356 protein-coding genes, 2 tRNA genes, 2 rRNA genes and 1 pseudogene (1 of these 361 cut by a window edge) are annotated in these 461,373 nt (G+C 56.3%); 134 read left to right on the top strand and 227 right to left on the bottom strand.

All coding sequences use genetic code 11. The features are described 5' to 3' along the window. Positions 1–354: 354 nt before the first annotated feature. A complete protein-coding gene (locus CAUR_RS09650; RefSeq protein ID WP_012257717.1) occupies positions 355–540 on the bottom strand; it encodes a DUF2256 domain-containing protein in 186 nt (61 codons plus the stop codon). A gap of 152 nt (positions 541–692) precedes the next feature. Between CAUR_RS09650 and CAUR_RS09645 the strand changes: the two genes are divergently transcribed. The 11 genes from CAUR_RS09645 to CAUR_RS09595 all read left to right on the top strand — a co-directional run bounded on the left by CAUR_RS09645 (position 693) and on the right by CAUR_RS09595 (position 13,386). Next, a complete protein-coding gene (locus CAUR_RS09645; protein ID WP_012257716.1) occupies positions 693–1,349 on the top strand; it encodes a ComF family protein in 657 nt (218 codons plus the stop codon). Positions 1,350–1,406: 57 nt separating this feature from the next. Beyond that, the gene (locus CAUR_RS09640; RefSeq protein ID WP_012257715.1) at positions 1,407–3,101 is read left to right on the top strand and encodes a methylmalonyl-CoA mutase family protein; all 1,695 of its coding nucleotides are present in this window, start codon (positions 1,407–1,409) and stop codon (positions 3,099–3,101) included. A 353-nt stretch (positions 3,102–3,454) separates the two neighbouring features. After that, complete coding sequence (locus CAUR_RS09635) at positions 3,455–4,027, top strand: DUF1294 domain-containing protein (RefSeq protein WP_012257714.1); 573 nt, start codon at positions 3,455–3,457, stop codon at positions 4,025–4,027. Positions 4,028–4,163: 136 nt separating this feature from the next. Beyond that, positions 4,164–4,424 carry an FmdB family zinc ribbon protein gene (locus tag CAUR_RS09630; RefSeq protein ID WP_012257713.1) on the top strand — a complete coding sequence of 87 codons (261 nt, stop codon included), beginning with the start codon at positions 4,164–4,166 and terminating at the stop codon, positions 4,422–4,424. 266 nt (positions 4,425–4,690) lie between these two features. Then, complete coding sequence (gene epsC / locus CAUR_RS09625; protein WP_012257712.1) at positions 4,691–5,461, top strand: serine O-acetyltransferase EpsC; 771 nt, start codon at positions 4,691–4,693, stop codon at positions 5,459–5,461. 37 nt (positions 5,462–5,498) lie between these two features. Further along, positions 5,499–6,917 carry a cysteine--tRNA ligase gene (gene cysS, locus CAUR_RS09620; protein WP_012257711.1) on the top strand — a complete coding sequence of 473 codons (1,419 nt, stop codon included), beginning with the start codon at positions 5,499–5,501 and terminating at the stop codon, positions 6,915–6,917. A gap of 9 nt (positions 6,918–6,926) precedes the next feature. Beyond that, entirely contained in the window at positions 6,927–7,913 is a 987-nt protein-coding gene (locus CAUR_RS09615; protein ID WP_012257710.1) for a 50S ribosomal protein L11 methyltransferase, read from the top strand. 27 nt (positions 7,914–7,940) lie between these two features. Further along, positions 7,941–8,975: a type I phosphomannose isomerase catalytic subunit gene (locus CAUR_RS09610; protein ID WP_012257709.1), complete on the top strand. Its 1,035-nt coding sequence runs from the start codon at positions 7,941–7,943 to the stop codon at positions 8,973–8,975. Between the two features lie 5 nt (positions 8,976–8,980). Further along, complete coding sequence (locus CAUR_RS09605; protein WP_012257708.1) at positions 8,981–9,739, top strand: 16S rRNA (uracil(1498)-N(3))-methyltransferase; 759 nt, start codon at positions 8,981–8,983, stop codon at positions 9,737–9,739. 13 nt (positions 9,740–9,752) lie between these two features. Continuing rightward, positions 9,753–11,087: a S41 family peptidase gene (locus tag CAUR_RS09600; RefSeq protein WP_242605116.1), complete on the top strand. Its 1,335-nt coding sequence runs from the start codon at positions 9,753–9,755 to the stop codon at positions 11,085–11,087. Between the two features lie 403 nt (positions 11,088–11,490). Beyond that, positions 11,491–13,386: a protein kinase domain-containing protein gene (locus CAUR_RS09595; RefSeq protein ID WP_012257706.1), complete on the top strand. Its 1,896-nt coding sequence runs from the start codon at positions 11,491–11,493 to the stop codon at positions 13,384–13,386. A 260-nt stretch (positions 13,387–13,646) separates the two neighbouring features. Here the strand turns inward: CAUR_RS09595 and CAUR_RS09590 are convergent, their stop codons facing one another. Beyond that, on the bottom strand, positions 13,647–15,581 hold the full coding sequence (locus tag CAUR_RS09590; RefSeq protein ID WP_012257705.1) for an ATP-dependent helicase: 1,935 nt from the start codon (positions 15,579–15,581) through the stop codon (positions 13,647–13,649). Between the two features lie 1,795 nt (positions 15,582–17,376). Between CAUR_RS09590 and CAUR_RS09585 the strand changes: the two genes are divergently transcribed. From CAUR_RS09585 to CAUR_RS09575, 3 genes are all read left to right on the top strand, one after another. Then, entirely contained in the window at positions 17,377–18,057 is a 681-nt protein-coding gene (locus tag CAUR_RS09585; protein ID WP_012257704.1) for a response regulator transcription factor, read from the top strand. Positions 18,058–18,080: 23 nt separating this feature from the next. Beyond that, positions 18,081–20,237: an ATP-binding protein gene (locus tag CAUR_RS09580; protein ID WP_012257703.1), complete on the top strand. Its 2,157-nt coding sequence runs from the start codon at positions 18,081–18,083 to the stop codon at positions 20,235–20,237. 202 nt (positions 20,238–20,439) lie between these two features. Then, entirely contained in the window at positions 20,440–21,528 is a 1,089-nt protein-coding gene (locus CAUR_RS09575) for a B12-binding domain-containing radical SAM protein (RefSeq protein ID WP_012257702.1), read from the top strand. Between the two features lie 16 nt (positions 21,529–21,544). On the opposite strand, the gene hisF is transcribed toward CAUR_RS09575, so the two are convergent. The 3 genes from hisF to CAUR_RS09560 form a co-directional block, all read right to left on the bottom strand. Then, a complete protein-coding gene (hisF, locus tag CAUR_RS09570; protein WP_012257701.1) occupies positions 21,545–22,324 on the bottom strand; it encodes an imidazole glycerol phosphate synthase subunit HisF in 780 nt (259 codons plus the stop codon). A 105-nt stretch (positions 22,325–22,429) separates the two neighbouring features. Next, complete coding sequence (locus CAUR_RS09565) at positions 22,430–23,215, bottom strand: YesL family protein (protein ID WP_012257700.1); 786 nt, start codon at positions 23,213–23,215, stop codon at positions 22,430–22,432. A gap of 198 nt (positions 23,216–23,413) precedes the next feature. Continuing rightward, positions 23,414–23,914, bottom strand: coding sequence for a hypothetical protein (locus CAUR_RS09560; protein WP_012257699.1), 501 nt, complete (start codon positions 23,912–23,914; stop codon positions 23,414–23,416). 195 nt (positions 23,915–24,109) lie between these two features. On the opposite strand from CAUR_RS09560, the gene tkt reads away from it, so the two are divergent. Next, positions 24,110–26,122, top strand: coding sequence for a transketolase (gene tkt, locus CAUR_RS09555; protein ID WP_012257698.1), 2,013 nt, complete (start codon positions 24,110–24,112; stop codon positions 26,120–26,122). 101 nt (positions 26,123–26,223) lie between these two features. Here tkt and CAUR_RS09550 read toward each other — a convergent pair whose 3' ends face one another. After that, a complete protein-coding gene (locus CAUR_RS09550) occupies positions 26,224–28,059 on the bottom strand; it encodes an ABC1 kinase family protein (RefSeq protein ID WP_012257697.1) in 1,836 nt (611 codons plus the stop codon). Between the two features lie 151 nt (positions 28,060–28,210). Between CAUR_RS09550 and CAUR_RS09545 the strand changes: the two genes are divergently transcribed. After that, positions 28,211–28,534 (top strand): hypothetical protein, encoded by a 324-nt coding sequence (locus CAUR_RS09545; protein WP_242605115.1) that lies wholly within the window; start codon positions 28,211–28,213, stop codon positions 28,532–28,534. Between the two features lie 1,435 nt (positions 28,535–29,969). On the opposite strand, the gene CAUR_RS09540 is transcribed toward CAUR_RS09545, so the two are convergent. The 5 genes from CAUR_RS09540 to CAUR_RS09520 all read right to left on the bottom strand — a co-directional run bounded on the left by CAUR_RS09540 (position 29,970) and on the right by CAUR_RS09520 (position 33,105). Further along, positions 29,970–30,734 carry a hypothetical protein gene (locus CAUR_RS09540; protein WP_012257695.1) on the bottom strand — a complete coding sequence of 255 codons (765 nt, stop codon included), beginning with the start codon at positions 30,732–30,734 and terminating at the stop codon, positions 29,970–29,972. Between the two features lie 22 nt (positions 30,735–30,756). After that, positions 30,757–31,455 (bottom strand): Rcas_1661 family thioredoxin-like (seleno)lipoprotein, encoded by a 699-nt coding sequence (locus CAUR_RS09535; RefSeq protein ID WP_015909127.1) that lies wholly within the window; start codon positions 31,453–31,455, stop codon positions 30,757–30,759. A 135-nt stretch (positions 31,456–31,590) separates the two neighbouring features. Next, positions 31,591–31,842 (bottom strand): mycoredoxin, encoded by a 252-nt coding sequence (locus CAUR_RS09530; RefSeq protein ID WP_012257693.1) that lies wholly within the window; start codon positions 31,840–31,842, stop codon positions 31,591–31,593. Positions 31,843–31,978: 136 nt separating this feature from the next. Then, the gene (locus CAUR_RS09525) at positions 31,979–32,527 is read right to left on the bottom strand and encodes a YceI family protein (RefSeq protein ID WP_012257692.1); all 549 of its coding nucleotides are present in this window, start codon (positions 32,525–32,527) and stop codon (positions 31,979–31,981) included. A gap of 146 nt (positions 32,528–32,673) precedes the next feature. Next, positions 32,674–33,105, bottom strand: coding sequence for an OsmC family protein (locus CAUR_RS09520; RefSeq protein ID WP_012257691.1), 432 nt, complete (start codon positions 33,103–33,105; stop codon positions 32,674–32,676). A 132-nt stretch (positions 33,106–33,237) separates the two neighbouring features. Between CAUR_RS09520 and CAUR_RS09515 the strand changes: the two genes are divergently transcribed. Continuing rightward, positions 33,238–34,413 (top strand): lycopene cyclase family protein, encoded by a 1,176-nt coding sequence (locus CAUR_RS09515; protein WP_012257690.1) that lies wholly within the window; start codon positions 33,238–33,240, stop codon positions 34,411–34,413. Positions 34,414–34,470: 57 nt separating this feature from the next. Here CAUR_RS09515 and CAUR_RS09510 read toward each other — a convergent pair whose 3' ends face one another. From CAUR_RS09510 to CAUR_RS09470, 9 genes are all read right to left on the bottom strand, one after another. Next, complete coding sequence (locus CAUR_RS09510; RefSeq protein ID WP_012257689.1) at positions 34,471–35,388, bottom strand: Uma2 family endonuclease; 918 nt, start codon at positions 35,386–35,388, stop codon at positions 34,471–34,473. Positions 35,389–35,728: 340 nt separating this feature from the next. After that, positions 35,729–36,376, bottom strand: a complete 648-nt coding sequence (locus CAUR_RS09505; RefSeq protein WP_012257688.1) for a CBS and ACT domain-containing protein — start codon at positions 36,374–36,376, stop codon at positions 35,729–35,731. Between the two features lie 358 nt (positions 36,377–36,734). Beyond that, a complete protein-coding gene (locus tag CAUR_RS09500) occupies positions 36,735–39,869 on the bottom strand; it encodes a type I restriction endonuclease subunit R (RefSeq protein WP_012257687.1) in 3,135 nt (1,044 codons plus the stop codon). A gap of 85 nt (positions 39,870–39,954) precedes the next feature. After that, entirely contained in the window at positions 39,955–40,857 is a 903-nt protein-coding gene (locus CAUR_RS09495) for a DUF3800 domain-containing protein (RefSeq protein WP_015909126.1), read from the bottom strand. Between the two features lie 177 nt (positions 40,858–41,034). Next, positions 41,035–42,105 (bottom strand): DUF3644 domain-containing protein, encoded by a 1,071-nt coding sequence (locus tag CAUR_RS09490; RefSeq protein WP_012257685.1) that lies wholly within the window; start codon positions 42,103–42,105, stop codon positions 41,035–41,037. Then, positions 42,102–43,418, bottom strand: a complete 1,317-nt coding sequence (locus CAUR_RS09485; protein ID WP_012257684.1) for a restriction endonuclease subunit S — start codon at positions 43,416–43,418, stop codon at positions 42,102–42,104. Before CAUR_RS09485 ends, CAUR_RS09490 begins: the two co-directional genes overlap by 4 nt. Before the next feature lie 276 nt (positions 43,419–43,694). After that, positions 43,695–44,192, bottom strand: a complete 498-nt coding sequence (locus CAUR_RS09480; protein WP_012257683.1) for a DUF4411 family protein — start codon at positions 44,190–44,192, stop codon at positions 43,695–43,697. Next, positions 44,192–45,334, bottom strand: coding sequence for an ImmA/IrrE family metallo-endopeptidase (locus CAUR_RS09475; RefSeq protein ID WP_012257682.1), 1,143 nt, complete (start codon positions 45,332–45,334; stop codon positions 44,192–44,194). Before CAUR_RS09475 ends, CAUR_RS09480 begins: the two co-directional genes overlap by 1 nt. After that, positions 45,331–46,917: a class I SAM-dependent DNA methyltransferase gene (locus tag CAUR_RS09470; protein ID WP_012257681.1), complete on the bottom strand. Its 1,587-nt coding sequence runs from the start codon at positions 46,915–46,917 to the stop codon at positions 45,331–45,333. Before CAUR_RS09470 ends, CAUR_RS09475 begins: the two co-directional genes overlap by 4 nt. Positions 46,918–47,320: 403 nt before the next feature. Between CAUR_RS09470 and CAUR_RS09465 the strand changes: the two genes are divergently transcribed. Both CAUR_RS09465 and CAUR_RS09460 read left to right on the top strand, forming a co-directional pair. Then, a complete protein-coding gene (locus tag CAUR_RS09465; protein ID WP_012257680.1) occupies positions 47,321–49,480 on the top strand; it encodes a heterodisulfide reductase-related iron-sulfur binding cluster in 2,160 nt (719 codons plus the stop codon). Positions 49,481–49,872: 392 nt separating this feature from the next. After that, the gene (locus CAUR_RS09460) at positions 49,873–50,886 is read left to right on the top strand and encodes a glycosyltransferase family 2 protein (protein ID WP_242605114.1); all 1,014 of its coding nucleotides are present in this window, start codon (positions 49,873–49,875) and stop codon (positions 50,884–50,886) included. Positions 50,887–50,899: 13 nt separating this feature from the next. Here the strand turns inward: CAUR_RS09460 and CAUR_RS09455 are convergent, their stop codons facing one another. Continuing rightward, the gene (locus tag CAUR_RS09455) at positions 50,900–51,391 is read right to left on the bottom strand and encodes a MarR family winged helix-turn-helix transcriptional regulator (protein ID WP_012257678.1); all 492 of its coding nucleotides are present in this window, start codon (positions 51,389–51,391) and stop codon (positions 50,900–50,902) included. Positions 51,392–51,557: 166 nt separating this feature from the next. Here CAUR_RS09455 and CAUR_RS09450 point away from each other — a divergent pair, with 166 nt between their 5' ends. The 7 genes from CAUR_RS09450 (at position 51,558) to CAUR_RS09420 (ending at position 61,524) form a co-directional block, all read left to right on the top strand. Next, the gene (locus tag CAUR_RS09450) at positions 51,558–52,400 is read left to right on the top strand and encodes a DUF5656 family protein (RefSeq protein ID WP_012257677.1); all 843 of its coding nucleotides are present in this window, start codon (positions 51,558–51,560) and stop codon (positions 52,398–52,400) included. A 916-nt stretch (positions 52,401–53,316) separates the two neighbouring features. Beyond that, on the top strand, positions 53,317–54,393 hold the full coding sequence (locus CAUR_RS09445; RefSeq protein ID WP_012257676.1) for a sensor histidine kinase: 1,077 nt from the start codon (positions 53,317–53,319) through the stop codon (positions 54,391–54,393). 69 nt (positions 54,394–54,462) lie between these two features. After that, the gene (locus CAUR_RS09440) at positions 54,463–56,184 is read left to right on the top strand and encodes a peptidoglycan D,D-transpeptidase FtsI family protein (protein ID WP_012257675.1); all 1,722 of its coding nucleotides are present in this window, start codon (positions 54,463–54,465) and stop codon (positions 56,182–56,184) included. Positions 56,185–56,217: 33 nt separating this feature from the next. Beyond that, positions 56,218–57,480: a S41 family peptidase gene (locus CAUR_RS09435; protein WP_242605113.1), complete on the top strand. Its 1,263-nt coding sequence runs from the start codon at positions 56,218–56,220 to the stop codon at positions 57,478–57,480. 299 nt (positions 57,481–57,779) lie between these two features. Next, a complete protein-coding gene (locus tag CAUR_RS09430; RefSeq protein ID WP_012257673.1) occupies positions 57,780–59,012 on the top strand; it encodes a cysteine desulfurase-like protein in 1,233 nt (410 codons plus the stop codon). A gap of 479 nt (positions 59,013–59,491) precedes the next feature. Then, the gene (locus CAUR_RS09425; RefSeq protein ID WP_012257672.1) at positions 59,492–60,544 is read left to right on the top strand and encodes a glycosyltransferase family 4 protein; all 1,053 of its coding nucleotides are present in this window, start codon (positions 59,492–59,494) and stop codon (positions 60,542–60,544) included. Between the two features lie 5 nt (positions 60,545–60,549). Then, positions 60,550–61,524 carry an ABC transporter ATP-binding protein gene (locus CAUR_RS09420; RefSeq protein WP_012257671.1) on the top strand — a complete coding sequence of 325 codons (975 nt, stop codon included), beginning with the start codon at positions 60,550–60,552 and terminating at the stop codon, positions 61,522–61,524. A gap of 13 nt (positions 61,525–61,537) precedes the next feature. On the opposite strand, the gene CAUR_RS09415 is transcribed toward CAUR_RS09420, so the two are convergent. From CAUR_RS09415 to CAUR_RS09400, 4 genes are all read right to left on the bottom strand, one after another. Continuing rightward, positions 61,538–62,710 (bottom strand): sugar phosphate nucleotidyltransferase, encoded by a 1,173-nt coding sequence (locus tag CAUR_RS09415; RefSeq protein ID WP_012257670.1) that lies wholly within the window; start codon positions 62,708–62,710, stop codon positions 61,538–61,540. A gap of 107 nt (positions 62,711–62,817) precedes the next feature. Continuing rightward, positions 62,818–63,405: an ANTAR domain-containing response regulator gene (locus tag CAUR_RS09410; protein ID WP_012257669.1), complete on the bottom strand. Its 588-nt coding sequence runs from the start codon at positions 63,403–63,405 to the stop codon at positions 62,818–62,820. Between the two features lie 153 nt (positions 63,406–63,558). Next, positions 63,559–64,647 (bottom strand): dipeptide epimerase, encoded by a 1,089-nt coding sequence (locus CAUR_RS09405; RefSeq protein ID WP_012257668.1) that lies wholly within the window; start codon positions 64,645–64,647, stop codon positions 63,559–63,561. An 18-nt stretch (positions 64,648–64,665) separates the two neighbouring features. Next, entirely contained in the window at positions 64,666–65,610 is a 945-nt protein-coding gene (locus CAUR_RS09400; RefSeq protein ID WP_242605112.1) for an EamA family transporter, read from the bottom strand. A gap of 683 nt (positions 65,611–66,293) precedes the next feature. Between CAUR_RS09400 and alr the strand changes: the two genes are divergently transcribed. The 4 genes from alr to CAUR_RS09380 all read left to right on the top strand — a co-directional run bounded on the left by alr (position 66,294) and on the right by CAUR_RS09380 (position 72,865). After that, positions 66,294–68,744 (top strand): alanine racemase, encoded by a 2,451-nt coding sequence (alr, locus tag CAUR_RS09395; RefSeq protein WP_012257666.1) that lies wholly within the window; start codon positions 66,294–66,296, stop codon positions 68,742–68,744. A 73-nt stretch (positions 68,745–68,817) separates the two neighbouring features. Further along, positions 68,818–70,383 (top strand): L-glutamate gamma-semialdehyde dehydrogenase, encoded by a 1,566-nt coding sequence (gene pruA, locus CAUR_RS09390; protein WP_012257665.1) that lies wholly within the window; start codon positions 68,818–68,820, stop codon positions 70,381–70,383. A gap of 9 nt (positions 70,384–70,392) precedes the next feature. Next, positions 70,393–71,250, top strand: coding sequence for a DUF72 domain-containing protein (locus CAUR_RS09385; RefSeq protein ID WP_012257664.1), 858 nt, complete (start codon positions 70,393–70,395; stop codon positions 71,248–71,250). A 37-nt stretch (positions 71,251–71,287) separates the two neighbouring features. Then, positions 71,288–72,865 carry a proline--tRNA ligase gene (locus tag CAUR_RS09380; RefSeq protein WP_012257663.1) on the top strand — a complete coding sequence of 526 codons (1,578 nt, stop codon included), beginning with the start codon at positions 71,288–71,290 and terminating at the stop codon, positions 72,863–72,865. 20 nt (positions 72,866–72,885) lie between these two features. Here the strand turns inward: CAUR_RS09380 and CAUR_RS09375 are convergent, their stop codons facing one another. Further along, positions 72,886–73,686, bottom strand: a complete 801-nt coding sequence (locus tag CAUR_RS09375; protein ID WP_162015868.1) for a DUF3352 domain-containing protein — start codon at positions 73,684–73,686, stop codon at positions 72,886–72,888. Between the two features lie 537 nt (positions 73,687–74,223). Between CAUR_RS09375 and CAUR_RS09370 the strand changes: the two genes are divergently transcribed. The 3 genes from CAUR_RS09370 to CAUR_RS09360 all read left to right on the top strand — a co-directional run bounded on the left by CAUR_RS09370 (position 74,224) and on the right by CAUR_RS09360 (position 78,838). Then, positions 74,224–75,222, top strand: a complete 999-nt coding sequence (locus CAUR_RS09370) for a molybdopterin-binding protein (RefSeq protein ID WP_012257661.1) — start codon at positions 74,224–74,226, stop codon at positions 75,220–75,222. An 88-nt stretch (positions 75,223–75,310) separates the two neighbouring features. Beyond that, entirely contained in the window at positions 75,311–76,663 is a 1,353-nt protein-coding gene (locus CAUR_RS09365) for a tetratricopeptide repeat protein (protein WP_012257660.1), read from the top strand. Positions 76,664–77,554: 891 nt separating this feature from the next. Next, positions 77,555–78,838, top strand: a complete 1,284-nt coding sequence (locus tag CAUR_RS09360; protein ID WP_012257659.1) for a glycosyltransferase family 4 protein — start codon at positions 77,555–77,557, stop codon at positions 78,836–78,838. Here CAUR_RS09360 and CAUR_RS09355 read toward each other — a convergent pair. After that, positions 78,781–79,356 carry a DUF3267 domain-containing protein gene (locus tag CAUR_RS09355; RefSeq protein WP_012257658.1) on the bottom strand — a complete coding sequence of 192 codons (576 nt, stop codon included), beginning with the start codon at positions 79,354–79,356 and terminating at the stop codon, positions 78,781–78,783. The two genes, CAUR_RS09360 and CAUR_RS09355, sit on opposite strands and share 58 nt — an antisense overlap. A gap of 842 nt (positions 79,357–80,198) precedes the next feature. Here CAUR_RS09355 and CAUR_RS09350 point away from each other — a divergent pair. Then, positions 80,199–81,236, top strand: a complete 1,038-nt coding sequence (locus CAUR_RS09350; RefSeq protein ID WP_012257657.1) for a gluconeogenesis factor YvcK family protein — start codon at positions 80,199–80,201, stop codon at positions 81,234–81,236. Between the two features lie 276 nt (positions 81,237–81,512). Here CAUR_RS09350 and CAUR_RS09345 read toward each other — a convergent pair whose 3' ends face one another. Both CAUR_RS09345 and CAUR_RS09340 read right to left on the bottom strand, forming a co-directional pair. Next, positions 81,513–81,830 carry a P-II family nitrogen regulator gene (locus CAUR_RS09345; protein ID WP_012257656.1) on the bottom strand — a complete coding sequence of 106 codons (318 nt, stop codon included), beginning with the start codon at positions 81,828–81,830 and terminating at the stop codon, positions 81,513–81,515. A 17-nt stretch (positions 81,831–81,847) separates the two neighbouring features. Beyond that, entirely contained in the window at positions 81,848–82,822 is a 975-nt protein-coding gene (locus CAUR_RS09340; protein WP_012257655.1) for a sodium-dependent bicarbonate transport family permease, read from the bottom strand. Positions 82,823–82,951: 129 nt separating this feature from the next. Here CAUR_RS09340 and CAUR_RS09335 point away from each other — a divergent pair, with 129 nt between their 5' ends. Then, the gene (locus tag CAUR_RS09335) at positions 82,952–84,370 is read left to right on the top strand and encodes an MFS transporter (RefSeq protein WP_012257654.1); all 1,419 of its coding nucleotides are present in this window, start codon (positions 82,952–82,954) and stop codon (positions 84,368–84,370) included. A 110-nt stretch (positions 84,371–84,480) separates the two neighbouring features. On the opposite strand, the gene CAUR_RS09330 is transcribed toward CAUR_RS09335, so the two are convergent. The 4 genes from CAUR_RS09330 to CAUR_RS09315 form a co-directional block, all read right to left on the bottom strand. Then, positions 84,481–85,509 (bottom strand): STAS domain-containing protein, encoded by a 1,029-nt coding sequence (locus CAUR_RS09330; protein WP_012257653.1) that lies wholly within the window; start codon positions 85,507–85,509, stop codon positions 84,481–84,483. Positions 85,510–86,389: 880 nt separating this feature from the next. Next, complete coding sequence (locus tag CAUR_RS09325; protein WP_012257652.1) at positions 86,390–87,199, bottom strand: FkbM family methyltransferase; 810 nt, start codon at positions 87,197–87,199, stop codon at positions 86,390–86,392. A gap of 82 nt (positions 87,200–87,281) precedes the next feature. After that, positions 87,282–87,614, bottom strand: a complete 333-nt coding sequence (locus CAUR_RS09320) for a DMT family transporter (protein ID WP_012257651.1) — start codon at positions 87,612–87,614, stop codon at positions 87,282–87,284. A gap of 347 nt (positions 87,615–87,961) precedes the next feature. Next, the gene (locus CAUR_RS09315; RefSeq protein ID WP_012257650.1) at positions 87,962–88,843 is read right to left on the bottom strand and encodes a LysR family transcriptional regulator; all 882 of its coding nucleotides are present in this window, start codon (positions 88,841–88,843) and stop codon (positions 87,962–87,964) included. Positions 88,844–89,247: 404 nt separating this feature from the next. Here CAUR_RS09315 and CAUR_RS09310 point away from each other — a divergent pair, with 404 nt between their 5' ends. Then, complete coding sequence (locus CAUR_RS09310) at positions 89,248–90,831, top strand: proton-conducting transporter transmembrane domain-containing protein (RefSeq protein ID WP_012257649.1); 1,584 nt, start codon at positions 89,248–89,250, stop codon at positions 90,829–90,831. Between the two features lie 42 nt (positions 90,832–90,873). Further along, complete coding sequence (locus tag CAUR_RS09305) at positions 90,874–93,390, top strand: YbcC family protein (RefSeq protein ID WP_012257648.1); 2,517 nt, start codon at positions 90,874–90,876, stop codon at positions 93,388–93,390. A gap of 798 nt (positions 93,391–94,188) precedes the next feature. Here the strand turns inward: CAUR_RS09305 and CAUR_RS09300 are convergent. Beyond that, positions 94,189–95,448 (bottom strand): sensor histidine kinase, encoded by a 1,260-nt coding sequence (locus tag CAUR_RS09300; protein WP_012257647.1) that lies wholly within the window; start codon positions 95,446–95,448, stop codon positions 94,189–94,191. Between the two features lie 36 nt (positions 95,449–95,484). Further along, positions 95,485–98,628: a clostripain-related cysteine peptidase gene (locus CAUR_RS09295; RefSeq protein WP_012257646.1), complete on the bottom strand. Its 3,144-nt coding sequence runs from the start codon at positions 98,626–98,628 to the stop codon at positions 95,485–95,487. Positions 98,629–98,906: 278 nt separating this feature from the next. Between CAUR_RS09295 and CAUR_RS09290 the strand changes: the two genes are divergently transcribed. Together CAUR_RS09290 and CAUR_RS09285 are read left to right on the top strand one after the other, a co-directional pair. Then, entirely contained in the window at positions 98,907–100,724 is a 1,818-nt protein-coding gene (locus CAUR_RS09290; protein ID WP_012257645.1) for an ABC transporter ATP-binding protein, read from the top strand. A 1-nt stretch (position 100,725) separates the two neighbouring features. Continuing rightward, positions 100,726–102,543, top strand: coding sequence for an ABC transporter ATP-binding protein (locus CAUR_RS09285; RefSeq protein ID WP_012257644.1), 1,818 nt, complete (start codon positions 100,726–100,728; stop codon positions 102,541–102,543). Positions 102,544–103,631: 1,088 nt separating this feature from the next. Here the strand turns inward: CAUR_RS09285 and carB are convergent. The 7 genes from carB to CAUR_RS09250 form a co-directional block, all read right to left on the bottom strand. Beyond that, entirely contained in the window at positions 103,632–106,925 is a 3,294-nt protein-coding gene (gene carB, locus CAUR_RS09280) for a carbamoyl-phosphate synthase large subunit (protein ID WP_012257643.1), read from the bottom strand. A gap of 504 nt (positions 106,926–107,429) precedes the next feature. Further along, positions 107,430–107,520: transfer RNA gene (locus tag CAUR_RS09275), tRNA-Ser, on the bottom strand. Between the two features lie 261 nt (positions 107,521–107,781). After that, positions 107,782–108,156: a response regulator gene (locus tag CAUR_RS09270; protein WP_012257642.1), complete on the bottom strand. Its 375-nt coding sequence runs from the start codon at positions 108,154–108,156 to the stop codon at positions 107,782–107,784. Positions 108,157–108,190: 34 nt separating this feature from the next. Then, positions 108,191–110,857, bottom strand: coding sequence for a response regulator (locus tag CAUR_RS09265; protein ID WP_242605111.1), 2,667 nt, complete (start codon positions 110,855–110,857; stop codon positions 108,191–108,193). A 90-nt stretch (positions 110,858–110,947) separates the two neighbouring features. Next, the gene (locus CAUR_RS09260; RefSeq protein WP_242605110.1) at positions 110,948–111,889 is read right to left on the bottom strand and encodes a polyamine ABC transporter substrate-binding protein; all 942 of its coding nucleotides are present in this window, start codon (positions 111,887–111,889) and stop codon (positions 110,948–110,950) included. A gap of 115 nt (positions 111,890–112,004) precedes the next feature. Next, complete coding sequence (locus CAUR_RS09255) at positions 112,005–113,057, bottom strand: ABC transporter substrate-binding protein (protein WP_015909122.1); 1,053 nt, start codon at positions 113,055–113,057, stop codon at positions 112,005–112,007. Between the two features lie 706 nt (positions 113,058–113,763). After that, positions 113,764–115,260, bottom strand: a complete 1,497-nt coding sequence (locus tag CAUR_RS09250; RefSeq protein ID WP_012257638.1) for an aldehyde dehydrogenase family protein — start codon at positions 115,258–115,260, stop codon at positions 113,764–113,766. Between the two features lie 185 nt (positions 115,261–115,445). On the opposite strand from CAUR_RS09250, the gene CAUR_RS09245 reads away from it, so the two are divergent. The 6 genes from CAUR_RS09245 to CAUR_RS09220 are packed head-to-tail and all read left to right on the top strand — an operon-like array spanning position 115,446 to position 120,737. Further along, on the top strand, positions 115,446–116,210 hold the full coding sequence (locus CAUR_RS09245; RefSeq protein WP_015909121.1) for a PP2C family protein-serine/threonine phosphatase: 765 nt from the start codon (positions 115,446–115,448) through the stop codon (positions 116,208–116,210). A 17-nt stretch (positions 116,211–116,227) separates the two neighbouring features. Further along, the gene (locus tag CAUR_RS09240; protein WP_012257636.1) at positions 116,228–117,625 is read left to right on the top strand and encodes an LCP family protein; all 1,398 of its coding nucleotides are present in this window, start codon (positions 116,228–116,230) and stop codon (positions 117,623–117,625) included. Positions 117,626–117,669: 44 nt separating this feature from the next. Then, positions 117,670–118,239: a LysM peptidoglycan-binding domain-containing protein gene (locus CAUR_RS09235; RefSeq protein ID WP_012257635.1), complete on the top strand. Its 570-nt coding sequence runs from the start codon at positions 117,670–117,672 to the stop codon at positions 118,237–118,239. Next, on the top strand, positions 118,236–118,904 hold the full coding sequence (locus tag CAUR_RS09230) for an alpha/beta hydrolase (RefSeq protein ID WP_012257634.1): 669 nt from the start codon (positions 118,236–118,238) through the stop codon (positions 118,902–118,904). The genes CAUR_RS09235 and CAUR_RS09230 overlap by 4 nt, the downstream gene beginning before the upstream one ends. An 11-nt stretch (positions 118,905–118,915) precedes the next feature. Then, positions 118,916–119,611 carry an LIM domain-containing protein gene (locus tag CAUR_RS09225; protein WP_012257633.1) on the top strand — a complete coding sequence of 232 codons (696 nt, stop codon included), beginning with the start codon at positions 118,916–118,918 and terminating at the stop codon, positions 119,609–119,611. Between the two features lie 34 nt (positions 119,612–119,645). Then, positions 119,646–120,737: a tRNA-queuosine alpha-mannosyltransferase domain-containing protein gene (locus tag CAUR_RS09220; RefSeq protein ID WP_012257632.1), complete on the top strand. Its 1,092-nt coding sequence runs from the start codon at positions 119,646–119,648 to the stop codon at positions 120,735–120,737. A 581-nt stretch (positions 120,738–121,318) separates the two neighbouring features. Here the strand turns inward: CAUR_RS09220 and CAUR_RS09215 are convergent. From CAUR_RS09215 to CAUR_RS21515, 6 genes are all read right to left on the bottom strand, one after another. Next, positions 121,319–122,380 (bottom strand): hypothetical protein, encoded by a 1,062-nt coding sequence (locus tag CAUR_RS09215; RefSeq protein WP_012257631.1) that lies wholly within the window; start codon positions 122,378–122,380, stop codon positions 121,319–121,321. A gap of 6 nt (positions 122,381–122,386) precedes the next feature. Then, positions 122,387–123,361, bottom strand: coding sequence for a sugar phosphate nucleotidyltransferase (locus CAUR_RS09210; RefSeq protein ID WP_012257630.1), 975 nt, complete (start codon positions 123,359–123,361; stop codon positions 122,387–122,389). Positions 123,362–123,364: 3 nt separating this feature from the next. Then, the gene (locus tag CAUR_RS09205) at positions 123,365–123,598 is read right to left on the bottom strand and encodes an FmdB family zinc ribbon protein (RefSeq protein WP_015909119.1); all 234 of its coding nucleotides are present in this window, start codon (positions 123,596–123,598) and stop codon (positions 123,365–123,367) included. Positions 123,599–123,758: 160 nt separating this feature from the next. Further along, positions 123,759–123,971, bottom strand: a complete 213-nt coding sequence (locus CAUR_RS09200) for a hypothetical protein (protein WP_012257628.1) — start codon at positions 123,969–123,971, stop codon at positions 123,759–123,761. A 54-nt stretch (positions 123,972–124,025) separates the two neighbouring features. Continuing rightward, positions 124,026–127,025: a DUF11 domain-containing protein gene (locus CAUR_RS09195; RefSeq protein WP_012257627.1), complete on the bottom strand. Its 3,000-nt coding sequence runs from the start codon at positions 127,023–127,025 to the stop codon at positions 124,026–124,028. Then, positions 127,016–127,768 (bottom strand): hypothetical protein, encoded by a 753-nt coding sequence (locus tag CAUR_RS21515; protein ID WP_012257626.1) that lies wholly within the window; start codon positions 127,766–127,768, stop codon positions 127,016–127,018. Before CAUR_RS21515 ends, CAUR_RS09195 begins: the two co-directional genes overlap by 10 nt. A gap of 497 nt (positions 127,769–128,265) precedes the next feature. Here CAUR_RS21515 and CAUR_RS09190 point away from each other — a divergent pair, with 497 nt between their 5' ends. From CAUR_RS09190 to CAUR_RS09180, 3 genes are all read left to right on the top strand, one after another. Beyond that, the gene (locus CAUR_RS09190; protein WP_157866428.1) at positions 128,266–128,409 is read left to right on the top strand and encodes a hypothetical protein; all 144 of its coding nucleotides are present in this window, start codon (positions 128,266–128,268) and stop codon (positions 128,407–128,409) included. A 305-nt stretch (positions 128,410–128,714) separates the two neighbouring features. Next, positions 128,715–129,647, top strand: coding sequence for an AEC family transporter (locus CAUR_RS09185; RefSeq protein ID WP_012257625.1), 933 nt, complete (start codon positions 128,715–128,717; stop codon positions 129,645–129,647). Between the two features lie 9 nt (positions 129,648–129,656). Further along, a complete protein-coding gene (locus tag CAUR_RS09180) occupies positions 129,657–131,258 on the top strand; it encodes an amidohydrolase (protein ID WP_012257624.1) in 1,602 nt (533 codons plus the stop codon). Between the two features lie 20 nt (positions 131,259–131,278). Here the strand turns inward: CAUR_RS09180 and CAUR_RS09175 are convergent, their stop codons facing one another. From CAUR_RS09175 to CAUR_RS09165, 3 genes are all read right to left on the bottom strand, one after another. Beyond that, on the bottom strand, positions 131,279–133,003 hold the full coding sequence (locus tag CAUR_RS09175; protein WP_242605109.1) for a potassium channel family protein: 1,725 nt from the start codon (positions 133,001–133,003) through the stop codon (positions 131,279–131,281). Further along, entirely contained in the window at positions 132,993–134,012 is a 1,020-nt protein-coding gene (gene trpD, locus CAUR_RS09170) for an anthranilate phosphoribosyltransferase (RefSeq protein WP_012257622.1), read from the bottom strand. Before trpD ends, CAUR_RS09175 begins: the two co-directional genes overlap by 11 nt. A gap of 602 nt (positions 134,013–134,614) precedes the next feature. Next, positions 134,615–137,083 (bottom strand): vitamin B12-dependent ribonucleotide reductase, encoded by a 2,469-nt coding sequence (locus tag CAUR_RS09165; protein ID WP_012257621.1) that lies wholly within the window; start codon positions 137,081–137,083, stop codon positions 134,615–134,617. 1,141 nt (positions 137,084–138,224) lie between these two features. Between CAUR_RS09165 and CAUR_RS09160 the strand changes: the two genes are divergently transcribed. Together CAUR_RS09160 and CAUR_RS09155 are read left to right on the top strand one after the other, a co-directional pair. Continuing rightward, the gene (locus CAUR_RS09160) at positions 138,225–139,058 is read left to right on the top strand and encodes an alpha/beta fold hydrolase (protein WP_012257620.1); all 834 of its coding nucleotides are present in this window, start codon (positions 138,225–138,227) and stop codon (positions 139,056–139,058) included. Further along, positions 139,055–140,197: an aminotransferase class V-fold PLP-dependent enzyme gene (locus tag CAUR_RS09155; RefSeq protein ID WP_012257619.1), complete on the top strand. Its 1,143-nt coding sequence runs from the start codon at positions 139,055–139,057 to the stop codon at positions 140,195–140,197. Before CAUR_RS09160 ends, CAUR_RS09155 begins: the two co-directional genes overlap by 4 nt. Positions 140,198–140,232: 35 nt before the next feature. Here the strand turns inward: CAUR_RS09155 and CAUR_RS09150 are convergent, their stop codons facing one another. The 11 genes from CAUR_RS09150 to CAUR_RS09100 all read right to left on the bottom strand — a co-directional run bounded on the left by CAUR_RS09150 (position 140,233) and on the right by CAUR_RS09100 (position 157,118). After that, positions 140,233–141,327, bottom strand: a complete 1,095-nt coding sequence (locus CAUR_RS09150; protein WP_012257618.1) for a glycosyltransferase — start codon at positions 141,325–141,327, stop codon at positions 140,233–140,235. Further along, positions 141,324–141,707, bottom strand: a complete 384-nt coding sequence (locus CAUR_RS09145; protein ID WP_012257617.1) for a hypothetical protein — start codon at positions 141,705–141,707, stop codon at positions 141,324–141,326. Before CAUR_RS09145 ends, CAUR_RS09150 begins: the two co-directional genes overlap by 4 nt. 41 nt (positions 141,708–141,748) lie before the next feature. Further along, complete coding sequence (locus tag CAUR_RS09140; protein ID WP_015909115.1) at positions 141,749–142,777, bottom strand: GDP-mannose 4,6-dehydratase; 1,029 nt, start codon at positions 142,775–142,777, stop codon at positions 141,749–141,751. A 132-nt stretch (positions 142,778–142,909) separates the two neighbouring features. Continuing rightward, the gene (locus CAUR_RS09135; RefSeq protein ID WP_012257615.1) at positions 142,910–144,967 is read right to left on the bottom strand and encodes an FG-GAP-like repeat-containing protein; all 2,058 of its coding nucleotides are present in this window, start codon (positions 144,965–144,967) and stop codon (positions 142,910–142,912) included. A 722-nt stretch (positions 144,968–145,689) separates the two neighbouring features. Continuing rightward, positions 145,690–146,775 carry a glycosyltransferase gene (locus CAUR_RS09130; protein WP_012257614.1) on the bottom strand — a complete coding sequence of 362 codons (1,086 nt, stop codon included), beginning with the start codon at positions 146,773–146,775 and terminating at the stop codon, positions 145,690–145,692. 4 nt (positions 146,776–146,779) lie between these two features. After that, a complete protein-coding gene (locus tag CAUR_RS09125) occupies positions 146,780–147,310 on the bottom strand; it encodes a hypothetical protein (RefSeq protein WP_012257613.1) in 531 nt (176 codons plus the stop codon). An 11-nt stretch (positions 147,311–147,321) separates the two neighbouring features. Then, positions 147,322–150,354 carry a glycosyltransferase gene (locus CAUR_RS09120; protein ID WP_012257612.1) on the bottom strand — a complete coding sequence of 1,011 codons (3,033 nt, stop codon included), beginning with the start codon at positions 150,352–150,354 and terminating at the stop codon, positions 147,322–147,324. Next, positions 150,351–152,135 carry a glycosyltransferase family 4 protein gene (locus CAUR_RS09115; protein WP_012257611.1) on the bottom strand — a complete coding sequence of 595 codons (1,785 nt, stop codon included), beginning with the start codon at positions 152,133–152,135 and terminating at the stop codon, positions 150,351–150,353. The genes CAUR_RS09120 and CAUR_RS09115 overlap by 4 nt, the downstream gene beginning before the upstream one ends. Continuing rightward, positions 152,132–153,364, bottom strand: coding sequence for an ABC transporter ATP-binding protein (locus CAUR_RS09110; protein WP_012257610.1), 1,233 nt, complete (start codon positions 153,362–153,364; stop codon positions 152,132–152,134). Before CAUR_RS09110 ends, CAUR_RS09115 begins: the two co-directional genes overlap by 4 nt. Further along, entirely contained in the window at positions 153,361–155,262 is a 1,902-nt protein-coding gene (locus CAUR_RS09105; protein ID WP_012257609.1) for an ABC transporter permease, read from the bottom strand. Before CAUR_RS09105 ends, CAUR_RS09110 begins: the two co-directional genes overlap by 4 nt. After that, positions 155,235–157,118 (bottom strand): polysaccharide deacetylase family protein, encoded by a 1,884-nt coding sequence (locus tag CAUR_RS09100; protein ID WP_012257608.1) that lies wholly within the window; start codon positions 157,116–157,118, stop codon positions 155,235–155,237. Before CAUR_RS09100 ends, CAUR_RS09105 begins: the two co-directional genes overlap by 28 nt. Positions 157,119–157,299: 181 nt before the next feature. Between CAUR_RS09100 and CAUR_RS09095 the strand changes: the two genes are divergently transcribed. Beyond that, positions 157,300–158,151 carry an alpha/beta fold hydrolase gene (locus tag CAUR_RS09095; protein WP_012257607.1) on the top strand — a complete coding sequence of 284 codons (852 nt, stop codon included), beginning with the start codon at positions 157,300–157,302 and terminating at the stop codon, positions 158,149–158,151. 373 nt (positions 158,152–158,524) lie between these two features. Here CAUR_RS09095 and CAUR_RS09090 read toward each other — a convergent pair whose 3' ends face one another. The 3 genes from CAUR_RS09090 to CAUR_RS09080 form a co-directional block, all read right to left on the bottom strand. Beyond that, positions 158,525–159,685: an MFS transporter gene (locus CAUR_RS09090; protein WP_012257605.1), complete on the bottom strand. Its 1,161-nt coding sequence runs from the start codon at positions 159,683–159,685 to the stop codon at positions 158,525–158,527. A 92-nt stretch (positions 159,686–159,777) separates the two neighbouring features. After that, on the bottom strand, positions 159,778–160,104 hold the full coding sequence (locus tag CAUR_RS09085; RefSeq protein WP_012257604.1) for an MGMT family protein: 327 nt from the start codon (positions 160,102–160,104) through the stop codon (positions 159,778–159,780). Between the two features lie 180 nt (positions 160,105–160,284). Then, positions 160,285–161,043: an SDR family oxidoreductase gene (locus CAUR_RS09080; protein WP_012257603.1), complete on the bottom strand. Its 759-nt coding sequence runs from the start codon at positions 161,041–161,043 to the stop codon at positions 160,285–160,287. Between the two features lie 82 nt (positions 161,044–161,125). On the opposite strand from CAUR_RS09080, the gene CAUR_RS09075 reads away from it, so the two are divergent. Continuing rightward, on the top strand, positions 161,126–161,779 hold the full coding sequence (locus CAUR_RS09075; RefSeq protein ID WP_012257602.1) for a DUF6483 family protein: 654 nt from the start codon (positions 161,126–161,128) through the stop codon (positions 161,777–161,779). A 238-nt stretch (positions 161,780–162,017) separates the two neighbouring features. On the opposite strand, the gene CAUR_RS09070 is transcribed toward CAUR_RS09075, so the two are convergent. The 3 genes from CAUR_RS09070 to CAUR_RS09060 all read right to left on the bottom strand — a co-directional run bounded on the left by CAUR_RS09070 (position 162,018) and on the right by CAUR_RS09060 (position 165,916). Beyond that, positions 162,018–162,590: an anthranilate synthase component II gene (locus CAUR_RS09070; protein ID WP_012257601.1), complete on the bottom strand. Its 573-nt coding sequence runs from the start codon at positions 162,588–162,590 to the stop codon at positions 162,018–162,020. Between the two features lie 5 nt (positions 162,591–162,595). Continuing rightward, positions 162,596–164,296 (bottom strand): GAF domain-containing protein, encoded by a 1,701-nt coding sequence (locus CAUR_RS09065; protein WP_012257600.1) that lies wholly within the window; start codon positions 164,294–164,296, stop codon positions 162,596–162,598. A gap of 63 nt (positions 164,297–164,359) precedes the next feature. Next, a complete protein-coding gene (locus tag CAUR_RS09060; protein ID WP_273068657.1) occupies positions 164,360–165,916 on the bottom strand; it encodes a DUF512 domain-containing protein in 1,557 nt (518 codons plus the stop codon). Between the two features lie 807 nt (positions 165,917–166,723). Here CAUR_RS09060 and CAUR_RS21200 point away from each other — a divergent pair. Beyond that, positions 166,724–166,867, top strand: coding sequence for a hypothetical protein (locus tag CAUR_RS21200; RefSeq protein WP_157866426.1), 144 nt, complete (start codon positions 166,724–166,726; stop codon positions 166,865–166,867). A gap of 143 nt (positions 166,868–167,010) precedes the next feature. On the opposite strand, the gene CAUR_RS09050 is transcribed toward CAUR_RS21200, so the two are convergent. Then, positions 167,011–169,176, bottom strand: a complete 2,166-nt coding sequence (locus CAUR_RS09050; RefSeq protein ID WP_012257598.1) for a xanthine dehydrogenase family protein molybdopterin-binding subunit — start codon at positions 169,174–169,176, stop codon at positions 167,011–167,013. Beyond that, positions 169,173–169,640, bottom strand: coding sequence for a (2Fe-2S)-binding protein (locus tag CAUR_RS09045; protein WP_012257597.1), 468 nt, complete (start codon positions 169,638–169,640; stop codon positions 169,173–169,175). The genes CAUR_RS09050 and CAUR_RS09045 overlap by 4 nt, the downstream gene beginning before the upstream one ends. Positions 169,641–169,860: 220 nt before the next feature. Here CAUR_RS09045 and CAUR_RS09040 point away from each other — a divergent pair, with 220 nt between their 5' ends. The 5 genes from CAUR_RS09040 (at position 169,861) to CAUR_RS09020 (ending at position 174,130) form a co-directional block, all read left to right on the top strand. Further along, positions 169,861–170,661, top strand: a complete 801-nt coding sequence (locus CAUR_RS09040; protein ID WP_012257596.1) for an esterase/lipase family protein — start codon at positions 169,861–169,863, stop codon at positions 170,659–170,661. 74 nt (positions 170,662–170,735) lie between these two features. Continuing rightward, a complete protein-coding gene (ftsY, locus tag CAUR_RS09035) occupies positions 170,736–171,713 on the top strand; it encodes a signal recognition particle-docking protein FtsY (protein WP_012257595.1) in 978 nt (325 codons plus the stop codon). Positions 171,714–171,836: 123 nt separating this feature from the next. Next, positions 171,837–172,040 (top strand): hypothetical protein, encoded by a 204-nt coding sequence (locus tag CAUR_RS09030; protein ID WP_012257594.1) that lies wholly within the window; start codon positions 171,837–171,839, stop codon positions 172,038–172,040. Beyond that, positions 172,033–172,491: a hypothetical protein gene (locus CAUR_RS09025; protein WP_012257593.1), complete on the top strand. Its 459-nt coding sequence runs from the start codon at positions 172,033–172,035 to the stop codon at positions 172,489–172,491. The genes CAUR_RS09030 and CAUR_RS09025 overlap by 8 nt, the downstream gene beginning before the upstream one ends. A gap of 127 nt (positions 172,492–172,618) precedes the next feature. Next, the gene (locus tag CAUR_RS09020; protein WP_012257592.1) at positions 172,619–174,130 is read left to right on the top strand and encodes a TRM11 family methyltransferase; all 1,512 of its coding nucleotides are present in this window, start codon (positions 172,619–172,621) and stop codon (positions 174,128–174,130) included. Positions 174,131–175,016: 886 nt separating this feature from the next. On the opposite strand, the gene rbsK is transcribed toward CAUR_RS09020, so the two are convergent. Both rbsK and CAUR_RS09010 read right to left on the bottom strand, forming a co-directional pair. After that, on the bottom strand, positions 175,017–175,928 hold the full coding sequence (gene rbsK, locus CAUR_RS09015; protein ID WP_012257591.1) for a ribokinase: 912 nt from the start codon (positions 175,926–175,928) through the stop codon (positions 175,017–175,019). A 325-nt stretch (positions 175,929–176,253) separates the two neighbouring features. Next, complete coding sequence (locus CAUR_RS09010) at positions 176,254–179,625, bottom strand: cyclic nucleotide-binding domain-containing protein (protein WP_012257590.1); 3,372 nt, start codon at positions 179,623–179,625, stop codon at positions 176,254–176,256. Positions 179,626–179,902: 277 nt separating this feature from the next. Between CAUR_RS09010 and CAUR_RS09005 the strand changes: the two genes are divergently transcribed. The 4 genes from CAUR_RS09005 (at position 179,903) to CAUR_RS08990 (ending at position 184,176) form a co-directional block, all read left to right on the top strand. Next, complete coding sequence (locus CAUR_RS09005; protein WP_012257589.1) at positions 179,903–181,252, top strand: acetyl ornithine aminotransferase family protein; 1,350 nt, start codon at positions 179,903–179,905, stop codon at positions 181,250–181,252. A 273-nt stretch (positions 181,253–181,525) separates the two neighbouring features. Further along, positions 181,526–182,950, top strand: coding sequence for a serine/threonine protein kinase (locus CAUR_RS09000; protein WP_012257588.1), 1,425 nt, complete (start codon positions 181,526–181,528; stop codon positions 182,948–182,950). Between the two features lie 50 nt (positions 182,951–183,000). Next, on the top strand, positions 183,001–183,618 hold the full coding sequence (locus tag CAUR_RS08995) for a GNAT family N-acetyltransferase (RefSeq protein WP_015909109.1): 618 nt from the start codon (positions 183,001–183,003) through the stop codon (positions 183,616–183,618). A 9-nt stretch (positions 183,619–183,627) separates the two neighbouring features. Then, positions 183,628–184,176, top strand: coding sequence for a nucleotidyltransferase family protein (locus tag CAUR_RS08990; protein WP_012257586.1), 549 nt, complete (start codon positions 183,628–183,630; stop codon positions 184,174–184,176). A gap of 167 nt (positions 184,177–184,343) precedes the next feature. Here the strand turns inward: CAUR_RS08990 and CAUR_RS08985 are convergent, their stop codons facing one another. The 3 genes from CAUR_RS08985 to gatA form a co-directional block, all read right to left on the bottom strand. Continuing rightward, on the bottom strand, positions 184,344–184,814 hold the full coding sequence (locus CAUR_RS08985) for a Fur family transcriptional regulator (RefSeq protein ID WP_015909108.1): 471 nt from the start codon (positions 184,812–184,814) through the stop codon (positions 184,344–184,346). 121 nt (positions 184,815–184,935) lie between these two features. Beyond that, on the bottom strand, positions 184,936–185,181 hold the full coding sequence (gene rpsR, locus CAUR_RS08980) for a 30S ribosomal protein S18 (RefSeq protein WP_012257584.1): 246 nt from the start codon (positions 185,179–185,181) through the stop codon (positions 184,936–184,938). Positions 185,182–185,283: 102 nt separating this feature from the next. After that, complete coding sequence (gene gatA, locus CAUR_RS08975; protein ID WP_012257583.1) at positions 185,284–186,747, bottom strand: Asp-tRNA(Asn)/Glu-tRNA(Gln) amidotransferase subunit GatA; 1,464 nt, start codon at positions 186,745–186,747, stop codon at positions 185,284–185,286. A gap of 1,186 nt (positions 186,748–187,933) precedes the next feature. On the opposite strand from gatA, the gene CAUR_RS08970 reads away from it, so the two are divergent. Further along, complete coding sequence (locus CAUR_RS08970; RefSeq protein ID WP_012257582.1) at positions 187,934–190,657, top strand: clostripain-related cysteine peptidase; 2,724 nt, start codon at positions 187,934–187,936, stop codon at positions 190,655–190,657. 184 nt (positions 190,658–190,841) lie between these two features. Here CAUR_RS08970 and CAUR_RS08965 read toward each other — a convergent pair whose 3' ends face one another. Genes CAUR_RS08965 through CAUR_RS08955 form a run of 3 tightly spaced genes read right to left on the bottom strand, consistent with a single transcriptional unit; the run spans position 190,842 to position 195,120 of the window. Further along, positions 190,842–192,719 (bottom strand): ABC transporter ATP-binding protein, encoded by a 1,878-nt coding sequence (locus CAUR_RS08965; RefSeq protein WP_012257581.1) that lies wholly within the window; start codon positions 192,717–192,719, stop codon positions 190,842–190,844. Then, a complete protein-coding gene (locus CAUR_RS08960) occupies positions 192,716–194,644 on the bottom strand; it encodes an ABC transporter ATP-binding protein (protein ID WP_012257580.1) in 1,929 nt (642 codons plus the stop codon). Before CAUR_RS08960 ends, CAUR_RS08965 begins: the two co-directional genes overlap by 4 nt. A 44-nt stretch (positions 194,645–194,688) precedes the next feature. After that, positions 194,689–195,120 carry a MarR family winged helix-turn-helix transcriptional regulator gene (locus CAUR_RS08955; RefSeq protein WP_242605108.1) on the bottom strand — a complete coding sequence of 144 codons (432 nt, stop codon included), beginning with the start codon at positions 195,118–195,120 and terminating at the stop codon, positions 194,689–194,691. Positions 195,121–196,697: 1,577 nt separating this feature from the next. On the opposite strand from CAUR_RS08955, the gene CAUR_RS08950 reads away from it, so the two are divergent. After that, positions 196,698–197,825: a glycosyltransferase family 4 protein gene (locus CAUR_RS08950; protein ID WP_012257578.1), complete on the top strand. Its 1,128-nt coding sequence runs from the start codon at positions 196,698–196,700 to the stop codon at positions 197,823–197,825. A 155-nt stretch (positions 197,826–197,980) separates the two neighbouring features. Here the strand turns inward: CAUR_RS08950 and CAUR_RS08945 are convergent, their stop codons facing one another. Together CAUR_RS08945 and CAUR_RS08940 are read right to left on the bottom strand one after the other, a co-directional pair. Further along, positions 197,981–198,544: an SH3 domain-containing protein gene (locus tag CAUR_RS08945; RefSeq protein ID WP_012257577.1), complete on the bottom strand. Its 564-nt coding sequence runs from the start codon at positions 198,542–198,544 to the stop codon at positions 197,981–197,983. A 12-nt stretch (positions 198,545–198,556) separates the two neighbouring features. Beyond that, positions 198,557–199,441 (bottom strand): GNAT family N-acetyltransferase, encoded by an 885-nt coding sequence (locus CAUR_RS08940; RefSeq protein WP_012257576.1) that lies wholly within the window; start codon positions 199,439–199,441, stop codon positions 198,557–198,559. A gap of 54 nt (positions 199,442–199,495) precedes the next feature. On the opposite strand from CAUR_RS08940, the gene CAUR_RS08935 reads away from it, so the two are divergent. Further along, complete coding sequence (locus CAUR_RS08935) at positions 199,496–200,062, top strand: dual specificity protein phosphatase family protein (RefSeq protein ID WP_012257575.1); 567 nt, start codon at positions 199,496–199,498, stop codon at positions 200,060–200,062. On the opposite strand, the gene CAUR_RS08930 is transcribed toward CAUR_RS08935, so the two are convergent. The 7 genes from CAUR_RS08930 to CAUR_RS08905 all read right to left on the bottom strand — a co-directional run bounded on the left by CAUR_RS08930 (position 200,001) and on the right by CAUR_RS08905 (position 205,777). Next, entirely contained in the window at positions 200,001–200,915 is a 915-nt protein-coding gene (locus CAUR_RS08930) for a phosphatidylglycerol lysyltransferase domain-containing protein (RefSeq protein WP_012257574.1), read from the bottom strand. The genes CAUR_RS08935 and CAUR_RS08930 overlap by 62 nt on opposite strands. 76 nt (positions 200,916–200,991) lie before the next feature. After that, a complete protein-coding gene (gene udk / locus CAUR_RS08925; RefSeq protein WP_012257573.1) occupies positions 200,992–201,621 on the bottom strand; it encodes a uridine kinase in 630 nt (209 codons plus the stop codon). A gap of 169 nt (positions 201,622–201,790) precedes the next feature. Next, entirely contained in the window at positions 201,791–201,931 is a 141-nt protein-coding gene (locus CAUR_RS20860; protein ID WP_012257572.1) for a hypothetical protein, read from the bottom strand. A 4-nt stretch (positions 201,932–201,935) separates the two neighbouring features. Next, positions 201,936–202,643, bottom strand: coding sequence for a zinc metallopeptidase (locus CAUR_RS08920; RefSeq protein ID WP_012257571.1), 708 nt, complete (start codon positions 202,641–202,643; stop codon positions 201,936–201,938). A 431-nt stretch (positions 202,644–203,074) separates the two neighbouring features. Then, on the bottom strand, positions 203,075–203,302 hold the full coding sequence (locus CAUR_RS08915) for a hypothetical protein (protein ID WP_012257570.1): 228 nt from the start codon (positions 203,300–203,302) through the stop codon (positions 203,075–203,077). A gap of 12 nt (positions 203,303–203,314) precedes the next feature. After that, positions 203,315–204,601: a Glu/Leu/Phe/Val family dehydrogenase gene (locus tag CAUR_RS08910; protein WP_012257569.1), complete on the bottom strand. Its 1,287-nt coding sequence runs from the start codon at positions 204,599–204,601 to the stop codon at positions 203,315–203,317. Positions 204,602–204,712: 111 nt separating this feature from the next. Next, the gene (locus CAUR_RS08905; protein ID WP_012257568.1) at positions 204,713–205,777 is read right to left on the bottom strand and encodes a M42 family metallopeptidase; all 1,065 of its coding nucleotides are present in this window, start codon (positions 205,775–205,777) and stop codon (positions 204,713–204,715) included. A gap of 170 nt (positions 205,778–205,947) precedes the next feature. On the opposite strand from CAUR_RS08905, the gene CAUR_RS08900 reads away from it, so the two are divergent. From CAUR_RS08900 to CAUR_RS21195, 11 genes are all read left to right on the top strand, one after another. Further along, positions 205,948–206,343, top strand: coding sequence for a metallopeptidase family protein (locus CAUR_RS08900; RefSeq protein WP_015909105.1), 396 nt, complete (start codon positions 205,948–205,950; stop codon positions 206,341–206,343). A 32-nt stretch (positions 206,344–206,375) separates the two neighbouring features. Then, complete coding sequence (locus CAUR_RS08895) at positions 206,376–207,623, top strand: glycosyl hydrolase family 18 protein (RefSeq protein ID WP_012257566.1); 1,248 nt, start codon at positions 206,376–206,378, stop codon at positions 207,621–207,623. Positions 207,624–207,787: 164 nt separating this feature from the next. Beyond that, complete coding sequence (locus CAUR_RS08890) at positions 207,788–208,858, top strand: tetratricopeptide repeat protein (RefSeq protein WP_012257565.1); 1,071 nt, start codon at positions 207,788–207,790, stop codon at positions 208,856–208,858. A gap of 793 nt (positions 208,859–209,651) precedes the next feature. Beyond that, positions 209,652–210,680, top strand: a complete 1,029-nt coding sequence (locus CAUR_RS08885) for a thiamine pyrophosphate-dependent dehydrogenase E1 component subunit alpha (RefSeq protein ID WP_012257564.1) — start codon at positions 209,652–209,654, stop codon at positions 210,678–210,680. An 18-nt stretch (positions 210,681–210,698) separates the two neighbouring features. After that, positions 210,699–211,682 (top strand): alpha-ketoacid dehydrogenase subunit beta, encoded by a 984-nt coding sequence (locus CAUR_RS08880; protein WP_012257563.1) that lies wholly within the window; start codon positions 210,699–210,701, stop codon positions 211,680–211,682. A gap of 73 nt (positions 211,683–211,755) precedes the next feature. Continuing rightward, the gene (locus tag CAUR_RS08875) at positions 211,756–213,090 is read left to right on the top strand and encodes a dihydrolipoamide acetyltransferase family protein (RefSeq protein WP_012257562.1); all 1,335 of its coding nucleotides are present in this window, start codon (positions 211,756–211,758) and stop codon (positions 213,088–213,090) included. A gap of 1,037 nt (positions 213,091–214,127) precedes the next feature. Beyond that, positions 214,128–214,706, top strand: a complete 579-nt coding sequence (locus tag CAUR_RS08870; RefSeq protein WP_012257561.1) for a peroxidase-related enzyme — start codon at positions 214,128–214,130, stop codon at positions 214,704–214,706. Positions 214,707–214,765: 59 nt separating this feature from the next. Further along, a complete protein-coding gene (locus CAUR_RS08865) occupies positions 214,766–216,304 on the top strand; it encodes a putative hemolysin (protein ID WP_012257560.1) in 1,539 nt (512 codons plus the stop codon). A 170-nt stretch (positions 216,305–216,474) separates the two neighbouring features. Beyond that, positions 216,475–219,372, top strand: a complete 2,898-nt coding sequence (uvrA, locus tag CAUR_RS08860; protein ID WP_012257559.1) for an excinuclease ABC subunit UvrA — start codon at positions 216,475–216,477, stop codon at positions 219,370–219,372. A gap of 53 nt (positions 219,373–219,425) precedes the next feature. Then, the gene (locus CAUR_RS08855) at positions 219,426–221,405 is read left to right on the top strand and encodes an Eco57I restriction-modification methylase domain-containing protein (RefSeq protein WP_052303783.1); all 1,980 of its coding nucleotides are present in this window, start codon (positions 219,426–219,428) and stop codon (positions 221,403–221,405) included. 48 nt (positions 221,406–221,453) lie between these two features. Next, positions 221,454–221,933, top strand: a complete 480-nt coding sequence (locus tag CAUR_RS21195; protein WP_207301202.1) for a BsuBI/PstI family type II restriction endonuclease — start codon at positions 221,454–221,456, stop codon at positions 221,931–221,933. 124 nt (positions 221,934–222,057) lie between these two features. On the opposite strand, the gene CAUR_RS08850 is transcribed toward CAUR_RS21195, so the two are convergent. From CAUR_RS08850 to CAUR_RS08740, 23 genes are all read right to left on the bottom strand, one after another. Further along, positions 222,058–222,999, bottom strand: a complete 942-nt coding sequence (locus CAUR_RS08850) for a pentapeptide repeat-containing protein (RefSeq protein WP_012257558.1) — start codon at positions 222,997–222,999, stop codon at positions 222,058–222,060. A gap of 18 nt (positions 223,000–223,017) precedes the next feature. Beyond that, positions 223,018–223,695, bottom strand: a complete 678-nt coding sequence (locus CAUR_RS08845; protein WP_012257557.1) for a 4-vinyl reductase — start codon at positions 223,693–223,695, stop codon at positions 223,018–223,020. A gap of 289 nt (positions 223,696–223,984) precedes the next feature. Then, on the bottom strand, positions 223,985–225,136 hold the full coding sequence (locus CAUR_RS08840) for a polyamine ABC transporter substrate-binding protein (protein WP_012257556.1): 1,152 nt from the start codon (positions 225,134–225,136) through the stop codon (positions 223,985–223,987). A gap of 32 nt (positions 225,137–225,168) precedes the next feature. Next, entirely contained in the window at positions 225,169–226,035 is an 867-nt protein-coding gene (locus CAUR_RS08835) for an ABC transporter permease (protein WP_012257555.1), read from the bottom strand. After that, entirely contained in the window at positions 226,032–226,901 is an 870-nt protein-coding gene (locus tag CAUR_RS08830) for an ABC transporter permease (RefSeq protein ID WP_012257554.1), read from the bottom strand. The genes CAUR_RS08835 and CAUR_RS08830 overlap by 4 nt, the downstream gene beginning before the upstream one ends. 9 nt (positions 226,902–226,910) lie before the next feature. Continuing rightward, positions 226,911–228,008: an ABC transporter ATP-binding protein gene (locus tag CAUR_RS08825; protein WP_015909103.1), complete on the bottom strand. Its 1,098-nt coding sequence runs from the start codon at positions 228,006–228,008 to the stop codon at positions 226,911–226,913. 579 nt (positions 228,009–228,587) lie between these two features. Beyond that, positions 228,588–229,919, bottom strand: coding sequence for a glycoside hydrolase family 5 protein (locus tag CAUR_RS08820; protein WP_012257552.1), 1,332 nt, complete (start codon positions 229,917–229,919; stop codon positions 228,588–228,590). 88 nt (positions 229,920–230,007) lie between these two features. Beyond that, entirely contained in the window at positions 230,008–231,810 is a 1,803-nt protein-coding gene (locus tag CAUR_RS08815) for a glycoside hydrolase family protein (RefSeq protein WP_012257551.1), read from the bottom strand. 855 nt (positions 231,811–232,665) lie between these two features. After that, entirely contained in the window at positions 232,666–233,721 is a 1,056-nt protein-coding gene (locus CAUR_RS08810; RefSeq protein WP_012257550.1) for a restriction endonuclease, read from the bottom strand. A 705-nt stretch (positions 233,722–234,426) separates the two neighbouring features. After that, positions 234,427–235,908, bottom strand: coding sequence for an HD domain-containing phosphohydrolase (locus tag CAUR_RS08805; protein WP_012257549.1), 1,482 nt, complete (start codon positions 235,906–235,908; stop codon positions 234,427–234,429). Between the two features lie 189 nt (positions 235,909–236,097). Then, positions 236,098–236,478: a response regulator gene (locus tag CAUR_RS08800; RefSeq protein WP_012257548.1), complete on the bottom strand. Its 381-nt coding sequence runs from the start codon at positions 236,476–236,478 to the stop codon at positions 236,098–236,100. Between the two features lie 39 nt (positions 236,479–236,517). Beyond that, a complete protein-coding gene (locus CAUR_RS08795) occupies positions 236,518–237,468 on the bottom strand; it encodes an L-lactate dehydrogenase (protein ID WP_012257547.1) in 951 nt (316 codons plus the stop codon). Between the two features lie 551 nt (positions 237,469–238,019). Next, positions 238,020–238,346 carry an STAS domain-containing protein gene (locus CAUR_RS08790; protein ID WP_012257546.1) on the bottom strand — a complete coding sequence of 109 codons (327 nt, stop codon included), beginning with the start codon at positions 238,344–238,346 and terminating at the stop codon, positions 238,020–238,022. Continuing rightward, a complete protein-coding gene (locus tag CAUR_RS08785) occupies positions 238,343–238,771 on the bottom strand; it encodes an ATP-binding protein (protein ID WP_012257545.1) in 429 nt (142 codons plus the stop codon). Before CAUR_RS08785 ends, CAUR_RS08790 begins: the two co-directional genes overlap by 4 nt. 81 nt (positions 238,772–238,852) lie before the next feature. Next, a complete protein-coding gene (locus CAUR_RS08780; RefSeq protein WP_012257544.1) occupies positions 238,853–240,415 on the bottom strand; it encodes a tetratricopeptide repeat protein in 1,563 nt (520 codons plus the stop codon). Positions 240,416–241,188: 773 nt separating this feature from the next. Then, positions 241,189–242,310: a PP2C family protein-serine/threonine phosphatase gene (locus CAUR_RS08775; RefSeq protein WP_012257543.1), complete on the bottom strand. Its 1,122-nt coding sequence runs from the start codon at positions 242,308–242,310 to the stop codon at positions 241,189–241,191. After that, positions 242,311–243,729 carry a CheR family methyltransferase gene (locus CAUR_RS08770; RefSeq protein ID WP_012257542.1) on the bottom strand — a complete coding sequence of 473 codons (1,419 nt, stop codon included), beginning with the start codon at positions 243,727–243,729 and terminating at the stop codon, positions 242,311–242,313. It abuts the gene before it with no gap. Then, positions 243,726–244,811, bottom strand: coding sequence for a chemotaxis-specific protein-glutamate methyltransferase CheB (cheB, locus tag CAUR_RS08765; RefSeq protein ID WP_012257541.1), 1,086 nt, complete (start codon positions 244,809–244,811; stop codon positions 243,726–243,728). The genes CAUR_RS08770 and cheB overlap by 4 nt, the downstream gene beginning before the upstream one ends. Positions 244,812–244,854: 43 nt before the next feature. Further along, positions 244,855–245,214: a response regulator gene (locus CAUR_RS08760; RefSeq protein WP_012257540.1), complete on the bottom strand. Its 360-nt coding sequence runs from the start codon at positions 245,212–245,214 to the stop codon at positions 244,855–244,857. Positions 245,215–245,216: 2 nt separating this feature from the next. Next, a complete protein-coding gene (locus CAUR_RS08755) occupies positions 245,217–247,436 on the bottom strand; it encodes a hybrid sensor histidine kinase/response regulator (protein WP_012257539.1) in 2,220 nt (739 codons plus the stop codon). Positions 247,437–247,688: 252 nt separating this feature from the next. Beyond that, on the bottom strand, positions 247,689–249,155 hold the full coding sequence (locus tag CAUR_RS08750; protein ID WP_012257538.1) for a methyl-accepting chemotaxis protein: 1,467 nt from the start codon (positions 249,153–249,155) through the stop codon (positions 247,689–247,691). Beyond that, a complete protein-coding gene (locus CAUR_RS08745) occupies positions 249,152–249,565 on the bottom strand; it encodes a hypothetical protein (RefSeq protein ID WP_012257537.1) in 414 nt (137 codons plus the stop codon). The genes CAUR_RS08750 and CAUR_RS08745 overlap by 4 nt, the downstream gene beginning before the upstream one ends. Then, positions 249,562–250,023, bottom strand: coding sequence for a chemotaxis protein CheW (locus CAUR_RS08740; RefSeq protein WP_012257536.1), 462 nt, complete (start codon positions 250,021–250,023; stop codon positions 249,562–249,564). Before CAUR_RS08740 ends, CAUR_RS08745 begins: the two co-directional genes overlap by 4 nt. Positions 250,024–250,260: 237 nt before the next feature. Here CAUR_RS08740 and rplS point away from each other — a divergent pair, with 237 nt between their 5' ends. Beyond that, entirely contained in the window at positions 250,261–250,611 is a 351-nt protein-coding gene (gene rplS / locus CAUR_RS08735; protein ID WP_012257535.1) for a 50S ribosomal protein L19, read from the top strand. Between the two features lie 513 nt (positions 250,612–251,124). Beyond that, entirely contained in the window at positions 251,125–252,255 is a 1,131-nt protein-coding gene (locus tag CAUR_RS08730) for an iron-containing alcohol dehydrogenase (RefSeq protein ID WP_012257534.1), read from the top strand. Between the two features lie 42 nt (positions 252,256–252,297). Here the strand turns inward: CAUR_RS08730 and msrA are convergent, their stop codons facing one another. Both msrA and pth read right to left on the bottom strand, forming a co-directional pair. Then, entirely contained in the window at positions 252,298–252,843 is a 546-nt protein-coding gene (gene msrA, locus CAUR_RS08725; RefSeq protein ID WP_012257533.1) for a peptide-methionine (S)-S-oxide reductase MsrA, read from the bottom strand. An 86-nt stretch (positions 252,844–252,929) separates the two neighbouring features. Continuing rightward, a complete protein-coding gene (gene pth / locus CAUR_RS08720; protein WP_012257532.1) occupies positions 252,930–253,496 on the bottom strand; it encodes an aminoacyl-tRNA hydrolase in 567 nt (188 codons plus the stop codon). Positions 253,497–253,819: 323 nt separating this feature from the next. Between pth and CAUR_RS08715 the strand changes: the two genes are divergently transcribed. Next, the gene (locus tag CAUR_RS08715) at positions 253,820–255,025 is read left to right on the top strand and encodes an aminotransferase class V-fold PLP-dependent enzyme (protein ID WP_012257531.1); all 1,206 of its coding nucleotides are present in this window, start codon (positions 253,820–253,822) and stop codon (positions 255,023–255,025) included. Further along, positions 255,022–256,635, top strand: coding sequence for an ABC transporter ATP-binding protein (locus CAUR_RS08710; protein WP_012257530.1), 1,614 nt, complete (start codon positions 255,022–255,024; stop codon positions 256,633–256,635). The genes CAUR_RS08715 and CAUR_RS08710 overlap by 4 nt, the downstream gene beginning before the upstream one ends. 23 nt (positions 256,636–256,658) lie before the next feature. Here CAUR_RS08710 and CAUR_RS08705 read toward each other — a convergent pair whose 3' ends face one another. From CAUR_RS08705 to CAUR_RS08690, 4 genes are all read right to left on the bottom strand, one after another. Then, entirely contained in the window at positions 256,659–258,098 is a 1,440-nt protein-coding gene (locus CAUR_RS08705; RefSeq protein WP_012257529.1) for an STAS domain-containing protein, read from the bottom strand. A gap of 594 nt (positions 258,099–258,692) precedes the next feature. Further along, complete coding sequence (locus tag CAUR_RS08700) at positions 258,693–259,436, bottom strand: SCO1664 family protein (RefSeq protein WP_012257528.1); 744 nt, start codon at positions 259,434–259,436, stop codon at positions 258,693–258,695. Between the two features lie 75 nt (positions 259,437–259,511). Beyond that, positions 259,512–260,039: a DUF3090 domain-containing protein gene (locus CAUR_RS08695; RefSeq protein WP_012257527.1), complete on the bottom strand. Its 528-nt coding sequence runs from the start codon at positions 260,037–260,039 to the stop codon at positions 259,512–259,514. A gap of 2 nt (positions 260,040–260,041) precedes the next feature. Beyond that, positions 260,042–260,734, bottom strand: a complete 693-nt coding sequence (locus tag CAUR_RS08690; RefSeq protein ID WP_242605107.1) for a histidine phosphatase family protein — start codon at positions 260,732–260,734, stop codon at positions 260,042–260,044. A gap of 797 nt (positions 260,735–261,531) precedes the next feature. Between CAUR_RS08690 and CAUR_RS08685 the strand changes: the two genes are divergently transcribed. Continuing rightward, positions 261,532–263,409, top strand: a complete 1,878-nt coding sequence (locus CAUR_RS08685; protein WP_012257525.1) for an MSCRAMM family protein — start codon at positions 261,532–261,534, stop codon at positions 263,407–263,409. 699 nt (positions 263,410–264,108) lie between these two features. Here CAUR_RS08685 and CAUR_RS08680 read toward each other — a convergent pair. After that, entirely contained in the window at positions 264,109–264,984 is an 876-nt protein-coding gene (locus CAUR_RS08680) for a sensor domain-containing diguanylate cyclase (protein ID WP_242605106.1), read from the bottom strand. Then, positions 264,885–267,806 (bottom strand): histidine kinase N-terminal 7TM domain-containing protein, encoded by a 2,922-nt coding sequence (locus CAUR_RS21510; protein WP_012257523.1) that lies wholly within the window; start codon positions 267,804–267,806, stop codon positions 264,885–264,887. Before CAUR_RS21510 ends, CAUR_RS08680 begins: the two co-directional genes overlap by 100 nt. 676 nt (positions 267,807–268,482) lie before the next feature. On the opposite strand from CAUR_RS21510, the gene CAUR_RS08670 reads away from it, so the two are divergent. Then, the gene (locus CAUR_RS08670; protein ID WP_015909099.1) at positions 268,483–268,953 is read left to right on the top strand and encodes a DUF3592 domain-containing protein; all 471 of its coding nucleotides are present in this window, start codon (positions 268,483–268,485) and stop codon (positions 268,951–268,953) included. A gap of 1,642 nt (positions 268,954–270,595) precedes the next feature. On the opposite strand, the gene CAUR_RS08665 is transcribed toward CAUR_RS08670, so the two are convergent. From CAUR_RS08665 to CAUR_RS08645, 5 genes are all read right to left on the bottom strand, one after another. After that, positions 270,596–271,099 carry a pyridoxamine 5'-phosphate oxidase family protein gene (locus CAUR_RS08665; RefSeq protein WP_012257521.1) on the bottom strand — a complete coding sequence of 168 codons (504 nt, stop codon included), beginning with the start codon at positions 271,097–271,099 and terminating at the stop codon, positions 270,596–270,598. Between the two features lie 335 nt (positions 271,100–271,434). Then, complete coding sequence (locus CAUR_RS08660; RefSeq protein ID WP_044233547.1) at positions 271,435–271,620, bottom strand: hypothetical protein; 186 nt, start codon at positions 271,618–271,620, stop codon at positions 271,435–271,437. 856 nt (positions 271,621–272,476) lie between these two features. After that, positions 272,477–272,551 (bottom strand) — tRNA-Met (locus tag CAUR_RS08655). A 40-nt stretch (positions 272,552–272,591) separates the two neighbouring features. Next, positions 272,592–272,706: ribosomal RNA gene (rrf, locus tag CAUR_RS08650) — 5S ribosomal RNA — on the bottom strand. A gap of 94 nt (positions 272,707–272,800) precedes the next feature. Next, positions 272,801–275,740: ribosomal RNA gene (locus CAUR_RS08645) — 23S ribosomal RNA — on the bottom strand. A 603-nt stretch (positions 275,741–276,343) separates the two neighbouring features. Here CAUR_RS08645 and accD point away from each other — a divergent pair. The 5 genes from accD to CAUR_RS08620 all read left to right on the top strand — a co-directional run bounded on the left by accD (position 276,344) and on the right by CAUR_RS08620 (position 282,180). Next, complete coding sequence (accD, locus tag CAUR_RS08640) at positions 276,344–277,261, top strand: acetyl-CoA carboxylase, carboxyltransferase subunit beta (RefSeq protein ID WP_012257520.1); 918 nt, start codon at positions 276,344–276,346, stop codon at positions 277,259–277,261. Positions 277,262–277,279: 18 nt separating this feature from the next. Next, entirely contained in the window at positions 277,280–278,128 is an 849-nt protein-coding gene (locus tag CAUR_RS08635) for an acetyl-CoA carboxylase carboxyltransferase subunit alpha (protein WP_012257519.1), read from the top strand. Between the two features lie 80 nt (positions 278,129–278,208). Further along, positions 278,209–279,396, top strand: a complete 1,188-nt coding sequence (locus tag CAUR_RS08630) for a MalY/PatB family protein (protein WP_012257518.1) — start codon at positions 278,209–278,211, stop codon at positions 279,394–279,396. Between the two features lie 117 nt (positions 279,397–279,513). Next, on the top strand, positions 279,514–280,764 hold the full coding sequence (locus tag CAUR_RS08625; RefSeq protein WP_012257517.1) for a glycoside hydrolase 5 family protein: 1,251 nt from the start codon (positions 279,514–279,516) through the stop codon (positions 280,762–280,764). 195 nt (positions 280,765–280,959) lie between these two features. Then, a complete protein-coding gene (locus CAUR_RS08620) occupies positions 280,960–282,180 on the top strand; it encodes a hypothetical protein (protein ID WP_012257516.1) in 1,221 nt (406 codons plus the stop codon). Positions 282,181–282,497: 317 nt separating this feature from the next. Here CAUR_RS08620 and CAUR_RS08615 read toward each other — a convergent pair whose 3' ends face one another. From CAUR_RS08615 to CAUR_RS08600, 4 genes are read right to left on the bottom strand one after another with little or no spacing between them, the layout of a single operon-like run. Beyond that, positions 282,498–283,598 carry a glycosyltransferase family 4 protein gene (locus CAUR_RS08615; protein WP_012257515.1) on the bottom strand — a complete coding sequence of 367 codons (1,101 nt, stop codon included), beginning with the start codon at positions 283,596–283,598 and terminating at the stop codon, positions 282,498–282,500. A gap of 40 nt (positions 283,599–283,638) precedes the next feature. Then, positions 283,639–284,190, bottom strand: coding sequence for a serine O-acetyltransferase (locus tag CAUR_RS08610; RefSeq protein WP_012257514.1), 552 nt, complete (start codon positions 284,188–284,190; stop codon positions 283,639–283,641). 11 nt (positions 284,191–284,201) lie between these two features. Beyond that, on the bottom strand, positions 284,202–285,206 hold the full coding sequence (gene epsD / locus CAUR_RS08605; RefSeq protein WP_012257513.1) for an exopolysaccharide biosynthesis glycosyltransferase EpsD: 1,005 nt from the start codon (positions 285,204–285,206) through the stop codon (positions 284,202–284,204). Between the two features lie 4 nt (positions 285,207–285,210). Continuing rightward, positions 285,211–285,753, bottom strand: coding sequence for an acyltransferase (locus CAUR_RS08600; protein ID WP_012257512.1), 543 nt, complete (start codon positions 285,751–285,753; stop codon positions 285,211–285,213). Positions 285,754–285,917: 164 nt separating this feature from the next. On the opposite strand from CAUR_RS08600, the gene CAUR_RS08595 reads away from it, so the two are divergent. Beyond that, complete coding sequence (locus tag CAUR_RS08595; RefSeq protein WP_012257511.1) at positions 285,918–287,303, top strand: glycoside hydrolase; 1,386 nt, start codon at positions 285,918–285,920, stop codon at positions 287,301–287,303. A gap of 66 nt (positions 287,304–287,369) precedes the next feature. On the opposite strand, the gene CAUR_RS08590 is transcribed toward CAUR_RS08595, so the two are convergent. The 15 genes from CAUR_RS08590 to CAUR_RS08520 form a co-directional block, all read right to left on the bottom strand. Beyond that, positions 287,370–288,272, bottom strand: coding sequence for a glycosyltransferase family 2 protein (locus CAUR_RS08590; RefSeq protein WP_012257510.1), 903 nt, complete (start codon positions 288,270–288,272; stop codon positions 287,370–287,372). A gap of 83 nt (positions 288,273–288,355) precedes the next feature. Beyond that, on the bottom strand, positions 288,356–289,288 hold the full coding sequence (locus tag CAUR_RS08585; protein WP_012257509.1) for a glycosyltransferase family 2 protein: 933 nt from the start codon (positions 289,286–289,288) through the stop codon (positions 288,356–288,358). A gap of 14 nt (positions 289,289–289,302) precedes the next feature. Further along, entirely contained in the window at positions 289,303–290,247 is a 945-nt protein-coding gene (locus CAUR_RS08580; RefSeq protein WP_012257508.1) for a glycosyltransferase family 2 protein, read from the bottom strand. Positions 290,248–290,332: 85 nt separating this feature from the next. Further along, positions 290,333–291,049, bottom strand: a complete 717-nt coding sequence (locus CAUR_RS08575) for a polysaccharide deacetylase family protein (protein WP_012257507.1) — start codon at positions 291,047–291,049, stop codon at positions 290,333–290,335. A 12-nt stretch (positions 291,050–291,061) separates the two neighbouring features. Next, positions 291,062–292,069 carry a glycosyltransferase family 2 protein gene (locus CAUR_RS08570; RefSeq protein WP_012257506.1) on the bottom strand — a complete coding sequence of 336 codons (1,008 nt, stop codon included), beginning with the start codon at positions 292,067–292,069 and terminating at the stop codon, positions 291,062–291,064. Positions 292,070–292,142: 73 nt separating this feature from the next. Continuing rightward, a complete protein-coding gene (locus tag CAUR_RS08565) occupies positions 292,143–293,243 on the bottom strand; it encodes a DegT/DnrJ/EryC1/StrS family aminotransferase (protein ID WP_012257505.1) in 1,101 nt (366 codons plus the stop codon). After that, positions 293,240–294,253: an SDR family NAD(P)-dependent oxidoreductase gene (locus CAUR_RS08560; protein ID WP_012257504.1), complete on the bottom strand. Its 1,014-nt coding sequence runs from the start codon at positions 294,251–294,253 to the stop codon at positions 293,240–293,242. Before CAUR_RS08560 ends, CAUR_RS08565 begins: the two co-directional genes overlap by 4 nt. A 60-nt stretch (positions 294,254–294,313) precedes the next feature. Then, entirely contained in the window at positions 294,314–295,429 is a 1,116-nt protein-coding gene (locus CAUR_RS08555) for a DegT/DnrJ/EryC1/StrS family aminotransferase (protein ID WP_012257503.1), read from the bottom strand. 74 nt (positions 295,430–295,503) lie between these two features. Then, positions 295,504–296,514 (bottom strand): Gfo/Idh/MocA family protein, encoded by a 1,011-nt coding sequence (locus CAUR_RS08550; RefSeq protein ID WP_012257502.1) that lies wholly within the window; start codon positions 296,512–296,514, stop codon positions 295,504–295,506. 594 nt (positions 296,515–297,108) lie between these two features. Then, positions 297,109–298,335: a metallophosphoesterase family protein gene (locus CAUR_RS08545; protein ID WP_015909096.1), complete on the bottom strand. Its 1,227-nt coding sequence runs from the start codon at positions 298,333–298,335 to the stop codon at positions 297,109–297,111. A 202-nt stretch (positions 298,336–298,537) separates the two neighbouring features. Beyond that, on the bottom strand, positions 298,538–299,536 hold the full coding sequence (locus tag CAUR_RS08540) for an ABC transporter ATP-binding protein (protein WP_012257500.1): 999 nt from the start codon (positions 299,534–299,536) through the stop codon (positions 298,538–298,540). A gap of 54 nt (positions 299,537–299,590) precedes the next feature. Next, positions 299,591–300,604 (bottom strand): ABC transporter ATP-binding protein, encoded by a 1,014-nt coding sequence (locus CAUR_RS08535; protein WP_012257499.1) that lies wholly within the window; start codon positions 300,602–300,604, stop codon positions 299,591–299,593. A gap of 44 nt (positions 300,605–300,648) precedes the next feature. After that, entirely contained in the window at positions 300,649–301,641 is a 993-nt protein-coding gene (locus tag CAUR_RS08530; protein ID WP_012257498.1) for an ABC transporter permease, read from the bottom strand. Between the two features lie 74 nt (positions 301,642–301,715). Then, entirely contained in the window at positions 301,716–302,906 is a 1,191-nt protein-coding gene (locus tag CAUR_RS08525; RefSeq protein ID WP_012257497.1) for an ABC transporter permease, read from the bottom strand. A 131-nt stretch (positions 302,907–303,037) separates the two neighbouring features. Next, positions 303,038–304,978 (bottom strand): ABC transporter substrate-binding protein, encoded by a 1,941-nt coding sequence (locus tag CAUR_RS08520; RefSeq protein ID WP_012257496.1) that lies wholly within the window; start codon positions 304,976–304,978, stop codon positions 303,038–303,040. A 412-nt stretch (positions 304,979–305,390) separates the two neighbouring features. On the opposite strand from CAUR_RS08520, the gene CAUR_RS08515 reads away from it, so the two are divergent. After that, positions 305,391–306,128, top strand: coding sequence for a Maf family protein (locus tag CAUR_RS08515; protein ID WP_012257495.1), 738 nt, complete (start codon positions 305,391–305,393; stop codon positions 306,126–306,128). After that, positions 306,110–306,850 (top strand): response regulator, encoded by a 741-nt coding sequence (locus CAUR_RS08510; RefSeq protein ID WP_012257494.1) that lies wholly within the window; start codon positions 306,110–306,112, stop codon positions 306,848–306,850. Before CAUR_RS08515 ends, CAUR_RS08510 begins: the two co-directional genes overlap by 19 nt. Positions 306,851–307,322: 472 nt before the next feature. Here CAUR_RS08510 and CAUR_RS08505 read toward each other — a convergent pair whose 3' ends face one another. From CAUR_RS08505 to CAUR_RS08470, 8 genes are all read right to left on the bottom strand, one after another. After that, positions 307,323–310,178: a helicase C-terminal domain-containing protein gene (locus tag CAUR_RS08505; RefSeq protein WP_012257493.1), complete on the bottom strand. Its 2,856-nt coding sequence runs from the start codon at positions 310,176–310,178 to the stop codon at positions 307,323–307,325. A gap of 1,289 nt (positions 310,179–311,467) precedes the next feature. Continuing rightward, positions 311,468–312,418 (bottom strand): alpha/beta fold hydrolase, encoded by a 951-nt coding sequence (locus tag CAUR_RS08500; protein ID WP_012257492.1) that lies wholly within the window; start codon positions 312,416–312,418, stop codon positions 311,468–311,470. Further along, positions 312,415–313,062: a hypothetical protein gene (locus CAUR_RS08495; protein ID WP_012257491.1), complete on the bottom strand. Its 648-nt coding sequence runs from the start codon at positions 313,060–313,062 to the stop codon at positions 312,415–312,417. The genes CAUR_RS08500 and CAUR_RS08495 overlap by 4 nt, the downstream gene beginning before the upstream one ends. Positions 313,063–313,119: 57 nt before the next feature. Continuing rightward, on the bottom strand, positions 313,120–313,971 hold the full coding sequence (gene prmC / locus CAUR_RS08490; RefSeq protein ID WP_012257490.1) for a peptide chain release factor N(5)-glutamine methyltransferase: 852 nt from the start codon (positions 313,969–313,971) through the stop codon (positions 313,120–313,122). Between the two features lie 624 nt (positions 313,972–314,595). Further along, positions 314,596–314,850, bottom strand: coding sequence for a hypothetical protein (locus CAUR_RS08485; protein WP_015909093.1), 255 nt, complete (start codon positions 314,848–314,850; stop codon positions 314,596–314,598). A 30-nt stretch (positions 314,851–314,880) separates the two neighbouring features. Next, positions 314,881–315,624 carry a type 1 glutamine amidotransferase gene (locus CAUR_RS08480; protein WP_012257489.1) on the bottom strand — a complete coding sequence of 248 codons (744 nt, stop codon included), beginning with the start codon at positions 315,622–315,624 and terminating at the stop codon, positions 314,881–314,883. Between the two features lie 4 nt (positions 315,625–315,628). After that, on the bottom strand, positions 315,629–316,897 hold the full coding sequence (locus tag CAUR_RS08475; protein WP_012257488.1) for a glutamate-5-semialdehyde dehydrogenase: 1,269 nt from the start codon (positions 316,895–316,897) through the stop codon (positions 315,629–315,631). Then, positions 316,890–317,225, bottom strand: a complete 336-nt coding sequence (locus tag CAUR_RS08470) for a hypothetical protein (protein ID WP_012257487.1) — start codon at positions 317,223–317,225, stop codon at positions 316,890–316,892. Before CAUR_RS08470 ends, CAUR_RS08475 begins: the two co-directional genes overlap by 8 nt. A gap of 1,084 nt (positions 317,226–318,309) precedes the next feature. On the opposite strand from CAUR_RS08470, the gene CAUR_RS08465 reads away from it, so the two are divergent. Further along, positions 318,310–319,728 (top strand): malic enzyme-like NAD(P)-binding protein, encoded by a 1,419-nt coding sequence (locus CAUR_RS08465; RefSeq protein ID WP_012257486.1) that lies wholly within the window; start codon positions 318,310–318,312, stop codon positions 319,726–319,728. A 105-nt stretch (positions 319,729–319,833) separates the two neighbouring features. Here the strand turns inward: CAUR_RS08465 and CAUR_RS08460 are convergent, their stop codons facing one another. From CAUR_RS08460 to CAUR_RS08425, 8 genes are all read right to left on the bottom strand, one after another. Then, complete coding sequence (locus tag CAUR_RS08460; protein ID WP_012257485.1) at positions 319,834–320,655, bottom strand: gluzincin family metallopeptidase; 822 nt, start codon at positions 320,653–320,655, stop codon at positions 319,834–319,836. 28 nt (positions 320,656–320,683) lie between these two features. After that, on the bottom strand, positions 320,684–322,741 hold the full coding sequence (locus CAUR_RS08455) for a M6 family metallopeptidase (protein ID WP_012257484.1): 2,058 nt from the start codon (positions 322,739–322,741) through the stop codon (positions 320,684–320,686). Positions 322,742–323,210: 469 nt separating this feature from the next. Continuing rightward, complete coding sequence (gene htpX, locus CAUR_RS08450; protein WP_012257483.1) at positions 323,211–324,098, bottom strand: zinc metalloprotease HtpX; 888 nt, start codon at positions 324,096–324,098, stop codon at positions 323,211–323,213. A gap of 413 nt (positions 324,099–324,511) precedes the next feature. After that, on the bottom strand, positions 324,512–325,462 hold the full coding sequence (locus CAUR_RS08445; RefSeq protein ID WP_012257482.1) for a ring-cleaving dioxygenase: 951 nt from the start codon (positions 325,460–325,462) through the stop codon (positions 324,512–324,514). A gap of 31 nt (positions 325,463–325,493) precedes the next feature. Beyond that, on the bottom strand, positions 325,494–326,153 hold the full coding sequence (locus tag CAUR_RS08440) for a response regulator transcription factor (protein ID WP_012257481.1): 660 nt from the start codon (positions 326,151–326,153) through the stop codon (positions 325,494–325,496). A gap of 567 nt (positions 326,154–326,720) precedes the next feature. Then, on the bottom strand, positions 326,721–329,033 hold the full coding sequence (locus tag CAUR_RS08435) for an RNA-binding domain-containing protein (RefSeq protein ID WP_012257480.1): 2,313 nt from the start codon (positions 329,031–329,033) through the stop codon (positions 326,721–326,723). 1,480 nt (positions 329,034–330,513) lie between these two features. Beyond that, positions 330,514–331,554 carry an NAD-dependent epimerase/dehydratase family protein gene (locus tag CAUR_RS08430; RefSeq protein ID WP_012257479.1) on the bottom strand — a complete coding sequence of 347 codons (1,041 nt, stop codon included), beginning with the start codon at positions 331,552–331,554 and terminating at the stop codon, positions 330,514–330,516. Between the two features lie 15 nt (positions 331,555–331,569). Next, positions 331,570–332,799, bottom strand: coding sequence for a DUF190 domain-containing protein (locus tag CAUR_RS08425; protein WP_012257478.1), 1,230 nt, complete (start codon positions 332,797–332,799; stop codon positions 331,570–331,572). Positions 332,800–333,000: 201 nt separating this feature from the next. Here CAUR_RS08425 and CAUR_RS08420 point away from each other — a divergent pair, with 201 nt between their 5' ends. After that, on the top strand, positions 333,001–333,300 hold the full coding sequence (locus CAUR_RS08420; protein ID WP_012257477.1) for an FHA domain-containing protein: 300 nt from the start codon (positions 333,001–333,003) through the stop codon (positions 333,298–333,300). Positions 333,301–333,359: 59 nt separating this feature from the next. On the opposite strand, the gene CAUR_RS08415 is transcribed toward CAUR_RS08420, so the two are convergent. The 3 genes from CAUR_RS08415 to CAUR_RS08405 form a co-directional block, all read right to left on the bottom strand. Further along, positions 333,360–334,598 carry a flagellar hook assembly protein FlgD gene (locus CAUR_RS08415; protein WP_012257476.1) on the bottom strand — a complete coding sequence of 413 codons (1,239 nt, stop codon included), beginning with the start codon at positions 334,596–334,598 and terminating at the stop codon, positions 333,360–333,362. 108 nt (positions 334,599–334,706) lie between these two features. Then, positions 334,707–336,143 carry an MFS transporter gene (locus tag CAUR_RS08410; RefSeq protein WP_012257475.1) on the bottom strand — a complete coding sequence of 479 codons (1,437 nt, stop codon included), beginning with the start codon at positions 336,141–336,143 and terminating at the stop codon, positions 334,707–334,709. 315 nt (positions 336,144–336,458) lie between these two features. Further along, positions 336,459–338,783, bottom strand: a complete 2,325-nt coding sequence (locus tag CAUR_RS08405) for a S8 family serine peptidase (RefSeq protein ID WP_012257474.1) — start codon at positions 338,781–338,783, stop codon at positions 336,459–336,461. A gap of 71 nt (positions 338,784–338,854) precedes the next feature. Between CAUR_RS08405 and purF the strand changes: the two genes are divergently transcribed. Continuing rightward, the gene (purF, locus tag CAUR_RS08400; protein ID WP_012257473.1) at positions 338,855–340,327 is read left to right on the top strand and encodes an amidophosphoribosyltransferase; all 1,473 of its coding nucleotides are present in this window, start codon (positions 338,855–338,857) and stop codon (positions 340,325–340,327) included. A 461-nt stretch (positions 340,328–340,788) separates the two neighbouring features. Here the strand turns inward: purF and CAUR_RS08395 are convergent, their stop codons facing one another. Together CAUR_RS08395 and CAUR_RS08390 are read right to left on the bottom strand one after the other, a co-directional pair. Next, entirely contained in the window at positions 340,789–342,348 is a 1,560-nt protein-coding gene (locus CAUR_RS08395) for an amidase (protein WP_012257472.1), read from the bottom strand. 89 nt (positions 342,349–342,437) lie between these two features. Next, entirely contained in the window at positions 342,438–345,347 is a 2,910-nt protein-coding gene (locus CAUR_RS08390) for an insulinase family protein (protein ID WP_012257471.1), read from the bottom strand. Positions 345,348–345,432: 85 nt separating this feature from the next. Between CAUR_RS08390 and CAUR_RS08385 the strand changes: the two genes are divergently transcribed. After that, a complete protein-coding gene (locus CAUR_RS08385; protein WP_012257470.1) occupies positions 345,433–346,404 on the top strand; it encodes a glycosyltransferase in 972 nt (323 codons plus the stop codon). Positions 346,405–346,629: 225 nt separating this feature from the next. Here the strand turns inward: CAUR_RS08385 and CAUR_RS08380 are convergent, their stop codons facing one another. The 3 genes from CAUR_RS08380 to CAUR_RS08370 all read right to left on the bottom strand — a co-directional run bounded on the left by CAUR_RS08380 (position 346,630) and on the right by CAUR_RS08370 (position 348,180). After that, positions 346,630–347,004 carry a hypothetical protein gene (locus CAUR_RS08380; protein ID WP_012257469.1) on the bottom strand — a complete coding sequence of 125 codons (375 nt, stop codon included), beginning with the start codon at positions 347,002–347,004 and terminating at the stop codon, positions 346,630–346,632. Continuing rightward, complete coding sequence (locus CAUR_RS08375; RefSeq protein WP_012257468.1) at positions 347,001–347,510, bottom strand: DUF4405 domain-containing protein; 510 nt, start codon at positions 347,508–347,510, stop codon at positions 347,001–347,003. Before CAUR_RS08375 ends, CAUR_RS08380 begins: the two co-directional genes overlap by 4 nt. A gap of 475 nt (positions 347,511–347,985) precedes the next feature. Next, positions 347,986–348,180, bottom strand: a complete 195-nt coding sequence (locus tag CAUR_RS08370; RefSeq protein WP_012257467.1) for a YgaP family membrane protein — start codon at positions 348,178–348,180, stop codon at positions 347,986–347,988. A gap of 253 nt (positions 348,181–348,433) precedes the next feature. Between CAUR_RS08370 and CAUR_RS08365 the strand changes: the two genes are divergently transcribed. Continuing rightward, positions 348,434–349,576: a glycosyltransferase family 4 protein gene (locus tag CAUR_RS08365; protein ID WP_012257466.1), complete on the top strand. Its 1,143-nt coding sequence runs from the start codon at positions 348,434–348,436 to the stop codon at positions 349,574–349,576. An 8-nt stretch (positions 349,577–349,584) separates the two neighbouring features. Here CAUR_RS08365 and CAUR_RS08360 read toward each other — a convergent pair whose 3' ends face one another. The 3 genes and pseudogenes from CAUR_RS08360 to CAUR_RS08350 all read right to left on the bottom strand — a co-directional run. Further along, positions 349,585–350,262 (bottom strand): STAS domain-containing protein, encoded by a 678-nt coding sequence (locus CAUR_RS08360; RefSeq protein WP_015909090.1) that lies wholly within the window; start codon positions 350,260–350,262, stop codon positions 349,585–349,587. A 667-nt stretch (positions 350,263–350,929) separates the two neighbouring features. Beyond that, positions 350,930–351,814, bottom strand: coding sequence for an alpha/beta fold hydrolase (locus tag CAUR_RS08355; RefSeq protein WP_012257465.1), 885 nt, complete (start codon positions 351,812–351,814; stop codon positions 350,930–350,932). Positions 351,815–351,816: 2 nt separating this feature from the next. Beyond that, a pseudogene (locus CAUR_RS08350) lies at positions 351,817–353,085 on the bottom strand (MFS transporter); the annotation flags it as partial. A 652-nt stretch (positions 353,086–353,737) separates the two neighbouring features. Here CAUR_RS08350 and CAUR_RS08345 point away from each other — a divergent pair. Beyond that, positions 353,738–354,223, top strand: a complete 486-nt coding sequence (locus CAUR_RS08345; protein WP_012257463.1) for a nitroreductase/quinone reductase family protein — start codon at positions 353,738–353,740, stop codon at positions 354,221–354,223. Here CAUR_RS08345 and CAUR_RS08340 read toward each other — a convergent pair. After that, on the bottom strand, positions 354,207–356,474 hold the full coding sequence (locus CAUR_RS08340; RefSeq protein WP_012257462.1) for a stage II sporulation protein M: 2,268 nt from the start codon (positions 356,472–356,474) through the stop codon (positions 354,207–354,209). The genes CAUR_RS08345 and CAUR_RS08340 overlap by 17 nt on opposite strands. 5 nt (positions 356,475–356,479) lie before the next feature. Then, positions 356,480–357,427, bottom strand: coding sequence for an ABC transporter ATP-binding protein (locus CAUR_RS08335; protein WP_012257461.1), 948 nt, complete (start codon positions 357,425–357,427; stop codon positions 356,480–356,482). A gap of 554 nt (positions 357,428–357,981) precedes the next feature. Between CAUR_RS08335 and CAUR_RS08330 the strand changes: the two genes are divergently transcribed. Together CAUR_RS08330 and CAUR_RS08325 are read left to right on the top strand one after the other, a co-directional pair. After that, entirely contained in the window at positions 357,982–358,269 is a 288-nt protein-coding gene (locus CAUR_RS08330; RefSeq protein WP_012257460.1) for a hypothetical protein, read from the top strand. A 154-nt stretch (positions 358,270–358,423) separates the two neighbouring features. After that, complete coding sequence (locus tag CAUR_RS08325; RefSeq protein WP_012257459.1) at positions 358,424–358,687, top strand: hypothetical protein; 264 nt, start codon at positions 358,424–358,426, stop codon at positions 358,685–358,687. Between the two features lie 310 nt (positions 358,688–358,997). Here CAUR_RS08325 and CAUR_RS08320 read toward each other — a convergent pair whose 3' ends face one another. Together CAUR_RS08320 and CAUR_RS08315 are read right to left on the bottom strand one after the other, a co-directional pair. Next, a complete protein-coding gene (locus CAUR_RS08320; protein WP_012257458.1) occupies positions 358,998–360,608 on the bottom strand; it encodes a C40 family peptidase in 1,611 nt (536 codons plus the stop codon). A gap of 762 nt (positions 360,609–361,370) precedes the next feature. Further along, positions 361,371–364,382, bottom strand: a complete 3,012-nt coding sequence (locus CAUR_RS08315; RefSeq protein WP_242605105.1) for a GAF domain-containing protein — start codon at positions 364,380–364,382, stop codon at positions 361,371–361,373. 161 nt (positions 364,383–364,543) lie between these two features. Here CAUR_RS08315 and CAUR_RS08310 point away from each other — a divergent pair, with 161 nt between their 5' ends. Further along, positions 364,544–364,924, top strand: a complete 381-nt coding sequence (locus tag CAUR_RS08310) for a single-stranded DNA-binding protein (protein WP_012257456.1) — start codon at positions 364,544–364,546, stop codon at positions 364,922–364,924. 441 nt (positions 364,925–365,365) lie between these two features. Here the strand turns inward: CAUR_RS08310 and CAUR_RS08305 are convergent, their stop codons facing one another. Further along, positions 365,366–366,649, bottom strand: a complete 1,284-nt coding sequence (locus CAUR_RS08305; protein ID WP_012257455.1) for a tetracycline resistance MFS efflux pump — start codon at positions 366,647–366,649, stop codon at positions 365,366–365,368. A gap of 306 nt (positions 366,650–366,955) precedes the next feature. Here CAUR_RS08305 and CAUR_RS08300 point away from each other — a divergent pair, with 306 nt between their 5' ends. From CAUR_RS08300 to hepT, 8 genes are all read left to right on the top strand, one after another. Next, positions 366,956–367,666, top strand: coding sequence for a DnaD domain-containing protein (locus tag CAUR_RS08300; protein ID WP_012257454.1), 711 nt, complete (start codon positions 366,956–366,958; stop codon positions 367,664–367,666). Continuing rightward, the gene (locus CAUR_RS08295; protein WP_242605104.1) at positions 367,599–368,402 is read left to right on the top strand and encodes an ATP-binding protein; all 804 of its coding nucleotides are present in this window, start codon (positions 367,599–367,601) and stop codon (positions 368,400–368,402) included. The genes CAUR_RS08300 and CAUR_RS08295 overlap by 68 nt, the downstream gene beginning before the upstream one ends. A gap of 88 nt (positions 368,403–368,490) precedes the next feature. After that, on the top strand, positions 368,491–369,420 hold the full coding sequence (gene argF, locus CAUR_RS08290) for an ornithine carbamoyltransferase (protein WP_012257452.1): 930 nt from the start codon (positions 368,491–368,493) through the stop codon (positions 369,418–369,420). A gap of 25 nt (positions 369,421–369,445) precedes the next feature. Continuing rightward, complete coding sequence (locus tag CAUR_RS08285) at positions 369,446–372,718, top strand: tetratricopeptide repeat protein (protein ID WP_015909089.1); 3,273 nt, start codon at positions 369,446–369,448, stop codon at positions 372,716–372,718. A gap of 2 nt (positions 372,719–372,720) precedes the next feature. Next, positions 372,721–373,551, top strand: a complete 831-nt coding sequence (gene cdaA / locus CAUR_RS08280) for a diadenylate cyclase CdaA (protein WP_012257450.1) — start codon at positions 372,721–372,723, stop codon at positions 373,549–373,551. Then, on the top strand, positions 373,548–374,876 hold the full coding sequence (locus CAUR_RS08275) for a CdaR family protein (protein ID WP_012257449.1): 1,329 nt from the start codon (positions 373,548–373,550) through the stop codon (positions 374,874–374,876). The genes cdaA and CAUR_RS08275 overlap by 4 nt, the downstream gene beginning before the upstream one ends. Before the next feature lie 377 nt (positions 374,877–375,253). Beyond that, on the top strand, positions 375,254–375,673 hold the full coding sequence (gene mntA / locus CAUR_RS08270; RefSeq protein WP_012257448.1) for a type VII toxin-antitoxin system MntA family adenylyltransferase antitoxin: 420 nt from the start codon (positions 375,254–375,256) through the stop codon (positions 375,671–375,673). After that, entirely contained in the window at positions 375,670–376,071 is a 402-nt protein-coding gene (gene hepT / locus CAUR_RS08265; RefSeq protein WP_012257447.1) for a type VII toxin-antitoxin system HepT family RNase toxin, read from the top strand. The genes mntA and hepT overlap by 4 nt, the downstream gene beginning before the upstream one ends. A 91-nt stretch (positions 376,072–376,162) precedes the next feature. On the opposite strand, the gene CAUR_RS08260 is transcribed toward hepT, so the two are convergent. Then, the gene (locus CAUR_RS08260; protein ID WP_012257446.1) at positions 376,163–377,281 is read right to left on the bottom strand and encodes a hypothetical protein; all 1,119 of its coding nucleotides are present in this window, start codon (positions 377,279–377,281) and stop codon (positions 376,163–376,165) included. Positions 377,282–378,027: 746 nt separating this feature from the next. On the opposite strand from CAUR_RS08260, the gene CAUR_RS08255 reads away from it, so the two are divergent. Together CAUR_RS08255 and CAUR_RS08250 are read left to right on the top strand one after the other, a co-directional pair. Further along, a complete protein-coding gene (locus CAUR_RS08255; RefSeq protein WP_012257445.1) occupies positions 378,028–379,113 on the top strand; it encodes a myo-inositol-1-phosphate synthase in 1,086 nt (361 codons plus the stop codon). A gap of 174 nt (positions 379,114–379,287) precedes the next feature. Beyond that, positions 379,288–380,325 (top strand): glycosyltransferase family 2 protein, encoded by a 1,038-nt coding sequence (locus CAUR_RS08250; protein ID WP_012257444.1) that lies wholly within the window; start codon positions 379,288–379,290, stop codon positions 380,323–380,325. Between the two features lie 2 nt (positions 380,326–380,327). Here the strand turns inward: CAUR_RS08250 and nirK are convergent, their stop codons facing one another. After that, positions 380,328–381,374: a copper-containing nitrite reductase gene (gene nirK, locus CAUR_RS08245; protein ID WP_012257443.1), complete on the bottom strand. Its 1,047-nt coding sequence runs from the start codon at positions 381,372–381,374 to the stop codon at positions 380,328–380,330. Between the two features lie 531 nt (positions 381,375–381,905). Here nirK and CAUR_RS08240 point away from each other — a divergent pair. Next, positions 381,906–382,655 carry an HpcH/HpaI aldolase family protein gene (locus CAUR_RS08240; protein ID WP_012257442.1) on the top strand — a complete coding sequence of 250 codons (750 nt, stop codon included), beginning with the start codon at positions 381,906–381,908 and terminating at the stop codon, positions 382,653–382,655. Positions 382,656–382,662: 7 nt separating this feature from the next. On the opposite strand, the gene CAUR_RS08235 is transcribed toward CAUR_RS08240, so the two are convergent. Beyond that, positions 382,663–383,337, bottom strand: a complete 675-nt coding sequence (locus CAUR_RS08235; protein ID WP_012257441.1) for a Crp/Fnr family transcriptional regulator — start codon at positions 383,335–383,337, stop codon at positions 382,663–382,665. A gap of 90 nt (positions 383,338–383,427) precedes the next feature. On the opposite strand from CAUR_RS08235, the gene CAUR_RS08230 reads away from it, so the two are divergent. Further along, positions 383,428–383,670, top strand: a complete 243-nt coding sequence (locus CAUR_RS08230; RefSeq protein ID WP_012257440.1) for an ATP-binding protein — start codon at positions 383,428–383,430, stop codon at positions 383,668–383,670. Between the two features lie 41 nt (positions 383,671–383,711). On the opposite strand, the gene CAUR_RS08225 is transcribed toward CAUR_RS08230, so the two are convergent. The 5 genes from CAUR_RS08225 to CAUR_RS08205 form a co-directional block, all read right to left on the bottom strand. Continuing rightward, a complete protein-coding gene (locus CAUR_RS08225; protein ID WP_012257439.1) occupies positions 383,712–384,335 on the bottom strand; it encodes a GNAT family N-acetyltransferase in 624 nt (207 codons plus the stop codon). Between the two features lie 755 nt (positions 384,336–385,090). Further along, the gene (locus CAUR_RS08220; protein WP_012257438.1) at positions 385,091–385,876 is read right to left on the bottom strand and encodes an enoyl-CoA hydratase-related protein; all 786 of its coding nucleotides are present in this window, start codon (positions 385,874–385,876) and stop codon (positions 385,091–385,093) included. Positions 385,877–385,907: 31 nt separating this feature from the next. After that, on the bottom strand, positions 385,908–386,879 hold the full coding sequence (locus CAUR_RS08215) for an AAA family ATPase (protein WP_012257437.1): 972 nt from the start codon (positions 386,877–386,879) through the stop codon (positions 385,908–385,910). Between the two features lie 361 nt (positions 386,880–387,240). Further along, positions 387,241–388,041 carry a CAP domain-containing protein gene (locus CAUR_RS08210; RefSeq protein WP_012257436.1) on the bottom strand — a complete coding sequence of 267 codons (801 nt, stop codon included), beginning with the start codon at positions 388,039–388,041 and terminating at the stop codon, positions 387,241–387,243. A 386-nt stretch (positions 388,042–388,427) separates the two neighbouring features. Continuing rightward, positions 388,428–389,393, bottom strand: coding sequence for an intradiol ring-cleavage dioxygenase (locus CAUR_RS08205; protein ID WP_012257435.1), 966 nt, complete (start codon positions 389,391–389,393; stop codon positions 388,428–388,430). A gap of 995 nt (positions 389,394–390,388) precedes the next feature. Here CAUR_RS08205 and CAUR_RS08200 point away from each other — a divergent pair. Next, entirely contained in the window at positions 390,389–391,315 is a 927-nt protein-coding gene (locus CAUR_RS08200) for an MBL fold metallo-hydrolase (protein ID WP_012257434.1), read from the top strand. 48 nt (positions 391,316–391,363) lie between these two features. Here the strand turns inward: CAUR_RS08200 and CAUR_RS08195 are convergent, their stop codons facing one another. From CAUR_RS08195 to CAUR_RS08170, 6 genes are all read right to left on the bottom strand, one after another. Then, positions 391,364–392,557 carry a M20 metallopeptidase family protein gene (locus CAUR_RS08195; protein WP_242605103.1) on the bottom strand — a complete coding sequence of 398 codons (1,194 nt, stop codon included), beginning with the start codon at positions 392,555–392,557 and terminating at the stop codon, positions 391,364–391,366. A gap of 8 nt (positions 392,558–392,565) precedes the next feature. Beyond that, positions 392,566–394,092 carry a PAS domain S-box protein gene (locus tag CAUR_RS08190; RefSeq protein WP_012257432.1) on the bottom strand — a complete coding sequence of 509 codons (1,527 nt, stop codon included), beginning with the start codon at positions 394,090–394,092 and terminating at the stop codon, positions 392,566–392,568. A gap of 261 nt (positions 394,093–394,353) precedes the next feature. After that, on the bottom strand, positions 394,354–394,986 hold the full coding sequence (locus tag CAUR_RS08185; RefSeq protein ID WP_012257431.1) for a glucosaminidase domain-containing protein: 633 nt from the start codon (positions 394,984–394,986) through the stop codon (positions 394,354–394,356). 15 nt (positions 394,987–395,001) lie between these two features. Then, on the bottom strand, positions 395,002–397,179 hold the full coding sequence (locus CAUR_RS08180; RefSeq protein WP_015909087.1) for an HD family phosphohydrolase: 2,178 nt from the start codon (positions 397,177–397,179) through the stop codon (positions 395,002–395,004). 22 nt (positions 397,180–397,201) lie between these two features. Further along, on the bottom strand, positions 397,202–397,753 hold the full coding sequence (locus CAUR_RS08175; protein WP_012257429.1) for a GatB/YqeY domain-containing protein: 552 nt from the start codon (positions 397,751–397,753) through the stop codon (positions 397,202–397,204). 24 nt (positions 397,754–397,777) lie between these two features. After that, the gene (locus CAUR_RS08170) at positions 397,778–398,407 is read right to left on the bottom strand and encodes a guanylate kinase (protein WP_012257428.1); all 630 of its coding nucleotides are present in this window, start codon (positions 398,405–398,407) and stop codon (positions 397,778–397,780) included. A gap of 60 nt (positions 398,408–398,467) precedes the next feature. On the opposite strand from CAUR_RS08170, the gene CAUR_RS08165 reads away from it, so the two are divergent. The 3 genes from CAUR_RS08165 (at position 398,468) to CAUR_RS08155 (ending at position 401,615) form a co-directional block, all read left to right on the top strand. Beyond that, entirely contained in the window at positions 398,468–400,231 is a 1,764-nt protein-coding gene (locus CAUR_RS08165) for an Rqc2 family fibronectin-binding protein (RefSeq protein ID WP_012257427.1), read from the top strand. Positions 400,232–400,312: 81 nt separating this feature from the next. Further along, positions 400,313–400,549 (top strand): ferredoxin, encoded by a 237-nt coding sequence (locus CAUR_RS08160; protein ID WP_012257426.1) that lies wholly within the window; start codon positions 400,313–400,315, stop codon positions 400,547–400,549. Between the two features lie 859 nt (positions 400,550–401,408). Beyond that, entirely contained in the window at positions 401,409–401,615 is a 207-nt protein-coding gene (locus CAUR_RS08155) for a hypothetical protein (RefSeq protein ID WP_015909086.1), read from the top strand. Here CAUR_RS08155 and apaG read toward each other — a convergent pair. Continuing rightward, on the bottom strand, positions 401,610–402,023 hold the full coding sequence (gene apaG, locus CAUR_RS08150; RefSeq protein ID WP_012257425.1) for a Co2+/Mg2+ efflux protein ApaG: 414 nt from the start codon (positions 402,021–402,023) through the stop codon (positions 401,610–401,612). The two genes, CAUR_RS08155 and apaG, sit on opposite strands and share 6 nt — an antisense overlap. 96 nt (positions 402,024–402,119) lie before the next feature. Then, positions 402,120–404,492 carry an alpha/beta hydrolase family protein gene (locus CAUR_RS08145; RefSeq protein ID WP_012257424.1) on the bottom strand — a complete coding sequence of 791 codons (2,373 nt, stop codon included), beginning with the start codon at positions 404,490–404,492 and terminating at the stop codon, positions 402,120–402,122. Positions 404,493–404,685: 193 nt separating this feature from the next. Here CAUR_RS08145 and CAUR_RS08140 point away from each other — a divergent pair, with 193 nt between their 5' ends. Next, positions 404,686–406,065: an LCP family glycopolymer transferase gene (locus CAUR_RS08140; protein ID WP_012257423.1), complete on the top strand. Its 1,380-nt coding sequence runs from the start codon at positions 404,686–404,688 to the stop codon at positions 406,063–406,065. Between the two features lie 184 nt (positions 406,066–406,249). On the opposite strand, the gene CAUR_RS08135 is transcribed toward CAUR_RS08140, so the two are convergent. Together CAUR_RS08135 and CAUR_RS08130 are read right to left on the bottom strand one after the other, a co-directional pair. Further along, complete coding sequence (locus CAUR_RS08135; protein WP_012257422.1) at positions 406,250–407,503, bottom strand: MFS transporter; 1,254 nt, start codon at positions 407,501–407,503, stop codon at positions 406,250–406,252. Continuing rightward, a complete protein-coding gene (locus CAUR_RS08130) occupies positions 407,500–408,888 on the bottom strand; it encodes a GH1 family beta-glucosidase (protein WP_012257421.1) in 1,389 nt (462 codons plus the stop codon). The genes CAUR_RS08135 and CAUR_RS08130 overlap by 4 nt, the downstream gene beginning before the upstream one ends. 737 nt (positions 408,889–409,625) lie before the next feature. Between CAUR_RS08130 and CAUR_RS08125 the strand changes: the two genes are divergently transcribed. The 5 genes from CAUR_RS08125 to CAUR_RS08105 all read left to right on the top strand — a co-directional run bounded on the left by CAUR_RS08125 (position 409,626) and on the right by CAUR_RS08105 (position 416,982). Then, entirely contained in the window at positions 409,626–409,904 is a 279-nt protein-coding gene (locus CAUR_RS08125) for a WXG100 family type VII secretion target (protein WP_012257420.1), read from the top strand. A gap of 129 nt (positions 409,905–410,033) precedes the next feature. Next, positions 410,034–410,828: a hypothetical protein gene (locus CAUR_RS08120; RefSeq protein WP_012257419.1), complete on the top strand. Its 795-nt coding sequence runs from the start codon at positions 410,034–410,036 to the stop codon at positions 410,826–410,828. Positions 410,829–410,831: 3 nt separating this feature from the next. Beyond that, complete coding sequence (locus tag CAUR_RS08115) at positions 410,832–412,844, top strand: hypothetical protein (RefSeq protein WP_012257418.1); 2,013 nt, start codon at positions 410,832–410,834, stop codon at positions 412,842–412,844. A gap of 60 nt (positions 412,845–412,904) precedes the next feature. Continuing rightward, positions 412,905–413,231 carry a hypothetical protein gene (locus CAUR_RS08110; RefSeq protein WP_012257417.1) on the top strand — a complete coding sequence of 109 codons (327 nt, stop codon included), beginning with the start codon at positions 412,905–412,907 and terminating at the stop codon, positions 413,229–413,231. Next, positions 413,218–416,982 carry an FtsK/SpoIIIE domain-containing protein gene (locus tag CAUR_RS08105; RefSeq protein ID WP_012257416.1) on the top strand — a complete coding sequence of 1,255 codons (3,765 nt, stop codon included), beginning with the start codon at positions 413,218–413,220 and terminating at the stop codon, positions 416,980–416,982. Before CAUR_RS08110 ends, CAUR_RS08105 begins: the two co-directional genes overlap by 14 nt. A gap of 1,392 nt (positions 416,983–418,374) precedes the next feature. Here CAUR_RS08105 and CAUR_RS08100 read toward each other — a convergent pair. After that, complete coding sequence (locus CAUR_RS08100; RefSeq protein WP_012257415.1) at positions 418,375–419,211, bottom strand: DMT family transporter; 837 nt, start codon at positions 419,209–419,211, stop codon at positions 418,375–418,377. A 62-nt stretch (positions 419,212–419,273) separates the two neighbouring features. On the opposite strand from CAUR_RS08100, the gene CAUR_RS08095 reads away from it, so the two are divergent. The 3 genes from CAUR_RS08095 (at position 419,274) to CAUR_RS08085 (ending at position 421,285) form a co-directional block, all read left to right on the top strand. Next, positions 419,274–419,477 carry a hypothetical protein gene (locus CAUR_RS08095; RefSeq protein ID WP_157866422.1) on the top strand — a complete coding sequence of 68 codons (204 nt, stop codon included), beginning with the start codon at positions 419,274–419,276 and terminating at the stop codon, positions 419,475–419,477. A 166-nt stretch (positions 419,478–419,643) separates the two neighbouring features. Next, positions 419,644–420,012 carry a hypothetical protein gene (locus CAUR_RS08090; RefSeq protein WP_242605102.1) on the top strand — a complete coding sequence of 123 codons (369 nt, stop codon included), beginning with the start codon at positions 419,644–419,646 and terminating at the stop codon, positions 420,010–420,012. A gap of 91 nt (positions 420,013–420,103) precedes the next feature. Beyond that, positions 420,104–421,285, top strand: a complete 1,182-nt coding sequence (locus CAUR_RS08085; RefSeq protein ID WP_012257413.1) for a thiolase family protein — start codon at positions 420,104–420,106, stop codon at positions 421,283–421,285. Positions 421,286–422,087: 802 nt separating this feature from the next. Here CAUR_RS08085 and CAUR_RS08080 read toward each other — a convergent pair. The 15 genes from CAUR_RS08080 to CAUR_RS08025 form a co-directional block, all read right to left on the bottom strand. Next, positions 422,088–422,231, bottom strand: coding sequence for a hypothetical protein (locus CAUR_RS08080; RefSeq protein WP_157866418.1), 144 nt, complete (start codon positions 422,229–422,231; stop codon positions 422,088–422,090). Positions 422,232–422,326: 95 nt separating this feature from the next. Next, the gene (locus CAUR_RS08075) at positions 422,327–422,470 is read right to left on the bottom strand and encodes a hypothetical protein (protein ID WP_157866418.1); all 144 of its coding nucleotides are present in this window, start codon (positions 422,468–422,470) and stop codon (positions 422,327–422,329) included. 95 nt (positions 422,471–422,565) lie between these two features. Continuing rightward, positions 422,566–422,709: a hypothetical protein gene (locus CAUR_RS20825; RefSeq protein WP_157866416.1), complete on the bottom strand. Its 144-nt coding sequence runs from the start codon at positions 422,707–422,709 to the stop codon at positions 422,566–422,568. Between the two features lie 95 nt (positions 422,710–422,804). After that, positions 422,805–422,948 (bottom strand): hypothetical protein, encoded by a 144-nt coding sequence (locus tag CAUR_RS08070; RefSeq protein WP_162015865.1) that lies wholly within the window; start codon positions 422,946–422,948, stop codon positions 422,805–422,807. Between the two features lie 95 nt (positions 422,949–423,043). Next, complete coding sequence (locus CAUR_RS08065; protein ID WP_157866414.1) at positions 423,044–423,187, bottom strand: hypothetical protein; 144 nt, start codon at positions 423,185–423,187, stop codon at positions 423,044–423,046. 95 nt (positions 423,188–423,282) lie between these two features. Then, the gene (locus tag CAUR_RS08060) at positions 423,283–423,426 is read right to left on the bottom strand and encodes a hypothetical protein (RefSeq protein WP_157866420.1); all 144 of its coding nucleotides are present in this window, start codon (positions 423,424–423,426) and stop codon (positions 423,283–423,285) included. A 95-nt stretch (positions 423,427–423,521) separates the two neighbouring features. Beyond that, the gene (locus CAUR_RS08055) at positions 423,522–423,665 is read right to left on the bottom strand and encodes a hypothetical protein (protein WP_157866418.1); all 144 of its coding nucleotides are present in this window, start codon (positions 423,663–423,665) and stop codon (positions 423,522–423,524) included. A gap of 95 nt (positions 423,666–423,760) precedes the next feature. Further along, positions 423,761–423,904, bottom strand: coding sequence for a hypothetical protein (locus CAUR_RS20820; protein ID WP_157866412.1), 144 nt, complete (start codon positions 423,902–423,904; stop codon positions 423,761–423,763). Positions 423,905–423,999: 95 nt separating this feature from the next. After that, a complete protein-coding gene (locus CAUR_RS20815) occupies positions 424,000–424,143 on the bottom strand; it encodes a hypothetical protein (RefSeq protein ID WP_157866416.1) in 144 nt (47 codons plus the stop codon). A 95-nt stretch (positions 424,144–424,238) separates the two neighbouring features. Then, on the bottom strand, positions 424,239–424,382 hold the full coding sequence (locus tag CAUR_RS08050) for a hypothetical protein (RefSeq protein ID WP_162015863.1): 144 nt from the start codon (positions 424,380–424,382) through the stop codon (positions 424,239–424,241). A gap of 95 nt (positions 424,383–424,477) precedes the next feature. Continuing rightward, complete coding sequence (locus CAUR_RS08045) at positions 424,478–424,621, bottom strand: hypothetical protein (RefSeq protein ID WP_157866414.1); 144 nt, start codon at positions 424,619–424,621, stop codon at positions 424,478–424,480. A 95-nt stretch (positions 424,622–424,716) separates the two neighbouring features. After that, positions 424,717–424,860 (bottom strand): hypothetical protein, encoded by a 144-nt coding sequence (locus CAUR_RS08040; protein ID WP_157866412.1) that lies wholly within the window; start codon positions 424,858–424,860, stop codon positions 424,717–424,719. A 95-nt stretch (positions 424,861–424,955) separates the two neighbouring features. Beyond that, positions 424,956–425,099, bottom strand: coding sequence for a hypothetical protein (locus CAUR_RS08035; protein WP_157866410.1), 144 nt, complete (start codon positions 425,097–425,099; stop codon positions 424,956–424,958). A 537-nt stretch (positions 425,100–425,636) separates the two neighbouring features. Further along, positions 425,637–426,788, bottom strand: a complete 1,152-nt coding sequence (locus CAUR_RS08030) for a glycosyltransferase family 4 protein (RefSeq protein WP_012257412.1) — start codon at positions 426,786–426,788, stop codon at positions 425,637–425,639. Beyond that, positions 426,788–428,176: an FAD-dependent oxidoreductase gene (locus CAUR_RS08025; RefSeq protein WP_012257411.1), complete on the bottom strand. Its 1,389-nt coding sequence runs from the start codon at positions 428,174–428,176 to the stop codon at positions 426,788–426,790. Before CAUR_RS08025 ends, CAUR_RS08030 begins: the two co-directional genes overlap by 1 nt. A gap of 1,121 nt (positions 428,177–429,297) precedes the next feature. Here CAUR_RS08025 and CAUR_RS08020 point away from each other — a divergent pair. Next, positions 429,298–429,780 (top strand): hypothetical protein, encoded by a 483-nt coding sequence (locus CAUR_RS08020; RefSeq protein WP_012257410.1) that lies wholly within the window; start codon positions 429,298–429,300, stop codon positions 429,778–429,780. A 126-nt stretch (positions 429,781–429,906) separates the two neighbouring features. On the opposite strand, the gene malZ is transcribed toward CAUR_RS08020, so the two are convergent. The 4 genes from malZ to CAUR_RS08000 form a co-directional block, all read right to left on the bottom strand. Further along, entirely contained in the window at positions 429,907–431,769 is a 1,863-nt protein-coding gene (gene malZ / locus CAUR_RS08015; RefSeq protein ID WP_012257409.1) for a maltodextrin glucosidase, read from the bottom strand. Next, on the bottom strand, positions 431,766–433,277 hold the full coding sequence (gene gltX, locus CAUR_RS08010) for a glutamate--tRNA ligase (protein ID WP_012257408.1): 1,512 nt from the start codon (positions 433,275–433,277) through the stop codon (positions 431,766–431,768). The genes malZ and gltX overlap by 4 nt, the downstream gene beginning before the upstream one ends. A gap of 121 nt (positions 433,278–433,398) precedes the next feature. After that, positions 433,399–434,505, bottom strand: a complete 1,107-nt coding sequence (proB, locus tag CAUR_RS08005) for a glutamate 5-kinase (RefSeq protein WP_015909083.1) — start codon at positions 434,503–434,505, stop codon at positions 433,399–433,401. 134 nt (positions 434,506–434,639) lie between these two features. Then, the gene (locus CAUR_RS08000) at positions 434,640–436,433 is read right to left on the bottom strand and encodes an aldehyde ferredoxin oxidoreductase family protein (protein WP_012257406.1); all 1,794 of its coding nucleotides are present in this window, start codon (positions 436,431–436,433) and stop codon (positions 434,640–434,642) included. Positions 436,434–436,549: 116 nt separating this feature from the next. On the opposite strand from CAUR_RS08000, the gene CAUR_RS07995 reads away from it, so the two are divergent. Next, positions 436,550–437,983, top strand: a complete 1,434-nt coding sequence (locus CAUR_RS07995; RefSeq protein WP_012257405.1) for a cyclic nucleotide-binding domain-containing protein — start codon at positions 436,550–436,552, stop codon at positions 437,981–437,983. 15 nt (positions 437,984–437,998) lie between these two features. On the opposite strand, the gene CAUR_RS07990 is transcribed toward CAUR_RS07995, so the two are convergent. From CAUR_RS07990 to CAUR_RS07950, 10 genes are all read right to left on the bottom strand, one after another. After that, positions 437,999–439,114, bottom strand: a complete 1,116-nt coding sequence (locus CAUR_RS07990; RefSeq protein WP_012257404.1) for a glycosyltransferase family 4 protein — start codon at positions 439,112–439,114, stop codon at positions 437,999–438,001. A 105-nt stretch (positions 439,115–439,219) separates the two neighbouring features. Beyond that, on the bottom strand, positions 439,220–439,849 hold the full coding sequence (upp, locus tag CAUR_RS07985) for a uracil phosphoribosyltransferase (RefSeq protein WP_012257403.1): 630 nt from the start codon (positions 439,847–439,849) through the stop codon (positions 439,220–439,222). Positions 439,850–439,917: 68 nt separating this feature from the next. Next, positions 439,918–440,655 (bottom strand): response regulator transcription factor, encoded by a 738-nt coding sequence (locus CAUR_RS07980; RefSeq protein WP_012257402.1) that lies wholly within the window; start codon positions 440,653–440,655, stop codon positions 439,918–439,920. A 69-nt stretch (positions 440,656–440,724) separates the two neighbouring features. After that, a complete protein-coding gene (locus CAUR_RS22040; protein ID WP_479722946.1) occupies positions 440,725–441,444 on the bottom strand; it encodes an AAA family ATPase in 720 nt (239 codons plus the stop codon). Beyond that, entirely contained in the window at positions 441,422–442,018 is a 597-nt protein-coding gene (locus tag CAUR_RS22035; protein WP_479722945.1) for a ClpX C4-type zinc finger protein, read from the bottom strand. Before CAUR_RS22035 ends, CAUR_RS22040 begins: the two co-directional genes overlap by 23 nt. A gap of 54 nt (positions 442,019–442,072) precedes the next feature. Beyond that, complete coding sequence (locus tag CAUR_RS07970) at positions 442,073–442,738, bottom strand: ATP-dependent Clp protease proteolytic subunit (RefSeq protein ID WP_012257401.1); 666 nt, start codon at positions 442,736–442,738, stop codon at positions 442,073–442,075. A gap of 10 nt (positions 442,739–442,748) precedes the next feature. Then, positions 442,749–444,248: a trigger factor gene (locus CAUR_RS07965; protein WP_162015861.1), complete on the bottom strand. Its 1,500-nt coding sequence runs from the start codon at positions 444,246–444,248 to the stop codon at positions 442,749–442,751. A 155-nt stretch (positions 444,249–444,403) separates the two neighbouring features. Then, positions 444,404–444,844, bottom strand: coding sequence for an NUDIX hydrolase (locus tag CAUR_RS07960; RefSeq protein WP_012257399.1), 441 nt, complete (start codon positions 444,842–444,844; stop codon positions 444,404–444,406). Between the two features lie 7 nt (positions 444,845–444,851). Beyond that, a complete protein-coding gene (locus CAUR_RS07955) occupies positions 444,852–445,775 on the bottom strand; it encodes a cytochrome c biogenesis CcdA family protein (protein WP_012257398.1) in 924 nt (307 codons plus the stop codon). After that, positions 445,772–446,074: a hypothetical protein gene (locus CAUR_RS07950; RefSeq protein WP_012257397.1), complete on the bottom strand. Its 303-nt coding sequence runs from the start codon at positions 446,072–446,074 to the stop codon at positions 445,772–445,774. The genes CAUR_RS07955 and CAUR_RS07950 overlap by 4 nt, the downstream gene beginning before the upstream one ends. 807 nt (positions 446,075–446,881) lie before the next feature. Between CAUR_RS07950 and CAUR_RS07945 the strand changes: the two genes are divergently transcribed. Further along, complete coding sequence (locus CAUR_RS07945; protein WP_012257396.1) at positions 446,882–448,018, top strand: glycosyltransferase family 4 protein; 1,137 nt, start codon at positions 446,882–446,884, stop codon at positions 448,016–448,018. 305 nt (positions 448,019–448,323) lie between these two features. Here CAUR_RS07945 and CAUR_RS07940 read toward each other — a convergent pair whose 3' ends face one another. Together CAUR_RS07940 and CAUR_RS07935 are read right to left on the bottom strand one after the other, a co-directional pair. Further along, a complete protein-coding gene (locus tag CAUR_RS07940; protein WP_012257395.1) occupies positions 448,324–448,911 on the bottom strand; it encodes a hypothetical protein in 588 nt (195 codons plus the stop codon). Beyond that, on the bottom strand, positions 448,901–449,494 hold the full coding sequence (locus tag CAUR_RS07935; RefSeq protein WP_012257394.1) for a PH domain-containing protein: 594 nt from the start codon (positions 449,492–449,494) through the stop codon (positions 448,901–448,903). Before CAUR_RS07935 ends, CAUR_RS07940 begins: the two co-directional genes overlap by 11 nt. 478 nt (positions 449,495–449,972) lie before the next feature. Between CAUR_RS07935 and CAUR_RS07930 the strand changes: the two genes are divergently transcribed. Then, positions 449,973–450,830 (top strand): alpha/beta fold hydrolase, encoded by an 858-nt coding sequence (locus tag CAUR_RS07930; RefSeq protein ID WP_012257393.1) that lies wholly within the window; start codon positions 449,973–449,975, stop codon positions 450,828–450,830. A gap of 230 nt (positions 450,831–451,060) precedes the next feature. Beyond that, positions 451,061–451,303, top strand: coding sequence for a hypothetical protein (locus tag CAUR_RS07925; RefSeq protein ID WP_157866408.1), 243 nt, complete (start codon positions 451,061–451,063; stop codon positions 451,301–451,303). 59 nt (positions 451,304–451,362) lie between these two features. Here CAUR_RS07925 and CAUR_RS07920 read toward each other — a convergent pair whose 3' ends face one another. From CAUR_RS07920 to CAUR_RS07910, 3 genes are read right to left on the bottom strand one after another with little or no spacing between them, the layout of a single operon-like run. After that, positions 451,363–452,538: a gluconeogenesis factor YvcK family protein gene (locus tag CAUR_RS07920; RefSeq protein WP_012257392.1), complete on the bottom strand. Its 1,176-nt coding sequence runs from the start codon at positions 452,536–452,538 to the stop codon at positions 451,363–451,365. A gap of 22 nt (positions 452,539–452,560) precedes the next feature. Then, positions 452,561–453,676, bottom strand: coding sequence for a phosphohexomutase domain-containing protein (locus CAUR_RS07915; protein WP_012257391.1), 1,116 nt, complete (start codon positions 453,674–453,676; stop codon positions 452,561–452,563). Beyond that, positions 453,673–455,052 (bottom strand): phosphomannomutase/phosphoglucomutase, encoded by a 1,380-nt coding sequence (locus tag CAUR_RS07910; RefSeq protein ID WP_012257390.1) that lies wholly within the window; start codon positions 455,050–455,052, stop codon positions 453,673–453,675. The genes CAUR_RS07915 and CAUR_RS07910 overlap by 4 nt, the downstream gene beginning before the upstream one ends. A 195-nt stretch (positions 455,053–455,247) precedes the next feature. Between CAUR_RS07910 and CAUR_RS07905 the strand changes: the two genes are divergently transcribed. The 5 genes from CAUR_RS07905 to CAUR_RS07885 form a co-directional block, all read left to right on the top strand. Beyond that, positions 455,248–456,606, top strand: coding sequence for a cytochrome P450 (locus CAUR_RS07905; protein ID WP_012257389.1), 1,359 nt, complete (start codon positions 455,248–455,250; stop codon positions 456,604–456,606). 254 nt (positions 456,607–456,860) lie between these two features. Further along, positions 456,861–458,363: a tetratricopeptide repeat protein gene (locus CAUR_RS07900; RefSeq protein WP_012257388.1), complete on the top strand. Its 1,503-nt coding sequence runs from the start codon at positions 456,861–456,863 to the stop codon at positions 458,361–458,363. Further along, positions 458,360–459,172 (top strand): class I SAM-dependent methyltransferase, encoded by an 813-nt coding sequence (locus CAUR_RS07895; protein ID WP_012257387.1) that lies wholly within the window; start codon positions 458,360–458,362, stop codon positions 459,170–459,172. The genes CAUR_RS07900 and CAUR_RS07895 overlap by 4 nt, the downstream gene beginning before the upstream one ends. Next, positions 459,169–460,608 (top strand): lipopolysaccharide biosynthesis protein, encoded by a 1,440-nt coding sequence (locus CAUR_RS07890; RefSeq protein WP_012257386.1) that lies wholly within the window; start codon positions 459,169–459,171, stop codon positions 460,606–460,608. The genes CAUR_RS07895 and CAUR_RS07890 overlap by 4 nt, the downstream gene beginning before the upstream one ends. Before the next feature lie 23 nt (positions 460,609–460,631). Next, on the top strand, positions 460,632–461,373 hold the 5' portion of the coding sequence (locus CAUR_RS07885) for a class I SAM-dependent methyltransferase (RefSeq protein ID WP_012257385.1). 95 nt of this gene lie beyond the right edge of the window; only the first 742 of its 837 coding nucleotides appear in the window; it begins with the start codon at positions 460,632–460,634; the stop codon falls past the right edge of the window.

Raw genomic sequence — 461,373 nt, 5'->3', positions numbered from 1 at the left:
GCACGACCGGAGCTGCGCTTTGCCAGCAGGACAGGAGCAGGATAAACGGTCTTTGGTGATTGGCAAGCGTTCATGTACCTGTGCGACAGTCTGGGCGCACGACAGCACCGCTTTTATGAATAGATCGCTCTCCCACGTGACCGACAGGGTGAAACCGAGCCACGCTTTAGCGCATCTCTGACGAGACTTACAGAGATGCAGCATGCTCACTTCCATCCAATCACGCCAGGGCGGAACATCGTATCCCACTTTCGCTCCGGGTAGCAAATGATTGCTGCCAGGGAGTGCCGACGTCCACCGAACTCCAGATTGCGGATCGCCTCACCAACGGGTGGCGTAGATGCCGCAACGCTGTCATGCCTGTGAACGGCGACTCTCGCGCCGGCAGCGCTCTGAACAGTAACGTACCTCGTCCCAGCAGCGTGCCCACTTTTTGCGCCATTCAAACGGTCGTCCGCAAACGGCGCAGATTTTGGTTGGTAGTTGCCCTTTACGCTTTGGCGTATGGATCGTAGCGTTGGTCAATTTTGTTCTAGCCATAACGGCGTACCTTTTTGCCTCGCAGAACGGTTATATATACAGGAGCATAGTACCGTAAGTCTGATGAGTGAGCACGATAGCCGATCTCGAATTTTTGTGCCGGCAACCGGGCCGGTTCGGGTTGATGTCTCACTTGACTACAGGAGCAGGCTATGTATCACGCTACGCCAGCTATGTTCAACCGTGTACTGAACTGGCTCTTTCCCGACCGTTGTGCCGGTTGCCGGCAGTTGACCGGCGATCTTTTCTGTGCCGCCTGCCGTAAGCGACTACGGCCTTTCCCGCCCTTTCCGCCGCCTGCTGGCCTCGACAGGGCCTGGGTGGCGTTTCGGTATGAAGGTGCGCTGGTCTCAGCTATTCACCAGCTCAAGTATGGTCGACGACGCCGGGTAGCCCATGCCCTGGGCGATCTGCTGGCTGCGGCTGCCGGGCCATTGGTGGCTGATGCGCTGATTGCGGTGCCATTGCACCGTGACCGATTGCGTGAACGTGGTTTCAATCAGGCTGCCGAGCTTGCAGGCCGGCTTCGGCAAGCCGGTGGGCCGCCATTGATTGAGGGGCTGGTGCGGATACGCTCTACCCAACGCCAGGCCAGGCTGGCGGCCAATGCCCGCGCTGCAAACGTTGCCGGAGCTTTCGCCTGGAACCGACCAACTCCCCCACCACCACATCTGATTCTGGTTGATGATGTCTTTACCACCGGGGCGACCCTGGCAGCCTGCGCGGCTGCTCTGCGTGCAGCCGGGGCACAATCGGTTGGGGCGATTGCGCTGGCGCGTTCGCTGATTGACGACTCCGTTGTACAATAGAAGTATACGCGCACAGAGTGCGCTTCGGCAATCTACCATTCTCAGTCAGGAGGGACGATGATGTCTGACATCGAGCAGCTCGCTGCCGCCCACGAACAATGGGAACAGCAGTGCCTCTGGCCAGCCCTGCGCCGCACGCCTGAACGTTCTGGCCCCTTTATGACGACCAGTAGTGCACCAATTGAGCGTCTCTACACCCCGCTTGATCTCACTCGTGATGGCGAAACCCTGACCGACCACTTCCTGCGCAACATCGCCTACCCCGGTCAGTATCCGTTCACGCGCGGCATTCATCCGACCGGCTATCGCGGCAAATTGTGGACGATGCGCATGTTTGCCGGCTTCGGTAGCGCCGAGGAGACAAATGCCCGTTTCAAGTATCTGCTCGAGCAAGGGCAGACCGGATTGTCAATTGCGTTTGATATGCCCACGTTGTACGGGCGTGACACGGATCATCCGCTGGTTGAGGGTGAATTTGGCAAGTGTGGGGTGGCTGTCTCGTCACTGGCCGATATGGAGATTTTGCTGGCCGATCTGCCGCTGGATCAGGTCAGCACCTCAATGACCATCAATTCGCCGGCGGCGATGATTTGGGCCATGTATCTGGTGGTGGCCGAAAAGCGCGGCATTCCGTGGAGCCAGTTGCGGGGTACGATTCAGAACGATATTCTGAAGGAGTACATTGCCCAGAACGAATACATTTTCCCACCTGAACCGAGTATGCGGCTGGTGGTCGATACCATCGAATTTGCCGCTCGCCACGTACCACAATGGAACCCGATTAGCGTGAGTGGGTATCACATCCGCGAGGCTGGTAGCACTGCTGTGCAAGAGCTGGCGTTTACGCTGGCCGATGGCTTTGCCTATGTCGAAGCGGCGCTGGAGCGGGGTCTCGATATTGATGAATTTGCCCCCCGGATCAGCTTCTTCTTCAATGCCCACAATGACTTCTTCGAGGAGATTGCCAAGTATCGCGCTGCCCGGCGCATTTGGGCGCGGGCGATGCGTGAACGCTACGGTGCGAAGAATGAGCGCTCGTGGTGGCTGCGCTTCCACACCCAAACCGCCGGCTGCTCGCTCACTGCCCAGCAACCTGAGATCAACATCGTCCGCACGGCGATCCAGGCGCTGGCAGCCGTGCTCGGTGGCACACAGAGCCTGCATACCAACTCGATGGACGAGGCGCTGGCGTTGCCGTCGGAAAAGGCGGTAACGATTGCTCTGCGCACGCAGCAGATTATTGCCTACGAGAGTGGTGTTGCCAACACGGTTGATCCACTCGGCGGTAGCTATTTCGTCGAAGCGTTAACCGACCGCATGGAGCGTGAAGCTCAGCAGATCTTTGACGCGATCAATGCCCAGGGTGGGGTGATTGCAGCGATCCGCAACGGCTACTATCACCGCGAGATTGCCGATGCTGCCTATCGCTATCAGCAAGAGATCGACCGTGGGGAGCGCATTATTGTGGGAGTGAATGCGTTCCAGGATGATGAGCCGCTGACGATTCCGATCTTGCAGATGGATCCGGAGGGCGAGAAGCGTCATCTGGAGCGACTGAATAGGGTGCGGCGTGAGCGCGATCAGGCGCTGGTCGCTCGCCGGCTGGCAGAGTTGCGCGCCGCCGCTCAGGGGAACGAGAACATGATGCCGGCAATCCTCGACTGTGTACGGGCGTATTGTACACTCGGCGAGATGTGTGATGTGCTGCGTGAAGTGTTCGGGGTCTATCAGCAAGACTCGGTGATCGTGTAGCAACGGCTTCATGGTCAGAGAGGGATTGTTTTCAGGGGCGCAGGGCATGCGCCCCTGTGATTTTTTCTGCACAGGGGCTGTCTGTTGATAATATCCTATCTAGTTTAACAAAAGTCATCGCTCGTGATCGTGGCGTCGCATCAGCGTCGCCCTGAGCGCGGGTGTGGAGAACGGTGTTTCTGCTCCACACGTGGCATCACACACCGGCGTAAATACAGTTTCCCTGACAGGTTAGCCGGGGGGCAATCTGGAAAGGATACATAACGGTACGCATACTCACTATACTGGATAAAAACTGGTTCCTTGCTTTCCCACAACCGGGAAGCATCGGCGACAACGCAGAGGTTTTCGTCATGGCAAAGCGCCACAAAGGTAAAATCGTTGTCTGGAAAGACGATAAAGGGTATGGATTTATTGAGTCTGCCAATGGTCGCGATAGAGTCTTCTTTCATATCCGTCATCTCGCTGATCGGCAACGGCGTCCAGAACTCAATACTTCCGTTACCTATGCCCTTGGCAACGACGACAAGGGCAGAGTGCAGGCTATCGATGTCCGCTTCGGTAATGAGCCGGTTTCATTCGTTGTGGTTACCTTGCTGGTAAGTGGTAGTTTCTTCGCTGCCCTGGCTCTCATCACCTTCATCGGTGGTATCTCGCCACTGCTACTGATTCTGTATGCACTTTTCAGCAGTATCACCTTCATCGCCTATGAGTTCGACAAAATCAACGCCCGCCAGGGCCGACGCCGCATCTCCGAACGCAGTCTGCACCTGCTTGAACTGCTCGGTGGCTGGCCCGGCGCACTGGTTGCGCAGTGGTATCTTTCGCACAAGAATCGAAAGGCGTCGTATCAACGGGTATTCTGGCTGGTAGTATTTGTCAATCTGGGTGTTTTGTTCTGGTATTGCTATCAGGTGCTCACATGACACACACTGAACGGTGATACCAGGACACGCAATAAGACAACGCTAACACTCCTCTTATTGCGTGTCCTGGTATTCTGGAGTAAAATACCTTGTGTGATACATCAAACAATAACCAAAGGGAGGTAGGAACAGCGCTATGCCGACCTACGTGTACGCCTGCGATGCGTGTGGCAAACAGTTTGAACAATTCCAGAGCTTCAAAGACGAACCACTGACCGTCTGTCTCTGTGGTCAGGCCGGCCGGGTACGCCGGGTCATTCAACCGGCAGGGATTGTCTTTAAGGGTTCGGGATGGTATATTACCGACAGCCGTGGTTCCAGCAGTGGCTCGGTGACGAGTAGCGACGCCGGCAAGGACAACAAGAGTGATACCAAGAGTGACACCGGTGACGATTAGACATTCGTTCACATCATATTGCACGCCGCTGTGCCGCACCCGTTCGCATCAGTACATTGCTGTTCAGGGTGCGGCTTTCCGTATCCCTTCTCCATTTTCTCCTCTTGCTGCCTGCTACTGTCGTTAGGGGTGCTGCCTGATCCGGTAGCGCCCCTTCTGCATCTGCGCTGACGCGCACCTACCTGCGCACAGTTTCCTCTTGTGTCTGTTTGTGTCCTGTTTGTTCACGAGGTTATTACGAGGTTATTATTACCGGGGTAATGTCGATGCGTATGTCACATGCACTGTGTGTATTGCGCGATGATATTCGCGCCATTTTTCGCAATGATCCCGCTGCCCGTAATCTGGCCGAGGTATTGCTGTATCCTGGACTGCATGCCATTATTCTGCACCGCCTGGCCCATGCCCTCTACCGGCGCAATATCCCTTTCATTCCGCGCCTGATTTCGCAGATAAGCCGTTTTCTCACCGGGATTGAAATTCATCCCGGTGCCCGCATTGGTCGCGGATTTTTCATCGATCACGGCATGGGAGTAGTGATTGGCGAAACAACCGAGATCGGCGATTGGGTGATGCTCTATCAAGGGGTGACGTTGGGGGGAACCGGGAAGCAAACCGGTAAGCGCCACCCAACGGTTGAGGACGAGGTGGTTATTGGCGTCGGGGCGATTGTGCTGGGCGCTATCACGATTGGCAAAGGTGCCCGTATCGGTGGCGGTGCCGTTGTGGTCAAAGATGTGCCACCGCACTCGACCGCCGTGGGAGTGCCGGCACGGATCGTGGCTCGCCGCGATCCGGTAACCGGTCTGTCGCGCCGGGTTGAGCAATTGCCCGACCCCGAAGGCGAGATGCTGCGCGGTTTGCACGATAAGGTGCTGGAACTCGAACTGCGGATCGCCGATCTGGAGGCAGCTACCCATGTTCATCACGAAGAGCATCGCCTCAAATACGACGCATTGCCCGATCAGCTCTGGCAAACGCTCTTGAATGACTCATCGTCGGTTGAAGAAGAGTATAATCAAGGTGCCGGTATCTGAAACCGGGAGACAACTGTTTGCAACATAGTGAGTTCGTATGACGATTCAACTCTACAATACCCTGAGCCGCCGCCTCGAACCGCTGGAGACGATTGAACCCGGCGTGGTACGGATGTATGTCTGTGGCGTGACTCCCTACGACGAAGCCCATATCGGGCACGCAATGTCGGCCATCGTCTTCGATGTCATCCGGCGCTATCTTGAATTTCGCGGCTACGAAGTGCGGCATATCGTCAATTTTACCGATATTGATGACAAGGTGATCGCCCGTGCCAATGCGCTCGGTCAAGACCCCCTGACGTTGTCGGGGCAGTATGCCGCCGAGTTCCTCGCCCAGTTGCAGGCTATGAATGTCTTGCCGGCAACCGCCTATCCACGAGTATCAACCACGATGCCGGCGATTATCGCCTTTGTGCAGGGCTTGATCGAGCGCGGCTATGCCTATGTCGTTGATGGCGATGTCTATTTCCGTGTTCGCCGCGACGAAGACTACGGCAAGCTCTCTGGACGTTCGCTCGATGAGATGTTGAGCGGAACCCGCTTCGAGGTCGATCCACGTAAGGAGTCGCCGGCTGATTTCGCGCTCTGGAAAGCCGCTCGCCCCGGCGAACCGTCCTGGGAGAGTCCGTGGGGGCCGGGCCGGCCTGGCTGGCATATCGAGTGCTCGGCGATGGCGATGGAACACCTCGGCCCACAGATCGACATTCACGGTGGCGGCACCGACCTGATCTTCCCGCATCACGAAAACGAGATTGCCCAAAGCGAGAGTTTGACCGGGCAGTGCTTTGCCCGCTATTGGGTACACAATGGCATGCTGCAACTGGTCAATCCGCAGACGCGCCAGGTCGAAAAGATGTCGAAGTCGTTGGGCAATGTAGTGACGATTGCCGATTTTCTGAGCCGCTACGACGCCGATGTCTTCCGTTTGATCGTGTTGAGCAGCTCGTACCGCAGCCCGCTGACCTACAACGACGAGGTTGCCGCCGATAATCAACGCAAACTCGAGCGCTTGCTCTCGGCCCTGGCACCGGCCACCGGGACGGTACACGAAGGGCCGGCAGTGACTGCCCTGCGCGAGGCGGCAGCACTTGCCCGTGAACGCTTCATCACGGCAATGGACAATGATTTCAACAGCCCGGCAGCCCTCGCTGCCCTGTTCGACCTGGTACGGGCCATCAATGCAGCACGCGACGCCGGTCTCGATAACGATGCGCTGGCAATTGGGCAGCAGACCCTGCGAGAGCTGGCCGGTGTGCTCGGTCTGCGCTTGCAACCACGGCAACGCACAACCGGTGCCGAAGCCACTCCGTTCATCGAGTTGTTGATCGAGGTGCGGAGCGAGTTGCGTAAGGCAAAACAGTACGCCCTGGCCGATATGGTGCGCAACCGGTTGAGCGATCTGGGTGTCACGCTTGAGGATGGCCCGCAGGGCACGCGATGGAAGTGGGAGAGGTGACGTACATTCATGCAAACAACATCCTGGCTCGAAATTGCAGTTGAAGTTGACCCGGAAGCCGTGGAAACGGTGTCCGAAATCCTGGCCCGTTACGGCTACAATGGTGGTGTCGTGGTCGAGCAGAGCTGGATCGCTGGCGATGAAGGGCCAGAATTCCAGTACGATCCCAACCGACCGGTCTGGTTGCGTACCTATCTGCCACTCGACGCGCAGGCCGAAGAGACCCGTCAGCAGATCGAACATGCCCTCTGGCACGTCCACCAGATTCGCCCGCTCGGCCCGATCCAGACTCGCACACTGGCCGAAGAAGACTGGGCGAACGCCTGGAAGCAGTTTTACCCGGTGCTGCGCGTTGGCGAGCGCACGGTGATTGTGCCGTCGTGGCTGGAATATCAGCCGCAGCCGAACGATGTTGTCCTGCTGCTCGATCCGGGGATGGCGTTTGGTACCGGCCTCCACCCAACCACCCGTCTCTGCCTGCACCTGCTCGAACGGCTGGTGCAACCCGGACAACAGGTGCTCGATCTCGGCACCGGCTCTGGGATTCTGGCGATTGCTGCGGCAAAACTCGGTGCGGGTCAGGTACTGGCACTCGATAACGATCCGATAGCGGTACGGGTCGCGCACGAAAATGTTGAGCGCAATCAGGTGCAAGACCTGGTGACGGTAGCCGAAGGCAGCCTGGGCGCCGGGCAGGCGATGGGGCACTGGCTGTCTGGCGATTTTGGGCCGGAAACACCCGATCCCACCCTGCACGACAACACGCCCCAGGCCACCTTCGATCTGATCGCGGCCAATCTGATCGCGAAAGTCCTGGTGCTGCTGGCGCCTGATCTGGCGACAGCTCTCAAACCCGGTGGTCTACTGATTAGTAGTGGTATCATTGATGTCAAAGAGGCAGAGGTCGTAGCGGCCTTCGCCGCAGTCGGTCTGCAACAGATCGAACGCCATGTTGAGGGTGAGTGGGTGGCTCTGGTTCACCGTCGCCCACAATAGACCTGATTTCGATAAAGACGCAAACCTATGCAGACACTCTATCCAATTCTCTGTGAACCGCGCCTGGTTGAACCGCTCTGGGGTGGTCAACGACTGGCACCGTGGCTCGATCTGCCGCACCCCCATCCAGAACGGCTGGGTGAAATCTGGCTGGTCTTCGATAGCAATCGGGTCAGCAACGGCCCCCTGGCCGGCACAACGATTGCCGATCTGGCCCGTGCCTACGGCACCGCCCTGGTCGGTTCCCGACCGTTCGCCCGCTACGGTGCCGATCTACCGTTGCTGGCGAAATTCATTGATGCCGCCGACCGCCTCTCGGTACAGGTGCATCCCGACGATGAGTATGCCCATACGTTTGAGGCGCATACCGGCTTCCACGGCAAAACCGAAGCCTGGTACATTCTGGCTGCCGAACCGGGGGCAACGGTGACATTGGGCACGTCCACGGTGCTGGAACGTGAGACACTGGCGCGGGCAATCGCTGATGGTACCGTCGAAACCCTCCTGGCGCAGCGGCCGGTTCAGTCCGGCGACCTGATCTTCGTACCGGCGGGGACGATTCACGCCATCAACGCCGGGATTATGCTGTTTGAAATTCAGCAGAAATCGGATCTTACCTATCGCCTGTACGATTACAACCGCCGCGATGCCCGTACCGGTCAGCTCCGCCCGCTGCACATCGAGCAGGCGCTGGCGGTGAGTCGGCTGGAACCGGCGCACACTGCCCGGTTGCGTCCACTGCCGCTCGATGCACAACGCGAATTGCTGGTAGCCTGCTCATCATTTGCACTCGAACGCTGGCGCGTGCAGGGAGAAGTAGCGGCGAAGACCGACCCCGCTTCGCTTGAGATCCTCACCGTCATTGGCGGGACGGCACAGCTTACCTGGCAACAGCTTACCCTCGACCTGCCACGCGGAACGGCGGTCCTCTTGCCGGCAACCCTGGGAGCGTACCGACTTCTCGCCGATGATGCAACCCTGTTGCGTTCATATATTCCCGATATACCGGCGTTAATCAGCACACTTGGCGTATCACCGGGTACCGGTCCAATCTTCCCCTAAAGCCGATGGTTGATGACACACTCGCAATTCCCAACACACGCCGCTTCTTCGTCAATCCTGGCTGGCTACGCACCGATCAGGTAGAGATTGATGATGCGGCCATCATTCATCAATGGGAGCGTGTCTTACGCCTCCGCGCCGGTGATCGGGTGATGCTGCTCGACGGACAGGGATTGGCGGCAATCGTTGAGATCACTCACATTGATCGGCGACGCGCTCGCGGTCAGGTAGTGGCTCGCTGCCAGGCTTCCGGCGAGCCGGCTGTGACCTTTGATCTCTATCTGGCCCTCATCCGTCCTGAGCGCTTCGAGTGGGCAATCCAGAAAGCTGTTGAGCTAGGGGTATACCGGATTGTACCGGTGACCTTCGCCCGTTCGCTCATCACCGGTCGGATTGACGAACATCGTCTGGCGCGCTGGCAACGCATTGCTACCGAAGCAGCCGAGCAGGCCGGACGCGGACGATTGCCGGTTGTCGCTGAACCGCAGTCGTTCGCGGCGGCACTGACCAGAGCGCATACCGCCGACCTGGCTATTCTGCTCGATGAACAGGCAACGGTGCATCTACGCACAGTGCTGCCGCCACAACCATCGTTACGCCAGATTGCCATTTATTCGGGACCCGAAGGTGGCATTGATCCCGCCGAACGAACGGCGGCGCATCAGCACGGCATTCAATCGGTGTCACTGGGACCACGCATTTTACGGGCCGAAACGGCACCGCTGGTAGCACTGGCCATGCTTCAATATGCACTTCAATACTAGAAAAGATACTGCTATGGAACGGGTGTGGGCAATTATCGGCAAAATCGTGCAATGGCTGGCTGTCGTGACCGTGGCGTTTCTCGGCGGGTGGATTACCGGCCGTATCGTCGGCGTCTCGCCGATTGATGTCTTTATTACCGGCGTTTCCAATGCTGACGCCCGCCTGCTGACCCCCGGTGACCGCCGGCAATACGCTGCCGTGTTCTGGGATGTATGGGACCTGGTGGAAGGCAATTTCTACCGTCCTGAGAGTATTGATCGGCAGCGCATGATCTACGGTGCCATCCGTGGCATGCTGGCCACCCTCGACGATCCCTACACCTTCTTCCAGGAGCCAGAGGAGGCACAGCAGAATCGCGAGTCAATGGAAGGCCGTTACGAAGGGATCGGTGCCTACCTGCGGGTCGAGGATGGGATGATTGTGATTGACCGCCCCATCCCCAACTCGCCGGCAGCACAGGCCGGCCTGCAACCGGGTGACATTATCCTGGCCGTCGATGATCAGGAACTGGCTGAACTGATCGCTGGCCTGAACGAGAACGACGCCAGTGCCCGTGCCGTCAGCCTGATCCGTGGCCCGGCCGGATCCGTCGTTCGCCTGACCCTGCGTCGCCCGGCAGAGGATCGCGTCTTTACCGTTGCCATTACTCGTGCCGCCATCCCGTTGATCACCGTTAACAGCACCATGCTGCCGAATGGCATTGCCTACATCCAGATCACCGAATTCAAAGCCACCACCACCGAGTTGCTTGATGCCGCAATTGCCGAACTGCGGCCGCAACAGCCACGCGCCATTGTGCTTGATCTGAGAAACAATTCCGGCGGCTTTTTAACCACTGCGCAAGAAGTCCTGGGTCGTTTTTACGACGGCATCGCCCTTTACGAAGAGGAACGAAGCGGGGTCAAAAAGGAGCTGCGTACTATCACTGCCGTACCCGACCGCCGGCTCTACGACATACCAATGGTTGTCCTGGTGAATGGTGGATCGGCCAGTGCGGCCGAGGTCGTGGCCGGCGCCTTACGCGATCAACGGCCCAACACCGTACTGCTCGGTGAGCGCACCTTCGGCAAGGGATCGGTGCAAAACATCTACACGTTACGCGACGGGAGTAGTGTACGCATCACCATTGCCCGCTGGTTAACCCCTGCTGGCGAAGCCATTAACGGTGTCGGCATTACCCCCCAGCACGTGGTACCGGCCTCGAATGAGGCGACTTACCCTGTCCCCTGCGTCCCTGATCGTCCCGCCGATACGAGCTGTGCTGATGCTCAACTCTACTGGGCTTTACAGTTATTAGAGAACGGAACCGCACCACCACCGCCGGCAGAAACAGAAACGGCCCCCTAAGGGGCCGTAGACCGGACGGCGGGCAAAGGGGCAAGCGCGAGGAAACGGCGTGCAGGGCGCCGTGGAGGTTGAATTGGGGAGGCAGAGATCCTGGCTGACAGGAAGGATACGGATGAACGTCATCGCGTATCCGGTTCTCTTGGTTGCCCGCCGCCAAACGGCACAATCACAGTATAGCAATGATGCAGCGTGGCAACAGGAAACGAGCAGCTACCATCGGTAGCGATTTCCTCACTCGCAACAGCGAGTTGACGCTTTGTGCTATGATAGCCAGTCAAAGGCTGAGCTGTAATGCTCTGCTCGTTGGCATCGTTTATGAGGCGGCGGGTCAGAGACATTACCATTGACAGATACGGTATAATACGAACACAAGTTCTATTACAGGTGGGGGTCTGAGGTGGCTATGAACAATCCACGCCCCTTTATTCGCAGCGAACGACGCCAGGGGGCAGAGAATGGCGCTGAGCTGCGCGAATATCGGCTACTCGAACGCATCGGACAGGATGAACTGGCTATCATCTACCGGGCCATTCATCAGACGCTGAACCGTCCGGTGTATATTTCCCTGTTACGACGCCACGACTGGATTTCCAGTAGCCGGTTTCAACTGGCCGCCCGCCTGGCAGCAAGTTTGAATCATCCCCATCTGTTGCCGGTGATTGATGCCGGTCACGATGAGCGCTACGGCGACTATATGGTAACGCCGTATGTCGATGCCCGTCCGCTCAGTGATCTACTGGCTGAAGGCCCGCTGGAACTGCCACTGGCTATGCGCATCATTAGCCAGATTGCCGCCGCTCTCGACTATCTCCACGAGCAGCAGATCATTCATCGTGATGTGCAACCGGCGAACATTCTGGTCACGCCGCAGGGCAATGCCTATCTTACCAACCTAAGCCTTGCTGCTGCTCCTGATGCCCCTGATCTGAGCCAGATCGAGGAAGCCGATTATGTAACCCCCTATTCAGCACCTGAACTGCGCCTGATTCAGCACGAGGCGCATCCGGCGCTCGATATTTATAGCCTGGGTGCCGTGGCCTACCATATGCTGAGTGGTGAACTTCCTCCCACCGGTCTGATCGCCGAACTTGATCTAGTCGGTAAACCACCGCCTCTGACCCTGGCCGAACGGGTGCTCTTGCGTATGCTGTCACCGCAACCTAATCTGCGTTTCACAACGGCCGGCGCTGCTGCCAATGCCCTCCGTCTGGCACTGCGTACCCTGCTCGATCAGTCTACCACCGATATGGAGGAGTCGCGTTGGGAAGCCTGTGCCGAGTGGTTTGAAAATCCGCTGGAACTGGCGCTCAGCACCGATCTCTCGAACCTGGCCGACCAGTTCAACGATTTTCTCAGCGAGTCTCGCAAGCGGGCAGATAAGTGGCACCGGCGCAACTATGTGCGGCAGTGGCTCAACAACTGGAGTCGCAAAAATCGTTTTCGGCGCTCTTCACTCGGTCAACTGATCGAGCTTGAGACGATTGCCAGCTTCAATATCTATTTCTACGAATTACATGTTCTCTACGAGACACGCACAAAGCCAGAAGTGAAGATTCGGCCCATGAACCTTGACGAACGACCCCAGGCCGAACCGGCCCTTGATCTCTGGAGCGTGCCACTACCGATAGCAGAGGAGTTTAGTTCGGAAAAAGGCGGTGACATCGTTCTTCCAGGATCACGGCGCTTTTTTACCTGCACTGAATGTCAGGGATCGGGTCAACTGGTATGTCCACAGTGTCAGGGTAAAGGAACGATCAAACCACGGAAGACGCGCAATGACGAGACCGATCCGGTTGATCAGACCTGCAATCGCTGCAAAGGCTACGGGAAAGTGCGGTGCGAGAAGTGTGCCGGGAACGGCAATCTGGTCGAAGAAAAGGTGTTTCACTGGTCGCGGCGGGCGGTTGAGCACCAGAATGATGACGATAGCGAAGGGTTGCCCAATAACGTACGCACCCTGCTACGCCAGCGCGCTCAACCGGTCTACGAAGCCGAGATCGATCTTTTTGATAGCCAATGGCGAAGTGTCGGAACACTGAGTGATCTGATAGACAGAGCAATTGCTAACGCCGGCGAACATACCCGACCGATACGTGCCAAACTCCGCATCAGGGGCGTGACGATGACGCAGATCAACGGCTTGCTTGATGGTCAGGAATGCGAGCTGTATCTCATCGGCCCAGATGATACGCTGGTGAGCACAATTAGTCTGTGGAATATCGAACGCATTGCCCTGATTGTATCGGTCATCCTGCTCGTGATCGTGATAACAGTAACACTGGTGACGATCTGGCTATAGCCTTCGCGGATGGCCATGAATAGGCGCAGCAGGTGGCTCACCACACATCGATTGGCTGGATGATACCCTTGCCTGCCTGGCGATCTACCTGTTGCCTTGTTGATGGAGGTAAGGACGTTCAGGTCATCTCCAGGCCCTATCTCTCGAACACACTCGCGTGTTCTGTCCACCCCTGAACCCGCTGGGGCGGGAGTCGCTGCATCTGCCTTGCAACTCTGCGCACTTTGCCTAATCCATGAATGAGATGACTTCTCGCTCCCTCATCGCCCTCGCGCACGTTCTCGTCCAAATGCAATGATCTCATCGAGAAAACGCGACGGTTTCAGACGCTGACCACGCTGCCGGCTTGCCGTCCACGAGAGATAGAGCCGTTCGGCGGCACGGGTCAGCGCCACATAGCATAAGCGCCGTTCTTCTTCGATAGCCGCCGGATCGCCGATACTCCGTTCGTGCGGCAGCGTTCCCTCCTCTAAGCCCACCACAAACACAAATGGCCACTCCAACCCCTTGGCGGCGTGGATCGTCAAGAGCTGAACCCGATCACGCTCATCATCTTCATCGTCTGTATTCGTCATCAGCGCAACTTCTTGCAGGAACGAACGCAGATCAGTGTGCTCTTCCGCTGCCCGCAGCAACTCCTGCAAATGGGCACGCGCCTCGGCCAGCTCCTCGGCGTCGAAACGTTCAGCTAATGCCGCCATATACCCACTCTGCTCCAGCACATCGGCCAGCACGTGATCCGGCGGCATGGTGCTTTCGGCCAACCGCCACCAGCGTTGCAACAATGCGAAGAGCCGATGGGCACCCTCGACCGCCCGTGGACTCAGACCGGGAATATTCCGGGCATGGCCAAGAGCTGTACTGATCGGCAACGATTGGGCTGCCGCATAGGCGGCAATGGTTGCCAGCGCCTGCCCGCCTAACCCTCGCGCCGGCACATTCGCAATGCGCGTCAAACTGAGGTTATCCGCCGGATTGGCAATACAGCGAAGATAGGCCAGGGCATCACGCACCACCGCCCGATCAAAGAAACTCACTCCACCGCGCACCTGGTACGGAATCCGGGCATGGCGCAAGGCTTGCTCGAACGGTCGGCTCATATGACGGGTGCGGTAGAGCACGGCAATATCGCGCAACCGTCGCCCTTGCCGTTGCAGATCGGCAATCGAACGAGCTACCTGATCGGCCTCATCACGACTATCTCTGGCTTCGCTGATCAACACACAACGTTCATCAACATTCCGTGCCGCAGCACGCAATTCCATCGGTGCCACGCTGCGGCTGTGGCGAATAATTGCATAAGCCGCATCGAGAATAGGCTGGCGCGAACGGTAGTTCGTTGTCAACTCGATCACACGAGCATCGGGAAAATCGGTAGCAAAGCGGTTGATAATGCTGTGATCGGCGTTGCGAAAGCCGTAGATACTCTGCATTGCATCGCCAACCACGAAGAGCGAGCGCGGACGCTGCGCCGTTGGCCGGGTGAGCAACTCAATCAGCGCGTGCTGACTCGGATCGGTATCCTGGTACTCGTCGACCAGCACGTGTTGCCAGCGCTGCTGATACGTTGCCAGCAAATCGGGATCATCGCTCAGCAGGCGATACGCGGTCAGGATCAGATCATCGAAATCGAGGGCATTCGCCTGTTCGAGTGCCCGCTGATAGCGCCGGTAACAGGCAGCGATAAAGCGATCAAGCGGGTCGGTGGCGAACCGTGCCATCAGGCGTGGGGTCAACATCCGGCTTTTAGCCCGTGAAATCAGCCGCAACACCTCATCGGCTTCGATCAACCGGGGTGGTGTCTCGCCTACGCCCGCCAATGCCTCAGCCGCCAGTTGCAATTGCTCCTCGCCGGCATAGATCGAGAACGAAGAGGTATATCCTTTCAGCCGACCCTCAATCGACTCGCGCAGGATACGTGTGCAGATGGCATGAAAAGTACCGCTGGTCAAACCACGAATGCGCAGCCCTGGCAGATTGCTTAACCGCTCACGCATCTCGCGTGCCGCCTTATTGGTAAAAGTAACCGCCAGAATCTGCTGCGGCGCTACCCCGTAGTGCGTAATCAGATAGGCGATCCTCAGCGTCAAGACCCGTGTTTTGCCACTACCGGCCCCGGCCTTGACCAGTATCGGCCCAATTGGGGCAGTAACAGCCGCGCGCTGGGCGGGATTCAGCAGGTTGAGTTGTTCCATATCGTGCCAGTTTTGCTAGAAGCTGTTAGACAATAATGCTTTGCTGAATGATGTATGTCGATCAGCAGTGGGTAACGTGCAGCAATGCGACCGCTACCCCACCGGTTCACAGCCAGACGGTTGCCTCACCCGGCAGCAGGTTGAACTACGTTCACACCTGCATTGTTTGCCGGACGGATTATACCAGACCATCAGGATTGCACCAGTTCATTCAGAGCTGGAGTGATGTGTCTGTCGGTCATTGCTGCGTCGTGTAACACCTGTGATGCGCTATCCTTCAGCAAGAGTATCAGTACCGTGCTGATGATGACACAAGACGCCGGAGAGCGAATGACCGAATGGTGTTCCCGACATGATGCATGGATTCATCACGCATCGCGTGCCACGCCTGGGTGGGAGGGGCGGGTTCATAGGGGTGGGTTTGGAACCCGCCCCTACGAAATGCCTGGGTGGGGATGCGGTGACCACTCTCATCTCACATCTGGTAAGATGCCAGGCATGAAACGCGCACCAATCAACCCTCCCTTCTGCCACTTGTGCATTACCCACATGTCACACTGCGTCAGGCCGGGCTGCACGCGCTCCCTGTGGCGCGGGCTTCCCCAGCCCGCGTGCCGGCATCATCGCCACCGCCGGCAGGTGCTGGTCCCGCTGGCAGACTGGAATCCTGCCCCACGGTCTGATACACTGGCTACCGCCGCTACCACTGCGACCATCCGCTGCCCATCCGTGACGTGCGACCCACGCGACAGCGATGCAACGCGATAGTGCCCAGGGTCGCGCACAATGAGATAGGTGCTGCTCATCAACGAAGAAGGTGACTACCTGGGTATGGGTAAGGCATAGCGCTGCGTGGGAGCGGGGCGCGTAGCGGCTGCGATCACCTCTGAACAACCACCCATGGCACGCGATGCAAGACATTCCCATCCACCGCATCCCGTGGATAGTCAGGTGAACGGTACAGGTACCGTCCGTAGGGGCGGGTTTGGAACCCGCCCCTACGGAATCCGCCTCTACACACCACCGGCACTAGCACGCGGTGGGGCAGGCCGGCGGCCTGCGTTCAGCCATCGCCATCATCAGAGTCACATACCGGCACGGGTGTCCGCTGCAATCTGCGTCGGATCGTGAGCACGGCTGGCGCGGCAGCATGGCTGCCGCACTCCAAACCCTGCGATACGCACATGATTTGTGCGTAAGGCAACCCATCTAGTACGTGATAGCACGGCTGGAGCGGCGCACTGCCACTGGGCCGGTCGCCCACAACAGCACCCATAGCGATCATACCCGCTGGTACACCCGTGGTTGACACCAGTTGTGGGTAATGCATAGCTTCTGCCACCTCTGTATCCATCCGCATCCCGTGCGATGTCAACCGGCAGGGGTGGAACAGCGGTACATACAGCATATCCGCGCGCATCCACCAGACCTATGTTTGTGCATATTCCGCAGGTTATCCCCACGGTTCCGCAAGAGTGGATTCGGATACTCACGGACAACCACACTGCCGATACCATGCGGTGATGCGCAGGATCAATCAAGCCTGGGCATTAGAGCGACAACGTGCACGACAGACACAGAGGATACCAGCATGTTCAACACATGGCGGCTTCGACCTCTACACCAACCATATCCCGTTTCACAACGGCAGTCGATGTTATCGTCACTACATCACTATACCAGTTTTTAATGTTTCAACTCTAGCCAAAAGCAAGCTATAAGTGGTACAATTAATGCGCCGTAGTTGTAGAGGTCGTATTGTTGCACCACCAGCAAAGCAAACAGGGAGCGCCGCATGAATATTTTGGTTGTTGATGATGACATCCCCAGTGCAAGAATGACTTCTTACTTGCTTGAAGAAGCTGGTTATCGTGTATTTCGGGCACACGATGCATCCAACATTCTCCAGTTGATCGAGCAACACAATCCCGATCTCATCTTGCTGGATGTCATGATGCCTAAAATTGATGGGTTCGAGGTTTGTCGCCAGATTCGACGCAACTCCGACATTCCGATCATCTTCCTCTCGGCTCGCCATCAACTCCAGGATCGGGTGATGGGGCTTCAAATCGGTGGTGACGACTATCTGGTCAAACCGTTTGAACCTTCGGAATTGCTGGCGCGTGTTGAAGCTGTCTTACGACGACGCAACGCCGATGTGCTCAACACCTCGACCCGTCTCAGTCAGGGCAATATCACGCTCGATCCCGTCGAACACAAAGTTCTCTTCACCGACGGTCGCGTTGTGGAATTGACCCCACTCGAATTTCGATTGCTCTACTACCTGATGAAGAATTCGGGACGCATCTTGAACGTAACCCAAATTTTGAGTAAAGTATGGGGGTACGACTACGAAGGTGAAAGCAATCTGGTCGCCGTCTACATCCGCCGTCTGCGTACAAAGGTAGAGGAAGACCCGGATCATCCACGTCACGTCATTACAGTACGTAATCTCGGCTATAAGTTTGAGCCATAGTTTGAGATGCGTCGACCATTGCCATGAAGCATAACACCTGGCAACTGCAAACGATTATCCGTCGCCTCTTGCCGTTGCCGGCATTGGGGTTAAGCTGGCTGCTAACCCAATTCAGTCTACCGTCTGCCGCCTGGGGTGGATTGATTGGTTACGGTTTGGTCAATGTTGCCTTACTACTACTCCTTCGCCATCACCCAACTTCGACTAACCGCCTCCTGACACTCGCCGGCCTGAGCGATTTGCTCATGATCATCTGGTCGATCTTCCTGATCAGCACCAGCCCGCTGCTGGCCGTTGTTCAAGGGGTGGGTGCCTTGCGCGCATGGCGCTACCGGTTCCATTCATTCTGGCCGGCACTGCTGCCGGCGTTGATTGGCCTGCTCTACCCGTTTACCACTCCTTCGCCCTGGACAGACAATCCACTAACGTTGACCACGCTGGTGCCGGTTGGAAGCTTCCTGTTAAGCATCATTACTGTTCTGGCTTTGGTCTGGTTTGGGCAGCGACGCAATCTGGTAGCGCTCGATTGGAGGGCACGGTACGATCAGCTTCGCCGCGAACAAAAACAGCAGGTTGCCGGCCTGGAAGCCTCGAACAACGACCTACGTGAGCGGCTACGGCGGATGGAGGCTCTCGGCGAAAGCCTGCGTGCTATCAGCAGTTCGCTGAGCCTGGATGATGTGCTGCGCCAGATTCTCGACTCGCTGACCCATATGTTGGGCGTGCAGCGCATCGATAATGTGGCGCTGACATTGGCCCGCGATAACGGCCTTGAACACCAGATTCTGCACAACGATGCACAACAATCGGACTGGGCAACCGCCTTGGCGCAAGTCGTTATTACCGAAAAACGAACCGTCTTGCTGGACGCCCACGAGATAGCGCAAGAACCGGTATGGCATTCCCTGGCCGATCAGCAATGGCAGGCCGCGCTCAGTGTTCCTCTCTTCGATCCCGATCAGCCTGACCGGATTCGCGGTGCCCTCAGTGTGGTGAGTCGGCAGAGTGAAGCCTTCTCTCCGGCTGAAGAGCGTCATTTGACCTCGTTTAGCATCCAGGCCATGATTGCGATTCGGAACGCCGAACTCCACGTTCAGTTGAGTCGGCAACAGGCGATGCTCAGCGCCATTCTGCACGATATGGCCGATGGTCTGATCGTGTACGATGAAGCGGGCAACGTCTACCTCGACAACGCCGTAGCACGACAGGCGATAGCGCATAGTGCTGCTTACAATGGCAGACTGGCCGATCATCTGATCGATACGGCACGTCAGCTTTACCAGAGCAAGGTTTCGTTTAGCAAAGAAATTATCGACGGAGAAGCCGAGCAGGCTCGCTGGTACCAGATTCACGCCACTCTGGTGAATCCGTCACCCGATACTTGCCTGGCTGTGCTGGTGTTACACGATATTACCGACCAGAAAGTACAGGAGCGGCAGCGCCGGGAATTTATTGGCAAACTTGCTCATGAGCTGCGTAATCCGCTGAACGTTCTTAACGGTAATCTTGATATTGTCCTTAAGGAAAGTGATAAAGTCGGTACGCTTACCGAAGCGCAACGCTATTTTCTCGGTGAAGTGAAAGACAGTTATAAGCGCTTGTGGAAACGCATCGAGGAGTTGATAGAGATCAATCGTAATGGCACCAGTCAATTGAAGCTGCGCCCGGTGCGCACAAATATTATTGACATTATTATTAACACGTGCGTTCAACAACAACAGCCAGCTAAATCTCACGGCGTCGATCTGTGTTGGGAGGTGCCAGATCAGTTACCCGATATGTTTCTTGATGAGGAACGGATTGGTCAGGTATTGACAAATCTGATTGAGAATGCGATCAAGGCAATGCCCGATGGTGGTCAGATCACCGTGAGTGCCGAACAACAGCAAGATTATGTTCTGGTGCACGTGACCGATACCGGGATCGGTATTCCAGCCGATCAGATTGAAAAGGTGTTTCTGCCCTATCATCAGGTACCAAGCCATGTTAATGGTCGCGAGACGAAAAACACACACCTCGGCCTTGGGCTGGCAATCTGTAAACAATTTGTAGAAGCCCACAATGGCAGAATCTGGATATCGCACAGTGAAGTCGGGAAAGGAACACGCTTTACCTTTTCCCTCCCCATAATGCCCGAGACCGAACAAACGATTAAAACCGGCAGTCAAACCACTGCGTAAATGAAATCTTTTCTGAATATTTCGTTATCTTAATTGCTGTTGAAATGTGCTATATTTGCCATAAGAATATTTTGTTGCAATATGTAGCTTTGAGGACGCTAAATCGAGTAGTCTGATCACTAGTGAAGATTCTTGTTCACAGTTGGCGAAGCCCTTTCTGACATAGTAGTCGCTATCCAGACAGGTTGGCCGGAGAAACTACGTGAAGGTTGCACTCATTGCTCTACCCGGCAAACAGACCAATCAGATGCCGCCGCTGACTCTGGCCTACGTGGCGGCTGTTTTGGAACAACGTCGCATCATTGTGCGCATGTACGACCATGCCCTGGATGCAACGGGAAGCTGGCACGATATTCGGCGTCGCCTGCAAACGTTTCAGCCCCAACGTGTCATCGTCGGCGGTGAAGATAGCCGCACGATTGAACAGGCAGTCGCGCAGATTCATCAGTCTTATCCTGACATTTTGCCATTGCTGGTTCAACGCAACGGTACTGATGCACCCGCAGCCATCACCGGTGTCCTGGCCTGGCTTGATGGCGTAGCAACGGTCAATCAATGCCTGCCAAACGATGTCCCCTTTCCGGCCCGTCATCTGTTGTCGCTTGAGCACTACGCACTCCGTGCACCGGGTGGAGAGCTACAAACCCCCGTTGTGATCGGCTGGCATATCAATGGGCAATGGCACATGCGCCAGCCCCGCCAGATCGGTCAGGAGCTGCGCACGCTGGTGGAAGAGGCCGGAATCCGCCACGTACTGTTTTGCGAACCGGCATTGACCATTGATGAACAGTGGTTTACTGAACTACTCAACTATCTGATAAGCGCCAGTTTGAATGTCAAATGGCAGGCAGCGGTCGCCCTCGAACACCTGGACGAAGAGACGATTCCGCGGCTGGCTCAGGCCGGTTGTGAAGCACTGACGTTTGTCATTGCCGCTACCAGCATTTTTGACTCTGCCAGCAGGCGTAACCAGGCGCGTAAACTGCTCACTACTATCCGTGAGCATGGTATCTACACCCACGCGACTATCCTGCTCGAACCGCCTTACGAATCCATCGCTCGCCTGATCGATGTTGCGGCTACGTTTAGCCTTAACGATGTCTCTTTTGAATTGATGCAGACGATGCGGGTTGGCGATGACGAGCAAACCATCAAACGCTTTGCCCGTCAACGGTATCAGGAAGGACAAACCCGCCAGCGCCTGATTGATCGCTTTGGCCCGGTGCTCGGCGGTTTGCTCTGGCAACTACGGGTGCAGCACGTGGATGAGGATGAGGAATTGGGTGGGTAGAAGCAGGTAAACTTCCTTATATCATCCTCACCGCCACCCCCCGTTCAGCCAGGTAGCGTTTGACATCGGCCACTGAGTAGTCGCCGAAGTGGAAGATGGACGCGGCCAGTACCGCATCGGCACCGCCTTCGACGATGCCGCGATACATGTCGTGCGGCGAACCGACACCACCGGACGCGATGACCGGTACCGGGGAAATGGCGGTAATCGCCTGTAATAGCTCCAGATCATACCCGGTACGCGCACCGTCGGCGTCCATGCTATTGATACAGATTTCACCGGCCCCCAGATCGATCCCTCGCTTGATCCACTCGATAGCGTCAAGCCCCGTCGGGCGCGGATTGGCCCCGGTATGGGTAAAGACTTCCCAGCGTGGTGGTTCGCCTGGCGCGTTCACCCGTTTGGCATCAACCGACAGCACAATGCATTGGCTGCCAAACCGCCGGGCGCCCTCGGCAATGAGCTGCGGGTTGTAGACCGCTGCTGTATTCAGGCTGACCTTGTCGGCACCGGCCCGCAGCATGCGGTACATATCGTCAACGCTGCGTAACCCACCACCAACCGTGAGCGGAATAAATACTTCGGCAGCCGTGCGTTCTACAACCTCGACCATAATGGCCCGCTCGTCGCTGGATGCCGTGATGTCGTAGAAGACCAGTTCATCGGCCCCGGCAGCATTGTAGGCAGCCGCCAGCTCTACCGGATCACCGGCATCACGGTGATTCAGGAATTTCACGCCCTTCACCACACGTCCTGCTTTGACATCAAGACAGGGAATGATTCGTCGCGTCAGCATATGTTCGTCCCCGGTAACGTTCGGAAATCGCAGTAATGGCCTGTAAACCATCGCTGAGTTGGTGGTCGTTGTTGTGCGCGACCACCTTCCTGTACGCATCAATCACTATTTTGGCCGTACCTGCCCACGCCGACCACGCTCTTCTACCGGTGCCGGAGGTTCCGCGTCTGTTGCCTGCCGGGCCTGTGCGTCATCGATCAGAAATTGGGTCGCACGCACCCCCCACACCGCGAGGAGTGAGACGCTGAAGAGCAGGAACGGGACGACCAGCACCAGGCTGCTGACAAACAAGATAAAGCCCATCAAGAGCATGGTGATCAGTGTATAGATGGGGCGACTGACGATCAAGATCAGAGCGTTGCGGGCAATCTGGCGGAGCGAAGGCTGTTCCAGTAACACCATCATTGGGAAAGCATAGATGATGATTGCCGACCAGAGCATGAACAGGTAGAGAAAAAAGCCGATCAGGAGTCCACCAAGCAGACCAGGTACGCCGGCGTAGAAGGCCAGATTCCATAAAATCAGGGCTAGACCTGCCATCCAGATACCGTATAAACGCCACGCCGGAAGCGCATACGTCCGCATACCGGCGAAGAAATCGGTTAATTTGCTGGCCCGGCCTTCGGTAATTCGCTTGCTCAGCGCGTACAGACCTCCAAATGCCGGTGCTGCCGGTAAGACGCCAACCAGTGCCGCCGCTGCTGCGGGGAGGGCAGCGTTGCTCACCATTGCAACGTAGGCAATACTGAAGAGTGGTACACTCAGCGCGGCCCAGATGATGTTGGCAAACGTGAGCAGCAGAAATTCATCAAACAGGTCGCGTAGTGCCTGCCAGAAGACGCGAAACGGTGCGGTGATATTGGCTGAATTGATTATTTGGCGCTGACTCATAGCTTGTGTATTATAGCTGAAGTTTGCGGTATCTGCTCTCGCCAATGTACGGGCGCCTGTAGCCACCGGCCTGTCTATAAGCGTTTGCCAGGACGGATACGCCCGTGATTCGGTCACTCCCACCAGAAAAAAGCACCCGGCTTTATACAACCCGTTGTCGATCCCGGCGCATAATACGACGCCGGCAGTTGTCACGAACTACGGTGCATCTTCGGCCCACAAGACCACGACCCGTTGATCGTCAATCGCAAACAGGCCGTGATCGAGTGGGGCATCACTCAGTGAGCGCCAGCCAACTACCTCGTTGCCCTGAATGTCGTAGATCGCAAAATCGCCACTTACTGCGCCGTTGGTGAAATAGCGCGCCTGTGGCCCCAGTAACGCCAGTACTCTGCCGGCCAGGTCGGCGGCCTGAGCCTGGGGCACGACCTCGTCGGGGTAGGCTAGGTCGTGGGCGATGAGGTTGGTAGCGATCTTTATTGCGATCCGGCGCGGCACTTCGATCCAGTGCTGCCCAAGGGGCTGGAAGTCGAGTTCGCGAGCCGCCGCATCGAGTGCGTCGCGTGGATCGGTCGAGGGTTGGTGCAGGCGAAATACTGCTCCGGTGAGGGGATAGCTCTGGGCACGGGCAGTTTCGATGGCAATCCATAGTCCCTCAATCGCAGGATCGGTCTCCAGGGTCAGTATTGGTTGTGACATAATGCCTCACTTCGCTTGCTAGGTTTCATACGTGCTATGATACCGCGAGTCCACGATCATCACGTGCAATTTAATCGTCGCCGATCACAGCCTGCGAACAGTAAATAACGCATACAGTGGTATGATGGAGAGAAGTGGGGAATAACCGAACAGCGTTGAAGCTGGCGATGTTCGCATTAGAGGAGATTGTTGTGCATGAATAACCCGATGATCACCACGATTGACCAGTTATGTGCCAATGCTATTCGCGCGCTGGCGATTGATGCCGTTCAGCAAGCTAACAGCGGCCATCCCGGTATGCCACTTGGGATGGCCGATGCTGCATACGTGCTCTGGACGCGCTTTCTGAAGCATAATCCGAGCGATCCACACTGGCCGAACCGGGATCGCTTTGTCCTGTCAGCCGGTCACGGTTCGATGTTACTCTACGCCCTGCTCCACCTTACCGGTTACGATGTGTCGCTGGATGACCTGAAGCAATTTCGGCAATGGGGGAGTCGCACACCCGGCCATCCTGAGTATCACGAAACGCCGGGGGTTGAGATGACGACCGGCCCGCTCGGTCAGGGGATTGCGACGGCGGTCGGGATGGCAATTGCCGAGCGCTGGCTGGCGACCAGATTTAATCGGGTAGGGTTTCCGGTCGTTGACCACTACACCTACGTCATTGCCAGCGATGGTGATCTGATGGAGGGCATTTCCCACGAGGCGGCCAGTCTGGCCGGCCATTTACGGCTGGGGAAACTGATCGTCTTGTACGATAGCAACGATATTTCGCTGGTGGGGCCAACCCGCCTGGCCTGGAGCGAACAGGTTGCTGATCGGTTTGCCGCTTACGGCTGGCAGGTGTTGTACGCCGATGGGCACAATATGTCTTCGGTAGCGCTGGCCCTGGCCGAAGCGATTGTCGATGGTGAACGACCTTCCCTGATCATTACCCGCACCGTAATAGGGTATGCCAGTCCACGGGCCGGCAGCCATAAGGCCCACGGTGAGCCGCTTGGCGTCGAAGGCGTGAAATTGACCAAAGAGGCGTTAGGCTGGCCGCAGGAACCGGCTTTCTACGTGCCCGATGAGGTCTACGAACATATGCAGATGGCGGTCGAAGTTGGTGAGACCCGCCAGCGTGAATGGGAGGCGATGTTTCGGCGGTATCGAGCGTCGTACCCCGATCTGGCCGCGCAGTGGGATTTGATGCAGCAGGGCGGTTTACCGACAGGCTGGGAACAGGCCATCCCGACCTTTGCCCCCGATCCGAAAGCTAAAGGTACCCGTGTCGCGTCGGGAGCCGTGTTGCAGGCACTCGCTCCGATCATCCCCGGTCTGCTGGGAGGTTCAGCCGATCTGCACACCTCGGACTTTACCTATCTGGAAGGACTGGGTTCGATCAACGGTGAGGATTTCAGTGCGCGCAACCTGCATTTCGGTGTGCGGGAGCACGCGATGGGTGCCATTCTCAACGGTATGGCGCTGCACGGTGGGATTATTCCTTACGGCGGCACCTTTCTCGTGTTCAGCGACTACATGCGCCCGGCCATCCGGCTGGCGGCCTTGATGCGGTTACGAGTGATTTACGTCTTTACGCACGACAGTATCGGTGTTGGCGAAGATGGGCCGACCCACCAGCCGGTAGAGCATCTGCTGGCACTGCGGGCCATTCCCAACCTGCTGGTTGTGCGACCGGGTGATGCCAATGAGGTGGCAATGGCCTGGCGTCTGGCACTGCAACGGAGCGATGGCCCAACCGCGATCATCCTCTCCCGGCAGAACGTGCCGACACTTGACCGGACGCAGCTTGGTGCCGCCGATGGCACCCTGCGCGGTGGCTACGTGCTGCGTGATGCGGACGCGGCTCAGGCGTTGATCATTGCGACCGGTTCGGAAGTGGCGCTGGCCCTGGCAGCCGCCGATCATCTGGCCGGGGAAGGCATTGCCACGCGCGTTGTCAGTATGCCTTGTCGCGAACTGTTTGATCAACAAGATGCCGCCTACCGTGATCGGGTGCTGCCACCGCAGATCAGAGCGCGGGTGGCCGTAGAGGCAGGGCGCTCAATCGGCTGGGAGCGCTATGTTGGCTGTGCAGGCGCGATTATCGGGGTGGATCGCTTCGGTGCCTCTGCGCCATTCCAGCGCATTTACACCGAATTCGGTCTGACCGTCGAGCGGGTTGTGGCGGCGGTGAAAGATCAGCTCGTGCGGCACGAATAGGGTTGGCGTCACTAAGTGACTCACGGGTGGTGACATGAAGGCAACTGGATGTAGTTGCCTTCATGTTGCTCTGGGATTGAGCCTATACCTGTTGGAGAACACTACCAGCGCTCGTTGCGCGGCCAGAGTGCCCACACAATCGCCGCTGCTGCGGCCCACCAGGCCCGGTTGGCTTCCCGTTCCAGACCACGAGTGCGGAGCTGCACGCCACCGAGGAACAGGCCGGTTGCGAGCATTCCCCCCATCAAGCGGTCAGTCGCCCGCTCAACCCGTTTCATACTGCGTTCAAGCCGGCTCAGATCGGAACGGGTCTGCAATTCGCCCCGATTTGCCGCCCGGTAGTAGGCATCCATCTGCCGTGGTAGCCCGATCAGTATCTGACCAAGTTCAGTTAGCTCTTGCTGCAACTTCTCAACCCAATTGCCATTGCGTTGTTCTTGAGCCAGCATCGCTCGTGCGAATGGTCGTAGCTCATGGAACAGATTGATGTCAGGGCAAATCTCAGTGGCGAGACCGGCAACCATGCTCAACGCCCGCCCCAAATAGAGCAGGTCTTGGGGAATCTGAAAAGGCAGATCGTAAATTAAATCCTTCGTCTCGGCCATAATCGCCTCGACATCGAGGTTGGTCAGCTCGCGCACGGTGCGGTTGAACGAGTAGCGCAACATCGTCTCGATAGCCGTCTTGATTGCCCGCCGGTCGGCACCGGGCAGGATCATATTGAGTTGTTCGAGACAGTTCAGAATCCGGTCGGCGTCGTTGGTTGCCAGACCCAACACACCCTGCCGCATAATCTCCATCGTTTGCGGTGGCAGACGACCAACCATGCCGAAATCGACAAAGATGAGCGTGAAGGGTGTGCCGGCTGGCACTTCATCTGGAGGAGTGTCAATCGGCAGCCCGGCCTCAACCGCATCCATCGAGAGGTGGCCATTACGACTAACCGATGTTACCGGTGGTGATGGCTGAACGGGCGCCAGCGCAGTTTCTACCCGCACGAAGAGATTGCCGGGATGCGGATCAGCGTGGAAGAAGCCGTCAATGAAAAACTGTTTCAGGTAGCAATTGTTCAAACGGGCAGCCAGCTCAACCCGACTGACACCCAACTGATCGAGGGTATGCAGGTCGGTGATCTTAATCCCGTTGATCCGTTCCATCACCAACACACGCCGGGTCGTTAACTCGAAGATCGGTTCGGGAATGTAAATCCCCGGATGGTTAGCAAAGTTCTGGCGGAACGTCGCTGCCGAACGCGCCTCTTGCACATAGTCCAATTCCTGCACGAGCACACGGGCAAATTCGGCCAGCAACGCTTCCAGGTCGGCACGCCGGCGAATGGGCGGATAGTTTTTGATCAGGCGCACGACCCAGGTCACTGCGCTCAGATCGACCTCGACAATCTTATCTATCCAGGGGCGTTGCACCTTTACCGCCACCTCACGGCCATCGTGCAACACGGCATAGTGCACCTGTCCTAGCGATGCGGCGGCGACACAATCGGTCTCAAAGCTGCGAAAGATCTCGCTGGGTGGCGCACCGAGTTCCTCTAAAATCACCTCCAGCACGTGGCCGGCGGGTGCGGGGGGCACTTCATCCTGGAGACCGGTCAACTCGCGGCGCACGACATCGGGAATAATATCGGCCCGCGATGAGAGGAATTGACCGAGCTTGATCTGCATGCCCCCAAGCTCAACCGCCATCATACGGAAGCGGCGAGCAATAGACACCCAGCGCCGCAACATGGTGCGCTGAACATACCAGCGGAAGATGGCAAAGCGGGCAAGAAAAATATCCCAGATGTAGATGTGAATGACAACGCCAAGAAAAAACGACGAGACCCGTAAGAAGCGCTCGCGCGGACGGAAGCGCGGTGGTTCGGTTGGCCGTGGAACGGCGTTGGTGGTATCAGTTACCTGTACAGAGATTGGTTCACGCATAATATCCTGCCAGTATTCCTATTACTGATTATACCAGAGGCGAAACTCAATCTCACGACCGATCCGCAACGAATTGATCGGCGACTACCATAACAACGGGTGCGTAATGACGTTTGGATCCGACTTAGACAGGTACGGTATCACTGATACTATGACGATAGATAGTCTTCGCTTGTTAACTGATAGTGCTGCCAGTTTATGGCGACGTCTCAGTCAATTTGGTTCACCCGATCTGCTTGGTCGCCGAACCCCATTTGACGAATGGCTGGCGACCGTCAAACCCGGCCTCTCATCCGCCGACGAACAGGCCATCCGCCGCGATTATCGCCGCCTCACCCTTCTTCTCACCGAACTCGAAATCCTTACCCGCTCGCGTGAACAGGCACTGGCACTGATTTTGGAGACCGTCCAGCAATCTCTTCCTGCCGAACAGGCCGGAGAGAAGTCGGCAACACCTGAGACCGACGTGAACTGAGTCGATGCCTTTATATCAAGTCTTGACCGGTACCGTGTGTCATTCAGGTTGTCAGAACCGCGCACGCTGTAATGAGTCGCTGGTGGTGCGAAACAGGCGCACGGAAATGGTTCGCGGGCAGTTTCAGGTGCAACACCAGTGTCATGGAGGTGAGCAGGTGAGGGTGGTGCTAAGCAGTACACTGCGAAACGCCCCCCCTCACCCGCCCCCGCTGGACTATGCATTACCCACATGTCACGCTGCGTCAGGCCGGACTGCAAGCGCTCCCTGTGGAGCGGGCTGGAAGCCTGCGTGGAGGCATCCTCGCCACCGCCGGCAGATGCTGACCGTGGCCGCTGGGGCGCAGGCACGAATCTCGTGCAACATAACCGTCTACGCGCAGGGATTGCATTCATGTCTGACCGACTCGCTGATCGGCACGAGCACATTCAGCAATCTCGTGACCAGGATGGGTAATGGTATGCCACGCACCGAATCGCGAGCACGGCTGGCGCGGCAGCATGGCTGCCGCACGCCACACCGCGCGACACGGGTAATGGTGGTCGGCAACGGTATCGACACTGAAACGTGAACCCACTGTGCGCAGAGCTGCGGGGTAACCGCTGCGACCTCCACGTGATCGCAAGCACGGCTGGCGCGGCAGCCAAGCTGCCGCACTCCAAACTACGCGACACACACATGACGAGCGGGTATGGTAATCCATCCAGCACGTGTTGGCACGGCTGGAGTGGCGCACTGTCACCGGGCCAGTCGCCCACAACAGCATCCATGGCGATCATGCCCGCTGGTGCACCCGTGGTTGACACCAGGTATGGGTAATGCATAGCGCTGGGGGCGGGAACTGACAGTACAGGATGGGTCCCGCTTATGCGCACCGGTTCAGGGTGGCAAGACGGGAGACGCAGGCACGGTGGGTTCTTGCCGGTGGGGAGCGCGCCGGAGGTGTGCGCTCCCAGTGTGCGCCTCACGAGGAAGTGTTACCGATGGGGAGCGCGCCGGAGGTGCGCGCTCCCAGTGTGCGCCTCACGAGGAAATGTTGCCGGTGGGGAGCGCGCCGGAGGCGCACGCTCCCAGTCTGCGCCTCACGAGGAAGTGTTGCCGGTGATGAGCGCGCCGGAGGCGCGCGCTCCCAGTCTGCGCCTCACGAGGAAGTGTTGCCGGTGATGAGCGCGCCGGAGGCGCGCGCTCCCAGTCTGCGCCTTACGAGGAAGCGTTGCCGGTGATGAGCGCGCCGGAGGCGCGCGCTCCCAGCGCGTGCGCACCACGAGGAAGCGTTGCAGTGCACGACGTGAGGGTGAGGCTCGATAGCGGACTATGACGTTTATTGAACCAGATTTGATATTTCTGTGATCAAAGAACATCCAGCCTTGCTGCTGTAAGCGAGGCTGGATGCTGGCATAACTGCGTCCGGCGGCTGTCAGACGGTACCTGACGATTACGGCACCGGCGATAGAGTAACCCGAATTGGGCCAAAGGTTGCTGTCGGTGTCGGTGGTGGTGGCGTGATACACATATACTCAGCCACAATGAGTTCACGTTCGCGTTCGCGGACAATGATCTCGTGTTCACCGGTTCGCTCGGTACCGATCCGCAACACGATACGGAATGCGCCTGTTCGATCACTCGCTCCGCCCCCGACCGGTCGCTCATCGAAGAGTACCAGCAATGCGGTTTGCGGGCGAGCGGTACCCGTCAATTCAATTAGATCACCCGGTGCGCAACGTAGCATCTCCTGACTCAGTGGAGTGGCGGTAAAGGTAGCCGTTGGCAAAACTGTGGGTGGGGTCTGGGTAGGAAGCGCCGGTACGGTCGGTGCTGCGGTTATACCGGTTGGCGTAGAGGTGGCAGTAGACGTGGCGCCGGTGGTCGGTGTGGTCGCTGCGGTTGTCGCGGTAAAGGTTGAGGTCGGGGTCGCCGTCGCAGCTTGCTGGTTTGATTGGCCTTGAGCTGTTCTTGTGAGTAACGATCTAACGGTTGCAGTGCGTTTCTGCGCAACTGCTGTTTGGGTTTGACTACACTCATTTGGCCCTACATATGTACAATCAACTGGCGGTTCATAACACCCCGGATACAGCGGTTGTTCGTCACAGCTCGGTTGAGCCAGCGACATATTTGGTGGCGTGGATAGCGCCAACCAGACTGTGAAAACCAGCCCGATCACTACAATGCTTAGTGGCCAGAAGTAGCGTGACCGTGCCATGAACGTCCTCTGCCTGCAAGGGTTACCATTGTCCGACCCGCTCGATCACCTGGGCAAAGGTCTCGAAGCGCTGAGAGCCGACAATGACTTCCGTACCAATCCGAAACACCGGGCGAGCATAGACCCCTTCTTCAATTGCCGCGGCGTAATCGGCCTGAACCTGCGCCTGATACGTATGTGAGTCAAGACAGGTAGTAAAAGCATCCCTTGGAATACCAAGACCAGCAGCCAGATCGATCACCGTCTCGCGAGTGTTGAAGTAGAGTTGATTATACCGCGCATAAATCTCACGGCGCAACTCCCAGAAATACCCAAAATCGGATGCACATTCACTTGCCTCGGCCAGTATCTGCGAACGTTCCCCCAATTGCAGCAAGTGCCGATACACCAGCCGCATCTGACCGGTAGCCACAAATGCTTCAATCAGGCGTGGTTCAACATCGAGGGTATGGATGGCGCAAGAGGTACAGAGAAAATCTGAATAGATAACCATCGTTACCGGCGCATCCGGTCTACCGAGGTAGTGATACCCCTCTGGGGTACGACCACGCGGCAGATCGGGAAAATAGCCAGCCACGACCGGCGTGCTATCGGCTGTCGTTGGGGTTGATGTTGGGGCACGGGTAGGCACCGGTGATGGAGTCGCCGTCGGCGACATAGCCGCCGGAGCACTACAGGCTGTTAGTAAAACGATGAATGATAAGATAAGACGACGTACCATTGAACAGTAACTTCCACTTGTGTTAACCATCGTGAGCACTCTACCACACGTTTCAACAATAAAGCAAAAAAATGAGATGCACGTGAGAAAGGGCGACCGGTTGGTCGCCCTTTCTCACGATAGGTTATCAATAAACTATCCCAATTGGTTCAACTTCGTTTGTAAGAGATGGTTTGACGGCTCAACCAGAATTGAACCATCGGGAAAAACAATGGTTGGCACACTCTGATTGCCATTATTGACCTTGATCACAAATTCAGCCGCAGCCGGATCGTGTTCAATATTGATGTAGGTGTACGGTACGCCGTGCTGATCAAGCACGCGCTGGGCACGACGGCAATCAGGGCACCAGTTGGTACCGTAGACAACAATGGATTGCGTGGTCATACACTCCTCTCGTCGCAACAACAATGAAGCCGCACAATGCGGCTTCATCTTTGAGTATACCAGTTTTTCTAACCTTAGAGGATGCCTGCTCGATGACAACATGTGTAACCGTCAGGCAGCCTCTGGCAACGTCATATTACGCTGCAACCGATTCCTCTTGTGGTACCTGCTTGACAATCTCGATCTCAATCTCAATTGTCACTTCCTCACCGACCAGCACCCCACCGGTCTCCAGCGCCACATTCCAGGTCAAGCCCCAGTCTTTGCGATTGATCTTCGTGGTAGCGCTGAAACCGGCGCTGATCGTCCCCCAGGGCGACTTGGACTGACCATTGTATTCGACATCGAGGGTGACCTCGCGGGAAACGCCACGAATGGTCAGATCACCGATAATGCGACCGTGACTCTCGTCAATCACCTCAACTCGCTTGCTGACAAAGGTCAGCGTTGGGTAGTTGGCGACATCGAGAAAATCAGGCGACATCAAATGCCCGTCACGCCGTTCGTCACGAGTATCGATGCTGCTGGCATCAATCGTGACCTGCACCTTCGAGTTAGTCGGGTTCTGCTCATCGAAATCAACCGTGCCGTCGAAACGGGTAAAACGGCCACGGACTTTGGAGATCATCATATGGCGAACGGAAAACGTAATTGTTGAATGGGAAGCGTCGATTACCCAGGTCATAGAGACATACTCCTGTCAAACTACAATGCTTTACGCCATGCAGCATAACCTGCCGGCGTAGACAACAGCGTGAACAGGAGCGTGAACGTTGATCTACTCATCGGTTCATCGCGCTTCCCCGGTGTATGCCCCAAAACGACGATGGTCTAATCGAGTGCCGGCACAATCTCGTACCGGTACTGAATGTCAACGGTTGCGCCTAGCATCCGCCAGACCGGGCAGTAACGCTCGCGGGACAGCTCAATCGCCCGTTCGAGGGCAGCCGGATCAACCTCGCCGGAACAGCGATACACCAGTTCAATGTTCGTGTACGGTTTGGGGTACTCATCACCCCGCACACCCTGCGCTTTGACCTCAAGACCGGTAACCGGCTGCCGCTTCTTGCGCAGAATGCTAATCACATCCATTGCCGAACAGCCAGCCAGCGCCATCAACACCGTCTCCATCGGTGAAGGCCCCGCCAGATCGGTATTACCTTCGTGGGGACTGTCGAGTTCGATGGCCCGCCCTGAATCAGCTACAGCGGTAAAGTGGAGACCTTCACGCAGGCGAACACTGGCATGAATTACTGTACCCATACACATCCTCTCGCTATCAACAACGGCATGGATGGTCAGTCAATAAGACTATTGACTTTACCATGTTTAGTATAGCACTCCGGGTTATAATGCAAAAAGAGCAGGCCAAATGGCCGTGGGAGAAGACAGCCTATGGACTACGACTATATCATTGTCGGCGCAGGGGCCGCCGGTCTCAGCCTGGCCTATCACCTTGGGCAGAGTGCTTTAGCCGATCAAACAATTCTTATCATCGACCCCAATCATACTCGTCAAAATGACCGCACATGGTGCTTCTGGGAAGTGGGTGACGGCCCATTTGAAGCCGTGGTCTCACGCCGCTGGGAGCATCTCTGGCTCTACGACAAACACTGGTCGGCGCGTATGGCAATTGCGCCGTACCGCTATAAGTTGATTCAGGGCATCGATTTTTATCAGTTTGTCGATCACTGGCTGGCACAGCGGCCAAATATTACCCGCCTTCAGGGTAGCGTGGATCGTCTGGTTGAGTTGCCGGAGGGCGTGGCTGCTGTCGTTGGTGGCAGGCAATATACGGCGCGTTATGCCTTTAATAGCGTGTATCGGCCAGTCCCAACGCCACCGGGCTACCACACCTGGCTGCAACACTTCAAGGGATGGGTTATCAAGACGCCACAACCGGTATTTGATGCCGAAGCGGCAACCTTTATGGATTTTCGGATTCCCCAGGCCGGTGATGTTCGGTTTGGCTATGTCTTGCCATTCGACACCTGTACAGCTCTGGTGGAATACACGATCTTCTCGCCGCAACTGGTCAGTCAGACCGAGTATGAGATCGGGTTACAGCGCTATATTGCCGAACAACTGGGGATCGACCGCTACGAGATCACCCACGTTGAATATGGGGTCATCCCGATGAGTGATGTACCATTGCCGCTTCGCCCCAGCCCCCACGTGCTCAATATTGGCACGGCAGGTGGGATGAGCAAACCATCCACGGGTTACACCTTCCAGCGTATTCAACGCCAGACGCGGCAAATCGTGGCCAGTTTGACGAAAGAGGGTCACCCCTTCTACCGCCAGCCTTTGTTCAATCGCCACGCTCTGATGGACAGCATCCTGTTGAACGTGCTCGATGCGGGTCGTACACCTGGTCATCGCTTCTTTGCCAACCTCTTCCGCCACAATCCAATCCAGCGTGTACTCCGCTTTCTCGATGAAGAGACCACGATTGCCGAAGACATCGCACTGATGTCTACCGTGGAAATGATGCCGTTTGCCATTGCCGCCCTCGCCGTGTTCTGGGGGCGGATGAGCAGCCTGGGGCGCCGCGAGTGGGAGATGGGGTGATGGTCTAAAGGGCGCACGACGACAGATGTCTCTAATCGCGAACGTCTGTCGTGTTGCCTATTCGGGATACTGCTCCCGCCGCAAGCGACGCAATTCTTCCTCAAGCTCGCGAATACGCGCTTCAATAGCAGCACGTGCCTCGGCGTCGCGGCGTGCCTGTTCTGCGGCCTGGCGCCGTGCCTCGGCGTCGCGGCGTGCCTGTTCTGCAGCCTGGCGCCGTGCCTCGGCGTCGCGGCGTGCCTGTTCTGCAGCCTGGCGCCGTGCTTGAGCCTCTTTGAGCTGTTGCACCAACGTGGTGTAATCAGGGAGTGCGCCTTTGACGTCGTCGTAGCAGACGACACGACCGTCCTTCACACCCAGCCAGAGGTGTGCAATTTCCAGATAGACGCGCCCCAGGTTATCCGGTGGCTGCAACTGGTATTGATTGTTTACCAACCGGTAGTCGAGCAGGCGGAGCTGTCGTGGCTCGTTCTGCGATACTGAGTCCACGATAACGTATTGTTGTACTCCAGCCCGTGCATAATGCTCAACTTTTCGCACAAGCTCGATCTCGCGCGTATGGGGTGAGGTGATTTCAATAATTAACGCTGGACGGTGCCCTTCCTTCGCAACATCGAATGCGTTCAAGTCTTCGTAGCGTTTGGTGATGCCGGGAATAACCATCACGTCTGGACTATGCGGTCGCAGACCGGGGACATCCCACACCACCCGCAAACTACTAAACACAATAGCCTGTCCGGTTGTTTCAAGCCGTGCCTTCAACACCTGAGTGAGATAGCTCCTGTCAGTAAAATGCATTGCAGTATTGACAACAAAATCGCCTATTTCCGGGTGAAGGACATCTTCAAGGGTGAGCGGCACCTGGTCGAAGTTGTCTGGATCGTCGGGTGTAGGACGACGAACAAAACGCCAGCCGTAGTAATATGGATCGTCATGCGGAAACTGTGGTGTCGGTTCGGGTGTATTTTGCGACATTGCGATACCTCCCTGGTCATATGTGGGTATCGTACCATGCTGCGCATACTGGTTGTCGTCTGCAAGGTAAAGCCAGGGTCAATCAACCATACAAGGCCATCCTATATGACCGGGCAAACGATACGTTCGTGATGTACACGACCTGATGATAGAGCAAACTGGTGAGATAGATGCCTGGCCGGTGGACGGTAAAGAAGAAAACGGGTGCGCAGTGTTATGCGCTGCGCACCCGTGATGAACGTGTATACTCTGTCGCTAGAGCTGGGACCTCTTACTCACCTTCCCAGGGCAACACAGACGACGGTAAAACGCTCTAAAATCTGGTTCGCTCCGTCAAGACTTACGGATGACTCTCCCGCACATCAATCACCTTAGCAACCACCGGGGTAACCACCTCACGCACCTGATCAACCGTCATCCCGCTCACCTTAAACGTCACTTCCGACATTGAGGCAGTTTCACCAGAGAAGGTACCGAGGGCGATGATATTGCCACCGCTATTCGCAATCGCCGCCGTCAACTTTGCCAGCCCGCCTGGTTCGTCAACCATCGACACCGTAGCCCGCACACCAGGATTGCGCGCACCCATCAATTCAAGAAAGATTTTGAACAGATCAGTCTCGGTAATAATTCCAACCAGCTCATTTCCCTTCATCACCGGCAACCCACCGATACGGCGGTCGGCCATAATCCGGGCAGCCTCTTCGATTGGGGTATCAACGGTTACGGTATAGACATCGCGTGTCATTACCCGTTCGACGGTCAGCTTACTCAGCAGATAGTTCAATTCCCACACACTCAATGTAGTGGCCGGCGACGGTGAAGCGTTGATCAGGTCTTTCAGCGAGACGATACCCACCAGACGGCCATGCGAGACGACCGGTGCCCGCCGGATGTGTTCGGTACGCATAAGATGCATTGCGTCGTGGATCGATGTTTCTGGAGTTACAGTAATCGGGGGATGCGACATTCGCTCGCCAACAAACATACAGGCACCTCCCTGCTGCCTCATCGCGAACAGCGCCTTCGCTGCTCTCTATGCTCAACTATACCATGCTCTCTGCCGGTGGGAAGTAAATGAGTAACAACGTTCACGAGAATGTTGTTACTCATATTCCGTATTTCGATAAAGATGTTGTGGAGATACCAATACCGGAGGCACGTTTAGAAGCGGACAGACAATCTGCCAGATAACACTTTGGGCAGCATCAGATACCCTTGGAGGCGAGTTGGGAACCCGCCTACCGGAGCGGAGGGGCGACGCTGTATCGCCAACAACCATAGTATTCGACCAGATATTCTGTTCACCCTTGCGCAAAGGCATGAGCAGGTTGATAGAGAAATATTTAGGCCCATTCTGCTGAAAGCACTTCCGCCTGTTCCAATACAGTCTGCGTAGCTTTCTCCTGCTTGTCTGGTGGATAGCCGTGCTTGCGAAGAATGCGCTTAACCAATCTGCGTAGATTCGCCCGTACATCTTCCCGCTGTGCCCAATCAATACTGATACTGTTACGCACGGTCTCGACGAGTTCACGGGCAATGGTGCGTAGAGTCTGATCACCCAACACAGCCACAGCACTATCATTTGTTTCAAGCGCATCGTAAAACGCCAGCTCCTCCTCCGAAAGGCCCAATACTTCACCCCGCCGGTCGGCTTCACGCATTTCCTTCGCCAAAGTTATCAATTCTTCGATCACCTGTGCTGCTTCGATTGCACGATTCTGGTAACGGTGAAGGGCTTGCTGTAACAGTTCAGCGAATGAGCGTGCCTGAACGATATTTTTGTGGCTACGCCTCTTAATTTCACCGTTAAGCAGTTTCTGAAGAACTTCAACTGCCAGATTCTTGTGCGGCATACCACGCACTTCAGCCAGGAATTCATCGGAGAGGATGGAGATATCCGGCTTTTTCAGCCCTGCCGCAGCAAAAATATCCTCCACGCCTTCAGGCGCAATTACCTGCGCAATAATCCTCCGAATGGCATGATCTAGCTGCTCTTCAGTTCTTACATCGCCGGGTGCGCGTTTGGTCAGCGCCGCAGAGAGCGCCTGAAAAAATGCCACATCATCACGAATCTCAAGCGCTTTTTCATGCGGCACTGCAAGGGCAAAGGCTTTTGTCAAATCACGCACCGCCTGAACAAATCGTTCCTTTCCTTTCACGCGTGCCAGCACGTGTTCTTGAGCTGCAGGTAAAAGTCCAATGCGTGCATGTGCATCACCACTTGCCCAATCCGACCAATCGAAGCCGTGCAGGATTCCACAGCAGATTTCGTACTTCTCTTGCATCAACGCAACAGTCTCTTCCTGGTCAATAGTGGTTTTACCAGTACCACCGCTTTCAGTGTAAACCGCCAGTGCAGCCTTCAATTCGTGGGCAAGGCCCAGATAGTCCACCACCAGACCACCCGGCTTATCGCGAAAGACGCGATTGACCCTGGCAATTGCCTGCATTAACCCGTGGCCGCGCATCGGCTTGTCCAGGTACATCGTGTGTAGACTCGGACAATCAAATCCGGTGAGCCACATATCACGCACGATGACCAATTTAAGCGGATCGTTCGGATCACGAAAGCGCTTCGCCAGCAGTTCGCGGCGTTGTTTATTGCGAATATGCGGCTGCCAGTCTACCGGGTCGGAGGCAGAACCGGTCATCACTACCTTTATTACACCTTTGTCGTCGTCTTCGTGATGCCAGTTGGGACGAAGAGTGCAAATGATGTTATACAGCTCAACACAGATGCGCCGGCTCATGCAGACAACCATGCCTTTACCTTCGATTGCCTCCAGTCTCCGCTCAAAATGCTCGATAATATCGTTGGCAATCAGTCTCAGCCGTTGTTCAGTGCCGACAATGGATTCAAGCTGCGCCCATTTGGTTTTGAGCTTTTCTTTACGCTCAACTTCCTCACCTTCTGTAATCTCCTCAAACTCATCGTCAATCTTTGGCTTGAGTTCGTCAGGAAGATCGAGTTTTGCTAGCCGTGCCTCATAATAAATCGATACGGTCGCACCATCTTCCACCGCACGCTGAATATCATAGATTGAGATGTAATCTCCAAAAACTGCTCGTGTATCGGCATCCGCCTTCTCAATCGGCGTGCCAGTGAAACCAATAAAGGATGCCTGAGGTAGTGCATCGCGCATATGGCGGGCAAAACCGTCAATGAAGTCGTACTGGCTGCGGTGTGCCTCGTCAGTGATCACGACGATGTTCCGACGGTTGGACAATACTGGATGACGGTCGCCCTTCTCTTCGGGTAGAAATTTCTGAATAGTGGTAAAAACGATACCGCCTGACTGCACGCTTAGGAGCTGGCGTAGGTGTACACGACTTTCAGCTTGCACGGGCGGCTGGCGCAGTAAATCCTGACAGCGTGAGAAGGTGTTGAAGAGCTGGTCGTCAAGATCATTACGGTCGGTAAGCACAACGATGGTAGGGTTCTCCATAGCTGGTTTGCGAATGATGCACCCCGCGTAGAACACCATCGTCAGGCTCTTTCCCGAACCTTGCGTGTGCCAGACAACACCGATACGTCGATCACCAGGCTTACCGCCAGGTTCGCGTCCTGCTTCATAGACGCCACCCGACTCCGCCATACGGTTGGATGAAACAACTGCGCTGGCGCGTAGGGTTTCCTTCACCGCTACCAGTACAGCATGAAACTGGTGGTAACCAGCCATCTTCTTCACTAACCGTCCACTACCATCGTCCTCAAACACGATAAAGTCACGTATGAGAGTAAGAAAGCGATTTTTCTCGAACACACCCTTGAGCACAACCTCTAGCTGTGGTACACCAACATCCTCTACCTGCATGCCGGAGATGGTGCGCCAGGGTTTAAACCACTCGCGACCAGCACCCAGTGTGCCAATGCGCGCTTCGAGACCATCAGAGATAACTAACGTCTCGTTGAAGACAAACAAGGATGGGATCTCTACCTGGTAGGTTTGCAATTGCTGGAATGCACTCCAGATGGTTGCGTGCTCGTCGGCTGCGTTTTTGAGTTCGATGATCGCGAGGGGCAGACCGTTGACGAACAGCACCACGTCGGCGCGGCGGTTGTGCTTGTTCTCCTCAATGCTAAACTGGTTCACCGCCAGCCAGTTGTTGTTGGCGGGGTCGTCGAAATCTATCACACGCACCTGTGTGCCGCGAATACCGCCGTCGGGATGACGGTATTCCACCGTCACGCCGTTCGCCAGCATGAGGTGAACGACGCGGTTGCGCTGGAGAAGATCAGCCCCTTCGGGTTGAGTCAGTTTGCGGAAGGCGTCGTCCAGCGCCTCGGTTGGCAGGTCGGGGTTGAGACGTGCAAGAGCGTCGCGCAGGCGCTGCTCGAGCACGACCTCGCCGTAGTTTTGACGTTCGGCTGCCGACATGCCAGGAGCGATACCAGGACCGTGCGCGACCTGCCAACCCAGCGATTTCAACCAGTCAAGGGCGACGGTCTCGATGTTTGATTCGGTCAAATGCGCCATACGTCCTCCGGGGATTGGAACGACACACGTGTCGTCCCTAGATTGTGCGTTGCCGTTCAGGGTCGGAGCGACGCATGCGTCGCTCCTACGACTTCGTATTCTTTACAGGTGCGCGGTCTTCGGGATGTTGTGGTTCATACATCCAGAAGTTAATCGGATTGTTCGGATCAGGTGTCCGTAGTCCGCGATTGCTCTTAAGGCTGACCCCAAGCTTGAGCTGTTTGCATCGATCATCAAACGTCTTAAGAACTTGAAAGCGTTCATTCTCGCTGCGTGTTGGTGATTCGTTCGCTGAATGCTGCTCGTTACCGAATAAAGTCAACTGGGACGATTGAGTATTGATCCACTGCTCGTATTTCTCATATTTTTCATAGGAGAACACGGCTAAACCGGCGAACAGGTCGGCAATTTGCAGCAGTAGATGTTGCTGAGACGATACCTGTCGAATCTCTTCGATACCAAATTCCTGGTGTAGCCTGACTCTGAAACCACCGCTAAAGAGCGGATGTTCTTCTTTGAAAGTCACACTTTTGGCTTTAAGGCAGTCCTGAATTGTCTTCCAATCAAAGCCAGTGTGCTCATCGGGATGAAGTCTCCAAACGGCATTATTCGGCCATCGTGCCCTCATCACATTGCGAAAAAGATGATAATACATCCGCTCGAGATTAGCGACGTCGTCTCTCCCCTTGATGCTGTGCCGACTGTCTTGAATATTCCAGATGAGCACATCTACACGTAACTGATCATTTCGCGCCTTTTCAATTGCGAAATGACACATCTTTTGCGCTGCAAATCGCTCTTTGGCACCATTTACCTTGTTCCACTTGAACTCGTGTATCTGAGATTCTCTGAGAAGACTGCAAAGTTCACGATTGAAGCTATCAAGATGGCAGATTGGCAAAGTCACCAACCCAAGACTGCGAAATCGCCCCGTATTCCAGTTGGACTCGTCGCTGAAACCAATATGCGTGATGGTTTGATTTGTCATAATCGCCCCTACCAAAACCATTCCGCATTATTCAGATATACCTAAGAATAAACTTCGACAGGAGCACGTTGCACAAAAAATATCTGTCTGTAATCACACCACTCGGAAGAATTTCGCGAAAGCAATGTTTTATCGTCAAACACATCCTGAAGGTCAGTTATCATCTGGCGATCTTACTTAGGTTGTTCTTCTCTTTACTGTATACTCCTGCCAAATTTCTTCAATACTTTTGTTTTTGAGCACCTCCTTAATTTTTTCAACTGTTTCTGGAGAATACCGCTTATGTACCTGACGACCGATAATGAACTCCTTGTAGTATTTCTGATCTCTCCGTAGATCAAGATAATCAACGACCGCTACAACTTTCGGTACAGACAGTCCAACCTTCTCGGCTAGCTGCTTCGCCCCAAGACTGTATATATCCAGTTCATTGATACGTCTTACAGCCACAACTGAAGCTCCAGGAGTACCTTCAGGCACGAGCTGAATTGGAACCCCTTCCTTCTTTGATAAGCGGAGAGATAGGCTCAATCCCGTTCCATCCGACGTAATCTCAACGGCGGCAGCACCCCGAAATAACTCAGGCCAGGAGCGGCCATGCGCTATCTCTTTCCCGATCTGTCGCAGCTCTTCGTCGCTCGGCTGGCCCTTCTCGCCCTTAAGGGTGGCATCCAGGATTGCAAGCGGACGGATGCGTGCCAGTGCTTGAACCTGTCTTCGCCGACCTGGTTCCAGAAGCTTCCTGATCTCGGCAACCTCAGACTCGAATAGGGTCACAAGGTCTGTAGGAACCACTGTTGAAATCGGTAACACACGCGACGGAAGGTAGCTGGCAAACTCCTTGCCAAAGACACTCTTCAACAAGTCCTGGAACAGCGTTACACCTGATTGAATATGCAGGTAGAGCTGTCCTTCGGATATATCAAGCAGATGATGCTGAGCTGCGTCTCGGAGTCCGTTGATCATTTGCAAAATAAGAGCCTGCTCCTCCGTTAAGTACTTAATCTCACCATTGCTTAAAGAGCGCCGCACACAAGCATCAAATCCAATCGTCTCGTTGGAACGTTTGTCACGGATGCGTCCGCCGCGATGGAGGATGGCAGACTTCATCAGCATTTCAAAGCTATGGTCTAGCATAATTAGCGTTGCGCTGACTCTTCCTCGATCATAGGGACGATTGAAGATCTCAATAGCAAGCAGAATCGAATCAAGCGCCTTCTCCAGCAAACGCTTTACCTCCCACTTCATAACCCCCTCTCCTGCAAAAACTTTTCCGCATCCTTCACTCGTATCTCACCACGGATGAGCTTCGGCAGCAGCGCATCGCGCAGCGCGGCGAGGGTGCGGGATTCGCACGATGCTCTAGTTGCCCTGGCAAATAGCTGCTTTACGGTTCTGCCGAACGCCTCGGCCACAGGAGCAGGTGGTGCGACAAGCAGGTAATGAGCAATAGCTTCTGTTTGTACCCGCTGCCTACCACTTGTGCCAGTCATATTCTGAATGGCGAAGTCACGGAAATTCTCACTGCGTGCCAAGCAGTAAGCAAACTCGGCAGGCAAAGGCTCTCTCGGTCTTAGTACAATGTACTCTGTTGAACCCCAACCAACTTGCCCATTTCGGAGAAAATCAACGAATGCAGTCTTCCCATTCTCCAAACATGGAGTGATTCGGGCAAGGAGCGTATCACCGTTTATGAAACGGGTGCCTGATCCAAATGGACGATCAACAACATCGCCAGGGACGTGACCACGAGTTGGCATATTTGCCATATCAAGGTAAGGAGCAACTTCACCCTTCCTTAGTACTCGCGGTGGGTTCAATTCGATTAGTTCTGACAGCCTCCCCACCCCCCATCCCTCCGGAATCTCCCCCAACTCCGAGTCTACCAGGCGTTCGGGGAACAGGTCGTAGAAATGGGCAGGCAGACCGGGCAGGGATTGACCGCGCTGCCAGCGGCACTCTATCTTCGCCCGCACCGGCTCGAAGTCGACGAACCACGCCTTGAACAGTGCCCGCGCCATCTGTTCCAGCGTCTCGCTCATGCGCCGGTTCAGCTCGATTTTGTCGTCCAGCGTGCCGAGGATGTGGGCAATGGCGCGTTGTTCGGGGAGGGGGGGGAAAGGGATCTTGGCATCCGCAATGTCCTCCGATAGCACTGCAGGGTAAGCAGCACCCTTTTCCCTTGAAACCAAATAGTCAGTGAAAGCTCTATCGAACACGCAAGCGTACAGATAACGGGGATGAATAACTTTGGGTTTTGGTCGTAGGACTGCAAATCCAGTAGACACAACCAAGTCAGGTTCAAACGTAGTGACGAAGAACCTTGAGCGCCTGTTGGGGCGTACCATTGAAAGAACTGTGTCACCCTCACGAATTAGACGCTTGGCGCGGCTTGGAGCTTCTGAAAGGCTGATTTGACTTGGTTTCTCAATGATTGTTCCTTCACCTACTGACGAAATGTCTATGTATCTTATGTGTAAGAAGGGCCAATTAGCACCAATTGCATCTGGATTGATCGTAGCCACATCTCCAAGCCTCACTGTCCCCCACTTATCCGCCATAGCTTAACTCCCATTTCACAACACTTCACTCTCTTCACTCAAGATATTCACGTGCAGTTCACAGGCTAACACCTATTACGGCGTTGCCAGTCGCTTCGCGATCATGGATTAACAATCCACAACGCATTTCTTACTCTCCGTTCGTTAAATAAGCCAGGCTGCTATTAAACGAAAACCGCAGATCGTTAAATAAGCGTCGGTTGTGTGCAGTCCAGCTATTTCCTTTTTGCCAGAGATTCTCACTCCTGGATATTTTTGTTCTCAATACCGTTGTCTTCACGGCGTGCTTCCCAGCACAAACCTGGCCCGCTCGCGCCGCAGCATTTCAAAGGGGCTCATGTATCGTATGTTCAGTCCGAGACAAACATTCGGGATTTTGACCCGATGCACAGAATTCTGCGGAATCTCATGGGTGACGACGGTGTGACCTGCCGCCAGTGCCTGCGCTACCAGGTAGTAGTCGGCAATCTGCAAGAACATGCTTTTGGCCGCCGGGCTGTAATTGGCTTGAGCGTTAACCCATCGAGCAACCACTGCAAGTGATTGTATAGTCGAAGCATCCGGTTTGAGGGAGAATGAATCGGGCAATTGCAACACCCAACTGGCAAGCTCATCCTGTCCTGCTTTAATCTCGTCGATCACCTTTTCGATAGTGAAAACGTTTCCTGCCTGGTGTTCACGAACAAGCCAATCCCAGAATGCTGGACAAAAATCCAGTCCGTAGTGCAGGTTCTTTGCTGAGATGAAGACATTGGCATCGAGCAGGTAGGCCATTACGCAACTATTCCCAGTTGTATGCTAAATTCACGAAAGGTAGACATATTTTTGAAACCAAGCAATCGGCTAGCTTCGCTAAAAGAGGTACGTCCCTCCCAGACAGAAATCGCTACCGCGCGAGCAAAGCGCTTGCTGACCCGTGCAGCAGTTGTCGAATAAAAATTGCCGCCGCTCGCAGCGGAAATCCGGCTGAGACGATCCACCTCTACTTCGTACTCCGCCCAAAGCTGCTCTCTCGTGAGATATTCCACGTCATACAGCCGCCGCAAGATCACCAGGGTGCTCACTTTGAATTGCCGGGAAAGGCGATCAAGTGTGTGACGCAGTTCTTCCCGTGAATACAGTTCCGACCGGAGTGCGGCAAGCGGCACGAGCAACTCAGCGGCAACCGCATTGCACCACCATTCTACGTCGTTTTCTGGTGTAGTTGTCGGTCCTACATCGGACAAAGCGGATTGGCCGAGCCACAGGTGGGCGAGTTCGTGGGCCAGCGTAAACATCTGAGCGGCTTTGCTATCGGCGCCGTTGATGAAAATCAAAGGGGCAAGAGGATCTGAGAGTGCGAAGCCGCGAAACTCCGCAGGGTTTAGCTTGCGGCGATTATTGCTGCCAACGACGCCATTCACCATAACGAGTACGCCGAGAGCGTCTGCCTGCTCGATGAATCGCCGCAGGGCATCTGTCCAGGAGGAGAGCTGTCTACGCTCTTCAAGATCGAAGCCCAGGGCTTGCCGAACACGTTCTGCTGTGGCGACAACATCGTCGGTAACTCGGACTGAACCAACGAACGACAGCGGAGGTTCGCCTGCGATCAGGGCAAATTCGCGGTACCACTCCTGCCGTTGCTGACAGAGGTAGATGGTGTCCAGAAGATCAGGCGTTGGGCGGCTGACACGGATGTTTCCAACAGTTCGAAGATCCGGGATCGGGATCGCCTCTGTTGGAGGTTCCGATAGGAAGAAAAACCCAATGGGCGTATGCGTGGCCTGAGCGAAACGCTCCAACTGCTTGAGTGTCGGCTGATCTTCTTCGTTGAGCCAGCGGTCGAGCCTGGGAAATTTTCCTTTCAGATCTTCCTCACGAAAACCTGCTCGCTCACAGGCCCAACGTAATAACGCAGGAGCAACCTGTATCTTCATCTCTTCTGCTCCCAAAAGCCCAGTTCTTGCAGATTGGCAACAATCGCCTCATCGAGTTTCGCCGCCTCAGCCTGTTGCTCACGGAGCTGGGCAACAAGCCACTGCATCTTCTCTGCGAACGGCTCATCATCATCTTCCCGCACCTCGGAGCCAACATAGCGGCCCGGAGTCAGCACATAGCCGTGTTTGCGCACATCCTCCAGCGACGCACTCTTGCAGAAACCGGGGATGTCCCGGTATTCCCCAGCGTCCGATTCCCCTCGCCAGGCGTGATAGGTACAAGCGATTCGTTCGATCTCTTCGTCGGTTAGCTCGCGATGGATGCGATCCACCATGCGACCCAGCCTGCGGGCGTCGATAAAGAGAATCTGCTTACGACGGTCACGGAACTTGCCATTATTTCGATTGCGGGCGAGGAACCACAGGCAAGCCGGAATCTGAGTCGAGTAGAAGAGTTGGCCCGGCAGTGCTACCATACAGTCGACAAGATCGGCTTCAATCAGTTTCCTGCGAATCTCACCCTCGCCAGATTGGTTGGAGGACATCGAGCCATTCGCAAGCACAAAACCGGCCACTCCCGCAGGCGCAAGGTGATGCACAATATGCTGCACCCAGGCGAAGTTGGCATTACCAACGGGCGGTATACCGTACTGCCAGCGTTTGTCGTTGCGCAACTGCTCACCGCCCCACTCTTTCATATTGAAGGGTGGATTTGCCAGAATGTAATCGGCTTTGAGGTCGGGGAAACGGTCATTGCGGAAGGTATCGCCTTGTTCGATCCGTCCATCAATACCACGGATGGCCAGATTCATCTTTGCTAAACGCCAGGTAGTATAGTTAAGCTCTTGTCCGTAAATACTGATGCGAGCACGAGCGCGGCTACCATTGCCGTTTCCCGTAGCATGGGCCTCGATAAACTCTACAGATTGTATGAACATCCCCGCAGATCCGCAGCAAGGGTCGTAAACCCGGCCTTGATAGGGTTCCAACATTTCCACCAGCAGGCGCACGACGCACCGGGGAGTGTAGAACTCACCACCCTTCTTACCCTCAGCACTTGCAAACTGCGAGAGGAAATATTCATAAACGCGCCCAAGCACGTCCTTGGAGCGGGCAGAGGCCGTGCCCACCGGGATGTTCGAGACAAGGTCGATGAGCTGACCCAAACGCTGCTGGTCCAGAGCAGGGCGAGCATAGTCTTTTGGGAGAACCCCCTTGAGAGAGGGATTATCTCGTTCCACCGCTATCATCGCCTGATCAATCAGTTCGCCGATGTTTGGCTGGCGAGCATTGTTGCGGAGTTCCACCCAACGGGCATCAGGTGGAACCCAGAAGACATTATCTGCCCGATATTCATCGGGATCTTCTGGATCGGCGTTGGGGATATTCTGAAGCCTCTCACGGTGCTCCTCGAAGGCGTCGGAAATGTATTTTAGAAAGATGAGACCCAATACAACGTGCTTATACTCAGCCGCGTCCATACTGCCGCGGAGAGCATTGGCAGTCTGCCAGAGTTGGGGCTCGAACCCTAAATTAGCGCCGGTCGTCTCGATAGCCTGGGCATGGTTCTTTCGTTTCGCCAATGTTTGCCTCCTTATCGACGCAATCGCACCGAGACCATGATACTGGCATCTGACAGTAGGGGGCGATGCATGCGTCGCCCCTACGTCTTTCGCATACCACAACCATGAGACGTTATATGTGTAGAAGGGCAAGACTATAGCGCTACAGAAATATCGATTATTAATACTGATAATAATTATATCAAATCACTGCATCATTCTGCTACATCACTGGTGATATAGCAAATGCTTCACACATGTCCGCAAGGGAATTTGTCTCTCCACAAACAATCAATCCATTATACAGCCCTTCACAACCTCTTCTCCACGCCCTCCCCCGTCATCCCTGTCGCATTGACGCTATGCAGCACGAATGCTATGATCAGCAGCGTTCCGAAGAACGGTGTTTGTGCGGAGAAAAGCAATGGAGCAAGAACAGATTATTGCCATCCGCGAGATCTACTGGAACATTGACCACACGGTCGGCGCAACTTTTCTCTATCTTACAGCGCTGGTCACAACAGTGGTCATGGCCTGGGGGATTTTGCGTGATATTGCTCGCTGGCGACGTGGTAAACCTGCGAACCGCATTGGTAACCTACTGGAGCGACTGCTTGAGTTCACCCGTCAAAGTTTAGGGCAGAAAAAGGTATTGCGCGACCGGCGGGCCGGTGTGATGCATGCCTTGATTTTCTTCGGTTTTCTGGCTCTGTTTATTGGCACCGATATTATTGCGGTAGAAGAAGATTTCACCATTCCACTGATGGGTGAGCAGGCCGGTAAGATTCTGGTCGGCGATTTCTATAAGAGCTACGAGTTTATCCTCGATACGCTGGGACTGGCTTTTGTTGCAGGTCTGTTATGGGCAACCTGGCGCCGTTACCGCACCCGGCCCGACCGGCTTGACAATCGGCGAACCGATGCCTGGGTGCTCGGTGTGATGCTTTTCCTCGGTATCGGGGGCTTTTTGATTGAAGGTCTGCGGATCGCGAACCAGACCATCGGCGGGGTATCGGTATACGAACAGGATTGGGCCAGGCTGGCGTATGTTGGATTTGCCCTCGCGACCCTCTTCCGGGCGATTGGGTTAGGTGATGGTAGTCCGGTGGCGTTGGCCATTCATCCGATCCTCTGGTATACCCACGCCGCGGCAACCGGGCTGTTTATGGCCTCACTACCGTTCAGTAAGTTTCGTCACATTCTGTATACCCCTCTCAATACCCTGTTTCGCGATCTCCAGCCCAAAGGCGCGCTCGATCCTATCCCGAATCTCGAAGCTGAGATCGAGAAGGATGAACCACGACTCGGCGTGACCACGCTGGCCGATTTGACCTGGAAGCGCCGCATGGATCTCGATGCCTGTATGCGGTGCGGGCGCTGTCAGAGTGTGTGCCCGGCGCATGCCAGTGGCGCGCTGCTGTCGCCCAAGTATTTGATTACGAAGATGGCCGACCTTCAGCGCGGTGATCCGATCCACTTCAAAGATGGCACTGTGCGCACCCTGGCCGAGTTGAGTGAGAATGGGACTACCGCCGAGACGCTACCTCTGGTGGGTACGATCATTGAGGCCGAAGAGTTGTGGGCGTGTACAACCTGCAATGCCTGCGTCCACGAATGTCCGGCAATGATCGAGCACGTTGATGATATTGTGGATATGCGTCGTTATTTGACGATGATTGCCAGCGAGGTACCGCAAGGGGTGAAGCGGGTGCTGGAGGGGATCGAACGGCAGAGCAATCCCTGGCGGCTGCCAGCCCGTGAACGCACCGCTTGGACGGAAGGGCTTGATGTACCGGTTCTGGCCGAAAAAGAGCAGGTGGAGGTGCTCTACTGGGTCGGTTGTGCGCCAAGCTACGACGAGCGTTCGCGCAAAGTTGCGCGGGCAATGGTGCAACTGTTACAGCACGCCGGCGTCGATTTTGCCATCCTCGGCGAAGAGGAGTGCTGTACTGGCGATCCGGCCCGTCGCATGGGTGAAGAGCTGCTCTTCCAATCCCAGGCCCAGCAGGCGATTGAAACGATGCATCAATACAAGTTTCGCACCATCGTTACCACGTGTGCGCACTGCTTCAACACTATCAAGAATGAATATCCGCAGTTTGGTGGTCGGGCCGGCGTTGACTATGAGGTCATCCATCACACCGAGTTTCTGGCCCGCCTGGTGCGTGAAGGGCGGCTCAAGCCCCACACCCCAATCCGCGAGCGAGTGGCCTACCACGATCCGTGCTACATCGGTCGCTACAACGACATCTACGACGATCCCCGCAGCCTGCTGGCAAGCATTCCCGGCCTTGAGCTGGTGGAAGCCCCGGAGCGCAACCGCGAACGGGCAATGTGCTGCGGCGGTGGCGGTGGGAATGTCTGGCTCGAACGGTGGGGTGAACGGAACGTCAATGTCATCCGGCTTGAACAACTCACGGCAGCTCAACCGCAGACACTGGCCGTGGCATGTCCATTTTGTATGGTGATGTTTGAAGACGCCGCCAAGAATACTGGACGCGCCGAAACGCTCCAGCGCCGCGACGTAGCCGAGTTATTATTAGAGAGTGTCCAGGGCGACGGCAACGCAGTTCAGGCAGGGTAAGCCCTTCAAGAGCGGAAAGACAATCTTTCCGCTTCCCACGTTGGGCAGCAGTAGAACGCCACGGGGGGCGGGGTGGGAACCCGCCCCTACATCGTGACAGTCATCTGGTCGTAAGACATACAGGGTGGTGTTAGGACGCCACGGGGGGCGGGGTGGGAACCCGCTCCTACATCGTGACAGTCATCTGGTCGTAAGACATACAGGGAGGTGCCAGGACTCTTGGCAGGGCGGGGTGGAAACCTATCCTCATAGTAGCAGACTCGAGGTTTATGTGTCTGGTATTGTCACCACCTGATGCAGGTTGCACCACCAGCGCAACGGCTATGGTATGATGGAGAATAGCAGCGTCTCGTCAGACGCCTATGCTAAATTTGGGGTCATATCCCATTGCAATGATCAAACCGCTTATTTCGGTTCTGCTGCCAATTCGCAACGCCGCTGCAACACTACCGGTGTGCCTGCAATCACTGGCCCGGCAAACCTTTACCAATTACGAAGTACTGGCAATTGATGATGGTTCGAGTGATGAGTCACCGATGATCATCGCAGCGGCAGCGGCTCGCGATGCCCGCATTGTGCCGATTATTGCCGGCAGAATTGGCTTGCCTGCTGCCCTCAATCTTGGGTTGACATTAGCTCGTGCTCCGATTATTGCCCGGATGGACGCAGATGACGCGATGCACCCAACCCGGCTAGAACGTCAATACCACGCCCTCCAGGTGAATCCTGATCTGGCGCTGATTGCAAGTCGGGTGGTCGCCTTTCCGGCGCGTGCAATACGCGCCGGCCTGCGCGAATATTTGCGCTGGCAGAATCAGGTGTTAACCTCGGAGCAAATAGCTGCCGAAATTTACGTTGAGGCTCCGTTCGTCCATCCATCGGTAATGTTTCGGCGGGCAGTCGTGCAAGAATTGGGTGGCTATACCGATCACTCCTGGCCGGAAGACTACGAATTATGGCTGCGGATGCACGCTGCTGGGATGCGGATGCACAAGCTACCAGGCAACCTGCTAGCCTGGCGTGAACATCCAACGCGAGCAACCCGAGTAGACCCAAGGTATGCACGAGACGCCTTTGACACCCTGCGTGCTACATACCTGGCCCGTGATCCCCGTCTGCATAGTGGACGACCACTGGTATACTGGGGAGCAGGGCGGGTCACCCGGCAGCGTGCCCGCCGCCTGATCGAACGGGGCTTTCCCCCATTTGCCTGGATCGACATCGATCCGGCAAAGATTGGACAGACTATCTGGGGAGCACCGGTACATGCACCAGCCTGGCTAAATCGACAACCGCGTCCATTCGTACTGGTCTATGTAACCAATCACGGCGCTCGCGATCTGATTGCTGGTTGGCTTGGGGAGATGGGATACCAGCCCGGCCGTGATTATTTGGGGGTGGGGTAACCAGATCACGTGATTACTGTCCATCACCCTCATCTTCGGGTGAGGTGATCAGACCGCTGTACAGAGATTGTAACAATGCCCGCAACTGTTTCACTTCGTGTTCCGACAGTGATCGCATCCGTTTACGCAACCGTTCGTGATGGCGCGGGCGCAAGTTACGCAACTTCTCGGCACCGGCATCGGTGAGACAAATCAGACTTACCCGGCGGTCGTTGGGATCAGGGCGACGCTCAACGTACCCTTTAGCGATCAAACGGTCAACGATACCGGTCAGATTTGAATTATCACACATCATGCGGGCGCTGATTTCGCTCAATGGTACGCCGCTACGTGAGGCATAATTCAGGATCATAAATTGAGGAACGGTCAAATCCTCACCGCGCAGATCGTAGCGATTATACATCTCAAGCATCGAGTGAACCTGACGCAGCAAGGTGTAAGCCTCAAGCTCAGGCGTCATCTCACTGTTCTGGTGCCATCCGGTAGGCTCGGTGGAGACGCTCATGGCTTTCTCCTCACTAGTGCGCTGGAGACGCAAGGGCGTAAACTTATGAGTAGATGATAATAGGTGACTGCCGTATAATTCCTTCTCGTCTTAACTATATCATGGTTTTTGGTTGTATGTCAATCTTGTTTCAAATGAAACAGTTTCAACTTGCAAAGGGGGCCATGTGCAAATACCACAACCGCGCTACGAGCAGATCGTGACGATGGCATTCGTAAACGCCATCGGCCTTGCCGTTGTCTTTTTAATGGATAGTAGTCCGGTAAATGCCCGTTTTGTGTTTGGTGGTGATGTCCCGGAAATCAGTTTGTCGTGGGTGATTATCGGGACACTAGTCGCTTTAGCAGCGATAGCAACCGAGTGGATCTGTCGCATTCATCCTCACCCACATGCCTGGATTGTGCGATCAGTAGGGCCACTACGCAATGTAACCCCAGCTTTATGGGTATTACCTGGATTGAACATTATTGCCGCATATGCGTTCTTAAAGCTCTTCAATCCGGTGTTGGGAAGTACTGTCTTTTTAGTGACACTGGTTGTATCCTCTGGGACACTCGTTGTCATCCTGGTAGCCCAATATTTCAATTTTCATCGCCAGGCCGAGATACACATGCCAGCACAAATTGTGCTCCATGTTATCGGCTACATCATCGCGTTTAGTATTTTCAGCGCTATTTACTACACTCGCTACCGCACTCTCTACTCAGCGACAATGGTTGCCCTGGTGGCGGGAGCGCTCATCTATGCACTGCTTAACCTTCAACGTCGCCCGGTATCGGTAGGCATTGCCTTGATTGCCGGTTTTGGGATTGCCGAGTTAATGTGGGCACTGAACTACTGGCAAACGACCTTCTTACTGGCCGGTGTGGTTCTGCTGGCGGTGTTGTATGTGGTAATTGGGATTCTCGGCCATGCCTGCATCGGTCAGCTCAATCGGCGGCTAATCCTGGAATATGGTCTTGTCGGGAGCGTCCTGATCGGTAGTGTCGCCTTTCTGTCGTTGCAGTGAGGTGCCGCTGATCCATAATCGGGCTGGAAGTTATCTCGCTCAGCATTGACGAGTCAGTATGCAACACGTTGCCACCCTAATTGGACAGCACATGCGATTGTATACGCTAAATAGGGCTTGCAGATGAGCTGAACGTCCTCCCTCCCGACTCTGCTCCCGCCGTGCGAGAAAGGGGAGCATAGAGAGCTGTGCCTGGCTTCCTGATGCGGTAGTAGCATCTATTTCAAACACGTTTACTAGAAGTTATCTGAATTCATTCCTGACCGACTCTATGCTGGTCACGAGTACATCTAACATCCCCGTGACCAGGATGGGTAACGATGCACCACGCGCTGGATCGTGAGCACGGCTGGTGCGGCAGCGTGGCTGCCGCACGCCAAACGTCGCGACACGAGCATGGCGAGCGGGCAAGGCAACCCATCCAGCCCGTGATGGTACGGCTGGAGCGGTGCACTGCCACCGGGCCAGGAGCCGGGGCGACTGTCGTTGGTAATTGGCAAGCGTTCATGCGCCTGGGTGACGGTCTCGTAGCACGAGAGCACAACTTTTATGAAGTAAGTTCTAGCTGCGTTAGCTTACGTATGCTGCCCGCTCTTAAACCTGAACCCGCCGGAGGTGGGAGACACCGGTGCAGGGTGTTTCCTTATTCTCGTGCATTTCAGGATTGCGCTACCCCGCTCAGAGTAGGGCGATCTGGAGGCTCGCGATCCCAGGGGAGAACCCCTATCCAGATTTGGTATCACTCATATTGCAAGGTAACGACCGGCGATAGTGGCTTGAACGAAACGCGCCGAAATTGTGATGATAGGTCTTGCCGCACCGTCTGCTTTCTGCTACACTTACTCATGTCTTACCCAATTGTCCGCAGGCACATCGCGGCGACCTCCTCCTTCCGGCCGCCGCCGGGAGAATGCGCGTGCGACACTTTATAGATTCGTGGCGGCAGCGTCTGAAACCCATTCATCTGTTCGTTGGGTATCGCTGGCTGGCATGGTTAAGCGCCGGCATCGCGCTGACTCTGCCCAACCGCCCCACTGAACAGTTGCCCTTGAACGCCAGCCTGCTTTTGCTGGTACTCCTGATCGTTGTGTTCATTACCCGGCAGGCCCGGCAATATTTACAATTGATGAAGCGCCGGCCCCCTCTGCTGGCAATGGATATTGTGCTCGGCTGGCTGGTGCTGGTACTGAGCGGCAATACATTTCTTCCCTTCGGCATGAACGCACTCGGCAGCCTGATCGCGCCGGGATTGCTCTTCGGATGGCGCGGTGCCATAATCGGTGCCGGATTGTGCAGTGCCCTGCTGTACCTGAGCAGTGGCATTTTGACCGGCAATCCATCATCGCTGCCGATGCACATCGGGATACCATTCCTCTTCGCATTGACCTGGACTGGCCTGGTAGAATGGTGGCAACAGTCACTTAACCGGTCGCCGGACACCAGCGATTCACCAATCCGTCCTGCAACCAGAATGGTTGATGTCCGTCAAACTGCGCTAGGTGCGAGCGATACCATTCGACGCCCGCCAGAATGGTATTCATCGGCGGGTAGTGTTGGGAGCCGAAGTCCGGTCGGCACAACGTCAACGGTATCGTTACGGCCTGACCTGCAACTGGCGATTAAACAGTTGGTTGATAGTGAACGCCAACGCGGGGGCTTGCAGGTTGAGTATCAGATTGAAGGTGCCATCCAACGCCTCACCGCTGTACAGCAGAGTGTTCTGCTTCGCACCGCTCAGGAAGCATTGTCAAACGTGCGTCGCCATGCCCATGCCTCGTCGTGTCAGGTTGTGTTGCAGGTTGATGAACGGACAGCAACGCTACAAATCCAGGACGATGGGGTGGGTTTGCTAGATGGCACCTACGAGCGACCTCACTTCCACGCGCTCCGCACTCTCCGCTATCGGATTACTGAACTCGATGGTCAACTGGCTGTCTTTGAAGGTGAACGAGGCGGGCTGATCGTGCGAGTAACACTTCCCCTCGAACCCTAAATGTGCGGTATCATAACACTGTGTGCTCGCTGTAGGCGCAGTTGAGCAATGGATGAGGAGTGTTATCGCATGAGACGGCGCCGTTTCTGGTATGCGCCAGTACTGGTCATTGCGTTGGTCTTGCTCGGCTACGGTATCTGGTTGCCGGTTGAACAAGAGTCACGCTGGCTGTTGTTGCTCTGGATCGGCGGCCCACTGGCCGGCATCGTACTGTTGAGCTGGCTACACGATACACCACCGGCAAGCGATCTGGCCCGTACAGTTTCACGGGTTGGGGTCGTGATTATTATCGGCTTTCTAATGCTCAGCCTGCAACTACTCCGTCAACAATTTGTGCAGGCTGGAGCTATCAGTAACCATGTTGTTACCAGTACTGATGGCAGTACAATCAGTAATGTACGTCCGGTATTGATGACGCAGCGAGTGTTGCGTGGCGCGATTGTTGATCGACGCGGACGTGTGTTGGCCGAGAGCACAATGATCAACGGTATCGCCCGCCGGGTATATCCACTGGCAGGGCAATACGATATGACAGCGTTCGGTCATGTTCTCGGCTTTTTTAGCCCACGGTACGGCCAGAGTGCGCTGGAAGCCACCTACAATGAATACCTGTCGGGGGAACGCGGCAACGAGTGGCAGGTGCTGCTCAATGAATGGACTGGCGAAGTACAGCGTGGCAATTCGTTGACGCTGACGCTTGACGCCGAACTTCAGGCAAGAGTGGCTGCTTTACTCGGTGACCGCCGCGGCGCAGTGGTCGTGCTCGATCCGCGTACCGGTGCTATTCTGGCCATGGTCAGCCGACCTGGCTTTGATCCAGGTCAACTCGTGGTCGATCCAGCAGCACCTGATCTGGCAGCAGAACGCCAGCGGGTAAGTGATTACTGGGCTTCTCTCAACCGTGACGATGCTGGTCAACCGTTACTCAATCGGGCAACTCAGGGCCGATACCCACCCGGATCGACCTTCAAAACGGTAACGGCGGTGGCAGTGCTGGAATACTGGCTACAAGGGCGACCGGATCAGATTACCTGCCCTAATGAGTTCTATCCGCAACCTGATGCGCCACCAATTGTCAATGCGGTGGACAATCTGGGCGCACAAATTGGTGAACCGGCAACTCTGGAACGGGTGTATGCATTTTCCTGTAATACGGCCTTCGCCCAATACGCCGTGCGCCTCGGTGCCGAACGATTAACCGAAGTTGCACAACGCTTTAATATCTTCGCACCAAACCGCCTGCCGAATGGTTTTCAGCCCCTGCGCGATCTGCCTTCAAAGCCGTCTTTACTATCTGTACAGGACGATTTTTTGAACCAGCCCCGTGCGTTGGCCGACACCGGCTACGGTCAGGGCCAACTGCTGGTATCACCGTTGCAGATGGCACTTGTCGCAGCCACTATCGGTAACGATGGGGTCATGATGCAACCTTACCTCGTTCAGCGGGTAACCCGCCCTGACGGGAGTACGATCTGGCAGGCCAATCCGTATAGCCTGCGTCGTGTTATGTCAAGCCAAACTGCTAATCGCATGCGCAGCTATATGGCTGCGGTAGCTCAATATGGCTTTGGACGAAGCATCTCGCAATATGTTAACTGGCCGGTGGGAGGAAAATCGGGTACTGCGGAGCATATTCCCGGTGCGACACCTCACGCCTGGTTTATCGCGCTCGGCCCAATCGACACACCACGCTACGCAGTAGCGGTCATCATCGAGCAGGGTGGCGAAGGTAGCGGTGTAGCTGCCCGGCTGGCCGGCGAGGTATTGGCTGCTGCTTTCGCGTTAGAGTAAGTAAATTGCTGGTTTGAATACATGCTGGAACGTATGAGCTTTCGCTGGGTGTCGATATGGTTCCTGTGTGCGCTCTTGTGGGCATGCACACCTGCGTCAACGGAAGTCCGTGAACCTGCACCGACTCCTACTGCAATCTCACCAACACCGACCGCAGCGTTGATAACACCGACACCGCGACCACCGCTTGACGCGACGCTACGGCAGCAAATTTTCACAGAGGTCTGGACAACGATCAACGAACACTACCTTGATCCCACCTTTAACGGTGTGGATTGGGCACGTGTGCGGGCAGAGTATGGAGCACGAGCGTTGGCCGCCGAGGATGATGCATCCTTCTTCGCTGTCATCAGCGCTATGGTCAGACTACTCCGCGACGACCATTCACGTTTTGTGCCACCGCAGGCGGTGATCGCCGAAGATCAGTTGACCAGAGGACGTGAAGAGCAGGTTGGCATCGGTGTCAGTACTCTCCCGTTAAGCGACGGCTTGCTGATTCAGCACGTCTTCCCCGACAGTCCGGCTGCCCGGGCCGGTTTGCAGCCACGTGATCGCATTGTGGCGATTGATGGCCTTTCATTCAATCTGGGTTCAATTGAAGGTCCGTTGGGGAGTAGCGTGCGGTTGCTGATCGTACAGCCAGAAGGTGATTCGCGCGAACTTGAACTGATCCGAGAGCGGGTGGAAGGCCGTATCGAGCCACTGATACGTCGGCTGAGCGATGATGTGGCTTACGTCGGCATCAGTACGCTGTGGGTCAACGACATGCACGAGCAGGTAGCAACGGCGCTACAACGGCTGATGGCTGAGCGACCGCTGCGGGGAGTGATCCTCGATCTGCGCAGCAATCCAGGCGGATGGCGCGACGTGCTCAGTGGTCTACTCGGTCATTTTGTCACCGGTGATGTAGGTGCGTTCATCAGTCGCAAAGGAGCTACACCACTGGTGGTCACGGCGCGCAATCCCGATCTCCGGGGTTTGCCGCTGGTGATCCTGGTTGATCGTGGTACTGCCTCATACGCCGAGCTACTGGCAGCCGTGTTACAGCAAGAGGCTCAGGCTACAGTCATTGGGCGACCATCAGCCGGTAATACAGAAACCATTTACGCTTATGAGATTACCGGCGGTGCCCGGCTGTGGGTTGCGCAAGAGGTGTTTCGCCTCAACGATGGTAGTGACCTTGAAGGCAAGGGTGTACAGCCGGATATTCAACCGTCCAGCGATTGGACTCGCTTTCGCTTCGAGGCCGATCCGTGGATTGCACTGGCGCTCGACCGTATCAGAGAGGTAAGGTGAGCGGGTCGTTCTATCGTGGCAGGTAGCGCGGGGGCACGGCATGCCGTGCCCCTACTAATCACGTCAGCGGTGCTGCATCGTTCTGGTGCAGTATCGGGGTTATCGTTGACCGGTGTGTCAGGAGTGACGTTTGGCGTGTGGTGGAAAGAGCGGAGGCCGCAGGAGCGGGTTTTGAACCCGCCCCTACAAGAATGGTACGGATCGTCACAGCTCGCCGCATATCCGGTGGCGGGCAGGGATGCACTGTATCGCGCAAGATTTGATATGATCAGTGCGAGCCGCATTGCATGGAGGTATGTATGAACTTCGACCCACACGCCATTCGTCCACTGTTTCCTGCTCTGAGCCAAACCGTTGCCGGGCAGCCGGCTATCTTTTTCGATGGTCCTGGCGGTACGCAGGTTCCGCAAACGGTTATTGATGCGATTAGTGATTACCTGGCACATAGTAATGCCAATACGCACGGTGCATTTATCACCAGTCAACGCACCGATGCCGTGATTGCCGAAGCTCACGCGGCAATGGCCGATTTGCTGGGGTGCGATCCCGATGAGGTCTTCTTTGGGCAAAATATGACATCGCTGACTTTTGCCCTGAGTCGGGCGATTGGACGGGTGTTGCAGCCCGGCGATGAAATCGTGGTTACTCGCCTGGATCACGATGCTAACGTTGCCCCCTGGCGAGCACTGAGCGAGCGTGGGGTTGTGATTCGTGAGGTGGATATTGACCCGGAAGATTGTACGCTGGCGATGGACGATATGGCGGCGCTGATCGGGCCGCGCACGAAGCTGGTCGCAGTGGGGTATGCTTCCAATGCGGTTGGTACCATCAACAATATTCCCCAGATTGTCGAATGGGCACACCGGGTGGGGGCACTGGTCTTTGTTGACGCTGTTCATTACGCGCCGCACGGCCCGATTGATGTCAAAGGACTTGACTGTGATTTTCTGGCCTGTAGTGTCTACAAGTTTTTCGGCCCTCACGTTGGTGTTGTTTACGGTAAACGCGAGCATCTGCAACGCTTCCAGCCGTACAAAGTTCGTCCGGCAGCCGATACCGTTCCCGAACGCTGGATGACCGGCACGCAAAATCACGAGGGGCTGGCAGGGGTGACCGCCGCCGTCAACTATCTGGCCAGACTGGGTCAACCGGCACCCGACCGGCGTACTGCGTTGGTGCAGGCGATGAACCGGATTGTTGCCTATGAACGCACGCTGGCCGAACAGCTTATCGAAGGCGTGCTCGCTATTCCCGGTCTGACCTTTTACGGGATTCGCGAGCCAGAACGGTTCGGTCAGCGCACCCCAACCATCTCGTTCCGCCTGGCCAACCGCTCACCACGCGAAGTAGCAACTGCGCTGGCTCAACGTGGCATCTTTGTCTGGGACGGCAATTACTATGCGCTTAGTTTGAGTGAACGGTTGGGCGTTGAGCCACTCGGTGGGATGGTACGGGTTGGCCTTGTTCATTACAATACTGCGGAAGAGGTTGACAGGTTCCTGGCGGTGTTGCGCGAGCTGGCAACTGCTTAGCGTTCGCGCTATCAAACCCTCTCTGTCTGACGGGCCGGGCAGCAGGCACAGGCCTGGCTACCCGGCGCGGAGAGGATGGGCGCTGCCAGATGATGGCTGCGACCAGCCAAAGAGAAGATACTGTGTTGATCGCAGGGAGTGCCGGTTTTTAGCGAAAGCCGGTACGTACCACGCGCATCGGCTACGGAGCAGGCCGGGTGCGGGAGTAAGGCTTCCGCACCGGCGATACGGGTGTTTCATGGCGCCTTCAGTCCTCTCTGTTTGACGGGCCGGGCAGCAGGCACAGGCCTGGCTACCCGGCGCGAAGAGGATGGGCGCTGCCAGATGATGGCTGCAATCATCATAGAGATGATACCGTGATTGCTATGAGATGCTGTACACACGCATTGCCGTGATGTGACAGGCGTTCTGTGATATACTCCTAAGCGGAATGCTTTGACTACGCTTGCCTGCCCTGATAGCAAGGGCGAGAAACATCAATGCGCATCGCTTTTCTTGATTCATGGCTTCAGCACGTGGCTGAAGGGAGTGGTACCGCCGCCGCGATTGGCGGGCTGGGACGCGCTCTGCGTGCCCATGGTCATCATGTGGCCCGGATTGCGCCACCGGTGGCCTGGCCGGCGAACCTGACGTTGCGGCGCTTGTTGTTCAATCTGTACGTGCCGGCGCTGCTGCGCACGCTGCCCTACGACCTGATCGTGGGGGTGGATATTGATGGGGTGTTTGTCGCCGGGCGCGTCACCACCCCCTATGTGTGCAGTATTAAGGGTGTGATCGCTGAAGAGCTGCAACACGAACGTGGTAATGTCCGCCGCTTGCTCTGGTTGCTGTCGCGCCTCGAACGGATGAATGCCCGTCAGTCACCACTGATTATTACCACGAGCAACTATTGTCGGCAGAGTATTCACCGCCATTACGGTGTGCCGCCGGAGCGGATTCGGCTGGTGCCGGAAGGGATTGATTTGACGCAATGGCCGGCACCTGTGGCACGTGATGGTGGGCAGACCATTCTCTGTGTGGCGCGGCAATACCCGCGCAAGCATATTGCCGACCTGATCCGGGCATTTGCGCAGGTGCGGCAGCGGCTACCTGACGCCCGTCTGGTCATTATTGGTGATGGCCCGGAACACGCCAATCTGAAAACTCTGGCCCACACGCTCGGTTTGGGAGCGTCCTGTCAGCTTCTCGGTGCGTTACCGTCTGATGATGAAGTGCGGTCGTGGTACTACCGGGCCGATCTCTTCTGTCTGCCGAGTGTGCAGGAGGGCTTTGGGATTGTGTTTCTGGAGGCGATGGCTGCCAGTTTGCCGATTGTGGCGACCACGGCAGCCGCGATCCCGGAAGTTGTACCGCACGGTATGGCCGGTTTGCTGGTGCCGCCCGCTGACGTAGCGGCCCTGGCCGACGCGCTGACCACTCTGCTTGGTGATGTGTCGTTGCGTCGGCGCTACGGATCGTTTGGGCGCGATTATGTGGCTCAGTTTGACTGGATGCGGGTTGCCGAACAATTTCTCACCGTCACACGTGGTTGAAACCAATGTCAATTGAAGTTCGCGGTCTGCGCAAGTACTATCAGGTGCATCGCAAAGAAGCCGGCTTGATGGGATCAATCCGGGCGTTTGTCCGTCGTCAGTACGAGACGGTCAAAGCCGTGGATGGCATTGATTTCACGATTGAGTCCGGTGAGATGGTGGGTTTTCTTGGCCCGAACGGTGCCGGCAAGACAACCACGCTCAAGGTGCTTGCCGGTTTGCTGCACCCTACTGCGGGCGAAGTTCGGGTGTTGGGATACACCCCCTTTGCCCGGCAGACCGCGTTCCTCAAGCAGATTACGCTGGTGATGGGCCAGAAACAACAGTTGCTCTGGGACTTGCCGGCCATCGAGACCTTCGAGGTGAATCGGGTCATCTTCGAGGTACCGGAGCACGAGTATCGGCAGACGCTGAACGAGCTAATCGAGCTGCTCGAATTGGGTGATCTGCTCAACAAACAGGTGCGTAAGCTCAGCCTGGGTGAGCGGATGAAGTGCGAGCTGGCAGCAGCATTGTTACACCGTCCGCGTGTCCTCTTCCTCGATGAGCCGACGATTGGGCTTGATGTGACGATGCAGGCCAGAGTTCGCGAATTCGTGGCCGAGTATAACCGGCGTTACGGCGCAACGGTCTTGCTCACCAGCCATTACATGGCCGATGTGACGGCACTCTGCAAGCGGGTGATTGTGATCAATCACGGGCGCCTGCTCTACGACGGCAATCTCCAGAGTATGGTCGAGCAGGTGGCACCGCACAAGATCATTCACCTTGTCTTACACGAACCGGTACCGGTCGAGACGCTGGCGCAGTTCGGTGAGGTGCAACGCTGCGATGGACTGGAGGTCGAGTTAAAGGTTGCGCGTAACGAGACAACCCGAATCGGTGCCCGGCTGTTGACCGCGCTACCGGTTGCCGATGTCAACATCGCCGAGCCACCCATCGAGGAGATCATCAGCGAGGTCTTTGGGCAACCGGTGTGAGGGTTGCTATCGGTCACAGACGGACAATGCTCCCTGCGGCAATCACGCTCTGCGGGGCAATCGCTACCCCAGCAGCAACCACCACCCCACGGGTGATCAGGTCATCTTCTGTCAACAAGCCATTGACAACGACGTTGACCGGCGCATCGCGGTATTCAGCGGCCTGGCACACAGCCTGATAGCCGATCTGCACCCGTTCATCAAGCCAGGAGTGACTGATCGACGCCTGAGCACCAACTGCTGTTTGGGCACCGATCACCGAGCCACCGATCATTGCTTCGGCCCCAATCGTGGCGCCGGCTTCGATCACCGAGGCAATAATCAGCGCACCCGACCCGATCACTGCGCCTGGCCCGATCCAGGCCGGGCCAACAATGCGGGCACCCTGATCGATGGATGCTCCGTCGCTCACCACGACTGACCCTTCCAGATCGGCCTGGGGAGCGATGTGGGCATTCGGCGCGATCTGCGGCAGGGGCTGCGTGTGGGCCTGCCGCGCCAGCAGAAAACGGGCGGCCAGGAGCGCTTCCCACGGGGTGCCGACCGGCAGCCAGTGCCCGGTACAGACGTGGCAGGCCACCGGATGCTGTTCAGCCAGCAGCGCAATCAGGTCGGTCAACTCCAGCTCACCGCGTGGGGAAGGCGTGATCCGGTGCAGGAGCGGAAAGACTTCGGCATCGAAATGGTAGATACCGGGATTGGCAAGGGCATCGGGTGGGGGTTGGGTCGGCTTCTCGATGATCCGCTGCACCAGGCCATCGTGGACATCGAGCACACCAAACGAGCGCAGATCGGGCAGGCGCAGCCCGGCCAGGGCGTAGCGGAACTGACCGACCCCGATTACATCGGCGCGATCAATCAGATTATCGCCGTACAACAGAAAAAACGGCTCGTCAATCGGTGCCGCCGCCAGCAACGCGCCCGCCGTGCCGTTGATGGTCGTCTGGTATACATAACGGATTGCCATACCACGGTATGTTTCACCAAAGGTCGCGACAATCTGATCGGCGCGATAGCCAACCACCAGCGTCACCCGTTCCACCAGCCCGACCAGTTCATCGAGGATGTGGGCCAGCAACGGCTTACCGAGCAGCGGAATCAGCGGCTTCGGACGCTGGTCGGTCAACGGGCGCGTGCGGGTCGAAGCACCGGCAACCAGGATCACGGCGTGTTTGGCACTAGACATGGCTCTCTCCTACAAGCCCGTGCGCACATTACTGTTGCAACTCACCGGCGTGCGCACACTCGGTTGTAGGATACCATGAAGGGGCGGGGAGTGGGGAGTGCTCCCCCTCACCTCTGCCCACTCGACAATTGATGGGTCAGGAGAATGGCCTGCGCTACCTCGCGCATGGTTTTGCGATTGCGCATCGCCAGTTGCTGGATACGCCGAAATGCCTCGCCTTCGGTCAGGCCGTGCTGTTCCATCAAGACGTGCTTCGCGTGCTCAATCTCCTGACGAGTCTCCAGGCGTTCGCGTAACGCCAGCATCTCTTTCCGCCGCGCCTGATACGCCTGCCAGCGGGCCAGGACGACCTCTATCAACGGTAAGAGTTCGCCATCGCGAAATGGTTTGATCAGGTAGCCGAAGACACCCGCTGCACGGGCGCGTTCAGCCAGTTCGCGCGAAGCCGAAGCTGTCAGGAGAATGACCGGCGCCAGCCCTTCGTTGTGAAGTACGGTCGCCGCTTCTATCCCGTCGAGATGTGGCATTTTGTAGTCGAGCAAGACCAGATCGGGTCGCATCTGGCGCGTCAGAGCAATCGCCTGTTGACCATCAGCCGCTTCACCGACAATCAGGTAGCCAAGCGCGAGCAACACTTCGCGCAGGTGGAATCTGATCAAAGCTTCATCATCAGCAATTAAGAGTCGCGCTGCCATGCGTGCTCCAAAACAATAAGCACCTGCCGTCGCCGCAGTGCGACGTGCAGGTGGCATCAATGCGAATATAACGTCTATACGCAGTATAGAAGATGTCCGGCGGGAAGACTATGGTTGAATTGTACAATCCGTTATGGATGGGAGTGACGATTGTTATGCCGCCAGCAGTGTGGCCGGCTCTACCCCATGGCCTGTCGCTATGTGGCAGAGGTCGATCACGCCGCCCCGCAGCTCAAATCCGCCCTGGAAAGGATTCGTGGCCAGAAATAGCGGCGTATCCAGATCAACGAAACGGAAGCCGCCTAAGCCGGCAGCGAAGTGAGCCGATACGGTCATGGCCAGGATCGACTCGACCATGCCCCCAATCATCAATCCCAGTCCGGCAGCACGAGCGATAGCCGCAATCTCAAGCGCTTCCACAATGCCGGTCTTCATCAGTTTGATATTGATGACATGCGCGGCACGCTCTTGTACGATCCGTAGCACGTTCAGCGAACTGCTCGCCGTCTCGTCGGCGGCGATTGGTGCGCCGCCCCACTGTACCAACTGCCGCAAACCCGGCCAGTCGTCGGCGGCCACCGGTTGCTCCACCAACGCCGGCACGATCTGCTGAAGGCTGAGCGCACCGAGCAGTTCGAGCATTGTTTCGGCGGTGAAGCCACCGTTGCCATCGAGGATCAGCGGGGCATCAGGGGCGAGCGCCCGGATCGCGGTGATGCGGGCCAGGTCGTGCTGCACATCATAGCCGCCGATCTTCACCTTGATCTGACGAATGCCGCGTTCGAGAATGTCTAGCGTCGCCAGCGCAGCTTCTTCCACCGTGCCGGTCGTGATCGTCATATCGGTTTCGAGCGTGTGACCGGCCCCGCCGAAGAAGACGTACATCGGCAGTCGATAGTGCCGGGTCAAGGCATCGAGGATCGCCGTCTCAATCGCACACCGGGCTGACCCACTGGCGGGAATGCGGTCGCGGAGCAGACCGGCGATGGCCCGCCATTCACGCACATCACCACCCTCTACCGCCGAACGAACCGACTCTATCGCCTGGAGTGCCTTTTCCTGCGTTTCACCGTTGAAAGCCGGAAAAGGAGCCGCTTCACCGTAGCCCCGGACGCCGTTCATCAGTTCGACTGTGACCAACAGGTTGCGCGCCACCTCTTGCGCACCGCCGGCAATCCCGAACGGACTGCGCAGCGGGATGTCGAGCGGAGCAACGGATAATGTGCGAATGACGGTACTCATACGTTCCTCAAGCTGACCTCAGACGCGATACTGCCGGCGTAGATACACGGTAATCGTTACCAGCACAATCACAGCCCCCAACACCTGCCAGACGCTCTGCAATGCTTCGCCAAGCAGGAATGCGGCCAGCGCCAGCGCACTGATCAGGCGCCAGCCCATTGTGCTGCTCACCAGTGGTGCGCCAAGCTGACGCAAGGCAACGATCTGGCCCAGATTGGCACCGAGCAAGACAAAGATGACAAAAGCAGCGAACACGATCCAGTCCAGCAGTCCGATAGCAGCAAATCGGCTCCAGGGTTCGCGCAGCAACAGACTCATCGCGCCACAGGTGATCGTCAGCGCGACCAGTTGCACGAACAACATCGCCTCTGCGCTGACATGCCCTGCGCTGGTGGCACGTGGGATCAGCAGCATATACAGCGCCAACGCACAGGCCGAGACAAACGCAATCGCGATGCCGATCAGATCGCTCCCGGTGAGCCGTAAGATAACGCCGCTGCTGACATCACCGCTCATCATCAAGAGGGAGCCGAAGATTGATAAGCCGATGGCAGGCAGGGTGAATGGCGGCAGCCTTTCGCGAAAAAGCAGCTTGCTCAGAAGCGCAACAATGAGTGGTGTGAGCAGGGTAATCAGTTGCACGTAGATTGCCAGCGTAAAGCGAGCCGAGGTCAGGTTCGTCATTGCCCGGATGCTGACCACCAGCGCGAACAGCCAGATAATCGGTGTCCGCCAAAGGCTGGCGTTGATGTGGCGATACGCAAACGGCAAATAGACCACGAGCGCCAGCGCATTCCCCAACGCCAGGATCGCCATACTCGGCAGATGGCTGATGGTTTGCAGGTAACGGGCTAACACCGGGTAGGCACCCCAGCCGGTGTGGGCGAAGAGGGCAACCGTTAACCAGAGCCACGAGACACCGGTGCGCGTTGTTGTGGTTGCGGTCGAAGAAGCGTTGTTCATGGGGGACATTATAGCAAAGATTGACTTGTCAATAGAAAGGAGAAGATAGGGGGAGGAGATAGGAAATAGGGTAGAGAAGATAGGAAATAGGGGGGAGGGTGGAGGAGGGAGGAGATAGGAGATAGGAAATAGGAGTGAGAGGGTAAGAGATAGGAGTGAGGAGATAGGAAATAGGAGTGAGAGGGTAAGAGATAGGAGTGAGGAGATAGGAAATCGGGGGGAGGAGGTAGAAGATAGGGTTGCGGGGGCTGTGATCAGACTTGTTGCTGCGGCACCATGCGCGCCGGAGGCGCGCGCTCCCAGCTCCCGGCTGGGGAGCACGCCCGTCATCACTCCCCCGACCCGCTCCAACACGCGGGCAATGCAGTATGCGAGTTATGGGTAATGCATAGCCGCTGGAGGGAGGATTCGCGGGCATTATCCCACCCTCAGCGAAGGTGCGTCCCACTACACTACACTTCAGATCTGAACTCTCACCCGCACAAAGCAACTTCCGCCAACAATTGACGTGAACCGCTTACGTAGTGCACAATAGTGGCAACAGGCAACTCGCCTGCTGTTAAGACGCTGCCTGAACATTCCACAACATCCCACTCATCCACACCTGCGCGACTGCGCCGGTGGTATGCTTTGATACGAAGCATTGCCATCTGGCCTGTCTTGCAGCCAATCAGGATACACCGATGGATATTCAACTCGCCGAACTTATTGAAGCTGGTGGCACGGTGATCGGGCCGATCCACGCCGATACCTTTACCGATTGGAGCTACGACTCGCGGCTGACTGTGGCCGGTGAGTGTTTTATCGCGCTGCGCACCACACGGGCCGACGGTCACGACTATATTCCGGCGGCGCTGGCCGCCGGTGCCCGCGGTATTCTGTGTACGCGACCACCGCACGACGCCGGTACGGCCACGGTTGTCGTTTGCCCCGACCCCCAGGCTTTGTTGTTGCGCTGGGCCAGCAATCGCTTGCAGCGGTTGCAACCCACCGTCATTGCCGTGACGGGTGGTATCGGGAAAACGCTGGCCCGGCGGGCCATTGCCGCTGTGCTGGCGACCCACGCTCCCACGTTTCAAAGCCGGCGCAATTTCAATTCTCTGCTGGGGCTGCCGATTGCCCTGGCCCGCCTTGAGCGTGATCACCAGTATGCGGTGCTCGAATTTGCCGGCGAACATCTGCCCCCGCTGGCAGCGGCTTTCCCACCCCGGCTTGCAGTCGTGACCGCCGGAACCGATGATGCCACAGCGAGATTTCTGGCTCGCCAGGGAGTGACCGTTATTGCCGCCGAAGGCGTATCGTCGGCTCATCTGACCTTCGGCACAGGGAGTGGGTGTGCCATCCGTGCTACGGCTATCTCCTACCGTCGGGATGGCGTTGATTGTGTGGTGATCGGCCAGGGGCTTGAGCTGCCGATCACCATCCCCTTACCTGGCCCACCCGGTGTAGCCGCTGCCCTGGCCGCCGTTGCCGTTGGTCTGCACTACGGGGTGAGACCGGCAGCGATCCGCCAGGCCCTGGCCGGTCTGGATGCGCCGGCGGGCCGGCTTCGTCCGCTGCCGGGGGCCAATGGCGAGCTGATTCTGGACGATAGTTTCAATGCGACACCGGAAGCGATGAGGGCAGCCTTGCAGACGCTGGCGGCCATCCCGACCGGACGCCGGATTGCTGTTCTGGGAACACCAACCGAATTGCCGGCAGTTGATGCCACGCCCCTGCTCACCGAACTGGGTATGCAGGCAGCCCGCAGCGCTGAGTATCTGGTACTGAAGGGCATGGGAGCCGCCACAATGGCTCAGGCCGCCCGGCTGGCTAATCCAACGGTGACCATTCACGTCGTAGACACCAACGAGGCGATTCGGGCAGCGCTGCCACCTTCGCGCAACGATCAGGATGTCGTACTGGTGTCGGGGGGTGCCGGCGAACGCCTCGAACAGGTGGTAGCCCCGTTGCTGGCCCCCGGCTGGCCGCCAGAACAATATCTGGTACGCCAGGAACCGGCGTGGCGTAGTGTGCGGATCGGTGATCCGGGACGACCGACCTGGGTGCATCTCGACCTGACCGCGATTGCCGATAATGTGCGTGCGTTGCGCAACCATGCTGGTGTCCCGCTTATGGTCGTGCTCAAGGGTGATGGCTACGGCCACGGGGCTGCGCGGGTAGCCCGGGCCGCACTACAGGCCGGTGCCGAGATGCTGGCGGTGGCGACGCTCGGTGAAGGCCGGGCACTGCGTGCGCAAGGGATTGCGGCGCCCATCCTGGTCTTGGGCTACACACCACCCTGGCAGGCAGCCGAGGCGATTCGACTCGATCTGATGCTGACCCTCTTCGACGATGATACGGCCCAGGCCCTGCACGCCGCCGCCCTCGAATGCGGTCGTCCCGCCCGGGTGCATGTGAAAGTTGATACCGGTATGGCCCGGTTAGGTTTATCGCCCGCTGAAGTCGCCCCGTTTTTATCCCGGCTACGGGAATTACCCGGCATTGAACCGGTTGCCCTCTACACCCATTTTGCCCGCGCCGACGAAGCCGATCCGACGCCAACCGAACAACAGTTGGCCCGCTTTCAGGCGGTGCTGGCCGATCTAACTGCCGCCGGCCTGCGTCCGCCGTGCGTTCACGCTGCCAACAGCGCAGCCACCTTGCGCTTTCCGGCGACACACTTCGATATGGTGCGCCCCGGCCTGGCCTGTTATGGGCTGGCGCCGGGTGCGGCTGCTCCACTCCTGCCCGGTATGCGCCCGGCATTGAGCTTCTACACCGAAGTAGCCCAGGTCAAGGATCATCCAGCCGGTACTCCCATCTCCTACGGCGGTACCTTCGTCACCGCGCGACCGTCGCGCATCGCGACGATTCCGGTTGGCTATGCCGATGGTTTGCGGCGCTCACCACCGTGGCGGGAAGTGCTGATTCGGGGGCAGCGCGCCCCAATTGTCGGACGCATTTGTATGGATTACGCAATGGTGGATGTGACCGACATTCCCGGTGTCCGGCGCGGCGATGCGGTCACGATTATCGGGCGGCAGGGTGATGCCGTGATCGGGGTTGATGAGATCGCCGGCTGGCTGGGCACGATCAGCTACGAAGTGCTGACCGGTATCCTACCCCGCGTACCCCGCGAGATTGGGCCGTAGCGATAATCAGATCGGTCAGATCCGTGTACAATGACAATCAACAGCAGCCACATGGCGTAGTAAGGAGCGATCTATGCTTACCCCGTTTCAAAATGAACCCTTCGGCAACTTCGATAGTGGCGACCGCCGGGCCACCATGCAACGTGCTATTCGCCATGTTGCCGGACAACTGGGAGCAACCTATCCGCTGGTCATCGGTGGAGAACACATTGTGACCGAGCGCAAGTTACCTTCCATCAACCCGGCAGAGCCAAAAAAGGTGGTTGGCTACGCCAGCAGCGCATCGCAAGAACAGGCACACCAGGCGTTGCTGGCTGCTGATGCCGCATTCCGCACCTGGTCACGCACACCGGTCAGTGCCCGGGCCCAGGTATTGTTGCGGGCCGCAGCGATTATGCGCCGGCGCAAAGAAGAACTGGCCGCGTGGATGATGCACGAAGTCAGCAAGAATTGGGTCGAGGCCGATGCCGATGTCGCCGAAGCGATTGATTTCTGCGAATGGTATGCCCGTCAGGCACTGGCATTGCAGGGTGAACGCCAGCCACTCGTGCCGTACCCCGGCGAAGATAACGAGTTGCGCTATATTCCCCTCGGCCCAGGACTGGCTATTCCGCCCTGGAACTTCCCGCTAGCGATCACCACAACCCTCACCGTCGCCCCAATTGTGGTCGGGAATACCGTGGTGTTAAAGCCATCACCACGTGCGCCGATTATTGCCGGTATTCTGGTGCAAATTCTCGAAGAGGCCGGCCTGCCTCCCGGTGTGGTCAATCTGGTCACCGGGGAAGATGCGGTGCTGGGTGATTTTCTGGTCGATCATCCATTGGTGCGCTTCATCGGGTTTACCGGCTCGAAGAATGTCGGATTACGCATCCACCAACGGTCAGCCGTGCGCCAACCCGGCCAGAACTGGCTCAAGCGGGCGATTCTGGAGATGGGTGGGAAAGATGCGATTATTGTCGATGAAACCGCCGATCTCGAAGCCGCAGCGACCGGCATTGTCGTCAGCGCGTTTGGCTTTCAGGGGCAGAAGTGCAGTGCCTGTTCGCGGGCCATTGTGGTTGATCAGGTCTACGATCAGGTGTTGCAGCGGGTGATCGAGAAGACGAAGGCGCTGCGGCTGGGCAACCCGACCAAACCAGAGACCGATCTGGGCGCGGTGATCGACCAGCGGGCGTTCGACTCCATCAGCCAGTACATTGCCATCGGTCAGGAAGAAGGTCGGCTGGTGACCGGTGGTGAGGTCATCGATCACGAACTGGTCAAGGATGGCGGCTTTTTCATCAACCCGACCATCTTCGCCGATGTCAAGCCGCACGCCCGCATCGCCCAAGAAGAGATTTTTGGGCCGGTGCTGGCCTTCATTCGGGCAGCAAATTTTGCCGAGGCACTGGCGATTGCGAATGATACCGAATATGGCCTGACCGGTGGTCTCTACAGCCGCAACCTCGAACGACTCGAACAGGCGCGTGAAGAGTTCCACGTCGGCAACCTCTACTTCAACCGGAAGTGTACCGGTGCGCTGGTTGGTGTGCAACCATTCGGCGGCTTCAATATGTCGGGCACTGACAGCAAGGCCGGCGGTAGCGATTACCTGCGGCTCTTCACCCAGCCGAAGGTAATCTGTGAGCGCTTTTAACGGTTGCCCATGATCAGAATTGGCTGTGCAGTTTGGGCGTACAACGGTTGGGTCGGCGATCTCTTTCCGCCGGGCACCCGCAACAGCGAGTTTCTCAGGCTCTATAGCCGGCAGTTGACGACGGTGGAAGGCAATACTACCTTCTACGCCACGCCAACGCCGGCTACGGTTGCGCGCTGGGCCGAAGAGACCCCGCCCGACTTTCACTTCTGTTTCAAGCTGCCACGCGACGTAAGTCACGCCGGGCCGCTGGCCGACAAGCTGGCCCAGGCCCGTGCTTTCATCGAACGGATGCAGGGGCTGGGATCGCGCTGCGGGCCATTTTTTCTGCAACTACCACCGGCATACGGCCCGGCCCGGCTCGCCGATCTGGAGCGGTTTCTGGCCGGCTGGCCACCTGATGTGGCTCTGGCACTTGAGGTGCGCCATCCCGACTGGTATCTGCCGGTTGGCGAAGTGCCGCTGATGGAGCTGCTCGCTCGCTACCGGATCGGGCGAGTAATCATGGACGTGCGCCCAATCCGCGATCCCGCCGAACCGCCGACCACACTCCTCGCCGATGCTCGCGAGCGCAAACCGGATGTTCCACTGCGGCCACTCCGGGGTGGCGGGCCAACGCTGGTGCGCTACATCGGCCATCCCGATCTGGCCCGCAACGAACCGTTTCTCACCGAGTGGGCAGCTCGCATCGCCGAATGGGCAACCACCGACCCGCAAATCTATCTGTTTATGCATTGCCCTGATGAATCGCGATCTCCCACTCTCTGCCGCCAGATCGCGGCCCGGCTGCGTGCCCACGGCGCGCCGCTGGCTGAGAGAGATAACGAACCGCCGACCACACCGGCTCAGCTCAACCTGTTTGGCTAAACCCTTCGCCTATGTGATGTGATCGAACGAGGACGAAATGATACAACTTGCCACGCTGTTTGGGCGAACGTTACGCCAGGCGCCCGCAGAAGCTGATACGCGGGCAGCCCAACTACTCTGGCGCGCCGGGATGATCCGCGCCCTGGATAACGGTGAACCGGCCCTGTTACCCCTGGGGAGTGCGGTGCTGCGCCGGCTCAGCCACCATCTGACCACAGCGATCCAGGCTGGCGGTGCTCAAGAGGTGTATCTGCCAAACACATCCACAGCCACCTGGCCGGCGACCGTGACTGCGCTGGCCCGGCGTGAGATCGACTCATACCGCCAGCTTCCCCAGGCGATCTGGGGTCAGCGTCGGCGCAAACGACCGCAATCCCGTCAGCGCTTCAGCCTGCTCGAACTGCCCACACCCACGACGTTGAGCTGGGCCGGACTGGCGCGCGACGCCTCGCAGGCCCAGGCGTTGCTTGAAACGACGCTGCAACACCTGCGCCACGCCTTGCACGAGTGTGGGCTAACGATTGTCGCCGATGCCTTGCAGGCCACCGAATCTGCGCCGCTGATCGTTGACAGTGCGAGTGGGCCGTTAACAACCCTCGATTGCCCCACCTGCAACCGGCGAGCACCGCGCGAACTGGCGCCAATGGCGCCACCACCGGCCTACAGCGGGCCGACTCCGGCGATGAGCCTGGTCGAAACCCCCAACGCCAACACGATTGCTGCCCTGGCAGCGTACCTCGGTATTCCCACCGCAGCGACGGCAAAAGCGCTCTTCTTCGATGCCCGTTGTGCCGACGACCGGCGCCTCGTGTTCGCCGTGGTGCGTGGCGACCGGGAAGCAAGTCTACCCAAACTGGCTGCCGTTGTCGGTGCCGACGAGCTGGTTCCTGCCGACGAAGCGCAGATTCGAGCGTGCGGAGCCGTTCCCGGCTATGCGTCACCCGTCGGCCTGCGCGATGTGCTCGTCGTTGCCGACCCAATGGTCACCACTGGGGCGCCACTGGTGGCGGGCGCAAACCGGGCTGGCTACCATCTGCGCGATGTGGTCTATGGCCGTGACTGGCAGGCCACCCTGGTCGCCGACATTAGCCAGGCCGAGGCCGGCGATCCATGCCCATGGTGTGGAACGGCCCGGATTGAAGGGCGGGGTGCGCTTATCGGCGCTATAACAGCCCCTCAACCAACTGCGCTGCTCGTGCAAGATGCAGAGGGCCAAAACCGGCCACTCATCATTACGGGTCTCGAAATCGATCTGGAACCGCTCCTGTACCTGGTGGTTGAGCAGCATCACGACGAACGCGGGATTGTCTGGCCGGCGGCCATTGCCCCCTTCGCCATCCACCTCGTCACCCTGGGGCGCGGCGAGGCAGTAGTTACCGCCGGACACGCACTGGCGGCGATGCTGCAAACGGCTGGTTGGCATGTGTTGATTGATGATCGTGATGAACGGGCCGGAGTTAAATTCAACGATGCCGACCTGATCGGCGCCCCGTGGCGCGTCGTCATCAGTGAGAAGCTACTGGCCGCGAATCAGCTTGAAATCCGACACCGTACCGCCGCCCAGGCCACCGTCATCGATCAATCAGCCCTACTGACTGTGATCGGGCAGCGGTAGGTGATCGACACCGACGCAGCCTATTGAGGCCCTAACATCTGCACCAGCCAGGCCCGCACTGCGGCGCGGGCCGCTTCCGATTCAGGCGAGCCATCGGTATAGATTGCCCCCGAACGCACTGCGGCTATCGTCTCGCGAAACTGCTGGAATGCCGGCAGGTCGGCCAGGCGGTTGGGCCGATCCGGACCGGCAGCCAGATCGATCAGCGCCTCCTGGCGATTGGAGAAGACAACATAGTGCTCGATCAGACCGACGGCGCGCAGCGGACTGTTCAACTCACCACTGTAAATGATAGCCTCGCCTACCCGCTGCTCGTTAATCGTCTCACCACGATTACGACGCACCGTCAGATGCTTCTCCAAAAACAGACGCGCCTGCGGATCGTTGCGCGAAGCGAGAAACACCAGCACCTCACCATTCGTCACCAGGTCAGCGGCTACATCACGGGTCACCGGCGTGAAATCACGCACGACCACCGCAATATCGCTGCCGATCCAGGTCACAACATCGCTATCCAGATCAACCCCCAGTAGTGCCGCCACATTCGCTGCGGCGTCTGACGGCATCGTCAGGCCAAAAACCTCATTCAATGCCCGCTCGATGCGCGGCTGTTCAGGCACATCGCTCAGGGTCGGCGACAGGCTGGCGTACAATTGCACATCCGCCGGTAACAGATCAGCAGGAGCCGGCCCTTGTTGCACGGTCACAAACCAGTAAACGAACAGCGCACCGATCAAGGCGGCAACCAGCGTAATGGCCAGGCCACCAACCAGGGCATACCCAAGACCGCGTTCGCGAGGTAGTGTTGAAGAATTGATCATACCTGCCATAACTGTTGCAAATAGTGATTCGTCTACACCATCGTCATGGTACCATGAGTCTATCAATCCAAAATCCAGAGTCGCCAGATCAGGAGTGTGTACAACCTGATTGGTTACCTTTGTCACCACAGAGGACACAGAGGATGGACACAAACCGGGTTGCTACCTCAGAAACGTGCGTGAAGTAGCGCGTCTATAGGAACTGGCTGCCACCCACATCGTTCGTACAGGTACGTTGTACGATGCTGCCTGAAGCGTCGTGCTGTTCATCCTGGCAGTCAGCCTCAAGTGGCCTGCTCACAGGATAGGTGGCAACCTGGGTTAGACAAAACTATATCATCGGTGCAACGAGCATTATTGTACCGTGGTTGGAAATGTATCGCCAAAAGGATCGCCGGTGCCGACACCGATGCTGAAGGGGTGGGTAGAGATTGGTAACCGTGCGCAACAAACCCCTAGAAAAAGTAGATCGACGTTAGCAAGAAATATTGACGGTATCACGATTATTGTCAATCACGACACAACGGGCAGGCAGCTATGCACATCAAGACCCTACCGGTGGTAGCGGCAGTTGGACACATTCTGTGCCACAATATTGCCGATGATCAGGGGCGTAAAGCCTTCAACAAAGGACGACGGCTGCGGCCAGAGGACATTTCCCAGCTCACCGGGCTTGGGGTTGCCACAGTGCGCGTTGCGGTGCTTGAGCCTGATGATGTTCACGAAGACGAAGCTGCGCTGCGCCTGGCCCAGATCGTCGCCGGGCCGGGCGTCATCATTGGCGAACCGCACGCCGGTCGCGTTAATCTTCGCTCGGCCTACGCCGGCCCGTTGATGATTGATACAGAAGCATTACTGGCGATCAATCTGATTGATGGCTTAACAGTCGCCACCCTACCACCGTACACCCTGGTTGCCGCTGATCAGATGCTGGCAACGATCAAAATTATCCCCTTCGCCGTGCCTGCTTCAGATCTTGCGCAAGCCGGTGCCGCCGCTGATGCCCAGAGTGTATTGCGTGTTGCCCCGATGGTACGTCGCCGCATTGGCGTTGCCCTGGTGAGCAGCCCGGCGGCACGGGCACGAGTTGAACGTGGCATGCTACCGGCAATTGTCGGTCGGATCACCGATCTGGGCGCAACCATGATCGGCTGCTGTCACGTACCGCCGGACGAAGCAGAAGTTGCTGCCAGTCTGCACGAACTACTGGCTGCCGGCGCCGACCTGATCATAACCGCCGGCGAAACCTCCGTTGTCGACCGCGACGATGTCATTCCCCGTGCCGTGCGTCGGATCGGTGGCGAGATTGCCCACTACGGTGCACCGGTCGAGCCGGGTAATTTGCTCTTGCTGGCCTACCTGAACGCTGCCGATGACCGTATTCCGCTCATTGGTGCTCCCGGCTGCGTGCGTTCCCGCGATCAAAACATCGTCGATCTTATCCTACCGCGCCTGATGGCCAACGAACGGATCGGGCGCCGCGAAATTGTGGCGCTAGGACCAGGCGGTCTGCTCGGAGCAGCGCGCCGCGGTTGATGGCGGCACAGGGTGTAACAATTCTTCACGTTGTTTCGTACTATGTCATAGCCTTTGTATTGGCATATCTACGCTGAAAGGGGGGGCCATGAGTCTGGAAAACCTCTACAACGACCGTCGGGAAGCGGCACTGGCCGATTTCAATCGGGCAATCGCCATTGACGAAAACTATGCCTGGGCCTACTTTCAGCGCGGGCAAGTACTGCGCGAACTGGGACGTCTCGAAGAGTCGCTGGACGACTTAACGCGAGCCTGTGACCTCGAACCCGACGATCCGGCGTATCACGCCGAACGCGGCGAGACGCTCCGCATGTTACGGCGGCATGAAGCGGCCATCGAGGCCTTCTCACGCGCCATTGCCCTCCGTCCAGAATACCCCTGGGCATTAGGCAGTCGTGGTCAGGTCTGGCGAGCCTTGCGGCGCCATCACGAAGCCCTGGTCGACTTCGATGCTGCCCTGGCGCTCAATCCCAATCTGGCGTGGATCCACGCCGAACGGGGCGAGTCACTGCGGGCGCTCAATCAGCATCAGGAAGCAATAGAAGCCTTTAGTCGGGCGTTAGCCATCGATCCGGCCTACCCCTGGGCATTGGGACATCGGGGGATCACCTATCGCGAGATGCGCGATTTCCCGGCAGCTATCGCCGATTTCGACGCCGCCATTGCCTTGCAGGGCAACATGGCCTGGCTCTACGCCGAGCGTGGTGAAACCCGTCGGCTGGCCGATGACTTTGAGGGTGCCCTTGCCGACCTGAGCCGGGCGCTGGAACTTGATTCCGCTTACGCCTGGGCATTTGGTAGTCGCGGAGCCGCGTTTCGCGCCGTCGGCGATCTCAACGCAGCGTTGGCCGATTTCAATCGAGCGCTGGAATTAGATCCAGGCTACACCTGGGTCTACTTTCAGCGTGGTCTCCTCCACCGTAACACCAATCGTACCGACGAGGCAATTGCTGACTTCAGCCGTGCTATCGAACTGGAACCGAACTATATAGCTGCCCTGGCCGAACGCGGTGAACTGTTCCGTTTGCAGCGTCGTTACGAAGAAGCCCTGCGGGACTTCAACCGCACCATCGAACTCCAACCCGATCACGCCTGGGCATTGGGTAGTCGCGGCCAGGTCTATCGCGTGCTGGCTCGTTACGACGAAGCCCTGGCCGACTTCAACCGTGCGCTGGCCCTGAAGCCAGATATGGTATGGGTGATTGCTGAACGGGGGGAAACCCACCGCCTGCTCCGCAACTACAACGAGGCGCTGGAAGATTTTAATCGTGCGCTTGAACTATCACCCAACGATTCGTGGGTACTCAGCCGGCGAGGTGCAACCTATCAGTCACTGAAAATCTACGAAGAGGCGTACATCGATCTGACCAGGGCGATTGAAATTGATCCAAACAACGCCTGGGCCTGGGCCCAGCGCGGCTCACTCTTCCGCCAGATGTAGAATGGCGCAGCGCAGGACTGCACAGGAGAGGGCGGGCAACATCCCGCCCTCGGTAGTCGAATGACCCACTCGCATCCCCAAAACCGGGAGAACCGTGGATAACCCGATCTCCTGACAATGCACGGTTAGAGCCGCTATGGGCTGGAAAAGGTACCACATCCCTCTGCACCAGCCCACTGTCCCCGCGTCCCGCAGGGTGCCTGGGAGCGCGAGCCTCCGGCTCGCCCCCCAAACCTGCACCAGCCCACCGTACCTGTGTTCCGCAATGTATCGCCCCCTGGGGGCGCGAACATCCGGCTCGCTAGCCACCTGCAACACGTAGCTCCCTGCCTGCTTCTCGTCTAAACCGGTTTGCGCCAGTGGGAGCCATCTGACAGCGCCGGTTCCCAACTTCAGCGGGGGCAGGTCAGACCCTGGGAGCGCGAGCCTCCGGCTCGCTAGCCACCTGCAACACGTAGCTCCCTGCCTGCTTCTCGTCTAAACCGGCTTGCGCCAGTGGGAACCATCCGTCCCCGCTGGTTTCCACCCCCAGCGGGGGCGGGTGAAAGATAGCCTTACCGTGCCCGGTAGGAGCAACGTAAACGGGCGCATACACCGTCCGTAGGGGCGGGTTCCGAACCCGCCCCTACGGAACCAGCCATCATGCAGGTGATCCCGACGGATCGTCACGACGGGGGAGGGTAGTCACGGCTATCCGCATATTCGGTGCCAGCGGCAGGCCAGAGGTACGCTTAGTGGAGGTCTTAACACAGGCCTGACAACCTGAATAGTGCGCAGTGTCAATCACGATCTGATATTCCTGCCACTTATCCGCCCCCCACTTCTCCGCGCCTAACTTATGGTATCATCGCCCTGACATAATGTGATTGAGTTGAGGGAGGATCGTCACGCATGAACGCTACCCATCCACACCATCCCCGCCCTATCCGGGTGGCGATGCTGGCTCGCGCCGTCTTCCCTCTGCACGGCTACGGTGGCATCGAGCGTCACGTCTACCACCTCACCAAATATCTGACCCGCCTGGGAGTTGAGGTAACCCTGTACGTACAATCGCCGCCAGACAACGCCGAACAGGGTGATCTCCAACCGCACGCCATCGAGACACTGCGCTACGACTATACCTCACCGCTGCTGGCCCCAAATGGCGTGATTGGCCGCCAGATCAATTTTCCAATCTACAGTTGGCGGATCGGCCATCGGGCAGCCCGGCGCGTGCAACACGGCGATTTCGATGTCGTCCATTCGCAGGGATTATGTGCCTTTGGGTACGCGGTTGCCCGCAATCGGATAACGCTACTCCGCAGCGTTCCCTTTGTTGCCAATCCGCACGGCATGGAGGAATTTCGCACGCCGGATCGACGCAAATGGCTGGCGTATGCGCCATTCCGCTGGCTCTACGCCTATGGTCATCGCCAGGCCGACCGCGTGATCGCCACCGATGCCTGCACGAAAGACGACATACCCCACTACCTCCGGGTCGATCCGGATCGGGTCGTCGTCATTCCGTCGGCGATTGATGTCGAAGAATGCCTCGCTCAGGTACGAAGTGAGCTGCGTACAGCGCTCCGGTTTCGCTTTGGTTTGGGAAGTAGTGATCCAATTCTGCTCAGTGTCGGTCGTCTCGAACCGAACAAAGGGTTTGACATTCTGATTGCTGCGTTAGCCCGCCTGCGCAACGAACTACCACCCCGCTGGCGCTGGATAGTAGTTGGTAATGGTTCGGCGCGTGCTGCGCTTGAACAGCAGGCGCAGGCAGCCGGCATTGCTGAACACACCTTGTTTGTCGGACGTTTGAACGATGAGGAACTGCACAGCCTCTACGAAGAGATCGATCTTTTCGTTCACCCAACCCGCTACGAAGGCAGCTCACTGGTCACCCTGGAAGCAATGATCCACCGTCGTCCGGTTGTCGCCAGCGCTATCGGTGGTATCCCCGATAAAGTCTTTCCCGGGCGTAACGGCTTACTGGTACAGCCCGGCGATGTTGATGACCTGACCGCTCAGCTTCAGGCCGCCCTCGCCACCCGTGATCGCTGGCCAGCCTGGGGAGCCGAGAGCGAAAAGATCGTGCGCTCGACCTTCGACTGGCCGATTGTGGCTGCGCAAACACTTCAGCTCTACCGTGAGTTGCTCTCGTTTGGGATCAGTACCTCACAACCCACCCGATCCGAATGATCGATCACCAGTGCCTGAGCCGGATCACGACGAAGCAACCACAAAATCAGCATATCGCCTCCTGCTGCAACCGTGAAGAAGACGCCAAATGCGGTATACGGGGGAAGATTATTCACGATGCCGATCAATCCCGGCAGCAAACCGAGAACGATGGCTGGCAGGATTGTCCCGAAGCGATAGGCATTGATCGGAAGTGCCTGACGGATATGGGCATATGGGGTTAACGTCTTGCGATCAAAGCCGAGCTTCATCGCCGAGAGTGATACCCGCCCGGCCAGCATCCACCCGATAACGTGCAGCAATTCGTGAACCAAAACACCACCGATCACGATGATGATGAGCAGAATAATACCAAACCAGTCATTCGGATTGAAAGTCAACGTGAATTCACCATTGTAGAGCAGATGACCGACGAATAGGGCAATCGCCGGAATCAGACCAAACAAGCCACCAACCAGATTGGCTTTCTCCAGCGATGTTGAGCGATCAAAGCGCTGATAGTTATCAGGTTGCTGCATAGACACATCACCTCGTATTGTCCACAATGACCGAAAGCTCTTTCACATATCACAGAGGAAACATATCAAATCTGGTGTGGTAGCAATCTTGCCACGCCAGCCACTCACCTGCACACACGTGCTGATACGTCCCTGGGAGCGAACACATCCCGCTCGCTCACCGGCAGCGTTGGGAGCGCGCGCCTCCGGCGCGCTCATCACCTACACCGGCCCACGACTACGAGCGCCATCCGGCGCTGCCGGTTCCCGCCCCCAGCGGTGGCGGGGTAGGGTGGGGGCGGGTCGGTACGCCCTGGGAGCACGCGCCTCCCGCTCACTCACCGGCAGCGCTGGGCGCGCGCCTCCGGCGCGCTCATCACCTACACCGGCCCACGACTACGAGCGCCATCCGGCGCCGCCGGTTCCCGCCCCCAGCGGTGGCGGGGTAGGGTGGGGGCGGGTCGGTACGCCCTGGGAGCACGCGCCTCCCGCTCACTCACCGGCAGCGCTGAGAGCACGCGCCGGAGGCGCGCTCATCACCTGCACCATCCCTCGACTGCGAGCGCCATACGGCGCCGCCGGTTCCCGCCCCCAGCGGTGGCGGGATGGGGTGGGGCGGGTCGCACAGCACCTCTGAGTACAGCGCACAGGTCATACGCTGAACCGGCACTTCGGCACTACGCAGTGCCGCTTAACGGCCCACCAGTGACCCTTCCGCCCAAACGATACACATCTTCGCGCAAAAGTAACCTAACAGCCCGGCAATGTTGGGCAACAGGTGTTATGCTGCATCCTGGCAGCACGTGCGCTACAATCGCTCATGGACGTTATCACACCGATCACCATTCCGTAAGGAGTTACGCATGGCTGAACTGACAAACCTTCCACCCCTTCGCATTGTCGCCATTGGGGGCGGCGGCGGTAGTGCCCAGGTCTTGCTCGGCACCCGTCCCTTCTTCGCCGAACGCACCGCCGTGATTGCAGTTACCGACTCGGGTCGTAGTACCGGTGCCGCACGGACAATTGCCGCTATTCCCGCCCCCGGCGACCTCCGCAACCTGCTGGCGACCCTTGCTGCCGACCCTAATGCCATACTACCGCGTCTGATGCAGCATCGCCTGCGCAGTCCGGCAGTGCCCTTACTCGATGGCATGGCGCTGGGCAACCTGATCCTGGGTGGTCTGGCCCAAATGGAAGGCGATTTTGCCGCGGCTGTTGCTCTGGCCCGCCAGATGGTCGGATGTCCAGAACAGGTTTTTCCCGTAGCAACGACCAATACCCATCTGTGCGCCGAGCTGATTGATGGTCGAGTCGTGAAGGAAGAGATTGCAGTGCGTGCGTTGGGCAAACCGCCTATTCGTCGCCTCTTCCTCGATCCACCGGCAGCGGCCTATCCACCTGCACTGGAAGCGATCATGGCTGCTGACCTGGTGGTGCTTGGGCCAGGGAGCTTCTACACCTCATTGCTGGCAACGCTCTGCTTCGACGGCATCGTCACCGCACTACGCGAAACATCAGCAACTATTGTCTTCGTCTGCAACACAACCGCCCAACCCGGCCAGACCGATGGCATGAGCATCGCCGATCACGTAACCCGCCTGGTTGACGTGATCGGCCCCGGTGTGCTTGATGTTGCACTTATCAACGATGCGAGTGGGTTGCATCCGGCAGTCGTAGCGCGCTACAGTGCCGCTGGTCTCACGCCGCTGATCGTCACTGAGACTGACCGACAGGCCATCCGGGCGCTCGGCGTTGAACCACTGGTACGCGACCTGGCCGAACCTGATCCAGGGCCACGTGAGCTGTGGAACAAGGCCGATACCATTCGCCACGATCCGCAAACCCTTGGCCTGGCGTTGTGGAAGATCGCCCTTGATCGCCACGATCAAGCGACCGGCTGATCGGATGACTCTCAGCGACATCAGCCGCTCAGTTTGGCGTGCGGAAGCCAGACTTCCGCACGCTTTCTCCAATTACCAGCGCATGCCCACTCCATCCGCATAACAGGTGTTCCGGTGACCGCCTCAGAACCGCAAGCACACCCCCATGCCTCTTGCCCCACCCCCTACCTTCTCCCTCCTCTCTCCTCTCCCCTATTTCCTATCTCCTCTCTCCTCTCCCCTATTTCCTATCTCCTCTCTCCTCTCCCCTATTTCCTATCTCCTCTCTCCTATTTCCTATCTCCCCCCTCCCCCCTTAAACTTCGCCCCACGCACCACCTGCACATCCATCGCATACGCGATCACGGCGAAGTGCGGAAAGTACGCTGTCGCCAGATGCTGCAAAATCTTTTCTGCCACCTCAGCGTTCACCAGCGTCTCGATACGCAGACTCTTCCCTTCCCATTCACTGGCATGAATACCCCGTGTTCCTTCACCGCGCACCGTGCCAACGGTATAACCACGGGCACCGAGATGACGTAGATCGTGCAACAGACGATCCTCCAGCACGGCCTCGGCAATAATGGTAACCAGCTTGACGGTTGTCAATTCCATGGCGTTACCTTTCCAGATCATTGCCCACCAACAATCCACAACGCCAGCGTGTAGTAGAGTGGAAGCCCAATTGCCAGATTAAACGGGAACGTAATCCCGAGTGACGCCGTCAGGTAGAATCCAGGATTGGCCTGGGGCAATGCAATACGCACTGCGGCCGGTGCGGCGATATACGAAGCGCTGGCCGCCAGGACACCCAAAATAGTACTGCCCCCCACTGATAGACCGGCAAGACTGCCAAACCAGACTCCGAGCAGACCGTTGAGTATTGGCATGATGATACCAAATCCTAACAGGAACAGGCCAGCACTGGGCAAATCCCGGAATCGTCTGGCCGCCACCATGCCCAGTTCAAGTAGAAAGAAGGTCAAGGCACCCTTAAATAAATCCACAAACAACGGGGCAACCTCTTTCCCGCCGCGAGGGCCGGTCAACCAACCTATGATCATGCCACCAACGAGCAGCAAAATACTCTTGCTGGTGATCAACTCACGGAGTGCCTCACGCCAATCTCCCCCCTGCGGCCCACCGGCCACCTGAGCAATAAACAGGGCAATCACAATCGCCGGCACCTCTAAAATCGCAACCAGCGCCGGCATAAAGCCCTCATAACGAATACCTACAGCGTCAAGAAAGGTCTGTGCCGCAGCGAACGTCACAGCCGACACCGAGCCGTAGTGAGCAGCAAGTGCTGCTGCGTCAGCAATGGTCATTTTGCCAATCTTGCGGGCCACGCTATAGGCAAACACTGGAATAATCAGGCCGAGGAATAGCGTTGCCAGCGCCGGTGCCCAAAAGACGGCCAGACTGGTTTCGGCCAATGCCACGCCACCTTTCAGCCCAATTGCCAGCAGGAGATAGATGGAAAGCGTCGTGTACAACTCATCGGGTAGTTTCAGATCACTGCGTACCAGCGTGGCGATGATACCGAGCGCAAAGGCGAGTACCATCGGCGACAGCAGGTTGACTTGCAACAATTCAATGATGGTCATAAGACTCCTTACATCGATTTCAAGTCTGCTCAACCTATCTCCGTTATCGTACCATCTCGCGTAACATGGCGAGTAATGCTACAATATGAGGCATCGGTCGCCTTTTTGCACCCAGAGGAGAAGTTCCCTATGGCCGCCTCGACGTCGGCACGTTCAGAGCGTTTGCCGCTTGCAACCCGTCTTGCTTTCGGCGCTGGTGATCTCGGCCCGGCTATCGCCACCATCATCGCCTCTTTCTTCCAGCTCTACTTTCTCACCACCATCGCCGGCCTCCCCCCTGGCCTGGCCGGGACAGTGCTGCTGGTCGTGAAAATCTGGGATGCTGTCAACGATCCTATCATCGGCTGGCTCACCGATAAAACGCAGACCCGTTGGGGACGGCGGCGGCCATGGCTGCTGTTCGGTGCCGTACCATTTGGTGTCCTCTTCTTTTTGCAGTGGGTGGTACCCCCGTTTGACGTGACCGGCAAGTTTATCTACTACCTCGCGATTGCCCTGCTTTTCGATACCGCCTTTACCGTGGTGAATGTACCATATACGGCGCTTACCCCAGAACTGACCCGTGATTATGATGAGCGAACTTCGCTCAATTCGTATCGCTTTGCCTTCAGCATCGGTGGGAGCCTGCTCGGCGGCATTTTACATCAAATCATTGTCGGTCAATTTACCGATCAGCAAACCGGCTATCTGGTCTCAGGTGCAATCACCGGTGTCATCATTGCCCTACCGTTTCTCTGGTGCTTCTTCGGTACTCGTGAACGCTACGAACCAGAACCCGGCAGTGCCGAACTGAGCTTACCGGATCAGATTCGCTATGTGTTCAAAAACCGCCCCTTTCTCTTCGTCGTTGGTATCTACATGTTCTCCTGGCTGGCCGTCCAGGTCACGTCCAGCGTCCTGACCTTCTTCATCGTCTTCTGGCTGGGCAGTGTGCCCCAATTTCCCCGTACCAGCTTTGGCCTGACCTTCAATACCGTCCAGGATGTCATCCCCATCATGCTCTTTGCCGTACAGGGTTCAGCGTTGCTCTTCCTCTTTATCTGGAGCGCGGTTAGCCGTCGCATCGGCAAGAAAGCCGTCTACATGATCGGCAGCCTGATCTGGATCGGAGTACAGGCATTTCTCTTCTTCCTGCAACCTGAACAACTCGACCTGGCAATCATCCTGGGTGTGATTGCCGGTGCCGGGGTAGCAACAGCCTATCTCATTCCATGGAGCATGATGCCCGACGTGATCGAGCTTGACGAACTTGAAACCGGGCAGCGCCGCGAGGGGATGTTCTACGGTTTTATGGTTTTGCTGCAAAAGATGGGGTTAGCGCTGGGATTATTTCTTGTCGGTCTGGCCTTGCAATTCGCCGGCTTCAACGAAAACCTGCAACCTGGCCAGCAACCCGAAAGCGCACTACTTGCGATCCGCCTGCTGATCGGCCCCTTACCCACGCTCATTCTGATCAGTGGCATGATCCTGACCGCCTTCTACCCGATTACGAAGGCCAGCCACGCCGAAACCCTGGCCAAACTGGCATTGCGCCGGCGACCAGGATAACGTCCCGACTGAAAACCATAGACCAACGTGGCGTCTGTCTGGCGCAAACATTGCGGGTTTTCCACCCAACAATGTTTGCGCCGTTTTCCACCTAACGAAGACCGCAGACTTCAGATCATCACCGCCGGACGGGCAAGTCTAAGCGCCGCTTCAGGATTGGGAGCAGTCGTGATCTCGTGGAGACCAGTGTTAAGATGAACCAGCGTCTGCGCGACTGTCGGACGAATCCCACTGATAATCGTGCGCGCACCGAGCAGACGGATCGCGGTAGCCGTGTCGATCAACGCCTTCGCCACCGCAGTATCTATCACCGTAATACCGGTAATGTCAATGATAACTGTATGAGCACGCAGTTCGGCGAGCCGCTCAAGCACCCGCTGCCGTAACGCATCGGCCCGTCGGCTGTCGAGGTTACCGACCAACGGTGCCAGCAGCACCCGATCATCTATCGTCAAAATCGGCAGTTCAAGTACTGCTACCAGTTCAAGCAGACGTTGTTGTTCGCTGGCCCGTCGTTCAACCTCCTGACGTGCCAGTTCGGTTTGTTGACGGGCCGCTTCTGCATCGTCGGCCCGCTGATCGGCGATCTGCAACGCCTGCATCTGCGCGGCGATAATCCGATCAAGGAATATCCAGACCGCAACAAACAGCGCTGCAAGACTGCTGGCCTGCAAAAAGCTAAACATCGGGGCAGGAATTTTCGCTTCAGGAGCCGGTTGACTGATGAGCAGCAGCACCACCGTTACCACAATACAGATCACCAGAACGCTAATAGTAAATACCCGCCGATTGATCAGGCTGGCCAGCAGAATCGCAACCACAATAAACGGCGCTGCAGAAACGTAGAGTTCTGGCAGCCAGAGCGCAACCATGATCTCGGCAACCACGATCAGGACTGCAAAAGGCAAAATACCCTGCCAGAGCGGTTGTCCCCGATCCAGCAAAAATACCGTACACCCGCTCCCGATCCCTATTGTTGTACTGATCGCCGCCGCAATCGCCAGCAAGGTGTTGTTTGTCAGCACAAAACTGATGAGTTCAATCGGCACAACGACGGCGGCAATCACTCCGATCCCCAAGGCAATACTGCGTGCAATCTGGCGAAAAAACTGATCGAGGAGCGACTGTGAGGTTTGCATACTTCCTCCATTGCCACACTACGGGTCGGGAGCAGGTTGCAGTTCATCAGCCACCGAATCAATGGCAAATCTGCCCGCACCAAACGATGCTGATGGCGCGCTCATACGATGAAAATCGCTCGCAATCCAGAAGTCACACTCTCTTGCCAACTGACTATCGGAAAGTGTTGCTGGGAATATGTTCTGGTGCGTAGGTCAAACAGTTGGGCAAGCCAGAAACCCTTCACTGTCGTTGTGTATTGTCTGGCCTGGAATTGTATCACACGAGGAGTACATTTAGGAGAAATATGTTGTGGAGTTGGGGATGGAATGTTGGGAATCGGAAGACATTCTAACCGGCTCGTCCATCGCTTCGGACAATGTACGCGGTACCCACAACGGCGGCCTTCATACCCAGAGTACGACTGGCGGACGCCGGCACGCTATCAGGTATCGCCAAATCCCGGCACAACCACGAGGCATAAACACCCGGCTACCAGTGTTCATGCCGTTTTAGAAATCGTCTTCAATTGCTGAAAAGGTATGAATGGAGAACAGGCCACGGGTAGCAATAGCAGATGGGTTAGTTTGTTTCACTTGCACAACCACCCAACTCATGCATTCCCGCGTAGGCAAGGGCACAATCCAGAGGATCACTCTTCACTAAACACATGAAATCACTTCCCATCACCTGCACCAATACTCTTACTTAATCTACCTCCTACTTCCTATCCCCTATCTCCTATCTATCCCCTATCTCCTATCTATCTTCTATCCCCTATCTATCTTCTATCTCCTATCCCCTATCTTCTATCTTCTATCTTCTATCTTCTATCTTCTATCTTCTATCTTCTATCTTCTATCTTCTATCTTCTATCTTCTATCTTCTATCTTCTATCTTCTATCTCCTATCTCCTCCATACCAACACTTCGGCAGCGAAAGCCCATCACGAGCCGTATTCGTGTGATCGAGGGGATGGGGAAAATCACGGCGATAGTGCTCACCGGTTAACCGATCTCGGCGGAGAAATGTAAATTCCATGGTACGGGGAATAGTAATGTCACTCAGCGTCATCGCACCACGCTGATTATTTGGATGGATATGAACACAGGCATGGGTTTGGAGCAGTTTCGCGATTGCCCGACCGGCAACCCGGAAGAAGAACTTATTCCACAACTGATCCAGATAATGAAACTCGATCACGATGATCCGAAACCGGCGGAGCAGGTCGGTCGGTGTTGCCAGCAGTACTTCGTACTCCGATCCCTCAATGTCCATTTGCAGCAAGAGATCGCCAGTATTGCCTGCCGGCAGCGATTGCTGCACCCAATCGTCTAATGTGATGTACTGCTCGTCGGTCAATGCGCCGATAAAGCGCTTACAGAAGCGAAATGCCGGATGATGCGATGGTGGCCCGTCAACTGAGGCATCTGCCATAAAGACGGTCATTCCCTGGTTCGCGCAATCGTGCTCGAAACCGGCAATTCCACCCACCCCAGGCGAGAAACAGGTGGTAATTCCTGCCAGATCGTCAGGTACGAGGTATCCACCATCGCCGGCAGGGCCGAGCCGGATGAAGGGTGTCGGGGGTGTCAGTGGATGGAGCTGACGGATCAGGGTTCGTACCTGATCAACCGGCGTGAGATTGGTGAGAAACATGCGCCGGTAGGCCAAAAGCCTGATCGCCTGCTGTAAAACGGTTAGTTTCATCACAGTGCCGGAACGATTGATCTGCTATTGAACACTGTCATTCTAGCAGTTGTGATGATCGAAATCAATAAACATTAGTTTATTAGCGCACCTCAACTTTTGACAAAAGATTCAAAATAACCACCCCGACAATAATGAACCCAATCCCAATGAGTGCCCATACATCAAGCCGCTGGCCGTACAGGAACCAGGCCGCAACCGTGATCAGCACAATCCCGATTCCCGACCAGACTGCATAAGCGATGCCAACGGGTATTGCCTCCAGCGCCAGCGACATCGCGTAAAACGAGATTGCATAGCCCGCTACAACGATCAGTGATGGCAAGGGACGGCTAAAGCCGGCGCTGGCTTTGAGCGCTGAGGTAGCCACAACTTCGGTCAGAATTGCCAGCATCAGGTAGAGCCAGTATTTCATGATGGTTCTCCACAGTGTTCATGGCATTCAATACAGGACAGGATAGACAAATATGCCGCTACGGTGCTGTTGATGCATCCACAATATAGTTTCATAACCCAGGTTGCCACCTATGCTGTGAACAGGCCACGTGAGGCTGACTACCAGGATGAACGGTACGACGCTGCGCACAGTAATGTGCGACGTACCTGTATGAACGATTTGAATAGCAGCCGGTTCCTATAGACGCGCTCTTTCACGCACGTCTCAGGGTAGCAATTCCGGTTATCCCCATCCTCTGTGTCCTCCGTGCCTCTGTGGTGACAAAGGTAGCAACTTGGGTTAATGATAATCGGTCAGAATGACAGTTATTCCGGTGTTGTGTGTCCGGGTAGCACCAACCGCAGCAGAGGATTGGGAAAGCGCCGTGGCATGGTAATCGCACAGAAGGTCTCGACAAGCTCTGGCAGTTCAGCGTATTCCACCAGCATCCCGCTGCGCAACTCATCTGTCACGACGATTGGTGGAATGACTGCTAATCCGTTGTGTTCACGCGCCACAAGACGCATCATCGCCATATCGTCGATTTCAGCCACGATACGAGGGCGAATACCTAGCCGATGAACAAGCGCATCAAAGCCGGTGCGAATCGTAGACTCCGGTGATGGCACGATAAGCGGTTCACGCTGGAGCAATACCTCCAGAGGTTGCTGATACCGATCTGATCGCGGCTGTCCAATCAGCCCTACCGGTTGCGTATCGATGATATGGACAATCCACGGCGTAGCGTGGTCGCGATTGGGAACACCGGTTGCCAGCACAATATCCAGATCGTAGAGCTTCAGACTCCCAAGTAGCTCGTCCAGCGTGCCGGAACGGACAATCACGGTAATTTCGGGATCGGCAAACAAAGGACGCAAAAACCCCACTTGAAAATTGCGCGATAAGGTTGCCAGCGCACCAACCCGCAAGACCTTTTGGTGTGCTTCTGCCAGCCGGCCAAAGGTACCGAGCAGTTCGTCACCTTTGGCAAAAATCGCGTCGGCAAAGTCCAACGCAATGTGACCGGCTTCGGTCAACACCAGACGACGACCGGCACGCTCAAACAGTGGCTGGCCCAGATACTCTTCGAGCGCGCTGATCTGCATCGAAAGCGCAGACTGGGCAATGTTGTGTTTACGAGCGGCCCGCGTCAGATTACCTTCATGAGCCACGATCCAGAAATATCGGAGGTGATGGTAGTTCAGCATATTGCCAGGTCTCGTATTGGTACATGCTCTCGTTCTTGCCAGATGCTACCAATATACCACCGCTGGGTAGCAGGTGATTCGCCGGTGATGAAGGTGGCAATGCGTCACTCATGATCGAGGAAGAACCTGACAACCACATACCGACGTATCGTTGCGGATGCACCACGACTGAGAGGGAGATGGTGCAATCTATTTCAGAATCGTGTCGCCTGCCCCCTCCCTGGCTACTCCACGCTGCGCAGGAATGTTTGAAAGCCTGGTTATACCATCCCGATGATGGTCAGAGCAGGTTATCAAACGTTCTTCTTAGTAGAACGTTTTATACAGATACATATATTTTACTGATTATTTAACACATGCTACTATCGAGATGTCGAGTATATTGTGAAGGAGGGAACGACAGTATGGACGTGTTGGTCAGTAACCTGGCGCTGTTGGGGTATCTCCCACCACTGTTGTTGATGGCCGTGGCCTTGCTCGCGGCCATCAATCTGTTGCCGTCGACTCATCTGACATTTCAGATCGGACGGCTGATCGGGATCGGTTCATTTTTGATCCTCCTCGGTATTGGGATTGTTGTCTTTACTTCTGGGCCAATAGTAAGCCCAACCATCGGTGTTGGTGAGATCGGGTTTGTCGCCAGGTTTGACGCACTGAGTGTCGTAATGTCGTGGTTGGTCATCTTGCTGGGTACGCTCTTGATCCAGTTTAGCCGTAATTACCTCGATGGTGATCCACGCCAGAAGGTGTTTTTTCTTCGTCTCTATCTAACAATTGGTACAGTGTTATTGATGGTATCATCCGGCAATCTCTGGCAATTGGTGCTGGCCTGGATTGGTACCAGTCTTGCCCTGCACGAATTGCTGGTCTTCTACCCCGAACGCTCACGCGCCATCCGGGCCGCCCGCAAGAAGTTTGTCGTAGCGCGGATCGGAGACATCTGCCTTATCATTGCGGCAGTTCTCCTTGCCTCGGATTTTGGCACGACCGACATCGGCATGATCCGGGCTGCCGCTGCCTCAGCTCTTGCCACAGGCGTTATCCCAACCGGAGCAGCCATCGCTGCCATTTTGATTGTCATAACCGCAGCTTTGAAATCGGCGATGTTTCCCTTCCACGGTTGGCTGCTTGAGGTGATGGAGACACCTACGCCGGTTTCAGCACTGCTGCACGCCGGTCTGCTGAATGCGGGCATCTTCCTGGTTGTCCGTTTCGGTGAACTGGTGTTTCTCTCCACCCCGGCACTGATCCTGCTGATCGTGATTGGTGGCTTTACCGCCATCTTCGCTTCATCGGCAATGATTACTCAGAGCAGCGTGAAGGTCTCGCTGGCCTATTCCAGTGCTGCACACATGGCGTTTATGCTGATGCTGTGTGGGTTTGGCGCGCACACAGTAGCGATTATGCACCTGATCGCCCACTCGTGTTACAAGGCGCACGCTTTCCTGTCGTCGGGCAGCATTATTGAATACGTGCGCAATACCGGCATCCAGAAACTCGACAAAGTCCCCAATCCGTTGCAGTTGCTGGTGAATATCGTGCTGGCAATCGCCATCTTCCTGGCAGTCGCGACAGCACTGGGGATTGATGTCACCAAACGCCCCGCCGAGACCGCAATGATCACGATCTTTATGATCGCGGTTGCCTATCTGATTGTCAAAGGCACGACCGGCCAGGCCCCGCTGTACGTTGCGAGTCGCACCATTGGTATGGCAACCCTGGTCACCATCGCCTTTTTCATCCTCGAAGTTGTCGCTGAAGCCATATTCGGTTCGGCGGTTGCTGTCTACCCACCACTTGATCCGACTACCTTCACAATGGTGATTGTGTCGGTGATCGCGTTTGCGTTGGTAATGATCCTCAGCGTCTACCTGCCGATCCTGAAGGATCGTCCGGCCTGGCGCACCTTCTACGTCCATCTCAAGAATGGTTTCTACGCTAACACGCTGTTTGACCGCTTCATCGATACGTTTCGCCTGGCCCGTTAATCGTTGAATGGGGATTACTCGCTTGCAATGGAGGTAATACCAATGACCATGATTGAAACGCAGCTTCGCTCGCTACTGGTGACCACGAAGCCAATCCGCGACCTGACGATTGATGCGGTTATCGCGGCAACAAAGCGCGCCGAACAGCGGATTGCTCCGCTATGGCCATTACGCTACTTCGTGGCAGTCAATCCCTATTTGGGGCTGATCGATCACACCTTTGCCGATGCTGCGCAGTTGCTGGCCCGGCGAACAGATGCCCGTATGACGGCACCCCGCGACTTTTACGCCCAGGCCATCAAGAGTGGGCGCATCACCGATGCCGATCTTGCTGCGGCAATTGCTGACGAGAAGCTGCCCTCTCCGGCCCCGGCAAGCGTCGCTGCGCTGAAGGAGTTCGCATTCAGCAAAGATCCCGACCCGGCAACGACACCACTGCCTACTATTGCTGATGTCGCGACCACTGTTACCGGTATCAATTGGGCAGATTTCGTCACCGATGCAATCTCCACCTGGGCCGGCGCATACTTCGATCTGGGTCAATCCTACTGGCGCTCACCGTGGGCGCAGTTGCCGGCTTATGCTGCCTGGCGGGCCGAGGCCGCTCACGACCGCACTGCGCAGGCACGTGGTGTGCATGGCATGCGCCGGGCGCTCCGCGAACTACCTGAAACAGCGCTTGAGACGATTGTCACTGCGGTGAAGATGCTCAACATCCCTGAACAAGGTTTGGAAGCCTATCTGCACCGACTGTTACTGACGATTCACGGTTGGGCCAGCTATGCCCGCTACCTGCGCTGGGATGCAGAACTCTACGGCGGTGAGGATCACACGCTGACCGACCTGCTGGCAATCCGTCTGGTGTGGGAAGTTGCACTCTGGCATAGTTTTGCCGACCGGGGTGTCGCCGAGGCGTGGCACAAATGCAAGCCTGAACTGAGTAACGAACAACTGACGGAAACAGCCCGGTATGCGCTGGCCGGCAACATACTGCTCCAGCGTGCCTTCGAGAAGTCGTATCAACGCCAATTGTTTGCCCGTCTCGGCACTGCCAGACCGGCAACGACCCCACAGCGCAAGCGAGTGCAGGCGGCATTCTGCATCGATGTACGTTCTGAAATTTTTCGACGTGCGCTTGAAACCACCACCGATGACATTGAAACCATCGGTTTCGCCGGTTTCTTCGGCTTTCCCATCGAGTATGTGCCACTGGCTGAAGTCCACGGCGGTGCCCAGTGTCCGGTATTGTTGACACCTCAGTTTGTGATCGCGGAAGCAGTGGATGGTGCATCGACAGACGAAGTGGCAAAGATCATAGAGCGACGCGCTCTAAGGCAACGGGTTGCCAAGGCATGGCGCATGTTCAAGTTCGCCCCGATCTCCTGTTTCGGCTTCGTTGGCCCGGTGGGACTGGCGTATCTGCGCAAGCTGGTGCTGGATACGCTCGGCATCACCCGTCCGGTGCCACACCCGGCCCAGTTTGGTCTCGATGCCCGCACACGCGAGCACGTGGCCCCCATTCTTGAACCGGGCTTGATCGGCGACCGACCTACCGGCATGACGCTGGAACAGCGGGTCGCTGCCGCCGCCGGTGCGCTCAAGGCAATGTCGCTGACCGACAACTTCGCCCGCATTGTCTTACTGGCCGGCCATGGCTCAACAACGGTCAACAACCCGCACGCCACCGGCCTCGATTGTGGTGCCTGTGGTGGTCATACCGGTGAAGCGAATGTGCGGGTCGCTGTGCGTATTCTGAACGATCCGGCAGTACGGACCAAACTCAAGGAGCAGGGGATCGTCATTCCAGACGACACCGTGTTTGTGGCCGCCCTGCACGACACTACCACCGACGACATCACCATCTTCGATAAGCACATGATCCCGGCCAGCCATGCCGACGATCTCAAGCGGTTAGAGGCCGACCTGGCTGCCGCCGGTCGCCTGGCACGTGCCGAGCGTGCAGCCCTGCTCAAGATTGATCGCAAGGCCGACATTGATCGGCAAGTGCGTCAGCGCAGCAAAGACTGGTCGCAGGTACGACCCGAATGGGGATTGGCCGGCTGTGCAGCATTTATTGCCGCACCACGGGATCGCACTGCCGGGATCAAACTCGATGGCCGTTCCTTCCTTCACTCGTACACCTGGCAGCAAGACAGCGACTTCAGCGTCCTGGAGCTGATCATGACGGCACCGATGATTGTGGCCAGTTGGATCAACCTCCAGTACTACGGCTCGACCGTCGATAACCGGTTGTTCGGCAGTGGCAACAAAACGTTACACAACGTTGTCGGCACACTCGGCGTACTTGAGGGCAATGCCGGTGACTTACGGGTTGGATTACCCTGGCAGTCAGTGCACGACGGAGAAAATTATGTCCACGAACCGATGCGGCTCCACGTGCTGATTGAAGCCCCCATCCCGGCGATGACAGCCATCATCGCCAAACACGAGCAGGTGCGGCAACTGCTCGATAACGGCTGGCTCTACCTGTTTGCCCTTGATGATCGGGGAGTCGTCACCCACAAGTACGCCGGCAATCTTCAGTGGGAACCGGTATAGTGCTCTATCCGGCGCACGGTATGCAGCGAGCAATACTACCTCGTAGCCGAAACTGTGCGTCATCACACCAGAACATACCGCCTGCCTGACTCCACAGCTTCTCACGCTCCTACGGTAGCAGCGTGAGGAGCTGTCAGTCGTTGATGATACAGAATTGGCACTGTTGCACGATGGCTACGAAAACACAGCTCCCGCAGTTGCAAGAACACACCGCGTATTATCAAATCTGGTGGAATAGCGTTCCTGAGACGCGATCCAACGATCCCCCTGGCACCATACCTGAGCGCGGATACGCCGAACCAGCATTCCCCTTGCGCACGCGATAGCATCACGTTTCGGAGAGGATACCGTTACCAGACTGGATTGCCCGTGTCGCGTGATATGGAGTGCGGCAGCGTGGCTGCCGCAGCAGTCGCGCTCCCGATCCGGCACGAGTTGCAGCGGCCTCCCTTGCCGGTACGTGACCCTGGTAACGGGGAAGCATCAACGCGGGCTGGAATTCCGCCTCAGATCGAACTGCACCGGTGCATCGCTGAAAATCCAGCGCAGGGGCTGAGTATTGATAGCCGCAGTGATAAGGCCCAGAATTGGTCAGGATTTTGGTATAAGGAGATGGTTCCACCAACTGTTGCCCCCCCCGCCAGGCCACAAACAGAACAAAGTAGCCCAGGCTCTTGCCTGAGCTACCCAAATATACACAGGAATACCCCACTTTCCCTACCTAATCTACTTCCTATCCCCCTATCCCCTATTTCCTATCTCCTATCTCCTATCTCCTACTTCCTCCTCCCCACCAACCTACTCTCCCACCGGCAACTGCACAATAAACGTACTCCCGCGCCCTACTTCACTCTCTAACGCAATGCTGCCACCGTGCGCTTCGATAGCAAGCCGACAGAAATAGAGACCCAACCCGGTACCACGGCGCCGATCATGTTCGCGAGCCTGATAGAAGCGCTCAAAGATATGATGTTGCGCTTCGGGTGGTATCCCATAACCGGTATCACTGACCCGAATCTCAACCGTATGACCATCGTTGATGAGCTGAGCCATGATCCTGACTTCACCACCTGCTGGTGTAAACTTGATCGCATTCGAGACCAGATTGGCAATCACCCGCTCAATGAGATGGCTATCCAGCACAATTGTCGGCAACTCTACCGGTATTTCCACCCGTACTGTCGGTTGATCGGGATGCGCCAGTTGTCGGAACGGTTCACACACCGTCTTAATCAGAGTAACCAGATTGGTCGGCTGTAATTGCAAAGCCCAGCTACTGGTCTCCAGACGCGCCGTATCAAGCACGGTATCGATAAGGCCAAGCAGATAATTGGAACTTTCCCGGGCAACTTCCAGCAACTCCTGGCGAGCACCGGCATCAAACCCCTGTCGCTCAAGTGCTTTCAGACTAATCAGCAGCGTATGCAGCGGTGCCCGCATATCGTGTACGACCATGCGCGTTTGATCCTCGTGGTTCCGTAAACGCTCGCTCAGAGAGCGGTTGGCCAGGGCGAGCGTGATATGTTGGCGTGCCGCAAAATCGAGTGCCTGGTTAGCAATCTGCAAGAGGATGCTGGATGGTGGAGGTTGGAGTCGCAGGAGTGCAGCGCGCTGCATCATTGGAATGGCCCCATCGAGCAATTCACCAATTGCCAGCAAATCTTCTGGCGCACAACTCCAATGTGCATCGTGCAACTGCAAATCGGCATCGCCTTCGAGTGGTTCCATCGGGATCGCGGCCAATGCGTAACCATAGCGTGGTCCTAAACCGATAAGCGCCACCCCTTTGCCGCGCGTAACCAGATTGCTGCGCTGAACCGGTAGATGGATATCCTGGAGTGCCAGATCTGCCCAATGACCACCACCGGCACCTGCCACTAACACCGAACCGCCTTCGCTCAGTGTGGCATAGCTTAATGCCTGTGCCAGTTGAATAAGAGCCGCTGGGGTATAGCCGCCTGCTACCCCCATCCGAAGACAGGCGCGTAGCTCCAGAATATCTGGCGTCGTCTTCTCTGCCTGCCTTCCACCAAGTTCACGTTGATTGCGCCCCCCCACGGTTCGTTCCTTCCTCGCTGCGTAGTCTGGCCTGAACTACCCTATTACGAGGCTGTTAAGCATCTGATTAAAGAGATCGAGTTGACGGTCGAAATTCTCCTCTGGTGCTTCAAACATGACCAGGTATGTCCAGCCGGTATTTGGACTGGTGACCACGATTGCGACCACATAACTGTTGCCACCCCGCTGATTGGGGTAGACATACTCGATCTTCAGACCGTCGATGCCGGCAGCACGAAAATCGGTTGTATCGACACGTAACTCACCATTTTGCTCGACCAGCCGTTTAAGTTCTTCCATCAGGGTACGGGTAGCGACAGCCGGGTCGCTGTCTATAAACTTATATACATCCACAACAACGTATACACCGTCATCGTTTTCGCGGTGTGAGAAGATGATACGATCATCACCAGTATCAAATGCTCGCCACTCCTGCGGGTAGTCGATGGTAAAGCCTAATGTGCCTTCATAGCGTTGGAATCCGGCCTGCGATGTCCCGGGTGTTGGCACAACAACGTTACCCGAATCAACCGGAACACCGGTATTGTCTACAGTGACATCCACGTAATCATAGTGATAATTGCCGGAAATGTCGCGCACGAGAAAGCCCATCACGTAATTCCCGTTGAGTGTGGGGCCGCGTAGCGCCTTCATCGGCGCATCCCCGAAGGTGATGGTCTGACCCTCGAACCGATTCGCCTCCAACCCGCTGCCGGTATCGGTGTACGAGCGATAATAGGCGGTAAAGGTGTCACCTGCGCGCGGGATTAACTCGAACGGCTGTGGCTCTTGCTTGCCGGCAGCCCGGGGAAAGCCCCAGATGCGCACCAGTTGGGCTTCGTTGCCCTGGATTGAAAAGATGAGACCAGCGTTGATCTGCTCTCCGGTTGCCGTTGAGGTGTAGATGCCTTCGACGCCGTAGAACTCTGAACCATACTTGATTGGGCCGAGTAAGACCTCAATCACGTCACTGCCATTGCTCAGATACCAGCTCGTCGCATCCCAGTTCAGACGTATATTATACTCGCCGGCGTCCCAATTTGGAACCTGGTTACCGGGAATCGTTCCAGGTGGATAGATAAAATCAACCAGGATCAGATCGACCGTATCACGACGGTCGTTGGGAATGCCGATGAACTGGAAGACATAAGCAATATCGTTCCCGGCAACTGTCCCGGTGAGACTGGCCGGTTCATTAATACTCACTACCTCTCGATTGATCAGCAAGTCGCTGATGGTTGGCCGCTGGACAACAACATTACCGGCCTGATAGTAAGCGTTCAGAAACTCTTCCCATGCGGTAGCCCGTGGTAATGGCGACGCCCGTTCATAGGCTTCAGCGTAAAGATCGACTAATTGCGGGAAGTAGATCGAAAGACCACCGCTTTCACGATGATAGCGGCCTACGCCATTTGCCAACCGTGCTGATTCAATAGTACGCAAGAGCTGCCCCGCCTGTTCCGTGATAGCACTACTCGCACCTTGCTGAGGGAGAAGGGCGAGAAAATGCGGTAGATCAATAGCATTAAAATCCTCTGAGTAGGCAGGTGCGTAGACGTTGGTGAAAGAGCGAGCCTGGCCGATGGCAGTATAGCTCTGCTCCACATCACGCTGGAGTGTTTGTGCCAGGCCATCGAGTTCCCTGACAATATCATTGATGCGCGTCAGATCGAATGCCGAGAGGGTTACTTCATCGGCACGGCTGTCTCTGAACGAATCTATGTAGGTCTGCACAATAACCGGTGCAATCGCCGCGCCATCCTGAGCCGGATTGGCAACCAGTTGTTCGAGCCAGGCATCCCATGCCCAACCGCTATTCGGCTCCAATTCGGCTGAAGCCACTGCGACTCGCCCATACGGTGCCACCGTTTGTAATACATCAATCTGCGCCATCAGACAGGCATCAAACCCGATCAGCTCGAAACCGCCGATCTGCGTGCGTTCCAGCGCATTTTGCAACGCCGAGCTAATCTCAGGCAAGTTCAACACATCACCATCGGTATCATCGCTAGCAATGCCCAACCACGATGCACCGTGATCCCAGAGAATGATCGCGTAGCGACGCGCCGGATAGGTCTCAATCCCCCAGATCAGGAAGTCGGTCAGTGTCGCCGGATCGCCCATGTTTCGCTCACCAATATCAGCGAGCGCATTTGCCGGATCAGGCTCCATACCACTCTCCACCCGGAAGCGCAGCGATCCATCCCAATTATTGTAACGCTCATCGTCCCACGTTTCCGGCGAGCGAATGCGATCCATTTGGACAACAATATGAACCTGCTCCGTCGATCCTACTCGTGCCATTTCGAGAAAATCGTCAATGGCATCAGCTTCCAGGTTATTATCGCCATCAAGGTAGACGAGAATTGTCCATTCGGCAGCATCAGGTGGTGGCTCGCGAGTGGGCGCGGTTGGCGGTGCCGTGGTGGGCGACGTGTTCACAATATTGCTCCCACCACTGTTATCCGTATTGTTACCACCACCGGCAATTGTTCCACCACGGTTTAGGAACATGACCCCACCGGCCACGGCTGCGGCCAGAATGATACAGGTAAACAATCCACCTATCAGTAACCAGATTGGAAAGCGACGAGGTTGTGGTCGGGGTGGGGCAACAGGTGGTGGGGTGGGTGGTAAGCGAAAACCACCATCAGATGGCGGTGCTGCGGGTGGTGGTTGCGCCGACCAGCCAGGCGCAGCCGGTGGCGTCGCGGGCGGTGGTTGCGCCGACCAGCCAGGCGCAGCCGGTGGCGTCGCGGGCGGTGGTTGCGCCGACCAGCCAGGCGCAGCCGGTGGCGTCGCGGGCGGTGGTTGCGCCGACCAGCCGGGCGCAGCCGGTGGCGTCGCGGGTGGTGATGAGCCGATCGGCACCGTCGGATCGAGGCCGACAGCTAATTCTTCAAACCGAAAGCTCTCGTCACCGATAGTAAATGTATCGCCGTTGCGTAATATCTGGCGTTGAACAGGTTGACCATTCAGAAAAGTACCGTTGGAACTTCCCAGATCGATCAGAAGATATACACCGCCTTCACGTCGAATCTCGGCATGCCGACGGGATGCACGCTGACTGGCAATGACGACCGTGTTTTCGGGGGCACGACCGAAGGTCATTGGAATGTCACCGAGCGGAATAGAGCGACCCGCAAGGGAGCCGCTTACCGCGACGACACGTGCTGTCATAGGGCTGTTTCTCCGTAACGATACGCAGATACGTTCGCATTGTAGCACGCTATCAATACGTTGGATATAGGAAAAAGGTTACATCTGGTGAATGCCTTCACTTACCGCCAAAGCAATGTTGTGATAGAGCAAATGAAACGGACTGAACACGGCCAGTGCCTTCTCGTGAAGAACCTTGACAGGCCTGCGACATTCCACCTTCTGACCGATCTTTTTCAGTTTCCTATCAGATATACTAGCAACCATGTTCTATTTAGCCGCGAAAGGAGCAAATCCTCGTGCAGCGTAGTGAATTTTCTGTGGCTTCTGCCTATTCTTATGACCGACGCAGTGTTGCGCGTTGGCTCCTCTCGCATGCTGCTCGTTACTGGCCGTTTGTGTTGGGGTTTTATCTCTGTTTCATCACGGCATGGGCCTCCTATTCGGGAGCACAGGCGGTGATTGGGCGTGCTGCTGATGTGCTCAGTGGCACTCCTGACTATGCTGCATTGACTGCGCTGGCGTTGGGAGTGCTGGCGTTGATGATTACCGACAGTATCAGCGCACTGATTGGAAGTCTGTCCGCCGAGAATGTGGCAGCACGGGTCGAAGCTGATGTGCGCCAGGAGTTCTACGAGAGCCTGCTCGCCAAGAGTAAAGCGTTTCATGATCGGCAACGAGCCGGTGATTTGATGGCCCGCGCCACCGACGATACCAATCTGGTGGCCAATATGATCGTGCCCGGCGCAACCCTGATTTCAGAAACGGTGTTAGGGATTGTCGTCCCTCTAACGTTTATCTTCTTTACCGAGCCACGGTTGATGGTTGTGCCACTGATCTTTGTGGTCGGTTATATCATCACGGCGCGCCATTACTTGCGCCGCCTGATGCCGGTGATTCAGCAGCAGCGCGAGCAGTATGGACTGATGAATGCCGGTCTGGAAGAGACCATCAGCGGTATTGAAGTGGTGAAGGCCAGCGCTCGCGAGGCACTCGAACGCTCGAAATACCTCCGCAATGCCCAACGCTTCCGTGATCTATTTGTTGAACAGGGTCGGATCGAGGCCCGCTATTTACCGTTGTTGCTGTTTGGCATTGCCTTGGGTGCTCAATTCTTCCATGCCCTCTGGCTGTACAGTACAGGTGACATCGGTCTGGGGCAGGTGGTCGCGGTCATTGGCTTGATGAATGTGTTGCGTTTTCCAACGTTTATTTCCCTCTTCGCCTTTTCGGTCTTTCAGGCCGGATTGGCCGGTGCGCGACGTATTCTCGCCATCATCAACGCTGAAACCGATCTCGATGAGAACCCGGATGGCTATCGGGCACCGCTGCGTGGCGAAATCACCTTTGAGCATGTCAGCTTCAGTTTTGCTGCCAACCCTGGTGAAGAACCCCATCAGGTGCTCCACGACATCTCGTTCCATATTCCTGCCGGGCAGACAGTCGCCATCGTCGGCCAGACCGGCAGCGGGAAGAGTGCGCTTACCCAACTCGTTAACCGTACCTACGACGCTACTGCCGGACGGGTGTTGATTGACGGGGTTGATGTGCGTGACTGGAATCTCGATGCGCTGCGTTCGCAGATCGGAAAAATCGAGCAGGATATTTTTCTCTTCTCGCGCACTATCGCTGAGAATATTGCGTTCGGCGCACCAGAGGCCACACCGGAGCAAATCGAAGCAGCAGCACGGGCAGCACAGGCCCACGAGTTTATCAGTCGCATGCCGCATGGTTACCAGACAGTGATCGGCGAACGCGGCGTCACTTTGTCTGGTGGTCAGCGCCAGCGCATTGCCCTCGCCCGCGCCTTCCTTGCCAATCCCCGCATTCTCATTCTCGACGATAGCACCAGCGCGATTGATAGCGCGACTGAAGACGAGATTCAACGGGCGATTCGGCAGGCACAACAGGGCCGCACCGTACTGCTGATTACCCATCGCCTGGCCCAGATTCGGTGGGCCGATCAAATCCTTGTCCTCGACGGTGGGCGCCTGGTGGCATCCGGTACTCACGAAGAGCTGTTACGCACATCACCACACTATCGTCGTATCTTTGCGCGCTACGAACATACCGCCACGCTGACCGATCTTGTTCGTTCAACAGAAGGGGCTGCATAGTATGGGTTTTCTGTTTGATGGCCTCGACGCCGAGGGTTACGACCGCAAATACAGTGATCGTGAACTGGTGCGGCGTATTCTGCGCTATTTTCGCCCACAAGCGCCCCGCATCATCACCGCAGCGCTTATGATCAGTGCAACGGCGCTGATCGAGGCGCTGATCCCGATCTTTATCTCGCGCAGTATCGATGAGATACAGACGGCAACATCGCTGGATCGGGTGGGTATCCTGGCCGGTGCACTGGCTCTGATTGCCTGTCTCTCGTGGGTATTTAACCTGATCCGCCAGACGATGTCGGTACGGGCGATTGGTGAAGTGGTACTGGCAATGCGCCGCGATGCTGCCGATGCTGTCCTGGCCCGTGATCTGAGCTTCTACGATGAGTTTCCATCCGGGAAGATTGTCAGTCGGGTCAACTCTGATACCGCTGCGTTCGCACAGGTGATGACGTTGACGATGGATTTGCTCAGCCGGCTCTTGCTGGTCGTGGTGCTAATCGGTTATCTGGCCAGTGTAAGCTGGTCATTGACCCTGATATTGCTGGGACTGGCCCCATTGATCATCAGCGCAGCGCTGGCTTTTCGCGCCATTGCCCGCCGGGTCATCACCGCATCGCGCCGGGTCAATGCTGAAGTCAGCAACCACATTCAAGAGACGGTGAGTGGTATTGGCGTGGCCAAAACTTTTCGCCAGGAGCAAGCCGTCTACGCTGACTTCCTCGATGTGAATCAGAAGAGTCGACGGATCAATCTCCGCACGCGCTATACCTTTAGCAGCATCTTTCCGTTGCTCAATCTGCTGGCCGCAGTTGGGACAGCATTACTGGTCTATCTGGGTGGACAGGCAGTGTATGCCGGTGAACTCACCACCGGGAGCTGGTTCCTGTTCATTCAAGGTCTGCAAAGCTTCTGGTTTCCGCTGACCAGTATCGCTTCGTTCTGGAGCCAGTTTCAGCTCGGTCTGGCAGCCGGCGAGCGGGTCTTTGCCCTGATCGACGCTGAACCGCGAGTAGTGCAGGTTGACCGGCTTGATCCGGGACGTCTCCGTGGCGAGATCAGGTTTAGCGAGGTCGATTTTGCGTACAAGCCGGGTGAACCGGTATTGCGCCAGTTCAACCTGCATATCAAGCCGGGTGAACGGGTAGCACTGGTGGGCCACACCGGTTCGGGCAAGAGTAGCATTGCCAAGCTGATTGCTCGTTTCTACGAATTTCAAGGTGGTCAGATTCAGATCGATGGCTACGATATTCGTCGTCTCGATCTGAATGCCTACCGTAGTCAGCTTGGGATGGTGACCCAAATCCCCTTCTTGTTCGACGGTACGGTGCGCGAGAATATTCGTTACGGACGACCAGATGCTGACGATGAGGCGGTGATGGCTGCTGCACAGCGTGTCGGCAACGGCGACTGGCTGAGTAGCCTGCCAGCCGGACTGGACACACCGGTAGGCGAGCGCGGCAGTGGCCTGAGTATGGGCCAACGACAACTGGTTGCCCTGGCGCGGGTCTTATTGCAAGACCCGGCGATTCTGATCCTCGATGAAGCGACGGCCAGCATTGACCCGCTCACCGAGGCATTGATCCAGGAGGGGCTTGACGAGGCAATGCGCGGACGTACCGCGATCATTATCGCTCACCGGCTAAGCACTGTGCGAGAGGTGGATCGGATCATCGTGCTCCGCCATGGCACCATTCTCGAACAGGGCACCCACGATCAGTTGCTGGCTGCCGGCGGGCATTATGCTGAGCTTTACAACACCTATTTTCGCCATCAGAGCCTCGAATATATTGAGGCCGCCGGGCGGAGGGATGCGGCGTAGTGCCGGTGGGGAGGAAGTAGAAGGTAGGAAATAGGAGATAGGAGATAGGAAATAGAAGTAGGGGCGGGTTCTAAACCCGCCCCTACACAACCCGCCCCTACGGATGGACGTGAATATTCCTGTTTAACATTGCCACACGAGAGACGCGGCAAGCGCGAGGTTGGCGGGATATTAGGTCTTGAGCGGAAGCCATTCAGCTCCACCCTCACCCGCCCCAGCGGGGGCGGGCTATGCATTACCCACATGTCACGCTGCATTAGGCCGGGCAGCAAGCGCTCTCCGTGGCGCAGGCTTCCAGCCTGCGTGCAGGCATTCCTCTCCACTGCTGTCAGGTGCTGACCGTGGCCGATGGTGTGCAGGCACGAACCTGGTGCAACAATACGTCTACGCGCAGGTATCGCATACATGCCTGACCGACTCGATGATCGGCACGAGCACATCCAGTACCTCCGTGACCAGGATGGGGAACGGTATGCCACGCGCCGGATGGTGAGCACGGCTGGCGCGGCAGCATGGCTGCCGCACGCCATACGAGGGCAATCCGGGCTGGAAGCGGTATCCTTGCCGGTGTGCGGAATGGGAACGAGATACAGCTATTTGTTCGTGCTATGACCATCCGGGGCACCGCTCCACCACGCGCCGGATCGTGAGCACGGCTGGCGCGGCAGCATGGCTGCCGCACGCCAAACTGCGCGACACGCACATGATGCGCGTGTAAGGCAACCCATTCAGCACGTGCTGGCACGGCTGGAGCGGCGCACTGCCACCGTGCCAGTCGTCCACAACAGCACCCATGGCGATCATACCCGCTGATACGCACGTGGTTGACACCAGTTGTGGGTAATGCATAGAGCGGGGCGGGTGAGGGTGGGGGCGTGTCGCATACCACCACTGGATGCAGCACCACCATGACACCCTCGCCACCCTTCACGCTGGCAAAGTACGCAAACCAGTTCGTGCACCTGTGCCGACTCACCAGCAATACGCCGGGAACACACCGACAGCGCACCAGCACGGGTCTGACCACCTGAACGAGGCACAGTGTCGGTCAGGATTTGATACTGCTCGTTTAACTGACCCCTACCAGATTATTCGTCTACCACCAGCGCCGACCGTTCCTGCAATGACTGGAGCGTCCATTGCCCGGCCCGCAACGCCTGAATAGCCTGCACAGCCGCCGCCGCCCCAGAGAGTGTCGTGAGCGTCGGCACGCCGTAGGTGATCGCTGCCCGCCGGATCGCCGCCTCGTCGAAGAAGCTTACTTTGCCGAGCGGGGTGTTGACGATCAGCGCAATTTCGCCATTCTTGATGTAATCGACCGCATTTGGCCGTCCCTCATTCACCTTGTAGATCGGTGTGACCTTCAGGCCGTGCTGTTGAAGGTACGCAGCAGTACCACTGGTTGCCAGCAAATTGAAGCCGAGTGCGGCCAGTTCGCGGGCAATCGGTAGCAATGTCGCCTTATCACGGTCATTGACACTCAAGAAAGCGTTACCGCTCGTCGGCAGGTGGCTACCACAGGCCATCTGGGCTTTGGCGAATGCCTCCCCGAAGGTCGCCCCGCTGCCCATCCCTTCACCGGTCGACTTCATCTCAGGGCCGAGCAGTGTGTCAACGCCACTAAACCGCGACCACGGCAGCACCACCTCTTTGACATGAAAGCGTTGCTCACTGCTGACGTCCAGGCGATAGCGGGGTGAATCAGGCAGGACGGGATGCGTAACATACACCTGATCCTGATCAACCTTAAGCCGGGCACCGGCTGCACACTGCACGGCCAGTTGCACCCACGGCACACCGGTAGCCTTGGCGACGAAGGGCACAGTGCGCGATGCACGCGGATTGACTTCCAGAACGTAGACAACCCCGTCTTTCATCGCGTACTGGATGTTCATCAGCCCGACCACACCCAGCGCCTGCGCCAGCCGTTCCGTGTAATGCCGCATGGTCACGACGTGTTCTTCCGCCACCATGTATGTGGGGATCACACAGGCACTGTCACCGGAATGGACACCGGCCAGCTCAATCTGTTCCATGATGCCGGCAATCACGACCGTATGACCATCACACACGGCATCAACATCCATCTCGAAGGCATCCTCAAGAAAACGGTCGATGAGGACGGGATGTTCCGGCGAGGCAGCGACAGCCTCGCGCATGTAGCGTTCGAGTGCGGCATCGTCGTAGACGATTGCCATTGCCCGTCCGCCGAGCACATAGCTCGGACGTACTACGACCGGATACCCAATCCGACGGGCGACGGTCAATGCCTCTTCCCACGAGGTAGCACTGCCATGCTCAGGTGCGGGAATATTCAACTCCTTTAACAACGCCCCAAAGCGATCCCGATCCTCGGCCAGATCAATCGCTTCGGGTGCGGTACCCCAGATGGGTACACCAACTGCTTCGAGTGCCCGCGCCAGTTTGAGCGGTGTCTGACCACCGAACTGGATGATGACGCCGTCGGGACGTTCAACATCGACTACGTTAAGCACATCCTCCAGCGTGAGCGGCTCGAAATAGAGCCGATCTGCTGTGTCGTAGTCGGTGGAAACGGTCTCCGGGTTGCAGTTGACCATAATGGTCTCATAGCCAAGGGCACGCAGACCAAAGACGGCGTGACTACAACAGTAGTCGAACTCGATCCCCTGGCCGATCCGATTGGGGCCGGAGCCGAGAATGATCACCTTTTTGCGATCAGTCGGTTCGGCCTCGTCTTCACTCTCATACGATGAGTAGAGATAGGGGGTAAAGGCCGGAAATTCAGCAGCGCAGGTATCTACCCGGTGATAGGTAGGCCGGATGCCCAACTCTAGCCGGCGTTGGCGAACAGCCAACTCGGCAGACCAGCGCTGCGGGCCGGCAGGCACGCGCAGGAGATGAGCCAGTTGCGCATCGCTGAATCCCATCCGTTTGGCCTGACGGAGCAGATCGGGCGGGATGGTTGCCAGATCGAACGCCCGCAAACGTCCTTCCAGATTAACAATCTGTTCGAGCTGACGGATAAACCACGGATCGATTTTAGTCAGATTGCTAATTTGCTCAACCGACATCCCACTCTGCAAGGCGTAGCGGATGTAAAACATGCGATCAGGATGCGGGGTAATCAACCGTTCGCGCAGCCGTTCCGGCTCAATCGCATCGCGACCATCTGCTCCCCAGCCGGCACGTCCCTGTTCGAGCGAACGCCAGGCTTTCTGGAACGCTTCAGCGAAGGTACGCCCAATTGCCATCACTTCACCGACCGATTTCATCGACGTGGTGAGGGTCTGATCGGCCTGGGGGAACTTCTCGAACGTAAACCGCGGAATCTTCACCACCACATAGTCGAGGGTCGGTTCAAACGACGCCGGTGTCTCGCGGGTGATGTCATTGGGCAGCTCATCAAGGGTATAGCCAACGGCCAGCTTGGCCGCGATCTTGGCGATGGGGAACCCGGTCGCTTTCGAGGCCAGTGCCGACGAGCGAGACACACGAGGGTTCATCTCAATCACGTAAATACGCCCATCGGTTGGCGACACAGCAAATTGCACATTCGAGCCACCGGTTTCCACACCAACCGCCCGCAGCACCGCCAGCCCCATATCGCGCATGCGCTGATACTCGCGGTCGGTGAGCGTCATCGCCGGCGCAACGGTAATGCTATCACCGGTATGGACACCCATCGGGTCGATGTTCTCAATGGAACAGATGATTACGCCGTTATCGTTCCGGTCGCGCATCACCTCCAGCTCAAACTCTTTCCAGCCCAGCACGCTCTCTTCAACCAAGACCTGTGATACCGGAGAGGCATCGAGTCCGCGTTCAACAATGGTGCGGAACTCCTCCATATTGTAGGCAATGCCACCACCTTCACCACCCAGCGTAAACGATGGGCGAATAATGGCCGGAAAACCGGTTTGCGCCACAATGGCTAACGCTTCCTCAAGCGTGGTCGCCGTCCCTGAACGTGGCACCTGTAACCCAATCTCGATCATTTTGTCCTTGAAGCGTTGCCGATCTTCGGCGATACGTACCGCTTCAACAGAGGCGCCAATCAGTTCTACGCCATACTTCTCCAGGATACCGGCCTCGTGGAGAGCCACTGCCAGATTCAGCGCCGTCTGCCCACCAACAGTAGGCAGAATCGCATCTGGTCGTTCACGGGCGATGATCCGCTCGAGGCTGGGAACAGTTAGAGGTTCAATATACGTTGCATCGGCCAGGCCGGGATCGGTCATGATTGTAGCCGGATTCGAGTTGACCAGGACGACACGATACCCTTCTTCACGTAACGCCTTACAAGCCTGGGTGCCGGAATAGTCGAACTCACAGGCCTGACCAATCACAATTGGGCCAGAGCCGATGATCAGGATGGTATGTAAATCGGTGCGCTTTGGCATCTTCTCTCAAACTCCTCCGCGGTGGACACATGCGCGCGCCCCGGCGACGCTGACTGATTATACAGCAGATCGACGGGTATGGTAGCACAATGGCGAAAAGGGTGACAAAGCAACACAAACATCGTCATCAGACGATCCAGCTTGCGATAATTCATTGTGCGATGTAGCACATGCTTTATTGAGGGGTGCGATTACGTTTCAGAGCAGATACCATTGCCAGACAGGGTTTCCTGTGTCGCAGAGTTTGGAGTGCGGCAGCGTGGCTGCCGCGCCAGCCGTGCTCACGATCAGGCGCGGAACACAGAGGCACTATGCGTACAGAGCAGGTCCATCAGGCTGAACCATCCGTGATGAGCTTGCGCGTGAGCGGTGACGCGGATCGGGGAGCAGTGGTACAGATGTCGGACAAGCGAGAGAATGGTTGTTGGAAGGCTTCTCCAATGACCCGTAAAAATAAATACAGGTAGCACATTGGATTGTGTTCCCTGTATTCCTCATAAGATATGGCGGGCAGGGTGGGATTCGAACCCACGACAGCGTTGCCGCTGTACGGCATTTCCAGTGCCGCGCACTAGACCAACTATGCGACCTGCCCTTTTCGGTGAGACAGACCCTGTTCGAGCGGAGCATTGCAGGTGTATTGATGATTATTGGCTGCCTGATCCGTCGCAGCGGGTCTCATGCATTTCACTTAGATACCATAGCATCCGGTATTTGTCAACTTGTGCGATGTGATGATAGTGCGATAATGGCGCCCCCATCGTACAGGAAACGGGGCGACCACGATATACCTCTGTGCCCGCCGTGCCTCTGTGGTGAACCCATATACGGCAACCACAGGCAAGCATACCAGCCGCTAGTCTACCCGCCGTGCAAGTAATGCATCTACCTTTTCACGGAAGCGATTGAAATCAATCGGCTTGGTCTCGAAATCATCACAACCTGCAACCAACGACCGTATCCGATCTTCATTCATCGCGTATGCCGTGAGGGCCAGGACAGGGATGTGCCTGGTTGCCGGTTGCGACTTAATACGGTGAGTTGCCTGCCAGCCATTGAGCACTGGTAGACCCATATCCATGATGATCAAGTCAGGTTGTTCACTACGTGCCAGGGCAACACCCTGCGCCCCATCAATTGCCAGAATTGGCTGATGTCCCATGAGTTCAACGATACGTGCGATCAAGTCCCGGTTATTGCTATCATCTTCGACGATCAGAATCTTTGCCATAGGTGTACCCGGTAGCACCGTGATAGTAAGGGGATTATCCCGAAATAGTACTATCAGCAGAAGTTGAGCGAGCGTGCGTCAACATGTTGCGAATATGCGTAATAAGCGTCTCTATATCCAATTCAGCCTTATACTGAATAGCATCCGCGCTTGCTGCCAGTTGCTGCCGTTCAGCGGTAGACAAGTCACGCGCAGTCATCAAGATCACCGGAATAGTCTGACCAACCGGATCAGCGCGCAACTGAGCAAGGAATTGCAAACCATCGAGTTTCGGTAACATGTAGTCTAACAGAATTAATCCTGGTGGTCGAGCCAGAGCTGCGGCAAGACCAGCCTCGCCATCAAAGGTTACTTCAACCGACCAGCCAGCAGTGCGTAACGTTCGTTCCAGCAGTTCAGCCAACCTCTGATCGTCTTCAACCAGCAGGATATGGTCAGTAGAGGATGTAGATTGGGGTCGACAATAGCGTTTAACCACCTCCAGGAGCGTTTCAAGTGCGACCGGTTTAACGAGATACTCGGCAATGGGAAAGGTAATACTGCGCCGTGATTGCTCATCGATAGTCAATACAACTATCGGAACGTTGGTTAGTTCAGGATTGTCGCGCAGGCGGGCCAGAACTTCCAGCCCATGGAGATCGGGTAGTTTGAGATCGAGAACAATCAGGTCGGGAACAAGATCGGTTGCCAGACGCAAGCCTTCTGCACCGGTTGTCGCTGTCACAACATACGCCTCACCTGCCGCCATGAGACGCTGAATCATCGTTCCGACTGTCGGATCATCATCAATGACGAGAATGATGGCATTACTCACCGGCATCACCGGTACCGATGCGTCAATGGCAACCGGTTGTTCACTTGTCATTTGAGAAGGCAGTTCATCTAAATCCAATGTAGACGTTGTTAGAGGATCGCCAGGGATTTCAGGAATTTCCATCGTAAAAGTTGAACCAACCCCAACGGCACTCTCCATCGTAATCCGGCCCCCGATAAGCTCACACAACCGCTGGCTCAATGCCAGACCCAGGCCAGTGCCACCGTATTTACGGGTTGGCGAGTCATCGACCTGCGAAAATGCTTTGAATAACTTATCATGCTTGTCAGCCGGAATGCCGATACCGGTATCGGCAACGACAAAACGGAACCAGGTTTGATGATCCTTTTGATACCGGCTGACAGTCAGAGTGACCTCACCGTCTTCGGTAAACTTGGCTGCATTACTTAGCAGATTAATCAGAGCCTGACGCACTTTTGTTGCGTCGCTGTTCAGAATGCCTATGTCCGGCGGACAATGGACATGGAGCCGATTGCGATTCTTCTCGATTTGGGGAATGATCGTATTCACGGCAGATCGCACCAGATCGGCCACATCCGCATACTCGACACTCACCGTCATCCGACCGGCCTCGATCTTCGAGATGTCGAGGATATCATTAATAAGGGCAAGCAGATGCGTACCGGCTGCCCGAATACGCCCAACATCGTGCGCTACTGTATCGTATATCCCTTTGCTCACCAGTTGTTCCAGAAGCTGACTATAGCCAATAATTGCCGTCAATGGGGTACGCAACTCATGGCTCATCGTGGCAAGGAACGTGCTCTTGGCGCGTGATGCCGCCTCGGCAGCGTCACGGGCTTTGATCAATTCTTGTTCGACCCGACGACGCTCCTGAATTTCAGCTTTCAAATTTGCCGTCTGACGGGCAATCTCCGTATTGCGCGTGCGTAACTGATGCATCATGGTGTTGAAGGATTGAGCAACCTGAGCCAGTTCTTGTTCAGGTGGTACAGGTAAGGGGTGTGATAAATCACCACTTCCGATCCGTTCAGCCCCCTGCTGTAACTCCTCCAAAGTGCGAAAAACAAAGCGGTTGAGCAGGTAGTTGACGGCGAGCACCATAACGACGCCAAAGATTATCAGGCTGAATGTAAAGGTAATACCAGCCTGGGTTGACAACTCGGTGGCTTCTGCTTCAGGAATTTCGGCGAATAGCCGCCATGGCGTGCCGGGGATAGCAAGTGCTACCCCAAGCGTCTCCTCACCGAAGAGATTAATGTAAAAGCGTTGCTCGCCATCGGGGGGAAAGCTACGAAATTCAGGGCGCTCACTAATCGATGTATACGAGAGGGCAAGCTGCGGATTAGGATGTGCGATGATGGTGCCATATTCATCGACAATGTACGCATTGCCGGTACGCCCAAATCGAATTGCTGCCACCGTTTCCCAGAGCAAATTTGCCCGCAATCGACTGGCAACGACACCACCATCACTGGCCGGTACTGCCATAATAAGATAGGGTTCGCTATCGGCAGTGATGTAGAGAGGGCCAAGATAACTCTTACCGCTGCGTGCCTCGCGAAACCAGTTGGAGAGTGGTATGGTGACGAGGTCAGCCAGCAGTGCGCGATCACGTGTCGCTGAGGCAATAACCTGACCATCTGGATCGACACGAACAATTTCCACCCACGCCGGTATCCGGTTGAGAAGCTCTGGAGCCAGGTCGGGCGACTGGTGGATCTGTTCAGCCGAGAGGGAACCGAGCAGTACCAGCGTATCTTCAACCCGCAGCAAAAAATCATCAATGGTACGCACCGCATTCTGCGCCGCTTCGCGTTGACGTCCCGCCCATCCCTCTTGTTCAATCGACTCGATAAACAGAAAGACACCGTAAGCGGCGATCAGGAGAATTGCCGTTAGCATGAGGCTCGTAAAGAGCACCAGTTTGGCTTGCAAGCTGGTGTTAAAGTGAGTAAACAAGTGATGTAGGCGACGACGCAGGGAGTGCACAGATCACCTCGTAGTGATACTCTCTAATTCTTGCCAGAGTTGATGGCGATAAGAGAGGATGTCCGGTGGTAGTTCTTCCAGATATTCGGCGTTCATCAGATCGGTTCCACTGGGAAAGACCCAGGGATGATCACGCAATGCTGGATCGATGAATTGCGACGCAAATTCATTCGCAGTAGCAACAAAGATCTCGTTGGTAATCAGGGCACTCATTTCTGGACGCAAGACAAAATCGATAAACTGCCACGCCAGTGACTTGCGAGTGCTACTGGCCGGTACAACAAATGTATCGATCCAGAGTATGGCCCCTTCTTCCGGCAATACAAACTCAACCGCCGGATTGAGCGACTGTGCTTCCAGTGCATCAAACGCCCAGCCATACACAATCGGATAGGTGCCGTCAGCCAACAATGTTGCGGCATTAGGCATCGTGGGATCGAGGGCAACAATCCGAGGGAGTAGTTCACGAATGCGTTCGGCAGCCTGGTCTAGTACTGCCGGATCGGTCGTACCCAGGGGTTGGCCGATTGATTTGAGGGCAATGGCAAACAAGTCATCTTCTGTCACCCACATGGCAATCTTACCGTCCAAAGACGGATCCCACAGATCGGCCCAGCGCGTCACCGGTCGCTCAAGTAAATCAGGCCGTACCACCAATCCTCCAACCCCCCACTGATAGACAATTGAATGTTTCCCGCCGGGGTCGTAACTCAGATCGCGAAAATTCGCACTGACATAGCGGAATTTGGGAATCTGACGATAATCAATCGGTGCAAGCAGACCATCCTTGATCAGTTGCGGTACAAAAAAACTCCCCATGACCACCAGGTCGTAATCGGCGCCGGCCCGCATTTGCTCGATAGCAGCGGGCTGTTCTTCATAGATACGGTACTCAACCGTAACCCCAGTCTCAGCCTGGAAGGCATCCAGAATCGCCTGCGGCATATAGCCGGCCCAACCCGTAATGACCAATCTGTCTGCTACAGGCGCAGGTGCTGATGTGCTACAGGCAACCAACGTGAGTAACAACAAACATAGTGTTAGTGGTCGTATCATACATTTACGGTTTTGCTGATATGAAGGCTGCGTATATTTCATTATGTATTGCTTGTGTTGTCGGGTCAAGTGACAATTCTATTTCAGCGTTCTGTAAGACATCACCGGATGGAAAAATAGCCGGGTTGTTACGGAGAGCAGGATCAATCAGTGGATAGGCTACTTCGTTACCGGTTGCTACCGCCAGTTCGTTCGTTACAAGTGCACTCATCTCGGGTCGTAACACAAAATCGATAAAGCGTTCGGCCAATGCCCTGTTTGAGCTGGTGGTCGGAATGACAAAGTTGTCAAACCAGAGAATGGTACCCTCAGCAGGTATGATGTATGCGATATTCTCGTTCTGCGCCTGAGCATCAAATGCGTCATACGTCCAACCGAGCGCAACCACGTGCTCGTCAGACAGGAGATAGGGCGTCACAACCTCATCACCTTCCTGGGTCAGGGTTACCCGGTGAGCCAGTTCGGCAGCCCGTTCACGAGCTACAGCAAGTTGGCCGGGATCAGTAGTGTTGATCGAATAGCCAAGCGACTTTAATAACACATTGATGGTATCGCGGGGAATTGGCCAGAGCACGATCTTCCCTGCGAGGTCTGGTTTCCACAGATCGGCCCAGCGTGTGATTGGTTGTTCAACCAGATCGGTACGTACCAGTAAGCCAGTTGTGCCCCACTGATAGACGATTGAATGGCGTCCCCCAGGATCAAAGATCAGATCGCGAAAGCTAGGGCTGATATTGCGGGCATTGGGAATGTTCGCGTAGTTTAAGGGGGCAAGTTTACCGGCAGCAATCAGATCGGGTACTAAGGAATTGACCATGATCATCAAATCGTAGTTAGCACCCTGTTCCAGGGCGATCAATGCCTCTTCGGGTGTGTCGTATCCAATATATTCGACGCTCACTCCAGTCTCAGCACTGAATGCATCAATGATGGCTTGAGGCATATACCCAACCCAACCGGTCACCGTCAGTTTGGGAGGAGTTGAGACCGGGTTGATGATAGCCCCAGGCGAGCACGCCGCGAGCAACAGGCTCGCCATGATAAACAGTATTCGCATAGCGGTATGAACTTTCCCCACGTGACGACTGCATATACATTCGATATATACCGTCCTGGCATTACCACAATGTTACCAGCAACAGATGTTGCTGTAAAAATTATTTTTGCAAAAAATTATTCATCTCCAGTACACAGCTACTATGTAGCGACCCTATCTGTCACTAACTTCATTATATTCGTCGCGAAAAATTGTTAAAAATCTACATACGAATCCGCACGCTTAAAACATATACCAGGTTTCGCTCACAGTAGAACCTATCTCAAAAGTATCTCATTCAGTCCTGTCCGACTCTATGAGCGCAACGAGTACATCCAGTATCCTCGTGAGCAGTATGGTCAACAGCATGCCACGCGCCGGATCGTGCGCACGGCTGGTGCGGCAGCATGGCTGCCGCACTCCAAACGCTGCGACAAGCTTATAACAAATGGGTAAGGCAACCAATCCAATGAGTGATGGCACTGGAGATGGTCGTCAGCCCTTCTCGCTGACATACCGGCAGCCTGGGAGCAGGATAGACTATCGTTGGTGATTAACAAACATTCATACGCCTGTGCGATGGCCAGGTAGCGACAGTACCGCTTTTATGGCATAAGTTCTAACAAAAATAGCGGCGACGCATGCGTCGCCGCGGAAATGTTTCCGTATACGTAGTATTATCTTTGATAGTTTGTGTAAACCTGTCGTTCAGGCGCCGCAATGACTGTTAATCGGCATTGTCAATCTGCGCCCGTTGCAAGGCACCACTGTAATCGATGTACACACTCTTCCATTCGGAGAAGACATCGAGCATGGTCGGGCCGGCTTCGCGGTGTCCATTGCCGGTGGCTTTGACACCACCAAAAGGCAGATGGATCTCGGCGCCAATCGTTGGTGCGTTAATGTAGACAATCCCGGCCTGCAACGCCTGCATTGCCCGGAACGCGGCGTTGATGTCGCGGGTGTAGATCGCCGAACTGAGGCCGTAGGCGACATCGTTGGCAATGGCAACAGCCTCATCGAGACTATCAACTTCGATCACGCTCAGTACCGGCCCGAAGATCTCTTCGCGGGCAATTCGCATCTGGGAGGTGACGTTGGTAAATACGGTTGGCGCAATGAAGTAGCCATAATCGTAGTCACCACCGGTCAGGCGATAGCCGCCGCACAACAACGTTGCCCCCTCTTGCTTTCCGATGTCAATGTAGTTCAGCACACGCTGCAACTGCTTCTCGTTGACCAGCGGACCCATTTCGGTTGCCGGATCAAGTCCGTTACCTACCCGCAAGGATTGCGCACGAGCTACAATCCGTTCGACCAGCTCTTTAGCCACGGCACGATGGACGATCAGACGGCTGGTTGCCGTACAGCGCTGGCCGGTCGTCCCAAAAGCGGCCCACAATACGCCATCGAGAGCCAGATCGAGATCGGCATCAGGCATCACGATCAACGGGTTCTTCCCACCCATCTCCAGGCTTACCCGTTTGATCCGTCGTGCTCCTAATTCGTACACCAGCCGCCCGGTTTCAGTGCTACCCGTAAACGAGATCACCGGCACATCGGGATGTTCAACCAGTGGTTGCCCGGCTCGTGGCCCGTATCCGGTGACGATATTGACCACGCCAGGGGGCAGGCCGGCTTCCATCAGACATTGCACCAGATTGTAGGTGCTGACCGAGGCATCCTCTCCCGGTTTAATGACCACTGTGTTGCCACAGACAATCGCCGGCAGCATCTTCCAGGATGCAATTGCCATCGGGAAGTTCCACGGCGTAATCAGGCCCACCACCCCAATCGGTTGCCGGATACTCATCTGAAACTTGTTGGGTAATTCGGAAGGGGTCGTCACACCATGCATCCGACGCCCCTCGCTACCGGCGTATTGGGCCATCCCGATGGCTTCAACAATATCGCCGCCGGCTTCAAACAACGGTTTCCCCATTTCGCGTGTCAGGTCGCGACTGTACTGCTCTTTGCGCGCCTGTAAGAGTTCGGCTGCCCGGAGCAGAATCTCGCCGCGCTTAGGCGCCGGTACCTTGCTCCATTGGGGAAATGCCGCCTTGGCTGCTTCAACAGCCGCGTGCACATCGCGCTCATCGCTATCGGCAAAGATGCCTACCACGTCGCGGGTATCCGCCGGATTACGACGCTCAAAGGTCTTTCCGCTCTGCGCAGGCACGAATTCGCCGCCAATCAAATTGTGAAATACACGTGGTGTGGACACCCTTGTCCTCCTTCAACCATACAACAAACATCTGAACACCGGTGAGAGCCTGTCCAATATAAGTGCGGTCACCACCTTCATCTACCGCGGTACCGTTATCAGATAGGCTCTTAGGGTGATTATAGCATGAGGCAAATTATGGTATGCTGTTACGGATAAGGTGCAAGCTAAAGGGGATGAGCGTGATGGCCGATCTGGAAATGCGTGTCGCAGTTGCCAAAGTTCCCCGCTATGGAGATCGGGAGAGTGGTGATACGCTCGAGACGATAGAGCGTCCGGGTGGCGGCTTCTCGTTTGTGCTGGTTGATGGGCAGGGGAATGGCCGAAGTGCCAAGACGTTATCGCATCTGGTTGCAACGCGGGCAATTACCCTCTTGAAAGATGGCGCTCGTGATGGAGCGGTAGCGCGGGCTGTCCACGATTATCTCTATACCTATCGGATGGGCCAGGCATCAGCAACGCTGAATATCCTTTCGGTTGATTTCGCCAGCTCCAAGATTCTGGTGACGCGCAATAATCCAGCGCCATTCTTTGTTATAACGCCACAAGAGTTACGCAGCTTTAATACGCCGTCAACCCCGATTGGCTTACATCCACTGATACGACCGCAAATCAGCGAGATACCAATTGCCGCCTATACTTATGTTGTTCTGTTTACCGACGGCTTACTACGTGCAGGTGAACGACGCGGCGAAGACCTTGGTCTCCCGAACTATCTGGCAGCCTGGCCGGCGCACGAGGGACGCGATCCGCAAACGCTGGTTGATAGCATTATGAATCAGGCGCTTGAATTGGACGACGGTCAGCCGGTTGATGATATGAGCATTGTGGTGCTCGGCATTCTGCCGGTCAGTGGCGTTCCTGGGTTACGACGAATGACGGTCAGTGCACCGATTATTGCGACCGGTCAATACGAACCTCCCGATGAACCGGAAATGGTTGATGAGTAGGTACAGGTTAGATAGGGATGGAGCGACCACGGCGCACTGAACAAAAACAGCGACGCATATCGCCCCAGGGCAGTGCACGCGAGCGGGTTGCCTTGCTGCGTGCCCAGCGCCGACGACGGTGGCGGTGGTTGTGGGTAACAGGTGGTATCGTGCTGTTGCTCTTGCTGGCGCTGGCCGGTGCCGGCTGGCTATGGCAAACCGTTGCCGGAATGCGGCAACCCGATCTACGACCTGCCGGAACAGTGGTGCCGACGAACGCAGTGTTTCGTCAGCCGTTTACCGTATTATTGCTGGGAGTTGATCGTCGCCCTGATGGCAGCGAAGGCGTTCGCAGCGATACCCTGATCCTGGCTTACGTGCATCCGACAGAACGTTGGGCCAGTTTGCTCTCGATCCCACGCGATACGGTTGCCACAATTCCCGGCCTGGGTGAGCAGAAGATCAACGTCGCGTATAGTTATGGTTATCAGCACGCGACCGAACTCTACGGCGCAGATGCCGATCCGGCAGCCGCCGGGGCAGCGCTGACCGCCGAAACGGTGGCTCAGTTCCTGAACATCCCGGTTGATTATGTTGCTCAGATTGATTTTGCCGGTTTCGAGCGCTTCATTGATAAACTCGGTGGGGTAGTAATTGATGTTCCGTACCCGGTGCTCGATAGTAGTTTTCCAACCGCAGATTACGGCTACGAACGGATCTTCATTCCTGCCGGTTTACAGGTGATCAATGGTGAGACAGCGCTGAAGTATGCACGGTCACGCCACGGATCGAGCGACTTCGAGCGCGCCCGACGGCAGCAGATGCTGTTGCGCGCCGTGCTGGAAACCGTCCGCACGCGTGGAGTGTTTGAACAGGCCAGCTTGTTAACAGCATTGATTGACGAAGCCCGGCGTAGTGTGAAGACGACGCTGCCTATCGATGATCCAGCGGCCCTGCGTGAACTGATGACGCTGGCCCAGACGATTGACAGTCAGCGTATCGCTACCTTCAGTATCAACCCACGCGAAGTGGCGATTGTCGCTGAAATTGGTTCAGACATCTACTGGAACCGCCGGGATGTAGCAGCGATGGTCGAACGATTGCGGGCCGGGCCACGGATCAATGCTGAACAGGCGCGGATACAGGTGTTGAATGGCACGCCGGTGAATGGATTGGCAGCCCGGATTAGTCGGGCACTTGCTAACGCCAATTTTCAGACCCTTCCGGCGGCTAACACGGATCGGCGAGAAACAACCATTCTGATCGACTATACCGGTAAACCGGCGACACTGGCCCGTCTTGCCGGGCATCTTGGGTTACCGGCCAGCCAGGTCTTTGCCTCACCACCAGACGATGCGCCCCCGCAACCATTGGGAGCGGATATTGTGTTGTTGATCGGACAGGATTACGATCCAGCCTGGGCAATGGCACCATAACAGTACGTTCTTGTCAAGCAATGACCTGGGATTGAGCATATTATATGCTGACTGAAACGACACTCTGGCTCTTACTCCTCTTTATCTTGCTGGCACCACTGGTCGGCGCCCTCGTGTTGCGAATGGTGCAGCACTTGATTGGTAGCATCGGCATCGCCGCCGGGATGACGACCATCCTTGTGATGGCAGCCGTTGCCCTGTTGACTATCGCCCGCAACCCGTTACCGCCACTACGGATCGGCGATCTAACGATCCTCCCGGCGTGGGTGCCGCCGGTCGTTGATACAATGAGTGAAGAACCATTGATAATGCCAACATTGCCGGTGTTACCAACCCTGACACCACGGCCAACGGTCACGATAACGGCAACCGCAACACCAGAACCATCTCCAACGTCTGAACCAACGCCAACCGTTGAACCAACACCGGAACCGACACCTACCCTCGCCCCAACGGAAAGTGGCCCACGACGGTACACGGTGCAGGCCGGTGATACATTGCGGACGATTGCTGAGCAATTTGGGGTTACAATTGAGGCACTCTTGCAAGCCAATAATCTCACTCCAGCCCAGGGGGATAACCTGCAAGTTGGACAGGAACTGGTGATTCCATGACAACAATTCGTACTATTGAACGCAGGCCAATTATCGAGAGCGGACCGGCACCGTTGTTACTGATGCTGCACGGTTTCGGGAGTCACGAACGCGATCTCTTCGAGCTTGCCGATCTGATTGACGACCGGATGCATATCGTGAGTGCCCGGGCACCGATTGCGTTGCCGTGGGGCGGCTTTGCCTGGTATGAGCTAAGTGGTACACCCGGTCGGCTCGTTCCCGATCCGGTGGGTCGGGCGCAGGCCATCGAGTTGCTGATCAAGTTTGTCAGCGAATTGCCTGGCCGGATCGGAACTGATCCGCGGCGAACCTATCTGTTCGGCTTTAGCCAGGGGGCGATTCTCAGTATGGCGCTGGCCTGGCGCATTCCCGAACACCTGGCCGGCGTGATTGCAGCGAACGGCTACCTTGATCCGGCCCTGACCACACAACCACCCGCTGCCGGCATTGCCCGTCTGCCGATCTTGCAATTGCACGGCACCTACGATGAAGTCATTCCGGTTGAACAGGCACGAGCGACCCGTGATGTGCTGGCCCAATACGCACCACGCCATCGCTATCATGAAGACCCGGTAGGACACAGTCTGCATCCAAATGGCTTGAGCCTGATGCAGCACTGGTTGGCCGAACAGCTCGACGCCCCGCCACCGCACGATCTCGCGTAGGCAGGTAGGCTATGGCCGCTGATCATGTGCATTGTGCCAGTTGTGGACAGCCGCTTACTGGTAGTTATTATGTCTTGATCAACCGGCCAGAACGGTTTTGCCCTCAATGTATTGCGACGCGGCCACGATGCAGCACTTGTGGCGCACCGCTGGGGAACCACTTCTGGAAACTGCACGATGGCCGCCAGCAATGCGATGCCTGCCACGCGGTCGCGATTTACGATCCGGTACAGGCTCAACACTTGTTTCAACAAACTGCGGGTATGCTGGCTGAAGGCATGGGATTACGGCTTCATGTGGGGGTGGCGTTCCGGCTGGTTGATGCACCAACAATGGCCCGTTTGCGTGGTCCAACTCCACCTGGACAGGATACTCTCGGCTTATACCGCCGCCAGAATCATGTGCGTGTGATCTATCTGCTGTATGGCCTGCCGACACTCATCTTCCGCATCACAGCAGCTCATGAATATGCCCATGCCTGGCAAGCCGAGCATTGCCCCCTGCTGCGCAACGAGTTCTTGCGGGAAGGGCATGCCGAATGGGTGGCCTATCAGCACCTCTTGCAGCTTGGCAGCCACAAAGCGGCAGCACGGATGCTCGATGAAAATCACCCGTATCACGAACCGCTGCGCTATCTCCTTCAGCTTGAGGCTCAATTAGGTATCGAAGGCGTGAATCGCTATATGATGCGGGTGGATATTGAGTGACAACCTTCGCCAGGACTCACTGAGATACCGGGACATGTTGATCTGGTGGCTTGATCCATTTCATGGTGGGTCACACGCAGCAGTAGCAAGCGGCTATGCTGCCCATAGCACCCACCGCGTCAGACTCATCACCCTCAGTCAGGCCGGCGGATGGCGCTGGCGAATGCGCGGCGGGGCAGTGACCCTGGCTCGCCTGGTAGCCGATTTGTCTGAATGGCCTGATGTCATCGTTGCCACTGATATGCTCGATCTGGCGACCTTTCGGGCGTTGACCTATCGCCAATTGGGGCACATTCCGGTAGCACTCTATTTTCACGAAAACCAGCTTACGTATCCCATCCCGCCAGAGCGCAAGCGCGACTACACATTTGCCTGGATCAATTTCACCAGTGCTCTGGTAGCCGATACCGTGTTGTTCAATTCCGCTTTTCATCGGCGAGACTGGCTGGCGGCGCTGCCGGGCATGCTCCGCCGCTATCACGATTACCACGAACTACAGACCGTCGAGCAGATTGCGGCAAAAGCGCAGGTGTTACCACCCGGTCTTGATCTGCCACCGCTACCGCCACGGCAACCGCGTGACCCAACCGCACCACCGGTTATCCTTTGGAATGCCCGTTGGGAGTATGATAAACAGCCGCACGTTGTAATGGCTGCTCTGGAATATCTGGCAGAGCGTGGGGTACGATTTCGCCTGATTGTGACCGGTGAGCATATTGATCCAACTGCCCCTGATCTGATAGCTGCCCGCCGGCGCTGGGCAGATCACACCATTCACTGGGGCTATGCCGGAGATCGCCAGACATACCTCGCATTATTACGTCAGGCCGATATTGTTGTGTCGGCAGCGATTCAGGAATATTTTGGGATTGCGATCCTTGAAGCAATCGCCTGTGGTTGTGTGCCACTTTTGCCGGCACGGCTCAACTACCCTGATCTGATTCCGCCGGAATGGCACGCCGACTGTCTTTACGCAGACGATGCCGATTTGCCGAACGCACTTGCGCGATTGATCGGCGACCTGCCACGGCTGACGCGCTACGATTGGTCGGCAGTGGCCCGCCCTTACCGCTGGGAAAGCCTGGTTGCGCAGTATGATGCAACACTGGCGGCACTGGTGCGGTGAGGTGTAGAGGTTCAGGCTGGCTCTGTCAGCAGATGTATTCTGTCACAGATGGCGTCATGATACACTGTTCAGATGGCAAGCGTGATCTTGCATCTTGCTGCCGGTGTGCCGTGCTAACGCCGCACTGCCAACGTTGCGGCAGGTTTTATACACGATGTGGTATGCCATCACCATTCCCCGGCAGTGCATAGAGGAGGGGCGCACGGTCATGCGCCCCTCACGCTGCATCAAGCAACCTCATCTGTCGTTAATCACTCTGCCTGACATCCAACCGCCCGGGCCAGTTCAGGCCGCAGTGCTGCGTTCGCCGGGTCGAGCTGGGCCATAAGCTGCATCAAGCAACCTCATCCGTCGTTAATCACTCTGCCTGACATCCAACCGCCCGGGCCAGTTCAGGCCGCAGTGCTGCGTTCGCCGGGTCGAGCTGGGCCATAAGCTGCATCAAGCAACCTCATCCGTCGTTAATCACTCTGCCTGACATCCAACCGCCCGGGCCAGCTCAGGCCGCAGTGCTGCGTTCGCCTGGTCGAGCTGGGCCATAAGCTGCATCAAGCAACCTCATCTGTCGTTAATCACTCTGCCTAACATCCAACCGCTCGGGCCAGTTCAGGCCGCAGTGCTGCGTTCGCCGGGTCGAGCTGGGCCATAATGCGTTGCACCATCCGCAGATCATAAGCAATTTGAAGATTGCGATACACATCGGTATCAAACAAGCCATAGCCGTGGCGGTCGAAACTGTTAGCCAGGAACAGCCACATATCGCTATCGAGAGTGGTATCGGGCGTCAGCCCATACCAGCGCAGAAAGCCGGCAATGTGCGCGGAAGGACTGAGCTGAGGCAACTGCGTGCTGCCAAACACGGTACGCAAGCGATCACGAGCTGCGACGACATCGTGCAAGGAGTCACGGATCACGGCGCGCTGTAAGCCAACCGGCGGCGGGGGAAGTGATGGGAGCGAGCGGCGATAGGCAGTAACGTTGATCTGATGCGCGTGAGCCAGCACTTGCGCATCACGAACCGACAGCCGATGCGACTGGTGGAAGGTTGCAATGAACCAGACATTAGCTGGCGGCGGAGCGGTCGGTGCTACTGGGGGCGTGGACACCGGCAAGAGTTGCAGACGTTTGTGCAGATAGTGGAAGAGTTCATCAGGGGCCAGGCCATCAAATAAAACGAGGTACAGCTTCCCCGCGCCCTGCGGTGATTGGGCTTCACTGAGTACTTCATTCAACTGACTATCACCAAAGCGGGTGTGCAGATCGCGGTAGTATTCACGCTGACCGCTGTGGTTGGCCCAGTGTGACGAACCGATACGGATCAACTGGCCGGGGGTGTGGCCAATAATGGCCGCGGCCAGATGCTGAACCAACACTGCCTTACCAGCTCCAGCCCTGCCACTGAGTACCGCGCACGGATAGGTCTTGAGTGAGACGTAGACTGCGGTTAAGAGGCGTGTTTCTGCAGGACTGGCAGCAACCGTAAGACGACGAATGATCTCTTGTTCAGCACTTAAGGATGGAGCGTGATCAGCAGTGGCTATTGCTGGCATATGCCTGTTACCAGGCGAAGCCAACTCCCAACGGCCATCCTCGGCCTCGCCGCGAGCGCCATTGCTTGCAGCATGGAAGTTGTAAGCAATCATAGTTGTTCACCTGAAACGAATATCAGATAAATCGCCGACGTTTAACTCCTGACTGACACCATTAACGGAAGCACGGTCACCGATCAGGCTGCGATTGAGAATAACCGACTGAATTTGTGCGCCTGCGTTAATAATCGAGTCGCGGACAATCGCATGCCGCACGACGGCACCATCAGCAATCGAGACATACGGGCCAATGACTGCATGTTCGATGACTGCTGTCGGAGCAATATTCACCGGCGGCACAATAACGGCATTGGGATACTCAGCAGCCTGATTGTGCCCGTGATCGAGCAGATAACGATTGGTATCGAGTAATGCCTCTATCGTACCGCAATCGTACCAGGTTCGCACCGTTTCAGCACGTAATTCCTCACCGCGGTCGATCATTACCTGAAGAGCATCTGCCAGATAGAACTCGCCCTTGGTTTGAATGTTGTTCTGCATAATGTAGTCGATCGCTGACATCAGCCGGGCAGCCTCTGGTACATAATAGATACCGGCCACAGCCAGATTGGAAATCGGCTCACTCGGCTTCTCCACCAGCCGCACGATACGGCCTTGTTCGACCACCACAACACCGAAACGGCGCGGATCGTCAACTTCCTTGCAGTAGATAATGCCGTAATTGGGATGCTGATTGAGCTGTTCAATATCAAACTCCAGCAACCCGTCGCCGAACACCACCAGCAGCGGCCCGGTCAGCTCGCGGGCGAGAGCAATAGCATCGGCCTGCCCGCGCATTACCTTCTGTTCAAGGAAGCGCATTGGATAGGTGTAGTTGGCCCGCATAAACTCTTCGATCTGGTTACCCAGATAACCAACCACACAGATCAGTTCGTCGATCTGAAGGGGGGCCAGATAATCGATAATGTGAGCCAACACCGTCTTTCCGGCAACACTCACCAATGGCTTGGGACGCACAAAGGTATGTGGGCGCAGGCGAGTACCGAGGCCGGCTGTCAGGATCATAACGCGCATACTTTAGCTCCTTGAGCCACAACTACAGCCACTGCAACCGCACCCGCCACCAGTTGTCGTCGTCGTCGCCGCAACGGCTGCATCACCGCGGCTCTGCGTCGCGAACACAGAGAGCCGACGCCGGACATGGGTGCTCTGGCAAAATGGACAAACAATCTGCTGATCGGTCGCATTCATCGGCAGGAGCCGTTCAAACTGGCGCGCACAGTCCAGACAGCCATATTCGTACATTGGCATAGGTTCACCTCATGACGTCAGGGGAAAGGATTGGGGCGGACATGGCCCACCCGCATTATACCACGCTGATCATGGCCATGGGATAACGGTTTACTTATCTTCACGATAACTTTACGCAAATCTTCGCGATGAATTGCCGATGCTGATTCTTAAGCAGCATCTAACGCAATTCAGGCAGTTCAATCGGATCTTCGCGAGGTTCGCACAGACCACAGAAGAGGGCACGCGCTGTGACGATTGCTTTGTGTCCCCCTTTGCGGTCGGCGAAGAGGGCAACGATATGCGGCATTTCCTGAGCGTGATCGCGACAAATCGCACGACCGCAGAAGATACACGTGCCATGGGCCGGACGGTTACAATGCCAGCAGTTCATGGATAGCTCCGTTGAGCAAGGGGGTGCGCTTGCTAAAGCACACCCCCATATCGGTTAGCGGGCAACCAGCGGTACCCACAGACGCGGTACACTCAGCGAAACCGGGGCTTCCAGGAGTTGTGATCCAATCGGGACAGAACTGTTCACAATCTCAACAGTGTTGGTGAGACTGCCACTGATCTGGCTCGGATTCGCCGTTACCCGGAAGAGCAGTGTGCGCCGCCCAGGTGTGTCGCCGCTTTGGGCAGGTACGCTGAGATTGTTCCATGTTAGCACAGTGCGGCCAGCGCTGGTGCTGATCTGCGGTGCTGTTCCGCTAACCATTGCGTTGAAGGTCAAACCGGCAGGTAAGACATCGCGCAATGTGATGGTAAACGCACTGGCAGTTGGATTGACGACCTCGATCTGGTAGAAGAAGGTCGGATTGGGATCGCCCGGATTGTACGGTGGCAGTGTGGTAATACTCGCTGTCTTGGCGACTGCCGGCCCATCGACACAGATCCGTACTGTTGGGTTCACTTCGCCGTCGGTAATCGGGATAATCCCATCAGGACTAGTCACTTCGGCACTGGTCCCCTGATCGCTCCAGACCTGACCAACCCGCAGCCAGATTGCCAGCGACAACTCGCTGACGTTGCTGCCAGATGGTTTGGCCGGTACGGTTAGATCGCGCCAGACCAGTTGGGTAGAGCCGGCCAGCGAACCACTTGTAATCGGAATGATACTGTTCGGTGCCGGCGAACCGGTATCGGGACGTATGTACTGCAAACCGATGGGTAAGGTCAGCGTGACCACGGTATTGCGGTAGGGTATCACATTCGTATTGAGCAGGGTGAGCGTGTAGACACGCTCGTCACCAGCCGATGTACACTGGCTGAGACCCTCAATCCGCGGCGTGTACGTATGGAGTGGCTGGGTTGTCACTCGTTCCCAGGCAACTGTGTATGGTTGATTGTCAATGGTATAGGTCGTACAACGTGATGATGTGCGGCAGCTTGCCGACAGCAGATTACTGGCGGTGGCGTGGGCGTACACCTCAGTTGTACCAATAATGTCGGCGGCAGCAGCACGGAAGAGAATCTCGACTTGGCCGCCAGCCGGAATCGAGCCAACCAGCCAGCGCAGTTCAGTACGACCATCAGCCAATGGGCGCTGACCGGCAAAGGCGTAGAGCGAACTGCTAACCGTTTCACTGTAGAGGTAGCGCGGTGGCAGAATAGCATAGGCACTGACACCGTCTAAAGTACCAGTGGTGTTGAGATTGCGCACGGTAAGCGTGAAGAGACCGCGATCACGCAAGCCTAAGGTTGTGCGCTCGGCTTTAATATCGAAATCGAGCCGGTTACTGCCGCAGCGATAGTCAATAACCGCTTCAATCGGCGGGCGTGGCGACACCACGGTGGTGCGTCCGGTTGAGGGATCAAAGAAGGAGTAGCCTACCCGATTACTGTATTCATCAGTCACACATGGCGGATTGAACAGAGCGCGTATCCGTACCGTGTAACTCTGGCCGGGTGCAATTGACAGCGTTGGCCATGTCCAGGGGTTGCTACCGCTGATGTCCGGCAGACGCTTGTCAACCGGTAGGTTGCTGAATTCAACCGCCTGGAAGGCCAGCTCTTGCGGGGCAAAATCGACCAGGCCAGCCGTGTAGGTATTGGTGGTTTCGGCGTTGGTGATTGTCAGGGTAAAGTAGATCGTCTGCCCTCCGGCTGGTACCGGACCGGTAATGATACGGGTTGTACCAAGATCGGCGCCATTCTGATCGCTAAACACCTTGCTGACTTGAATGTTGGGAATCATTCTGACACAGGCACGAGCACTCTTGAAGGTAATATCTTCGCCAGGCTGATTCGTGTCAGGGTTAATCAGCGCCTCTTCCATGCGTTGCTGGTCAAGGTCATTACAGTAGGTGCGGTTGAACTCACCGCGCGTTATCACATTGTAGCGAATGTAGCGCGTCTCTCCCGGTGCCAGCGTAATATCTGACCAGATCAGGGTTGTACGCACACCAGAATTGGTACTGGTTGAGCTAACTGTCGGCTCAAAGGGGATACCATCATCAATATTTCCGTTGTCAATCGTGGCACTGTTGGCTACGTAGGTGAAGTCAGCCTGATTTCCGGTGGGTAATAGATCGTAGACGTCAATGCCGGTCATCTGGCTAGAGCCGATGTTAGTGAGTGAAATAATGTACTGGAATGGCTGATTATTGCGGGCAATGTAGTTCGTTCCGCTGCGATCAGCCTCTGAATACTTGGCTACCTCTAATCGAGGCATAACCTTAAAACCACCACCATCACCATCGTTACAATTGGATGGTACACCACTGGGCACGACAACACTGGCATAGGTTGTCCCCGATCCACTCCCATTACCCACAGTTGAATAGCGAGCGGTCACCTCAAAAGAGAAACTCTGCTCGACCGGGGTATTGATATTCCCCGCCGCCATGTTGAATGTCCAGATTAACGTGCCACCATCGCCTGACGAGGGAGGCAGGGCGGTAAATGTACCAACCGGTGATGCGGTTCCGTTCACGTAGCGTACATTCGGCTGAAGAACGATCCGAACCTGTAAGCCATTCAGGGCCGCCGGCCAATAGTTACGCACTTTGAAACTAAAGCTTCCACGTTCACCAAAGATTACGGTCTGGGTTGAACCAAATACAACATCTACCGGTGGCCGCACATTGTAGGTCACGTCGCCGGTCTGAGGTGGAACCCGATAGCGGTCAGTAGTGCTTTCAGGTTGGAATGGTATCTCATCACTGGTGACATAATAGCCCGCTTTTTCGTTTTTCATACGATCACACGGACTGAGATCGAGCTTGCGGAACGTGACGAAGATGTCAACCGTTTGTCCACGCTCAAGCCGATCTATTGTCCAGACCAGTGCCGGACGACCATCAATGATCGTCTGCGTAGGGGGAAAATTGGTGCGTTCCGCGCCGCGCACACTGCTGACGAATTCGGCACCTTCTGGCACAATATCGGTCAGCTTCACGTTTGTTGCCGTGATCGAGTCTTCGCGGTCAACGTTGGTCAGGCGCAAACGATACTCGCCGGTTTGGGTCGGAAAGATGCGCGGGTAAGACCGCTGGCCGTGCGTTCCTTCCGTAACTCGAAAAGCGGCCCTTCGACCAGTGCTGAGGCGTTGGCAATGGCCCGTGCAGTGCTTTCACTGCCGACAAAGAATTCGGCAGAAGCCGACGGACGGCGTGGGTCTTTGCCATAAACAGGATAAACATTTTCCGGTACGCGCAGGGCTATCGTGAAGCTGCCACTGGTGCCGTTGGTGAGATTGCCGATGTCGTAGGTATATCCACCGACCGCGGTCGTCGAGTTGTAATGAGAGGTAGCACTGCGGGTAACAGCCGGCCCACTGACCTCAAGGGGGGCACAGGCATTGACCCCCTGATCACGACAATACTGTTGATATTTGTCGGCGTTCAGGGTATTTGGTCGGGAAGTAATCCAGAAATTCCATGTAATCTTGATCCGGGCATTGCTGAGGGTTGTCCCACTGTTGTTGCTGTAGGAAACGGTATAGATCAAATCCTGACCACCCCGTAATCGGGCCGGTGAGGCAAGGATTGAAACGCTCACACCACTCTGAGTGACGGTGATTGGCGCCGGTGCGGCAGCAGGCTCCGTTACGGACGTATCGTTAACACGCGCTGAAGCTGGTCGGTCGATTGTTGCGGATTGTGCAGCAACTATTGGGGTGCCCTGGAAAGGTGAGATGATGAGTGCTGAAAGAACCATCACAAACCAAAACAATCGTGGTATTACCATATCCACTCCTTGAAAGAAGACACATCCTGTAGAAACAACATCTCATACAAAGTGTAGCACGCACCGTATACCATTTGGATACCATAAGACGTTGGATTGAGTGCAGAAATCATTACAGCACCACTCGCGTGTATCGCTGCGCAGGTAGTAACCGCCTGCGTCTGTAACGCAGGCGTGTGGTCGCCTGAACCATACACATCCCCGCTATCACACTATGCATTACCCACATGTCACGCTGCGGTAGGCCGGGCTGCAAGCACTCCCCGTGGCGCGAGTTTCCAGCCCGCGTGCCAGCATCATCGCCACCGCCTTCAGGGGCCGGCCATGGCCGCTGGTGCGCAGGCACGAACTTATTGCAACAACCCATCTATGCGCAGGGATCGCAAGCATGCCTGACCGACGTGATGATCGATACGATCCCATCCAGCCCCCCCCCGTGACCAGGATGGGTAACAGTGGGCCACGCGCCGGATCGTGAGCGCGGCTGCTGCGGCAGCATGGCTGCCGCACTCCACACCGAGCGACACGCGCATGACGAGCGGGTACGGCAATCCATCCAGCACATGCCGGCACGGCTGGAGCGGCGCACTGCCACCGGGCCAGTCGCCCACAACAGCACCCATGGCGATCCTCCCCGCTGATACGCACGTGGTTGACACCAGTTGTGGGTAATGCATAGGCTATTACAGGCGTCAGGATAGCAGGTGATAGTTGCCAAACGCACATAGCCATCCGGTAATTCACAGAGGTATGAAAGGGAAACATAAGTCTGTTTGTTCACATTATTTCTATGCAGGCAACGAGATGATACAACTGACACGAGCAAACCATCTGCTCCATAGGAATGCTGAGGCAGGGTTTAGCATCTCCCTGGCATTCCCATCACCTGACACACCGATCTATGCTATGATATTTGACTTGTAAGATATTGTTGACCGGGGATGCCATGATCGCCGTTTTAGTTGATGTCCTCTTGCCGATTGCTGTCGTAGCAAGCGCAGGATTTGCGCTCCGTCGCGCCTTACCGCTCGATCTGATGACGCTTAATCGGTTGATGATCTACGGTCTCAGTCCGGCCCTCATCTTTGTCGCTTTGCTCCGCGCCGATCTCAGCGGGCCGGATGCCGGGCGTATGCTGTTTTTTTCGGTTGGCGTGATTGGGCTGATGGCGATCACGGTCTGGCTGAGCGCTATGGCACTGCGCCTGCGTGGCAAAGAGGTAACGGCGCTCTTGCTGACCAGCATGTTCATGAATTCGGGGAATTACGGCCTGCCCGCGTCACGTTTTGCCTTCGGTGAAACCGGGTTTACGTTGGGTGTTTTCTACTTTATCATGCAGTCAATCATGGCCCAAACGTTAGGGGTAGGCGTGGCCGCTGCGGGTGCTGCCGGGGGTGGACGACGGGCCTGGCGTCAGGTTGGCAACCGTTTGCTCCATATGCCCCAAATCTACGCCGTTGCCGGAGCACTGCTGCTGCGAGGATTGGGATTTCATCCAGCAACTGCAACCGGTGTCGCCCGTAGTCTCTTTGAAGGCGTGGCGTTGCTCAGTGAAGCGGCGCTGCCGGTGATGCTGCTCATTCTTGGGGTGCAGTTGGGAGCCGGGGCGCCGATTGTACAACCGACGATGGTGGCCTTCGCTACTGCGATCCGGCTGGTTGTATCACCCATACTGGCGTTTGGCCTGGGACGCCTGCTTGGAATGGATGGTGTGGCATTAGGGGTTGGGGTGATGATGGCCGGGATGCCGACCGCAGTCAATACGACGATTCTGGCAATTGAGTTTGACACCCGACCGCAACTGGTGGTAAGTACCGTTGTAGTCTCATCATTTGCCAGTCTGGTAACGCTGAGTGTGTTGTTGAGTCTGGTACGGTAGGAAGGTACGATGGATCTCATTCTGCGCAATGTTCGCTTTCCCGGTCAATCGGTTGCCCAGGCTATCGCGATTCGCGGTGAACGCATTACCTGGATTGGTCCCGATCACGATGCAGCGCAGTGGCAACAACCGGCAACCCAGATCATTGACGGTGCCGGGATGCTGGTGCTCCCCGGTTTCACCGATAGCCATTTTCATTTGCACAACGGTGCGCGTGCGCTGAGTGTGTTGCGGTTAGAGCAGGCCGAGAGTATCGCCGATCTCCAGACGCGCCTGGCCGATTATGCCGCTGCCAACCCTACGCTGCCGTGGATTATCGGGCGGGGCTGGCGGTACCGCTTGTTTGCACCCGGCGAATTGCCAACCCGCCATCTCCTCGATGCAGTCGTCCCTGATCGACCGGTGCTGCTCACCGCATTTGATGGCCATACTGCCTGGGCCAACACGGCAGCCTTGCAGATTGCCGGCATTCTGGCGGGTGCCGATACCGGCAATCCATTCAGTCAAGTGGTGATGGGCAATGATGGGCTGGCAAGTGGCGAATTGCGTGAAGCACCGGCGATGGATCTGGTGCGTCGCTGTATTCCATCACCGACCGAAGCTGAGATTCGGGATTCGGTACGGCGTGCGCTTCGTGAGCTGGCAGCCTTGGGGTTGACCGGCGTCCACAACATGGACGGCGATGAGGCACAGCGCACGCGCTACCGCGATCTGGCAGCGGCTGGTGAATTGACCCTGCGCATCAGGTTGCCACTCTCGGTATCGCCGGATACTGACCCGGCTCGTATCACAGATTGGGCGATGGATGCGCGTCAGTATCGCAACACGTTGGTACAGACCGATGCGGTGAAGCTGTTTATTGATGGTGTGGTGGAAGCGAAGACTGCGCTCATGCTGGCACCGTATGCCGATGGCAGTGGCGATTGTGGTGTCGCCAATTACGACGCCGATGAGTTTATCAGGCTGGTCACCCGCGCCGATGCGGCTGGTCTTCAGGTTTGTGTGCATGCGATTGGTGATGGCGGCGTCCAGCAGACTCTCGATGCACTGGCACAGGCCCAACAGATCAACGGGCAGCGCGACGCGCGGCATCGAGTCGAGCACGCCGAGATTGTCGATCCAACCGATCTGCCCCGTTTTGCCCACCTGGGGGTCATTGCTTCTGTGCAACCGCTCCACGTTGATTTTGGCATGGATCGGGACAACCCCTGGTGGCGACTGGTTGGTGAGCAGCGTCTGCGGTACGGGTTTCCCTGGCGCGACCTGTTGCAGGCCGGGGCGCGTATGGCTCTGGGGAGCGACTGGCCGGTCGCCGATCCGAATCCGTTGCGTGGGATACAGGTAGCCTGTACACGCGGAAAACTTGATGGAAGTGCCGCGGATAGCGATTTTCCAGATCAGCGCCTGACAATTGCCGAAGCCCTGGCCGGGTATACGACCTGGGCCGCTTATGCAGGCCATCGTGATCACGAATTGGGGCGACTGGCTCCTGGCTACCTGGCCGATCTGGTTTTGCTTGATCGCGATATTACGACGATCCCACCTGATCAGATTGCGACAACGCGGGTGATGTTGACGATGGTTGGCGGGCGGATTGTCTTTACCCGCTAAGGACAGCAGTGGACGGGTGTTTACGTCAGGAACGTAAGCAATTCAACTTCGTCGTTCGCCTCAATCACCGTTTCATCTGGTGGCAACCATTGATACTGTTCACCGCGGCGCAGACTGAGTGGTAACTGACCGGCAGTGCGTAATTCGGCTACCGTCTGGCCGACCCGACCATCAGTCATGATCTGACGGCGAACGACCAACAGGTGATCGCCAACGTCAAATGCCGCCTCGACGTCGGGGAGCAGGGCAGCCGCAACCAGGCTGGGAGCGGCAAGAGCCGAGGTGCTGAATGCAGTATGGATTCCAAACAGATCAACGAGGCGGTCGGCCAACACATCACTGAAGACGCGCAGCACCAGATGCACATCAGGATACATGCTGCGCACGGCCAGCCCGATCTGCAAATTGAGCAGATCATCGCTGTAGAGCGCGGCCAGTGCCGCTGCCTCTTCGATTCCTGCTTCGCGAAGCAGAACCGGATCACGAGCATCACCACGCAAGACCCGTATGCCCTGGGCAGTCAAGGCTTCAACGTAGCGCAGTGGTGTCTCGACGGTGCAGATGACGGTGAGCGGAGGACGTGGTTCGCGCCGACTGAGTAGTCGCACGACCTGGGTACCAACCTTCCCCAACCCACAAACGATCAGGCCACCATTGCGCCGAGTGGGATGAGGTCGATTAGCCCACTGCACTGCCTCAAGAGCAGGGAGTGGGCCAATCAGCGCAATCTCTTCGCTCGGCAGAATTGGGAGATGGGCATTAGGACCGGGCAAGCGGCGGACACCAAACCGTGTTTCCAGATCGGCGACCGGTCCGATCAGTGGGCTATCATCACTCACATTGACGAAGGCTATCCCCAAGAGTCCCGCCGTTAGATCAAGCACATAACGGACATTGGAACTCAAGAGGGCAGCGGCAAATGTAGGCGCAGCCAGGGCTGCCGGGCTAAAGGCTGAATTCCGGCCAAACGAGCGTTCGATGCGCGCATCAAGGGCGCGACTGAAGATACGCTGCACCGTCGGCAATTCAGGCCGAATACGGCGGGCTGCCAGTGCGATCTCCAGATTTTTCAGGTCATCATCAATGGTGGCAATTAACCCCTGGGCACGGCGCAGACCTGCCCTCACCAGTACTGCCGGATCGCGGGCATCGCCACGCACGACCGGCACACCCAACTGGTACAGGATCGGCAAAAATTCACAGCCCGGATCAGGCTCAATCGCGACCACCTCACGTCGGCAATCAAGCAATTGCAGCACAGCCCGATACCCCACCCGGCCCAGACCACAGACGATCATGTGTCGGCGGTAGGTTGCAGCTAACGCTTCCTGCCATCGCTCGGGACGTGCGCGTTTGTCAACCAGCAGACGCCCTATATCAACCGCACTTTGCAACAGGAAGAACAGACCAAGGAGTGGAATGAGGAAGAAGAGCACGCGACCGGCGGGATCGGTCGGCAGGTCGAGGTCGGTTTGAAAAATGAGCAGCTTCAGCGTTTCAAAGAGGGCAACTTCAAGATCAGGGCTACAGCCACAGACAGGTGGCAAATAAAACCAGCGCAGGTACAACACCCCGCTGGTCAGCACCAGTGCAAGCGCTGTGAGGGGAAACCAGGCTTCCCGCAGCACGCGCAGATCGTCAAGCAGATTCGCAACTATCAGGCGCCAGAGCGCAAATCTACGACGACGTAACCGTGTCAGTCGTACATCCTGAGCCATACCACGACCGTCGCCTTCATTCGCCACGACTGACAGCAATCATCTGGTTCAACCGCTCCAGCGCTCGGCCACTGTCGATACTATGACGGGCCATCGCCACACCGGTAGCCAGATCGGGGGCCAGATCACCGGCGACCATCGCTGCCGCCGCATTGAACAGCACAACATCGCGACGCGGCCCATGTTCTTCGCCACTCAGAATGGCGCGTACAATTGCGACATTGTACGCCACATCACCGCCGCGCAGCGCATCCTGGGGTGCTCTGGGCAGCCCGACATCTTCGGGCGCAACCAGCATCTGCCGGGGTGCCTGACCGGCGCGAACGTCAAAAATCAGATTCGGCCCGGATAGCGTCAGCTCATCGACACCACCATCACCGTGAACCACCAGAGCATGCACCGTATCAAGCCGGCTGAGCGCGTAAGCCAGTTTTTCGGCCAGGGCAGCACTGGCGACGCCCAGCACCTGATAACGGGCGCGAGCCGGGTTGGTCAGCGGGCCGAGAATATTGAACACCGTGCGAATGCCAATCTCGCGGCGTACCGGCCCGGCAAACCGCATAGCCGGATGGAACTTAGGGGCAAACATAAACCCGATCCCGGCCTCGCGCAAACAGCGGGCGACACCCTCGGCATCGAGTTCGATCTGCACTCCTAAACCCTCAAGCACATCGGCGCTGCCGCACACACTCGACATAGCGCGATTCCCATGCTTTGCCACCGTCAACCCGGCACCGGCAGCCACAAATGCTGCTGTCGTGCTAATGTTAAACGTATGCGCCCCATCGCCACCGGTACCGCAGGTATCAATCACCGGTCCATCAAAATAGACGTGGGTTGCCTTTTCACGCATCACCGCCGCCATACCGGCGATCTCAGCGTCCGTCTCACCCTTCATATGCAAAGCGGTCAGAAACGCCCCGATCTGGGCCGGCGTGGCCGTACCGCTCATAATCTCTTCCATCACACTCGCTGCTTCAGCCTGGGTCAAATCTCGCCGGGCGACCACTGCCGCAATCGCTTCGCGGATGTTCATCATCAGCTCCTTTGGCTCGTCATGCGCACTGCGTTTGTATTGTAGCGATCCGATGCGTTGTGGTCAATGTGGGGGATTAAGAGAAGCAGACTCTGGTAGCAACGTGTCCAGCAAAGAGAGAAGGCACTACTTGCAATTGTTGCAACGCTGGCTTCCTGCTTTGCTGTGCACGTAACGGTGACAGCAATGTAGCGTGACGTCAATGACAGATGCACTCTACATGCGCCATTTCAAAGGTTAATGACCAGAAATGTATACCGATGACCTGCAACGTGATGTGTTATTATGTATCCAATAACCCGTACAGCAGCATTGATCAATATCATTATATGGTAACCCAAGTTGCCACCTACACTGTGAGCAGGCCACGGAGGCTGACTGCCAGCACATTGCGCACAACACCGTATGACGTAACCGGATGAACGATATGGGGAGCAGACAGTTCCCATGGACGCGCTACGGCGCACCTCATAGTAGCAACCCGGGTTACACACATCCTCTGTGTCCTCCGTGTCTCTGTGGTGACAAAGGTAGCAACTCGGGTTATATAACGTGCCGGGATGATCATTCTCACCCCGGCACACGTGTTTCACGACATGCTATTAGCACTCGCTATAACCGCACGAGTGGCACTTCCGACACCCTTCTTCGTTCAGCATGGTCGCATTCTGGCATTCAGGGCAAATCTCGGCGGCTTCAATTGTGCCGTGACCATGATCGCTATGGGGATGGCTTACCGGTGTTGTGGCTGTAGCCTCGCTGGCTCCATTGGTGTACGTCCGACTCGTATCGGTTTCGCCGTTGCCGTACTCGTAGTCATGCCCATTACCGTTGCCATTCCCATTGCCATTCCCGTTCCCGTTTTTCACGTAATGATCGAGCAATACCTTGCCTATTGCGTCAGGCACCGAACGTACCCGATCCGGGCCGAAGCCCGCCGAGCGCGAACCACCGATGCCGCGCAGTTGCTCGGCAATGAGTTTCACCGGGACTCCACACCGGAGGGCGAGTGAAATCAGGCGGCCAATGGCTTCGGTGAAGGCGGTAACATCGCTGCCGGCGCGCCCGATGATGGCAAAGACCTCGAACGGCTTCCCGTCCAGCTCGGTCACGAAGAGGCGCAGTTTGCCGAGTGGCGTAACAACAGGGAAGGAGTGGCTGGGCAATCCCTCAGCCGGGACCGGGCGCGGCTTCAGCTCCACCGGTTGATCGGAGGCCGGCGCCGGCTCCGCACTCTTACCGGTTGAGCCGGTTGAGAGCACCTGGTTTGCGCGCGATCCGTCACGATAGACGGTGATCCCCTTGCAGCCAAGGCGGAAGGCCAGCTCGTAGGCTTCGCGAACCTGGTCGGGGGTTGCTTCGTGCGGGAAGTTAATCGTCTTCGAGATCGCACTATCGGTGTACTCCTGGAACGCTGCCTGCATGCGCACGTGCCACTCTGGGGCAATATCGTGGGCAGTGACCCACACCCGCTGCACCGAGGCCGGTACTTCCGGGTGATGGATATGACCGGTGTCCGCAATCCGCTCCATCAGTTCATCGCTGTACCATCCCTCACGTTTGGCCTGGGCGACAAAGTCCTGATTGATGTCGAGCATGCGGGTGTCGGCCTGGTAGCGCCAGAACGCAATCGCAAACAGTGGCTCGATGCCGGATGAGCAGCCGGCGATAATGCTGATCGTGCCGGTTGGGGCAACGGTGGTGACGTTACAATTGCGGAGCAGGCGTTGGGGCCGAATGCGCGATCCATCGGGGCGACGGGCGCAGGTCGCATCAGGTCCCCAGATGCTGTACTCCCATTCCGGGAAGGGACCACGCTCGCGGGCAAGCTGCTCGGACGCCACTTTGCTCTCTTCGTCGATAAAGCGCATCACCTGTCGCGCCAGATCAATCGCTTGCGCTGAATTGTACGGAATGCCCAGACGCACCAGCATATCGGCCCATCCCATCACCCCAAGGCCGATGCGGCGAATCCGCTGGCTGAGCTGCGTAATCTGTTCGAGCGGATAGTGATTGGCGTCGATCACATTATCGAGAAAGCGGGTGCTCTCATGCACCACGTCACGCAGCGATTCCCAATCAATGGTGCCGGCATCGGTGACGAATTTCCCCAGATTGATCGAACCGAGGTTGCACACGTCATAGGCCAGCAACGGTTGTTCACCGCAGGGATTGGTCGCTTCGTATTCGCCAAGGTGGGGTACCGGATTGTACTCGTTGGCCCGGTCGATGAAGAAGAGACCGGGTTCACCGGTGGCGTGGGCGCACTGCACAATCAGATCGAAGACCATGCGGGCCCGCAAGCGCATCGGTTGACCGGCGGGAACGAGCACCTCGCCGGTGAGCGGATGCTTGAGACCATCACGCGACGCAATCTGCCCCAGACCGGTGCGCGGGTTGATCAGGTCATACTCCTCGTCGCGCTCAACGGCACGCATGAACGCATCGGTAATCGCCACCGAGATATTGAAATTCGTGATTTTCGTTGTATCGAGTTTGCAGGTAATAAACTCAAGAATATCAGGATGATCGCAGCGCAGAATACCCATATTTGCGCCACGGCGCGTTCCACCCTGTTTAATCGCCTCGGTGGAGTGATTATAGACATCCATAAAACTCACCGGGCCGCTGGCCACCCCCATCGTACTGCGCACCACATCGTTGCGCGGACGCAGCCGCGAGAAGCTAAAGCCGGTCCCGCCACCACTCTGATGGATCAGTGCCTGATGTTTGAGCGTCTCGTAGATACTGGTCAGATTGTCGTCGATAGGCAGGACGAAGCAGGCACTCAATTGCCCCAATGGCCGCCCGGCATTCATCAGGGTTGGGCTGTTTGGTTCAAAATAGCCCTGGGTCATCAGATGATAAAATCGTTCGGCACGCTCCTCGACCTGCTCGGCTGACGCCCCGTAGCGAGCATCGACGGCGGCGATGGTCTCGGCCACCCGCCAAAACATCGTTTCGGGGGTTTCGATCACATCACCGTGCTCATTCTTCAACAGATAGCGCTTTTTGAGCACAGTACGGGCAATGTCGGTCAGATTGGCGGGGGCAAGCTCTTGTTTCATCATTGGTTGGATGCTCCTCTTCAGGACAGACCTCTCACACGTGCAGGAACCAATAGGGGTGCACTTAATTGTAAAAGGTTTATTAACGACAAATCAGGTCACAATCAATGAGCACTAGATCGTCATACTATATCTAGTGTGTACTACGGCTGATAGAGTGCATATATTGGTATTCTTGCACGCTTCGCTAGTTTAGCATAGTAATCGGCGTTGTGTCAAGCGGGGAAAGATTACAAAAATCTTTTACAAACTTGACGATAATAAACCGGGTGCTCCACGCCAGTTTGCCTTCCTATGCCTCACGCTATGGCTCTTGGATATTGGGGATGATCATTAATATCCGTTGCCTGTTTCGTTCGCGCTGCCGGGGTGCCCGTCTGTATCGGCGGGCCGTTGTGCAGAGAGCGATTCAACCTGCCACCAAACTTGCAGACGTGGTAGACATATCGGTCGAAACCGTCTCTCGCCCAATCGATGCGCTACCCATCACCAACGTGGGGTAGTTGGGGTATTCCACTGCATAGCATGCCCCTGCGTTGTCAGCACAGCACCACAGTGGCGCAGGCTTCCAGCCTGCGTTGGGGCATCACCTGCACTAACACCACATCACCCTGGCACGCGGCACCTTCCGATCCGCATCCCCGCTCACGCACCGTCAGACTCACGAGTGGTCAGGCCCGTTGCAAACGACGCGCCTGCTCATCATCGCCATTACCAGCAGGGGCACCGCTGTACCACGCGCCGGTTCGGGAGCACGGCTGGCGCGACAGCATGGCGACCGCACGCCAAACCTGCGACACGTGTATTTTTGAGCATAAACCGATTTCACGCCGGTGTGTGATCTCACGGCATGCGCAGCGGGAACGCCGGTTTTATGTATCCGAGATCAGGTGCGGTGCCGACGTGATTAGAAGTCATCTCATTTATCACCTACAGACTGCATGATCGTGACAAACGCACACCGCATCCCCATGACCAGCAGGTGTACCGCTGCACCACGCGCCGGTTCGGGAGCACGGCTGACGCGACAGCATGGCGACCGCACGCCAAACCTGCGACACGTGTATTTTTGAGCGTGAAACGATGACCATGCGATGTGGTATCATAGTTTATGTAGACACTTCTTGCGAGGGATTATTTCCCTATGACCACACATACTGCATCTGCTGCTGAAACTGCCGTTGCCGGCCTGCGCACGTCGTTTCGTCGTGCCGGGCAGGGTTATCCGCTCCTCTTGCTGCACGGTTGGGGTGGCTCGTCGCGGTTGTGGCACTATACGCTGCGCGATCTGGCGGATCGGTACATGCTGATCGCCCCTGATCTGCCCGGCTTTGGGGCATCACCTCCGCTCAGCGGTCGGTTGTCGCTCGAACGGCTTGCCGATTGGGTGATTGCGTTTGCCGATGCCCTTGGTCTGGAACGGTTTGCCATCAACGGCCATTCGCTGTGTGCTGCTGTCGCCGTTCACGTTGCTGCGCGCTACCCCGAACGGGTTTCCCATCTGATTGTTACCAGCTTCAGCACCTTTCGCGATGAACGTGAACGACGGGTTGTGGCGTCGATCCACCATCTGATGGCCCTCTGGTTAGCATTACGCCGCCCATGGATGCTCGATGTCCAGCCCCTGATGCGTCTGGTGGGTAGTCGCTTCTTCTACCGGTTACCTGCTGATCACGCCCTGCTGCGCGAGACCTTTGCCGATTTTCTGGCGATGGAACAACGCACAGCGCTGGAGACCGCACGGGGAGCAGGAAGTCCGACGATCAGCGCTGCCCTGGCCGCGGTGCGCGCTCCGGCACTACTGATCGCCTGCCGTCACGACCAGATTATGCCACCGCCGGGTGCACCGGTTGCTGCTGCGCGCATCCCCCGCTGCCGGCTGGTTTGGATTGAGCAGTGTGGTCATTTGCCAATGCTGGAACGACCGCACGAATACCACGCTATTCTGACCGAATTTCTGAAGGATGGGGCTGTATGACTGTCGATTTGGCCGCTTATCGCGCTGGATTTCCGATTACCGAACGCTACGCCTTTCTTAGCCACGCGGCTGTCTCACCGTTGCATCAGCATGTGCAGGCAGCAGTGCAGAGCTACCTTGACCATGCCACCCGTGAGCCGTTTCTGGCCGTCTTTCCACAGGTGATGGCACAGTTTGCCGAGCTTAAGCAGCGCCTGGCCCGGCTGATCAACGCCCGCTCGCCCGACGAGATAGTGCTAATGCCCAATACGGCTGCCGGCATTAACACCGCAGCCGTTAGCCTGCCGTTACACCCCGGTGATAATGTGCTGGTGCTTGATGGTGACTATCCGGCTAACATCTACCCGTGGCAGCAACTGGCATATCGTGGTGTGCTAACAAAGGTCGTGCCGCAACATCAGGGTGGCCTCGATCTCGATCTGCTGGTGCGACGCATTGATCATCGGACGCGGGTGATCGCGCTTAGCTCAGCGATGTTTGCGACCGGGTTTCGCAATGATCTGGCGACCGTCGGCCAGCTTTGTCGCGAGCGAGGCATCTATTTTGTGGTTGATGCGATCCAGACACTGGGGGCATTTCCGCTCGATGTGCAGGAATGCCATATCGACATGCTGGCATGTGGTTCGCAAAAGTGGTTGCTATCAACACCCGGCAGTGGCTTCCTCTACGTGCGCCGTGAGTTGATTCGCGATCTGGTGCCAGGAGCTTATGTCGGCGCCGCCAGTAGTGTGAGCGGGATGAACTATCTCGACTACAATCTAACCCTGCCTGAAACTGCCGAGCGGTTTACACTGGGAACACCAAATGTCGCCAACAATCTCGCCCTATTGGCTGCGGTTACGTTGCTGCAAGAGGTTGGCATTGAGCGGATCACGCACCAGATTGCGACGCTGGTGGATGCGTTGATCAACGATCTCCAGGAGCGCGGCTATCAACTGGCTGCAAGTACCAAACCAGAACACCGGAGTGGCATTGTGGTCGCGATGGTCGAGAATCCGGCTGTGGTCGCACAACGCCTCTACGAGGCCGGGATTGTTGTTACTCCGCGGGGAGCCGGCGTGCGGATCGCCCCCCACTTCTACAATACGCTCGATGAGGTGTTGCGGGTCGGTGAAGCACTTGATGCGGCAACCCACTGAGCGGCAGACAGGCCATCCGATACGTTTATACAGCCTTAGTGCTTCTCATCAACCACTTCGACACCGATAGCACGCAGACGGTTCAGGATCGTCTGCGTGCTGTTTTGCCACGACCAGGCCTGGGCACGCAATGCGGCTTGTCCCCCGCGCTGCCGGGCCTCGTCGCGTTGTCGATGCACATGCCTTAGCAACTCCACCAGCGCATCGAAATCAGGCTCTGCCCAACAGGCATCTGCGTATGGGCCGGTGGGGATGCCTGTCGGCACCAGACCGCGAATCGGCAGCGGGTAGCCACAGGTATCATCGAGAAATGTGGTTGGTCCACTCCAGGCAGTGGCAATGACCGGTAGACCGCACGCCATTGCTTCCAGCACCGGCATCCCCCAACCCTCACCCCGACTGGGTAAGACGAAACAATCGGCGCTCCGGTAGAGTTCGGCCATCCGCGCCGGATTGAACGTCTGGTTGTAAATCACCGCCACCGGCGGTGCCTGATCGCTGAGGATGCCTGCCAGCTCGCGGAGCGGATTACCGGCAACGCGGTGATCAATCTTCAACACCAGCACTACCGGATCGGTCGGCTTGAAGGCCGTCCGATAGGCGGAGAGCAAGATATCCCAGCCCTTACGCTGGCTCCATTCAAACACCGACAGAAACACTGTATGGTCAGTAAGCTCGCGTCGTGGCGTACCAGGTGTAAAGACACTCACATCAACCCCAAGTGGGATTGCGTGAAGGGGACGCCTGACACCACTGGCGGCAAAGACCGCACACCCCCATGCCGTTGGCGTCCAGACTTCATCCATCAGATTAGCCTGGGCAACCCAATGGGTGGGCAGGCGGTCGGTTTCCAGCATGGTAAAGCCGATCCGATAGGAACCACTATTCTTGCAGAACAGCTCACCCCGACCATAGACAACCTGGGGCACATCGAGGCGAATTGGCAACTGTTGCAGAGCGTGAATAGCAGGTGGAACAGTCCCATAGATGCGCTCGGCATCGTCGGCATCGAAGAGATAGAGCGGCCGGACGGCCAGACCGGTGGCCGCCAGACCGGCCACAATTGCCCGTGACGAGCTACTGTAACCGGTCGGCGAGGCAAACGTCGAATGCCAGACGAGCTGCGTCATAGTCGTTCGAGGGCAGCGAGGCGTTCGGCCAGCTTCTGACGGGCATCCCGTTCCGCATCGAGGTGAGCAATCAGGCTCTCGATGATACGGGTGAGCGTAGCGTGAGTAGCATTGATATGGGTGAATTCAGGGCCACACAACCGCCAGGCCAGCCAGCGCCGTAATCGTGCCAGCAGTGAAGTTGCGGGTGGTGGGGTGAGTGCCCACGTCGCCTGCAATATCCCGAGTTGTTCAGCCAGATACGCATCGCGACTCAACAACTCATTGAGGAGCGTGATCTGATGCTGGTTGTGGGCAGACTGCTGCAATGCGCGGGCAATTGCCACATCGAACGGCTCATCGTCTTGTGGATGAACTATGACCGGCCTTGATATACTCATAACCACTCACGTTTCGCTTACAGAGAGTAGATCAGACATCGCTAACGGAACAGATCGAGATGATCGCGAATCCAGCCCACCATCCGTTCCACCCCTTCGTACACCGACACCTGTGGTTGCCAGGCCAGATCGCGCTGCGCCAGCGAAATATCACTGATGTAGACCGGCTGATCGCCGGGTCGCCAGTCGCCATAACGCACCGGAATCTCTCGTCCGATCAGCCGGCTCAGCAGTGGGCCAAATTCAGCCCAGATGGAAAGTGCATTCTGCGGACCACCACCGATATTATATATCCGTCCACTCACCTGATCGATCCGGTCCAGTGCCGCCATATAGGCTGCGATCAGATCATCAACGTAGAGCATATCGCGCACCTGCTTCCCGTTGCCGTAGATGGTAATGGGACGGTTCAAGAGTGCGGCAATCGCGAAGTGCGCAGCCCACCCCTGATCCTCAACCCCAAACTGGCGCGGGCCATAGATGCACGACTGGCGGAAGACCACCGTTTTCAAACCGTAGATACGGGCATAATCACGCACATATTGATCGGCAGCACCTTTGCTGCACCCATACGGTGAATGAAAATCGAGTAACTGATGTTCAGGTACTCCATGCGGCAAATCACGGTAACGGTAGCGAGTCTCATCTTCCACTACGGCAACGGTCTCCATCCCGCCGTAGACCTTGTTGGTAGAGGCAAAAAAGACAATCGGTGGCTCGCTCGCCAGCCGGGCTGCTTCGAGGATATTCAGCGTGCCGAGCGCATTAATTTCAAAATCACTGCGCGGATCCTGCACCGATGTCGTCACTGCCACCTGACCGGCAAGATGGTAAACGACCCGATGACCGGGGATCACAGCCTGCATCACCGCGGCATCACGAATATCGGCCTGCACGAAGCGAAGCCGGCTACCGTACCGTTCCTGCAACCACGCCAGATTGAGCGGGGTTCGTGGACGACTCAGATTATCAACAATCGTGACGTGTTCGCCACGGGCCAGCAAATAATCAGCCAGATTACAACCGATGAACCCGGCACCGCCGGTGATGAGGTGGAACGATGTTTTCATAGCGTTTATAGTATCGTACAGCCTGCTCCTTCGTAATTTCAATTCAGGCTTCATCATTATAACGATACAATGAATCGGTCGGCAAATCAGCCGACCGATTCTTCCTCAGAGGGTGGTTTGGCCAGGATATTATTAACGAAGGACCAGAGGGGTATACGTCGTGTAGACGTTAGTTGCTACTCGTACCGTGATTGGAATCTCGACGTTGGGCACATCATTACCACTGAGCAGTATTCTTGCATTATAGGTACCGGGAGCTTTACTACTGGTATTAATCGTCACACTGAATGAACTGCCGGTAGCTGAGCTAAGTGATACGCTGGTCGGGCTAAGCTGGATAACACCGCTCGCATCGTCCTCCCCAATGGTTACGTTGATTGGTGAACCATCGTTTGAATAGAGGCTAATCGTGTATTGTTGCACCTGATTCGCCTCCATCAATACCGCCATACTGGTGACACCAGGACGTATCCTGCGTTCGAGGAACAGACCGTTATGGGCAGGATCACGCTGAAACTGCGGCCACGGCGTGCTGTATGGCTGGTAGGGACCACTCGCACTGGTAATCGCCTGTTCGAGATCGCGCCAGACGTAGACGAAAGCTCGATTCTGCATAGCCGGCTGATCATAACTGGTGTGTGATCCAGCAGCTACAATTTCCAGCTTACCGTCGTTATCAATATCGGCAATTGCTGGTGTATTGCGGATTGGCATCCACATAAACATCGACTTCCGGGGCATACAGGCCTGGGCCTCGAGACCACCAATTGGGCAACTTGGCGTAAGTTCCTGTCCGGCACCGTTGTAGATCATCACCGAATTCTGGACAACAATAATGACCTCGTGCGAACCGTTACCATCAATATCGGCAATCAGCGGGTTGTTGAAAGCCTCCGACATATCGGCCTGTTCCTGGGTGGAACCACGCACGACGATATTCCAGATCGGATTGGGATTGTCATAGGTCCACGCTACCAGTCGACCACCTTCACGGGGCGTGTCTACGGGTGGATTAATCGAACCGCCAGAGGCAACAGCAGCGACAATCTCCGGCTTACCATCACCGGTAATATCACCGATGGCCGGCGATGAAGCAACACATTCTGGCGCATTAAGTGTCATCTTTTCAGTGCCGTTCGCTGCATTGAAAATCTTCACCCATCGACCCGGTTTGGGATTACCCCCGTAAAAACAGCTACTACCGACGATCACCTCAAGCTGACCATCATTTTCCAGATCGGCCACTGCTGGTGACGAGTAGATAGACTGGTCAAAGCGCACAGCCCACAGAAAACCTTTGCCAAAGCCGATCACGTTACCACCATCCCTTGCACAGTAGATCGGATCAGCCACAAAGGTCGGATTGGCGGGAAAAGCGTAGAGGAATCCCTTTGCACTTTCATAGTACGAATTCGTCTCAGGGAATGGTGTGATACTATTGGGATTGCACACCATCCCCGGCGTAAAATCGGTGCCAACGATAATGTCTTTGCGTCCATCACGATTAACATCGGCAAATGCCGGTGATGACCAGATCGAGTCCATCGCAAAGTATTTCCAGCGCAACGTGCCATCCTTATTCAGCACGTGAAGGTAGAGGTCGGCTGAACCGGCAACGATAATAATGTCGCCTGCACCGTTTACATCGGTCACCGATGGTGTGCTGAAAACACCCGATTGACCACTAATCGAACTGATCGGAATCTGGTAATTCCACAATGGCTGGCCGGTAGCCGAATAAGCACGGATACCACCGGGACAACTCGGGTCGGCCAGAATTTTGCCGTAGCCTACAATCACTTCCAGGCCGGGCAAATCGGGTCTCAGATCGAACAGGGAGGGGGCACCGTTGAGCAAACTATCATCACCGGTCACACTACAACTTGCCACCTGCGTCGTCCACATCACCTGACCATTGTTGCGCAGAGCGAACAACTTCCCGTTGCGATCCCCAATCACGATCTCCAAACCGTTGCTGGGATTGCCATCCAGATCACTCACTACCGGTGAACTACGAATAATTCGGGCACCATCCAGTTGCTTCCCGGCCAGGTTGTCGTCCTGTTGTAAAATTTCGGTTCGTGAAAAACCGGGTTGGGAATTGACCGGATTCCGATAAAACGCAAAGGCGAGCGATGGTGCAATGAGTAGTACAACAACTAGAACGAAGAAAAACCGAAGGCGTGTCATAGGATCATATCCTTTCCCTGATAATGTGTATATATTTCAATTGCACCTGTGAAGATCAATCTATCCACCCAAACGATTAAATCAAGTTATATTTCGGTTTAGAATTGAGAGATTCGGCATTGTTGGATGAAATCAGTTCCGATTTCAAACACCCAGGCGTACTATAACGGTTCTGAATTACCAATCTCTTACCAATGGTGGTTACTGCTGGATCAGTCGGCAGGATCAACGAGGGTAAAACTCAGGTCGTGCATCAGGAATAGAACGTACCGCTGTATGTTCACGCACAACTCTTTGCGAACTCTGCATACAGTCTCTGACGATGAGGCGAAGCGCGGCTTCCACATCAAGCTGGCTTATACCGGGAAGAACTCCGAAGCGTCGGCAGCACTATGACAGCACCGTACATTGGCCACAGAAAGCAAGAGCTGCCTCCAGATAACTCTTGCGCTCTATCATTGGCGCAGGGCAATCAGCTACCAGATTGCCCCAAGAACAGTACTGAACGATCCGTGAACATTCACACTGATACCATCTTCAGGGACATGGAGAGGACTGTCAGGCGAGAAGAAAGCCTCTTCTAACCGCATTCTGCATGTCGCTGATGGAGAGGTTTAAGCAATCCGACGGCCATGTGGACTATCCAATTGCTTGCAGTCAGCCTATTGAACGACCTGTAGTCCAGATTTCTGGCCCGTAGACAGGATTGATCCATCACCAAATTACCCCATAATCGCCGCCAATCGCTGTCGGATCCGTTGGGCTGCATGTTGCCAAGTCCAGCGTTGGACAACTTCGGCTGCCGCTGCCTGACCGATAGCACGCGCCTCGGTCGGATGCTCATAGACATACCGCATCAGGTAGACGAGGTGGTCAAGATCAGGCTCGGCCCACGACCAGCCCAGATAATAAGGACACTTCGCCTCAGCCGGAACGAGAGAACGGACCCGTAGTGGATAACCAACACCCTTGTGCAAAAACTCGGTTTGAGCGCTCCAATTAGTTGCAATGACCGGGACGCCGCAGGCCATTGCCTCAAGAATGGGCAGCCCCCATCCTTCGCCACGACTGGTCAGCACAAAGCAATCTGCGCTACGATAAAGCGAAGCCAATTGGGCACGACTCAAATACTGGTTGTAGAGAATTGCTATCGGTGGCCCATCGGCTGGTAAGTTCAGGCTGGCAATTTGCTGAGAAACACTGATAGATGCATCAAAATTGTTGATCCGTAAAATAAGAATGACATCATCATGGTTTTGAAACGCACTCACATATGCGCGAAGTAAAATTTCGGGCGCTTTTCGTTCACCCCATTCGAAGATCGAGAGAAATGTGAAACGACTATCCAGACGGTGTACCGGCACTCTAGGATGAAACTGTGTTGGATCATAGCCAAGTGGCATTGCATGCAGTGGCCGAATCACGCCAGCCGCGGCGAAGGTCTCGACCCCCCAATGACTCGGTGTCCAGACTTCATCCATCTGATTGCAGGCTGCCACCCAATCAGCAGGCAATCCATTGACTTCAAGCATGGTATAACCGATACGGTAGCCGCGGTGTTCAGTATAAAAGAGATCTGCCTGATCATAGCTCACTTGTGGAATGCCTTCGGGCAACGAGCGTGCGGCAATCTCGCGCAGGCGTGGATGCGAAAGGTTGGCAGGCATATGCCAGGGTGTAGGTCGGTGGAATAACTCCACTCCTGCCTGATCGAGGTGGAGAGCCAGTTCTTCCGAACTCACCGAATACCCTATCGGCAAACCCCACCGTGACTGCCAGATAGCTTGTAACGCAGAATACTCTTTCATAAGGCTACTCTGATTTAGCCTGGTGCATCGCCTGATACTGCTTCAACTCCATAAGGTGTTGACGAGTTATTGCCAGTTCATTACGCAGCAGATGAATCTGCTGTTCTGCCGCATGCAGGCGGTAGTGATAATCGTTGATCTGTTGTTGAAACTGTTGCTGGCGGGCTAAAAGAACCTCAATAATCCGTACCACGGCGGCGTGAAATTCGTTGGCTTGCAACCATGGAGCAAGGAAATACCAGCGGGTCACCCGACGTATCAGATGTTGAACGTGTACACGCAGTCGGCTGATGAGTCGTTGATCGGCGGGAGGCTCGGCACGCAACGGATCAACAGACCAGGACGTGTGCAGCGTTTGCAGGTTAGATTGGAGATAGTCTTCGCCGGGTGTCGTTACTTCAGGTTCTGTCCTCGGTTTCTCACTGTACCCGGCATCGGGCGCAACACCATGCTCACCCTGGTACAATGCGTCGGCAACAGCCTTCATTGCTTCTGCCGCACTGTCACCCTGAAAGCGAATCCAGTAAATGCTCATATTGCCTCACTTCACGAATGTGTAATGTCTGCTAAGCGCTCGATAATTCGATCAACAGCTTTTTCCCACGTCCAGCATTGCTGTACTTCAACAGCAGCCTGTGCTCCTTTTTCACGTGCTTCTGCTGGATGCTCGTAGACGTACCGCATAAGATAACGTAAATGATCTATGTCAGGATCGGCCCAGCGTGAACCGGCATAATATGGGGAACGAGCGACTGCCGGTATTAACTGACGAACCCGCAGCGGGTATCCTAACCGGTCGTTGAAAAAGTCACGCTGAGCACCCCAGTCGGTTGCAATGACCGGTAAGCCACAGGCCATGGCCTCAAGTATCGGCATACCCCATCCTTCGCCACGAGTGGGCAGGACAAAGCAGTCGGCACTCCGGTAGAAACTCCCCATCTGGTGCTCGGCAATTTCCTGGTTCAGGATAACCACGACTCTGGGTGCATCGGGACGGTTGACAATCTCGTGGATACGCTGATGAACATCGAACCGTGGATCATGGTTAAAAATCTTCAGTACCAGCACCACATCATCGCTACGCTTAAATTCACTCACGTATGCGCGTAGCAAGGTTTCGGGTGCCTTCCGCTCAATCCATTCAAAAACAGAGAGAAACACGAACGAGTCAGTTGGTTTATGCCCCTGGATACCCGGATGAAAATAGTTGGGATTAAATCCCAACGGGATAATATGGATTGGCCGTCGTACACCGGATTGCACAAAGACATCACGGGTAAAGTGGCTCGGCACCCACACCTCGTCCATCTGATTTGCCTGATGCACCCAATCGGCAGGCAGGGCATCAGACTCCAGCATGGTAAACCCAATCCGGTACCGACCACTGTTTTTGATAAAGGCATCACCCTGACTGTAGACAACCTGGGGCAATGACGTATCTTTGGGACGCTGCCGCAGTTGATCAAGCCGCGGATCGCGGGTCGGCGGTTCCGTGTAATCGGTGCCGAAGATGCAGGCCAGCCGAATATCGACACCACGCCGATCCAGCTCGCGGACAAATTCACGCGACGAGGTCGCGTACCCGGTGGCATGGGCGATGAGCGAATGCCAGACCAAACCATAACGGTAGCGTTGCCGGTAGTAATCACGCCATTTCGACAGGAAAACCCGTTGTCCATGACTGAACATACGCCACCAGTCGGCGTTGTTAAGTTTTGTACTCGAATTTTCGTGGTGGACGACCCTGGCTCCGCCGGTGCAAACAACTTTGAATCCGGCCTGCATTGCACGCAGGCAATAGTCGGTGTCTTCGTAATACGAGAAGTAGGTTTCGTCCAGACCGCCAATGGTGGCAATCACATCACGCCGAATGTACATGCACGCACCGGTGACCCCTTCAACCTCGCGGATGCCGGGATACTGGCCGATAAACGGTTCACCACCACCGATCTGATAGCCCCAGAAGTTATGTTGCGGCATATAGGTGCCGGCGTGTTGTAAGAGGCCATTTGGGAAGAGGAGCAAACAACCGACAATCCCATAGTCGGGATGATTGTTTGCCACATCACGCAAGTGGGCCAGCCATGCCTCCTCAATGATTTCGGTGTCGTTGTTGAGGAGGAGCACATCGTGATCTGGAGGGGCTGCGGCAATGCCCTGATTCACGCCTGCCGCGAAACCTCGATTTTCGCTATTGGCAATCAGCGTAACATCGGGTTGATCACGAAGCCACTCCACGGTACCGTCGGTACTCCCGTTGTCAACAACAATGAACCGATACGCTACATCACGGGTGTTTGCACGCAGGCTGGTAAGACACCGTTGAGTGAGCGCCAACCCATTCCATGTGAGTATCACGATAGCAACCGGCGGACGTGTACCGGGCTGGAAGGGAGGTCGCCTCGGATTGGTGGATTGCTGGGGGAGATCGGTGACGGCAGATACCCCTGTGTCATCTGTACCCTGTTTGTTGTCCGTTGCTATTGTCGCCGGATGCTCACCACGGGAAGGCGCTTCTGCACCATCCGGCAATGTAGCAGGTGATAATCCAACAATTTCTGCCATCACACGTTCATCGGTACCAGCAGGTGCCGATGCATACGGCAACACATGCGAATGCAATGCCTGTTGTAAGCCGGTAATGCGGCTGGTACGTTCGCGGGCAATCGCTTCAGAGCGCAATTCAATTAATCGACCACGGATGACACTGATCTCCTCGGCTGTCCAGCCACGCTGCCGACCAATCTCAGGCAAGGCAAGAATCGCTTGCAAATAGGCGGCGCGCAGACTGTCACTGATCCCTGCGGCAGCACGCTCTTGCAACAAGGCATGCTCGGCTGGAAAGACAATCTCGTGTAGTTCGGCGATGGAACGATGCTTCAAGAGCAGGCGCCAGCGCTGGCGCTCAAGCATATAGGTATGTCTGGGTGATGTCTGCTGCAATGCGCCCTCATGATGTATCAGCGTTGCTGCGGGTACCAGTTCGATACGCCAGCCCTGCGCCAGCGCACGCAGGCAGAGGTCCACATCTTCGTAGTAAGCCGGAAAGAATCCTTCATCAAATAATCCAATCTGATCGAGCATTGTCACGCGCATACCCAGGGCCAGCGCAGCCAGATAGTGTATCGGCGCGGGATCGTCAATCGAGTGGCGATTCCGTCCATACCAGAGTGGCTCGATCAGGGTGCCGCCGGCATGCTGAATCTGACCATCAGGAAAACGGGCCAGACAGCCTGCAAGGCCAACCGCCGGGTCGACGAACGCCGACATTATTGCAGCCAGCCAACCGGGATCAACCACTGTGTCCTGGTTTAGCGCAATCACTACATCGGGAGGTTCGACTGTGGTTAAAGCGGCCTGTATACCTGCATTGACTGCACCGGCAAAGCCGAGTGGTCGGGCAAAATCCAGGAGTGTTACATCAGGAAACTCGCGACGAACAATGTCTGGCCCATCATCACTACTACCATTATTCACGACAATAATGGCCGGTTGTTCTGACTGTTGTTGCAATGATTGCAGGCAGTCGCGAATGTATAACCCACCCTGCAACAATGGAATAACAACGCTTGCTTTCATTTTGATAAAGAGAGAGATAGATCGCTTAATCGCTGTGCCACTTGTGAGAGCACTTCATCCAAATCAAGGATACGTGTTTCGAGATCAATAATGTGTTGATGGAGTGGTGGTAATGTGTCGCGAGCTTTTTGTAATTCAGTATTGAGTGTAATCTGCTCCTGTCTGACTACTTCCAGCAACGGCTTCATCTCGGCAAGTTGTTGGGTGAGCGACGCCAGATGATTTGCTACATGCTGCTGATAGAGCGTTGTCTCATAGCGGAGCGTATGCAGTTGCTCTTCCGTTCGTCGCGCCTGTTCATCGAAAGCACTGGATAAACGATATACCAGATTGATCAATGCTGCATTAAACGCCCGTTGCTGATCCGCAATTCGACACAGGTCGGCGTGTAGTGAACCAGTTATTCGTCGTTGCAGCCATTGCTTTACGCGCCCGAGCATTGAGCCTGGTTGGGAAGAATCTGGAGCGACCTGCCAGTACTTTTCCAGTTCGTGGATTAATGCATTGCGCTCTTGCAGAATGGTTTGCAGATTATCCATGGTTGATTGCCGTTTCTCGGTTGTGCTGCATTCAGTCTTCCTTATAGGAGATGATACCATACGCCACAACGGCGCTACCACCTGGGACCAGCGCAAGCGCTGGCCAAGGGCTGTGGCCTGAGCACTCTGATGTGCACAGTACTGCTGATCGGTTAGTAAACGAATAAGCGCGGCAGCGACCGCCTGACTGTCACCAATCGGAACAACCTCTCCGGCCTGATGTTCCCTGATGAGTTCGGCAGCAGCATCACCGGCGCTGACAATGCTGGGGCGTCCTACCCAGAAATGATCAAGAATACGCGACCTTACAGCGGCATAGCGTGTCTCTAAATGTTCCTGGTGCAATGATACCATAATCGCCGCTTCCAGCAGAAAGTCGGCGCGTCGTGCGTAGGGTATCCATTCGTTGTAGAAGTGAATGCCGTTGCCGAGTAATCCCAGGTCGGTAGCCAGTTGGCGAGTTTGCTGGAGGGTTGTCATTTCAGGAACCTGGCCTGGATGTCGTCCGGCCAGGAAGACCAGGCGGGCTTTTGGTACAACAGGCAGCACATCCGGCATCGCCCGTACTACTGTCAGCGGATCGAGCCAGTCCCAGAGGCCACTGCTCCAGAGAATGATCTGATGATCGGCGTTCAGGTCATCAAGGACACCACGTAGTGCCGGTTGGCCACTTGCCTGCGGCGGATCATCGCTCACCCCGAATGGCACAACGTCGATCAGGTCACGTAGCAGCGGATCGCTATCAACCATCGCAGGTGACAATCGGCCAAGCGCCAGTAATCCGCCGATGTACAGATCGCGCTGCCGTTCGGTAGCGCAGAGAAAATGGTCGCCACGCAGGAGCAGCCCTCGCAATAACGTTATGTCACGTTGTGTCTGTGCTTCCCGTTCGGCAATCGGTCGCTGGCGAAACAGTTCGAGATTTTCAAAGACGATAGGATCGTAAAGATCAACTATCAATCGGCCATGAAACGTAAGCAGTTCGGGATGAACAGAGGCAACGAAACCATTTGCCAGTACTGTGGTCGCTCCGTTCAGATACGGTGTGAGCGAGGTTTTGTCACCCCAGGTGTAATGTCCATACGTGATCCCCGGCGCTAACGGCAAATCAATAGGGCGAGGTGCTATCAAGGTCACCGGAATCTGTCTGGCCAACGTTCGTGCCAGCTCCCACATCCGAATGCCAGGTCCAGCCATTCGTTGACCAACGACATCATGGCTGATGATCAGCAGATCACTCATCCGTGCCAGCTCCAGTTCCCTTCGCAGAACACCATGCCGTACCGTTGGCTCAGACCATCACTATGGATGACCAGAGGATACATGCGGTCGTGAACATCAAATTCGTACAACTGTGTGGAATCGGTGGCCGAGGCACTGACCAGGTAGCGTCCACCAAGGAAGGGCAAGCGCGGAATGTGATAATCGATGATACCAGCTCCTTCAATGAACGGGATATGGTATTTATCAAAACCGGTATTTGGCCCGGTCAACCACGGCCCACTTTCGTGGTTGATCCCCACACCGAAGACCGGGCGCTCGATCCGTTGATGGGCGAGATAGTGAATGCGAATGGTGAGCGGTTCGTGGGTACGGAAGGTAATACGTTCACGCCCCTGCGCATCGAGGAGTTGCACGCGCGTGATCTCAACTTCGCGGCTACCACGGCGCATGCGCGATTCGCGAATCTGATCGTCATCTTCACTGTGCAAACGCTCCTCAAACTCAGCCCGTTCGCGCTCGTTCACATCGGCCAGATAGGCGTCAACCACCTTACCAGCCTCACCATACGCTTTCATTTCGCCGTGGTCGAGCCAGACGGCGACATCACAAAGTGAGCGCACAACGTCAAGCGCGTGCGAGACGAAGACGATGGTCTTCCCGGCCCGTCGAAAGCCATAGATGCGATCAATACATTTGCGCTGAAAGGTCTCATCACCGACGGCCAGTACTTCATCAGTAATCAGGATGTCGGGATCAACGGCGGTTGCGACAGCAAACGCTAGCCGGGTGTACATTCCCGACGAATAGTGTTTGACCTCGGTATCGAGAAACGGCCCAATTTCGGAGAATTCGATAATTTCTGGCAGTTTGCGCTGCATCTCTTTGCGGCCAAAGCCCATCAGTGATCCGTAGAGAAAGACGTTCTCGCGACCACTGAGTTCGGGATGAAAGCCACTGCCCAGTTCGAGCAGGGCCGCGATGCGACCCTGGGTTGTTACCCGACCGCTAGTCGGTTCAAGTACGCGGGTCATCAATTTGAGAATGGTACTCTTGCCGGCACCATTGTGCCCAACGAGACCAATGCTCTGCCCTTCTTCAACGGCAAAGCTCACATCACGCACGGCCCAGAAGGCTTCTGCCGGCGGTAGCCCCCGGATCAGGCCCATAAAACGCTCTTGAATAGTCGAGGCGTTCTGGCGACGGACAAACTGCCGTGAAACCTTGTCAAACTCAATCACGACACTCATAGTTCTTCACCAAAATGGCGGCTGGTGCGCTGGAACACCCAGTAGCCAAACGCGAGGATGATCAGTCCGGTCAGACCGACCCGGAGCATCGCACTAAGCGCGGGTACACCCGGTGTTGGGATCAGACCAACCGGCACAGGGTTGCCGTAAATGATCTCGCGGTAGAACTCGATGATCGAGGCGAGTGGGTTAAACCAGCGGATTAGACGGGCAGCCAGCCCTTCACTGATTGTGCTTAGTGGATAGATGATCGGGGTGAGGAAGAACCAGATGTTGATTACGATACCGATCAGGTGCACAACATCGCGGAAGAAGACGGCACCCGCACCGAGAAGGAGCGCCAGGCCGGCCAGAAAGATGGTCTGAAGTGCCATAATAACCGGCAGGTAGACGATGCTCCAGCTCAGGTTGAGGCGGCCCAGGGTAGCGAGTTGTACAACAATGATCACCAGTGCCATCATCGGTAGCGAGAGGATGAAATTGAGCAGACTCGATCCAACCGCTACCAGGGGCAATACCTCTCGCGGGAAGTAGACCTTTTTCACCAGCGCAGCATTGTCGATGATACTGCGGGTACCGCTCAATACCGCTTCTGCGGTGTAGTTCCAGGGCAGCAATCCGACAATCACGAAGACCGGAAACATCGCTAGTCCGTTGGGCAGGAGAAAGCTGAAGACGATGACGTAGACCAGCATCATCCCCAGTGGTGCGATCTGTGTCCAGAGGTAGCCGAGAGCACTACCTTTGTAGCGGGCACGTAGATCGCGCAGGATCAGGTTACGGATCAGCTCGCGGTATTGCCACAATTCCTGCAATTTCGGGAGTACGCCGGCACTGCGGTCGAGCGCAATCCCCCCCAGGCCAAGGGCCGTGCCAAACAGGATTGCCAGCGCAGTCAGCGGTATTTCATAACGTGGTTCTGGCGCAGCAGGCAGTGCTGCTGGAATGCGGAATGCTGCGCTCTCCTGGTCGGCGTTGAAGCGGGCACCCGCTTCCCGAATCATATAGGTAAGTGCTGCTTCAATGCTGCGTAATTGGGCGATAGTGCGATCACGCGCCGCCAGCTCAGCGGCAGCGGACGGATTCGTTGCGGCACAGTCGCGCAAGGTTGCTTCACGAGTGGCAGTATCGGTTAGACCAGCGCTGCCACAGAGTGCATCGAGGGTCGCGTTGCGAGTATTGATCGCAAATCGCCACAAGTCGTAACGTGACTCAAGCGCCCGCGCAACATCACTAATCTCTTCACCGGAGAGATCGCTCAGGGTGCGTGGTGTGCTAAACGGTTCTATTGGTCGCGAGAGGGGCAATGCCTCAAGACGCAGAATATCGCGCAGCAGCAGCGCAAAACGGTCATCAGCGGGCGGCGTCGTGCCGTTGAGTGCCTGCCAGAGCTGCCAGCCGAGCATGTTGCGTAAAATTTCGCGCCCACCGGCAGCTCGGATCTGGCGTACCAGTTCAGCAGCACCGGCATCGGCCAGGAGCTTCGCCTCGGTGGCGTTATCGGCAACCCCGCGCACCAGAACTTCACCCGGTTGCTGTAAGAGATATTCAACGCGAAAATTGGGTAGGCCGAAGCGCACATCGGCCCGCGCTAATGTCGAGAGGCGTAACGCTTCCGTGGCATCGGCAATCGCAATATCCATCCCGGTCAGGTTTGGCCCAACCGGCTGATAGATCGGGCCATAGCGCGCCATGTCGAAGCGAACTACCGCATTGGCATAATAAATGATCGGTCGCGTAAGGATTGGCGGAAGGGCGATACTCAGCGCGCCCACAATACACAATACCAGCCACAACCACTGGTACAAGCGTAGCGCTCCGCGTTGCCTCGTTAGCAGATCGCCGATTGCACGCCAGCCTGTCGCCCGGTTTAGCGGCTGCTTGATCGTGTTGGCCACAATGTCACCTCTACTGTCTGACCGGCAGCCAGATCGATCCGGAGCCATCCACTATGCTGCCACTGTTCCCGTGGCACGATGTCGTTGTTGATCGCGACATCAGTCGTATCAGGCGGTAGATCGATCATCATTCCCACCAGATGATAGGGTGATGTGTTCTGCACCTGATAGCGATGTGCCGTGCTTCGCCCCCGATCAGTACTCGCGGTTGGTTCGGTCAGCGTTGTTATATTGAGTGTCATGCGAGCAATTTGCCAGCCGGCAATCTCGCTAAATGGCGCGACCCAGACATCGCCACGCCCGACAGTATAAGATACCACATCTTCCCAGGCCGCCTGCTGTGCGGCACTGGTTACCTCTTCGGTATGTGACCAGATGTCGATCATGCCACCGGCGGCTACCGTTTGTTCAATCTGCGCGACAGCCAGCTTTGCCCGTGCCGGTGTCAGATAAAAATCCGGGCAGGCGATGATTCGTCCTTCACGACCGGGGAGCCAGCGACAGTGCGGGTCGCGCACCAGACCACGTTCATCAAGGGGGAAGAGATTATAGGGGCCATAGTCGCTCAGACGTGTAACTGCACGAATGCCGCCCTGTTCGAGGACATCCCAGTTCGCGTCGCTCATACCGGCACTACTGCTCCACGGGAACGCCAGCGCACGGGCAATACCAATTCCACGCTCGGCAGCAACGCTATTCCATGCTTCAATATCAGCTCGCCAGGTAGCCGCATCGGCATACCCGCCGTACAAATGGCTAAAGGTATGGCTCTGAATTTCGTGACCGGCGGCGCGCAACGGCTCAATCTGATCGCCAAAGTACCAGGCCGGATCGGTGGCAACCGTGCCATACGGGTCATCGGCAAACCAGGGTCGGTTTGTCCAACGATCACTCCGCCAGCCATTGGCTGCCGAAGCCCAGGTGAAGACCGGGTCGTTCATGAAGCGTCGCTGCTCGCGATTCCCCATTAAGAAGTTATAACCGGTCGCGAAATAGGTCGCCCGCACATTGTAACGGGCAAAAATGCTCATGCTCGTCTCAACACCGGTACGCATGCGCATCCCGCGTTGAATGGGGTCTTCGTCGGCCAGCGGATCATCAACCGAGCGTGAGTGGATCAATCCTCCCATCGCGGTTTCCCAATCGAAGGTGAACGCAACTGCGGCACGGTACCCTTCAGGCCATGGCGCGATGGTCAACGGCGGCGAGACATCTGCGTTCTGCGCCGGCGGCAGCGTATGCCCACCACGTTGCAGGCGCGGCATATCGAGATAGATACGGTCGTCGGAAGACGGTTCAATGCGTACCCGCAGTATGCGTGCCGTCTGTGGAGCACGAGCATAGCCGGCAATCGTTGTCCAGGCAGTCGGCGGACGCTCCGGCGTCCATAAGACAACCGGTTGCCAGGGGGTGACGGAACGTTCACGCAGTACACCCTGATCGTCGTACCACTCGAAAACGAGGCGAGCACGGGTCGGCGAACGCAGCAATGAGTCGGTCAGGGTTGCAACCGTGAAACAATAGGACGTGCCGGGTTGCACCCCAATCGGGGGCGTTAGCGCATAATTGGCGATTCCGATCAATTGCAACGCCCGCCCATCACCATCAAGATCGAAGCCCTGACCATCAACTGCCGGGCCACGCACTTCAACCCCACCGGCGCCGCGGCCCCACCCTTCAGGCAGACCGACAACATCACCGGGTGTGGCAAACCTGGCATTGGGCAACAGGTTTGGATCGACAAAGGGGGGTGCAGCGCAACGTTCAAGTCGCTGACTGATGAAGAGGAAGACCCCGACAGCGCCAATAATGAAAGATACGATAATAGCGCTTAATGCAAACTGACGTGAAATCATGGGTTGCTTGTCATTGTACACCAAATGTCGTGCAGACCAGGCTGCGGCTGCATTGTACCATAGATGTTTTTACTTACCGTTGTCGGGTCTTGTCCTGACATTGCGAGCGTTATTTGCTAGAGTGAGATCGTGACAAAGAGCAGTTCGTATTCTCCGCTTTGCAAAGAGGAGTATCGAGTGTATGCCAGCAACAACTGAGGTGGCGATTACTGATCAACATGTGGTTATTGATGGATTTCGCTTGCGTGTGTTGACCGCCGGTCAGGGGCCAGCCGTGCTCTTGCTGCACGGCTTCGTCGTGAGTGCTGACGACTGGATTCCGACCATTCGTCTGTTAGCGGCGAGTGGTTTTCAGGCGATTGCTCCCGATGCGTTAGGATTTGGTGCCTCAGATAAGCCAGGCGGTGCCGTCTACACGTTGCGTCGATATGCCGATCTCAATGCAGGGTTACTGCGCTTCTTCGCGGTTGATCAGGCAGCGGTTGTCGGTCATTCAATGGGCGGGAAACATGCGCTGGCAACGACTATCCTCTACCCACAGCAGGTTTCGCGCTTAGTCATTGCCGATAGCGAAGGCTTCATGCAGCTTCCATTGTTTATGCGCAAAGGGGGAGCAATACCATTCCTCGGTGAAGCGCTGGTCGGGTTGTCGGCGCTGCCCTTTGTGGTGCGGATGCAGTTACGAACGGCGTTTGCCAATCCTGATCGCTACATTACCCCTGATCTGATCGCTCGTGGCACAGCAACCCTGGGTAATCCTGAGATTCGACGCACCATGGTGGCGCTGAGTCGCTATTTTGATGCCAACGATCTGCGCGGGAGTGGTCTCTGGCCGCGACTTGCCGACATCCGGCAGCCGACGCTCATCATGTGGGGGGCTGAAGATCGGCTCTTCCCGGTACGCTACGCCTACGAAGCGCAACGTGCTCTCCCGCACGCCCGACTGGAGATTATTCCGAATTGCGGTCATTTTCCGATGATCGAAGCGGCAGATCGCTTCCATCAGCTCTTGCTCGAATTTTTGCGCCAGTGATCAGGTACCCGGCAACCTGTGATTATCCGACTATGATCAATACCTGCCGCATCTTTACGGGAAAACACAGGACTCGGCCTGTGTTAACCCTCTGTTACCTGGCGACCAGCGGTGTATTGCCCATACCATTACCCAGGCTATGTCGATTGCAGAGACGACAACATTAACAACATACCAGACGATGATCAATACCTGCCGCATCTTTACGGGAAAACACAGGACTCGGCCTGTGTTAACCCTCTGTTACCTGGCGACCAGCGGTGTATTGCCCATACCATTACCCAGGCTATGTCGATTGCAGAGACGACAACATTAACAACATACCAGATGATCACCACACCCAACCAGTGGTGATGGCAACCTGCCCATCCGGCTATTTTGCCAGTCGCGTAGTTGCAAATAACGCCAGCCCCAGCGCCCCCAGACACATCAGGGTGACCCCAACCCAGCCGGCCATCTGCCAGGCGAGGCCGGGGATCACTCCGCCCAGGGTGCCACCGATATAGTAGGCGACCAGGTAGAGCGCACTTGCCGCACCTTTGGCCTGTTGCGCCAGTTGGTTGACCAATGCCGGCGCGATGGATTGGGCGATGAACATGCCGGTACACAACGTCCACAATCCCAACGCAATGACCGGCAGGTTGGGGATGAGCGTGAGGGCAATCCCGCTCATGGCGATCAGCAGGCCGAGCGCAATCAGGCGTTGACGGGGATAGCGTGCTGAGAGGGAGCCTGCCCAGGGTGAGACAATCACGCCGGCCAGATAACTGATGTAGGCCAGGGCAACAATTGACGGTGGCAATTGAAAGGGCGGTGCATTCAGGTAGTAGGGTAGATACGTGAATATGCCAAGAAAGCCAAAAAAGAGCGTGCCGGCGAGCAGGTAGGCATAGCGCAACTGTCTGTCGTAAAGATGGGCGATCATCGCCCGATACGCCTGTTGCCAGCCGCCCACCGATGAGGGTTGGTCACGAGGAAGGGTCAGCAACAATCCTATACCGCTTGCCAGGGTCAGTCCGGCAAAGACGATAAAGCTCATCCGCCAGCCCAGGCTATCGCTGATCAATCCGCCGAAGACTCGACCACTCAAGCCACCGGCCACATTTGCCGCAATCCAGCCGCCGACGGCCCGCCCCAGTGCAGATGGCGGCAGATGATCACCGAGGTACGCTACGGCTACCGCAGTTAAGCCGGGAATACACAGACCCTGAAGCGCCCGCCAGAAGAGCAACAGTTCAAACGATGGCGCCAGTGCGCAGAGCAGGGTCGGCAAACCGAGGAGAAGACAACTGCCGGCCATTACCGGTTGACGGCCCAGCCGGTCGCTGAGCGGGCCAACGGCCAGTGAACCGAGCGCAATCATCAGAACGACAACCGAGACGGTCAAACCCGCCGTTGCCGGCGCGACATTGAAGGTCACCGACAACTGGGGCAGGATCGGTTGGGTGAGATACATGTCCGAGAAGACAATCACACCGGCGCAGTAAAGGGCAATTGTCCAGGTGCGGCGAGAGGTAACTGAAGCAGCGTTCATGCGCAATTACTCATCATCGTGTCTGGGGTAGCACAGGCGTCAGTTTGCGCTACGTGCGACGGCCTGGGAGAGGTTGTGGGGCGAGAAACTCCTCATTCCTCATCATCATCGCCTACCCACAGAAACCGGTTGAGGTCAATCAGATAGTCATCACTCACCGGCACACCTTCAGCTTCCAGGCGCGCCCGTTGCTCATCGGCGGCGTAGACATTGCTGATACGACCGATCCGATTAATCACTCGCCACCAGGGTACATCGTTGTCGCCGAGCAGTGCGTGCAGCGCATACCCGACCATGCGGGCCTGGCCGGGAAATCCAGCCAGGGCAGCAATGCGCCCATAGGTACAGACGCGACCTGGCGGAATGCGTTTCACAACAGTGTAAATGGCTGTATAGGGCGATTCGCTGTTAACGCTCATCTCAACGCTGCTTCGGCGGTGACGGGCTGAAGGCGATCATCGGTTTGGCTATTCCGCGATTGCAGGATGGTCTTGAGACAATGATCTCATCAACATATGTAGAGGGATGCAACAATATCGGCAATCCCTCTACAATTTCTGACGCTACGGTGGTGTCAGGCAAGTCAGACAAACTCTTGGTTACGCCAGGCGGCCACCATCAACCGCCAGTGTCGCTCCGGTCACAAACGAAGCCTTATCTGAGCAGAGCCAGATCACCGCATTGGCGACCTCTTCAGGCGAGCCGAGCCGACCAATCGGTTCACCCTCAGCGAACTGGGCAAGCAGTTGGGGATCACCCTGGGTAAAGCGGTCGATCATCGCAGTATGAATCGTACCTGGACAGATTGCGTTGACACGAATACCGTTACGCGCATACTCAAGGGCTGCCGCTTTGGTAATACCAACAATACCGTGCTTGCTGGCTACATACGCCGAAACGCCACGTGATCCGGCCAGACCGGCGACCGATGAGGTATTCACAATCGCACCGCCACCCTGCTTGAGCATGTGCCGGATTTCGTACTTCATACACAACCAGACCCCTTTGAGGTTGATCTCGATCACCCGATCCCAGACCTCTTCGGGATAATCGGCCAGCATTGCCTGCACGCCTTCAATCCCGGCGTTGTTGTGCGCAAAGTCGATCCGACCGAACGTGTCAACTGCCAGAGCAATTAATCGCTCCACTTCATCGCGTTGCGAAACATCACAACGCACGAACATTGCATCGGTATTCAAAGCCCGACACAGCGCAATCGTCTCTTCCCCGCCCTCGACATTCACATCAGCAACGACAACCTTGGCACCCTCACGGGCAAACGCCAGTGCTGAAGCACGACCAATACCGGCTGCTGCGCCGGTGACCAGCGCAACCTTCCCAATGAAAGGTGGCTCCATGAGTTCCTCCTCTAGCCAGTCTCTGCATGCGGTATCATACCATAAGTATATCGTTTCGCATAAGTTCGAGGGAATTCCCATTATGTACCGTGACGACTACATTCTGCGTATGATTGCCCAGTTTGGAGCGATCATTCGTCATATTCTCGGTCTCTACCGCGAGGGTAAATCGCCACTGGTGCGCATCGCTATCGATAACGCATACCGCGACCGATTAGGGGTGGGCAGTGATCGGATAGCGACGCTGAGTGATCAACAATTACTGGCACTGCTTCGCTTTCATCACCGGAGCGAGGAATGGTGGGTGGAAGGGGCATACCTCGCGGCACTCCTCACAACCGAGTCGCGTCTGTTCGCCGATGATGGGGAGATGGAGGAAGCCGCAACACGTGCACTGCTGGCGTTGCAACTGGTGATTGAGTGCCGACTGGCTGCCCCGGAGGATGTGCCCGATTATATTCCGGATTATGCCGTACTGCTTGATCTGCTGCGCGATTATGTGCTGCCGACGCCAACCCTGGCGGCGCTCTTCACCCTCTGCGAGCAAAACGGTGATCTGGCGCGTAGCGAAGACCTTCTCCACGAGCTGATCTCCCGTGACCGGGCCGGCTGGCTGGCAACGGCCCGTGCGTTCTATACCCGCTTGCTCAGCCAGGACGATCAGGTGCTGGATGCCGGTGGATTATCGCGTGCGGAGGTGTTGACCGCTCTGGCAGAACTTGACCGGCCTGGATGATGAGCAAGCACCGGGGCAACAATCTTGCCAGAAGTCGTTCGTCAATCGTGAACAGTCAGGCGAGCGTGGGCAACCCTGCCGATGACACGACGTGCTCCACGCACCCTGAATGATCTACTGCAAGCGCCTATCCCGCCGGTGCGTAGGAAAGGGGCGCACGGCTGTGCGCCCCTTTCCGCTGCGGTCAATAGTCCTCAGTACGTACACCACGATCATGCAACGACCGTTAACCAACCCATCAGCGACCGTGATTTAGAAAATTGGCCAGCATCTGTTTTCCACCCTCGGTCATGATCGACTCAGGGTGAAACTGGACACCTTCTACCGGTAATGTGCGATGGCGCAGACCCATAATGATGCCATCGTCCGTCCACGCGGTGACCTCTAGTTCAGCGGGCAAATCCTCACGGCGCACGATCAACGAATGGTAACGGGTGGCGCGGAATGGCGAGGGAAGGCCGGCAAACACGCCCTGACCCTGATGGTAGATGGGTGATAGTTTGCCGTGCATCACCAGTGGTGCCCGCACGACTGCTCCACCGTAGGCAGCGCCGATGGCCTGATGCCCAAGGCAGACGCCGAGAATGGGGATGTGCCCACCTAACTGGCGGATCACGTCAACACTGATCCCCGCCTCTGCCGGCGTACAGGGGCCAGGGCTAATCACGATTCGGTCAGGAGCGCGGGATGCGACATCGGCAACGGTTATCTGGTCGTTCCGCACCACCTCAACGTCAGCGCCCAGTTCACAAAGATACTGGTACAGATTGTATGTAAACGAGTCGTAGTTGTCGATCAGGAGAACGCGCATAATTATCACTCCATCGTCTGCGATGCAATTGCCTGTTCACGTTCATCTTGGGTCAGGATAGCCCCTTTCGCCCGTGCCCGAATCAGCGCTTCCACACATGCCGGATCGAACTCCGTACCGGCACCGCGCTGCAAAAGTGCCAGGGCTTCGTCGATGGGCATTGGGGGCCGATATGGTCGATGGCTGGTAATCGCATCGAACACATCGGCAACCGCGACAATGCGGCCAAAGAGTGAAATATCTTCACCCTTCAGACCGTATGGATAGCCACGGCCATCAAGCCGTTCGTGGTGCTGAGCCAGTGCCGTCCACGACTCGCGCAGCAGATCGAGTTCGAGCAACCCATTATCGCGGAGAAATTCGATGCCGTAGAGAGGATGCCGGCGCATCTCGGCAAACTCTTCCTCGTCAAGCCGACCCGGTTTCTTGAGGATATGGTCAGGAACACGAATCTTGCCAACATCGTGCAACTTACTGGCAATGCGCAACTGGTAAATCTGTTCCCGTGATAGCCCTAGCTCTTGGGCAATGGCTACCGAAAAATCGCTGACCCGCTGACTGTGTCCACGAGTGTACGGGTCTTTAAGATCAATCGCCCCCGTGATGGCGGCAATAATCCGGGTAAACAGGCTATCCGTCTCTCGATACAGTTCAGCCAGCCGAATCACCGTTGCTGCCTGTGACGCAAGGGTTTGAAACAGAACAATATCGTCGTTAGAAAATGTTCGACCGTGCTTTGGGTTGAGGGCTTGCGACCCACCGATGATCATCCCCTCCACTTCACCACGTTCACCACCAAGAATGATTTGGGGCGAGCGCAACGGTACACAGAGAATGGCACGGGTCTGAAATCCGCTCCGTTGATCAAGTCCCTGGTAGAAGCGATGATCGCGCTGGACATCATTAACGACAACTGTTTCACCGGTTTCAATCACGTGACCGATGATGCCCTGTCCGCGTGGCACACGTAACGACTCTACGCGCTCGCTGTTTTCACCGCCGGCAATGTGCAAGACCAGATCGTTTCGCTCATGATCGATCAGCCAGATCGATGCCGCTTCGACCTCAAGCAGTTCGCAGGCGTAACTCATGATCCGGCGTAACAACTCATCACGTTCCAGGGTGGTCGTCAAATGTGAGACGATCTCGACCAGCGCATGCTGGCGGCGTTCGCGCTGTTGCGACTCCTCTAACAACCGGGCTTTTTCGATTTCAGTCACCAGCCGTGACGTAAGCAAATCGATCAGAAGCAGCTCTTCCTGTTCATCAACCGCCTCAAACGCGCCATTGAAGACCTGCACCACGCCCACCGGTTCGCCCCGTAACAGCAAAGGTACACAGAACATCGTGCGCAGATCGAGTGAACCCATTTCGCCGAAGGTTCGATTCCAGCGTGGATCATTCGCGACATCGTTGACGAAAAACGGTTGCCGATGTTGCAAGGCATAACCGGCCAATCCGGTATTGGCCGGCAGGCGGCGACCGAGCAGCGCCTCGCCGGCAGGACTGCCTTTTACGACTTTGAAGATGAGTTCATCGGTTGCGGCATCGTACAGGTAGAGGGTACCGGCTTCTGATTGCGTGATCTCGATAATGAGATCGAGCAAACGATCAAGGAGATCATCAAGTTGGGTTGTGGCAGCAATCTGATTGGCACGTTGGATAATCTCTAAGTAGCGTTTAGGTGCTTGTTCTTGATCGTTCATAACCAGTTCCCCCTCTTGACCCATAGCTGAGATGCACGCGAGAACTTATGTGACCAGCACCTACTACTCCTGGTCACTGCGGGCCAATGCCTGTACGTAGCGCACCAGTTCAGAGGCCTCACCGGCAATAGCCACCGGCATACCTGCTGCCAGGCTGATTTGGGCCGGTGAGTAATCGTCGATAGATCGTTCACCTGTGTAGTCGAACATCACCCGTGGCAGTAATGCCCGGTCACAACCAGATGCACGAAGGGCAGGAATCACATCCTGTGCCGTTAACAACCCACTCACCGTTACCGTTTCGCCGAAAAACTGATTGACGACCGGAACAACCCTGACCGTCAGGTTTTCAATCCGATTCAGGCGGTTGGCAATCTGCTCCATGACCGGTGCGATCAGCGTGCCACACACCAGCGCCAGTTGCGTGGGGCGAGCGATCCGAGCCGGCAAGCGCCGCCGGGCGCGCATCCAGGTATCGAGGAAGTCGCGCACCATTCCGACACCATTGCTGTATTGCGGCATATCGTCATAGATTTCAGCAGGTGGAATCGGGCGCCCGGCCAGCAGGTAGAACTCATCGGAAGCATACACCAGGTGTAAGCCGAATTGCTCATAGCAGCGGCGCTGATACGGCTCGATCATATCGATCACGGCGGCTGCCTCGACCGGCGTATAACAGCGAAGCGGAATATCGGTCACCGCACCGAGCCGTGAGCAGAAACCCATTTCCGGGTTGTGGAGCGGCTGTGACCCCGACTGAAGAGGGATGGTTGCGGTGGGGTCTTCCCATAGCGGCTGACGTTCCCAGTTGGTATCAATCCACTCTGGCGTCTCGTGAATCTGGATCGCGGCCCGAATCGTCTTCGGCGCTTTGCCTTCAAAGCGAAACTTCGTCAGACCCACCGGCACCACAGCAATTGACTCGACAATAGGATGGAGGGCGATCAGGTCTTCAATACTCTGCCGCAACACCTCGCCGTCATTGACCTGGGGACAGGCCACAATCTGGGTGTGAACGCGAATGCCCATCTTGCCCAGGCGGCGAATCTGCTCACGAACATCAGGCACATCGCGCTTACCCAGCATAATCGCCCGCCAGAAGGGATCGGTGGCGTGGACGCTAATGTGCAACGGCGACAGACGCTGACGCTCGATCCGTTCCCAATCGGCTTCGGTCAGATTGGTAAAGGTGACAAAATTCGCGTAGAGGAACGATAGCCGGTAATCGTCATCTTTCAGATAGAGTGTTTTGCGAAAGCCTTTCGGCATCTGGGTGAGAAAACAGAAGGGGCATTTATTATTACAGGTACGCAACCGATCAAAGAGCGGTTCGGTAAATTCAATACCCAGGTCATCGTCGGGGTCTTTATCAATCGTTATTTCGCGTTCATCACCGGTGGCGGTGCGGATCAACAGGGTTACGCGCTCTTCCGCAATCGCAAAGCGATAATCAATCACATCGCGAAGCCGCTGACCATCAATCGCCACAATGATGTCACCCGCTTGCAGACCGATGTGTTCGCCCAGACTCTGCTCTGCGACACGGGCAATCACTCCACCTTCACCGGTGATGCGTTTTACGTCGGGTTGGTACTCCACACCTGCTCCTAACCGAGAAATATGTTTGCCAAAGCTACACTGATGAAGGTGTTTCGTAGCTTTAGTATGTCTATTGTATCATCATTCAGGGATTGATCGGACACGGTAGCGGGATAACGATTCAAGAAGCTGCTGCATCCATCGTTGAAAACGATGCAATACCCACATGTCACACGGCAGTCGGTATGACGCCTCGTATCACATCGTCATGTATGACGATCACACCCGGCGTTCGCGTGACCAGCCGGGTCAACGACCTGACACGTACCAGATCGCGAGCACGGCTGGCGCGGCAGCATGGCTGCCACACTCCAAACGTCGCGACACGCGCATGATGAGCGGGCAAGGCAACCCATCCAGCACATGATGGCACCGGAGATGGTTGTGAGAGCGCGACAGTAAAGCGTTTTATGAAATAAGTTCTCGTTATGGGTAATGCATAGGCGGGGTGCCGGTGAGGAACTGGCGGGTTAAAACCCTGCCGCAAGTCGTGAAAGCCCCTGCGGGGCTGGCCTGACGGCGAAGAGCGGTACCCCTGGACACGCCTATGCATTACCCACATGTCGCGCTGCGTTAGGCCAGGCTGCAAGTGCTCCCTGTGGCGCAGGCTTCCAGCCTGCATGGAGGCATCCTCGCCACCGCCGGCAGATGCTGCCCGTGACCGTTGGTGTAGAGGCACAAACCAAGTACAACAACACTTCTACGCGCAGGGATCGCCTTCATACCTGACCGACGCGATGATCGGCATGATCCCATCCAGCCCCCCCGTGACCAGGATGGGTAACGGTATGCCACGCGCTGGATCGCGAGCACGGCTGGCGCGGCAGCATGGCTGCCGCACTCCAAACGTCGCGACACGCGCATGACGAGCGGGTACGGCAATCCATCCAGCACGTGATGGCACGGCTGGAGCGGCGCATTGCCACTGGGCCAGTCGCTCAAAACAGCACCCATAGCGATCATACCCGCTGATACGCATGTGGTTGACACCAGTTATGGGTAATGCATAGGTCCCGCAGGAACTTGCACATCGTGAGCAAGAGCTTCAGCCCCACGATATCTTATATCCTACACCCTATATCCTATCTTCTACATCCTATTTCCTAACCACCCCCCTACACCAACGGCCACTGCCGACGCCGTTCACCGGTTAAGCGAGCCAGCGCATTGGCTACCGCTGCCGCAATCGGCCCCATCGGCGGTTCACCACCGCCAAACGGTTGATCGCCGCTGCGCAGAATCTGCACAAACACCTCTGGCGCATCGGCGATGGTCAAGAGCGGGTAGCGATCAAAATTACCGGCTTCAATCCGCCCATCGGCAATCGTAATCTGCTCGAACAGTGCTGCACTCAGCCCCATCATGATGCCGCCCTCGGTCTGAGCCGCCAGACCGTCGGGGTTGATGGCGACACCGGGATCGACAGCGGCCCACACCCGATAGACCCGCAACCGGCCTTCGACCAGACCCACCTCAGCGACATGGGCAGCTATTGTGCCGGCATCAATACTACAGGCAATCCCCCGCGCCCGGCCAGGTGGTGGCTGATCGTACCAGCCGGCCATTGCAGCAACTGCCTCCAACGCGGCACGGAAGCGATTGCCCGTCGCAGTATCGGGCAGGTGCCGCAGGCGAAAATCGAGCGGATCGCTACCGGCAGCCACCGCCAGTTCATCGATAAAACTTTCGACGGCAAAGACGTTCGCCAGTAGACCCAACCCCCGCCAGGGGCCGGTTGGCACCGGCAGATCGACCGTTTGCGCCTTGACTTCCAGGTTGGGAATGTCGTAGATAAGCCGGGCACCACGCCAACCGCCAAAATCACTACCGAACAGCCAGCGCAGTGGCGGCGGAAAGAGATCAAACAACACGTTCCCGCTCACATGGTGTTGCACAAGCGCGGCGATCCGACCATCGTCCGTGAGGGTAGCCCGAAAGGTTGCGTAGGTCGGTGGACGCAGATACCCGTAGCGAAACTCCTCGGTGCGCGTCCAGCCAACGTGAACAGGACGCCCAACCGCTGCCGACAACAGTGCCGCTTCGGTGGCAACAGTTGTGGTCACTTTGCGTCCAAATCCGCCTCCCAGGTAGGTTGGCGTAACCTCAACCGTCTCCGGCTTACGACCGATCACCTCGGCTATGGTGCGCGCAACCTGCACCGGTGATTGTGTGCTGACCCAGGCTCGAACCCGATCCGGTTGCACATCGACCAGGGCGGCCTGCGGCTCAAGATTGGCGTGTGCAGCCAGAGGAGTCTGATAGGTTGCCTCAATCACGCCGGCACCGCGCAGCGCTGCCGCAGCATCACCCTGCCGCTGAATCACCGTTCCCGATCCGGCCTGCGCTGCGAGCCGGGCTTGAAGCTCTGCCAGATTGAACGGCGGCGGCAGTTCCCAATCCAGTTCCAGATCGTTCAGTGCAGCATACGCCGTCAGCCGCGACTCGGCGACCACGCCGGCAAAGCCATCGCGAATCACCACCTCAACCACGCCCGGTCGGTTGCGAGCCGTACCCGCTGCTGCCCGCCGCAGCTTTGCCCCCAGACGCGGTGGTCGGGCAACAGCGCCGTAGAGCATCCCCTCAATCCGAGCGTCGTAGCCGTACACCGCTTCCCCACGAATCTTGGCCGGGAGATCGAGCCGCGGCACTGGCTGACCAATAATCTGCCAGCGCTCAGGTGGCGTGAGCGGAGCGGCTTCGGTGGGAGTCTCCCAGTTACGAGGTTGGGCGACCAGTTCAGCGAAACTGATCCGGCGTGCCGGCTGATCGGCATCAACCACGAATCCCTGCTCAATTCGGGTTTGCGCCGGTGCAATACCGAGCTGATCGGCACCGGCGGTGCGCAACATCTCGCGCAACGTCGCCGCCATCTCGCGGAGCAACGGGAAGAGTGAGATCACCGAATAGGAAGCACTGGTACCGGCACCATCGGCAACCGGGCCGAGCGAACTGCTCTGCACCACCTGCATCTGTTCCCAACTCACACCCAGCTCCTCAGCCGCAATCTGAGCCAGCGCCGTATGCACACCCTGCCCCATCTCCACCTTGGGCATCGTCATCGTCACACGGCCATCGGGCTGGATCGTGAACCAGAGCTGCGGTTCGCGCGGCATATTCGACGGAATATTGATCACATCAGCGAACATGTCGGCCAGCGCCAGCCGTGCCGCCGGTAGACCAAAGATTGCGCCCAGCGCCAACCCACCGCCAGCCAGCCCCATCCCGATCAGAAAACCCCGTCGCGTCATCCGCCAGCGTTTTGGTGATGTATCCTGCTTCATCCCGCCCGCTCCTTCATCAGCTCTGCCGCCCGCATCACTGCTCGCCCGATCCGGGCATAGGTGCCACAACGACAGTAGTTATAACGCATCGCCGCAATCATCTCTTCGTGCGTCGGCGTAGGGTTGGCGGCCAGCAATGCGGCTGCGGTCATCATCTGCCCGCTCATACACCAGCCACACTGCGGTACCTGTAGCTCAAGAAATGCCTGTTGTACCGGATGCAAACGCTCACCATCGGCCAATCCCTCGATGGTCGTAATCTGCGCCCCGGCCAGCGTCGCGATCATCGTCTGACAACTGCGAGTGGCCTGGCCATTCACATGGACGGTACATGCACCGCAGATACCGGCGCCACACCCAAATTTGGTTCCCGTCAGCCCCAGCTCATCGCGCAACACGTACAACAGCGGACGGGCCGGTTCATCAGCGACCGTGTAACGTTGACCGTTGATCGTCAATTCCATAATCATCCTCTGGTGCAATTGTCGTGCAATACCTGTTCATAGTATACTACCAGTGCACGGCAGAGTCACGGCAAGGGCGTTAGTAACCGATATGCGCTTGCCCACGGACAATGACGTTGGCGGCAGGTGCAGACGGTGAATCTGAACGTTGCCCGGCATGTTAACGAATCACCGTCGGGGAAGCGCAGGCTTTCCCGTTTATCGTCAAAAGGCGTAATCGATGACAACATCGGTGCAGAAACAACCCATTCTGATAGTTGGTGGCTTTGGCAGCAATCCATTGCTCTACGAGCCACTGCGTGCCCATTTGCATACCATCAGTGGCCAACCTGTCTTCATCACCCCCATCAACCGCCTGGATTGGGCACAGGTGGTGGTGTTCGATAGTTATGCCGGCTTACTTGAGAAACTTGATCGAGCGGTCAATCAGACCCTGGCCGCCACCGGCAGCGATAAGGTGATACTGGTCGCCCACAGTGCGGGTGGGGTTCTGGCCCGCATCTTTCTCGGCGACAAACCGTATCGCCGGCGCGCTTACTATGGCTATCAGCGCATCAGCATGCTGGTGACCCTTGGCACACCGCAACGGGCCATTCGTGACGGTCGGATTGGTGGGTTGAGTCAGATTCGCTGGGCTGATCAGAACTACCCGGGTGCGTACTGGCCAGACGTGCGTTACGTAAGCGTCATTGGCCGCAGCATCTTCGGCGATCCCGACGGCCCCCCGCCGGAACGTGGCGCCTATCAGAGCTATCGCCTGCTCAGTGGCGAGGGTGCCCAGTGGGGAGACGGCGTCGTACCACTTGATTACGGCCTCTTGCCCGGCTCACTGCACCTGATCATCCCCGGCTTACGCCACGACCCACGACCAGATCGCCTCTGGTATGGTTCCAGTCCGGCGATTGTAGCCGTCTGGTGGCAGGCTGCGATTGCATTTGCTGCCGCACCTCCGCTCGTGATCAGCTATAATCAAGAAGAGACGCAGGTCAAACCATCTGGTTACGTTGCCCAACGGAGCTGACCTGCCACAATCCGCAGCTAATCAGCGAACAACCGCCAGCAGCGTGTTGTTCGCACCGCATAAGGGGAACCGGTATGTTTCGCCGTCTATTCGGTCGCGCTCAGGATGCACCGCGCAGCGAAGAAGAAGCTGCGCGCGAAGAAGAGCAGGTTGCTGCGTCACTGGAAAAATCGCGCAAAGGTATCTTTGGCCGGATCGCGCAACTCTTCGCTGGTGACGATCCTATCACCGATGAGCTGTGGGACGAACTGGAAGAGGCATTGATCCAGGCCGATGTCGGGCTGGAGACAACCCAGTATCTGGTCAACCGCACCATTGACCGGGTCAATCGTCACGGGGTCAAAAAGGCACGCGAGGCGCGCGAGATGCTCAAAGCCGAAATGGTGCGTACCTTTGCCGAGTACGCCGGTCAACAGCGCCCCAATGCCCGACCCTACGTGATTCTGGTCGTTGGCGTGAACGGTGCCGGCAAAACAACCCTGATCGCGAAGCTGGCCCATCGCTACAAAAACCGTTTCGGTAAGAAGGTCTTGCTGGCAGCAGGAGACACCTTCCGCGCGGCTGCCACCGAACAACTCGAAACCTGGGCCGAGCGAGCCGGCGTGCCGTGTGTCAGCCTCGGCCAGGGTGCCGACGCCGCTGCCGTTGTCTACAAGGCCATTGATGCCGCGCTCGAACAAGACGTTGACGTGCTGATTATCGACACTGCCGGTCGCCTGCACGCCAAATACAACCTGATGCAAGAACTGGAAAAAATCCGCAACATCATTGGCCGCAAACTACCGGGAGCACCGCACGAGACCATCCTGGTGATCGATGCCACAACCGGCCAGAACGGCGTGTTACAGGCGAAGGCATTTCTGAAAGCTGCCGGCGTCACCGATGTCGCCATCACCAAAATGGACGGCACAGCGAAGGGAGGCATTGCCTTCGCGATTGCCCAGGACATCGAACGACCAATTCGCTACATCGGCACCGGCGAAAAGATGGACGATCTGGCGCTGTTTGATGCGCAAACCTTCGTTGATGCACTTTTTGCCGATTCAAAGTAGTAAGTCAAATAGCACGCAAAGCAATGCGCTAACCGACCTTTCTTACTCACCAAACGAGTAAGCGGGTCGTAGGGATACGTGTGGCGTGTTCAGGTTCAGAGATACAGACCTGTAGGTGACACTATGTCGGTTGAAATCGTCAAATGCCCATCCTGCAAACAAAAACTGGCCATCTTTCCTTACGTTCCGGTTGGTGGACAGGTCGTCTGTGCGAACCGGAACTGTGGCGCCAGCATTCGCCTGGTTTCACGACGCCCCCTGCGGGTAGAGCTGGTTCCCGAAGAAGCCACCTACACCGTGGATTACCGTCCGGAGTCGTATGGCTGATCACCAAAACCGCTCAATCCCAACTGGCCCTGTCAAGCTGTCAGCGCTCATCCGGCGAGCGGGTGCAATCATCGCCTTCATCGGCTTCGCCACCCTGCTCGCCGGATGCCTGCTCATCAGTGGCGAACAGACCACCATCTCACAACAAGCCGGTGCCGCCAACATCCTGACCACCTTCGTCAGCGCGGAAGGGAGCGACGAATACCGGATACCGGCCCTACCGGCCAACACCGAAGTCCAGGCCATCGTCATGGTTGCCGTCGAGTCGGGAGACTTAGAAATCGCCCTCATCCAACCCGACGGATCGGTATCATTCGTCCTGGCCGCCCGGCCCGGCTCCCAGGTCACGCGCAGTGGCCCGTTACGCAGCGACGAACAGGGGCAGATACGGTATCGGATCACGGCCCGTAATGCCCGCAATGGTGAGATTCAGATGTTTTTATTGCCGTAGATACACTTCATTGCGCTCATCGCCTGCCCGGTAACTTCCTGCCCTGCCCGGTCCATTGCGAGAGGTATCCAACCGGTGCGACTCAGATTTGGACTATGAGACATGGCTGTTGATCGGCATTGCGTGTATGATTTCACCAGCACAGACAAAGGCAATACTTATGCGAAAAATAGAAACCATGCCGCATAGTTCAACCATTGCCGGGCCATCAGCAGCAGAGTATGTTGCGAAGAATCAGTTACAGCCGGCTGACGAACCAATTCATGGATGGTATCGCTTCATTCTCGGTTATCCACCTCATTTAGTACGTGAATATTTACATCGCCTTAATGCTGACGCTGAGCGAGATTGGGTATTTGATCCGTTTTGCGGCACGGCTACGACACCGGTAGAGGCTCGATTACAGGGTTTTCCTACTATCAGTAGTGATGCCAATCCTGTTGCACTGCTGGCAACTCGCGTCAAGATGGCGTGGGATATCGATGTTGCGGCGGTACTGCGCTGCCTTGATGATACGTTAGAACTGGCAATCGCCTGTCTCCGTCGGGTAGGTTTACAGCCAATTCCAGACGGCAATCATCAACTAGACCTGTTTACACCGCTGTTATCGAAGGGAAATGCCATTGCGGACAGGCATATTGCCGAACAGTTTCATCCAGATGAAATCCTTCCTTCTTCAGTAGCCACGCTGATACCGAAAGGATTTATAAGTCCGAAGCCTCTGCTGAGAGTGCTGGCCATTCGATTTGCCATCGAACAGGCAGTTGCTGAAGATTGTATTCGAGACTTTATGCGCCTAGCACTGGCCCATGTGATTGTTACGAAAGCCGGTAATATTGGCTTCGGCCCGGAGATATACTGTCTGCCGCCTCGTGAAGATGCTGATGTCATTGGCGCATTTGCCAGCACTGTTGAGCGGATGCTTGCAGACATACAAACCATTCGGAAAAACCGACCGCTGCCATTTCCACCTGCATATATGTACCAGGATGATGCGCGATCGCTTTCGCGTCTTGACCACTGTCCACCGATTGGTATTGTGATTACCTCGCCACCTTACCCAAACGAGAAAGACTATACGCGCAGCACTCGCCTGGAGAGTGTTCTGCTTGGCCTGATCCAAACGAAACAAGAGCTGCGCGCACTGAAAGCGAATCTACTCCGTAGCAACTCACGGAATGTATTTGCCGGAGATAACGACGATGTCTATATTAAAGATATTCCGGCCATTGTGCGCATCGCCGAAGAAGTTGAAGAACGACGGCTTGCATTAGGCAAAACATCAGGATTTGAACGACTGTATCATCGGGTGGTTCGTCTTTACTTTGGTGGCATGTACCGCCATCTGGCAGCATTATTTCCAAAATTACGGCCTGGAGCACGTTGTGCGTATGTTGTTGGCGATCAAATGTCATTTTTCCGGGTGCATATTCCCACCGCACACCTGTTAGCTGATGTTGCTCACAGCGTTGGATATGAATTGGAAGGTATTGAGCTGTGGCGCACCCGGCGTGCTACTGTCACCAGGCAGAATTTGGCAGAGCATGTCCTTATTCTGCGCAAGCCGATAATGAATAGAAACGCTACGAAACACTCCAGATATTATTTACACCTACCGCTCGCGCAGAAACTTACCTGATAGAATAGAACTAATTACATAAAGCCGTGCTATCGTGCTCAGATCGCACAGACGCATAACCGCGTGCCAGGCACCAACGACAACCTACCCGGCTCCTGGCCCGTTGGCAGAGCGCAGCTCCAGCCATGCCATCACGTACTGGAAGGGTTGCCTTGCCCGCTCATCATGCGCGTGGCGCGACGTTTGGAGTGCGGCAGCCATGCTGCCGCAGCAGCCGTGCTCACGCTCCAGCGCATGGCACGCCGTTGAACCTACCGGTCACGGATGGTTTTTGAAATAAGTTCTACAACGCAATTCCTGACGTGGTCGAAAAACTGCTACAGAATGATGAACAATTACTAGAACGTACCTCAATAAATATGAGGTCATGCTACCAGCTTATCACACAGGCTCATGAACGCTTGCCAATTATCAATGACACCATATTCTACTCCCGGCATGTCGGTATGGAAACGAGCAGCGCTGCGGCCATCTACACTTGATTGGTTGCCTTGCCCGCTCATCATGCGCGTGGCGCGACGTTTGGAGTGCGGCAGCCATGCTGCCGTAGCAGCCGTGCTCACGATCTGACTCGTATCATGCTATGCACCCTGCCAGTCACTAAGATGATGTGTGTCCTCGTCACGATCATCCTGTCGGTAATTTAATCCAAGTTGCCACCTATGATTGTGAGCAGACCACGGAGGCTGACTGCCAGGATGAACAGCCTGACGTTGCCCGCAACACCATGTGGCGTAACCGCATGAGCGATGTGGGTAGCATTCGGTTCCCATGGACATGCTACGTCACACCTCACGGGAGCAACCCCGGTTATCCACATCCTCGGTGTCCTTCGTGTCTCTGTGGTGATAAAGGTGGCAACTTGGGTTATGCCGGGCAAATTCCCTCACCCACTAACCTTCAACAACCGCAGCACCTCTCGATAGGCCGGCAATGACGGCTGCGCACCTTCACGGGTGACTGCCAGCGCACCGGCTGCGTTTCCCCAACGTACAGCCTCCTGCGGCGATTTGCCGCTGGCGCTGGCAACGCAGAAAGCAGCAACAAACGCATCACCCGCCGCCACCGTATCGACAACCGGTACCTCGAACGCCGGCTCGTGGATGATCTGATCGGCTTCGGCCAGGACCGCGCCGGCTTCAGCCAGGGTAACCACCACATTGCGAGCACCACGTTGTTGCAGATAGCGAATTGCGGTGCGCAGATCGGCTTCACCTTCGGCAAGGGCTTGCAATTCAAGCTGATTGGGAATGAGGAAATCAACCAGCGCCAACAGATCAACCGGTAACGGACGGGCCGGGGCCGGATTTAACACCACCGGAACACCGTGATGATGAGCCAGGCGGGCCGCCGCAATCACGACCTCAAGCGGACATTCAAGTTGCATCAACAGCATATCAGCCGTGGCCAGCACCGACTCTGCACGTAGCACATCCGCTTCCGTTACCTGCATATTCGCACCCGGCGCGACAACTATCGTATTTTGACCGTGAGAGTCAATGGTAATCAGCGCAACACCGGTAGGTGCCGTCGGGTCACGCTGGACAAAGGTGGTATCGACGCCGTGCTCTTGGGCTGTCGCCAGCAGGGTATGACCGAACGCATCTACTCCCACCCGCCCGACAAGGTGAACACGTGCTCCCAACCGGGCTGCGGCCACCGCCTGATTTGCCCCTTTACCACCCGGAAAGGTTTGAAAATCACTACCAATAACCGTCTCTCCCGGTTGTGGATGGCGTGGTGCGCGCACTACCAGATCCATGTTCAGGCTACCGACAACCACAATCGTAGGAGTCATAGATGTGCTCCCTCAGACGTTCATCAACGAAGGCTCAGGTCAACATCATAGCAAATGTTGCCGGGAATGGTAATGGCGGGACCGGCAAACAATTCGGTTTGTCCTGCCCACCATCAGACAATGCGGACTCATAGCTATTCTATCTATCCAATCGGAATCACGCGCCTGACTGTTTCCTGGGAGCGCGAGCCTCCGACGCGCCTATCACTGGCAATCGCCCGCCATGCCTGCTTCCGAAGGTGTATCGCAACCCTGACCTGCATCGGCAATTCTTGCCCCAGCGGGGGCGGGTGGAGATGGGGCCAGTTGCAGCGCACTGCGCTCTTCAAGACTTTGCCTGCAATTCAAGCAAACGACCGCCAGCAAGGTGTTCTAGCCGGTGAATGACCCGATCACCGCCCAGCATCAATTGAGCTAGTGCCTGATGCGGCAGTGCAATCAAATCCATCTGAGTAACAGCCACAACACTGGCAACCGGCGGGGTATTGCGAAGAAACTCCATCTCGCCAAAAAACTCGGTCGGCCCCAGACGGGCAATCAAACGAGCCGGTCCCCGTGGTCCTTGCGGCGTCTCTTCCTGCCGTAACACGGCTGCCTGACCATGTGCGATCACGTAGAGTTTTCCGCCAGGGCGACCCTGACGGATGATCACCTGACGTGCATCAACAGTTATCCGTTCGGCCTGCCGGGCCAACTCGCGCAATTGGGCCCGTGACAGGTCACTGAGCAACGGAACTCGTTCGAGTAGACGCATGCGGGCCAATAGTTCAGCCCCCTCAGCAGTGTGTGGTGCCGCTTCACGCAACATTCGTTGCAACTCACCTGCCGGTAAATAGAGGAGTTCGCTCTCGATAGTAGCCCGATATTCACACTGCGTCACCTCTGGCCCTTGCAGCTCACCGAAATAGTCGCCACGGTGCAATTCACGCACCCGATCACCATCACGCTCCAGAATCTCGCCCGTCTCAATCACCCAGATGCCATCTGGTGGTTCGCCGGCGCGCAGGATTAGTTCGCCGGCGCCAACCCGTTGCGGCACAAAGGCCGCAGCCAGCGCTTGCAGCTCCTGGTCATCGCAGGCCACGAATAACTCAATCTGGCGCAGCAATCGCATACGCGCCTCACGAGCATCGCCAAAAGCACGTGAAATATCCTTTGCCCACGGCATATGGGGCAGACAATGGCGTTCAAGTGCCTCCCGCTCTGGCCACGGCAGTGCATCATACGCTTTTACGAGCGCCTGTCGGGCGAAGGTGCGACCGGCAAGCTGTTCCAGCGTCTTTATCGCATAGCGCAAGACCTCGGCATAACGGGTGCCCTGCACATCGAGCGGTTGTTCCATCACCACCGGGCTGATCCGTACCTGATCGCGATCAAATGTGATCTCCCAGTTGGCAGTTGCCGCCAGCACATCCATCCGATTGTCTAGTGCAGTCGTGCGCTGAATACCATAATTGTTACGGAGTAACCGGTATAGTCCAACATAGACATGGCGAAAGCCATCCTGCAAGCGGACACGTTCACCCAGCGCCGGCTCCAACGGCCAGCTTAACTCATGCAGGCTAATATTACGCAGTGTGACCAGATGCGTTGCCCAGGCTGCTGCCCACAAACCTGCGGCCAAAACCAGCAGGGTCAAGGCTGGTGGTGTATTGCGCCACATTGGCAGCAATTCGAGCAAATAGCTGCCAATCTGAACCAGAATACCAAACCAGAGCAGCAACCAGCTCCAGAAGAGGCGGGCATCGCGTAAACTAATCAAGAGTGGTAACAGCAATGCCTGTCCGATCAACCCGCTGTACACCGGAACCGCAGCAATCAATGCCCACCATGGGCTGTACTCTGGGTGCGTCTGGCGAATCAGTTCGGCGGCAAGTGCACCGGCTGGAAAGGCAATGGTAAGCAGTAACGCACTGGCGATCAGTTCACCGCTGCGCTGCTGATGCAGATCAACATCAAGGAGAGCGACAAACCCCGCGAACAACAACAACGCATAGCCCACAACCTCCATTCCTGACCAGAGACGGGCCGCTGCCGGCGCGATGAGATAGCCTGCCTGTGCGATCAGTTCGATAACACTTATCAATAAAAAACTGGCCAGTGCCCGATTGATCCAGGCTCCCTCGTAATCACGTTGTAGATACCACTGCACCACCACAGCGGCTATCCAGAGCGAGGTGAGAAGAACGCCAATCTCCAGACTCAACCCAAAGCGTAGTGGGAGAAGACCGACCATCAGCGCCAGTAAGCCAAATGCACCGGCAACGATCAATGGATTACGGGCATAACCACGTCGATTCAGCCAGGCAGCGCCGGCTCGCACTGCTCCCCAACCGATCAAGCCAACACCGATCAGTAATGGCCCAATGACCAGGACAACGAGTGCGATTGCCAGCAGACGCCCGATCAAACCGCCGGCCCACAGGTTACTGAGCATACCGGCAAACTGTCGCTGCCAGAACAGAATCGCCATCACGACGGCTACCGCCGTGTAAACCGCACTTAACAGCCCATAACCGGCAAAAATCCGCTCTTCACGATTCAACGCGACCCCGGAACGCAACTTTTGCCAGAATGGCCCACTGATAAATGCCAGTGCCCGCTTACGCAGATTGGGCAGGCGCAAGGCGTCAACCAGGATAAAGTAACCATCAAGTTCGAGCAGTGGATTGAAATTGAAGAGCGCCGTGAGATATGAAGCGGTTGCAATCCGGTGCATCCATACTCCACCGATTGTTTCGGGTGCTAAGACAGCAATAATCGCAGCAAGCGAACCGACCAGCAAGTCACATAGCGGCCCTGCCAGCGACACGAGAATACGGGCATTGCGTGGGGCCAGCCAGATGTCACTGGTATCAACAAAAGCCGCCGGCATCCCGAAGTAGAGCATAATCCCGGCTCGCGATACCTGACGACCGAAATGTTTGACCGTCAGGCCATGGGCGATCTCGTGCAACGTAAGGGTCACAAACAACGCCACACCCAACAACAAAACGTCGAGGGCAAACGATTCATTGCTGATCAGTTCAATCTGCGTACCCGGCAAAAAGTAGCAAAGCAACCCAATCACGCAGATAATGCCGAGCAATATCGCAAACACACGATTGAAGAGCCACCGTCCGCCCCAACGGTATAGCAATTCAAACACACCATCAGTATGCGACAGGGTAAACGTATGGCCATGGGTAAGGCGTAAAAGACGCTGCCCCCAGCCTTCAGCCGTATGCTGTTCGAGGCGAGCGCGTATGTGTCGATAGATGCCAACCGGGCGATCAACGAGAAATCCCTGTGTCCGTAACGTCTCGACCAGTCCGGCAACCGGCAACAACTGTTTGAAGCGCACAAAACCCATCATCGCCAACTGCGCGATGGTTTGCGTGCCATCCATCGCCTGCCAGATTTCACGTTCGGTAGGGCTGAGCCGCAGGTAGTGTCCGCCCGGACTGCGTAACACCGTCACCTGCTGGTCACCCTCGTGGACGGTCTCCTCGATCACTCCATCGATGCGCTGCGGTCGGTATTGCACCGGATCAGCGCGCTGGCGGAGAATACTCCATACCCCACCTTCCCCGGCAGGCGTGGAGTGTAGCCGACGTTGCAAACTCTGGTATAACAAACGCCGCTGCGCAGAAGGTGTAGTTATCTGCTCTTCTATGGCTGTCCAGAGGCGATGATGAGAATTCAACAATGGTGTCATACAACTGCTCACGATGAGATGTCATCGTTATAAACGAGCAAGAAATATCGCATTCTCATCATAACAGGTATGTCCAGGATTGCCGACTCTTGGGTTAATGTGTATGTTGCAGAGAAGACAGGAGATAGAAAATAGGAAACAGGAACGATAGCCACAGGTAAGTGAGGACAATCTCAACGCCTGAACTATACCGCCATTGACAATGCTTGACGCCTGATCTGCACGTCGGCTACAATGATGACCCTGACAATTGGAGTTAGCCGCAAGGGAGCACATCATGACCACACACACTGAAACGGCACGGTTGCCAACCGATTACATGCCGGGCCCGGTTCCTGGCCCACGAGCGCAGGAGCTGGTGGCTCGCGATCACACTGTAATTGCCCCACTCGGACGGGTGTACCCCCTGGTGATTGACCATGCGCAGGGCTGCGAGGTCTGGGATGTCGATGGCAATCGCTTCCTCGATATGAATGCAGGCATTGCAGTTTTGGCTGCCGGTCATTGCCATCCGCGTCTGATCCAGGTTGCCCAGGAACAGCTTCAACGCTTCACCCACATGGCAGGCACCGACTTCTACAACGAACCAATGGTGCGCGCTGCCGAGAAGCTGGTCTCACTGATGCCCGGCGGCAAGGACTGGCAGGTTTTTTTCACGAACAGTGGCACGGAAGCAGTTGAAGCCAGTATTAAACTGGCCCGTTATGCAACCGGTCGCCAGAACATTATTGCCTTTTACGGCGCATTTCACGGTCGCAGCTACGGCAGCCTTTCGCTCACCGCGTCCAAACCACGCCAGCGCCAGGGGTTCTTCCCGCTGCTACCCGGCGTCAGCCATACCTACTATCCCAATTGTTACCGCTGCCCGATCAATCTTCGTTTTCCAGAGTGTGACATTGCCTGTCTTGATCTGATCGAGCGCACGTTGTTCAAGACCACAACCCCCCCGGAAGAAGTTGCCGCCATCATTATCGAGCCGATCCAGGGTGAGGGTGGCTATGTAGTGCCGCCTCCCGGAGCGCTGGCTCGTCTGCGCTCGATCTGTGATCGTTACGGCATTCTGCTCATCGTTGATGAGGTGCAGAGTGGTGTGGGTCGTACCGGTAAGATGTGGGCTTTTGAACACGAGGGTATTGTGCCCGATATTGTGGCTTCGGCCAAGGGACTGGGCGGTGGTTTACCGCTGGGTGCCATGATCGCCCGCAGCGAGCTGGCCCGCAAATGGCAACCCGGTTCGCATGGCAATACGTATGGCGGGAATGGTCTGACCTGTGCGGTCGCGTATGAACTGCTCACGATGGTTGAAGAGGAGTTGATGGACAATGCCGCCACGGTTGGTGCCTATCTCCTCGAACAACTGCAAGCCCTTCAGCAGCGATTCCCGCAGATCGGAGCAGTACGCGGGCGCGGCCTGATGATCGGTGTCGAGTTTGTCGATAGTCAGGGCAATCCCGCCGGTGCGCTGGCCGAGGCAGTGATGGTCGAGAGTTTTCGCAAAGGACTGCTGGTACTCACCTGCGGTGCCTCAACAATCCGCTTCTGCCCACCATTGACCCTGACGAAAGCTCAGGCCGACGAGGCCGTAGCCCGGTTTGCACTGGCAATTGAAGCCTGTCTGACTGCGTAGCCTGGGCAGAAGGAGGGCAACCCGCGGTACATGTGGGTTGCCCCGTATGCAAAAATAAGCTGGTGGCAACGCCCTCATCCCGGGTTAGATGATGCACATTTTGCGCGACAGCGGTATACTAAGAGTAGAGATGTAGAGCCTATCCCAAAACGCTACCGGAGCGGGTAAAGTATAGTTATCTGCTGATCGACTTGAAAGACTTGTAGTAAGATCAGCAACACTATTGGTAATAGTTAAAACGATACTGTCAGACACGAGTGACAGGTCTCGCGCATGACCTCACCTGGAACAACAAATCCGCCAGTCATCTTTGGCCGTTATCAGGTCCACGAGGCGCTCGGAGAGACACGCCTCGCGGTGGTGTACAAAGCAACCGATTTGCGGCTTCAGCGACAGGTATTTGTGCATCTGTTACGAAAGTCTCTGCTCGGTAATGAACAGAAGCGGCAGCAGTTTCTCGCTGAAGCGGCCCAAAGTGCCCGCCGATCCCACCCCGTCTTCCTGGAAGTGTTCGACAGCGGTGAAAGCAATGGTCGCCCCTTCCTGATTACCGAAGCCGCCGAAGGCCGTCCACTGTACGGAATTGGTGCCTTAAGCGTTGCCCAGGCTCTTAGCATTGTGCGCCAGGTGGCCGATGCTATTGCGCTCTGTCAGCGCCAACGTTCAGCCGAACTCCCGCTGGGATTGTATCATCCCCCCATTAGCAGCGCGAACCTGTTACTTGTCGGTGATAATCAGGTCAAACTCGTCGAGAGCTGGCTCCTTGCACCTGCCCTGGTACCCGCCGATCTGGCCTACTATCGGGCACCCGAATTAAGCACCGGTCAGACAGCCCAGCCGGCAAGTGTGGTCTATGCATTGGGCATCTTACTCTTTGAACTGATTACCGGCCAGCGACCGATCCGCGGTGAGGATGCCAAAACAACTGCACTGGCCCACCTCACGCAATCGGTTCCTTCGTTGTCACAGGTACGCCCGACAATGCACGTACCTTCACTTGACGATCTTATTGCCCAGGCGACCGCTCGCGAACCAGGGCAACGCTTCGCCGATGCCCAGGTGTTTGGCTCTGCTATCAACAATCTCTGGCATCAGTTGACCGTGCCTACGCGCCGACTCGCTGTGAACCGACCAGAAGTGGCACAGGTTGCATTGCCGGTACCAGAACGAACAGCAGCGCCGGTCGGCAGTACCAACCCTGCTCGCACACCGGCTCCTTCGCGCTCGCAAGACCTGCGTGACCGCTTCAGCCAGGCTATAACCGCTGCCTTCGACATTGATCAATTTCGCCGCCAGGATCGGCGGCGTAGCCTGACCGGCTGGCTTATCATGATATTGCTGTTACTCGCCGTTGCCTTTGGATCGTATTGGGCAGTAACCTGGGCCTTTGATCGCTTGAATCTAAGTGCGCCACGCCTGCCGGAATTACCCGCATGGCAGTGGCCCGATCTGAACCTTGCCGACCAAAACACCCAGGAACTATACGTCGTAAATATCAATGAGGGCTTAAATTTACGTTCTGCACCAGATACTCGACCGGAGACAATCATGATGGTTGTCCCCAACGGCACGGTCGTGCGTAAGCTGGAAGGCCCGGTGATGGCCGATAATATTCCATGGTTAAAAGTGCAGTTTGAACTCAACGGCCAGGTGATTGAAGGCTGGATGTCAATGAACTATCTGCGTCGACAGCAGTAAGTTCCAGCAGCGTTGAAGCGTAGTTTAATCGTGGTATGATAGGAGGCGGTGTGGAGCAGGAAGCGGAGAAGCGCGAATTGCTCGGTGAACGGGTAAAAATTCGTCCATGGCGACGAGCCGACACATTGATGCAAGAGCGCTGGCCGCGTTATAGTGAACCGTTCAGTTCCTTGTGGAATATCCCGCGTCCATATCAGGCTGATCGCGATGATCAGTTTTGGACAGGTGCAACTGAGGCGTGGGCCATTGAGTTGAGGTCAGGAACGTTGATCGGTCGCTTATCGTTACGTGAAATTGATCGCCAACGTCAGTCGGCACGGTTAGGTATTTCCCTGGCCCAGCCGTATGTTGGTCAGGGTTTCGGTGGGGAAGCACTGCGCCTCTTCCTGGCCTACTACTTTGGCTCGCTTGGTTACCAGCGTATGGTTCTCGATGTGGCGGCTTTCAATCGACGGGCAGTGCGCTGCTATCAGCGATTGGGTTTTGTTGGTTTAGGCAGCGAATGGCGCCATGTTGGTAATGAGCCAGTGTTACGCTTGTTAGATGAAGAACAGTATCAACACTTGCGCCCTTATTTTCGGCGCAATCGCTTCGATGCACAGGTTGAGTTTTACGAGATGGAATTAACCCGCGAGGCGTGGCTAGCCGCCGGTGGTGCGCTTATTTAAGAGGGAATCATGTCACTCATCGCCGGAAATCTTGCAATCGTCCAACGTTTACTCGACGGCGATCAGATAGCCTGGGCAGTTATCGGTGGAGCAGCAGCTCATGTGTATGGTGACCGCCGTCCTCTGAATGACGTAGATATTTTGGTGCAACGACAGGCATTGTCGCGGATCGTCAATCTATTGCAGCAATCCCATAAAGCGGTGCAATCTGATGGTTCGCGCGTGATCTGGCGTGGTATCAAAGTCTTTGAGGACCTTAGCGTGCGGCGATCCGGAACCAGTCATCCATTCTGGCTTGACGATCTCATGCAGGAACGACGGCGTCGTGCGCCACTCCTCGGTGCCCAGGTATTTCTGGCTGCGCCCGAAGATATTGTGGCCCACAAATTGTTATTACAGCGTGGGCCTGAACAGGGTAAGCACGATACGCAGGATGCGGCTGGGATCATCCGGCGTCACCAGCTTGATATAGATTATCTGATTATGCGTCTCCAACGCATGAACGCACTCGATATCGTTCGCCCCCGTCTCCTCGATTTCGGGATTACCATACCGTAGCATCGAGATGTCAGTTCAAACGAGAAGAGGCGGTATGGCGTAACCATACCGCCTCTTCGCCTTTGTCGAGGGTGTCCTTAGTTCCTGTTCAACCCCCAAACAAAGAAACGGCAAAAGCACTACCTTCGCCGTTTCTTCCTCTACACAGTTACTTCGATAAGCTTGTATCAATTGGCCTGACAGCGCGCACAACGGCCAAAGAGCTGCAAGAGATGCCCCTCCACGCTAAAGCCAGTTTCAGCCGCAACCCGATTCAGCAAATTATCGAGATCGCACCCTTCAAAGCTGGTGACCGCACCGCACCTGGTACAGACCAGGTGGTGAAGATGACCAGGATGGCAAGGTACATACCCCTCTTCGCCGACCGGCCCATGAATACGGGCCAACCAGCCACTGGCGTGAAGTTGTTCAATGGTGCGATAAACAGTTGCCCGGCCAGGAGTTTCACTGTGCGTACACAGATCGGCGTAAAGCTGTTCGGCACTGAAAGGAGCACGGTATGACGCAATCGTTTCAATCACCCGCATGCGAGGAAGCGTAATGCGCAAACCGGTACGCTGCCATGCTGCCCGAACACTATTGAGCCAGGCCTGTGTATCAAGCGACGGTTGGGGTGATGAGGAAGCATTTGTGGTCATAGTGCTTTGCATCCAGGTGCAACGCTCTCAGCAAGTGCGTCGCACCACTGTTGTTAGCGCGTATACGATGGACATAGGGCGGCCACAAGGGCCGCCCCAACAGGCGTTACACCACGGTGCGTTAGCGCGTATGCGATGGAGCAACCGGCAAGAGGGCCAGGTGACGTGCTCGCTTAATCGCAACCGCCAGACGGCGCTGCATCTTAGCCGAGACGCCGGTACGGCGACGGGGGAGAATCTTGCCTTGCGCCGTCAGGTACTTCTGCAAGCGCTTGACATCCTTGTAGTCCGGGACGATGCCCAGCTTGGTGAATTCACACTCGCGGCGGCGCGAACGAGGCCGACCTGAAGCTCGCGAACGACTCATTGATTGTCTCTCTCCTTATATCTTTCGACGCGACATATTTGTTTTAAGCCGTCTTCTAGTATACCATATCTTGACCGATCAGTGCGCAAAGACGCCGGCTGCCTAAACCACTAGCCTGGGACGCTGCGTATGCCATTCGGTCAGGCGCTGGTAGGCATCACCTACCCGTAGCAGCGTGGCCTCATCGAAGGGGCGTCCGATCAGTTGCAGGCCTACCGGCAGCCCCTCACTGAAACCGCATGGGACGACCAGCGCCGGTACACCGGCCAGGTTGATCGGCAACGTACAGACATCGCTCAGATACATTGCCAGCGGATCGTTAATCTTCTGACCAATCGGAAAGGCAACGGTTGGCGAGGTCGGTGCTGCCAACAGGTCGACCTGCGTAAACACCTGCTCAAAGTCGCGCTTGATTAACGTGCGCACCTGCTGGGCCCGTCGATAATAGGCATCGTAATACCCTGCGGAGAGAGCATAGGTACCGAGCATGATGCGACGCCGAACTTCGGGACCAAATCCCTGACCACGGGTCTGTTCGATCTGCTCCCACATCGTTTCACCCTCGGCCCGGAAGCCGTAGCGCACGCCGTCGAAGCGGGCCAGGTTGGCACTGGCTTCGGCGGGGGCAATGATGTAGTAGGTGGGCAACGCATATCTGGTGTGTGGCAACGAAACATCGACCAGGATCGCACCCAGATCGCGCAACACCTCGATAGCGGTACGGGTAGCCGACTCGACACCAGGCTCCATCCCTTCAACAAAATATTCACGGGGAATACCGATCCGCAACCCGCGAATGTCACCGGTCAGAGCTGTGGTGTAATCGGGAGTGTCAATGGGAGCACTGGTACCATCACGTGGATCATGGCCGGCAATGACGTTGAGCAGTACCGCCAGATCGGCAACTGTCCAGGCCATTGGCCCGATTTGATCGAGTGACGATCCATAGGCAATGAGACCGTAACGGCTGACCCGGCCATACGTCGGCTTGAGACCGCTGATCCCACAGAGCGCAGCCGGTTGGCGAATCGAGCCGCCAGTATCGGTCCCCAGGGTTGCCGGCACCTGCCCGGCAGCGACTGCTGCCGCGCTACCACCACTGCTCCCGCCTGGGACCCTGGTTGGGTCCCACGGGTTGGTGGTAATCTGATAGGCACTATTCTCGGTGCTCGAACCCATAGCAAACTCATCGCAGTTGAGTTTACCGACCAGAACGGCCCCCGCCGCAACAAGGCGCTCGATCACTGTGGCATTGTACGGGGGGCGAAAACCGGCCAGAATCCGTGAGCCGGCAGTCGTCGGAACGCCATCGGTGCAGATAACATCTTTGATCGCGATGGGAATGCCGTCGAGCGGTCCAAGTGAGCGTCCTTGTTGCCGCCGCTCATCGGCAGCCCGTGCCGCAGCCAGGGCTGCATCTGGTGTGAGATGAAGAAAGGCACGGATTGTCGGTTCAGTAGCGTTGATCCGGGCCAGACAGGCTTCAGTAAGTTCCACCGCCGTGATGTCGCCGGCAGCGAGTGCTGCTTGTGCAGCAGTGACGGTGAGATGGTGTAGTTCAGTCATATCGCCTCCAGTGGAGTCGTGGCGCATAGTCGCTCTATTGTACCAGACTTCGCCCAGGCAGAGAGAGGGTCCATCAGGCTACTGAACAGGACGATCTGCGAAAATCTTGTATCAAATCAAATCCGTTAGCTTGTAGGGGCGACGCATGCGTCGCCCCTACGGCCTCGGTAATACTTCAACATGAAGAACACACCTGAACGATACACCGCTGGACTCCAGTAGGGGCACGGCATGCCGTGCCCCTACGGCCTACGTAGACGACAACTAACCGACTCGCCGGTGACATACCTGGCAATGCCTCAGCACGAGGATCACACCTGAACGATGCACATTGTTGAGTAAGATTTGGTCTTATGCATGCAACAATGCGTGTCCAGCATCTCATCCACTGCTCCGCCTGACTGAAGGAGACCCGGCTTACCTGACCAACAGTGGCTGAGTGTACTCACTCATAAATCATTCCTGTACCCTGCATTACTGCCTAAAGCTATTTCGTCCATCCACAGCGCAATTACGATGGGACATCGTTCTCGCGCACTCATGCACGTGTAGCGTAGTCTGACGCGTGGAAGTACGCTATCCACGTCCTCTACACCGGTTACTCTTCAGTTTACGGGTACAACATGTGTTCTCATCACGATCATCTGGCCTGTCAATGACGAACATGTGTCAGGGGGAAACCCTGCGGCTGCATGGTCACTCATCCACCATCTGTGCAGGATCGGGAGTCCAGGTTGAAGCCAGTGCCCCCTGGGAGCGTGCGCCTCTGGCGCGCTCATAGAGGATCGGTAACCCTTCCTAAAGCCGGTACTCCCCCTGGGAGCGCGCCAGAGGCGCGCTTCCCACCTGATACGCGCAGGATCGGGGGTCCGCACCGAAGCCGGTGCTACCCAACAATTGGTACTCAAGTTAACCAAATTTGTACTGGCTTCAGCAGCCACAACGATGTAGGATGTAGTAGCATGAACTCATAGTGAGAATCTGACACCTGTAACCAGCGCATTATGGAGGATCGAGTCGGTCACGCTATAAAAGGTGTCACGATTGGTATCACGACCTGCACAACGTCACTCCAAAGCTGATACCGGAATCAGGTAATGTGTCCGCTACGATGTCACCAATAGCGAGAACGACTTTGAGGATACCGGGGTGATATGGTATATCGCCTGTAGTGGAGCAGCAACGCATGGTGACTCTCGTGTACCAGACTTCGACCCGGCGGGTTGCGTACTGGCTGCGCCGGCTTTCAATACTCTTCTGCCTCATGTTGCTGATGACTGCCTGGCCGGCACAATCCGGTGCTGCGCACGATGAGCCATCAGCAACTCTGGCAAATCTGGTTTGCTTCGATGCGACTGAGGACGCGGCTATTGATCGCTCGCCATCCTCCTCCCCCTGGCGACCACTGCGAAACGAGGTCAGTTTTACCACGGCGGCTGCCCGCGTCTTTTCACCACCCCAGGCCATCTTTCTGGTCGAGGATGACGATGGCGACGGTGATGGTGGCATCGATGTTGATGCCTTCGGGCAACGATTTTCAATACCACCAACTACCGAACAGATAATTGGTTCATTACGGTACCGGATTGTGCCGGATGCCCTCGGCCCAAACGATAGTGTGACCATTTCGCTCAATCTACCCGATGACCCTACACCTGCCGGACGTGTCTTTGCCGTGGATATTCCGCTCAGTGGCCGGGCCGATGGTAACTGGCGCAGCTTCACCTGGGCAGCCACCGACGTGGCATCGCTGGTCGATCAAGGCGCTGCGCGGTTGCAGATCACGATGCGCGGCGTCAATGACGGTACCGCACTCGCGCTTTCGTTCGATGACATTGAAGCCCAGGTATGCACACGCACACTGGCGACCCTGGGTGGTCGGGTCAGCCAGCTCAACCGGGACACAGCCGATCTGAGCGATGTGCAGGTTCTTCTGGTACGCTCCGACACGAACGGTCAGACGGTTGTTGCCACCGCCGATGTAGCCCCTGCCGATGATGGGTTTCGCTATCAGTTCGATGTGCCGCCGCTCGCGGACGGAGAAAGGTATCAGGTCTGGTTTGTCAATCAGCCGTTGAGTGGGAGTCGAGATCAGCGTCGTCTTGGCCTCCTGGCCGGTCCGGTTGTTAGCGAACTGGCCGCCGGTGAAGAGATTCTCGACCTCGACCTGGAGCTTAGTTCACCGCGCCTGCTTGATCCACAACCTGGTGCCCGCCTGGTGCTGCGCGAGGACAGTCCGGTGCGTCTCTCCATCGAACCGCGAGGCAGCGAAGACGAGTTGTATCAGATTTGTCTCTACGATCCGGTGGTGATTGTCCCGGAAACCGGCTTACCACCGCAATTGTGCAGTCCACTGCTCACCGCGGATGAACCGTACATTGATCTCGTGCCGGCCAGTTTTGCCACCTTCCCCCTGCGCTACGGCCATCCGTATCGCTGGTACGCTATCGTTCACGACAATCGCGGCACAGAGCAGTTGCCCGCCTACGGTTACAGCTTTGCCGAACGGACGATCACATTTCTGCCTGAACCTCCTTCGCTGCCGGTGCGACCGGTCGATGATGAGGGATTGCCGGATGGTCTGCCGTCGGCGAGCTGGACGGTGTTGATCTACGTTGCGGCTGATAATGCACTCGGCGATCCATTGCGCACTAGTGCTGTTGCACGCCCGGATTTCGAACTAGAGCGCCTGCGCTCATTGGCGACGACCTATCCCAATCTTTCGATTGTGACCTTCTACGACGGTTATGGGAGTACCGGTGGTCAGATGTGTGCCTTGCGTGGCAGTGCCGTTGATTGCCGGAACCGATTAGAGCCAAACAGTGCCGATCCGGCGACTCTGCGCGAATTTGTTAGATTTGGCCTGACCGAATTTCCGGCTACTCGCACTATGCTGGTGCTCGTTGGCCCGGCTCACCCGGCACTCGGTTTTGGCAGTGATGAGTCGGTCGCGAATATACCGGCCATGACGATGGCCGATCTCGGTACGGCGCTGACCAATGCCACCACAGCCGCAGCGAAACGCCTCGATCTGATCCTGATGCAGGCCCCTCTCACGGCCAATCTGAACACAGCACTGGCCCTGGCCCCGGCGGCTGATTATCTGGTTGCACCACCCGGACAAATCTGGCGCACCGCCTGGCTCAACCGCGTGTTGAATCGGCTAAACGCGACTAACAACACGCCGCGGGAGGTTGCGATTGATCTGCCGGCATTGTACGGCAACGCCGTGCGGGCCGATGGTGTTTTGCGTGAATATGCGCTGACGGCCCTTGACCTTGCGCGTGCTGATGAAGTGAAGGCGGCACGCGATGCGCTGGCGGTTGAATTAACACGTGTCCTCAATGAGCGCGCCGCCATAATGCAATTGTTGCTGATGGATGTGCGTGCCGGCAGTACAGCCTATGATAGCTCAGGAAATGGGCTGATCAATGCAATGCGGGACTCACTTGGAGAGCGCTTCCCGGCACCGGAAGATGCCTTTATCGATCTCGGTGATTTTGCGACAGCTCTGGCTAATGCACCAGCGCTACAGGCCGCCGATCTGGCGGCAGCCCGTACTGCGACCCTGAACCTGCGAAATGCCCTTGGTGGAAGTACACCACTGGTCATAGCCACCCGCCGCCTGGCAAACGGACAGGTCGGGCTACCAGAGTTACCCATCGGCGCTGGTCTGGCCGAATTGTTCCCTCACCACGCTCTCTTGGGCACCCAACCGCTGCTGGTCGAATATCTGCTGTATCGCGGCCAGAACGATGACTGGAGCGCCTTTGTTCGTCAATACCTGGCAACAGATCGACCAGTCGGCATTGGCGGCGTCACTGATGTCCCGACCGGCGGCACGCCGTTCCCGCTCATTACCGGACTACCACTGGCGTATGATCGCTATCTACCCATCGTTGCCCGCTGACCATTGCACTAAACAGTGCGACACAGGGAGTCCTGCACGCTCTCTACAGAGGTAGGCGCAGGCGTTGACTGCACCTACCCTACTCTGTAGGATGGAATAAATCATCTCCCGCCCCTTATGCCGGCGCGGATAAGACCGGCTGCGGTCAGCCTGCGTGGCTGCCAGTTGGCGAGAGAGGTTCTACTCAGGAAATTGCCTCTACCCCGGCGGCAAATTGCTGTTGATACAGATCGTAATACGCGCCGCGCAAGGCCAACAGCTCCTGATGCGAGCCGCGTTCGACGATCTGACCATTCTTGACCATCAGCACCAGATCGGCATTACGGATTGTGCTCAGGCGATGAGCAATCACAAAGCTGGTTCGTTCCGCCAGCATCTGATCAAACGCGCGCTGAATGATCCGCTCGGTGCGGGTGTCAACGCTACTGGTCGCTTCATCGAGGATCAAAATGCGGGGATTGGCCAACGCTGCGCGCGCAATCGCGATCAGTTGCCGTTGCCCCTGACTAAGGCCGGTACCTCGCTCGCCGAGGATCGTCTGGTAGCCGTCGGGTAACCGCTCGATGAACTCTTGCGCGCCGACCAGTTGAGCCGCAGCGATGACCTCGTCATCGGTGGCAGACAGGCGTCCATAACGGATATTGTTCATCACCGTATCGGCAAACAGGAAGGTGTCTTGCAGCACAATGCCGATCTGCGAACGCAGGCTGGCGGCGGTCACCGCACGTACATCGTGACCGTCAATTGTCACCTGCCCGGCGCTGACATCGTAAAAACGCGGGATGAGATTGACCAGCGTGGTCTTGCCGGCACCGGTCGGGCCGACGATAGCGATGGTTTGTCCCGGTTCAGCGATAAAACTTACATCACGCAGTACCGGCTCACCCGGTTTATATTCGGCCCAGACGTGATCGAAGACGACCCGACCCTGGATCGGCGGTAGCGGATACGCATTCGGTGCATCAACCAGATCGGGTTGCACATCAAGCAGCCCGAAGATGCGTTCACCACCGGCAATCGCGTTCTGGACATTTGTCCAGAGAGAAGCAATTTGCTGAATGGGCTGATTGAAGCGTTGCACGTATTGAATGAAGGCAAAGATCGTTCCCAGTGAAATGATCCCGGTACCGAAGAGGGGCACATTGCGCAGCGCACTCAGCGCACCGACAACCACAACGATGGCGATGGCCACATATCCCAGGGCTTCCAGCACCGGGTTCAGGGCACTGGTGAAACTGGCTGCTCGAATATTTGCATCGCGGTTGGCGGCATTGGTCCGCTCAAACTGGGCAATGCTCTCTGCCTCACGGTTGAAGGCCTGTACTTCGCGAGCGCCGGCAATACTCTCTTGCAAACCGGCGTTCACATTGCCCATTTGTTGCCGACTGGCGCGAAACGCTCGCCGGGCCTGGGTGGAAAAATAGAAGGTCGCCAACACCATAAATGGCACCACACTCAGGCTGATCAGCGCATACGGCAGATTGCTTAGAACCATTGCATTGATGGTCAAACCAATCTGCAAGAAGCCGCTGACAACGCTCAGCAAGGCAAAACTCAGGGCCTGCTGAATCGTATCGGTGTCACTGGTGATCCGGCTCATCACATTACCGGCTTCGTTACGAGCAAAATAACCCAGCGAGAGCCGATGAATGTGCGCGAAAACATCCTCTCGTATCTGCCGGAGTGCTCGCTGCCCAACCCAGTTCATACTGAAGAAGGCCAGGCCCTGGAGAAAAGCACCACCGACAAACACAACCAGCAACCAACCGACCAGGCCGGTCAGCCCGCTCAGACGGTCGGCATTCGTTGCTGCGGCATCGACCGTGGTGTACCAGCAGGCATCGGCCCGCGGGAAGAGGTAGCAGTCAACCGCCTGACCGATCAGTTCAGGAGCAGTGACCTGCAACTGGGCACTGGCGGTGATCAAGACGAAGGTGAGCACCACGACCGGCCAGTAGGGGCGAAAGTAGGGCCAGAAGCGGGCAATCGTCGCCAGTACATTCTTCGGCTTCTGGACATCAGTGTTCAGCATGCGGCCTTGGCCGCCCAGTCCTCCCATCATCGTCCTGTCACTCCTTCTTCACCCTGACCATTCGTAGAGGGTAGCGGGGCGTCTTCAATCAGTTGCGAAGCGTAGATTTCGGCGTAGATTGGGCTTTGTTCAAGCAATTCGGCGTGCGTACCGCTGGCCACCAGTCGCCCTTTGTCGAGGACGAGGATCAGATCGGCGTTGCGCACGGTGCTAATTCGTTGGGCAATCACGAAACTGGTACGGCCACGCATCAGACGGTCGAGCGCCCGCTGAATCAGTGCTTCGGTTGCCACATCAACATTGCTGGTGCTATCGTCGAGAATGAGCAGCCGTGGGTCGAGCAAGAGCGCACGGGCAATCGCAATCCGCTGTTTCTGCCCACCGGAAAGCGTCATCCCCCGTTCACCCACCCGCGTGTTGTAGCCATCAGGAAAACTCATAATGAAATCGTGTGCAGCCGCGGCCTTAGCTGCGGCAATGATCTCGTCATCACTGGCATCAGGGCGGCCAAAGGCAATATTCTCGCGGATCGTTCCGCTAAACAGATTGCTCTCTTGCAACACAATCCCGATCTGGCTGCGCAGACTGTCGATAGTGACGTCGCGCACGTCATAGCCATCGATGAGCACAGCCCCCTCGCTGACATCGTAGAAACGCGGGATGAGATTGATGATCGACGTTTTGCCACTGCCGGTTGCGCCGAGCAGAGCAACCGTTTGTCCCGGCTCGACCACAAAACTGACATCTTGCAACACGGGAGCGCTGCTGTTGAAGTAACGGAAAGTGACATGGCGAAACTCTACCCGCCCCTGCAACGGTGGCAGCACGATAGCGTCTGGTCGTTCGACAATCTCACTCTGCGCATCGAGCACTTCAAAGATGCGCCCGGCTGAGGCGCCGGCCTGGGCCAGCAATGCGATAATGAAACCGAGCTGACCGAGTGGGAAGAAGACATACACCAGATAGAGACTAAACTTCTGATATTCACCGAGTTCCAGCGTTCCGTTTAGAATTTGTTGACCACCAAAATAGAGAATGGCGGCCTGGCCTAATTGGGCAATTAAAAATATCACCGGGAAGAGGAAGGCAAAAATCCGGTTCACCCGAATTTGCTGCTCCATCAGCGCAGTAGCCGCCTGATCAAACCGTTGTTCTTCATACGGCTCGCGGGCAAATGCCTTCACGACCTTAATCCCGGCGATATTTTCTTGCAAAATCGTGTTGAGACGGGAAAGCCGATTTTGCACTTCCAGGAAGAGTGGCTGGCTGATGCGACCAAAGACAAAGAACACAGCAAGCGCAATTGGCAACAAAGGCAGAATAACCAGCGTTAATTGCCAGTTGGTAAAGGCCAGCACAATCAACGCCCCGATTAACAGTAGAAACGATTGGGCAGCCAGCACCAGACCCTGAGCCACGAATGTGCGCACCCGTTCAACATCATCGGTAGCACGTACCATTAATTGCCCGGTCTGATTGCGATCATAGAAACTAAACGACATGCGTTGAATCTTGCTGAAGATTGCATTGCGTAGATCGAAAGCCAGACCGTGCGAAGTCTGCTCTGCCATGAACGATTGTAAAAACGAGAAGACACCGCGCATGACGGCGAAGACCAGGATCAATAGCGCGGCATTAAGCACAATCCCTTCAGCATTTGCCGCATCACGCTGCAACGCTTCGATGGTCAGACCAAGCTGTGCCGCTGCCGCAGCCTGAAATGCCGCCGGCACTTCCGTCAAAATCCGGGTCGCGACAATACTGCGCGTGACCGCGTCGATCATATTTTGTACCAGTTGTGGTACGGCTAACTGAGCCAGGGTGGCCAACACCAGTGAACCGTAGGCGATCAGCACAGTGCGTCGCTGACGGCCAAGATAGCGAATGGCCCGTATCAACGCACCAGAAGCCGGGCGCTGAGCCGGTACGGAAGTCATTCCACGCTGAGCCTGCATACCTGTTTCTTTCCTGAACCTTTGCTAATCGAAACCGAAACCCGTTACGCCCGCATTGCCCGTTCAAGCAGATCGAGAAACACCTGTTGCTCGGTGTGGCTCAAACCGGACAGGAGATGTACCAGTTGACTCAACCGCTCGCGTTCGAGATCGCGATGAAGCTGCCGACCAGCCTCACTTAGCGAGAGCAGGATTACCCGGCTATCGTCGGGATGAGGACGGCGTTCAAGCAACCCATTCTGCAGCAAGCGACGTGTCAGGGCCGTCAGTGATGGCGGCTTGATATTCAGCGCTTCAGCCAGTTCGCGCATTGACAATTCCCGGTCAGGGGCCAGCAAACCGAGCAGGCGCAGGTGCGAGATCGATAACCCCCATTCATTGAGTTGATCGAACAGAGGGCTACGCGGCTGTCTCGCTCGCATGCAGTCGAGCAGGGTGAGCAAGCGTTGGGCGTTGGCGATAGTGGTTTGATCCATGAACATCAACCATTAGTTAGACGAACTAACAGTATGATAGCCGACAAATTATTGACTTGTCAAATGAAATGAGATATTTCTCATTATGCCAACTCGTAGCAAACATACCGCACGGTACAGTACGGCACATCAGCCGAAAACGCCCCCGGCCATCAGAGAGTGTTTGCTTGCCGCAATGCGTATATCCTGCGTCAAACTGGTATCATATCGAATCTGATGCAATAACAGTCGTTGCCCACTCGCTCCCGTTACCCTTACGTAGCGACTGTCAGTGTACCATCGTGATGCACACGCGCCGGATCGCCTGAGAGCGCGAGCCTCTGGCTCGCTCATCACCTGACACCGCCCAGTGCACGACCGTGGGTGCCATCCGGCACCGGTGGTTCCCGCCCTCGGCGGGCTATGCATTACCCATACCTCGCATACTGCATTGCCCGCGTGCCGGAGCGGGGCGGGGGCGTGATGACGGGTGTGCTCCCCAGCCGGGAGCTGGGAGCGCGCGCCGCCGGCGCACATGGTGCCGGTACCAGTGCTGGAAGGAGGAGCCAGGCGCAAGCTCCCGCCCCTGGCGGCAGTCACGGACGGCCAGGACAGATGATCGATCACAACGTCTAACCTATCAGGAAGCCCTGGATCAAACGTCTGCCCTCCCCTCTCCCACCCGGCTACGCATTACCCATACCTGGTGTTAACTACGTGCGTATCAGCGAGTATGATCGCCATAGGTGCTGTTGTGGGCGACTGGCCCGGTGGCAGTGCGCAGCTCCAGCCGTGCTATCACGTGCTGGATGGGTTGCCTTACACGCGCATCATGTGCGTGTCGCGCAGTTTGGCGTGCGGCAGCCATGCTGCCGCGCCAGCCGCGCTCACGATCCGGCGCGTGGCATACCGTTACCCATCCTGGTCACGGGGATGCTGGATGGGATCGTGCCGATCATCGCGTCCGTCAGGCATGCATGGGATCCCTGCGCGTAGAGGTATTGTTGAACCAGGTTCGTGCCTGCGCACCAGCGGCCACGGCCAACCCCTGACGGCGGCGGAGAGGATGCCTGCACGCAGGCTGGAAGCCCGCGCCACGGGGAGCGCTTGCAGCCTGATCTAACGCAGCGTGACATGTGGGTAATGCATAGCCCAGCGGGTGAGGGTGGGGGCGGGTCGCATACCCCTACCGGCAGCAGAAGTAGCGTATCACGCTTCCATCCCATCATCCTGACATTGCACCTGAGAGTGGATGCAGTGAATCGGTCAGGACTCCTGCACCAACAACAACGCACCGGCGGCTCACCGATGACACGCACGGCAGCGTTCCTGCATTGATCTGACAACCTGCATTATGAATGGTGGTAGTCACGATGTCATATCAGCTCATCACGGATGGTCAAGCCAGGCGTTTGCAAGGAACCACTATGCCCTGTGCCTGATCGAGAGCATGGCTGGTGCGGCAGGCCGTGCGCCCCTATCAATGCGTTGGTGATACGACACTGCTGTGCCAGATCACACCACCCTCGATACCAGACGCACAGAATATAGCACGCACCCTGTTTTTACTCTCCTCATCCCGGCTATAATGAACACTGATGCAATCACTGCGGATCGGCTTTGATGCCCGTTATATCGGCGACCATTTTCCCGGCATTGGTCGCTATATCACTGCCCTGCTACCGGAGCTGAGTTCTCTCAGTCGCCAACATCATCTGTTTGTGCTGGTAAATGCCGATCAAGCACTGCCACCGTTGAACGGCACGAGTGTCGAGCGGATTACTGTGCGGAGTACACCCTTTGCGCTCACCCAGCAGCTCGAACTACCGTTACTGGCAACCCGGTTACAGCTCGATGTACTCCATTCCCCTTACATCGTGAAGCCGTATCTCCTCCCCTGTCCTTCGGTTGTCACCATTTACGATGTCTTGCCTTTGCGCTACCCGACCACGCTTAGCCCACGCGGACGACGCTTCTACCGGCTGGCCTTGCGCCTTGCTGCGCGGAGTGCGCGCAGCCTGATCACTATTTCGACTGTTTCGCGCGACGATCTTGCGTTTCATCTGCGCATTCCTCGCGAACGGATTGTGGTCACACCGCTGGCTGCGGCGCCTTCGTTTACTCCCCAGCCGGTCGATGAGATCACCGATATGCGCTTGCGGTATGGGCTTCCCCGCCATTATGTGTTGTACGTCGGCTCAAACAAACCGCACAAGAACATTGACCGGCTGCTGCGAGCCTGGGAGCGCGTCATCCCCGAACTGCCGGCGTCGCTCACCGATACGGTACTGGTCATTGCCGGTAAGTTCGATCCGCGCTATCCACTACCTGCAACGATTGCGAACGAGCGCGGTTTGAGCGAGCGGGTGAAGATTCTTCCTGGGGTGAGTGACGATGACCTGCCGGCCCTGTACAGCGGTGCCTTACTGTTTGTATTTCCGTCATCGTATGAAGGATTTGGCCTGCCACCGCTAGAGGCCATGGCTTGCGGCACGCCGGTGGTCTGTGCGTATGCCGGCAGTTTACCGGAAGTCGTTGGAGAAGCGGCGCTCACCGTCGATCCGCACAACATGCACGAGATCGCCGAGGGCATCTTGCGCGTGTTGCGCTCGCCCGATCTGGCCCGCTTTCTGCGCGAGCGCGGGCAGCGTCAGGCGGCGCGCTTTTCGTGGCGAGCCACGGCCCAGGCCACGCTGGATGTGTACGAACACGTCGCGGCCAGATGACAGGCTCAAATGAAGGTGAGTCAGGATGGTATGCCGTGTGCGAACAGAGAGAAACACAAACTGGTGATGTACCCTGTTCGCACACGGCACCTTACCTTGCGACAACACAATGATGGGCTTGTAGCAAAGTCATCCCTGGCCCAACCAGCATCGGATCACGGTTCCGGCTGACTCAGCAGCGTGGCGCTAACCCACTCTTCAGTACCTGCGCTGACCCGTTGTGGGACACAGTCATCGGCGGTTGCGACGACGCGCAAGCGATACCAGCGATTGTTTTCACCGATGGTCTGTTCTTCCAGTAACTCAACGCGATCACCAACACAGACCTGACCGATGACAGTCTCGGCACTGACGCGAGGGGCACTGCGAATGTTGCCGCCATTGATGACTTGCGCCCGGCCAATGATCGGCGCTGATGTGGGCGCAGATGGCAGTGTAGCGGTGGGCGAAGGGGATGGAGTTTGCGTGGGAATAGCGCTCTGCATCGCTGCCTGTTGCGCTGTTGCACGAGCTTCGCGGGTTTGCGATGCAATCTGGGTCTGGCGGGCAATAATGCGGCTTGTTTCGATCTGATCAAGCACAAACGGTGCCGCTCCGATCAGTCCGAGAGTCAGGATGCCGGCGACCAGCGCAATCATCACGATACGCAGCGGCCCACGTCGCCGCCGCCGCCCTTCAAACAGCCGCTCCCAGTCACGTGGATCAGTTTTTGGTGGCACGGTTCTCCCTCTCTACAACCAGCGACACAGCACCGGCTGCCGTTCGCCGGTTGGCACAAAGCCAAACCAGCGGTAGAGCCGCTGGGCATGATGGTTGTACGCCTGTGTGTTGAGAGTGAGCAACCCGGCGCCGGCTTCAGCCGCATAGGTCACGAATTCTGCCAGCAACCGCACACCAATTCCACGGCCACGCAATGCCGGATCAACGGCAATTCGTACCAGGTGCATCAGTCGGCCACCAAAATGACTGGTTGCGTAACTGTACCCCACAACCTCACCATCGATCTCGGCCATCACAAAGAACGAGCCGTCGGCGATAGCCGGTGCCAGAATATCTTCATTCTTGACCCATTGCGGCTCGAAACAGCGCGTATCGAGTCGCAACACTTCGGCTAAATCAACGGCAAGGGCAGGGCGAACTTGCACATCGGGATTGCCGGTTGCCGGAATTTCCCAGCCCCGTTTCTCATAGACGACCACATCAGTTTGATGGTAGTAACCGGCAGCTTCGAGGAGCGGACGCAACCACTGATCGGTCTGCTCATCGCCGGCATAGTAGATGTGGGTGATAGACCGATCACGGGCGAGCTGTTCGATAGCAGGGGTTAATACCTTCAACGCCTCTTTCGGCGGTACACGTTCACTGATTGCCAGTGACCGCAACCAGACAACTCGATCAATCGGCTTGCTCAAGGTAGCCACGGCCAGCAGATCGTGATCGAGCTGAAGGACGACCGCTCGTCCCTCTTCGACGGCGGTATACAATTCGTTCCCGTTCGTCGCCAGAAAGCGGCGTCCAGCCTGCCGAAAGAGCAGGCTCACCGCCGTCACATCGGCTGGCTGGCCCGGACGAATCGTTGTTGCCTGGAGATCGACAGGTTTTCGAAATGGCCACATAGCTGTGTTACCATACTTACGGAGTCTGAGTTTGTATTGTACCAGAGAAGTCTTATGATTCGTCGCGTGCGTACCTATCTTGCCACCCAATGGCAACGGTTTTTCGGTTTGAATATCTCTCTCGTTACCCCAATGCTCTTCGTCGGCGGTCAGTTTAGTGCTCAACAATGGCCTGCTATTCATCAGCTCGGTGTGCGGGCAGTGCTCTCGCTACAAGCCGAGCGAGCTGATCCCTTTCGCGAGCCGCTGCCGGCGCGCAGTTTACGGTTACTGGTACCAGATTTCCATCCACCAACGATTGAACAGCTTGATGAAGGGGTGCATTTTATTGCTCAGGCGATTAGCGATGGCTTACCGGTGTTTGTCCATTGCCACGCCGGTGTCGGCAGAGCACCATTGATGACGGCGGCATATCTGATGGCCCATCATGGTATCGGTCATCGGGCGGCACTCGCCACCTTGCGCATGGCACGTCCCATTATTCGGCCTAACCGGCGTCAACTGCGTCAACTTCAGGCATACGAGCAAATACTGGCTCGTCGCCGACGATCCAGTCAGTTTACGCCGCCCGCTGACGATAGAGGCTACTGGCCGCCAGCTCCAGACACCCAGACACCGTGAAGAGATCAACAAAGGCCAGCAGGGAAAGGCGTGGCTGCGCACAAATGTAGACCGGTCGCCAGACGGGGGCAAATTTGGCCTTGAAGTGGTAGAGACCATTGGTATCGTAGACGGCACCCATCTGCCGCCCCACCAGCGTCACCAGGCGTTCCAGCGGTCGGAGACGGTGATCGAGATGGTGGAACGGCACTTCATTGAGGCTCAAGAAGTGAAACCCTTCAGCCTGTAACGTCTGTCCAGCCGTTGCAAAGAGCGCTTCCATCACACCGGCAGGAGCCTGCTGCCTGCGCAACATCAGTTCGGTCACCGCAGTTGTCGCCGAGGGCTGCGTGAGCAGCAACGCACCCTGCCAGATGCCATCGGCGTCAACAAAAACAAACAGACGAGTCTCAGGCTCAAAGATGGTGCGAAACAGGTAGCGCAGTTGCGGTCGCTGCCCGTAACGCGCTTCACGGGCCAGCCAGCGCAGATGAGCCACTGCCGATGGACTCCACGGCATCTCGACCACGTACCCATACCGACTCGCAGCACGAACCATCTTGCGTACTGAACGCCGTTGCAGGCTGTGGCCGCGCAGGTCAACCAGACCTTCAATCCCAACCCGGATACATTCCCAGTCGGCCATCGCCAGTTGACCGGCCAGACTGGCAGAACAACCCCGCAACAGCAGCCGTGTTCCCGGTAGATACTCGCGCTGGAGATGGTCAAGCGTGTAGTCGGGCGGTAGCGTTGCGTAGGCCAGCCAGGTGAAACCAGAAAATGGTAAGCGAATGGCCTGCCAGCGCGGTGACGGCAGGCAGGCCCGTGTCCAACTGAGCGGTAATTCATCAGCAAGGGTGGGGGTAAGTGGCATACGTATTCACAACCGGTTTAACGCCAACAGCCAGATCGGGTTCTGTTAGTAGTTTGCGCCCGGTTATGAGTCGCTGTCAAGGCGTTGCTTGCAGTGCGGCTTCGATGCGGGCCACCACCATATCAATCGCAATCGGATTTCGCCCCCCGCCGGGGAAGATCACATCCGCATACCGCTTGGTCGGTTCCACGAATTCAAGATGCATTGGACGCACTGTCGCCAGATACTGCTCGATCACCGACTCGACCGAACGACCGCGCTCGACAATATCACGACGCAACCGTCTGATAAAGCGCAGATCGGCGTCAGTATCAACAAACAACTTAATTTGCATCCGCCGCCGTAACACCGGCTCGTAGAAGATCAAAATCCCCTCGACCAGAATCACCGGACGAGGTTCGATCCGCTCGGTTTGCGGTAGACGCACGTAAGTTGCATAGTCGTAGGTCGGCAAATCTACCGATTGACCGGCACAAAGCGCATCGAGATGGGCAACCAGCAGATCGTTATCAAGCGCATCGGGATGATCGAAATTGAACTTTGCCCGTTCTTCAAGGGGCAGATGGCTCAAATCTTTGTAGTAGCGGTCGTGGTCGATGTGGGCAATCCGATCAGCACCGACTCGTTGCAAAATAGCCTGCGCAACGCTTGTCTTGCCGCTGGCGCTGCCACCGGCGACCCCGATAATGATTGGGTAGGTACTCATACGCCGTAGAACATCATTCAAACATAGAAGAAGGGGCGTTCCACCGGGCACGCCCCACGCCAGAACCTCAATAGGGAGATGTACGATACCAGAAACCGGCAGTATCTACCGCTCCCGTGATCGACATCATCCCGTACAGGTTGATCACGAGTTAACCATGATTGTCATCTTACACTGTCTGCGATTCTGATTTTGGTGGTTCACCCAGCAGCTTATTCGTCAGATACGTCGCCAGCCATGCTGCTGCCAGGCTCAGCACCAGACTCAGCAACCCGTGGACTAACTTTCGCCGCAACTCTTCTTCCGTCATGCGATTATTCCCTCCGTCGCATCAAAACAGTCACAAAGTACAGCAACTGCGCAATAGCCTGTGCTGCGGCAGCAACATACGTTAACGCCGCTGCATTCAACACCGCGTTCACGCCTTCGGCCTCTTGCACAGTGACCAGACCGGCCCGTTGCAACATCTCACGGGCACGAGCGCTGGCGTTAAACTCAACCGGCAGGGTAACCAGCGTAAAAGCTACCGCTGCACTGAACAGAATGACCCCAACAACGGCCAACTGGAAACCGAACCCCCGGCCTCCGGCAGCACTCAGCAGCATCCCGATAAAGAAGAGCCAGGTACCAAGCTGAGAACCGATGTTGGCAAAACCGACAATCCCGGAACGAACCCGCAACCAGGCATAGCCCTCTTTATCTTGTGCGGCGTGGCCCAACTCATGCGCGACAATGGCCATCGCTGCGACTGACGGCTGCAATGACCCTTGCGAAAGCCGGATGACTTTGCTGGAAGGATCGTAGTGATCGGTTAGCATACCGGGAATCGTCTCGACCCCGACATGATCCAGTCCTTCGTTACGCATCAACACCCGCGCCACATCAAACCCATTCAGGCGGCGCATATTGGCGACTTGCGACCATTTATTAAAGGCCGACTGAACCTGAAACTGTGCCCAAAGGGCAAAGAGCATCGCCGGCACGGCAAAGATCAGATAAGTTGGATCGAAAAAGAACGGCATAGACGACCTCCTCAGAGGGAATGTAATGTGTCTCAATGCTACGCACAGTATACCACTCTTGAATGACAACCGGATGTTGGTAGAATGTTGGATTTTTGCAAAATCTGCCGCAAAGGAACGGGTAACATAACCCAGATTGCCCTTTATCACCACAGAGGCACGGAGGACGCAGAGAATGGGCATAACCCAGGTTGCTACTGTAAGACGTGACATAGTGCGTCGATGGGAACTGGTTGCTGTCCACATCGTTCACACAGGTACGCTGCACGATGTTGTGCGCAACGTCGTGCTGTGCATCCTGGCAGTCAGCTTTACGCGGCCTGATCACAGCATAGATGGCAACTTGGGTTAAGACAACTTATCGCCCAGGCTGATGGCCTGGGCGACATACACTACACCACCGGACGGATTAGGCAGAAATAACGCGACAATCAACTATACCCCAGCTTATCCTCACCGGCCAGGATATGCCGAATCTGACCAACCAGCGCCGTGGCGCGTTCGTTGAGCCACTGCCGTAGCGCCGGGCCACTACGGGGAAGCAGGAGCGCAGCGACGCTTGCGCCCCCGGCGAAGCCTAACAGGAGACCGAAGAGAAACCGCCTTCCGCTGATCGGGTGCGGAACGAGGTCGGTGATCATTGCATCCAGTTCGTCCATAACCTGCCCATGCTACGGATAAATACCGCGGGTCGTGACGGCATCGGCCACGCGCTGCACGGCCAGCATATACGATGCCGTGCGCAGATCGACCTGTCGCTCGGCTGAGACCCGCAAGACCTGTTGCAACGCATTGGTCATCACTCGGCGCAACTGCGTGTTGACTTCCCGCTCGCTCCAGAAAAACTCTTGCAAACCCTGCACCCACTCGAAGTAGCTCACGGTGACACCACCGGCATTGGCGAGAATGTCTGGAATGACCAGGCATCCCCGATCATACAGGATCGCATCGGCAGCTTTGGTGGTGGGGCCATTGGCCGCTTCAGCGACGATCTGCGCTCTGATCCGACCGGCGTTTTGGGCTGTGATCACACCACTCAACGCTGCCGGCACTAATACATCGCATTCAACTTCCAGCAATTCTTCGTTGGTCAGTGAGTCGGCATTGACGGCACCAACCACACTGCCGGTATGCGCTTTGTGAGCCAGGATAGCCTCAATATCCAGTCCGTGCGGATTGTAGACTCCACCACGGCTGTCACTAAGGGCAATGACCTTCATCCCCAGCGCGACTGCTTCGCGGGCCACGGTTGAGCCAACATTGCCACACCCCTGTATCGCCAGCCGGATATCCGAGATATTCAGACCGAGATGGTGGGCCGCAGCCGTCAACACGTAGGTTAATCCGCGACCGGTAGCCTCGCGCCGCCCTTCCGAGCCGCCGATATTGATCGGCTTCCCGGTTACGACTGCCGGTACGGTATGGCCCTGGTGCATCGAGATGGTATCCATAATCCACGCCATCACCTGGGGGTTGGTACCGACATCGGGCGCCGGAATATCGCGCTCAGGGCCGATTACAACACTAATCTCGGTGGCAAAACGCCGGGTCAGGCGTTCGATTTCACCGACTGAAAGCTGTTTGGGATCAACAATCACCGCACCTTTCGCACCGCCGTATGGCAAACCGGCCAGCGCACACTTCCAGGTCATCAACATGGCCAGGGCGCGGGTCTCGTCAAGCGTGACATTGGGGTGGTAGCGAATGCCGCCTTTCGTTGGGCCACGGGCCAGATTGTGCTGGACACGAAAGCCCTGAAAGACCTCGATCCGTCCACTATCCCGCTTCACCGGAAAGTTGACGGTCAATTCGCGCTGCGGCACTCGTAAAATGCCGCGGAGACGTGCCGGAAGGTCGAGCAGTTCAGCCGCCTGATCAAAATGCTGCTGCACAATGTTCAGCAGATCAACGCTCTCAGAAGGCGCGGCGGCAGATCGTTCAATATCTGTCATCACCATGACCTTTACCCCTCAACGATGAGTAGAATCGGCCAACGCTGGCCGGTCGCGACAACGCCGGCGCGACAGCCCCTATTGTACCACGGTGCCATAGCTGATACGTTATAATTTTTATTCATCTTGTGGAATAAATTCGTTCACATTACTGACTGAATGCACAAAAGCGGCGATCAGGCGCACTGCGCACTCCACGTCGTGCAATGCAATCATCTCGTTCGGCGAATGCATATAGCGGTTGGGGATAGAGATGACGGCACTGGCAATACCTCCTCGCACATGATGGATCGCGTCGGCATCGGTACCGGTGTACCGTGGCGAGATTTGCACACTGTACGGGATCGCTTCGCGCTCGGCCAGCTCAACCAGCCGCCGAAAAACCCGACCACTGTTGGCTGAGCCGCGTGACAACACCGGGCCACCACCCAGTTTGACCACGTTCCACTGGCGCTGATCCGAGTCGGGGTGGTCGGTAGCAAAAGTGACATCTACCACCAGCGCAATCTGTGGATCGAAACTGAACGCCGCCGTCGTTGCTCCGCCAAAGGTGATCTCTTCCTGAGTTGTGGCAACAGCCGCCACGTGAGCGTTGGGCCGATTCTGGCTGAGTAGACGCAAGGCTTCCAGAACGGTAAAGGCACCGATCCGGTTGTCGATAGAGCGACTGACAATGCGCCCCCCCGGTAGCTCGTAGACCGGTGCGTCAATGACGCCAACATCGCCGACCTGAACCAGTTCACTGGCTTCGCTCTTGCTCGTCGCCCCAATATCAATCCACATCTGTTCGATTTTCGTGGCCTGATTGCGTTCGTCGGGCTTGAGCAGGTGAATCGGCTTCTTCCCGATCACCCCTATCACGTCACCGTTCTTGCCCAGCAAGCGCACACGCTGACCAACCAGAACCTGCGCATCCCAACCACCAATCGGGCTAAAGAACAGAAAGCCTTGATCGTCGATATGGCTGATCATCAAGCCAATCTCATCGATATGACCAGCCAGCAGAATCCGTGGCCCACTGCCTTCCAACACCGCAAAGCTGTTGCCTAGCACATCACTATAGACCTGATCGGCAAACGTGCGCGCTTCGGCCCGCCATACCCGCGCTGCCTGATCTTCGTCACCCGAAGGGCCAGGCGTAGCGAGCAGCCGTTTCAGAAAGGAGATTTGTGCAAGTTCCATACGTCCTTCTCGTAGATAAAACAGGGTTGCCTGTACCTGTGTCTAGTATAACGCATCATTAGTGTTATTGGTTTTTGACCCACAACCTGCGAATGCATCCTGTACTTTGCGTTCAAAATCGGTAAAATGCTTGACGCTATCTCAACGCAACCGGTATAATGAGCTTTGATATGTTATCAAACACAAATATTGTCAACGTGATGAACACATCAGAATTTGCCGATCTTGTTGCCGACGTTCTCAAGAGCCTGCCACCGGCTTTTGCCCGCCACCTGGACACCGTCGAGGTCGTGGTTGCTCCGCGTCCAAGTCGTGAACAGCGCCGGGCGCTCGGTTTACGCCCATGGCAGACCATCTACGGTCTCTACGAAGGGACGCCGCTGACTGAACAACATAGCGATGGTATCTTCTTGCCGGCAACCATCACCATCTTCCAGGAGCCTCTTGAACGCGATTTTCGCACCAGATCAGCCCTACGCGAACAGGTACGGCGCACGGTGTTGCATGAAATAGCTCATCACTTCGGCATCAGCGATGAACGTTTACGAGAGCTGGGTGCTTACTAGTCCAGGCATGATAGCAGGAGAGTGAGGCGAGCGTGCGAGCTGGCACGATCATTACTGGAACTATCTACATCAGTGCATTGGTCATTGCCGGTGTGCTCCTCTGGCAGACCCTGCAAATGTCGAGTACGTTGATCACGTTCTCGGCTACCGCTCCTTCACCGACGATTGCCCCAGAACCAACCGCGACCGCAGCCCCCTTGCTGGTTTTGCCAACGCCGATTCCTCCCACACCGGTACCAACTGCGGCTCCTCCCGAACCGGATATGGCCGGCTACCACCCAAAGAGCGGGCGTTATATCGCTGTCTGGTTACCGCCCAATTTTACCGGTGATGCCCGCGAGTCGTTCTTTGCGAATGTTGACATTATCGACGACATCAGCCCATTCTGGTACACCACCGATGCCAGTGGCCGTCTTTATGGACAACGCGATGACGAATTGGTGCGGATAGCGCACGAGAACAATGTGCGGATTATCCCCTCCATTCACAATGTTAATAATCCTGGTGCGGTGGTTCCGGTGCTGACCAATCCCCAACTGCGGGCGCGGCATATCCAGAATATTGTGGATGAGGTATTGGCCCGTGGGTACGATGGCATTGACATCGATTATGAGTCACTGGCACCATCACTACGCGATGACTATACCGCGTTTATCGTTGATCTGGCCGCAGCACTGCATGCCCACAACAAGCTGCTGACGGTAGCCGTCCACGCCAAGGATCGGGATGACGGTGGTTTAGGGGCATTTCAAGATTGGGCAGCCATTGGGCCACACGTCGATCAGTTGCGGATTATGACCTACGACTATCATTGGCGCGGTTCCGGCCCTGGCCCGGTAGCACCGGCCTACTGGATCGAAGCGGTCGCCAGTTATGCCCGTGAGGTTGTTGATCCGGCGAAAGTATTGATCGGCGTTCACTTCTACGGCTACGATTGGCCGCCGAACGGCAATGCCACTGCTCGTCCGTGGCGCGTGATTGAAGAGATTATCAACGAGTACCAGCCAACGGTCAGTTTTATCGAACGTAATGCCCGTGGTCGGGTGGGAGAGAGCACCTTTACCTATCGCACCAGTGCCGGTACCCGCACCGTCTGGTTTATGACCGATACCGGTCTGGCCGATAAGATTGCAACTGTACAGAAGCTCGATTTGGCCGGGATTGCCATCTGGCAATTGGGCTATGAACGGCCCGAATACTGGCAGACGGTACGAGCCAATCTTGTGCAAGACTCGACCCTGATCCAGCGAGCGCTCAACGAATTACTCCCTGATCATTGAGCGTATGCATTGCATAAGTGTTCTGATCAGACTATACTTGTGTGATTGAGACCAATTTCTGCGTTTACCTGGTGTAGATGTGCAATCTCGTTGCCCACGATAACCGATATGTTACAGTAACCCATAACATATCATGGCGGGCAGCGCTACATAACGAGATCGCAATGACAACCACTGTCAATGAATCTGGTGTTCGAGCCAATCCGGCTGAAGCGCGTGAATTAGTCGAACGCGGGATCGCCGCCGCACGCGGTGGTCAGCGCCGTGTTGCGGCGGGATTGCTGGCACGTGCTTTGAAGCTCGATCCGCGCGACGAACGGGCATGGCTGTGGCTGAGCGGTGTCGTTGATGATCCGGCCCAACGTGCGTTTTGCTTACAGGCCGTGTTGCGTATCAATCCACAAAACCCTCACGCCCGCCGTGGCCTGGCCTACCTCGAACGACAAGGAACGGTAAACGCACGTCCGATAGCCGATCTGAGTGTACCGGCGGCTGCACCGGAAACAACGACTGAAACGCCTGCTACGCCGGCAACATCGCCGGCGAAAGATACGGCACACCGCGACTGGTGGTTGCACTGGCGCTGGCAACATCGCGAAACATCACGGGTGCGGCTCGTGCTCTGGATTTTGCCGATTGTGTTGCTGTCAGTAGCAGTCTTCCTGCATCAAAGTGTGAGTATTGCCCGCGAGCAAGCGCTGGCAGCGCTGGCTGCCGAACAAGCGTCGGCTTTTACTGTGGAGTCACCATCAGTTGTAGCTGTTGCTACCCCTACGCCTATCCCGGCACTCGAAGCAGAGCCACTGGCAGTGGTTGAGAGTCTGACCGTCTCTTACCTCAGTGCAGTTGAGGCGATACGTGCCGATCTCCGCACAGCGACGATGACGTATCGTCAAGAGACCAGCCAGCCCGGCGGCGCCTCAGTTAACCACGTTGCAGCCACGCAACGGTTGCGATCAACGGTTGCGCAGGCGTTGGCCAATTTGGGAGAGCTACGTGTACCGGGTGTCCTGCTGCCGGCCCACGAAGACTACCGCCGTGGCCTTGAGCTGGAACTGGCCGGGCTGGATGCGATTCTGGAGTTTTACAGCACGTATGATGTCGCTCATGCCAATCGCGCTGCCCTGCGTTTTCAAGAGGCACGAGCGTTTATCGAACGAGCACAGGTCGGGTTCCAGGCCCAGCTTCAACTCTTAGGCGAAGAGAGTTTGATAAGCGCGTACACCATTCGGTAGGCAAATCCCCAACGCCACATATGGCGCGTGGTCGGGTCGATGCCTGCACGATCTGTACCACCGGTTAGGCGAAAGCAATGCTGTTGGCTTTCCCAAATCGGCAGGATGGCTCGATAGGACTCTCGTTAGCCCATAACGTCGGCGTGGTGTAGAACTATCTCAAGCTGTGCCGTCGTGCTCCCCGACTGTCGCACAGGCTCGTGAATGCTTGCCAATCAGCAACGACAGTATCTCCACCGGCATAGCAGCGAGGAGTGCTAACAACCATCTCCAGTGCCATCACGCGCTGGACTGGTTGCGTTGCACGCTTGCCATGGGCGTGTCGCCTCATTTGGAGTGCGGCAGTGTGGCTGCTGCCCCTGCCATAATTCGTGCCGGGCGCGTGTCACGCCGTTCACCGCTGGTACGGGGATGCTGTGTGTGATCGTCACGATCTTGTCGTCTGTCAGTAATGAATGAGATAACTTCCAGGCTGCTATCACGCACCCCTACCGCCGATACTACCTGACGCCGGAGATAGCGCGGTAGCAACGATGCCCGGAGCGAAAACAACGTCTCGCATCTTAAACTGACGTTATGTTAATCCATACTATGACAAAAGACCAATACCATCTATTCGCATCAACCCTGTTTTTCGGCTATACTATTCATGATTAGCTGATGATTTGCTCGCCGTCGATGGGGACGGAACGTAAGCGTGAGACAGCATACGCCTGCGTTGGTGCGTCCTGCTACGGCGAACCGTGGCGGGACTTTCGTTTTCAGGATATCCGTTTAGAGAAAGGGAGCGCCGATGACCCTCTCAATCAATGAAATTAGCACCGATCCAGGATTTGGGCACGATCTACCACCGCACACGCTACGCGATATGCTGCGGTATATGATGCTGGCGCGAGCGCTCGACGAGCGTATGTGGGTGCTCAATCGGGCCGGCAAAGCGCCCTTTGTGATTAGTTGTCAGGGCCACGAAGCGGCTCAGGTTGGCGCCGCGTTTGCCTTAATGCGTGGTAAAGACTTCATTCTGCCCTACTATCGCGGGCTGGCAACCGTCCTGGTGATGGGTATGACACCGACGGAAGTGATGCTCGGTCTGTTCGCCCGCGCCACCGATCCCAGTTCAGGTGGACGACAGATGCCGGCCCACTACGGCTGTCGGCGCCTGAAGATTGTGACCCAATCCTCGCCGGTCGGCACCCAGATACCGCACGCGGCAGGGATTGGTCTGGCCGAAAAGATTAAAGGCGGTGACGCGGTAGTATGGGTATCCTTCGGTGAGGGCACCACCAGCCAGGGTGATTTTCACGAAGGAGTCAATCTGGCAGCCGTCCACCGGCTGCCGGTTATTTTCCAATGCGAAAATAATGAATACGCGATCAGTGTTCATCAACGCCAGCAAATGGCCATTGGCAGCGTTGCCGAACGGGCTGCGGCCTACGGCATTCCCGGCATTAGCGTTGATGGAACCGATGTCCTCGCCGTCTATGAAGTGACTCGCCGTGCAGTTGAACGGGCACGCCGTGGTGATGGCCCTACGCTGATCGAAGCACGAGTCGTGCGCATGACGGCCCACTCCAGTGACGACAACGACCGCACCTACCGCCCACCGCACGAGATTGCCCTTGTTCGTCATCAAGACCCAATTGTGCGCTTTGTGGCCCAGTTGCGTGAGCACGGTATCTTGAGTGAAGCCGAAGAACAAGAGATGCGTGCCGAGGTGAAGGCAATCGTTGATCGCGCCACCGAAGAGGCCGAGCGAGCACCGATGCCAGAACCGGAAACCCTCTACGACCACGTCTACGCGCCGTTGCGCCAGCGTCGCTGATATGCGGGGAGGATAAATATGCCTGAGATGAACTTGCTGGAAGCTATTCGCCAGGGCCTCGATGAAGCCATGGCTGCCGATTCACGGGTATTCATTTTCGGTGAAGATGTGGGCAAACGCGGCGGTGTCTTCCGTGTCACCGAAGGTTTGTACGACAAGTATGGCCCCATGCGCGTCATTGACTCGCCGCTGGCCGAGAGTGTCATTGTAGGCGCCTGTATCGGCGCCGCAATGAACGATACATTGCCCATCGCCGAGATTCAGTTTGCCGATTTTATTGCCCCAGCTTTTAATCAGATCGTGCAGGAAGCGGCCCGTATTCACTACCGCTCTAATGGTGACTGGGAAGTACCGCTGGTCATTCGGGTGCCTTACGGCGGCGGTATTCACGGGGCACTCTACCATAGCCAAAGCGTGGAAGCCTTCTTCGCCCACGTGCCCGGCCTGAAGGTCGTGACCCCGGCTACCCCTTACGATGCAAAAGGGTTGCTGAAGAGCGCGATTGAAGACCCCAATCCAGTCCTCTTCCTCGAACACAAGAAGACCTACCGGCTGATTAAGGGGTTTGTGCCCGAAGAAGATTATCGAGTGCCGATTGGCCCCGCCGACATCAAACGTCCCGGTGAAGACATGTCAGTCTTTGCCTACGGACTGATGCTGCACTACTGCCTCGAAGCAGCCCAAACCCTGGCCGCAGAAGGGGTGAGCGTAGAGGTTGTCGATCTACGCACCCTGCGACCACTCGATACCGAAACGATCCTCGCCAGTGTCCGCCGTACCGGCAAGGTCTTGATCGTCCACGAGGATAATCTGTTTGGCGGTTTTGGTGGTGAAGTAGCAGCGATCATTGCCGAACACGCATTTGAGTATCTCGATGGGCCAATTGTGCGTATCGGTGGCCCTGATGTGCCGGCGATGCCCTTTGCTCATTCGCTGGAAGCGGCGTTTATGCCCTCTCCGGCCTCGATTGCAGCAGCAATGCGGCGGCTGGCCGCTTACTGATGGCTGTCATTAGTCCTGCGACTGATTGGAGAGTGGACACATTCTTTCGTGAGTTACGTAGCAGGTGAGCTTCATGATCGATATCAAAATGCCTCAGCTCGGTGAGAGTGTCACCGAGGGCACAGTTGGGCGCTGGCTCAAGCGGCCCGGCGATCCGGTCGCTAAATACGAACCGCTGCTCGAAGTGGTGACAGACAAAGTTGACACCGAAGTGCCGGCTCCTGAAGCCGGCGTACTCCACGAGATTCTGGTACCGGAGGGGGAGACAGTGCGGGTCGGGACGGTCATCGCGCGCCTGGCCCCGGCAGGCGCAACGGTACCTGCAACACCGGCTTCGGCACCAGCCGCAACCACCGTCGCCGCAACGGCATCAGCTACCACCACCGTGACGGCTACCGTAGCTCCACCGGTAGCAGATGGGCGTAACACCTATCTTTCGCCGGTGGTTGCCCGCTTACTGTCCGAGCACAACCTCGATCCCGGCCAGATTCGCGGTACCGGTCAGGGTGGCCGTATCACCAAGCAGGACGTGTTGCGCTTCCTGGCCGAACGACAACAACAACCGTCTGCGCCGGTGGCGGCGCCGGTCGCTCCCACCCCTGTCGCACCCTCGCCGGCCCCGGCACCAGCCCCCGCACCGGTAAGTCCAACCCCGGCACCGACCCCGGCACCGACCCCGGCACCAGCCCCTGCACCGGCAACCTTCGATATTCCTGCGGATGCAGAATTGGTGCCACTCACCCCGATGCGACGCAGTATTGCCGAACATATGGTACGTTCGGTGCGCACCTCACCCCACGTGACCACGGTGATGGAGGTCGATCTGAGTCGCGTCATTGCCCATCGCGCCGCCCACCAGGAAGCGTTCAGTCGCCAGGGTGTGCGTCTGACCATGACCCCCTATTTTGTGATGGCAGCAGTTGCCGGCCTCCAGGCAGTGCCGGTGTTCAACGGCAGTTTCACCGACCAGGGGATCATCCTGCATCGGCGGATCAACATCGGCGTAGCGGTCGCGCTGCAGGAAGGCTTGCTGGTGCCGGTAATCCCTGATGCCGACGAGAAGAATCTGCTCGGTCTGGCCCGTGCCGTCAGCGACCTCGCCGAGCGCGCTCGCACCAAACGATTGCGCCCGGAAGAGACCCAGGGTGGTACCTTCACTATCACCAATCACGGTGTGACCGGCAGCCTCTTCGCCACCCCGATCATCAACCAGCCCCAGGCCGGCATCCTCGGCGTCGGCGCGATTGTCAAACGCCCGGTCGTGATCACGCAAAACGGGCTTGATGCAATCGCCATTCGTCCGCTCTGTTACCTCTCATTCACCTTCGATCACCGGATTGCCGATGGCGCGACCGCCGATCAGTTCCTGGCAACGGTGAAAAAACGCCTTGAAGAGTGGGAAGGATAGGCCCCACACATAACGAATGCGCTTGAACCGCTTCAGAATCGGTTCAAGCGCATTCCTTGCGCCATACACGACGCAACCCTCACCGGAAAAGCTAGCCGCCATTCGTTCAGCTATGCTCAGCACACGAACGTTCAGGTAGGAGCGGTTCAGAACCCGCCCCTACTGCCCCTCGGACGGCGGTGGAATACGGTACAGAGAACAACGGTTCGCTGTACACGCAGTGGTATCACGCGCCGGTGAAAATACAGTTTGCCGACTGGGTTGCCCGTGTCGCGACGTTTGGAGTGCGGCAGCATGGCTGCCGCACCAGCCGTGCTTCGTGCCAGGCGCGTGTCAGGCTGTTGACCCGACTGATCACGGGTATGTGTGTGCATTCGTCATGTCATGTAGTCTGTCAGTAATTAATGAGATAAATTCTTCTCAACCCTCACCGGAAAAGCCCGCCACCATTCGCCCGGCTATGCTCAGCACACCACCGTGCGCTCATCCCGGCGAGGGTTCAGGGATGAACAGAAAGTATGACCTGACACAGCGACTATCTCACCAGGATGTCCCGATCCAGACTGCTGCTCTCCCCTCTCCCGCGCTAGTGCGCGGGAGAGGGACCGGGGGTGAGGGCGGGGCGGTTCAGAACCCACCCCTACTGCCCCTCGGACGGCGGTGGAATACGGTACAGAGAACAACAGTTCCTCCGTACACGCAGTGGTATCACGCGCCGGTGAAAATACATTCCGTGTCGCATCGTGTGGCGTGCAACAGCTACACGACCACACCATCCGTGCTCATGACCAGGTGCGGATGGTAGTGGTTTCCCTGGCCGGTACGTGCCCCTACTGACAGGGCAGCATGAACTCACCATCGCCAGTATCGCTCTACCACATACCCACCCGCCGTAACACCCCAGAGCGCACTGGTAGTGGGTGAATGTCCACCCTGTTACAATCTCTTCTCACCACATCATCATCACCATGTACTGCACGCATTGGCATTCGCGCAGTATAATACCCTTGTTGCCCGGACACGTAAGGAGTAAACCTATGGATCATAGTGAGCGCCCAATTAGTCGGTTTCCCTATCCTGAGCGACTCGACGACTTGCCGGTTGACATTCGTGAACGTATTGAAAAGGTAGCCGAAAAGAGCGGTTTTATCCCTAACGTCTTCCTGGCTCTGGCGCAACGCCCCGACGAATTTCGCGCCTTTTTTGCTTACCACGATGCGCTGATGGAGCGCCCCTCAAACCTGAGCAAGGCCGAGAAAGAGATGATAGTCGTCGCTACCTCGGCGGCCAATGATTGTCTGTACTGTGTGATTGCCCACGGCGCCATTCTGCGTATCCGCAGTAAAAATCCGCGGCTGGCCGAGCAGGTTGCAACTAACTATCGACGCGCCGAGATTACGCCCCGTCAGTGCGCCATTCTCGATTATGCGCTAAAAGTGGCCCTGGATTCGGCCCGCATCAGCGAAGAGGACTGGCAACCGCTGATGGCGCACGGCCTGACCCTCGACGACATCTGGGAGATCGGTGCGATAGCGGCGTTCTTCGCAATGAGTAACCGACTGGCCAATATGAGTGCGCTGCGGCCTAACGACGAGTTCTATACGATGGGCCGGTGAGGGAACCATATTCTCTGATCTTCATTTTCCGGGCCACACCCCGGTAGAGATGGATTATTATGCGCCCGGCAACGATCTCTCGTTATTCTCTGCTCGGCCTGATCATAAGTTTTCTTATGTTTAGTGCCGGCTGTACCTGGGCACCGGCAGCAACATCCTCACCAACCGCTCAACCAATCACTGCCACTGCTACACCAGATCGCCAACCCACACCAGAACCGCCACGCCCAACGGTAGCGCCGATGATCGGTCTTGCCAACCCGGCGGCGAGATACTGCATTGAACAGGGTGGGCAGGTAGAGATACAGACCACTGCTGATGGTGCGCAACTGGGCTTATGTGTGTTCAATGACGGAACGGTATGCGAAGAGTGGGCCTTTCTACGCGGTGAATGCGCACCGGGCCAGCAGTACCAAATCGACTCAAATGCCGTCAGCGATACAACGACTCTCGATCCGGTTGTGCGCGAGCTGTTTGCCCTGGTGAAGGCCGAACTACCACCACAGGCGTTTGATTCGTTTGCCGCCCAACCGTTGCCTTCCACCCCTGAGCGGCAATTGTGGGCGGTGTACAGCACCGGCATGCGCAACTTCGATCTCGATCCGCCAGTACCGCATTTTATTGCGGTGTACGCCTACACCAACGAGCACTGGCAACTTCTTAGTCGGCAGAACCTGGTGTCAGTATCAGAAGAGGACGGATCCTCTCTCGAACCAGACTTTATCGGGGCTGTTCGCCAGGTCAAGATTAGCCCAGATCGCATCTGGTTGCAGGTCGAAGGGGGGCTGGGTGCGCACAGCGGTAGTTATCACCTGTTCAGTTTTGCCGCTGATACCCTGCGCCTGGAGCTTGCCGCCTATGCATCGAGTCCTGGGGTGGGTTCCATCGCAGACCTGGATGGCGATGGAATTGCCGAGGTGGTTCTTGATCGGTCGGAGCGCTACATCTTCTGCTATGCCTGTGGCGTCTACTATCCTTTTTATCAGGTCTACGCCTGGGAAAACGGCTCGATGGTTGAACGCACGATAAGCGAGCTGGTGCCCCAATATCAAACCGCGCCGTATGCCGAACAGAACGGCCAGGCCGTCACATTTGCGCAGACCGATTTGTGGGCAGAGGCTTTAACCGCGATCAACGCAGCAGTCGCCGCTGCCGGCAGTGCCGATCCGCCCACGACCGGCGGATCACTCCGCTGGAATCAGCGCCTGATCCAGAAGATGCACGATGCTCATCTGGAGGCGATTGTGAACAGCGCCTTCCCCTTGCTGAACCGCGTGTTTTACGGCGATTATAACGGTGTCGTTGATCAGATGCGACAAACCGCACCGGCTGAGATTTTCAGTACCAAATCGCCGCTCATCGTGGGGACGGTAGCAGAGGGCTGGGAAACTACGTTGGGTGAGCATTTGATCTCGGCAACTGAACGAGTACTGGCAATCCAACCGGATCGCGCAGAGGTTTTCTTCGTCCAGGCATGGGGCAGATTTTTGGTTGATGCAACTGATCCCGCGATTGCAACTGATCTCGACCGCGCTGCGCAGTTGCAGCCCGATACGCCGTTGTTTGTAGAGAGTGCAACCTGGTGGAAGAATCGGTAGCGGCGATCACATCAGTCAGCGGAATCATCGTAGGCTGGAGTCATTACCCTGCGAAAATCTCTGATTCATAGTTCGTTTGTTCTACCAAAGAGTGGTATACTAAAAGATAGGTCAGCGTCGTCGTACAGGGACGACGCTCTTGTTTCGTCTGTATAACAGCGGAGACAGTCGTGGCCAGGACGACAATCGTAATCAAGGGTGCCCGCGAGCACAACCTCAAAGGGATTGATGTTGAAATTCCGCGTGACCGGCTGGTGGTATTGACGGGTGTCAGTGGATCGGGAAAAAGCTCGCTGGCGTTTGATACGCTCTACGCCGAAGGTCAACGACGCTATGTCGAGAGCTTATCGGCCTACGCACGCCAGTTTCTCGGTCAGATGGAAAAACCGCAGGTCGATCTGATCGAAGGCTTGTCACCGGCAATCGCTATCGAACAGAAGAGCGCCAGTAAGAACCCGCGCTCAACCGTTGGCACCGTTACCGAAATTTACGATTACCTGCGTCTGCTCTTCGCCCGCATTGGTCATCAGTACTGTCATCGTTGTGGTCAACCCGTCGCTGCGCAATCGGCTCAACAGATGGTTGATCGGGTGCTCTTACTCCCACCGGGCACCCGCTTTATGGTGCTGGCCCCCGTTGTCTCGCAACGCAAAGGTGAGTACAAAGACATTTTCGCCGAAGCGAAGGCGGAAGGTTTTGTGCGGGTGCGGGTAGACGGTGAAATCCGCTCGCTCGACGAAGAGATCAAGCTCAACAAGAAAGTCAAACACTCGATAGAGGTTGTCATTGACCGTCTGGCCCTGCCGGCGGCAAGTGATAATGGTGATCGGGAAGGTTTTATCACCCGCCTGACCGACAGCATCGAAACCGCATTGCGGGTAGGCGAAGGAAAAGTCATCATCAGCCTGGCCGACGAGCCTGCCGATCCTGCTCAACCCCGCGAGTGGATGATGAGCGAAAGCAATACCTGTCCGTCGTGTGGTATCTCCTTCCCGGAACTGACCCCGCAGATGTTTTCATTCAACTCGCCTCAAGGCGCCTGCCCGACCTGTAGTGGCCTGGGCGCACGGCTGGAGGTCGATCCGGCGCTGCTGGTGCCCAACGACGCGCTCTCGATCCACGATGGTGCAGTCACTTATTGGGGCGAAATGCGCAAGAAGCAGGACACCTGGGCGTATAAGGCGTTACAGGCGATTGCCGCCCACTACCGGATCGATCTCGACGCGCCATGGCATACGCTGACCCAGCGTCAACGCGATGCCATCATCTACGGGAGTGGTCAGGAACGCATCCGGTTTTCGTGGACGAATGAGCATGGTTCCCGCGGCGAGTATTATCGCACCTGGGAAGGGCTGGCGAGCGAAATCCGGCGTCGCTACATGCAGAGCGGCTCAGACACCATGCGCGAATATTACACGCAGTATATGAGCGAGCAGCCCTGCCCGGATTGTCAGGGTGCCCGGCTCCGCCCGGAAAGTCTGGCCGTGCGCGTGGTTGGCCGCACGATTCGCGATGTGACCCGGATGAATATCGCGCAAGCCCTCGATTGGGCGCGTGAGTTACCCCATCACCTCAACGAGACCGAGCAGGCAATCGTCGGTGATGTGCTGAAAGAGATTCGCGAACGACTCGGCTTCCTGCACAACGTTGGTCTGCACTACCTGACCCTCGACCGGGCCGCGCCAACTCTCTCCGGCGGGGAAGCGCAACGGATTCGGCTGGCCTCACAGATCGGTTCCGGGCTGGTTGGCGTGATGTATATTCTCGATGAGCCGAGTATCGGTTTGCATCAACGCGATAATCGCAAACTCCTCGACTCACTGTTGCGCTTACGTGATCTGGGTAACACCCTGATCGTCGTCGAACACGACCTGGAAACGATGCAGGCCGCCGACTGGATCATTGACTTTGGCCCCGGAGCCGGTGTGAAGGGCGGGCAGATCGTTACTGCCGGTACCCCGGATCAGGTTGCCCAACATCCAACCTCGCTCACCGGGCAGTACCTCTCCGGTCGACTGACGATACACATCCCAACCAGCCGTCGTTCGGCGACGAAGGGATGGTTGACGCTGGAAGGAGCAACGCTCAACAACCTGCGCGATGTCACCGTCAGTTTCCCACTTGGCTGCTTCATCGCCGTTACCGGTGTCTCCGGTTCGGGCAAATCATCCCTCATTACCGAAACACTTTACCCGGCCCTGGCTAATCGCCTCAACCGTGCCCAGCTCAAACCCGGCCCCTTCCGCAACCTGTACGGACTTGAGCAGCTCGACAAGGTCATCAACATCGACCAGCAGCCGATTGGGCGCACACCGCGTTCAAATCCGGCGACCTATGTGAAGCTGTTCGATCTCTTGCGCGAGCTATTTGCCGAAACGCCCGAAGCCAAACTGCGCGGTTACGGGCCAGGCCGCTTTAGCTTCAACCTCAAAGGTGGACGCTGTGAAGCCTGTGAGGGGAACGGTGAAATCAAGATTGACATGCAATTCCTGGCCGATGTCTGGGTACGCTGCGCCGAGTGCAAGGGCAAACGCTACAACCGCGAGACGTTGCAGGTGAAGTACAAAGGCAAGACCATCGCCGACGTGCTCGATATGGATGTGCAAACGGCGCTGGAGTTTTTCGCCAACGTGCCACGGGTACGCCGGATTCTGCAAACCCTGCACGATGTTGGCCTCGACTACATCAAACTCGGTCAACCGGCGACCACCCTCTCTGGCGGTGAAGCCCAGCGCGTCAAACTGGCGAAGGAACTGGCGCGCGTGGCAACCGGTCGCACCATCTACATTCTCGATGAACCAACCACCGGTTTACACTTTGCCGATATTCAAAACCTGCTGCGGGTGTTGCACCGTCTGGTTGATGCCGGCAACACGGTTGTCGTGATCGAGCACAACCTCGACGTGATCAAGACGGCGGATTATGTCATCGATATGGGGCCGGAAGGGGGCGACGGCGGCGGTGAAGTGGTCGCTCTGGGCACCCCGGAAGAGGTTGCCCGCCATCCCACGTCGCATACCGGACGATTTCTACGCGACATTCTTGATCTGGCAACGGTGGTTGAATAATTGTCTGGTGAATGCCACACATCCCTTGATCGGTGCGCAGGAATACCATCAAGATGACAACGGACACATTGATTATAAACCCTATTCAACACGAACACTTGCTTGAAAGGGTCGAATTACTGCGCCTGAAAGCCAGTCAGCAGCTCGAAGCCAATCGCGCCGAGAAGGGACAGTTTTTTACCCCTCAAGGTATCGCGCAATTCATGGCTGGCCTTTTCACGCACAGACCTGACACCTTACATGTCCTCGATCCCGGTGCAGGTGTCGGCTCTTTATCAGCGGCCCTGGTTGCTGCAGCCTGCACGTGGCAAACACCACCTGCCCGGATCAAGATTACTGCCTACGAAATTGATCCAGTCTTACGAGAATATTTGCAATCGACACTGGAGCATTGTTGCCAGATATGTCGGCAAAAGGATATTGATTTTGATTATGAGATTATCCCAGAAGACTTTATTGAGGCAGGCATTGACATGCTCATGAGCAATAAAACCCTTTTTGCTCCACTTTGCAAATCTTTTAACACTATTATCATGAACCCTCCATATAAGAAAATTCACGGAAAATCACGCACTCGCCGACTACTACAAAAAGCCGGCATAGAAACCAGCAATCTATATACCGCTTTTTTCTGGATTGCCCTCGAACTACTTGAGCCTAACGGACAAATTGCAGCCATAACCCCGCGAAGTTTCTGCAATGGGCCTTATTTTCTTCCGTTCAGAAAAGCCTTCTTATCTACAATGTCTATTCAAAGAATTCACGTTTTTGAGCATCGTGATAGAGCTTTCCACGAAGAAGATGTCCTTCAAGAGAACATCATCGTACACGCAGTAAAATCCCAACAGCGCAACAAGATTGCCATCTCTGCCAGCGAGGGGCCTGATGATGCATGGATGTCTATACGAGAAGTCACTTTCGATCAGGTTGTGAAACCGGATGATCCAGCACTATTTATTCGGATTGTGCCTGACACATTGCATCAACACATAGGACAGCATGTAGAGCGGCTTTCAACATCGCTCAGCGAGTTAGGTATTCAGATTTCAACCGGGAGAGTGGTTGATTTTCGCGTTAAGGAATTTCTCTGTGAAGGAAATGGGGAAGAAAAGGCTCCCCTTATTTATCCAAACAATTTTTTGGAAGGATACATCACATGGCCCGGTAAACCTGGAAAGAAACCAAATGCTATCAAAATCCACCCCGCCACAGCGAGTCTGTTACTTCCACGTGGCTGGTATGTTCTGGTTAAGCGCTTTTCTGCAAAAGAAGAAAAGCGTAGATTAGTTGCAGCAGTATATAACCCTGACAGAATTGATGCAGACCTTACGGGATTTGAAAATCACTTGAATTACTATCATCAAGATGGTCATGGCTTATTGCCGGCTCTGGCGAAAGGGATTGCAGCTTTCCTCAATTCTACAATCGCAGATGAATATTTCAGACAGTTCAGTGGACATACTCAGGTCAATGCCACAGATTTACGCAACTTCAGGTATCCAACAAAAGATCAATTGATTGCAATAGGTGAAAGTATTGGTGAGACATTCCCACCGCAACAACAACTGGATGATCTCGTGATAGAAAGGCTGGGCATGGCCACAACGAGTAATGATTTGCAGGCCAGAAAAAAGATTGAAGAGGCGATGGAAATTCTTCGTGCACTTCAGGTGCCCAGGGTCCTGATCAATCAACGCTCTGCTCTCACATTGCTTGCACTCGCAAACGTCAGACCAGACAGCGATTGGGCAGATGCATCTGCTCCTTTGTATGGCATAACAGAAATGATGAATTACTTCCGAGATCAATTTGGTATCACGTATGCACCAAACACGCGCGAAACTGTGCGTCGCCAGACCATTCATCAGTTTGTGCAGATGAATCTCGTCATTCCTAATCCAGACGACCCGGATAGACCTATCAACAGCCCCAAGACACGTTATCAGATGGAATCCAACCTTCTGGCATTAATCAAGTCATTTGGTACAGATGCATGGGAAAACAAGCTGAGAAACTATCTGGCGACTGCTTAGGGACTGCAACGCCTGCGCGAAAGGGAACGGTCTCAGGCATTAATCCCTGTGCGATTGCCGGATGGTAGCGAAATCAACATAACCGCAGGAGGACAAAATACGCTCATTAAGCAGATTATCGAGGATTTCTGTCCGCGTTTTACACCGGGGGGAGTTGTCATATACGTGGGCGACGCCGGTGACAAGTTCAAGCTATTTGAGCGAACATATTTTGAACAATTGGGTGTTCATGTGAATGAGCACAGCAAGATGCCAGATGTGATTATCCATGTACCAGATCAAAACTGGCTTGTTCTCATCGAAGCAGTGACCAGTCATGGCCCGATCAATATGAAACGCCATAACGAACTCAAAGATCTGTTTAGAGCTAGTAAATCTCCTTTAGTGTTTGTAACAGCATTTCCTACACGAAAAGTAATGAAAAAGTATCTTCAAGAAATCGCCTGGGCAACGGAAGTCTGGATAGCAGAGTCTCCAGGTCATATTGTTCATTTTAATGGGGAACGCTTTCTGGGTCCATACGAGTAGCATAGTTAGAAAAAGCAAACCCGCGAGCACAGTCATCCGTACTCTATGTCCGGCATATGATTGGCTCGCGAGGTTTGATAGCCCATGGCATAGCAAATTGGTAACTCTTGCAACGATTCTCTGACTACAATCCCGCCACCCCCTTCGCACCGGTCAGATCACAATCGGTCAGATCGGCATCAGTCAGATCGGCCTCGGTCAAATCGGCGTCGGCCAGACTCGCTTCACGCAGGTTCGCGCCACGCAGGTTCGCACCACGCAGGTTGGCCCCACTCAGGTTCGCACGAGACAGATTGGCCCGCGTGAAGATCGCCCCGCGGAGATTAGCGCCGCTGAGGTAAATACCGCTAAGGTTCGCCTCGCTGAAATCGGCATTACACAAACTGGCTTCGCCTAAATTGGCTTCGCTGAGATTGGCACCGATAAAATTTGCCTCATCGAAGGTCGCCTCACGCAGATTGGCGTGCATCAAATTGGCATTCGCCAGATTGGCCCCGTTGCCGTTGACGCCATTGAGGCTCACCCGAATCAGGATAGCACCACTCAGATTTGCGCCACTCAAATTCACCAGTTGCGCCTCGCGCAGTTGTGCTTCGCTCAGATTTGCCCCGATCATCACCGTATCGCGCAGATCGGCACCACTGAGATTGCACAGGCTGAGGTTTGCCCCGTACAGATTGGCCCCACTGAAGTCGGCAGCACTTAAATTAGCGCCGCGCAGATTGGCGCCAACCAGCGACGCAAATTCCAGGTTAGCCCAGCTCAGATCGGCCTTACGCAAATCAGCATCACTCAAATCGGCACGCACCAGTTGTGCCCAATTCAATCGCGCTTCACGCAGATTGGCCCAGCTCAGATTGGCACCACCCAACTCACACACACTCAGATCGGCCCGGTACAGGTTGGCATCGGTGAGGCGGGTACGGCTCAATTGGGCTTCGCTTAAGTTGGCATTGCTCAGATTAGCAGCACTCAGGTTCGCACCACTCAAATTCGCCCCCACCAGCCACAACGGGCCAGGTCGGTTGAGGAGGTCAAAAATCTGTTCAGGAGTCAGGTCGGCCATACGGCCCTCCTTTACACATCAGTTGTACGGCAGCGTCGGCGTCTTCGAGACCAGCCAGATCGACGCCGGCGCCCCCATTGAACGACAGGCAATCTGTTCTACGGCAAATTCACGACCGGTTTGCCAGTGTAGAGCCTCTTGTAATACACCACACTGGATATAACCGATAGGTTCATCGGCCTGCTTCCCAGCCGACATCGAGCAGGTGTAGTCAATATAGGCCCAGGCTTCCCCCCTATCCTCCAACGCCAGCCGGCGATCTTGATTCACGGCTTGACTCAGGCGACGTAAACCGGCCTGCATTGCCGACAGCCCCAGTTTCACCTGAGTAGCAAAGGGCAAGACCTTTGACGCAATCAGCGCAGCCGTCCCAAATAAGGCACTCTGGTTTGCGATGGCCAGACGCGCGGTCTGCCGCCCGATCCGCAACGCCATACTACGCGCCGAACGACCAAAAAAATTGATCAGGCCGGCATTGAGTGACGCATAGTGATAAAATGTCAGACCGGTCGTGGCTTTCAGTTGTTCCGGCGGATAATTGCCGATCAGATGGCTTAAGCCGGCTTGTCGTAGCACGACGGCCAGACCGTTGCGCCCGATCACCTCTTCGGCTGCCAGTAATGCCCAACGCATATACGCATCAACCAATAGCAAATCGGCAACCGGATCGTGGTCGGAGCGGTCGCGGATCTCCATGCCTTCCTCCTCTACACGCCTGTGATCTGCGAATAGGTGTAGGATACCACAGACCGACCGTACATGTTACCGTCGTTGTAATAAACGTGTGTGATGAAAAAAGTGGAACCGGGAGAGCAGGTTTATTTCTCACAGAGAACACTGATCGGAGAGGTGTAAACGACATCCCCCGCGCCATCGCCTGCATGGATGTGAACCAGGGGCCTGAAGCACAGACAAAGCCCTGAAGAATCAGAGAGGAGCATGCCAGTGCATACTCCTCTCCTGCAATCAGACATGTTCGTACTGCCTACTCACCCTTGATCTCAGTCCACAGATCATCGAAGGCAGTCGTGCCCTCATTACGCACTGCCCACTCAAGGCGCTGATACATCGCGTCATCGGGGGCAAAGCCTTGTGCGTACAATTCACGCACCTCGGCGGAAATGAGTGGCAGCGCATCTTTATTGGGGGTCAGATAGCCGACATACTCGGTATTTTGAGCGGAGATTTCCGGTCGCATGAGAAAATTGATGAAGACGTGGGCCGTATAGGCATTGGGTGAGTCCTTGAGGATAACGAGATTGTCCATCCAGATCATGCCACCCTCTTTGGGGATCACAAAGGCGATGTTCGGATTACCGCTGAACTCGTCACCCAACCCATTGCGCGCCTGCATAGCCGTTCCGCTCCAGGCATGGGCCATAACGTATTCCTCGCTGGCAAGTTTGCGGTTCACGTCAGAACTGTTATAGGCTGCCAGGTATTGCTTCTGGGTCAGAAGAATCTCCTTAACCCGCTCTAATGCCGCCGGATCGGTGGAATTGAGTGACTGACCGATATAGCGTAGCGCCGCCCCCGGAGTCTCACGCGCATCATCGAGCATGCTAAACTTGCCGGCAAACTGAGCAATCTGATCGGGTTCAAAGATCGCAGCCCAGCTATCGATGCCGTTCGGGAAGAATTTCGTGTTGTAGGCAATGCCGGTAATGCCATACATGTACGGCACCGAATAGGCATTTCCTTTGTCGAAGTACTGATCTAGCAGGTTGGGATCGATATGCACCAGATTAGTGAGCAAGGACTTGTCTATCGGTGCAGCTAATCCCTCTGCCACCATGATCTGCACCGCATAATCCGAGGGAACGACAATATCGTACCCCGAATTACCGGCCCGCACCTTTGCCAGCATGTCTTCGTTGCTGTCGTAGGTGTCAACCACGACTTCAACGCCATACTCGGCCTTGAACTGGTCGAGGATCGCCGGATCGATATAATCTGACCAGTTGTAGAAGTAGAGCGTATCTGACAATCTGCTGCGATCAACACCATCACCGGTTGTCTGCGTTGTATCACCGCTGCCGGTACCGTATTCGTTACCGGGACTGGTGGTTGCACCACCGCCACCACACGCCGTTAGTATCAGAAGCAGCACCAGCACCAGCAATCGAAGCATCTGCATTCTCAACCTCCCTCACTACTGTGTATCCAGACCTATCGTCGTCGCTGCAAAAGTTGCGACAGTGCGACCAGCACCATCGACAACAGCAGCATCAGGGTAGAAATAGCGTTAATTTCTGGCGTCACTGCTCGTCGCACACGGTTATACACTTCCACCGGTAGGAGGGAAGTTCCCGGCCCGGAGAGGAACAGCGAAATGATGAAGTCGTCGAGCGAGAGGGTAAAGGCCAGCAAAGCACCACCCACGATACCGGGCAAGATCAGCGGAAAGGTAATGCGCCAGAAAATGTTCCAGTTGTCGGCCCCTAAATCGGCTGCTGCTTCTTCGAGCCGACGGTCGAAATTTTTGAGGCTGGTACGCACAACAACCACGACAAACGAGATGCTGAAGGCGATGTGGCCAATCGTCACCGTGGTGAGATTACGCCGCAGCGTCTCACCGGTCACCATTTTGATCAGGTCAAAGGCAATTGCCGAGAACGCCAGCAGAGCGACCGCCATCACGATTTCGGGCACCACAATCGGGAGATAAATCAACCCTTCCATCGCTCCCCGCCCCTGAAACCGATAGCGCTCCATCGCCATCGCCAGCAAGGTACCGATGATCGTTGACACAACCGTTGACACACTGGCCACGACTAACGTATTCCAGGCGGCCCCCATCATACGTGGATTGTTGAACAGGCGGATATACCAGTCAAGTGTAAAGCCTGTCCAACGCACACCAAACTCATCGCGGGTAAAGGAAAAGATGACCAGAATGACAATCGGCGCATACAGGAACAGATAGACCAGGATTGAGAAGATCGTCAATCCCACACCGCTCCACGTCAGGCGCCCCTCAGCAAACGCACCACGGGCGCGGGTCAGCGTGGTTGAAGCGGGTGCTGTCTTGATCATCGCTCTTCCTCCGTTGTTGCGCGGAAGTACATCATAATCAGCACCAGCAGCACGATCATCATCAGCACAGCCATTGCTGAGCCGAGTGGCCAGTTAATCGGATTTGCCCGCAGGAAGAGCCGCTGAATCAGATTACCCAGGTAGTCAACCTTTGCCCCGCCGAGGAGTTCAGAGACAACGAACTGACCGAGGGTTGGAATGAAGACCAGCACCGATCCGGCCACGATCCCTGGCATCGTCATTGGCAGCATCACGCGCAGAAAAGCCTGTACCTTGTTTGCGCCAAGATCGGCAGCGGCTTCCATCAGCGTGAAATCGAAACGATCAAGTGCGGCATAGAGTGGCAACACCATAAACGGTAATTCACCGTAGACCAGGCCAAGGAGTGTAGCGCCTTCGTTGTTGAGCAAAGGGAGCCGACCGACCCCGATGATTTCAAGGAAACCGTTGATAATCCCATTGTTGGCCAGAATGATCTGCCAGGCATAGATACGCACCAGAAAGTTGGTCCAAAATGGAATCAGAATCAGCATCAGCAGCGGCATACGCCATTGTTGCGGACTGCGGGCAATGAAGAGCGCCAGCGGATAGCCGATCAACAGGCAAATCACCGTCGTCAGGACACTGGTCCAGATCGAGCGCCAGTAGGCGTTAACGTACAGGCTCTGCGTGAAGATCGTAATGTAGTTATCGAGCGTTGGTTGATAGACAACCCGTCCCAATGCATCGTTGGTCATAAAGCTGTAGACAAGAATAATGACCAACGGCAACGCAAAGAAGAGTAAGAGCCAGAGCAGACCAGGAGAGAGCAGCAACAAGAGCCGGACACGGTCGCGACGCTGTTGTTGCTGTTGAAGCATGGTCATCGCGCCCTCCTATTCACTGAGCACCAATGCATTGTCGGGTGGACAGACAATGATGGCGGCTTCGCCCGGCTGCCAGTATTCATCACGGTCAAGCGTCGAGCGGGTATTTTGTTCCCAGATGTCAATCGTGCGGCGCTCGTTAATGCGAACCGTAATTCGCGTATCACTACCGATATAATTAACACTCATCACCGTACCGGCCAGACCATCTATCGGCAACTCACCATTGGCAGCCAGTAAACGTACTTTTTCGGGCCGGATCGAATAGGTAACCGCTGTCCCTTCACTCAATGGACGAGAGGCCAGGCCACGAAAGCGTAAACCCTCTGGCGTCTCTAACACCGTGTAATTGCCATCACGCCCGATCACCACGCCATCGATAAAGTTGGTCTCACCGATAAAGTCGGCAACGAAACGGCAATTTGGCCGCTCGTAGATCTCAGTTGGTGTTCCCACTTGCAGAATCTTGCCCTTGTTCATGACCGCAATGCGATCCGACATCGTCAAGGCTTCTTCCTGATCGTGGGTCACAAACACGAAGGTAATACCCACCCGCGCCTGAAGGCTCTTCAGCTCAAGTTGCATCTCTTTGCGCAGTTTTTGGTCAAGCGCACCGAGTGGCTCATCGAGCAACAGGACTTCGGGATGGTTAACGAGCGCACGCGCCAGCGCAACCCGCTGTTGTTGACCACCGGAAAGCTGGCGCGGTCGCCGTTCTTCCAGGCCGGTCAGGCGCACCAGTTCAAGCGCTTCCCGAACACGATGGGCAATCTCGGCCTTCGGCGTTTTGCGCATTTCGAGGCCAAAGGCAACATTTTGCGCAACGGTCATGTGTGGAAAGAGGGCATACGATTGAAACACCGTATTCACCGGTCGCAGGTGTGGTGGCGTAATACCCATTTCACGACCGTGAATAAGGATACTGCCGGCGGTTGGCAATTCAAACCCGGCGATCATTCGCAAACTCGATGTCTTGCCACAACCGCTTGGCCCTAACAAAGAGAAAAATTCGCCGTCACGAATTTGCAGATTAACGTGATCGACGGCCACGACATCGCCAAATCGTTTGACAACGTCACGGAGTTCAATTGCGATCGAGTCGCTCACCTGAACACTCCTGCCAACTGGTTGCACCCCAGTTCTGAGTAACGCGAATTGCGGTACGACGGTTGGTGAAAGCCCATCGTACATCGCACCACTTCACCCCCATTTGCCAGGATCATTCACCGGCATCGTGGCCTGCTGGCATCACACTGTGCTTGTGTTTGAGAGGTAGTATACCACAACCTTCCGCGACAACCTTGTGTCGTATGGCACAGATTTGTACGGATGATATTCAGTAGATATGACTGTCTTATTCCGAACACCAATGAAAGGCTGTCAAATAATTGTCATCCGAATGGAGCACGAGCTTCAGCCTATGCCCATAGGTTCTCTTCTGATTCAACATACAACCTGACCACCTGAAGACATACGCAGTCTCAGTTCGATGTACGGTCTCTGTCTTAGCACCACCCGGCAGAATCACACCACGATCACGCCCATCACAGCATGATGCAGAGACGATGTTTACGTTATGTCAATAAACACCAAATTGACGCCATACATAATCAGGAGGGACAGGCATACAGCCTGCCCCTCCCGGTGTCGGGCTACACAGCCCTGCGTGCTTACGTTCCAGACACGTTACGGCGCAACAAAGCGCCCCTGCCACATCTTGATCTGGGCAATCGTATCCTGCGCCCGCAAATACGACAGCCGCGGACTCCAGTCGGGATTGAGAATGGCGAATGCCGCCTGTTCGTGGTTCGGGTTACCCTGCTCACCCCAGAGCACGGCAAAATTGATATTCCAGAGGAACATATTACCAACGAACGGATAATTATCGTAAACCCGCAGCATCGCCGAGCGAATGTATTCCGCCTGCTGCTCTGGTGTCACGTAGTTGCCAAACTCGTACCCCGGTGTATTATTCGCCGTTGCCCAGCCGTATTCAGTAATCCAGATTTCCTTGTCGCCCATCCCATACTGCTCCATCCACTTCCGCACATTCTCGACATGCCGGAAATAGTGCGTCTCGTGGTCATTCCAGCAGCGATCAGGCGCCGGTTGACAACCGGGAATGTAGCTCGGATTGTCGGGCCAGAGGGTATCGGGCGGATTAGCCGCGCCACCCGGATGGACCGCCTGAACATCGAAGTAATTGCGTACTTCACCGTTGTTGTAGGTATACATCAGGCGGTAGAATTCCTGGTCAGAAAGCGCAATTGCCGGGTTGGTCACACCACTTGACGAAGAGGCGGCTGCCAGCACGATTGCATCTGGTTTGAGCGACTTAATCCGCGTGTAGGCTGCTTTCAGAATCTCAACATAATGCCCGACATCTTCCGGCACAATCTCGCCACCATTCTCAACCGCCAGGTTCGGTTCATTCCAAATCTCATAGGCATGGATCTTATCACCGTAGCGGCGTATCATCTGCTCCAGGAAATTGGCCAGTGTCTCAGGATCGTCGGGCAAACCATTGGTCGCGTTATACGCGGTCGGTGAACGTACCACATTCACCAGTAACTTGATCCCAGATCGATCAACCGCCTCAACGATGCGATCCAGCTCATCCCAACCGTAGATTCCCTTTACCGGGTCTTCGATATCTTTCCAGACTACCTGCTGGCGGAACCAGTCAAAACCGGCATTATTCGCCAGTTGCAAGACGCGGTCGCGGTCGGTGTAGTAGAGGTGACCAACAATACCGAACTCCAGATAATCAGGGTTAATCGGTACAGGGGTCGGCTCAGCCGGTACCGGGGTTGGCTCAGCCGGTACCGCAGTCGGCTCAACCGGTGCAGTCGTCGGTACTGCTGTGGGTGGCGTCGAAGTATCAGGAGTCGCCACCACTGCTGCCGTTGGCACATTGCTCACCGGCGGTGTCGTTGGCTCACCACCACAAGCAGCCAACAACGCGGATACAATCATCAAACAAAGGATCAGAGCCGGCCAGCGCCGGATACGATGCATCTTCCATCTCCGAGTCATACGAATTCTTCCTTCTTACACGTTGTAGAGCGGTACAACCCGGCGGGTTATACCGCTCACCTGCTCTTCGCTAATCTTTTGGCATTGCCTGGATGGCAAACCACGCCGGACGGGGACTCCAGTCACCATTAATCACCCCAAACGATGCCTGTTCGTGCAACTCATTACCCTGCGCACGCCACGGCACGGCAAAGTTCAGGTTCCAGAGGAACATGGCCCCCACCCACGGTGCATACTCGCGGCGCCCAATCTGGAACGCACGCACAATCCACTCGGCCTGCTGTTCAAAGGTGATCGAATTACCGTACTCATAGCCAGGAGTGTTATTGCGGGTTGCCCAGCCGAATTCGGTAATCCAGATTTGCTTGTCGCCCAGGCCATTTTCTACCAGCACGTTACGAATGTCTTCGATCCGGCGGAAGTAGAATTCACGGCTTGTACGCCACTGCGGGCCAGGACCGGGTCGGTTAGGCCAGAGGGTATCGGGCGGATTGTAGTGACCACCGGGATGCACACCGATAGCATCGACATTGGCCCGGAACTTGGGGTTAGAGGCCATCGAGCGCATATACGATGTATCGCTCAGCGCGATATTAGGATCATTCGTCTCGGTGCTGGTTGGCGCACCACTCACCACGATGGCCATCGGGTCGTTGGCTTTGATCGCCTTGTACGCAACCTCAAGCAGATCAACGTAGTAGCTCGCATCGGCCACCCGGCCACCCACCCCTCCATCGCGGGCACAATCACCGCCATTTTCGCACGCCCGATTCTGCTCGTTCCAGATCTGATACGCCTGAACTCGCCCTTTGTAACGCTTTGCCATTTCGCCGACGAAGTAGGCGAAATCCTTGAAGTTTTCGCGCCTGGGCATACCGTTACTACCGTTTGCCGTCGCCCAGCTGGGTGCAGCGACAATGCTCAGTAACAGATTCACCCCCTGACGATTCGCATCGGCCACAATGTCGTCAAGTTCGGCCCAATAGATGGCACCTGAACGGTCGTGCAGATCCATCCAGCGCACCTGTTGCCGAATCCAGTAGACACCTGCATCACGGCTCATTTGCAAGACGCGGTTGCGATCCTGCCAGGCTGTCCCCTGTCCGTAGAGGTGTGCATTGAAGCCATAAATGAATTGTCGCGGCAATGATTGATCGGGTGGCCGGTAGTTAAATGCCGGATTTGTGCGGTGTCGCAAATCGCGATACTCATTGCCCAGCAAGCCGAGCAGAATGCGGTAGCGGGGATCGGGTTCATCGGGATGCCACTCCATGCGCTGCCGCTCGAAGTACTGCACCCAATAGATTTCACCGGTGGCCTGATTACGCTCCTGGAACTGCTCGGAGAGCGGATAACCAAAGACCTCAAGACCACCGTTGTTGAGCCAGAACGTGCGGAACGGTGCCGGGCTATCGCGTAAGGTGTGGCCGGTCTCGGCAAACCACGTACCGTCACCGGGATCGGCAACCCGTTGGAACGGCGGTTCATTCTCACGGCCTTCAACCAACCGCCGACCAAGCAAGCGGCCCAGGATATAGTACCGGTTATTTTGCTGACCGAAGTTTTCAGGATGCTCTTCGAGAATAGCCCGCTCGAAATATTGCACCCGGTAAAACTTACCCGGCTCGGTAAAGCTCTCCTCGATAAACGGTTCCGAAATGGGATACCCTAGCACAAACAGCGCATTTGGCGTATTTTTCCAGGTCTCCAGGAACCAGTTCACCGCGCTATGGCCGGTCTCGGGAAAATAGCGCGCCTGATACGGCGGATACGTATCGGGCACACCGCCCTGCGCTGCACCGGGTCGTGGCCAGGCCAGCAATGAAACGGATAGCACCAGTAAGCCCAGTACAGCAAAGATCCGTCGTGTCATGCAACAACCCCCTCACTCACTGTGTTCACCATCGAATCACTACTACATGTCATAACCGCTACCGTAGCGAGACTTACATAGCGAATGGCTGATGAATGGCTGATATGTGGCTTAAAAGCGAGTTAACAACTGATACAATCACTCAAGCAGCCCGGCAGATTATACCTGTCGCTGTGAGTGGGAGTCAAATGAAGCGACACAATGCCACGAAAACGATGGGCGATGAGCCAGCAGGTTGAAAGCCCGCCTTACGGCACTGAAGCTCAGGTGGGGCCAACCCGGCGAGCGACCCCTCATCATAATACAGTGCATCATGGAATGGGAGCGCTGGTTCAGCACATCCACGCTTGGGAGTGGTGCATTGTCAGACCGCACGTTCAGACCTTCAGGACACCAGATTTGATACAGCACCCCTCTGTGCTTCTGTGATGATATAGTGTGTCTCTGAACAACCGTATCAGATTTTACCATCAGGGACACTAGAACCTGTTTCAAAAAAACATCTACTAGAAGGTATCTCATTCATTGCCGACCGATTCCATGATCGTGACGAGCACACCCGGCATTCGCGTGACCAGCCGGGTCAACGACCTGACACGTGCCAGATCGCAAGCACGGCTGGCGCGGCAGCACGGCTGCCGCACGCCAAACTTCGCGACACGCGCATGATGAGCGGGCAAGGCAACCAATCCAGCGAGTGATGGCACCATAGATGGTCGCCAGCGCTCTTCTCTTCCACACCGGCGCGCCGGGACCTGGATATGCTGTCGTTGGTGATTGGCAAGCGTTCATGGGCCTGGGTGACAGTCTGGTAGTACGACAGCTTGAGAGATAAACTGGATTTGCTATTGCAATCTACGGTTCAACGATAGGCAACTGCGCTTCAACGACCGGATCAATGGTGAGCAGTGAACGGTGTACCCAACCTTCTGTCTGGCGTAGATTAATCATCCGCAACCACTCGCCATCAGGACTGCGACCGAGAAGGGTGACAGCCTCACCGGCATGAATCTGGTCGATCACCGTCCCGCGTAGATTTGGCGCTAATCGCACATTACCACCATTGAAAACAGTCGCCAGAGCCGGCAGGTCAGTTGGACGGACAGTGGGCACCGGCCGGGTTGGCTGTACATCCTGTCGCATAACCGTCGGCGTGGCCGGGATGGTCTCTGCTGTGGCCGTTCTGTTCACATCGAAGAGGACACCCTGGTTCGGCTGATCACTGATTTGGGTGGTGACAACCGACTGTGTGGCAGGTCCCATAAGGATGGCTACACCGGCCAACATCAGACTCACCCCCAATAGCGTTGTACCGATTAAAAAAGGCCACTGCTGCCACACAGGTAAACGAACGGCTCCGCGGTGTTCTGCGATGTCGATATAGCGCAAGAGTTTGCGGCCATCCCACAACTGGACAGGTTGATTTTTGGCTTCCAGATAACACTGACGGGTAAAGCCGCTTGTGGTGACAAGAATTGCCTGGTTAGCCCGTTGAATATGCAGCGCCCCGACCAGGTCACGCACATAATTTGGTCTTACCGGTTTGGTATATCGCTTACATTGAATAAGATAGAGTTGACCATTCCGTTCGGCAGTAATATCTACCCCGCGATCACCACTGCCCCCTCGTACCTGTACGCGCTGCCATCCCAGATCGCGTAAAAGCTGCGCAACACGTTCTTCAAATTCAGCGGGAGATAATTCCAGCAATTGCTTGCGACGTAGTGAGCGTTGACGGTGATCGTTCCACCATGCAAAGAGCAGAATAAAGAGGGAAACAAGTCCGGTAACGATGGTTACTTGCCACCAGATGGTTAGTGCGGAAAAGTAGAACCAGAGCGATACAAGAGCAACTACGATCAATTGAGTAACATAACCATCGACAAGCCTTTTGCGGGAACGTTTGAACATTGTAAGGCCTCATCGTTATCAAAAGCGCGAACCAGACATATCTTACACGTATTCCATTACGACAATGGCACGTACAGATATGAGCAGTACATGCCTGTGAAGAGGGACTGTTTCATCTTTTCGCAGCAGGTCACATTGCGCCAGGGGATCATCGAGGGAGTCGCGCTTCATCGCCAGGTCATATCAGATCTTAGTCGCTAGCAGTTATCTCATTGATGGCTGACAGTCTCCATGATTGTGACGAGCACACCCTGTATCCGCGTGACCAGCCGGGTCAAAGGCGTACCACGCGCCGGATCGTGAGCACGGCTGGCGCGGCGGCATGGCTACCGCACTCCAGGCTATGCGCCACAGTCAATCCGACCTGGAAAGCAGTGTCCCCGCTGGTTTGCGGAATGGAAGCGCTGGTTCGGTGGGTCAAATGTGGGGCATTGTCAACCGCAGATGATGAGACAACCGTTCTGATACAGTGACACAGTCCCCCTCTGTGCTCTCTGTGACTCTGTGGTGATATTCTGATGTGCTGCTGAACTACCGTATCATCAGGGCACCGCATATACCACACGCCGGATCGTGAGTACGGCTGGCGCGGGAGCGGGGCGGTCGCACGCCAAATGATACGCTACGGGCATGACGAGCGCGCAAGGCAACCAATCCAGCGGCTGATTGCATCGTAGATGGTCGCTAACGCGGAATGAGCTTATGTCACGAAGAAATTGACTCTACCGACAATGGTGGTTGTATCACCTGCCGCAACCGTGGTGATTGTTCCCATAACCGCTCACGGCGCATCAGTCGCAAAAAAGCATCAACCACCTGCGGATCCCAATGGGTACCCCTACCATCCTGGATGATCTGGAGCACCGCTTCAGGACTCATCGCCGAACGGTAGGCGCGGTCAGCGGTTAGCGCCTCGAAGGTATCGGCCACCGCTAGAATACGCGCCTCGAATGGTATCTCTTCTCCCTTCAAACCGTATGGATAGCCGGTACCATCGAAACGTTCGTGGTGGGCAGCGATAATCGGCAATATATCACGTAAGCCACTGATCTGCTCAAGAATACGTACTCCGATTTGCGGATGGCGGCGCATCTGGGTCAGCTCTTCAGGTGAAAGAGGACCCGGTTTGAGTAAGATATCGTCGCGAATACCAATCTTACCAATATCATGCAAGAGACCGGCATAGTGAATGCGCTCAATCTCCGCAGGACTGAGACCCAATTCTTGCGCCAGGCGGACAGCGTAGCGACTAACCTGGCGCGAATGGCCATAGGTATAGGCATCACGGGCTTCGATTGCCCCGGCCAGCGCAGCAATCATCTGCTCGTATTGATCTTTGAGGGCACGATACAGACGCGCATTGTCCAGCGCAGCGGCAATCTGCGAAGCAAAAATTTCGATCAGATGCCGATCAGCGGCATCGAACGAGGGTTGTTCACTATTGCGGGTCAAATTGAGGAAGCCAATGGCATGGTCGCGACTCCGCAAGACTACTTCGATGAGGCGATCTGATGACGTGGTCGGACATTCGATCAACTGGTAGTGCGCCGCTCGCAGACTCTGTTCGTCACGTTCGCTCAGGGACAGACTCTGGCCGGGTTCGGGACCGATCAGCACCACCAGCGTATCACCATCAGCGTCAATTAGCGACAATCCGATGTTGCTTGGGGCAAAACGACGACCGACGAATTCAAGTAGGTGAGCGGATTGTTCCTGAACATCGAGCGAAGCAGTAATCACCTGGCTAAACTGATACATTAGCACCAGGTCGGAGAGACGCTCCTTCTCGCGGCGCACACGACGCAATTCCAGTGCCGTTCGTACTGTCTTTTGTAATTGCTCGGCATCAACAGGTTTGGCAATGTAGTCAAGAGCACCGAGCTTAAGTGCTTCGCGTGCAGTTTCGACCGTCGCATGTGCCGTCATAACGACCGCATCGGTTTCCAGATGATGGGCACGCAAGTATTGAACAAGCGCAATCCCATCCAGATTCGGCATTTGCAGATCGGTCAACACCAGATCAAACGTCTGCGTAGACAGCAACTCTATCGCTGCGAGACCATCCCCAACCGCAACGACATCGTAATGCCGACGGAGGAGCAGACGACAGAATTCACGGATATTGACTTCGTCCTCCACAATGAGAATCCGGGGGCGCTCAGGGGAAGAGTTTGCGTAGTCCGCCATAGATCAGGCTCCCCAGACATGCACATCTGCACAGAGCAGATTGCCGGCTATTTCGTTTGTAATGTAGCAAGCTAAGTTTGCATAAAGGCTACAATGACCGTCATGTCGGTAACAGAATTGTCATTGAGTAATGGATGCCAGGGCAAACTCAACCGTTATTGCTACAACACCTGTAGGTGCAGCATATGCTCAGGAACCGCCTTGCGCGCGACGGGAGAAATAGAGTTGCAGTCGTCGCTCTAACTCATCGAAGTCAAACGGTTTCGTTAAATATTCGTTAACGCCAGCACGCAGCGCATTCTTTTCGGTATCGGGAGTACCGAAAGCGGTGACCAGGATCACGTACACTTGTGATTGATTTTGGCGGAGAGTGCGTACCAACTCAATACCACCCATGCGTGGCATATTCATATCGGTAATAACCACATCGCAATCATGCACGGCCAGCTTTTCCAGCGCGTCGATTCCATCTTCGGCTTCGATCACATCGTAGCCGCTATTACGTAGCAGAAAACGATAAAGCCGGCGAGTAGCAGCATCATCTTCAACAACCATAATGGTGTGGGGCACGGCGCACTCTCCTCAAGTGTACACGATACAGCGATCTCTTTACTGAACGTGAGACAGGTGTTCTTTTAGAATACCGGCAGAGCGCTGAAAGAGAGCAATCTCCTGTTCGGACAATGGTAAATTGAGCACCTCCTCAGCACCATCACGACCAACGATTGTTGGTAGACTGATTGCAATCCCGCTTACTCCATACTGACCGTTCATCAAGCTGCTGATCGTCATCACCGTGTGTTGATCACGCAGCACTGCTTCGGCAATCGATAGCAGTCCCAGACCGATAGCATAATAGGTTGCCCGCTTGCGCTTAATAATCTCGTATGCAGCGTTACGGGTTTGTTCGAGAATCGCATCAAGCGCTGCCTGATTGTAGCCCTGACCATTTGCACCGACAAAATCAACTAGCCTGACTCCGGCAATATTTGCCAGGCTCCAGAGCGCTAACTCGCTATCGCCATGTTCGCCGACAATGTAGGCGTGCACAGAGCGGGGATCGACACCGTAGTGCTGACCAAGCAAGTAGCGAAAGCGTGCCGTATCAAGGATGGTCCCTGATCCGATCACTCGATTCGCTGCGGGACCGGCAATCTGTGCCCCAATGGTGGTTAAGATGTCCACTGGATTAGTGGCAACAACGATGATTCCATCATCATTGGCTGCCAGAATTGGAGGAATGATCTCACGGAAAATGGCTACATTCCGATTCAATAAATCGAGCCGGGTCTCGCCAGGCCGCTGATTTGCCCCGGCAGCGATGACTATCAAGTCGGCGCCGGCCAGATCATCATAGGTACCGGCATAGATGCGCATTGGGCGAACAAAGGGCAGGCCGTGATTAAGATCCATCGCCTCCCCTTCTGCACGGGCATGATCAATATCAATCAACACCAGTTCGCTGGCCAGGCTGCGCTGCATCAGTGCATAGGCAAAGGAGGTACCAACCATGCCTGTTCCGACGACGCCAACTTTACCGGTGCGTTTACGCAAACTCATAGCATACTCCTTCTGTTCGCTCTTATCATACCATATCGCACCAGAGATTGCGTATCCGGTTCAGATTACAGGGATATAGCGCCGCACAACGCCAGAATTCATCTCGTACATCTACGATAAGAGCGTGGGATGGCACAGGTATCGTACAGCGTGATCAATAGCCACCCTGATAGCACGCATCGTCTGTTGACAAACATGTGCCTATATGTAGACGCACACTCGCATGGTGAGTGGTTCAGTTTCACACGAGCACGGAGAATGCAACTGCCCGGCTTCCGCATTCCGCACAGCACCGCAAGGGTACATTGGGGATGGAAGAGGTAGTATCCAGCGTCATCTTTGATCCCTGGATAGATGAGATTACTTCCACCCGATCAGTATATGAAAAAGACAGAGGTATTTACCAGGTCGGCACGCAACCCGGTCGGTAAGAGGGATTCTTTATCTCCAGGACTGGAAACATGTTTATTTGACAGTAGAAACAGCGTGCCACCAGATCACACTCGTCGAAAGGTGTTATTGCGCCGATCTGGTCAGGCAGCCACCGGGGATCAGCGGTACGCCGCCAGATCGCGTTCATCGATAGTCGGCATATAGCGTGACATCTCAACCATCTTAAAAATCTTCTGGTGATGAGGGGTCACGTTCATCGCAAAGAGCTGATACCCCGATTTACGTGCACTGACAACAAACTTGAGCAATGCTGAGATGCCGGCTGAATTGATAAACGAAACCTCGCTAAAATCGAGCACCGTAATCGGACGCATCTCTTGACACTCAGCAGCAATAGCGGCAGCCGAGATGGCATCAACGCTGGTGGTCAAGATGTGGAGCACAACGACGTCGCCAAATTCTTCTCGTCGAATAATGTCGCTCATTGTTGCCGATCCTTCCGATACAAACGAAGGGTTAACACCGTTCCCTGTTGCGATGAATCGACCTCATAATCATCAACTAACGCACTGATCAGATACATGCCAAAGCCGCGCAGATAGCCGGCATCAAGGGTAGCATCATCAACAACGCGCCGCGAGACATCGATTCGTTCAATGCCGCCGCCCTGATCGCTCACCCGAATCTCAAGTTTTTCACCGTCGATCTCGAACGTTACTGCAACCAGTTTAGCTACATCCCCACGATTCCCGTGGTCAATCGCATTGTTGACCGCTTCGCTGACGGCCAGTTTCAAATCTTCAACCTGCTCGGGGCTAAAACCGGCGGCACTCCCAACTTCAGCAGCGCTGGCCCGCACCACTCGCTCGAAGATAGGGATTGATGGAATACGTAACTCTACTCGTTGCATGCCACTGCCTCTACGCACATCGTTCGTTCAGCCTTACACCAATTATAGTGTACTGGCTCAAGCGAACCATTGTATTGCCATTCACGATGACAGGCGCGATGAAGGCACCGGACGCGACCGGGAATTACCATTCATCGTTGCTGTCTGACGAACGAGATGATCATAGCGACGCAGATACGCCTTGCCAAGCGAGGTATTACCTACTTGCAGGTAGCAAGCACCGAGATAATACAATGCCTGAGCGTGACGAGGGTTACGCCGGAGCACTTTTTCAAACAACGGGATTGCCCGCGCCGGTTCGAGAAGTTCTTTGTAGCACAAACCCAGCATAAACTGGGTTTCCAGATCGTCTGGCCATTGTTCGAGGACCTGCTGAAACTCTGCCGCCGCCAGGTCGTAACGACCACGCCGAATGTACATGTAGCCCAAATCGAAGCGCAGCGAATGGGCTTCGGGAGCCAACTGTACAGCTTTCCGCCAGGCCGCCAGCGCCCAGGTGTCACGCCCTAATGTATTGTAGACAAAACCGAGCAGATAATGAGCCTGCGCATCGGTTGGCATCAGTTGAACGGCACGCTCGAATGCACGGGCTGCCTGAGTATTCATCCCCATATCGTAGAGGAGCTTACCCATGTGCAAGAAGAGTTGACCGTGATGCGGGTTGAGCCGGGCACAGGCAAAGAGCAGTTCATACGCCTGTTTCGGTTTCTTTTGCAGGCGCAGAATGGCACTCATGCGCAAGCGGGCATCGACGTAGTGGCGGTGCTGGGGTGGTATCTGTTCGTATTCGGCGTAGGCTTCCTCAAACCGACGCTGGCGGGCCAGAAGGTTGCCCAGCAGATAGCGAGCAGCATACTCTTGCGGACGCCATTGCAACAGTGCTCGATAAATCCGCTCAGCCTCTTCTTCGTACCCCTGCTGTTTCAGCGCCTGACTCAGCCGGTAATACCATTGGGCCACCTCTTCTTCACTGCGCTGCACCAGTGGTTCATCGGGTAATGGCTCCGGCGAAACAAAGGTTGGCTCGACCCGCAATGCTTCGGCAAAACAGCGTTGCGCCAGCTCGTGCGCACCGTGGCTCTGATGCATCAAGCCCATGTAGTAACGAGGTTCGGCAGCCTGCGGACGTGCATTACAGGCGCTGCTGAAATGAATGTATGCCCGGCCAGCATCATCGATCCGCTGGTAGCAGCGGCCAAGCGCAAAGTGGGCTTCGTAGAGGTTGGGATTGTGCTCAAGCGTCTCTTTAAATGCAGCAATCGCCCGATCAATCTGACCGAGAGCAGCAAACGCGACCCCCAGGTTGTAATGCGCTTCGGCTAACTGGGGATCGGTCTGTACCGCTTCAAGATATTCGCGTAACGCTTCTTCCCAGTGATCTTGAAAGGCAAGCGAATTACCAATGTAGAGGTAAATAATCGCCCGCTCACGCTCGTAGATTTGCGCCTGCTCTTCTCCGTCCACATACGCGGCTATCAGAGCAGCTTTGAAATGTTCAATCGCATCAGCATACGCCGCTCGCAGGTATGCACGCATTCCCTGACTGAACGCAGCACCCAGCCGCGTTCCGGTCATGAAGCGCTCGCTCCCGGTAAAGGTGTCGAGATCGAGGGGCATGAATTGTAGTTCGTTGGTTGACGCCATAGTGCACCTCGGCAACCAAAATGTACTGATCTCTACTATAACATGCCCCTTGTCATTCGTATATGGTAGAATCGTCATACAGAAAAATACGACAATATGTAGTTTTGTTCATCCGCGAGTATGTTGTGAAGAATACATGAGAAGGTTGCCGTTGAAGGATATATCAAACGATGCACTTCGCGCAACTGCACCAGATTGTGAAGAGTCTGTAAGGTAATAAAATGGATCGCGCAGAACGACCCGGCAGCCCAAAGATGCTAATGATGTTCATATCACCCACTCTCGATAGCAAGCGTGCTTATGCGAGCGATCAGGGATTGGTCTGGGGCACAGGCACTCGAAAGGGTTTACGATGAATGCGGAAGCATGGCTTCTCCACTTGCGGACTGCGTATATCACATCTGAAAAATACCATGCATGGCATGCGATTCAAGACGTACCTTTCCGCCACCCCTTCGTTCGCTGCATCCCATGCATGGTAAGGTCGGGGCGGGTTTTGAACCCACCCCGACGGAATCCACCCATCTGTACCATGCAGGTGACACCCACGGATCGCTGCGGCGGGTAGTGACCGATGAGCAAACCGCTGCGCCCCACGTCGGCGCGTGAGGACGGCTGCGCGGCAGCGCGGCTGCCGCACTCCAACCTGCGCGCCATGGGCAATCCGGTCTGGCAACGGTATTCTCGCCGCAACGTGATCTTCTGGCGGTCGCGCTCTTGGTGGATGGATGAGATGGCTACTAACTCTGATGGAATCACCTACGTTCACTCGCTCAAACATGCTCGCGATAGTCATCGAGCGTCAGTCGTATCTGTTGCAATAGCTCGCGGGCCAGACCACGTCCAAACTGAGCCTGGGCCAGTGATTGTAATTGAGGCAGACGCTCGCGCCATGCTTCAACTGTAGCCGGCACCCCATCGGCAAAAGCCGTTGCCCAAAGCGTGTGCATGGCCTCGCTCCCAATCACATCGACAATTACGCTGCGCATTTCGGCTGCCAGATCGAGCAACCGCCGCCGCAGGATCACGAGGGTCACATCATCACTGAGCACACCATTCGTCCAGGTACGAACCTCTTGCACCAATGCCGCAGCTAGCGCACGAGGCTTACGCTGTGGCTGAACCATTATCAGTTCGACCAGACGCTCGAAACCCAAAATCGCACCATCCGCACGGGTGGCTTCGATCAGACCATCGGTGTACAACAGCAGGCTTTCACCCGGTGCAATGACCGCATTCAATTCGGTATATTCGCTCTCGCTATCAACCCCTAATGGTAAGCCGCTGATCTCTAGCTCCTGGATCGTATCGGTAATCAACAACGGAAAGGTATGACCGGCATTCGCACAACGTACCGCTCCCGTATGCGGTTCAAGGTGCAGATACAGCATCGTGACCATGCCATGCGGAATTTCGCTCAAGATACCACGATTTACGGCAGCTATCGTCGATGCCGGATCGGCATACCGACGGGCTTCGTGGCGAAAGACGGTACGTGCCACGGCCATACGCAGAGCTGCAGGCAAACCTTTGCCGCTGACATCACCGATCATGATGCCGTGCAGGCCATTAGCCAGAGGGAGAAAATCGTAGAGGTCACCACCTAAATCACGAGCCGGCAATGAGATCGCCGTCACTTCCCAGCCGGGGAGATGAGGCGCCGCCTCTAGCAAGAGGCCCTGCTGAATATCACGGGCAAGCTGCAACTCCTGTTCAATCTCACGGGCACGCTGCTGGGCAGCCTCATCGACTACCGGTTCATGAAGAGCAGGTTCTCCTGGCGACTGACGTTTTGGCACAACTATTCGTCTGCGCTGGCGATGACTTAACAGACTCGGCCAGACCCGGCGCCGTGTGGGCAGTGCTGGCAGCAGACGATCATGACGGACGGGCATTTAACGCTCTCCCTCAAGCCGGCCGATCCAACGCCGGCAACTCTCAATCAGCCATTGTACTGCAACCCCTTCCAGAAGCTGATCAGGTGGTAGATTGTTTAATAAGCGTTCAGCATTTCGATATTCGCGGATAGCCTCGGTGATCTGTCGGTTCTGACGGTAGCACTCGGCCAGATGGAAGGCCACCAATGGATGGTCGCGGTTCAAATACCGTGCCCGCTCCAGGTGCCGAATGGCAAGAGGCATTTGTTGTTGTCGCTCATAGATCAAACCCAGCAAGAGATACGCCTCGGTCAGTAGTGGATTCAGCTCCAGCGCACGCCGTGCTTCGGCCAAGGCCAGATCGAGATCGCCGCGATTGGCATGGGCCTGGGCAGCAAGAGCCAACACCATGGGTGCATGACGACCGGCCAATGGCACACGGGCGAATAATTCCAGTGCTGTATCGATTTGGCCATTTTCGATCAACTGGCGACCTTCCTGAACGACGGCTTCCTCGGTAAATAATGTCACTTTTCGTTCGAGCGGACGCGGCGCACGAGTACGCAGAGCCGGTGCCGGCAACCGTTGACCGGTGGTCGTCGGCATCCACCGGGCCGGCGGCGGATCTTTGCGATACAGAAATGCACCATCAACAGCAACCGGTGTCAGGCGGTCGAAAATGTTCCAGAGCGTTTCGGAGAAGCCAAGGCACAGGATGCCGCCATCTGCCAGTGCATCGTAGAAGCGGGCCATCAGGCTACGACAGGTATCAAGCGAAAAGTAGATCGTTACATTTTGACAAAAGAGGATATGAGTGCCATAAGCCGCTGCCGGAAAGGGTTCGAGCAGATTATGTTGGACAAATGTGACCAGTTGCCGTACCCGTTCGTGAATCGACAGGCCAGCATCGGTGGTGGTAAAGAAGCGCGCGCGTTGGGCCGGAGTCAGATTGGAGATCGTTCGCCCGCGGTACACTCCCTGCCGGGCCTTTGCCAATGCCGACGCACTGAGATCGGTCGCCAGAATCGAAACTGGACGTGGGAGGGGATCGCCGAGAGCTTCCAGCGCAGTTATGGCTATCGAATATGGTTCTTCACCGGTAGCACACCCGGCGCTCCAGATTTTGATCGGCATCCCCGGTGGCAGCGTGGCATGCAATGACGGCAACAACGTTTTACGTAAGGCGTCCATGTGCGGACGATTGCGGAAGAAGATTGTCTCGTGATTGAGGAGCAATTCGGCCAGTTGTTGTAACTCAGTCCGGTCAGCATCTAACACCAGATCGGCCAGGTAGCGCGCCGGTGTGCGAGCCGCCGCCGCCGCCCGTCGTTCCACCGCACTGCGGAGGGTAACCAGACGCGCATCATCGAGCAGGACGCCACAATAGCGCGCCAGCAAATCGCGAAGCGGAACAAGAGCTTCTGTAGATAGCGTCATGGCATACTCGCAGATCCGGCAAAACGCTCGCTCAATACCACTATCATCTCTTCGGGTGACAAGACCAGCTCGGCAGCACCCAACTCAATCGCCGCACGAGGCATACCAAAAATGGTACAACTGGCTTCGTCCTGGGCAATCGTCAGCCCACCGGCCCGTCGAATCGCCCGCATGCCAACCGCCCCATCACGCCCCATGCCGGTCAATAGTACACCTGCTGCACTGGCTCCATAGAGTTCGGCAACTGCCGTCATCGTAATATCAATCGAAGGGCGTTGGAGCAACAACGGTGACATGCTCAGATGAACAGTGCCATCAGGTTTGATAAGGAGATCGGCACGATCAGGGGCCAGAATAGCATGACCGGGTCGCAGCAGCATTCCCTCGCTAGCGAGTTCCAGCGGAAGTGCGCTTGCGCCGGCCAGCCATTCGGCCATTCCGGCCCCGAACCCCTGCGCAATGTGCTGCACTACGATGACCGCTGCCCCAAAGGTACGGGGTAGACCGGCTAATAACTGACGAACCACTTTCGGCCCACCGGTCGAGGCGCCGATTACCAGCACCGGAAATTGACCAGGGGCAATGCGCGGGGTACGCACATAGTGCGGCGTATCACCGAGAGAGACACGTTCTACAGGTGGGGGCTGGCGACGACCGCGTAGATGAGTTACGACCTTGATCCGCGCAATAAGCTTCACCCGTCTGATAAGCACCCGCCGCAGGTGATCGAGCGAGTCAGGATCGGTCAGGCTTGGCTTTTCCATCACCTCAAGCGCACCGGCAGCCAGCGCCTCAAACGAGATGTTGGCGTCTTGACCGCTGACTGCTGCGGATAGAACCAGAATCGGTGTTGGATGGTACGCCATGATCTGGCGCGTCGTCTCGACTCCATCGAGCACCGGCATACGTACATCGAGGGTGATCACATCAGGCCGCAGCTCAGCAGTAAGCGCGATAGCCGTCTTACCATCACCGGCCTCACCGACCACGCGGATTGTCGGATCACTTTCAAGCATTTGCCGCAACAACCGACGCATCAGCGCCGAGTCATCGACAACAAGGACGCGCAGAGGGTTTGTCATACACCCCTACCCCATCATTGCGCCGCTAAGCGAAGGTAACCTGTTATTCCATATCCAGTACCAGTCGCACCCGATTAGGCAGGTTGAGGAGATCAATGTCTTTGTTGAGATAATCATCAACCCCGGCTTCAAACGCTGCGCGCTTGTCATCAGATGAGGTTAGCATAATGATACGCAGATCATCGAGCGCCGGATCTTCACGAATACGACGGCACACCTCGTAGCCATCGATACCAGGCATCTGCACATCGAGCACCAGCAGATCAGGCGGTTCGGCAGCAATCGCGGCCAGCGCCTCCTCACCACTATGGGCGAGACGAACAGTATAGCCATACATCTCGAGTCGCATCTTGACGATGTCGGTAACGAGACGGCTATCATCAACGACCAGAATGGTTGGCATAGCTACTCCTCGTGGCCGAGCAGTTGCTGAATCACGTTCAGCAAACTGTCCTGGTTAAACTGACTCTTCACGATGTAGGCCTGTGCTCCCACTTCCAACCCGCGACGACGATGTTCTTCGGAAGCAAGGCTGGTAATTAAAATGACCGGCAGATCAACGAGGGCCAGTTCATTTCGGATGCGAGTCGTGAGGGTAAAGCCATCGACACGAGGCATCTCGATATCGCTTACTACCAGATCGTATGGCGTCGAACGGAGCCTGTCAAGAGCATCTGCCCCATCAATAGCCACCGTAACATCGTAACCAGCCGATTGGAGAATGCTGCGCAATAATTCGCGTGTTGTAAACGAGTCATCAACAACCAGCAGGCGTGCCGTTCGGGTTGGTTCCGCTACCGGCTTGATTGCGGTAGCAGCAGGCTTTGGCCGATAGCCATTCCTTTCGACCAGGTAGAGCGGATTGATTAACAACACGAGACGACCATCTCCCGATTGGACCGCGCCACTCAAGGCCGGGCGGCGAGCAAACAGAGGGCCGAGTGGCTTAATCACAGCCTCGCGCTCATCGATCACGTCGTCAACCAACAAGGCAACGCGATGTTGTCGCGTCTTGAGTAATACAGCCGGTACACGACGGTAGCGCGTGAGTGGCGACTCCGCGGGAATAGCCAGTAGTTCGGCCAAAGCGAGCAGACTGATCGTGCGTTGCTGATGCGCGAATGTCGGCTGACCATCAATGAACTGAATCTGATCGCGCTGTACCCACAAGATACTCCGAACAGTCACTGCCGGCAGCGCCAGATGGTGTTGGCCGACCTGCACAACCACAACCCGGCTGGTGATTAAAGTGAGCGGGATCGTGAGCGTGATGGTCGTACCCTGGCCGATGGTCGAATCGATGCGCACCTGCCCGCCCAATTCAAGCAGATTGGCGCGCACGATGTCCATACCGACTCCACGCCCGGAAATTTCGGTAACGTTCGTTGCCGTCGAGAAGCCGGGTTGGAAAATGAGATCGAGCGTCTCTTGCGTATCGAGCTGATCGGCTCGACCGGCAGTTAACAGACCGAGTTCTATCGCCCGGGTGCGGATGCGAGCTGGATCAATTCCCCGACCATCATCCTGAATGCTGATCCGCACCTCATTGCCCGAGGACTCGGCACTGACCTGAATCAAACCTGTTGGTGGTTTGCCCTGCGCAATGCGTTCATCCGGTGGTTCGAGACCGTGATCAACTGCATTCCGTATCAGATGAACCAGCGGATCGCTAATCAACTCCAGCACTTTACGATCAAGCTCGGTCGTTTCACCACGGATCTCCAACACTGCCTGTTTACCGGTCGCCGTTGCCAGATCACGCACCAGACGGGGGAGTGAGTTAAAGATGGTAGCAATCGGTAACAGGCGCACCGCCATGACCTCTTGCTCCAGATCTTTGACCAGTAGATGCTGACGCGACAGGTAACGATCAAGGTTCTCGCGCTGGTTCTGGACACGATCAACGAGCATCACTTGCACATCACGCAAGGTGGACAGACGCGCATCAAGCGCCTGGCGCTGAGTTGACGAGAAACGGAGACGGGCCAGCTCTTGTTCAAGGGCCAGCAGTGCACGTTGCTGGCGCGAGACCAGTGCGTATAACTGTTCTAATTCCGTACCGAGTTCGGCAAGCGATTGTTGCTCGATGGTAAGTTCACCGGCCAGATTAAACAGTCGGTCGAGGCGATCAACACGCACTCGCACTGTCTGGCGTGTGGTACGCAGTGGTGTGTCGATTGGCGACGACGGCTCTGGCGAAGCAGGTTGTGGAGTGGGTGGCGAAACGGAAGGGATTGCCGGAGAGATTGCCCTTAGCGCTTGCAAAAAATCTGGCAGATGGGCGAGAGTTGCTGCCGACAACTGAGGAATCTCAGCGGTCAGCCGGGTAACCAGATCGCCACCTTGCAGCAGCAGATCGATCAGTGTTCGTTCAGGTATACACCGACCTTCTCGCAGATCACCTAAGACATGTTCCAGTGCATGCGCCAACTGAGCAATCGGATCAAAACCCAGCATGCGCGCCGACCCCTTAATCGTATGGACTGCGCGAAAAGCCCGATCCAGGGCTGCCCGCCGCTGACCATCATCAACCTGCGCCTCCAGGTTCAAGAGGGCATCGTTCAACACCCGTACATTTTCGGCTGTCTCATCACGAAACTGATCGTAGAAGCTGGTCAAATCCATACGGTACAACTGTTCTCAACACGGCGCTCACTGAGAGTCTGGGCAATACTGGCCTGTTCAATGACAGCGTAGGTCGCTCCGCAAATGTCTCTCCCATCCATATAGATTGCACCCCACCGGAGCAACCCTTCCGCACTTCACCGGTAGCCACTTCACCGTTTTGGAGCAAAGGCTTCCAATTCGCTCAAACCACACTCAACGGCAGCTCTGTATGACAGACGCTGGCTTTTCAAGCATAGCACGAGACGGCTGCTAATGTTCAGAAGAAGCCAGTCCATGCAAACGGGCTGCAATCGCATTCAACTTGACTGCCGATTCGGCCATATGGCGTGCACTGAGCGCCGATTGGCGGGCCACCTCAGCAATTTCACGCATTGTCTCAACCACCTGCTCGCTGGCGCTTTGCTGCTGCGCAGTTGCCAGACCGATTTCGGCAGCCGCTTGCGCTGTACGTTCGGCCACCATCACGATGTTATCCATCACCTGCCCGGCGCGGTGTGCCAGCTCAACCCCACGTTCAACCTCTTTACTCCCCTCTTCGGCAGCCAGCACTGCAGCGCTGGTGGCCTGGCGGATTTCGGCAATCACCCCCTTGACCTCTTTCGCCGCGGCGAGCGTGCGATTGGCCAGACTCTTCACTTCAGCGGCAACCACTGCAAAGCGGCGGCCATACTCGCCGGCACCAGCAGCTTCAATGGCTGCATTAAGCGCAAGCAGATGGGTTTCATCAGAAATGTCATCAATCAGGTCGATAATCTCGCCGATCTGTTGTGAACGCTCACCCAAACCGAGCACACGAGTTGAAATGTCTTGCACGCGCTGGCGAATCCGCTCCATCGCCTGAATGCTCTCATCAACCGCATTCTGACCACTACTCAGTTGTTCCAGCGTCTGTTGCGCCGCTTCGGATACATGTTCAGCCGCCTGTGCGATCTGACGGGCAGTACTCCCCAACTCTTCAATCGTCGTCGAGACCTCTGAGACAGCACTGGCCTGCTCGCTGGCGCCACCGGCCTGCTGCTGCGAATTGGCCTGCAATTCAGCGGCAGCCGCTGCCAGTTCACTCCCCAACTCGACCTGCTGGATATTCTTTTCCATCAACTGCTCAGTATTCCGTAACAGCTCTTCGGCCCGTGATTGCGACTCAACCAGGGCGCGGCTGAGATCACGGCTACTCAGCCAGGCCAGTGTGCTGACCGAGACGACGGCAATCACCAGAAAACCGCTATCGATCAAGAGATTTCCGGCATGGAAGGGTTGCAATCCCCAGAATTGCTCGGCCAGCAACAGCAACAGGTAAGCGGCCAGATTGACCAAACTGACCAGAAATGTATCCTGCCCACTACCCAGCAGGCCAGCGCTGACGATGGCGACAAACATCACGCTGACCCGTGCGCCATCAACTCCTCCAAACAGGAGCAGAACCAGTATCGATCCAAATGTCATCGCCAGAAACAGCCAGCGCCGCCCAGAGAGTGTTCGCCCTTGCCGGAATGACCAGCTTGCCAGCCCGTAGAGCGACAGTCCCACCAACGCGATCAGGCTAGCGATCACGAACGAAGCCAGCTCTGCATTACCGGTCAGCCAAAAAACCAGACCGATAACCCAGAACAGAAGCTGAACAATCGCACCAGCTACAACCAGCCATTGCAGAAGCAAACGATTTTCACGGAGAGCCGACAGTTCAGAGAACGAAAAAGTGGTAGTTCGCGAATTCATAGCGCAGCCTCAGCATGTTTCAGGCGCAGACCAAGGGCGAGATCGGTAGCCAATCGTCGCAGATCGAGCATTAAAACCGGCTGTTCATCCAGTAACGCTGCACCGGTCACCCATGGTAACTGCAAGCACGCTGTCAGAAACGGTGCGAGCGGTACCACCGATGGCGGTTCAGCGAGAAGATCAATCCGTACCACCAATAATTCTACAACCCGCCGCCGCAGATGAATAGTGAGCGCGTGTAAGCGTCCAGAAGCTGGTGGATCGGAAGGATCGAGTAAGGGGCCAAGCTGACTCCGCATGATTGGTCGCCCACGATCATCACGGTCAGCAGTCGAAGGAAAACCAACCGCGTCAACATCGTTCTGTCGGCAAAGATAGCGACGGGAGATCGTCTCGATGAGCAGGATCACAGCACCTCCTGCACAAGCACAAACAACGCTGCCGGATCGAGGATAGCGATGGAGAGATCATCACGGTAGCGATAGATGGCCTGTATCGCCCGTTGAGCCGCTCCGACAAGGTTGATCGGGGGTGGTTCGATCTGCCCCGCCTCAATCGTAATCAAATCCACCACTGCATCAACCAGAAGCGCAGCATCTATCTGCTCGTGATGAACCCAGATCAGACGAGTTGTCCGATCAGGAGACGCCGCCGGCAGGCCTAGAAGCAGACGCGCATCGATCACCGGCAGAATCTGCCCTCGTTGATTGATCAGACCGGGAATGGTTGGTGGTGCACCGGGAACCGGTGTTGGTGTCCGCCAGCGCATAATCTCTCGCACCGCCGTGCCGACCAGAGCAACATGCTCGGCTGCCAGACGCACATACAGATATACAGAGGTTTGAGACTGGCCCGATAATGATTGCATAGATCCTGTATCAGCACCAGATGACCGGAATCTCCGGTAATATGTGTGAGCATACGGCAAGCAGACGCATCAGTCAAGCTACTTGCCGGTATACAATGACTGTGCTATAATCGCAGGCGGAACAGAGCCGATCTGGCAGGCGGCAAGCCATCCGCCTGCCAAATTTGTGTGTCAGCGCGCTGTGCAGTCCCGCTGCCATGCGGGCGCCTGCCGGCATCATGCGAAAGGAGCGACGCCGTGTCGCAGCAACTGCTAGAAGAGTTGGGCCGGCGCCAGTACCGCACCGATATTCCCGAATTTCGCGTCGGTGACACGGTGCGCGTCGGCGTAAAAGTGGTCGAAGGAAATCGCGAGCGAGTTCAGGATTTTGAGGGAGTGGTTATTCGCCGCCGTGGCGAAGGGATCAACGAGAATTTCACCGTCCGCCGCATTGCGTCGCACGGGATTGGGGTTGAGCGTACCTTCCTGTTGCACGCCCCACGGATCGACTCGATCAAGGTTATTCGTCAGGGTAAAGTGCGACGGGCCAAACTCTACTACCTGCGTGGGCGTGCCGGCAAGGCGGCCCGGATTCGCGAGCGCCGTTAGACCACACAGCACTCATCGCCGACACGATAACGAAGAGGCATTGCAATGCAGTGCCTCTTCGGTTTTTTATAGCCAGTGGCTATCGTGAATATCCCTTTTCCGGGTACGCACTATACACCCCGCGCCTGCCGGTGCCAGGGTGGGTGTGGAAACGTAGCTTGCGCACGCCAAACGATGCCCCACGGGCAACCCGACCGGGAAACCGTATCCACGCCGGTGTTTGCAGCAGAAACGCCGTTCTCTATCTCCCGAAAGCCGTACCTCCGTACCAGGCTTGCCGATGTCCACCAGCACGAGAGACGCACCGGACAATGACAGGTAAGGTGAACCAGGCTCGCCGCAGGGAGACAGATGCAGGTTACAGGCAGGAGCCTGCGCTCCTGTTCCGTATCGCCAACCCCCTGATGTGCAACCTGTGATGAGGTGGTTAGAACACAACCATTTCCTGAACCTCTTGCCTCGCGGTCGTATAATAAACGTAGGGGTCTTTTATGCAGAAAAAAGGGTAAGCCAATGCAAGACTTTTTTGAATTTAGTCTTGGTGCCAGAGTGTTATACCAGATGGGTCTGGCCAGTGAATTAGGGCAGGTCATCAGCAATGCGTTGCCGCAACGGCGGGCTTTTATTGTGGCCGATAAGGGAGTGGTACAGGCCGGCCTGGCACCTATAGAGCTGGTCGGTATTTTCGACGATGTACCGGCCAATTCGTCGGTGGCAAAAGTCGCAGAAGGCGCTGAACTGGCACGTGTAGCCGGTGCCGACCTGTTGATTGCAGTCGGTGGCGGTAGCCCCATCGATACGGCCAAGGGTATCCGTATCGTCCTTACGCTGGGCGGATCAATCCCCGATTACGAAGGCTACAATGTGATTGAAACTCCGCTCACACCGCTGATAGCAATCCCAACAACCGCCGGTACCGGTAGTGAGGTGACACCAATTGCTGTGATTCTTGATGAAGAAGGTCAACGTAAAATAAGTATTGTGAGCCGTTATGTGACTCCTACCCTGGCCATTCTCGATCCGCTCATGACCCGCACCTTACCGCCGCGCCTGACAGCGGCCACGGGAATGGACGCGCTCTCGCACGCGATTGAGACGTATGTTTCAACCGAAAACAACCCCTTGAGCGATAGTCTGGCGCTGGCAGCGATTGACATGATTGCCACCTATCTACGCGATGCAGTCCACGACGGCGAAAATATGGAGGCCCGTAGCCAGTTGTTGATTGCGGCGACGATGGCCGGTATTGCCTGTGGTAATAGCCTGTTTGGGGTTGTGCATGCGCTGTCACACGCACTGGGTGGCAAATTCCCCGTTCATCACGGCACGGCGAACGCGATCTTCTTGCCGCCGGGTATGCGCTTCAACAGCGAGGTAGTGCCGGAACGGTATGTCCGCATCGCCCGGGCAATGGGAGTCAATGTTGGTGGCCGGAGCAACGCCGAGGTGATTGCTGATGGTATTGCGGCGGTACGCACCCTGACTGCCGACTGCGGGTTACCCACTACGCTCCGTGAAGTCGGTGTCCCACGTGAAGCGCTGCCGGAGCTGGCCGAACTGGCGGCAGTTGAACCGGCCATTTTCAACAATCCCCGTCCGGCAACGCCTGAAGAGTTACTTGCTATGCTTGAAGAGGTGTGGTGATCACCCGGTAGGGGGCGAGCGATAGTGTTCGCCCCCCTTCGATCAGCTCTTCTCACCGGCAACCCGATGGGCAAAGAGTTTCTGAAACTTCGCCACTTTCGGGGCCACCACAAACTGACAATAGGGCTGATAGGGATTGCGGGCAAAATACTCCTGGTGATACTCCTCAGCCGGATAAAAAGTGGTAGCCGGGACGATCTGCGTCACAATCGGATCGCGAAATACCTGTTGTTCGGTCAGCTCACGCACAAGTTGCTCGGCCACCTGACGCTGCTCCTCAGAGTGGTAGAAGATGGCTGAACGGTATTGTGTGCCGACATCAGCTCCCTGTCGGTTCAGCGTCGTCGGATCGTGAATACTGAAGAAAATTTCCAGCAATTCGCGATAGCTGATCTGTTCGGGATCAAACTGGATTTGTACCGCTTCCGCGTGGCCGGTATTGCCATCACACACCCGGCGATACGTCGGGTTGGGCACATACCCCCCGGTATATCCCGACACCACGTCCTTCACGCCGCTCACCTGATCGTACACCGCTTCCAGACACCAGAAACATCCACCAGCCAGCGTAGCTGTCTCCAGAGGCATACCGAATCTCCTTGTCTACGTAATCGCTTCCTCTTTGTAGTCTACCGCAGTTTGGCGATGGATGGCGGGTTTTCGGGCAAAGAGTGCTACAGCGGATTGTAGCGGTTCATCGCTGTTGTTAAACCTTCTCGTAAGATCACCTCAACTGCATCGGCAATTCGCCCAAGCAGATCGGGAAGAGCAGCCTCTTCATCAGGCGTGAACCGTCCCAATACATAATCGGCAGCATCCATCTTGCCAGGGGGCTGACCGATCCCGACCCGTAACCGGGGGAATTCGGTCGTTCCTAATTGGGCGACTATCGACCGCATGCCATTGTGCGTCCCGGCACTGCCACGCTCACGGATGCGCAGTTTGGCGAACGGTAGATCGAGATCATCGTAGATGACCAACAGCTCGCGAGCCGGATCGATTTTGTACCAGTTACACAGTGCCACCACTGCCTGCCCGCTGAGATTCATGTAAGTTTGGGGTTTTGCCAGCACCACGCGCTGACCGTAGATGTTCCCTTCGGCAAGCTGACTGTTTGCCCGTTGTGGGCGAAAGGTCAGACCATGCCGTTCGGCTAACGTGTCCACACTCCGAAAACCGATATTGTGGCGGGTTCTTGCATAGCGCTCCCCCGGATTTCCCAGACCAACAATGAGCCACATATGATCCATCCTAACCGGATACTATTCCTTTGCATCAGATGCGCATGGTAGAAGCGGTTGCGGTATGCGTCAAGGAGATAGGAGATAGGAAATAGGAGATAGGAAGTAGGAGATAGGAAAATAGAAGTGAGCAGGTGGAGGGAAGGGGGAATAGGGGTGAGGAGAGAGAAAATACGAGAGAAAATAGGAGAGAGCGGGTAGTGGGGTGCAGGCAAAGAAGAGAGGAATTAGGGCGAGGTTGTATGATCAGGGGGTTGATCATCTGCTCGCCATTTATCGGCGATAATAGAGGCTGACACTACAACCACGATCAAGGATCGACCATGACAGCGACAACCTGCTCTCTGCCCATACCAGAACTGGCCGAACAATTTCTGCTCCGCCGCGATATGACCTTTCTCAACCACGGCAGCTTCGGTGCCTGTCCACAGCCGGTCTTTGCCGTCTATCAGCAGTGGCAGCGCACGCTTGAAGCACAACCGGTTGAGTTTCTCGGACGACGTTTATCAGATTTGCTGTATCGCGCTCGTTCTGAACTGGCAGCTTTCGTCGGTGCAGCAGCAGAGGATGTAGTCTTTGTCCCAAACGTCACCTACGCGCTCAACATTGTGGCCCGTTCGCTGGATTTGCAACCAGGCGATGAAGTTTTGGGGATCACGCACGAGTACGGCGCTATCGAGCGTACCTGGCGCTACGTGTGTCTGCAACGAGGCGCAACTTACAGGAACCAGCCGGTTGAACTGCCGGTAACGACGTCTGATGAGATCATCGATCAGATCTGGCAGGGAGTCACTCCGCGCACACGGGTTATGTTGATCAGCCATATCACCTCGCCAACGGCAATCGTGATGCCGGTGGCAGAGGTATGCCGGCGGGCACGGGCAGCAGGGATTCTCACCGTGATAGACGGTGCGCATGCGCCGGGTCAGATCGACCTGAATCTGCACGAGTTAGCCCCCGATTTCTACGCCGGTAACTGTCACAAATGGTTGTGCGCCCCCAAAGGGGCCGGTTTTCTCTACGTTCGCTCTGAACATCAGGTCAAACTGGAACCACTGGTGGTAAGTTGGGGATGGCAGCCACCCACCCCACTCCAGGGCAGTTTTCTTGCCTACCCAGAGGGACGGCCACTACAGGCGTATTACGAATGGATGGGCACCGATGACCCTTCGGCATTTCTCACTGTCCCGGCAGCCATCGAATTTCAACGTCGCCACAACTGGAGCGCAATGCGGCTGGCGTGCCACGAACTTTTGCGTACCGCCTCGCAGCACATCCTCGCACTCAGCGATATACCACCGCTTACCCCTGACGATCCAGGCTGGTGGGTGCAGATGCGGGCACTGCCCCTGCCACCGTGCGATCCGACACTGGTTCAGTCCCGCCTCTGGCGCGAGTGGCGAATTGAGGTACCATGTTTCACCTGGGAAGGACGACCGTTGATCCGCGTCTCCATCCAGGTCTACAATACACCGGCAGATGTTGAGCGATTGTTGACCGGCCTGCAAGCCGTACTGAGCACATCATGATAGACATCGACCACGTAAGCTACACCTATCCCGGCGCTACCGAACCGATCTTACGCAACCTGAGTCTTCAGATTGCACCGGGCGAATTCTTGCTGGTTTGTGGCCCCGGTGGGGTTGGCAAAAGTACGCTGCTACGCCTGTTCAACGGCCTGGTGCCCCATTTCTACGGCGGACACTTTCGCGGTCGGGTGCGTGTGTGGGGACGCGACACGCTCCAGCACCAACCCCGTGATCTGGCCGACCTGGTTGGATTTGTGGTGCAAGACCCGGAGAGCCAGTTCGTGGTTGAGCGAGTAGAAGACGAGATTGTCTTCGCGATGGAAAATCTGGGTGTGCCACCCCCAATGATGCGGCGACGGGTCGAGGAGGTACTGGATCAACTGGCGATAGCTCACCTGCGCCACCGTCACGTGGCGACCCTCAGCGGCGGCGAGCAACAGCGAGTGGCGATTGCCGCAGCACTGGCTGCCCAACCGCGAGTGCTGGTGCTCGACGAACCCACCAGTCAGCTTGACCCACACGGCGCGGAAGAGGTCTTAACTGCACTCCAGAAGCTCAATTCCGACCTGGGCATTACCATCGTGCTGTGTGAACATCGGCTGGAACGTGTCGTGCAGTACGCAGATCGCATCCTCTACCTGTCACCAAACGGTGAGAGCGATCTCGGCCCACCACGCGAGGTGCTGAGTCGAATCGATCTCCGGCCACCACTTCAGCATCTCGGTGCTGTGTTGGGCTGGCAGCCATTACCGCTGACGATCAAAGAAGGGCGAAAGTTCGTACCATCCGACCTACCCGATTTCACCTCGCCTGCATCGCCGTCACCACCAACCACCACCGCACCGATTGCACGGTTGCGCAATGTCACGGTACGCTATGGACAGCACGAAGCACTCTACCGGGTACAGCTTGACCTACCGCGTGGCGCACTCATCGCCCTGATGGGACGCAACGGTAGTGGTAAGAGTACACTCCTGAAGACACTGATCGGCCTCGTTCGCCCCAGTGAAGGGCGCGTCGAACTGGAAGGGCGCGACATTGCCCCGCTGGCTGTCGAAGAACTTGCCCGACACGTTGCGTATGTACCGCAACAGCCGCGCAGCATCCTCTTCCACGACACGCTTGAGGAAGAGATTGCCTTCAGTCTGCGTGGGCGCAGGCTATCCCCCACCCAATCTGCCATTCGTGACATCCTCACGCGCTTCCGTATCAACCACCTGATAGCCCGCTACCCGCGCAGCCTGAGCGGCGGTGAGGCGCAGCGGGCCGCTTTAGCCGCTAGCCTGGCCGGTGATCCGCAGCTTATTTTGCTCGACGAGCCGACCCGCGGCCTCGACTACCACGCCAAGCATGCCCTGATCGACACGCTGCGCAGTCTATGCCGGGATGGGCGGACTGTGATCATGGCCACCCACGATGTCGAACTGGTCGCCGCGTGCGCCGATTGGGTAGTGTTGTTGAGTGAGGGAGAGGTAGTAGTGGAGGGATCGACTGCCGATCTGCTCGGCAACAGTCTCATCTTTTCCTCGCAGATCGCCAAGCTGTTTCCCGGTCAGGGCTGGCTGACGGTTCCGCAGGCGCTTGACGGGTTAGGCTGGCGATCACCGTAACATTAGCATCAGCATGCTGCCGGCTACCTGGCAACCAGCAACGCTGAAACACCGTCCTGAAGCGTTGCGAAGGAACGAATGCCATCCCACATCGAGCCGGTGTGGATCATCACCTCAGCCAGATCGGGACGAATTCCGCACAGGACAATCTGCGCTCCCATTAACCGGGCACCCTGGTTAAGCTGGTTCAACGTGTGGGCAAGCGTCTGATCGAACACCGTCAGTCCAGTCACATCAATCAGCACCACCCGCACCTGACGGGCTGCCGTTTCGTTCAGGATCAACTGCACCAGCGTCTGACACCGTTCAGCATCAAACATCCCGATCAAAGGCACCACCAGCGTCGTTGAACTGAGCGGGATGATCGGCAACGTTAACCGTCGCAATAATTCATCGCGCTGGCGAAGCTCTGCGAGGGACCGTTCCAGCGCTGCACTCCGTTCGGACAGGATCGCCTGCGACGCCAGCAGCTCGGCCTGTTGCCGCTCAACAATCGTCACATCACGCAACAGCACAACGCTCGATCCACCACGCTCGTCTCGAATGACCACTTCGGAAAGCAGAAGCACCCGCTCATTTCCCCGCACAAAACGACGATAGCCCGGCCTATGATCGGAAACGGTATTCTGCTCGACAAAGCCTGCCTCGTGTAGCACCTCTTCCAGACCACATCCTATCTCCAGCGCCACCAATTGCTGTGCAGCACGATTGGCAAACCGTACCCGATGTTTGGCATCGAGCACCAACACCCCATCAGGCAAATGTTCAACGGCTGCTTGCAGGGCAACCTGTGAAGGCCGAAAAAGACCATACTTTATCGTAACCCAACCAAACGAGAGATGGATAGGCAGCAGACTGGCATAGGTCAGCGCAGTCAGACCGATCTCCCGCGAGAAATAGCCGGTCACGAGGGTTAACAATGTCCCTGTGGTAAGCCAGATCGTCGGACTTCGCACGGCAGGATGACGTACCGCGAGCGTCACCAGCATCGTCACCGGTATAACGATACAACCGATGATGTAGAGTGCAAATACCGGCCAAAAAGCCGGCCCACGCACGAACGTCAGAATACCACTCTCTTCGCGAAAGACATCACGGCCCACAAACCCAAACCGACCGTACCAGTCAATTGCCAGACCGATCGCCATCACCATGTATGGTGAAATCGTAGCCCAACGGATCGCCGGTTGATTATAGCGATGCGGCATAAAGAGAATGAGTATCAACCAGATCAACAGACCAAAGGTCGCTGCTTGCAGCGAGGTCAGCAGCCCGGACAACAACCATATCTCGGTCTGGCTCCGACTGGCAAATCGCACTGCTCCGGCACAACTTAACAGTAGCGAAGCGGTAGTAAAGAGGGCAAAAATACGATTCGCCGTTGCCCGATAATCTTGCAACAAAACATACACAATGCTGGCGACGAGAATAACAATGGTGAAGAGAATGGCGAGGAGTTCCATGTAGTTATCCGTGTATGTATATGCCTATCCTGATCGCAGAACTGGCGTGAATACATGGAGTTCTCTGTCACACCTCTGGCAACTGACCCCACGCCCGGCACCAGACCACCCATGAAAGAGCAGCAAAAGCCTGTCAGACGCGAGATGTAGACGTTTATGAGCATTGTTACCAGCAGCGATTTGTTCAAGACGTATGATAGCACTCGAGAATAGCGATTGCAACGAAGTGGAGAGGTTGTTTATAAATCTAGCTGGATAATATGGAATCTGGTAGCTTAGGAAGCGTGGTGAGGGAGAACGGACAATCCTCGCGAGTACGCACGGGAGAGAGAAGCTGTAACACCCTCACCCCTTCCCAATCCATCCCTGAACTTGCGCAGAGGTCTACTGACAGATGATCTACTGCTGTCCGCTATAAAAACAGGTGTTATGGATCAACAGCTCGCACGGGTAATAGGGCCATCGTAGAAAGGCCCACATTGCAGAACAATAAAAGGGTATCAGCCGGTGGAATTGCGTGCTGGCAGATCAACGTGATCGCTGTGAGTCACTCTTAAGCTGCACCGTCTGGCCGCCGGGAAGTCCTCTAATTGCTTACACCGGTGGCCAGGGCACGTGTGGGCCGGGGCCAGGGGGCGGATAGCAACCCTGTTCCAGCAAGCGGTTCAATCGCCGCCGTAACGCTCGCACCTCAGCCCGATCAAGTAAGGTGTGCAGGGCCTGATTTAACCGCTCATCCTGATCAAGCTGCTGGCGAAAATCGGTAAAAGCGGCGATCACCTCATCTGGAAGCGGCTCGCCAACAAAATCCCAGAGCACTGTTCGCAGTTTGGGTTCGACGTGAAAACAAATCCCGTGATCGATTGCCCACAATCGGCCATCACGCCCTTGCAGACAGTGACCACTCTTCCGATCAGCATTGTTGACCAGGCAATCAAACGCACAGAGCAGTCTGATCTCGCGCTCGTACCCACCCTGCTTCAACATTGTAAACAGGTGTACCTCTTCATCGTTATCGATGAACAACTGCACCATGCCAACCCCATACGGCCCATCGCGCACAACGGTTGGCGGCACCAGATGAAAGCCCAACGCTTCGCTCACCAGATATGCAGCGGCCTCACGCCGGTAGAGTGTGCCACGCGGAAAATCCCATAACGGGCGTTCGCCACGCTGGGGCTTATACACTGCCAGCAGATGCAGATCATCGTGAACAATACTGGTCAGCAGCGTATAATTGCTGCTATACGGCATGGCTGCTTCAACGTTCATCGTACCCTGTGCCAGCGCCGTAAGGACCCGTGCGACACTCAACTCGCGTGCATGACCGCCTTCCATACTCTGCCTTTCACGATAGCGTATGGGTTTCCTGCTTCCTGGTCGCTTGCGCTACCTTTTCCTGATCAGACCTGATCAGCTATACACCGGGCCGTGACCGTTGCGATGCGGGCAGAAATGACCACTGGGGTCAATCGGGCGACCGCAATTCCCACAGATTGGACGACCAGCTGCCACCACTTGTTCAGCGTGAATACTCAGCGCCTTCATCTGTTCGCGGGTCGCCGAAAAACGTGCCGATAGCGGCTCTTCATCGTTGCCTTCCGGCATACCCTGCGCCAGTAACACAATCCGATCACGCTCACTATCGTAGCCCAGCCCCATCTGATAAATGCGGAACTCCGGTTCGAGCGGCTCCTCAAGGCTCATATCGGTCACCAGCAAATCATCAGAGGTTGCCAGCCGGGGGTTCCGCTCGCCGATCACTTCAAGCAGGCGATTAATCGCATTCGCCAGCTCGCGGATCTGCTCCTTTTCTGCCAGGAGGGTGACTAAACGATTACCCCGCCGGGCCTGCAAGTAAAACACGCGCCGACCCCGTGGGCCAACAGCCCCGGCAGTAATGCGATGCACCGATTCCAGATCAAAGGTAAACTCTGCCATATCTACGTTGCCTCCGTTGATGACGGGGACGCTGTCGCCGGTGAGTCCGGCGGCGAAGACGGTTTGGGGCGCAGATGATCAAGCGACCCGGTCTCATTGTAGGCCAGTAAACGAGGACCCATCGGCTCAAATGCGATTGCACTCAACGAGCAAGGATTTATCACTAGCCGCTGAAACAGATCAATGTGGACACCAATATAATACGCCAGTGCCAGCCGGATCAAGTCGGCGTGTGAAACCACGGCAATCAGCTCACCGTGATGACGGGCACGCAACTGATCAATGGCGCTAACCATGCGCATCTGCGCCTCACCCAATGTCTCGCCACGCGGAAAGCGGGTGCCACTCGGATAGTGCTGTACTCCCGGCCAAAGCTCATGCTTGTACAGCTCCTTCAACTCAGCGCCTTCCCAATCGCCGTAACGCACCTCGCCAATCTGCTCCACGATCCGCAATGGCAGACCACGTGGCTCAGCAATTGCCCGGGCAGTTTCTATACACCGATCCAGCGGACTGGTGTAAAGTGCGGTAATCGGTAAATCCCCCAATCGTTCACTCAGCGCTGCCGCCTGTCGGCGTCCCTCTTCACTGAGATGAACCCCCGGTAGCCAGCCGGCTAACCGGCCATGCACCCAGTCATTCATCCCGTGGCGGATCAAGAGAACTGTGGTTACGCGACGTTCTTCGTTTGGCACAACGACACCTGCCATCTATGCTGGATCACATCGGGCGTGCAATTGTTCTTCGTTCTTCCGGGCAAACCGATTGCACGTTCATCAGTACATTCACTATCCCATGATACCACGGTTACGCCGATGTCACGGTAGAGCGTTGCACTGGCCCACACAGGAACCGAAGGTAGTGGTTAAAACAGGTTGTTATTCTACACTATTTAAAGTAATGTTATTGACATTACTTTCAGAACATTTTTACAGCTTATTGCTGCTACTTAACTAGTCGTAAATGACTATTTTGTTATCGTTCTGATGAAAAAAATTTTTCAGATCATATCGTGAGTACTGAGAATATAATGATATACGCAGTTGTTTTTCAGTTAAAAATATACATCCCTGTCGTCACACTACTTCAACGTCATGACGGGTATATACGACGGTACAAAGCGTTAGTCTGTGTGCTGGTTCTGGGTAGACCAGAACAACGTTTCAGATACTGTCACACCCCACATCATCTGCTCACGGCAACTCACCATCAATCCGGGACATACAGCCCAACCAGCATAGCCTGGCACGCTATGAGGTGTTGCGTATTTCCTGATGTCCTCGATCTACTCTGCGTCTCTGCTACCCAATCCTGAACCCATCATCCCGGCATCGTCCCTACTTGATCGGTCGGCTAATAACGTCTTGCCACTATGCCGAAGGAGGTGACTCGCTGCAACGAAACGCTCGCATCCGTAACATCACGCGCTCATCGCATCCGGTATTGTCGGTCATACGCACAGTAGCAACAGTTCACGGAACCTGGGGGGTCTATGAATCTTTTCTACCGTTACCGACGCATGGTATGGACGTTCATCGTCGTCTTATGTCTGCTCGGTCTGACAACAACCACTGCGCTGGCGATTGTCGTTACACCCAGCGCACCCGACGGCTGGGCACCTGCCAATGTACGCGCTGATGCCACTGTCGCCATCACCACTGCCCAGCCCCGTTCCGGCAATGGCTCGCTAGAGTTTACCACCAATACCATTACACCAGGCCAGGACAAAGCCGACTACGAGAAGCGCTGGAATCCCGTCAATTTTCCCAACCGCACCCTGGCCGGTCTGACTGCTCTGAGCTACGAGTACTACCGCTCCAGCAGCAGCACGACTGCCAATCACCTCGCTCCGGTCTTACGCCTGTACGTCGGCGATGCCAACCCATTATCCCCAACCTTCGGTAAGTACGCGCTCCTGATCTGGGAGCCTGTTTATAACAGCGCAGCTCCCATACCGACCGATCAATGGATTACTCAAAACATCCTGAATGGAAAGTTCTGGATGTTCGTTCCTTCCGGTCAATCAATCCCCAGCGGTGTTGTCCAGAACTTCAACTCCACCCTCAACGACTGGATTACCGGTTCGCCGCTCGGTCAGCCGGGCGACCCGGCACCGATCAATATTGACCAGTTTTCAATCGTTTTCGGGGTGAATGTGGGGGTTGGCTCCGGCTGGGGCGCTACCTTCCGCGGCTTCGTCGATAATGTCACGTTGCAGTGGGGCAACGATGAGGTGCATGCCAATTTTGAGGTTGATATTCGGGGTGAACTCACCGTCACCAAGGTCGTCGACTGGAGCGGTGCGCCACCGGTAGCCGGCCAGACCTTCGAGATTTGCATCACCGGCCCGTCGTACCCATCAGGGAACTGCCAGACCACGAGTGGCGGTAATGTAACCTGGAGCAACCTGCTGATCGGCGACTATACCGTTACCGAGACCGATCCCGGCCCAGCGTGGGATGTGTCTCTGCCCGGTACCGTAAGTATCACTGATGCTCAGCCGGTCACTGTGACGGTCACTAACACGCTTCGTCCAGGCAGCTTGAACGTCAACAAGACCATCAACTGGCAAGGTGTTACACCCACTCCCACCATCTTCAACATCTGCATCAGCGGACCTTCCTATCCAACCCCCTTCTGCCAGACCACGAGCGGCGGTTCGCTGACCTTCGGGCCACTGGTACCGGGCACCTACACCGTGAGCGAGTCGCCGGGTAGCGACTGGATCGTTACCATCACCGGCTCACCGGCGAATGTTGACCCCGACCAAACGGCGCAGGTAACGGTTCAGAACACCTATGTCGGGCCGGCCCTGGCCTGTCCATTGCTCGACGACTTCAATCGGGCAAACACAACGAAAGGGCTTGGGAAGAACTGGACCGGCGCAACCAGCACCTACCGCATCCTGAGCAACCAGGTTCAACCCTTCACAACCGCAGGTGCGATCTTCTGGAATAAAGCACCACGCACCTTCGGTGCCGATCAGGTGGCCTGTGTGAAACTGACGACCATCGACCCGCAAGGCAAGCATCATTCGCTCATCCTCAAGGCGCAGGCTACGCACAACTATGCGAGAGGGATGATCCTCGTCTCGTATGATGCGGTCAATCAGCAGGTCGTGGTCGAGAGCATCCAGCCTGGTCAAAACTGGACAACCCATCTCACCATTCCGGTTACTCTTGCCAACGGCGACGTTCTCGGCGCACGTGCGCTGGCCGACGGTTCAGTCCGCGTGTACAGGAACGGCGTCCTGATCGGCGCTACCTCAACCACCAGCTTCTTTGCCAACCGGGGTGGTCGTATTGGGGTCTGGTACCACAAGACGGCAAACGCCACGTTCGATGATTTCGGTGGTGGGAATACGCCCTGACACAGTTCGTTGATACCGTCCTCACCTCTGGTCTGCCACCCAGAGGTGAGGATGATGTTCAATCCGACAGATAGTCTACCTCAGCCTACACGGACGCCCGCGAAAGAGGGGCTATATCAAATCTGAAAAAACACTGCATGGCACCCGATTCACGTAGGGGCGGGTTCTCAACCCGCCCTGGGTTCTCAACCCACCCCCACCGCGTTGCACGTAGGGGCGGGTTCCAAACCCGCCCTGGGTTCTCAACCCGCCCTGGGTTCTCAACCCGCCCTGGGTTCTCAAGCCACCCCCACCGCGTTGCACGTAGGGGCGGGTTCCAAACCCGCCCTGGGTTCTCAACCCGCCCGTTCCCAATCCACCCCCACCGCGTTGCACGTAGGGGCGGGTTCCAAACCCGCCCTGGGTTCTCAACCCATCCCCACCGCATTGCACGTAGGGGCGGGTTTGGAACCCGCCCTGGATTCTCAACCCGCCCTGGGTTCTCAACCCACCCCCACCGCGTTGCACGTAGGGGCGGGTTCCAAACCCGCCCTGGGTTCTTAACCCGCCCGTTCCCAACCCGCCCCTACGGTATCCACCCTGCGTACCATGCAGATGATCCCCACTGATTGTCATGGTTCACCGCATATCCGGGATAGGCAGTAATGCACGTATTTTCAAGATTTGATAGTATGATTCTCCTCATACCAGCAACTAATCTTACCCTTCTTCCTCCATCTCATACCCCACCACCCACACCCGGTTCTTCCCAGCCCGCTTGGCCGCCAGCTCGGCATTGTCGGCAGCCAGCAACAGCGCCACGGGTGTCTGAGCATCATCCGGGAAAGCTGCCACACCGAGACTGAGGGTGTAGCCGGACACCGGTAGCCCATTCAGTGGTTCAGGACACGACATTTCAGCCTTACGTCGTATCTGCTCGGCCACAGCTATCGCCGTCTGCTTGTCGGTATTGGTCAGGATAATCGCAAACTCCTCACCACCGTAGCGGGCGACAAAGTCTACTTCACGTACCGATTGCGCCAGCAACTGTGCCACTGCCCGCAATCTGTCATCACCGGCCAGATGACCATACGTATCGTTGTAGTGTTTGAATGAATCGATATCGACCATAATCAGCGCCAGTGGATAACCGTAGTGACGCGCCCGCACAAACTCACGTTCAAGCGCCCGATCAAAAGCACGCCGATTGGCAATCCCGGTCAGACTATCGGTAACTGCCAGTGCTTCTACTTCGGCGTACAACCGTGCATTTTCCAGCGCAGTCGCCGCCTGTGTCGCCAGACTCTGGCCCAGTTGGAGTTCGGCAGTGGTAAAATCGGGATCACTGCGTGCCCGCCCAACCACAACGAGACCATACACCGATGTTTTCAGACCGGTCGCCAGCGGCAAGATCAACAGCTTTGGGCAATCTAACTGGCCGAGAAACGTATTATCAACATCCTGGTCGGCATTGATGAAAGCCGGCTCAGCACTGATCAATACCTGTTGCAAGACCGGTACATCGCGCAGCGAGTACACCCTCCCTGTCTCAATATCGTCCATGGTCGTCGCCGCCGTACAGGCAAACGCCAGCACAATCTGCTCCTGCAGCGGCTCCCAACGCAAGATGACACAGCGCGCCGCCTGAAATTCGGCGTTTGGTTAAGCATGAAAGGAGGTTCGCTTGGCTCCCGACGCAAGATGACACAGCGCGCCGCCTGAAATGCTTCTACCAAGTGATGTACGATTGCATCCAGAATGGTTCCTTCGTCGAGACCAGCACTGAAATCACGGCTCGCGGCATACAGGATACGCAGTTCTTCGCTACGACGCTGGGCTTCACTGTAGAGACGGGCATTCTCGATAGCCAGCGCAGCGTGTCCGGCAAAGGCAGCCAGGTAATCGGCATGCTCTGGCCGGTAAAAATTCGGCTCAGTTTTGTCTAGCGAGAAAAATGCGATTACCCGACCGTGAATGATGATTGGCGCCCCGGCCCACGAACGAACATGGGCAGCCGCTTCGATATCTACCCACCCAGGCTCCTGCGCAGTGTCTGGAACGATAAAAGGCCGACCGGTGGTCAGCATCCGCTGCAAATTGGGCGTGCTGGCAACCTCGAACACCACTGCCGCCGCCGCACGAGCAACCGCTTCGCCAAAGCGGTCATATCCCCGCAGGTGAGTAAGCCTGGCCCGCTGCGCCTGCTGCTGTTCGTCATACTCGACGATCATCACATTCGCCGAATCATACGGCACCACTCGTTGTATCTCGTCGAGCAACCGATCCAGAATCGTATTGACATCAAGGCTTTCGCTCAGCGCCAACCCGGCCTGGCGCAGCGCTTCCGCCAACCGCCGCTGTTCCCGCTCGGCGGCCAGCAAATGGATTTTCACAATGGCCAGCGAAAGCTGGGCTGCAACCTGCTCGCCAAGCGTGATCTCTTCGTCGGTAAACCGATGCCGTTGATTAAACCCAATCAATGCTGCACCAAGCTTCTGCTGCTCAACCATCAGCGGTAAGGCAAGAATAGAGCGGCTAGGAAAGAGATTGGCAATTCGACGACTCAAGTAGGGTGTGTTGAAGACATCCTCAATTGCTAACACCCGACCTGCTCGCAACGCACTTTCAGTGAGGGTTGGTTCCCCTGCCTCAGCGCGCATTTGCATGTACCGCTCGTGCAATCCTGCGCTGGCCGCTGCCGGCACTGGACGTTGCAGATGCTCATCCCACAACGCGAGATATGCACCATCCGCTTCAAACAGTTCACCCAGTCGGTTTGCCAGCAGCCGCAACATCTCGTGCAGATCATCGATCCCAAGCGCTGTACGGGTTATCTCATTCAGTAACGTCATCTGACGGGCATGGCGACGCGCACCCGTCAAGAGACGTTTGTTTTCCAGCATCGCAGCGGCAACATACGCCAGCGTCTGACCGGCATTGATCTCATCTTCTGAAAATGGCTTGACAACATTCCGGTAAACTACAAACGCTCCACCCAGGCCATCCGGCATAAACAGCGGAAAGACTGCATAGGAGTGAAATCCTTCCCGCACGACTGCCTCGCGGAGTGGCGCTAAACCGGGATGGGTTTGGGCATCAACAACCACGATAGGCTGGGGACTTTGAAGTAGTTGTGCCCCAGGGACATTATGAAAAAACCGGTTAATCGTAGCCACGTACTCGGCTGAAAGCCCACTTGCATACGGGCAGCTCAGGCTGTCGGTTGTCCGATCATAGAGGTAGATTGCCGCTCTATCCGCAGTCAACACCTTTTGTGCCGCGACCATCAGTGTGCTGTAAAAAGCAGCGGTGTCGGTTGCAGCCAGCAACTCACCGATTGACTGCACCAGATGGCGCTGTCGCTCCACCCGCCGCCGCTCGGTAGTCAGCAAAACGTGCTCGCGGGTCGTCTCACGCCAGACCAGAATGTAGCTCACCGGCACATGCTGCCGCTCGCGAACCATCGCGACACTGAGCTGAAAGACGCGCTGATTGGCTTCAGTGCCAATCACAATCTCATAGGAACCCTCTGCCGGTTCTTTGTCTGGAATGAATTGATGTATCTGCACCAATTTGTTGAGCGGATAACCAATGATCTGTTCGTCAATCTGCAGGAGACGTTGCGCGGCAGGATTGAACTCAACGACACGGTACAAATGATCGAGCACCATGACCGCATCTTGCAGATGGGTAACAATGGTACGGGCAGTAATGGGCGTGATGTCAAACAACCCAAACCGAAAGAATCCGATCGCCAGCAAGAGACCCGAACCGGCGAAAATAAGCGGCGTTGGATCAACCCAACCCAGCGGTAATGCACCTGACAAATAGACAGCATTGCTCGATAGCGGCACCAGCGCACTCCCCACCATCATCAGCGCCTGATAGCGATACAAACGCGCTACCTGTATTGCAAACACGATGTAGAGCACAATACCGCCGATGATCAGGCTATAAGCAATCGCCGCATGAAACCAGAACCCAACCCCACGCCCAACAACCAACAGTTCTGGATGTCCCCTCGGATCAAGGGCCACATCGCGCCAGATCAGGCCGTGCCATTCATTCGTAAACACCAGCAAACAGGTCACAATCGCCGGCACAAACAAAAGCCGTCGTCGCCAGGGCGTCAGCCAGTCATCACGTCCGGTGTACTGCAAAGCAAAGATTAGCCACAATGGTGAAATTGTGGTAATGGCCAGATATTGCAGTTTGGCAAAGATCACTTTCGCCGCCAACGAAGGTGCCTGTAACTCAGCCGCATACAACAGTGACCACCCACTCATTGCCGTCAACAGCAACGCTAACGTAAGCGCACCAGGCCGGGTGAGGTGACGAAAGGCGTAATACGCAATACTCCCCGTCAGCGCAGCACTGCCCCAGAGCAGCAAAACGGCAACCTGTACTTCGATGGTCATAGGTGATTATCCCGGCACCTTCACCTGCATCAGGAACACTGAACAGCCATTGGATGAAAGCCACTTTCCAGCCCGACATCGCAATGCTTCGTCTCCTATTATTGCACAATGCGAGTTCAATGGATAATCAATCACCAGCGATCATTCCAGCACATTGTTATGTTATTTGTTGGGAAAAAGTGTTTGACCTCAGTCTCCTGCACGATTGCGCTTATATGTGCCTGTCATCAATCCAACGCCCACCATATGGCGAGAGCGGGCTGGTCGGGTGAAGCCAGGGCCAGCCACGCTGCTGATACGATACGTGCTTCACAGCGAGTGCGTGTGACACACACCAAATCCATCGGTCACTTCTGCCCGCAATACTCACCGTGGTCTCCTACATCCAATACGGTTAGAGAGCAATCCTTTCACCATTGCATAGCTTTTCAACAATGAAATAAACAACTTCTTCTGGTAGCCGTCTCGTATAACATAATGATCACCTCGAAGACTGTCGCTCTCTTGCTCAGCGCGCATAACGGTAGTGTCTACATTTATGTTTCTTATTAAAACACAAAAATACCCTCAAAAAAAGAATATAGAACCGATTGATATTGATCGGCAAATATGTTTATATGACAGAGAACATTTCTCGACAATGACATCTTACCTATCGTAAGGGGATAGCCTCGTTATGGAGCCGAAACCTCTATCAAGGACGGGAGCCTTGCTCATCGGTCTGTTCTTCGCAATCATCGGCGCTGTCGTTATATTTGTAGGATGGCTATTGCAACAATCAATCCGCGAGCAGTTGAACACGATGATCAGTGGCACAGGCACGGTTGTTGAGATCATTAAAGTTGACGAGATTGGCGAAGACCCCAGATTCTACCCGGTCATTGAATTCCGCACTCCAGCGGGTGAAGTCATTCGTTTTGAGGAAAAAACCGGTGGCAGTCAATTCGCCTACCGAGTCGGCCAACAAGTAGCCATCCTGTATGATCCTCAATTCCCACAAGATGCTAGAATTGACTCCTGGTTCGAGCTATGGTTTCCTGCTTTTGCGGTCATCTTGCTCGGTAGTGGTGCATTGGTAGCGGGTCTGGCAGGATGCGGCATGGCCATCTTCGATACACGTAACCAGACCACATCGCATCCAGGGTAATCCCTCTCAACAACCCATCGCTAGCCCACAGAGTCTACTCCCACAAATCACAACCCGTTTCAGGAGGGGAAACGTAATGGATCACCTCTCCTGTCCCTAACCATGCCGGATCGCCGGCCACGATTCTGATGGTATTAGATCGTGTACGAGCGTATCCTCCCATCGCCATCCAGGAACAGCGTCTCCCCCAAAAAAGTTATGTCAAATCTGGTTGGATAAAGATAATGGCACGCTATCTACCGTCACCCTCTCGCGGTACACTACCGCTCCGGCACATCCTGGGAGCGCACACCTCCGACGCACTCACCACACCCGACACCGCTCCGGCGCATCCTGGGAGCGTGCGCCTCCGGCGCGCTCACCACCGACACCGTCTCGACATCTCCTGGGAGCGTGCGCCTCCGGCGCGCTCAGCGCCCCCCTGACACCGCTTTAGCGTCTCCTGGGAGCGCACGCCTTCAGCTCATTCACCAGGCATCTCCTGGGAGCGCACACCTCCAGCTCATTCACCAGGCATCTCCTGGGAGCGCACGCCTCCGGCGCGCTCACCACCGACACCACCCGGCATCCCTTGGGAACGCACGCCTCCGGCTCCTTCACCTATGCATTACCCACAACTGGTGTTAACCACGTGCGTATCAGCGAGTATGATCGCTATTGGTGTTGTTTTGAGCGACTGACCCGGTGGCAGTGCGCCGCTCCAGCCGTGGTATCACGTGCTGAATGGGTTGCCTTACACGCGCATCGTGTGCGTGTCGCGCAGTTTGGAGTGCGGCAGCCATGCTGCCGCGCCAGCCGTGCTCACGATCCGGCGCGTGGAACGCCGATACATCTCCAGGTCACGGAGGTGCTGGATGTGCTCGTGCCGATCATCGAGTCGGTCAGGCACATGCGACGTATTGTTGCACCAAGTTCGTGCCTGCACACCAGCGGTCATGGCCAGCACCTGCCGGCGGTGGCGATGATGCCTGCACGCAGGCTGGAAGCCTGCGCCACGGGGAGCGCTTGCAGCCCGACCTAACGCAGCGCGACATGTGGGTAATGCATAGGGCTCCTTCACCAGGCGTCCCTTGGGAGCGCGCGCTCCGGCGCACTCCCCACCCGACACCACTCAGGCATCTCCTGGGAGCGCACACCTCCGGCGCGCCACTATCCCCTGGGAGCACGTGCCTCCGGCGCACTCCCCACCCGACACCGCTCCGGCGCGTCCTGGGAGCGCACACCTCCGGCGCACTCACCACACCCGACACCGCTCCGGCGCGTCCTGGGAGCGCACGCCTCCGGCGCGCTCACCACCGACACCGCCTCGGCATCTCCTGGGAGCGTGCGCGCTCCGGCGCACTCCCCACCCGACACCACCCGGCATCTCCTGGGAGCGCACGCCTCCGGCGCGCTCCCCACCGACACCACCTCGGCATCTCCTGGGAGCGTGCGCCTCCGGCGCGCTCACCACCGACACCGCCTACCGTGCCTGCTTCCAGCGGGGGATTGCAAACCAGAACCGGCACACAACAACGGACGCCATCCGGCACCGGTGGTTCCTGCCTCTGCAAAGAGCGGATAAGGATTGGGGCGTTCAGAGCCTCGCCAACCCCAATCGCTTGTACACTCACATATTCTGTTCGCCCGCGAACCTCCAGGATCATGCCGGCCCGGCTACGTTCATCGTCAATACCGCTGCCAGTGCCGCAGCATCGAGCGTAAATGCTCGACCAAATCCGCCAACATAGCGCGCCTCGTGTAGCGTTACGCGAAACAGCGTAAAATCCGGCAAGGCAAAAAGATGCTGCTGCGTCGGCAACCGCTGTACATACGTCATCTGAGCCGCTGCATAATCGGGCACATCACGCGGGATTGCCAGTGCACGACCCTGCAATGTTACTCGCGCCAACGCCTGGGGATCGCTCACGCTATGTGGCGCCGCAGTAATCAGAAGTGATAGTGGTGAACCGGCGAGTAAATGACCGGTATGCGCTGCCAGACGGCTCAGCAAGAGCAATAGACCCGGTGCATATCCTTCGCGCCGTTCAACTGCATACAGGACGTAAGAGACAAAAGGTGCTCCATCAGGAGTTACAGTACCAAGCGCTGCCGCTTGCTGTTCATCAATCAAACGTCGCAACGCTAACCGGTCTTCTTGCCGCATAGAAGACACCCTTTCTCTTCCAGGCCAGTTCAGCCAATCCTGAACTGTGCTCATAGACTCTCTTGTTCATAGCATCATTGAACCACGTGTCGAGTATTGTTTGCAAGTCGGGTATGAACGCCACACCTGGATGTTGAGCCAGTACACCATCTGTCAGACTCACGTTGGCACAACCTGCTGTACATGTCGTATCGCGATGCACCTCGTTGAGCAAAAGAGTGACATTAAATCTTGAGTGATCCGGTGCTTCACTGCCTGGCACCGGATATACGATGAACCATCCCCTCCGTAACAATCCTATGCATTACCCATACCTGGTATCAACCACGTGCGTATCAGCGGGTATGATCGCCATGGATGCTGTTTTGGGCGACTGGCCCGATGACAGCGCGTCGCTCCAGCCGTGCCGGCACGTGCTGGATGGGTTGCCTTACACGCGCATCATGTGCGTATCGCGCAGTTTGGAGTGCGGCAGCCAGGCTGCCGCGCCAGCCGTGCTCACGATCCGGCGCGTGGTACATCGCTACCCATCCTGGTCACGTAGGTGCAGGAGGTGCTCGTTTCGATCATCGAGTCGGTCGGGCATGAATAAGCTACCTGTGCGTAGACGTTTGGTTATACCAGGTTCGTGCCTGCGCACCAGCGGCCACGGCCAGCACCTGCCGGCGGTAATGGGGATGCCTGCACGCGGGCTGGAAGCCCACGCCATGGGAAGCCGCCACAGGGAGCGCTTGCAGCCCGGCCTAACGCAGCGTGACATGTGGGTAATGCACAGGTAACAATCCGCGGATGTCACCTGTTGGATACAGATGGGAGGTTCCGCAGGGGCAGGTTCAGCACCTGCCCCTACGGACAGCGCACATCACCGTTCACCTTACTATACGAGGGATGCGGCGAACACAGAGACCGTCTTGCTTCGCATACCTTGCACCGTGTTTTTCCGATTTGATATGACATCACTGCGGGAGAAGACTCATCCTCCCAGGATGATGAGAAACTTTGCCATCCATTCACACAGGCATCACGTGCCGGATTGGATACCATTCACACACAGTGATCCCCGTGTCGCATTGTTCGTCATACGGAAGTCATGCCTCTCCAGCCACCGCAATCCACGCAGAATGTGTGTCGCACCGGTGAGCGGTACATCGGGACGCATTGCGCGATGCCAAAACCTCACGCTGGCGCTGCACCTGTACACAGACGCGTTAGGTTAACACTCCTACCCTTCACCGACCAAAAAGAGGCGTGGACAGGGTATGCCGGCAGCGTTGCAACAAAAGGACGACACCTGAACAATCCATACCGTCACGCAAGCGGAGGTGTGACGAGCCATAAACAACAAAACCCGCAGGTATACACCTGCGGGTTTTTCACTGGTAGCGGCGGCAGGATTCGAACCTGCGACCTTCGGGTTATGAGCCCGACGAGCTGCCACTGCTCCACGCCGCGATAATAAAGGGTGACAGTTTTTAGGCTGTCACCCACTGGCAGGGTGCGTGGACCTAGGTTCCCAGCGGAGAGCCGCCAGTAGGATCGGCGCTGCGATGTTTCACGACCCGGTTCGGGATGGATCGGGGTGGGTCCACCGCGCTCCTCACACACCCAGTGGTTGAAGGTCGTCCCTTCACCCCTCACGCGATTGTCCTTCTTGCTGCCTGCACCATCACCACGCTCCCGTCCCGGCCCCCTCGCCGCGACGGACGGAAGCCCTCGCCCCTGCGCACCGGTCGCCTCTACGGGTCACCCCGCCTCCAGCTCCGGCCGCTTATCCCGCTCATCTCGCGGGGGGCTTACCAGCCTTGCGCTGTGAGAGCAGTCGTCTTGCGGCGTGTTTCCCACTTAGATGCTTTCAGCGGTTCTCACTCCCGGACATAGCTACGGAGCTTGCAGGCCGCCCCACAACTCCTCCACCAGCGGTCCGTCCAGCCCGGTCCTCTCGTACTAGGGCCAGCCCCGCGCACTGCTCTACGCGCTCAGAGCGGATAGAGACCGAACTGTCTCACGACGTTCTGAACCCAGCTCGCGTGCCGCTTTCATGGGCGAACAGCCCAACCCTTGGGACCTACTCCAGCCCCAGGATGCGACGAGCCGACATCGAGGTGCCACGCTCCGCCGTCGATATGAACTCTTGGGCGGTCTGAGCCTGTTATCCCCGGGGTAGCTTTTATCCGTTAAGCCACAGCCCTTCCACCCGGTACTGTGGGATCACTACGGCCGACTTTCATCCCTGCTCGGCTCGTCTGCCTCGCAGTCAAGCGCCCTTCTGCCGTTGCACTCCACGGCGGATGACCATCCCGCCTGAGGGCGCCATTGCGCGCCTCCGTTACCTTTTAGGAGGCGACCGCCCCAGTCAAACTACCCGCCAGCCACCGTCCCAGCCTTCCGCCGGTGAGGGCAGCGCAGACCGAAGAGTGGTATTTCACCGTCGGCTCCAGCAGACCCGCAAGTCCGCCTTCTCCGCCTCCCACCTATCCTACGCATCCGCCTGCACGGCCCGATGGCAAGCTGTAGTAAAGCTCCACGGGGTCTTTTTGTCCCGCTCTGAGTTGGCCGCATCTTCACGGCCACTGCAATTTCACCGAGCCCCCGGTCGAGACAGTGCCCAGATCGTGATGCCTTTCGTGCGGGTCGGAACTTACCCGACAAGGAATTTCGCTACCTTAGGACTGTTATAGTTACAGCCGCCGTTTACCGGGGCTTCGGTTTGGAGCGTTCACCCCTCCCCTTAACCTTCCGGCACTGGGCAGGCATCACCCCCTATACGTCGCCTTCCGGCTTCAGCAGGGAGCTGTGGTTCTGGTATCCAGTCGCCCGGGCCTGGACCCTGCGGCTGCCTCGGGCTCCACCCGCCAGGGGCTTCACCCTACACGCAGCACCCCTTCTTCCGAAGGTACGGGGTCAATTTGCCGAGTTCCTTAACCGGGGGTCACTCGTCCACCTTGGTCTCCTCGACCTGTCTACCTGTGTCGGTTTGCGGTACGGGCGTGGGTGGTCTCCCGAGCCGGCCTTTCGTGGCTGCACAGGCGCCTCGCCATTGGCGGTTGGTTCCCCAACCCCCTTTCACTCACCTCTCGGTCAGCGCAGGACGGATTTCCTTCGCCCTGCTCCCTACCGGCTTGGACGGCGCTCGTCTCGCCGCGGCGACTACCCCTCAGCATCCGGCATTGGTCAAGCGACCACTCCACGGTACAGGACTATTCACCTGTTGTCCATCGGGTCTGGCCGTGGCCGTCCCCTTAGGCCCGACTACCCTGCCGCGGTGCATCCGTGCGGCAGAACCCTTTGACTTTCGGTGGCGATGATTGCCACATCGCTTCTCCGTTACTCATTCCGGCATTCGCACTCGTGCCCGCTCCAGTGCGGCTTCCGCCGTCCCTTCCCTGCGGTCACGACGCTCCCCTACCGTTGACCTTCCGGTCAACCCGCGGCTTCGGTGGGTCGCTTTGCCCCGTTACAGCCTCGGCGCAGCGCTGCTTGACCAGTGAGCTGTTACGCACTCTTTCAAGGATGGCTGCTTCTAAGCCAACCTCCTGGTTGTCTAAGCGGCGCCACAACCTTTCCCACTTAGCGACCACTGGGGGACCTTAGCCGGCGGTCTGGGTTGTTTCCCTCTCGACGACGGATATTCGCACCCGCCGTCTCACTCGCGGTGCACACACCCGGCATTCGCAGTTTGCCGTCGCTTGGTAAGCGGTGAAGCCCCCGCACAACAACAGTGCTCTACCTCCGGGTGTGCCATTGCCGCGGCTGTACCTCAATACATTTCGGGGAGAACCAGCTATCTCCGTGTTCGATTGGCATTTCACCCCTACCCACAGCTCATCCGAGCCTTTTGCAACAGACACCGGTGCGGCCCTCCACGTCCTGTTAGGGACGCTTCAGCCTGGCCATGGGTAGCTCACACGGTTTCGGGTCAATCCCCGGCGACGCTCGCCCTGTTCAGGCTCGCGTTCACTCCGGCTCCGGCTGGCACTGCCTTAACCACGCCACCGAGGATTACTCGCCGGATCATACTCCAAAAGGCACGCGGTCACCGGTTGCCCGGCTCCCACGGCGTGGAAGCACACGATTTCAGGGTCTCTTTCACTCCCCTCACCGGGGTACTTTTCACCGTTCCCTCACGGTACTGTGCGCTATCGGTCACTGCGTGTAGCTTGCCTTGGACAGTGGTCTGCCCGGCTTCAGCCCGGGTTCTTCGTGCCCGGACCTACTCAGGAACGACCCCTCACGCTGAGGCGCACGCATACGCGACTCTCACGCTCTCTGGTGCAGGGTTCCACACTGCTTCTGCTGAACGCGGTCGCGTGAGGCCCATCGAGCAGGATGGGCGTGGGTCGTCCTCCAACCCCGTGCGCGCAACGGCTGCTCCCTTGGCACGCGCACGGTTTAGGCCTCACCCGGTTCGCTCGCCGCTACTACGGGTGTCGTTCACTCTTCCTCCGGCTACTGAGATGTTTCAGTTGGCCGGGTTCCCGCTCCGCGCATGCGGAGCGCTGCCAGATGGCAGCGGGTTGCCCCATTCGGAGACCTCCGGATCACAGCCTGCACGCGGCTCCCCGGAGCATATCGGTGCCGTGCCCCGTCCTTCCTCGGCACGCAGCGCCATGGCATCCATCGTGTGCTCATCATGTCTTCCGTCCGTCACGGCCAATGGGCCGAACGGCGCCTGGTGCACGGGTGGACAACGCGCACCAGGGATGGTGATGATGCAGGTTCTCTCTCAACAATCGCGTGAGTTGTCAAGGTACGACCGGCCCGTGGCGAAAAAAAGCGGTGCAGGCAAACTGCGCTGCGCCGTGAACGACGGGCCAATTGGTTGCGGAGCGTGCCCGGCTGGGCCGTCCTCCGTGTCATCGCCGGAGCGATTGACGGGTGAGAGTATAGCAAGAGCTGCCGGTTTTGTCAAGCGGGCACAGCGCAATCAGATTTATCCCGTCAGAATGAGGTAATATCGCGATCTCCCTAGACTATGTGCTGAGAGTGATTTTGAGATTTTTGTCCCTCTTCACCCAGCAAGATCGTTCGCTCCCGGAAAAGATCTTACTGCTGGCAGTACCAGTTACCCTCTTCAGCGAACCGTAAAGCCAACGACATCTGATACAGAAGTATCAAAAAAGCAAACTCTCGTTTCTACCTCAATCCCCCTTTGCGGCTCATGCTATAATAGATAACAATGAACTCACTGTGAATAAAATCACCAGCAGACGCGCATATACGCGCCAAGTGAAAGCGCAGGGAACCGTGAAAGAATTCTTCCGCCTAAGTCGAAAAGGGTTTACCGGGCGTGAGGATCAAGACAGCGCCCAAATCCCCGATGATCTGTGGGTGAAGTGCAGTTCCTGTCGTGAGCTTATCTACAAAAAACAGCTCAACGATAACCTGAAGGTCTGCCCCAAATGCGGTCATCACATGCGCCTGAGTGCCCACGAGTGGCTCGGTCTCCTCGATGTCGGTTCGTTCCGCGAAATGGATGCCAATCTATTGCCGACCGATCCCCTGGGTTTCGTCACCGACGAGGAGAGTTACGCAGCCAAGCTGGCGAAAACTCAACAACGCACCGGCATGGCCGATGCAGTGATTGCCGGCATTGGTGCCATCAGCAACATGCAGATCTGCGTCGCAGTGGCTGATTTCTCCTTCATGGGCGCTTCAATGGGCAGTGTCTACGGCGAAAAAATGGCCCGCTCCGCCGAACGGGCTGCTGAACTGGGTGTCCCTCTGCTCACCATCAATACATCCGGTGGTGCTCGTCAGCAAGAGGGGGTGATCGGGCTGATGCAGATGGCTAAGGTAACAATGGCTCTCACCCGGTTGGCGGATGCCGGTCAACCCCATATTGCGTTGCTGGTTGATCCCTGTTACGGCGGTGTGACGGCTTCGTATCCTTCGGTGGCCGATATTATCATCGCCGAACCGGGAGCCAACATTGGTTTTGCCGGCAAGCGTTTAATCGAGCAGATCATGCGCCAGAAGTTACCAGCCGGCTTCCAGACCGCCGAGTTTATGCTCGAACATGGCATGATCGATATGGTGGTGCCGCGAAGCGAGATGCGTGACACACTGGCCCGTATTCTGCGTCTCTACCGCCAGCGCTCAACATCACCCGCTAAAGCTGAGCTTGCCGGTCGACGAGCAACGTTACCGCAACCGATTATGTAACTGCGTGTGAGGCATACAATGGAAGAAACTGCTATCCCTCAATCGCTGACGCCCTGGGATCGCGTACAACTGGCTCGCCATCCACAACGGCCACACACGCTGGATTACATTGCTGCTCTGTGTGAGGATTTTGTCGAATTGCATGGAGATCGCCGCTTTGGCGATGACCCGGCGATGGTCGGTGGAATGGCAACCTTTGCCGGTCAAACGGTGATGGTCATCGGGCATCAAAAGGGCAACGATACCCGTGAAAATATGCGGCGCAACTTCGGTATGCCCCATCCCGAAGGGTATCGCAAAGCGCAACGCTTGATGCGCCACGCCGAGAAGTTTGGCCTGCCGGTCATCTGTTTCGTCGATACACCGGCTGCCGACCCCACCAAAAGTTCAGAAGAGCGTGGTCAGGCGAATGCGATTGCTGAAAGCATTATGCTGATGACAACGCTGCGTGTTCCGAGCATCGCGGTTGTGATCGGTGAAGGTGGTAGTGGTGGCGCATTGGCTATCAGTGTCGCTGACCGCATTTTGATGCAAGAGAACGCCATTTATTCCGTGGCCCCGCCAGAGGCAGCCGCCTCGATCCTGTGGCGTGATGCCGCAAAAGCACCCGAAGCAGCGCGGGCATTGAAACTAACTGCCGCCGATCTCTACGATTTACGGATCATCGATGAGGTCATCCCCGAACCACCAGGCGGCGCCCACGCAGATCGTTTAACCGCAATTACCACTGTTGGCGAACGTCTGCGTGTGCATCTGGCCGATCTGCAACAACGCGATATTGACACCCTGCTGCGCGAACGATATCGAAAGTATCGCTCGATGGGTCAGTACCAGGAACAACAAATGGATTTCTTTGGTCGAATGTAGTGATGAACAGGTGATGGTTGTCTGGCGCGTGGCCTGAACGTTCGGCTGCCACGCGCCTTTTGTTGCAAGAGGATGGAACAGTGAACAGATTCAACTTCGATCAGATCATTCCTCGTCGCGGAACCGGGAGTATCAAGTGGGAACAGTATCCGGCTGATGTCTTGCCGATGTGGGTCGCCGATATGGATTTTGCCTCACCGCCGGCCGTGGTCGCAGCCCTGCACGAACGAGCAGCGCACGCAGTGTTTGGGTATCCCGCTCATCCTGAACGCCTGACAGAGGTTATTTGTGAGCGCATGGCTCATCTGTACCAATGGGAAATTCAACCGGAACACATCCTCTTCCTGCCCGGATTGGTTTCGGCGATTAATGTCCTCTGCCGGGCTTTCGGTGAACCCGGTGATAGCGTGCTGACCCTCACGCCAGCCTATCCACCCTTCTTGAGCGCACCCCGTAATCAACAACGACAGATCGACACCTGTGAATTGTCACTCAGCATTTCTGGTTCTATCCTTTCCTACGCTATCGATTTCGATGCCTTGCGGGCGGCAATTCATGAACGCACTCGACTCTTGCTGCTCAGCCATCCACACAATCCGGTCGGTCTCGAATACGATCCACCAACCCTGCGCCGGTTGGCCGAGATGTGTCTCGACCGTAACGTTATCATCTGTTCCGATGAGATTCACTGCGATTTGTTGCTCGGTGAAACACGCCACACCCCACTGGCAGCGCTCGATCCGGCCATCGCCGACCGCACTATCACCCTTATGGCACCCAGCAAGACATTCAATTTACCCGGACTCGGTTGCAGTATGGCGATCATTCCCAATCCCGAACTGCGCCGTCAGGTGAGTCGGGCCGCAGCCGGAATTGTGCCGCACGTGAATGTGTTTGGCTTTGCCGGCGCACTGGCTGCCTACGAGCACGGGGCTGAATGGCTGGCTGCGTTGTTGGAGTATCTGACAGCGAATCGCGATCACTATGTCAGGCGCGTTACCTCCGAACTGGCTCCGCTTCGCTGCACTATCCCCCAGGCTACCTACCTCGGCTGGATTGACTGCCGCGAATTGCCTCTGTCAACCAGCCCATATCGCTTCTTCCTCAACGAAGCGCGGGTAGCTTTCTCTGATGGCGCGGCATTCGGCCCTGGTGGTGAAGGATTTGTTCGCATCAACTTTGGCTGCCCACGTGCCCAGCTCGATGAGGCGTTGGATCGGGTTGCTGCCGCTTTACAGCGACTGGCCGACACTCAGGCAAACACATGAGCGATGTTTTCAGTACTATATACCTAGCCACGACATAATGACATTTTATTCATCAAGTGCTAATCTAGCTGCGGGCATGCAGATGAGTGTGACTCAAGCATCGCAGGAAAGGCTCATATGGCCCGCACACTACACCTGGCACTTTGTATACTGCTTGTTTTGATTACCCTACCTCATATCCCAACAGCTATTGCCGCACCAGCTAACTGCCCGGTTGATCGTTCCCATCTGATCCCGCGTTTTAATGGTCGCTGGTTTTTACTAGGGGCGAATGTCCCATGGCTCAACGGTGGCTACAGTGCCGATTTCGGCACTGTGGAAGAATGGGGGCAGCACACCTACGACGCCAACGCCACCCGTACCATGTTCCGTGCCCTCCGGCAACAGGGGGCAAACACGGTACGCTGGTGGCTCTTCGCCGATGGCCGTGGCGCACCTGAGTTTAATGCCAGTAGCGGTGGTGCCGTCACCGGTTTTGACGCTACCTTTCTCCCCAGTCTGGCCAGCGCGATACAAATTGCGGCTGAAGAGAATATCTATCTTGTGTTCAATCTCTGGAGCTTTGATATGCTCTTCGCCGACTCAACGGCTACGGCACGCGGCGATCACGCAGGTGGTCATCGCGATCTGATCGTGGACAGTGCCAAACGTGCCTCTTTTATCAACAACGCGCTATTGCCGATGCTGCGCTACCCGGTTGGCAACAGTGGTTATACGATAGGCACCCATCCAAACGTGCTGGCGTGGGATATTTTCAATGAGCCGGAATTTGGCATTAGCGAACCGCCGCATTTCACACCGTCCGGCGAGGTTGCGCAACCGGTGACGCTGGCCCAAATGCAGCGATTTATCGCCGAGATTTCCGGCGCTATTCACCGCAATTCAAACCAGTTGACAACTGTCGGTAGTGCATCGATGAAATGGAACAGTAGCACAGCCCTCGGTGCCAGCGGTAATTTCTGGCGTGATGCAGCGTTGACCGCATACGACCCGCAAGGGTATCTCGACTTTTACCAGATTCATTACTACGGCTGGATGAATGGCGATGAGCAGTATTGGAGTTACTCGCCTCTCTTCAACGACTGGTACGAGGCGGGCTTCGACAAACCGGTCGTCGTTGGTGAGCTACCCGCCAATGCAGGCGGCACGAATCGTACTCCTGCCCAACTCCTGACCGAACTCCATGCGAATTGCTATGCCGGCGCATGGGTATGGCCGTATTTCAACGTGAACGATGGCACCGGACAATGGTCGGATGCACAGGCAGCGGTGCGTAGCCTGAGCAATGCCGTACCACATGAGGTACAGATTCTACGTTCGCCTTCAACCCTACCGGTACGTGTCTACATTCCCTTAACGACACGATGATCAAGGATTGTTCGGATACATTTCGATTATAGCCGTTACTTATAATCGTTAGCCGCGACGTAGAGATTGGTAGTGATGCACCAGTATCATCCACCCTCCCCCTCTGATATTGAGCATCACTACCGATCACCACCACAATGCAGGTCTTGCCGAAACACCGATAGGGCATTGTTGGTGATGCAGACGGAGGTTTTGATGCAACGAAGATACTGGCTGATTGTTTCAACCATCTGCCTACTGAGTGGGCTGCTCTGGTTGACATGGCAACCTTCTCTGACTGTTATTGCAAACGGAGGCCATCGTCAATATATCCCCATCATCGTAAAGCCATCGATATTTACTGAAACTTTCACCGGTGAACCGGCACAACCGCAAAGCTGGGACCCCAATCATTGGGATGTCGCTGTTCACTCACGCGATGTTAATACCTGGTATCAGCTTGAGGAAATGTCCGCCGAACACGGCCATGATTGCGCACCAGCCCCGGCAACCCATACTATCAATCGTTACGAAGATGCTGTTTACCAGTGCCGCAACCACATTATGACGGCGATCAAAGCCAGCGGCTATGGCTTGATCTATCTCACCCCCAACCATCTGGTTGATTTCAGCGGTGGTACTGCGACCATCCGTTTCGATGTCTCTACCCTGCGCACCAGTCTGCGCGACTGGATCGATCTCTGGATCAGTCCGTACAACGATCACCTGCAACTGCCCTTTGATATGGAAGTTGATTTGAGCGGGCCGCCACGTAATGGTGTACAGGTGCGGATGGACCTCAGTGGCAACTTCTTCGATGTGATCGTCTACCGCAATTTCCAGCCCACGGTTATCCAGGGCGTTGCTATTCCGTATGAGCGCTTCCTGGAACCAAGCGCAACCCGCCGCGACACCTTTGAGCTTCAGATTTCGCGTACCAGGATCAGGTTTGGGATGCCGGCCTACAATTTCTATTGGGTGGATACTAGCATTGCCGATCTGGGATGGGATCAGGGGGTCGTGCAGTTTGGTCATCACTCATACAATCCGCTCAAAGATTGTACATCATCCTGTCGACCGGGTACCTGGCACTGGGATAATGTCACCATCAGCCCGAGTCGTCCATTTACGATGATCGCTGCCAATCGTCGCTACGCTGATCGCGCCAATCCATCGGTCACGCTAGCGGCACCGGCCCCTGCCAATGCCTACCTGCGCTTCAGTGGCATCGGTCCTAATCTTCAGGTTCGATTTAATGGCGGTGCCTGGCAACCGGCGCGCTTACAGGCTCAAGACAGCCGTTATTTCAAAGACGAACACTTCCGCAACTTCTGGATGCCCATTCCAGCCGGGGTCACGCAGATCGAATTTCGCGGTGATCGCTGGTGGGGGGCAGACTGGCACGTGCGCGGGATCAGTGTATGGGCATTGCCGTAGTGCTGAGTTTTGGCACACGGATGGACGCGGATATGGCGGAGGCACGCGGATACTGGCGGAAGTACTGGTGATCGGTTGCTGCGATACGGTGCCTTATGGAAAGGCAGTAGCGATGGTGCAATCCGCGAATATCCGCTCCATCCGCGAGTATCCGTGTTGAACCCCTGCGGCACACGGATGGACGCGGATATGGCGGATACTCGCGGATGATGTTGTAAGCGCTGGTGATCTGCTACTAACGGTATACGTTGTGCGAGACACGGTTAGACAAGTACGCGGTGGAAGCATAGGGTAACGATCCTGGCTCAATACCGACTTCATCTGCCAGGATGGGTGGCCCAAACTCTCCTGGCCTGCGCTACTGCCTGCACCATCAATTCGGCAATTTGGGCTGCATTCTTGATCGCATCGAAATAGATTTCGGCGTGACGCCGTGCTGCTGCTGCCATGCGCAAGCGCAGGTCTGGCTGATCGATCAGCAACTGCAAACGTGCAGCCAGCATTCCTGGTTCGTCAGGTGGCACCAGAAAACCATTGACCCCATCCCGCACAATATCGGGCAAGCCACCAACCGGCGTTGTGATCACCGGCACCCCAGACGCTATTGCCTCCAGTGCCGCAATCCCGAACGCTTCAGCCCGTGTCGGAAAAACAAACAAGTCAGCCTGTTGGTATAACTCTATCAAACGTGGTGAATTTGGCGTTACATCGTGATACACAAAGACACCCTCTGCCGGATCGAGCGGGCTGCGCGTCACGATGTGCAGCTCCACCGGAGTCGTTAACCGCCTGACCGCATCCAGCAATGTCGGCCCACCCTTACGCACGAAGTCACCACCCACGAAAAGGATTCGCAGAGGTCCAGCCGCTCGCTCGCGGCGAGGCTGCCAGCGTGTCAGATCAATACCCGGTGGAATAACTCGAATACGTTCTGGAGCTACGTGATAATCGCGAATAAGTGAATCGCGTACCCATTGCGACCAGGGCAGAACCCACGCTGCTCGTTGAAATACCTGGACATTCAGATGATGTTTCATGGCAGCAATGAGACCTGGGCGATCAGCACGATGGTGATAGAACGCTGCCATCGCATCATACTGCCGTGGCGTAATATCGGTTGCGATTACATACGGTCGTTGCGTTACCATCTTCCCGGCCAGCACCGCCGGCACCTGGGTATTGAACAGGGCAACGTCATACCGGGTGGTACGAAGCATATGCCGAACCTGTTGTCTCCCGCGCAGCGTCCCTCGTAAATGTTGTGGCAACGGCAGACGCGCAAGCCAGCCATTCCCTGCATACGTTATTGCCGCCCAGCAGGGATCAATTTCCTCCTGATAGGCCAGACCAAAACGCAGGTTTTCGGCGTATGTTTGATGGCCGAGATGTTGTTCCAGGATGAAGAGGCCACGTATCATCAAAACAATCCTACGGCATTGATTGTGACTGAAGAGGCATCTAATCAAACACTGTACTATTAGCCAATTCAGCCCCACTCTTTACCACTCGTGCCGGAATCCCAACGACGGTTGCACCGGCCGGCACATCACGAATCACAACTGCATTTGCCCCAATCTGTGCCCTATCACCAACGGTGATTCCACCCAGCACCCGGGCACCAGCACCAATGAAGACGTCATCGCCAATGACAGGAAACTTCCACTCATTACGCATCCCAATCGTCACCGCAGCGATGACCGAACAATTGCGCCCCATCCGCTGCGGCGCAATAACGGTGCCTACCGGGTGAGCGATGTATAAACCACCCCCAATATCGGCCCCAACCACAATCTCCAATCCGTATCGTCGATAGATTCGACGCTGAACGTAGCCGGGAATGAACGGAATCCCACGCTGCTTACACCACGAACCGAAGCGAAACCAGAGCATTGCCCGTAGAGGAAGATGAGTAAGCAACAGACGCAAAATCTGGCGCAGGCGCAGCGGTTCTGTGCTAATCTGTCCAGGAATCACCCAACGTCGTACATCTTGCAGAAAGAGATCGATCATCGGTCACTCCTTCAGGTCTGAGCCGTTTTCATCACCTGTTGCGCTGTTAAGAAATGATCACGTCCACCTAATTCATCGGCCACGCCCTGGTAGTAACGGAGGTTGAATATGGCGCTGTAGATCGGACGACTCCCTCGTTCTCCCAGCAGACGGTGGGCCAGGAGTGCTACCCGCGGCATCACCGCTAATGCCACAGCACTGGCCCGTGGGCGATCAAGCAATGCATGTACCAGCCAGCGGGTAAGCCGATTACGCTGCGCAAATTCACGACGCACGAAATCGATCAGATCAACCTGCTGCTCGCGACCGAAAATAATGTCGTTACGTCCATACGTGTACGGTGTGGCCAGCCACGAGGCAAAGCTACGCTCGGCGTAGTGGTAGCCGGTTGCCTGCGGCGCAAAGACAAACTCAACCCCTAACTTCGCCAGCCGGTATGCCAGCTCAATATCTTCGGCGCGCCGAAAGCGCTCATCAAACCCGCCCACATCCAGAATCAATTGACGGGACAATGATGTATTGCCGGTGTAAAATTGGCGTGCCGTTGCCGGCCAGATACCACTGGTCATCGCCCGATACTGTTTCTCCAGCATCGCCTGTTCCCAGGCCACCCAGGGCAATAAACGGACATCGGGCGGTGTGATCATCGTGCCAAGGACAACGCGATTGGGATGTTCGGCATGCCAGCGAAGGTGTTCGTTGATTAAATCCGGTGCCGGCACGACATCATCATCCAGAAACAGCACCAGAGGGCTACTGGCCGCTGCGACACCGCGATTCCGTGCCGCTGCCGGACCTGCATTGTCTTGTTGAATAAAGGTGAACTTGAAAGGAAAGTGCGCTCGCTGCGCATACTCAGCCGTCCCATCGGTAGATCCATCCGAGACAACAATCACTTCAAACTGATCGTGCCGGTAACGCTGGCCGCTAACAGCCGCCAGCACCCGCTGCAAGCGCTCTACCCGATTATAGGTTGGAATAACAATGCTGACACTGAGTGAAGGATTCTGATTCATACGCTTATAACTGCCTAATCACACGTGCCGGGACTCCTGCTGCCAATGAACGCGGCGGGATGCTCTTGGTCACCACACTACCGGCACCGATCACACTACCAGCGCCAATCGTCACACCGCTCAATACCGTTACCCGCCCACCGAGCCAGACGTTCTCTTCCAGAATAATTGGGGCTGATGGTGGACGTTCCTGGCGCCGCTCTGGCTCCAGACGGTGGAAGTCGTTGTCCATAATCATGGCGTAGGTACCGATATTACAACGCGGCCCGATACGTACCAGTTCAGTTGCCGCAATTGAACAACCATAGTTGATAAACGTCCCCTGACCAATCTCTAACCGCGCCCCATGAGCTACTGCCAGCTCGAGTGGCACAATCGTTGAAACCAATCGCGCTCGCTCACCGATGATGAGCTGGCCATAATTACTGATTGCCGGACGCCCCCACAACCGTACTCGTGGCCCCAATGTCGCACTACGGAGATACCAGCGTGCCCGCAACACAGCCAGAATATCGCTCACAATGTCGGTTAGCGGACGTGATGGCATAGCTGTTCCTCCCTATTCTGCCATGTCTACATTACCCAACTGAGATGAACGGATTCTAAACAAACTGCTCTTGCAAGCTGACAGTTTCGTTGCTGAGTTCTTATCTAAATCTCAGCTTTCAGTGATACGGTAGAGTTGAAAGTTTATGTAGTTATGGAGTATGTATGCCTCTACCCCGTCTTGTCTCTCTCTTTTGGCTCCTCATCATCGTAACCAGCGGCTGTAGCTGGATACGCCAGCCCAACCAGAGTGATTTCGGGCAACCAATTCCTACCCCAACGTTACCAGACACCATATCAGTGGTTATTGACACTACCGATCTCGGACAACCAATCACCGGTATTGGTGTCAATATCAATGGCGCATACTGGCACGACGGTACATTTGCTCCCGCCCTCGATACACTCTACAACGAGCTGGGTGCTCGCATCTTTCGCGTGATTGTCGAAACGAGTGCGTGGGGCGACCTTACGGCCACAACACCACCACCGATTGATTATCGCATGCCACCATTCGACAGCGTATGGGCAATTATGCACTATCTGGAGCAAAAACCCGCCACCCACGTGATTCTGAGTGTCATGGGTGAGCCACCGGCATGGATGGACGTAAGTCAGGCGAGTTCCGAACACACTGAACGATGGGTTGAGACCATGAATAACCTCATTGCAGCCGGTCGCCAGCAAGGAGTGTCATTGCAATGGTTCTCTCCGCTCAACGAAATTGATTACGGACCACCCGAAGGACCAAAACTCACCCCAGACCGGTATGCAGAGGTGATGGAACAATTAGCAGTGCAGTTGCAAGCCAATGGTTATGGTGAGATTGGCCTGATCGGACCGGAAACCGCCTTTAGCAGCGCTACCGATGCCTACCTGCGTGCATTGAAAAACAAACCGACAGTAACGCAGATGCTGAAAGCGGTTGCCATGCACGACTATGCCGGACAATTGAGTGACATTCGTCCAGACCTGATATCATGGCCGGTATCGGCACCAGAAATCTGGGTGACTGAATTTTCACAATGGTGCACCGCGTGCAATGAAGAACCAACCCGCAGTAACGAATGGTCATTTGGTGCCGATAGCGCCGAATTTCTGATCCGTTACCTGCGGCAGGGTGTACACGCGGCACTCCTCTACGATGGCGTTGATGGCTTCTACACCCACCACGGCACGTTCGACTATTGGGGCGCCCTGGCCTATGATCCGACGAGCGGCGAGTTTCAGGTCCGGCCACGCTTTGCTGCTATTGCGCAGATTGCCCGCTTCGTCACACCGGGAGTGGTACAGATAGGGGTTTCAGCCGATGCAGCCTTACCGCTTGTCGCCTTTCGCGATCCGGCCACCGGAACAATTCACATCATCGGACGCAATGCCACAACCCGTCCACTAACCCTCACACTGAGCAATATGCCGGCTGCAATAGAGGTCACACTGAACCAGACCACCAGCTCTCTTATTCCCACCAGTACAACGGTAACTGCAAGCGAGATACCGGTGGCTGCTGACGCAATCTTTGCTGTGACATTCACTGCTTCTGATGAATGAGATAACGATTTGGTCACACAGATTAATCGACCAGATATTCAACAGTTTTCCTCATTTCATTTTTAGCTATAGGTAAACCAATCGCTTCCGATCTATATGATGAAGCAATCCGCGCAGACACCCTCTCATAAAGGCGACAAAGCGCCCTAAACCGTGAGGACGCTGCAAATGTGAGAGAGATAACAGCGGCTCAAGCAATACCGGCTGCAACTCATACCAGAGCAATATACCGGCCTCGAAGTAACCGGCCTTTACAGGCTTGATAAATGCCGCACCTAACCCTTCCCAATTGCGCGCTGTCAGACGGCGGCCCTCTTGCCAGGTCCGAAACCCGTAGTGAATGACTGATGTCGCCGGTGTTCCGACTACAGACCAGCCGGCCAGGATAGCGCGAATGGCAATATCGACATCCGCTGCCGACTTAAACGTACCACCCGGCCCCAGACTCTCGTCGAAACCGCCTATCTCCAGAATTCGTTCTCGATGAATGGCCATGCCCGCACCAATCCCCCGTACATACCATTTCTCGCGCAGGGTATTGACGACGACACGTCTGGTGCATTGAAAGCCAGGGACAAACCCGGCGCTGGGGTCGTGGGGACCTGGCAAAACGTTACAGTAGAGCACGGCTGCGTGCGGCTCAGTCCCCATCTCGGTTTCCAGAATTCGCAACCAATCTGGTGGTACCACACAATCATCATCGGTGATTGCGATCAGGGGTGAACGTGCGATACGCAGACCGAGATTGTGACCTTTCGCCCAACCCTTGAAGCGTACAGGCACGTAGTGCAAGCGTCGATCATGATGAAACTGTTGTAATGCCTGAAAAGTGCCTGCATCACTGCTCTGATCGATCACGAACACCTCAAAGGCCGGATGATCATTTGCGAGAATACTTGCAACGGTGTCCGCAACAGTCCCACCACGATCACTCGTACAGATGACCACGCTTATAGTAGGGAGCAACATAGTTGAGTCTTCTGCACTGAATCTAAGAGCATTGACTAAAACAAAGATCGGACAGCAACTGCTCTATTTCCATCACGAGTGTATTATGCAGAGGAAGTCTCAGATAGGGATACCATCATTTGACGCAATTTTTCACCACTGACAAAACCTTCATTCGGAGGCAGCCGAAAACCATCCCAGAAACCACGTAACCGCTGGTGCGAGTACATCAACTCCCGGCGATCTCCACGCAGTAGGGCTGGCAGTGCCCGCACAAGATGTTTTACTTCACGAGCCAGAAACCAGGCACCGGCGAACAGATCGCCACGCCGGGTAAATCGCCCAAAATTGCCGCCGTTGCCATACTGATAGCGGGCAAAGAGCGCTTCAGCTTCAGCTTGCGGACGAAATCCATGGAGATGCACCACTTCAATATGCGGACAAATCTTGTAGCGAGCGCCACTCCGCACAATTCGCCAGCACAGATCGGTATCATCTGATGCCCGCAGACGGCTCCCAGGGCCACAAAATTCATCGTAGCCACCAACTCGATCAAACAGGCGTCGTCGCATACTAAAGTTAGCGCCTGAAGCGTGCAACGGAAAGTGCCAGCGCGACAGGTACGGCCATGCCTCAAATTCCGGCGTATAGCCGGCCGTCCGGTCGTATGGTGATGCGCTGAGTCTTCCGGCAATAAAATCCAGCTCTGGATCAGCACTGAATTCGGCAACAATCTGGGCCAGCCAATCGGGTTTCACAACCACATCATCATCAATCAACGCTACAATCTCACCGTGACTCGCCGCAATTCCCAGATTCCGCGAACTCGCCGCCCCAAAGCCGGGGCGCCGATTGAGCAGATAGTGGAAGCGCGGATCGCTGTGGAATGGAGAGAGAATCATCTCACTGGCATTATCAGGACTTTGATCAATCACGAACAACTCAAACTCCTGATACGTGCTCTGAAAAACACTCTGCACCGCATCGTATAACGGCTGTGGGCGCTGCTTTGTTGCAATAATGACTGAAACCAGCATATATTCTCTCCACACTACAGTGATCGCTCGATGATTGCCGGCACCCCTGTTACCCCTTGATAGACAAGCTGCGCACGGTTTATTGGATGGGCCAGACCGCGCAGACAACCACGCACCAGAGCCACGAGCCGACCTAAACCACGTGGTCGTTGCAAGCGGAGAACTGGTAATAGCGGCTCGATCAGCGCGGGTACCAGCAATTCGTACAGCAGCACGATCCCGGCCTGCCACCGACCAGCTTTTAACGGCTTAATATAGGCAGCGCCCAAACCTTCCCAATCTCGTGCAGCCAGTTCCCTGGCTTCCCGCCAGGTACGAAAGCCATCGTGGATCACAAAGGTTGCAGGTGTTTCCAGCACGTACCAGCCGTGTGCAATGGCCCGTACTGCAATATCGGCATCTTCTGCGGATGGAAAGTACCCACCGGCACCCAACACCTCATCAAAACCACCCATGGCCAGCACCGGCTCACGACGTACCGCCATCCCGGCACCAATGCCACGGGCACGACATTTTTGCCAGAACGTCTTCACGACAGCACGTTGACGAAGCTGGTAGCCGGGGACAAAGCCGGCACCGGTATCGTGTGGCCCTTCAAACACATTACAAAACAGCACTGCCGCCTGCGGTTCACGTCGCAATTCGTCTTCAATGATACGTAGCCAGTCTGATGGCACCCGGCAATCATCATCGGTAAACGCCACCAGCGGTGCACGAGCCAGTTGTAAACCAATATTGCGGGCCAGCCCCAACCCCTTGGTCGGCGTAGTGATGTAACGTAAACGCCGATCATGGTGGAAGCGCCGTAACGCAGTTCCCGTCACCTCATCGGTGCTTTGATCAACGACAATCAGTTCAAAAGCGGGATGATCGTTAGCCAGAATACTTTCGACCGCGGCCAGAATACGCTCGCCCCGGTTGCGAGTACAGATAACAGCACTAATCGTCGGCAAACTCATCCCCTCCCCCTACTAACGCCCTCGTCGCATCAGGACGTTATGTAAACTCTCATACCGGATATTCTGACGTAGAAATCCACACTGCCTACACCCTGGCATACGCCGGTAGACCCAGTAAATCCGGGATCGTTACAATCTCATACCCCTCATCACGGAGCCATGGAGTCAATAAACGCACAGCCCGTGCCGTCTCTGTCTTTTCCCAACGAATCTGATTCGAGACTGAGTCGTGCATCAAGATAATCGAGCCGGGTTTGATCAATGGCTTGATCTGGGCAACTAAACGTTCTGCAGGGACTTCCGGCACCTTCCAATCGTCAGGATAAATATCCCAACCGATCACCGCATAGCCACGCTGATGCAAACGCTGCCCTTCCCATGGTGTCAACCACCCCCACGGTGGCCGGTAGAGGCGTGGTCGCAGACCGATAACCTGGGAGATCGCCGTCGTCGCCTCATCGATATGCGCACCACCCCGTAGCATCAAACCTGCTTTACGGCTGTGCATCATCGAATGGTTGCCGATCACGTGCCCTTCAGCAAACGCCCGCTGCACCACTTCGGGATGCCATTGTACGCTGAGGCCAACACAGAAAAATGTCGCCTTCACGCCAAGTTCACCCAGAGTATCAAGCAGCCATTCGGTACACGGGCGCGACGGCCCATCATCAAAGGTAAAAGCAACCGCCCGCCGGGTACGCGGCCCGTGATTATAGTAGTAGCCAAACCCACCATACGGTGGACTTAACAACACATTCCCAACCTGATCGATAGTTTTACTAACCACCGCACGTACATTCATAGCAATCCCCGGTTAAGCCGATGCCATTGTCTGCTCAGAAGTAACCGATGGCTGACGACGGAACAAGCGATCATAGAGCCGGGCGCCAAGCAGTGCACGTAACGCAATTGCCAGCGATCCCTTTTGGAACAAGGTCTCCCAGGGGCTTACCTGCAAACCGACCTTGTAAAATTGCCAGCCCAACGGAATATTCCCGCTGAATACAGCATCAGCAGCAAACGAAATCAGGGCACGCTGGCGTGCTTTACGGTATAACCACTGCCGTTTACGTTGTTCCTCTTCTGGCATCAGACTGAATGTCCAGTCAAAGATACGAAATAGTTCAAGAATGGCATTGCGTAACGCGGTAGGATCCTTCGACATGCTGGATGGATGCCGACGATAGGCGTAGAGCATCTCATCAATGTAGGCAATATCCCCAAAATGGCATAATCCCAGCCACATTTGAGCATCAAGCGACCAGCGCAGCGTTGGATCATAACCACCAATCGCCTGATATGCGCTCTTGCGGATCATGGTGCCACTATGCTGGGGATACCCTTTAAGCAGAAAATCGGTGAAGACATCACGCCCATCGCGCACATAGCTGGCCGGGGCCAACCGACTGACAAAGCTCAGCGTCTGCTCATCGGCGTACAGGCCATAGGCACTAAACGCCATCACCACCTGTGGATGGCGTTCGAGAACCTCGATCTGACGGGCAAACGCATGCGGCGAAACAACCCAGTCATCAGCCGAGATCACATTCAGATAGGTTCCCCGCGACAATGCCATTCCTTCGATCAACGAAGCCACGAAGCCTTTATTCTGCGTATGATTGACCAAGCGGATTCGCGGATCGCGCAGATACGGTTGAATTACCTCCAGCGAATTGTCGGTTGAACAATCATTGATCAGGATGACTTCAAAATCGGTAAAGCTCTGATGCAGGATTGAATCAAGGCAGTTCGCCAGAAAATGCCCATAGTTGTAATTCAGAACCGTGACCGATAATAATGGTACTTGATGATTGGCTGTCATTGCCAGCTCCCTGATGTTTACGCTGTACAGGCTGCTGCCAGCGTCGCAACCACATACTCCTGCTCATCCGCAGTCATCTGCGGGTAGAAGGGCAACAGGATGCTACGATCCTGGCATATTCCGATTGTGGTAAATGGTACCCTTCCCGCCGCCAATACGGTTTTTCGCGATGCGCACACATGATGCCGCGCCGGGTGGCAATGCCGTGATCGAGCATATATTGCATAACAGTACGCTGATCGCATCCTTCCGGCAGATAGATTGGGTAGCTTTGCCAGTTGGTTCGTGCATACGGTGGTTCCACCGGTATACCCACCCCTGGAATTGAACGTAACAAGCTGGCATACTGGTCGGCCAACCGGCGGCGTACAGCGATAATTTCGGGTAAACGCCGCAACTGTTCGCGGCCAACCGCAGCCTGAATATCGGTCATGCGGTAGTTATACCCAACAACATTGTATTCCTCGAAGATTACCTGATTAGCCAGATGACGCACCCGATCATTGACGCTCATCCCGTGTTGGCGGAGTAAACGAAACTGCTCGGCATACTCAGGATTGTTGGTCGTCAACATCCCACCATCACCGGTACTCAGGACTTTACGCGGGTGAAACGAGAAGCAGGCAATCACGCCGTGCGGCTTCCCTATGCGTTCCCAGCGCTCACCCCACCAAATCTCGCTCCCTATCGCGCAGGCAGCATCTTCGATCACAGGCAGTTGATACGCATTAGCAATCGCCAGGATCCGTTCCAGATCGGCCGGCATCCCCATCTGATGTACGGTTAAAATGGCTTTCGTGCGTGACGTAATTGCAGCCTCGATGAAGGCCGGATCCATATTGTGGGTTGCCGGATCAATATCAACGAAGACCGGTTCAGCACCACAGTAGCGAACACTGTTCGCGGTGGCAATGTAGGAATGACTAACTGTGATAACCTCATCGCCCGGACCCACGCCTACGGCCAGCAAAGCGAGATGAAGGGCGGTCGTACAATTTGATACCGCCACCGCGTAGGCAGCACCGGTGTAAGCCGCAAACTCTTGCTCGAAGGCAGCGACTTCAGGACCCTGGGTAATCCATCCCGATAAAATCACTCGTTGGGCTGCCTCAGCTTCTGCCTGCCCCATCACCGGTTTGGTGAGCGGAATATGCCGCTTTGCCGTTGTCGTCATAGGTTGACACTCTCCTCTTTTTTCCAGTTGTGTACGCGCTCTTCAGCCAATAGATCGGCAATGGCCACGCCACGGCTCAGGTACCATTCCTGTAACCGCTGTAGCCCTTCCTGGAGTGAAACAGTTGGTGTGAAGCCCAGAACGTGTTGGGCGCGCGTGCTATCGGCGTAGAGGCGTAACACATCACCTGGACGTGGGATATCGTAGACAATCGCTGCATCAGGCCGGCCAACAACCGTCGCCACAGTACGGGCCAGCTCGTTGATCGAGATTTCGCGTCCCTGCCCCAGATTAAACGTTCCGCCGATGGCAGCATCGACCATACCGGCCAGCATGATGCCACGAGCGGTATCGCTGACATAGGTAAAATCGCGGGTTTGCGTCCCATCACCAAAGATCACCATTGGCAGACCGGCCATTGCCCGCAACATAAATTTGGGAATGACTTCACCGCTGTCGCCTTCGTGATGACTGCGTGGCCCAAAGCTGTTGAAGGGTCTGACCACGACCGTCGGATAGCGATAGCTCTCCCAGAAGGCGCGCGTATAACATTCACCGGCCAGCTTTCCGCCACCGTACACCGTCATCGGATAGGTTGGATGCTCTTCCGTCATGGGCACCCAGCGGGCAGTGCCGTACACTTCCGAACTTGACACATAGACGAAGCGCGGGACATCGGCACGGCGGGCCAGATCGAGCAAGATCAGGGTACCAGTCGCATTGACATCGTGATTCTCAAACGGATCGTGCAGGCTATGGCGAACACCCAGGCAAGCCAGGTGGTAGACAATCTCCACGCCCTGCACTAAGCGAGCAATCACCTCGCGCTGACGAATATCAACCTCGACCAGCTCTACATCGGCATCGGCGAGATGGGCCAGATTCGCCCGCTTGCCATTGACTAAATTGTCAACGACGACAACCCGATGTCCGGCAGCAGCCAGTTGAGTTACCAGTTCGCTACCGATAAATCCCGCGCCTCCGGTTACCAAAATACGTTTTGCGGTCATGGTCTTTTCCCTAAAGATGCTTGCTGTTGGTATACATCGTTTGTGTGTAGCAATAACTGTCTAGCAACCGGCAGCAACCTGCTGCATCCATCCCTGCAATGCTTCAGCCACAACCTGTTGTTGATCAACAGTCAACTCAGGAAACATTGGGAGCGACAAGACCTCGGCAGCCGCCAGCTCGGCCTGCGGGAAATCACCGACTCGATAACCCAAATCAGCAAACGCCTTTTGCAGGTGAACCGGGATTGGATAATGGATACCGGTACTTACCCCATGATCGTGAAGATAGGTTTGCAGCGCATCACGCTGCCGGTCGCGAATAGCATAGATATGATAGACATGACGACGATCAGGGAGTGCTACCGGAGTTTGTATCCCAAGTGGGGCCAGCATTGCATCGTAACGTGCCGCTGCCGCTCGCCGCAGCTCTGTCCAGTGTTCGATATACGCCATCTTCACCCGCAGGATGGCACCCTGAACACCTTCCATTCGATAGTTGAATCCTTTGAGATCGTGGTGGTAACGCCGCTCGGCTCCCCAATCACGGAGCATCCGCACAGTGCGGGCAATTTCAGGGTTATTGGTGGTCACTGCCCCACCTTCGCCATACGCCCCCAAATTCTTACCGGGATAGAAGCTAAAACAACCTGCATCACCAATACTCCCGACCCGGCGCCCTTTATACTCTGCACCGTGAGCCTGCGCTGCGTCTTCGATCACCACCAGATTGTGCTTGCGGGCAATTGCCATGATCGGATCCATATCGGCTGGCTGACCGTAGAGGTGCACCGGAATAATCGCTTTTGTGCGCGGAGTGATGGCCGCTTCAATGAGCGCCGGATTGACGGTAAACGTCACCGGATCGATATCGACAAACACTGGTCGCGCACCAGTGTAGTCTATCGCCGAAACGGTCGCGATAAAGGTGTGTGGTGTCGTAATGACCTCGTCTCCAGGACCAACACCACAGGCCAGCAAGGCCAGATGCAGCGCACTGGTACCGGAATTCACACCCAACGCATACTGAGACTGCGTGTAAGCAGCAAATAACTCTTCAAATGCGACGACCTCTTTTCCTAACACAAACTGAGTACTGGCCAGCGTATCCAGAACCGCTCGATCAATCTCTTCTTTGATCGAGAGATATTGGGCTTTCAAATCCACAAACGGGATCATACGGTTCTCCCTTCACCATCATGATTACACACCATCATACGCCCTCTGTATTACCAGCCCACCGCATCATTCCTTCAAGAGAGCGCAATCGGCTGTCCTCGTTGCGCCATCGATTGCGAAGCTGCTTCCAGAATGCGGACAACCCGCAAACCAGCATGACCATCGGATAGTGGACGGCGACCGGTTGTCACACATTCCACAAAATGCTCTGCTTCGATACGCAGGGCCTCGATGTTATCGAGTCGTGGTGCCCACATATCACCGGTGCGGTAGCCAACATGGCGTTGATACACCGCATCTTCGCTTTCACTGACAATGATGCCCTTGTCGTAGACCTTGACCTTCTCACTCATTTCAATATCGTCATAGACGATCATCTTCTCCGAACCACCGATGAGCGTTTGTCGTATTTTCACCGGTGCCATCCAGTTCACATGAAAATGGGCAATCAAGTTATGGGCGAAATAACAGGTCAGATACGCCATATTTTCCGGTTTTCCCGGCACGTGGGCCATACCGGTAGCAGCTACCATCGTCGGCATTGCCCCGACCAGATAATCCATGATCGACAGATCGTGTACTGCCAGGTCCCAGAGAACATTGACATCATTCTGGAAGAGACCCAGATTCACGCGCACCGAATCGTAGTAGTAGAGCGTGCCGAGCGTACCGTTATCGATCAATTCTTTAATCTTGCGCACCGCACTGGTGAAGATAAAGGTGTGATCAACCATCAGTGTCAATCCACGGCGCTCAGCCTCCTCTACCAATCGCTCGGCTTGAATGACAGTAGCAGTAAATGGTTTCTCAACCAACACGTGCTTACCGGCCTGCAAGGCCATCAGCGCTAATTCAAAATGTGAGGAAACCGGCGTGGCGATGGCCACCGCGTCGACAGCCGGATTACGCAATAGATCAGCGACATCAGCATAGGTTTGAATCGACGGGTATACCTGTTCGACCAGCGCCCGTCGTTCGGCACGCTGATCACACACCGCGGTAACCCGTGCTCCGGCGACCTGAGCAAAATTGCGGACGAGATTGGGTCCCCAGTAGCCATACCCGATGACGCCAATGCCAACCATGATGACACCTGCCTTTAGAGATTCAGCTTTGATATGAACAGCCTTCGGCTGCTTGCACCTGGAATGATAGTCTCACGAGATGATGAACTTGTGAATGAAGTAACAGTGGGTATGAGAGGTTCGTTATAATTACTGAGAAATCAAAAAAATGTTTGATCAGATTTTTAATTCCCAAAATTCATCATCGATATGTCAATCCCGTGATGAGTGCAAACCTGAGCTTCCGGTTCTACGCGGAAAGCACCCTGAGACACATCACGGAAGCTGTGTCATACATCCACGGCGAGTACGTGCTGGATTATACTGTTCACGTCCAGGGATGTGTAGTTCGTGTGGTTCGGAGTGTGTAAGTCATACTTTCGCAACAGTCGTGCTCCAGTGAGGTCGATTGCGGCATCGGTCGATCTGCTAATTACGGCTACGACATGCGATTCACGCATCATCTTCTGGCTGGTCAACGATTGATGAGCCGGATCAACTATTGCCCTGATCCAGTAGCCGCCCACATGACTCTGACAAGCACACACAGCACGTAGACCGGCTTCTGTCTTCCCGGCCAGTCACGCAAGGAACTTCAAGAGTTTAAAACAGGTTCTACTCAACACCATCCATCAACTCCTGAGCAGCAGCTAACAATTGAGTAATCCGCTGCGGTGGCACCTGTTTACTTTTGAGGTAGAGTTCTAAGGCTTTGAGTGGTGTTAGTCCTTCATCCAGAGCTTCGGCAACACCGGCGAAACGTTGCCGGGCCGGTCGCTCAACATTGAACACAATTGCTGCAATGACCGCAGCATCTGCTGCCCGCAGCCACTCGCGTACCTGTTCTTCGCGCAACAGAGCTGCCTGCTCGCGCGTCAGTTCAACCTCTACCCGCACCACGGCATCGCGCAGGTTATGGCGCTCGATGGCGGTTTGCAGTGCCTGCACCGGATCACTACTCCGTCGCAGATCACGTTCGATACTGACAAAGGGGCGCGCCGCTAACGGTACAAATCGCCAGTCTGCCTGCCCCGGTGCCAGTTCGACCAGAACACACCCCTTCGGTTCGTCACGTTCACCAAAATCAACCCGCTCGATACTGCCAGGGTACACCATTGGTGGCTGTCTGGTCAGCACCTGATGGCGATGGATATGACCAAGGGCAACGTAATCAATCCCCGGCTGCGCCAGAACTGAACTGGGAAGACTCAGATCATGACCGAGAATCATCGCACGCTCGGCGCCAAGTTGGGCGCCTTCGACGGTACCATGAAACGCCAGCACAGTGGGAAGCGTGGGATCACGTTGTGCAACCGAGCGTTCGATGAATTGTTCAAGCCGACGACGTATCTCATATTCGATGGTTGTAAACGACGCCCCAACCATCTCGTCGCGGGTTAACAACATCTGGCGCGTGACCCAGGGTACTGCAATCAGTTGGAGCGGCCCGCTGCGCGTCTCGATGCGATGCATTCGTGGTCGATCAGCCACCGTTACCCCTTCTAACGCCAGGGTAGCAAAGATCTCGACCGAATGCGCACGACCCTGCGCCGGTGAAATATCGTGGTTACCGGTTAGGATCACGACAGCGACCCCTGCGTCGCGTAGGCGGCGAATCCGGGTGGCAAATTCACGCTGCACGGTTGGATTCGGCGAGCGGTTTTTGTACACGTCACCGGCGATCAGACAAAGATCGATTTGATGATCGAGACCGATAGTAATCGCCTCATCAAGCCGGTCGAGATAATCTATCAATCGCGAATGCAATCCGCGTCGTGGGTCAAGAGCGCCGTAATTTTCAACCCCAAGATGAAGATCGGCCAGGTGCAACATGCGGATCATAGCCACCTCGTTCTGCCAGCGAAGCATCACCGCAGATTATAAACGGAGCTTATCTGCCCGAACTGCATCAGAGATAATTGTATCTGAAGGGCATTACCGTTACAGACGATTACCCTGACGAAGCATGTATGCCGTGACACCTTCGCTAAAACAACAACGGGCAACTGCAAGCAGTTGCCCGTTACATCTATGCGCGTTCCGGCTAAAACTGGCCGGCAAAATGACATGCCACCCAATGACCCTTACGCTTCTCTTCAAACACCGGCTCTTGCTCTTTACAAATGCTTTTCGCAATCCAGCAGCGTGGATGGAAGCGGCAACCACTGGGTGGATTGATCGGGCTTGGTACATCACCCTGCAACACGATCCGTTCGCGTTTGGCAAACGGATTGGGATTCGGGATCGCTGAAATGAGCGCTTTAGTGTAGGGATGCAGCGGTTCGCGGAACAACTCCTCACTGGTCGTCAATTCGACCATCTTGCCAAGATACATCACACCCACGCGATCCGAGATATGCTCGACCACGGCCAGATTGTGCGCGATGAAGAGATAGGTCAGGCCGAATTCGCGCTGAAGCGAACGCAAGAGATTGAGCACCTGCGACTGGATGGACACATCGAGTGCAGAGACCGGCTCGTCGCACACGATAAGCTTTGGCTCCATAATCAAAGCACGGGCAATGCCGATACGCTGCCGCTGCCCACCGGAAAATTCGTGCGGAAAGCGGCTCATGTGCGATGCACTCAGCCCAACCTTTGCCAGCACTTCACGCACCCGTTCCCGCCGTTCAGCGGGAGTGCCAATGCCGTGGATCACCAACCCTTCAGCGACGCTCTCACCAATCGTGATCCGCGGGTCGAGTGAGGCATACGGGTCTTGAAAGATGATCTGCATATCACGGCGCAGAGCCTTCATCGTTCGGCCACTGGCCCGCATCACATCCTGACCTTCAAAAATCACTTCTCCCGCAGTCGCACGTTCGAGGCGCAGCACAGTACGGCCAGTCGTGGTCTTACCGCAGCCGCTCTCACCGACCAGCCCCAGCGTCTCGCCGCGTTTGACGGTGAAGCTCACATCATCGACTGCCCGCACTTCAGCAATCGTCCGGCGTAGAAATCCCCCTTTGATGGGGAAATACTTTTTGAGGTTACGCACCTCTAGCAAGGTATCATTTGCCGGTTGTAGCACCGGAGAAGTCATGCTCATACTCCATATATCGCAAGTCAGGTAGCCGACCTTCGCGTGCTACCATACTCATTCATACAGCCAGCAGCGTACTCGTCGGTTAGCACCCAATTCCACCATTGGTGGCGGTTGATCACATTTATCAAATCGTTTGCTACAACGTGAAGCAAACCGACAACCCTTTGGTGGATTAATCAGGCTTGGCACCGTGCCGGGAATGACCTCCAGCTCTTCCCTGGTATCACCGAGCACCGGCATCGAATTGAGCAAACCTCTGGTGTACGGATGCTTCGGGTCACTAAAGAGTGATTGCACATCAGCGTACTCCACGACCTGACCGGCGTACATAACCACGACGCTGTCGGCCATTTCCGCAATGACACCCATATCGTGGGTGATCAGCATAATGGCCGTTTCGATCTTTTCACGCAGCTCACGCATAAGATCGAGAATCTGCGCCTGAATGGTAACATCAAGCGCAGTCGTGGGTTCATCGGCGATCAACAACTCAGGATTGCATGCCAGCGCCATCGCAATCATCACCCGCTGGCACTGACCACCCGACAGCTCGTGGGGATACTGACGCATTCGGCGCTGCGGATCGGGCAAACCAACCATCGATAGCAATTCAATACAGCGTTTGGCTGCCTCTTCACCCTTGAGACCCTGATGAATTTCCAGGGTCTCGATAATTTGATCGCCGATCCGAAACACCGGATTCAACGCCGTCGTCGGCTGCTGGAAGATCATCGCGATGCGATCACCACGAATTTTACGCATTGCTTCCGCATCAAGCGTCAGCAGATCGGTACCATCGAAAATAATCTTCCCTTCGACAATCCGACCAGGCGGGCTAACCAGACGCAAAATGGAGAGCGATGTCACACTCTTGCCAGAGCCTGACTCGCCGACAATCCCCAGCGTCTCGCCACGGCGTAGCGTAAAATCGACGCCATCAACGGCCTGGACAACGCCTTCTTCAGTAAAGAAATAGGTTTTCAAACCTTCCACACGTAGCAATTCGGTGCCACGGCGGGCGGTTGGGCGCTCTGCACCCGCTACAACACGAGACTCGGTTGCCACAGTTGCTCCGTATCTTTATTCCTCAAGCGTTTGCGCCGTGTTCCCTAGCCGCGTTGACGCGGATCGAGCGCATCACGCAACCCATCACCAATATAGTTGATTGCAATCGAAGCAATCAGAATTGGGAGTGCCGGAATCAGCGGCATCCACGGATATTGAAACATATAGCTCTGGGCATAGCCCAGCATATTGCCCCATGTTGGCGTCGGGTCTTGAATGCCAAAGCCCAGAAAACTGAGCGCTGACTCTGCCACCAGCGTACCGTTAACACCGAGGGTAAAGTCCACGATCATCGGTGGCAGGGCATTGGGGAAGACGTGGCGAAACAGGATACGCGCATTACTGGCGCCCAGAGCACGCGCCGACTCGATATAGACGTTCTCACGTACCGAGAGCACCATACCGCGCATCAAACGGGCTGTTCCCGTCCACCCAAAAAAGGCCAGCACCATAATCACGGCAATGATAATGCGGGCTTCCCGTTCTGAGACGGCAAACATAAAGGCCAGAAATGATGCCAGCCAGTCAGGGATTGGAATAGCATTGATATTCTGCACCAGAATTGAGGCCAGAATAAGCAGGAGCAGCAGCGTAGGGAATGTTGCCACAATTTCGAGAAAACGGCTGATGAGCGTATCAACCCAGCCACCGAAATAACCGGCCAGCATCCCCAACAAAATACCGATAGTCGAGGCAACAGCGGTAGCCAGGAAGGCCGTACCGAGCGACACCCGTGATGCGTAGAGCAGACGAGTGGCATAGTCGCGGCCCAGGTGGTCAGTGCCAAGAACGTGGACACCGCCATCAGCATCAACACCCATTGGTGTCAAGAAACGACCACCCAGATTAGGCTCATCGCGTGGATAGGGAGCAATTAACGGCGCTAGCGCCGACAACAGAAGTAACACTGTCAGGAGGCCGACACAAAACATCGCCAGACGGTGACGGCGGAAACGGCGAAAGACAATCGCCCATTGCCCCTCCGACCGTCGGGGTGCGGCCTCTTCAAGCGGCACGGCAGTCGTGCTGGTGGCCATCAAACCTCTCCTCGTGAAATGCTTGCATACGACCGGCGCCATTGTCGGTCGCCATATCATAATGATAACGCACTTTATGTCAGTCGAATACGCGGATCAACAACCGTGTATAGAATATCCGTGATCAGAATACCGATCAGCAACAGCACAACATTAATGATGAGCAGTGCCATTACCACATTATAGTCATTGCGACCGAGGGCATCAATAAACAGACGACCAATACCCGGCCAGTTAAACACGGTTTCGGTAATCAGAGCACCACTGAAGAGTGCAACCAGAATACCGGCCAGCAGGGTCACAAACGGAATCAATGAATTACGCAGCGCGTGCTTCAAAATCACAACCCGCTCAGCAACTCCTTTGGCACGTGCGGTACGCACATAGTCGAGGCTCAGCACCTCTAACATACTACCGCGTACAAAACGGCTCCAGCCGGCGATATTGATAAAGGTCAGCACACCACACGGCATCAGGAAGCGCAAAAATCGATCCAGGAAAGAACCGGCTTCCACCGTACCAAGCAGTGGCACCGTATAATCGCGCACACCAACCGCATCACCGGGTGGCAGATAGGGCAAGCCGGCATTCTTTGCCAGCACCGAGAAGAGCAAAATCGCAAAGATACCGAACACAAAACTCGGCAGTGAAGCACCGATAAAGGCAAGCGTCGTCATGATGTAGTCAAATCGAGAATACTGACGTACCGCCGAGTAGACACCAATAGGAACAGCGATCAATATTGAGAGCAGAATTGATGCCCCCATCAGGTAGAGGGTGTAGGGAAGACGGGTCATGATCAGGTCAGTTACCGGACGACCCCGCAACATCACCTGCGAAATACCAAAATCACCGAAGACAATGCCCCGACTCACCTTGCGACCTTCGAGATCGGCCATCGTCACCGGTACTTCACACCCTTCTTCAACTACCTCTACCCGGCCATCGGGATAGCGCAGACGCACCTGCCCTGGCACAGCACAACCCACCTGCCAATCGGCGCCCAGGCCACCGGGCAATGGCCCAGCCGGCCAGCCGATTAACCAGCGTGTGAAGCGAAATGGCAAATAGATATCTAATTCAAAACGCTCGCGCACACGGCGAATATCATCTTCTGAAATACGATTTTGACCGGCATTCTGGCGTTCAGCCAGCAACTGATCAATCGGCTCAGGCACCAGGTACAGCATGCCGTAGGCGCAGATTGCAGCTACTAATGCCACTAAAAACATTTGTAAAAAACGGCGGGCAAGATAACCTGCCATAGCTATGCTCCTCAGCAATGGGGAATGACCTATCGCGATTTACAGCGTGAGGTCAGCGCTACAAAGACAGAAGAGGCGGCGATGGGCGGGTTCGCCCATCGCCGTGCCGTTTACCGGCAAACTGAACCTGCTTACTTGGTGAAGAGGTTCATATCAATGTGCTCCCAGGTCGGGCTGGCAACCACGAAGGCCTGGATTTCACCGCGGTTACCGGCCTCGATCACGGTCTGCACCTCAGCGCCGGCACCCAGGGTCTCGCTGCCCAGCACGTCAACCTCACCGGTCAACAACTGAGCAACGGCCTGGTTGGTATCGGCAATGAACTTGATGATGACATTCTTAATCTTGACCTCACCCTTGTAGTAGTTCGGGTTGGCCTCGAAGGTCATGCTCTGGCCCTTGACCCACTCCTTGAGCACGTAGGGGCCATTGCTCAGCGGGCGCTCGATGATTTCGGGCAGGGTCTGCCACTCAGCCGCCGGAACATCGGCCAGCCGGCGACCATCGCTCAGCACCTGGTGCGACGGATAGGCACCCAGGCCAGCGCCGGCGAAGTAGGTCGGCCACTGCACACCGGGGTGGAAGGTGACGGTGTACTCGGTGTCACTGGTGAAATCGATCTTGGCAATCGAGTTGCAGTAGGTCAACGAAACTACACCCGACTCAGGATCACAGTTGATCTTATACGCCAGCTCGAAGTCAGCCTTCTTGAGCGGCTCGCCGTCTTCCCAGGTGATACCTGAGATCCACTTGTCGGTGACGGTCAGTTGCTTCATCGTGACCGTGCCGCCCTGATAGGTGATCGTCTCACCAGCAGCGTTCACGATCTCGACGCCAGGAGCCAGCGGCACTGCCTCACCATCGGTATTCCAGACGATGTCGCCCTCTTTTACCTCGATATCGACATTCGTCGCCCGGCCACTCTCGATGGTTGACAGGCCATCAAGCCCAACCGGCTGATAGTCGTAGTCATAAGTAGTGGCCGCCGGAACACCGAGCAGATTCACAGCCACCCGCTGCACTGCCGCGCTCTCGATCAGGCTCCACATGGTCTGCGGCTCCTGAGTGAAACCGAGCACCAGCGTATCGCCACCATCGGTCAGCTCCCACTCATCGGCGTTGGCCGTGTAGTACTCGGTGGGATTCGGCTTGAAGTTCAGCAGCCGGTTGCTGGCCGCATACGCCTCGAGGCGGTTGAAGAGCGGCAGGCTCACCATATCCTTGGTGAACTCTTCCTGAACGATGGCATACTGGCGGATGCGCTCAGCGCGGTCGAGCGTATTATTCGCCGCAATGATGGCCCGGCTGGCCCGCTCGTTACACCAGCCCATGTAGTTCTGACCTTCCCAGTTGTTGGAAGGCAGCGGAATCTGATTACAGGCGTAGAGGGTCTGGCCACCCGGATCGGCCTGACCAACCCAGGCAAAGGCACCCAGCTCGAAGTCGCGGCGGCTCAGACCAGTGCTGCTACCGAACCACCAGGAAGCCGGGGCGTAGGTCGGAATAATCTGGATACCACATGCCGCCATCTGGCGAATGAAGACTGCCGACCAGGTCTGGCGGAACTGAGCATTAGTGGTAGTGAAGCTCAGTGACAGTGGCTCGCCGTTGGCATTGCTGCGAATTGGCTCACCTGTCCAGCCGGCCTCTTCGAGCAGCGCCTTACCCTTTTCGGGATCAAACGGGTAAACGGTGATGTTCTCCTTTGCTGCCGCCCAGTGCGCCTTGGGCAGGAAGGTGTCCATGAGCAGGTTCTGCTGCTGCTCTGGGGTCAGGAACGGATAAACCGAAGCAATCAGCTCAGGACGGTTGGTGCAGTAAGCGATTGCCTGGCGTACCCGAACATCGCTCAGAATGGGGTGGGGTGTGGTGTACTGCTCAGCAGCAACCTCTTCCGTCACGACAACGGTCTCGACAACTGTCTCGCGTACCGGCTCAGCCGTCTGCACAACCACAACCGTTTCGCGAATCACCTGTGGTTGAGCTGCGCCACCGCCACAAGCTGCCAGAATCGGAATGATCATCGTCATTGCCATCAGAGCGGCAACGACTCGCTTGGTAAAACCAGCCATCTGTCTGTGTCCTCCTTAATACTTGAGGGCAACGAAACCAACGACTTCCAGCCCCTTACATATGCTCAAACAGTCGGGCCGCGCCATTGCGTTTGTTCTGCGCCGCATCACCCCCTTTCCAGTGCCCACACGCTGTCTGTCCGATTGCATTATCAACCACAAATAAGCTGTGGTTGAGACAATACAAACCCGTATTTGTGGACGAAATCGCATGAGGCGTGGTGCGACGGCGACTGTTTAAGAACTACGAGAGACTGTACATCGTTAGGCGGGATTATACCCGTTGTGATGGTTACTGTCAACCGAAAAATATCCCGATTCTTAGAAAATTAGTTCAGAAACGTTTGACTTGCGCGTCATTATCGAGCATGTTATGATCGATGGGCCGACAAAAACGTATTTGCGGAGAGTTATGGTTTCAGCAACTACCCACCCATTTATTCTGGCTTCAGCATCACCACGCCGACGTGAATTACTGGCCCGGCTTGGTGTTTCTTACCACCGTGTGGCCAGTCAGGCTGAAGAGCAGCCGCTGCCCCCACCAGCTGAGTTACTGAGTCATCTACCATCATTGCCCATCCCGTTACCGATAGAATCCCACCCGACGCTGGTTGCCTGGCGCAAGGCCAGTGATATTAGCTACCAACACCCCGATGCCATTGTTCTCGCTGCCGATACCGAGGTAGCTATTGATGGGATGGTCTTGGGAAAGCCGCGCGATGAAGCACACGCGCACGAGATGCTTCGCCGGTTGGTTGGGCGGGCACATACTGTGCTCACCGGGCTTTGTCTCGTGACGCCGCCTTCAGTTCATACCAGCGGTTTTCTCTATGATGGGAAACGAGTCCTCTTCGATCTTGTGGCCAGTCAGGTTCACATGCGACCATTAAGTGACGAGCAGATCGCTGCGTATGTTGCCCAGGGTGAGTCGCTGGATAAAGCCGGTGGCTACGGTTTGCAAAGTGGTGGTGGGGCACTGATTACCAGGATTGAAGGAAGTTACACCAATGTGGTAGGATTACCCTTGCCAGCAGTGGCCCGGCTCTTGCGCGCTGTCGGCATTGAACCACCCGTTGACCCGATGAAAGCATACGACGAATGGCTACGCAGTCAGGGAAAGGAACCGGCACCATGGCCAACCCAACCGTAAAGCTGTTGATCGTCGATGACCATCCACTCTTCCGGCAAGGAGTGCGGTGGGCATTATCGAATGAACCGGGCATTCAGATTGTTGGTGAAGCAGCCAATGGTGAAGAGGCATTGCGCTGGTTGGCCCAGGTCGATGCCGGTTCTGAGCCAAATGTGATGCTGGTTGATCTGAATTTGCCGGGAATGAGTGGGTTGGAGTTGACACGCCAGATTCGTCGGCAGTACACGAGTATCGCTGTGGTGATGCTGAGCATGCACGAGAATGATGAGGCAGCCTTTAATGCTTTGCGCGCCGGTGCTGCTGCCTATCGCTCGAAGGATATTAAACCCGCTGCCCTGGCCGATATTCTGCGACGAGTAGCCCACGGCGAGTATGTGATTAACGATGTCTTGCTGGAAGAGCCACGGGTGGCGAGTCGCATTCTGTCGCAATTTCGCAATTTGCCCGAAGTGCAGATGTTGGTCGGTGATCCGTCGATACAGGTCTTCACGCCACTCAGTGAGCGCGAGATCGAAGTGCTTGAACGGATCGCAGCCGGTAACAGCAATAAAGAGATTGCCGATGCCCTGGGGATTAGTACACAAACGGTGAAGAATCATATCTCCTCAATCCTGCGCAAGCTGTCGCTCAATGATCGTACTCAGGCGGTGATTTTTGCACTACGCCGCGGCTGGATCGAGACGCCGCAGCAGATTCAACCCGGTTCCGGCGAGGAAGATTGATGGTGTCAGGCCCGAAACCTGATACTCCTGAGTGAGTCGTCGCCCTCGCGAGTACGCTGGTTCAGTGCATCTGCGACCAGGTGCAGCGCCAGGACGACGAATAAGGTAGCAGATCACGCTTTTGCTTCTCACAGAGGAGATGTAAGACACGCCCCACCCCAAACCCCGGAATCACCGATGCAGAATGTCTCCGCTGTCGTGCGCCGACTCAGCTTACCCAACCCCGTTGGGAACGGGAGCGAACGCAGTCGGGGTCGGTACGGCGTGTGGTTCCAGATTATGGGCGAGCCAGAGGCTCGCGCTTCCAGGGGTATGCCCTATCTTATGCATAGAGGTATGGCACCAGGGAGATGAAGCGTGTTGTGCCAATTCCTGCTCAACGTTCAGGCATGCCACCGGCGCGAGAAGGGGCGACACATGCGTCGCCCCTTCTGTCAGGTGTGCTAGCAGGCGTGAATGTGTACGGCTGATCCTATCCCGACGAGCCATTGACTTTCTGCAAAAAACGTGCAACCAGGCCGGGGAGACTCGCCAGGGTGCCGGTACGTACTCGCGTAGGTGGCAGTGAGTCGAGGAATTGCTGGCCGTATTTTTTGGTCAGTAACCGGCGATCAAGCACGACAACAATGCCTCTATCCTCACGTGAACGGATCAGGCGCCCAAACCCTTGTTTGAAGCGTAGAATGCTCTGCGGGACGCTGTATTCGTTGAACGGGTCGGTAAACAGTTCGCTCCGTGCGGCTACAATCGGATCGGTCGGTACCGCAAACGGCAATTTGGTAATGACCAATACCGACAGAGCATCACCGACGACATCAACCCCTTCCCAGAAGCTGTTGGTGCCGAGCAACACCGAACGCGGAAATTCTTTCAGGCGATCAACCAGTGCTTTGCGCGAACCATCAATACCCTGTGCCATGACGCCAATACCGTGATCTTCCAGAACTTCTTGAATGGCTGTATAGGTCTGACGTAAGGCATTTGAGGCGGTGAAGAGCGCGAGCATGCGTCCACCCGACGCAATTGCCAGATCGATGATTGCCTGCTCGATCATTGGCTGATAGCCACGCTGATTCGGTTCGGGAATGTCGTTGGGGATGTAGACCAATGCCTGCTGGGCGTAGTCAAACGGCGAATCGAGCATGAGTTCCTGACAATCTTCCAGCCCGATCCGACTCTTCACAAAATCGAAGGTGCCGGCAATGCTCAATGTCGCCGACGCGAGGATACTGGTCTGTTTTTGTGCAAAGAGCTGGCTCTGCAAAATCTCGGCAACACTAAGCGGTGCTGCGGTAAGGGTTAGCACATCCCGCTGGCGATCATAGGTCAGCCAGCAAATACTGTCATCATCACCAAAGATCACATGTCCGCTACGCACCCGCGCATCGGTTGCGAAACGACGCAACACCTCTGTCCGCAACAACAAATCGTCAAGACCACCCGCCGCTTCTTCCAGCTCACGGAGCTGCACTTCGATACCTGCTAATTCATTGCCGATTAAGGCCAGAATATCATTCAAGTTCTGCCAGGCCAGTTCAATCTCCTGCCATTCTGGACGCTGGCGTACTCCTTTGGTCAGACGCAGGCGGGTATCATACTGACCTCCAGATTCGGGATCGAGCTGTACAAAGCGGGTGAGTAGATTGAAGCACTCATACACTGCCGTGCGGGCCCGAATCAAAGACGGACGCATCCGCTCAATCGCAGCCGTAATTCGTTCACCGGCGGCACCACCACCACCAATCTCGCTGAGCACTGCCGGCAATTCACTGAGCAGACCACTCACGACCTGCGCACCACCGGTCTGGAACAGATCATCGAGAAACTTGAGTAAGCTGGCCTGGTCGAGATTGAAGCTGAGCTGATCGGTTGCAACGTCTTCGAGGTTGTGCGCTTCATCAATGACAAGATGATCGTAGGGTGGTAAGACCTGGGACGCCGCAGCCAGATCAGCGATCAGCAAGGCATGATTGACCACGACCAGATGTGCCGACTCGGCTGCACGACGGGCGCGGAAGAAGTAGCATTCGCGGAAATGTGGACAGCGCGCACCTGTGCAGGTCTCAACCGAGACATTCACTCGATTCCAGGCCGATTGCTCGCGATCAACCAGCGGCAGTTCGGTACGGTCGCCGCTAGTTGTGGTTGGCAACCAGAGTTGAATCTTCAACAACGCCCGCACTTCCTCGGTGGTCAGGTTCTCAAGCCGACGTAGCTCGTGGTAGCGTTTAAGACAGAGATAATTGCTGCGACCTTTCAAAAGTGCGGCGCGAAACGTAGGCAGGCCGGCTGTGGCAAAGATACGCTGTAAATCGGGAATATCCTTATTGTAGAGCTGATCTTGCAGATTGATGGTATTGGTCGAAATCACCACCCGCTCGCCGCGTTGTGCTGCATACAGCGTGGCCGGTACCAGATAGGCCATACTCTTGCCGGTACCGGTGCCGGCTTCGACAATTAACGGCTCACTGTGATTGAAGGCCGTGGCAACTGCACGGGCCATCTCGATCTGCGGCGGACGTGGTTCGTAGCCGGGAAACGCTCGGCCAAACACGCCTTCCGGGCTGAAAAGATCAGCAATCTGGTCAAGATCAAGAGGCCGGGTATCGCCGGTAGGGCGTAGAGGGGGTAACTCAGGACTACCAGTATCAGGTGCAGACGAGAACAGTGTTGGCTCGGCGCTGATTGTACCAGTTGACTGCTGCGCGAGAATTGGATCGCGAAAAGCATTGCGCGCCTTCTGCCGCAGCGCCTCTTCAAACAGATCGCGTAGCGGTGTGCCGATTTTGCCCATCAAGCGAACCATTTCGCTCAACGTCGCCAGGTCAAGTTGCAGCATCCGCTCGCTCAGCATCGCAAACAGTCGTGCCGTCACTTCCGCATCATTGAGCGCACGATGGGCATCAGGATGGGGAATACCAAGGTGAGCAGCCAGTGCCGAGAGTTTGTAGCTGCTGACCTGGGGCAAAAGGAGCGTAGCCAGTTCAAAAGTATCGTAGACGGGCTGATTAAACTGCATCCCCTGGGCACGCAACATCGTCAGATCGAAGCCTATCGAGTGCCCGACAATTGGCCGGTTCCCGATAAAGCGGGCCAGATCAGCACCGATCTCATTAAAACGGGGAGCCTGTGCCAGCGCCGCCGGATCGATCCCGGTCAGACGGGTAATCTTGAGCGGTACTGCCTGCCGGGGACGTACCAGTTGCTCGAAACGGTCGAGAATCTCGTGCCCGCGGAAGGTTACGGCAGCGACTTCAATAATTTCATCGAGGCCACTCTGTAACCCGGTGGTCTCGACATCAATAGCAACGTAAATACGATTATTCATGCTCTCTTTGCCGGCGAGTTACAGCATCTTTCTGCTTCTGATCCAGCCTGATGACTCACCATACGGCTATGGAGATGCCGTCGTCAGGTCAATCGTTATCTGGCCCATTCCACCCGCTTAGCGGTGTCATAGATCGTTGCCAATCGGCACGAGACAATTGTACCACGCTGTTGCGTAAGCTTCGCTACCAGACAACACTCTGGCAGTGATATATACTCATCAGGTTGGCAGAGCCATGCCAGCGCGCTGCTCATCGGTTGTCGCAGACGCACTGACCGGTTCAGGGCCGTCGCACACACGTGTAGTACCAGGGTGGCAGGAGGTGTGCGAGAGGCACCGGTGCCGGATGCTTCCCGCTGTCGCGAGTCGGTGCAGGTGGGAAGCGTGCCGGAGGCGTGCGCTCCCAGGCATGCGACCCGCCCCCACCCTTGCTCGCCCCCGCTGAGGCCGGGCATCACCGATGCCGGATGGCCCCTGAGCGCGCCGGAGGCGTGCGCTCCCAGATATGTGACCTACCCCCACTCTCACCCACCCCCAACGCGCTATGCATTACTCATAAGTCGGATACTGCACAACTCGGGTGCGGGAGCAGGTCAGGGGTGGAGGCCGGCGAGTCGGCGGGTTACAACCCTGCCTCAATTCGTGGAAGCCACTGCGGGGCTGGCCTGCTGACGGGGAGCAGGTGCCAGGCGCTCACATGGATAGCCCCAGCGGGACTGCCACGTCGTGAGGGAGTGCGTCAGCCCGCTCGACCAAATTGGTGGGTTGGGTGAGACGGAGGATGGGACAGGCATCCACCCTGCGCACCAGCGGCCATGGCGAGCACCTGACGAGGTGGTGGGAATGCCTGCAACGCAGGTTGGCAGCCCGCGTCACGGGAGTCCTGCACCACAGGAACGGTCTCGCTGTCGTACTTATACCACCGCAGGATACTGAAGAGCGCCTGACCACATGGTGTACGTGACTCACGATACGCCGTGTCCCGCACAAGGTGCTATGAGGGGTCATACCGACTGCTGGGTGACATGTGGGTAATGCATAGCAGCAGGGGGAGGTTGGGAGGGGGCGGGGGTGAGGTGGACGGGAGCCGTATGGAGTAGGCCCGTCGCCGCTTTCCCGCTTCTCGCCGCAGGTGGGAGAGGAGCGGAGCTGAGGGTGAGGTGAGGGGGTGCGAGCATCCGCTCTTCGCGACTTACACCATATTCGATATAACGTCTGGACTACGCGAGGCACAAACAGCAGCGCGGCAGCGCCGGCTGCCGCGCGCTAATGCTCAGACAGTGAGCCAATCAGCTTCCCGGTGGAAATATCGAACGTGACGGCGAAGGTAGTGATTGTGGGTGGGGGGTGTCGTGTCCCGACGGCAGATGATCATTCCCGTTAATCGACAGTGTCGGTGGTTCGGGTCGTGGTGGTACCGGATCGGGTTTCGGTGTCGTTGCTGCTTTGCGGGTTGGCGCCATCGGATCGGGTTGCTTGAGAAAGTCGAGCAGAATGTTGTGAAACTGCTCCGCTTCATCAACAAACGGAAAATGACGGCTCCGTTCCATCCGAACGACCTGCGCCATCGGGACATGGACGAAGAGCTGAAGCTGGTTGGGATTTACAATCTCATCGCGAGCACCGTGGACAACCAGCGCCGGAACCTGCAACCGATCCAGCAGAGGGGTGAGATCGGTTCGCCACATCGAGTGGATCGCCGACCGAATCGTGTCGGCAGTTGATTTGGTGCTATCTTCAAATACTTCGTCAACTTCGGGATCGAGAGAGTCGCCGAAGAAAAACCGGAACAGTGATCGACGCAGCCAGGGCCGGCGGGCGAAAAATTCGGCGAAGAAGGGACGATCCACGAGTTTTAGCATCCACGAGAGCGAGTTGCCATTAATGGGTGCACCTACCGTAGCGACTCGTACTACCCGTCCAGGATGGTCGAGTGCCGTTTTCAACGCAACCATGCCACCCATTGAATGCCCAACCAGCGCTGCCCGGTCAATCCCCATGGCGTCGAGAAAGCGGATAACCTGGTTGGAATAGCCCTGGATCGTGGGCATTTCGTTCGTGCGCGACTCACCAAACCCCCAAAAATCGAAGGAGTAGGTGCGGAAGTGCTGGGCAACGATCTCCATCGAGGTATACCAGTAGCGCCAGCTTCCTAACCAGCCGTGGAGGAAGACGACCGGCTTGCCGCGACCAAACACTTCGTAGTGAACCCGTTGGTTGTCGATAACGATGATGCTCATGCTGGCCTCGCCGTTGAGGAAGTGCCGACCGCACGGGCGCGCAGTTGAGCCACGCTGGATTCGCGCTCGTGAAGAGATCGGCGTAACCGCCACTGTAGTGTTGCAATATCTTCAGAAATGCTGCGCAGATGGGCCATCTCTTGTTCAAGTTCTTCCAGTAAAGTACGCGCTTGCAGGCCAACCGACACGTTTGTCCGCTCGACGGATAAGGCTGCCATGCGCTCCTGAATAGCAGCAAGCAGGCTGAGCAGGTTGGCCCAAGACTCGTTGTCGTATACGTCTTGCTGACGTTGCTGCTGCCCACGCGACTCGATCCAGCGTTGTATCTGCTGTTGGAGAGCGGTGATCCGTTCTTCCAACTGCCGGATCGCCTGTACATCAATATCGGCGGCTAATCGCTGTTGTGGCGATGTCGTCAGTTGCGTGAGCTGCTGTTGCAGGCTGGTGATCGCCGAGCTGAGCTGGGACTGACGCTGCGTAACCGCTTCTTGTTCGTTGAGCATGTCGAGTAGCATTGTGCGTAGCTGTTCAGCCTCTCTGGCACTGCGTCCGGCCTGTTGCTGCAAAAGGTGCGGCACATACCAGAGCAGGATGAAGAGAAGAGTAATGATGGCGATGCCAAGGGCGACAAAGAGTGCAGTCATAGCAATCCTCCTGATCTCTACCCATAGTATATCGACAAGATAGAACCAGGGGCCAGATCAGTGGATGACATATCGATTACGTGCCCAAACGATCCTGTCGTGACCGGCCAGATCACGTTCTATACCGGTTTCTGCCATCGGCAACGCCTGACGTAGTAAGTGTACCACAGATGCAGCCTGGGTTGAACCGATTTCCAGCAAGATCGCCCCGTTGGGTTTGAGATAGGTCGGAGCAGCAGCGATCAGGCGTCGGTAGCAGTCGAGGCCATCGCTGCCGCCATCGAGGGCAAGGTGTGGTTCGTGACGATAGACGCCCTCGTCAATTTCAGTCAGGATCGTGTATGGTGGGTTGCTGACCAGAATATCGACCGGGGCGGGGAGTGGCGTGCAGAGATCACCTTCAAGCAGCCTGATCCGGTCGTCGAGTCGATAGCGGGTAACGTTGATGGCGGCTACTGCCAGCGCATCAGGACTGATGTCAACGCCGTAGATCAGGGCGTGCGGCAGGTGCATAGCCAGTGCAATTGCAATAGCACCGCTACCGGTGCCGATGTCGGCAATGATCAGTGGGGTGTGGTTGAAGCGTTGCGCTTCCTTGAGAGTCAGTTCGACCAGCAACTCGGTTTCCGGGCGCGGGATGAGCACGCGACGGTCAACGAACAGATCAAGGCCAAAGAACTCGCGATGGCCGATGAGGTACGCAACCGGCTCACGGTTGGCCCGACGTTCGATCAAGGCGTTGAAGGCCATCTCTTGCTCTGGCGTCAGGACATGATCCCGTTCAGCAACTACTTTTGCCCGCGACCAGCCGAGAATGTGAGCAAGCAGGAGTTCGGCGTCAAGCCGGGCGGTCGGCGAGATGGTTCGCAATTGGGTGATTGCGTGCTGAATGGCTTGTTGGATCGTCATAAGGTTGTTGTAGGTTAGAACTTACCTCAGAAAGCTGTGCTGTCGTGCTACCCAACCATCGTACTGGCGCATGAACGCATGCCAGGCACCAACGACAGTATACCTTGCTCCCGGCCCGCCGGTATGGAAACGAGGAGGCTGACGACCATCTCTAGGGCCATCAACTCGCTGAATTGGTTGCCTTGCCCGCTCGTCATGCGTGTATCGCGACGTTTGGCGTGCAGCATCAGGGCTACCGCACACCACACCACGCGCCACGGGCAATCTGCTCCAAAACGTGATTCCTCAGCGTGGAGATGTAGGGGCGGGTTTGGAACCCGCCCCTACCAAACCCGCCCCTACCAAACCCGCCCCTACCAAACCCGCCCCTACTAAACCCGCCCCTACCAAACCCGCCCCTACACGCCCATTCCCTATCATACAGGAGATACCCCCGGATCGTCGCGCATGGGACGACTGGTCACGGTACTGCATACCCGGTGACGGGCAGTGATGCCCATCTCACTCAAGATGCGCTATCACACCAGATTTGACATAAAGCATCACGGAGAGATGCAAAAGGGACGAATCATACGTCGCCCCTCTTGTGGAATCCCTTTTTGTGAAATGTACGATCCTCGTCGATCACATCCCCACAATGCCCATCCCACCACGTCCGGCGCGTCGAATCCGCTCGATGGTTGACCAGCGTGGGGGTACCGGTACACGGGTAGGTTGCATTCCCTGAGCGATGAGCCGCATCGAGTCGCGCCAGCGCGTCGGCAGGGTTACGGGCTGCTCACCCGGCTGGGCAGCCTCTTCCGTCAGGATGACCATGATCGCTGCCACTGCGGCTGCGGCCTCTTCCGCGGTTGGCGTGCCGGTGGTTGTGATCTGCATCGACATGCTCCTTCATCGTCTGAGGTTCGCTTAACGTGTCAATAAACGTTGTACCATTGCGCGCTGGGCTGCCAGTTCGCGCTCTGCCGGTAGCGGCGGTAAGACGTATTGGGAGCCGTACCGTCGGCGGAGGGCCAGCTCAATCAGGTGATCGGTCAGTTGGGGGTTTTTGGGCAACAGCGCGCCATGGAGGTAACAACCAAAGGTATTGCGATAGATCACCCCCCCTTTGCGATCCTGGCCATTGTCGCCGTAGCCGACCAGTACTCTGCCCAATGACTTGACGCCGGGGCCATGAAAGGTGCGGCCACTGTGGTTCTCAAAGCCAACCAACTGCCACGGCTCTGCCCCTAAATGCACTTCGATCACAATGTTGCCGATCATCCGCTGTTTGCCGGCTATGGTATGGACATCCAGCACACCCAGACCGGGTAGACGTTCACCGGTATGGGTCAAAAAGTAGTGACCGAGCAACTGATAGCCACCACAGATCGCCAGCACCACCAGGTCAGCTTCGATAGCTGCCCGCAACCCTGGCCCCTGCCGTTCAATCAGATCGCCTGTAATCAAAGCCTGCCCGCTATCCTGTCCGCCACCGAAGAAGGCCAGATCGACGGTTTGCCAGTCAATCGTGTCGCCGGGATTGACCGGAACAATTTCCAGCGCAATACCACGCCGCTGGCAACGCTGGCGCAACGCGATCACGTTGCCACGGTCGCCATACACATTCATATGTTCCGGGTAGAGATGGGCCAAACGCAGGGTTAGGTTCATACGTTCAGGCTCGCACCAGATAATCGCCTTCACCAATCCAGGTATAGGTCGTCAATTCCTGCAACCCCATCGGGCCACGTGCGTGCAGGCGATTGGTTGAAATTGCCACCTCGGCACCCAGACCAAACTGACCACCATCGTTGAAGCGCGTGCTGGCATTGACAAAGACAGCAGTGGCATCAACTTCACGGGTAAAGCGCTCAGCACTGATCGGATCGCCGGTCAGAATGGCTTCGGAATGACCGCCGTACAGAGCGATATGATCAAGTGCTTCATCAATGCTGCCTACAATCTTGATTGCAACGATCAAGGCCAGAAACTCGCAGCCAAAATCGGTTGGGCTGGCCGGTTTCAGGTTCCAGGCTTCGTGCCCAGGCGCATCGGCGAGGATGGCCAGGGCTTCCAGATCACAGCGCAACTCCACGCCGTGCTGAGCGAGGGCAGCGGCTACCAGCGGCAGAAAGGTCGATGCCGCCGCCCGATGCACCAGAAGCGTATCAAGTGCATTGCAGGCACCCGGACGTTGCACCTTGGCATTGACAATCACCGGTACAGCGCGGGCAAAGTCGGCACTCGGCTCAACATAGATATGGCTGACCCCCATTCCCCCAACAATCACCGGCACCGTCGCGTTTTCGACACAGAAACGGTGCAGACCGGCACCGCCGCGCGGGATAATCATATCAACGTAACGGTCGAGGCGTAGCAATTGCCGCACCAGTTCACGGTCGGGATCGATAATACTTTGCACAGCAAACGCCGGCAAACCGGCCTGTTCCAACGCCAGCGCAATCACCTCTGTTGTTGCCGCCACACTGCGCGCAATATCACTCCCACCACGCAAAATAACGGCATTACCGGCCTTCAGACAGAGCGACGCAATATCAACGGTCACATTTGGGCGGGCTTCGTAAATCGCACCGATCACCCCAATCGGCACCCGCCGTTTATAGAGGCGCAACCCGGACGGCAGTTCACGCCGATCAAAGATTTCACCAACTGGATCAGGCAAAGATGCCACTTGCCGACAATCGCCGGCAATCGCCGCCAGACGCGCCGGCGTCAGCAGCATGCGATCAACAATCGCCGGTGGCGTCCCACCCTTTTCTGCATCGGCGACATCGGCAGCGTTGGCAGCCAGAATCTTATCTTGTCTCGCCAGCAATCCATCAGCAATTGCGCACAGGGCTGCATTTTTCTGTTCAGTTGAGAGCTTCGCCAACGCACGAGCCGCCGTCTTTGCCCGGCGGCCAATTGCTTCCAGGTCAACCATCGTGCGATCCTCCCCGATCCTGCTCGTCATAGCGACGTCGTTCCGATTCCAGGTAGTCACGGGCGCGCTCGAAGCGGTCTGCCAGTTCACCGCGTTGATATGCCTGCCAGAGCAACCAGACCGCCGCCAGGGCCAAACTACCGCCAATGATCATCAGCGGCAAGAGCGCCCCTACGAAGAGGTTGGATGTTGCGACAACCACCATTGCGGCTGCGCCGAGCGCAAATGCCCATCGGCGACGCGATCCGACCGCACTGCGGCGGAATTGATCGATTAAGAGCAGGCCGATGACGAGCGCAACAACAACGCGAATAAGCTCAGGACTCATACCTTGATCCTACGGTCTTCTATTTTCAGCATTGTACCACGGACAACCCGCCCGGTGGTAAGCGTCAGGCTGATGTGAATGGGGATAGAATGAATGTGCTGGCGGCGATAGTATGAAGGTCGCCTTTGTAAATGCCCGTTACATCGACGCTCGTCGCCAATAGGCGAGAGTACTCTGCGCTGAACAACATCCGTTCACCGAGCGGTTTGACCGTGATTGCACTCGTGTCACCAAGATTTTCCAATCTTGACTGGCACTGGGGGCGGGAACCACGGGTGGCGGAAGGTGCCGCTGGCGTGCACTGGTTCAGGCGGTGAGCGCGCTGGAGGGGTGCGCTCCCAGGGTCTCACCCCCACCCTGACCCGCCCCCGCTGGGGGCGGGAACCATGGGTGGCAGATGGTTCGGCTGGTGCGCACTGGTTCGGAGTGGTAGTACCAAATCTGAAAAACACAATGCTTGATGGGCAGGTGCGTAGGGGCGGGTTTAGAACCCGCCCCTACGGAACCCGCTCCCCCGCAATCATCCAGATGACCCCACGGATCGTACCGGAGAAGACGGCCAGCGACGGATGCCCGCATAGTCGGGGTCGGGCAGTGATGCACTGTATCACGCAAGGTTTGATATGCTACCCTGCTGGAAGCAGGCACGACGGGTTGGTGCAGGTGGCGAGCGCGCCCAGGGGATAGCCCCCACCCTGCGCTGCCTCCGCTGGGGGCGGGAACTACTGAGGGTAGCCCATGCAATGGCGCACCAGCGATCTCTCGCAAGCTGTCAGGCTGTGCAACAGCCACCACGCCCGGTTGGGCGAGGTGATTGGCGGTGCTGGATCAAATCCATCAAGTCACCCCACCACATCCCCCACCGGGGGTAGACCGTGCGTAATGGCGCGCCAGCGATCTCTCGCAAGCTGTCAGGCTGTGCTACAGCCACCACGCCTGGTTGGGCGAGGTAATTGGCGGTGCTGGGCTAAATCCATCAATCTGACAAATCAAGACTTGTGGTACTATACCATGATAAGGCGATGATGCCCGTCGTGGTGACGGGCATTTTTGTGTGCTTATTTCAGAAAACGAGGTGAGGGCTATGTCCGTTGGGGTGGCTTACACGCTGACGTTGCGCTGCCAGATTGAAAATCGTCCTGGGATGCTGGGGCGGTTGACCACCTTGATCGGCGAAGTCGGCGGTGACATCGGTGCGATTGACATTGTGCGCGCTGAACGGAACATTCTGGTTCGCGATATTACGGTGCGCGTACAAGACGAGCAACACGGGGAGCAACTGGTAGCAGCAATTAACACGTTGCAGAACATCAAAGTGCTTCAGGTAAGTGACCGTGTCTTTCTTACCCACCTCGGCGGCAAGCTGGCCACGCAGAGTCGCGTACCTCTGAAGACGCGCGATGATCTTTCGCTGGCCTACACTCCCGGTGTGGCCCGTGTCTGTCGGGCAATTGCCGATGATCCGGAGAAGGTGTACGCACTGACCTGGAAAGGCAACAGTGTGGCCGTCGTGAGCGATGGTTCGGCCATTTTGGGGCTGGGCAACCTGGGGCCGGAAGCGGCGATGCCGGTGATGGAGGGCAAAGCGATTCTGTTTAAAGAATTGGCGAACATCGATGCGGTGCCGATCTGTCTGCGCTCGCAAGACCCTGATGTGATTGTGCAGACGGTTGAGCAGATCGCGCCGAGTTTTGGTGGCATTAACCTCGAAGATATTGCTGCTCCAAATTGTTTCATTGTCGAGGGTCGGCTCGAAGAGAGTCTCGATATGCCGGTGATGCACGATGACCAGCACGGGACAGCGGTGGTGGTGTTGGCCGCGCTGCGCAATGCGGTACGGATTGTCGGCAAGCGACTGGCAGATGTGCGTGTGGTTGTAAATGGGATCGGGGCAGCCGGTACGGCGATCATTCGCACGCTGATCGAAGCCGGGGTTGGCGAAATTACTGCGGTGGATCGGTTTGGGATCCTGGTCGAAGGTGATCATGCCCGTCAGACCCCGATGCAGCGGATTATTGCTTCACAGACGAACCGGGAACGACGGCGCGGTGATTTAGCGGTGGCGTTGCGCGGTGCCGATGTCTTTATTGGGGTCTCGAAGGGCAATATCCTGACGCCCGACCATATTCGGGTGATGAGTAGTGATCCGATTGTCTTTGCGCTGGCCAATCCGATCCCCGAAGGCGATCCTGATATGTTGCGTCAGTATGCACGTGTGGTTGCAACTGGCCGCAGTGATCAGCCAAATCAGATTAACAATGTGCTCAGCTTTCCCGGTATCTTCCGTGGTGCGCTCGATGTACACGCAAGGCGTATTACCTCGGCCATGCGGCTCGCTGCCGCCGAAGCACTGGCGACGGTGATTCCACCGGAAGAGATGAATGAAGATTACATCGTGCCTAGTGTGTTTAACCGGCAGGTTGTGCCGGCCATTGCTGCGGCTGTGGCACAGGCGGCGATTGCTGAAGGGGTGGCGCGGCGAACGCATATGCCGGGTGATTAGCGGGTTGAACGGTGCGACACGCGACCGGTATCGAGCATGGGCGTGCGGCAGCACGGCTGCCGCACGTCAACTTACGCGCCACGATCATCGTTGGGTGTAGCGAGGTTATGAACCGCCATTGTTCAACCACGTGCGCCATTGCGCTTCGAGCGCTGGCAGATCAATCCCGTAGACCCCCTGATAGTCGGCACTACCGGGTGTGCCTGCACCACTACGGTAGAGATCATCAAAAGCTGCCCGACCGTATGTGATGATCAGATACTCGACAAAGCTGGCCCACTGGTAATAGAGGGTATTCATCTCGGCTGCTGGTCGACCGAGGTGGCTGGCAACCAGGGGAAGCGATGGCCGAGTACCGACAAATGTGCGAAAATCAGGCATTTGTCCCAGCCAGTAGCGCCCTGCCCCCCAGGTTGCCCAGCCTTCAAGCAAGATCGGATCGCTTCGGAGATGAGCAGCACCGTAGTAGTCGTGGGCCAGTTGGTGCACGAACTCGTGGGCGAGGATGTTGACGGCACGCGAGGGTGGTAGGGCAGAGCAGGTAAACACCTGCACCTCCCGAATATCGGTATAGGCCACGCCGTGCAATGCGCAATCCGGTGAAGCATTGATGCGCACTGCAATCGGTGCTGTCAGGTTGATCGCTGTGCGCTCACTGACATACGCCAGTGCGGCATAGAGATCGGCGGTGATGGTCTCAATGCTGACGCTGGCGGGCAGTGCCTGCGGTGCGACCGTGATGCGTAGCAGATCAGTGTTTTGTGGCAGAGCATCACCGCTAAGCACTGGTACCGCAGCGACGACATTGGCTTCAGCAACGAGTGGGGCCAGGCGCGGCGGTGATTGTTGCATGCGCACAACGATGATCGTCGCCGCCAGGCCGATCAGGAAAAGAGCGATTGTGATCCAACGTGATCCCAAACCCATTGCATTATCTGTGGCCTAGCCACGCTCCTTATTCGCTGATGACCTCGTACCGTGCCCGTTCGCTGGTGTGTGGTGTCGCTGCGATTACGACCAAAACGCCGCGCTCGCCGGCGTTGAGGGTTGCGGTTGCGACTCCGTCGGCATCTGTTTCCAAAACATCAACTGACATCTGACCATCGGCGGCTGTGCGCACCAGGCGTAGTTCCCACAACTGGGGCAGATCACCGTCGATGCGGACAAATCCTGCCGCTTCCCAATCACCGGCGCCGGCTTCGACATCATCACGAAAGCCGATTTCGGGAATGGCGATGTTGTCGATCAGGATGCCCGGTGCGTGGACTCCCTGGTCGTTAATTGACCAGAAGCGGAGGAGAATCTCCTGACCGGCAAAGGGGGTCAGATCCATCTGCTCGGTCACCCAACGTCCGCGCAGCCCGTCTTCAACGTTTGCCTCGGGACGGCCTGAGACACCGGTGAGGCCGTGACCGTAATTGACTCCTTGCGGATCGTAATCGGTCGTCCAGCGTCCGGGCAGCGTCTCCCAGGTCTGCCCACCATCGGTTGAAACGGTCACAAAGGCGTAGTCGTAATCATCTTCGATCTCGAACCAGGTATCGAACGTCAGTGTCGCAGTATTCACACCGCGCAGATCGACAGAACGGGTGAGCGTGGCGACGCTATCGTCGCTGCGATTACTCCACCAGGCGTAGCGACCGCGTGGCATCTGACCGGCGATACGCACCGTCTGATCGCCGCGGAAGGTCACTGTGCGGGTATTGCGGGGAAGAGCGAGGTAATCAACACCAAACTGGACAATATCGTCGCTATAGCGATTGTCGATTGACGTGGGGCGCACCTTTGCCGGTAACAGATTACTCAATTCGGTGCCGGTGTCGTAGGTGTAACGTCCATCAGCAACCCGTGGATCGTTGATCAGGTTGGCAACCGCCCAATCGGCCATCAACTGGCGAAAGTGGGTGATGTCGGGGCGGATGGGTGCTGCCAGCGCGACAAACGCCTCAAGGTTATTGCCGGCGTTGGCGCGAATCAACGGTCGTAACTGCTCCTCGCCGGCATATTGGGCATAAATGTAGCGCATGAAGAGGTGGGCTGCACCATAATGCGCACCTGACTGACCGGGAGCAAAACCCCAGCCGGTCAACTGAAGGTCGGTATTGCGCAGGTACACCGGAATAAAGCCCTCGCTCTGAAAGCCGTTGAGGTCTTCGGCCAACTGCGACATCCCTTCATTGAGCCACAGCGCACTGCCCGGCTGTTCATTCTGATGGATCATGTGCTGGAACTCGTGCGCCAGTACATCAAGGTAGGTATCGCTGTCAAACGGCATCAACTCGATGTTCATAAAGAACATCTCGCGCTCGTTGCTGTAGCGATTCACCTGACGTGGCAGCGAGTCGCTCGACGAATAGTAGCCGAGAATCTGACGACTACGCTCAACAGCATTCAGGATGGTAATCCGATTATCGCCATCGACACCGGGTTGAACTTCGCTGCCGAAGATTTCGCGTGTTCGCGGATAGATCTCGTTTTCAAAGGTACGGGCAGCGCGTTCGAGAGCGGCCTGGTTGTAGGGTACCCCCTCCTCAACATACATCAAGACAATTGGTCCGGCATAACGCAACTCGGCGGTGATCTCATACTGGGTGTCGTCGCTGAAATCGGTTACGAAGAACGAACGCCGTTCCCCGACCTGTACCGTAAGTGGCTCTGTACGGGCCACGTAGGGGCACTCGGCGGGGGCGGGCCGGCAGGCACCGAGCTGGCGAGCCAGCTCTACCTGATCACGGGGCAGGCGATTGACTGCATCGAGCAGGGCTATCTCGTCCTCATTGGGTTGCTCTTCAGACGTGGTTGGCGTGCCAACGGTAGTTGGTGGTCGGGGTGGCGCATCGGTCGATCCAACAACCGGTGTGATGACCGTGGTTGGTTGCTGGGGTGGTACGGCAGTCGATTCGGTGACCGGCGTGATAACTGTGGCTGGGGTAGAGGGCGGTGTTTCAGTTGGCGACAGACAACTGCTGAGCAGTACGAGCGCTATAACAACTATCAGCGAGGTTCGTTTCATAGTGATACGCAATCAGTATTTCGGTGATGCCATAGTTTAAAGCTGGAAACAGAGAGGTCTTTCCTTTATAACCACCTTCAGCATAGCAGAGCTGTCAGTAAAGTTGTTTTGTTGTGAGTATATCGTTTGCCAGGAGTTAGAGTCGGTGCTGCTATTGCAGCCAGGCCGGTTATTTACGCACCCTGTCAAGCATTATTCCGAGCAACGGAACATGTTTGGGCAGAGACATTCATCTGAAACCTGATTGGGTGGTGGCGTGCTGCCGCAAGGGATTGTCGAGCAAGTACCTCGCTGATAATGGGCTAACACAAACAGCACTACCTTGTTGTGTAAGGGCGACAGAACTGCAAACAACAAGAACGTGCCTGTTCCAGACAAGAGTATTCTACCGCAAAAAGGGCACCACTCGCCATTGAGTGATGCCTGGAATAGGGAGGAAATCTATGTCAACGCGCTGCGCAGATGTGACTTACGCCGCCATCGCTGTGTTACCACTGCGATTGGCCATCGCACGCAGGCGCGAGATACGCTTGTGGGTTTCGGGGTGGGTGCGGAAGAGGCTGGCCAGGCCACCCAGCACCGGATTGACAATGTACATGTGTGCCGTCGCCGGACGTGCTTCATCCATTGGCATCCGCCCAGCAGCCCATTCCAGCTTCTCAAGGGCACTGGCTAACGGCAATGGATTGCCGAGAATCTGCGCGCCGCCGGCATCTGCCATGTACTCACGCGAACGCGAAATTGCCATCTGAATGATAAGGGCCATAATTGGTGCCAGCATGGCCGTCAGGATGCCACCAACCAGTCCGGCAACGCCACCACCTTCTTCTTCATCATTACCACCGAAACCGGCGAAGATCATGCTCCACATCACCATATCGGCCAGCATACCGATAGCACCGGCAATAGTGGCTGCGATGGATGAGATCAGGGTGTCACGATGCTTGATGTGTGCCAGCTCGTGTGCGATGACGCCGGCCAGCTCCTCGCGTGTGAGCAGGCGTGCAATCCCGGTGGTTACGGCTACTGCGCCGTGCGCCGGATCACGACCGGTAGCAAAGGCGTTGGGAGCGTCAGTTTCGATGATGTACACGCGCGGTTTGGGAATACCAGCCCGCCGTGATAGCTCTTCCACCATCGCATGAAGCTCAGGTGCCTGATCGGGTGTCACTTCCTGCGCACCGCTCATCTTGAGTGCCAGTTTGTCGGAGAACCACCAGGCACCCATATTCATCACGACAGCCAGAACGAGCGCGATGATCATCCCAATCTGACCACCAATTGCACCACCAATCATGATGAAGAGACCGGTGAGCAGTCCAAGCAAACCAACGGTCTTCAAACTATTTACCAGCATTGTCACGGCAGTTCCTCCACTTTATACTACGATCCTGCACAGGATGTCGTTTTCGCACTGCCAGTATATTGCATCGCAACGTTCTACCAAAGGGGGGGCCTCTCCTATTGCATTGGGGAGAAGTTCCCAAGCGGTAGGAAGACTGTGAGCGAAGAACTTAGGGCAGGGGTTATGCACCACAGAGACACGGAGGGCATAGAGTATCCAGTAGCAGGGACGCTACTGTACGGCGGGCTTCAATCTCTATACCAGCCTCTGAACAGGGAGATACATCCCTGCCCTGCACCCTGAACGGTTGGGGCAGGGAGTGGGTATATCCAGCTATTTCCCGCTTCCCAATCCACTCTTCACCTTTGATTGATAGCAGGGAATGGGGAGGCGAGGGTGACAGCGGGTAGATGCAGGCATCGCCGCTATAACGGCTTCAGTCCCGCTTCAATCTGTGCCCGACGCGGTTCGAGGAAGGGGGGCAATGCCAGTCGTTCGCCCAGTGCATCAGCAGGCTCATCAACGGCAAAACCCGGCTCGTCGGTGGCCAGTTCAAAGAGGATACCGTTTGGTTCGTGGAAATAGAGACTGCGAAAATAGTAGCGATCCACAATACCGCTGTTCGGAATGCGTAATTCGCGGAGGCGCTGGGCCCAGGCCTGGTGTTCGGCAAACGTTGGCACCCGGAATGCGACGTGGTGTACGCCGCCGGCACCGGGTTGCGCCGGGGGGAGGTGGGGCTGGGCAACGACATGTACCTCGGCTGCCGGGCCACCTGTCCCCATAGCGTAAACGTACACGGTGTCGTCAGGGTATTCAGGGTGAGGATAACGACGCTGTAATTCCATTCCCATAACCATACGGAGCACGGCATCGGTCAGACCGGGTCGGGCAACGCTTAACATCACCGGTCCCAGCCCACGAATCTGGTGTTCGACCGGCACCGGACTCTGCTGCCAGGGAACAAACTCACCGACACCGCCATCATCAACGAGCATCAGGCGCTGACCTTCCGGGTCTTCAAAGTCGAGGGTGAGTCGGCCATCGCGCAGCACAACCTCACCAACGGGAACACCCTCGGTGCGCAGGCGTTCGGCCCACCACTGGAGCGTCTCAGCACCATTGACGCGCAAGCCGGTACGAACGATGCTGTGGGTGCCGCGTCGTTCACGGGGTAATGGCCAGTCAAAAAAGGTGAGATCACTACCGGGTGAACCAGCACCATCGGCGTAGAAGAGATGGTAGGCACTGGTATCGTCTTGATTGACAGTGCGCTTGACCAGGCGCATCCCAAGCACACGGGTATAAAAATCGTAGTTCTGTTGAATGCGTGCAGAGATGGCAGTGACGTGATGAATGCCTGTGAGTTGAAGCATAACGTTGAAATGACTTTCTAGCTAAGGCGTGCTAACGCAGATCTGGGGGTGGTACCAGACCACGCTGAACTGCGACGATAGCCGCCTGAGTACGATTACTCACGCCGAGTTTCTGAAAAATCTCGCTCAAGCGATTACCAACCGTCTTTTCGGCCAGACTCAACTTGAGCGCAATTGCCCGATTGTCGTCACCTTGCGCGAGCAGGGCCAGAATATCGCGTTCTCTGGGGGTAAGCACTTCGTTGAGCGCCGGTGAGGTATCGTTACGACGCAGCAGATCGAGTACCCGGGCAGCAGCACTGCCGGCCAGGGCAGCTTCACCACGGTAGACGACGTGAATCGCTTCGATTAACTCGGTGGCGTCGGCATCTTTTAACAGATAGGCATTGGCTCCGGCACGGAGTGCTTCGAGAACGGTTTGCTCATCGCGGTGCATGGTGAGCACAACACAGCGCGTTTGCGGGCTGACCTGTGCAATCTGGCGTGCTGCCTCGATACCGGTCATGACCGGCATCGAGACATCGAGCAGCGCGATGTCAGGTTTGGTAGTGCTGGCCGCTTCAACGGCGGCTGCCCCGTCACGCACCTCAGCCACCACTTGAAAGCCACCTTTGCGTTCTAAAATCTCGCGCAATCCTTGCCGAAACATGGTGTGATCATCGGCAATAAGGATGGTGATTGGATTGCTCATACATCCTCCATTGGAAGAACATCGGTGATGCGTGATCGGTCTCGCTCTCTTTCCCGGTCGCAGGAATGACACGATAGGCACGATGATGATTGACCGTAGGACTGATGCGATGACGACATCACCGGGCGTTTCGTCGGTGTTACTACATGCATCTTATCACGATTTGACAGTAACGGACAGGATTGTTATCGATAATCCGTGTGGTGACCGTAGCGGCGATGTTCTGGAGGTAGTGTGGGGTCAAGCTTGAGTCGGTGGGGGCGCACGGCCGTGCAAGCCTACCGGTACCGATAGCAATTGCCTATCACCAGATATGCGGCGAATCGTGACTATCTGTCCCATTCGCGACGAGCCGGAGATTTCACCTGTATGATACGGATGAACGTGTAGGGGCGGGTTCTAAACCCGCCCGGAACCCGTCCCTACAGCCGGTACAGATAGCCTTTCACAATGCCATCTGTAGGGATGCAGCGAACGAGGGAATGGCGTGTGCCATGCATTGTATGTTTCGGATACCAATTCAAGCGAACAAACATCTCTGAGAAATCAGGCCTCTTCGCGCCATTCCTACTCGCCGTACAGTTGGAGCAATTCGCGCCATTCACCGGCCAGTTCATCACGCCGGGCAGCGTAATAAACGTGGGTTACGCCCTGCTCATCAATGTACACCAGGTCTACCTGTGAACGCATTGGACGCAGGTAGCCGATGTTTCCCCACCAACGAACCTTCTCTTCGTCGAGCGGCATATCCTGGTGGTACATCCGGGCTGCATATTCACGCACCGTCCCCGGTTCAATGTCTTGCAAGCGCCACGGCGCACTACTCACATCACCGGTACGAAGATTGCGGAAGGTATAGAACCACTCACCATCTTCAGAGCGTGTCGCATTCACCACCTCAATACCGGTGCGCGGACGTGGTACCCGAATCAGCGCCAGCCAGGCCTCTGAGAGTTTCTCGCGTGGCACGTTGTTATATTCCTGGATTGCGCCTGTGTCTTTGTCCTTCATCACCAGATCGAAGCGTGGCTGACCTTCGGGATCAAGGGTGATGCGCACAATACCGCCTCGTCCGCGCCAGCGCACCCGGCGTTCTCCCCAGGCTTCAATGTCAGGAGGTGGGGTTGGGTCGAGCGTTCCCTCTTGATCAAAATCGTCCGCGTCGGTCTCAATCCGGGCGCCGGCCTCGTTCAAGAGACTCATCCATGCTTCGCCGAGGCCCCAATCGCTAACCCCGTAGAAAATATGGTCAATGACACCGTTCTGGTCGCGGTGAACGAGATCGTATTTGACGCGAGCGCCCTGGCGATAGGCGCGCCAGAGACCGAGTCGCCCGCGCCAGCGTACCTGGCTTTGCAGATCGATGCGGCCTTCCCGTAAATCTTCGTGACGGCTAATGGCATACGCCCACAAGCCCTGGGCCCGGTCACGGGTGACACCGGCAGTTGTGCGGAGATCACGAACCTCGTAGCTCCACGAACCACCGCGACGCTGGCTACTAACAATCTCGACCCCCGAACGCGGCAATTCGAGAGTTTCACCGTTGTCGAGCGGGGATGGTTCGCCGGCGGCAATCGCCTGGCGACAGAGCTGAATGATCTCGCTGCGATTCGCTACCACCGTCTCGTTATCACGGCGGATGTAGACTGCGCCGTTGCTGCCAACGTAGGGTGGCGGGTCTTGGGCTTTGACCTCAACGCGGATCACGTCACGCCCCTCGTAGTGCATAAGTTCAAATGATAGATATGGTTGGGGCGTAAGATGTTCGGCGACACTCTGCCGCAACGATTCGGTCGCCTGGTCGGGCCGATCAACACCGATCACTTTACCGCCGGGATCGCAGCCAATGATCAGCACACCACCGCCGATATTCGCCAACGCAGCCACATCAGGCCAGAGCGAAGCAGTTGCCGATGGATCGTTGACAGCGCGCAGTACCTGACGTTCCGTACTACCGCTGAAGCGAGCAACATCAAGCGACCACTGCTTTTGATCGCGTTTTGGTACCCGTACCCGATCAAAATCCTGACTTGAGAAAAGGGCTTTCAACGCCTCAAAACTACGATCAGGAAGCAACGCCTCGAAATAGCGATCACCGATGCCGTGGCGATGCGTGACCTGGGCTTCTGCTTCGGCTAAGCGACGGAGCCGATGGGCATCGCTTCCCTGAATGCAGAACATGCGGCGCTCGTAGTGTTCGGTTTTGCCGTTGTAAAAACCAGGCGAGGTAAACTTCTCGTGGTCGGTGTAGAAATTGATAAACTCAAGAGCGTGCAGATAGGGGCTTTGTGTCACGGCCACACGCGCCTGTCCGCTCGTGCCCATGCGCAAAGTTTCGGTGATAACACCATTCGGGCCGTTCGCGTGAGCAGCAATCACAATCCCACCGGCACGATGAATGATCTCGTAGGCTTCGGTGACATGCCGGGTGTTGGCAACACTACACACTCCGTGCTTGAGTACTTCAGCCGGGATACCGAGCTGGAGCAGCGTAGCTTCAATCAAACTGAGCGGGCGATTCGGCGGAAAGATACCGAGAATGTGCGCCCCAAAATGCGACGTGAATTCAAAACCCGGCAGGACAGTAATCTTCTCAAGTAGACGCCGATACTCGGCTAAACGGGCAGCTTCTTCACTGGTTAGCCGACCGGCTTTTTCCAGGGTGGTTAGAAATTCCAGTTCACGTTGGAACTGCTCATAACCGGTAACAGTATTGTGATCGGTAAATGCGATGATCTCAAGACCACGACGTTCAGCTTCCTGGAGAATATCAAGGTACGAAACGTTTGGTTCAGCGTAATCTTCAGAAGCAGGCGTGTGTAGATGCAAATCAACCCGAATCCAGCGCATCTCGTTGCGCTCTTCTCCTGTTGTTGTCATATCATTAAAACCTTAGACATTCAGATCTTTATCAAACATGTTTTTATAAGTTTTTCGTTTTTAGCCGTCTCTTCTCAAGATGATGCAGTGCTGTCGGGAGTTCCTCCTTCCCTGCAATGATGATAAACCTGCCAGGGCAGGGTTCTTCACGTTCACACAACCCTGTACTGATAGTATACCAGATTCAGACGCCAGAGCGTGACGCCTATAGATGCATATACCTCGTATGAATGCGTGAATGGAAGGTTTTTTTCATACAATCCTGTTGGTGGGTGTGGGTAGGAGGGTTGGGAAAATGCACCACAGAGACACGGAGGGTACAGAGCAACCCGTGCCCGCGCTCGCGGGTTCTGTCCGCTCTTCCCTCGACTCATCCCCTCAGCGGGAGATGTTGTGAGGGGGCAGGAGCGAGGTGATCGGAAGCCATCTGGAGCACGCCCATTTCTCACTCCCCACTTCCCCGATGGGAGCGGAGCGGGGCTGGGGAGTGAGGTGAGGGGGCCAGAACACCCCCACCCCAGCCCGCCCCCGCTGGGCTATGCATTACCCACATATCACGCTGCATTAGGTCGGACTGCAAGCGTTCCCCCTGGCGGCTCCCCATGGCGCAGGCTTCCAGACTGCGTGGAGACATCCTCGCCACCGCCGGCAGATGCTGGCCGTAGCCGCTGGTGCACAGGCACGAACCTGGTACAACTAAACGTCTACGCGCAGGTAGCTCATTCATGCCTGACCGACTCGATGATCGGCACGAGCACATTCAGCACCGCCGTGACCAGGATGGGTAAAGGTATGCCACGCGCCGGATCGTGAGCGCGGCTGGCGCGGCAGCATGGCTGCCGCACTCCACACCGCGCGACACGCACATGATGCGTGCGTAAGGCAACCCATTCAGCACGTGATACCACGGCTGGAGCGGCGCGCTGCCATCGGGCCAGTCGCCCACAACAGCACCCGTAACGATCATACCCGCTGATACGCACGTGGTTAATACCAGGTATGGGGAATGCATAGCGGGGGCGGGAGCGGGGAGGGCAGACGTGTGATCCAGGGCTTCCTGATAGGGTAGACGTTGTATTCGTTCATCTATCCTGGCCGTCCGTGAATGCCGCCAGGGATGGGAGCTTGCGCCTGGCTCCTCCCTCCAGCACTGGTACCGGCACCATGCGCGCCGGAGGCGCGCGCTCCCAGCTCCCGGCTGGGGAGCACACCCGTCATCACTCCCCCGACCCGCTCCCACACGTGAGCTATGTAATATCCGAGTTATGGGTGATGCATAGCCTAACGGGAGCGGGGCTGGGGAGTGAGGTGAGGGAGTGCGTGCTGCGCAGGTAGTGGATGGGGCGAATGTTTACGATCCCAGGAGGTATACCGGCGCTTGCGCGTCCTGGTGATTATCGGTCGAGGCGACGCTTACGTCACCCCGACCAGACCATTGTTTTCCGGCTGTTGAGGATGTCAGCTATGTGCTGTAGGCGAATTAGAAAAACAGCTTCGCAAACCGCAAAATACCCTGACTCCAGGGCACCCGGTGCGAGACGCCAGTTTGCTGACCAAACTGGTTAGCGTGCTCGACGTACCACTGGAAGTTGCGCACCAGCGCCTCTTTGTTGGAATACTTCGGCGTGAAGCCCAGGACGCGCTCGGCTTTTTCCACCGATACGAAGGAGTCTTCGGTGACTGTGCCATACGCCCATTTATACACCGGCGACAGCTTCAGTTTCTCTAAAATCGCCAGTGCCCACACCATCGGTGCTGCCGGGAAGGTGATGATCTTCTTGCCATGACCGGCGGCATCGAGTACGGCTTGAAAATCTTCTTTGATCGTGCCGAACTCTTTGGCACCGATGTTGAAGGTGTCGTTGACCCGATCACGGTCAAGTTCCAGACAGCGTACAATCGCTTCACAAAGGTCTTCAACATCGAGGAGCTGGTAGCGATTCTTGCCGTTCCCCGGTAGTGGGAAGTTGCGCCCATCCATTGCCCAGTCGTACAGCATTGCGAAGATGCCCAGCCGCTCTGGGCCGACGAACGACTTGGGGCGGAGAATTGGCACGCACATACCGGCACGCCGGAATTCGAGGCACAGTTCTTCGGCTTTCACTTTCGCCTCGCCGTAGGGGCCAACGCCGCTCAGGGGATCGGTTTCCAGCAGCGGGTGATGGTCAGGAATACCATACACGGCGGTTGAGGAGATGTGGACAACGCGCTCAACCCCGTGATCGCGAGCCGATTCGAGGACGTTGCGCGTACCATCAATATCGGTTGAGAAGATGTCTGCCGGCGAGTACAACGGCAGAGCTGCTGCGGTGTGAACGACGAAGCGCACATCCTTCATCGCCCGATCAACGGCAGCCCGGTCACGAATGTCACCCGTGTGCTCTTCAATCTGGTTGCGTTCGGGGTAATCAAAGGGGGCAATATCAAGTGAGCGCACGAGATACCCTCGCGCTAACAGGTAGCGCGTCAGGTTAATGCCCAGAAAACCGGCTCCGCCAGTAATTAAGACACGATCAGCCATAGGTTACCAGTCCTACTATTCGCTTTGTTGTAATAAGGCCCTGATCAGGGCACCACGTGCGATTATACCCGACAGTCGACCATCGTGATCAACGACCGGTAAGCGCTCGGCGTTATGGTCAAGCAACTGTTGTGCCGCTGAGCCGAGGCTGGCATCAAGTGCGACGGTAGATGGAGGTGGCTCGACCAGGGTGTCTATCGTTTGGCGAGCGCCGGGCAGTGCCGTCGCCGGCGTTGGTTGCGCACGTTGAATTGCTGCTAACAGTAGACTCCGCTCGTCACCCTGGAAATGATTGAGGACACTGGCCAGGCGTAAGGTGCCGACCAGACGACCGGCCTCATCAACGACGAACAAGAGTTGGCCGGGTGCTGTGATAAGTAGCGCAAGCGCGGTTGCCAGTGATTGGCCGAGCGCAATCCGGGCGGTAGCGGCCTGCATGACCATACGAACCTGCACACCTTCTGAAGTCTGGACAGCGGTGAGTGTTCGAGCTGCGGCCTGTAAGACCTCGCGCTGACCAAAGACTCCGGCCAGGCGGCCCTGATCATCAACAACCGGTATCTCGGTATATCCCCATTCGATCATCATCGTGAGCGCCTGGGGGATTGGTGTTGTCGGCGCAATTCCACACACCTCGCGGTTGACAATCTCGCCTACGCTTCGTCCCTTCAACGCTGCCACCAGTGCAGTGCCTTCCGCCGGTCCCAGTACTCTGAGCAATTCTGGAGCCAGGCGCAACCCTGCCCGCCACGCCAGTTCACGGGTCGAGATAACACCGATCACCGTGTTGTTGTCAATAACAGGCAGTACCTCTGCCCTGGCCGTCACAAAGTGCTCTAGGGCCTCAATAAGCGAGGCGTTATGCGCAATAGTTCTGGACGGCACCTGCATCAGATCGGATACCATCTGTTCAGCCCCGAATGGCCCGCCCGGACGTAGAGCACCCTGAACTACCTCGACCGGTTCAACGGTGATTAAAGCTGAAGGTGCCAGCTCGCCGATCAGGGGAAGGAGCCGTTTGATGCGACCGGCGTGATCAACCCACTCAATCACTACCGGCTGGCGGTCGGCAAGGGGAGGTACCTGCCGACGTGGCCCAAAGCCGGTCAGGGCTGCAATCACTGTCGCACCGGTTGCCCCACTCTGGCGCAATTCGGCTAATACTACCTGGTAAAGGGGACGATCTCCGCTCCGATCCTCGCCGTTCAAGTAGATTCGCACCCGTTGTACTGCTGGAGCCGCCATATTGTTCTCCTTAACCGGATTGATATGTGGATTGTTTGGAACGATCTTGCCTCATCTGAACCCGGTAGTAACAACTTCTATTGTCGCTCACAAGACTACGAGCGTACATGGTACAAAGGTCACTCTTGACAAAATGAGTTTTTGATGAGAATCATAATGTCATATAGTTTTTCGCAATAGTTATGTTCATTGGAGGCAGGTATGAGTCGGGAATTAACCCTCATCGGTGTGTCCGGTTCGCGAACCGGGCAACAGATCGTGGTCAACCGACGCAGTATGGTGATCGGGAGTGCCCGTCAATGCGACATTGTGCTGCATGACCGGCAAGTCCTCGAACGCCATGCCGAGATTGTGCAGGCTTTAGAGCGCTGGTTTGTCGCGCCACTCGACGGCAGTGCCCTGGTTGCGCTCAACGGTCAGCGGATTAGCTCGCGTCAACGTTTGCAGAATGGCGATCTACTCTCAATCGGTAGTGCAACTTTTAAGGTGGCCGACCGCTAGAGCGGTTGAACGGTTCGTGACCTGCCCCCTCAACAACGAGGGGGCAGGTTTTTTGCATCCTAGAAACCAACATCGATAATGGTTCGTCCAGTGCGATCCTGGAAAAAACCAACGCCATCCTGTATCAGACCGACGTAGAATCCCATCCGTGTTTCACGTTGTAAGATACGCACCCGGCCAATAATCTCGGCCTCTTCGCCTGGGTACAGGAAGTCTTCGACAAACGGTTTTGCCCACTCTTCGGGCGGACGGGGTGAAATAGCCCACCGGTATGGGTAGCGTTTGGGACCACCACCGCTGTTGGCGTCCCAATCCATGCCCACTCGCCAGAAGCCACCGGCTTGCGCAGCGTAGATGCCGTCTTCAACCGAAGAGAAGACTTCATCGGTCGTGTATTCGTAGCCGCTCGGTGGCCCGTAGGTGCGGATGGGCACGGTGCCGGTGTTTCGTACCCGGATAGTGACCGTAATGACCTCGCCTAGCATAACGCGCTGGGGGGCAATCATCGAGTAGACGATCCGTGCTTCGGGTTGACCAACGTCGGCAAGGGTGATTTGCCCCTGACGCTGTACCACATTGCCGAAGCCATCTTCTGCCCGTACTGTGTAGGTGTAAACACCGGCTTCGAGGAGCGAACCGTTGGGGCGTTTGCCATTCCAGACGTGACGCTGCTCGTATGGCCCCTCTTCTTCGCGGGTGACGACCGGAATGATTTCGCCGTTCGGTGCCTGTACCTCAATATTGACGGTGGCGCTGACCGGTAGGCGATAAGTAAATTCGGCGACATCATCTATGGCATCAGCGTTGGGTGAAATAACCGGCGGCCAGACCATCAGATTTTCGATTTCGGGTGGAGCAATCACATCGCCTTCGATGCTCAATGGCAGACGGCGTTCATCGCTGTCATTACCATCAGCCGCACGGGCAGCTACAACCAGCGTGTATTGTCCAGGTGGTAGTAGTCGACGTAGTACCTGCGGGTCGTCGGTTGGAACACTGCCATCAAAGCGCAGGATGTATGGATCGTTTGCGGCTGCTCGTGGCTGTGCCCGGCGCAGGTCATACCGTTGTCCATTCGCATCGAGGATGTAGATATCAACCAGGGCGGATCGCCCAATCTCATAGCTAATCGCTAATGGGGTATCGCGACCCGGATTGTACCGTTCGGCGGTTGCGCTGACTTCCCCCAGGATGGGGGCTGCTGTGCAGCCACTCAAGCCACCGATTACAAACCAGAATAGCACGATACCAATCATCGCGGTCAGAGGGCGTACTGTACGCCACACACGATCATGCATAGTGATCTCCCGTGTTTACCTACCCTCACCTCATCCCAGATTCGCTCTGTTATGAAGCATCCGGTTGAGGGGTAAGGGTGTCAGGTGTGAAGATTGCATCGACGTATATTAATCGGCAACCGGCGGTCTGGCCGGTGCCATTTGACGTTGAAGTGCATAGCCGCCGATCAACGATGGCACAATCGCGATTGCAGCAAGCAACGCGGCAACGCGCATTGCTATATCGTAGCCGCCGGCCAGAATCGGTGGCGGTGCCGCAGTGATGGGAGTCACCGGGCCGCCGTTCAACGCAAAGATCTGCGATGCCCATATCGCACCGGCCAGAGCAATGCCACCGGTTTGGCCGACAGTGCGGACGACCGCCAGTAAACCACTCGCCACCCCCAATGCCTCTGGCGGGGCGTTGCCTAACACTGTACTGTTATTCGGGCTTTGGAACAAACCTACTCCAAATCCCAGTAATATCAGAAAACTCAACATTTGCAGCGGTGGTGTGACCGGTGTGGTCGTACTCAGGCCCAGCAAGGCACATCCGGTCACCAGCAATCCGACGATAGTCAACACTCGCGGCCCAAACCGGTCTGAAAGCCGTCCGCTGATCGGCGAGGTGAGCGAGAGGGCAATGGGGAGCGCCATGAGCATCAAGCCGGTGCGCTGGAGATCAAACTGGTATACCAGTTGAAAGAAGAGTGGCGTCAGCAGCAGGTTGAAGGAAATACCAAGAAAGAGGATCAGCGCGGCCAGCAGATTGAGCGAGAAGGCCAGTCGGCGGAACATGCGCAATTGCAGCATTGGCTGCGGATGACGCCATTCCCACCAGACAAACAGTATTCCACCGATCAGCGAGGCTGCAAAGAGGCCGATCACGCGACTATCACCCCATCCCCACAATGGCCCTTCGGTCAGCCCCAGCAGGAGGCAAAACAGGGTGACAGCCATCAATACCGCTCCGATCAGATCAAACCGCTGACCGGGGCGCGTCGTGTGGTCGGGTGCGATTGAGCGGATGGTGAGCCACCAGCCCAGCACACCAATCGGCAAGTTGACGAAGAAGATCGCTTCCCAGCCGACGTACTGCAACAGCACGCCACCCAGGGCCGGCCCGATTAGAATACCGGCGGCGACGAAGGAGCCAATCGCTCCCAGCGCCATGCCACGTTCACGGGCAGGGAAGGCAGTTACCAGCAATGCCGGGCCGACGGCTTGAATCATTGCGGCCCCAATTCCCTGTAGCACCCGAAAGCCGATCAGGGCTGCAATCGACGGCGCGGTGGCGCAGAGCAACGAAGCGATGGTAAAGAGGGCAAAGCCGATCAGATACATCCGGCGTTTGCCATACATATCTCCCAGACGACCCATGATCAAGAGTGTGCAGACCAGGGTCAGTAAGTAGCCCAAGACCACCCATTCGACAACATTCAGATTGCTGGCAAACGCCTGTACCAGGGTGTTCAGAGCAATATTGACAATCGAGCCATCAATGGTCGAAACCAGCACACCGGTGCCGACCGCTGCTAATGCCCACCATTTGCGCCCTTCGTTCACACGCCACCTCGTCGTCGTATCATTGTTACCGGGTGCATTCTACCGCACAATGGCAGGAATGACGATACGTTTCGCCTTTAGTGTTGTGCCCGGCTGGATGATGCCCGTGCTTGTTTTGCAATGGGTATACAGTAAACCTTGCTGTGCCTCAGGATGGCTGCCGTGAACGCCAGCTTCGCTCTCCCTCCATACCGGCAACCGTGCGTGGTAGTGGCGTTCGTTGGCGGGATGGGTAACCGCACGCCAGGATTTGCCATCAGTGACCATACCCGGCGGCGCGTCTTTCCAGGTAGAGCATCGCGTCTACGGCTTTCGTCATCGGTTCAGTGCTCGCTGTACGGCGGCGGCAACGTCGAGTAGACCGGCACCAACACCGTTGCCGACCCCACACCGATCACCATCACTGTGGGTGTAAGGTCTGGCCGTCTCGCGCAGGATTTGTTCCGTGGTCTCAATATCGCCGATCAGGGCAGGGTTGGCCGACCAGATCAGGGCTACAGCGCCGGCAACGTGCGGTCCTGCCATCGATGTGCCATCGGCATAGGCATAGCTCTGTTCGGGAAAGGCCGAGAGGATGTTGGTTCCCGGCGCGACCAGATCGGGTTTGGGGCGTAAACTGCCATCGCTGGTGACCGGCCCGACGCTGCTGAACGGTGCAAGCTGGCCTGCGCTATTGACAGCACCGACCGTCATCACGTCATCGTAGATAGCGAGTGGCGCATTCAGTGAGCTACACGACGGGCCATCATTGCCGGCGCTGGCAACCACAAAGACTCCAGCCGCTCGCAATGCCTGTACTGCCGGTTGTAAGGAAGTCGGTGTACACCCTTCAAAGTCCGTCGGGCAGCCCCACGAATTGTTCAAGATGTGCGCCCCTCGCGTCGGGTCACCGTCACGGAAGGGATCGCCAGCGGGTGGGTACGGAGCGAAGAGGAATTGCATGCAGTCGAGATAACGCGGAGCGTTGCCGAGGTTGCGCGCCAGATTCACGCACCCGATCCAGGTTGCTTCGGGTGCGACACCAACCCGATTGCCGAGGATCGTTGCCAGGGTATGGGTGCCGTGACCACTGGCATCGTAAGGTTCTGGCGCATTGGTCCAGGGATCGAGCCAGTGGTAGACGTGATCGATACCATTGGGTGTCTGACCAGCATACGAATCACGTAATTCGGGGTGTGCGCCATCAACTCCCGAATCGGCCTGACCGATCACAATCCCTGCGCCGCGAATGCCAAGTGCCCAGACCTCCGGTGCGCCGATAGCGACCAGATTCCACGGTGTTTCATCTGGTGGCGGTTCATTCCCAACAGACGTTGACAATCCGACCGGCAATGGCCGCAGATGCGGTGCAGGCATCACCTCGGCTACCTCCGGCAATTGTTGCAGCCAGAACCGCACAGGAAGATCGGCCTCGACTTCGAGCGCATTGACGAGGTAGTAGGGCGTATAGCGTACTCCTATCCGGTCGAGTGTCGCCCGCAGATCGGTCTGGGTGGTCAAGGCATGGTTCGTCAGTCGTTGGTAGACGGCCATTCGTCGTTGATTGTAATCGGTGATGGTCGCCAGATCGCCCAGCACCGCCTGATCGCGCAACACCACAAACCAGCGGTCACCCTGTGGTGTTGCCCGACCACCACCGATGATCAGCGCTAGCCCGAAAACCGCCATCGCGCCAGCTCCAACCGCGTGGATGCGAGGATTGCGAACGAACTGCACGAGGAGAATCGCGATCAGGGCCAGGAGCGCCTGTCCGATTGCTGCCAGTACCGCGAGGTGAAAGCCTTCGGGAAAGCTGCTGAAGAGCAAGAGGGTGATCAGGGTGTCGGAGTCGGTGAGGGCCAGTGGTACCCCAAAGAAGAACATCCCGAAGAGGATGGTCATTGGGACGACCGTAGCAACTGCTGTGTGCCGGCCAAGGCTCAGGAGCAGCCAGCCACCAACCGGTGCGCTAAACAGGAAGAGTAGTGCGGTGCTGTTCACACCGAGTGCACGGCTGAGTATCAGGAGTAGCACACTCAGGCCGACCCCCTCAATCAGCCGGATAGTGATCGAGACAGATGGTTGTTGCCAGCTCTGCGGTGGTCGCCAGGCCAGCAGGCATCCGCCAACCCAGCCAACCAGCCCACCGGTCAGTAGCGCCAGACCGGTATCCAGCCACGAACCGGGGGTGCCAATAGCGAGCCAGGGCAGGCTCAGCAGCAGACCGCTGCTGAAGACAGCGGGCCACCAACGCCATTGCCAGGGAGAGCAACGGGTAAGGCGGGTAATGATGAGGGCGTAGCCGAGGCATATCCCCGCCTGGATCACCATCTGTAACTGACTCTCGGCAGAGGGTAGGAGACTGGTTAAGACCAGGATTGCCGGGAGGGGCAATCCGGCCAGCCAGCGCACAGCCGTATGCCGTAGGGTACCGCTGGTTAAGCCGAACCAGATGCCGGCCATCGCCGCACCGATAGCCAGACTGATCCAGACAATGATGATACGACCACCACTATCGACGCCAAATAGCCCTACGCCTATTTCGACCAGGCGCAAAAATCCATTGATGCCCAGCCCAAGGGTAACTACCGCAATCAGAAGGCATCCGGTAGCCCAGGATGGCTGATATTGCTCTGTCGTTAGGTTGTCTGAAGGTTTCATAATCCGTGATATACTTTAATCAGCAATGATGCGAACTGTCCCCAAATCTGCGCGCAGGAGGATAACTTCTCATGAACGATCAATCGCTGCCCGGCGTACCTGATCGTAATGATACCATTGCCGCTCAATGTATGCTTCCCACTGTATCTGATGACAAGCCGGGTCATGAGTGCGGTGTTTTCGGCATTGTCGCTGCCGATGCTGACGTTGCGCGCCTCACCTTTTTCGGTCTCTACGCGCTTCAGCATCGTGGTCAAGAGAGTGCCGGTATCGCGGTGAGCAATGGGCGGAACATTCGTTACTACAAAAACATGGGTTTAGTGGCGCAAGTGTTCGATGAAGAGAAGTTGCGCCCGCTCAGCGGTTATATGGCGATTGGGCATACGCGCTATTCAACCACCGGTTCATCAAAGCTGGAAAACGCCCAGCCGTTCGTTGTCGAGAGTGCATTAGGGCCACTGGCGGTTGGTCACAACGGTAATCTGACTAATGCTGCCGCATTACGACGTGAGTTGTTGCAACGCGGTGTCGGTCTGACCAGCAGCAGCGATAGTGAAGTCATTACGCAAATGCTGGCCGGTGGCGAAGGGCGTACCTGGGAAGAGAAGCTCAAGGTCTTCATGGTACGGGCACAGGGTGCGTACTGTCTTACCGTACTGACCCGCGATGCACTCTACGCGGTGCGCGATCCGTGGGGATTACACCCGCTCTGCCTGGGTCAGCTCAGTGACAATGGTTGGGTGGTGGCTTCGGAAAGCTGTGCTTTGGGGACGATTGGCGCTGAATTCGTGCGTGAGATCGAGCCGGGTGAAATTGTCAAAATTACGCTTGACGGCCCCCAGACCATCTCGCACCAACCGTCGCTGCGCACGGCAGCCTGTCTGTTTGAGTACATCTATTTCGCGCGTCCCGACAGCATGCTGCATGGAACGGTTCTCCACGCCATCCGGGTCGCGCAGGGGCGAGAACTGGCCCGCGAAGCGCCGTGCGATGCCGATATTGTGATTGCGGTTCCCGACAGTGCAACGCCGGCAGCAATCGGTTATGCACAAGAGTCGGGTATCCCCTACTCGGAAGGGTTGATTAAGAACCGCTACATCGGACGAACGTTCATTCAGCCTGATGATCGATTGCGTCAGCTTGGTATTGCGCTCAAATTCAACGCCCTGACCGATAATCTGGCCGGCAAACGGGTGGTGTTGGTTGATGATAGTATCGTGCGGGGCAACACCAGTGGGCCAATCGTGCGTCTGCTGCGTGAGGCCGGTGCGCGCGAGGTTCACGTGCGCGTCTCGTCACCACCCATTCGCCACCCCTGCTTCCTTGGCGTCGATATGGCAACCTATCCTGAGCTGATTGCCCATCGCCTGACCATCGAAGGCATTCGCCAGCATCTCGGTGCCGACAGCCTGGCCTACCTGAGCCTCGAAGGCTTGATTCGCTCAACCGGACGTGATCCTTCTACTTTTTGCACCGGCTGCTTCACCGGTCAATACCCGGTTGAGGTTGAGCTGGTTGACAAAGAGGTGTTTGAGGTGCGCTGAAGATAGATAGGCCCCGCCGACGCATATGTGGGGGAGTAGGGAGTGGGGAATTGGCATGTTCCGTATGGCGCCTGGTCACCTTGTTTCCGCCCCCCTCCCGACCTCTCCTCGTTGGGGGGAGGAGACGTGGGAAGTGGAAATGGGCATGCTCCAGATGACTTCCGGTCACCTTGCTCCCGCCCCCCCTCCCAACCTCCCCCGCTAGGCGGGAAGAGACGAGAGAAGGGCACCATCTATCAGTACTCTTGCTTCTACCTCCTATCTTCTATCTCCTATCTTCTATCTCCTATCTTCTATCTCCTATCTTCTATCTCCTATCTTCTATCTCCTATCTTCTATCTCCTATCTTCTATCTCCTATCTTCTATCTCCTATCTTCTATCTCCTATCTTCTATCTCCTATCTTCTATCTCCTATCTTCTATCTCCTATCTCCTATCTACTATCTCCTCCCCCCTACCCCCTACTCATCGCCAACAATCCATTGACGATACACCGGTGGTCGCCGGAGTTTCGTTGCCTGCTCGAAAGCGTAAGCCAATCGGATCAGCATCGGTTCAGACCATGCGGTGCCGATGAAGTTGATCGCGATTGGTAAACCGAACGCCATCCCTGCCGGTACCGTCACCATTGGATAGCCGGCTCGCGCCGCGAGCGAACTGCTCCCGCCAGGGTAGCGATCGCCGCCGATCAAATCAATCGGCCAGGCCAGACCGGTTGCCGGCGCGACCAGGGCATCGAGCTGCTGTTCGTAGAGCAGGGCGTCGAGCGCCTGACGAGTAGCATCACGACTGGCAGCCAGGGCCTGTTGATACGCCGGATCATCGAGGTCGCCAACGGCGGCGGCCTGGACAAGCAGTTCCTGACCGAAGAAGCGTAACTCGTGTTCGGCCTGTTGTTCGTTAAAGGCGATCAATTCCTCTAACGAACGTGGCGCAGGGGTGGCTGCCTGCGGATCAGGCACGCGGCTGGCAAGGTAGCGGTTGAGCGTGGCTTTGAATTCGTACAGCAGAACCGTTAACTCGGCTTCATTAAATGCCAGCAACTCATCAGGAAATGTCACAGGATCAACCACATGAGCACCGGCATCGCGCATTGCTGTCAGTGCTGCCGCAAATGCCTGTTCAACGTGGCGGCCAAAGCCGGCGAAGCGATCACTGCGCAACACCCCGATCCGTGCGCCACGCAGTGCATCGGCCTGAAGACAGGTGCGGTAATCCGGGCGAACGTGTCCGGCGGCGGCTGTGGTCGCCGGATCGTGCGGGTCAGGGCCGGCAATGATCCCCAGCACCGTGGCGGCGTCGGCTACACAACGGGCGTGCGGGCCGACGGTGTCCTGGGTGGAGCTGATTGGGATCACACCGGCGCGGCTGGTCAGGCCAACCGTCGGTTTAATTCCCACCACACCACACATCGCCGATGGGCACGAAATAGAACCATCGGTTTCGGTACCAATCGCCGCTACACACATACTGGCTGCCACTGCGATGGCCGACCCCGAACTGGAGCCACACGGACTCCGGCTCAGCACATAGGGGTTGCGCGCCTGACCACCCCGCGCACTCCAGCCACTTGATGAGCTGGTACTGCGGAAATTCGCCCATTCGCTCAAGTTAGCTTTACCCAACAGCACGGCACCGGCAGCTCGTAGACGGGCGGCAACCGTTGCTTCAGCAGCCGGTCGCGAGCCGATCAGGGCCAGGGAACCGGCAGTCGTGGCAGTGTCGTCGAGCGTATCGATGTTGTCCTTGAGCACGATTGGAATGCCGTGGAGCGGGCTGCGCGGGCCGCGCACGTCACGTTCAGCGTCGAGGGCAATTGCGGTTTCGAGGGCGCTTGGGCTGACTTCGATCAGCGCATTCAGGCACGGCCCGGCCCGATTCAGCGCATTGATCCGCTCAAGGCAGGCCATTGTGAGCGCTTCTGCGGTAAGGGTACCGGCTGCCATTGCCGCCTGAAGATCGGCAATGGTCGCTTCGTAAGCCAGCGTTCCGATGGAACTGGTGGGATCGTTGAACGTCATAGCATCCTCATTTCCAGGCATCACCGGCAGATAATATTAACTATCCCTGCCCGGCTCACGTGGGTTGGGCAGGGATAGCCTGTCAGGCGCTACAGTACCTTCACTGGTTTGAGCAATCCAGGCCGTTCGCGATTGGCGGCCTCGATAGAGTCTGCCGGGCCAAGCACTGCCACCTGGCCATGATCGCGTAGTGCTGCTGCCGCTTCGGCAAAAGCTACGAAATCTGCCGGCGACGTTGCCAGCACCTGATCGCGTATCTGCTGGCGATATTCGTCGCTGATACTGGTGAGGTAGCGTACCAGTGCTGTGTAACCTTTGGCATCCGGCAACTGATAGGCATCCATGTCGCCGATAGTGCCGATAATCGCCCGTTCAACGGTTGTTGAGTCAAGAGCGATGGTTTGCAGGTACGTTGCCATTTCATCGTACACATCCAGCGTGCGGAGCAGGTTGGGGTCGCGGTAGGAGGTGGTGATGAACAAGCCGGTACTGCGGTCGTAGCTGCCACTGGCACCATAGGCACCACCCTGAATCCGAATCCGGTCGAGCAGATAATCGATCCGGAGATGGCGCAAGACAACCATCGCCGCACCACTCGGGCGGATGCCGTGGGCGTGCAGGTTGACGCCCTTGGCGACGTAGTTCACCTGGGCAGGAATGATCAATCCTTCGCCATCATCAATACGGCTGGTCGGCCACGATGCTGGCGAGTATGGCTGATCTGGCAAACTGGCAATCAGATCGTGCAGCAGCGGCAACACGGTCTTCTGACCATCGGCATCGAGCGTGAGATTGACCACCAGACCCCGCCGGTTGATCAGCGAGGTGCGCACCATTTCCAGATCGGCCAGCACCCCCGGCCAATCTTGCTGAATCCGTTGTTCGAGTTCGCGCAGGAAGAAGATGGCCGAAATGCCCCCCATCTGTTCATCGGCCCATTCAGCGGGAGAAAACCGGGCCGCGAGCCGTTGCCGGGCATAGGCATTGCCGGCCGGCACCAGCGACGACTCTTTGTTTGCGCGGGCACGCAACACGATCTGGCGGAAGCGTTCTTGATTGTCGAGCTTTACGGTCAGCAGAATCTCCTGCAATAGCTTGATCAGCTCTGTCGTTTGGGCCAGCGTACTCTTGCCCCGAACAACCAGGCGACCGACCGGCGCTGCCGTCACTATGTCGGTCGCGGTCATTGTCGCCGCCGAGATACCACCGGTCTCGCGACCAATCCGCTGCAACAGCCGCACAAAATCGGAGGTTGCAGTACCCATTTCGGTGAGCGCACGGGCAAAGAGGGGGACGAAAGACAAGAGTTGTGGTGGTAGTGCCCGCAAGTCAAAGGCCAGATCGAGATACACAATGCCATTCGTAAAGAGAGGATGCCGCAGCAGCGGTACGCCAGCCATCTCGTCAATATCGGTTGGAATGCGCTTCACCTCGCGGTCGAGATCGGTCAGGTGCAGGGTCGGAATCGTGGCCAGTGCCTCCGGTGGATCAGGAGTTTGTTGCCATTCCGCCAGGGCCTGGGTCTCAGCAATCAGCGCTGCCCGCTTCTCATCATCGAGCGTGGCCGCAAACGCCTCGATCCGGGCCTGCTCGGCGGCAGCCAGTCGGGCGGCGTATTCAGGATCGGGGCGCAGCGTGACTCTGGTGCGGTGTGGATTATCGAGCAGTAATTCGCGGATCAGACGTTCAAACAGACGCTCGCCGTTGGCGACTGCGGTGCGCACCGCTGCCAGAGGTGCCTCGAAGCGCAACGGCGCAATCGGATCATCATCGTACAGCCAGGTGCTCAGCGCTCGCATCATCAACACCAGGCCACGCGGAAAGCTGCCGGTGTTATTCTCGCGTAGACTGAACTCGAAGGTGTTAAACGCCGCCGCAATCGTCTCCGGATCAAACCCGTGTTCGGCCAGTTCGTTGAGCGTGCGCAAAATCAGTGCCTCGACCTGTTCGGCGTTTGCCGGGTCGATCCCTTTCATACCGACCGAGAAGGTATGTTGCAGGAGATCACTCTCGTACCCGCCGATGACCTCTTCACCCAGCCCCGAATCGATCAAGGCTTTGCGTAAGGGAGCGGCGGCATTCCCCAACAACATATAGCTCAGCAGTTCACGCGCCATCAACTGGGTCGGATCGCGATTATCGTCGATCAGCCAATTGACCATCACCATACCCTTCTGTTGCTCGTTATCGGCAGCGCTGAAGGTGTATTCAAAGGTGCGCGGCGCGGTGAAGCGCTCTTGCTTCTCGATCTGCGATGGTGGTGTAATCGGCTCGAACTGGCTGAGATACTCATCGAGTTTGCGCAGCCGCTCTGCCGGCGGATCGTCACCGTAGAAGAAGATGCGTGCATTCGAGGGATGGTACAGGGTCTCGTGAAACCGCTTAAAGGCTTCATAGGTCAGATCGGGAATGACCAACGGGTCGCCACCCGATGAGTAGCCATAGGTAGTGTCGGGGAAGAGTGACTGCTGCGAATAGCGGTAGAGCATGCCATCAGGAGATGAGTATGCCCCTTTCATCTCGTTATACACCACCCCTTTGATGCTGATCGGCGCATCAGGTGCCGGTAATTCAAAGTGCCAGCCCTCTTGCTTGAGAATTTCAGGGGTAATGCGCGGGAAGAAGACCGCATCGAGATAGACATCAACCAGATTGTAGAAATCTTTCAGATTGGTGCTGGCAACCGGATACGCCGTCTTGTCGGGGAAGGTGATCGCATTGAGAAAGGTATGTACCGATCCCTTCACTAGCGTAAAGAAGGGGTCTTTCACCGGATACTTGCGCGAACCGCAGAGCACCGAATGCTCGAGAATATGGGCAATTCCGGTTGAGTCACGCGGTGGGGTACGGAAGGTGATCCCAAAGCACTTATTTTCATCATCGTTTTCGAGAGAAAGGAGTTCAGCGCCGGTCTTTATGTGGCGATACAGGCGGGCGCGCGTGTTGAGTTCGGGAATAAACTCATCGCGCAGCAGCTCAAATCCATGCTCGTTCGACATGACAACCTCGTCTGGTACAATACGCTTGTGTGGGGTACAGATATATCAAGAATATTGTACCAGAATGTTTTGATTCCTGAAGGCTATGGCAACCACTGTTTCCATCATCTGCACAGTGCGTGATGAGGCAGACAACATTGCGGCGCTGCTCGACTCGATGATCGCCCAAACCCGCGCTGCCGACGAGATAGTGATCAACGATTGTCAGAGCGTCGATGAGACGCCGGCCATCGTAGCCGCTTACGCAGCGCGGTATCCGCAGATTCGCCTGGTGCGCGGTGGTCATAATATCTCGTCGGGACGTAACAACGCGATCCGGCATGCCCGTGGTCAGATTATCGCCAGTACCGACGCCGGTCTGATTCTCGATCCGTACTGGCTGGCCCGGATTGTGGCCCCAATTGAAGCTGGTGAAGCCGATCTGGTGGGCGGGTTCTTCCATCCCACGCCTGGCTCCCTGTTTGCCCTGGCGCTGGGTGAGACGAATTACCGGCGCAGTCGTGAGATCGATCCGGCCACCTTCCTGCCGTTTGGCAAGTCAATGGCCTTTCGCAAAGAGGTCTGGGAAGCGGTCGGCGGCTTTCCCGAATGGGCCAGTCATTGCGAAGACCTGCTCTTCGATCTGGCAGTCGAGCAGGCCGGCTTTCGGCGCACCTTCGTCCCCTCAGCCGTTGTCCACTTTGCTCCCCGGCCCACCCTGCGTGCTTTCCTCCGCCAGTACTACACCTATGCCCGCGGCGATGGACGGGCCGGCCTGTGGCCACTGCGCCACGCGCTTCGCTACACCGTTTACGCCACCCTCAGTGCGTTACTGACCGTGGCTTTGACCCGACCTCAGCTACGGATTCCGATCGGGTTTTTGATTGGATTGGGAGTAGCTGCCTATACTCGTGGCCCCTACCGTCGGCTCTGGGTCCGCCTGCGCGGTCGGTCAGTTGGTGAGCAGTTACTCGCATTGATCCTGGTTCCATTCATTCGCCTGGCCGGCGATCTCGCCAAGATGATTGGCTACCCGGTTGGGGTCTGGCAACGCCTGCGCGCCGGGATGACGCAATAGAATCACTGAACACCGCACCAGATGTTACCGCGTGTTGTTGCTGTGTTCTGCGCACCGTGTCGTACAAAGGATCGAAGCCGCTCTTACCTTCGCCGGCGGAGACATGCACTGGATGGCTGTCTTCTACGCTTTCAAGCGGCTCGTTTCGCTTTGTCTACTGGCAACCCTGAAGAAAAGCGGGTGAAGGCAGACCCTTCACCCTGCAATAAGCATGCCGGCGTATGATCACGCTGCCGATGCCGTCTGCCGTCGTGAACGGTGCCGAAAGAACCGAATGACCTGATCAATCGCTACCACAATCACGGTGATAATGCCGATCTTAGCCAGCGTACCGAGCAAGTCGCCTGCGCTGGCCGGTGATGGAGCTTCGGCGATATGCTCACCTCGTTCACCAAACTCACTGCCACCCCGTTCCGCTCCCCTGAACCCTTCACCACGTTCAGCCCACCTGAACCCTTCACCACGCTCATCACCGACGAACCGCTCTGGGTATGCACTGCCATTGACAGGAAGGAGCTGTTGGGCAACAAGCCAGTTCATCCCCATCACGATCAACCAGGCGACTCCCAGGATTATCAGAATACGACCCAGCAGTTTCATTGTTGTACCTCCTCAAGCCGACTCGTTGCAACAACCGGCTTGCGTAATAACCGTCGCTGAGGCAGGATTCGGCGTACCATCCCCACAATCCAGCTCCAGTGGATGGCCACATGCAACCCCAACAGCAGCACAGTGAGATCAGACGCCTGATGATGCAGCAGTTCCAATGTCCGATCACGTGTCATCGTGAGACCAAAGAACGGCAATGCCTCGCGCGAGATCAGGATACCGGTGGCAATAGTGACAGTGAAGGCAACAAACAGCAGTGCATTCAGTAGATAATTCAGTCGTGAGCGCCATGTCGTCTTTGCAAAGAAGCGCTTGCCAATCGCAACAATCCACTGCCAGTGCAACAACAGATGGGTGACGATGGTTGCTGCCAGCGCCAGACTCAACCACTCGTGGATCGCTAATCCGCTAAAGCGTGGTGCAGTCGCAATCAGAAAGGCCAGAAACATTGCACCGTCGATCAGAAAGTTCATCAGGTTTGGCTTTATCTGCTTCATAAGGTCATCTCCTCGTGAGTCGTGGTTGTTCTTACACTTATGATTATGGGAGGAGATTGTGAAGAACTTGTTGAGGTGCTGCAAGAGGATTATGAAGATTCACTGCCAGATTACCAGAAGGGGATGGAAAGCAGGGCTGATGCGCCATTAGGCCGTCATCTCGCCTACCTGGATGTATCTGCGGATGGCGCGATACAGCCCGGATACCGGTAATAGCCGGTACGCTGACGAATTGTGAAGAAAGGTGAGTGATTATGGACAGCGTGAATAGAACGAACGTCGGCCAGGCAACCCCTATACCAGGAAGATCACAGTATCCGTTGCTTTCCCAGACGCCATTGTCGCTATCACACACTGGGATGCAGGGATACAGCACGCCGTTTCTGCATCCAAACAGAAAGGGCACGATGTACCGTGCCCTTTCCCGATGATTGTTTCTCTTGCCAACAGGGTTAGCTGCCGTGGCTCTCACGCTTTAGCGGGTTTTGATGCGGAACGGCAGATAGAGCGGGCAGAAACCAATGGCGCTGGTGGCAAGAAAGACTACTGCCAGAATACCGGCGATCCATGCCCAGATGCCCGACAACACATTGGTGACAATCAGTACCGCTACCAGCAGCGCCACCACAACACGTACAATGCGATCAATATTCCCCATGTTCGGTGTCATCGTATCCTCCTTACTCCTGCATACTGGTGTTCCTGATTGCAGGATAGCAAATAATCGACCGTCGATCAGTGACAAAGTCACATTACCGGCGACGATCACAGCAAGGTTTGGGTTGTTCAATCTCTACCCTGTACCGAAAGATCGCTCTTTAATCACGAGCGATCCCTGTCACTCTTCACGACTGCAAAAACAATGTTATTTCCGGTTTATGGTATTGTATGCCAGACAGTGCGTTTACGAGGAGAGCAGTGAGATGCGCATTCTGTTCATCACCGGTGAGTATCCGCCGCAGCCGGGCGGGGTTGGCGACTATACCCAGCGGTTGGGGCAGGCGCTGGTTCGTAACGGACACGAGGCTCTCGTTGTGACGGTTGTCAAACGCAAATGGCAGATCTGGCAGATAACGAGCGACGGGGATCGAGCACTACCGGCACCGGCAGGTCGAGCCGGTTGGGGGATTGGTTCACTTGGCAGACTGACCAGGCTGGTACACCAGTTGCGCCCTGACTGGTGTCACATCCAGTACCAGACTGGTGCTTATCAGATGAAGATCGGGGTGAACCTCTTGCCGCTGCTTTTGCGGCGCTCTCGTCTGCCAACGGCTATTACCTATCACGATCTGTTGCCGCCGTACCTCTTTCCCAAAGCGGGAGTGGTACGTGAATGGGTAACCCTGCTCCCGGCCCGCACAGCGCGAGCGGTGATTGTCACCAATCCTGAAGACGAGACGACGTTGCGGGCAGCGCGAGTGAGGCCGCGTTTGATCCCGATAGGAGCCAATATTGATCCTGTTTTACCAGAGGGGTATGACCGATCTATCTGGCGGGCCGATTTGGGTGTTTCCGACGAGATGCCATTAATTGCCTATTTTGGTCTCTTATCGCCAGGTAAAGGGATCGATCTGCTGATTGATCTGATTGCCGATCAGCCTGCCTGGCGTTTGCTGATCATCGGGGGAGCTGCAACCTCACCGACTGATCGGGTGTATGCCAAAACAATCCAGCAACGTCTTGAGACGCTCTCGTTACGGGATCGCGTAATCATTACCGGCCATATTGCTGCTGAACGAGTCTCAGCATACTTACATGCCTGTGACCTGATCGTACTTCCTTTTCGTGACGGAGCCTCTTTACGTCGCGGTAGCCTGCTCGCCGCCCTGGCCCACGGCTGTGCAGTCATCACCACTCCACCTGCTTCACCGGCAACCGCGGCTGCTTTAACCGGTGTTGTTCATTTTGCCGCTGCCCACCCTGAGTCGTTGAAAACTGCGATTATCTCTCTGCTCAGCAATCCCAATGCCCGACTTCGGCTGAGTGAAGCAGCTCGTCAGGCTGCCCGTCGCTTTGACTGGCAGAATATTGCTGCTGCGCATCTTGAGTTGTACCGGTCGTTGTAGTAACGGTGTTACAGACGCATAATCGCATCGCGAAGATCACGGGCGACCCCAATCTCTTGCAGCTCGATCCCCAATCCGATCATCGTCTGCGCAACATCAGGACTGACTCCAATCAGGTACAGGCGTGCACCGAGGAGGCGTACACTGCGCGCCAGAACAATCAATCCATCAGCAGCCGTCTGATCAATGAACGGCACACCGGTTACATCGACTAGCAGGAAACGGGTGCGCTGCTGCTCTATGGCGTTGAGTGCACGTTGTTGCGCAAGCGACAGCCGTTCGCCATCGAGTGCACCAATCAGCGGCATCACCAACATGTCATGACGCACCGCTAAAATCGGTACACTCAGCGCCTGTATTTCTCGCCGTTGCCGTTCATTTTCTTGCAACGCCGTCGTGAGTGCTGCCTGACGTTGTTCGCTTTCAGCCAGTGCAGCCTGCAACGCCGCTGTTCGTTCGGCCACACGCAGCTCTAGAGCCTGATTAACCTGGCTCAACTGACGGGCCAGGCTTTCAGCCTGAGATTGAGCCTGTTGTGCCAGTTCGATTGCCCGCCGCACGCTGCGAGTGCCAATGCCTCCAATTAATCCAAAGACCAGCGAGAGAAGTATGCCAACAATGACAATTTCTCCCGCCGATGGCGCCACTTGTGGTCGGCCTGACACCCCAAACCACTGCCCTGTCATACCGGCAATCCCGAACACAACTGCAAAAACAACGTGATGTTCTTGCCCGATCGGTCGCTGTGATGACTGCAACCAACGCAAAAATGGGTACCAGGCCAATCTGGCCGGTGCCGAAGGGAATAATGGCCGAGCTGATCACCAACAGTGCAATCATGGCACTGGCCGCTTGATCAATCAACCCAAACCGGGCAATACCTAGAACCCCTATCAGTAGCCCCAGGCCGATCAGGTTGGCGATCAGTTGGGGAAGTGGATCGGGCTGAATGAGCACCAATGGAATTGCCACCACCGACATAGCGGCCAGTCCCAGACCAACGATGATCAGATTTTGACCACGCCGTTGTGTCTCTGGATCAGGATGAGGTATTGTCAGCAACCAGTTCCACAACTGCATAATGTTGTTTATCCACTGTTGAATGTAGAGATATGTATTGACGACATCCGATAGTGGAGAGCAGGGTGGATAGCTGCAACCCGAATTCAGTCATCACGGCCTGCCTGATTGACGATGCGCGTTACATGCTTCCACCACGCCACGCTGCTCCGTTATCCAATGACTATGCTGTCGCGTACAACGGATCAGGTGTTTTTTACCACTACCATCATACCATTTCGTATTCAGGTTTGGCGAGCCATCAATTTGCCCTGTCCTACGTAAGACATCAGCTTACCCGGCCAGAAATGATCGCACGAATTCCAACACCTCTGCCGAACGTTGTTCAGGAAACCAGTGTGGATTAGCGGTCATGTGCACGATGCAATCTGCTCGTTGTCGTAACGTCTGTTCAAAACGGGCGGTTGTGGCGATTCGATCAAGCGGGCAGCGTATAAACAGAACTGGAAAGCGAATATCGGTGAACGGTGGTTGCTGGCAATAACCTGCCAACCGTAATGGCAGGCGCAGCAGCGTTAATGGCCAATCCCAATAGTGAAAGCTATCATAGGCCGCGTTGTGCGCATCCGGCGCTCGATACCCACTAAGCATGAGCATTGCGGCTACAAAAAAACGTGCCGGTGGTAGATAGTACGGCAACCCAAACAGCATACCGTACAACCACCCCAACGCACCAATGCCGTGTTCACCAAAGTCGTAACGAAACGATGATCCGACCGAAAGGGCCACCATGCGCTCAATCGGCAGATCGGGACGCTGTCGAACACGTGCCCAGACAAATGTTGCTCCCCAATCGTGAGCGATAATCACAACGTTGCCGGTCGGGCTGGCGGCAATGACAATATCGATCAGAGCTGCTACCTCACGCTCGAGACGGCGCTGCCAGAGATCGGACAATGAGGGCCAGTTTGGATTTGTCCGTCGGTTGGGTAATGCAATCGCATATATACTTCGCCCGCGCAGCCAGTCCTGGCGTCGTTCCTTCGGTGTCACGTAGTCATCGTACATGTGCTCAGAGTCGGGAAAACCGTGTAACAACAGCAATGGGCTGCGCCGGCTATCAGGTTCGTGATGGATTCGGCGTAAGCGACAGATCATCGCTCGTGCTGGTGGTCGTCGTATGGCGTCCCAGACGGTAGGAAAGCGTCGTGTGTTCATGGTTAATCAGCCCCTGTCACAACCTGTCGTGATGATTGCCCCCACCAGAGTGCAGCACTCAAGGGGGCTAAACTGAGAACAGCTCCAATGATACAGAGCACCAGATACCCGAATCCGGCCAGAATGAAACCGCTACTCAGGCTGCCCAGCGCCGAACCGAGATTGACCAGCAGATCACTGGCGCCCTGGACTGCACCCCGCTCACCAGGCGTGATCGCATCGGCCAGCAGGGATGAACCGGCAATGTAGCAAAAGTTCCACCCCAATCCAACCAGAAACAACCCCAACGCCAGCCAGGGTGTGAGCAGTGAAGCCGGCGCGATGAGCGCACCGGCGATCAGCAAAAAAGCGCCTGCAATGATGGTTAATGGCCGGCCTAACCGGTCTGCAATCCGCCCGGTGATCATCGACAGACCAAACATCCCGAATGTATGAGCGCCGATCACCAGCGAGATGCTGTCAAGCCCGTGATGATGATGACTCATGTGCAGTGAGGTGACACTCATCACCAGTACCATGACGACCTGTCCCAAGACCATACTGATCAATCCGGCTCGCACCAGTGGTACGCGCAGGATCGTGGGTAATGAGCGGGTTGCCGTCAGCGGTGTCATCGTGGTCGTTACCGGCTGATTCGCCTGTTGTATTGCCAGCACCCGTGGATCAGGGCGCAAAAAAGCGAACAGAATGAGGGCTGCCAGGGCAAAGAGCAGCGCACCCCCAAACATTGGTCCGGTCAAGTCTGGCAAGCCACCTGCTGCTGCGATCCGGCCAAGCGGTCCTACCAGCAACGGCCCACCAACTGCACCAATCGTGCCCGCAAAGACAACGGTGCTGATGGCTCCCGCCCGCCGGGCGGGTGGCACTGCATCGGCTGCCGCATATCGGCTCTGATCGGTAATGCCGCGGGCCATACCAACCAGAAACAGACCAACCAGAAAGAGCCAGAATGAGTGGCTGATCACCGCCACCCCATCGATCAGCATTCCGGCTAAGCCCAACAGCATCCCAACTGTCAATCCCGGACGCCGACCAAAACGCTGCATCGCTCGCCCGGCCGGATATGCTGACAGTGCAGCTCCCGCCAGCATGAGCGTTGCCGGCAGGCCGGCCAGGGCGTCGTTGCCGCTCAGTTGAGCGCCAACTATCGCATTAACGGCGATATTGGCAATAAATGCCGCTGATGCCAGGCTCTGGGTCACAAAGAGCGCCCCAATAATCCGGCGAGTGACGACGGCGTGGTCGAGAATAGTCTGTTCCATGCGATGATCTCCGTGACGAAGTGTATGCTGTTGGTATTATAAAAGATTTTGTCTTGTCAAATACTGTTAGAGCGAGGAGAGCGTAGAGGAATAGGGTTTGATGAAGCGCAACGTGCTGCCGGTGCATCGCTTGTTATCAAATCTTGCGTGATGCGCCGCATCACTGCCTGGCACCGGATATGCGGTGATCTGTGACTATCCATCCCATGCGCGACGATCCACGGGGTTCACCGGCGTGATACAGATGGGCGGGTGCTGGCGGGGCGGGTGCTGGCGGGGCGGGTGCTGGCGGGGCGGGTGCTGGCGGGGCGGGTTTAGAACCCGCCCCTACTACCTGCGCTGGGCTCGGGCGGACAGAATAAAACCAGCACAACGCCTGGACCTTTCGTCTCCCCTCTCGTGTAGCGGGAGATGGGGCGGAGTGAGGGCTTGCATGGCTTCCCCAAGACCTATCTCTCACACACTCGCAAATCATTGCAGGGGATACATGCAGAGATAGCGCTCTCGCCTTCAGCAGATTGAAGGTGTCTCTGTTAGTCAAAGTAGACAGATCGCCGGTAACGTGTTAAAGTCATCACAGTGTATCGCAACAGCGGTAACTACGTTGTTCACTTAACGCATACACTGTTATCCTCACCTGATCAAAAACCTGTGATATACGATGCGAATCTTTCGCCGTTTTCAATTGATCGTCGCCCGTCTTTCGGCTACCCGCCCCGGTGCCTGGTTTGTCCGCACGTGTATCCAACCATTTGACCGCTTTCTGCTCCGGATCAGCGGTGGCCGCTTCGGTGTCGTCTCCCTCGTCTACCCTACCCTCACCCTGATCACTACCGGTGCGCGTAGTGGTGTGCAACGTCGCACACCACTGCTGTTCTTTCCCGATGGCAATCGAGTAGTGCTGATCGCCTCGAATTTTGGTCGGCGGCAACATCCGGCCTGGTACTACAACTTGCAGAAGAATCCGGTCGCTCAGGTGAACATTTATGGACGCACCTTCACCTGCCGGGCATACGAGGTTTCCGGTATCGAGTATCTGGAGCTGTGGGAGCGGGCAGTCCGCTATTACCCCGGCTTCGCTGCGTATGCGCAACGGGCCGGGCGTACCATACCGATAGTAGTGCTTGATCTCAATATACCAGCCTGATCACCAGCGGGGTTACCAGTCCTTCAACAATAGCCGCAACCAGGACCAGTGGGGTAATCAGCAAGAGCCAGACCTTCGCGGTCTGGGCTGCTGCCCAAAGCAGATTTTCACCAACGCTGAAATCGCCCGGCGTACTCAACAGTGCAGCCCCCATCCGCAGTCCCAATGCCGCGCTAACCATAAAGGTTGGTAGCTCGATGATCCCGTGCGGCAGCAGATACGCACTGACGAAGATCAGCGGGTCACTCAATGAGCCGCCACTGTTGATGAATAAACGTCCACAGACATACCCGATCTGGGCAAAGACAGTGGCCGGTACCAGAAATGGGAACACCCCCAGGCTCACCGGCGCCAGCAGGTTCGACAGAATCGATACGCGCAGGTTGTTGGCAAAGATGAAGAGGACGAGGAATAACGACGGTGTCGGCCCGAAGGCAAGCGTGGCGAGCGCCTGCTCAACCGGGGGCAACACCAGCGTGCGCGCTAACGTCAGCCCAAACACACTTCCACCCACTGCGGCCAGCAGGCTGACGAGGAGTGGCAGACGCAATTCTTTCAGCAGTGCCGGGAATTCGTGACGGTAGAAACGTGTCGGCGAGAATGGCAAGCCGCGATAGGCAGTGAGGGGCGTGCCAGCCGGCTGATATTCGTTGAAGAAACGCCGGAAGACCGACCATATCCGTCGTAAACTCATCTCTTCCCGGCTCCGCGAAAAGATGGCAGCCCGCTGAAACGTCTGCATCCCACTGCGCAAAAAGGCAAGTGCCACGACCAGCAACCCTGCGATTGCCAGCCAGACTACGTCAAACCGACGGGCAATGAAATAGGGTGCCTGAGCCTGCAATATTGCCGTGGTTGGCAGCAAAATCGCTGAAGCCATCATTGAGGCTTCCCGCACGCTACCGGCATGGATAGAGAAGCTTACTGCGCCTGAGACCAGGGCAACCGCGACCATAATGGTCATCAGACTCATCTGGCCCAGTAAGATGAGCGACATACCATCAGCGTAGAGCGTCGGAAAGTTGAATGCTACCAATCCGTAGAAGAGATGCTGTGTGATCAGAGCTGTCAGCAGAGGGATCAACAGCGTACCAACCAGTTTACCCAGGAAGAGCTGGCGATCAGAGATCGGTAATGCGCAGAGTGCCTCAAGCGTATTACGCTCCCGTTCGCCAACAAACGACTCCAGTGCGGCTACCAGCGCAAAACTGATCGGGACAAAGCCGGCCAGGACGCCTGCGAATGGGATCAGCGGTGCCAGGGCCAGCGGGTTATCAAGTTGGGGCGAGATTGCATGAATTGCAGCGGTCAAACCGGTGGGCATGAGAAATGCCAGAAACCCGAGCAACGTTAGCGAACGCCAATCGCGCGTGATTTCCACCATCTCGCGCCGGGCAACTACCCATACCGGATGACCACCAAACCACGCAATCTGTCGGCGTGGTCGTCGGGACAACCAGCCAAACCAGGGTTTACGAATCTCTTCGCGGGCCAGCAGCTCTTCGCGACTGAACGAGCGCATACCGATGTGAACCAGCAGCACGACAACCACACTCAATCCCAACCAGATACCGATCACTCCATCCCAGCGATTACCAACGATGAGAAAGGCGATCAGTTGCACAACCAACGCCAGCGGCACCAGAATCAAACTGGAGAGCAGACTTGCCGCCCGCACCGTCGTCACGTGGGCAGAGATGATCACCGCCCCGCTCACCATGACCATCGCCATGGTCACCACCAGCACCAGTAACAGCAACAGGCGGAGTGGTTGAAATGCGACCAGAGCTACATCAGGCGCAAACACCAGCAGAGTGACACCAAACACCATCTGACTGAGCAGAGCGCCGATCAGTGGCAGAGCCAGTGCCGCTGTCCATTTGGCGAGGTACAGCTCACGATCCCCTAACGGCATAGCCAGCAGCGTTTCCAGCGTATTGCGTTCGCGCTCACCGGCAAATGATTCGAGCGCCAGGATCAACGAGAAACCGGCAGGCAAAAAGCCAACCAGCAAGATCGCGAACGGAATGATTTGAACGGCAAGCTCAACCTGTTCAGTAAAGCGGATGAGCGCCAGTGCCGCAGCCGCTACCAGCAGTGGCAAGACCAGCGCCAGCGCCGCGAGCGGCGTCAGCAAGCGCCAATCGGTCAGGGTATCGCGTAATTCACGGCGCGTAATCAACCACCACGCCGGCAACGGCTGTACCGGCAAGGTGGCCATCGTCGGACGAGAGAGCGAAAATCGTTTCATCACCTTCACCGGGATCGTGGATTCGGAACGGCTTCGTCTTCAGCAACAATGCGCAAATAGAGGTCTTCCAGTCGGCGTGGTTGTTCAGCCAGACTATGCACACCAATACCGGCGGTAAGCAGCCGGTTCAACAGTACCGGATGCAGCAAGTGTGCTTCAGCAGTCTGCCAGCCCAGCCGGTCGGCATCCAACACCTGTACGGAAACCAGATCACGCAGCACCGCAACTGCCCGCGGTTGATCGGCTGGATTAGTCAGCTTCAACTCAAACGCCGGCTCACCGAGCAACTGCCGGCTCAATTCGGCAAACGAGCCACAGGCAATAATCTGCCCGCCACGAATAATCGCAATCCGGTCGGCCAGTTCTTCCGCCTCACTCAGATTATGGGTCGTCAGCAGAATACTGCGCTGCGCACTCCGCAACTCACCGATTGCATCGCGTACCGTGCGCGCACTCTGCGGATCCATAGCGGTCGTCGGCTCATCGAGAAAGAGCACCGGCGGATCGTGGATCAGCGCCCGGATCAACGCCATCTTCTGCCGCATACCCTTGGAAAAGCTCTCCAGTTGCCGATCACGTACCTCCCACAGACCAAACTGACGCAAAAGAGCCTCGCTCCGCTGACGACACAACGTTGCCTCGACACCGAGCAATGCACCGAAGAAGGCAAGGTATTCCAATGCGGCCATGCGGCCATAGAGACCGGGGTATTCGGTGAGCAAACCAACCATACCACGCACCCGTTGTGCATGGCTGACCACATCGTAGCCACAAATGCGCGCCTGCCCACTCCCCGGCGGTAGGATGGCTGCCAGCATCCGCACCGTTGTCGTCTTCCCGGCACCGTTTGGCCCCAACAGTGCCACCAGCTCACCCGGTTGCACAACCAGATTCAGGTCACGTACCGCAACAAAATCACCAAATTGCTTACCGAGCTGAATGGCTTCAATCATGAACTACTCACAGTATCGTGTTCACCATCACAGCCTAACCGTGACAGGGTAGCGATCATACGTTCCATAGTATTGTAGCTCAGGTTCGTAACCAGAAGCAGTTGCAGTGGGTATGAACAGCAAGGTATTTTTTGCCGGTTACCTGACAGCGAACTATCCGGTACTGGTGGTTCCTGCTGTCGTGCACCAGTTCAGGGTGACGATACTCTCTGAGCGAGCCGGAAGCTCGCTCTTCCAGAGTGTACCAACCCACCCCACTCTCACCCGCCCTGCTGGAGGCGGGAACCACAAGTGACGGATGGTTCCTACTGTCGGGCGCCGGTTCAGGGTGGCAATACCCCTCGAGCGAGCTTCCTGCTCGCGCTCCCAGGGGTTACGAACTCGCACGTACCAGAAGGGAGCGCTTAAGGACGCAGTGTGAGGGTGAAGTTAGATGGCGTGCAATGATTACCTGCGACACCATCGGCTCATTCCTTCTCTTAACATCCATGCCAGCCAATGCTAATTCAGGTATACTGAATGTATCCCACCATTTCTCGAAACCGGAGTTTCCTATGGAACAACCACAGCGCAGCGATGGCCCGGATATGGGCAACCATCTGACCTATTGGAGTATTATCGGTATTACGCTTCTCCTCTGCTTTGCCTGGCTGCTGACCGGGAGCCTGGTCCTTACTTCGCTGATCATTTTGCTCGGACTGCTCCACCTGGCACAATTCTTTCCTCCTGCTGAGGCTATCGTGCGCGCTGATCCCATTCTGCCGGCTATTCGCCGCTTCTCGTTGCTGCTGGTCATTATCATTACGGCTATCGCACTGATGATTCGCTACATACGGTTGTGAAATTTAGACATTTTGCACAAATAATATACCGTTTTAATTGTTGAAATCATCCAAAGCTTCTGCTATGATGCGAGCAGACAGCCATCGAGTGATGGCACCATCAGTCTCAAGGGAGAGCTGATCGGGGTTGCAACGCAGCAGCGCGGAGGAAGCGATGGAAGTGCAGGGATTTCTAATCGGATTGATTGGGTGGGCTGCCACGGCGGTGCTGGCGCTTGGTGCTCGCCGTTTGTCACCAATTGAACAGCGGGCCGTGATCGTCTGTAGCTGGCTGGTCTGGATGATACCCGGCTTCGGGGCATTCGTCCGCATGGGAGTGCTGACGATTGACACCGCAGCGCTTTTTATCGGTTTGTCAACGATCATTCTCGCCGCGCTGCTGCTCATCGGCGCTCGTGGTCGGACGCGCGTTCGTTAAACTGTAAGATTAGCGTAACGAGGAGGTAGGGGCACGGCATGCCGTGCCCCTACCTCGTTAGCGCACCATCACGCTGGTGGCAACCGCAAATACGGAGAGCGACGTTTCCACTGCACACACTGTGGTATGACACGCCGGCGTGGATATGGTTTTCAGGCCGGATTATCCATCACCTATGGTTTAGCGTGCGGAAGCCACACGCTCGCACCACTGCACGTACTGGCGAGCGTGGGCAGCGCATACGTTTACCGGTACATGAATCTGGAGGGGCAGGCTGGCAGCCTGCCCCTCCAGCGAGAACGCTGTCTTATCAGCGGTACGGACGGATTGCACCGGCGAAGCGGCTCGTCCAGTAAGAACTCCAGATACTCGAAATCTGCACCCCGTAAGCCGGCGTCATAGCGTGTACCATCTGACCATTGCCAATGTAGATGGCAACGTGGGTAATACCGCGCCGACCGCCGGTGTTAGCAAAGAACATCAGATCACCGGGTGCAAGATTGCTCATACTGCCAATCATTGCCCCGTAACGGGTGTTGAACTGAGATGCAGCACTACGCGGCAAGTTGACCCCAAACTGACGGTAAACATACGATGTTAGACCACTGCAATCAAAACCGGTACGCGGGCTGGCACCACCCCAGACGTAGCGATACCCAACGAACTGTACCGCATAGCTAGCTACATCACCACTGGCAGGAACATTCACAGGCCCACTATTGGCCAGACGATTACGGTTGGGGAGAGCTGGGATGTCATTGGTGTACGGAACCCGACGGGCAGCCATCGGCGTCACACCTAATAGCTCAGCATAAACCCAGGCTTTGGTGCCATTGGCCAGCTCAACCCGGTACCAGTCCTTGTGACGGGCAAGCAGTTTCACTTCCGTCCCGGCATTGACTGCACCGATCCGCTCGTAGGCTGAACCAGGACCCTTTCGCAGGTTAACCGAGTTCTCAAGAACCGAACCAACAAGTGGTGGATTAGGATCAGGAATACTTGCTGCCACTGGAACTCGTTCTACGACGCCAGGGGCAATAGTAAGAAATTCAGAAGTCACCCATCCGAATAAGCCACCAGTCTCAACCAGGAACCAGCCATTGAATTGCTCAACAAGGTTCAACTCTTGCCCGGCGGTGAGGCGCTTCATGCTGACATAATTCGTGCCGGGGCCATCACGGAGATTGAGACCATCTTCGCGTACCGTTGCGACCCGTGGTGGTGGCGGCGGGGGAATCTCAGCTTCAGCCACCGGCTTCAAGTTGTAGAAGACTGCTTCAGGTAAATCAACCAGCTCGGCAGCAATCCAGCGGAGCGAAGGGTCATCGGCAGTACGGAACCGCAGCCATTCGCCATAGCGTCCAACGACCTCAATTGTTGCCCCGTTAGAGAGACGTGCAATATCATCATACGCGAGACCGGGACCATTGCGGACTTTGGCAGTATCGGCAATCACGGTTGCCGGCACGATCAGCGGTGCTGTCATCTCGCTGCGCGAGAGAATGGTCAATGGCACCGGTAATGCCTCGTCGGTATCGAGCGGCGGATCGCCCACAATCTCGCCAGTCTGAGTCGAATCAAGATTCAGTGGGCCGGGTATATACATCGGCACTGCACCCTCAATCTCGCCTGGTGTCGTTGTGGGGGTGGTGACGACTGGCTTCACCGGTCGAAGTGGCAATTGCCCTAACAGAAGGGCGACCGGTAAGAGGAGAGTTACCACAGAGTGGAGAAGATACCGAGAGGGAAGTTGGCGAAGCCTGCGTTGTAGTTCTGGCGCAGAGCGGGCAAATGAAGCGATTGTAGCAAACGGTCGCGATTGTCGTAAGTATCTACTTCGATGATGAACTGCTCGTTCACGCAAACGTTGCAATTCAAGCGGAAGTAGATCACCAGAGCGATCGTGATGTAGCTCAATCATGGAGCGTCTTTCCTCTTTCTCGCTGCCTAACCACCGGCATAAAGGTTCATACCAATACCACACACCTGGTGGCGCCGGAGGTCGGCAGGGTAGGAAGCGAAGCCGACGTAGAGGTTGATGTCAGGTTGTTATCAGTCAAGCTTCAGCTTCTTGCCGGCGTTCACACTGTGCTGTCGTTCGAGAGTCGTATCACAGCGTAGCGTCGTAAAAGTAGAGGAATAGTAATATATTTTTCGTCATTTGTCAATAGCCGGTGGTGATTGCTCAATTTTTCTTCTTTGTAGTGCCTGATCTGACCAACGGGTGTATATTTGATTCGTGTTTGACTGTTAAATGTTTTGATATAAAAAATGACGCTTTGCGGCAAACGTGCGTTGCCGGTTATTCGTGGCAGCGCGTTAAACACGAGGAACTTTTGTCTAAGAAACTATCGATGAATCTGATAATGTTTATCAGTCTGTCGCACAAATGTAACGCGAGATGATGTGCTATCAAATCTGGTGTAATGGAAGTTACGACACACTATCCACAGTTTATCTGACGGCGTACCTGGCGCGGAAGGGTATAACAAACGCTCTCGCACTGCGACGATCTACAAAGCGCTCGCCAGTGGCGCTTCAGCACGTATATCAACCTGAATGGGTTTTATTGCTGGTTATATCGGAAGTCGTACCTGTGTACCGTGTGTCATGTTCGCGATATTGCAGTTGGCTCGCATAAATCACCCAGTAGCGGAAGATGTTTGCAGGAGGTAGAGGTGACTCACCGTCTATCCAACAGTATGCTGGCGAGTAGGGACCGGACTTGTTGAATGGTAAACGGTTTCGCCAGTATCGCATCAATTCCCCGTCCACGAGCCTCGTCAGGATCAATCTGTTCGCTCCAACCGGTAACCAGGACCACACGGGCTGCCGGATCAACTCGACGCACCTGCGCGGCTACTTCCCAGCCCGACATACCCGGCATACCGAGATCGGTACATACCAGGTCATACCGACCGGCTACGAATTGGCTGAGAGCAGACTCACCTGAGCCTGCACTGTCTACCTGATGACCGAGGCGTTGCAGCATGCGCACTAATACGTTACGCACGGCTTCCTCATCATCGATAACCAGGATGTTGAGAGATGGTGTTTCAGGCGTTTTTGGTTGTACTACCTCACTTTGGGGAGGTGTGCCAACTGGCAGCAAGATACGAAAGCATGCCCCTGCGCCAGGTGCACTCTCAAGCTCAATCCGCCCTCGATGTTGCTGCACGACACTGCGGACAATTGCCAGCCCCATCCCGGTACCACGTGTCCCCTTGGTCGAGAAGAAGGGCGCAAAGATTTGTTCTTGAATGGACGGATCAATCCCAATCCCTGTATCACTGACTTCTAGTAGCACGGCTGCCTCGCCGAGACGTTGGGGTGGGGCGAGAGCGGTGCGGAGGGTAATTGTGCCACCTTCCGGCATTGCGTCAAGAGCGTTGAGGATGAGATTGATAACCAGTTCACGCAGGGCTGGTGCATCGCCGATGATTGATGGCAATGGTGTCAGATCGGTGCGGATGGTAATCACAACCCCACGACTCTGGGCCTCATCGCGCCAAAGCGGTCTGGTAAGGGCTAAACTCTCTTCAACGATCTGATTCACATTCACCGCACTATTCGGTGTCGAACGACTGCTTTGCGCAAAGCCTTGCAATCGTCTGACCGTTGCAGTGCCATCGAGGGCAGCCAGCTCTATCGCCCGTAACCCTTCTTCAAGTCCGGGATCGTGGTTTTCAGCCAGCAATAACTGTACATGACCCAGGATGCTTGCCAACAGGTTGTTAAAGTCATGGGCGACACCACTCGATAGTTCACCAAGGGCACGCAATCGATCCCGCTCGACCAACTGATCGCGTACCCGCTGCAATTCGGCATCGTGACGCAAATTGGCAATGGTTACGCCTATCAGATGAGCCATTGCCATCACCAGCTCCAGATCACCTTGACTGAAGATACCTTTGACTGCGCTTTCAATGATAATCACGCCGAACACACGCTCATCAACCAGAATAGGGACAACCATCTCGGCAGCAGTCGCCGGTAAGCTGGGATGACTGATGTACCGCTCATCGCGGGCTACATCATTCGCAATAGCCGGTCTGGCGTGGGTGATCACCCAACCGCTGATGCCGATGTTGAGTGGGGTGGGTGGAAAGGTTTGGGGGTCTTTGCGGAGATGACCTGCTGCCGACTGTATTACCAGTCGATCATCTTCGATGACGCCGATTAAGACCTGATAATAACCGAACGACTGGTGAAGGAGTTGCGCAGCTTCATCGAGCAGACGATCAATCTCATCGAGCGTACCAATGCGCACACTGAACTGTTGCAGTACCTGAAACTGACGCGCCCGTTCCTGGGCTTCGCGGAGCAGGCGTACATTGTTGATCACAACTGCCACCTGCTCGCCAAACATCTGCGCTGTCGCCACATCTTCTGCTGTAAAAGCATTGGGTGTCCACTTGTCAATGGTCAGGACACCAATCGTCGTCTGATCAACCCGCAGCGGTACCCCGATCCACGAACGAATAATGTCGCTATCAGGAACTTTTTGCCAGTTCGGGAGCTTTTGAACATCAGGCTCATAGATAGCTGTACCCAAACGCCGCAATTCGTTGATCAGCGACCCCGCACCGGCAAAGAGGGTTATCTGATCGAAGGGGTTGCGCAGACCGCGTTGTGCGAGCAGACGAACATACTCTTCGTCGTGGACGACAAAGATACAGGCCGAGTCAAAATTGATAAAGCGGTGTAGTTCTACCAGAATGTGATCGAGAACGCTCACCTGGTCGATACGCGCATTAGTCAACGCCACCAGATGACTCAGAGCTTCAGCACGGGCATGCGAGCGTTGTTCGTATGCCCGCTGGCGGGCGTACATGATCTGGACGGCAGCAAACGCCAGCAGATCGGCATCACTCTGTGTCCAGTAATGCCCCGATTGATCGACCACCAGCCAGGCCGGCAGGCCATCGAGGCGTAAATCAACGATCAATGCCCCCTCACGTCGCCAACGGGCAAAATCACTTTCAGAAATCGGACAGCCGGTATGATCAAACATTGCGCCGTTTGCGATACTCGTGATCAGGCACGGTGTGGTACCGAGTACGGTTGCCAGCTCCTGTAATATCCTGGTTTCTGCACCATCGGTTGCCACACTGGCTGCCAGAATTCGCTCGCGGGCAGTAGACCGTCGCAAAGCCTGGGCCGTGTTGGCGTTGTCGATAGCAATCGCTGCCTGATCGGCAAAGATCGAGATAGTTTCAATAAGTTCCTGGCTGAATGGTGCCGACAGCTCAAACCGGGACAGGCTCAGTGCACCGAAACAGTGTTCACGGACAATCAGCGGAATGGCGAGAATCACTGCGGGGTGGCGATCAAGTTGCTGTATGTAGCGCGGATCATTAGCTGGATCGATAAGTTGCAAGACCTGACGATTGGCGACCGCCCAACCGGCGACTCCTTCCCCAACCCGTAATCGAAAGTTGCGATCTTGCTCCTTACGTTCTTCAAGCCCCAACGTAGCTGCACTGGTCAGCCACTCACCACGTTCATCAAGCAGCCAGATCGACACGACATCGGCACCGGTCAATTCACGGGTAGCAATCAGCACCCGCCGCAAGACATCAGCCAGATCGAGTGACGAGAGCACCGTTTTGCTGAGCGCGAGGATCGTCGCAATCGGTGATGTGATGCCGGGAGTACCGGTAGATAGATTGGGTGAATCGAGCCAGTGTGTCATAGCTCTCATTATACTCCTTGTTATCCGTTCTGACACTTTTTTGATACCTGTTATCAAAAATAGGCGCAAATTCCCGCGACACTTTTGGGCACTGATCACGGTTTATTACATGACAACAGAAATACAACCGGTGCAATGCTGAAAGCAGAAAGGAGTGGGTGATGCGCAGCTTTCGCGGTACGGTGAATCGGGTCGAGCTGATCGGGCGATTGGGAGCCGATCCGGAGGTACGGCAAGTGGGTAATGGTGTTTCGTTCTGTCGGTTCAGTCTGGCAACCAATCGTCCGGGCGGAACCGACGAACAAGGGAAGCGGCAGAGTGAAACCGAATGGACAACGGTGGAAGCGTGGGAGCGGCTGGCAGAGGTGTGTGGTAACTATTTGCAGAAGGGGCGCCGGGTTATGGTGATGGGAAGCCTGCGCACCGATAGCTGGCAGGACAAGGAGAGTGGACAAACCCGTTCACGGACATACGTTCGCGCTGACGAGATTATCTTTCTCGACGGTGGAAACAACCGCCACGAGAGTGAGGAGGAGGAATAGGATGCACAGATAGTCACAACCGCCGTTGCTATGCAGGAGACATAGCATACCAGTCCTGTCGTGGTGTATTTGGGGGTGAAGGGAGCGGGTTCACTACCCGCTCCTCAATATTCAAAGACGGATACATAATCGCAATGTTTGCCTCATCGAGACGCCCTGGTACTGGTCTTTGATCTCTCTCCTCACCTACACGTGAGCGAGGAGAGAGCACAAGCCTGCATTTGGGCATCTTGATATAGCAGAAGTTGTGTTATCTCGCGTATTTTGTCTGCTCTTGAACCGCACAGGGAGCTGCCCGGTGGTATGTTGCCGGCCTGAAACGTCTCCGTAAAATCTCACCACATCCAGGCTACAACGCTCACAACAGGTTCCCGGCAAGGATGTGATTGGCCTTGTCTGGTGCCTGCTCACTCATGATCAATGGTGCTGAGCTGAGGAGAGTTACTCAACCTGCACCATCGTCTCGGTAGAAACGGTGGTAGTAGTCGGCTGTGGTGTCCCGGTAAACCGCTCACGTAACGTACCATACAACACCACCAGCGAAGCTGCCAGCAGACCGGCACCGATCAAATAGGGTGCAGTCTGTCCAACCAGATCGAATAGCATCCCGGCCAGCAACGGCCCGGCTACCATCATCAAACTGTTGTACGACTGCACACCACCCAGGGTCGCGCCTTGCTCCTGGGCTGATACCGACTGCGATACCAGACTTGTCAGTGACGGGGTGACCATACCGCCACCGAGAGCCACCAGACCAATAGCCGGGAAGAGCATCCATCCGGCGGAAGCCAGACCGGTAGCCGCGAAGCCAATTGCCATCAGAATCAGACCGGCTATCGTCAGGCGGGCTTCACCGAAGCGGGCCACTAGCTTCCTGATCAAAAATCCCTGCACAACGACTGCAATCAGGCCAATAAATGCGAATACAAACGCATTTTGCTGTGGACTGAAACCAAAACGTTCGTCGCTATAGACCGGAAAATTGCTTTGCAGTCCGGCAAAGGCCAGATTGAACAGGACGCTACCAAGAATGAATGGCTGAACACGCTGATCACCGGCGACGGCCAGCAACCGCTTGATGGGATTGAGATCACGGACGTGCGACTGTACTCGCTTTTCCGGTGGCAGCGACTCAGGCAGACGAAAGAAGCCGAAGGTCGCGTTGGCAAAGCTGAGCGCTGCTGCGAAGAGGGCTGGGGCGTGCAAACTGACATTAGCGAGCAACCCGCCCAGGGCCGGGCCAAGCATAAAGCCAAGACCGAAGGCGGCACCAATCATTCCCAAACCACGAGCACGCTCGTTTGGTGGTGTGACGTCGGCAATATATGCCTGAGCTGTACTGATGCTGGCACCGGTGATTCCGGCGGCGATGCGGGCCAGAAACAACAGCCCGATCACCGTCTCAACACCGAGAAACGTTAACTGTTCGGCCAGAGCAAAGACCAGATAGCTCACCCCAGCGCCAACCAGGCTCAGAAGTAGTACCGGCCGTCGGCCAAAGCGATCACCAAGTGCGCCCAAAACCGGGGCGAAGAGAAATTGCATCAACGCATACGAAGCGGTTAACGCCCCGACAATGAATGCTCGATTTTCGGCCAGCCACGGCCATGTTGATTGTTCAACAATTTTGACATATTCAGGCAGCAACGGTAAGACGATACCGATGCCGAGCAGATCAATGAAAATGGTCAGAAAGATAAAGACAAGCGGCGAGCGTGATTTCATAGTGCCAGTTCCCGATCTATCGAAGTAAATAGCAAGTCGAAAAGTTTGCCATGCAAATGATATGACGATTCATAGTTTTTGTCAATACTTTGCACAGATTTTGTCGTAATTCTGTGCACCGGCGAGATATGGTACCATGGATCAAAATGCGCTTGTATATGCCGCAGAGCCAACCCGGCTTGTACGATGCCTGGAATCCGCGTTGTACGGACAAAACAGACTCTATTGCGTCATATCAGATGCTTGCATAAGGTGTATCATGGGGAGAGGAACAGATTCACCGGTCGCATCAGGCGGTGAGAAGGTATGACTTTCAGTGGCTTCACAACTGAACGACTAACCGGCATCCCGCCGGAGTTTTTCACCGAGATATTGCCGGCTATCACAAAGCCGAGCGAGATCAAAGTGACGCTGCATCTCTTCTACCGCATCAGTCGCCTGCGTAGCCGACCACGGCGGCTCAGTTGGGATGATCTCCTCAATGATGATCTACTCAGGCGCTCGTTGCAGTCGCTCAGTACCCTACGTTCGTTCGAGGAGCTGCTCGATGAAGGACTGACAGCAGCGGTACGTCGGGGCACCGTTTTACATCTGGTAGAGCCACGCGATGGCCGGGTACGGAACTGGTATCTCATCAATACACCGGCCAACCGGGCATGGGCAGAACAAGTCGGAGCGAGTGGGTTCGTTCCTCCAGCCGATGAGGCGATTGGCGAGCGACCGGGTCTGATAGAATTGTACGAACAAAATATTGGACTGGTAACACCATTATTACTTGAGGAATTGCGTGAGGCCAGTGCCCGCTATCCCGCTGAATGGCTCGAAGATGCCATTCGCGAGGCAGTACGGGCGAATGTACGTTCGTGGCGTTATATTCAGCGTATGCTGGAGAGGTGGGCCGCCAATGGACGAGAACCTGCGTCGTATCAGACCGGACGACCTATCGATATTGAAAAATATACCAGCGGGCAACTCGGACACCTCTTCCGCCGCGGAAGCGACGAGAGCGACCTCTGAAGAGGTATGTCCAATCTGTCGCGGTGTTGGCTACTACACGCTGGCCGTGCCGTATGGGGATCCCAATTTTGGCGTTCTGATCACCTGTCGTTGCAAACAGGCCGAGAAAGAACGCCGACGCTACGAAGAACTGGAGCGACTCTCAAACCTGGCACCGCTGCGTGATAAGACGTTTGCCACCTTTGACCGTACTGTACCCGGCGTACAGCGGGCATTTGCCCGTGCTTATGAGTATGCGCAAAACCCCCAGGGCTGGCTGGTTTTGTTTGGTGGGTATGGGTGCGGTAAAACCCATCTGGCCGCCGCCATTGCAAACGAAGCTCTTGACCGTCATACGCCGGTGCTTTTTACCGTTGTGCCCGATCTGCTCGACCACCTTCGCTCAACCTTCGGCCCTAATTCTGAGACGGCCTACGATGAACGGTTTGAACTGGTGCGCGATGTACCATTGCTGATCCTTGACGACCTGGGCACCGAAAATACGACCCCCTGGGCACGAGAAAAACTTTACCAGATCATGAACCATCGGTATAATTATGCTCTACCGACGGTGATCACCAGTAATCGTGACCCGAAGGATATCGATCCGCGCATTCTTTCCCGGATGTACGATACCGCTATCTGTCGGGAACGGATTATCATCGAAGCAGGAGATTATCGCCGTCTGAGTCTTGAACAGCGGTATCATTCACGCCGACGCCGGGGCGACAGCTCTCGCGCCAGGACTCAGGAATGAACTGAGTGAAATACACGCTACGGCGCATACAATCCTGTCGGCGTTTGCCAGACCTGCCTGTGCCTGAATAGAAAGAAAGAATGTTACCATGACATTACGACATTTTCTCTCCGCAGCCGATCTTAACCGTGCTGAGGCGGAAGCCCTGCTTGATCGGGCCGCAATGCTTAAAGCGGCATGGCGCGCCGGCCAGGTCAATGATCGGCCCTTGTTAGGCCAGACACTCGCTCTCGTCTTTGAAAAGCCTTCTCTGCGCACACGGGTAGCCTTTGAAGCCGGTATGACCCAGCTCGGTGGACATCCTTCCTATCTCTCGGCAAATGACATTGATATGGGCGGGCGTGAGAGTGTTCCTGACGTTGCTCGCAATTTAAGTCGCTGGGTGGCAATTATCGCGGCACGGGTGTTCAAGCATGCCACGGTTGAGACTCTGGCGCGCTATGCGACGGTACCGGTTATTAATGCACTCTCGGATCGTGAGCATCCATGTCAGGCACTGGCCGATATGCTGACGCTCCGTGAACGCTTCGGACGCTTACAGGGTCTCACCCTGGCGTATGTTGGTGATGGAAATAATGTCTGTCATTCGTTGATGTTATTGGGTGCAACGCTGGGTCTCAACCTGCGGATTGGGTGTCCACCCGATTACCGACCGGCACCCGACATTATCGAACTAACGGAACGACTGGCCCAGGAACACGACGCCACGCTCGCCATTACAGCTTCTCCGGTCGAAGCGGTTAGCGGAGCCGATGCAGTGTATACTGATGTCTGGGCATCGATGGGGCAGGAGCACGAAGCTGCACGTCGTCGTCCGGTCTTTACACCGTATCAGGTAAACACAGCGCTTATGGCCCATGCGGCACCACACGCACTGGCGATGCACTGCTTACCGGCGCATCGTGGTGAGGAAGTAACGGCTGAGGTTATCGACGGGCCGCAATCTGTCGTATTTGAGCAGGCAGAGAATCGACTCCACGTTCAAAAGGCGCTCATTTTGTTCTTGTTAGGGAAGTAGCGCCGATAGCATGCGGAAAGACGCTATGGCAGGCAACCGGGCAATCTTTGATCGCGCAATGGAGCAGTGTCGGGACGCATCGGCACAAGGTCGTTGGGAAGACTCGTTACGGGCAGCGGTACGGGCATTGCAAGAGTTCCCACAAGACCTCGAAGCACGCACCGCCGCAGCCGTCGCCCTCTTTCAGACGAACCGGTTTGACAAGGCGTTGCAGGCATTTCGCGATTTGTACGAAACTGACCGCACCAATGCTTTTTTTCTCAGCTATATTGCTCAATGCTATCAGCGGCAAGGTGACGTTGCGGCGGCGGCTGATGCTTATCGAGCGTTAGCCGATCTCCATAGTGCGCAGGGTCGCTCGCTACAGGCTGCCGAGTCATTGCGTGAACTGCTCTCCCTTCAACCGGAACTTGATGATCAACGCCGTCGGTTGGCGCAGCTTTACGAAGACATTGGTGCACTTCCCGAAGCTGCCGATACCCATCTGGAACTGGCCCAGCGCCTGATTGCTCAGGGTGATCTGGCCGCAGCGTTACAAGAGGTCGAATGGGCACTCCGCCTGGTGCCCAATCAACGTGCTGCCCGTGATCTTGCGACCCGGCTGCGTGAACAGCTCGGTACGCAACCGGTGGCATCGGTTGCCATGCGTGGCACGAGTGGATTACGTCCGTCACTCCCAACCGGTGCCCTTAGGGGTTCGGCGTCGCAACCAGAACATCTCATTGCCGAGGCTATGGCATGTCAGCAAGCCGGTGATGAGGATCGGGCTGTAGAACTTTACGAACAGGCACTGCAGGCTGGCCTCGAACGAGCGGATGTGCTCTATTCACTCGGCTTACTCTACCAGTCGCGGGGTAATCTCAAAGCGGCGGTGGGTGTGTTGACCCGTGCCGCCGGCGATCCCGAATATGCACTCTCTGCCCACTTCGCATTGGGACAGGTCTATCGTGACCTTGGGCAATTACCCCAGGCTGCGCAAGAGTTCGAGCTGACGATTAGCCTGGTTGATCTTGAGACTATCGGTAAAGCGGAGGCCGATGATCTCATTGCGATGTACGAGAGTGCGGCAACAGTTTACGAGCAAATTGGTGATCTGGCCCGGGCTTCAACCCTCTACGGCACACTGGCCGATTTTCTGGCAAGTAAGCGGTGGGGGCGTGATCGAGCAGTCGAATTCAAGAATCGGGCAAAAGAGCTGGCCGACCGCAATATGTTCGCCAAGCTGCGAACCATTGGGACGGGTGTCTTGCAGCCACAGCCGGCACCGGCTGAACCTGAGCCTCCTGTTCCTGATACGGATACCGGGCGATGGGGGAAGATTCGACCGATTACGGATTTTCTCCGTTCAGGAAACATCCCCGATAACGATCAGGCACCAGCAGTCGAGCCAGTAGCCATCGAACAGTTACCACTGCTCGAACGGATGAGTGCACCAACAGCGCTGGCAACGCCTGAATTCCCACCACCAACTCCACTCGATCCCACCGGCCTTGATGAGGTGACCGCCGGCTGGCTCGAACTGAGTGGAACCTATCTCACCCAGGGCTTGCTCGACGCGGCGCTCGATGCATGTCTGGAGGTCATCCATCACAACGTTGAGTATCTCCCGATCCATCTACGGATGGGTGAAATCTACGAACGGCAGGGTCGCCCTGAAGAGGCGCTTGCCAAGTATCAACTTCTGATCGAGACGTACCGTGTGCGTGGTGAGGCAGAAAAAGCGATTGACGTCTACTTTCGCTTTATCGAATTATCGCCCGACACGGTCAATGCGCGCTCGAAACTGGCCGAGTTATTGAAGCAAACTGGCCGCATTGACGAGGCAGTTGAGCAGTTGCTTCAGGTGGCAAATACCTATTTTCGGCTTGGACAGACCAATAAAGCGCTGGAAGAGTTTCGGCGTTTGCTGCAATGGGCGCCAAAACATCGTGACGTACATGCACAGTACGGTCTGGCCCTGCTCAAACTCGAACGGTTTGAAGCTGCCCTCGATGAGTTTCGGCAAGCGCTGGAATTGGGTTCCCCCGATGACCCTGTCGCACTGGCGCGGTTGAATATCACGCTGGCGTTGATGGGTGAGCAACCCGCTGTTATTTGGGACTCGCTGGCGACGGTGCTGGCCGAACTGAAGAAACAGCCAGGCGAGTTTGCCGCTGTGCAGGCAGAGTATCGCGCTGCCTTCTTGATTGAGGATCGCGCTCTGCTGCACTACATGCTGGCAATTATTCAGCAACAGCACGAACAACACAATATGGCCTTACTGGAGCTGGATCAGGCACAAGCCTTACTGGCGAGTGAACCCGATCCGATGCTCCCGCCGGCCCTGGTTTATCAGGCAACTGCCGATAGTTATATTGCGCTTGGGAAGGCAGAAGAAGCGCTTGAACAACTCCGCCGTGGCCAGGCTGTTGCCGACCAGACTTCACCCAATCCAACCCTTCGCCATCCTTTTGCAATCCCGCCATCACGCGCCGCTCTGGTGCGACGAATGGCCGAAGCCTATGCGATGAGCGACGATCTGGTCGGCGCTGAACAGGCACTGGTAGAGGCGAAGCGATTGCTGCCTTACGACCGTGCAATCTATACCAAGCTGGCTGAAGTCTATTTCCGGCAGGGAAAACTGGCCGAGGCGCTGGCGCAGCTTGATGAAATGGCTACCTATTACGAGGAACGGCAACAGCTTGATCGGGCGATTGAAATGCTCGAATATGCGGTACGGCTGGCGCCAAACCATATCGGTATGGGTAGTCGCCTGGCTCGCATGCAACTGCGCCGTGGCTATCTCGATCAAGGGCTGGCCGGTCTGGTACGGGTGAGTGAATTACAAAAGCGGGCCGGTCAACTGAAAGATGCGGTCGCCTCGTTGCAAGAAGTTGCCCAGACCTACTGGATGCTTAGCGATCACGAGCGGGCGCGAGAGATGTATGATCGGATTGTTCAGATCGCACCGAACGACATTGATGCCCGCCAATGGCTGGCACTCATGCATACGCTGGCCCGTCGCACCAAAGAGGCTATCAGCGAGAAGAAGCAGATTGCCCGTATCTTTGCCCAACAACGCGATTACGATAATGCTATCGCTGAACTACATCAGATCATTGGGCTTGATCAACAAGACCTGGAAGCCTACTACATGCTCTACGACATGCTGATGCGGCGCGAGGAATACGGCCAGGCCAGCCAGCTCTGCCGGCGAATGCTGAAGATGCCGGGAATCGAAACAGAACGGGTAGAAGCTATGTTAAGTGCCGCCAATCGTATGCTAGAGCAACGTAAGTCGGCGCCGCCACAGAGTTAACAATGATAGAGCTTGAGCGTCTCTGGACGCGGTTAAATCCGCTTACCTCACCATTCGCGCTGATCGACATTTTCATTGTTACAGCCTTCTTTTACTGGCTGTTGGGCATTGTGCGTGGCACGCGCGCTGTCCAGTTGCTGCGCGGGGTTGGTATTTTGCTGGCTATCGCTTTTCTGATGCCTGCTATCGCCAGTGATCGGCTTACGCTCCTCACCTGGTTGATTGTGAATGTCATCTCGCCGGCATTGATCGTGGCTATTCCCGTCCTTTTCCAGCCGGAGTTGCGACGGGCGCTAGAGAGCCTTGGTCGGTCGAGTGACCTCTTCGGGCGACCGTTTGGTGGTGCCAATCGCTCTGAGCTGTTGGAGACGATTACGGTGATCAGTCGCGCAGCAGCACAGCTCTCGCAGCAGGGGGTTGGGGCACTGATTGTGATTGAACGCCGCACCCAGTTGCAGGAATTTGCCGACCGTGGTGTGATTCTCGACTCGCGTATTTCCACGCCGCTTTTGCTCAATATTTTCTTTCCTAACTCACCCTTGCACGATATGGCAGTGATCATTCGCGGGAATCGGATTCTGGCAGCCAATGTTGTGCTACCGCTTAGCGAAGATATTTCCGGTCCACGACGGTACGGTACGCGCCACCGTGCGGCCAAGGGGATTACCGAGCAGACTGATGCACTGGCCGTCGTTGTGTCAGAAGAGACCGGTGCTATCTCGCTCGTCAGTGATGGCCGCATGGTGAGCTATTTAACCGAGACACGGCTGCGGACAATGCTGGCCGATCTGATGCAGGTGCCGCTTGAGAAAGAAGCGAAGAGGGCGGCATGAATGGCGTGCGTTCAATCGTGTTGCGGGCGTTCCTGGCCTTTGGTCTGAGCTTTGCCCTCTGGTCGTTTGTTTCTTTCAGCGAGAATCCTGAAGAGACGGCCCGTTTCGAGGACCTCACGCTCCAGATCGTTGGCCTGGCTGAAGATATGGTGATCGTTGATGCGAATGGGTTGCCGACAACCTCGTTTCCACTCGTTGACGTCACCCTCCGCACTGATCGCCGACAGCGCTCGGAGTTACGTCCGGTTGATATCCGGGTTGTGGCCGATCTGAGTAATCTTGGTCCCGGCGATCACCTGGTGCCGATCAATGTTCAACCAACGCGCAGCAACCTCTCGTTCAGTGTGCCGGCGGGAGGGATCGAACCGTCTGCTATCAGTATACGTATCGAGCCTGTAGAAACTGTGACCGTCCCCATTCGTCTTGAAATCGTTGGTTCGCCACCATTTAGTTTTGAGCGCGGTGATCCAGAGATACGCTACAACGGTAATTTGATCGACACCGTAACGGTGAGTGGTCCGCAAAGTCGGGTTGTGCGGGTAGCGGCGGTGCGGACTGTGGCTAATATCGCGCAACTTCGCGCATCGTATGTTGCACCGTTGAACCTGACGCCGGTTGATAACAATAATCAGCCGGTTGAAGGAGTGCAGGTTCGACCGGCAACGGTGACTGTCGTTATCCCGATTAATCCGGTGGTTGGTCTGCGACTGGTGCCGGTTTCGCCGATTATCATCGGCTCACCGGCGCCGGGATTTGCCGTCACCGATATCAAGGTTGATCCGCCATTAATCACCCTTACCGGTAGTTCTGGCCCGCTTGACGCGATCAACCTGTTGCAGACAGAAGCTATCGATATCGCCAACGCTCGTGAGACGGTGGTGCGCATCGTACCGTTAATCATCCCGACCGGTACTTCGCCGGCTCAGGGCGAGTCGAACGCTGTGCGGGTAACGGTTGAGATCACACCAATTACCTTGCCATTCCAGATTCGCTTACCGGTCGAGATTGTGATCGACGGTTTAGAAAATGGTCTCCTTGTCACCGTATCACCAGAGGTCGTTGAGATAACCTTCGCCGGTACCAGTGCCCAACTGAATGCCCTGGCGGCGACGCCGCTGGAAGCAACCATTAACGTCAGCGGACTTGCTCCTGGTGCCTATCAGTTCCCTGTCCAACCCCTGCTGCCTGATGGGGTCAGCATCGTGGGTGAAGCGCCAACCGTGACAGTGGTGATTATCCCAGAGCCGACGCCAACCCCGACCCCATCACCCTCTCCCCAACCGTCACCGGAAATCGAGCCGACGCCCACCCCGGACGGTGGCTAGGCGATCAGGGTAATCTATCAGTCGTCAGAACCCGATGTTGCATCGAGGGTGGATGCAATACTTCCGCACCGGTTCATCTCTGTGACTGGAGTGGGATAGGTTACGGTGAGCCGGCCACTTCGCGCTACCAGGCGTAGACCTGCGCTGCCCGACAGATCAGGCTTCCAGCGTAGCAATTGCCACAGTTGTGGAGAAGCGCTATACTGAACACACCGTAGATGCCTGGGGAATGAGCCGGTATTGGCGAATAACGATGGAGCAAAGCGCCGGTAACTATCGCCAGTTGTTGCGCTAAACACGTTTAGAGCATCTACAAAGCGGCGAACCTGTTCGCTTCTCGCGAACAGTGATTATTCAGTATAGAACAGTCTGAGGCAATGACACAATTGGAACAAGCGCGTGATCTGCTGGAAGCCCATGACTCAATTGTTTTTGCTATGCTCTTCGGTTCGCTGGCGAGAAATACAGCGCACCCCTGGAGCGATGCAGATATTGGCATCTACGTTACCCGTCCCTGGTCACTCCTGGAAACGGGAAAACTCGCTGCTTCCCTGGAGACAGCGCTCGGTCGAACCGTTGATCTATGTGTGCTAAACGTGGCGCTTGAACGTAATCCCCTGCTCGCCTACCGGGTTATTGCCGAAGGGAAACTGTTGTTTTGTCGAGACCCCGACATCTTTGCTGATGTTAAGGCCAGGATTATCTTGCACTATCTGGATACATCCTTTCTACGGACGATGGTGATGAATGCCTTTCGCGAGCGTCTGGAGAGCGGGCAGTTCGGCAAAGGGGGATGATCGTGTTAGAGCGATTACAGCGGCTGGAAACCACTGTGCGCGAGCTTCAGCGTTTTGCGCAAACGTATTCTCTCGCCGATGTGCGACAGAACACACATCTGGAGTGGGCACTGCGCTATGGTTTTCTGGAAGCTATTCAGATGGTAATTGATATAAGTTGCCAGATTGTTAGCCGGCATAACCTGGGAATCCCCTCCACATATGCTGAATGTATAGACCTTCTACACTGTGCCGGCTATGTTGATCATCATCTGGCCAATACACTTTGTGGTATAGTCGGATTACGCAATATTCTGGTGCCTGAATACGTTTCTGTTGACCTTGAACAACTGTATGAATTACTTCATCGAATAAGTGATTTTCAACAGTTTGCTGAACAGATCAAAAATCAAGGATAAGTATATACCTGCATCGCATAATGACATTACGGCGGAAAGAGAAGCCTGGTGCCTGGATGCACATTCATCGTTGGCAGCAGGTAGCTGCTCATCACTGAACCCCAATTTGGTCATGCGCTACCGCCACCCGCTGTTGGCGGGCGACGAGTACACTCCCCGCTGTGATCAACAGAAACACCACAATACTCACCGCATTCAACATCCCACCCCAGCGCCGTAGTTCGATCACCATCAGCAGATCACCGGTCATACGCAGTACCAGTGAGAGGTGTAATAATCCCAGGGGCAGATAACTCCAGTTGCTAAAGCGCAACGGCACCTTCAGCAGAGCGGGAATGATGATCGGAGCATGTCCAAAAATCATCGCAAAGACAAAGCCGACAAAGACGCTGTGCAGGATGGCGTCGTAAGGAAAGCCGCCATAGACACCGCCAACCATCACCATCAGCAGGCCACCAATTGCCAGCCACGCACTGCCTGAGAGCATACAGGTCGCGCTGAAGCGGGGTAATCCAGGCCGGCGAATCGTCCGGCGTCCGATGTCATAGGCTAATAACCACAACCCACTGCCCAGCAGGCCGAGGCCGGCAATGCGCGAGCTATTGACATAATCAAACAATGACCATAACAGCCCCAACCAGATCAACCCGACACTCAGACTAAAGCTCCAGAACGCATGAACCGGCAACTGGCGCAGCCTGCCCAGTTCCAGCCGTTCACCGAAGATGGTCAGGGTCAGAAAGCCGATCCACCAGAGTGAGGCCAGCGCTAAAGGTTTGCCACTAAGCCAGATCAGGTTACCGCCGAACCACGCCAGCCCACCGAGCGCCATCGTAATCAGAAAACGAGCCGGTTGGCGCTTGAGCAGGGTGGCAAAGATGATGAGCAGGCCAAAACTGCCGCTACTGATAAGCAACGCACCGAGGGTAGTCGGCAATCCCAGCAGCAATCCCAATCCACCGCTGAGAGTCAACAGTGGCCCGGCAAAAGCCCAGGGGCGCCCAATCGCTACCGCCCGTTCCAGCCCAATGACTGTACCGAGCATGCCGCCAACGAAAAGTTGACCGTGGAGCGCAGCCAGCGCGATGGGTGAGAAGGGTAAAGCCCAGCCGATCCGTAATAAGCCTGCCCAGAGCGCGCTAACCAGCATCACCATGACGCCGGCAGCGAATGCTACCCGCAACCCAAAAGCATACCTTGATATGGTCATGGCGTATCTCCCCATTGCTGTGAACCTGTCTCTATCAACACTACCGTCAGGCTGTCTACGTGGTTCGAGTGAGTTTCCTTGTGTTCCAGCATAAGATGCTGCAACAAAGCTCGCTGTGACTTTTTTCACAGCAAAGCCTTGCTGATGGTTCTACCCCCGCAGTGGTCTGCAAACCTTGAGTGATACTGTGCATCATTGCCTGGCACCGGATAGGCGGCCCTCCGTGACTATCGATCCTATTTGCGACGATCCGTAGGAATCACTTGCATAATACAGAGGTACAGGTCCCGTAGGGGCGGGTTCCGAACCCGCCCCTACGGGCGGTGCATGGGCCGTTCACATTGTCATACGAGAGAAAGGCTCCATGTTGGATCGTGTGTCCTGTACTGGGCTGTATCAGATTTGATGTGGCATTGCCTGGATAGTATCCCTCTGGCATCCAGCGCGTCCGATTTGTTGCTTCTGCACGCCTGTGCGCTGTATAGATGCACGTCCATCGCACGGTTTCACGGTCGTTTCGCGCAATCCAGGTGCCATCGCAGCGTTCGCGCAACGTCTGCGCATCGCACAACACATCGCCCTGTGTAGAGGCTGCACGCATTCCTGCCCGGTCACCCCCTTACCTGCACCGCACCACAACGCGGCATTTTACAAAGTGTCGCGACAAGAGTACAATGTCGTGTTGATCCACGCCGCCACGCTGCGGCTACTGCCTCATAAAGCTGTGTTGAAAGGAAAGAAGCGCTGTGAGCAAGAAGATCCGCGTTGCGATTATTGGCGTTGGCAATTGCGCCTCCTCACTGGTACAGGGCGTCCATTACTACCGCAATGCCCGTGATGGCGATGACATCCCCGGTCTGATGCACGTCAACCTGGGCGGCTACCACATTGGCGATATCGAGTTCTCGGCGGCATTTGATATTGCCGATACCAAGGTTGATCGTGATCTGTCCGAGGCGATCTTCGCCGAACCAAACAACACCTATCGCTTCGCCGATGTACCGAAGCTGGGTGTACCGGTATCTCGTGGGATGACCCACGATGGCATCGGCAAGTACCTCAGTACGGTGATCCGTAAATCGAAGCGCGATACCGACGATATTGTGGGCATTCTCCGCGAGACAAAAACGGATGTTGTCGTCAATTTTCTGCCGGTCGGCAGTGAGATGGCAACCAAGTGGTACGTAGAACAGGTACTCGATGCCGGTTGTGCATTTATCAACTGCATTCCGGTCTTCATTGCCAGCCAGGAATACTGGCGACGCCGATTCGAGGAGAAGGGGCTGCCGATTATCGGCGATGACATCAAGAGTCAGGTCGGTGCAACCATCACTCACCGCGTGTTGACAACCCTCTTCAAGGAGCGTGGTGTTCGTCTCGACCGTACCTACCAGTTGAATTTCGGCGGCAATACCGACTTTCTCAACATGCTCGAACGTGAGCGTCTGGAGAGCAAGAAGATCAGCAAGACCAATGCCGTCACTTCACAGTTGGGGTACGAGTTGCCGGCTGAACAGGTACACGTCGGGCCGAGCGACTATGTACCGTGGCTGGGGGATCGCAAGTGGTGCTACATCCGTATGGAAGGCACCACCTTCGGCGACGTGCCGCTCAATCTGGAGCTGAAACTGGAGGTGTGGGACTCGCCCAACTCGGCGGGCGTGGTGATCGATGCCATTCGCTGTGCTAAACTGGCTCTTGATCGGGGGATTGCCGGCGCACTCTACGGCCCCAGCAGCTATTTTATGAAGACACCGCCTCGCCAGTTCACCGACTATGAAGCGCGCGATTTGACCGAGCGCTTTATTCGTGGTGAGGTCGGTGCCAAGTAGGGACAATCCGTGAGGCTCTCCTCCGTTGAGGCAAGCCAGGGGCAACCCTGGTGGCGTCCCTCTCAGCCAGGGTAGGGGCAACCACCAGGGCTGCCCGTCGAGGCACGGTAGGGCAACTCTGCGTGGCAGCCCTCACCGGCTTACGACACCGGACAATATTCAAGCAGGACGGGCATGAAACTGATAGTGCAGATTCCGGCCCTCAACGAACGCGATACTATCGCCGATGTCATTCGTGCTGTTCCCCGGCAGATCCCCGGCGTGGATCAGGTTGAGGTGTTGATTATTGATGATGGCTGTACCGATGATACGGTTACAGTCGCTCTGAATGCCGGTGCTGATCATGTGGTACGTCATACTGCCAACAAGGGGCTGGCAACCGCATACCAGACCGGTATCGATACCGCGTTGCGTCTCGGTGCTGATATTATTGTCAATACCGATGCCGACAACCAGTATCCAGGGAGCGAAATTCCGCATCTCATTGCACCGATCCTTGCCGGCAAGGCCGACATTGTGATCGGTGACCGGCAGGTGCATCAGATTGAGCATTTCTCCCCTCTGAAAAAGGCGTTACAACATATCGGTAGTGCAGTGGTACGCTGGGCATCCGAGACAAATGTGCCCGATACCGTGTCGGGTTTTCGGGCGCTGTCACGCGAAGCTGCGCTGCGCACCTTTGTAACCTCCGATTTTTCGTATACGGTTGAAAATCTGATCCAGGCCGGTAAACGGCGGCTCACAATTGTGGCGGTTCCCATCAAGACCAATCCTGTGCAGCGTCCCTCTCGCCTGCACCGCGGCAACTGGAATTTTATCAAGCGGCAGGCCGCCATCATCGCCCGCACCTACACGACCTACGAACCCCTCAAAGTCTTCAGCTACATTGCGCTCTTCTTCGCGACGCCAGGCATTGTGTTGCTGGGATGGGCTGCGTTCGTCTTTATCGGTCGGCGCCTGGGCGTGCTCTCGGCCACCAATGATCAGTCTTTGCTGGTGGGGAGTATCCTGATTTTAATGGCGTTGATTATCTTTCTCATCGGCTTACTGGCCGACCGGGTCGGGGGTGTACGCCGGTTACAGGAAGAGATACTTTACCGCACGCGCGTCAATCTGGTCGAACAAGAGGCGTGGCGACGCACGATCAGCGCCCGTCTCGACCGGATCGAGCGGGCGCTGGGGGTGACGGTGACCGACGAACCTGAACCTTGATCTCAGTGGCCGGCAGTGTTCAGTTCTGGCGCGTCGAAGACCGTCGGATTGGGGTCGCCACTGACCTCAATTTTGGCGATTGCACCCTTGTCAATCGAGCGGCTGAGGGCGTGATCGACCAGGATGTAGGTGCCCGGCACTTCCACTTTGAACTCGATGATGACCGCTCCACCTGCCGGGATGAGGGTCGTTTGTACATTGTGGTTCTGCAGGCTACCACCCTCGACGTAGACGGTGTCGAAGATTTCGCCGATCACGTGGAAGTTGCTGCTCACGTTCGGGCCACCTACGCCAACAAACAGCCGTACCGTCTCGCCTACCCGTGCCTTCATCGCATTATCGCCTGTTAAACCGCCAGCCCGGCCGTTGAAGACGATATAGGTCGGGTTTTCGTCCTTCACTGCCAGTGGGTTGAAGGTTAGATGGCCCTTGGTGCCGTGATCTTGTTGGGTGTAGAAATCACCTTGCATAATGTAGAACTCGCGATCAACCGGCGGCAGACCACCTTCAGGTTCCACGACGATTAGCCCGTACATCCCATTGGCGATGTGGGACGGAATATGCGGCGTTGCGCAGTGGTACACGTAGACACCGGGGTTAAGCGCCTGGAAGCGGAAGCTCTTGGTCTGACCAGGAGCAACCTGCGTCGCCACCGCCCCACCACCCGGGCCGGTCACTGCGTGCAGATCAATCGAGTGCGGCAACTGGCTGTCAGGCGCATTGGTGAGCGAGAGTTCGACGGTATCACCGACCCGTACCCGGATCATCGGGCCAGGAACCGTGCCGTTGAACGTCCAGAACGTATAGGTACTGCCATCACCGAGGTAACCTACCACTTCGCGAGTCGTCAGCTCTACGGTTACCGTCTGTGCCGGGCGGGAACCAACCGGCGCCGGAACTGCATTGGCCGGCAACATCACCTCATTAGTCACTTCCATGGCTGGAGCAACTGTCGGCACGACCGGCATTTGGACGCCGGTAGGAGTAGGAGCAGTCGCACAACCGGCCAGTAAGGTAACCAGTACTGCAATAATCAGTGAGCGAACCATTTGTTTTCTCCTTCTGTCTAAGCCTGTGCCTTACTGAGCCAATCGTAGCAAAGAGCGTTCATTGTTAATGTGACAGAAGTCACAACTTCTTTTTCAATGGGTGTTACAGTGATGTGTTGAGAACGCATCTCATGAAGCTGTGTGGTCGTGCTACTAGACGGTCGCACAGGCTCGTGAACGCTTGCCAATCACCAACGACAACCTATCCTGATCCCGGCACACCGGTATGGCAGCGAGCAGCGCTGGCGACCGCCTACGGTGCCATCACCCACTGGATTGGTTTCCTTGCCCGCTCGTCATGCGCGTGTCGTATCGTTTGGAGTGCAGTAGCCACACTGCCGCGCCAGCCGTGCTCACAATCAGGCGCGTGTCACGCCGTTGACCTGCTGGTCACGGGGATGCCAGGTATGATCGTCACGATCATTCTGCCAGTGATCAATGAGATAACTTCTGCTCCTACGCTGACCCTTTTCCCCACTCTGCAACCGTGCTACCATGCAGATGTTCGCTGATAGTATGGAGATACAAGCTATGGTTGATCACCTTCGCCAACGCTGGGCAAGCGACGCTGTGATCTACAATGCGTGGCTCACCATTCCCAGCCCTTGGAGCGCTGAGCTACTGGCCGCAGCCGGATTTCCCTCGCTCACCATTGATCTGCAGCACGGCTTGATCGACGATCCAACCGCATTGCAAATCCTGCATACCATTGACCGACGGTGTCCGGTCTTTGTTCGCTTAGCGTGGAACGAACCGGCAGCGATTATGCGCGCTCTGGATCGGGGTGCTGCCGGAATTATTGCGCCGTTGATTACCGGCCCAGCCGATGCCCAGGCGCTGGTTGCTGCCTGTCGTTTTCCTCCAGAGGGCATCCGGAGTTATGGGCCGGTGCGGGTTGGCGTTGTGTATGGGGTGGCCGAACCGGCCATGGTGGCGCGCCTGCCGTTCATTATGCCGATGATCGAAACGGCCGGCGCCCTCGACCAGCTTGAGGCAATTGCTGCTGTGCCGGGCATTGATGGCCTCTATGTCGGGCCGGCTGATCTCAGCTTGAGTTTAGGGCTTCCCGTACCGGTGGATTTCGCAGCCCCACCCTTCCGAGCGGCGCTTAGCCGGGTGGTTGAGGTTTGTCGACGGCATCACCTGGTTGCCGGCATCTACGCCAGCCCGGAATGGGCCGCCGATCTGGCGGCGCTTGGCTTTCGGTTCATCACGATTGTCAACGACAGTGATCTGATCAGTCGGGGGGCAATCGCGGCATTACAGCGTGTAAGCGGCTAATCTGAATCTAGGTCTCAGCACAGGCAGCCAGCGCGGCGCGGTCGCAAATCGCGATTGCGCCGCGTTCGATACGGATCATCCCCTGCATCTCAAACTGGTGCAGTGTCCGACTCACCATCTCGCGCACGGTACCGATCATGGCAGCCATTTCGGCCTGTGTCAACGGTGCCATCAACTCACCCTTTTCCGAAGCAATTGCCCGATTGAGTAGCAACTGCGCCAGACGGCCTTGTACACTGTGTAGCGCAATGTTATCGATCAGATTGACCATGTGGCGCAGGCGAGTGGCAAACTCCCGGAGCAGGGCCATCGCCAGCGCCGGGTGTTCATGCACCAGTTGCCGCATTGCTGTGATGGAGAATTCCAGCACCTCAACATCAGTAATCGCTTCCACATTCACCGGGCAAGGCCCTTCATCGAAAATCGGTACCGCATTGAAGTGCTGACCCGGCCCCATGACATTCACGATCTGTTCGCGGCCACTCGGCGCAATGCGGGTTAGCTTGACCCGTCCCGCTACCACGGCGTACATTGCCTGTGGTGGCTCACCGGCAAGGACAATCAATGCACTGGCGGGGTACGAGCGTGGGAAGGCCGTGGCTGCCAGTGCCTGCAATACTGTATCAGGGAGGTGAGTGCAAAAACTCACCCGGCGCAATTGAGCGATGCGTTCGTTGTCCAATGACCACCTGCGCTGTGACGATTGTCACTGCAACCGTACCGTCGTTCTCATTATAGTGGATTGCAGAAGATGATGAACCGGAGAAATACTATGAACACAACTCAATCTGCAATCCACGTACCACAACTTCCTGAGATTGATCGCAACCGTTGCAACGGCTGTGGTCTCTGTGTAGCACTCTGCCCAACCCATGCGGTTGCTGTCCGTGATGGATACGCAGTGATTGTCAATGCCGATGCCTGCAATTTTTGCCCGCTCTGCGAGAGTTATTGTCCAACGGGAGCCATTGGGCGACCGTTTACAATCACGTTTTGTTCGGCGACGACAACCTGATGACGATCTGGCCGGATGTATACCGACAACACAGCAGTGATTTATACCAGCACCTTCTCCATCACCAGGCTCGGCCAGCCCAGGCGAGCACGCCAGCCATCCAGTCGCCAGATTTCATCATACCCACACCGCCGATAGAAGCGTTGGGCGGCAGTATTGTTCGCCAGCACTTGCAAACGGGATCGGGGCAATCCACGTGATCTAATCTGCTCCTCGAGGGCTGCCATCAATGTCTGCCCGGCCCCCTGACCACGGGCCGCAGCAGTGATCACGACCGAATGGATCAGGGCACTCTGCGGATCGGTATGACGATACACACCTATCAGGCTACGCGCCACCACACTTGCCAGTTTGAGGGTTGGCCCGATCCCAAGCTCACGCACTGCTGCTGCAATCGTTCCCCGTGGCGCTCGCTCGTAAGCCGGCTCGTTGGGGAATTGCAGCATGCCGGTACCGATAACCCGTTGCTGATCGTCACATACCACCAGTCTGTTTGTGAGGGCCGCTTCGCCATTGGCTTGCAGCGTATAGGCTAACAACCGCTCTTGTCCGGCCCGGCAGCCACTGAGCGCACCTGGCAATTCAGAGTGATACAATTCGACGATCAAGCGGGCTAAATCAGGTATATCGGTGCCAATGGCGGGGCGAATAATGAATGCAGGCATACGATAGCACCTTTTCAAGCAGCATTGATGTTGCGATTACGACCAAAGCTCATTGGATACGTCACACCGGATACTCCATCGCAGGATGGCTCTCACTATCTACCGTAGCAGTCACCGTGAACGTGTTTAACGCGCCAGCCCTCTCTCTCCGACGAATGGCAGGCTTTTCATCCGGCGGCCGCAGGAGCGGGGCAAACGCGGGGCCTGACTCATTCAATCATTCACATAGTACAGGCATCAGCCGGTGCGCCATTTCCGTACCAGCGTAACCTCAGCGTGTTTAACACGCCAGCCCTCTCTCACCGCCGAATGGCAGGCTCTTCATCCGGCGGCCGCAGGAGCGGGGCAAACGCGAGTACTGACTCGTTCAATCATTCACATAGTACAGGCATCAGCCGGTGCTCCATTCCCGTACCAGTGTAACCTCAGCGTGTTTGACGCGCCAGCCCTCTCTCTCCGACGAATGGCAGGCTTTTCATCCGGCGGCCGCAGGAGCGGGGCAAACGCGAGTACTGACTCGTTCAATCATTCACATAGTACAGGCATCAGCCGGTGCTCCATTCCCGTACCAGTGTAACCTCAGCGTGTTTGACGCGCCAGCCCTCTCTCTCCGACGAATGGCAGGCTTTTCATCCGGCGGCCGCAGGAGCGGGGCAAACGCGGGGCCTGACTCATTCAATCATTCACATAGTACAGGCATCAGCCGGTGCGCCATTTCCGTACCAGCGTAACTTCAGTCCAGGGTCGGTGCCTGTCTATTTCTGCTCTGGTGCCCACGGTGGTGACTGACGATTGAGAAACGCCCGCAACCCGGCCTGGCCCTCGGCACCGGTACGGGCAGAGGCAATCGCTTCGATTGCCAGCCGTCGCACCTCGTCGAGTGAACCGGTGCGCACCACCTGCAACAACGCTTTACTCATCGCTATCGCACGTGGTCCGGCCTGCAACAAATCGCGCACGACACGGTCAACAGCCTGATCGAGTTGATCAGCCGGTACCACCTCGTGTACCAGCCCAATCGCCAGCGCCTGCGCTGCCTTGATCCGGCGCCCGGTCACAAACAGGGCGCGGGCATGCCCAAAGCCGATTTTCGCGGTCACAAAGCGGGCAATAACCGCCGGCAGCAGACCCAGGCGCACCTCAGTTAACCCAAAAACAGCCTCTTCAGCCGCAACCACATAGTCGGCGCAACAGACCAGCCCCACCCCACCACCGAGCGCTGCCCCGTGTACCCTGGCAACCACCGCTTGCGGCAGTGTGTCGAGGGCCGTGAACATCGCATCAAGGCGAGAAGCATCGGCCAGATTCTCTTCACGTGAATAGTTGAGACTGGCCTGCATCCAGTTGAGATCGGCGCCGGCACAGAATGACGGCCCCTCTCCCTGCAAGATCAGCACTCGCACGGCAGGATCATCGCGTAGATCGGTGCAGACCTCAGTAATTCCGGCGATCACATCGGGGTTGAAGGCATTGTGAACGGTTGGTCGCTGTAGCGTAAGGGTGGCAATCGGGCCATCACGGGTAAGCGTCAACACTGCCATCGTGGTTGCTCCTTCTCCAGGCGAAACAGCACTACTCTAGCGGTAATTCCACGCTGGCTAACACCTCGGCCAAAACGTCAGCACTGGTGCGGCCACGGATTGCGGCTGCCGGACGCACCAGCAGACGATGCTTCAACACCGGCTCGGCCAGCGCCTTGTAATCGTCAGGCAACACATAATCGCGTCCGGCCAGCGCTGCCCGCGCCTGCCCGGCACGAAACAGCGCCAGCGTCGCTCGTGGACTCATCGCCAGCGCCAGATCGGGATGGCTGCGCAACTGCTGCGCCAGCCGCACCAGATACTCACGCAGTGACGGTGCGACGCGCACGGTGTAGACTATTCGTTGCAGTGCCGGTATCTGCGACCCGTCAACCACTGCCGTCACTTGTGTAATGGGATGATCGCCGGCGAGCGTCGTCAACATCTGCAACTCATCAGCCGGTGAGGGATAACCGAGCTGAATCTGGAGCAGAAAGCGATCAAGCTGCGCTTCGGGTAAGGGAAAGGTACCTTCAAACTCAATCGGATTCTGGGTAGCCAGCACCAGAAACGGTTCTGGCAAACGATGCGTCACACCGTCAACACTCACCTGCCCTTCCCCCATCGCTTCGAGCAAGGCGCTCTGCGTGCGCGGCGTTGCGCGATTGATCTCATCAACCAGCACCACGTGGCTGAAAAGTGGGCCGGGCTGGAAGACAAATTGCCCGTTCTGTGGGCGGTAGACACTGACACCGGTGAGGTCATTGGGCAACAGATCGGGAGTACACTGAACCCGTTGAAAACGCAATCCCAGCGATAGAGCCAGGGCGCGGGCCAGCATCGTCTTGCCCACCCCAGGGACATCCTCAATCAACACGTGCCCACCACACATCAAAGCGATGAGCAGTAAGTCTATCGCTGCCGTTTTGCCAATAATAACCCGTTCAACATTTGCCCGCACACGTTCGGCAAAATCGGCCAGTGCGAGCAGGTTGGCGACAGAGGTCGAAGATGGTGTATTCACAGAGTTTATTTCATACGTGATAAACTGATGACCACGTAACAGATTATACCTGATCGGCAGAATCGGTTGACACCAGTTATCACACATTATCCCACACTATCCCACATTATCCCACATGGGTTTGTGGGTGTGTTAAGGGTTTTTAGAACAAATGTTTTACATGGATTTATGGTTTGGATTGATAAACAAGTGCAATGCTTCCTGTCTGGCAACGTATCAGGAAGCGTAGGGCAAATGAGACCTGGTTGCCCAAAATCTGATAGCTTGAAATAGCTTCTCATAACACAGAGCAGGATACGACCAAATCCAACAACGGCCGGTTAATCGCCGTATAGATTGCGTATCCTGCTCCGCAGATGATTTATCGTACCACCAGTGGAATATGCACTTGTATCCCTGTTGGTGAGCTACTGGCCTGCTGCACCACAATCGTATCACTCGCCTGGTAGGTTGTCGCACCCTGGCGGATCTGCACGAAGACGGTGCGTTCACCGCTGCCGCTGGCTAACGTCCAGGTGTAGGTGGTGCTGTACGGCTGCCACGCCGTCCAGGTCACACCATCATTGCTCAATCGCATCTGTTCGGCCCATCCTGCCCCGTAGATGTACAGTTGCACCGTTGATGAGGTGGTGGTCGCCGCTTCGCCGTTGATCACCACCGGATAGGTATTCCAGCGGCAGCCGAAGGTCTGCGACCAGAAATGGCCGTAGGTTGTCCCACTGCGGTAGGTGTAACCGGCACCCATCTCGCACAGGCCGTTCCGCAGAATATTTGCCCGATGACCATCGCTGTTCATCCAGCCATTGATTACAGCGTCCGGGGAACCATACCCTGCCGCCAGGTTTTCAGCCGCTATGGAGTAGTTGTAGCCAAAGGCGATAAAGCGCTGACCCATACTTCGTCCCTGGACATCGGTGTGTGAGAGGAGGTTGCGACTGGCGTTGTCTTCGACGATGAACACCGCTGCCTGTTGCAGGTTATCGTTCCGCTTGAGTGGCGATAGACCGTTGGCCATCCGTATCTGGTTGGTCAGCTCGATCACCTGTTGCATCGGGTCGGATTGGGCAAGGAGTGGAGGTGCAGGCAGGCGGGGCAAGGTGGCGATGATCAAGAGGCCGAGACAGATCGTGCCGCATAGCAGGCGCCAAGAGCGGATCAGCATATGTTGATCACCTCATCAATGTGTGGTATGGCTGTCGGAGATCCGCACTCTGGGGGGAGATTTCTCAGGATGGGGAGCCGTATCTCCTGAGCTGTTTGCGTACAACCTGTAGTATATGATAGCAGAGCAGTAGGGGCGATAGGATGGCAATTTTTTCATCAAGATATGACAGTTGGGATAACGCTGTTTTGTATTTGGAAACAGCGATTTCCTGTCAGGCTATGACCGATCACATTGCGTGATGACACAAACAATCACCCATGCCCAGCCGGGTCGCGTGCGGAAGTCGGGCTTCCGCACTGCACTTCCCGACCGATTACGCGAGAGTTAAGGTGTCTGGCTAATGATGAGTGAGGTGTAGTCCTTTACTCTTTCGTCCGTTATCTCTACACCCCCGGCACACCAATTGTTAGCCGGGCTACCAGGCCATCGTTCAGCGATCCGGTCACTGTTGCCATCTGGGTCTGCCAGCCATCGCGAAAGATGCCGTCGCGCTCCAGCGAAATACGACCAAGATTATTCAAACTGTTACCGTATTGCGGATCAGCGTAGACTTGCCGGCAAATATCTTCCGGGAGAGCCAGTTGTGAGGTGTGCACCACATTGCGTGCACTGGTGGCCTGATCCAGCGAAGGATAGATTTCAAAGTGGACGTGCGGCCAGCGTCCAGAATAGCATCCGGGGAAGATGGTTTGGAAGACAACAATCCCGTTCGCATCAGCAGCCTGCACCCCGCGCAGATAATCCTCGCCTTCCACCCCACTGCTGTACATTGAATAGCGTCCCTGCGCATCACAATGCCAGGCGTACAACGCATAACCGGCGAGTGGCGCACAATCGCCACCGGCCCGCACCAGCTTCAATTCCAGACGGAGCGGAATGCCGGCGGCAAGGTTACCGGTGCCGAGGCTCGTCCGAATGTCCTGGCGTACCACACCGGATCGGGCAAGCACATTGAGACTTGCCCCCTGCGAGCCATCCCCAGGGAAGGGGCCCGCAGTCTCGGTTGGAATCGGTGAAACACATTCGGCAACCGGAGCTGAGGTTGGAGTGACTGCCGTGGTAGGCGTGCTAACAGTGGCGGCTACCGTTGGACTGGCCGGTAGTGCTGTGGGACTGGCTGGTAGCGCTGTCGGGCTGGATACACTACCCGAACCTGCCACAGAGGTGGACGTTGGCCCACCTGTTGGCGTAGATGACTGACCGGCGAAGGGTGTACAACCGGCCAGAAAGCTGGTAATCCCGACCAACCCCAACTTTAAGAGACGGCGTCGAGTCAGCGGTGACTGTTGCAGCATGGTCAGATCGGCCTGAAGGCCAAGGTCGAAAAGATCGCGGTGTTCTTGTTCCATTGGGTACCTCACGTCTGCGAATACTATTCTTCGAGAGAGTTGTAGCACGGTATTGTGCAGAACTTGATGAGAATTTGAGTAGATTTGATGAAGAATTGTCGTGATGTATTTCTCCCCGGCGGTTGAGTATAACCCATACCCTGGTGCCAGGCCTCTACAGGCGTAGCTTGCATCCAGAGAACGCGCTACTAAATAGGCTTTTTTCCTGTTGTAGTGCCTGGGTTGCATCACTTGCAGTGCGGAAGCCACGCTTTTGCCCCCAACGCGCTCCGGTATTGGGTGAGAGGTACAACCGCCAATCTCCATGCCATCCTGATAAGGCGTTTCTGGGCAAGCCTGCAACGCACGATGGTCGGTAAGTGTGAGTTGAACGCAGATAGCAGCAGCCCATGCGTTGTTCGCCGCGATCTGTCGATAACCGCTATCGTTTGCAGTCTCCAGATGCTGCACTGGCGTAACAACTGTGCGTCTCTGGGGTGTGTGGTGGATCGGAAGTAGTGGTACTGTACGCCAGACCTGTGGCACAGATACTCCTGCCCGTGATTCAATGGCGGACAGCGTTTGAGAGCGTCTTGCGGACAACCTGACCGCCCTCGCCATTGACCCCTCGCGGCACGGGAGAGGAGAGGTTAGAGGTTTGATTCAGAGCTTCCTGATGAAGTAGAACTTTTCATCCGCCCCTGAACTGCACGTTGAGGAGATTCTATCCGGCAGCAGTGAGTGCTCCCTGGAATGGTTGCGACACCTGCATACCACAGGCGCGCTAATGTTCACACCGGTCGTTCGAGTCGTGCCGGATGGTCATGGTGAAGCGGTATCGAGTCGCTTGACAGATCTGCAATCGGCGATATGTGACGCCACAGCCGTGCAATCGCTACCGTGAAGGAACGTCAATGGCCGGACTTCACCCCGTGTCGACTCAACCCGAACTGACATTATGTTACAATGCAGATACTTATATCGCAAAATTGTCGTTGAGGTTTATCTACAACCTTATGGAAATCTATCCGACACCACATAACGTTGCCTTAATTGATGTTCACCATCTTGGTCGGCCTCATGTGATCGGTACATTCTTGCTGTTGGGTGACGAACCGGCGCTGGTTGATCCGGGGCCGGCCAGTACGCTGGCAGCCCTGCGTACCGGATTACGTGCGCACGGGTTGACGGTCGCCGATCTGCGAGCGATTGTGTTAACGCATATCCATCTCGATCATGCCGGCGCAACTGGTCTGCTTGCCGCAGAGAATCCGCATCTGACGATTCATGTTCACGAGCGCGGTGCGCCACATTTGATCGATCCTTCACGGTTGCTCAATAGCGCAGCCCAGCTTTACGCTGATCGCATGGCAACTTTGTGGGGTGATGTGCGTCCGGTGGCTCACGAACGGATTCGTACCTACACCGGTGGTGAGACGTTATACCTCAGAGGTCATCCGCTGCGCGCATTTGATGCTCCTGGGCACGCGAAACATCACCTGATCTGGTTTGACGAGGCGAATGGTACTGCCTTTGTGGGTGATAATACCGGTGTCCGCCTACCGGGAGTGCGGATGACCAGGCCGGCGACACCGCCGCCTGATATCGATCTGGAAGCGTGGTCGCGCACTCACGATTTGATTGAGCAATTGCGTCCGCAGTGGTTGTGTCTGACCCACTTTGGTGCCTATGACGATGTCGCCTTTCATCTGGCCGATGCCCGGCTGCGCTTGCAGCAATGGGCCGAGATTGTCCGCCAAAGTCTGATTGCCGGCCATGATGAACAGACTGGAACGGCTGTGTTAGAAGCGGCATTGGCGAATGAAGCGGCTACGCTCTCGCCAGCCGAACAGTTGGCAATTATTCAGCAGACCGGCCCATTAACATTGAGCTGGCGTGGTCTGGCTCGTTACTGGCAGAAGCTAGGGGGACTGGCAGGGTGAAGATCAGGGAGGGCAGGTTGTTTCTCTACCCTCCCTGGTAGTAGTCGACTACAGTTTCACTTCTCCGCGCAGAAAGCGGAGAGCGGTCTCGGCCAGGATAGCGGTGCCAATGGGGAGTGCGCGTTCATCAATGTCGAAGATGGGGGTATGGTGCCCGCGCACGATGCCGTCATTGATCGCGGCACCGAGCATCAGCATGGCACCTGGTGCCTTTTTCGTCATGTAGGCAAAATCTTCTGCTCCCATCCCGGTGCGCGAACGATCAATCGCATCAGCGCCAAGAAAATCACCGGCAACATTGCTCATCCACTCGGCTACACGCTCGTCGTTCCAACCAGCGGGATAGCCGCGGGTGATCTTGACTTCAGCGCTCCCGCCAAATGCTTCCGCCACTGCGAAGGCGCGTTCAACTTCGCGGGCCAGTTTAGCGCGTACTTCTTCGCTGAAGCTACGCAGGGTTCCCTGCACGAAGATCTCGCTCGGAATAACGTTGGAAGCATGGCCACCCCGCACGGTGCCAACGCTGAGAATAGCCGGTTCCATCGGGTTGATCAGGCGGGCGCGAATACCAAACAGCGCATTCAGAACGTGTGAAAGCATAAACACCGGATCGGTGCCGAGATGTGGGTATGCACCGTGGCCGCCGGTACCGCGGATATAGCCCTTAAAATCATCAACGGCAGCCGAGGTCCAACCGCCGCGGATGGTCACCTGACCAACGGGCAGGGTTGAGTCGACGTGCAGGGCAATAACGGCATCAACCCCATCCAATGCACCCTCTTCAACCATCCGCAAACCACCACTCTTTACCTCATCATCCCAACCCTCTTCAGACGGCTGGAACAGGAAGCGCACCCGGCCACGCAACTGTTCAGCCGCAAAGCGCTCACGCAACAGGTGGGCAGCACCGAGCAGCATGGCGGTATGGGCATCGTGGCCACAGGCATGCATGACGCCTGGATTCGTTGAAGCATATTCAACCTGGTTCTCTTCCTGTATCGGGAGCGCATCCATATCGGCGCGGATGGCAATAACCGGACCATCACCATCACCCAACTCACCGACTACACCGGTTTTGGCGACGCCGGTAGTAACCTTAATTCCGCCAATTTCGTGGAGCGTATCGGCAACGAGCGCAGCGGTACGATGTTCCTGAAAGCCGAGTTCGGGATGGGCATGAATGTCACGGCGGATGCGAATAATTTCATCCGCCAACGCCTGGGCACGTTCGAGCATCATCATCGACTCCTTTATCTTATGCGGTGGACTATGGTCTGGCCGAGGGATTGCCGGCCAAGTGCATATGTAATGCCATCTTGCAACGTTGCCAGCGTGCGAATGTGGCTCATATCAAGCCCCAATCCGACAATGGTTTGGGCAACTTCTGGCCGGATGCCGGTTAAGAGAACTTCGGCACCGAGCAGACGTACAGCCTGAGCCGAACGTAACAGCGTGTTGGCAACCTGTGTATCAACCACCGGTACACCGGTTACATCGAGGATCACAATGTGGGCCCCACTTGTATTCACGCCTTCCAGCAAGGATTCGATCACCTGTTGGGCGCGAGTGCTATCGATACTGCCGATGAGCGGCATCGCAATCACCCCTCGACTGATCGGGACAATTGGCGTGCTTAATTCGCGGAGGGCGGCTTCTTGCGCAGCAATAATACGCTCGTTTAACGCCTGGCGCTCTTCAGCAGCCTGCCGTTCAGCAGTGACATCAGTAATGAAGCCTTCGATAGCTTCCAACTGACCCGTCTCATTAAACACACCTGTTCCGCGTTCCCACACCCAACGAATGCTGCCATCAGCGTGACGGATCCGGTACGTAATCTCAAACTGGCGCTGCTGAGCAATTGCCGTCTGCACACTCTCCTTCACTGCCTCGCGGTCTTCAGGCAGGATGAGATCACCAAAATAACGGCGCAGCGGTTGATCACCGTCCGGCATAAAATCGCTGGCCGGATAACCAGTAACCTCAAGCGCCCCTTCACTCATAAACTCAGCCGTCCAGCGCCCATCCTTGCGGGATCGATATGCAATGCCGGGCAAATTACGCATTAACCTATCGAGGCGGCGTTGATTCTCGCGCAGGGCTTCTTCGGCACGAATCTGTTCGGTAATATCTTCGGTCTGCGACAACCAGCCGGCAACTCTTCCATCAGGATGGTACAAAACCGCGTTGTACCACTGACAAATGATAATGCGGCCATCTTTCGTGATGTTTTCATTGCGGCTATTCTTTGCCTGACCACTCAGGAGAGCCTGGACAATCGCTTCGACGTGTTCGCGGGCAATGTTCGGGACCAGCAGTTCAATAGCATTTTTGCCAACCGCTTCGGCTGCACTCCAGCCAAAAATACGTTCGGCAGCCGAATTCCAGCGGGTAATGATACCGTACTCATTAGCTTCGAGCGTTGCCAGCGGTGAGGTCAGAAAACTCTGTTCAAGGCGCTGATTGAGCATATGCTCGCGTCGCAGCATCGTCTCTTCTTCCGCGATTAACACTCGTTGCGCCTCGGCCACAATGTCGGCAATTGGCCCCGCTGCTGCCGGGTTATCGGCCAGTAAGCCGGTTGCCTGGCGACGGACTGCATCAAGGCGGTTGAAACCGGCACTGATCGATCCGCCGTTACGCAGCAGAGTCAACAGGTGCGAGGGATCACCGGTACTCAACGCATCGGCTAATGCGACGAGCAATGGACGTTCGGCTGGGGGAAGCGACGGAAGATGTGCTCGTAGTGCATCGGCAATTGCGACGAATGTGTTGTTCATAGGAACGAGTTCCTGTCACCGTAGTGGAATTGTATGCAGGTGCTGGCCGTAGTATAACATATTGCCGGGCTTTAGTGACAAGTCAAATAGCTGCTCTAATGATACCAGTCTTCCTCCTATGGCTTGAACGGGTGATGGATTGACGATGCATGTGGTATATCTTCGCAGGTAATTGTATACATCAATGGGTTGCAGTGCTTCCGCACCAAAGAACTTTCGCGTTTTCTCGAACCATACCAGAACGCAGCATACCTCTCGGTTTCATTCCAGCGGTACAGCCAGAATTTGATTGGCCAGGCGCGCAATCGCCTCACCGTAGGTATGGCCAGGACTGGCCCAACCGGCCCCCTGGGCACCAAGTGGATTGTGGGCGCGACCCAGTTGTTTGATGGTTTGGGCGCTCCCGCGAAACGCCCGTGGGAATGGCCGGTAGCTGAGCGCTTTGGCAATGAGTTCCCGCTGCGGTGGGGTTTCACTTCCTTCAGGCAGAGCATAAGCCAGTAGACGACCAATATGGGCCGGAATCGCATCATCCGCCCAGGTCGCAAAACTTACCCCGGCTTCCCAACGCTGACGTTGGGTATTATACGCCCACCCGCGCAGATCGGTCGGCTGATGAAGTTGCCACTGCCCGGTTACCCCAATTCCCGCCGGATTCCGTTGGGGGCGCTGGCTCCAGAAACTGGTAAGGTTGCCGGTCTCATGGATCATCTGGGCCACTGCCAGCACCGGATCAACCCCGACCGGGATACAGACCCGGAGATACGCCGGAATAATCACATCGGCAATATCCTTTTCGGTATACTCACCGTGTGGACGACTGAGGATATAACGGCTCATCTGATCCATTGCCGCGGTTTGCGGGCCAAGAATTGGGCTGTCGGCAGTGTACATCACAACTCTACTCCTTCAGGTTCGCACGAGCGATGGCGCATAATCCACTCTGGGATGGTAGATGGATTGGAGATTATTCACAAAGACGGTTTTAATCTGCCCTAGTTCGCGCATCGTCAGCGGAGCATCGTTGAGTTCGCCTTCACGAACGCGCGCATCGATGATGGATTGCACCAGCTCATCGAGCGTTACCGCGCCAGGCGTTGTTCGTTCACTCGTGTCGCCATTGCGCTTTGCGATGAGTTTGCCGTGTTGGGCTTTGGCCCGTACCGTCGCTTCAACCGAGTCGGCCAGCATCAGGATAGCCTGTTCGCGGGTTTGGGGACGTGGGCCGGGATAACGAAAATCACGCTCATCAACGTGGTCGTAACGTTGTAAGGCGAGTTGGTAGAAATGGCGCACCAGGCCGGTTCCATGATGGGTAGCGATAAAGTCGATAATCTGCTCTGGAAGATGGGCAGCTCGCGCCATTTTGATCCCCTCACGTACATGGTCGATGATGATTTGGGCACTGATGTACGGATCGAGATCATCATGGACGTTCTCACGCCCCATTTGATTATCGGTAAAAAATGCCGGTCGTATCGTTTTGCCGATGTCGTGGTAATACGCCGCAACCCGCAGTAAGAGCGCATCGGCGCCGATAGCTTCGGCAGCGGCCTCGGCCAGATTACCCACCGCAACGCTATGGTAATAGGTGCCCGGAGCTTCCCGAATCAGTTTACGTAAGAGTGGTTGTGATGGATGGGCCAGTTCCATCAACTGCAATGCCGTTACCTGACCGGCCAGTCGGCCAACCACATTAAAGAGGCCAAAGGTGAGAATGGTTGTCAATCCACCATTGGCAAGTGCCGATAACACTGTGGTTGCGATCCAGCCACTGAAGCCCGAAAGGGTAAAGATGGCCTGCTGGCTTAGCCAGAAGGTTGTCTCCAGGATCGTAATTGTCGCCGTAACTCCGAAACCGGCGATTAAAAACGAACGGAGCCGATCAGCCTGACGTGTCAGCAGGATCGCACTGGTGCAACTGGCAAACAGGGTTGCGGCCAGCGTCAGATCATTCCCTTCCATCACGCTAATCACTACCGCTGCCAGCAGGCTAACGGCAAAGCCGATCTGACCTGTAAATACAATCGTAGTAACGACTGCCAGCACTGCCAGCGGGAAGAAGATGGGTCGTTCATTGTAGACCAGCAAGGTGAGACGTGCCAGGAGCAGCGTCACTACAATACTGAACATTAAGGTGGTAAGTGCGCGTGGATGGGTCATCAGTTTAGGCTGGAATACGTGGAGATAGCCACTGATACCTGCGGTCAGGATCGCCGCCAGTAAGCCGTACCCAAGCAGTTCAGACCAACCCAGCGGGCGCGGCATTGCTCCGGTTGCCTGTAATTTCTCAATGTGGGCCGGCGTTACGATCTCGCCTGCGCGGATAATCATCTCGCCGGCCAGCACCTTTACTTCAACCGGTTCGACCTGGGCCATCGCCTTCGCCCGCCGTTCTTCGGTAGCTGTATTGTCTAATGTCCGATTGACGCGCAGAAAGGCCGAGGTGATCTGTTGCGCGAGTTCCCGTTGCGCGGTATCGAGCGAGGTTGTTGCCAGCCAGAAACTCAACCAGCGATCGCGCAGTTGGCTGAGTGCTCGCTCATCGATTGCGTAATCGTACCGTTCAATTGCCCGATCATAAAGGTTTAGAATGGTTGTGCGTAGCAACGACCATTCTTCATCATCGAGGGCAAGGATCAGGCGTGCCTGGTCGGTGTTGAGTTGTACATCGGCACTGGGCAGATTACTCAACGCTCGCAGCCGACCGGCTTCATCTAGCGTCGGATCGTTACGCAGACGGCCAATGGTTTCCAGCAAGGTGAACAGATTGCGTCGTTGGTCAATCGGTATCTTCGGGTCATTAAAATAAACCAGGTTGTCAGGATTATTTGCCGCCTGAGTACGGCGTTCTGCCGTCAGCACGTCGCTGGTGAAGGTTACCTCTTCTGGTGCCGTGATGCTCAGCGGGCTGGGTTGACCCACCTGCAAGCCATCGGCACCAGGCAACCGAAAGGTCAATACGAACCAGATGCCAGTCCACAACAAAAGTGCCGCCAGCAGTTGTCGTAACTGGTTGCGCGACAGCCATAACCACTGTGGACGAACAAACCAGCGTGATAGCCGGTGGTGTGAAATGGCTTTCATAGGCGTCTCGTACATGGGTGGGTTACGCCGAACTCAGGAGTTCTCGCGCAACCTGGCTGATTGTACGGTTTTCGGCCTGACCTTTGAAGCGTTCGAGCAGAACAGGCATCACTTTGCCCATTGCTGCTGGGCCACTTACTCCCAATTCGGCAATCACCGCTGCTACCAGTGGCCGTAATTCCTCAGGGCTGAGCATTTTGGGTAGATATTCACTCAGAATGGCAATTTCCGCCTCTTCAGCAGCGGCCAGATCGCTACGGCCAGCCTTGTGATAAATCTCGGCGGCATCACGCCGACGCTTGATCTCGCGGGCAATGACTGCTTCCTGCTCGGCATCACTGAGGGCCGCATGACTGTCTATGGCGAGATTAGCCTTGGCCGCTTCAATGGCTGCCGGATCACCAGCGTGACGGGCTTCAATCTCGGCCACAGCCGCATCGAACCGCTGCTTGGCGGCATCGAGCTGTGCAGCTTGTAGGGCTGCACGCGCTGCCCGGATCGCATTTACGCGAACCTTGTCGCCGGCACGCATTGCCTCTTTCAAATCATTCGTTAAGCGCTCTTGAATACTCATTGTAGTACTCCCCGGTTCAAAAAGCTAGAGGGAAATTCGACGCGGGTACACGCGCGCCTTTTCAGCGCTAATAATGGCACGGATCTGACCAACCGCTTCGTCAAGTCGGTCGGCGTGATTGATAACGACGTAATCGAAATTGGGTAACTGGGCCAATTCATCGGCAACCATGGCTAACCGCCGTTCCACTTCCGCCGGCGACTCGGTTCGGCGGAGCAAGAGCCGGTGGCGTAGCTCGTCGAGCGAAGCCGGCGCCAGAAAAATAAAGACGGCTTCGGGAGCCAACCGCTTAATTGTTGCTGCACCATCAACGTTAATTCGTAGAATAACATCGCGACCACTGGCCATTGCCTGCCGAATCTCGAATTTGGGAATCCCTTTATACTGGCCGTAGACCTCGGCCCACTCCAGCAGTTCATCGTTCTCGATCATCTCGCGAAAACGCTCGGTCGTGACAAAATGGTAGTCAACACCGTCAATCTCGCCCGGTCGCTGCGGTCGACTGTTCGCCGTGACGACAAAGTGAAACGGAAAGCCTAGCTCGCGCATGCGCATCAAGACCGAGTCTTTGCCCACACCCGATGGCCCTGAAATGACGACGAGCAGTGGCTGTGGTGGTTTGCCCTGTAAAATCGGATTGAGAAATGGTTCCATGCCTGTACCCGATTGTGGTATCCTGCCAAAGGTGTCGGTTCTCGTATTACTTGTGGTTATATGTACTTTGATGCCCTGACTTTGACTGCCGTCGTGGAAGAATTGCGCGCAACGGTGCTCGATGGTCGCATCCAGCGCGTTGTCCTGGTTGGGCCGCTGGCGATTGGACTGGAAGTGTATCGACAGGGTCGGCGCCACTACCTGCTCGCCTCCGCCGATGCGCAAATGGCCCGTATTCACCTGATCAGTCAGCGCCCAACCCGCGGCGTTGACGGCGAAACGCCCTTTTTGCTGTTGCTGCGAAAATATGTGCTCGGTGGGCGGATTGTTAATATCGAACAACCTCCCTACGAGCGAGTTGTTGTGCTCAGTATAACGAAACCAACGGAGTCACGCAAACAGACCTTTGATCCCGATGAGCTGATCGCTGACGATGACAATGATGACGATCTGACGGCTGATGCCGATCATCTGTTGCATTGCGATCTCATCGTTGAGCCGCAAGATCGGCGCAGCAACATCATCTTAGTTGATGATAATAACATTATTCTCGACGCGATCAAGCGGGTTTCTCCCCGTATGAGCAGTCGGGTTGTCTTGCCCCGCCGGGTGTACGAATTGCCTCCACCACCAGATAAACGTGACCCTCTCCGGGCAAGTGCAGCCGAGATCGAGCACCTGCTGGGCAAGGGTGAACCGGTAAAAGCGTTAGTCAACGCCTATCGTGGTGTGTCACCCCAGATCGCCCGTGAGGTGTTGACGCGAGCCTGTGGCTCCATCCCCCAAGCCGGGCTGGCATTACCGGCATACACCATTGCTGCCCGGTTGCGTGAGATATTCGCCGAACCACCCGCCCCCCATCTGGTTAGGAACGAGCAGGGTCCTGTGGCTTTTGCGCCGTATTATCCATCGCATCTCGCCGGCGATGGTGCGACTATCACTGTCATGCCAGGGATGAGTGCGGCGCTGGAAGCCTTTTACACTGCCCGTCAGCAGCCCCTGGGCCGTGATCAGCGTCGGGCCGATTTGCTGAACCGTTTGCGTGCCAGCCGTGAGCATATCGAACGGCAACGTGATCAAATCGCTGCCGAGCTGGCGCGTACCGCCGAACTTGATCGCCTGCGCTGGGAGGGTGAGATGATCTTTGCCTTTCTTCACCAGTTGCCACCCCAGGCTACTGAGCTGGTGGTAGAGGGGGAACGGATTGCGCTTGACCCCAAACGCTCGCCGGTCGAACAGGCCCAAGAGCGATTCAGGGCGTATGAGAAAGCCAAGAGCGCACGTGCTATCTTGCCCGAACGCCTCGCTGAGATTGAACAACGCCTGGCCGGTATCGACCAGTTCATTGCCCTGGCAGCGGTAGCCGATGACTCAAACCAGATCGATCAGATTGCCGCCGAGGCTGAAGAGGCCGGCTATCTGCGTTCCTCAGCCACCCGTCGCCCACCCGTGCGGTCGCGTCCACTCCTGATCCGTTCAAGTGATGGCCTACCGATCTACGTTGGGCGTACCGCACGCCAGAATGAAGAAGTCACCTTTCGGATTGCTCGCCCAACCGACTGGTGGTTGCACGCCCGCAATATTCACGGTGCTCACGTGATTATTCGGGCCGATCATCCGCCTGAACAAACTATCTATGAAGCAGCCGCTCTGGCAGCGTATTACAGTCAGGCGCGTGATGATACGGCGGTAGAAGTCGATCTCTGTCGCCGACGGGCAGTCCGTAAAATCCCCGGTGGGCCGATTGGTCTGGTCAGCTACCATCCCGAACGTACATTGCGCGTGCGTCCACAACGTTGTGGCGAAGTGGTACAAAAGTGGTAGACAGACACCTCCTTCCTGTAGTAGTCTGAAACCAAACAACCATTGTGTAACCGCTGACACAGATACAGGAAGGAGACATCAGTGCCGTACATTATCGCTGAGCCGTGTATCGGAACCAAGGATGCATCGTGCGTTGCCGTCTGCCCGGTTGATTGCATCTACGAGGGTGATGATCAGTACTACATCAATCCCGACGAGTGCATTGACTGTGGTGCCTGCGAGCCAGAGTGCCCGGTCGAGGCGATTTTCGCCGATGATTCGGTGCCGGAGCAGTGGAAGAGCTATATTGAGAAGAATCGCAAGTTCTTCGAGGGGTAGTCTCAAAGCGGACACGCTATCTTGCCTGATAGCCGGCTAGATGGTACAGACACCTTGCGGCAGCCGGGCTGCCGCAAGGTGTTTTATCGCCTGGAAAACCTGTTTCGACAACGGACGCCAACAGAACGGGCTGGTGTGGTAGGGTTCATAGCACACTAGAACTTGTTTCATAAAACGCTGTACTGTCGCGCTCTAACAACCATCTGTGGTGCTATCACGCGCTGGATTGGTTGCCTTGCTCGCTCATCATCCGCGTGTCGCGAAGTTTGGCGTGCGGCAGCCATGCTGCCGCGCCAGCCGTGCTCACGATCTGGCACGTGTCAGGTCGTTGACCCGGCTGGTCACGCGAATGCCGGGTGTGCTCGTTACGATCATGGAATCGCTCGGCAACGAATGAGATACTCTCATAGGAGATGTTTTTTGAAACAGGTTCTATCCACGCGATCACACCGGCACTGCACTTGATCACAGACATGCGGCAACAGCGTTCTCGCTGTGCACGCCGTGTGATCACACATCGAGGGGATTTTGGTTTCAGGCAGGCTTGCCTGTAGCGCCCGGTTTGGAGTGCGGAAGCCACGCTTCCGCGTTTGCCGTACACCTCACCTCTAACCGGTGCTGCCGCAAAGGGGAAAGGTTGTAAAGTACGCTGTGTGCCGTCCTCGTTTATAATGACAGACAGCAGCACACCTATCGTCAGATTGTTTGGGTTGTGCACGCAAGAGGAAACACAGACACTGACGGGATAAAGCCTGAAAATATGGTAGCGATGGTGAAGCCAAAACCTTCGACAAACGCTAAGAATGCTGCAAGGGGATGGCGACTGTCACTGCCAGGATGGGGAAGGAAACCAGCACCTATGACGACCGATCAGACACCGGAGTGGCAGCGCCGGCTCCTGGCAATTCTTGAGGTACAACTGGCCCGCTTTCCCTGGTTAATCCAGCTTCGCGCTACCTGGCGGCTCCTGCGCGAAGAACGTCGCGATTGGCCATGGTTGTTGCCTCTCCTCGCCGTCGTATTCATTACGACCTATCGGCGCGAGCGGAGACGATCTCGTTCATAATCTCTCCTCATCATCGATCATCTCCGCATCGGCGATCAGGTCGAAACGCGGAATGATGGCGGCGAACGTCGTGTTATCGAGGGTGCGAAAAAAGTACTCTCCCTCCATCCAGCCGCGTGGCGACTTGAGCACACAGTAGCTCTGGTATTCGTGGACATCGCCGGGGCCGAGCACCGGCTGTAACCCAACCACTCCATCACCAACAACTTCCAGTTCCTCACCAATCGAGTCGTAAATGAGCCAGCGCCGACTCATCAACTGCGCTGTTCGTCGGCTAATATTTTCAATTCGTACATCGTAGGCGAAGACGAAGCGTTGTAGTGGCGGGAATGAGTGCCCCGGTAGGTATTGGGGACGCACACTGATCCGCATCCCTTCACTCAAACGGTAATAAAATGGTCGGCGCATTGTTCTACTACAACTAATACAGACCTCTCGTCACAACCGGATAAGCATGGACAGGGGCAGGAGCGATCTGCCCCTGTCTATGCTACCTGCAAGCACCTACTTAAGATGGGTACGGAACCAGGAGATCTGTTCCTGTGCGGCGTAGAGCTGGTTTTCTGCCATCGACAACCCGTGACCTTCAAAGATGAACCGTACCATTCGAGCCGGTACCCCACGGTTGACCAGTTGTAAATGGAAGTTCTCGTTCTGGACAATCGGCAGGAAGTCATCGGTGCCGTGGAAGGTGAGCACTGCTGCCTTCACCCGATCAGCACCGTAGCTCGGCGAGTCCTTGACGTACTCACTGATGGCTTTGTACGGGGGTAAACCTTCCATGTACGGCACCAGCGGGCCACTGCCTAATGCCCAATCACTGATCAGGTCAATGAACGCACATTGTGGGTTGGCGGCAGCGTAGAGATCGGGATACCGCACAATGCTCTGCAAGACGAAATAGCCACCATACGAGCATCCTGTAATCCCGATCTTGCCGGCTGATGTCCAGCCCCGCGCAATTGCCTGGCGAACGATCTCGGCCTGCTCATCGATATCGATCTGGCCGAAATTACCCCGATCCACCAGTGAGTTGTAAACAGCCGGCGTGTAGCCGTGGCGACCGGCCACCGGTGTAATCAGCAACGCAAAGCCAAATGAGGGCAAGAGTGCATACGGGTTCTCAACGTTGGCCTGCCACTGATTGATCATTGGCACGTTTGGCCCGCCCTCTTGCCAGACGATCAGGCGCACATCGCGTGGTGGGAAGGGCGCATCTGCCGATTGGATCAGCGTTCCTACCCGCACCTGACCGTTCCGGAGGGTGAAGGTCACCGGGTCTTGTCGTAAATTGGCTTCCACCCGCAACTCTTCATTCTCCCAGGTCAGACGAGCCAGTGCCGTTCCATCCCAACGTAGACGGTAGATGTCCGGTGGACTGGTGTAAGAGGTGTGGGTGAAGACGATCTGGCGTGTACTGCTGCTGGTTGACACAACGTTGTAATAGGCACCGGCACGGTCGGCCAGATTGCGCAATTCGCCTGAAACGCGGTTGTAGTAGTAGGGATGGCGATTGCTACCTACTACACCACGCACGATGATTTCATCGGGACTGACAAAATCGGCAATGCTGAACGCAAAGGCAACATCACCACCAGAGAGCATCGGATGCTCGAACGTTCCGGTCTGGCGGAATTGGCCATCACTGCCCCGGTCGTAGAAGCGGAAACTGGTACGCGAGGAGAACCGTGGATAGTAGACAGGGTGGGTTCGCCCCTGGAGGTAGGCCGGATGGTGGGCCTTGATCAGCAGTGACTGGCCGCCCGGCGCCCAATCGTGCGCTTCAAGAATAGGAGCACCGAGAGCGGGATCGGGTCGAATCACCTGTGTCTGCCCACTGGCGAAATCGATCACATACGTATTGTTGTTCTGGATGACCGGATTCTGGCCTGGTGGCAGGTTACCGGTCACATCGCGATAGATCTCTTCAGAAAAGAGTGAGCCGTTGTAGAAGCTACGCCCCTCAGCATCAGGCACACCGAAAAACGAGACTGCCAGATACGCCGAATCGCTCGTCCAGGTTTCGTTGAGCAAGCCAGAGGCGTATGGAATACTGGTAACATACCGTTCCTCGCCGGTCGTAGCATCGTACAGGAAGAGGTCGTAAGGTGCGCGCGTCGCTTCGACGGTATTTCCATCTTGCTGTTGCTGGAAGAGCAGCCGACTGACAAGATCAGGCCGTTGTTGCCGCAGGAGATCAACCCGTCGTTGTAAACGGGCAGGCAATTCGATCCGGTTGACCCGTGCCGCAACTGTGGAAGGCAGCCCAAGGGTATGCCGAATGGTGAATCCCTCCGCCTCAACTTCCTCTGCCTCCGGCGGCTCGCGCACAATCAGCCAACTGGTAAGGTTAGGGGCAACCGAGACAATCCCGATGTTTTCATCGGGAATACCAACCGCGGTAGCAAACACTTCACCAGTATACCGGTCAATAGAGAGTGTGACAAAAGCATCCTCGTTACCGACCGCGAAAAAGTTGACTGCCAATACACCGAGGGTACGTTCGTCTTGCCAGCTAAACTGTCCAAAGCCCAGGAAGGGCAGGGGAACAAAGAAGTCAAACACTGCCGCATCCACCGGCACCGTATCACCGGTTTCGATATCGAGAAACCCAAACTGGTTTGCTGAACTGATCAGGACGGCGCCATCGTCAGGGCTGACGTCACTAATGGCGAGCGGGGTGGTGGCATCGTTCTGCAACCGATCAATGCGTTCAATCTCTTCGTCACTGAGCAGGTTGGGTGGGAGGTCAGATTCGTCACCGAACTGATCCACGTCTATGATGTTGTTACGGATGGGTGCAGCAGTGGCCGGGGCGATCAGACCAAGCATTGCGACCAGTAGGCCGATCCACCATAGCCGCCGGGAGAGGTGCATATTGATACTCCTGTTTTGGTAAAAGGCAGTGAGTGCCACGTTCTTTATCATAGCAGATGAACAGGCAAAATGGTATACTGGGTAGTACAAATTGTAAAAAGGTTTTATTGATCAAATATAGCCGCTAACAATGTGGTCTCCTTGCCAATAGTGATTACCGAACATTGCCAATCGGTGATCAAGTGACTTACGTATGACATGCAGTGAAGCACGTGCGCTCCTGGCAGCCGGTATTCGTCCCGGCACTGCTTCGAGCACCCGATTACGCTTGAAAGCTCACCTTGATCATTGTTCTGCCTGTCGTACTCTGCATGATCAGACTGACCACGATCTCTTACTAAACTTACTGACTCAACCGGTTGTTTCTGAGCAATCACCATCGCAACGCCCCTGGTTACGGTATGTGCTGATTGCACTCCTGGCACTCTTCGCCGGCTGGTTAGGCTTCCAGACCGGCCGGGTGGTTTGGGCAGCGATGACTATCCGGCAGAATCTGGAAGCGATGCGGTTGCCGACAGTGGTAGCCACACCGACGCCGGCGATGTCGGTGGTAGCATTTACCCCTCTCTCATCACCACAGCCGTTGAATGTTATCCAACCGACGTCAGTCGTTCCGACCGCAGTGTCGGCTGCCATTACGCCGGCGATCACACCAACATCCATTGTGCGTGACGTAACTATTGCTGCTTCAGCAACGCCGATCCGCTTGCCGGGGATTGATGGGCGGATGCCGGTGCCGACCTTGATGCCAACAGTGGGGGTCAATCTGCCATCGAGTGACGTGATCCATATCCTGCTGTTGGGGAGTGATCGGCGTCCCGGTGAAGGATGGGCAACCCGTGCCGATGCCATCATGGTGGTACGGATCGAGATGGCGACGCGCCGGGTGGCTTTGCTCTCGTTGCCGCGCGATCTGATCGTTGCGATTCCCGGCTACGGGTACGGGCGGATCAACAGTGCCACCGTGTACGGCGAGCAAAATCCGGCCATTGGCGGTGCTGAGTTGGCCAGGCGCACTGTTTCTCAGCTTCTTGGATTACCCATCGATCACGTCGTATGGGCCGACTTTACCGGTTTTATGGCCGCGGTTGATGCAATCGGTGGCATCGAAGTTGAGCTGGCGCAACCAATCTATGACCCCCTGTATCCCACGATGGATTATGGCGTGACATCGGTTTACTTTCCGGCAGGAAAGCAGTGGCTTGATGGTGCTCAGGCGTTGATTTTGAGCCGGACACGCCACGCTGATAGCGCTTATGCCCGTGAGGCGCGCCAGCAGATGATTTTGCTGGCGATTGCCCGACGGATTCGCGAACAAGACCCCGTTCGCCAGGTCGAGCTGGCTGCACACGTTACCACTGCTCTACGTCCGCACATCCGAACCGATCTCAGTGCAGACGATCTCCTGGGGCTGGTCTGGTCATTGCGGGATGTCAACCTGGCAAGTGTTGAACGCTTTGCGTTGGACGCGGATGGTGTGTTTGAGGGTCTGATCGAGGGTGATCCTTACGCACTGACGCCACGTCCTGGAGCGATTGAAGCCCTGGTACAGGCGTTTGTTCGCGGGAAGTAATACCTCACATATCTCATCTCCCAAAGGTTAAGGTCTCAAGCCAACACTAACGATCCCAGTATCACGTTAAGAGGATCGTCAAAGGTGATTGGTGTCACTGTGGTGCCGGTAACAGGTGATGCGTAGAACGGTGTGAGAGGCACAGGCACGCCAACCCTCCCTCTCCCCACGATCACCTTGTGCATCACAAGGTCGCCTGCTTACTCTTCCCGATCACGAAGATGACAGCATTAACTACCACCGCCGCCGTGTAACAGAGCGCGGCAATGAGGAAAATAGGAGCAAACCCGGCGCTGCTTTGCAATTCGGCGCTTATCGTCGGGCCGGCAATGTAGCCAACTGTCGCTGCTGCCCGGATCATGCCGATGATGGTGGGGTGGTGATGGGCCGGGGCCTGGGCGAGCGCCTGTGCATCAAACAGTGGCGTTGCCATATTCATCAACATGCCACGCACCATCGCTATTGCTGCGGCCACCGGTAGCGATGGTGCGAAGGCCAGCGCGATCAGGCACGGTATCGCCAGCGCTTGTGTGAGTACCACCCCGGACATCCTGCCTACCCGCTTTGCCAGGTACGGGCCTGCCAGTGTTGCCAGACCGGTAGCCAGACTGATTAGTGCCAGGATCAGGCCGATCATGGCATCGCTGGCGGTGAAACGCTGGCGGAAAAACAAGCCCAGGTAGGGTATGAAGAGGGCTGCACCCAGGGAGATTAGCAATGGCCCTGGTACGAACGCCAGGCCATATCGAATGGCCTGCCAGAGGTCGCTTATCTGGCTGCGCCTGGTACCGGTGGGGACTGTTGGTGGAGGACGTACCGGCAAACCCAGGAGCGGCACTCCGGCCAGCATCACCAGGACAACACCTGATACGGCGTTCAGCCGATAGGCGGTCAGCGCATCGCCTTCAACCGGCAAGAGTCGCCACACCGTTGTCAGTGATCCGCTTAGCAGACTACCGAGACCATTGATGATCAGACTGAGTGCGGCGCTGCGAGCAAACAGACGATCAGGGCCGTTAGCGCCACTCAGTTGCATCATGAGTGGTGGCCCGGCCAACGTAAATAAGACACTGGCTGGGCCGCTTAGGGCCACGCATCCCAGTAACAGCCACGCCGTCAATGGGGAGAGGGCTGATGCCGGTGGTGCGAGTGATAATCCCAGCAGTGCCAGGCCGTGCAGCAGGCAACCGCCGATCATTGCCGGTCGCGCTCCTATCTGCCGCACAAGCTGCCACAGAAAGGGGCTGATCAATCCACCGGCCAGCACCGATACACTGTTGAGTAAACCGATCAAGGCCAGATCACCTGCAAACGGTATGGAGAGCCGATAGGTGGTATAGCCAAGATCGGCATACGCGATGGTCGCAAATAACCATCCTACCGTCAGGCCGGCGGTCAGCATGCCGATTGTTGCGAGGTAGCGTTGATCGGCGTTCATGACGACTCGTTACCGAACAGACCATTGCGAGCGATAATGTCACGGTAGACAAATGCGCTGCGCTTCCACACGCGCCTCTGCGTGGTGTAGTCGGTATAGATGATGCCGAAGCGCTTGCTGTAGCCCTTTGCCCACTCAAAATTGTCGAGCAGTGTCCAGACGAAATAGCCACGCAGGTCAATCCCTGCGGCGATTGCTCGTCTACATGCCTCGATATGAGACTGCAAATAGGCCACACGTTGCGGGTCTTCGACAACCTGATCGCTGGGACCGGGTGCCGGATCGTCAAACGCCGCGCCATTTTCAGTGATGTACAGCGGCAGAGAGGTGTACGAGCGCGCCTTCTGTAATGCCTCAACGATGCAGTCAGGGTAAATCTCCCACCCCATCGCCGTCTTCGGCAGTGGTCCTGGTACCTGTTTTGCCATAGTAAACGGCTCCCGCCAGGTAAAGGCATTGAGCAAGCGGGTGTACGTATTGATACCAAGAAAATCGATAGGCTGACCGATAATCTCGAAATCACCCGGCTGAATTGGGGCAAACACCAGCCGACGGGCAAAGTGATCGATCATATCAGCGGGATAACGCCGACAGAAGAGCGGCTCTAAAAACAGCCGATTCATAATCCCATCGATCCGCTGCGCTGCTTTCTGATCGGCAATCCGCTGGCTGGCCGGATACTGCGGCCAGATCATCAACACAATCCCGATCTGAGGCGATGGCATATCACTGCGCACCGCTTGGGGGCGGGCGGCGCGAAAGGCACTGACCGCCAGGCCATGTGATAACAGTAAGTGATGCACTACAGCCAGCACTCGCCACGGCACACGCTTTCCCGGTGCATTCTCGCCATTGCCGTAGCCGTAAAATGCCTGAATGAAAGGTTCATTATGCGTCGCCCATAAGGCTACTTCACCGCCAATGGTGCGGAAGAGGTAATCGGCATATTCGGCGAAACGCAGTGCTGTGTCGCGCTGCGTCCAGCCGCCACGGTCTTCAAGGGCTTGCGGCAGATCCCAGTGGTAAAGGGTAGCCACAGGGAGAATATGTCGTCGGTGCAGACCATCAATGAGCCGCCGGTAGAAATCGAGACCGCGCTGATTGGGCTGCCCAGAGCCGGTTGGGAAGATACGTGGCCACGATATGCTGAACCGGTACGCTTTCAATCCTAACGCTGCCATGTGATCGAGGTCTTCTTCGTAGCGATGGTAATGGTCACAGGCAATGTCACCGGTATCGCCGTTAGCAATAACACCAGGTCGCCGGACAAAGCGATCCCAAATACTCTCGCCCTTGCCGTCTTCATTCCAGGCTCCCTCGATCTGATACGCCGCCGTTGCTGCACCCCAAAGAAAATCAGATGGAAAACGGATGTCGTTGCTCATAAGTTGTCAACCGTCACTTCAATGTGCAGAGTCCTCTGCGAGGAACGTGATGGCAACTGGCTGCCCGCTGGTAGCATACCACCAAATGGTAGCGATTGCAGCTTGCGGTAACGCGAGTTAGAGCCTGTGATGTACGTGATAGTAAACGCTCTTCATCCAGAGAACCCACTCCACGAAATGATATTCCTGCCACATTCGGAGTGTCAGGGTTGTGTGGCTACGCATTACCCATAACTCGGATAATGCATAGCCCGCGCAAGCGGGAGAGAGGGCGGGAGCGAGGGCACTCAGGCGTCCTCAAGACCTATTCTCTTCTATCCGTTCTTAAACCTGCCAGTAGCAGGGAACCGGACAGCGGATCACACCACTGAACGCACCACACCCGTCATCAGAAATAGCCCAGGGAAACCTACCTGCGCTTCTCCCTATTTCCTATGTCCTATTTTCTCCCTCCTATGTCCACACCCGTCATCAGAAATAGCTCAGCGCAACCCACCTGCGCTTCTCCCTATTTCCTATTTTCTATGCCCTATTTTCTGCCTCCTATGTCCACACCCGTCATCAGAAATAGCCCAGGGAAACCTACCTGCGCTTCTCCCTATTTCCTATGTCCTATGCCCTATTTTCTCCCTCCTATCACCCCAATTTTGATGAATTTTTCTTTTCCCGCGTACCTTTTGGCCCCTTTTTACGGTTCTATATATGCAACCGTTCTTTATCTTGCAAAGGAGGACACCATGAGCGACCGCGTACTCTCGACCGCTACCGCCCGCGAAGCTATTGAGCGTTTCCAGCGCATTGTGCAGGGACCGCTGTTGCAGCAAATTAACGATTTGAATCGCGAGGGACAGTTGCTCTCGGACCCCAACAACTGGGATGGTCGTCTGGCCGCTCAGTTTCGCTCGCACTGGGCGGAGACGCATCAGAAGCTGCTGGCAATTCGCGATGCGCTTGAGGATCTGCGCCGGCAGGTAGCCCAGATCAATCAGAACATCATGCAGGCCGGTGGTCAGTAAGCGCTAGAGCCTCACTCCGGTGAGAGGCTGTCAAGTTTATGTGCGCTCCTGGGTCGGCCTCTCACCGGCTTTCCTCCCAATTGGTTGGTCCGATATATGGCCTGAACAAGAAGGAAACTGGAGCAGCGTATGTCACTCACCTTTCAGATCAGCCATGCCGAGCTACTTTTGTTGCTTGGTCTACTCGAATTGCCCCGGCCTTTTGCGCTGGGGCCGAGTGTGTTGCCGGAGCGACCGGTGCTTGAAGGTGTACTCGGTGCGGCAGTTGGCAGTCTGGCAGCGCGTGACCTGTTGAAATTACCGGCCCAGCCTGATCACCTACCGACACCTGATGCCGGTCTGGCGACGTTATTGCGTACAGCGGCGCTCGCCGATAGTCTGATGATTGTCGCCAGCGGCCCACCCACACGTCTTAGCCATATCAGTCGCGCCGGCGCGAACTTTGTGTTGCACTCCAGCCCAGCGCCAGACATACATCGCTTTGCCGCACTTCCCGGTGCCGGGCATGTTATCGACACGATGCTGGCGATGGTGATGCCGGAGAACATTCCTGAACCGGTCAGTACAGAGCCGCTCATGCTGGATGGTGAGGGATTGTTGACCGCGTTCAATGCTCTGCAACACGATGATCTTGATACCGCAGCACGTGTGTTTCAACGGCACGGCCATACTCCGGCGAAGGTGCGTCCACTGATTGAGATGATTGGTCCCCAACCAACCCGCCACGCGCTGGCGGCGATCCGACAGTTGCGTCAGCCTGACTCAGAAGCTCGTGGGGCAATCATCGTTGCCGGACGGTATGGGGGCTGGTGGGTTGCGCCGGCATCTGATCGGGATGATCTGCTGGCGTTGTGGCCGACTGGTGGTCCGGGATTGCGGGCAAAAATGAGTGAGTTTGGAGCCTGGATCTGTGAGGCTGCATAAGTCATGAATACCGTTGCTGCTATTCCAGAGCATTTACGGCGCTTCGCGGTTGTAACAACCACCAGTCATGATCGTTTGCACGCGGAAGCCGGGCGACTGGCCAATACCTTGCATTATTTCTCCGGCCAGTGTCGTGAATATACGGTTCCGCACCTTAACGGCCTCAGCGATGCCTTGTTTGCGCATTGCCGGGCGATTAACGAGATGGTTGAGTGGGTGCGCACAACCGCTGACCGCCTCGAAGTGGCTGATCGGGGGACACTCCGGCACCCCTCTTTTTGGGATGTAAGCACCGTCGCGCTCACCACATTCGGGACGGTTGCCCTGCGTCGTCTGACCTCGCTCAATGGGCCAGTGTTTGATATTGGAGCACGGGTAGCGTTTCGGGTGATATGGCAACTCCGCTCTCCACCATCGCTATCCCCCCATCACAAGACCGTGTTGCGAGTGGCTGCCTGCCTGGCAGCAGGCTGGATGGTGCAGAAGCTGCCGCCTTTACAACGCTGGTGGCTCAATCTGCTCTGGCCCGGCTCGCGTACTCTGGCGGTGCAGTCGTTCTTCTGGCGGGTATCGATCTACACTCCGCTTCTGCTTCCCTGGCAGCCGTTGCCAATAGCGATCCATCTGCTGGGGAGCACGTACCGCTTTGAGGCGGTTATTCACCATCTCCGGCAGGTCGAACGTGAGCTTGCGCCATCGCTGCGGACACTGGGATGGATGATGGTGTGGGAACCTGCGCTCTTCCGGTCAATTGTACACAGGCAGATCGCTGAGGTTACGCTTCGTGCATCCGCCTTCGCTGCCGATTTGCTCTGGCAACACTGGCAGCGACAGGTTCGCTACCATCTGACGCAACTGAGGCCATTTATTCCCAGCCAGGCCCAGATGTGGCGTCTGCTCAATCAGAGTATGATTTGGAACACCGATGTGATGTTACAGATGGGCTTCCAACAGCAATTTCTGTCAATCTTTTTGGCACAGTTCAGCGCTGCTGCAGGATTCAGTGCTGCTCCTCGTCTACCGGAAATAATCCAAAGTCCGACAGACATTCTGGCGTTCACCGAGAGCGGCTTCTGGATTGATGCATTTCAGTATCTTACCCTTGCCGAAATGCGGGAACTGGCCATGAATCTGGAACAACTCGATGCTAAAGTCAGAAGGGATCTTCGGCTTTTGGTGTCGATCCGCCCTACCGCAGGCCCAGAGGCCGAGCCTGACGGTCAGGCAGCAGTCACCGACGTTTTTCCACCGCTGGAGGATCAGACCAACCCACAGCAACCGTACCGGGTATCTCCAGCGGCATTGCAGGCAAATGCCCACGGCTTGATTAGCTCCTATTATGGCGAGGAGGTGCGGGCGGCTCAGGTGGGTAAGGACGAGTTTGCAATTGGCATTAACGGTCTCAGCCTTAACAACATGCCTGTTGGGACCAATGGTCTGGTTTCGGTGATCGATACCGCAGCGGGCAAGGAATATATCGAGCAGAACCGGTACTATCAGACGGTTATCGGACGTGTCTTGCGTTTGATCAACGAGTTGCCGGAAGGCAGTACGCTCCATCTAACCGGGCACAGTATGGGTGGTGGGATGTGTATTCTGCTGAGCAACGATCCGCGAGTGCAGGCAGCTCTGGCGCAGCGCAATATTCAGTTAGCCAGTGTGACCACGCAGGGGGCCGTGCGTCCGCAGGGCGAATGGGACGATGTGCCACCTGTGATCAACGGTCAACCGGTGACTGTACGTCACTACGTTGACAGCGATGACAAACTGGCATTGTCGGTTGGGGCAGGGCACCAGGATGAGCAGTATCGCGATGCTGTATACATGCTGGACAATAACCGCATCAATCAGCCGATGATTGTCCATAGTGCCTACCAGGATGCTGACTATACCCAATTACCGGAAACTGCCCAAACGCTGCCGTTTACGGTTGATCCGACCCACTTCCGCCTGGTAGAGATACCGCCACTGCCGTTTGATGAAGTTGATGTGGTTGTCGACCCGTTGTGGGCATGAATGATCCTGATCTGTGATTGTGTTGTGACGTAGTTCGAGTTATCCCACAAGGAGGTGCCTATGTCGGGACGCCCTGATGTCTGGTGGAACTGGCGGGCATCTGATGATGCTATCGGTGCGCTGCGACGCATGGCGGCTGTGCTTGATGAAGAGACCGGGCAACGCGCACGGGCTGCTGCCGAATTGCTCGCCGCCTGGCAAGGGCCACGCCAGGAGGAATGGGCTTTGCGGCAGGCTTCCCTGCAGGTTACCGCCACGAGCTTGCGTGATCGTTGTTTACAGGCGGCACAGGCGATTGCTCAGGCCAGTGCCCGGGCACGGGCCGAGCAAGACCGGATCAACCGTGAACGCTCATTACAGCAGGTGATGCACAATGCCGGACAGTAACTTTAATCGTCCACCCCGTCTCCGTCCGCGTTGGAGCGTGGAAACGATTGATTTACCTGCACCACCACCGCCACCATCACCGCGTCCGAATACGGTCTGGTTGCAGGCACTCCTTCCGATCATCGCTGCGCTCTTGTTTGGGGCCACAGCGCTGATTGGGTACGGATCGTGGCTGGCAGCGGTGCCGGCGCTGGTGCTGGCAGTACTGAGTGGTGGTGTAACCCTGTTTCACGAACATGATACGGCGCGCCGGCAGGCGCAGACCTACGCTGAACAGCAGGCAGTCTTTGTTGACCGGCTCACCATGGCCCGGTCGCGCCTGCGTCGCCTGCACGAGGAGGAGCGGGCTGCCCGGCGTTATCTGGCCCCCGATCCGGTGGAGTTGTTACGGATTGCCGGCGCCGATGAGCGGTCGCGATCACCCGAACCGCGATTGTGGGAACGGCGTCTGAGTGATGACGATGCGCTGGAATTGCGCGTGGGTTGCGGCACGCTGCCGGCGTCGGCGCGGGCCGTAGTTGCGTCCGGTGCACCGGCTGACCGGCGGATCGATCAGGTCATCGCCGAGTATGCCAGCCTCCATCAGGTGCCGGTGTACATTCCACTGCTCCAGCTTGGCTCGCTCGGCATTGCCGGGCCACGTCCGGCAGTATTGGGGCTTGCCTACGCTATGCTCACCCAGGCTGCGGTGTTGCACGCGCCAACTGAGTTGCGGATTGGTGTGATTGCTGGCCTCGCCACTGCTGCCGACTGGCAGTGGATTGCTCGCTTGCCGCACTGTCAGGCTCCCGATGCAACCTCGGTTGCTCGATCTTTGATTGCAACCGAACCACAGGCTACCGAGTCGCTGTTAACCTGCCTGCTCGATGAACTTAGTCGTCGCCGTGAATTGCCCACAAATCATCAGGTGCCGTTTTTAATCGTTGTGGATAGTGCCACCCTCATCACAACACATACTGCACTCGGTCAGTTGTTACGTGATGGTGGTGCCCATCGCTTCATCGTTGTGGTATTAACCGATGACTGGTCGCACATTCCTGAGCATTGTGCGGCGATGGTTGAAGTTGATCAACGCATGGGGCGATGGACGCGGGCCGGTGAGGCGTGGCCGGTAACCCCATTCCAGCCCGATCTACTTGATCGCCGCGAGGTTGAACGGTTAGCCGCTCGCCTGGCAACCGTGCGTCTCAATGAGATCGGTGCCGGTCATCATCTACCGCGCCAGGTACGCCTCCTCGATCTGTTATCGGCGCTGCTTCCAGACGACCAGCCTGTACCCGTGCGCTGGCAGCAACAACCTGCAATGTCCTGGCATGATGATGTGCCAATTGGGGCATTGAGCGAAGGGAAGCCGTGCTATCTCAACCTCAACGAACAACAACATGGTCCGCACGGCATTATTGCCGGTGCCACCGGTGCCGGGAAAAGTGTCTTGTTACAGACCATTATTACCGCTCTGGCAGTTACCCATGGCCCTGATCGGCTCAATCTCCTGTTAATTGATTTTAAAGGCGGAGCTGCGTTAGCACCGTTTGCTGCCTGGCCGCATACAACAGGCTTTGTGACCGACCTTGATGGACGTTTGGCGGCACGTGCCATCGCCGCGATTAGCAGTGAGTTGCGCCGTCGCAAGGCTGTGTTACGCACAGTCGCCGAACGCTACGGGGTTCATATCGAAAATATCGCCGACTATCGTGATCTGGCCAATCGTCAGCGCCTGGAACCACTACCCAATTTGTTGATTGTGCTCGATGAGTTTGATGAAATGGCGCGCAGTTGTCCCGATTTTGTCAGCGCACTCGTGCGGGTAGTGAAACAGGGTCGCTCGCTGGGAGTGCATCTGCTGATTGCAACCCAACAACCGGCCCGCGTCGTCAGTGATGAGATTCGCAGTCAATTGAGTTACTTTATCGCACTCCGTTTGGGTAGCAGTGATGATAGCCGGGAGATGTTGCAACGGCCTGATGCCGCATTTTTGCCGTCGCAGTTGCCGGGCCGTGCCTACATGCGTAGTGGTAGTGATGTCCGATTGCTTCAGGTTGCGCGATTGAGTGGGCAGGCAAACGGGCCGGGCGATCTTGAACTCATTGGTCAGCGCCTCATCCACGCCGGTCGTGCTTATCTCGATCAGCTTAACTGGCAACCAACGCCGATCTGGCAACCACCACTTCCTTCCCGATTAACCCTAGATGTCCCGTCATCCGATCTGCACACCGTGATCGGTCTGCTTGATATACCGCAACAGAGTCGGCAAGCACCGCTCGTGATTGACTTGCGGGCCGGCCATGTAGCAGTATTTGGCGGACCGGCCAGTGGCAAGAGCACAACCCTGGCCCGAATCGTGCTTGAACTGGCGCGATGCCTTTCGCCAGACAACCTCTGGTGCTACATCATCGACGGTGATGGTCGTCTGTTAAGCCTGTTTACCGACCTGCCGCATGTGGGTGCGCTGGTACGTCCCTTCGAGCGCGAAGCCATGGTGTCACTCTTCCGCCAGCTCGAACATCAAGTACGCGAGCGGCGTGCGCGGATCGCTGCCGGTCAATCACCAGGTCCGGCGTTGCTGTTGGTGGTGGATCGCCTGGCCGCCGTGCGTGATGAGTTGCGCGATGCTGCCGGCGAAAGCGATCTATCCGATCTGGTGCGTCTGGCGCGGAATGGTCGTGATGCAGGTTTTCATCTGGTGGTCTCTGCGGATCGACCTGCCGACATTCCCTATCGCCTGGCTGCCCAGTTCACACAACGATTGGCGCTACGGCTGCCCGATCTGAACGATTATGCCGATGTCTTCGGGCTACGGCCTGCCATTCAGCTCCCACCCCATCTTCCCGGTCGTGGGTACTGGCTCCATCCCGATGAGGGTTTGCTGGAGGTGCAGGTTGCGTTGCCGGTGGGAAGTGGTGACAGCAGTGATAGCCGTGAACTGGCACTTGCCGTGCGCACGCAGATCGCAGCACTGACTGCAACAACACGTAACACTGCTACGACGCTACCACCACCGTTAGCCTTACTGCCAGAACAATTGCCATTCGCTCAACTGCCACCGTCCAGCTATCGCGATACTACGCTGCGCCTGTCCTGTGGTTGGGCTGCCGAACCACCGGGGCCGGTGTATATCTGTCTGACCCCAGAGGCACCTCATGCACTAATCGTTGGGCCGCGCCGCAGCGGGAAGAGCACAGCGCTCTGGATCATCGTGCGGAGTGCGCAAACGGTTGAGCCGTCACTTCGCTTTGTGATCATTGATGGCCCACGACGCAGCCTGCACCACTTGCAAACCCTGCCACAGACGGTACGCTACGTTGCCGACGAAGAGGGAATCGCAACCTTGAGCGCAGAACTGAGCGGGTTGCGCCGCAATCCGACTGCTCGCCATCTCGTGATTATCGATGACTACCACCTATGTCGCGAGCGCTGGCGTGACCACTTTACACAAAGCTACAGCGCAACCCCAAACCTGTTCCAACAGCTCGTTGAACTGGCCCAAACCGGGAATGAGCCGTTTCATCTAATTGTTGCTGCCGGGATCACGTATGCCGACGATCCACTGCTGCGTGCTCTGGACAGCAGTCGCAATGGTCTTGTCATCTGGCCGGGACGCTACGAGTCGGGGACACGGCTGCTCGGTCTGAATTTACCGCTCCCTGAACAACGTACCAGTGAGCAGCCTCCAGGTCGGGCAATCCTGATCAGCGGTGACGAGGAGCCGGTGTTGATCCAGTTGGCCGGCGGAGATCATATCAAATCCTGAATCCAGCAGGTGCATACATTGGGGGTGATGTGAACGTGCTAATGCCTGGTAAGCGACAACAGCGAACAATCATTCTGGATGCAGAACTTCAGTTCAGCGCTGCGTGCGGAAGACTTCACGGTACGCAAATGAACGATTTTTATGTCAGTTATCTATAGAACTTATCTAACCCAGGTTGCTACCTTTGTCACCACAGAGGCACGAAGGACACAGAGGATGGGCATAACCTGATTTACTACCGTCAGGCGTGCGTAACGTAGCGCGTCGATGGGAACTGGCTGCTACCCACATCGTTCCTACAGGTACGCTGCACGATGTTGTGCGCGGCGTCGTACTGTTCATCCTGGCAGTCAGTCACGCGGCCTGCTCACAGCATAGGTGGCAGCTTGGGTGATTTAATAAAAGCTGTGCTATCCTGCTCCCAGACTGTCGCCCAGGCGCATGCACACCTGCCAATTACCAACGACAGCCTACCCTGCTTCTGGCTCGTTGGCAGAGAACAGCTCCAGTCGAGCCATCACTCGCCGCATTGATTACCTTGCCCGCTCGTCATGCGCATGGTGCGCGGTGTGGAGTGCGGCAGCCATGCTGCCGCAGCAGCCGTGCTCACAATCCGGCACGTGGCACGTCGCTAACCCTGCTGGTCGCGAGAATGCTGTGGATGCTCGTTCGTGCTCCCAGACTGTCGCCCAGGCGCATGCACACCTGCCAATTACCAACGACAGCCTGTCCTGCTTCTGGCTCGTTGGCAGAGAGCAGCTCCGGTCGTGCCATCACTCGCCGCATTGATTGCCTTGCCCGCTCGTCATGCGCGTGGTGCGCGGTGTGGAGTGCGGCAGCATGGCTGCCGCAGCAGTCAGGATCACGACCCGGCGCGTGGCACACCGTTGACCCTGCTGGTCAAGAGGATGCTGTGGGTGCTCGTCCGTGCTCCCAGACTGTCGCCCAGGCGCATGCACACCTGCCAATTACCAACGATAGCCTACCCTGCTTCTGGCTCGTTGGCAGAGAACAGCTCCAGTCGAGCCATCACTCGCCGCATTGATTACCTTGCCCGCTCGTCATGCGCGTGGTGCGCGGTGTGGAGTGCGGCAGCCATGCTGCCGCAGCAGTCAGGATCACGACCCGGCGCGTGGCACGTCGCTAAGCCTGCCGGTCACGGGAGTGCTGGATGTGCTCGTTACAATCATAGATTTGGTCAGGAATAAACGAGATAACTTCTAGCCTGTCATCTCTTACACCAGATTTGAGACCGATTATGCCTGTCTGGTAATGTTAAAGCGGTGAATGACCATTCGCCCCTGTCGGTGTGGGTGCTATCAGGAAGAATATCCATCCCCTCCAACCAAACGGTTGCTGGCGACCTATGTTGAACGTGTGAGTCACGGTCGCTCACGGCAAGCTCACCAGCAACACACCAACCAGAATCCCGGCCACACCGACCCACTGGCTATGTGCCAATCGCTCACGCAAAATCAGCCACGCCAGTACCACCGTAACCGCACTGAAAATCGAGGCCAGCGCGGTCACGACGCTGACATACGCAGTGGCAATACCGGTATTGAAACTCAAAAATGCCACCGTATCGAGTGCGCTGGCAGCGATGATCAAACGCAGATGTCGACCGCTCAGGCGCGGGATTGGATGCCGGGCGATCAGAATAATGACAATCCCGGCCAGCAACGTGAGCACGCGCCCGATAAGTACCGGCCACGCAATGCCAAACGTTGCCGTAACATCACCGACGAGCCAGAAGAAAAACCCAAAACTCAACGCAACCCCAATTGCCTCTGGCACACCCCGCAGATCGGCGCGTACCTTGCCCGGCCCACGCGAGACAGTCATCACCCCGACAATCACCAATCCCGTACCGGCAAGGGTTAGCAAGCCTATCTGTTCACCATCTAAAAACGCCAGCACCGCAGTGACTGCGGCAAAGCTGGCCGAGATCGGTGAGACAATGGCGAGCGTGCCAATGGCGAATGCTCGATAAAGCAACAGCGTACCGGTCAGATTGAGCAGGTTCACGGCAATCGCAACCAGCCATGCCAATCCCAGCGGTGGTAGTGGATCATGGCGAATTCCCAATACCAGCCCAATCGCCACAATCCCGCATAGTTGCGAACATACTATTGTCCATTGCCAGCCAATCTGGCGCGAGGCACGAGTAATCAAAAAATCACCCGTCCCCCAACCCAATGCTGCGATTAACCCGTAGATGATGCCCACAGCCCGTATCCTTACTTCATGGTGTCGTCATACCGGCACGGCGCTATACCAGCAGAATGCATGTGTCGCATTTTGAAGCGAAGAAGCCACTCTTGCGAAACCATCGCTTGCCCAAAGCATTACCGGATTTCCCGGAAACAATCGTTGCGATGCATCCAAAGACATCACCGATTACGCCCACGAAAATAGCCGGCACGAAAGGCAAGAGCCGCCACAACGGCTACCAGCAGCAAAATAATGAGACACTCAGTGAAACCTATTGTTGACATATGTTTGGAGTATGTAACCGACGGGAGGTCCGTCATAATGCCAGTATACCGTATTTACCCTGCAATGATGCCGGCGGCGATTGACACTGTTACACGACAGTGCAACTCCATCCACATCAGCCGCGTGCGGGCGAAGGCGCATACCGTGCTACAATATCCCACCATGGAACGACTTTTTGCTTTACACAGCCGCTTACAGCTCACCATAACGCTGGTTATCGTCGTCAGCTTGATCTGGGCGTTGATTGTAGCCTGGCGCAATCGGGGCAGCATGCAGGCGCCACTCGGCATCTTGCAACTGCTCATTATTGCCCAGTCCGTGATAGGGTTGCTTCTCCTCTGGCAGGCTGATCTCTTCCGCATGGCGCTGCACGTCATCTACGGCGTGGTGGCCGTCGGCTTAATTCCGGCAACCGCTGCCGCCCTGCGTGGACGATCACCGCGTGAAGTGGGGCTGATCTGCGCAGGCATTCTGGTCATGCTACTGATCGTAGTGGGACGCTTGTATGAGACCGGTGTGGTAGGCTTCTAAGAGACACCTCAAGCTGCCTGTTATGAAACCCGTTATAATAGTCAACATCTTATAGAGTGTCACCAGTCTAAGCCAAACGAGGAAACAAACTATGGACGATGTCGTCATTGTTGGTGCAGCGCGTACCCCAATCGGGCGCTTCAACAGCGCCTACAGCGGATTGAGTGCCATCGATTTAGGTGCAGCCGCCGTGCAAGCGGCTGTCCAACGGGCCGGAATTGAGGCAGACTCCATCGATGAATGCATTATGGGCTGCGTAGTCACCGCCGGCCTGGGACAATCACCGGCACGCCAGGCAGCTCTGCGTGCGGGCTTGCCGCATACAATTGGCGGCCTGACCATCAACAAGGTCTGTGGCAGTGGCCTCAAGGCAGTCATGATCGGCACCGCCCTGATCAAAGCCGGCGAAGCTGATGTCATTGTCGCCGGCGGTATGGAGCACATGAGCGGTGCGCCATACCTGCTTCCCCAGGCCCGCCACGGCTACCGGCTCGGCCACGGCCAGATCATCGACGCTGTCGTTCACGATGGTCTGTGGTGCGCTTTTGAGCATCATCACATGGGAGTGGCCGCTGAATGGATTGCGCGCACCTTCAATGTCACTCGCGAACAGCAAGATGCTTACGCATTGCAATCACACCAACGCGCAGTAGCCGCTCAGGACAGCGGCGCCTTCCAGGCCGAAATTGCACCGGTAACCGTCCCAGGGCCGAAAGGCCAGGTCAATCTGGTGACGACTGACGAAGGCCCCAGACGCGACACCTCGCTGGCTGCACTGGCAAAGCTCAAACCGGCATTTGTCACCGACGGCACCGTCACTGCCGGCAATGCCCCCGGCATTACCGACGGCGCGGCAGCAGTCGTACTAATGCGAGCCAGCCGGGCAGCCCAATTGGGGGTGCAACCCTTAGCCCGCATCGGCACAGCCGCCCAGGCCGCCGTCAAGCCGCTTGAACTCTTCACCGCACCGGCGTTTGCCATCGAACGGCTGATGAAGCGGGCAGGCCGTACCCTCGACGACTACGACCTGTTCGAGATCAACGAAGCCTTTGCCGCCCAGGTCATTGCGAACCTGCGTGCCCTGGCCCTCGATGCAGACCGGGTCAATGTCCACGGTGGCGCGATTGCTCTCGGCCATCCGATAGGAGCCAGCGGAGCACGTGTCCTGGTGACACTCATCTCAGCGTTACGCCAGCGCGGCGGCCAGCGCGGGATTGCCGCACTGTGTCTGGGAGGTGGTGAAGCGGTCGCCCTCGAAGTCGAGGTCGTCTAACCAAGGCCCGTCTCTGCCAGCCCTGCCGGTCATAGCGAGAGTGATTCAGCGCAGTGAGTCGTCAGGTGCGACCACCACGCAATTACCGCATATGGTTGGGGCGACGGCACAACGGTCGCACTGGCAGGGGCGGTCGCCTGAACCAGGCCCGCCTCTGCCAGCCCTGCCGGTTATAGCGAGAGTGATTCAGCGCGGCGAATCGTCAGTTGCAACCGCCACGCAATTGCCACATATGGTCGGGAAGACGGCATAACGGTCGCACTGGCAGGCGCGGTCGCCTGAACCAGGCCCGTCTCTGCCAGCCCTGCCGATCATAGCGAGAGTGCTTCAGCGCGGCGAGTCGTCAGTTGCAACCGCCACGCAATTGCCACATATGGTTGGGGCGACGGCATAACGGTCACGCTGGCAGGCCCAGGCGCCTGAACCAGGCCCGCCTCTGCCAGCCCTGCCGTTTATAGCGAGGGTGCTTCAGCGCAGGAGAGAACCCCTGGGAGCGCGCGCCTCCGGCTTACTCACCCGGCAGCGCTGGGAGCGTGCGCCTCCGGCGCGCTCATTACTGCGCCATCCGGCGACCGCGGTCACTATCTGGCACCGCCGGTTCCCGCCCCCAGCAGGGGCGGGTGGGGGTGGGTGAGCACCCTGCGAGCGCGCGCCTCCGGCTTACTCAACCCGGCAGCGCTGGGAGCGCGCGCCTCTGGCGCGCTCATCACCTGCGCACCTAGCCCCTTTTGCTTCGCCCTACACCGGTCACCCCCGACCTCAGCCTATGCATTACCCATACCTGGTGTCAACCACGTGCGTATCAGCGGGGATGATCGCTATGGGTACTGTCGTGGACGACTGGCACAGTGGCAACGCGCTGCTCCAGCCGTGCCGGCACGTGCTGGATGGATTGCCGTACCCGCTCATCATACGCATGTCGCGCAGTTTGGAGTGCGGCAGCCATGCTGCCGCGCCAGCCGTACCCACGATCCGGCGCGTGGTACGCCGTTACCCATCCTGGCTATGCATTACCCACAACTGGTGTCAACCACGTGCGTATCAGCGGGGATGATCGCTATGGGTACTGTCGTGGACGACTGGCACAGTGGCAACGCGCTGCTCCAGCCGTGCCGGCACGTGCTGGATGGATTGCCGTACCCGCTCATCATACGCATGTCGCGCAGTTTGGAGTGCGGCAGCCATGCTGCCGCGCCAGCCGTACCCACGATCCGGCGCGTGGTACGCCGTTACCCATCCTGGCTATGCATTACCCATACCTGGTGTCAACCACGTGCGTATCAGCGGGGATGATCGCTATGGGTACTGTTGTGGACGACTGGCACAGTGGCAACGCGCTGCTCTAGCCGTGCCGGCACGTGCTGGATGGATTGCTGTACCCGCTCATCATACGCATGTCGCGCAGTTTGGAGTGCGGCAGCCATGCTGCCGCGCCAGCCGTACCCACGATCCGGCGCGTGGTACGCCGTTACCCATCCTGGCTATGCATTACCCATACCTGGTGTCAACCACGTGCGTATCAGCGGGGATGATCGCTATGGGTGCTGTTGTGAGCGACTGGCCCGGTGGCAGGGCGACACTCCAGCCGTGCCGGCACGTGCTGGATAGATTGCCGTACCCGCTCGTTATGCGCGTGTCGCGCGGTGTGGAGTGCGGCAGCCATGCTGCCGCGCCAGTCGTGCTCACGATCCGGCGCGTGGTACGCCGTTACCCATCCTGGCTATGCATTACCCACAACTGGTGTCAACCACGTGCGTATCAGCGGGGATGATCGCTATGGGTACTGTCGTGGACGACTGGCACAGTGGCAACGCGCTGCTCCAGCCGTGCCGGCACGTGCTGGATGGAGTGCCGTACCCGCTCATCATACGCATGTCGCGCAGTTTGGAGTGCGGCAGCCATGCTGCCGCGCCAGCCGTACCCACGATCCGGCGCGTGGCATACCGTTACCCATCCTGGCTATGCATTACCCACAACTGGTGTCAACCACGTGCGTATCAGCGGGGATGATCGCTATGGGTACTGTCGTGGACGACTGGCACAGTGGCAACGCGCTGCTCTAGCCGTGCCGGCACGTGCTGGATGGATTGCTGTACCCGCTCGGCATGTGCGTGTCGCGTGGTTTGGAGTGCGGCAGCCATGCTGCCGCGCCAGCCGTACCCACGATCCGGCGCGTGGTACGCCGTTACCCATCCTGGCTATGCATTACCCACAACTGGTGTCAACCACGTGCGTATCAGCGGGGATGATCGCTATGGGTACTGTCGTGGACGACTGGCACAGTGGCAACGCGCTGCTCCAGCCGTGCCGGCACGTGCTGGATGGATTGCCGTACCCGCTCATCATACGCATGTCGCGCAGTTTGGAGTGCGGCAGCCATGCTGCCGCGCCAGCCGTACCCACGATCCGGCGCGTGGCATACCGTTACCCATCCTGGCTATGCATTACCCATACCTGGTGTCAACCACGTGCGTATCAGCGGGGATGATCGCTAAGGGTGCTGTTGTGAGCGACTGGCCCGGTGGCAGGGCGCCACTCCAGCCGTGCCGGCACGTGCTGGATGGATTGCTGTACCCGCTCATCATACGCATGTCGCGCAGTTTGGAGTGCGGCAGCCATGCTGCCGCGCCAGCCGTACCCACGATCCGGCGCGTGGTACGCCGTTACCCATCCTGGCTATGCATTACCCATACCTGGTGTCAACCACGTGCGTATCAGCGGGGATGATCGCTATGGGTACTGTTGTGGACGACTGGCACAGTGGCAACGCGCTGCTCTAGCCGTGCCGGCACGTGCTGGATGGATTGCTGTACCCGCTCATCATACGCATGTCGCGCAGTTTGGAGTGCGGCAGCCATGCTGCCGCGCCAGCCGTACCCACGATCCGGCGCGTGGTACGCCGTTACCCATCCTGGCTATGCATTACCCATACCTGGTGTCAACCACGTGCGTATCAGCGGGGATGATCGCTATGGGTGCTGTTGTGAGCGACTGGCCCGGTGGCAGGGCGCCACTCCAGCCGTGCCGGCACGTGCTGGATAGATTGCCGTACCCGCTCGTTATGCGCGTGTCGCGCGGTGTGGAGTGCGGCAGCCATGCTGCCGCGCCAGTCGTGCTCACGATCCGGCGCGTGGTACGCCGTTACCCATCCTGGCTATGCATTACCCACAACTGGTGTCAACCACGTGCGTATCAGCGGGGATGATCGCTATGGGTACTGTCGTGGACGACTGGCACAGTGGCAACGCGCTGCTCCAGCCGTGCCGGCACGTGCTGGATGGAGTGCCGTACCCGCTCATCATACGCATGTCGCGCAGTTTGGAGTGCGGCAGCCATGCTGCCGCGCCAGCCGTACCCACGATCCGGCGCGTGGCATACCGTTACCCATCCTGGCTATGCATTACCCATACCTGGTGTCAACCACGTGCGTATCAGCGGGGATGATCGCTAAGGGTGCTGTTGTGAGCGACTGGCCCGGTGGCAGGGCGCCACTCCAGCCGTGCCGGCACGTGCTGGATGGATTGCTGTACCCGCTCATCATACGCATGTCGCGCAGTTTGGAGTGCGGCAGCCATGCTGCCGCGCCAGCCGTACCCACGATCCGGCGCGTGGTACGCCGTTACCCATCCTGGCTATGCATTACCCATACCTGGTGTCAACCACGTGCGTATCAGCGGGGATGATCGCTAAGGGTGCTGTTGTGAGCGACTGGCCCGGTGGCAGGGCGCCACTCCAGCCGTGCCGGCACGTGCTGGATGGATTGCTGTACCCGCTCGGCATGTGCGTGTCGCGTGGTTTGGAGTGCGGCAGCCATGCTGCCGCGCCTGCCTTGCTCACGATCCGGCGCGTGGCATACCGTTACCCATCCTGGTCACGGGGGTGCTGGTTGCAAGAGATTCGTGCCTGTGCACCAGCGGCCACGGCCAGCATCTGCCGGCGGTGGCGAGGATGCCTCCACGCTGGCTGGAAGCCTGCGCCACGGGGAGCGCTTGCAGTCCGGCCTGACGCAGCGTGACATGTGGGTAATGCATAGCCCAGCGGGGGCGGGTGGGGGTGGGGGTGGGTGAGAACCCCTGGGAGCGCGTACCTCCGGCTTACTCACTGGCAACGCTGGGAGCGCGCGCCTCCGGCGCGCTCCCCACCGCGCACCAAACCCTTCTGCTCCATCCCGCACCGTTCATCCCCGCTTTCAGCGCGGGCGGGCTAGGGTGGAGGTTGCTTAGAACTCCTGGGAGCGCACGCCTCCGGTGCGCTTATCATCTACCGTCATCTGAACAGTGGTAATGTAGCGCCGCCCTGCCTTGCGCCTCTGCTCGTGACCTGCAAGCGTGTGTCAGGAGAACAGTGCCGCTCATCGCAACACCGATTGAGCAACAGCATACCTGTATGCCTGCTCGGCAATTGGTGCCAGGTTCTCCCAGCGTAGCCGTTGGGCAGCGGCCAGCGCAGCCATCCGCAAACGCATGCGTGCTGACTCATCGGCTAGCAGATGAAGCGTAGCTGCCGCCAGTGCCGATGCATCACCCGGCGGGACGAGCAAACCTGCATCAGGTGCAAGGTAATCGCGGGCAGTACCGACATCACTCGCTACGATTGGCAACCCGGCTGCCAGCAGTTCGACCAGTTTCGCCATCCCACGCGCCCGGTTGATCAGCGTGTCACGAATCGGGGCCAACGCCACATCAGCCCCGGCCAGAATGGCTGGAATAGCTGTTGGCTCCTGCCAGCCCCGATAATCGATCATGTCGGCCCACCCCTGATCGGCGGCAAGTGCCAGGAGTTGCTGTTCTTCACCCCGTTCTCCCTTACCGACCAGCACCAGACAGGCGTCAGGCCGGCTACGCCGAATAATTGCCAGCGCTGTTGCCACTTCCGCCAGGTCGAGTTCCCAAAAACGGGTGTAGAGAACGATGGTCGGTTGCGATGATGCTGATCGGGCAGGAGTCTCAACATGCGGTGCGCCGTTCGGCAGGTAGAAGACACGTTCGGGTGGTACGCCCATTGCCCAAATTAATGTCTCCAATGTGTGAGACACAACCGTGACCGCATTCGCTCGTCGCGGTAGATCGCGCTCTTGCCATGCGAAGAGGGCTTTAGCCAGTGGTGGATAGGGTAACAGATCATTCCAACCCCCTGGACCTTCCCAATCGTCACAATCAACCACCAGGGGAATGCGACCACGCGCCAGAACCGCTAAGCCGCCGAACCCCTTGGGCTTGAAAAGATGCATCACATCAGGTTGAGTCCGTCGTGCCCATTGCCACAGGGCCACGGTGTGCCAGATGGCTGCAGCCAGACCGCCAATCGGTGGGGTCGCGGTATGCACAACCATCACCCCACCAGCGTAACGCGCCGTACCACCATCGGCAGGGTTATGGATCGGAGGCGCAACAATCGTAACGATGTGCCCGCGTTGCTGCAAGGCTTGGGCGAGGGGCAGCATGCGGGCAAGTAATGTGCCCTTCGGCCTGATGCCGAAGGGCGCAATCATAGTGACTCGCATTAGCGACCAGCGCGAATAATGTCCATCATCTCGTCAACTCGCGTGACCTTAACCCGTGGTCGGCCCTGAGCTGCACCCTGTGCCGTCTCATAGGCGTCGAGCCGCTGCCAGTCGGCGTAGGTCACGAAGTCAACACCACGTGAACGGAGCAAATCGGCAATATCATCATGTTGCGGCGCACCGGGCAGAGCGGGAAGATCGGCCAGCATGCTATTGACGGTTGCCACTGCGTCAGGCTTATTGGTACCGATAACCCCTGACGGCCCGCGTTTAATCCAACCGACCACATATTCACCGGAGACCGGCTCACCGTTTGGCCCATTCAGCACGCGCCCATCACGATTGGGAATCGTACCGCTTGCTTCATCAAATGGCACATCTGGGAGTGGTTCACCGCGATAACCAACCGAACGCAAGACCATCCCGCAGCTCAATTCCTCGGTCACGCCGGTTCCTTTCGGGCGCAAACTGCCATCAGCAGCCTGTACCAGGCGGTTGCGCTCAATAGTGACACCCGTTACCCGTCCATCAACACCGTGGATTGCAATTGGCGAAACCAGGAAGCGCATCACAATCCGGCGCGGTGCACCGGTGTCGCCACGGGCGGCATATGCGCGTAGCAGCTCAACATTCTTTGCCGCAGTCTTGTCTTCAGCCAGTGCCGCTTCACTCAGGGGATCGAGTTCGAGGTCTGCCGGATCAACAATCACGTCTACCCCACGCAACTCGCCAAACTCTTTCAATTCGGGATTGGTGAATGCGGCTTGCGCCGGGCCGCGCCGACCGAGCATGACCACTTCGCGCACCTTGCTCTGGCGCAGCGCTGCCAGCGCATGATCGGCAATATCAGTCTTCGCCAGATCATCGGGATCGCTGACCAGAATGCGGGTTACGTCCATCGCCACATTCCCATTGCCAACGACAACAACCCGCTCGACGTTCAAATCTACTTCCAGATCGCGATAATCGGGACGTCCGTTGTACCAGCCCACGAACGCAGTTGCCGGCATACTGCCAAACAGGTCTTCGCCGGGAATGCCCATCCGCCGGTCTGATTGGGCACCGACTGCATACACAATTTGATCGTAACGGGCACGCAGATCGGCACGGGTAATGTCCACACCGAAAGTCACATTACCAAAGTAGCGCACGTTGTTATGCGCTGCCAGTTTATCGTAAATGCGGGTTACTGCTTTAATGGATTGGTGATCAGGAGCCACTCCCTCGCGTACCAGGCCGTAAGGGGTGGGAAAGCGGTTAAAGATATCGATCTGGCAAACGAGATTTTTTTGTTTGAGTAGCGCTTCAACGGTGTAAAAACCGGCAGGACCGGCGCCGATAATTGCAACACGCAGTGGGCGCTGGGCGCTTCCCAAGGGTTCACTCACGGTGCACTCCTTTGCTGTCGTTTTGGTTTGCCTGATAATCCGTTTGTGATTTACAGCACAGATTGACCGAAATGTACCATGCCTGTTGCGTTGTGTCAAACGATTATGGTGAGTGCATGTGGGCCGGTGATAGCGGTTGTGCTGCCCGTCCAAACCACACAGGATGGGCGATTCTGAAGGGTAAGATTGCTACATGCGCCGGTGTGTGTATGCAATGAGCAGGTACGGTGTGGGTTATCATTCGGGTCAGGATGTTCAGATCAAATCTCGATAGATCGTATCACGACAGTTGAGGCTTCCTGGATGCCCGGTAACAGCCGGTATCGTTTAGTGTGTCTCACTGCGTGATGTCAAATCTGGTTTCATAACCCAAGTTGCCATCTACACTGTGAGCAGATCACGTGTCTGGCTGCCAGGATGAACAGCACGACGCTGCACACAACACCGTGCAGCGTACCTGTATGAACCATGTGGGCAGCAGCCAGTTCCCATCGACGTGCTCCGTCACGACTCAAGGTGGCAACTCGGATTATACTCGTCCTCTGTGTCCTCCGTGCCTCTGTGGTGATATTCCTGCGCTGTGAGCAGACCACGTGAGGCTGGCTGCCAGGATGAACAGCACGACGCTGCACACAACACCGTGCAGCGTACCTGCATGAACCACGTGGGTAGCAGCCAGTTCCCATCGACGCGCTCCGTCACACCTTACGGTAGTGGGTTTTACCCATCCTCTGTGTCCTCCGTGTCTCTGTGGTGATATAAGGTGACAACCTGGGTGTCAGCCTATCTCTGAAGATTGTAATCTGCCTTCTCATGGTATGCCGGGCTTCGATGTGCTATCATTTTCTGGAAACCCGGTTGGTATGCAGATCGTACATCATGTCGAGATGAAGTTCTTCGGGCAGTATCAGAAATAAGTCCTGCGTTCAACGAGGTTGCCGTCCCCAAAGTGACAAGGTATACGCTGAGTGCGCCAACGACGTTACTGTTCATTTGTTCCAGGGCTGTACGGTTGTTGGCTAAGAACGAGCAGGTTGTTGTATCCCGTTTGTTGTCTGCGTCCACGAATAGCTTCGCCCATTCGTTGATAGTCTCACCCATGACAGAAAGGACAACCGATTATGAGTGATCCGCAGCGCCCGGAAGAGTACGGTAGCTATCAACCTGGTCAGCCACCCTACCAGCAGCAGCCCTATCAACCCTATCAGCTTCAATACCAGCAAGTACCTGGAGCACAGGAACATCCCTCGGAAGTCATGGCCATTGCGATTATGGCGATTGTTGATGCGGTGATCAGCGGTCTGGCTGGTGTGGGCTGGATATTCACTCTTTGCGGGATTCCACTTGGTATTTATTCAATTATCGTAGCGGCGGTGGCCGGTACGTATGCCTACAGGTTGCTGAGTCGTCCGCTACAGCCGATACAGCCGAACAAGACGCTGGCGATTATGCAAATCGCCAATATCATCACCGGTAATATCTTCTCGCTGGCATTTGGGATCATTAGCCTGGTGCTGTATGATCAGCCAAAGGTGCGGGCCTATTTTGCCTATCGGAATGGGCAGCCAGTACCACCACAGCAGTACCAACCGCCACCATTTTAGAGGTCGAGGTGTCCGTGTCGCGTACCTGGACGTGCGGCAACGTAACTGCCGCACGCACCGACCGTCCTTATTACGCAGAGCGCAGTGGTTGCGCTTGCCCGTTGCTGACCGCTGCCTGCCAATCCCTCAGAACACGTTGTCTTTGTCTGTGGTTTGCCAGATTTGCGCACCGGTGGCCGGCAAATTCCCAATGTCCAGCATCCCGTTGCGTACAACCGTCTCGGCACCACTGAAGAGTTCCCGCAGGTGAACCCCATCAGCCAGCCCGCCGTGACGCACCGGCAGCAGGCGTTGCCCATCATCACTGCGCCGTACCACAATGATCATGCGCTCCTCAGGTGCTTCGCGCTGGAAGGCAATCGTTTCCCCGTTTGCGTAGAGCTGCTGAAAGCCGCCCCAGCGCAACGCCGGCGACTGACGCCGTAAGCGTGCCAGCCGTTGCACGAACGCCCGCAGGTCGTGATCCCACTCTCGTTCATCCCACGGCATCGGTCGCCGACAATCAGGATCACCGCCGCCCGTCAGTCCAATTTCGTCACCGTAGTAGATACACGGCACCCCCGGATAGCAGAAGAGTAACGTCATCGCTACCCGCACTCGCGCCAGATCATCGCCTACGATTGTCCGTAGACGCGGGGTGTCATGACTTCCCAACAGGTTGAATTGCTGACTGGCGATCTGCCACGGTATCGCTGCCCGAAATGCCGTCCATTGCGCAACGACCGTCTCGGTTGCAATCGGTCGTGGATCGGCTTCAGGCCGCTGCGGATTGAACTCAAACCCTCCCAACCAGCGCCAGATGGGAAAGGTGAAGCCTTGATAATTCATTGTGGCATCAAGCTCTTCACCTTGCAGATGGGGAGTACCGTCGAAGAAGTGTTCACCCAGCAGATAGGCTTCCGGTTGCTCTGCCTTCACTGCCCGCCGAATCCCGCGTCCAATCTTGTGGCCAAGGTTGTCTGTCCCCAACCGCCCCAGCATATTGGCAACATCAATCCGCCAGCCGTCGATCCGATAGGGTGGTCGTAACCAGTAGCGCATAATCGCATCCTGGCCTGCGTACATCACGTCGCGGAGGCGGACACTGCGGTAATTGAGTTTGGGCAGGGTCTTGACCCCCAGCCAGCTCTCGTAGTCGTCGGGATGACGACGGAACATGAAGAACTCGGCTGTTGGTGCTCGTGGGTTGGCCTGGGCAGCGACAAACCACGGATGGGTCACTCCACAATGGTTCGGTACGATGTCAAGCACCAGCTTCATGGCTCGCTCGTCGAGTACCTCACGTAAGCGGAGTAACCCTGCTTCACCTCCCAGGTGTGGATCAATGCTGGTATAGTCTTCGACATCGTATTTGTGGTTCGATGGTGCTCGGAAGATAGGATTGAGATACAGTGCCGAGACTCCCAGATCGGTCAGATAGTCGATGCGCTGCGCGATCCCTTGCAAATCGCCACCGTAGAACTCTATCGATCCGGTCGCCCGGTTGGGTCGTTCATCCCAGCGGCGCGCAACAACCGGTCGTCCGTGGTAGAGATACGCACCATCGCGGACATTATTCGTCGGGTCGCCATCGGCAAACCGATCCGGAAAAATCTGGTAGAAGACCGCATCACGTACCCAGGCTGGCGCGTGATAGTTGGCCAGTACCACGAAATCATTTGCGTCGGTGGGGTAGTGACGGGTGATGCCACCAGCGCTGTACCAGCGCGAACAGTCATCTGCGCGGATCAGGAAGCGGTAATTGGTGCGGAGCATGCGGATCGGTAGCTCACCTTCCCACCACCGGCACACCCCGCGCACTCCCAGATCGCGCAGTGGCGTAAAATGCTGTTCCCCATCCGGGCAGGTGCGGAGGAAGACCCCACTGACCGGTGCGTCTGCGGCCATACGGAGCCGAAATACCGCTGTGTCACCTGGTCTGCCACTGAAGCGCAGATACATCGGTGATCCGTCGTGATGAATACTGGTTTCCCAGTGTACAGTGCTCATGCCAGGTTCTCCAGTGCGGCAATCGCCGCCGCCAGTCGCGAGAGACTCCGTTCGCGTCCTACACCGGCGAGCGTATCAAACAGCGGTGGTGCCACGCTGCGCCCGGTAATGGCGACGCGAATCGCCCCGAAGAGCGGCCCCGGCTTCACCTGCAATTGTTCGCAGAGGGCGCGCAGCGTTGTCTCCAGCGCGGGTGGTGTCCAATCGGTTTGCTGACTCAGAGCTTCGTGCGCAGCCCGCAGTAAGGCGACGGTTTGCGCCGCGTCGTGCTTCTTTGGAATCAGATCGGCAGGGTTGTACGTCTCGCCGGGTACCACATCCTGGTAGAAGAAGGCCAGCAGATCAGGCGCTTCCTGCAACTCTTCCAGCCGCTCGTGAATCAATGGGATCAAACTGATGAGATACGCGCGTTCCGTCTCGCTTGCCGGATCGCCGATCAGACCCGCTCGTTGCATGAACGGCAGCACGCGCTCGGCCAACTGCTCTGTCGTCAGTTTACGGATGTAGATACCGTTCATGTCGCGCAGCTTCTCAGGGTTCCAGCGCGCCGGCGAGGGTTGTATTCGCTCAAGCGTGAAACGCGCAATCAACTCGTCGCGCGTCATAATTTCGGTCACGCCATCGTAGCTCCATCCCTGCAAGGCGAGATAGTTGAAGATTGTCTCCGGCAGGTAGCCACGCTCACGAAATCGCTGTGTCGCTACATCGTCTTTGCGCTTCGACAACTTGCCACGGCCATCTTGCCGCAGAATCGCCGGCAAATGGGCAAAGACCGGGCGCGGCCAGCCGAAGAAGTCGTAAAGCAGAACGTGGTACGGGGTACTGGGTACCCACTCTTCGCCACGCATAACGTGAGTGATCTTCATCAAGTGATCATCGACCAGATGGGCGAAGTGGTAGACCGGCATTCCGGTCGATTTGATCAACACAATGTCTTGCAACTGATTATTCTGCACCACAATCTCGTCACCACCGCGGATCAGATCGCGAAAGCGAGTTTCGCCTTCAAGGGGCGTTTTGAGCCGGATGGTGTACGGCTTGCCACTGGCCGCCTCTTCACGCTGGCGCTCAAGCGGCCAGTCACGCTCCGGGCCACGGAAGCGAAATGCCTTGATGCCAGCAGCTTCCGCTGCGGCCCGCATCTGAGCCAGTTCTTCTTCGGTGGTAAACGACATGTAGGCAAGACCGGCTTCCAGAAGCTGGTTGATGAATGGCTGATAGATTCCCTGCTCAAACCGTTCTGATTGCACGTAAGGGCCGTAAGGGCCACCCACATCTGGCCCTTCGTCCCAATCGATACCCACCCAGCGCAGTGAGGCGCTAATGTCGTCAGCCGCGCCCGGCACGAATCGCTTTTCGTCGGTATCTTCGATCCGTAGAATAAATTGCCCCCCGTAGTGGCGGGCACAGAGCCAGTTGAAAAGGGCAGTGCGTACACCGCCAATGTGCAAACTACCGGTTGGGCTGGGTGCAAAGCGCACCCGCACCGGCCCTTCGATGGAACTCATGGAATGCTCCTTGTTGTGATAGGTTAGCTCTCTGTGCTGTACGTGCTGTGGTGTCTGCTCGCAATGTTTGTTTCTGGTTTATTGGCCAATATCCTCTCAACGACACCGTCTGCGTAGATTTCTACCCACTCAGTACAACCATATCGTCGCGATGGACGACCTCCGGCCCATAATCATACCCTAAAACGGAAACGATCTGTGATGAACGGAGACCGGCAATCATACGGAGATCGCTGGATCGGTACTGGGTCAGGCCGCGCGCTATCTCGCGCCCATCGCGGGCAAAGATGCGCACAGTTTGCCCGCGGTCAAACTCACCACTCACCTCGCAGATACCCGCGGCCAGCAGACTCTTGCCGTGTCGGGTCAGCGCGGTCGTTGCGCCTTCATCCACCACAATGCGCGAATGACGAACTGTTTCGGCCAGAATCCACCGCTGTCGCGCATCGGGGTGAGTTGTGGTAGCCGGGAAGAAGGTTCCGATACGTTCACCATTCGCCACCCGTACAATCACATCTGGCTCGTGGCCGGCTGCAATCACCACAGCTACGCCTGAACGGGTGGCCAGATCGGCAGCCTGAATCTTCGTCTGCATGCCGCCGGTGCCACGATGGGTACCGCTGCCACCGGCTATCGCCCAGACACGTTCGTCAATAACTGGTATTTCGCGGATCAGTTCCGCGTTTGGATCACTGCGTGGATCGGCGCTGTACACCCCATCAATGTCGGTCAAAATTAAGAGCAGGTCAGCGTCGATCAAGCCGGCCACCAGTGCTGAGAGGTTGTCGTTGTCGCCCACTCGAATCTCGGCAGTGACGACAGCATCGTTTTCATTGATGATTGGCACGATACCCTGCTCCAGGCAAAGGGTGAGCGTATTACGGGCATTGAGGTAACGCCGTCGGTCGCGCAGGTCGTCACGGGTGAGCAGGGCTTGCGCAACCTGTAAACCGTACAACTCAAAGATTTGTTCGTAAATGTGCATCAGGCGACTCTGACCGACCGCAGCAAAGACCTGCTTCAGGGGAATATTGCTGCGGTGATGAGGATTGACACCAAGGCGTTCTTTGCCTGCGGCAACAGCCCCTGATGAGACAAGGACGACTTCGTGACCGGCATCTTTCAGACGAACGATTTGGCGGGCCAGTTCGACAAAGTAAGGGCGATGGAGGCGATCTGTGCCGGCCGTTAAGACGCTTGTACCTAGTTTGACAACGAATCGGCTCATAATCTGTACTGCTCTACATTCGCTGCTTTGTAACAATGAGGGCGAGTTCATACTCGCCCCGTTGCATGCCTGAAGGTTGTATGGCTTTCGTTTCCTGCCTGTATCGGATGTCACCGGCGTGCGAAACGATGCTCTTATACCGCTATGCCTAGCTCGACCAGTCGGGCCGGCGTCGGATCGCCGGCAGCATCCCAGCCGTGACGGGCATAATATTCGGCCAGAAGCTGTTCCAGCGGTGGGGTGTGGCCGGCAGTTGGGCCACTACTCAATGCCTCGCGCAGGTAACGATCTGGAAGCGTGTCCTGACTGTTACTGGCGTAGCGACGGGTAAAGAGCCGGTCGAGGGTGACGATCCGCTCCCCAATTCGTACCAGATCGGCGCCAGATATGGTGCGACCACTGACTGCACCGAGGAGAGCAATCAATTCACCGGGTGTAATCTGATAGGCCATCAGGCCGAGACGCCGGCAAAACCCACTTGCATCAAGCGCAGCCGCAAACCGTTCGTGCCAGATCAACCGTAACGCCTTGCCTTCGCTTTCGCGCGGACCGCTGGCTGGTGGCGGCAGCCAGGCCGGTGGGTCGGTGACCAGCTCTTCAAACGCCATGGCATAGCGATAATCGCCCCCGATTGGGCTAGTTGCCATTGCCAGCCCGATCTCGGTGAGTGCTCGTGGATCAAGGGCCGGCATTGCCAGTCCTTTGACCTGGGGAGCAAATGCTGCCGATCCCCAAACGGCCTCTTGCATCTCGCCCACACCGAGGGAGAGAATGTCACGCTTCTCCTGTCGCTGACTGATACGATCAAGGGCAGCAATGACGGCTGCACCATCACCCCAGTTGAGGGTACGCTGACGGACCAATCCCTCGTCTTGTGCTTCGGTCATGAAGGTAATCGCCGCTGCGGTTGCTGCCGGGTCAAGCCCTAGTCGTAGACAACGGTCAGAAATCGCCAGCATTGCATCGGCGTCGGTGATGCCAACCCGTGCCGCAAAACCGGCGATCAGTTCCAGCCCCGGCAGCGGATGGGTCTCGCCGCTCTTCGTGCGCAAGTCTATGTAACAGGGCAACGGACATTGTGCACACCCGCGCTCCAGCCTGCCTCCCCGCCGGGCAATGTCGCTAAACATGCGAGCAATCGCGACACCGTCAGCCGGCACCCGCGCATCACGACTGGTCAACGCTCCGAGTTTAATCGCTGCCGGCAGGAGTCCAGCACTTCCAATTGTCCGAATTGCATTTGCCGTCTGGTTTTGCTCGCCGCGTTGACGGATCGATTGGAGAACACTTTGTACACGGGCTGGATCGACTGCCGGTAACGGTGCACGATCCCGCACGACAATCGCCTTGAGCTTTTTGTCGGCCATGACAGCGCCGGTACCGGCCGGTTCAACCAGATACTGGCCTTCCGCGACAATACTGGCATATGCAACACCCGCTTCACCGGCCGGCCCGATTGCCAGAATCCGCACGTCACTGCCTAACTCCTGACTGAGGGCGGCAGTTGTGGCTACCGTATCACGTCCGATCAGATGGCGAGCCGAACGTAGCCGCACAGTGTCGCCATCAATAAGCAGGTAGCACCAGTCGGGTGCTTCGCCACGAATCACCAGCACATCAATCCCATTCCGCCGTAGGGCGGCACCCCAATGCCCCGGTGCCCAGCCGTAGCCGATGCCGCCGGTGAGTGGTGAACGGGTACCGACCGTAAAGCCTCCCGTGGCAAACACCGCACTTCCGGCTAGTGGGCCGGCTGCAAAGATCAGAAGGTTGTCTGCCGACAGTGGTGGTGTGTCGGGTTCGAGCTGGTGCCAGAGTAACCACGCAATGGCGCCACGACCTCCGAGGTAGTCTCGTTCGACTTCATCGGGTAAGGTCTGGCGGGCGTGGCCGCGAGCAAGATCAACGGTAAGACTACGCAACGGCATGCGATTATCCTGTATGGTGCGATTTTCGCCGTTCTATTATACCGCTCTTGAACGATCAGTATGGTACAATGTAGCTCAATAATTCTTCACCCCTGTATTGTACCGCAGAGCTGCATATGTCGTCGTTGAAGCGCCCCCTGCACAATCATCTCGATCAGATACGTGCTGCTCAGCATCAACAGCGCCGGCAAGAGGCGATTGCTGCGCTGGCGGCGCTCGATTGTCTGCGGGGCGTTTCTCCAACTGAATTGTCAATCTTGTACGAGCGCGGTGTGTTCCGCGCCTTCCCTGCTGGCGCGACAGTCATAGGCCAACGACGCGGTTTTCGTTACCTCTTCTTTCTGCTACGCGGTTCATTACAGCTACGACTACGTGACAAGGATGGTCACGAGGTCTTGATGGGAATATTAGGGCGAGGCGATTGTTTCGGTGAAGGGCCACTCTTTGGTAAGTTCTTTCGCCATATGAGTGCGCTCACCCAAACGGCCTGCTATCTGTTGCAGATTGAGATTGCAACGCTGCGTGATGATCTGGCCTCACTCCCCTTGCTGACCACGGCGCTCCGCCAGGTGTATCGCCGACGGATGATCGAGGCAACGCTGGCCCGGATGCCGGTCTTGGGTCAGTTGCTGCCGTTAGAGCGAATTGCCATTGCCTCGCGTTTGCAACCCCGTCACGTTCCACGGGGTACACTCGTGGTCAGGCAGGGTGAACCAGCCGACTCGCTCTACCTCATTGAAAGTGGTCAGGTCGTTATCGAGCATAATGGTCAGACAATTGCCAGTCTAAGCGAAGGTGATCTGTTTGGTGAAATTTCGTTGTTAACCGGAGATACGCATCGGGCTAATGCACGAACGTTAACAACGACCGATCTGTTGGTGTTGCCCGGTACCGATTTCTACCGGCTGCTGCAACAATACCCGGCGCTTGAGGCCGATTTGCGCGCTATTGCCGAGCGACGACTCAAACATCTCTCCGCAGTGCGCAGTGATGCAGCCCGTGCCCGTGATATCGAGATGGCCGTCAATCACGGTCTGCTGCGCGCTCCCTACGTCCTGGTACGCGACCCGGCGCGTTGTCCGCCTGGTTGTCGGTTATGTGAAACCGGTTGTGCTACCCGCCACGGTCACGCACGTCTTCATCTCAATGGCACCCCGATAGATCGCTTCGATGTACTCGACCATTGCCGACAGTGTAGTGTAGGTGCCGAATGTGTCGAGGTCTGTCCTGAAGATGCTATCGAGCGTGTTGATACCGGTGCCCTGCGCATCACTAACCGCTGTACCGGTTGTGGTGAATGTGTGAGTGCGTGCCCTTACGATGCCGTAACTTCGGTGCCGCGTACCAGGCACTCTACCGGTCCGCTCTGGGAACTCTTTCGTCGTTTGCAGCAACGGGTACGGCCGTCCATTCCCCTGACTCCGACAACCCCAACTCACCGCGCCGATAAGTGTGATCTGTGCTTTGGGTACACTGATCTGGCCTGTGTGACTGCCTGTCCGATTGGGAATCTCCGCCTCGCTCCAGTGGAAGAGATCGTTCCCCTATAATACCTTCTGTCCGGCTCAGGCTATCCGGGTTTTGGGTTGCAGGAAGAAGAGCACGATCAAAATCGATCCACCCAGAACGAGTAATGCGATAAGCTTGAACAACGGTGTGAAGAAGTCGAACAGGCCAATCGAGCCGAACGCAATGCTTAATGCGTAGTAGCAACCAACAACCTGACGCTGGTTTAGCCCCAGGTCGAGCAGACGGTGATGAAGATGATCGCGCCCCGCCTGAGCAGCAGAACGACCGCGCAGGGTGCGGGAAAGGATCAACCAGGCCATATCGACCAGGGGCACTCCCATCACGAGCAGGGCCGTTGCCAGTTTGGCGCCACCGATAATCGCACAAATCCCGAGCGTGTACCCGATGGTCATGGCGCCGACATCACCCATAAAGATGCGGGCCGGATGCGTATTGAAAAGGAGAAATGCCGCACAGGCACCGCTGAGGGCTAATGGCAAGAGGGCTACTGTCAGTTGCGGTGGATCGAGGGTGAGGGTATGAATGGCCAGCACCATACCCGCAATAAAAGTCACTCCGGCAGCCAGGCCGTCAAGACCGTCGATCCAGTTCACCATGTTTTGCATGCCGACAATCCAAAGCACCGTAGCTGCAATTGCCAGCCACGGGCTGAGGTTATGCAGATGAATCTGATCAACAAAGGGAAAGTTAAACGCGGTGAGAATAATCCCTCGCGCTTCAGTCGGTTGACCGAGCACGTCGGGGTAGAGTGTGTGATCCCACAGATACGGTCCTACCGCAATCAATGCGGCAATAATATGCACACCCAAACGCGGTAAAGCCGGGAGATCGTAGAGATCATCAAAGAAGCTGACCAGAGCGATGATTGAGATACCGATCAGCAACAGGCCAATGCGTAACTGCTCAAACGCCGAACGGCGTAATGCCGGATCGATCTGCTCGAAACCTGCGCTCAGTACGATTGCCCCAACCAGACCGGCAATCATCGCCAGCCCACCCACAACCGGCGTCGGCTCGCGATGCACATGGCGCGGGCCGGGGTTGGCAACCCATCCCTCACGGCGAGCCAGGGTGATAAGTGGTGGGACAAGCAGCGCAGTGATTGCAAAGGCAATCAGAAATGTGCCTGAGATGGCAAGGATGGTTAGCATAGTGATGGTGCTACTGTTTCCGCTGGTACCGTAGCACCGGCAAGCGCCCGTGCCCGCCTTCGGAACCTAATCTCTCCGGAAACCCGCTCCGTAGGATATTATTTTTTACCCCGTCCCGAACTGACGATCACCGGCGTCTCCCAACCCCGGCACAATATAGCCCCGCTCGTTGAGATGACTGTCAATCGCGGCCAGATGGATCGCAACATCGGGGTGGGCTTCGCTCAGTGCCCGAACCCCTTCTGGAGCAGCAATCAGGCCCAGAAACTTGATGCGCTGCGCACCCCACTGCTTGAGAATATCTACCGCAGCAACCGCCGAACCACCGGTTGCCAGCATTGGATCGACGATAATCGTCAGATCGATGTCCGGCTTGCTCGGTAGCTTGTTATAGTACGTTACCGGTTGCAGGGTCTCGTGGTCCCGATACAGGCCGAGATGCCATACATGAACGGTCGGTAAAATCTCGACAATCGCCTCTGCCATGCCCAAACCGGCACGCAGAATCGGAATGATCCCGATGCGTTCAGCCACCTCATAGCCGGCGCATGTCGCTAGCGGTGTTTCAACCGTTAATGGTGCCAGTGCCAGGTCCTGAGTGGCTTCGTAGAACAACAGTTGAGCAATTTCACGTACCAGTTCGCGAAACTTCTTCGGTTCAGTCCATTTACTACGCAAAAGGGCCAGCTTATGTTGAACCAGTGGATGCCGTGATACAAATACTGCTGAAGACATAGTCCTATCCTGCGGTATACAGAAGCACCGCACTCGACGCTTGTGGTGTTGATCGGGTGATTATTGGCCTAAAGCCGTTCAAGTTTGTACCCTACCCCGCGCACGGTTGTAATAATTTTTGGTTTTGATGGTTCAACTTCAACTTTTTCACGTAGACGACGTACACAAACATCAACCAGATTCGTTTCACCAACGTACTCGTACCCCCAAACCTCGCGAAATAACACTTCACGGGTAAAGACCTGACCGGCATTTGCTGCCAGAAAGTAGAGGAGTTCAAACTCCATTGGTGTTAATTTGACTTCTTTGCCGCGTACTGCTACTTTATGTGCCGCCGCATCGATCACCAATTCCCCTACCTGTACGAAGGTTGGGGCAGTACGCGCCTTTTGCATATCGACCCGGCGCAAAATAGCCTCAACGCGGGCCACAAATTCGGCAACTTTGAAAGGTTTGGTGATATATTCGTCAGCGCCGCGCCGAAAGTCTTGCACAATATCGTCGGTACCTTCGCGTGCCGTAATGATCACAATTGGTACGTCACTCTTGGCACGAATGCGCTCGCACGCATCGAAGCCATCGACGAAAGGCATCATCACATCCAGAAAGATCAGATCGTAGGTCTCACGTTCAAATGCCTCTAGCGCCTCAAGCCCGTTGGCTACCACTGTTGTTTCATATTGCTGGGTAGGCAGTGCAGTCTGGATCAGACGGCCAATGGAAGGATCATCATCGGCCACCAGAATGCGCCGCTTTGGTGGTGGTTGATCAACAGACCGTTGTGACGTGCGATGAAAGAGTGGCATAGGCGTGTATGAACAACTTACAACTGACCTATTCGTTCACGAAACGTACTGCTGCCGTTATCTGTACAGTTATACTGCTTCATCAAGCCGACGACGGTAATCGGCACGCGGCACCAGGATCGGACGCCCGCGACCTTGAATGACTTCCGCCGTAACGATGCAGCGCCCGATGTGTTCTTGCGATGGTAATTCAAACATGACATCGAGCAGCACCTCTTCCACAATGCTCCGCAGAGCACGGGCACCGGTGCGGGCAGCCATCGCGCGATCAACAATCGCTTCCAGGCTGTCAGGTGTAAATTCCAATTCACAGTGATCAAGAGCGAAGAGCTTTTGATACTGCTTGATAATCGCGTTACGCGGTTCGGTCAGGATGCGCAGCATGGCTTCGCGGCTGAGCGGTTCGAGCGCAACAATCACCGGCAGGCGACCGACGAACTCCGGGATGAAGCCAAAGTGCATCAGATCATCAGGTGTGATCTGAGCCAGTAACGCACCTTCTTCTTCAACCGGATTGACCGGATTGCTGCCAAAGCCGATTAATTGTTTTCCTCGCAGCCGTTTGGCAATAATTTTGGTGATCCCCTCAAACGCACCGCCACAGATAAAGAGCACATTTGTGGTGTCAAACGGGATATACTCTTGTTGCGGATGTTTACGTCCGGGGAGGGGTGGGACGTGGGCAACGCCTCCTTCCAGGATTTTGAGTAGCGCCTGCTGGACCCCCTCGCCAGAGACATCGCGCGTGATCGAGGGGTTATCAGCCTTACGAGCAATTAATTTTGTCAATCTCGTCGATATAGATAATGCCGGTTTGTGCTCGTTCCAGATCACCATCAGCAGCCTGTATCAGGCGAAGCAGAATATTTTCCACATCCTCGCCAACATACCCGGCTTCGGTGAGAGCGGTGGCATCGGCAATCGCGAAAGGTACATCGAGCAAACGCGCCATTGTTTGCGCCAGCAACGTCTTACCACTACCGGTTGGCCCGATCAGTAAGATATTACTCTTACTGATCTCAACATCATCGATCCTGGCACCGGCCCGTACTCGCTTGTAGTGATTGTAAACCGCTACCGCCAGCGCAATCTTTGCCCGATCCTGCCCGATCACGTACTGGTCGAGTCGTTCGCGCAGTTTACGAGGGGTGGGTAAACGGGTCGGGCCTGGAGGGGTACTGCGACGGGCGTTTGGTGCCTTCTGATCGCTCTCTTCGGCAATGATGGCGCTGCAAAGCGCAACACATTCGTCGCAGATAAAGACGTTACCAGGGCCAGCGATCAGGCGTTGTACTTCATCCTGTCCGCGCCCACAGAACGAGCAGGCATACGGATCACGACCAGAATTGCGCGTTCGACTCATGGGATTTCTCCAGACGAGCGGGTGGGCACTGTTCATGCTCCCACCCGGGCGTCATTACTTCTTCACATCCTCACGGGTGAGGATTTCATCGATAATACCGTACTCTTTGGCCTGTTCAGGTGTCATGAAGAGATCGCGGTCAAAATCTTTCGCGATCCGTTCAATGGGCTGGCCGGTATCCTTCGCCAGCAGCTCACGTACCAGTTGTTGGAGCCGGAGCAGCTCGCGGGCCATGATCTCGACATCAGGAGCGTAGCCACGCGCTCCACCACCGGCCGGGTGCATGTGAATGGTTGAATGCGGCAGGCTATACCGCTTGCCCTTGGCACCACCGGCCAGGATGGGAGTTGCCATACTGCCGGCCATCCCCACACAGACGGTTGCTACATCGGGACGAATGTGGTGCATCGTATCGTAGATACCGAGTCCAGCGGTAACCGATCCTCCCGGACTGTTGATATAGAGCCAGATGTCGCGATCAGGGTCTTCGCTCTCCAGGAAAAGCAACTGAGCAACGATCAGATTCGCGATCTGATCGTCAATCGGTGTGCCCAGGATGACAATCCGCTCTTTCAACAGCCGTGAATAGATATCGAAAGCGCGCTCACCGCGACTCGTGCTCTCGACAACCATCGGGATGAGTAGTTCCGGTCGTTGCGAGAGCCATTCTGGTCCCGGCATACTACGCCAATCGTGACTGTAACGAGACGACCAATTCATACGACACTCCTCATGCTTCGTTCGATGACCGGCTCACCGGTTCATCGGAATTTGTAACATCAGTTGCACCTTCTGCGTCGGGAGCGGCAGGGCTGGAATCAGAGGTGTCTGTTGAATTGCCGCTCGCTATTGCACTGAGACGGGCACGTAGCTTTTTATCAAGGACTACATTTGCTACCGACGAGCGTAATTGACCGCGCAGGGTTCTCTCGACCTGTGGCCGTTGCTTCTCGTCGTAGCTTTCCAGAATCGTCTGAATCTCGGCCTCGATCTCATCCTCGCCGACCGTGATTCCCTCCTGTTTGATCACTTCACTGAGCGCCAGTGTGACCTTGACCTGCTTCTCGGCTTCAGGGATAAGCTCTTCAACCGCCTGATCGTGGGTCACACCGCGATATTGCAAGACCTGGTCAAGGGTGATTCCATAGCGTGCGAACTGCTGCTCTTGCTCATGGAGCATCGAGTGCGCAACATCGCGGATCATCACATCGGGAATATCAAACGTGGTCTGCTCAACGAGCTGCTCGATGTACGCATTAAGCTGCTCTTGTTCGGCACGTTTGCGCTCTTGATTGGCGAGGTTCTCGCGCACATGCGCACGAAATTCCTCAAATGTGCCGTTGAAGCTCTCAAGCGCCGGCAGCTCTTCCCACGCCGGGACGATCCGTCGTTTGATGTCGAGTATCTCGACGTGGAAGGTTATCTTTTTACCACGCAGCGACTCTTCATGGTGATCTTCAGGTAAAACAGCAACGATGGTTTTCTTCTCACCGACGCTCGTGCCGATCAAACCTTCGTACAGTTCGGGGACGAGGCGATTCGGTTCGAGAGGTAACGTCTCTTCGCTACCTTCATTCTCGATTTCGTCATCTTCCTCCTCTTCCTCCTCGTCATCGGTCTGTTCGGTGTCGGCTGCGGTCTCGGCCTTGGCTTCAGAATCATCAGCAGCTTCTTCAGACTGCTCTTCAGTTGCTTCCTCTTCTTCTCCCTCGATCTCCGTCTTCAAACGCACCTGTAGCTGATCACCTTGCTGAGCCGGTCGTGGTTCGTCAAGTTCCTGCAACGTGAGGTGTTTTTCACGAATCTGTTCTAACGCCGCTTCGACCATCTCGTCGGTGATCGGTTCTACCTCTAGCGGTACATGAATGCTACGGTAATCGGGCAGCGTAACCGTGGGAGGTACCGGCACATGAACGGTGAAGACAAATGGTTCGATGGAATGAATCTTATCAAGATTTGGCGGACCAACGACTTCGATGTTTTCTTGCTTGATGGCCTTGCGATAGCCGGTGTTAATCAGCTCTTCCGTCGCTTCTTCAATCAATGCCTCGCGCCCGAAGGTGCGTTCAATGATAAAACGAGGTGCCTTACCGGGACGGAAGCCCTGGATCGGAAACTTTTGTGATAGCCGACGTGCCGCCTGATCAAGACTGCGCTCGAACTGATCGCGGTCGATCTCAATCTGCAATGCGATCAGGCTCTTTGGTAGTTTCTCAGTAGTAACTTTCACTGTTGTATCCTTAAACACAATACCGCTTCGCGCCATCAGAAGTGGCTTATTGCTTGCTCGAAAATACGCACACATCGGTGCGCTGTATGGTGCATTATAGCACGTCTATCTGGTCTATGCGAAGAGATTACGCGGCGAAAAGTTGCGATTGGGGCCTATTGTGAATTGGATTTGTTCGGACCAAGCCGGCGCGCAACACGCTGGAGCAGATTGCGAATCTGGCGGTAGATGATTTTGGGCGGAGCTTCGTCAAGGGGCACCCAGGCTGCGGTACGAATTCCTTCGTCAACGGCAGGTGTCGGTGGTTCAGGTGCAGCACTGGCGAGAAAAAAGGTGACCTGTTTGTCTTGCCAGCGACCACGGTGATAGATAGGATAGGTAATCCGTTCGAGCCGTTCAGCAATCGTGCAGTGAATCCCGGTCTCTTCAGCTACTTCACGTACTGCGGCCTCTTCGTCACTCTCCCCTTCATCAACATGGCCCTTTGGGAGTGTCCATATCCCTCGCCGATCCTGGATCAATAAGACAAGAAGCCGGCCCGTTGGGTCACGGGCCAGCACAACACAACCGGCGGCACGAATGGGGCTACTGGTCATACAATCCTCAAAGCCCAAACAGGCGGCCAATGGCAGCTTCAATCTCGACCCACCACTGTGCCATTGGGGTGGCGTTGGCTTGCTGCGAAATCCATTCGAGCCGACCGGTGGCCAGCAAGATCCCCATCACAACCATTAAGGCACCGCTGGCCAGGCTGGTCGAATGCAGAAACAGTTCACGACCAAAGAGGTGGACGGTAAAGCCGCGTCCACGCAAGAGACGCCACACCCGCGATCCGGTGCCTAGTCGGTGAAAGAAGGTCGCGATCAGGATGAGAGGTAGACCTAGCCCAAGCGAATAAATGAAGGCCAGGACTGCGCCCTGAATGATGGCAACATCACTGGTTGCCGCCAGGAGGGTTAAGAGCGCACCCAGAATCGGACCAACACAGGCCGTCCAGCCCAGCGCAAAGGTGGCTCCGTAGATGTAGGATCCGGCAAAGGTGGCTGCCGGACGTTCTTGCAGTTGAGGCCCGGCAAATCCCTTGCCAAGCATGCCCATGATCCCAAAGCCAATGATGATTAGCCCGCCCCAAAAGGTAAGTGCACTGCGGTTGGCAAAGAGCAGACCGCTGAGCGCAGTGGCGCTTGCCCCCAGCAGGGTCATGGTCGTTGCCAGACCAAGGAAAAATGCGATGCCCATCATCGCGATGCGTGCTTTACCTTGCCCGCTGGCCTGAAAGGTGAAGGCAAAGTAGGCCGGTAAAATGGGAAGCGTGCAGGGTGAAAGAAAGCTGAGTACTCCGGCGATGAATGCCGGTAGGGCCAGTACCAGCACACTCCCGCCACCGGTAAGAAACCGGGCCTGCTCGCCAGGGTCTAAGCTCAGTGCAAAGAAGATCAGAAGAGCCAGAATGCCGATCATCGCTATGGCTACGACACTGCGCTTGCCTATGCGACGCGGTGTTGATTCTATCGGTTGTGATTTCATGCAGCCCTCGCCGGTGATGGTGAGATTGTCGGTAAACGGGGAGCGGTGCGGCGGATGCGCGCGGCTTCTTCCTCGCTTACCGGGGTTGCCCCCATAAAAAATAGTGCTTCACTCAGTGTATCATAACGGTAGCGCCGCCGCTCCCATTGTCCGAATTCGTTGCGACAGAGCAATGTTATGCGGCAAAAAATATCGTCTTTGAGATGCTCCTCTGCTTCAATCCAGACCAGTTCCCTGGCCGGAAAGAGGGTTCGTAGCCGCTGATAGCATGCATCGTGATGGTTCGTTGCGTTCGTCATACCTGCAAACTCCACTTGCCAGATCGCTGTCTATCGTGTTGAAGCCTGTGTGCACTGCCAGGCTGTGCGATTTCACCGTGTTTTCTTCATCAGATGGCGCAAATGAGTTTGCTCCTTAATCATTATACTCCGTTGTTGTTACGATTGATTGTGCATTAGCTCACATTCCTGGTTGTTTCCTTAACCTGGCTTCATCGAGAAAAAGCGCGATGGTTGTCTTGCGCTTCTGGTGATCATCATTGGCTGACACGCTTGCAGTAAGTCCAGGGTGATGATTTACTGCGGTATCGTCATGCTTTGTCGATTGTAGTACTGCATGTCAGGCTTTCGTAAGATAATCCAAGTTGCCACCTATGCTGTGAGCAGGCCACGAAAAACTACCGGCGATGATGCACAGCACGACGCTGCGCACCACATCGTGCAGCGTACCTGACCGGTATGCATCGTGTGGGTCGCAGCCAGTTCCGTAGACGCACTACGTCACGCACATCTGGTATGCCCATCCGCCGTGTCTCGGTGGTGATATAAGGGAGTACCTTGGGTGACGATCTATCCGCGTGCATCCGCCTCACCCGCGTCCATCCGTGTTCCACCCATCCCCCCGTCGCGCTCAACGACCCGCACCACTGTGGTGGCGTAAGGGGGCAACTTGGATTGAGATACCTTTCCCGTAAAGGGCCGGTTATTGGTAACTCCAGGCTTAGTCAATCATTAGTCAGTCTTTAACGCCCCTTGCATATCGCCTTAACATCTCTCCTGTATCGTGCATAGAGGAGAAAAGAACCAAGAGGTGGGAGCTGCAAGCAGATGCGTATCGCGTTGATTTGCGAAACCTTTCTCCCAGATGTTAACGGCGTGACGACGACCCTCTGTCGGCTACTTGAGTATTTGCAGTATCAGGGGCACGACGTGCTCTTATTTGCCCCCCATGGTGCTCCCTCTAGCTATGCTGGTGCGGAGATTGTGCCACTCAATGGTATGCCATTGCCACTCTACCCGGAAGTAAAGCTTACCCCTCCGCAGCCGGGATTAACCGCTCGCTTGCAACGGTTTCAACCTGATCTGGTGCATCTGGTTGGCCCGGTAGTGTTAGGGGCTATCGTGCCCGGTATTGTGCGGCGGCTCGGCTTACCGTTGATTGCTTCGTACCATACCGATTTTGGCGCGTACAGTCAGCATTACGGATTTGGCTTCCTCAAACACGGCGTCAATGCCTGGTTGCGCTGGATTCACAACCGCTGCCGGATTAATCTCTGCCCTTCGCGCTTCACGATGAACGTGCTGCGAGCCGCTGGGTTTCGCCGCTTGCGCATCTGGGGCCGCGGTGTCGATATTGAACGTTTTCATCCCCGTTATCGCAGCGAGACCTGGCGGGCTGCGGTCGGTGTGCAGCCCGGTGAGCGAGTTGTGCTCTACGTGGGACGAGTAGCTGCCGAAAAGCGGGTTGATCTGTTGCCAGAGGCCATTCGTGGTCTGCCGAATACCCGTCTGGTGATCGTTGGCGATGGTCCATTTCGCTCTGAATTGCAACGCCGTTGTGCCGGTCTGCCGGTTCATTTTACCGGCTATCTCAAAGGAGATGACCTGGCAACAGCTTATGCCAGCGCCGACGTATTTGTCTTTCCGTCTGATACCGACACCTTTGGTCAGGTGGTACAGGAGGCAATGGCCTCGGCTCTGCCGGTGGTTGCTGCACGGGCTGGTGGTGCGCTTGATCTCATCCATCACGGTCAGAATGGCTACCTGTTCACTCCCGGTGTTGTGAGTGATCTGCGATCCCGGCTCCGCGAAGTCCTTGCCCGTGATGAACGGCGTCTGGCCCAGGGTACGGTTGGACGGACAATTGCTGAACAGCGTTCCTGGCCGCGGGTGATGCAAGAGTTGATGGGGTATTATGCACAGGTGTTACGACCACGTAGGGTCAGATCGCTGCGCCCATCTTGATAACAAAGTTGCCCCTGTAGCGCTGTTAGTAGAACTTATTTCATAAAACGCTATGCTGTCGCGCTCTAACAACCATCTGTGATGCTATCACGCGCCGGATTGGTTGCCTTGTTCGCTCATCATCCGTGTGTCGCGAAGTTTGGAGTGCGGCAGCCATGCTGCCGCGCCAGCCGTGCTCACAATCTGGTACGTGTCAGGTCGTTGACCCGGCTGGTCACGCGAATGCCGGGTATGCTCGTTACGATCATGGAACCGGTCGGCAACAAATGAGATACCCTCATAGTAGATGTTTTTTGAAACAGGTTCTACAGGCCCGTTGATTGTACAGGTTCGGTACAATCGGTTTCAAGGGCGAGAATATCGATCCGGGATCGCTGAATTTCTATCCAGTGACCGGCAAGCAATTCAGTACAACCTATCAGATCGGCAATTCGGGGTGCACTGAGTGTTGTGCGCAGCCCGATTGTCGCCCGTTCGCTCAGCCTGATCACCAGTTCGGTGTACAGGGTCTCGAACGGCAGATGTTCGCGCTGCACCTCCCAGGTCAATACATCGGCAACCTGACCGTAGATGACCGGTTCACTCAGTGGCGTAGTGGCAGTTTCGCTTGGTGATGTGATAAAACCTGCTCGCAACGGCGGAACTTGCATCCTGATACTACTGAGTGCACACAGCAGTCGCACATTAATGATTTGGCCTACGAGCGTTGGATCAACCCGATGATGCCGGTCAACCAGCCAGAGTCTCGTTCCCACTGCCGTGTCTGTACCGGCATCCAGCGGTGTCACCACAATCTGCGGTAAGTAGCGCCGACCGTCTTCGTGCAATGCCCCTGGAATAAACTGGTCGTAACGACAGCGCAAATAGAGCCGATCCAGCGCCTTAAACCGCATTCTGTACCTCCGAAACATCCCGCTCTTCCATCTGGCGGGTTGCAGCTACGAGCCGCTGCTCATTCAGGGCAGCAATGAAATCTCGTGGTCGATCAGGGCTGATGATCACAACCGAAGCATCATAGCGGGCGATGGCAACCAGCCGATGGCGATTGGTGGCAAAGAGGGCGACTTGCCCGTATGGATCAAGCCGAAACGGTCCCTGATACCCGAAGACGCCAGGGTTGAACGCAAAACGCAATCCGAAGCGTGGCATATCTGCTAAGCCAGTAGCCAGCGAGACCCCGCTGATCTGATCGAACGGGATAATCATTGCCGGTACCCAGCGACGTTCGATAACCAGTGCGTTGGCATCAATCCGGTACGCCCGTGGCTGAAAGGCATAACTCAGCAAGAGGAAGAGTGCCAGCGCGGCTGCCAGTCCCAATGGTATCTGTAAGCCGTTCCAACGGATATTGGCAAGGTAGGCAAAAAACTGTGGTAGTACCAGCAACCCACCAAGATACGCCAGGCCATACGTAATCTTGACCGCATATTCATCAAGTGGTGCCGGCATAAAGCGGTTGGGTTGAGATTGAGTCATGCTACCTTCCTTTGCTTTGCATTGGTAACGTTACTTCATTATAGCGCGAAGTCTCTGTCGTAACGGGTCTGGTGGATTTCCGGTTCAGTTCATGATACCTGCTATGTCGAAATCATGCTTCCCTTCCCCCCGTAATCGATGCCAGGTGGTAGGTTAGCCCACGTGCTCGCTCCCGGTAGTGTAATCACCTGGTAGGAAAGCATCCACGGAACATGGTGACGGCCATCAGGTAATATGTGCAATCCCTTCACCACCACACAGTCTTCGCCAGGTGATGGTTATAATTTTGCATATATAACAAGTTATTGCATTTCATTTAATGTTATTGCATAATCTATAGTGTGGCTGCGGCTGTTCATACGTCACTGCCATTCAGGTGAGCAGCAATGGCGCTATCGTGCAGGTATCACGTGCTTGCTATTGGTAGCAGGCGTGAAGTCTAAAACTCCTGCTCTACGTACATCACACAGGATACAGTATGGTTGCTGCATCGCCTTTACCACTCTTACCGGTGTCGCCCGACTACATCACCTGGCGCGGCCTGCCGATTGCCGTCTACCAGGCCGGTACCGGTCAACCCGTCCTGCTCATTCACAGCATTAATGCTGCTGCATCGGTGTTCGAGATGCGCGAACCATTTCAACGCCTGAGCCGGCATTTTGCCGTCCACGCGGTCGATCTGCCCGGATACGGCAATTCAGCGCGTCCGCCCTGGCGTTATCGGGCTGCGGTGTATATCGATCTGATCACGACCATCCTCGAACGGATCGGTCAACCGGCTGCCCTGATTGCCAGTTCATTAGGCGCGGCGTATGCGGTGATGGCTACTGTGCGCCGCCCCGACCTGGTCAATCGCCTGGTGCTGATCTGTCCTACCGGTATTGGTCAACTGGATCGTCCACCCGGTGTAGCAGCGTACACCCTCTACCAAATCCTCCGCAGCCCGATAGGTCGGCTGCTGTATCGATTACTCACCACGCGGGCCAGCATTCGCCTTTTTCTCACCAGTCAGGCATACGCCGATCCGGCAAATGTTACTTCTGAACGTCTGCACGGTTTCTATCAGACATGCCGTCGCCCTGGTTCGTATTATGCACCGATCTGTTTTCTTAGTGGCCTGCTTAACTGTAATATTGCCTCAGCCTTCGCGACCCTGACCCAACCGACTCTTCTGGTTTGGGGGAGTGATGCCACGACCACACCTTTGCGGTTGGCGGCCAGTTTCGTTCGGGTTCGGGTAGCAACAAAAGTGGTAGTGATTGATCGAGCCAGTTTGCTGGTGCAGGATGAACAACCAGAAGCGTTTATAGAACAGGTTATGCCGTTTCTTTCCTGACGGTTAAACATCGGAACTGTCGGTACCAAGGGGAGAGCGATGTTGCCTCTTCCCGGAATCTGGTTGAATAGAAGTTATAGCACGCTGTCGCGCTGTACCTTCGGACACTAGAACTTATTTCACTAAAGCTGTGCTGTCGTACTATCAGACTATCGCACAGGTCCATGAACGCTTACCAAATCACCAACGACAGGATTCCTGCTCCCACTCCATCTGTATGGAATTGAGGAGTGTTGACGACTATCTACAGTGCCATCACGCGCTGGATAGGTTGCCTTGCCCCTCGTCATGTGCGTGTCGCACTCCACACCGCGCGACACGAGCATAACGAGCGGATACAGCAATCCACCCGGCACGTGCTGGCACGGCTAGAGCTGTGCGCTGCCACCGGGCCAGTCGCTCAAAACAGCACCAATAGCGATCATACCCGCCTGATGCGCACGTGGTTGACACCGGTTATGGGTAATGCATAGCCCAGCGCAGGCAGGGGCGGGTCGCCTCTCACTGCTGGAAGCAGCGCAACTCCAACACCCTACGCCCGTCGGAGCAACTCAAGCAATGCTGCTGCCAGCTTTTGGCCGTCGTGGCGCAGCACCCGTACTGCCCGGCTCTGCTGTGGATTATCGAGTGATGTCGTGTACTGAATGACCGCTGCCGACAAATCGGCCTCGATGACCATACTACCCTCGATCATCACCCCACGCTGACCATGCATATCGCCAGGGATCGTTGCCAGCTCCTCGTAATCACTCGGATCGAGATAGACGGGGGTTTGATGGGCCGCGGCGTAGATGCGCGTCGTCTCCGGATCAATGCGTTGGGCATTGACCAGCACATAATCCGGGGTGATACCGGCAAACTCTCTGATCACGCGGATATGATCGGCGACGCGAAAGCCGCTCGTTCGCCCTGGCTCGGTCATCAAATTGCAGATGAAGATCTTCTTCGCACTACTTGTCCGTACCGCTTCGGCAAACTCGGGCAGCAGAAAGTTGGGCAGAATGCTCTCGAAGAGACTTCCCGGCCCTAACACAATCGCATCAGCTTCACGCAGCGCATCCAGGGTTACCCGCGTCAATTGCGGGAGCGCCGCCTGACTCAGCCGCAACTGACGCACATACCGTTCCGCCAGTTCAGGATGCAGGTGAATGTGACGCACATCGATCAGCGTGCCATCATCAAGCTCAGCAATTACTTCGAGCGGTTCTGGGGTCGGCACGACGTAATAGACATTCGGTTGGTTCAGCAACCCCGAAGCACGATAGTAATACTCAACCGGATCGGTGATCGGGACAATACACGTCATGCGATCAACCTGATCGCTCAATCCCGACAAAATCAACATCCCGGCACCGCCAGAGATAACTACAACCCGGCGTGGCCGACGCGCCCGGTCATATCCCAAGACCAGCTCACCATCGGCAGGCAACTGTTGTGGGCGAGGAATGACTACCACGCCGCTAAGCTGCCAGATACCCCCCGCCAGCACCATCAGCCCGACCGCCAGCAGCAGAACACCGCGCAGTGGGCGCGGCAGAAATTGCAGAGTCAACCACCAGACAACGTCGGGCAACCCTTCGACGGTACGATAGGCATGGATGAAGAGGTAAGCAACCCCCAGCGAGAGCAGCACGATCCCGATAAAAGTAAGGGAGAGCGATGGCAGCAGGTGGCGTAATGCGCTTAGACGACTGACAATTTGTTTCATGGATTAGACACTCTACAACGGATTACTGAACACCAAATTGAGCGCGTAGGGCAGTGTACAGAGTGCGCAGCCCACCGTTGCTCCGCGCCGCTGCTTCGCAAAAGAACAGACCGGCCAGCAATCCATCCGGGCAGGAACTCCAGCGGCTCAGTGCCACTTCGCCACTCGCCGTCATTGCCACAACCGGTTGCCGTTCGGTGTACAAACCATCACCGGCCAGTTCGAGCTTCATCCCGGTTGCTTCTTGCCACGCAGCCAGTTGCCTTGCCTGAGCCTGCAACGGGCTATTTGGAGCTGGTGGCGGTGCAATCACCAGGCCACGCTGCCGGTAGTGGGTAGCAAGGTGACCGGCCAGCAGCAGTGCAGCCTCAAACGGTTCCAGCACTTCACCACCCGGTTCAACCACAGCCAATGCAGTACCATCACCAGCAATCGCCAATCCGAGGTGTGAGTCGCTCTCCCGCACCAGCTTCCGTAACCGGTGAAGACTCGCTTCAAATGGCTGCGGCGACCCACGCCCAAAGAGCGGGTCTGGATCACGATTAATCTCAATTGCCCGTGTCTGTCCCCCTTCACCGAACAGAGTTGTGATGATACCGGCAGTTGTACCGGCCATGGCATCGACGAAAAAGGTCAGCGGGAGGCGGCGAATAGCATCCAGATCAATCGCCTGACGTAAGGCCTCGATGTAGGGTGTACGAATATCAATAGTCGCTATATTCGGCGTGGCAGGTGGAAACTCAACGTCTGGCAACGGAGCAGATGTCGGTGCAATGCTCAAACCAGACTTCTCATCAGCGATCAGGAGCAACCCCCCGATATAGTAAGGGCGATTGCGCGCCGACACATACAATGCACAATCGGCCTGCTTCTGATCGAGCGCGTGGTGGATGGCGGGCAGGGGGGTTGGCGTGCTGGCGAGCAGAACTGTTACCCCCTGCGCCACCAGGTCTTGTGCCAGCGTCTGGGCAAAGAGGTTTGCCAGAAAGCGCGTATCAAAACCGATCAAACAACGCGCACGTTGTTGAGCCAACGCCATACCAACCGTCATCGCCCGGCGACGCAGGTGTTCAAGCGTGAACCCGGCAGTATACGCTGCCTCCCACGACTGTAGGAAAGGGCGTCGATACGCGCTCATGCCCGTGTGCGGAACTCCTCGACGACACTCAACATCTCATCACGAATTGCTTGAACGCGCTCCCACGTCTGCGCCTCGAAGCGGGTCGTAATTGCCGGCTCGGTATTTGAGGCACGCACCAGCCCCCACCCATCACCAAAATCGATGCGCACCCCGTCGATATCAATAATCGGATACTTACCGGTAAATCGCTCGCGCAAGAAATCGATCACTGCAAACTTCCGTTCTTCAGGAAACGGGATTCGTCCTTCATCAATTGAAGGCAATACCGGATACGGTGCCAATGCTTCGCTGAGCGTCTGCCCCAGCTCTGACAGCGCATGCAAGAGCACTGCACCGGCAAACGCGCCATCGTCGAAGTACCGCCCGGGGAACGGAAAGATCGTATGTCCGCTCAGCTCACCCCCCAGTACGGCATCAATCTCGCGCATCTTCGCCGAGAGGCTGGTGTAGCCGGTCTTCCACATTACCGGTTCACCACCCAACTCGCGGATAGCCTGGGGTAACACCGCACTACACTTCACATCGAAGACCACTGGCCCTTTGCGCTTCGCCAGGAGCGCCTTCGCCAGCACAATCAGATAGCGGTCGGCAAACACCACCTCGCCATGACCATCAACTACACCCAGCCGATCCCCATCACCATCAAGCCCAATACCGAGATCGGCCCGGTATTCGCGGACCGCGGCCTGCAAGTGGCGCAGGTTCTCGACCTTCAACGGATCGGGATGATGGTTGGGAAAGGTACCATCTGGCTCAATGAAGAGGGGAATAACCTCAATCCCCAACGCCTCATACATTGCGACAGCCAGCGGCCCGGCCACACCATTCCCACCATCCAGCACAACGCGAGGACGTCGACCGCCGAAATCAATCCAGCGCCGTGCCGACTCGACATAGGCCGGGCCGATGTCCACCTGCTCGTAGCCACCACTCCCCTGAGCGAACTCCCCAGAAGCGGCGATCCGTCCCACTTCTTGAATAGCAGCCGATGGTAATGGTTCAGACCCAAAGCGCGGTTCTGCGCGGCGTAACTTCAGACCATTAAATTCCGGCGGATTGTGACTGGCCGAAACAATGGCCCCGGCATCAGCCCCTAATGCCTCAACCGCAAAATACATCACCGGCGTTGCCACCATACCAATATCGATCACATCCATCCCGGTGGCACGTAAGCCGTGAATTAATGCTGCTTGAAATCGCGGTGAACTGAGGCGAGCATCACGGGCCACGACAATCCGCTGCCGGCCCTCGTTGCGGAAGAGCGTGCCGGTTGCGCGCCCTAACCGTTCATAGATCGCCTCATCGAGATCAACCTCAACAATACCGCGAATATCATACGCCCGGAAAATCGTTTGATTGAGCGCTACGCCCATGCTTACCTCTGTTGTGGACGACGTTCCCCGCCAACGTCACACCATATTAATCGGGTTGGTTCGATCCTAGCCGAAAGCATACCATCCGTCAAGATTGAATATCAACGGACCTATTACGCCAGTTGCCGCCTACGTCTATGTATGGTATGCTATCGGTAGTTACAGCCAGCAACAACAATCATCCAGTAGAGCACTATGACAGCACCAGTAAGCGCAATTCCCGGCCCGCGTGGCCTGCCGGTGGTAGGTGTTGCCCCGCGTCTGTTGGGCGATCCGCTTGAGTTCATGGTACGTATCCAGCGCCACTATGGTGATCTGGTCAGGCTTTCGCTTGGCCGCCACACGATGTACCTGGCCATTCATCCCGACATGATCAAGCGCATCACACAGGAAAACTGGAAGAACTACATCAAGCGCTATCCGGCCATGGACGAAATCCTTGGCCAGGGTCTGGTCACCAGCAACGGTGCGCACTGGCTTCGTCAGCGGCGGCTGATGCAACCGGCGTTCCACCACCAGCGTATTGCGCGTATGGCGAGCATCATGGTCGAGGAAGCTGAGCAGATGCTGGCCCGTTGGGAGACCTATGCCCGTACCCGGCAACCGGTGGACATTCAACACGAGATGATGCTGCTGACGCAGAAGATCATTGTGCGTACCATGTTCGGCACATCGCTCAACAATGATGAAGCGGAAGCGGTAGGAAAAGCCTTCAACGACACTCTCAACTGGGCGGCTGGCCAGCAATTCCGCTGGTGGCAACCACCGCGCAGTTGGCCGACCCCGGGCAACCTGCAATACCGACGGAACCTCGAACTCCTGGAGCGCACGGTATATCGCCTGATTGAGGAACGTCGCCAGCACCAGGGCGAACACGATGATCTGCTCGAAATGCTGGTCACTGCCCGTGATGCCGATACCGGTGAACAGATGTCGCCGAAGCAGATCCGCGACGAGGTCATGACCATCTTCCTGGCCGGACATGAAACCACTGCCGGCACACTCTCGTGGATATTGCACCTGCTGGCCCACCATGGCGAGAGCGAGCGCAAGCTGCGGGCCGAATACGCCACCGTGCTCGGTGGCCGTAATCCCACCCCGGCCGATCTACCGCAGTTGCCGTACAACCGCATGGTCATCGATGAGACGCTGCGCCTCTACCCTCCGACCTGGATTCTCAGCCGTGTACTTGTTGAAGCCGACACACTGGGTGACTACGAACTGCCGGCAGGCGCCGTCGTTGCTCTCAGCCCATACGTCACCCATCGCCACCCCGACTTCTGGCCCAACGCCGAGAGCTTCGATCCTGAACGCTTCCGTCCGACGGCTATCGAACAACGACACAAATTCGCCTACATACCGTTCATAACCGGGCCACGGCAGTGCATCGGCAACAACTTCGCCCTGATGGAGATGCAACTCATCCTGCCGATGATCCTGCAACACTTCCGGGTCAGCGCCATTCCCGGTTATCCGGTACGGCCAATCCCACGCGCCACCCTGCGCCCAGGTCCAATGCAGTGGATGGAGGTGCGCCGGGTGGGGGAGGGGTAGGGATGAGGTTTTGATAATTACGATTGCGAATACTGCTCCTGGTGAGGTATATTCCAGACGGTGTACATCCCATTACCTGCTAGAGAGTGAATGGAAGTGAACGTATGACAGGGTCTCCTCCTGAACGTGAGCGAAAAGGATAAATCTTCGTGATTACGGGTAGATCTTATCCTTTCCATCAACATGTCAGGTGGTTGTTCATCATTCTACTACTTGTCGTTATCAGTGGCCTTGTTTATCAACCACTGCATAGCATGATGGAACAATATCGCTTGTTCCATCGCGTCGAGCAATTAACCCTCAATTCTCTTCAGATTGAGGGTCTTGCATCATCTTACGATCCGTGGCGAGACCCTGTCCCCCTTACCACCGCAGAAGGCCGTGCGGTCGCGCACCAGGCACTCACCGAAGCCCAGCGCCTGGCTGCGACCGCTCCCTCCGATACCGAAGCGCTCCGCCAGCTCGGCCGTGCAGCACTGCTGGCCGGTCAGCCAGATATTGCGGTTGCTGCTTTTTCGCAGGCAGTTGCGCAACGTTCCGACAGCCCGTTGATCTGGTTTGAGCTGGGTATGGCCTACGAACAACTTGCCCCGGCACATGTTGTAGAGGCATTGACATTCGATCAGCCAGATAAAACTCGCTGGGAATGGTTGCCCTCACCGCCAACCCAACAGGACTGGTCCTTACCGGTCACTACTACCGAACCGTCAGACTGGTGGCTCCCTCCTGAACCGATCACACGCACCGTCTTCGCGAATGAGCAACTCACACTGCGCATTACATTGCCTGCCCAGCCGGTTGTGCTCAGCTTTTGGATGGGCACACCTACAGCGCAACCGGCAACCTACCGGGTGATGCTTGACGGGGAGGTAGCAGGGACATTTGAGCTGGCAGCGCCTGAGCAAGGCTGGCAGCACGGGTACATCGATCTGGCGCCGTGGGCCGGGCAGACCGTGATCATCACCCTGCAGACCAGCCCGACAACGGCCGGTTGGGGCGATCTGCGGCTGATTGACCAGGCAGCGCTTGCATGTATACGTCACGATTGCCTGCAACGTGCCGCCGCAGCCTGGCGGCAGGGTGGGTTTACCGCTGCTGACTTTCTGCATAGGGGGACAGTTGCGTTTCGCCAGAAACAGTACGACGAGGCGCTGCGGTGGTATGGGCGGGTTGCCATGATGGGTGGCGACACCACGAGTACGCGCTGGTACACCCGTTACCTGATCACCAATGAGCGGGAGCTCCTGGATCAGAGCGTTGCATCTGATCAAGGCTGGATCAATTCTGAATTACGTCTACGGGCCTGGTTACGGTGGGCTACACTTCTGCACGAAGAACGGCGTTTTGCAGAAGTGGAACAGGGATTACAACACCTGATTGTGACAACCCCTGACATTAATCCATCAACCACGCGGTTATGGTCAGATGTGTACCGCCTTTTGGCGCTTTCCCTGTGGGGGCAGAACCGCGCTGCTGAGGCTATACCCTATGCCGCAAAGGCAGTTGAAATCGATGAGCGGAGCACCTGGGCACACATTCATTATGGCAAGATTTTATACATTGCCGATCCGAATCAGGCTTATCTCACCGAGCAGGCTTTTGCGAAGGCATTAGCACTTGATCCACATCCCGCTATCTGGCGTAACCTGATCGGCTTCTGGCGATGGGTCAAGGAACCAGAGCGGGCAGCAGCATTGTGCCGGCAAGCGCAACAGCAAGGGCTGGTTGAAGAGGTACAGCAGGAGTGTACGAAGTGAAAACCTACAAACCTGGCGAATATTGGGAGCAACGACTAAGCCAAGATTTTGACTTGAGTGGCGTTGGACACAAAGGATTAAGCCTAGATTATAATATACAACTTTATAACCGCCGCCTGGAAGTGTTAAAATCAAGACTATCTCAGGCAAAAATTGACATTTCGCAGAGTCGTGTACTGGAAATAGGCTGCGGTAATGGATTTTACACGCAATTCTTCACACAGCATCAGGTTAGAGAATATGTTGGTATAGATATAACCTCAGTTTCAATTGATAACCTTCAGCAACAATTCCCTGATCATCGGTTTGTTTGTGCAGATATATCAGAATTAGATGTCAGCCACCTGGAAGGGAAATTCGATATTGTTTTCGCTGCAGACGTCATGTTTCATATTGTCGATGACGAGAAATTTAAAGCAGTAATCCGAAATGTAGCTTGTGTATTAAGATCAGGAGGTCTATTAATTATATCAGACATCCTTCCGCAAGAGACGACTCAGACAGCACTTCACGTTCGTTTGCGATCTAAAAGTGAATATTCCAGACTCTTTCAGGAGAATGGTTTAACCATTCGATATATTGAACCAATTTTTGTAATCGCACATCCGTCGCCAACCTATGGACATCACTTATTGTGGAATGTAATCACTATATTCTGGAAATCATTGTTACGTGTTAAGTTTAAAAGATGGCTAATCGTAGATAGCATGATTTGTCGATTACTTCTCTGGTTAGACCGAAAGTTTTTATGTCCAAAGTATGGTCAGAAAACTCCAAATAGCAAGTATATTTTTGCGTACAAACAATGAAACAGGTTTCACTAAGTAGCATCATATACACCATTGGTAGCGCTGCAAACAGTGCAGCTCTCCTTATTATTGTACCATTCCTGATTAATACGCTGAACGCTGAAGAATACGGTGCATGGTCAATTTTTGAGGTCGCGATTTTCTTTATTAACATGCTTATCCTCGCAGGACTCGAAGTCGGGTTAATGCGGGAATACTGGCAGCAAACTGATGAAACGTTGCGGGCGCGTCTGGTTGGAACAGTCGTTATTGCCGTTAGTTTACTGGGAACGATTATCACGGGCTTCGGTGTATTGGTAGTCTTAAGTGGGGTAGGCAGTGATTTACCGGGATCACCACTTACTCTGATCCTCGTGCTCGCGATTGGCTGGAGCGACGCCTGTTTCAGATTGATACTCTCTGTCTTTCGGATTCGCGAGCAGCCCTGGATATTTATAACCTTATCTTTCCTCCAATTAGGGGGATTCGCCCTTCTTCTCGTTGGTTTTCTGTACGCCGGTTTTGGCTTGATCGGTGCGCTCACCGCCAGGCTTTTGTCGTCAGTGATCCTGTTTTTTGCCGGTCTCGTGATCGGTCGGCGTTTCATTCAGTGGCGTATTGATCAGACTGCGATCTGGCGGATTGCCAGATATGGACTACCCCTACTGCCGACGAATATCGCCTCCTATATCTTACTGGCGGCTGACCGCTACGTCATCCAGTACGCGCTTTCATTAGAAGCAGTCGCTATCTACACGTTCGCCTACAAAATAGCTACGATCCTCGATGTCTTTGTCACCCGCCCATTTGCTATGGATTGGGCACCACGCCGGTTTAAGATTGCTACCCTGCCCGATCCTGAACAGTCATATGTCCAGATTCTCTTGCTCTACCTCTGGGTAGCTACTACCTTTGCCCTCATCGTGATGGCGATAACGCCCTTCATATACAAACTGATCGCCCCGATAACATACTGGTCTGGGATAGAGATTGTATCGATCATCCTGTTGGCGTACATCATTTATGGATTGAGTTACCCGCTCAATGTCGGCATTATGTTAAAAGATCGGACGCAGGACTTGCCGATCATTGGGGCAATTGCGGCAGTCAGTTGTCTCGGATTATGTCTGTGGTGGATCCCCATCTATGGCATCAATGGCGCGGCCTGGGCAACCGTTGTCTCCTACCTGGTCTGGACGGGATTGATTGCCGTTGATTCGTTGCGTATTTACCCAATCAAATATCCCCTAAAAATCATTGGCGGGATGATCGGGTGTGGTATCCTGGCATATGGCGGATTATGGTGGAGCAATACCGTATGGCCAGATGTTCACCTGGAGATTATCGGACTTCGGGTTGGTTGGGTTGTCACCATAATGGGTGGATTGGGGATCGGTTTATGGCGCTACGTTCATCGCAAGCCGGCTGCGATTCTTGATCATCCGCTCAATGCTTAGAAAAAGAACAGGTTCATATCGTCATGGTGCGTAAACAAGGCTTCCTGGTCTACGATGAAGCGAACCAACGATACTTCATTGATTATCAACAAAGCCTTTCTATTGCCGCGAATGAGTTATTGCTCGAACTTCTCCTTGCTGCCCAACCGTATATGCGGGGCAGGCTATTGGATGTTGGGTGTGGCAAGCGATCTTATGCTTTAATTTATGAACGGCACGTGGAGTTAAGCATCGGTACTGAAGTACAGTTTTCCCCCCACGGTACTGGTGCCGCCGATCTGATCGGTTATGCCGAAGAGCTGCCATTCGCTGATGCTTCTTTCGATACTATTCTCTGTACAGAAGTGTTAGAACACACCAGACATCCCTTTCAGGTGCTAACCGAGCTGGCCCGACTCTTGAAACCGGGAGGACACCTGATCCTGTCAACCCCCTTTATCTATCCAATCCACGAGGCACCCCATGATTACTGGCGTTTTACCGTCTATGGTTTACAAAAAATCTGCCAGGATCATGGGCTGGACATCGTTGAAATCAACTCTAAAGGGGGCGTGATCACCACCATGATGATTTTAACCCACAATATTGCCGTACGCATTATGAACGTTTTTAGTAAGATTTTCCGCATAGATCCTCCACTCTACGAACGTAAGTGGGCACGCTGGTGTATATGCCTGCCTCAGTGGGCATACCTGGCATTATCACGAACGCTACGTTACCGAATCCGTCATCTGACCCAATCAGAGAATGTTGCCTATCAGCTTG

The sequence above is a fragment of the Chloroflexus aurantiacus J-10-fl genome, from assembly GCF_000018865.1.
Lineage (GTDB): Bacteria > Chloroflexota > Chloroflexia > Chloroflexales > Chloroflexaceae > Chloroflexus > Chloroflexus aurantiacus.
The sequence above is the reverse complement of the archived record's forward strand: the minus strand, read 5'-3'. Positions and strand labels throughout refer to the sequence as shown.

Coding starts and splice junctions, on each gene's coding strand:
- CAUR_RS09650 (WP_012257717.1), bottom strand. CDS start 540: ATGGCTAGAACAAAATTGACCAACGCTACGATCCATACGCCAAAGCGT.
- CAUR_RS09645 (WP_012257716.1), top strand. CDS start 693: ATGTATCACGCTACGCCAGCTATGTTCAACCGTGTACTGAACTGGCTC.
- CAUR_RS09640 (WP_012257715.1), top strand. CDS start 1,407: ATGATGTCTGACATCGAGCAGCTCGCTGCCGCCCACGAACAATGGGAA.
- CAUR_RS09635 (WP_012257714.1), top strand. CDS start 3,455: ATGGCAAAGCGCCACAAAGGTAAAATCGTTGTCTGGAAAGACGATAAA.
- CAUR_RS09630 (WP_012257713.1), top strand. CDS start 4,164: ATGCCGACCTACGTGTACGCCTGCGATGCGTGTGGCAAACAGTTTGAA.
- epsC (WP_012257712.1), top strand. CDS start 4,691: ATGCGTATGTCACATGCACTGTGTGTATTGCGCGATGATATTCGCGCC.
- cysS (WP_012257711.1), top strand. CDS start 5,499: ATGACGATTCAACTCTACAATACCCTGAGCCGCCGCCTCGAACCGCTG.
- CAUR_RS09615 (WP_012257710.1), top strand. CDS start 6,927: ATGCAAACAACATCCTGGCTCGAAATTGCAGTTGAAGTTGACCCGGAA.
- CAUR_RS09610 (WP_012257709.1), top strand. CDS start 7,941: ATGCAGACACTCTATCCAATTCTCTGTGAACCGCGCCTGGTTGAACCG.
- CAUR_RS09605 (WP_012257708.1), top strand. CDS start 8,981: ATGGTTGATGACACACTCGCAATTCCCAACACACGCCGCTTCTTCGTC.
- CAUR_RS09600 (WP_242605116.1), top strand. CDS start 9,753: ATGGAACGGGTGTGGGCAATTATCGGCAAAATCGTGCAATGGCTGGCT.
- CAUR_RS09595 (WP_012257706.1), top strand. CDS start 11,491: ATGAACAATCCACGCCCCTTTATTCGCAGCGAACGACGCCAGGGGGCA.
- CAUR_RS09590 (WP_012257705.1), bottom strand. CDS start 15,581: ATGGAACAACTCAACCTGCTGAATCCCGCCCAGCGCGCGGCTGTTACT.
- CAUR_RS09585 (WP_012257704.1), top strand. CDS start 17,377: ATGAATATTTTGGTTGTTGATGATGACATCCCCAGTGCAAGAATGACT.
- CAUR_RS09580 (WP_012257703.1), top strand. CDS start 18,081: ATGAAGCATAACACCTGGCAACTGCAAACGATTATCCGTCGCCTCTTG.
- hisF (WP_012257701.1), bottom strand. CDS start 22,324: ATGCTGACGCGACGAATCATTCCCTGTCTTGATGTCAAAGCAGGACGT.
- CAUR_RS09565 (WP_012257700.1), bottom strand. CDS start 23,215: ATGAGTCAGCGCCAAATAATCAATTCAGCCAATATCACCGCACCGTTT.
- CAUR_RS09560 (WP_012257699.1), bottom strand. CDS start 23,914: ATGTCACAACCAATACTGACCCTGGAGACCGATCCTGCGATTGAGGGA.
- tkt (WP_012257698.1), top strand. CDS start 24,110: ATGAATAACCCGATGATCACCACGATTGACCAGTTATGTGCCAATGCT.
- CAUR_RS09550 (WP_012257697.1), bottom strand. CDS start 28,059: ATGCGTGAACCAATCTCTGTACAGGTAACTGATACCACCAACGCCGTT.
- CAUR_RS09545 (WP_242605115.1), top strand. CDS start 28,211: ATGACGATAGATAGTCTTCGCTTGTTAACTGATAGTGCTGCCAGTTTA.
- CAUR_RS09540 (WP_012257695.1), bottom strand. CDS start 30,734: ATGGCACGGTCACGCTACTTCTGGCCACTAAGCATTGTAGTGATCGGG.
- CAUR_RS09535 (WP_015909127.1), bottom strand. CDS start 31,455: ATGGTACGTCGTCTTATCTTATCATTCATCGTTTTACTAACAGCCTGT.
- CAUR_RS09530 (WP_012257693.1), bottom strand. CDS start 31,842: ATGACCACGCAATCCATTGTTGTCTACGGTACCAACTGGTGCCCTGAT.
- CAUR_RS09525 (WP_012257692.1), bottom strand. CDS start 32,527: ATGACCTGGGTAATCGACGCTTCCCATTCAACAATTACGTTTTCCGTT.
- CAUR_RS09520 (WP_012257691.1), bottom strand. CDS start 33,105: ATGGGTACAGTAATTCATGCCAGTGTTCGCCTGCGTGAAGGTCTCCAC.
- CAUR_RS09515 (WP_012257690.1), top strand. CDS start 33,238: ATGGACTACGACTATATCATTGTCGGCGCAGGGGCCGCCGGTCTCAGC.
- CAUR_RS09510 (WP_012257689.1), bottom strand. CDS start 35,388: ATGTCGCAAAATACACCCGAACCGACACCACAGTTTCCGCATGACGAT.
- CAUR_RS09505 (WP_012257688.1), bottom strand. CDS start 36,376: ATGTTTGTTGGCGAGCGAATGTCGCATCCCCCGATTACTGTAACTCCA.
- CAUR_RS09500 (WP_012257687.1), bottom strand. CDS start 39,869: ATGGCGCATTTGACCGAATCAAACATCGAGACCGTCGCCCTTGACTGG.
- CAUR_RS09495 (WP_015909126.1), bottom strand. CDS start 40,857: ATGACAAATCAAACCATCACGCATATTGGTTTCAGCGACGAGTCCAAC.
- CAUR_RS09490 (WP_012257685.1), bottom strand. CDS start 42,105: ATGAAGTGGGAGGTAAAGCGTTTGCTGGAGAAGGCGCTTGATTCGATT.
- CAUR_RS09485 (WP_012257684.1), bottom strand. CDS start 43,418: ATGGCGGATAAGTGGGGGACAGTGAGGCTTGGAGATGTGGCTACGATC.
- CAUR_RS09480 (WP_012257683.1), bottom strand. CDS start 44,192: ATGGCCTACCTGCTCGATGCCAATGTCTTCATCTCAGCAAAGAACCTG.
- CAUR_RS09475 (WP_012257682.1), bottom strand. CDS start 45,334: ATGAAGATACAGGTTGCTCCTGCGTTATTACGTTGGGCCTGTGAGCGA.
- CAUR_RS09465 (WP_012257680.1), top strand. CDS start 47,321: ATGGAGCAAGAACAGATTATTGCCATCCGCGAGATCTACTGGAACATT.
- CAUR_RS09460 (WP_242605114.1), top strand. CDS start 49,873: ATGATCAAACCGCTTATTTCGGTTCTGCTGCCAATTCGCAACGCCGCT.
- CAUR_RS09455 (WP_012257678.1), bottom strand. CDS start 51,391: ATGAGCGTCTCCACCGAGCCTACCGGATGGCACCAGAACAGTGAGATG.
- CAUR_RS09440 (WP_012257675.1), top strand. CDS start 54,463: ATGAGACGGCGCCGTTTCTGGTATGCGCCAGTACTGGTCATTGCGTTG.
- CAUR_RS09435 (WP_242605113.1), top strand. CDS start 56,218: ATGAGCTTTCGCTGGGTGTCGATATGGTTCCTGTGTGCGCTCTTGTGG.
- CAUR_RS09430 (WP_012257673.1), top strand. CDS start 57,780: ATGAACTTCGACCCACACGCCATTCGTCCACTGTTTCCTGCTCTGAGC.
- CAUR_RS09425 (WP_012257672.1), top strand. CDS start 59,492: ATGCGCATCGCTTTTCTTGATTCATGGCTTCAGCACGTGGCTGAAGGG.
- CAUR_RS09420 (WP_012257671.1), top strand. CDS start 60,550: ATGTCAATTGAAGTTCGCGGTCTGCGCAAGTACTATCAGGTGCATCGC.
- CAUR_RS09415 (WP_012257670.1), bottom strand. CDS start 62,710: ATGTCTAGTGCCAAACACGCCGTGATCCTGGTTGCCGGTGCTTCGACC.
- CAUR_RS09410 (WP_012257669.1), bottom strand. CDS start 63,405: ATGGCAGCGCGACTCTTAATTGCTGATGATGAAGCTTTGATCAGATTC.
- CAUR_RS09405 (WP_012257668.1), bottom strand. CDS start 64,647: ATGAGTACCGTCATTCGCACATTATCCGTTGCTCCGCTCGACATCCCG.
- CAUR_RS09400 (WP_242605112.1), bottom strand. CDS start 65,610: ATGAACAACGCTTCTTCGACCGCAACCACAACAACGCGCACCGGTGTC.
- alr (WP_012257666.1), top strand. CDS start 66,294: ATGGATATTCAACTCGCCGAACTTATTGAAGCTGGTGGCACGGTGATC.
- pruA (WP_012257665.1), top strand. CDS start 68,818: ATGCTTACCCCGTTTCAAAATGAACCCTTCGGCAACTTCGATAGTGGC.
- CAUR_RS09385 (WP_012257664.1), top strand. CDS start 70,393: ATGATCAGAATTGGCTGTGCAGTTTGGGCGTACAACGGTTGGGTCGGC.
- CAUR_RS09380 (WP_012257663.1), top strand. CDS start 71,288: ATGATACAACTTGCCACGCTGTTTGGGCGAACGTTACGCCAGGCGCCC.
- CAUR_RS09375 (WP_162015868.1), bottom strand. CDS start 73,686: ATGATCAATTCTTCAACACTACCTCGCGAACGCGGTCTTGGGTATGCC.
- CAUR_RS09370 (WP_012257661.1), top strand. CDS start 74,224: ATGCACATCAAGACCCTACCGGTGGTAGCGGCAGTTGGACACATTCTG.
- CAUR_RS09365 (WP_012257660.1), top strand. CDS start 75,311: ATGAGTCTGGAAAACCTCTACAACGACCGTCGGGAAGCGGCACTGGCC.
- CAUR_RS09360 (WP_012257659.1), top strand. CDS start 77,555: ATGAACGCTACCCATCCACACCATCCCCGCCCTATCCGGGTGGCGATG.
- CAUR_RS09355 (WP_012257658.1), bottom strand. CDS start 79,356: ATGCAGCAACCTGATAACTATCAGCGCTTTGATCGCTCAACATCGCTG.
- CAUR_RS09350 (WP_012257657.1), top strand. CDS start 80,199: ATGGCTGAACTGACAAACCTTCCACCCCTTCGCATTGTCGCCATTGGG.
- CAUR_RS09345 (WP_012257656.1), bottom strand. CDS start 81,830: ATGGAATTGACAACCGTCAAGCTGGTTACCATTATTGCCGAGGCCGTG.
- CAUR_RS09340 (WP_012257655.1), bottom strand. CDS start 82,822: ATGACCATCATTGAATTGTTGCAAGTCAACCTGCTGTCGCCGATGGTA.
- CAUR_RS09335 (WP_012257654.1), top strand. CDS start 82,952: ATGGCCGCCTCGACGTCGGCACGTTCAGAGCGTTTGCCGCTTGCAACC.
- CAUR_RS09330 (WP_012257653.1), bottom strand. CDS start 85,509: ATGCAAACCTCACAGTCGCTCCTCGATCAGTTTTTTCGCCAGATTGCA.
- CAUR_RS09325 (WP_012257652.1), bottom strand. CDS start 87,199: ATGAAACTAACCGTTTTACAGCAGGCGATCAGGCTTTTGGCCTACCGG.
- CAUR_RS09320 (WP_012257651.1), bottom strand. CDS start 87,614: ATGAAATACTGGCTCTACCTGATGCTGGCAATTCTGACCGAAGTTGTG.
- CAUR_RS09315 (WP_012257650.1), bottom strand. CDS start 88,843: ATGCTGAACTACCATCACCTCCGATATTTCTGGATCGTGGCTCATGAA.
- CAUR_RS09310 (WP_012257649.1), top strand. CDS start 89,248: ATGGACGTGTTGGTCAGTAACCTGGCGCTGTTGGGGTATCTCCCACCA.
- CAUR_RS09305 (WP_012257648.1), top strand. CDS start 90,874: ATGACCATGATTGAAACGCAGCTTCGCTCGCTACTGGTGACCACGAAG.
- CAUR_RS09295 (WP_012257646.1), bottom strand. CDS start 98,628: ATGACAGCACGTGTCGTCGCGGTAAGCGGCTCCCTTGCGGGTCGCTCT.
- CAUR_RS09285 (WP_012257644.1), top strand. CDS start 100,726: ATGGGTTTTCTGTTTGATGGCCTCGACGCCGAGGGTTACGACCGCAAA.
- carB (WP_012257643.1), bottom strand. CDS start 106,925: ATGCCAAAGCGCACCGATTTACATACCATCCTGATCATCGGCTCTGGC.
- CAUR_RS09270 (WP_012257642.1), bottom strand. CDS start 108,156: ATGGCAAAGATTCTGATCGTCGAAGATGATAGCAATAACCGGGACTTG.
- CAUR_RS09265 (WP_242605111.1), bottom strand. CDS start 110,857: ATGCTAACGGCAATTCTCCTGATCGCCGCTTACGGTGTCTTTCTGTTT.
- CAUR_RS09260 (WP_242605110.1), bottom strand. CDS start 111,889: ATGCCGCAGGCGATTCTGGATGCCTTCCAGGCTGAGACTGGGGTTACG.
- CAUR_RS09255 (WP_015909122.1), bottom strand. CDS start 113,057: ATGCGAATACTGTTTATCATGGCGAGCCTGTTGCTCGCGGCGTGCTCG.
- CAUR_RS09245 (WP_015909121.1), top strand. CDS start 115,446: ATGGCCGATCTGGAAATGCGTGTCGCAGTTGCCAAAGTTCCCCGCTAT.
- CAUR_RS09240 (WP_012257636.1), top strand. CDS start 116,228: ATGGAGCGACCACGGCGCACTGAACAAAAACAGCGACGCATATCGCCC.
- CAUR_RS09235 (WP_012257635.1), top strand. CDS start 117,670: ATGCTGACTGAAACGACACTCTGGCTCTTACTCCTCTTTATCTTGCTG.
- CAUR_RS09230 (WP_012257634.1), top strand. CDS start 118,236: ATGACAACAATTCGTACTATTGAACGCAGGCCAATTATCGAGAGCGGA.
- CAUR_RS09225 (WP_012257633.1), top strand. CDS start 118,916: ATGGCCGCTGATCATGTGCATTGTGCCAGTTGTGGACAGCCGCTTACT.
- CAUR_RS09220 (WP_012257632.1), top strand. CDS start 119,646: ATGTTGATCTGGTGGCTTGATCCATTTCATGGTGGGTCACACGCAGCA.
- CAUR_RS09215 (WP_012257631.1), bottom strand. CDS start 122,380: ATGATTGCTTACAACTTCCATGCTGCAAGCAATGGCGCTCGCGGCGAG.
- CAUR_RS09210 (WP_012257630.1), bottom strand. CDS start 123,361: ATGCGCGTTATGATCCTGACAGCCGGCCTCGGTACTCGCCTGCGCCCA.
- CAUR_RS09205 (WP_015909119.1), bottom strand. CDS start 123,598: ATGCCAATGTACGAATATGGCTGTCTGGACTGTGCGCGCCAGTTTGAA.
- CAUR_RS09200 (WP_012257628.1), bottom strand. CDS start 123,971: ATGAACTGCTGGCATTGTAACCGTCCGGCCCATGGCACGTGTATCTTC.
- CAUR_RS21515 (WP_012257626.1), bottom strand. CDS start 127,768: ATGGTAATACCACGATTGTTTTGGTTTGTGATGGTTCTTTCAGCACTC.
- CAUR_RS09190 (WP_157866428.1), top strand. CDS start 128,266: ATGGCTGCCGCACTCCACACCGAGCGACACGCGCATGACGAGCGGGTA.
- CAUR_RS09185 (WP_012257625.1), top strand. CDS start 128,715: ATGATCGCCGTTTTAGTTGATGTCCTCTTGCCGATTGCTGTCGTAGCA.
- CAUR_RS09180 (WP_012257624.1), top strand. CDS start 129,657: ATGGATCTCATTCTGCGCAATGTTCGCTTTCCCGGTCAATCGGTTGCC.
- trpD (WP_012257622.1), bottom strand. CDS start 134,012: ATGAACATCCGCGAAGCGATTGCGGCAGTGGTCGCCCGGCGAGATTTG.
- CAUR_RS09165 (WP_012257621.1), bottom strand. CDS start 137,083: ATGATGAAACAAGAGCTTGCCCCCGCCAATCTGACCGACATTGCCCGT.
- CAUR_RS09160 (WP_012257620.1), top strand. CDS start 138,225: ATGACCACACATACTGCATCTGCTGCTGAAACTGCCGTTGCCGGCCTG.
- CAUR_RS09155 (WP_012257619.1), top strand. CDS start 139,055: ATGACTGTCGATTTGGCCGCTTATCGCGCTGGATTTCCGATTACCGAA.
- CAUR_RS09150 (WP_012257618.1), bottom strand. CDS start 141,327: ATGACGCAGCTCGTCTGGCATTCGACGTTTGCCTCGCCGACCGGTTAC.
- CAUR_RS09145 (WP_012257617.1), bottom strand. CDS start 141,707: ATGAGTATATCAAGGCCGGTCATAGTTCATCCACAAGACGATGAGCCG.
- CAUR_RS09140 (WP_015909115.1), bottom strand. CDS start 142,777: ATGAAAACATCGTTCCACCTCATCACCGGCGGTGCCGGGTTCATCGGT.
- CAUR_RS09135 (WP_012257615.1), bottom strand. CDS start 144,967: ATGACACGCCTTCGGTTTTTCTTCGTTCTAGTTGTTGTACTACTCATT.
- CAUR_RS09130 (WP_012257614.1), bottom strand. CDS start 146,775: ATGAAAGAGTATTCTGCGTTACAAGCTATCTGGCAGTCACGGTGGGGT.
- CAUR_RS09125 (WP_012257613.1), bottom strand. CDS start 147,310: ATGAGCATTTACTGGATTCGCTTTCAGGGTGACAGTGCGGCAGAAGCA.
- CAUR_RS09120 (WP_012257612.1), bottom strand. CDS start 150,354: ATGAAAGCAAGCGTTGTTATTCCATTGTTGCAGGGTGGGTTATACATT.
- CAUR_RS09115 (WP_012257611.1), bottom strand. CDS start 152,135: ATGAGTGATCTGCTGATCATCAGCCATGATGTCGTTGGTCAACGAATG.
- CAUR_RS09110 (WP_012257610.1), bottom strand. CDS start 153,364: ATGAGTGTCGTGATTGAGTTTGACAAGGTTTCACGGCAGTTTGTCCGT.
- CAUR_RS09100 (WP_012257608.1), bottom strand. CDS start 157,118: ATGATTTCACGTCAGTTTGCATTAAGCGCTATTATCGTATCTTTCATT.
- CAUR_RS09095 (WP_012257607.1), top strand. CDS start 157,300: ATGCCAGCAACAACTGAGGTGGCGATTACTGATCAACATGTGGTTATT.
- CAUR_RS09090 (WP_012257605.1), bottom strand. CDS start 159,685: ATGAACGCTGCTTCAGTTACCTCTCGCCGCACCTGGACAATTGCCCTT.
- CAUR_RS09085 (WP_012257604.1), bottom strand. CDS start 160,104: ATGAGCGTTAACAGCGAATCGCCCTATACAGCCATTTACACTGTTGTG.
- CAUR_RS09080 (WP_012257603.1), bottom strand. CDS start 161,043: ATGGAGCCACCTTTCATTGGGAAGGTTGCGCTGGTCACCGGCGCAGCA.
- CAUR_RS09075 (WP_012257602.1), top strand. CDS start 161,126: ATGTACCGTGACGACTACATTCTGCGTATGATTGCCCAGTTTGGAGCG.
- CAUR_RS09070 (WP_012257601.1), bottom strand. CDS start 162,590: ATGCGCGTTCTCCTGATCGACAACTACGACTCGTTTACATACAATCTG.
- CAUR_RS09065 (WP_012257600.1), bottom strand. CDS start 164,296: ATGAACGATCAAGAACAAGCACCTAAACGCTACTTAGAGATTATCCAA.
- CAUR_RS21200 (WP_157866426.1), top strand. CDS start 166,724: ATGGCTGCCGCACTCCAAACGTCGCGACACGCGCATGACGAGCGGGTA.
- CAUR_RS09050 (WP_012257598.1), bottom strand. CDS start 169,176: ATGAAGCAGGATACATCACCAAAACGCTGGCGGATGACGCGACGGGGT.
- CAUR_RS09045 (WP_012257597.1), bottom strand. CDS start 169,640: ATGGAATTGACGATCAACGGTCAACGTTACACGGTCGCTGATGAACCG.
- CAUR_RS09040 (WP_012257596.1), top strand. CDS start 169,861: ATGACAACATCGGTGCAGAAACAACCCATTCTGATAGTTGGTGGCTTT.
- ftsY (WP_012257595.1), top strand. CDS start 170,736: ATGTTTCGCCGTCTATTCGGTCGCGCTCAGGATGCACCGCGCAGCGAA.
- CAUR_RS09030 (WP_012257594.1), top strand. CDS start 171,837: ATGTCGGTTGAAATCGTCAAATGCCCATCCTGCAAACAAAAACTGGCC.
- CAUR_RS09025 (WP_012257593.1), top strand. CDS start 172,033: ATGGCTGATCACCAAAACCGCTCAATCCCAACTGGCCCTGTCAAGCTG.
- CAUR_RS09020 (WP_012257592.1), top strand. CDS start 172,619: ATGATTTCACCAGCACAGACAAAGGCAATACTTATGCGAAAAATAGAA.
- rbsK (WP_012257591.1), bottom strand. CDS start 175,928: ATGACTCCTACGATTGTGGTTGTCGGTAGCCTGAACATGGATCTGGTA.
- CAUR_RS09010 (WP_012257590.1), bottom strand. CDS start 179,625: ATGACACCATTGTTGAATTCTCATCATCGCCTCTGGACAGCCATAGAA.
- CAUR_RS09005 (WP_012257589.1), top strand. CDS start 179,903: ATGACCACACACACTGAAACGGCACGGTTGCCAACCGATTACATGCCG.
- CAUR_RS09000 (WP_012257588.1), top strand. CDS start 181,526: ATGACCTCACCTGGAACAACAAATCCGCCAGTCATCTTTGGCCGTTAT.
- CAUR_RS08990 (WP_012257586.1), top strand. CDS start 183,628: ATGTCACTCATCGCCGGAAATCTTGCAATCGTCCAACGTTTACTCGAC.
- CAUR_RS08985 (WP_015909108.1), bottom strand. CDS start 184,814: ATGACCACAAATGCTTCCTCATCACCCCAACCGTCGCTTGATACACAG.
- rpsR (WP_012257584.1), bottom strand. CDS start 185,181: ATGAGTCGTTCGCGAGCTTCAGGTCGGCCTCGTTCGCGCCGCCGCGAG.
- gatA (WP_012257583.1), bottom strand. CDS start 186,747: ATGACTGAACTACACCATCTCACCGTCACTGCTGCACAAGCAGCACTC.
- CAUR_RS08970 (WP_012257582.1), top strand. CDS start 187,934: ATGGTGACTCTCGTGTACCAGACTTCGACCCGGCGGGTTGCGTACTGG.
- CAUR_RS08965 (WP_012257581.1), bottom strand. CDS start 192,719: ATGATGGGAGGACTGGGCGGCCAAGGCCGCATGCTGAACACTGATGTC.
- CAUR_RS08960 (WP_012257580.1), bottom strand. CDS start 194,644: ATGCAGGCTCAGCGTGGAATGACTTCCGTACCGGCTCAGCGCCCGGCT.
- CAUR_RS08955 (WP_242605108.1), bottom strand. CDS start 195,120: ATGGATCAAACCACTATCGCCAACGCCCAACGCTTGCTCACCCTGCTC.
- CAUR_RS08950 (WP_012257578.1), top strand. CDS start 196,698: ATGCAATCACTGCGGATCGGCTTTGATGCCCGTTATATCGGCGACCAT.
- CAUR_RS08940 (WP_012257576.1), bottom strand. CDS start 199,441: ATGTGGCCATTTCGAAAACCTGTCGATCTCCAGGCAACAACGATTCGT.
- CAUR_RS08935 (WP_012257575.1), top strand. CDS start 199,496: ATGATTCGTCGCGTGCGTACCTATCTTGCCACCCAATGGCAACGGTTT.
- CAUR_RS08930 (WP_012257574.1), bottom strand. CDS start 200,915: ATGCCACTTACCCCCACCCTTGCTGATGAATTACCGCTCAGTTGGACA.
- udk (WP_012257573.1), bottom strand. CDS start 201,621: ATGAGTACCTACCCAATCATTATCGGGGTCGCCGGTGGCAGCGCCAGC.
- CAUR_RS20860 (WP_012257572.1), bottom strand. CDS start 201,931: ATGACGGAAGAAGAGTTGCGGCGAAAGTTAGTCCACGGGTTGCTGAGT.
- CAUR_RS08920 (WP_012257571.1), bottom strand. CDS start 202,643: ATGCCGTTCTTTTTCGATCCAACTTATCTGATCTTTGCCGTGCCGGCG.
- CAUR_RS08915 (WP_012257570.1), bottom strand. CDS start 203,302: ATGGACGAACTGGATGCAATGATCACCGACCTCGTTCCGCACCCGATC.
- CAUR_RS08910 (WP_012257569.1), bottom strand. CDS start 204,601: ATGGTGATGACAGATATTGAACGATCTGCCGCCGCGCCTTCTGAGAGC.
- CAUR_RS08905 (WP_012257568.1), bottom strand. CDS start 205,777: ATGGAACTTGCACAAATCTCCTTTCTGAAACGGCTGCTCGCTACGCCT.
- CAUR_RS08900 (WP_015909105.1), top strand. CDS start 205,948: ATGTTATCAAACACAAATATTGTCAACGTGATGAACACATCAGAATTT.
- CAUR_RS08890 (WP_012257565.1), top strand. CDS start 207,788: ATGACAACCACTGTCAATGAATCTGGTGTTCGAGCCAATCCGGCTGAA.
- CAUR_RS08885 (WP_012257564.1), top strand. CDS start 209,652: ATGACCCTCTCAATCAATGAAATTAGCACCGATCCAGGATTTGGGCAC.
- CAUR_RS08880 (WP_012257563.1), top strand. CDS start 210,699: ATGCCTGAGATGAACTTGCTGGAAGCTATTCGCCAGGGCCTCGATGAA.
- CAUR_RS08875 (WP_012257562.1), top strand. CDS start 211,756: ATGATCGATATCAAAATGCCTCAGCTCGGTGAGAGTGTCACCGAGGGC.
- CAUR_RS08870 (WP_012257561.1), top strand. CDS start 214,128: ATGGATCATAGTGAGCGCCCAATTAGTCGGTTTCCCTATCCTGAGCGA.
- CAUR_RS08865 (WP_012257560.1), top strand. CDS start 214,766: ATGCGCCCGGCAACGATCTCTCGTTATTCTCTGCTCGGCCTGATCATA.
- CAUR_RS08855 (WP_052303783.1), top strand. CDS start 219,426: ATGACAACGGACACATTGATTATAAACCCTATTCAACACGAACACTTG.
- CAUR_RS08850 (WP_012257558.1), bottom strand. CDS start 222,999: ATGGCCGACCTGACTCCTGAACAGATTTTTGACCTCCTCAACCGACCT.
- CAUR_RS08845 (WP_012257557.1), bottom strand. CDS start 223,695: ATGGAGATCCGCGACCGCTCCGACCACGATCCGGTTGCCGATTTGCTA.
- CAUR_RS08840 (WP_012257556.1), bottom strand. CDS start 225,136: ATGCAGATGCTTCGATTGCTGGTGCTGGTGCTGCTTCTGATACTAACG.
- CAUR_RS08835 (WP_012257555.1), bottom strand. CDS start 226,035: ATGATCAAGACAGCACCCGCTTCAACCACGCTGACCCGCGCCCGTGGT.
- CAUR_RS08830 (WP_012257554.1), bottom strand. CDS start 226,901: ATGACCATGCTTCAACAGCAACAACAGCGTCGCGACCGTGTCCGGCTC.
- CAUR_RS08820 (WP_012257552.1), bottom strand. CDS start 229,919: ATGCATCGTATCCGGCGCTGGCCGGCTCTGATCCTTTGTTTGATGATT.
- CAUR_RS08815 (WP_012257551.1), bottom strand. CDS start 231,810: ATGACACGACGGATCTTTGCTGTACTGGGCTTACTGGTGCTATCCGTT.
- CAUR_RS08810 (WP_012257550.1), bottom strand. CDS start 233,721: ATGTTCAAACGTTCCCGCAAAAGGCTTGTCGATGGTTATGTTACTCAA.
- CAUR_RS08805 (WP_012257549.1), bottom strand. CDS start 235,908: ATGGCGGACTACGCAAACTCTTCCCCTGAGCGCCCCCGGATTCTCATT.
- CAUR_RS08795 (WP_012257547.1), bottom strand. CDS start 237,468: ATGAGTTTGCGTAAACGCACCGGTAAAGTTGGCGTCGTCGGAACAGGC.
- CAUR_RS08790 (WP_012257546.1), bottom strand. CDS start 238,346: ATGAGCGACATTATTCGACGAGAAGAATTTGGCGACGTCGTTGTGCTC.
- CAUR_RS08785 (WP_012257545.1), bottom strand. CDS start 238,771: ATGCAACGAGTAGAGTTACGTATTCCATCAATCCCTATCTTCGAGCGA.
- CAUR_RS08780 (WP_012257544.1), bottom strand. CDS start 240,415: ATGGCGTCAACCAACGAACTACAATTCATGCCCCTCGATCTCGACACC.
- CAUR_RS08775 (WP_012257543.1), bottom strand. CDS start 242,310: ATGCCCGTCCGTCATGATCGTCTGCTGCCAGCACTGCCCACACGGCGC.
- CAUR_RS08770 (WP_012257542.1), bottom strand. CDS start 243,729: ATGACGCTATCTACAGAAGCTCTTGTTCCGCTTCGCGATTTGCTGGCG.
- cheB (WP_012257541.1), bottom strand. CDS start 244,811: ATGACAAACCCTCTGCGCGTCCTTGTTGTCGATGACTCGGCGCTGATG.
- CAUR_RS08760 (WP_012257540.1), bottom strand. CDS start 245,214: ATGCCAACCATTCTGGTCGTTGATGATAGCCGTCTCGTTACCGACATC.
- CAUR_RS08755 (WP_012257539.1), bottom strand. CDS start 247,436: ATGGATTTGACCAGCTTCTACGATCAGTTTCGTGATGAGACAGCCGAA.
- CAUR_RS08750 (WP_012257538.1), bottom strand. CDS start 249,155: ATGAATTCGCGAACTACCACTTTTTCGTTCTCTGAACTGTCGGCTCTC.
- CAUR_RS08740 (WP_012257536.1), bottom strand. CDS start 250,023: ATGCAATCATTATCGGGCCAGTCTCAAACCTCTGTATATCTGTATGTG.
- CAUR_RS08730 (WP_012257534.1), top strand. CDS start 251,125: ATGCAAGACTTTTTTGAATTTAGTCTTGGTGCCAGAGTGTTATACCAG.
- msrA (WP_012257533.1), bottom strand. CDS start 252,843: ATGCCTCTGGAGACAGCTACGCTGGCTGGTGGATGTTTCTGGTGTCTG.
- pth (WP_012257532.1), bottom strand. CDS start 253,496: ATGTGGCTCATTGTTGGTCTGGGAAATCCGGGGGAGCGCTATGCAAGA.
- CAUR_RS08715 (WP_012257531.1), top strand. CDS start 253,820: ATGACAGCGACAACCTGCTCTCTGCCCATACCAGAACTGGCCGAACAA.
- CAUR_RS08710 (WP_012257530.1), top strand. CDS start 255,022: ATGATAGACATCGACCACGTAAGCTACACCTATCCCGGCGCTACCGAA.
- CAUR_RS08705 (WP_012257529.1), bottom strand. CDS start 258,098: ATGGAACTCCTCGCCATTCTCTTCACCATTGTTATTCTCGTCGCCAGC.
- CAUR_RS08700 (WP_012257528.1), bottom strand. CDS start 259,436: ATGGAAGGCGGTCATGCACGCGAGTTGAGTGTCGCACGGGTCCTTACG.
- CAUR_RS08695 (WP_012257527.1), bottom strand. CDS start 260,039: ATGGCAGAGTTTACCTTTGATCTGGAATCGGTGCATCGCATTACTGCC.
- CAUR_RS08685 (WP_012257525.1), top strand. CDS start 261,532: ATGAATCTTTTCTACCGTTACCGACGCATGGTATGGACGTTCATCGTC.
- CAUR_RS21510 (WP_012257523.1), bottom strand. CDS start 267,806: ATGACCATCGAAGTACAGGTTGCCGTTTTGCTGCTCTGGGGCAGTGCT.
- CAUR_RS08670 (WP_015909099.1), top strand. CDS start 268,483: ATGGAGCCGAAACCTCTATCAAGGACGGGAGCCTTGCTCATCGGTCTG.
- CAUR_RS08665 (WP_012257521.1), bottom strand. CDS start 271,099: ATGCGGCAAGAAGACCGGTTAGCGTTGCGACGTTTGATTGATGAACAG.
- CAUR_RS08660 (WP_044233547.1), bottom strand. CDS start 271,620: ATGTACCACGCGCCGGATCGTGAGCACGGCTGGCGCGGCAGCCTGGCT.
- CAUR_RS08635 (WP_012257519.1), top strand. CDS start 277,280: ATGGAAGAAACTGCTATCCCTCAATCGCTGACGCCCTGGGATCGCGTA.
- CAUR_RS08625 (WP_012257517.1), top strand. CDS start 279,514: ATGGCCCGCACACTACACCTGGCACTTTGTATACTGCTTGTTTTGATT.
- CAUR_RS08620 (WP_012257516.1), top strand. CDS start 280,960: ATGCAACGAAGATACTGGCTGATTGTTTCAACCATCTGCCTACTGAGT.
- CAUR_RS08615 (WP_012257515.1), bottom strand. CDS start 283,598: ATGATACGTGGCCTCTTCATCCTGGAACAACATCTCGGCCATCAAACA.
- CAUR_RS08610 (WP_012257514.1), bottom strand. CDS start 284,190: ATGATCGATCTCTTTCTGCAAGATGTACGACGTTGGGTGATTCCTGGA.
- epsD (WP_012257513.1), bottom strand. CDS start 285,206: ATGAATCAGAATCCTTCACTCAGTGTCAGCATTGTTATTCCAACCTAT.
- CAUR_RS08600 (WP_012257512.1), bottom strand. CDS start 285,753: ATGCCATCACGTCCGCTAACCGACATTGTGAGCGATATTCTGGCTGTG.
- CAUR_RS08595 (WP_012257511.1), top strand. CDS start 285,918: ATGCCTCTACCCCGTCTTGTCTCTCTCTTTTGGCTCCTCATCATCGTA.
- CAUR_RS08590 (WP_012257510.1), bottom strand. CDS start 288,272: ATGTTGCTCCCTACTATAAGCGTGGTCATCTGTACGAGTGATCGTGGT.
- CAUR_RS08585 (WP_012257509.1), bottom strand. CDS start 289,288: ATGCTGGTTTCAGTCATTATTGCAACAAAGCAGCGCCCACAGCCGTTA.
- CAUR_RS08580 (WP_012257508.1), bottom strand. CDS start 290,247: ATGAGTTTGCCGACGATTAGTGCTGTTATCTGTACTCGCAACCGGGGC.
- CAUR_RS08575 (WP_012257507.1), bottom strand. CDS start 291,049: ATGAATGTACGTGCGGTGGTTAGTAAAACTATCGATCAGGTTGGGAAT.
- CAUR_RS08570 (WP_012257506.1), bottom strand. CDS start 292,069: ATGACAGCCAATCATCAAGTACCATTATTATCGGTCACGGTTCTGAAT.
- CAUR_RS08565 (WP_012257505.1), bottom strand. CDS start 293,243: ATGACGACAACGGCAAAGCGGCATATTCCGCTCACCAAACCGGTGATG.
- CAUR_RS08560 (WP_012257504.1), bottom strand. CDS start 294,253: ATGACCGCAAAACGTATTTTGGTAACCGGAGGCGCGGGATTTATCGGT.
- CAUR_RS08555 (WP_012257503.1), bottom strand. CDS start 295,429: ATGATCCCGTTTGTGGATTTGAAAGCCCAATATCTCTCGATCAAAGAA.
- CAUR_RS08550 (WP_012257502.1), bottom strand. CDS start 296,514: ATGGTTGGCATTGGCGTCATCGGGTATGGCTACTGGGGACCCAATCTC.
- CAUR_RS08545 (WP_015909096.1), bottom strand. CDS start 298,335: ATGATCCGCATGTTGCACCTGGCCGATCTTCATCTTGGGGTTGAAAAT.
- CAUR_RS08540 (WP_012257500.1), bottom strand. CDS start 299,536: ATGACTTCTCCGGTGCTACAACCGGCAAATGATACCTTGCTAGAGGTG.
- CAUR_RS08530 (WP_012257498.1), bottom strand. CDS start 301,641: ATGGCCACCAGCACGACTGCCGTGCCGCTTGAAGAGGCCGCACCCCGA.
- CAUR_RS08525 (WP_012257497.1), bottom strand. CDS start 302,906: ATGGCAGGTTATCTTGCCCGCCGTTTTTTACAAATGTTTTTAGTGGCA.
- CAUR_RS08520 (WP_012257496.1), bottom strand. CDS start 304,978: ATGGCTGGTTTTACCAAGCGAGTCGTTGCCGCTCTGATGGCAATGACG.
- CAUR_RS08515 (WP_012257495.1), top strand. CDS start 305,391: ATGGTTTCAGCAACTACCCACCCATTTATTCTGGCTTCAGCATCACCA.
- CAUR_RS08510 (WP_012257494.1), top strand. CDS start 306,110: ATGGCCAACCCAACCGTAAAGCTGTTGATCGTCGATGACCATCCACTC.
- CAUR_RS08505 (WP_012257493.1), bottom strand. CDS start 310,178: ATGAATAATCGTATTTACGTTGCTATTGATGTCGAGACCACCGGGTTA.
- CAUR_RS08500 (WP_012257492.1), bottom strand. CDS start 312,418: ATGAGCATCATCGTTATCGACAACCAACGGGTTCACTACGAAGTGTTT.
- CAUR_RS08495 (WP_012257491.1), bottom strand. CDS start 313,062: ATGACTGCACTCTTTGTCGCCCTTGGCATCGCCATCATTACTCTTCTC.
- prmC (WP_012257490.1), bottom strand. CDS start 313,971: ATGACGATCCAACAAGCCATTCAGCACGCAATCACCCAATTGCGAACC.
- CAUR_RS08485 (WP_015909093.1), bottom strand. CDS start 314,850: ATGCAGATCACAACCACCGGCACGCCAACCGCGGAAGAGGCCGCAGCC.
- CAUR_RS08480 (WP_012257489.1), bottom strand. CDS start 315,624: ATGAACCTAACCCTGCGTTTGGCCCATCTCTACCCGGAACATATGAAT.
- CAUR_RS08475 (WP_012257488.1), bottom strand. CDS start 316,897: ATGGTTGACCTGGAAGCAATTGGCCGCCGGGCAAAGACGGCGGCTCGT.
- CAUR_RS08470 (WP_012257487.1), bottom strand. CDS start 317,225: ATGAGTCCTGAGCTTATTCGCGTTGTTGTTGCGCTCGTCATCGGCCTG.
- CAUR_RS08465 (WP_012257486.1), top strand. CDS start 318,310: ATGTCCGTTGGGGTGGCTTACACGCTGACGTTGCGCTGCCAGATTGAA.
- CAUR_RS08460 (WP_012257485.1), bottom strand. CDS start 320,655: ATGGGTTTGGGATCACGTTGGATCACAATCGCTCTTTTCCTGATCGGC.
- CAUR_RS08455 (WP_012257484.1), bottom strand. CDS start 322,741: ATGAAACGAACCTCGCTGATAGTTGTTATAGCGCTCGTACTGCTCAGC.
- htpX (WP_012257483.1), bottom strand. CDS start 324,098: ATGCTGGTAAATAGTTTGAAGACCGTTGGTTTGCTTGGACTGCTCACC.
- CAUR_RS08445 (WP_012257482.1), bottom strand. CDS start 325,462: ATGCTTCAACTCACAGGCATTCATCACGTCACTGCCATCTCTGCACGC.
- CAUR_RS08440 (WP_012257481.1), bottom strand. CDS start 326,153: ATGAGCAATCCAATCACCATCCTTATTGCCGATGATCACACCATGTTT.
- CAUR_RS08435 (WP_012257480.1), bottom strand. CDS start 329,033: ATGACAACAACAGGAGAAGAGCGCAACGAGATGCGCTGGATTCGGGTT.
- CAUR_RS08430 (WP_012257479.1), bottom strand. CDS start 331,554: ATGGCTGATCGTGTCTTAATTACTGGCGGAGCCGGTTTTCTGGGCATT.
- CAUR_RS08425 (WP_012257478.1), bottom strand. CDS start 332,799: ATGGCGGCTCCAGCAGTACAACGGGTGCGAATCTACTTGAACGGCGAG.
- CAUR_RS08420 (WP_012257477.1), top strand. CDS start 333,001: ATGAGTCGGGAATTAACCCTCATCGGTGTGTCCGGTTCGCGAACCGGG.
- CAUR_RS08415 (WP_012257476.1), bottom strand. CDS start 334,598: ATGCATGATCGTGTGTGGCGTACAGTACGCCCTCTGACCGCGATGATT.
- CAUR_RS08405 (WP_012257474.1), bottom strand. CDS start 338,783: ATGAAACCTTCAGACAACCTAACGACAGAGCAATATCAGCCATCCTGG.
- purF (WP_012257473.1), top strand. CDS start 338,855: ATGAACGATCAATCGCTGCCCGGCGTACCTGATCGTAATGATACCATT.
- CAUR_RS08395 (WP_012257472.1), bottom strand. CDS start 342,348: ATGACGTTCAACGATCCCACCAGTTCCATCGGAACGCTGGCTTACGAA.
- CAUR_RS08390 (WP_012257471.1), bottom strand. CDS start 345,347: ATGTCGAACGAGCATGGATTTGAGCTGCTGCGCGATGAGTTTATTCCC.
- CAUR_RS08385 (WP_012257470.1), top strand. CDS start 345,433: ATGGCAACCACTGTTTCCATCATCTGCACAGTGCGTGATGAGGCAGAC.
- CAUR_RS08380 (WP_012257469.1), bottom strand. CDS start 347,004: ATGAAACTGCTGGGTCGTATTCTGATAATCCTGGGAGTCGCCTGGTTG.
- CAUR_RS08375 (WP_012257468.1), bottom strand. CDS start 347,510: ATGAAGCAGATAAAGCCAAACCTGATGAACTTTCTGATCGACGGTGCA.
- CAUR_RS08370 (WP_012257467.1), bottom strand. CDS start 348,180: ATGACACCGAACATGGGGAATATTGATCGCATTGTACGTGTTGTGGTG.
- CAUR_RS08365 (WP_012257466.1), top strand. CDS start 348,434: ATGCGCATTCTGTTCATCACCGGTGAGTATCCGCCGCAGCCGGGCGGG.
- CAUR_RS08360 (WP_015909090.1), bottom strand. CDS start 350,262: ATGACAGGGCAGTGGTTTGGGGTGTCAGGCCGACCACAAGTGGCGCCA.
- CAUR_RS08355 (WP_012257465.1), bottom strand. CDS start 351,814: ATGAACACACGACGCTTTCCTACCGTCTGGGACGCCATACGACGACCA.
- CAUR_RS08345 (WP_012257463.1), top strand. CDS start 353,738: ATGCGAATCTTTCGCCGTTTTCAATTGATCGTCGCCCGTCTTTCGGCT.
- CAUR_RS08340 (WP_012257462.1), bottom strand. CDS start 356,474: ATGAAACGATTTTCGCTCTCTCGTCCGACGATGGCCACCTTGCCGGTA.
- CAUR_RS08335 (WP_012257461.1), bottom strand. CDS start 357,427: ATGATTGAAGCCATTCAGCTCGGTAAGCAATTTGGTGATTTTGTTGCG.
- CAUR_RS08330 (WP_012257460.1), top strand. CDS start 357,982: ATGGAACAACCACAGCGCAGCGATGGCCCGGATATGGGCAACCATCTG.
- CAUR_RS08325 (WP_012257459.1), top strand. CDS start 358,424: ATGGAAGTGCAGGGATTTCTAATCGGATTGATTGGGTGGGCTGCCACG.
- CAUR_RS08320 (WP_012257458.1), bottom strand. CDS start 360,608: ATGATTGAGCTACATCACGATCGCTCTGGTGATCTACTTCCGCTTGAA.
- CAUR_RS08315 (WP_242605105.1), bottom strand. CDS start 364,382: ATGACACACTGGCTCGATTCACCCAATCTATCTACCGGTACTCCCGGC.
- CAUR_RS08310 (WP_012257456.1), top strand. CDS start 364,544: ATGCGCAGCTTTCGCGGTACGGTGAATCGGGTCGAGCTGATCGGGCGA.
- CAUR_RS08305 (WP_012257455.1), bottom strand. CDS start 366,649: ATGAAATCACGCTCGCCGCTTGTCTTTATCTTTCTGACCATTTTCATT.
- CAUR_RS08300 (WP_012257454.1), top strand. CDS start 366,956: ATGACTTTCAGTGGCTTCACAACTGAACGACTAACCGGCATCCCGCCG.
- argF (WP_012257452.1), top strand. CDS start 368,491: ATGACATTACGACATTTTCTCTCCGCAGCCGATCTTAACCGTGCTGAG.
- CAUR_RS08285 (WP_015909089.1), top strand. CDS start 369,446: ATGGCAGGCAACCGGGCAATCTTTGATCGCGCAATGGAGCAGTGTCGG.
- cdaA (WP_012257450.1), top strand. CDS start 372,721: ATGATAGAGCTTGAGCGTCTCTGGACGCGGTTAAATCCGCTTACCTCA.
- CAUR_RS08275 (WP_012257449.1), top strand. CDS start 373,548: ATGAATGGCGTGCGTTCAATCGTGTTGCGGGCGTTCCTGGCCTTTGGT.
- mntA (WP_012257448.1), top strand. CDS start 375,254: ATGACACAATTGGAACAAGCGCGTGATCTGCTGGAAGCCCATGACTCA.
- hepT (WP_012257447.1), top strand. CDS start 375,670: ATGATCGTGTTAGAGCGATTACAGCGGCTGGAAACCACTGTGCGCGAG.
- CAUR_RS08260 (WP_012257446.1), bottom strand. CDS start 377,281: ATGACCATATCAAGGTATGCTTTTGGGTTGCGGGTAGCATTCGCTGCC.
- CAUR_RS08250 (WP_012257444.1), top strand. CDS start 379,288: ATGAAACTGATAGTGCAGATTCCGGCCCTCAACGAACGCGATACTATC.
- nirK (WP_012257443.1), bottom strand. CDS start 381,374: ATGGTTCGCTCACTGATTATTGCAGTACTGGTTACCTTACTGGCCGGT.
- CAUR_RS08240 (WP_012257442.1), top strand. CDS start 381,906: ATGGTTGATCACCTTCGCCAACGCTGGGCAAGCGACGCTGTGATCTAC.
- CAUR_RS08230 (WP_012257440.1), top strand. CDS start 383,428: ATGAACACAACTCAATCTGCAATCCACGTACCACAACTTCCTGAGATT.
- CAUR_RS08225 (WP_012257439.1), bottom strand. CDS start 384,335: ATGCCTGCATTCATTATTCGCCCCGCCATTGGCACCGATATACCTGAT.
- CAUR_RS08220 (WP_012257438.1), bottom strand. CDS start 385,876: ATGGCAGTGTTGACGCTTACCCGTGATGGCCCGATTGCCACCCTTACG.
- CAUR_RS08210 (WP_012257436.1), bottom strand. CDS start 388,041: ATGCTGATCCGCTCTTGGCGCCTGCTATGCGGCACGATCTGTCTCGGC.
- CAUR_RS08205 (WP_012257435.1), bottom strand. CDS start 389,393: ATGGAACAAGAACACCGCGATCTTTTCGACCTTGGCCTTCAGGCCGAT.
- CAUR_RS08200 (WP_012257434.1), top strand. CDS start 390,389: ATGGAAATCTATCCGACACCACATAACGTTGCCTTAATTGATGTTCAC.
- CAUR_RS08195 (WP_242605103.1), bottom strand. CDS start 392,557: ATGATGATGCTCGAACGTGCCCAGGCGTTGGCGGATGAAATTATTCGC.
- CAUR_RS08190 (WP_012257432.1), bottom strand. CDS start 394,092: ATGAACAACACATTCGTCGCAATTGCCGATGCACTACGAGCACATCTT.
- CAUR_RS08185 (WP_012257431.1), bottom strand. CDS start 394,986: ATGTACACTGCCGACAGCCCAATTCTTGGCCCGCAAACCGCGGCAATG.
- CAUR_RS08180 (WP_015909087.1), bottom strand. CDS start 397,179: ATGAAAGCCATTTCACACCACCGGCTATCACGCTGGTTTGTTCGTCCA.
- CAUR_RS08175 (WP_012257429.1), bottom strand. CDS start 397,753: ATGAGTATTCAAGAGCGCTTAACGAATGATTTGAAAGAGGCAATGCGT.
- CAUR_RS08170 (WP_012257428.1), bottom strand. CDS start 398,407: ATGGAACCATTTCTCAATCCGATTTTACAGGGCAAACCACCACAGCCA.
- CAUR_RS08165 (WP_012257427.1), top strand. CDS start 398,468: ATGTACTTTGATGCCCTGACTTTGACTGCCGTCGTGGAAGAATTGCGC.
- CAUR_RS08155 (WP_015909086.1), top strand. CDS start 401,409: ATGACGACCGATCAGACACCGGAGTGGCAGCGCCGGCTCCTGGCAATT.
- apaG (WP_012257425.1), bottom strand. CDS start 402,023: ATGCGCCGACCATTTTATTACCGTTTGAGTGAAGGGATGCGGATCAGT.
- CAUR_RS08145 (WP_012257424.1), bottom strand. CDS start 404,492: ATGCACCTCTCCCGGCGGCTATGGTGGATCGGCCTACTGGTCGCAATG.
- CAUR_RS08140 (WP_012257423.1), top strand. CDS start 404,686: ATGACATGCAGTGAAGCACGTGCGCTCCTGGCAGCCGGTATTCGTCCC.
- CAUR_RS08135 (WP_012257422.1), bottom strand. CDS start 407,503: ATGAACGCCGATCAACGCTACCTCGCAACAATCGGCATGCTGACCGCC.
- CAUR_RS08130 (WP_012257421.1), bottom strand. CDS start 408,888: ATGAGCAACGACATCCGTTTTCCATCTGATTTTCTTTGGGGTGCAGCA.
- CAUR_RS08125 (WP_012257420.1), top strand. CDS start 409,626: ATGAGCGACCGCGTACTCTCGACCGCTACCGCCCGCGAAGCTATTGAG.
- CAUR_RS08120 (WP_012257419.1), top strand. CDS start 410,034: ATGTCACTCACCTTTCAGATCAGCCATGCCGAGCTACTTTTGTTGCTT.
- CAUR_RS08115 (WP_012257418.1), top strand. CDS start 410,832: ATGAATACCGTTGCTGCTATTCCAGAGCATTTACGGCGCTTCGCGGTT.
- CAUR_RS08110 (WP_012257417.1), top strand. CDS start 412,905: ATGTCGGGACGCCCTGATGTCTGGTGGAACTGGCGGGCATCTGATGAT.
- CAUR_RS08105 (WP_012257416.1), top strand. CDS start 413,218: ATGCCGGACAGTAACTTTAATCGTCCACCCCGTCTCCGTCCGCGTTGG.
- CAUR_RS08090 (WP_242605102.1), top strand. CDS start 419,644: ATGGAACGACTTTTTGCTTTACACAGCCGCTTACAGCTCACCATAACG.
- CAUR_RS08085 (WP_012257413.1), top strand. CDS start 420,104: ATGGACGATGTCGTCATTGTTGGTGCAGCGCGTACCCCAATCGGGCGC.
- CAUR_RS08080 (WP_157866418.1), bottom strand. CDS start 422,231: ATGGCTGCCGCACTCCAAACTGCGCGACATGCGTATGATGAGCGGGTA.
- CAUR_RS08075 (WP_157866418.1), bottom strand. CDS start 422,470: ATGGCTGCCGCACTCCAAACTGCGCGACATGCGTATGATGAGCGGGTA.
- CAUR_RS20825 (WP_157866416.1), bottom strand. CDS start 422,709: ATGGCTGCCGCACTCCAAACTGCGCGACATGCGTATGATGAGCGGGTA.
- CAUR_RS08070 (WP_162015865.1), bottom strand. CDS start 422,948: ATGGCTGCCGCACTCCACACCGCGCGACACGCGCATAACGAGCGGGTA.
- CAUR_RS08065 (WP_157866414.1), bottom strand. CDS start 423,187: ATGGCTGCCGCACTCCAAACTGCGCGACATGCGTATGATGAGCGGGTA.
- CAUR_RS08060 (WP_157866420.1), bottom strand. CDS start 423,426: ATGGCTGCCGCACTCCAAACCACGCGACACGCACATGCCGAGCGGGTA.
- CAUR_RS08055 (WP_157866418.1), bottom strand. CDS start 423,665: ATGGCTGCCGCACTCCAAACTGCGCGACATGCGTATGATGAGCGGGTA.
- CAUR_RS20820 (WP_157866412.1), bottom strand. CDS start 423,904: ATGGCTGCCGCACTCCAAACTGCGCGACATGCGTATGATGAGCGGGTA.
- CAUR_RS20815 (WP_157866416.1), bottom strand. CDS start 424,143: ATGGCTGCCGCACTCCAAACTGCGCGACATGCGTATGATGAGCGGGTA.
- CAUR_RS08050 (WP_162015863.1), bottom strand. CDS start 424,382: ATGGCTGCCGCACTCCACACCGCGCGACACGCGCATAACGAGCGGGTA.
- CAUR_RS08045 (WP_157866414.1), bottom strand. CDS start 424,621: ATGGCTGCCGCACTCCAAACTGCGCGACATGCGTATGATGAGCGGGTA.
- CAUR_RS08040 (WP_157866412.1), bottom strand. CDS start 424,860: ATGGCTGCCGCACTCCAAACTGCGCGACATGCGTATGATGAGCGGGTA.
- CAUR_RS08035 (WP_157866410.1), bottom strand. CDS start 425,099: ATGGCTGCCGCACTCCAAACCACGCGACACGCACATGCCGAGCGGGTA.
- CAUR_RS08030 (WP_012257412.1), bottom strand. CDS start 426,788: ATGCGAGTCACTATGATTGCGCCCTTCGGCATCAGGCCGAAGGGCACA.
- CAUR_RS08020 (WP_012257410.1), top strand. CDS start 429,298: ATGAGTGATCCGCAGCGCCCGGAAGAGTACGGTAGCTATCAACCTGGT.
- malZ (WP_012257409.1), bottom strand. CDS start 431,769: ATGAGCACTGTACACTGGGAAACCAGTATTCATCACGACGGATCACCG.
- gltX (WP_012257408.1), bottom strand. CDS start 433,277: ATGAGTTCCATCGAAGGGCCGGTGCGGGTGCGCTTTGCACCCAGCCCA.
- proB (WP_015909083.1), bottom strand. CDS start 434,505: ATGAGCCGATTCGTTGTCAAACTAGGTACAAGCGTCTTAACGGCCGGC.
- CAUR_RS08000 (WP_012257406.1), bottom strand. CDS start 436,433: ATGCCGTTGCGTAGTCTTACCGTTGATCTTGCTCGCGGCCACGCCCGC.
- CAUR_RS07995 (WP_012257405.1), top strand. CDS start 436,550: ATGTCGTCGTTGAAGCGCCCCCTGCACAATCATCTCGATCAGATACGT.
- CAUR_RS07990 (WP_012257404.1), bottom strand. CDS start 439,114: ATGCTAACCATCCTTGCCATCTCAGGCACATTTCTGATTGCCTTTGCA.
- upp (WP_012257403.1), bottom strand. CDS start 439,849: ATGTCTTCAGCAGTATTTGTATCACGGCATCCACTGGTTCAACATAAG.
- CAUR_RS07980 (WP_012257402.1), bottom strand. CDS start 440,655: ATGCCACTCTTTCATCGCACGTCACAACGGTCTGTTGATCAACCACCA.
- CAUR_RS22035 (WP_479722945.1), bottom strand. CDS start 442,018: ATGAGTCGAACGCGCAATTCTGGTCGTGATCCGTATGCCTGCTCGTTC.
- CAUR_RS07970 (WP_012257401.1), bottom strand. CDS start 442,738: ATGAATTGGTCGTCTCGTTACAGTCACGATTGGCGTAGTATGCCGGGA.
- CAUR_RS07960 (WP_012257399.1), bottom strand. CDS start 444,844: ATGACCAGTAGCCCCATTCGTGCCGCCGGTTGTGTTGTGCTGGCCCGT.
- CAUR_RS07955 (WP_012257398.1), bottom strand. CDS start 445,775: ATGAAATCACAACCGATAGAATCAACACCGCGTCGCATAGGCAAGCGC.
- CAUR_RS07950 (WP_012257397.1), bottom strand. CDS start 446,074: ATGACGAACGCAACGAACCATCACGATGCATGCTATCAGCGGCTACGA.
- CAUR_RS07945 (WP_012257396.1), top strand. CDS start 446,882: ATGCGTATCGCGTTGATTTGCGAAACCTTTCTCCCAGATGTTAACGGC.
- CAUR_RS07940 (WP_012257395.1), bottom strand. CDS start 448,911: ATGCGGTTTAAGGCGCTGGATCGGCTCTATTTGCGCTGTCGTTACGAC.
- CAUR_RS07935 (WP_012257394.1), bottom strand. CDS start 449,494: ATGACTCAATCTCAACCCAACCGCTTTATGCCGGCACCACTTGATGAA.
- CAUR_RS07930 (WP_012257393.1), top strand. CDS start 449,973: ATGGTTGCTGCATCGCCTTTACCACTCTTACCGGTGTCGCCCGACTAC.
- CAUR_RS07920 (WP_012257392.1), bottom strand. CDS start 452,538: ATGAAACAAATTGTCAGTCGTCTAAGCGCATTACGCCACCTGCTGCCA.
- CAUR_RS07915 (WP_012257391.1), bottom strand. CDS start 453,676: ATGAGCGCGTATCGACGCCCTTTCCTACAGTCGTGGGAGGCAGCGTAT.
- CAUR_RS07910 (WP_012257390.1), bottom strand. CDS start 455,052: ATGGGCGTAGCGCTCAATCAAACGATTTTCCGGGCGTATGATATTCGC.
- CAUR_RS07905 (WP_012257389.1), top strand. CDS start 455,248: ATGACAGCACCAGTAAGCGCAATTCCCGGCCCGCGTGGCCTGCCGGTG.
- CAUR_RS07900 (WP_012257388.1), top strand. CDS start 456,861: ATGATGGAACAATATCGCTTGTTCCATCGCGTCGAGCAATTAACCCTC.
- CAUR_RS07890 (WP_012257386.1), top strand. CDS start 459,169: ATGAAACAGGTTTCACTAAGTAGCATCATATACACCATTGGTAGCGCT.